The following is a 453,947-nucleotide window of genomic DNA, read 5'->3' as shown; positions in this document are numbered from 1 at the left end:
AGTCGCTGGTGCGGTGGTCGAGGACGGTCGCGGCGCGGTCCTCGGGTGCGGGCCGCACCAGGTCGTAGTGGCCGTCCGCGTCGCCCCACGCCTCGCCGAGCGCGCTGTCGTACCCGCCCGGGGCGGCGCCGTAGCCGAAGGACTCGCCCATCGGGCCCGCCGGCGGCGGGCCGGGGGCCGGCGCGGGCGGCAGGGCCGCGGCGCCGGGCGCCTCGATGGCGGCCGGGCCGCCGAAGGCGCCGTCGACCGGGGTCCACTCGCGGGTGTCGGAGTCGTACAGGGCCAGCTCGGCGACCTCGCCGCGCGAGTCGATCCGGAGGATCTTGGCGCCGTGCGGGAGCCGCACCGAGTCGACCTTGTGCTCGGGGATGCGGTCCTCGGGGGACTCCGAGGGCGCGAAGCCGTCGCCGCGGAACGGGCCGGGCTCGACCACGGTGCCGCCGCGGGACTCCGCGGTCGGGTAGTCGTTGCCGCCGATCGCGGTCGGGTACAGGTCGGTGCGGTAGCCGATCCAGCGCAGCACGTGCACCGAGTCGTCGGTGGGGCTGAAGTCCTCGCTGGAGCGGATGAGCCCGAGCGCGAGGTACAGCTGCGCGGGCGTGCGCAGGTGGTCCACGGCCTCGGCCGGGTGCACGAAGCCGCCGACCCGGTCGTAGCCGCGTTCGAGGTAGAACGGCACCTGGTGGTGCGGGATGGTCTTCTGCCACAGGACCGGCTGCACGCGGTGCGCGGGCGAGGCCGCGCGCGCGGCGGCGGCGTGGCGCTTCTCCATCTCGCGGGCGAACACGAGCAGGTCCTTGGCCTCGGCCCACTTGAGCAGCGGCTCGATCTCGGGGCCGGACATGTTCGCGCCGACCTCGGTGCCGGGGTTGACGTACAGCGCGTAGTCCTGGCCCGGCCAGTGCTGGATGAGCCAGCCGAACGGGACGGTGGTGTGCGGGGTGTCCTCGCCGGAGCGCTCGGCCATGCGGGCCTCGGTGGTGTACACCGTGATCCCGATGTTGCCGTCCACGATGTCGCTGGCCCACCGGAACGCCGGGTCGCCCACGCGGATGTGGGCGGCGGCCGGGTCGCCGACGGGCAGGACCACGCTGGCGCACAGCAGGGTCTGGAGGAACCCGGCGGTGTCGCCGGTGGAGGCGGCCTCGGCCAGGAGCGGCTCGGCGGTCTCGCCGGTGAGCTCCACCGGCTGCGGCGCGGCCTTGGCCTGCGGCTCGGGTTCGGGGGCCGGCCGGCGTCCGAACGCGCTCGACATCGACGCGAAGGACTCGGCGGTGCGCGGCTCCTCCTCCTGCGCGGGAGGCGTGCCGAAGGCGTCGCCGGAGGAGTACGTCTCCGGGTACGCCGCGGCCGAGGGCGCGCGGGTCGGCAGCGCGGAGCGGTCCGACTGCTCCTGGTCGCGCAGCCAGTCCGGGGCGTCGGGCCACTGGTCCTGCGGCGAGGGCCAGTTCGGCTCGGCCGGGAAGGACTCGCGCGACTGGGACGCGTACCCCTGCGGCTGCGACGGGGCGTACCCCGGGGGCTGGGACGGCTCGTAGCCCTGGGGCTGCGAGGCGAAGCCCTGGGGCTGGGAGAAACCCTGCGGCTGGGACGGGGCCGAGTAGCCCTGCGGCTGCGAGAACCCGCGGGGCTGGGAGAACCCCTGGGGCTGGGAGAAGCCGCGCGGCTGCGATCCGGGGGCCGGCGGTTGGGACGCGAAGCCCTGCGGCTGCGAGAGGCCCGGGCCCTGCGGCGAGAACGACTGGTCCGGCGGCTGCGACTGGAACTGGTCGCTGAAGCCCTGCGGCTCGGCGTCCTCGCGCGGCGGCTGGCGCAGCGGCAGGCCCGCGCCGGTGGTCCCGGCGACCGTCGACTGCCCGGAGGACCCGTTCAGGTCCGAGGAGCGGCGCGGCGCGGGCGGGACGTCGGGGATCGGCGGCGGCGGGGGCATGAAGCTCTCGCGCTTGGGCGCCGCGGCCGGCGCGAGCGGGTTCGCGAAGGGGTCCTGCCCTTCGGCGAACGGGTCGCTGCGGGTCGCGGCCGCGAAGCGGTCCTGCGGGTACGCCTCGGGTTCGGGGGCCGGGTCGGCCGGGACGGTCGTCATGCCCTGGGCGACCTGGGAGACGAACCACGCGGGCAGGTATCCCTCGATCGGGAGGCCCGGGTTGACCGCGAGCCACCACTCCTCGTCCGGCCACGCCTCGGCGAGCGACTGGAAGGTCACCCTCCGCGACGATCCGGCGTTGTCGCGCAAGCACACCTGGAGCGCGGACTCCGACGTGAAAGCGAGGATATGGGTGCGATCGTCCGTGGTCCACGTGGCCCACGTGTCCGCACCCGTCCCGTTGACCCCCTCATAGGACAGTGGGAGCACGAGTTCGATCTGCGCCAGGATGCGGAAGTATCCGTCCTGGTCCTCGGCTCGCAGCGCTTCTCTGAGGCGGTGCTCGATCTCGTTACTGGGTTCCCACATCGATCCCACTCAGCCCTTCCCCCCTACCGGTCTTGGATGGGGCGGTGTCGAGCGAACGCGGCGTCCCCTCGCGATGGTCACCGTAACGCGAGGGCGTTGTCAAGCTTCGTTCAGTAGGCTGACAATAACGAAATCATAAAGGAGATCGCGTGTCATTCCCACGCTGTGGGCCTGTCGCTGTGTAACGATCCCGCTCTGATGGGGAACCGCGCTGCTCGATACGTGATGGCCTGCGTCTGTTCGACGCTGTTGGCGCTCTTGCTGTCCGCACCCTCCGGGGCCGCCTCGCCGGTCCCGTGGCAGGTCGCGGCGGCGGGGGCGCCGCCCGCCTGGCCGACGGCCGACGGCGCGGGGGTCGTCGTGGCGGTGGTCGACTCCGGCGTCGACGCCGACCACCCCGACCTCGCCGGCGCCGTGCTCCCCGGCCGCAGCTACGTCGACGCCGACCCGGGCGCCGAACCCCGGCTCCTGGCCCTCGGTTCGGACGAGGACCCGGTCTACGAGCGGGCCTTCGGACAGGCCGACCCGGTCGGCCACGGCACGGCCGTCGCGAGCCTCATCGCCGCCCGCCCGGTCGGCGGCCGCCCCGGGATGGCCCCCGCGGCCGAGATCCTGCCGGTGCGGGTCCTGGACGACGAGAACCGGTACCACGACTCGTCGATGGTCGGCGCGGCCGTGCGCTGGGCCGTCGACAACGGCGCCGACGTCGTCAACCTCTCCCTCGGCGGGCACTACGACTCCGCGCCGTTCGCCGAGGCCGTCGCCTACGCCGAGCGCCACGACGTGGTCGTGGTGGCCTGCACCGGGAACCTGAAGCCCGACGACGCCGGGGCGGACGGTGCGGGCGGGGAGGAAGAGGTGTGGTTCCCCGCCCGGATCGACACCGTCCTCGCCGTCACCGGCACCGACCGCGAGGGCGAGCGGTGGCGCACCGCCGTCGCCGGCGAGGGGACCGACCTCGCCGCGCCCGGCGCGGAGCTGACCGCGGCCGACGCCGCCGGGGGCCACAGGACCGTCACGGGCACGTCCTTCGCCGCCGCGATCGTCTCCGGCGCCGCGGCCCTGGTCCGCTCGGCCCACCCGGACTGGACCGCCGCGCAGGTGCGCCGGGCCCTGACCTCGACCGCGCACCCCGCGGGCGCCGGGCTCGGGGCCGGGATCGTCGACGCGGCCGCGGCCGTCGCCGCCGACCCCCCGCCCGCCGAGGTGTCCGCGTCCGTCCCCGCGGTCTGGAGCGCGGCGGCCACCGCCGCGGGCGGCGGGCTGCTCGGGCTGGGCGCCTTGCTCCTGCGAGGCCGCAGGCGGTTCGGCGTCCGCGCGCGTACCATGACGGGGTGACCGCCGCCGACGCCAAACGGACGAAATGATGGCCCGTACGCCGCGCCGAGACGGCGCCGAGACCGACCTCGCGAAGAAGCGGCGGGCCCGCAGGATCGACCGGCTCCTCGCCGCGGCCCACCCCGACGCGCACTGCGAACTCGACTACGCGGACCCGCTCCAGCTCGCCGTCGCCACGATCCTCTCGGCCCAGTGCACCGACGTGCGCGTCAACCTCACCACCCCCGCGCTGTTCGCGAAGTACCGCGACGCGGCCGACTACGCCGAGGCGAACCCCGAGGACGTCGAGGAGATCATCCGCCCGACCGGCTTCTACCGCAACAAGACCCGCTCGATCATCGGCCTCGGCAAGGCCCTCGTCGCCGACCACGGCGGCACGCTCCCCGAAGGCATGGACGAGCTGGTGAAGCTCCCCGGCATCGGCCGCAAGACCGCGAACGTCATCCGCGGCAACGCCTTCGGCGTCCCCGGCATCACCGTCGACACCCACATGATCCGGATCACCAACCGGCTCAAGCTGACCGACGGCAAGGACCCGGTGAAGCTGGAGTTCGCGCTCCAGAAGCTCATCGAGCCCCGCGAGTGGACCATGTTCTCCCACCGCATCATCTTCCACGGCCGCCGCGTCTGCATCGCCCGCAAACCCGCGTGCGGCGCGTGCACGCTCGCCTCCCTGTGCCCCTCCTACGGCGAGGGCCCCACCGACCCGGCCGAGGCCGCGAAGCTCCTCAGGGGCGACAACGTCGACGAGCTCATCCGCCTGGCGGCCGAGGCCGGCGCGGGACGGCGCGGCGAGCCCGCGGTGGGCCCGTGAGGCGGGCCCTGGCGGCCCTGCCGCTCCTGCTCCTCGCGGCCTGCACCGCCGCCCCCGACGACACCCCGGGCACCGACGGGCCCACGTGGTCCGTCGCGTGCACCTCCGGGACCGTCCCCGTCGCCGGCGTCGGCGACCTCGAACTCGACTGCCTCGGCGACGGCACCGCGACCGCCGTCGGCACCGCCGGGAAGCCCCTCGTGGTCGTCCTGTGGGCGAGCTGGTGCGTGCCGTGCCAGGACGAGGCCCCCGAGATCGAGGCGTTCTACCGGGCCCACGGCGACCAGGTCGACGTCCTCGGCGTCGACACCGCCGACACCGACGACAGGGGCCGCTGGTTCGCCGAGGACTTCGGCATGACCTACCCGTCCGTGGCCGACCCCGACGAGGAGGTCCGCATCGCGCTCGGCGTCCCGGCCCTCCCCGGCATCGCGCTCGTCGCCCCCGACGGCACCGTCGCGCGGCTCATCGTCGAACCCGGCGTCACCGCCGCGGGCCTCACCGAGGCCGCCGCCGACGCCTTCGGCCTGGAGCTGGCGTGAACCCGTCCTGGTGGGAGCCGCTGCTCAAGGCCGCGGCCGAGGCCCAGGGCCCGACCGCCGAGCGCGTCATCGAGGGCCACCTGCGCCCCCACGCCCGCGAGGACGCCCGCACCGCCGCGGTCCTGGTCCTGCTGTGCGAGAGCGGCTCCGGGCCCTCGGTCCTGCTCCAGCAGCGCGCCGCGACCCTGCGCCACCACCCCGGCGAGGTCGCGTTCCCCGGCGGCGCGGCCGACCCCGGCGACGCCGACGCGGCCGCCACCGCCCTCCGCGAGGCCGCCGAGGAGCTCGCCGTCGACCCGGCCTCGGTCAGCGTCGGCGCGACCCTCCCGCCGCTGTGGATCCCCGTCTCCGGCTTCGCCGTCACGCCCGTGCTCGCCCTGTGGCGCCGCCCCCACACCGTCGCCCCGCAGGCCGCCTCCGAAGTCGCCGCCGCGCACCAGGTCCCGCTCCCGCTCCTCGCCGATCCCGCCTCCCGCGGCACGGTCGGCTACCCGTCCGGGCGCAGCGGCCCCGGTTTCGAAGTCGCTGGCGTGCCGCTGATTTGGGGCTTCACCGCCGGGGTACTGTCGTGGCTACTGGACCTGGGCGGCTGGTCCCGCCCCTGGGACCGCGGACGCGCCATGGAACTCGAACGGCGCTAGCGGCTCTCGACCGATTGCGGGGTGGCGGATGAGCGCGAACGGTGCGGGACTCCTCGTCGACGTGATCATCGTGCTGCTGGCGCTCCTGTTCGCCGTCAACGGCTACCGGCAGGGCTTCATCCTCTCGGCCGCGACCTTCTTCGGCTTCCTCGGCGGCGCCCTCCTGGGCATCCAGCTCGCCCCCTGGGCCGCCGACTTCTACCGCGAGCCGGTCGCCAAGCTCGTGGTCGCCCTCGTCATCGTCTTCGCGCTCGCCCTCGGCGGCCAGGCCCTCATGACCGCGATCGGCTACCGGCTCCGCAAGAAGCTCAGGACCAACGGCTCCCGGCGCCTCGACCACTTCCTCGGCCCGATCATCTCCGTCGCCGCGGTCCTGCTCGTGACGTGGATGGCCGCCGCGCCCCTCGCGAGCCTGCCGCTCCCGGCGATCTCGGCCGCGATCCGCAACTCCAGCATCGTCGGCGGCATCGACGAGAACATGCCCGAGGCCGTCCGCGGGGTCTACGACCGCCTCCGCGAGGAGCTGAACACCTCCGGGATGCCGAACATCTTCTACGGCATCGACCCCACCCAGGTCCGCGACGTCGACCCGCCCGACCCCGAGCTGGCCGCCTCCTCAGTCGTCCGGGACGCCGAGGACTCGGTCCTCAAGGTGCACGGCTCGGCCGGCTCCTGCGACCGCCAGATCGAGGGCTCCAGCTTCGTCTACGACGACGAGCTCGTGGTCACCAACGCCCACGTGGTCGCCGGCACCGACGACGTCCGCGTCGAGTCCGAAGGCGACCTCCTCGAAGCCGAGGTCATCGTCTTCGAGCCCGACAAGGACCTCGCGATCCTCCACGTCCCCGGCCTCGGCGCCGACCCGCTGCCGATCGAGTCGGCCACCGCCGCCTCCGGCGACGACGCGATCGTCCTCGGCTACCCCGGCGGCGGCCCGTACACGGCCACGGCCGCGCGGGTCCGCGAGGCGCGCATCGTCACCGGCCCCGACATCTACGACGACGGCACCGTCACCCGCGAGGTCTACCAGCTCTACGCGCAGATCATCGGCGGCAACTCCGGCGGCCCGCTCCTCAACCCCGAAGGGGAGGTGATCGGCGTGATCTTCGCGGCCGCCGTCGACGACCCCGAGACCGGGTACGCGCTCACGATGGACGAGTCCGCGGCCGTCCTCGACGCGGGCCGCACCGCGAGCGGGGCCGTCGGGACCGGTTCGTGCACGTGATGTGCGATCTTGGGGAATCTCGTCCTTGCCTGATGTTGGGCCTGAGGTCACAATGCGGGTAGGCTGTATCGGTCGCCGTCGACGCATTCCGTTCACCGGAAGGAAACCACCCCTTGGCGAAGCTTGCGAGCCATAAGTTTGCGCAGCTGAGACGGCGAGGCGAGTCTCACGCGGTGACGCTCGGAACGGACGGAAGGCATTCATTCGGATACGAATGTCGATTCCGGCGGCACGGTGCGCATGTGGATTTACGGGGGTCTCGCTCCCGCAATGCGGACAAGAGGCATAGACTCAGTACTTGCACTAGCGGTGCGTTGAAGAAAGGTGCGAACGGACATGGAAGACGTATTGGCGAGAGCCGCCCTCTTCAAGGGGGTCGACCCTGAAGCTGTCGAGTCGCTCATCAAAGAGATGGAGTACGTCGACATCAACAAGGGCCAGACCGTCTTCACCGAGAACGAGCCGGGCGACAGTCTGTACATCGTCATGTCCGGGAAGGTGAAGCTCGGGCGCCGCTCCGCCGACGGCCGCCAGAACCTGATCGCGGTCATGGGCCCGTCCGACATGGTCGGCGAGCTCGCGCTCTTCGACCCCGGACCCCGCACCGCCACCGCCACCGCTCTCACCGACACTCGCATGGCCCGCCTGTCCAAGACCGCGCTGCGGCCGTGGCTCGCGAACCGCCCCGAGATCGCCGAGCAGCTGCTCAGGGTGATAGCACGCCGGCTGCGTCGCACCAACGACTCCATGGCGGACCTCATCTTCACCGACGTGCCCGGCCGCGTGGCCAAGGCCCTGCTGCACATGGCGAGCCGCTTCGGCACCCGCGACGGCGGCGTCCTGCGCGTCACCCACGACCTCACCCAGGAGGAGCTGGCCCAGCTCGTCGGCGCCTCCCGCGAGACCGTGAACAAGGCCCTCGCCGACTTCGCCGGGCGCGGCTGGCTGCGCCTGGACGGCAAGAGCGTCATCATCATGGACCCGGAGCGCCTCGCCCGCCGCGCGCGCGTGTAACGCTTCCGGACGAACTTCGGGGCCCTCGGCATCGCCGGGGGCCTTCGTCGTTCGCCAGGTAGTGCCCCTCATCACCTCCGGTAGCGCCCTTGGGCGAATGGACGCCCGCAGGTCCCGCCGTTTAGACTTCCGGTAACCATCCCGGAGTCTGACTGAAGGAGCGTTGTGGCAGGGCAACTGAACGTCGAGGTCGTGGCAGTCGACTCGAAGGTGTGGTCCGGAGCGGCCAAGGCCGTCTACGCCCGCACCACGGAAGGCGAACTGGGCGTCCTGCCCGGCCACCAGCCGCTCCTGGGCGAGCTGCGCATCGACAGCACGGTCCGCGTCCAGCCGGCCGAGGGCGGCGAACTCGCCTGGAAGATCGAAGGCGGCTTCCTGTCGGTCACCACCGAGGGCGTGACCATCCTCGCCGAGACCGCCGAAGCGGTCGCCCCCGCTTCGGCATAGCCATGCTGAAGGCACTGCTGATCGTCGCCGCACTGGCGGCGGCCGTCGCGGTGTTCCTGGTGCTGACCTACGTCCGGCGCTCGTTCTTCTCCCGCTCGGGCTCGGTCGCCATGGCCGCCCGCCTCTCCAAGCACATGGCAGGCCGCGGCTGGGCCCCCGGATTCGCGGTCTACGAGCGGGGCACGCTCCGCTGGTACCGCATGTTCTCCCTGGCGTTCGGGCCGCGCTACGCGCTCTCGCGCCACGACCTCCAGATCGCCGACCGCCGCGTGCCGGTCGGCCCGGAGGCGCAGATCTTCCCCCCGGAGGTGGCGATCCTCCGCTGCATGAACGCCGCCGGCGAGGTCGAGCTCGCGATGACGACCTCGGCCGTCACCGGGTTCCTAAGCTGGCTCGAGGCCGCCCCGCCCGGGGCCGCGTTCTACAGCAAGAGCGACTGACGCGGCGCCCGCCCCGGTCCCCCGGGGCGGGCGCCTCCGTCTACGCCACCGGTTCGACCGACTGCGTGAACCGCGCTTCGCCGTCGATGTCCTTGAGCGCCACCGTGAGCACCTCGGTCTCGGCGTCGATGCGCACCTCGCCGAAGAACTGGTAGCCCGTGGCCGGCGAGGTGTTCGCGGCCGGCGGGGCCTCGACGAAGACCGCCTCCGGGCCGAACGTCGCGTCGAGCTGGTTGGGCCCGAACGCCCCCGCGTTCAAGGGCCCCGACACGAACTCCCAGAACGGGTCGAAGTCCTGGAACACCGCCCGGTCGGGGCTGTAGTGGTGCGCGGCCGTGTAGTGCACGTCCGCGGTCAGCCACACCATGTTCCGCACCTCCTCGCGCTTGCAGTACGACAGGAGGTCGGCGATCTCGGTCTCGCGGCCCATCGGCGCGCCGCCGGTCCCCTCGGCGATGCCCTCCCACGCGCCCGCGCCGTCGCCGACGAGGAGCCCGATCGGCAGGTCCGCCGCGATGGCCTTCCAGGTCGCCTTGGAGCGGCGCAGCTCGCGCTTGAGCCACGCGAGCTGCTGCGCGCCGAGGACCTGCCCGGTGGCGCCGTCGGCGTCCGGGTTGGCGCTCTTGTAGGTCCGCATGTCGAGCACGAACAGGTCGAGCAGCGGCCCGTACCCGACCTTGCGGTAGATCCGGCCCGCGGCGTCGAACCCGCCGGGCGTGTACTCGGCGAACGCCTGCCGGGCCCGCGCGGCCAGCACGTCGACGTCCTTCTCGGTGTACTGCGGCAGGTCCAGGATCTCGCCGGGGTACCAGTTGTTGGTGACCTCGTGGTCGTCCCACTGGTTCACCATCGGCACCCGCGCCAGGTACGCGCGCAGGTTGTCGTCGAGCAGGTTGTACTTGAACTGGCCCCGGTACTCCGCCAGGGTCTCGGCGACCTTCGCCTTCTCCTCCACGACGGTGTTGCGCCAGGTGGTCCCGTCCGGGAGTGCGACGGTCTCGACCAGCGGCCCGTCGGCGTACACGAAGTCGCCCGAGCACAGGAAGAAGTCCGGTTCGGCGTCGGCCATGGCCTGGAAGATCCGGTACCCGCCGAACTCGGGGTTGATTCCCCAGCCCTGCCCGGCGAGGTCGCCCGACCACTGGAACACCACGTCGCGGCACTCGTCCGCGGCGGTCGTGAACGAGCCCTCCAGGGCCTCGGACCTGCGCTCGCCCTCGGCGCGGACCCGGTAGTGGTAGGTCTTCCCGGGGGTGAGCCCGCTGAGCCGCAGCTTCCCGGTGTAGTCGCTCGCGGACGTGAGCGAGGGGCCCTTGATCTCGCGGGCGTGCTTGAAGTCCGGGCGGGTCGCGAGCTCCACGCGCATCCGCGAGCCGCGGTCGGCGCGGGTCCACAGGACCGCGCCGCGCTCGGTGACGTCGCCGGACTGGACGCCGTGGGTGAGCTGCGGGCGCGAGGCCGCGAACGAGATGCCGGGGGTGCCGAGGAGGACGGCGCCTCCGGCTCCGGCGGCGAGCAGTTTCCTTCGGTCGATGGGCACGGTGGCCTCCAATGCGAGCGGGGTGTCGGCGGTCGCCCCTCACGCTCGCAGACGCCGGTGGCACCGGAGTGGCCCGAACGTGAACAGAAGGCCCCGCGCTCCGGACGGCCGAGGCCGGGGTGTTCCGGAGCGCGGGGCGGGAGGCCCTTCCGTCAAGCGCCGAGGCGCGGGAAGGGCTTGGTGGAGAAGACGACTTCCAAAGGCACCTCGAAGTACTCGGCGAGCTTCAGCGCCAGGTACAGGCTGGGGCTGTACTCGCCGCGTTCGAGGTAGCCCACGGTCTGGTAGTGCACGCCGAGGGCCTCCGCGAGCTGGCGGCGCGAGACGCCCCGCTCCGCGCGCAGCATCGCGATCCGGTTGTAGACCTCGTCCCCGGCCACGGCTCGATCACCAGTCCCGCTGCATGTCGGCGCGGCGCGCGGCCACGGCCGAGCCCGACTCGCGCCGCGACATCCGCCGCAGCAGCCTGGGCGCCAGGGCCATCGAGACCACCGCCCACAGCGCGAGCACCGCGAACATCGTCAGGGTCCGCCACTCGCCGCCGATCTCGACGGCGGCCATGGAGTCCGGGAGCAGCGCGTGCCGCATCCCCAGGCCCATCCAGTACATCGGGAAGACCTGGCCGATCCCCTGGAGCCAACCGGGGAGCGCGGTGATCGGGTAGAAGATCCCCGAGATCGCGACCATGCCCATGATCGGGAACATCACCAGGCCCATGTTCTTGGGGTTGTCGAGCAGCGCCCCGAGGACCGCGCCGATCGGCAGGGTCGCGACGATCCCCATGGCGAGCACGGCGATGAAGACCATCCACCGGTCGGGGGTCCCGAACTCCAGCCCGTCGAACAGCGGGAGGCCCACCGCGAGCAGCGCGATCGCGGTGACGCTGATGAACATCGCGGTCGACACGAGGTGCCCGACCAGGTAGCCGGTCATGCCGCCGGGCATCGACTTGGCGCGCAGGAGCGTGCCGTTGGTGCGGTCCATGGCGAGGGCGCCGACCATGCCGATGATCCCGCCGAAGACCACGTTCATGCCGATGAGGCTCGGCATGTTCATGGAGCCCAGGGAGACCGGGGCGCCTTCGAAGTCCGCGCGCTGCATGAACAGCAGGACGACGATGGCGATGGCGGTGGGCATGATGAAGCCCATGAGGTCGCCGATGCTGGTGAGCGAGACCTTGGTCTCGATGACGGCCCGCTTCCAGCCGGTGCGGTACTCGTGGAGGGTGGTGCTGCCGCTCATCGGGTGGCCTCCTGAAAGGTGTCGACCGCGGTGTCCGCGTCGCCGGCCTCGAAGCGGGCGACGAGTTCGAGGTAGGCGTCCTCGAGGCTGGCGCGGTGGATCTCGAGTTCGGTGACCGCGCCGTCGTCGGTCGCCAGGAGCTTGCGGACGAAGTCGGTGGCGTCGTCGGTGGGGTGGATCTGGAGGGCGCCGTCCTGGACCCACTTGACCTCGGCGGTGGTGGAGGCGGCGCGGGCGAGCTGGTCGGGCGAGCCGTCGGCGATGATGCGGCCGCCGGCGAGGATGAGGATCCGCTCGGCGAGCTTCTCGGCCTCGTCGAGGTCGTGGGTGGTGAGCAGGATCGTGGTGCCGTCGAGGTCGGTGAGGCGGTGGATGAGCTCGTGGAACTCGCGCCGCGCGTGGGGGTCGAACCCGGTGGTCGGCTCGTCGAGGAACAGCAGTTCGGGCTTGCCGATGATGCCGAGGGCGACGTCGAGGCGGCGGCGCTGGCCGCCGGAGAGGGTGCGGATGCGCTGGCCGGCCTGCTCGGCGAGGCCGACGAGTTCGAGGAGTTCGTCGGGGCCGTAGGGGTCGGCGTAGGGCCGGTAGTAGTCGGCGAAGTGGGTGACGGCGTCGCGCACCTTCCACTTGCCGTTGTCGCGCCATTCCTGGAGGACGACGCCGAGTTTGGCGCGCCACGCCTCGCCGCCGGCGGCGGGGTCGACGCCGAGGACCTGCACGTCGCCGCCGGAGCGGCCGCGGAAGCCTTCGAGGATCTCGATGGTGGTGGTCTTGCCGGCGCCGTTGGGCCCGAGGAGGGCGGTGACGCCGCCGGGCTGCACGGTGAGGTCGAGGCCCTTGAGCACGTCCTTGTCGCCGTAGCGCATCCGCAGGTCGGACACGGCGATCGTGGGCCCGTCGTGAACCGGGGGGTGTCCCATGGTCATCTCCGTCGTAGTGTTTCTCTCGTATGTAGCACTCATACTACATCTCGTCGGAGACCTCCGGCAACCCGTACAAGTCGAGGGGCCGTCCACCGCGCGGTGGACGGCCCCTGCTGCGGAAGGGGATCTAGGTCCGGCGCTTCTCGCCGGAGCGGGCGAGGACCCGCTGGAGCAGGATGAACGCCAGGAGCAGGGCCCCCATGACGATCCGCGCCCACCACGAGGACAGGTTCCCCTGGAAGGCGATGAGGGTGTTGAGCATCCCCCAGACCATGACGCCGGCGACGGTGCCGAGGACGAACCCGGCCCCGCCGGTGAGGAGGGTCCCGCCGATGACGACGGCGGCGATGGCGTCGAGCTCGGTGCCGACGTTCGCGAGCGGGTTGGCGCTCTTGGTCGCGAACGCGGCGAGCACGCCCGCGAGGGCCGCGCAGCACCCGCTGATCGCGTACACGCCGATCTTGGTGCGCGCCACCGGCAGGCCCATGAGGAGCGCGGAGGTCTCCGAGCCGCCGACGGCGTACACGCCGCGCCCGAAGCGCGTGTAGTGCAGCACCACGAAGGCGACGGCGACGACCGCGAAGGCGACGAACGACAGGTACGGGAGCCAGAAGCCGCCGTCGCGGACCTCCCCGAAGTCGACGTGGGTCATGCCCCACTGGAAGAAACCGATCTCGCGCATCGACACGTCGGTCGCGGAGATCTGGAGCGTCAGGCCCCGGAACAGGAACAGCCCCACCAGGGTCGCGATGAACGGCTGCACGTGGAAGTAGTGGATGACGGCGCCGACGAGCAGCCCCCACGCGGTGCCGAAGGCGAGCACGAGGACCGTCGCGAGGGGCGCGGCGACGCCCGCGTCGACGGTGAGCCACGCGCACGCCATGGTCGCGAACGCCATCACCGACCCCACGGACAGGTCGATGCCGCCCGAGAGGATCACGAAGGTCATGCCGACGGCGACGACCAGGAGCGGGGCGTTGTCGATGAACAGCTTGGCGACGACCTGCGGGTTGTCGAAGTTCGGGTAGTTCGCGACGCCGCCGAGGTACAGGGCGGCGAGCAGCCCGATCGTGGCCCCGATGGGGACGTACCTGGTGAGGCCGTCGAACAGCTTGGAGCGCGTGGGCCGCGCGGTCAGGGTCGGGGCGGTCATGACGCGGCCTCCTCGGCCTGGGCGGGCGCCGGCGCCTCGGGCCGGCGCCGGAGCGGTCGCAGCACCCAGCCGCGGAACTCGGGGCTCTGGAGCAGCGCCACGGCGAAGACCACGACGGCCTTCGCGGTGAACTGCCACTGGCTGGAGAGGCCGACGTTGATGATGGTGTCCTCCAGGGTCCCGATGATGACCACGCCGATCGCGGTGCCCAGCAGGAAGAACCGGCCGCCGAGGAGCGCGGTGCCGCCGATGACGACGGCGAGGATCGCGTCGAGCTCGATCCACAGGCCGCCGTTGTTGGCGTCGGCGCTGCCGAGGTTGGCCGCGCCGATGAGCCCGGCGAGGCCCGCGCAGAGCCCGCACACGAGGTACACCAGGACGGTGATGCCCCGGGACCGGATGCCGGCGAGGCGGCTGGCCTCGGGGTTGCCGCCGACGGATTCGAGCAGCATCCCGAGCGCGGTCCGGCGGGTGAGCAGCGCGAGCGCGGTGAGTACGAGGGCGGCGATCCAGATGGGGATCGGGACCGTCAGGAACGCGCCCCTGCCCAGTTCGGTGAACGGGCTGGCGTCCTGGACCTTCGGGATCTGCCCGCCGGTGACGAGCTGGGCGATGCCGCGTCCGGCGATCATGAGGACGAGCGTGGCGACGATCGGCTGGATGCCGAAGTGCGCCACCATGACCCCGTTCCAGGCGCCGATGGCGGCGGTGGCGGCGAGGGCGAGCGCGACCGCGGCGAGCACGAGGCCGCCCGCGGTCTGGTCGGGCGCGTCGATGATCGTCTGGCAGGCGATGGCCGCGCCGATGGCGTAGACCGCGCCCACGGACAGGTCGATGCCCTTGGTGGCGATGACGAGCGTCATCCCGAGCGCGATGAGCAGCAGGGGCGCGGAGCGGCGCAGGATGTTGACGAAGGCGCCGCCGAGGCGCCCGTCGTCGTTGACGCTGGGGACGATGAAGTCGACGCCGGTGGCGACGATGTTGACGGCTATGAGCGCCAGCAGGATCAGGACCGGCCACAGCAGGCGCTTGGCGTAGGCGTTCACGGCTCCCGGCCTCCCGCGACGATGGTGTCGACGATGTGCTCGCTGGTCAAGTCGGCCTCGGCTTCGAGTACGGCGATGAGTTCCCGGTCGCGCAGGACCGCGATCCGGTCGGAGAGGCGGGTGACCTCGTCGAGTTCGGCGGAGACGAACAGGACGGCCATCCCGTCGGCGGAGAGCTCGGCGACGAGCCGCTGGATGTCGGCCTTGGCGCCGACGTCGATGCCGCGCGTGGGCTCGTCGAGGATGAGCAGTTTCGGTTCGACGAGCATCCAGCGCGCCAGGAGCACCTTCTGCTGGTTGCCGCCGGAGAGGTTCCGCACGGGCATGTCGGGGTCGGCGGGGCGGATGCCGAGCTTGTCGATGAACGCCGCCACGAGCTTGTCCCGGCGGGCCGGCGGGACGGACCTGGCCCAGCCGCGGGACGCCTGCATCGCGAGGATCATGTTCTCGGCCACCGTCAGGTCCCCCACGAGCCCTTCGGTCTTGCGGTTCTCGGGGCAGAACGCGATGCCGCGGGCGGCGGCGGTCCGCGGGTTGTGCCCGCCGACCCTCCTGCCCGCGAAGCGCAGGCTCCCGGAGTCGGCCCGGTCGGCGCCGGCGATGAGCCGCGCGGTCTCGGTGCGCCCGGACCCGAGCAGCCCGGCCAGCCCCACGACCTCGCCGCGCCGGACCGTGAGGTCGTAGGGGGCGATGGACCCCTTGCGGCCCAGGCCGACCGCTTCGACCAGCGGTTCGCCGTCGGCCACGTGGTGGGCGGCGGCGGTCCGCTCGATCTGCTCCAGGGCCGCGGCCTCGCGGCCGAGCATGTGGCCGATGAGCGCGTTCTGCGGGAGGTCCGCGGTGGCCCACTCGCCGACGAGCGCGCCGTTGCGCAGCACGGTCATCCGGTCGGCGACCGCGTAGACCTGGTCGAGGAAGTGGGAGATGAACACGAGCGCGGTGCCGTCGGCGGCGAGGCGGCGCATGACCCCGAGGAGCACCTCCACCTCGTCGCGGTCGAGCGAGGAGGTCGGCTCGTCGAGGATGAGGACCTTCGCCTCGATGTCGACGGCCCTGGCGATGGCGACGAGCTGCTGCACGGCGATCGAGTACGCCCCCAGGGGCGCGGCGACGTTGAGGTCCACGCCGATCCCGTCCAGGAGCTCGGTCGCGCGGCGGCGCATGGCCCGGAAGTTGATGAACGGCCCGAGGCGCGGTTCGCGCCCGGCGAGCAGGTTCTCGGCCACCGACAGGTTCTCGGTGAGGTTCACCTCCTGGTAGACCGTGGAGATCCCGGCGGCCTGGGCCGCCTTGGGGCCGGAGAAGCGGACCGGCTCGCCGTCGAGCAGGATCTCCCCCGCGTCGTGGCCGTGGACGCCGGTGAGCACTTTGATCAAGGTGGACTTCCCGGCGCCGTTCTCCCCCATCACGGCGTGGATCTCGCCGGGTCTGAGGGCGAGGTCGACGCCGTCGAGGGCGCGGACGCCGGTGAAGTCCTTCACGATGCCGGTCATGCGGACCGGGGCGGCATCGGGCATGGGACCCGTCCTTCATGGGAAGCGGAGCCGCCGCCCGGGCCTCGCGGCCCGGGCGGCGGCGTCGTCTGCTGGGGCTAGAACTGGCGGTTGGGGAGCTCGGCCTCGAACTGGGTCGCGTCGAACGCGCCCTCCTCGACCGGGGTGAACTTCTCGACGGTCTCGCCGTCGGCGACCTGGACCACGACGTCCATCAGCTGCTCGCCGAAGACCGGGTTGCACTCGACGATGTAGTTGAGCTTGCCGTCGACGCCCGCCTGGAAGCCGGCCTTGGAGCCGTCGACGATGATGATCTGGATGTCGGTGCCGGGGGTGAACCCGGCCTCCTCGATCGCCTGGATCGCGCCCAGGCCCATCTCGTCGTTGTGGGCGTACAGCAGGTCGACGCCCTCCAGCCCGTGGGTCGTGATGAAGGTCTCCATGACCGCCTTGCCCTCTTCGGCGGTGAAGTTGCCGGACTGGGAGTCGACGATCTCGTAGTCCAGGCCCTCGGCGTCGAGCACCTCGAAGAACCCGGCCTTGCGGTCGTTCGCGGGCGCCGAGCCGGTGGTGCCCTGGAGCTCCAGGATGCGGGTGCCGTCGGTGTCGGCGGCGAACGTCTCGGCCGCCCACGTCCCGGCCTTGCGGCCCTCCTCGGTGAAGTCCGAGCCCAGGCGCGTCACGTACAGGTCCTCGTCGGCGGCCTCGATGCCGCGGTCGGCCAGGACCACGGGGATGCCGGCGTCCGCGGCCTCCTGGAGGACGTCGGTCCAGCCGGTCTCGACCACCGGCGCCAGCACGATGACGTCGACCTGCTGCGTGATGAAGTTGCGGACCGCCTCGATCTGCTTTTCCTGGTCCTGCTGCGCGTCGACGAACTTCAGCTCGGCGATGCGCTCGTCCGCCTCGGCGGCGGACTGGACGGAGGCGGAGTTGGCGGTGCGCCAAGCCGATTCGGCGCCGACCTGGGCGAAGCCGACCACGAGGCCGTCGCCGCCGCCGTCGCCCGAGTCGTCACCCCCGCCGCAGGCGGTGAGGCCGAAGAGGAGCGCGCCGGCGCCGATGCCGGCGAGGACTTGCTTGAACGCAGGGGTCTTGAGCACGGGGGTGTCGCCTTTCGAGAGGTGGGATTACAAGGGTTCTCGATATTTGCGAATATGCATGTTACCGCTCATATCCTCACCCGTGTGATCGCTCCCGTCAAGCGCGCCGACTGCCCTCGCGCCGTAACGATTTCACAACACGCCGCGAGCGGGCGGTCGGTCACTCCCGCGACGCCCCCGGCGCCCACAGCACGTCCCCGCCCGGATTCGCCTTGCGCGCCAATACGAACAACAGGTCCGACAGCCGGTTCAGGTACGTCACCGGCACCGCGTGCGTCACGTCCGGTTCGGACTCCAGCAGCGCCCACACCGAGCGCTCGGCCCGCCGCACCACCGTGCACGCCTGGTGCAGCAGCGCCGCCCCCGGCGTCCCGCCCCGCAGGATGAACGAGCGCAGGCTCTCCAGATCGGCGTTGCACTCGTCGATCCAGCCCTCCAGACGCACCACATAGGACTCGTCGATCCGCAGCGGCGGGTACTTCGGGTCCGGCGCCACCGGCGTCGACAGGTCCGCCCCGACGTCGAACATGTCGTTCTGGACCGCCAGCAGGATCTCGGCCTCCCGCTCGCCGATCTCCCCCGCGTGGAGCGCGAGCGCCGTCCCGATCACCGCGTTGGCCTCGTCCACGTCCCCGTACGCCGCGAGCCGCACATGGGTCTTCGGGACGCGGGTGAAATCGGCGAGACCGGTCGTGCCGTCGTCGCCCGTCTTGGTGTAGATCCTGGTGAGATTGACCGCCATACCCCCGACCATATAGCCTCCCCACATGACACAAGTCGCGGTAATCGGTTCGGGACTCATGGGTTCGGGGATCGCACAGGTCACAAGCCTCAGCGGTGCCGACGTCACACTGATCGACACGGACGAGGGGGCGCTCGACCGGGCGCTGGCGGCGATCCGCTCCTCCCTCGACCGCTTCGTCGCCAAGGAGAAGACCACCGCGGAGGCCGCCGACGCGGCCCTCGCCCGCATCGCGGTCGCCACCGACCTCAAGGCCGCCGCGGGCGCCGAGATCGCCGTCGAGGCCGTCTTCGAGCGCCTCCCGGTCAAGCAGGAGGTCTTCCGGACGCTCTCGACGATCGTCGCCCCGGAGACCGTCCTCGCCACGAACACCTCGGCCATCCCGATCACGGAGATCGCCGCGGCCGCCACCCACCCCGAGCGCGTGGTCGGCACCCACTTCTTCTCGCCGGTGCCGATGATGCGGCTGTGCGAGCTCGTGCGCGGCATCCACACCAGCGACGAGGCCCTGGCGAAGGCCCGCGCCTTCGCCGAGGCCGCGGGCAAGACCTGCGTGGTCGTCAACCGGGACGTCGCGGGCTTCGCGACCACCCGCCTCATCTGCGCCCTCGTCAACGAGGCGGCCCGGCTGGTGGAGAACGGCGTCATCTCGGCCGAGGACCTCGACACGGCCTGCCGGCTCGGCTTCGGCCACCCGATGGGGCCGCTGGCGACCGCCGACCTCACCGGGATCGACGTCATCGCGCACGCGACCGAGAACATCTACGAGGACACCGCGGACCCGCAGTTCTTCCCGCCGGCGCTGCTGCGCCGCCTGGTCGCCGCGGGCGAGATCGGCCGCAAGAGCGGCAAGGGGTTCTTCGACTACGAAGGGTTATCCACAGGCCTGTGGACAGCCGGTGGTGCGGCTACGGCGAGACGAGTGTCGCGCGGGCGGGTGCCAGCACCCGCTCGCCGGCGCTGGTCGCGGTGATCGCCAGCTCCACGGAGCCGTCCTCCGACTTGCGAACCCTGCCCTCGACCTCGACGGCGGTCCCGCCCTCGGGCACGACCACGGGCTTGGCGAAGCGGGCGGTGAAGTCGGCGAGGCGGGCGTCGATCCCGGCGTCGGCGACCCATTCGAGGACCGCGCGCGAGACCAGGCCCATCGTGTACATGCCGTGGGCGATCACGTCCGGGAGCCCGGCGGCCTTGGCCGCGGCCTCGTCGAGGTGGATCGGGTTGCGGTCCCCGGAGGCGTCGGCGTACCGCTGGAGGTCCGCCCGCTCGACGGGGTAGGAGGCCGTGAAGACGACGGCCCCGACTTCGAGGCCGTTCACGCCGCCTCCCCCGGCTCCTGGGCCGGTGCCGCGACGAACAGCGTCGTCCACACCTCGGCCGCCACGCCCTCGCCGTCCTCGACGGCGGTGCGCAGCGACAGGAGGTCGTTCCCGGCGACGGTCTTGATCGACTCGACGGTGACGGCGCACGTCACCTCGTCGCCGGCCCGCAGGTCCCGGTGGTACGCGAAACGCTGCTCGCGGTGCAGGACGCGGCTCCAGTCGAGCCCGAAGTCGGGGTCGTCGATGAGCCGGTCCGCCGCGGGCAGCGTCAGCGAGATCAGGTAGGTAGGCGGAACCGCCCCCGTGTCCGGCAGCCCGAGGGCCTGGGAGAAGCGGGTCACCGACTCAGCGGTGATCGCCACGGGCGGGGTGGTCGGCAAGGACCGGCCTGCATACGAAGCGTTGAGCATGTACCAGGGGGCGGGGAAGACTAGCGGGTCTCTTTGTGGACCTGCGAGGTCTTGCAGCGCGGGCAGTACTTCTTGAGCTCGAGCCGGTCGGGGTTGTTCCGCCGGTTCTTCTTCGTGATGTAGTTGCGCTCCTTGCACTCCACGCACGCCATGGTGATCTTGGGGCGGACGTCAGTAGCCTTGGCCACGATGAGTGCCTTCCTCTACGGAACCCGCCGGGAAGCGGGTTCGACCTTCTTGCGAAAACAAAAACGGCGACCAGCGTAACGCAGTGGTCGCCGATTTCCAAAGTAGCGATGGGCAGGATCGAACTGCCGACACAACGATTATGAGTCGTTTGCTCTACCACTGAGCTACACCGCCGTGTGCTCACTGCCGCCAGATTGGCTCTGGGTGAGCAGTCCGACATCTCTCCGCTCGCGCGGCGAGGTGTCTCCGAGCCCCCTTACGGAATCGAACCGTAGACCTTCTCCTTACCATGGAGACGCTCTGCCGACTGAGCTAAGGGGGCGTTCGCGAGGCTTCCCTCGCGGCCTTGACAAGAGTACATGACCGGGCCGGACTCGCCGAACCGGGGCCCGCGTTGCGGTGCGGGCCACAGGGGGCCCTCAGACCACCCGCAGGCGGGCCTGGCCGCGGGTCCAGCCCTGCCCGTCGAGCCACGCCGCGAAGCGGTCGGGCGGCAGCGGGCGCGAGAAGTAGTACCCCTGGCCGGCCGCGCAGTGCAGCTCCCGGAGCTGCTCGACGGTCTGGTGCGACTCGATGCCCTCGGCGACCACGTCGATCGCGAAGTGCTTCGCGAGGCCCAGGACGGCCTCCACGATCGCCTTGTCGTCGTCGTCGGTCGCCATGCCCTGGACGAACCGCAGGTCGATCTTGATCTCCTGGACCGGCAGCCGCCGCAGGTACGCGAGCGAGGAGTACCCGGCGCCGAAGTCGTCGACCGAGAGCCGCACGCCCATCTCGTGGAGCCGGTCGAGGGCCGGGGTGAGGCGCGGCTCACCGGAGACCACGTCGTCCTCGGTGATCTCGAACGTCAGCCGCTCCGGGGGCACCCCGTGCTCCTCCAGCAGCGCCGCGACCCGGTCGGGGAACCCGGCGTCGGCGAGCGTGCGCGGCGACAGGTTCACCGACATCGGCAGCGGCCCGTCGTCCCCCGCCCACTCGGCCGAGCGCCGCAGCGCCTCGTCGAGGACGGTCTCGGTGAGCTGCCCGAGCTGCCCGGTGGAGGCGGCGATCGGGATGAACTCCTCGGGGGCGACGGTCCCGTACGTCGGGTGCGGCCACCGCACGAGCGCTTCGGCGCCGATGACGGCCCCGCCCGCGTCGAAGTCCCGGTCGAGCCGGACCTTCGGCTGGAAGTGCACTTCGAGCCGGCCCCGGTCCAGGGCCCGGCGCAGGTCGGCGGCGAGGCCGATGCGCCGCAGGCTCTCGGACTCGAGCCCGGCGTGGTAGAGCTGGACGCCGTCGGCGGCGGTCTTCGCCTGCCGGGTGGCGCCGTCGACGCGCTTGAGCAGCTCGTCGGCGTCGGCCGCGAAGTCCGGGTGCGTGACCACGCCCACGGCCGCCGACAAGTTGACCGAGACCCCGCCGACCTCGAACGGCCCCTGGATGCCCGCCCGCAGCCGCCGCGCGGTCTCGACGGCGGCCTCGGTGGACGCCAGGCGCGTCTGGAGGATGAACTCGTCGGAGTCGATCCGCCCGATGAACGAGGCGGCCGGGGCCTGCTCCTTGATCCGCCGCGCGACCTCGCGCAGGGCGGTGTCGCCCGCCTCGTGCCCGAGCGCGTCGTTGATCTCGTGGAGCGAGTCCACATCGAACATGAACACGGCCACGACCTCGCCTGGGACCGTGATCGACAGGGCCTCCTGGAGCGCCTGGAGCGACCGGCGCCGGCTCGGCAGGCCCGTGAGCGGGTCGTGGTACGCGTCATAGCGGAGCTGGTCGAGCAGCCGCTCGTTCTGGACGGCGATGCCCACGGAGGCCGCGATCGTCTCCAGCAGCTGGAGGTCGATCGGCAGGAAGTGCGAGAGCTCGCCGCCGATGCGGTCGGCCACCGAGAGGCACCCGTAGACCTCCTCGCCCGAGCGCAGCGGCACGAGCATCGCGCCGCGCAGTCCGGCCGCCTCGAGTTCGGCGAACCGTTCGGCGCCGCCGTGCTTGGGGCTCAGCAGGACCCCGGTGCCCGACTCCATGACCTGGCGCTGGAGGTTGTCGGGGATCGGGTCGAGGTCGGTGAGCCCGGCGTCGTCCACCGCGGAGGTGAGCCGGATCTGCGAGTACCGCCCGGAGGCGGGGACCCACACGGTCGCCGACTCGGCCGACAGGATGTCCCGCAGGCGCCCGAGCATGGCGTCGATGAGCCGCTTGGAGCTGACGGAGTCGACCACGAGCTGGGTGAAGTCGTTGAGTTCGCGCAGGACCTGCCGCTGGCGCCGCAGCGCCATGTAGCTGCGCGCGAGGTACACGAACGCGACCACGATGAGCCCGATGAGGACCCCCGACCACACGGTCGCGTCCAGGAGCACCAGGAAGACCACGCCCACGCACGCGGCCAGGACCGGGCCGACCATGGTGAGCAGGAACCCGCTCCACGCCTTGACCACCGCCGCCCATCCGGACAGGAAGTACAGCATGGCGGACATGAACACCGTCGTGACCACGCCCATGAGGACGATCGCGGAGACGAGGATGAGCCAGGTCCGCGGCGAGGAGGCCGCGCCGAGGTGCATGTACTGGACGTACAGCGCGGCGACGGCCGTCCCCGCCGTGGTGATGCCGGTGTTGAACGTGGGCTTGAGCAGCCCGATGTCCTCGCGGATGTAGCGGCGCCCGAAGAACAGGCCCGCGGCGAGGAACTTGGTGGCCACCACCCAGAACGGCGGGAGGTAGAACAGGGCGATGACCATCGGGATGTCGGTCAGGTTGAACGAGATCCCCACGCCGCGGGCGTGGTGCTGGACCAGCAGGCCCTGGCACAGGAAGAACGCGGCGACGAACAGCACGAGCTGCGTCACCGGGTAGGTCTCGGGCGGGCCGAACAGGACGAGGCCGAGGACGCCGGTCCCCATCACGACGCCGGTGGTGACCCGGGCCATGACGCGGTCGAACGCCTCGCGTCGCTCCCCCGTCATCGGCATGCCAGCGCGACCGCCCTCCGCGGCTAGCTGAGTTCGCCGGAGCCGCGGAGCGCGGTGAAGCTCAGCTCACCGGAGCCGCCGCCGGCGGCGAGGACGTCGCTGATCTCACCGGATCCGCCGTCGGTCTCGTCGTCGCTGATCTCGCCCGAGCCGCCGCCGGACTCGCCGGTGGGGCCGGCGGTGCTGATCTCGCCGGAGCCGCCGCCTTCGTTCGCGCTGATCTCGCCCGACCCGCCGCCTTCGGACGCGGCGTACGCGGTGCCGGCGATCAGGCCGAGGGCAATCAGGCCAGCGGCGACGGCAGCGCCGATCTTCTTGAAAAGTCTGGCCGGTTTCACAGGGCCTCCCGTGAGTGGTGGGTACGTTCAGTCAAGGGGACCAGTGAGCCCATGGTGCCACAGTCGGATCGCACTAGGGAAGGCTTGCGACCGTGATTCTCGTGCTCTTTCTGGTTCAGCCCTACGTGTGAGTAGGGCCGGTGGCCATTGTCTCCGATGACCGAACCGGCCTCGCTGACGGGTCCGTCGTTCGCAGTCCATGACACGGTAGGCGACTATAGGTTAGGCTAGCCTTACTCTCGAAGACGATCACCTCCCGCTAAGGAATGACGCCCATGTCTGCTGACACCGCCTCCGCGATGTCGTTCTCGGCCCGGATCCGCGAGGCATCGTGGGCGCGCCACCAGGGGCTCGACCCCGCTTCCGCATCGGAGGGCGACCGCGGGCCGGGACTGTTCGACCGCCTCTTCGAGGGTTCCCTCTCCGCCGGGGATTACACCCGCTGGCACGCGCAGCAGTACTTCGTCTACGCGGCGATCGAGTCCGCGGGCGACCGGCTGGCCGCCGACCCGGTCGCCGGGCCCTTCGTCTTCGCCGAACTCGCGCGCCTCGCCTCCCTCGAATCCGATCTGGAGTTCCTCATGGGGCCCAAGTGGCGCTCGGGGATCGCACCGCTCGAATCCACCCGCGCCTATGTGGACCGCGTCACGGAGGCGTCCGCGACCCCGGGCGGCTACATCGCCCACGCCTACACCCGCTACCTCGGCGACCTCTCCGGCGGCCAGGCGTTCGGCAAGGCCGCCCGCCGCGCGTACGGCTTCGAGAACGAGGGCGCCTCCTTCTACGTCTTCACCGGGATCGAGAGCCCCAAGGCGTTCAAGGACGAGTACCGCGCGCGCCTGGACGCAGTGGACCTGGACGAGGACGCCAAGGACGCCCTGGTGGCGGAGATCCTCCTCGCCTACGACCACAACGGCGCGGTCCTCGCCGAACTGGGCGCGAACCTCGACCGGAACCCGTTCGACCCCAAGGTGATCGCCGCGATCTGCCACCACATGAACCACGACCACGCCGACGACACGCTCGTCATCTGCCGCGGCACGGGCGGCCGGCGCGAGGCGAGCGGCGCCCGCATGACCGGCTTCGACGGCGAGGGCGCCGACTTCGCGGCGGCCGTCGGCGGCGAGGAGGTCCCGGTCCGGATCGAGTGGGCCCGGCCGCTCACCGAGCGCGCCGAGGTCCGCCCCGAGATCGTGCGGATCTTCACCGAGTCGAGGGAACTGCTGGGGGCCCGACCCTTACCGTTCCGCAATGTCCTGATTGTCGCGACACGCCGGGCGGTGACGAATCTCCCCCGCCCGGCGTCCGCGGCGCTACCGTGGGCCGGTTGCCAAGCTCACGGACGGCCCCCCGGAGCCCGCGCCAGTCCGCGGCCCGCCGCCCCGTCCGATGAGTCAGACCTCGACCCGGAGGATGCGTTGTCCGACACCGGACCGGTAGCCGCCGCTTCCATGAGGCGTCACGCCGCCCGGCCGCACCGCACGAGGGGCCAGCACCGCGCCTCGTGGGCCGCAGAACTCTCCCCGCTCCTGGCGGGGACCCAGCGCCGCTACACCGCCGTCGTCGGCTCGGCCGTCGCCGGTGCCTCGGTCGTCGCGATGGCGACCGCGGCCGGTATGCCGTCGGGCGACGAGCCCGCGCCGTCGCGGGCGGTGGACGACATCGCCGCCCTCGCCGCCGAGGCGAGCGTCCCCGAGGGCACCGCGCCCGGCGCCGACGCCGCGGACGAGGGCGCCGCCGCGTCCCCGGCCGCCGCCGCCGCCGACGCGGCCGCGCCCCCCGAACGCACCACGCCGGTGACGGGCCAGGACGCCCAGATCAAGTGGAAGCCCATGCTCGACGAGATCACCATCACGTCGCTGTTCGGGCAGCGCTGGGGCCGCAACCACAACGGGGTCGACTTCGACGCCGAGACCGGCGACCCCGTCTACGCCGCCTACCCGGGCACCGTGAAGCACGCGGGCTGGGAGTCGGGGTTCGGGAACCTCGTCATCATCGACCACGGCGACGGCGTCGAGACCTACTACGCCCACAACTCGGCCGTGAGCGTGAGCCCGGGCGACTGGGTCGACTCGGGCACCCACATCGCCGACGCCGGGAACACCGGTTTCTCGTTCGGCTCCCACGTCCACTTCGAAGTGCACGTGGACGGGCGGCCGGTCGAGCCCCTGGACTACCTGTCCGGCGCCGGCCTGGACCTGCGCTAGGACCGCCGCTAGAGCTTCGTCACCGGCGCCAGGCGCAGGATCACCCATTTGGGCTCGCCGTCGCCGAAGTCGATGCGCGCCTGGGCCCGCGGGCCCGAGCCCTTGAGCTCCACGACCCGTCCGAGCCCGTACTTGTCGTGCGTGACCCGGTCCCCCACGTCGAGCATGGGGACGTCGCCGGAGGCGCGCATGACGATCGGCTGGCCGAACGAGGGCGCCTTCGACTTGACCACCCGCGGCGGCGGCGCCGACTCCGTCCACTCGATGAGGTCCCCGGGGATCTCGGCGAGGAACCGGCTGGCGGCGTAGTACTCCGGCTGCCCGAAGATGTTCCGCGTCCCGGCCCGCGTCAGGTGCAGGTGCTTGCGCGCGCGGGTCAGCCCCACGTACGCGAGCCGCCGCTCCTCCTCCAGGTCCCCCGGCTTGCTCATGGACCGCTCGTGCGGGAACAGCCCGTCGTCGAGACCGGTGAGGAACACGGTGTCGAACTCCAGGCCCTTCGCGGTGTGGAGGGTCATGAGGGTGACGACCCCACCCTCCTGGGACTCGGGGTCGGGGATCGAGTCGGCGTCGGAGACGAGCGCGACGTGCTCCAGGAACGAGGGCACGTCCGCGGTCAGGTCCGCCTCGTCCTCGTCGACGGTGCCGCGCACGACCTGCTCGGTGAACTCGTGCGCGACCGCCACGAGCTCCTGGAGGTTCTCGATGCGGCCCTCGTCCTGCGGGTCCTTGGACTGCTCCAGCCCGTCGAGGTACCCGGTGTCGGTGATGAGCTTGTCGAGGACCTCCTCGGGCGGCGCGGTCCGCGCGAGTTCGGTGGCGGTGTCGATGATCTCGCAGAACCGCCGGATCCCGGGCCGGGCCCGGCCGGAGATCCCGGCGGCCTCGTCGGCGCGGTGCAGCGCCTCGGGGAACGACACCTTCAGCCGGGCCGCGAGCGCCTCGACCTCGGCCACGGCGCGGTCGCCGACGCCGCGCTTGGGCGTGTTCACCACCCGCATCGCCGAGACCGTGTCGTCGGGGTTCGCGGTGAGCTTGAGGTACGCGAGCATGTCGCGGACCTCCTTGCGCTCGTAGAACCGGACCCCGCCGACGACCTTGTACGGGATGCCGCGGCGCACGAAGACCTCTTCGAACGCGCGCGACTGCGCGTTGGTGCGGTAGAAGATCGCGGTGTCGCCGAAGCTCGTGTCGCCGGCGTCGACCAGCTCGTCGATGCGGCCGGCGACCCACGCGGCCTCGTCGTGCTCGTTGTCCCCGGTGTGCCCGAGGATCGAGGAGCCGGGGCCCTCGTCGCTCCACAGCCGCTTCTCGCGCCCGCGCTCGGTGTTGTTGCGGATGACCCCGTTGGCGGCGTCGAGGATCGTCTGCGTGGAGCGGTAGTTCTGCTCCAGCAGGATCGTCTTGGCGTCGGGGAAGTCCCGCTCGAACTCGATGATGTTGCGGATCGTGGCGCCGCGGAACGCGTAGATCGACTGGTCGGCGTCGCCGACCACGCACAGCTCGGACCGGTCGTCGCCGGTGCCGACCAGCTCGCGCACGAGCGTGTACTGGGCGTGGTTGGTGTCCTGGTACTCGTCGACCATGACGTGGCGGAACCGCAGCCGGTAGGACCTGGCGACCTCCGGGAACGCCCGGAACAGGTGCACCGTGGACCCGATGATGTCGTCGAAGTCGACGGCCTGGGCCAGGCGCAGGCGCTCGTCGTACTGCGCGTACACCTCGGCGACGAGCTTGGCGCGGGCGTCGTCGGCGGCCGAGGCGGCCTGGTCGGGGCCGATGAGCTCGTTCTTGAGCCGGGAGATCTCGGCGGCGAGCCAGCGCGGGGAGTGCTTCTTGGAGTCGAGGCCGAGGTCCTTGACGATCTGGGTGAGCAGCCGGCGGGCGTCGTCGGTGTCGTAGATCGTGAAGGACGGCTTCCAGCCGAGCCGGTGGGCCTCGCGGCGCAGGATGCGCAGGCACGCGGAGTGGAACGTGAGGACCCACATGGCCCGCGAGCGCGGGCCGATGAGCTCGTCAACGCGCTCGCGCATCTCCGCGGCGGCCTTGTTCGTGAAGGTGATCGCGAGGATCTCGCCGGGATGCGCGCCGCGCTCGCCCAGGAGGTACGCGATGCGGTGGGTGAGGACGCGGGTCTTGCCCGAGCCCGCTCCCGCCACGATGAGCAGCGGCGATCCGGCGTGCTCGACGGCTTGGCGCTGCGGTTCGTTGAGGCCGGTCAGAAGGTCGTTCATCGCCGTCAATTATGCCGCGCCGGGTACGACACTCCACGGCGCGGCGGTCACTCTTCCGAGCGGTCTAGAGGGGTCCGCGGCCCGCCCGCAGCACCAGCATCGCGATCTGGACGCCGTCCTCGCCGAGGGCGGCGCGGTACTTCTCCAGGATCGCCCGCTCGCGGTCCAGGACCAGGCGGGTGCCGCCGTTGGCCATGCGGATCTCGCCGATGCGCTTGGAGACGGCCGCGCGGCGCTGCCAGATGCGGATCAGCTCGTCGTCGAGGCCGTTGATCTCGCTGCGCAGGGCGTCGAGCTCGTCGGTGGTCACTTCGGTCTTGGTGGTCATCAGGGTCTCCTTGCGAGCGGTTTCGGTTCCGGTCCGGGCGGTCGGCCGCTCTTGGCGACGCTTGCGAGCCATGGATCTGCCCAGGCGTGAAAAAAGGCCCCGGGCGGTTGTTCCGCCCGGGGCCTGCAGGTCTGTGTTCAGCGCGACGACCTACGGCGCGGACGGGTCCGGCCGTAGAAGTAAAATCGCGCGCTCTGAGTCACGCCGCAAGTATGCCACACGCCCGCCGGTGGAACCAGCGGGCGTGTGGCCGTCGTCGCACGCTCGGCGACGCTTGCGAGCCGAGAATCAGCGGGGCTCGCCTGGTGTCTAGGCGTCCGAGCCCCAGTCGGCGCGGGCGGCGCGGCGGCGCATGAGCACCATCGCGACGACGCCGGCGACCAGGACCGCGCCGCCGATGGAGGCGACGTAGGTCAGGCTGGAGCCGGTGACGGGCAGCTGCGGCTTGGGCGACTCCGAGGGGACCTCTTCGACGACGATCTCGAACTCGAGCTCGGCGGCGTAGTCGGAGGTGTGCTCCTCGGCGAGGATGAGGCGCTGGCCCTCGACGTCGGCGCCCTCGGCGTCGACCGGCACGAAGGTGCGGCCGGCCGGGGTGGTCCAGGTGATCGTGTCGGTCACGAGCTTCACGCTGCCGGTGGCCGCCTCGTCGAACTCGACGTAGAAGGTCTGGCCGTCGGTGAAGGAGTCGACCGCGTCGCCGTTCTCGTCGACGACGGTGGCGCCTTCGGGCTGGGCGAAGGTGAGCGAGTCGAAGTTCGTGGCGACGGTGAACGGGCCGACCTTGGCGCCGTCGGTGACCGCGTCGGCGTCGTCGACCTCGAAGTAGGGCTCGAAGTCGGGCTCCTCGACCGGCTCGGAGTTGGCGATCAGGTAGTCGTGGACCGCGAGGACCGCGGTGTCGACGCCGTCTTCGCCTTCGGTCGGGTCGCTCTGGGTGATGGCCCAGCCGTCGGTGAGCTCCCAGATGGCGGCCTGGGTGCCGGCGTAGGCGACCTGCTCGGCGGTGAACGGGTCGATCGTCTCGCCCCCGACGCCCGCGGCGTCGAGGAGCTCGGCGGCGTTGGTGCCGTTGTAGCCGTTCAGGAGGACGCCGAGCACGAGCGGGAGGTCCTCGACCGGGATGTCCTCCCAGGGGCGCTCCTCGTGGATCAGGCTCTCTTCGAGGCCGACCGTGATCTGGATGCAGTAGACCGTGCGGGTCTCGCCGTCACCGAGGTCGAGGCCGAGCATGACGGCCGTCGGGTCCTGGGTGTCGCCGTTGAGGCGGATGCCCGGCTCCTGCACGACGGTCCCGGAGGCACCCGACGGGGTGGGTTCCTCGTCCTGCGCTTGGGCCGCGGCGACGCCGCTGAGTCCGAGCATGACGCCCGCCGCAGCGGCGACCGTCCCTTTCAGGGCTTTGCTCATCATTCGTTGAAGTCCCTTTGCTTTTCCGAGGGATTGACGCGTTGAATCTTCCTCCGACACGTTAGCGGCCGCCCGCAGGTTGCACGAGGCGGCTCCGCATCCGTGAACTGGGGACCGGTTGCGGGGCAACGAAAGCGGCGCGACCTGCGAGAGGCGCGCCACTATAACGATTCGGTATCGACTCGTACGGTGCGATGGAGGCGGTGACAGGGCGGCACTGGAGTGACGCGAGTGGCCGGAACCGGGGCGGATCGCTTGCCCCGGTTCCGGCCGCACCATGCGCCGGGCCGAGAGTAGAGCCGCGGAGCGCGCCCGGGCCCGGACCGGTGGAATCGGTCCGGAACGCTCCTGCGGCAGCGGGCGGGCCGCAGCCCGCCCGCATCCGTGCGGTCTAGTGCGTCGTGCTGCGGCGCTTGGCGAACACCGCGGCCGTGAGGCCGCCGATGAGCAGCGCCAGGCCGGCCGCGAACGCGACGGTGAGGCTGGTGCCGGTCTTCGGGAGCTGCGGCGCGGGGCCGGACTCCGAGGGCCGGTCGGTGGGGGCGTCGAGGGCGAACCGCCACTCGGCGGGGACCTCGCCCTCGCGCGGCTCGGCGAGGATGAGCTTCTGGGACTCGCCCGAGACCACCCGGTTGGCCGCGTCGCCGGACAGGGACGCCTCGGTGGTGGCCAGGAAGACCCGCCCGACCGGGAGGTCGTACGCGGCCGTGCCGGTCACCGTGATCTCGCTGCTCGCCTCCTCCAGGACGATCCAGAACTCCTCGCCGTCCTCAAGGGACTCCACGGCGTCGCCGTTCGCCTTCTCCAGGCGCCCGCCCTCGGCTTCGAGGGTCACGGGCCCGGCGTTGGAGCGGACCGTGTACGGGCCGAACCGGCCGTCCTCGTACCCCGCGTCCTCCTCGCCTTCGAGGTCCACGATGTACTCCGACGGGTCCGGGACGCGCCCGGTGTCCTCGGTCAGGTGCTCGTAGACGGCCAGGACCGCCTCGTCCTCGCCGTCGTTGCCGCCCTTGACCGGGTTGTCGGCCAACAGCTCCCAGTCGTCGGTGAAGTGCCAGACCGCGGCCTGCGTGCCCGCGTAGGCGACCTCGGCGAGCTCGTCGTCGCTCCAGTCCGGGTTCACCTCGCCGCCCGACGCCTCGATCAGGTCCTCGGCGCCGACGTTCGGGAAGCCGTTGAACAGCACCCAGCGCACCGACTCGAGGTTCGCGACCCCCGACTCCTCCCAGTCGCCCTCGGCGTAGGGGCTCTCGGTGTCGAGCGGGGTCCTGATGTCGATGCAGTAGACCGTGTACGTCTCCTCGGAGCCGTGCGGCGTGAGCCCGAGGAGGTTGGCCCACACGTCGAACCGCTCCCCGTCGAGGCGGCCGCGCAGCTCCAGGCCCGGCTCGGCGGTGGGGTCGCCGGTGATCGGCTCGGCCTCCTCCTGCGCGAGCGCGGGACCTCCTGTGAGGACGGCGGCGAGCACCGCCGATGCGGCGAGCGGAGTGCGGAACGTCTTGAGACTCATCGTGATTCGGTCCTCCTGGGAGTGGACGTGAGGTGAAAGGCCGCGGGAGGCTTCCTGACACGAGGAGAAACGAGGGCCCCCCGCACCGGGGCTCGGGCTCTCCCCCGAACGATGTGGAGAATCCTCCGAAAGTACGAGCCCAAACCGGGGCACGGGCCGCTCACGGCACTCGCGCAACACGCGAGCGCGGGCAGGGGCACCACGCGGCGCGCTCTATAGTCGGAGTCATGCCGATCTCGAAAGCCGCCGCTCGCGGCATCACCGACGAATTCGCCCGGCGGAGGGGCCCCAAGACCGGGCTGGTCGTGGGCGCGTCCTGGGGGAACCCGGTGCTGACGGCCGCCCTCGAAGCGCTCATGCCCGCCGACCGGCTCACCGTCGTCGCCGACTCGCACTCCATCGAGGACCTTCGCGCGTCCCTCGCCGCCGAGGGCTCCTGGACGGCCGGCATCGTCACCGCCGTCGCCACCCTCGCCGAGGCCGCCCCCGCCGAGGAGGTCATGCTCGCGGGCCCCGTCACCGTCGAGGCCGAGGCGTTCATCGACGACATCGCGCTCCTGCGCGAGAAGGTCGAACCCGGCGGGGTCCTCTCCTTCGCCGCCACCCTCACCGCGCCCGCGCGCGAGGAGATCGCCGAACTGGTCGCCGACTACGGCATCGGCACCGACCTGATCGTGCGCTCGCTCCCGCCCGTGCGCATCCACAAGCTCCGCATCGGCTCCGCCTCCAAGCACGAGGGCGAGCCCCGCGCGATCGCCCCCGCCGAGGACCTCGCCCCCGCCTGGCGCGCCTCCTCCGTGGCCCTCACCCCGAACCTCCACCTCGACTCCAACGGCGTCATCGCCGCCGGACTCCTCCTCGGGACCGCCTGGGCCGCCAAGAAGATCCGGCCCTCCTCCAAGGCGTGGGTCCTGCCCGCGCTCGCCGCCGCCCCCGTGGCCGCGTTCTTCCGCGACCCGCAGCGCGAGGCCGACCTGCGCGGCGAGGACGACGAGCCCGAGGCCGTCACCGCCGCCTCCGACGGGCGCATCATGGCCGTCGAGACCGTCGTCGACGAGCGCTTCGGCGCCGCCACCGGTGCGGCCGGCGCCGAATGGCTCCGCATCGCCGCGTACCTGTCCCTCACCGACGTGCACATCAACCGCTCCCCCGTCGCGGGCGAAGTGGTCGACGTGTTCACCGAGAAGGGCGGCTACTCCAAGGTCGGCACGGCCGACGCCGAGCACAACGCCGCCTGCTACACCGTGCTCGCGACCCCGCGCGGTCGCATCGTGGTCGCCCAGCGCACCGGCGCGGTCCTGCGCCGCATCGTCAACCGCACCAAGCCCGGCGCGTCACTCGCCAAGGGCGAGCGCTACGGCCTCATCCGCTTCGGCTCCCGCACCGACGTGTACCTCCCCGCGGGCGCCGCCGAAGCCGCGGTCGTCCCCGGCGAGGCCGTCCGCGCGGGCGAGACGGTGATCGCGCGCTGGCGCTAAGCCTGCGCGGCGAGGTTCTTCAGGTCCACGACCTGGAGGGCGTCCTCGACGGCCGCCGAGAGCGGCAGGTCGTCGAGCGCGTCGGCGTCCCACCAGCGCGACTCGCTGGTGGAGCCCCCCGCGGCCTCCACGACCTGGGCCGCCGACGGGTCCGGCACCGTGGCCGAGTAGATCGCGCGCACCCCGTGCCAGTCGAGCGGGTACCCCTCGGGGCCGATGGCGCGGCGGTGGCGGAACGACGTGACGTTGAGCAGCGACCCGACCAGGGCCTCCTGGCCCGTCTCCTCGTAGATCTCGCGCGCGACCGCGGCCTCGGGGGACTCCCCGAAGTCCACGCCGCCGCCCGGCAGGTGCCAGGTGCCGCCGCCGGGGTAGCCCTCGGCGATGCGGGCGAGCAGGATGCGGCCCTCGACGTCGGCGACCACCCCGTACGCGCCGAAGCGCTGCCCGCGGCGGCGCCGGCCCTTCTTGGCCTTGGCGGGCGGGACGGGACGGGTCTCCTGCGGGGCCTTGTCGACGCGCCCCGCGAGCCGGTCGTCGGCGAGCCCGAGGGCGGCCGACACGAACGGCGAATGCGGCTCGGCCGCGGCCCGGGCCGGGTCGACCCACTCCGCGGCGTCGCCCGAGGCGTCGCCGGCGGGCGCGCCGGACACCTCGGCCGCGTAGACGATCGCGTTCGTGTGGACGCCGCGGCGGGCGACCGCCACGGCCGCCAGAGGTAGCCCGACGGCCACCTCGTAGCCGGTGTGCTCCCCCACGAGCCGCCCGGCGGCCCGCTTCGGGGGCTCGCCGTGGTCGATGACCCCGCCGGGCAGGTGCCAGGGCCCCGCCTCTCTGCCCGCGCGCTTCCGGCGCGTCAGCAGGACCCGGCCGTTCTCGTCACGTACCTCCCCGTACGCAGCTATCCGGAATTGCATCCCTCAACTGTACGGCGTGTTCATGGGACGACTACTCCCATTCGATCGTGCCCGGCGGCTTCGAGGTGACATCGAGCACGACCCGGTTGATGTCGGCGACCTCGTTGGTGATCCGCGTGGAGATCCGCGCCAGCAGCTCGTAGGGCAGGCGCGACCAGTCCGCGGTCATGGCGTCCTCGGACGAGACCGGGCGCAGCACGACCGGGTGCCCGTAGGTGCGGCCGTCGCCCTGCACGCCCACCGAGCGCACGTCGGCCAGGAGGACCACCGGGAACTGCCACACCGACCGGTCGAGGCCGGCGGCGGTCAGTTCGGCGCGGGCGATCGCGTCGGCGGCCTTGAGGAGGTCCAGGCGCTCCTTCGTCACCTCGCCCACGATGCGGATGCCCAGGCCGGGGCCGGGGAACGGGTGGCGCCACACCATGGCCTCGGGCAGGCCCAGCTCCAGGCCGATCGCCCGGACCTCGTCCTTGAACAGGGTCCGCAGCGGCTCCACCAGCGCGAACTGGAGGTCGTCGGGGAGGCCGCCCACGTTGTGGTGGCTCTTGATGTTCGCGGTGCCGGTGCCGCCGCCGGACTCGACCACGTCCGGGTACAGCGTGCCCTGGACGAGGAAGTCGATGCCCTGCTCCTCGGCGATGCCGCGCGCGGCCGCCTCGAAGGTGCGGATGAACTCGCGCCCGATGATCTTGCGCTTCTCCTCGGGGTCCGTCACGCCCTTCAGGGCCGTGATGAACTGCTCCGCGACGTCCACGGTGCGCACGTCGATGCCCGTGAGCTGCGCGTAGTCCTTCTCGACCTGCTCGGCCTCGCCGGCGCGCAGCAGCCCGTGGTCGACGAACACGCACGTGAGCTGGTCGCCCACGGCCCGGTGCACGAGCGCGGCCGCCACCGAGGAGTCCACGCCGCCCGAGAGCGCGCACAGGACCCGCCTGTCGCCGACCTGCTCGCGGATCGCCGCGACCTGCTCGTCGATGATCGCCGAGTTCGTCCAGTTCGGCTTGATCCCGGCGATGTCGTGCAGGAAGTGCCGGATGACCGCCTGGCCGTGCGGGGTGTGCGCGACCTCCGGGTGGTACTGGACGCCCGCCAGGCGGGACTGGAGGTTCTCGAACGCCGCCACGGGCGCGCCCGAGGTCGTCGCGACCACGTCGAAGCCCGCGGGGGCCTCGGTGACGGAGTCGCCGTGGCTCATCCACACCGACTGGTGCTCGGGGAGGCCGTCGAGGAGCTTCGAGGGGCACAGCACGTCGAGCTCGGTGCCGCCGTACTCCGACAGGCCCGTCTTGGCGACCGTGCCGCCCAGGGCCTTCGCCATCGCCTGGAACCCGTAGCAGATCCCCAGCACCGGCACGCCGGCCTTGAACAGCTCCGGGTCCACCTGCGGGGCGCCCTCGGCGTACACGCTCGAAGGGCCGCCGGACAGGATGATCGCGGCCGGCTCCTTCGCGAGCATCTCCGCCGCGGGCATGGAGGAGGGCACGATCTCCGAGTAGACGTGGGCCTCCCGGACGCGGCGCGCGATGAGCTGCGCGTATTGGGCCCCGAAGTCGACCACCAGCACCGTTTGTCGCATGCCACCAGGGTAACCGGTAAGGGTGCTCACAGCCGTAGGCGCGGCTACCCTTTGGGCGTGCGCAACAACCCGGGTGTCGACGAGTCGGTCCGCCGGGTCGGCGACGACCTCAGGTCGTGGACCCCCGGCGAGGCCGCGCCCGTGCTCGCGGTGCGCGCGGCCTGCGGCATCGCCGTGGTCATGGCCGCCGTCGCGCTCCTGGGCCACCCGGGCTGGGGCCAGGCCGCGTCCATGGGCGCCTGGCTGGGCGGGGTCGCCCTCCTGACCCCCGGCACCCGCACCGGGCCCTCGCTGCCGCTCCTGGTCGGCCTCGCCGGGGCCCTCGGGGTCGTCCTCGGCGCCGTCGAGCAGCCGGTCGTACTGGTCGCCGCCGCCGCGGCCTATGCGTTCACGCTCACGTTCATCGGCTCGGTGACGCACGTCGCGGGCGTGACGTTCACGGTCTCGGGCATCATGTTCTTCCTCGCCGAGCACATCACCACCGGCACCACCGTGGCGCTCGCCGCCGCCGCGGTCCTCGCCGGCGGCGTCCTCCAGGCCCTCATGGCGCTCCTGCCCCCGTACTTCCGGTGGGCCGAGGACCGCCGCACCCTCGCCGAGGCGTGGCTCGCGCTCGCCGCCGAGGCCGACACCCTCGCCGCGGACCCGAACGCGCCCTTCGACACCGAGGCGCTGCACGAGGCCGCCCGCGAACTCGACCGGCGCCGGGTCCTGCCCGCCGCGATCCTGGAGGCCCGCCGCCAGATCTACGCGGTCTCGACCGCGATCGGGCGCACCGCCTCCGCGCGGGCCCGCGCCGACGCCCAGGACCGCGACACCGTCGCGTTCTACTCCGAGGCCCTGGAGATGGCCGCGCGCCTGCTCACCCACTTCGCCGGGCGCATCACCGCCCGCCGCCCCGCCGAGCTCGACTGGGACGACCTCCTCGCGGGCCTCTCCCAGAACCCCATGGCCACCGCCACCGGCACCATGCCCACCGAGATCGGCGGGCTCCTGCGCACCCTCCACGACACCGGCGGCTTCGCCGAGCGGATCACCGCCGGGGGCGACGCGGTCGTGGCCGACCCCGCGCTTGCGCACGTCACCTCCACCGCCCGCCAGGCCGCCGGGCAGCTCCGCTCCCGCCTGCACCGGCGCGACCCGGTCGTCCAGCACGCGCTGCGGCGCGCCGGCGTCATCGCCCTCGCCATGGGCATCGGGCTGCTGTGGCCCACCGGCCACGGCTACTGGATCCCGCTGACGGCGTGGCTGGTCCTCCAGGCGGACTTCTCCGGGACGCTCACCCGCGGCACCACGCGCGCGGTCGGCACCATCGGCGGCGTCCTCCTCGCCTCGCTGCTGGGGCTCGTGATCCCCGCGGACCAGGTGTGGATCAGCCTCACGATCCTCGCGTTCGCGCTCGTCGCGTACCTGCTGCGGCCGGTGTCGATGCTCGTGTTCGCGGCGGCCGTCTCGGGCTTCACCGTGTTCCAGATCGACCTCACCGGCGAGAACCCGCTCCTGGGCGCCCTCGACCGGGGCCTGTGCACCGTCGCGGGCGCGGCCCTGGCCATCGGCTTCTACGTGCTCGTCCCGACCTGGCAGACCCGCCGCCTCGGGGACCTCCTCGGCGACCTCGTGGACGCCTACCGCGACTACGCGCGGCTCGTCCTCGACCGGCAGGCGCACCCCGCCGACTACGACCGCAGGACCATGCACGCCGCCATCGACCAGGTGCGGGCCCGCCGGGCGGCCCTGACGCAGGCGGCCGACCAGGCGAAGGCCGAGCCGATCGGGGGCCCCGGGCCGCTCTCGGCCGACGTCGTCGGCGCCGAGGCGGCCCTGTCGCGGGCGGCGCGGGCGCTGGTGGCGGTGAACGCGACCCTCGGCCGCGAGGAGGACGCCCCGGGACTGGCGGGCGTCGACGACTTCGCGGACGCCCTCGACGCGGCCTACATGCGGCTGGCGGCCCTCGCCCGGAGCGCGGCGCCGCCGCGCGGGGTGGACCTGAGCGACGCGACCCAGCGCCTCGACCGGCGCCTGGGCGCGATCGAGGACCGCGAGACCCGGACGCGCCGGAACGTGCTCCGCTGGGAGTCCGACAACGTGGTGGACGCGCTCGACGACGCGGCGCTGGTGATGTCCGGCTGGATCGACTTAGAAGAGCGAGGCGCGGGCGCTCGCGAGCGCCGCCTCGGCCTCGCGCTGCCGCTCGGGGGCGAGGGGTTCGAGCTCGATGAGGTCGAGGCCGACGACCTGGAGCTGGTCGGGCAGGCTCATGTCGCTGGGCAGGCGCGGGACGGGGCGCCGGTCGCGCCCCTCGGTGTCGGCGGCGAGGTCGGCGAGGGCCTGGACGAGGCCGTGCATCGCCCCGGCCCGGGGAAGCCAGCGAGCGGACGACCAGTGGCGCGTGCCTTCGACGACGCGCCCGATCGCCCGCTCGAGTTCGGAGCTCAAGCCCGCTACTCGCCCTGGAAGTAGGACAGGAGGCGGAGCAGGTTCCAGTACAGGAAGATGAGGCCCGCGGTGAGGCCGAAGGCGCCGGCCCACGCGTACTTCTTCGGGGCGCCGTTCTGGGCGGACCACTCGATCATGTCGAAGTCGAGGATGAAGGAGAACGCGGCCCAGAGGGTGAGGGCGATCGCGATGATCCACTGGAGCGTCGTCGGGTCGCCGCCGGGGGCGGCGAACAGGCCGAGGTTGACGCCGAACAGGCTCGCGACGACGTTCACCAGGAGCAGGCCGGCGATGCCGAAGCCGGCGCCGACGATGACCTTGGTGAAGACCGGGGAGTTCTTGAGGATGCGGAACTTGTAGAGCGCCAGCATGCCGAAGAACACGAGGATGGTCGCGACGAGGGCGTTGACGACGATGCCCGGGAACTGGGCCTCCATGACCGCGCTGAACCCGCCGAGGACGAGGCCCTGCCCGATGCCGTACGCGAAGGCCACGAACGGGTTCGTGACCGGCTTGAAGATGGAGAAGATGATGACGACGATGCTGACGAGGCCGCCGAGGGCCATGAGCATGCCGGCGGTGCCCGCGGAGGAGGCGTCGCCGCTGCCGACCATCCCGTAGGTCAGGAGCGCGGCCACGAACGTCGCGCCGACGAGGGCGACGGTGCGGACGATGACGTCGTCGATGGTCATCGCCTGGGCCTGGGGGGCCTGGGTCATCTGCCCGTAGGGACCGTAGGCGGCGCCCATGTGCTGCTGCTCGTTGTATTGGGCCTTCGCCATGCTGCGAAGGGATGAGTTCCTGCTCTGCATTGCCATGACCTGAGGTCCTCCGTGAATGTTCAGGGTGGTACCAGACTATCCGGTCACCGCCGCGATTACGAGAAGCGGCGGGGGCGCATGCGCCCCCGCCACCTGTGAATCCGTTCAGGAACTACGAGACGATCGTGATCCGGCCGAGCTCGGGGGCCTCCAGCGGCGCGGCGCTGGTGCCGAACTCGGCGATGTAGTCCTCGAAGGCGTCGACGTCGAGTTCGCCGAAGAGGCGGTTCTCCCCTGCGGCGAACGCGGCGAAGGAGTCGCCGCCGTCGGCCAGGAACGAGTTCACCGTGACCCGGTAGACCTGGTCGGCGACGATCGGCTCGCCGTTGAGCGCGAGCGAGTCGGCGACGATCTGGTCGGTCCCGGTCCTCGTCTTGTCCCATGTGTACGTGAAGCCCTCGGAGACCTGGAGGACCAGCGTGGTCGAGCGGCCCGCGCTCGGCAGCTGCTGCCGCAGCGCCTCCAGGATCTGCGCGCCGGTCAGGTCGAGGGTGACGACGTAGTTCGCGAAGGGCTGCACGGTGAACACCTCGCCGTACGTGGCCTCGCCCGGCGTGCCCTGCGCGTACAGCAGGTCGGCTCTGACGCCGCCGGGGTTCATGAACGCGATCTCGGCGCCCCCGGTGTCGGCGGCGGCGGTGTTCCACAGCTGCGCGTCGGCGATGAGGCTCCCGAGCGGGAACTCCTCGGCCCTGGTGGCGCCGCGCTTGATGTCCTCGGCGATGTAGCCGACGACGCGGTTCCCGGCCTCGGCCGCGAGCGGGCCGTACTCCTCCAGGATCGCGGTCTGGTCCCCGTCGGCCGCGACGTCGCGGGTGACGACGGTGTTGGAGCCGACCACGGTCGAGCGCACGATGTCCTTGGTGCGCTTGTCGTAGGTCGCGTCGATCTCGGTGAACACGCGGCCGTAGTTCGACGCGGAGGTCACCAGGCGCGGGTTGCCGTTCGGGTCCTCCACGGAGCACACGTACTCCTGGTGGGTGTGGCCGGAGACGATGACGTCGACGAGCGGGGTCATGGTCTCGGCGATGTCGACGATCGGGCCGGACATGCCGGTCGCGGTGCCGTCGGCGGACTCGCAGTCGTGGCCGGTGTCCTCGGCGACGGGCACGCCGCCCTCGTGGAGGAGCACGACGATCGCGTTGACGCCCTTGCGCTTGAGTTCACGGGCGTACTTGTTCGCGGTGTCGACCTCGTCCTTGAAGACCAGGCCCTCGATGCCGGACTTGGAGACGATGTCGCCGGTGCCCTCCAGGGTCATGCCGATGAAGCCGACCTTGACGCCGCCGCCGAAGTTCTTGACCCAGTACGGGTCGAGGACCGGCCTGCCGGTCTCCTCGTCGACGACGTTCGCGCCGAGGTACGGGAAGTCGGCGCCCTCGAAGTCGGCGTCGCCCTCCATGATCCGGTTGAGCTCCTCGAACCCGGCGTCGAACTCGTGGTTGCCGACCGAGGAGACCTCGACGCCCATGGCGTTGAGCGACTCGATGGTCGGCTCGTCGTCGAAGACCGCGGACATGAACGGGCTGGCGCCGATGAGGTCGCCGGCGGCCACGGTCGTGGAGTAGCGCTCGCCATCGCGGGCCTGTTCGAGGTGCGTCGCGAGGTACTCGGCGCCGCCGACCGGTTCGGTGTGCCCGGGCCAGGTGAGGCTGGAGGCGGCCTCGATGTTGCCGTGGAAGTCGTTGAGCGCCAGGAGCTGCAGGTCCACCTGGCGGCCGTGGCCGTGTCCGTTGCCGGGTCCGGGGCCGAACGACCAGGCGCCGACCGCGAGCGTGGTCGCCGCGAGGGCGAGCGCCCCCGCTGCCGCGACCGCGCGGCGTTTGAAGTTGAGCATGGTTCTCCGTACGGGGTGGGGTCGATGGGCGGAGCGTCGCCCCAGATCCAATCATGGGACGATTGCGCGCGAATCAACGCAGCATAACGCCTGGGGGAAGACCGGGCAACGGTCGCGGCCGTAGCACGCGGTGACTGTTCGCGCACCCGTCACTCCCGGTATTCGGGAATAAACGGTTTCGTTGGGCCCCAACGGTTCGTTACCGGCACGTAACCGTCTTACGTCCACTTTGCTGACCCTTGCCCCATGCGATAACGGTTGCTACAGTCACTGCGAGAACATTTCGCATATACAGCTTGTCACTTGGTGGGGACCACCGCACCATGTGCGGACATCGACGAGCGCACGCCCACAGGGGGGTTACCCGTTGACGACCGGCTACTTCACGACCGAACAGCATGACACCCTCAGAGCCCAGGTGCGGGCCTTCGCCGAACGCGAAGTGCGCCCGCTCATCCCCGAAATGGAATCGCGCAAGACCGTCCACCACGAGCTGTCCCGGCTCATAGCCGCGCAGGGCTGGCTCGGCGTCACCATACCCGCCGAGTACGGCGGCATGGGCATGGGCCACCTGGCCAAGACCATCATCATCGAGGAGCTCGCCCGGGTCTCCGGCGCGATGGGCGCGATGGTCCAGGCCTCCCAGCTCGGCGTCGCCAAGATCCTCCACTTCGGCTCCGACGAGCAGAAGAAGACCTGGCTCCCCAAGGTCGCCGCCGGGACCTGCCTCCCCACCATCGCCGTCACCGAGACCGCCTCCGGCGGCCACGTCCTCGGCATGCGCGCCAAGGCCGTCCGCGACGGCGACGACTACATCCTCAACGGCCACAAGGTGTTCGTCGGCAACAGCCATGTCGGCGACCTCCACGGCGTGGTCGTGCGCACCGGCCTGGGCCCCAAGGGGCTCACGGCCTTCCTCGTCGAACCGGACCGGCCCGGGTTCGCGCTGGCGCCGCAGCAGTCCACGATGGGCCTGCACGGCTTCAGCTTCGGCGAGCTGCTGTTCGAGAACTGCCGGGTGCCCGCCTCGAACCGCCTGGGCGACGAGGGGGACGGCCTCGCGGTCGCCTACTCGTCGTCGATCCTCTACGGAAGGGCCAACCTCACCGCCGTGTCGCTCGGCATCCACCAGGCGATCCTCGACGCCACCGTCGAGTACGCCACGGAGCGCGAGCTGTACGGCAAGCCCATCGCCGAACTCGACAACGTCAAGCAGAAGATCGGGCAGATCACCTCGCGGCTCATGACCGCCCGCATCACCGCCTACCACGCCGCGGACCTGCTCGACCAGGGCCTGCCCTGCGACATCGAGCTGATGAACGCCAAGCTCGTCAACGTCGAGTCCGCACTCGACTCGGCGCGCGAGGCCATGGAGATCCACGCGGCCATCGGACTCACCACCGAGCGGCCGGTCGAGCGGTTCCTCCGGGACGCGTACCACATCTTCGCGCCCGCAGGGACCTCCGACGTGCAGCGCCTGCGCCTCGCCGAGGCCACGATGGGTCGGACCAGGGGCCAGTGGTCCGAACGCATCGCGGCCGCCGGCGGCGCCGTAGCAGTGCACTAGAGCGCACCATCCGGAGGGATCGGCCGGAGCGGGACGCGGAAGAGGAGGCGGAGACCGCCTCCTCTCTTTTTGTGCCCGCTTGAGCCGCTAGCCCTGGAGCGGGTGCTCGCCCCCGTACGGGTCCCGCGGCTCGTTGCGCTCGCGGATGCGGTCCATCACCTTGGCCGCCATGCCCTTGATGATGTCCAGACCGGGCCGGCCCCAGTCGTGCGTCTCGGTGTCGACCACGCACACGGTGCCGAGGGTGTTCCCCTCGTCGTCGATGAGCGGCGCCCCCAGGTACGAGCGGATGCCGATCTTGTCGACCACCGGGTTCCCCGCGAAGCGCGGGTAGTCGCACACGTCGCCGAGCACCAGCGCCTTGCCGCGGACCACGACGTGCGGGCAGTACCCGTGGTCGCGGTCCATCTCGCGCCCCACCTCGACCGCCTCGCCCGCCCCCGCGATGGCCTGGTTCGCGTCGTCGGCGTCCGGCGCCGCGAGGCCGGCGAAGTACTGCCGGTCCTCGTCGATGAAGTTCACCATCGCGTAAGGCGCGCCGGTGAGCTCGGTGAGCTCCTTGGCGAGCTGGTCGAACTCGGGGTCGGGCAGGTCCCCGATCCCCAGCTGCCGCAGGCGTTTGACCCGTTCGGGTGCGCCCGGGTCGTCGGGCGTGATCGTGAGACGGAACTCGTTATCGGGCATGGACATTGCTGGCTCCTTTACCGGACGCTGGTAGCAGCGGCCGACATCAGGTGCTTGGTCAAGGTGACCAGCACCAAGGTCGCGGAACGAGGATCGCGTGCGTCGCAGCAGACGATCGGGATATTCGGTTTGAGGTCCAGAGCGGCCCTGACCTCCTCCGGCTCGTAGTGGAAGCCCGACTCGAACTCGTTGACCGCCACGATGAAGGAGGTGCCCCGCCGCTCGAAGAAGTCGAGCGCCGGGAAGCAGTCCTCCAGCCGCCGCGTGTCCGCGAGCACGACCGCGCCGAAGGCCCCGTCCGACAGCTCGTTCCACATGAACCAGAACCGGTCCTGCCCGGGGGTGCCGAACAGGTACAGGATGTGGTCCGGGTCGAGCGTGATGCGGCCGAAGTCCAGGGCGACCGTCGTGGTCGTCTTGTCCCCCACGCCGGTGAGGTCGTCGGTGCCGATCGAGGCGGTGGTGATCGTCTCCTCGGTGCTCAGCGGCTCGATCTCGGAGACCGCTCCGACGAAGGTGGTCTTGCCGACCCCGAAGCCCCCGGCGACCAGGAGCTTGATGGCGGTGGGCAGGACTTGCTGCTGTGCGGGCGCTCGGTCAGAGTCGCCGTTGTAGGCCATTGAGGAGTGCCTCCAATACGGTTCTGTCGGTGGGATCGACGGCGGGATCGGGTGAGTGGGCGGTGACGGCCCCGCAGTCCACGAGATCGGACAGCAGGACCTTGATGACCATGGCGGGGAGCCGCAGGTGGGCGGAGACCTCCGCGACCGAGATGGGCTCCCGGCACAGGATCAGCGCCTCGGCGTGCTCGGCCTCCAGCTGCGAGGGACGCAGCTGCCCGGTGGAGCGGACCAGCGAGAGGAGGTCCAGCTTCGCCGTGGGGGCGGTGCGCCCGTTGCTGACGGTGTACGGCCGGACCAGCGGCCCCGCGTCCTCGTCGAGCAGTGGCCGGTGCTCGGATTCGGCCATCAGCCCACCATTTCGCCGCTCGGTCTCCGCACCGGTGTCTCGAGGTACGGCCGCACGCTCTTGACCAGGATGGACATCTCGTAGCCGAGCACCCCCGCGTCCGCCTCCCGCCCGGCCGTCACGGCCAGGACCGCGCCCTGCCCGGCGGTCGAGACGAACAGCAGCGTGTCCTCCAGCTCCGCCACCACCTGGCGGACCCCGCCGGCCGAGCCGAACTGGGCCCCCGCGCTGCGCGCCAGCGAAAACATCCCCGACGCGATCGCCGAGAGCTGGTCGGCCTGGTCGGTGCCCATCCCGTGGTACGCCTTCTTGATGCCGTCCGAGGACAGCAGGAGTGCGCTGCGGGTGTGCGGGACCTTCCTGATGAGGCCCGCCAGCAGCCAGCTGAGATCCGTGTGGGCGCCTGCCTCGTCGCCTGCCATTAGAACTCCTCATTCCTGTACGGAGAAACGGAATCGTTGGGGATCTGCGGACCGGCGTCCGCGCGCTGCTGGCCCTGCTGGAACGCCGCCATGAGGCCGGGGTCGTGGCCCAGTTCCACGCTGCGCGAGGGGACCGGCTGGTCCCGCAGCTGCGGTGCGAGGTGCGTCTGCTTGCTGCGCTTGGGCAGGGCGGGGCGCCCGTCGGCGTCCAGGCCCGCGTGGGCGCCGTAGCCGCTCGGGCGGGGCGACTCGACCGCCTGCATCTCCGCGGTCACCGGCAGGGCGCCGGTGTTCACCGAGACGGGCGTGTAGGCCGGGGCAGGGACGTCGCGCCGCGGCATCTGCTGCGGCGCACCGCCCGCCGACGGCAGGGGGCGCAGCTGCACCGAAGGCAGCTGCGGGGGCGTCTGGGTGCCCGGCTGGCGGACCGGCATGGTCGCAGGCACGGTCGACTGCGGGGCCGCCGGGAGCTCCCGGGTCGGCTCCTTCGGCGGCGGGGTGTCGTCGCCGAGCAGCTCCTCCGGGACCACCAGGATGGCCTGGGTGCCGCCGAAGATGTTCGACTGGAGCTGGACCGTGAGCGTGTGGCGCCGCGCCAGCGACGACACGACGTACAGGCCGATGCGGCCGTCCGCGAGCAGCTCGTCCAGGTTCACCTTGTCCGGTGTGGCGAGCATGGTGTTGTAGCGGTTGCGCTCGTGGTTCTCCATGCCCAGGCCGCGGTCCTCCACCTCGACCGCGAGGCCGGTGCGCACGCGCTGGACCCGGATGAGCACCTGGGTGCCCGGGGCCGAGAACGTCGTCGCGTTCTCGACGAGCTCGGCGACCAGGTGGATGATGTCGGCGACCGCGTGGCCCTTGAGCGTCCCCTCGATGGGGCGCACCAGCTTGACGCGGGCGTACTGCTCCACCTCGGCGACCGCGGAGCGCAGCGCCTCGTAGACGTTGACCGGGCGCGACCACTGGCGGTGCGAGGTCGCCCCGCCGAGGACCGCGAGGTTCTCGGCGTGGCGGCGGATGCGGGTCGCCAGGTGGTCGACCGAGAACAGGCCCTTGAGCAGGTCCGGGTCCTCGACCTGGTTCTCCAGTTCGTCCAGCTGCTCGATCTCGCGGTGCACCAGCGACTGCAGGCGGCGGGCGAGGTTCACGAAGATGCCGACGCGCGAGTGCACGTCGACCGCGTCGATGGGACCGGAGGTGACCATCTGCTGCGGCACGTGGACCGGGGCCTGCGGGTGGTGCTGGGGCGCCTGCGGCGCGACGGGCCGGACGCCGCGGGCCGCGACGGCTTCGGCCGCGGCGCGCAGGTGGCGGGCCTCGGAGGCGAGGAGGCGCAGGGCCTCGTCGGTCGAGGCCGCGCCGGAGCCGGGGTTGGGCAGGGGGACGGACCAGCGCTGCTCCTGGGGGAGCTCGCGCTGGAGGTCGTCCAGGATCTGCCAGACCTTGTAGTGGGTCTCCACCGTCGAGCGGCGGACGGTCTGGATCTGGCGGCTGAGGTCGGCCTCCGCCTTGGAGGCCGCGCCGGCCGCGAAGTACGCGATCACCGCCGCGAGCACCAGGGCCGAGCCGAGGACCGCCGGGACCATCCATCCTGGACGGTCCGCGCCGGTCGCGGCGAACATCGCCGCGACGCCCGCGCCGAGCACCGCGACCGCAGCGAGCGGCAGCAGTGCGATACGCGTCAAACGGGGCTTGAGTTCCACCGGGGCGCCGGCGTCTTCGCCGGAGAAGCCTTGGGGCGCTGGCCCGGAGGGTTGAAAGGTATGAGTTGTGGACCGAGGTGTTTCGGGCATCGCCATCCTCACGACACTGGCCTATCGGCTTCCGCGATACCGGGAAGTGACAAAGTCGTTGCAGCAGAAGAGAAGGCATCGCCCCCACCGGCTGACTCGACAGAATGGTATCAGCGCTCAGTTCATTGGATAGCACGGCGGCCCTGCGCCGTCAACCTGCGGATGCATTCTGGCGCAAGGGGGAAATGGTCCGTTCACAGTCGTGACATGGCAGCTCAGCGGCCTTGCGGTCACGAAGGGTGAGGACCTCCGTAGAAGGCGGGAACGATCACCCGTTCGAGAGTTTCGAAGAATTTCGGTGCACTTGCTCGGGAATGCGAGGAAAGACACGCCGGGACCGGACGGCCCCACGCCGTCCGGTCCCGTTGCCTCCCAGGGGTCTGTCGCTCCGGCTCGTGCCCGAGACGGGACTTGAACCCGCAAGTCTCCCGACGGCCGGTTTTAAGCCGACTGTGTCTACCAGATTCCACCACTCGGGCCCGTATGCTGCCACGCTATCGGCTCCGGGGCGTTCATGTATTCCACAGGTTTAGGGGTATACCTCCTCTACCTGGGAAGACGGCGAAGTGTCAGCATCCCGACACAAGGCAGGTTTTCCCAGTTGGCAGGACCGCGGGAGTCGGGTTGAGTGTCCACAAGGTTCAAGCGGCGGCGACAAAGGGGTGAGCGATTGTCGATGTCCCACTTGGGCTTTCGGGCGGCGGGGATTGAGGTTGGGGCACCTCTATTAAGTCTCTTTAGGACTCTATTTCACCCTTTAGAGTGATGACACCCGGCTCATTAGCCGTCACAATTGAACTACCGCAACAGAAGTCACAAGAGGATACGCACAGAGGGGGTGCGCCGCACATGATCTCCACCGTTCTCGACCGAGACCAGCAAGCCGCACTCCAGCGTTCCCGTCTTGAAGCCCTTGCGGCCCAGGCACGCTCTCTTGAAGCGGCCACACTCGGTGAAGTCATCGCCTACACCTCCGCCGGTCTGCACAAGACCTGCGACGGCTTCTCCGGGATCCGCGACTGGATCATGGAGTCCTTCGCCTTCAATGCTTCCAGCGCTGGTCAGATGGCCTCCATCGCCAGGCTGGCCCCCAAGTACAAGCATCTGGCCGAGGCGGCGCTCTCCGGGAGTGCGAGCCTCGATGCGATCGCCTATACGATGCGGCGTCTCGAGAGGGAGGGCCTGGCGGTCTACTCCCGGGTCCCCTATCCCTCTCCTGTCGAGTCCCCCTATGACGGTTCGACCTCGTGCCGCACTCCCGAGGAGCTGATCCGGGAGTACTGCGTCCACGCCGCGCGGTCGGAGCTGGCGGAGCTCTTCGACAAGGTGTGCGCCGAGCTGTTCGACCAGCAGTCGCTCCTCGACGAGTTGAGCCAGCAGACCCTCGCCTGGATGGAGGTGAGCGAGCGGGCCGACGGCATGTGGGACCTGGACGGGCGGCTGACCGGGGACACCGGCCGGCTGCTCAGCAACGCCCTGAGGACCGCCGTTCCCCCGCCCCGCCAGGACGAGGCCGATGAGGTCGGCGTGCTCCCCTCCGCCTCCCGCCGGAACGCCGAGGCCCTGCACCAGATGGTGGCGGCCTACGGTGCCGACCCCGGGGCCCCGAAGCGCCACGGCCACACGGCGACCCTCAACCTGCTCTGCGACATCGAGACCCTGCGCGAGGAGAAGACGGGGCGGCTCCCGGTCCTCGACGGCAAGCCCGTGTCGGTCGCCAAGGCCCGCCTCCTCGCCTGCGAAGCCGGGATCATCCCCTCGGTCTTCGACTACGAGACCGGTGAAGCCCTCGAACTCGGCAGGGAGAAGCGCCTCCCCAACACGGCCCTCCGCCACAAGCTGGAGCTCGAGCAGCAGGGCGGGTGCGCCTGGTCCGGTTGCCGGGCCCCGATCAGCTGGACCGAAGCCCATCACGTCGTGCATTGGGCGGAGGGCGGAGCGACCAGCGCCGACAACATGATCCTGCTCTGCCGGTTCCATCACGGCAGGATTCACACGGACAAATGGGAAATAGCGAAGATCGGACCCGGCAAGGCGAGCATCACCCATGTCAATGGGACCACCGATGAGGACTGGGAAGCGAGCCCGCTCAAAGACCTGCCGAATGGTCATGATTCGTCCGAATGGTCGCCAATGCATCGACGCGAACTGACCGATCATGCCAACTGGTACGCGCAGAGCAACATGCGCGACGCCATCGCGAAGGCAAGAGAGCGGTTCAAGCAGTCCCCTGAGGATCCGGGTGATGCACCGCCCTTCTGACCCCCGGCCCCGGTCGGGACTTCGGCGTGCCCGGGGTTCGATCAGGCGACTGCGGTGGAGCGGCCGAGTAGCGGGCCCGCGTTGCCGCCGCACATAGGCCCGGCCGAGCCTCCCCGCTCCTCGGCCCGCCGCCATCCGAGCCGACGGCCCGGACCGAGACGGATATCGATGACCTCGCCCGGTCCCCGATCCGACCCCATGGCCCAGGTCGGACCTCAGCCCCGCTCCCGCCTCTTTGTCGCCGCCAAGAGACCGGCACCGGACGAGGGCGGAGACCCGGCGAACCTCCAGAGTCGACCGGAGCCCCCTCGCCGAATCGCCACGTACAAGTCAACCCCAAATATCCCCGACTATCAGATACCAGACATTGCAAACCCAAATCGACTCAGGTCTACTTCGGACCCAGAAAACCTGGCACGATGAAGCCGCCTCTTCGGCAACACGCAAATCCTTCTCGACACAACAAAGGTGGACAAATGCGAAGAGTTCTTGCGGCTTCGGCCATGGCCCTGCTGATCGGTGCAGGGTGGGCCGCCCCCGCGATGGCCGGGCAGAGCGGCGCCTCCGGCGCGGCCGAGACCGACCGGGTCGTCCCGGCCGACGCGACCGAGAGCGTCGTGTGCCAGGTGGCCTTCAGCCAGAAGACCAAGGTCCGGGAGATCCCCTACGCGAACTCGACCGTCCTCGGCGAGATCCCGGCCGGGGAGTGGACCGACGGGACCTGGTGCGTCCCCTTCACCACGGGCGGGAACCACAAGACCTGCGGCACCTACTCCGACATCTGGGTGGCCGTCGACGTGAACGACACCTGGGGCTTCGCCCACGTCGGCTGCGTCAGCGACTACTGGAGCCACTAGCGAGAAGGCCCTGGTAAGAAGGCCCAGGTGAGACGAGAGAGGCCGCCTCGCGCGATGCGAGGCGGCCTCTCCGTGTGTCCTACGTCGGACCGGCTCGGCCGGTCAGACGAGCTGCTTCTTCTTGGCGAAGTGGCAGGCCGCCCGGGTCAGGCCGTCGTGGTCGGTCCGCAGCAGCGGCTCGATGTCGATGCACTTGCGCTGGTCGCTCTCAGGGAGCTCCTTGAACAGCGGGCAGCGCGTGCGGAACCGGCAGCCCGAGGGCGGGTTCGACGGGCTCGGGACGTCGCCCTGGAGGACGATCCGCTCGCGGGTCCGCTCCTTGCGCGGGTCCGGGAGCGGGATCGCGGACATGAGGGCCTGCGTGTACGGGTGGGCCGGACCGGCGAAGAGCTGGTCGGTGGTCCCCTCCTCCACGATCTTGCCCAGGTACATGACCGCGACCTTGTCCGCGATGTGCCGCACCACCGAGAGGTCGTGCGACACGAACAGGTAGGACAGGCCCAGCTCGTCCTGGAGGTCCTCCAGCAGGTTGATGACCCCGGCCTGGATCGACACGTCCAGGGCCGACACCGGCTCGTCCAGCATGAGCACGCGCGGCTGGAGCGCGAGCGCGCGGGCGATGCCGATGCGCTGGCGCTGCCCGCCGGAGAACTCGTGGGGGAAGCGGTTGCGGTGCTCGGGGTTCAGGCCGACGATCTCGATCAGGCTGTTGACCCGGTCGCGGCCGCCGTTCTTGAACAGGCCGTGCACGCGCAGCGGCTCGGCGATGATCTCGAACACGGTCATGCGCGGGTCGAGCGACGCCATCGGGTCCTGGAAGACCAGCTGGATGTCGCGCCGGATCGGGCGCATCTGGTTGCGCGAGAGCTTCGTCAGGTCCCGGCCCTCGTAGAGGATCTCACCGGACGTCGGCTGGATGAGGTTCATCATCAGCCGCGCCGTGGTGGACTTGCCGCAACCGGACTCGCCGACGAGCGCGAGCGTCTCGTTCGCGCCGATCTCCAGCGACACGCCCGAGACGGCGTGGACCGCCCCGACCTTGCGCCGCAGGATCCCCTTGGAGCGGACGGGGAACTCCTTGACCAGGTTGTTCCCGGCGATGACCGGGTTCGCCGCGGTCTGCGGAGTGTCGAGCATGGCGTTCACTTGTCCTCCTCCTCTGCGATCGCAGCGGCTTCGGCTTCGACGGCTTCCACTTCGGCCTCGACCGAGAGGTCGGTGGCCACGGGCGCGAAGACGTCGTCGGGGGCCTTGCCCTCCAGCTGGTCCGAGAAGTGGCACGCGGCCACGTGGCCGGAGCCGTTGATGGGCAGCAGGTCGGGCTCGACCTCGGCGCAGATGTCCTGGTGCATGGGGCACCGCGGGCGGAACGGGCAGCCGGGCGCCAGGTTGAGCATCGACGGCGGCGTCCCGTGGATGGGGGTGAGCCGCTGGTCGCGGCTCTCGTCCATGCGCGGGAGCGAGCCGATGAGGCCCAGCGTGTAGGGCATGCGCGGCTGGTAGAAGATCTCGTCGACCGAGCCGTGCTCGACGGGGCGGCCGGCGTACATGACCAGCACCTCGTCGGTGTGCCCGGCGATGACGCCGAGGTCGTGCGTGATGAGGATCAGCGCGGCGTTGACCTCTTCGCGGGCCTTCTCCAGGGCCTCCAGGACCTGCGCCTGGACGGTCACGTCGAGGGCCGTGGTGGGCTCGTCGGCGATGATGACGTCCGGGTTGTTGGCCATGGCGATGGCGATGACGACGCGCTGGCGCATACCGCCGGACAGCTCGTGCGGGTAGGCGTCGACCCGCTGCTGCGGGTTCGGGATGCCGACCGAGTCGAGCAGGTCGATGCAGCGGGTGCGCGCCTCGGCCTTGGAGATGTTCCCGTAGTGGGTGCGGATCGCCTCGGCGAGCTGGAACCCGACGGTGTAGACCGGGTTGAGGCTCGTCAGCGGGTCCTGGAAGATCATCGAGATCTTCTTGCCGCGGATGCGGGACAGTTCGGCGTCGCCGAGGCCGAGGAGCTCGTCCCCTTCGAGCTTGGCGGAGCCGGTGATCTGGGCGGTCTTGGGCAGCAGGCCCATGATCGCCATCGAGGTGACCGACTTGCCCGAGCCCGACTCGCCCACGATGCCGAGGCTCTGGCCGCGGCGGAGCTCGTAGGAGACGCCGCGGACGGCGTGGACGAGCCCGTCGTCGGTGGGGAAGGAGACGGCCAGGTCCTTGACGGACAGGACCGTGTCGCCCTTCGCGCCGACCGATCGGGACTTGTCACTGGTGGTGACCGAGATGTTGGACATTCCTTATCGCCTCACCATCGTCTGCCGCGGGTCCATCGCGTCGCGCATGCCGTCGCCGATGAAGTTGATCGTCAGCGCGATGAGGATGATCATGACACCCGGGATGTAGAACAGGTACCAGTGCTCGTTGAACGCCGACGCTCCGGCGGCCTCGATGAGGAGGCCGAGCGAGGTGTCGGGGCTCTGGATGCCCAGGCCGAGGAACGACAGGGTCGTCTCGGAGAGGATGGCGAAGGCGATCTGGAGGGTCGCGGACACGATGATGACGCTCATCGTGTTCGGGATCAGGTGCTTGGTGATGATGTGCCAGTCGGAGCCGCCCGCGCTGCGGGCCGCTTCGATGAACTCCTTCTCCCGGAGCGACAGCACCTCGGCGCGCACGGCGCGCGCGATCGAGGTCCAGCCGAACACGGCGAGGATGATGGCCATGTGGTACCAGCGCACCGAGGTGTCGATGGCGCCGGCGAGCGCACCGGTGATCACCAGGAACGGGATCACGAACATGATGTCGAGGAAGCGCATGAGCACCGAGTCGACCCAGCCGCGGTAGAAGCCGGCGACGGCGCCGTAGAGCGCGCCGATGACCGTGGACCCGACGGCGACGACGAGGGCGACGTTCAGGGACTGCTTGGTCGCCTGCATCATCGCGCCGAGCATGTCGCGCCCGGCCTTGTCGGTGCCGAACGGGTGCTCCATGCTCGGGGCCGCCCACGAGGGGATCTCCGAGTGGATCTTGTAGTCCCACTTCCACAGGAACGGGCCGACGTACGCGAACAGCACGACGAGCACGAAGATCACGAGGCTGACGACGGCCGCGCGGTGGCGGAAGAAGCGGCGTCCGACCAGTTCCCACTGGCCGCGCTCCTTGGTGCTGATGGCCTCGGCGTCGAGGCGCGGGGAAGCGGTGTTACTCATAGCGGATCCTCGGGTCGAGCACGCCGTACAGGATGTCGGAGATCAGGACGCCGATCAGGACGACGACGCCGGAGATGAGCACGTAGGCCATGACGGCGAAGGTGTCGCCGGCGTTGATGGCGTCGAGCGAGTACACGCCCAGGCCCCTCCAGCCGAAGATGCTCTCGGTGACCATCGCGCCGCCCATGGCCCCGGAGAGGGCGAGGGGCGCGAAGGTCGCGACGGGGATGAGGGCGGTCCGCAGGGCGTGGCGCCGCATGACGGTGCCGTTGCGGACGCCCTTGGCCCGGGCGAGGCGCACGTAGTCGGAGTTCATGACCTCGAGCATGCTGGCGCGCTGGTACCGGGAGATCGCGGCGTAGCCGCCGAGCATGAGCACCAGGGTGGGCACGATCAGGTAGGGCAGGGAGTCGACGAAGACCTCCCAGCCGTTGCCCTGGAACCCGGTCGTCCCCGACCCGTAGGTCTGGAAGATCGTGGACCCCAGGATCTTGTTCAGCTGGACGGCGCCCTCCTTGAAGAGGGAGCCGAGCCAGAAGATCGGCATGGCCAGGAACAGGAAGCCGAGGAACGTCAGGATGTAGTCGGTCTTCGAATACTGTTTGACCGCGCTGACGACACCGGCGAGAATGGCGATGGCGATCGATGCGATGGTGGCGAACAGGACCAGCCGGAGCGTGATCCAGAACCTGGAGGAGATCTCGTTGCCGATGTCCATGGCGGAGCCCTCGATGGAGGGGCCCCACTTGCCCTGGAGGAGGCCGATGTCGTCGTTGGTGTCACCGACGCCGGTGAGCCAGATCCAGTAGCGCTCGGGGACGGATCGGTCGTAGTACCAGGACGCCTCGAGGGCGTCGATGGTGGTCTGGGGGACCGGCTCGCCGGTCGACTGCTCGATCTCGAAGACCCTGTCCTGTACCGGGTCGTTCGACAAGTCGACCAGGGCAAAGCACAGGATAGTGGCCCCCAGCAGCACCGGGATCATCATCAGGGTGCGCCGGATTATGAATACAACCATAATGCCTCGTTAACGGTTTCTCTGCTGTGGACCGGTCCGCCTGCCGACCGGCCCCGCCGCGCTCGCGCGCGGCTCCTCATTGGGCTCACTGACTCCCCATTCTGCGGCCTCGGCGCCGCCGCCGTGGCGGCGTTGCCGAGCCCCTGCCCGTGAGCTACTGGCACTTCTCTAGATCACTGCTTCCCGATGCCGCGGGCCGGACACTGCGCCCGGGTGGGCGCCGCCTGCGTTGAGCCGGCCGTGCACGCGTCGGAGATGGGCAGATTGAACAGCTTGGACTACTCGACCAACTTGACCGTAAAACCTTCTCAAGAGGTAAAAACTACTCAGTGTCTGCCACACCCCATTCTGCGATGTTGTAAGCCGCTCGTTGCTGGGAAGCCCAATTGTCCCGGACGTTGACCAACCTATCGGAGACCATCACCATCACCGGTGCGTCCACGATCGGGAGGACGTAGGCGTCCTCGATGACGCGCTTGACGGCCTCGTTGGCGCGTGCGGCGGCGTCGTCCATGTCCAGGGTGCCGTTGATGTCCTCGATGAGGGCGTCCAGGTCCGGGTCTTCGAGGTGGCCGAAGTTCGAACCGGACTCGGAGGACCAGTACTGGGAGGCGGAGCCGACGAACAGCGGGTCGGAGCTCCAGCCGAAGTTGATCATGTCGAAGTCGGCCTCGGCGAGGACCGAGCCGAGCGCGTCGGCCGGGATCGCCTTGAGTTCGACCTGGATGCCGAGGTCGGAGAGGGTGGCCGCGGTGAGCTCGCCGGTGATCTTGCGGGACTCGCGGGTCTCCAGGTACCGGAAGTTGAGCTCGACCTGGTCGCCGTCGGGGGTGAGGAGGTTGCCGTCGGCGTCCCACTCGTAGTCGGCGGCGTCGAGGGTGGCCTTGGCCATCTCGATGTCGCCGGTGCCCTGGCCGGTCGCGGTCAGGTAGTCGGTGTAGTACTCCGAGCCGTTGCGGAAGAGGTGGTTGTTCTTGCGCTCGATGTCGGACTGCACGAACGCGTAGGTGCGCTCGATGATGTTCTCCAGGTCGATGGCCTGGAACACCGCGGTGCGCAGGGCCTGGTCCTGGAGGAACTCGTTGCGGGTGTTCAGGTCGATGTGCTCCCAGTTGGGGCCGCCCGCGACCGAGTAGGACAGGCCCTCGGCGGTCTCGAGCTGGGTGATCGCCTCGGAGGTGGCCGAGAACGGGGAGGAGCCGTCGATCTCGCCGTTGCGCAGGGCCGTGACGATGTTCTCCAGGCCCTCGATCACGCGGAAGGTGATCTTGTCGAGGGTGACCTCGGTGTCGCCGGCCCAGTCCTCGTTGGGGGTGTAGATGACGTAGTCGCCCATGGCGGCGTCGTCGATCTTGTACGGCCCGGTGGTCCAGGTGGGGGCGGTCTCGGAGAAGTACAGCTCCGCGGCGGCCATGGCGGCCGGGTCGTTCTTCCAGTCGAAGCCCTGCTCGGTGGCGACGTGGGAGGGCAGCGAGAGCACTTCCTCGTACTTCCACTCCGCCGAGTGGTAGGAGTCGACGTAGGTGACCGTGACCGTGCTGCCGTCGCCGTCGATCGCGGCGACCTGGGACCCGTAGGTGGTGGTGGCCGGGGTGCACCCGGCGCACAGGTCCTCGTTGCCCGAGCGGGCGTACCAGTGGTAGACGAAGTCGTCGAGGGTGATGTCGGTGCCGTCGCCCCAGTTCGCGCCCTGCTTGAGGGTGTACTCGACGGTCACCGGGCTCTCGCTCACGAGCTCGGGCTCGGCGGCGAACAGGCCCTCGTTGACGATGAAGTCGCCGTTCTGGTCGAACTGGCCGGTGTACGGCCAGCTGCCGGCGAGGGCGAGGCTCACGTACGCGTTGTTGCCGTCCGCCGTGTTCTGGTTCCAGCTGTTCCATCCGGCGTCGATGGCCCACGTGATCTCGCCGCCCTCGGCGCGCTCACCCGAGTTGCAGGTGTCGGCGTCGGTGACGCAGTCGTCCAGGCTGGACGAGACCGCACTCCCCTGCCCGCAGCCCGCCAGGGCCAGGGTGGTGCAGGAGAAGGCGGCGACGGCCGCCATGTGGTGTCGCTTCATGGTTCCTCTCGTGGGTTTGCGCCGCCGGACCGGACGGCGGGGAGGGCACCGTGGGGCGGTGTGCCTGCCGGGCCGATCGACCGTCGGGAGCGGCGCTGGCTCGGGTGGAGCGGTGGGGCTCCACGTGAGCATTCGCTCCGTGACGGCGGGTCGGGTGACGCGAGGTACAGCCTTCCACGGGAATCGCGGGTTTCTTGCAGCCGAACCAGAGATGAGCTTCGTTCGTTATGTTCCCGTGATGTTCATTCCCTGAATGGCTGCGAAAGGTGGGATTTTCACAGCCTGCCTGGGAAAACCCGTCGCGACAGTGGAACGGGCCCGGGAGTCCGGCCCTCCGGTCTCCCGGGGGTGCCGTTGTTGTAGTGCCGTGGTGTGTTGCCGTGGCGTGTTGCCGTGGTATTGCCATGATGCAGTGCCGTGCCGTGGCGTGTCGTCGTCGTGCGGAGAGCCGCCTGCGGGGTTCGGCTCCGGCCGTGCGACGACTCCGATCCGGGTGCGCACCGTCACCGGTGCGCCACCCGATCGGAATCCGCTCAGAAATCAGTCGAGCGGCGGAGCCCGGAAAGGGCTCCGCCGCTCGGGCTCAGCGAACCCTTAGACGATCTTCCACTCGCGGATGTTCCACAGCGGTCCGGCCTGGCTGGCCGGGTTCACGACCGGGCCCTCCAGGACGGCCTTGTTCACGTAGAACACCTGCGGCTCGTCGAAGAGGGGCAGCGTGTACGCGTCGGGGGCGACGATCGCGTCGACGTCGTTGGTGAACTGCGCGGCCTCGTCGAGGTCGAAGGTCGAGCGCACCTTGTCGATGGCCTCGTCGGCGACCGGGTTGGAGTACTTGCCGTAGTTCGAACCCGACTCCGAGTGGAAGTACTGGCTCGGCTGCACGGTGAAGGCGGCGGAGCCGATCCACCCGAAGATGATCAGGTCGAAGTCGGCCTCGGCGAGGACGTTGCCGAGCTCGCCGTCCGGGATCGCGACCAGTTCCAGCGCGATGCCGATCTCGGCCAGGCTGGCCTGGGCCAGCTCGGCGGCGAGCTTGCGGACCGGGTTGCTGTCCGCGTAGCGCATGTTGAAGGTGACCGCTTCGCCGTCGGGCGACATGAGGGTCTCGCCGGTCGTGTAGCCCGCGGCGGTGAGGATCGCGTTCGCGGCCTCCACGTCGCCCGAGCCCTGGCCGGTGGCGGAGATGTGGTCGACCCAGTACGGGCTGTCCGGCAGGAAGAAGTGGCTCAGCTTCTGCTGGACACCGGTCTCCGGGTAGTTCTTGTCGCAGATGTCCTGCACGTTGATGGCGGTGAAGACCGCCTTGCGCAGCTCGACGTCCTTGAGGAACTTGTTCTGGGTGTTCGAGTCGAAGTGCTGCCACACCGAGCCCGCGTAGGTCTCCATCGCGAAGTCGGGGTTCTCGGCGATCTTGGCGTTCTCCTCCTCGGAGAACTCGCTCGGCCAGGCGCCGTCGATGGTGCCCTGGCGCATCTCGGTGGTGATGGCCTCGCTGCCCTCGATGACGCGGAGGGTGAGCTTCTCGATGGTGGGCTTGATCGAGCCCTGGTAGTTCTCGTTGATCTCGTAGACCACGTACTCGCCGAGCTTGGCGTCGACGACCTTGTACGGGCCGGTGCCCAGGACGCCCTGGCCGTCGGCGGTCGGGGCGGTGACCTCGAAGTACTGGATCGCGTCGCCCATGACCTCGGGGTCGGTCTGCCAGTCGGCGAAGCCGTTGGCCTCGGCGATGTGGCTGGGGAGGTAGACGGTCGAGGAGAACAGCCACTCGGGGTCGGAGTAGCCCTCGACGTAGGTCACGAGGATCGTCCCGTCCTCGGCCTGCTCGATGGAGGCGATCTGCGAGCCCCAGTCGATGGAGGCCGGGAGGGCCTTCTCCTGGTTGGCGTGCGCGGCGTTGCCGGACACCGAGTACCACTGGAAGATGAAGTCCTCGAGGCGGACGGGGTTGCCGTCCGACCACTGGGCGTTCTCGTTCAGCGTGTACTTGATCTGCATCGGGGCTTCCGACACGAGCTCGGGGGCGGCCGCGAAGATCGCGTCGTCGTAGTGGAACTCGCCGTCCGGGGCGAACTCGCCGCCGGTCTGGCCCCAGGGCGTCATCGGGGTCATGGCCTGGTGGCCGTACGAGTTGTTGCCCGACTGGGTGTTCTCGTTCCAGGAGGTCCACGCCGAGGAGATCGCCCAGACGATCTCCTTCTTGCCGGAGCCGCCTTCGCCGTCCTCGTTTCCGCCACAGGCGGCGAGGGTGAGGGCGGCGGAGCCGCCGATGGTCAGGCCGCCGAGAGCTCTACGAGTCAGAGCCATGAGTGTTTCTCCTCCAGATATCGATGCCGAGGGGCCTCCGGCTGGACGCGAAAGCGCCGATGCCTCGCGTCCGAACGAACGTGTGGGGGGAAGGCTTGTAAGCCCTCGGCGGTGTTGTGACAAACACTGGCACAGACGTGAGCGGATTGACACGGCGAAGGGCCCAACTGGAGTTTATTCGTGATGCATTCGTGACTTTGCGCCCGCGCACGTGTGGTGTGAATGGACCGTGGGGCCGATGTGGCATCGGCCCCACGGGGGAATTCAGTGAATTATCGGGACGGACCGCAGTGAATCGGCGCGCGGAATCCGCGCCGGAGTCACCGCGCGTTCATCACGGTGCCTGCCACTCCCGGACGTTCCAGACCGGGCCGGCCTGGCTGGCCGGGTTCACCGGGTCGGTCAGGTCGACGAGCTTGGAGTTCCACAGCACCGACAGCGGGCTCGAGTACAGCGGCAGGGTGAACGCCTGCGCGACCGCCTGGGCGCTGATCTGGTTCGCGAAGTCCGCCGACTCGTCCATGTCGAACGTGCCGCGCACCTTCGGGAGCAGCTCGTTGATGACCGGGTCGTCGTAGCCGCCGTAGTTCGAGGCCGAGTCCGTCGAGAAGTACTGGTTCGGACCGGTGGTGAACGCCGGGCTGCCGACCCACGAGAACACGATCATGTCGAAGTCCGCGCTGGCCAGGGTGGCCGCGAAGTCCTCGTCGCCGAAGCCCTTGAGCTCCAGGTCCACGCCGAGCGGCTCGAGCTGGGCCTGGATGACCTCGCCGGTGAGCTTGCGGATCTCGTTCGAGGTCGCGAAGCGGAAGTTGAAGACGACCTGCTCGCCGTCCTTCTCCAGCTTCCCGTCGCCGTTCCAGGTGTACCCGGCCGCGGTGAGGATGGCCTTGGCGGCGTCGAGGTCGCCCAGGCCGTAGTTCGCCGGGGTCAGGTAGTCCTGGTAGTACGCGGTGTCCTCGGTGAAGAAGTGGTTGCCCAGCCACGGCACCTCGGTGCCGGGGAACGCCCGCTCCTTGATCTCGCCGATGTTGACCGCGGTGAACACGGCCTTGCGCAGCTCCACGTCCTTGAGGAAGCCGTTGCGGACGTTGATGTCGAAGTGCGACCAGGTCGCGCCCGCGTACGTCTCGTACTTCCACTCCTCGGGGTTCTCGTCGAGCTCCTGGAGGATCTCGAGCGAGAAGTCGTTCGGCCAGCAGCCGGCGATGGTGCCCTGCCGCAGCTCGGTCACCTCGGCCTCGATGCCCGTCACCGGCTTCATCGTGAGCTTGGTGAACTTGGCCTTCTTCGAGCCCTGGTACTTGTCGTTGGGCTCGTAGACGATGTACTCGCCGAGCTTGTTGTCGACCGGCTTGTACGGGCCGGTGACGACGGTCCACAGGTTCTCGTTGAACCAGGTGATCGCGTCGCCCATGACCTCGGGGTCGGAGGCCCAGTTCGCGAAGCCGCCCTCCTCCTCGGCGTAGTGGCTGGGCAGGTAGACGCCGCCGGTGAACTTCCACTCCGGGTCGACGTTGCCCTCGGTGAAGGTGAAGACGATGACGCCCGGCTCCGGCTCCTCGATCGAGGCGACGGTGGAGCCCCAGGCGGTGCTCGCCGGGAGGGCCTTCTCCTGGTTGGCGTGCTCGGGCAGGCCCGAGACCGAGTACCACTGGAAGATGAAGTCCTCCAGGCGGACCGGCTTGCCGTCGGACCACTGGGCGCCCTCCTTGAGGGTCACCTGGATCTGCATCGGGGCCTCGCTGATGAGCTCCGGCTCGCCCTCGAAGATGGCGTCGTCGTAGAAGACGTTGCCCTCGGGGTCGAAGTCGTAGCCGATCGAGCCGACCGAGATCATCGGGGTCATCGCGAGGTGGCCGGCCGAGTTGTTGCCGGTGCTGGTGTTCTCGTTCCAGGCTTCCCACGGGTACGCGATCGCCCAGACCAGCTCGCCGCTGGCCTCGCCGCCTTCGTCCTCGTTGCCACCGCAGGCCGCCAGCATGAGTGCCGACGACCCGCCGATGGTCAGTCCGCCGAGTGCTCTACGGGTAAGAGCCATTGCCGTATCTCCTCCATCAGGTCGGCCGAGGGGGTTTGTCCGTTCGCGGACCCGGGGAGGCGCCGTAGCCCGTCGGGCCGCAGAGGGGGCGGACGACCGCCTCGGCAGTACTGCGACAAACGGTGCCATGTCGACCGGGCGAAGGGAACGCCCCGGTACGGATTTGGCGGATCATTGTTACCTGAACGAGACGCGGTGACCGGTCGGAGACGCTGCGCATGGGCGCACTGAGGTGCAGCGCAGGGGGCGCTCTGCGGTTCAGCGCAAGGGCGCTCAGAGGCACAGCGCAGGGGCGCTCCGAGACACGGCGCAGGGGCCGCCCGAAACCGGGCGGCCCCTGCCGTTCGCAATGCTGGTCCGCTTACGCGGGCTTCCAGTTCTGGACGTCCCAGAGCGGGCCCGACTGGCTGTTGCCGTTCGGGGTCACCCCGGAGAGCAGGTTCTGGTTGAAGATCGTCGACTGCGGCTCGTCGAACAGCGGCAGCGTGAACGCCGCCGGCATGACCATGGCCTCGACGTCGTTCGCGAACCCGGCCGCCTCCTCCAGCGAGGTGGTCGAGGTGACCTTGGCGATCGCCTCGTCCAGCCCGTCGAGGGCGTACCCGCCGAAGTTCGAGCCCGAGGACGAGCCGAAGTACTGGTACGGCGCGGTCGTGAACGCCGGCGTGCCCGACCAGCCGTAGACGACCAGGTCGAAGTCGGCCTCGGACAGGACCGGGCCGAGCTGGCCGTCCGGGATCGCGTTCAGCTTCACGTCGATGCCGATCTCGGCGAGCTGCGACTGGACGACCTCGCCGATGAGCGTGCGGGTCGCGTCGCCCTCGCCGTAGCGGAAGTTCAGCGAGACCGCGTCGCCGTCGGGCGTGGTCAGCGTGTCGCCGGTGGTGTAGCCCGCGGCCGCGAGCGCGGCGTTCGCGGCGTCGGCGTCGCCCGAGCCCTGCTGCGGGTCGGTCTGGCTGAGGAAGTCCTCGTGGAACTGGCTGGTCTGGCTGAAGAAGTGGTTGGTGCGGGGCGCGACCTCGGTGTCCGGGTAGGCGCGGTCGATGAGCTCCTGGTTGTCGATCGCGGCGAACACGGCCTGGCGCAGCACCTGGTCGGCCAGGAGCGGGTTCTTGGTGTTCGTGTCGATGTGGATCCAGACGTTGCCCTCGTACACCTCGGTGGCGATGGCGTCGTCGCCGTCGAGCTTGTCGAGCTCCTCCTGGCTGAACTCGCTGGGCCAGGAGCCGTCGATCTCGCCGTTGCGCAGGGCGGTGACGATGGCGTCGGTGCCCTCGACGACCCGCAGGGTGAGCTTGTCGAGGCCGGGGTCGACGCTGCCCTGGTAGTTGTCGTTGGGCTCGTAGATGAGGTAGTCGCCGACGGCGGCGTCGGTGGGCGTGTAGGGCCCGGCCGACCAGGTCGGGGCGGTGGTGCCGAGCCAGTCGGCGCTGGCGCCCATCTGGGCCGGGTCGGTCTGCCAGTTCTCGAAGCCGTTGGACTCGATGATGTGGCTGGGCATGAGGTTCGGGAAGGCGAACTGCCATTCGGGGTTGAGGTAGCCGTCGATGTAGGTGACGGTGACGACGCCGTCGGCCTCGGCGATGGAGGCGACGTTGGCGCCCCAGTCGGTGGTGGCGGGCGCGCACTGCTCCTGGTTGCAGTAGTCGGCGTTGCCGGACATCTGGTACCAGATGTAGATGAAGTCCTCGGCGCGGATGGGCTCGCCGTCGGACCACTGGGCGTTCTCGTTGAGGGTGTAGTCGACCGTCAGCGGGGCCTCGGAGGTGAGTTCGGGGAGTTTGGCGAGCACGGCGTCGTTGAAGACGAAGTCGCCGTCCGGGTTGAAGTCGCCGAAGGAGGCGGCCCCGGGGGTCAGCACCTGGTTGAGGTAGCTGTTGTTGCCCTCGCTCGTGTTCGGGTTCCACGAGTCCCAGCCCGAGCTGATCGCCCAGGTGACGTCGCCGTCGCCGCTGCCGCTGTCGCTGCCGCCGCCGCAGGCGCCGAGCGCCCCCGCCGCGAGCGCCGCCGCACCGGCCACTGCCAGCGCGGTTGCCCTTGCAGGTCGCATATGACCACTCCCCCTGAATCCTTTGTGGCCGCGCCTAGGCGGACGCGACTGGATCATCGTTACACCTGGAGCGCCCGTTTTCGGGGAGTTTCAGGCAAACGTGCGGCCCGGTGCGGGGGCACCGGGCCGTTCGTGATCGGCACTCGCTTCTGTGCTCTTACCGGTCCCTGATCCCCCACTCGGCGACGTTGTAGAGCGCTCGCTGCTGGGAGGCCCAGTTGTCGCGGACGTTGACGAGGTCCTCGGCGACCATGATGGCGACGGGGGTGTCCACGGTGGGCAGGACGTAGGCGTCCTCGATGACGCGGGCGACGATGGCGTTGGCCTGCTCGACGGCCTGGTCGGGGTCGACTTCGGCGGCGAGGGCGGTGAGCATGGCGTCGAGTTCGGGGTCCTCGTTCTGTCCGTAGTTGGAGGCGGAGTCGGAGGCCCAGTACTGGGAGGCGCGGGAGACGAAGACGGGGGCGGAGGTCCAGCCGTAGTTGACCATGTCGAAGTCGGATTCGGAGATGGTCGGGCCGAGGTCGGCGACGGGGAAGGGCTTGAGTTCGAGGTCGATGCCGATGTCGCCCAGGTTGAACGCGATGAGGTCGGCCATGGTCTGGCGGTCGTCGCTGCCGTCGGCGAACCGGTAGTTGAAGGCGACCTGGTCGCCGCCTGGGGTGTGGAGGCGGCCGTCGCCGTCCCAGGTGTATCCGGCGGTCTCGAGGGTGGTGCGGGCGAGTTCCATGTCGCCGGCGCCCTGGCCCGAGGCGGAGAGGAGGTCCTTGAACTGGGCGGAGTCGTTGCGGAAGAGGTGGTTGAGTTTGCGGGCGGCGTCGGACTGGATGTTCGCGTAGGTGCGGGAGATGAGTTCTTCGAGGTCGATGGCCTGGAAGACGGCGGTGCGGAGGGCGGGGTCCTGGAGGAACTCGTTCTTGGTGTTGAGGTCGATGTGGCCCCAGCCGGGTCCGGGGGCGATGTCGAAGGCGATCTCGTCGGCGGTGGCGAGGGTGGCGACGTTCTCGGCGCTGATGCCGCTGGGGCTGGCGCCGTCGACGGTGCCCTGGCGCAGTTCGGTGATGATCGAGTCGACGGAGTCGAAGGACTTGACGGTGAGTTCGTCGAGGGTGACCTCGGTGTCGCCGGCCCATTCGGGGTTGGGGGTGTAGATCGCGAAGTCGCCGGTCTCGGCGTCGTCGACCTTGAAGGGCCCGGTGCTCCAGGTGGGGACGGTGGTGGAGAAGTGGGTCTCGGCGGCGGCCATGGCGGCGGGGTCGTGCTCCCAGTCGAAGCCTTCGTCCTCGGCGATGTGGGAGGGGTTGGAGAGGACGGGTTCGTACTTCCATTCGGAGGAGGAGTAGCCGTCGCCGTAGGTGACGATGATCTTGTCGGCGGTGGCGCCCTCCTCGATGGAGGTGACGGCGGCGGCGGTCGCGGCGGCGGGGGTGCAGCCCTGGCAGAGGGCTTCGCTGCCGGAGCGGGCGTACCAGTTGTAGACGAAGTCGTCGAGGCCGATGCCGGTGCCGTCGCCCCAGGTGGCGTCTGGGTTGAGGGTGTACTCGACCTGCATGGGGCTCTCGTTGACGAGGACCGGTTCGCGGGCGAAGACGCCGTCGTTGAGGACGAACTCGCCTTCCTGGTCGAACTGGCCGACCCAGGGCCAGTAGGGGGCGGTGACCTGGAGCGTGTAGACGGTGTACTCGGCGCTGAGGTTGGGGTTCCAGCCGGTCCAGGACCCGTCGATGCCCCAGACGACCTCGCCGCCGTCGGCGCGGTCGCCGGAGTTGCACGCGACCGGGTCGGTGGCGCAGTCCTCGAAGCCGGGGTCGCCGGCTCCCGCTCCGGTGCCGCAGGCGGTGGTGCCGACTGCGGCCATGACCAGGGCGGCTCCTACGCCGACGGCGCCGGTTCCGGGTCGTCCTGCTCGCAACATCCCTCTCCTCACAGTGCTCCGGCCCATCGGGGTGCGGGGCCGTCTCGCCGCCGCGGGTCCCGCGGCTTGGACCGTTTCACACGGCTCTAGGCGAATATGAGCATGGGATGCCACTGCGCCCCAAGTGTCCTCATTGACCGTCCACTGGGTACGGTCGAGCCCCGCAGGGTGGAGGAACCCGCAGGTGGAGGCAGCTTTCAGGCGTTTCTGGAAGGGATCCGTGAATATCATCGCTTTCACCGACAATCCCGGCGTTCGCCGCGGCGTCCGATGATTGTGACCAAATCGGTATCAAACCTGAGGGGCCGACCACATCAGACGCCGCGGCGGCAGGTGGGCCGCGGGGTTCGGGGCACGGGGTTCGGGGCACGGGGTTCGGGATTCAGTCAGGCCCCGGGCTCGCGCATCTCGGCGGGGAGCTCCCGCGCGTGGACGACCGTGAGCCGGGAGACGGCCCGCGTGAGCGCGACGTACAGGTGCCGCAGGCCGACGCCCTCGACCGTCGCTCCCCCGGTGGCGGGCGCCTCGACGATCTCGACGGGTTCGACGACCACGACGTGGTCGAACTCCAGGCCCTTCGCGAGGCTCGCGGCGACGAGCTCGACCCGTTCGGTCCCTTCGAAGAGCGGGCGCAGCTCCTCGGCCCGCGCGTCGGCGGCGATGACGCCGACGAGCCCTTCCTCCTTGAGGGCCTTGGCGACCGCGGCGCGCACGCCCGCGGTGACGTCCGCGCCGGCGATGTAGTCGAGGGACCCGTCGGAGCGGATCGAGCGGGCGGGGGCGACGCCGACGTTCAGGTGCGGCAGGACCCGGTTGGCGAGCTCGATGATGACCGCCGGGACGCGGAACCCGGTGGTGAGCTCGGTGTGCTCGACGGTGACTCGGGGAGAACCGCTGCCGGAGCCGGGGCCGTTCTCGGAGTCGGGGCCCTTGCCGAGGTGCCGCATCTGGTCGGTCCACGAGGCCGCGGCCCACGGGGTGGTCCCCTGGGCGAGGTCGCCGAGGACGGTGACCGAGCCCTTCCCGGAGCGGCGGGCGATGACCCGGCACTGCATCGGGGAGAGGTCCTGGGCCTCGTCGATGACGATGTGGCCGAACGACTCCGAGGGCTCGCGCAGCTTCAGGTGCGACTCGATCTCGTCGGAGATGAGCAGGTCGGCCGCGGTCGGCCGCGCCGGCTTCCCGGCGAGCAGCGCGGCCTCCTCCGCCGAGAGGATCCCGCGGGTGGCGTCGTCGCGGAACGCCTGGTCGCCGTAGAGCTTCTTCATGACGGCCTTGGTGTTCAGCTTGGGCCACACCGCCTCCATGAACCCGCTCACCGCCTCGGTCCGCTTGATGCGGGTGCCCCACTTGGCGTCCGGGGAGTGGCCGGAGCGGATCTCGGCCTGGCGGCGCACGCCCTGCACGATCGCGTCCTCCAGGGCCTTGCGCCCGGCGGTGTAGGTGCGGGTGTGCTTGCGGGCGTTGGCGACCGCCTCGTCGAGGTAGGTGAGTCCGAGGCGCCAGCGCCAGCCGCCGTCGGCGATGAGGAGCCCGTTGTCGGGCGTGACGCCGCCGTCGGCGGCGGTGCCGACGTGGCCCCAGACGGCGCGCTCGCAGACGAGGGCGATGCGCTCGTCGTGCTTGAGGAGCGCGGCCTCGTGGGTGTCGGTCGCGGCGGCGGTGTGGGCGCCGGTGAGCTGCTGGACGGTGGTCTGCCAGACGGAGGTCTCGCCGAGCGTGGGGAGGACTCCGGAGATGTAGGAGAGGAAGCCCTCGTTGGGGCCGACGATGAGGACGCCGGACTTGGTGAGCTTCCCGGTGTAGTTGTAGAGGAGCCAGGCGGCGCGGTGGAGGCCGACGGCGGTCTTGCCGGTGCCGGGGGCGCCCTGGACACAGAGGTTCGTGGCGGCGTCGCGGCGGATGAGCTCGTCCTGGTCGGGCTGGATGGTGGCGACGATGTCGCGCATCGGCCCGGTGCGGGGGCGCTCGATCTCGGCGGTGAGGATGTCGGAGGCGACCTCCTCGCCGAGGAGCAGGTTCTCGTCCTCGAACCCGGTGATGCGCGAGCCCTGGAACCCGAAGCGGCGGCGCTTGGCGACGTCGCGGCGGTCGTGGGCGGAGGCGCGGTAGTACTGCTCGGCGAGCGGGGCGCGCCAGTCGAGGACCATCGGGTCGTTTCGTTCGTCGCGGATGTGGCGGCGGCCGATGTGGAAGTCCTCGCCGTCGTCCATCCAGATGCGGCCGAAGAACAGTGCGATGTCGCGATCGGTGAGGTCGGCCAGGCGCGGGACGGTGTAGTTGGCCATGGCCCAGCCGAAGTGCTGGTCGGACCCGACGTCGCCGATGCCCAGGTTCTTCCCGGACTCGTCGAAGTCGCCGGCGTAGGTGCGGTGGATGGCCTCGGTGAGGTCGCGCATGGCGGCCATGAGGGCGCGGGCGTGCTCGTGGTGGGCGATTTCGGCTCGGAGTTCGGCTTCTGACACAGGAGTCTCCCCGGTGGATTCGTCAGAACGTGCCGCGCGCGGAGCGCGGCGGCGGGTGCCTGAAAGGCGAACCGTCGACCTTACCGGGGGTTGACCTGGGCGTGCAATGCAATTTCGGCGTGTCCGGGGGCGGCGCGCCCGGGGCGCTCAGGGGGTCAGCGGACGCTGAGGGGCTTGACGTCGACGAGGCGGCCGTCGTCGCGGTGGAGGACCCACCCGCCGCCGGGGGCGAGCGCGTCGGCGGGCTCCTGGGCGTGGTGGGCGAGGTCGTGGCCGTCGAGGGCGGCGACGGCGACGAGCAGGGCGGCGAGGACGGGGCCCTCGGCGCAGACGACGGTGGTGCGCCGCGGGTCGGGCAGGGCGCGGAGGGCGCGGGCGCCGAGCCAGACGGCGGCGTGGGCGGGGGTGAGCTTCGGTGCGTCGCAGGCGAGGTCGGGCGAGCGGGTGCTCTGGAGGCCGAGGCGGCCGGCGAGCGGGCCGAGGGTCTCGGCGCAGGCGCTGCCGGGGCCGGAGAGCAGGTTGGTGGGGTTGTAGAGCTGGAGGAAGTCGGCGAGCGCCCAGGCCCGGCGCGACTGGGCGTCGGTGAGGCGGTCGGCGGACTCGGCGGCGACGTGGCGGAGCAGGATCAGCGCGGACAGCATCAGCGGCCCCCTGCGGGGCGGGCGGGCGCGACGCGGCGTCGAGTCGGCCGGGCGGGGTCTACCGGGAGGCGCATATTGAAGATGCTTCATTGCCAGGTGAACGACAGTTGAACCCGAAGTTTGCGCGGAGGTGAACAGTCCGCGGCGGTGCGGCACAGGGCGCGGGAACCGCCGGGGACGCGGGCTCCTCAGCGCCCGTAAGGGCTTCGGCAGACGAGCCCGTCGAGGTGCCGCTCAGGGCTGGTAGCGGAGGTCCTCGTACTCCTCGTGCCGCTGGATCCAGCGGTCCACGAACGGGCAGGTCGGGTACGCCTTGACGCCCTTGGCCCGCAGGTCGTCCAGGGCGTGGCGCACCAGGCGGTCGCCCCAGCCCTGGCCGCGCAGCGACCGGTCGACCTCGGTGTGGGGCAGCACGTAGAAGTCCTCGCGCTCCAGGTACTCCAGGTAGCCGAGCACGGCCCCCGAGTCGCCCCGCAGCTCGTACCGCTGCTCGTCGCCGTTCTCGACCACAGAAAGATCCGCCATGGCGCCACCCTATCCGGCGCGGGGCCCCCGGCGCCCGGCTAAACGGCGCTCGTCACTCTCACCCGCCCCGGCAGCAGGATCGAGGCGGCAGCGCCCGCGAGGCAGATCGCGGCCGCCGCGGTGAACACGTCGGCGTACTGGGCGGCGAGGGCCTGGTCGAGGGCGTCGAGGTAGACCGCCTGCCGCTCCAGGAACTCGGATTCGCTGACACCGAACGGCAGCGGGGTGTCGAGGTCGGCGGTGGACTCCTGGAAGCGGTGGAGGCTCCAGGAGGTGAGGGCGGCGACGCCGACGAGCATCCCCATCATGCGGGCCACGACCGCGAACGCGGCGGCCGTGCCGTGCCGGTCCTCGGGGACGGCGCGCAGGGCCGCCGACGAGAGCGGGGCGATGGTGAGGCCGAGGGCCGCGCCCGCCAGCGCGAGGCCGGGGCCGACCTCGGGGAGGGTCCGCGCGATCCACACGTACGCGCCCGCCGCGACCGCGAACCCGGCGAGGGCCGGGATCCGCTCGCCGAGGCGGGAGGCGAGGGCGCCGCCCGCGACGGCGCCGAGCGGCAGGCCGACGAGGAACCACATGAGCAGGAGCGCGCCGCCGGCCGAGTCGAGCCCGAGGAGGGTCTGGGCGAGGAGCTGGGTGTCGACGAGCGTGACCATGAGGACCGCGCCCGCCGCGGCGCTCGCGGCGAGGCAGGCCGCGTACGGGACCCACCGGACGCCGTCGGGGTCGAGCAGGCGCACGGCGGACCGGCGCTGCTGGAGCGCGAAGACGGCGAGGACCACCAGGCCCGCGGTGATGACGGCCGGGCCCCAGGACGGGAGGACCGCGTCCTCGGGTTCGGGGTTGTAGAGGCCGACGGTGAACAGCCCCAAGGCCACTGCGAGGAGGGCGCCGCCGACGACGTCGACGCGGGCGTCCGGGCGCCGCGTCTCCGCGGGGAGCGCGAACTGCACCGCGAGGGCCGCGAGGAGCGCGAGCGGCACGTTGATCCAGAAGATCCCCTGCCAGCCCACGAGCGCCGCGATCCCGGCGCCCACCAGGGGGCCGACGACGGCGCCGAGTTCCTGTGCGGCACCGACCCAGCCGAGGACGACGGCGCGGCGCTCGGCGGCGAACAGGTCGGCGGCGAGCGCCATCGTCACCGGCAGCAGGGCGCCCCCGGCGAGGCCCTGGAGGGCGCGGCCGGCCACGAGCGGGGCCAGGTCCGTGGAGAGGGCGCTGACGACCGAGCCGATCGCGAAGGCCGCCAGGCACACGTGGATGACCGGGCGCCGCCCGAAGCGGTCCGAGACGCGCCCGAGCAGGGGCATCCCGGCGATGTAGCCGAGGAGGTAGCCGGTGACCAGCGGCGTGGCGCGTTCGAGGTGGTTCACGGGGATGTCGAGGTCGTCGATCATGTCGACCAGGACGCTGACGAGGACGTACGCGTCGATCGACCCGAGCAGGACGGCCGCGCCAGCGGCCCCGACGGCGAGGCGCCGCCGCCGCGGGTCAAGCGGGGGCAACGATCTCGACCGGTTCGTCGTACTCGTCGAAGGTCATGGTGACCGTGGCGTCCCCTTGCGCGAACTCGGCCTTGACGACCCGCAGGTGCTCCTGGTCGAGCCAGACGGTCGCGGTGTTCCAGTCGCCCGCGGCGGGAAGGAACTCGGCGAACGCGGCCGGGTCGAACACGACCTCGTACCGGTAGGCGTCGACGCCGTCGACGGTCTCGGTGTCCTCGGGGGTGGCGGAGTCGACCGCGGTCAGGAGCGCGGCGATCCCGCGGTCGGGGTCGAGCAGCACCGTCGGGTCGTACGGCAGCATCTCGTCGCCGACGGGGATCTCCTGGTACCCGCCGGTGAGGCCCTTGACGTAGGCGCTCTCGCCGATGATCGTGTAGTCGATCTCCAGGTCCATGCCGAGCGCGGTGACGACCCCGGTGCCCTCGGCCTCGCCGCCGGAGGTGACCACGCCGTCGGCGCTCTCGACCGACAGGCCCTCCACCTCGCCGTCGACAGCGAGTTCGAAGTGGACCGACTCGACCTCGGCCATCGCGGCGGCCGCGCTGGGCATCGCCTCGTCGGCGGCGGGCAGGTCGTCCGCGCCGCCGGAGCAGCCGGCCAGGAGCGCGCCGGTGAGCACGGCGCCGAGTGCGGCGCCGAGCAAGGGGGGTTGCGATCGCATGGGCCGATCCTATGCCCCGCACGCTCCGGTGGGGAACCGCGAACGGTCCCGCAGGCGGCGGCGGGGAACTACCGAGGTGGGCAAGGCGGGCGGGGGCGCGGCAGGCAGGAGCACGGCGCGGTCTCCGGAAAGCGAAAGACCGCCCGCCTCGCGGCGGGCGGTCCGGGCGGGTCCCCGGCGGTTGGGTGGCCGGGTCCCCGGGTCGGTCAGGCGCAGGACACCGAGGGCCAGTTCCAGTTGCCGTTGGCCTGGATGGTGAGGCCGAAGCTGTTGCCGGCGCCGTTCGGCGTGGCGACGAGCTGCTGCGCGGACGGGTAGGAGGCGTTGCAGTTCCAGGTCGCGATGACCTTCGCGGGCGACGGGATGTTCAGCGTCGTCCGCCAGTCGCTCTTGCCCGAGACGTTCACGTTCAGGTTGTACCGGTCGCTCCAGCGCTGGCCCGCCGAGAGCGTCGCGGTGCAGGCGCCGCCGCCACCGCCGCCACCGCCGCCGCCACCGCTGCTGTCCAGCGTGATGTTGGAGTTGCCGGTGGACTGGTAGCCCTCGGTCGCCATGATCATGTAGTAGGCGAAACTGCCGAGGTTCATGCCGGCGCGGGCCCACGCGTCGAAGTGCTCGCCGGTGTTGATGGTCCCGGAGGTGCGGTTGCCCTGGCGGACGCTCCAGTACTGCTGGAAGGTCCTGGTGCCCTCCACCGACGGGGCGTTGTAGCGGGTGGACTCGCCCAGCCAGTAGGTGCCGCCGCTGGTGTTGAGCGTGCCGCGGCCCGAAGCGCCGCTGCTGGGGTTGTAGGGGCCGTGCGATTCGACGATGTAGTACTCGACGAGCGGGTTCGTGGTCCAGCCGTAGAGGGCGAGGTAGCCGTTGCTGCCGTGGTTGACCGAGCCGCTGTAGTTGACGGTGCGGCGTCCGCCGTTGGCCCAGCCCTTGCCGCCGACCCAGTTGTTGGCGCCGTTCCACGAGGAGCTGTAGTTCCCGCCCGAGCCGAGGGTCATCGAGGCGCGGCCCTGGGTGTCGGTCCAGAAGGAGTAGTAGTACCCGTTGTGGGTGCCCTCCTGGTTGGTGGTGATGGTCTGCTGCGCCTGAGCCGCTTCGGGGAGGAGCAGCCCGCTGGCCCCGAGCGCGAGCGCGCCCGTGCCGCCGAGCAGCAGGTTCCGCCTGCTGAAGATGCTGGGGGGCGGGTTGTACTTCATCCTGACTCCTTGGAAGGGTGCCGGCAGTCCGCGCCCGTACGCGAACCGCATCGAGAAACATCTATTCCTCGATCACACCTATCGTGGACCGCGCCCCGGAACGTGTCAATGACTTCCGGAAAACTATCGGAACTTTTCGGCACCGATCTTCCGGAAACCGGTCTCATCACCACTGCTCATGAGCAATCCCAAACGAGAACCCTCGAAAATCTCCATCGACAAGTCTGAATTTGCGCCAGCACGCGAAGCCCGAACTTCCGGAAGTTTCAGAGCAGCGAAAAAGCCACCCGCGAACGCGGATGGCCTTCTGAATCCCTGTGCCCCCGGCAGGATTCGAACCTGCGACACCTGGTCCCGGAAACCAGTGCTCTATCCACTGAGCTACGGAGGCGTGCCCGCCGAGACGGACTGCACGATGCTATCAGCCCCGGAGCCGGGGGTCGAACGCGGTTTGCCCGGTGAGGATCACACCCCGTCGCCCTCCCGCGATTCGGCGGCCGCGGTGTCGGCGGGCGGGCATATTCTGACTCGGCTGAAACCTGCGAGCTTAGCGGACACGCTGCGGTTTCGCCGCCCGAATCACCAGAAAAACACATCATCTTGGGGCGCCCCCAAGCCTCGACCACAACATGTATGATTCCCCTCTGTCAGGTCGGTGCTGTCGCAACCCACTCCCACCGCGTGGGGGCGGCGCCGCCGTGCCGTCACAACAGCGTGCGACCACCAAGCAGGTCGCACCTCACGAGGGGATGCAGAGATGACCGGGCTCGCCACCACGCCATCCGCCACCACCACCGCACCGCAGCAGCGGGGCCCCGAGCAGGGGCCCGCCGCGCGGATCGCCGAGCGCATCCGGGTCCACGCCGCGGGTCTGCCCGACGTGGACGCCGAGAAGGTCATCGCCCAGATCGAGGCCGGCCTCTGGCCCGGCGCGACCGAGACCGCACTGCGCGAGCGCGCCGTCGAGATCACCTCGGCGACCGTCGCCTCCGAACCGACCTACTCCAAGCTCGCGGCCCGGCTCCTCGCCGAGCACATCGCCGAGGAGACCGCGGGCGAGGGCGTCACCTCGTTCACCACCTCCATCGCCGCCAGCCGCGACAACGGACTCCTCGCCCCGGAGCTCATCGCCTTCGTCGAGGCCAACGCCGCCGCGCTCGACGCCGTCGTCGACGACGCCGCCGACGACCGCTTCGAGTACTTCGGACTGCGCACGGTCTACGACCGCTACCTGCTGCGCCACCCCGAGCACCGCACGGTCCTCGAACGGCCCCAGTACTTCATGCTCCGCGTCGCCTGCGGCCTGAGCCAGTCCGTCGAGGAGGCCGCCGAGCTCTACCGGCTCATGTCGGCCCTCGCCTACCTGCCGTCCTCGCCGACCCTGTTCAACTCCGGCACCCGCCGCGCCCAGCTCTCCTCGTGCTTCCTGCTCGACTCCCCCAAGGACGAGCTCGACTCGATCTACGAGCGCTACAGCCAGGTCGCGCGCCTCTCCAAGTACGCCGGCGGCATCGGCATCGCCTGGTCGCGCGTGCGCTCCCGCGGCTCGCTCATCCGCGGCACCAACGGCCACTCGAACGGGATCGTGCCGTGGCTGCGGACCCTCGACTCCTCCGTGGCGGCCGTGAACCAGGGCGGGCGCCGCAAGGGCGCCGCGTGCGTGTACCTCGCGACCTGGCACGCCGACATCGAGGAGTTCCTGGAGCTGCGCGACAACACCGGCGACGTCGAGCGCCGCACGCACAACCTCAACCTCGCCAACTGGATCCCCGACGAGTTCATGCGCCGCGTCGAGGCCGACGCCCAGTGGTCCTTGTTCGACCCCAAGGAGACCCCCGAGCTGGTCGACCTGTGGGGCGACGCGTTCGACGAGGCGTACCGCGCCGCCGAGGCCGCCGGGAAGGCCCGCAAGACCATCGCCGCCCGCGAGCTCTACGGCCGCATGATGCGGACCCTCGCCCAGACCGGCAACGGCTGGATGACCTTCTCCGACACCGCGAACCGGACCTCGAACCAGACCGCGCGCAAAGAGAACGTCATCCACCTGTCGAACCTGTGCACCGAGATCCTGGAGGTCACCAACGACTCCGAGACCGCCGTGTGCAACCTCGGCTCGGTGAACCTCGCCGAGCACACCACGCCCGAGGGCTTCGACTTCGACCGCCTGGAGACCACGGTCCGCAGCGCCGTCAAGTTCCTCGACCGCACCATCGACCTCGGCTTCTACCCGACCGCCGAGGCCGAGAAGGCCAACCGCAAGTGGCGCCCGATCGGCCTGGGCTGCATGGGCCTCGCCGACGTGTTCTTCAAGCTGAAGCTCGCCTTCGACTCCGAGGAGGCGCTGGCGCTGTCGACCGCGATCGCCGAGCGGATCGCCCTGGTGGCGTTCGAGACCTCGACCGGCCTCGCCGAGGAGCTCGGGGCGCACCCGAACTTCGCCGAGACCCGCGCGGCCGACGGCGTGCTCCACATCGATCACTACCCGAACGCGCGGATCACGCTCACCGAGCGCTGGGACGCCGTCCGGGGCCGCATCGCCGAGCACGGCCTGCGCAACTCGCTCATGATCGCGATCGCGCCGACCGCCACGATCGCGTCGATCGCCGGCTGCGCCGAGTGCATCGAGCCGGTGGTGTCCAACGTGTTCAAGCGCGAGACGCTGTCGGGCGAGTTCCTCCAGGTCAACCGCCACCTGATCGCCGAGCTCAAGGAGCGCGGCATCTGGAGCGAGCAGGTCCGCCAGGCCATCGTCCTCGCCGAGGGGTCCGTGCAGGGCATCGCGGCGATCCCGGCCGACCTCCAGGAGCGGTACCGCACCGCGTGGGAGCTGCCGCAGCGCGCCCTGATCGACCTCGCGGCGGCCCGCACGCCGTTCATCGACCAGGCCCAGTCGCTCAACCTGTTCCAGGCCAGCCCGACCATCGGCAAGCTCTCCTCGATGTACCGGTACGCGTGGCAGCAGGGCCTCAAGACCACGTACTACCTGCGCAGCCGCCCGGCGACGCGCATCAACCAGACCACCGTCAGCGCCCAGGCGGCCGAGACGGCGCAGCCCGAGGTGCAGGCGCCGCGGACGGAGCTGGACCTGGAGGCGATCCCGGCCGACATCGCGTGCTCCCTGGAGAACCCGGAGAGCTGCGAAGCCTGCCAGTAGGGCGGCCGCGGGCGGGGCGCTCGGGCGCCCCGCCCGCGCTTCGGCCCCGCGCCCGCGGGCCGCGGCGCCTTTGGAACACCGACTTCGAACTGCCCTGCACCCCTGAGCGAACCGACAAGCGAGAGGACCCGCCCATGCTGCTCGACCCAGGTATGGACCTGACACTGCGACCGATGAAGTACCCGGACTTCTACGACCAGTACCGGGCCGCCATCAAGAACACCTGGACCGTGGAGGAGGTGGACCTCGGCTCGGACCTCACCGACCTCGCCAAGTTCACCCCGCAGGAGCAGCACCTCATCCACCGCCTCGTGGCCTTCTTCGCCACCGGCGACACGATCGTCGCGAACAACCTGGTGCTCAACCTGTACCAGCACGTCAACTCCCCCGAAGGGCGCCTCTACCTCTCGCGCCAGCTCTTCGAGGAGGCCGTGCACGTGCAGTTCTACCTGACGCTGCTCGACACGTACCTGCCCGACCCGGACGAGCGCGCCAAGGCGTTCGACGCGGTCAACAACATCCCGTCGATCAAGCGCAAGGCCAACTTCTGCTTCAAGTGGATCGACGAGGTCTTCGACATGCAGGAGCTGAAGACCGGCGAGGACCGCCGCAAGTTCCTGCTCAACCTCATCTGCTTCGCCGCGTGCATCGAGGGCCTGTTCTTCTACGGCGCCTTCGCGTACGTGTACTGGCTGCGCAGCCGCGGGCTCCTCGACGGGCTCGCGACCGGCACCAACTGGGTGTTCCGCGACGAGTCCTGCCACATGAACTTCGCGTTCAGCGTGGTCGACATCGTCCGCCAGGAGGAGCCGGAGCTGTTCGACGACCAGATGCGGCAGCAGGTCACCGACATGCTGGAGGAGGCCGTCGAGGCCGAGCTCCAGTTCGCCGAGGACCTGATCGGCGCCGGGATGCCCGGCATGACCGTGAAGGACATGAAGTCGTACCTGGAGTACGCCGCCGACCAGCGCCTCGTGCGCCTCGGCATGCCGAAGAAGTGGGGCTCGGAGAACCCGTTCCCCTTCATGGCGCTCCAGGACGTCCAGGAGCTGACGAACTTCTTCGAGCGCAGGCCGACCGCCTACCAAGTGGCCGTGGAGGGCAAGGTCGACCTCGACGAGGAGTTCTGATCCCGGGCCGCAGGGTGTCTCCCGCCTGCGGCTGAGCGAAGGGGCCCGGCGCGATGCGCCGGGCCCCTTCTGTTCGCTGTACCTGTTGTCTGTGACTATGAGGCTCTTTGTTTTCGGGGCGCTCAGCCCTCGCGGGCGAAGGTCGAGCCGGACGCCTCGGTGCCGTCGCTGAGCTGCGCGACGCACAGGAACGTGCCGTCGCCGGGAATGTGGACGTCGGTGATCCAGTCGACCGCGCCGCTGGAGACGAGCTGCGAGAGCGGCCCGCCGTCGGCCTGGCCGTTCACGCACGCGGCGGCCACCGTCGGGTCGGCGCGCGCGGCCTCGGCGTCGGCGACGCCCTCGGGCAGCTGGCCGGTCGCGTACGCCTCCCACAGGTGGGCGGAGTCGCAGTTCGCGGCGGCGAACTCGGCGTCGAAGCAGGCGGGCTCCGAGACGCAGCCGGCGCCTTCGACGGTGAGCGTGCAGGAGGAGACGTAGTCGTCGGCCATGGACTGCGCGGCCAGGTCGGTCGGCTCGTCGCCGCCGCCGAAGAGCCACACGCCGCCCGCGATGAGCAGGCCGAGGATGACCAGGCCGACCGCGCCCATGCCGATGAGGCGGCCCATCTCCGAGCCGCCCTTGTCGCCCTCCTGGAGGCGGCGCTCGCGGCGGGTCAGGCCCGTCTCGTTGCGGGCGACCGGGACGGGGAGCCGCGCGTCGCGCTCGTCCTTGCTGTACGCCTCCCAGCGGCCCGTCTCGCTCGCGAAGTCGCCGGAGGGCGGCTGGGACCCGCCGAGGTTCGCCGGGGGGCTCACGGGCGGGCTGGGGACCCGCGCGGCGCCCGCGGAGGTGCGGGCGGGGGGCGTGACCGGTGCGGCGGCGCGGGCCTGGGTGTCAGGACGGGCCTGGGTGTCGGGGCGGGCGGCGCGGCGGGCCGGGGCGAGGTTGGTCGTCTCCGGGTCGTCCATGGGGCCGCGGCGCTTGGCCGGGGCCAGGCGGAGGGTCTGGGGCGAGTCGGGGGCGCCGTCGAGCTCGGCGTAGCCGGGGGCGGGGGTGCGGTCGGGGGCCGGGACGCGGCCGGTGCGGTCGGTGTTGCGGTCGAACGCGGCGGCCCGGTCGGCGGCGCGGCCCGAGGTGCGGGCCGGGGGCTCGCGAAACTCGGTGGGCGGCGAGGTGTACGCGCCGTAGAGGCCCTGGGACGCCGGCGAGGGCGCGAGCGGCAGGTCGTCGGTGATGCGCGGGATGATCCCGGTCGACGCCTCGGGGATGCTGGCGAGGAACTCGCGGAACTCGACCGCGGTCGGGCGCCCGTCGGGGTTGTTGATGAGCGCGGTGCGCAGCATCTCCAGCAGCAGGGGCGATATACCGGGGATCGCCGGGATCGACTGGTCGAACAGGGCCGCGACCTCGTTGATGTCGAGGACCCCGTCGGCGGGGAAGCGCGGCGGGTTGCCGCTGAGCATCGCGTAGAGGGTGGCCGCGAGGGAGTAGACGTCGGCGCTGGGGCCGATCTCGCGCATCTGGAAGACCTCCAGGGGCGCGTACGCGGGGGTCGCCATCATCGAGAACCGCTCGCCCGGACGGGGGACGGGGATGAGGCTGGAGAGCCCGAAGTCGGCGAGCACGGCGTGGCCGTGGTGGTCGATGAGGAGGTTCGCGGGCTTGATGTCGCGGTGGACGATCCCGGCCTCGTGGGCCGCGGCGAGCGCGTCGGCGATGCGGATGCCGATCTCGATCGTGCGGTGCGGGGGGATGGTCGTGTGGCGGTCGAGCAGGTCGGCGACGGAGCCGCGGCAGCGTTCCATGACGACGTACGGGTTGGCCTGGTGGGTGAGGCCGGCGGAGAGCATCTTGACCACGCAGGGGTGGTCGGAGAGGCGTCCGGCGGTCTGGACCTCGTGGCGGAAGCGCTCGCGGGAGGCGTCGTCGGTGAGCGGACGGGCCTCGATCTTCACGGCGACCTCGGCCCCGTCGTCGAAGCGCGTGGCGCTGTAGACGGTCGAGTAGGCGCCGCGGTCGATCTCGCTGAAGCCGGTCAGCCGCTCGATGCCGTGGAGGAGCGCTTCGGGGTCGGCCTCCGCTCTGGCTCTCGGAGGGGAGAGGGGAGCGGTTGGAGCACCGTAGGACGACATGGTGTCCACTGGAAACTGCCTCCGTTCTCGGCCGACGTGCAAGCCGAAGCATCACTCGGTGTCGAGCTGTTCAGTGTCGAGCTGTTCGGGTCGGTGCGCGGGTCAGCGCCGGGGAGCGCGCCGCTGCGTCCTGGGAGCGACTCGGGCCTGGGGGATCCGAGTCATGGGACCTATCGGATAACGGTACGGCAACGCGTCCATGATTCTGTATACCCCTAGACGAAGAGCCAGCGATAACTGGCCGAACGGATGATATGTCGCTTCCCGAGGGCGAAGTACCGGTGGCGCATAGTGAACGCATCCCCCGTGTAGCGCGCGGGAGGACGGGCATGCCGGCGGCGTTCGCGGGTGTGCCCGTCCGCCCGCCGCGTCCCCGCCCCATCCGGTTCAGGCCCCCGCCACGCGGGTGCCGTCGAGACCGGCGGCGTCCACCGTCGCAGCGCCTTCGGCACTGGCAGCTGCGGCGCTGTGTTCCGAAGCGGCATTGTGATCTGAAGCGGTCCTGTGTTTTGAAGCGGCACCGTGTTCTGAAGCAGCACTGAGACATTCGGCTTCGCGCGACTCCGGCGCGTCGAGGTAGTGCGCGGCCCAGGCCGTGGCCTCGGGGTCCTCGCCGAAGGACTTCAGCGCGATCCCGGCCCACTCCGCGGCCTCGTCGGGGCGGCCGTCCTCGTCGAGCAGGCGCGCGTAGCGGGCCACGATGGCCCGCCGCGGCCGGCCCAGGGACGGCTCGTCGTAATGGGCCGCAAGGGGTTCGAGCATCCGCAGGGCCGCCGCCCGGTCGCCCTTGGCGGCGCGCACGTCCGCGAGCAGCGCGGTGTTGGCGGCGCGGCCCGGTTCGAGGACGTCGTCGGTGACCAGCGCCAGCGCCTCCTCGGCGGCGGCCTCCGCGGTGGCGGGGTCGCCGGCCTCGAGGGCGCAGCGGCCCCTCAGGTTGTGCGCCAGGCTGATGAGGAGCGGGTGACCGGTCTTGGCGCCGTACTCCTCCGCGCCCGCGGCGAGGTCGAGGGCGTGGTCGAGGGCGCCGATCGAGCGGGCCGCGAGGGCCCGGACGTACTTGGCGAAGCCGCGGCCCCAGTCGTCGTCGATCCGCTCGAAGTCGCGGAAGGACTTGCGGGCCAGGGCATCGGCGCCTTCGGGGTGGCCGAGGCCGATCTGGGCGGCGGCGCCGATGGCGCGCAGGAGCCCGACGGCGAACACGTCGCCGGAGCGCTCGCCGATGGGCATGAACACGTCGGAGAGGCGCTTGGCCTCGGTGAAGCGCCCGGCCATGAGGAGCGCGAACGCGGACACGCCGCGGACCCAGGCGCGGCCGACCAGGTCCATCTGGCGGGCGAACGCCTTGGCGGCCTCGCGCAGGACCTCGTCGGCCCCGTCGAAGTCGCCGCGGGCCACGAGGACCCAGGCGCGGTGCTGGAGGGCCCAGGCGAGGCGCTTGTCGTCGCCGACGCCGTACGCGACGTCGTAGGCGTCGAGGAAGCGGGTCTCGGCCTCGGAGAGGTGCCCGGCGAGGAAGTCGAGGAGGCCGATGCGGCACTGGGCGTCGCAGCGGGGACCGGCCAGGCCCTCGCGGCGCGAGAGCGCGAGCGCGGCGGTCCAGGCGCCGCGGGCCTCGGCGAGCTCTCCCTTGTAGCGGTGGAGCCGGCCGCGCAGCAGCAGGAGCTGGGCCACGAGTTCGGAGGCGTCCTCGGGGAAGTCGTCGCCGAACAGGCGCGGGGACGGGTGGTCGTCGGTGCCGTGCTCGTCGGCGTGGTCGTCGGTGTGGTCCTCGTCGGGGATGAGGCCGATGTCGATGGCGAGGCCCTCGATCTCGGCCTCGGCCTCGACGGTGCGGCCCAGGCGGGTGAGGGCCCGGCCGCGCAGGAGGCGGTCGTCCGAGGAGAGGGTGGCGATGCGCTCGACACCGTTGAGCAGGGCGACGGCGCGCTCGGGCTCGGAGGCGTCCATGGCGCGGTCGGCCTGCTTGCGGACGGCGTCGACGGCGAGCGGGAGGACGTTCCAGACCTCGTCGATCGCCTCGATCTCGACCTCGCGGGCGAGGGTGACGGCCTGCTCGGCGTGGAAGACCACGAGATCGTCGGCGCTCTGGCCCTCGAGTTCGGTGTCGGCGGCCCAGCGGGCGATCTCGGCGTGCGCGTGGGCGGCGTCGGCCTTGCCGATGGGCGCGTAGGCGGCCTGGCGCAGCAGCGGGGTCACGAAGCGGTAGCCGCCGTAGGAGCGGCGGCGCAGCATGCGGCGGTCGAGGAGCTCCTGGAGCGCGAGGTCGAACTCGCCGGGGACCTCCTTCTCCAGCAGCTGCGTGGCCTCGGGGGGCACGGCGTCGCCGAAGATCGAGGCGGCGCGCAGGAGGGCGCGCGCGGCGGGCGTCAGGGCGTCGATGCGGGCGCCGAGGACCTGCGCGAGGTCGCGCGAGAGGACCTTCCCGGTGAGCGACCCGGCGGCGAGGCGCCACTGGTCGCCGGTGCCCGAGAGCAGGCCCTGCTCGGTGAGGAGGGTGACGAGTTCGGCGAGGTAGTAGGGGTTGCCCTGGGCGAAGCCGAGGAGGCGGTCCTCGTCGGGCTTCGGCAGGCGGCCGCCGCCGAGGAACTCGCGCAGGAGGCGCGCGGCGTCGGCGCCGGCGAGCGGCGGCAGCGGGTGGACCTCGGCCTCGGAGATGCGCGTCAGGACGCCCGAGGACCTGGTGAGCTCGGGGCGGCCGTAGAGGAGGACGAGGACGGGGCCGTGGATCTTGGCGAGCGCGACGCCGAGGGCGTCGATGCCGTCCTTGGAGGCGGTGTGCAGGTCGTCGATGATGAGGACCAGCGGGCCGTGCGTCGACATGTGCGTGATGAGCTCGGCGACGGCCTCGGGGATGGTGTACGCGTCCGACTGCTGCCCGGTGAACCCGCCGACCCGGTCGGCCGCGCCGGGGCGGCCGTGGCCGAGGAGGCCCAGGAGCAGGGTGATGTTCAGGCGGCACTCGCCGTGGTCGGGGTGCCCGTCGGCGATCCGGCGGAGCTTGGCCTCGGCGGTGGCGCGGTCGTCGTCGAAGCGCAGGCCGGCGGCCTTGCGCACGAGGTCGGCGAGGGGCCCGAAGCGGCGGCCCTCGCCGTAGGGGGCGACCCGGACGGTGAGGACGCGGGCGCCGCGCTCGGTGGCGAGGGTGCGGACCTCGCGGGCGAAGCGGGTCTTGCCCATGCCGGCCTCGGCGGTGTGGATGAGGACCAGGGGCTCGGCGCGGTCGATGACGGCTTCGAGGCGGCCGGTCACGCGCCCGATCTCGGCGTCGCGGCCGATGAACGGGGCGGTGTCGCCGAGGCTCGCGCGCGTCCCGGGCTCGTCTTCGAGGCCCAGGAGCTGGAACACCTCGACGGGCTCGCGCTTGCCCTTGAGGCGCACGGGCGTGAGCCGGCGCCAGGAGGCGGCGTGCTTGGTGGCGCGCATGGTCTCCTCGCCGGCCCAGATGGTGCCGATCGAGGCGATCGCGCAGATGCGCGCGGCGGTGTTCACGGTGTCGCCGATGACGGTGTACTCGAGGTTCGCCTGCATGCCGGCCACGACGAGCCCGGACCGGAGCCCGATCCGCAGGCCGATGGGGAGGCCCCCGCCGGACTCGGCCTTGAGGAGCCGGCGGACGCGCTTCTGCATGGCCTGGGCGGCGCGGACCGCCCGCTCCGCGTCGTCCTCGTGCGAGAGGGGGGCGCCGAAGACGGCCATGATGCCGTCGCCGGTGAGCTTGTCGACGTGCCCGCCGAACTCGTTGACGGCGTTCACGCACTCCGCGAGCAGCCGGTCGGTGACGGAGGAGACCCGCTCGGGGTCGAGGCTCTCGGACCAGGTGGTGAAGTCGGAGAGGTCGCCGAAGAGCACCGTGACATAACGCCGCTCCGTCTGGGGAGCGGTCGCCTCGGGTGACAGGGGCGCGCCGCAGTTGTGGCAGTAGCGCGCGCCCGGCACGGTGGGCACGGAACAGAACGGGCAGGTCACAGCAGCACCAACGTCATGACAGGGCTGTGTTGTTCCCCACTCCTTGTGGGAACGGGGACGATCTTGCGATTCACGGTGGCAAGGATACGTGGCCTAGCTGACAGATACCTGTGTGCGGCGGCACAAATCCCCGAGGAGAGGACCAACCCTCCCCCGTTATCGCCGACCCCCACCCGAACGGCTGATTCGGTTACGATCATGCCGTCGACCTGCACCCCTCCCCCCTCGGCACCCCCTCGAACCCGAAAGACACCCCATATGGCCCCTCCCCCCGAGCCTGAGCCGATGCCTCCGGCCGACGAGGCCGCCCCGCATCACGGAGCGCTCACGATCCGAACCGACCGGCTCCGCTGCGCGCTCATCGCGGCCGTCGGCATCCCGCTCGGCATCGCCTTGATTCTGCTCGACCCGGTGGCCGAGCGCGATCCGGTCGAAATGCTCCTGTCCCTCGCAGGTGGCATGTCCCTGGGCTGGGGCTCCGGGGCTCTCGGCCTGCTGTTCCGGGAGCCGCTCCGCTTCGACGTCCGCAGTCGAAGGCTGCATGTCCCGCGCAGCTCGAACTGGAGGTTCACGGACGTCTACCCGAGCCCGGGCTTCGACCGGATCGAGTACTCGCCGTATAACGCCCGCATCTACCAGGTCCGCGCTGACGGAAGGCGTCGCCGTCTGCCGGTCTTCCGCCAGTACACGAACCGGCGCGACTGGGCCGCTCTCGCCGACCTCCTGCTCGAGCACTCGGGAGGGGCACCGGCTCAGACGTCGCCGAACCCACACGAGGGGCGGATCCAGTTAGGATCATGCCGTTGAGCCGCACTCCGCGCTCTCCCACATGAAAGACACCCCATATGGCCCCTCCTCCCGAGCCTGCGACTCCTCCGATCCAGGAGGGCGATTCACCGCGCTTCCGGCTGCGCCTCACCCCGACAGAGATCGCCGAGGTCCTCGGCATCGAGACGAGGCCGCGAATCATCACCGTCGAGTACAGGCGCCGCCTGCTGACGTGGACGGCGGCGATCGGCTGGCTGCTCGCGCCGGCGGCATGCGTGCTCGGCATCTCTCTCATGAGAGTGTTCGGACTCCAGAGTCAAACGGTCTTGTTCGCGCTGCAGTTCCCACCTATGTACGCCGCAATGATGGCCACCCTCGTGCTGACGCAGCGGAATCTGCTCACCTACGACGTGGATCGAAGAAAAGTCTGGAGCGGTACCGGTCAGATACGGCGGGCGCTCGGCCGCTGGCGCCCCGGAGACCGCCTCGAGTACTCGATTTACCGCGGCAGGTTGGAACGGGTCAGACCAAGCGGCAGGCGGCGCATCATCGCTCGCTTCACCGTCGTGGTCGATCACGCCACCTGGGCCGAGTTCGTTGACGTCTTCCGAGCGCACCAGATCGGCAGCGGAGGCGGCGGCGAGCCATCGGACTTGCGGGCACCGGTGGTCAAGGTAGGGATTCGCTGGCGGTTCTTCAGCGGTTTCCTCCTCGCCGGGCTGGTCACGGAGGTGTTCGCTTTGTGGCCGCACCGAGGGGATTTCGACTCGGTCGGCTCGCTGCATCTGGCGGCCGCCGGTTACTTCCTGTTCGGTGCGCTGCCGCTCCTCCTCAGACCGGTGCTCACCTACAAGGAGGGCCGGGTCAGCGTCAAGTCCCTCGGCCGCCCCGCCCGTGAGTACCCGCGTCCCGGGTTCGAGCGGCTGGAGTTCTCGGTCTACACCGGTTGCCTCTACGAGGTCCGTCCCGACGGGAAGCGGCGCAAGATCGCCAGGGGCTGGGCGCGCGACCTGGACTCCTGGAAGGTGTTCGTGGACCGGTTCCTCGCGGATGCCGCGAAAAGCGCGCGATGAGCGCTCGTTCGCTGGTGATCGCCGGGCCGAACCGGGTGCTGTTCGGGTGGCTTCTGGGGCTGTCGCTCGGGGTCGCGGTGATGTTCGGGGCGCTGACGGTCGGCGGGGTCGTCGACATGTCGTTGCAGGGCCTGCTGGTGGGGATGCCGGCCGGTTGCGCCGGGGCCTGCGCGGTCGTGCTCGCCGGGTGGAGCCGGATCGGGTACGACCCGCGGACCAAGTCACTCCTGGCGGTCGGTCGCAAGCGTTTCCGACCCGTGTTCGCCAAGCCCGCATTCGTGTGCGTCGAGTACTCGCGGTCGCAGAACCGCATCTACGGGGTCCGCCCCGACGGGCGGCGGCAGCGGGCGCAGTATCCGGCCTGGTGCTACGACCGGCGCGAGTGGGCGGCGATGGTGTCGCGGATGCCGAAAGCGGCGGAATAAGCGCCGGGGCCCGGACGCTGCTGCGTCCGGGCCCCGAGTCGGCTTGGGTCTAGGCGGTGACCAGGCTGGCCTTCTGGAACTCCTTGACCGAGGTGTAGCCGGTCTTGGCCATGGCCCGGCGCAGGCCCCCGAAGAGGTTCTGGGAGCCGTCGGAGGAGTTGGAGGGGCCGTAGAGGATGGCCTCGAGGTCGGGGACCTCGACGTCGCCGGAGTCTCCCGGGCGGAAGCGGCCGCGGGGCAGCTTCGGGTGGGAGGCCGCGGAGTGCCACCAGGCGCCGGCGGCCGGGGACTCGGCCGCGTCGGCGAGGATCGAACCGAGCATGACCGCGTCGGCGCCGCACGCGACGGCCTTCGCGATCGCGCCCGAGTTGGTGACCTCGCCGTCGGCGATGAGGTGCACGTAGCGCCCGCCGGTCTCGTCGAGGTAGTCGCGGCGGGCCGCGGCGGCCTCGACGATGGCGGAGGCCATCGGCACGTCGATCCCGAGCACGGTGTCGGTGGTCGACCAGTCGTCGGAGCCGACCCCGACGATGACGCCCGCCGCGCCGGTGCGCATCAGGTGCATGGCGGTCTTGTAGTTCGTGGCCCCGCCCACGACGACCGGGATGTCGAGGTCGGCGATGAACTGCTTCAGGTTCAGGACGTCGCCGCCGGAGGAGACGTGCTCCGCCGACACGATGGTGCCCTGGATGACCAGCAGGTCCACGCCCGCCTCGACCGCGAGCGGCGCGAGTTCGGCCGTGTGCTGCGGGCTGAAGCGGATCGCCGTGGTGATCCCGCCGGCCCGGATCTCCGCGATCCGCTCGGCGATGAGCTCGGGCTTCACCGGCTCGGCGTAGATCTCCTGGAGCCGCTCGATCGCGTTCTCCGCCGGCGTGTCCGCGAGCTCCTTGAGCAGCGACGTCGGGTCGACGTAGCGGCACCACAGCCCTTCGCCGTTCAGGACGCCGAGGCCGCCGAGGCGGCCCATCTCGATCACGGACGCCGGGCTCATCGTCGCATCGGACGGGTGCCCCACGGCCGGGATCTCGAAGCGGTAGGCGTCGAGCTGCCATTCGGTGGAGACATCGTCGATGTCCCTGGTGCGCCGGGTCGGGACGAGCGCCACTTCGGACAGCCTCCAGCCGCGCGCCACGATCTTGCCGGGGCCGATCTCGACCAATTCCCGCACAGTCTCTCCTCCTACCGGGCCCGACTACCGCGTGTGGTAGTTGGGCGCTTCCACGGTCATCTGGATGTCGTGCGGGTGGCTCTCCTTGAGTCCCGCAGCGGTGATCCGGACCAGACGCCCGCGCTCATGCATCCCTTCGATGGTACCGGCCCCGGTGTAGCCCATCGCGATGCGCAGACCGCCGACCAGCTGGTAGACCACCTGTGCGAGGGTGCCGCGATAGGGGACCTGCCCCTCGACGCCCTCGGGGACGAGCTTGTCGTTGGAGTCGACCGCGTCCTGGAAGTACCGGTCCTTGGAGTAGGACTTCGCCTGGCCGCGGGACTGCATGGCGCCCAGGGAGCCCATGCCGCGGTAGGACTTGAACTGCTTGCCGTTCATGTAGATCAGCTCGCCGGGGCTCTCGGCGCACCCGGCGAACAGCTGGCCCATCATGACGGTGGAGGCACCTGCGACGATGGCCTTCGCGATGTCGCCGGAGTACTGGATGCCGCCGTCGGCGATGACGGGGACGCCGCGCTCGCGGGCGACGCGGACGGTGTCCATGATCGCCGAGACCTGGGGCGCGCCCACGCCCGCGACGACGCGGGTGGTGCAGATGGCGCCGGGCCCGACGCCGACCTTGATGCCGTCGACGCCGGCCTCGATCATGGCGGCCGCGGCGCCGGCGGTGACGATGTTGCCGCCGATGATGTCGACCTTGTGTCCGAAGTCCTTGGAGATCGAGGCGATCATGTCGAGCACCCCGCGGGAGTGCCCGTGGGAGGAGTCGACGACGAGGAGGTCGACGCCGGCCTCGACGAGCTGCCCGGCGCGCGCGTACTGGTCCTCGCCGACGCCGATGGCGCCGCCGACGCGCAGGCGCCCGGAGCCGTCCTTCGACGCGTTCGGGAACTCCTCGCGCTTGGCGAAGTCCTTGACGGTGATGAGGCCGCGCAGGAAGAAGTCCGCGTCGACGATGGGGAGCTTCTCGATCTTGTGCTTCTTGAGCAGTTCGAGCGCCTCGTCCTGCGAGACGCCCTCGGGCGCGGTGACCAGGTTCTCCCTGGTCATGACGGTGGAGACCTTCACGGAGTGGTCGGTCTCGAACCGCATGTCGCGGTTGGTGATGATGCCGACGAGCTTGCCCTTCTCGTCGGTGACGGGCAGGCCGGAGATGCGGTACTTGCCGCAGAGCTTGTCGACCTGGCCGAGGGTGTCGTCGGGCGAGCACGTGACCGGGTCGGCGACCATGCCGGACTCGGAGCGCTTGACGAGGTCCACCTGCTGGGCCTGCTCCTCCGCGGGGAGGTTGCGGTGGAGGATGCCGAGGCCGCCGAGGCGGGCCATGGCGATCGCCATGCGGGCCTCGGTGACGGTGTCCATCGGCGCGGTCAGGAGCGGCACCGAGATGCGGATGTTGCGGGTGAGCTGGGAGGAGGTGTCGACCTCCGCCGGGACGACGTCGGACTCGCCGGGAAGCAGCAGCACGTCGTCGTAGGTGAGGCCCAGCGGGATACCGCTGGCCGCGCCCATGGGCACCGTGGTGCCTCCGACACGCTCGCCGGCAGCGCCTTCGAGCCCTTGGTTTCCGAAATCCCCTGAGAACGCCATGGAGCAATGGTAGTGCCGTAACGTGCGTCGCCCCGCGTCGCACACGTCCCCGTGGGGTGTGATTCACGGCGGGGACCAGGGCGTCCGGTCAGCGGATGACCGGACGGGCGCGGAAACGGCCCTGGGGACGGGCACCGCGCGGGTCCGGGTACGCACCCGCGGGTGCCGAACGGGGCCGGACACGGGACGGCCCCGGGGACGTGGTCCCCGGGGCGCCCGCGAGTGAACTGGGGTGTGCGGCCGGGGGCTACTCGAAGAGGTCGCCCGCCTCGTCGGAGATGGTGTCGACCACGTCGCTGTCGGCCACCGCGTCCCACGCCTCGGTGGCGCCGTCGCTGATGTCCTCCCACACCTCCGTGGCGTCGATGTCGGTGACCGTGTCGGCCACGCCGTCCACCACGTCGTCGAAGATCTCTTCCACGTTCTCGCCGAAGTTGTCCATGTGCCCGTCTCCTCGGATCCGTCGGGGTTACCTGCGGCCCATGCTAACGAGCGCCGCACCCGGTGTCAGCACCCGATTGCGATGGTGGCACGCATCCGGGAGTCCCGCGCCGCTCACCCGGCGCCGTCGTCACCGGGCGTTAGGCTGGAACCGTGTATGAGGAGCCTCGCGACCCGTTCGCCGACGATCCCGACCACGCGGAGGCGCTCGCCCCGTTCGAACCCGAACTGGACGACGACGACCGCGCCGACCTCCTCGAAGACCTCCACGAACTGGAGATGTTCGAGCGGGTGCTGCAACCGCAGGGCTACCGGGGGGTGGTCGTCGACTGCGCCGACTGCGACGAGCCGCACTACTTCACGTGGGGCCTGCTCATGGCGAACCTCCGCGGCCTCCTGGAGGCGAACTGCGCGCAGGTCCACGAGCCGGCCTTCGACCCCGACCCGGCGCACTACGTGACCTGGGACTACGCCCGGGGGTTCTCGGACTGCTGGCTGAAGACGCACGGCGAGGACACGGTCTGAGGGGGACGCGGTCTGAGAAGGACACGGTCCGAGGGGGACGCGGTCTGAGCAGGAGCGGTCGCGGCAGACGCTCCCGCGAGGGTCGCCGCTTAGGCCACCGACTCCCGCAGCGGCCGCTCGGCCCGCGGTCCCGGCAGGGGCCGCTTCGCGCGCGCCTCCAGCACGTCGAGCCGCTCGGCCGCGAGGATCGCCCGCGTGAGCCCGGCCCTGACGTACGGGGCGTCGGTGCCGGTGTTCTTGAAGTACCAGATGCCGATGTTGATGAGGCCGATCGCGATCGCGTACATGAGCTCGTCCTGGAGCCGGCCGCTGTACAGGAAGACCCCGATGATGACCACCGGCAGCGCGTAGAGCCAGGCCGCGGGCGCCCACGACGCCAGGCGCTCGAGCGTCGGGATCTCACCCCGCGGCACCGTCGAGAGGCCCTTGCCGCCGTTCCAGGCGCGCGCCCGCGCGTTCGCGTCCCGCGCGAACCACAGGCAGGCCGAGATCATCACCGCGACGGTGATGATCCCCAAGGGGCAGAAGATCACCCACCACCTGCGCTGCACCAGGGTGGGCAGCAGGATGTACACGGTCGGGTAGACCGCCGTGGCCCGCATCATGAACGAGGCCGCCGCGGTGCGCACGCCCTTCCAGCCGCGCCGGCGCAGCGCCGAGTGCGGGGTCATGTCGGCGAAGACGTTCATGTACAGCCGCATGCCCGGCAGCGCGTACGTGAGCGCGACGATCCGCACCGGCAGGTTGTCCCACGCGTCGGGGATCGGGTAGTCCGCGGCCCGCACGTCGTCGAGGAGCGGGATGCCGTCCCCGGAGCGGTTGAGGAACGCGTTGGCGTACTCGACCCACTTGGCCTGCCAGAACAGGTCGAGGTCGCGCGACCACCAGGTGAGGACCAGGGCCACGGTGACCCAGGACATCCACGAGCACGCGATCGCCCAGCGCTTGAGGCTCTTGGCCTGGCGGAGGTGGTGGGCCTGCACGGGGTGCGCGGCGGCGTCGGTGGCCTCGGCCTGCCTGCGGCGGACCTTCCAGATCCTCCGCTGGCGCTCGACCGCGCCCGCGCCGGGCAGGGCGTTCTTGAGCCGCTGGTAGCGGCCGGCGGGCCGCTCGGCCTCGGCCGCTTCGAGGACCTCGATCTCGCGTGCGAAGAGGTCGCGGATCTCGGTGAACCGGCCGGGGCCGGGGTCGATCCCGGAGACCAGGAGGCGCTGGCCCGGGTCGGCGTCGACGAGGTCTTCGAGGAGGCGGGCGAGGCCGACTGAGGCGACGTAGAACTGGTCGGGGACGGTGCCGGGGGCGCTGTGCGGGATGCCGCCGATGGCGATGAGCACCATGCCGACCGAGTAGAGGTCGGCGAGGGGGCCGCCGGTGCCGGTGGCCTTGACCTCGGGTGCGACGTACACGGATTCGCGGGACTCGGCGCCGACGAGGCTGCGGGTGTGGAGGAAGTTGACGCCGAGGTCGATGAGCCGGATCGTGACGGCGGCGTCGTGCCCGGTCTGGACGATGACGTTCGAGGGCGTGAGGTCGTTGTGGTGGCCGACGTCCGCGGCGAGCACGGCCATGGCGTCGAGGAGCGCGGTGCCGAGGACGCGCAGCTGCCGGACGTCGACCGGTCGCGCGATCTCGGAGCGGGGTTCCTTGCGGCCCTTGGCGAGCGCGGCGAGGTGGTCGGTGAGGGTGGTGCCGGGGACGAAGTCCATGAGGACCCAGCCGTCGTGGCTGGCCCACACGGTCACGAGCGGGGAGCCCTCGGGGCGGACGCCGCCGAAGTCGCGGCGGTAGTCCCTGGTGGCCTTGACGATCGCGGGGATGCGCAGGTACGGGTAGATGAGGCATTTGAGGGCGTGATGGGAGGCGCGGCCGACGGCGGGCGCGGCTGAGTCGACGGTGACGATGACCGAGGTGGTGCCGTGGCGGTGGAAGGCCATGGTGGCGAAGTCGATCGTGGCCCAGACGCGGCACGCCTCGGCGTCGTCCTCGGCGGGCGCGTAGAGGCGTTCGAGGGCCTGCTGGACGCGGGGGTCGGCGACGAGTTCGGCGCACAGCTCGTCGGGGGTGCGGCCGGCGATCTCGCCGCTCGCGTAGGACTCGCCGTGGTAGCGCATGCGGTCGGAGCGGTGCATGGAGATGAGCGTGAGCAGGAGGAAGCCGAGGTAGCCGCCGGTCGCGGGGCTCACGCGCGCGTCGGGTCCGGGGTCGGTCCACCAGGCCCAGAGGGCGTCCATCTCGTCGGCGCGGGCGACGGCGAAGCGGTCGGCGTAGGCGCGCTCGTCGAGGGGCACGTCGAGGAGGGCGGCGCGCCAGTCCTCGACGTCCCAGGCGTCGAGTCGGGCCGGGGCGCCGCGGTCTTCGGCGCGGCCGGTGAGGTGCGCGCAGGCGGCGGCGAGGAGGTCAACCGATGCGTCTGCCATCGGCGGTCCTCACGGTGGTGATGCGGGGGACGGAGCGGAACGAGCCGTCGCGGAGCTCCTGGACCGGGACGCCCTGGATCGCGGCGGCCATGACGGCGTGGGCTTCGCGGGCGGCGGTGACGAGCGCGTCGCGCGAGCGGGACTGGTTCGCGACCTCGCGCATCCACGGGAGGGGCGCGAGGTCGAGCACCTGCGGGCCGTCGCCGGGGTCGGTCATCCAGCGCTGCAGGAGTCTGCGCTGTTCGCGGTAGCGGAACTGCGAGTCGGCGTAGCCGCGGCCGAGGCCCTTGCGGAGGCGTTCGAGGTAGGCGACGGAGTAGCGGCGGCCGGGCGAGAGGCGGGTGGGCGGGGGCTTGATCGGCTTGGTGCTCAAAGAGAGCACGTGGGTGCAGCCGTCGGCGAGGGCGGCGAGGTGGGGGTGGGCGGTGAGGACGCCGCCGTCGATGGCCCGCCGCCCGCGGAAGACGCCGGTGCCGGGCACGGCGACGGGCATCCAGCAGCTGGCCTTGAGCGCGGACTTGAGGTCGTCGCGGGACGCGAACTCGTGCGGGGCGGTCGCGGTGAGGGTGTCGACCTCGCTGATGACCACGTGGAGGTCGATGGGGCTCTTGAGGATCCGCTCGAAGTCGAGGGGCTTGCGGTGCTCCAGGACCTCGTCGAAGGCGTAGTCGAGGTTCAGGGCGGGGCGCCCGGCGAGCATGCGCCTGACGTCGGCGAACTCGGGCGTGCAGAGGTCGTCGAAGTAGATCGTGAGCGGGTACCAGGAGTCCCCGCCGGCGAGGAAGTACGCGGCGTTGATCGAGCCGGAGGAGGTGGCGTAGACGGCGTCGAACACCGGGCGCAGGCCGAGGTCGTCGAGGGCCACGAGCATGGCGCCGGAGGTGACGCCGCGCATGCCGCCGCCTTCGACGGCGAGGCCGAGCTTGAAACCGTCGGTGCGGGCGCCGGGCGCGGAGCCCTCGGCGCGGCGGGCCCTGACGAGTTCGAGGACGGGGTGGTCGTCGCTCCAGTACCGGTCGGCGTCGAAAGCGTACGGACTGAAGGCGTTCGGGTCGGACAATTCGCCTCGCTCGGGGGTGTCGGGGAGCGGCGGAATCGGATGGTCCTCAGCGTAGCGGTCTCACGCACCTTGCGCTGTCCTTGAGTTACGGGGCGGCGCCCTGATCGGTGCCGTCCCGTCCCGCGTCGTCCCCTCGCAGGTCGCCGCGCCGCAGTGACGACGTCCGCGGGCCGGTGTCGAGGAGGACGCCCGCGCGGACGACGGCCGCGACCGGGGCGCACTGGAGCACGGCCTCGTCGGCGGTCGCGGCGTCGAGGACGACGAGGTCGGCGCTCGCGCCGGGGACCGGACCGTGCGCGGGCCGGCCGAGGATGCGGGCCGGGTTCGTCGTGATCGCGTCGGCGAGGACCGCGCGGTCGGCGGCGGAGGCCGCGCGGAAGAGCAGGCCCGCGAGCCACGCGGCCTGGAGCTGGCTGCCGTTGCCGAAGGGCGCGAACGGGTTGCAGAGGTTGTTGTTCGTGATCGCGGTGGTGACGCCGGCGCGGGCGGCGCGCAGGATCGGGGCCACCGCGCGGGTGGCGTGCCCGGCGCTGGCGTCGCGGGCGTGCCCGGCGAGGTAGAGGTCGGTGGCGGGCATGACCGCGAGCGCGATCCCGGCGTCGGCGAGGGCGTCGAACGCCCGGTCTGCGGCGTCGGGGTCCATGGCGGCGAGGGTGGTGGCGTGGCCGATCGCCACGCGGCCGTGCATGCCGGCGGCGCGGGTGCGCTCGACGACGAGGCCGATGAGCGAGGCGCCGGGGTCGTCGCCGAAGTCGAGGTGGAGGTCGACCGGCGCGCCGTGGGCCTGGGCGAGGTCGAAGACGAAGTCGAGGTGGGCGGCCGGGTCGGCGTCGACGTACGGGCAGCCGCCGACCACGTGTGCGCCGGAGGCCATGGCGCCCTTGAGGAGTCCGCGCATGCCCGGGAGTTCGAGGCCGCGCTGGGGGAAGGCGGTGAGTTGGAGGTCGATGCGGCCGTCGTTGCGGGCGGCGAGATCGGCGTGGAGGTCCATGAGGTCGAGGCCCACGGCCGGGTCGATCTCGACCATGGCGCGCGCGGCGAGGGTGCCGTTGCGCACCAGGGTGTCGACGGCGCGCTGCGCGCCGGCCCGGACGGTCTCGGGGCCGAGGCGGGGGCGGAGCCTCGCGACCGCGGCGATGGCGTCGTTCAGGTCGGCGGTGGGCTCGGTGCCCTCGGCGGCGAGTCCGCGCGCGATCGGTTCGAGGAGGAACGCCTTGTCGAGGTGGACGTGCGCGTCGACGAAGGCGGGCAGGACGGCGCGGCCGGCGGCGTCGAGGACGGCGGTGCCGCCGGCCGCGGAACCGTCCGCGGAGGCACCGCCTCCGGGGATGCCGTCCGCGGTGCCCGGAGGTGCGGCCCGGCCGACCCGTCCCCTGTGGAGGATCAGGTCGGCCGGACCGCCGGGGAGGCCCGCCCCGGCGACGGCGTCGAGGCGGGTCACCGCAGTCCGATGGCGGGGTCGATGAACTCGTTGGTGACGATGTCGTCGGCGGCGATCCCCTCGGGGATCGTCTCGCCGTAGCCCGCGAAGATCGGGAGGACCGCGGCGATGACGCGGTCGACGCGCTCGGTGTCGAAGTTGCCGAGGGTGTCGTCGGGGCCGTTGGCGACGATGCCCTCGGCGAGCTGCACCTCGACCGAGTCCGCGTTGCCCTCCATGGTGATCGGGGGCCCGTCGGGGATGGTCTCGGCGATGCGGAGGATCGCCTCGTTGACCGGCTCGGGGTCGGTCACGTAGTCGATCTGGGCCTGCTGGAGCATCGGCACGAGCTCGGTGAGGCACGGCGCGAGCTCGTCGAGCTCGCCCGAGCGCACCGACCAGGCGTGCTGGTAGATCTCGTACCCGGCGTCGTCGACCATCAGGTAGTCGGTGGGCTTCATCCAGCCCTCGACGTCGTGCTCCCAGCGGTAGGGCTCGTTGGAGACGTACCCCTGCTGCATGACCGCGCCGCCCTCGGCGACGAAGCGGCTCGGGGTGCCGTCGAAGGACGCGTCGGCCTGCGACGGGTCGACGTACCCCTGGGCGATCAGGTAGTCCATGAAGACCTTGCCCTCGGTGTACACGATCGGGGCGCCGGTGGCCTTGACGTCGTCCCAGGAGTCGACGTCGTATGTGGCGGGGTCGAACATGACGATCTGCGGGGTGGTCTCCAGGGAGGCGAACACGCCGGTGACGGGGAACTCGGCGTTGGCGCGGACCGCGTCGTCGGTCGGCACGAAGCCGAGGGTGATCGAGGTGTCCTGGTACATCTGCGCGGGCACGGGCTGGCCGCCGAGGAACGGGCCGCCCAGGCGGACCTCGACGTTGACGCCGGTGTCGCCCAGGGGCCCGACGTAGGCGCCCTGCTCGACGTCGACGGTCCCGTCGGGGCCGACGAGCTGGAAGGCGGCGGCGCGCTCGGGGGTGGCGAACCAGTCGGTCTGGATGACGATCGTGGCGGGGCAGACGCCGGCGAGCACGCCCTCGCCGGTGGGCTCGGGCACGTCGCTGGCGGTGGCGGTGCAGGCGGCGAGGAGGCTCGCCCCGGTCGCGACGGCCGCGGCGGCGGTCAGCCGGCGGCGCACAGCATCGTTTCGCATGGGGTGGATCGGCATGGGGCGATTCCGCGTGGGGTGGTTCCGCATGGTCTCTCCTAGAGGTCTCGGGGGTCGGTGGGGGGCGCGCTCGCGGCGGTGGGAGGGCGCGCCGATCGGAGGGCTGTCGGACTGGCAGCTCAGGTAGTTCAAGTGGTTCAGGTGCCCCTGATGGCGTTATCGCTTGCCGTGCATGCGGTCGACGCGTCCGGCGAGGAGGTCGAACGCCCAGAACAGGCACAGGCCGACGAGCGAGGACAGGAGCAGGGCCGTCAGGAGCTCCTCGGTGGCGAGGCGCTGGCGGTAGACGTCGATCATGCGGCCGACGCCCGGGACCCCTTGGCGGAAGAAGAAGTCGGCCACGATCGAGCCGATGATGGCCTGGCCGCCGGAGATCTTGAACCCGGAGATCATCGCGGGGAGCGCGGCGGGGAGCTGGAGCTTCCACAGGCGCTGGAAGCGGGTCGCGCCGTGGAGGGTGAACAGGTCGTGCTCGGCGGGGGCGACGGACTTGAGGCCGAAGAGCGTGTTCGTGACGACCGGGAACAGCGAGACCATGACGCACACGATGACGCGGGACCCGAACTCGTACCCGAACCAGAACCCGAACAGGGGCACGACCGCGAGGATCGGGATGGTCTGGAGGACGACGGCGTACGGGTAGAGGGAGAACTCGGCCCAGCGGGCCTGGCTCATGACGACCGCGAAGAGCACGCCGAGGACGATCGCGATCGCGAGGCCGCACAGGGCGACCTGGACGGTGTTCCACAGGGCGGTGAGGATCTCGGTGCGCGCGGCGGGGTCGAGGAGCCCTTCGGCGACGACCGCCTCGGGCGGGGGCAGGAGGAACCGGGACGCCTCGGGCACCAGGAGGTGGCTGGAGGCGGCCCAGGCGGCGACCACGAGGACGAAGACGGCGATGGGCGCGACGACGCGGACCGGGGCGGTCGTGAAGGGCCACAGGCGCTTTCGGGGCCGAGGCGGCTCGGGTGCGGCGGTCTTCGCGGGGGCTTCGAGGGTGGCGGTCATGCGGCGGCCTCCTGCCTGTCGCCGCGCAGGGCCGCCGAGACCTCGGCGGCGAGGGCCGCGAACGCCGCGGTGTAGCGCAGTTCGGGGTCGCGGGGGAAGTCGAACGGGACGGGGATGTCGGCGGCGATGGTGCCGGGTCGGCCGGTGAGGACGACGACGCGGGTCGACATGAACACCGACTCGGGGACGGAGTGGGTCACGAAGACGCCCGCGAAGCCGTCGCGCACGAAGAGCTCGCCGACCTCGGAGTTCAGGTGCTGGCGGGTGATCTCGTCGAGGGCGCCGAACGGCTCGTCGAAGAGGAACAGCTCGGGCCGCATGGTGAGCGCGCGGGCGATGGAGGCGCGCATGCGCATCCCGCCGGAGAGCTGGGAGGGGCGGTGCTGCTCGAAGCCCGCCAGGCCGACCCGGGCGATGGCGTCAGCGGCGGCCGTGCGCCGCTCGGCCTTGGGGACCCCGGCGAGCTCGGCGGGGAGTTCGACGTTGCGGGCGACGGTGCGCCACGGCAGGAGCGTGGCCTCCTGGAAGACGTACCCGAGGCGGTCGGTCCGCACGTCGACGGCGCCGCCGGAGGCGGCCTCGAAGCCGGCGGCGAGCCGGAGCATCGTGGACTTGCCGCAGCCGGAGGGGCCGACGAGGGACACGAACTCCCCCGGGCGGATCTCCAGGTCGATGCCGTCGAGCGCGCGGGTGCCGTTCGCGAAGGTCAGCGAGGTGCCGCGGAAGGCCAGAGCCGGGTCGATGCTCATCGCGACCGCCGGGGGCGGTCGTATACATGACCCGGCCGCGGGCCGCGTCCGGAGTTGAGCCGTGCGTTCATGGCTCAATTTCTATCGGTATACCATTGCCGATCGCGGTCCGGTCCGTTACGGCGAGATTTCGTATACGATCAGTCGGCGAGGACACCGTCGTGAGCGACGACCGCGCCGCCCTTGACGACGAGGCGCCGCACCGGCACGCTGACCACGGCTTCCGCTGGGGCCGTGGCGTTCACGGCGAGCAGGTCGGCATTGCATCCGACCGCGAGGCCGTAGTCCGCGAGGCCGAGCACGGCCGCGCCGCCGTGGGTCCCGGCCGCGAGGGCGAGCTCGATCTCCGGGTCGGACATGAGCCGGTCGCGGAAGGCCACCTGGTTGACGCGGCGGAGCATGTCGCCGTCGCCGTACGGGGTCCACAGGTCGCGGATGCCGTCGTTGCCGATCGCCAGGCGCGCCCCGGTCTCGGCCATGAGCCGCACCGGGACGACGGGCGCGCCGCCGACGGCGCAGGTGATCATGGCGACGCCGGCGTCGGCGAGCGCGTCGGCGATGCGGCGCTGGTGGTCGGGTTCGAGGCCGCCCATGGCGTACGCGTGGCTGATGGCGACGCGCCCGGCCATCCCGGTCGCCTTGGTGCGCTCGACGATGAGCTCGTACTCCCACGCGCCGAGCAGGCCCTGGTCGTGCAGGTGGACGTCGATCTTGGCGCCGTACCGCTCGGCGAGGCCGAAGAGGAGGTCGAGCTGCCCGGCGGGGTCGCGGTCGAAGCCGGCGGGGTCGAGGCCGCCGACGACGCCGACGCCGTCGCGGAGGGCCGCTTCGAGGAGCCCGGGCACGCCGGGGCGGGTGAGCAGGCCGCCCTGCGGGAAGGCGACGAGTTCGACGTCGACCTTGCCGGCGAGGCGGGCCGCGGCCTCGCGCACGGCCTCGACGCCGGCGAGGCCGACCTCGGGGTCGATGTCGATGTGGCTGCGCACGAACGAGGTCCCGGCGGCGACCATGGCGCGCAGGAGGTTCGCGGCGTAGTCGGCGCTGGGGACGCCGAGCTCGGCGCGGCGGCCCTCGCCGTTGCGGATGCGGCCTTCGAGGGTGCGGCCGCCGGTGTTGGGGGTCCACGGCCCGCCGAACATCGTCTTGTCGAGGTGGCAGTGGGCGTCGACGAGGCCGGGGAGGACGATCGCGCCGCCGAGGTCGACGACCTGCGCGCCTTGGTGTTCGGGGGCGCCGGCGAGGTCCGGTCCGACCGCGGCGATGCGGCCGCCGGAGACGGCGATGTCGGCGGGTTCGAGCGGTTCGCCGGGGGTCCAGGGGCGGGCGCCGGTGAGGAGGAGGTCGGTCATGGGGGTCCTTTCGCACTGCGTTCGACGGAGCGCAGATCGAGCGGGCCGCGGCCGGAGGGGTCGCGGTCAGGTGAGGAGCATCGCGGTTCCGGCGGCGGTGCCGAAGGCGATGACGAGGACGCGGAAGGCGGCGGGCTTGAGCCGGTCGGCGAGCTTGGCGCCGGCGAACCCGCCGAGGAGGCAAGCGGGGGCGAGGACGAGGACGGCGGGCCACTGGACCGGGCCGAAGAGCGCGACGGAGATCATCGCGGTGGTCCCGGCGGTGAGGGTGAGCAGGGCCTTGAGGCCGTTGAGGCGCCCGATGGCGGCGTCGAGGCCGAGCGCGAGCGCGGTGAGGAACACGATCCCCATGCCGCCGTTGAAGTACGCGCCGTACGCGCCGCCGACGAATACGCCGCAGTACAGCAGCGGCGCGGAGGTGCCGCCGCTCGCGGCGAGGCGCCGGGCGATGAGCGGCTGGCAGGCGAACAGGGCCGTGGCCGAGAGGATCAGGAACGGCACCAGCGCGGTGAAGACCTCGGGCGGTGCCGCGAGGAGGGCCACGGTGCCGGTGACCGCGCCGCCCGCGGCGAGGGCGACCAGGCGCGGTAGGAGCGGGCGGAAGGAGGTCAGGTGCGAGCGCAGCGCCACCGCGTTGCCGATGTAGCCGGGCCACACCGAGACCGCGTTCGTGACGGTGGCCGCGACCGGCGGCATCCCGATCGCCAGGAGCGCCGGGAACGTCAGGAGGCTCCCGCCCCCGGCGAGCGCGTTGCAGACGCCCGCGCCGAAGCCGGCGGCGACGAGCAGGGCGAGGTGCTGAGGGTCCATGGGGTCCTTCCGGGAGGCACGGCGGACCCAATCGTATACAACGGCTCGCGGGGGTGGCCGGGAGGCGTTCGCGGGGCGGCTCGGAGGCCCTCGCGGGTGAGCTCGGAAGCGTTCGCAGGAGCGGCTCGGAGGCTGCTTGCGCAGCGGCGCAGCGGCGTTCACGAAACATCTTCTAGCGCTACGGTCCGGGCCGTATAGACCATCCCCAGCCCCCACCCACCCCGAGGGGACCGTAGCGGCCAGCATTGCCGACGGGTCCGACAAGAACCGGGCCCACCGGCCCCGATGTCACCCGATCGGGTCGCGCACCCGCCTGCGGTACGCGGTGGTCGCCCGGAGGATGTGCTGGCCGACCAGGCCCGAGGCCCGGTCGGCGTCGCCCGCGGCCAGGGCCGCGAGGATCTCCTCGTGCTCGCGCCACGAGTCCTCGGCACGGAGCGTCAGCCCAACCGCGTAGACCCACGCGATCTTCTGGCTGAGCTGGCGGATCAGCTGGCCCAGCACCTCCGAGCCCGACGCCTCGGCGATCACCTCGTGGAAGCGGGAGTTCAGGCGCGGCACCTCTTCGAGGCGGCCGTCGCGCACCGCGTCCCAGCCGAGGTTCACCAGCTCCTTGAGCCGCCCGAGCTGCTCGGGCGTGCGGTTGCGGGCCGCGCGGGCCGCGCACATCGGCTCGATCACCGACCGCAGCTCCAGCAGGTCCTCCGCCTCGGCCTCGCTCAGCTCCCGCACGAACACGCCGACATAGGGCTTGGCCTCGACGAACCCCTCCGCCTCCAGCACCCGCAGCGCCTCGCGCACGGGCACGCGCGAGACGCCGTACCGCGCGGCCAGCGCGTCCTCGGTGAGCCGGGCGCCGGGCGCGAACACGCCCCGGATGATGTCCTCCCGGACCGCGCGCACCGCCTCCTGGGGCGCGCGCCGCGGCCCCTTGTCGCCAGCCATGAACCGCCTCCACTACGATCAGGCCACCATTCTCGTATACACTCCCTCGCCCCCGGAACGCGGTGCCTCCTCATGACGCTCCTCCAGCCGCTCGCCGCCTGCGACCGCGCCGACCACTACCTGCCGTCGGAGCCCGGGACCGTGTCCTGGGGGCTGCTGCCGAACGCGGCGAGCGCGCCGGTCCTGCGGGTGCGGTCGGGCGCGACCGTGTGCGTGGACACCGTCAGCCACGAAGGGCTGCTCGAGGACCAGGGCGGCGACCCGAAGGCGTTCTTCGGCGCCAACGGGATCGGCGAGGTCCTGGAGGACGCGGCGCGCATCGCCCGCGAGTGCGTGCGCGCGCCCGGCGCCGGACCGCACGTCGTCACCGGGCCCGTGCACGTCGAGGGCGCCGAACCCGGGGACGTGCTGGAGGTCGAGGTCCTGGAGCTGGAGCGGCGCGCCCCCTACGGCGTGGTCAGCAACCGGCACGGGCGCGGCGCGCTCGCCGGGGAGTACCCGCTCGGCGAGGGCAGCGTCAGCGTCGTCGCCACCGTCGATCCCCAAGGGCGGGGCGTGATCCCGACCGGGGACGGCAGGTCGCTGCGGTTCGACCTGGCGCCGTTCCTCGGCATCATGGGGACCGCGCCCGCGACCGCGGCCCCCGTCCACTCCGTGCCGCCGGGGCCGCACGGCGGGAACCTCGACATCCGGCTGCTGGGCACCGGGTCGAGGCTGTACCTGCCGGTCGCCGTCCCCGGCGCGTCGTTCTACACCGGCGACCCGCACTTCTCGCAGGGCGACGGGGAGGTGGCGCTGACGGCGTTCGAGGCGCCGCTGCGCGCGACCCTGCGGCTGACGGTCCGCGCCGACCCGGCCGTGAGGAGACTCGCCGCGGCCCTTGGCGGCCCGTACGCCGAGACCGGGGAACACTGGATCACGACGGGGCTCGACGAGGACCTCGACGAAGCGGTCCGCAAGGCCGTGCGCGCCGCGCTGGCGTTCCTGCGGGAGCGGCACGGCCTGCCCGGGCCTGTCGCGCTCGCGTACCTGAGCGCGGCGGTGGACGTGCGGATCTCGCAGGTCGTTGACCTCGTCAAGGGCGCCCATGTCACGCTGCCGAAAGACCTCGACCTCACCGCCCCCGCCACCAAGGAGCTCCGCCCATGACCGATCCGTTCATCGCCCTCGTGGACGACGGCGCCGCCTTCGACGACACCGGGGAGCCCGGGCCGCTCGAGGGCCTGCGCCTGGCCGTCAAGGACCTGTTCGACCTGGCCGGGACGCCCACGGGCGCCGGGAACCCGCGGTGGCTGGAGACGCACGGGCCCGCGGAGGCCGACGCGGCGGCGGTCGCGCTGCTGCGCGCGGCCGGGGCGCGCGTGGTCGGGAAGACGGTCACCGACGAGCTCGCGTGGAGCCTGAACGGCTCGAACTTCCACTACGGGACCCCTGAGAACCCGGCCGCGCCCGGGCGGGTGCCCGGCGGGTCGTCCTCGGGCTCGGCGTCCGCGGTCGCCTTGGGGCTGGCCGACATCGGGCTCGGCACCGACACCGGCGGGTCGATCCGCGTGCCGGCGTCCTACTGCGGCCTGTACGGGCTGCGGCCCACCCACGGGCGGGTGAGCCTCGCCGGGGCCGTGCCGCTCGCGCCCACGTTCGACACCGCCGGGGTGCTCACCAGGGACGCGCGCACGCTGCGCCTCGCCATGGAGGTGCTCCTCGGCGAGCCGGAGGAGGCGCGCGCGCCCCTCACGCGGCTGCTCGCGCCCCGCGACGTCTGGGACGAGGTCCCCGACGCGACCCGCGCAGCGGTGTGGCCCGCGGTCGAGGCGCTCGGCCTCGACGTGGACACGACCCCGTTCTTCGACGACCCGCACCTCGGTCTCGGCGGTGCGCTCGACCGCGAGTCCGGCCGCGAGCCGACCCCGGGCGCGGTGACGCCGCTCGAGTCGGCGCGCCGCGCGTACGCCGTCCTCCAGGCGTGGGAGGCATGGCAGGCGCACGGCGCGTGGATCGAGGCGTCCCGGCCCGAGTTCGGTCCGGGAGTCAAGGCGCGCTTCGCGAACGCGTCGCGGATCGGCAGCGCCGAGGTCACCGGGGCGCAGCGGGTCCGCAGCGGCGTCGTGGCGCTGGTCAGGGACCGGCTCCCCGCGGGCACCGCGCTCGCGGTCCCCGCCGCGCCCGGACCCGCGCCGCTCATCGGCGAGGAGCCCGACCGCGAGGCGATCGTGCGGTTGACGTGCATCGCGGGGCTGTCCGGGGCACCCGGACTGGCCCTGCCCGCGGGCGAGGTCGAGGCCCTGCCGGTGGGCCTGCAGCTCGTCGCCGCTCCGGGAAGCGACGAGGTCCTGCTGGCGCTGGCCGATCCCCGCTGATCGGGCGCCGGTCGAGGTTCGGTCGGACCGCGCGGTATCCCGTCCTGCCAGGCGGGACGCACGTCGGTCCGGAGTGGACGGACTAGCAGACGAGTCCCGAGCGGAACGCCTCTGCCACGGCGTGGGCCCGGTCGCGCGCGCCGAGCTTGCGGAACATGCGCCGCGCATGGGTCTTGACGGTGTCCTCCGAGACGAACAGGTCGCGCCCGATCTCGGCGTTCGACTTGCCCTCGGACATGCCGCGCAGGACCTGGAGCTCGCGCTCGGTCAGCTTCATGCCCTGGAGGGTCGAGCGCTGCCGGGGGACGGTCTCGGTGACCCGCTGGAGGCTCGGCGAGGCGAACATGATCGCCTGCGCGAGCGCGACCAGCAGGTCGTCGGAGTTGTTGGACGGCGTGCGGATGACGCCCCGGGCGCCGGCGGCCACCACCATCGCGGCGGTACGGGGGTCCGCCGCGCCGGAGAGCAGGACCCCGGTGCGGGGCGAACGGGCGCGGACGGTCTTGACGAACTTGACCGGGTCCGGGGCGGCGAGCGCCACGTCCACGAGCACGACGTCCACCTGCCGGCGGCCGAGCTCGAGGAACAGCTCGGGCGATCCCTCGACCGACTTGACCGCCTGCGCCAGGCCCATGCGGGTCGCGCAGGCCGAGATCTTCTGTCCGGCTTGAGGAGTCTTAACACAGACCAGTACGGTTCTCACTTTGTTCTACCTTTCGGTGCGGTAGGCCGTGCGTGTCTCTCTAGATCCAGCACGCAGGCGGTCCGCCGCCATGACGCGGGTTCGCGCGAATTTTTCGAGTGACTTTTCGAGGTTTCCGGGAAGAGGCGTGGACGCATGGTGTTCGGGTTCGCTGACGCGAAGACCTCGACCCTGATGGGAAACTGGGGGCATGACACAGCGAAGAGGCGGACGACAGCACCGGGCCGAGTCCCGCGATTTTGGTGATCATCGTTCGCATCCACCTCGCCATGACCTGTCTAACGAACTAACGGCCCTGGAAGGTACGAGTTACGGCCGATATAAATCCTTGCGTGGCAAATGGTGGACAGGCCCGGCGATTCTCGACATTTCGAAGGTGCAGTCGGATCCGTTCGCGCCGCCGAGCCGGGTGGAGCTCCGGTTCGACGCCGAGGCGGCGGACCTCCTGCCCGAGTGGTACGCCACCCCCGAGCGGCGCCGCGCGATCGCGGTGCTCCTCGCGAAGCGGTTCAGGAAGTCCTGCCCGACAAGGGACCTGCGGATCGACGCGGGCGGCCAGGAGATCCTGCGCCGGGCCTCGTGCGAGGTCGGCGGGGACGGCTCGGTCGTCTTCCGGCTCGGCGCGCAGCTGCCCGGGCACGGGCGGCGCATCGCCGGGCGCCAGGCCGCGCGGCTGCTGTGCGAGGACCTGCCGGACACCGCCGACGACGCGCTCGCGGTGGCCGAGGAGGAGGCCGGGACCTGGATCCGGCACGCCGACGACGTTGCGGCCCTGCGGGAGCGGGTCGCGGAGCAGGGCCTCGTGGCGTTCGTCGCCGACGGGGCGATGCTCGCGCGGAGGTCCGGTGTGGACGATCGGCCGATGGAGTCCGGGGTGGCGTTCCGCTCCCCCGACCCGCTCGCGGTCGAGGTCGAGCTGCCGCACGCGGGGACCGTGCGCGGCATGGGGATCGGCCCGGGGGTCACGCTCATCGTCGGCGGCGGCTTCCACGGCAAGTCGACCCTGCTGCGGGCCTTGGAGTCCGGGGTGTGGGACCACGTGCCCGGCGACGGGCGCGACCTCGTCGTCGCCGACCGCACCGCGGTGAAGGTCCGCGCCGAGGACGGCCGGGCCGTCACGGGCGTCGACGTGCACGCGTTCGTCGACCACCTGCCTTCGGGCGACGACACGCGGCACTTCTCCACCGAGAACGCCTCGGGCTCGACCTCGCAGGCCGCGGCCGTTGTCGAGTCGCTCGAAGCGGGCGCGCGGGTGCTGCTCATCGACGAGGACACCGCCGCCACGAACCTGATGATCCGCGACGCGCGGATGCAGGAGCTGGTCGCGAAGGACCGCGAACCGCTCACGCCGCTGGTCGACGTGGTGCGGTCGATGGCCGACGACCACGGGGTCGCGGTGGTGCTCGTCATGGGCGGCTCGGGCGACTACATGGACGTCGCCGACCGGGTGGTCCTCATGGACGCGTACGTCCCCGAGGACGTGACCGAGCGCGCGAAGGCGCTGGCGGCCAAGCCGACCGGGCGGAGAGTGGAGGCCGAGGGGTTCCGGATGCCGCGGGCGCGCGTGGTCGACGCGCGGTCGGTGTCCTCGGAGTCGCGCGGGAAGCAGAAGATCCGCGCGGGCGGCACCGACGGGCTGCGGTTCGGGGAGTCCGAGATCGACGTGCGGGCCGTGGAGCAGATCACCGACCCGTCGATGACCGCCGGCATCGGGCTCGCCCTGGAGGCCGCGGTGCGGCGCGGGTGGATCGACGGGACCGCGACCGTGGCGGAGGCGCTGGACCGCTTCGACGCCGCGATGGAGGCCGGGGGCGAGGCGGAGCTGCTGCGGATCAGGGACGCCGACTTCGCGGTCCCCAGGAGGTTCGAGGTGGCCGCGGCGCTCAACCGGATGCGGGAGCTGCGGGTGCGGCGGGACGGGGAGTGATCCGTGGACGGGGCGGCAGGCACCGGGACGAGCGATCACCGGGTGGTGGCCGGAACGGGTGGCGTCCCGTCTGAAACCAGGGCATAAAAGTGCCTTCGCGGCTCCGATCCCCAAAGGCCGCGAAGGCACTTGAACTCTATCGGTTTCCCGACAGCTGCGCGACCAACTGTCGGGATGTTGACACTTGCGGTTCCCGCCCGCGGCGGTGCCGCCGGCGGGGACGCCGAAGGGCCGCCGACACCGTCGGCGGCCCTTCGTGTCCGCTCCCCGGAGGGAGCGCGGTCGCTTGCCGCTCAGGGGGTCCCGGGACTAGTGGGAGTGCCCGTGGCCGCCGTGGGAGTGGGAGTGGCCGTGGCCGGCCTCTTCCTCCTCCTCGGGCTTGTCGACGATCGTCACCTCGGTGGTGAGCGCGAGGCCCACGATCGAGGCGGCGTTCAGCAGCGCGTTGCGGGTGACCTTCACCGGGTCGAGGATGCCGGCCGAGACCAGGTCCTCGTAGACGTCGGTGGCGGCGTTCCAGCCCTCGCGCCAGCCCTTGCCGGCGACGTTGTTGACGACCACGTCGCCCGACTCGCCCGCATTCAGGGCGATGCGGCGCAGCGGCTCGGAGAGCGACGCCTCGACGATCTTCAGGCCCACGCGGGCCTCCGGGTCGTCGAGCTCGATCTTCTCCAGGACGGCGATCGCGTGGACCAGGGCGGCGCCGCCGCCGGCGACGATGCCCTCCTCCACCGCGGCCTTGGTCGCGTTGACCGCGTCCTCGATGCGGTGCTTGCGCTCCTTGAGCTCGACCTCGGTGGCCGCGCCGACCTGGATGACGGCGACGCCGCCGGAGAGCTTCGCGAGGCGCTCCTCCAGCTTCTCGCGGTCCCAGGAGGACTCGGTGGTGCTCGCCTGCTGCTTGATCTGCGCGATGCGGGCGTCGACCTCGTCCTTCTCGCCGCCGCCGTCCACGATCGTGGTGGCGTCCTTGGAGACGGTGACGCGGCGAGCCCGGCCCAGGTGCGACAGGTCCGCGGCCTTGAGCTCCAGGCCGATCTCCGAGGAGACGACCTCGGCGCCCGTGAGGGTCGCGATGTCGCCCAGGACGGCCTTGCGGCGGTCGCCGAAGGCCGGGGCCTTGACGGCGCACACGCGCAGGGTGCCGCGCAGGGCGTTCACCGTCAGGGTCGCGAGGGCCTGGCCCTCGACGTCCTCGGCGATGATGAGGAGCGGCTTCGAGGTCTCGACGACCTTCTCCAGCACCGGGAGCAGCTCTTCGATCGAGCCGATCTTGGCGTTGGTGATGAGGATGTACGGGTCCTCGAAGACCGTGGTGCGCGAGTCCTGGTCGGTGATGAAGTTCGGGGAGATGAAGCCCTTGTCGAACTGCATGCCCTCGGTGACCTCGAGCACGGTCTCCAGCGTGGAGCCGTCCTCGACCGAGATGACGCCCTCGGCGCCGACCGCGTCCATCGCCTTCGCGATGAGCTCGCCGATCTCCGGGTCCTGCGCCGAGACCGCCGCGACCTGCGCGATGTGCTCGTGGTCGGAGATCTCGATGGCCTGGCGCAGCAGCTCGTCGGACACGGCGTTCGCCGCGGCCTCGATGCCCTTGCGGATCGCGATCGGGTTGGACCCGGCCGTGACCGCCTTGATGCCCGCGCGGCTCATCTTCTGGGCCAGCACGGTCGCGGTGGTGGTGCCGTCGCCCGCGACGTCGTTCGTCTTGGTCGCGACCTCCTTGACCAGCTGCGCGCCCAGGTTGGCGTAGGGGTCGGCGAGCTCGATCTCCTTGGCGATGGTCACGCCGTCGTTGGTGATGAGCGGCGCGCCGAACGAGCGCTGGAGGACCACGTTGCGGCCCTTCGGGCCGAGCGTGACCTTGACGGTGTCGGCGAGGTGGTCGATGCCGTGCAGCAGGTTCTGCCGCGCGTCCTCGGCGAAGTTGAGAATCTTCGGCATTGGTTCCCTTTCCTAGGAACGCGAACGGGCCCTCCGTGGGAGGGCCCTGGACGCGTCTACTGCTCGACGACCGCGAGGACGTCGCGCGAGGACAGGACGAGGTACTCCTCGCCGGCGTACTTGACCTCGGTGCCGCCGTACTTGGAGTAGATGACCACGTCGCCGACCTTCACGTCGATCGGGAGGCGGTTGCCCTTGTCGTCGAAGGCGCCCGGGCCGACGGCCAGAACGGTGCCCTCCTGGGGCTTCTCCTTGGCGGTGTCCGGGATGACCAGGCCAGAGGCGGTGGTGGTCTCGGCCTCGTTCGCCTGGACCACGATGCGGTCGCCCAGCGGCTTGATGGCAGCCTTGCTCACTTGGATTCTCCAAACGCGTGTTCACTACGGATGTCCGCCACGACAGCGCGGGTCTCGTCGTCGCGGGTGCCGAGGCACCGGCCCGTGGCTGGCACTCTCGCGGAGAGAGTGCCAAGGCGATCATAGCGCTTAGCAATCTCGCCCTGCGAGTGCTAAGGCAGAGGTTAGTTCGTGCAGGTGGGGACGTCAACAGCGGGTCTCGGAGGTCATACCATGGACCGCGTGCGAACCAGCCTGCTCGAAGCCCTCACCGCCGACCCGGACCTCCAGGAGCGCGCCGCGCGGGCCCTCGCGGCCGACGGCGACCGCGCCCCGCTGACGCTCCGCAAGGCGGGCGTCGACCCCGACCTCGCGGCCGCGGCGCTGACCCTCGCGGACCTCCGCGGGCACGCCCGGGCCAAGTTCGGCGAGCGGGCGGACCGGCTGTACTTCACGCGGGCGGGCCTGGAGCAGGCCACGCGGTGGCCCGTCGCGGTGCGCCGCGCGGCCCGGTTCGCGGCCGCGTCGACTCATGTCACGGACCTGTGCTGCGGGCTCGGGACCGAGGCCCTGGCGTTCGCGGAGGCGGGCCTCGAGGTCGCGGCGGTGGACCTGAGCGAGGAGACCGCGGCGTTCGCCAGAGCGAACGCGGCGGCGGCGGGCCTGCGCGTCGAGGTCCGGGTGGGCGACGCCCTGGGGACCCCGTTGTCAGGTGCGGCGTTCGCCGACCCGGCCCGGCGCTCGGGTGCGGGCAGGAACTTCAACCCGGCGGACTACTCCCCGCCCCTCGACGCGCTCCTGGAGCACCTGTCGGGGGCGCGGTTCGCGGCGGTGAAACTCGGGCCGGGGATCGGCCACGAGTGGATTCCGGCGGGCGCCGAGGCCGAGTGGGTCTCGGTGGACCGGGACGTGGTCGAGGCGTGCCTGTGGCTCGGGGAGGCCGCGCGGGTGAAGCGCCGCGCGAGCGTGTGCAAGGCGGGCGAGTGGCACGAGCTGACCGGCAGCGGCGAGGAGCGGGCCGAGGTCGGGGCGGTGGCGGCGTACCTCTACGAACCGGACGGCGCGGTGATCCGGGCGGGCCTGGTGGCCGAACTCGCCGCCGGCCTCGGCGCGCACACCGCGAGCGGGCAGATCGCGTACCTCTACGCCGACGACCTGACCGCGACGCCGTTCGCGCGGGCCTGGAAGGTGGAGGAGGTCTGGCCCCTGCACCCCAAGAAGCTCAAGGCGCTCCTGGCCGAACGCGGCATCGGCCGCCTCACGATCAAGCAGCGCGGCACCGGCATCGACCCGGCGGCCCTGCGAAAGCAGCTCAAGCTCAAGGGCGACGGCGAGGCCACGCTCGTGGCGACCCGCATAGGCGAGGCCCACGCGGCGATCCTCTGCTCCGAGGTCTAAGCGGTCGCGAACGGCGGGCCGGTGCTGCGGGACGCCCGGCGGCTCATCGCTCGCGGGGTCACTCGGGCAGCTTGGCGGTGAGGTCGACCTCGATGAGCTGGTCCTGGTAGCCGAGGGCGGTGACGCCGGTGACGGTGCTGGCGGCCTTGAAGGCCGGGCCGAGTTCGGGGTGTTCGGCGAGGCGGTGCCAGGCGCCGCCGACGACGCGGCTCTCGCCGCTCACCACGTAGACCACGGACCGCACGACGTCTTCGGGGCGCGCCCCCGCGGCGGCCAGCGCCGCGAGGCAGTTGGCGGCGGTCCGCTCGATCTGGGCGTCGAGGTCGCCGACGCCGACGACGCGTTCCTGGGCGTCGACCGGGCACTGCCCGGCGAGGAAGGCGAGGCGGCCGGGCTCGACGATGGTCACGTGGTCGTAGCCGCCGGTCGGGTGGAGTTCGCTCATGCGCCGAGGCTAGGTCGGGTGCCGGTGCGGCGCAAGCGCTATTCGGGGCGGGCGATCCGCTCGCGGAGGTTCGCGTCCTTGTCGGCGACCATGCGTTCGAGGTCGCCCTGGTAGGCGGTCATCCTGTCGCGCAGGGCCTCGTCGGCGGCGCCGAGGATGCGGACGGCGAGGAGCCCGGCGTTCCTGGCCCCGGCGATCGAGACGGTGGCGACGGGGATCCCGGCGGGCATCTGGACGATGGACATGAGCGAGTCCATGCCGTCGAGGTACTTGAGGGGCACGGGGACGCCGATGACGGGCAGGGGCGTCGCGGAGGCGACCATGCCGGGCAGGTGGGCGGCGCCGCCCGCGCCGGCGATGATCGCCTGGAGGCCGCGGGAGGCGGCGGCGCCGGCGTAGTCGATCATGCCCTGCGGGGTGCGGTGGGCGGAGATCACGCGGACCTCGTGGGGGACGCCGAACTCGGCGAGGGCGGCGGTCGCGGCCTCCATGACGGGCCAGTCGGAGTCCGACCCCATGATGACGCCGACGCGCGGCTGCTGGTCTGCCATTACTCGCCTTCCTGGAGCCATTTGGCGGCCCGCAGGGCGCGGTGCCGCAGGAGCGCGGGGTCGTCGCCGCGGACGGTGACGTGCCCGATCTTGCGGCCGGGCCGGACCGCCTTGCCGTAGAGGTGGACGTGCGCGGCGGGGTCCTCGGCGAGGAGGTGCTGGAGGCGCTCGTCGAGGCGGGGCCCGCCGGGTTCGCCGCCGAGGACGTTCGCCATGACGGTGTAGGGCGCGGCGGTCGCGGTGGAGCCGAGCGGGTAGTCGAGGACGGCCCGCAGGTGCTGCTCGAACTGGCTGGTCTCGGCGCCCTCGATGGTCCAGTGCCCGGAGTTGTGGGCGCGCATCGCGAGTTCGTTGACGAAGAGGCCGTGGGAGGTCTGGAAGAGTTCGACGGCGAGCATGCCGACGACGCCGAGTTCGGTGGCGACCGCGGCGGCGATGCGCGTCGCCTCGGCGGCGGTGTCGGGGTCGAGGTGGGGGGCGGGTGCGATGACCTCGGTGCAGATGCCGCCGGTCTGGACGGTCTCGACCACGGGGTAGGCGGCGGTCTCGCCGCTCGGGGAGCGGGCGATCTGGATGGCGAGTTCGCGCTGGAGGGCCATGCGCTCCTCGGCGATGAGGCGCAGGCCGGAGGCGAGGACCGCTTCGGCGTCGGCGGGGGTGTCGCACATCCACACGCCCTTGCCGTCGTATCCGCCGGTGGCGGCCTTGAGGACGCAGGGGAGGCCGAACGCCTCGACGTCGGCGATGGAGTCGACGCTCGCCCAGCGCGGCTGCGGGAGGCCGAGCGCGGTGAGGCGGGTGCGCATGGCGTGCTTGTCCTGCGCGTACAGGAGGGCTTCGGGCCGGGGCTGGACGTCGACGCCTTCGGCGACGAGGGCGCGGAGGGCGTCCTGGGGGACGTGCTCGTGGTCGAAGGTGACCACGGTGCAGCCCTTGGCGAAGCCGCGGAGGTCTTCGACGTCGCGGTAGTCGCCGAGCACGGTCGCGGTGGCGACCGCGGCGGCGCTCTCGGCCGGGTCGGCGGCGAGCACCTTGAGGCTCTGGCCGAGGGCGATGGCGGCTTGATGGGTCATGCGGGCCAGCTGGCCGGCGCCGATCATGCCCACGGTCGGGAGTTGGGTCGCGGCATCCACGGCGAGAGCCTAACGCGGTGCCCGGCCGGGAGGTCGGAGGCGCGATTCCGGCGTGACCTGCGCCCTTGGCCCCGTGGACAGGTGGTGTCAGCCGGTGATGGGATGTTCGGCGGTGTCGAGGAGTTGGTCGGGGGCCACGCCGAGGACGCCGCAGAGGGCCATGATGGTGAAGAACGCCGGTGTGGCGATGCGGCCGGTCTCGATCTTGCGCAGCGTCTCCGGGGAGATGCCGGCTTCGGCGGCGACGTCCAGGAGGCTGCGCGGGCCGCGGGCGGTGCGCAGCGCGCGGCCGAGCGCGCGGCCCCGGTCGTGCTCGTCGGGCCTCAGCGGCGGTCGGATCATACCGGTATTATAGTACCGGTATACAAATACCGGAACTGCATGAGAGGCCGACCATGATCGAGCTGTACTCCCCCGCCGAGATCGAGGCGATGCGCCCCGCGGGCCGCTTCGTGGCCGCGACCCTCTCCGAGCTCGAACGCGTGGCCGAGGTCGGCATGAACCTGCTGGACTTCGACGACCTCGTGGCCCGCCGGATCAAGGAGGCCGGGGCGGTCTCCTGCTACGTCGACTACCACCCCTCGTTCGGCGGCAGCCCGTTCGGGAAGGTCCTGTGCACCTCCGTGAACGACGCGGTCCTGCACGGCCTGCCCTACGACTACAAGCTGCAGGACGGGGACCTGGTGAGCTTCGACTTCGCGGCCGAGGTCGACGGCTGGGTGGCGGACTCGGCGCTGTCGGTCGTCGTGGGCACCGCGAAGGAGGAGGACCTGCGGCTCATCGACACCACGACGCGCGCGCTGGAGGCGGGGATCGGCGCGGCGCGCACCGGGAGCAAGCTCGGGGACATCGGGCACGCGATCGCGACGGTCGCGCGCGGCGACGGCCTGAGCGTGAACACCCAGTTCGGCGGGCACGGCGTGGGCCGGACCATGCACGGCGACCCGCACGTCCCCAACGACGGCCGCCCGGGCCGGGGCATGAAGCTGAAGCCGGGCCTGGTCATCGCGATCGAGCCGTGGTTCCTCCAGACCACCGACGAGATCGTCTACGACCCCGACGGCTGGACCCTGCGCAGCGCCGACGGCTCCCGCGGCGCGCACATGGAGCACACCGTGGCGATCACCGAGGACGGGCCGATCGTCCTGACGGCGCGGGACTAGCGCCCGGGCACGCTCAGAAGTACGGCGCGCGGCGAGAAGGGCCGGGGCGAACGCGTTCGGGCCGCCCGGGCGCCCGGTTCAGGGGGAGGACCAGGCGCGTGGCCTCAGGACGCCGGGCGCTCGGCCTCGGCGCGCTTGAGGCGCTCCATGCGGTCGACCATGCGCTCGGCGACGACCTCCTCGGCGGTGACGGCGTACCCGTAGTGGTCGCGCCAGTCGCCGTCGATGTACAGGTAGCGCTTGTGCAGGCCCTCGCGGCGCAGGCCGAGCTTCTCGGCGACCCGGTTCGAGGGGCCGTTCTCGGGCCGGATGTTGACCTCGATGCGGTGCAGGCGGCCCACGGTGAGGGCGTGGTCCACGACGAGCGCGAGCGCGGTCGCGGTGATGTTGCGGCCGGCGTGGCCGCGGTCGATCCAGTAGCCGGCGTACGCGGAGCCGAAGGCGCGCCGGACGATGTTGCCGACGGTGAGGCCGCCGACGAGCCTCCCGTCCCAGCAGACGGCGAGGGGCCAGCTGGTGCCGTCCTTGACGGAGCGCTTGAGGCCGCGGAGCATGGCGCGGAAGGCCGCGGGCGAGTGGGCCTCGTGCCAGGTGGTGCCGGTGCCGGGCTCCCATGGGGCGAGCCAGGCTTCGTTGGCGCGGCGCAGTTCGGACCAGCGGTTGGCGTCGGAGCGGCGGAAGGGCCGGACGCTGACCTCGTCGTGATCGAGGTGCACCGGCCATCCGGGGTTCGAAAGGGTCATCGGTCTCGGTCCAACTGCGGTAGTGGGACGGTCATCGGGGGCCGTCCGGTTCCAGTTCGTTCATCGGTTCCTGTCGAGCAGGAGCACGTCCACCGTGGACCCGGCGGGCACCCGGGTCGCGTTCTCGCCGATCGTCATCAGGCCGGTGGCCTCGGCGAGTCCGGAGAGCGTGTAGGAGCTCGAGCCGAGTGGGGCGACGGTGTAGCCGCCGCCGCGGCGCTCGGCGACGCGGACGGGGCGGAATTCCCGGAGTCCGCTCGGTGAGGATACGGGCTCGGTCAGGTTGGCGCGCACGCTGGGCCGGAAAACCGGTTCGGCCCCCGCGAGCCGCTGGATGAGCGGGCGGGCGATCACCTCGAACGCGATGGTGGCCGCGACGGGGTCGCCGGGGAGGCACACGACCGGGACCTCTTCGGGGCCGATGGTGCCGAAGCCCATGGTCTCGCACAGGTACACGGCGATCGGCGAGAAGTCGACGGCGCCGTCCCGGGAGAAGGTGCGCCGGACCATGTCGCCGGGGCCGGTGCCGGTGCCGCCGGTGGTGATGACGAGGTCGGCGCGGAGGATCTGGTCGTCGAGGACGGTGCGGAGCGCGTCGGGCTCGTCGTCGCAGATGCCGACGCGGTAGGCGTGGGCGCCCGCCTCGGAGGCGGCGGCGGTGACGAGGTGGGAGTTGACGTCGATGAGCTGGCCGGGCTGGGAGGGCCGGCCGGTGTCGACGAGCTCGTCGCCGGTGGCGATGACGACGACGCGCGGGGTCGGGCGCACGACGACGTCGGCGATGCCGGCGGCGGCGAGGAGCCCCACGAGCTGGGGCGTGACGCGGCGGCCCTCGTGGGCGAGGATCTCGCCCGCGGAGCGCTCGGAGCCCATGCGGCGCACGCCGTGCCCGCGGCGGGGCACCTGGCGGACGTCCACGGTGGCCATGCCCTCGTCGGTCCACGCGAGCGGCACGACGATGTCGGCGCCGACCGGGAGCGCGGCCCCGGCGGCGACGGAGAAGCAGGTGCCGGTGACGAGCCGGACGGGCCGCCACGAGGAGGCGGCGAGGTCGCCGAGGACCTTGAGGCCCACGCCCCGCTCGGGGCTGGCGCCGGCGATGTCGTCGGCGTTGCAGGCGTAGCCGTCGATGGCGGCGTAGTCGAAGGCGGGCAGCGGTCCGGGGTTGACCGCGTTCTCGGCGAGGACCGACCCGGTCGACTGGGTCATGTCGATGTCGACCGGGGGCAGGGGTCGGACGAGCGCCAGCGCCTTCGACAGGAAGTCGGCCAGTGGCGTCGCGTCGCCGGTCCCCATCGCTCCTCATCCCCCCGTCGGTCAGTTGCTCACCTGCGCCGCCTGGCGGCGGTGCAGTCAGTCCAGTGTCGCACTGAATTCGCGCAGCCAGGCGTTGAAGCCGGGCAAGTCGTCGCGTTGGGTGGCGAGCTCGACGAGGGTCTGGAGGTACTCGACGGGCTGCCCGGTGTCGTAGCGGCGGCCCCGGAGGATGACGGCGTGGACAGGGGTTCCGTTGGCGCGCATGGCGTCCATGGCGTCGGTGAGTTGGATCTCGCCGCCGCTGCCGGGCTTGGTGTCCTCCAGGACGGGGAAGATCGAACCGGGCAGGACGTAGCGTCCGATGAGGATGAGGTTCGACGGCGCGTCCTCGCGGGCGGGCTTCTCGACCAGTCCGGTGACGGTGACGGTGTCGGGCGCGTCGCCGGGCTCGACCGAGGCGACGCCGTACCGGGAGACCTCCTCCTCGGGGACCTCGATGAGCGCCAGGACGATGCCGCCGGTCTCGGCCTGGAGGTCGATCATGCGCGGCAGGAGCTTGTCGTCGATCTCGTAGAACTCGTCGCCGAGGAGCACGGCGAAGGGCTCGTCGCCGACGTGGGCGGCGGCGCGGCCCACCGCGTGGCCCAGGCCCTTGGGGCGGCCCTGGCGGATGGTGTGGATCTCGGCGATGCGCTCGGGGGCCTTGACGACGTCGATGAGGTCGTCCTTGCCCTTCTCGGCGAGCGCGTCCTCGAGGTCGGGGCGGATGTCGAAGTAGTCGACGATGGGGCCCTTGCCGCGCGCGGTGACGAGGGTGACGTCGTCGAGCCCGGCGGCGGCGGCCTCCTCCACGATGTACTGGAGGACGGGCTTGTCGACGATGGGGAGGAGTTCCTTCGGAACGGCCTTGGTCACCGGCAGGAAGCGGGTGGCGTTGCCGGCCACGGGAATGACGGCTTTCGTGGCGCGAGGCGCGGAATCAGACATATGGCGAGGGTATCGTGGGCACGCAGCGTCAGGTCTCGGCCACCCTGGAGAACAGAACGTGAACGTTCAAGTTCCCCGATCGGGCGCGGACCGGCCCCCGGAGCGGCCCCGCGCCACCGGGGATCCGCCTCAGACCGCCACGCGCCAGGTGTCCCTGCCTGCGGCTTTGGCCGCGTAGAGCGCCTCGTCGGCGGCGGCGAGGACGTCGTTCGCGGTGTCGGCGTGCTCGCCGAGCACGGCCACGCCGATCGAGACGGTCACGCGCAGTTCGCGTCCGCCGGAGGTGTCGTTCACTTTGAACGGTCGCGCCGCGACCGAGCGGCCGAGCCGTTCGGCCACCGCCGAGGCCCCCGCGGCGTCGGTCTCCGGCAGCAGCACCATGAACTCCTCGCCGCCGTGGCGGAACGCGAGGTCGACCTCGCGGATCTGGCCGGTGATGCGCCGCGCGAGCTCGATGAGGACCTGGTCGCCGACCGGGTGCCCGTACGTGTCGTTCACCGTCTTGAAGCGGTCGAGGTCGATCGCCAGGAGCGCCGAGGGCCGCTGGTAGCGGCGCGACCGCTCGGCCTCGCGGCGCAGCGAGGTCTGCATGAACCGGTAGTTCCACAGGCCCGTGAGCGGGTCGGTGAGGCTCAGGCGCTGGGCCTGGCGGTGCAGCAGCACGTTCTCGACCGCGACCGACGCCTGCCCGGCGAAGGTGCGGAGCGTGTCGACGTCGCCCGGCTCGAAGTCGTCCCCGGCGATCCGGTTGTAGAGGACGAGGACCCCGAGGACGCCCGACTCGGTGCGCGGGGGGCCGGCCTCGTCGGACTCGGCGGGCGCGCGGCCCTCGAAGGGCACGGCGACGATCGTGCGCGCGTCCGGTTCGGTGCCGGTGCGGCGGCGCCCGGCGAAGACGCCGTCGACGATGCGGCCGTGCGCGGGGGCGCCGCTCGCGGCGATCGAGCCGACGATGCCCTCCCCGAGCCGGATGGTCGCGGGCTGCTCGATGCCGAGGTCGCCCTCGCCGGCGCGCTGGCGGAGCTGGTCGGCGTCGTCCACGTCGACGAGCATGATGACGCCCGCCTCGGCCCCGGCGGTGACCATCGCGGTGTCGAGGATGACCTCCAGGATGCGGTCGAGGTCGAGCGTGGCGGTGAGGGTCTGGCCGAGACGCCCGAGCTGGCCGCGCATCTGGTCGCGGGAGGCGGTCAGGGCGTTGACGTACGCCTGGGTCTGGGCGGTCATGCGGTTGAACGCGAGCGCGAGGTGCGCGACCTCGTCGCGGCCGTGGACGGGCACGCGCACGTCGAGGTCGCCTTCGGAGACGCGCTCGGCGGCGGCGGAGAGCTCGTGGAGGGGCCGGGTCGTGGAGCGGGCGAGCCAGGCCGCGAGGCCCATGGCGCACAGCGCGGAGACGGCGACCATCGCGGCGAGCGTCCAGTACATGGGGGTGACGTTGGTGGCGACGGTGCCGATGTTCAGCGGCAGGAACGCGTTCGTCGCGTCCCAGCGGCCCGCGTCCACGTCGCCGACCTGGAGCGGGTCGGCGCGGCCGTCGAGGAGGACCAGGTCGGCGTCGGCGACGTTCGCGATGCGGTCGAGGAAGCCCCGGTCCACGACCCGGAACGCGGAGAAGACCGAGGTGGTGCCGTCGGTGTTCTGGACCTCGGCCTGGGCGCCGAGGGCCACGATCGGGCCGGAGCCGGCGTAGGCGGCGGCCTCGCCGCAGTCGACCCACGCGCCGTCGGGCGCCTCCGCGCCGACGTCGGGGGTCGCGGTGTCGCCGGCGTCCTCGAGACCGGTGAAGACCACCCCGTCGACGACCTTGCGGTCCACGACGAGCTGCGCCATGTCGACCGCGTCGGCGTTCCCGCCGCTGCTGTGGCTCAGCGCCACGACCGCGGCCGACGCCTGGATGCGCTCGCAGATCGTGCCGAGGGTCGAGTCGACCGTCGTCACCGCCGAGCTCGCCAGCGCCTCCCCGCGGGAGTCCGCCAGGTGGGACATGACGGCAGCGACGAAGACGGCCCCCACCAGGACCGGCCCGAGCACGACGACGAGGAACGCCGTGGTGAGCCGTGAGCGCAGCGACACCGAAGCCCCCTCAAGTTCACTCCCTTAGAAGACTACCTAGAGCTACCGACCGGACACGACACGGCAGGTGGTTTTCCGGCAGTCCGACCGAAAGAACGACTGCAATCGCCTGTTCGGGGGAATCCTTTCAGGGGAGGATCGCCTACGGAGGGATTTCTGATGCTCGAGAGCAAGCAGGCGGCGCGGCGGGCGCTGCTCGGGGCGCGCACGGCGATGCCCGGGGCGGCCCGCGCGGCGGCGGACGTGGCGGTGTGGAAGTCCTTGCGGGACTTCCTGATCGAGGCCGTGGACGAGGGCGCGACCGTGGCGGCGTACCGCCCGTTCGGGGCCGAACCGGGCGCGACGCTGGAGCCGGAGCTGCCCGAGCGGCTCGCCGTGGTCTACCGGGTGATCCTGCCCGTGCTGCTCCCGGACCGGGACCTGGCGTGGGAGCGACTCGCGGCCGAGGGGACGGACGGGGACGGGGCGGCGCAGGACGGCACGGCCAGTGGTGTGGTGCGGAAGGCCGGCGCGGACGCGCTGCCGGAGGCGCCGCGGATCGAGGACGCCGCGGCGGTGGTCGTCCCGGGCCTCGCCGTCTCACATGACGGGATGCGGCTGGGCCGCGGCGGCGGGTCGTACGACCGGGCGCTGGCGCGGGTCGGACCGGAGGTGCCGGTGGTGGCGATCCTGCGCGACGGCGAGTTCGGGGTCGAGGTCCCGGCCGAGCCGCACGACCGCCCGGTGACCGGCGTCATCACGCCGTCGAAGGGGTTCGTGTCGCTGCGGTAGCGCGCCTCGGCGGCACGTGCGCGGGGTCTCGTGGCTCACGCCTCACGCCCGCGGTGGATGGAATTAGCAGTCGCGTGCGTTGACTGCTAATGTCGGTCGGGTCCCGTGTCAAGTCCTGGAGGTTGGACGTGCCTGTCTACGAATACCGCTGCAAGGAGTGCGGGTACGAGTTCGACAAACACCAGTCGTTCTCCGAAGCGCGGTTGACGGACTGCCCGAGCTGCGCGGCCAAGGGCGCGCTCCGCAAGGTGTTCGGCAACGTCGGCGTGACCTTCAAGGGCAGCGGCTTCTACCGCACCGACTCCCGTTCCACCGACTCCTCGTCGCTCGGCTCGAACGGGTCGAAGAACGGCCCGAAGAAGAGCGAGTCGAAGTCCGAGTCCAAGCCCGCCAAGAGCGAGTCGAAGACCGCGGCGAAGTCGGACGCCGCCAAGGCCGCGTAGACACCGGAATGCTTCAGCCGGTCCCCGCCTCGCGGGGGCCGGCTTTCCCGTACCCCGTGAGTGAGGTTTTCTCACGTATGCCGGTGGTATCATATGCACATGGCTAAGAAGCGCACCATGGTCTACGCGGACGAGGAAGACCTCGCCATCATCAAGGAAGCCGCGAAGCGGTACGGCGTCTCCGAGGCGGAGATCATCCGCAACGCGATCCACCGCGCGGCGATGTCCAGCCGGATCTGGGAGGAGCCGTTCTTCACCAGGACCTCGAAGCGGTTGACCCCGCGCGACGAGACCCCCCGTGAAGCCAAGAAGGCGGTCTGGGACGAGCAGTACGAGAAGTACCGGCAGATGAGGGACGAGCGTTGATCGTCGTCGTCGCCGACACCTCGGGGCTCATCGCGGCGCGGAGCGCCGACGATCCGGCGGGCCCCGGTTCCAGGGAAGCGCTTCGGCAGGCGGGCCACCTGGTGGTCTCGCCGCTGCTGCTCTCGGAGTTCGACCACCTGGCCACCCGCGAGTTCGGTCGGCCCGAGGCGATGCACGCGATCGACGACCTCAGGGCCCGGCTGGACGACCGCCGCGCCGAGATGCCGCTCATCACCTCGCGAATGCTCGGCCTCGCCCAGGACATCCGGAGGCAGTACCGCGACCTGGACCTCGACTTGACCGATGCGGTGAACGTCGTCATCGCGGCCGAGTACGAGACCGACGCCATCCTGACGCTCGACCGCCGCGACTTCCGGGCCATCACGCCGCTGGCGCAGTTCAAGGCGTTCCGGCTGCTGCCCGACGACCTGTAGGCCGGAGGGCGGCCGACTCGCCTGTACGCCGGTGCCCTTCGGGGCGCCGGCGTTCGGCGTGCCGAGACTCAGAGGGCCAGGGCGACCGCGGTGGTGAGGACCAGCTGCGCGAGCGCGATCGGGACGAGGCCCTTCCAGCACAGGGCCTGGATCTGGTCGACGCGCAGGCGGGGCCAGGCGACGCGGAGCCAGATGACGACCGCGGCGAGCGCGCCGGTCTTCAAGAGCGTCCACAGCCAGCCGAGCGCCTCGGGCCCGGGGCCCTTCCAGCCGCCGAGGAAGAGGACGACGGTGAGCGCCGAGACCACGACGATGCCGACGTACTCGGCGAGGAGCAGCAGCGCGAACCGGAGCCCGGCGTACTCGGTGAGGTAGCCGAAGACGAGTTCGGAGTCGGCGACGGGCGCGTCGAACGGGGGGCGGCGGATCTCGGCGAGCCCGGCGGTGAAGAACACCAGCGCCGCGGGCGCCTGCCACAGCAGCCACCAGAGGTTCCACGCCTCGACGATCGCGGGGAGGCTCAGGGTCCCGGCGGCGACGGCGACCGAGGCGGCGGCGAGGACCAGTGGCAGCTCGTAGGCCATGAGCTGGGCGGCGCCGCGCAGGGCGCCCACGAGCGTGTACTTGTTCGCGGAGGACCAGCCGGCCATGAGGACCGCGAGGACCCCGACGCCGACGAGCGCGACCACCACGAACAGGCCCATGTCGAGCGCGGAGCCGACGAGGTCGCCGGGCCCGAGCGGGATGAAGAGGACCACCAGGAGGTAGGGCAGGAGCGCGACGGCGGGCGCGAGCTTGAAGACGGGCTTGTCGGCCGCGTCGGGGACCAGGTCCTCCTTCTGCGCGAACTTGACGCCGTCGGCGATGAGCTGGGCCCAGCCGTGGAAGCCCCCGGCGTGCATGGGGCCGAGGCGGCCCTGCATGTGCGCCATGAGCTTGTGCTCGGTCTGGCCCACGACCAGGGGCAGGACCAGGAACGCGGCGAGGACGGCCGCGACCTTGACGGCGATCTCAAGCAGCATCGGGGTCCATCCAGTCCTCGGGCACGCCGGGCGGGCGCTTGGGGGCGCGCTTGCGGGCGGGGGCCTTGCCGTCGGCGTGCCGGCCCTCGCCGGGCTCCTTCGCGCCGGGCCAGGGCTTGACGACGCGGGAGGCGAGGACGAAGTCCTTGCGGAGCGGGTGGCCCTCGAACTCGGGGGCGAGCAGGAGCGGCCGGAGCCCGGGGTGGCCGGGGAATGCGATGCCGAACATCTCGTGGGTCTCGCGCTCGTGCCAGTCCGCGCCCGGGTAGAGGCCGGTCACGGAAGCGACGGCCGCGTCGGTGAGGAGGGTGCGGAGGAGGACGCCGCGGCGGTCCGGGACGGACCAGAGGTGGGCGACGATCCGGAAGCCCTCGGGGCCCTCGTCGACGGCCGAGAGCCAGTCGAAGAAGTCGCAGCCGAGCACGTCGCGGCAGGTGCGCACCGCGTCGTACCAGTCGTCGGGGGCCACGTCGGCGACGGCGCGGGGGCCGTCGGCGGCGGTGTCCGCGACGCCGAGGGCGGTGCGGACGGACCGGTGCCACTCGGACGGCGGATCGGACAGCGGATCGGATGGCGGGTCGGCCTCCCGCTCCTCACTCACTGGGGCCTCCGCAGCAGCGGGCGAAGGCTGGGCTTGCGCAGGGGCGCGGCGGCGATCTGCTTCTGGAGTTCGCCGATGCCGTGCAGCAGGGCCTCGGGCCGGGGCGGGCAGCCGGGCACGTAGACGTTGACCGGGATGATCTGGTCCACGCCCTTGGTGACGCAGTAGGAGTCCCAGTAGGGGCCGCCGGAGTTCGAGCACGCGCCGAAGGAGACGACGTACTTCGGCTCGGGCATCTGGTCGTAGAGGCGCTTGATCGCGGGCGCCATCTTGTCGGTCACCGTGCCCGAGACGACCATGAGATCGGCCTGGCGCGGCGAGTGCGCGAACGGGATGACCCCCAGACGCATGAAGTCGTGGCGGCTCATCGAGGCGGCGATGAACTCGATCGCGCAGCACGCGAGCCCGAAGTTGAAGACCCACAGCGAATAGCGCCGGCCCCAGTTGAGGACGAACCGGATCGGCTCGCCGACGATCCCGGCGCCCTCGCCGCCGGGCCGCGACGGGAACGGGAGCTTCACCGCCACCGCAGGACCCCCTTGCGCCAGGCGTAGGCGAGGCCGAGGGCCAGGACGCCGACGAACAGGCCCATCTCGACCGCGGCGGCCGTCCCGAACGCGCGGAAGACCGCGGCCCACGGGAACAGGAACACGGCTTCGACCGCGAAGAGCACGAACAGGAACGCGTAGACGTAGTAGCGGATCTGGACCTGCGCCCAGTCCTTCCCGACCGGGTCCACGCCGCACTCGTACGTCGCGCCCTTGGCCGCGGACGGCGCGCTCGGGCGCAGCACCGCGTTGGCGGCCATCGCCGCCGCCACGAACGCGAAGCCGGCGAGCAGCAGCACCCCGAACGTCGCGTAATCGCCCAGACCGGAGGTGTCCATATCGACACCCTAATGCCGCAACGGGGTTCCGCGATACCCGTGCGCGCGGGTTTCCGGTCCGCGTCCGCGGGGCGGACGGGGGCGGCGGGCGCGGACGGCCGGTCACCCGGGCCGCAGGCCGCGGATCTCCGCCGCGCGGGCCGCAACCGAGCGGCACTCACACACGTGTTGGACCTGTACACCCGCGAAGAGAAGCTGACACTTTGGAGGGGGGTCACCGCCCGTGACCGCTGCCAGCGCACCGCCGCTCCGCGACACCGCCGCGGTCGAGGCCGAATTCGCCCTGGTCGTCGACGGCTGGGCGGACGACGCGCTTCGGGGACCCCGCGATCGGGTCGCTGACAGTATTGTCGACATGGCGACCCCCCCTCGTGTCTCCGGCCGCGCGAAAGCGACAATGGTTGCCGCCGGGCACGAGTATCAGGGCCCGATGAATGCCCTAATTTCCCCTACCTGCGCAGGAGCGGATGTGCGAACGGAGGCGGAGTTCACCGACCTCTACGAGAGCCACTTCTCGGAGCTCGCCGCTCAGGTGTGCGCGTATCTCGGCGACGCCACCGAAGCCCAGGACCTCGTCCAGGAGGCGTTCCTGCGGGCGTGGCAGCGCTGGGACAAGGTCGGCGGGTACGAGGAGCCGGTCGCGTGGGTCCGCCGCGTCGCCTGGAACCTCGCCACGAGCCGCCACCGCCGCAACCAGGTGGCCCGCAAGTTCCTCCAGAAGTCGCAGGCCCCCGAGGCCGCCCCCGCCGCGAGCCCCGACCACGTCGCGCTCGTCGCCGCGCTCAAGCGGGTCCCCGCCAAGCGCCGCCAGGCCCTGGTCATGCACTACATGGCCGACATGACGATCAGCGCCATCGCGAAGGAGACCGGCGCCCGCGAGGGCACCGTGAAGTCCTGGCTGCACCGCGGCCGCAAGGAGCTCGCCGCGCTGCTCACCGACGACTCCGGCGACACCGCCGTCATCAGGACCAGCGCGCTGAAGGCCGAGGCGGCCAAGGCCGCCGACCCCGACACCATGCCGATCCGCATCCGCCGCCCGGGCGCCGCCCGCGCGACCCGCGCCGCCGCCCGCCGGGCTTCCGTGAAGGAGGACCGTTCATGAGTTCCGATCTCGATCGCGAGCACGAGACGGTCAAGGCGGCCTTCGCGAGCCTGAAGGCGGAGTCGGCCGCGCAGTTCCCGCCCTCGCCGGTCAACGACCTCATCATGCGCGGCCCGGCCGCACTGCGCCGGCGCCGCCTCGTGTCGCTCGCCGCCGTCGTCGGCGCGTGCACCGCCGTCACCGCGGGCGGCTTCGCCGTCGCGCAGACCCTCGGCCCGCTCAAGGACGAGCCCGACACGGCCGGGTCCCAGAACGGCCCCGTCTCCGCCGCCGAGTCCGACGACGGCCCGACCGGCCTGCCCGGCAGCCCGTCCCGCGACGAGGACGACGACGACACCGCCACCACGTTCACCCCCGCCCCGCCCGCCGACGACATCGAGGCGATCCTCATCGAGGGCCCCTTCGAGGGCGACTGGGCGAAGGACTGCGCGCCGGGCCTCCAGGACGCCGACTTCGAGTCCTGGGAGATCACCGGCGACACCGGCTGGGTCATCGCGTTCGCCGCCGAAGGCGACGCGGACGGCGACGGGGAGAACGACACGGTCCTCGCGCTCACCTGCGGCGAGCAGACCGGCGTCGCCGCGTTCGCCGCCGGGGAGGACGAGGACGGCGAGCCCGTCCTGGCGTCCTTCGGGTGGGTGTGGCAGCCCGACGGCGCCCACGCGCCCACGGCCGTGGCCGCCGTCGAGGACGGCGCGGTCACCGTCGAGGGCACCGACGAGGCGACCGGGGAGTCCTGGACCGCCGCGTACGCGTGGAACCCCGAGACGGCGGTGTTCGCGCTCGTCGACGAGGGCGCCTCCGCCGAGCCGACCGACGCCGGCGAGAGCTCGTCCTCGCCCGCCGAGACTCCGACGACCGACGGCGCGACGACGGGCTCCACGGGGTCCTGACGCGGGTCTTGAGGCAGGGTCTTCGAGGCGGGTCCCGAGGCGGTCGCCGCCGGGTCCCGGCGTGTCGCGGCTTCCAGCATCCGGGACGTTCCGCGGGCACCGGACGCGGCCTCGGACAGCCGAAACCAGAGGTCTGGGTCACTGAAACGAGCGAACGGTCCCATACAGTGAGAGCTTGCGCACCTGGTGGTGTCGCCTACATCGCGCCCGCCGCGCGGGGTTGGCACCGCCGCGCCGCGCCCGCGTAGCATCGCAAGTAAGACACGGCAGGACGCGCCCCGAGGCGCGGCCCGCCGGCCATCGACCGAGGACGCCGCAGGCCCTTCGCGCCCGAACCCGCAAGAGGAGAACTAGGTGAATACCGTCCGGCAGCTGGACCGGGTCGTCATCCGCTTCGCAGGGGACTCCGGCGACGGGATGCAGCTCACGGGAGACCGCTTCACCGCGGAGACCGCAAAGCTCGGCAACGACCTGTCGACCCTCCCGAACTACCCCGCCGAGATCCGGGCCCCCGCTGGGACCCTGCCGGGCGTGTCCAGCTTCCAGATCCACTTCGCGGACACCGACATCCTCACCCCGGGCGACCAGCCCGAGGTGCTCATCGCGATGAACCCGGCCGCGCTCAAGGCCAACCTGCGCGACCTCAAGTCCGGCGGGACGATCGTCGTCAACACCGACGAGTTCACCAAGCGCAACCTCACCAAGGTCGGCTACGACGACAACCCGATCGAGGACGGCTCCCTCGACGACTACCAGGTGCACCCGGTGGCCCTCGCGAGCCTCACGATCGGCGCGCTCGCCGACTACGAGGTCTCCAAGAAGGACGCCGAGCGCTCGAAGAACATGTTCGCGCTCGGGCTCGTCTCGTGGATGTACTCCCGGCCCACCGAGGCCACCGAGGACTTCCTGCGCGGCAAGTTCAAGTCCAAGCCCGTCATCGCCGAGGCGAACATCGCCGCGCTCAAAGCCGGGTGGAACTACGGCGAGACCGCCGAGGCGTTCGCCGTCCGGTTCGAGATCCCGCCGGCGAAGCTCGCCAAGGGCACCTACCGGAACATCACCGGGAACACCGCGCTCGCGTGGGGCATCACCGCCTCCGGCGTCGCCTCGGGCCTCCCGGTGTTCCTGGGCGCGTACCCGATCACCCCGGCCAGCGACATCCTCCACGAGCTGTCCAAGCACAAGCGCTTCGGCGTGACCACCGTGCAGGCCGAGGACGAGATCGCCGCGGCCGGCGCGGCCCTGGGCGCCGCGTGGGGCGGGGCGCTCGCCGTCACCACCTCCTCGGGCCCCGGCATCGCGCTCAAGTCCGAGACGATCTCGCTCGCGGTGTCCCTGGAGCTGCCGCTGGTCGTCGTCGACGTCCAGCGCGCCGGGCCCTCGACGGGCATGCCGACCAAGACCGAGCAGGCCGACCTCGTGATGGCCATGTTCGGCCGCCACGGCGAGGCCCCGATCGCGGTCCTCGCGCCGCAGTCGCCCTCGGACTGCTTCGACATCATGCTGGAGGCGGCGCGGATCGCGCTGACCTACCGGACGCCGGTCATGGTCCTCTCGGACGGCTACATCGCCAACGGCGCCGAGCCGTGGAAGCTCCCGGACATGGCCGACCTCCCCGACCTGTCGGTCGAGTTCGCGACCGAGATGAACGCCGTGGACGCCAAGGGCGAGGAGATCTTCCTGCCGTTCCAGCGCGACCCCGAGACGCTCGCGCGGCCGTGGGCGGTCCCGGGCACGCCCGGCCTCCAGCACCGCATCGGCGGCATCGAGAAGGCCGACGGCACCGGCGACATCTCGTACGACCCGATCAACCACGACCACATGGTCCGCACCCGCGCCGCCAAGATCGCCGGCGTCGAGGTCCCGGACCTGGAGGTCGACGACCCCCAGGGCGACGCGAACGTGCTCGTCCTCGGCTGGGGCTCCACGTGGGGGCCGATCGGGGCGGCCGTGCGGGCCCTGCGCGAGAAGGGCGTCTCGATCGCCCGAGCGCACCTGCGCTACCTGAACCCGATGCCGCGCAACACTGCCCGCGTGCTGGAGCAGTACGACAAGGTCGTGGTGCCCGAGATGAACCTGGGCCAGCTCGCGCTGCTGCTGCGCGGCCACTTCCCCGGCACCGACGTGGTCGGCTACAACAAGGTGCGCGGCCTCCCGTTCACCTCCAACGAACTCGAAGACGCCCTCGAGGAGGTCATCAAGAATGGCTGACACCTTGCCCGTGAAGCTCGACGCGCCCAAGCTGAAGGCCAAGGACTTCAAGTCGAGCCAGGAGGTGCGCTGGTGCCCCGGCTGCGGCGACTACGCCATCCTGGCCGCGGTCCAGTCGTTCCTGCCCGAGCTGGGCCTCCAGCGCGAGAACATCGCGTTCGTGTCCGGCATCGGCTGCTCCTCGCGGTTCCCGTACTACCTGAACACGTACGGCATCCACTCGATCCACGGCCGCGCGCCCGCGATCGCGACGGGCCTGGCGGTCTCGCGCCCGGACCTGTCGGTGTGGGTCGTGACCGGCGACGGCGACGCGCTGTCGATCGGCGGCAACCACCTCATCCACGCGCTGCGCCGCAACGTGAACCTGAAGATCCTGCTGTTCAACAACCGGATCTACGGGCTCACCAAGGGCCAGTACTCCCCCACCTCGGGGCCGGGGACGCTGACGAAGTCGAGCCCGATGGGCTCGGTCGACGCGCCGTTCAACCCGCTGTCGCTGGCGCTGGGCTCGGAGGCCACGTTCGTGGCCCGCACGCTCGACTCCGACCGCGCGCACCTGCACGAGGTGCTGCGGGCGGCGGCCGAGCACGAGGGCTCGGCGTTCGTCGAGATCTACCAGAACTGCCCGATCTTCAACGACGGCGCGTTCGAGGTCCTGAAGAACCCCGAGACCCGCGACGAGTCGCTGATCCGGCTCCGGCACGGCGAGCCGATCCGCTTCGGCGACAAGGCGGTCGTGCAGTCGGGCTACGGGCTCCAGGTCGTGGACGCCGACTCGGTCGACGAGTCCGAGATCGTGGTGCACAAGGCCGACGTGGACGACCCGGCGTACGCGTTCGCGCTGTCGCGCCTCTCGGGCGTGGCGCTCGACCACACCCCGATCGGCGTGTTCCGCTCGGTCGAGCGGCCCACGTACGACAAGGACGTGCGCACCCAGGTCGACGAGGCCGCGGCCGGCGTCGACCGCAAGGAGGCCCTCGACCGCCTCCTCCACGGCGGCGACACCTGGACCGTGCTCTAGCACGCGGACGTCGAACGGCCGGGCCCTGGCGGGCCCGGCCGTTCTGCTGCTCGGATCGGGTTCGGGGCGGGTGGTCCGCGGTTCAGGCGGGGGGCCGAGATCGGAGGGCTCAGGTGAGAGGGCCCGGGTGAGGTGGCTCAGCTGCGGTGGCTCAGATGAGGGGCTGGAGTTCGGCGGCGGCCTCGCGGAGGCGGGCGGAGGTCTGCTGCCAGAACTCGCGGATGTCGGCGATGGGCATGGCGAGGGCGAAGACCACCCGTTCGGAGGGGCTGCCGTCGCGGCGGACCACGACCCCGGCGCAGGCGACGTCCTCTTTGAACTGGCCGAGCTCGGCGTACACGCCGGACTCGCCGTAGACGGCGAGGTCGTGCTCGAACGCGTCGGGCTCGATGAGGGTGCGGCCGGTGAAGCGGCGCATCCCGGCGGCCCGCAGGAAGCGGGCGCGGTCCTTCGGCTGGAGGGTCGCGAGGAGGGCCTTGCCGAGCGCGGTGGCGTGGGCGCCGTCGTCGAAGCCGACGATGAGGTCCTCCACGTGCGGGCTGCGGTTGCCCTCGATGACCTCGGTGACCGCGGGGCGGTCCTCCACGAAGCGGGCCACGAACGTCGAGTACCCGGTCTCGGCCGAGACGCGGCGCATGTAGTCCCCGCAGGTCTTCGGGCCCGAGATCGCGCGCGTGAGTTCGGAGTAGCGGTCGGAGACCTCCAGGCCGAGGGAGTAGCGGCCCTCGCCGTCGCGGCGCAGGTAGCCCTCGTAGACGAGGGTGCGCAGGAGGTTGTAGGCCGTGGCGCGGTTGAGGTTGCACTCGAACGCGATGCGCGGGGCGGAGACGCCGTCGGCGTGGCGGCCCACGAGCTCCATGATGCGCAGTGCCCTCTGGACGCTCTGGATGAGCTTCGTCGGTTCCGGGCGCGCGGGAGCGTCGTCCGCCGGGTCGTCGTCCTCGCGGCCCCGCTCCGGGGGTCGTCGCTCGGAAGGAATCCCTGGTCGCTGCCGGTCCACCATGCCGCCGCTCCAATTGCACTACCGTGATCTGGCGGTCGGTGCGCCGCGCGGGCGCCCGTCAGATCGGCCGTGATCTAACTATATAAACAACAGCCGGTTGCGTCTCCGTCGCATACAGGGCAGTATCTATGTGTCAGCACCGTTCGCGAACCGGCTCCGGCCGGCCGCGGACAAACCGCGGCGGCGGCGTCGAGTCCCCACCAAACTTCCTCGCCGAAGCCGCGGACATACGAATAACCGAAACGCGGCGGCTCCCTCCCACCAGGGCCGCCGCGTTTCGCGTCGTAGGCCGCGCCTCCAGCGGAGCGGCGTGATCCGCGAACGATCCTGACCCGTACCGGCTGATCACGCCGGGTTCAACCGTCGCACACGCTCCGTGTGCGCGTCAAGGCCAGTCACCCGTTCCCGTGAACGCCGGGGCGGATTCCCTGTATGTGAGCATATTTCTGGGCACTTCGGGGCCCTTGGAGTACGGTTGCCGACGTGCCCGCCGCCGTCCTCGACCCCGCCAGACCCAAGACCTCCACCACGATCCTGGCCGCCATGAGCGTCCAGGTCGCGGCCGTCCTCCCGCTGTTCCTCTTCGGCGGCCTGGCCGTCCAGATCGCCGCCGAACTCGGCATGGGCGTCAGCGGGATCGGGCTCGTCTCGGGCCTGTACTTCGCGGTCTCGGCGCTCACCACCGTCCCCTCCGGACGGCTCGTGGACCGCTTCGGCGCCCTCGTCACCGCCCGGGTGGCCGTGGGGCTCTCGGCGCTCTCGCTGCTGCTCATCGCGGTCGCCGCGCACCACCCGGCGGCGCTCACCGCGTTCCTGCTCCTGTGCGCGCCCGCGAACGGGCTCGGGCAGCTCGCCTCGAACGTGGTCCTGAGCGAGTGGGCGCCCGCGAACCGGCGCGGTCTCCTGTTCGGCGCCAAGCAGGCGTCGGTGCCGCTGTGCATCATGCTCGGCGGCCTCAGCGTGCCGCTGGTGGCCCTGACGCTCGGCTGGCGCTGGGCGTTCGTGTTCGGCGCGGCCCTGGTCCTGGCGGCGCTCCTGCCGCTCGCGGGGCTCGGCCGGCCCGCGACGAGGCCGAAGGTGGCCGGGGCGAAGGCGTTCGACCGGCAGCTCCTGGTGTTCGCGGCCGCGACGTTCCTGGGCGCGACCGCGGCGACCCCGATCGGCTCGTTCCTCACCACGTACACCGTGGACATCGGCGGGTCCGAGAGCTGGGCCGGGCTGAACCTGACGATCGGCGGCGTCGCGGGCGTCATCGGCCGCACCGCGTTCGGCGCGGTCGGCGACCGCGAGAACGGCCGCTCGTTCCTCGTCATCACCCTCATGCTCCTGGGCGGGGCCGCGGGGGTGGCGACGTTCCTGTTCGCGCTCCCGTGGCTGCTGCCGCTGGGGACGGTGGCCGCGTACGCGCTCGGCTGGGCCTGGCCGGGCCTGATGAACCACGCGGTGACGCAGCGGTACCCGGACGCGCCGGCCCTGGCGACCTCGGTGACGCAGACGGGGATCTTCCTCGGCGGCGCGGTCGGGCCGATCTCCTTCGGGCTCGTGGCCGAGCACTTCGGCTGGGGCGCCGGGTGGATCGCGGTCGCGGCGGCGATGGCGGCCTCGGCGCTGTGCATCGCGGCGGGCAGCACGGTCTTCGCGGGGGCGCGGCATTGACGTTCCTCGTTGCGGCGCGCACGACTCCGGTTCCCGCCCCGTCTCGTCCGGCGCCGTCACACGATAAGGTGAGGCTGTGGTGACCACCCGACGTGCGCAGACCGCGCTGACCTTTACCGACGAGGCGTTCGCCGAGGCGATGCGCGTCTCGCTGGACCTCGTCGAGGAGCGGCTGCTCAAAGCCGTCGACACGGAGCAGCCGCTGCTGCGCCAGTCCGGGTCCCACCTGATCCGGGCCGGCGGGAAGCGGTTCCGCCCGATGCTGACGCTGACCTGCGCGCACCTCGGGGACCCGAACCGCCCCAACATCCTCGAAGCGGCCGTCGCGCTGGAGCTGACGCACCTGGCGACGCTGTACCACGACGACGTCATGGACGAGGCCCTGGTGCGCCGCGGGGCGCCGAGCGCGAACGCCCGCTGGGACAACTCGGTCGCGATCCTCACCGGCGACTACCTGTTCAGCCAGGCCGCCCAGATCATGGCCGACCTCGGCACCGAGGCGGTGCGCCTCCAGGCCGCGACGTTCGCGCGGCTCGTGCGCGGGCAGGTCAACGAGACCATGCCGCGGCCCGAGGGCATCGACGCCGTCGAGTGGCACCTGGAGATCCTGTCGGAGAAGACCGGCTCGCTCATCGCCACGTGCGCGAAGTTCGGGGCCTGGTTCGGCGGCGCCGACGACGCGACCACCGCGGTCGCGGAGGAGTACGGCGAGGTCATCGGCGTGGCGTTCCAGATCGCCGACGACATCATCGACATCGCCTCCGACGCCTCGGGCAAGACCCCGGGCACCGACCTCCTCGAAGGGGTCCCGACCCTCCCGGTCCTGTACGCCCTCGCCGGAGACGACCCGGCCGACGCGCGCCTGCGCGAGCTCGTGGCCGGCCCCGTCGCGGAGGAGGACCTGGAGGAGACCCTGGCGCTCCTGCGGGCCTCGAAGGCCCTGGAGCAGGCCAAGGAGACGCTGCACCAGTACCAGGAGCGGGCGCGGAGCCTGGCGTCCTCGCTCCCCGAGGGCCCGGCCCGGGACGCGCTGGTCGACATCTGCGACTACATGATCGAACGCGACGCCTGATCCGCCGGTCCCGCTCGTGCGGTGATCCGCGGCTCGGGCGCGGAGAAGGGCCGCGGGCGTCGCCCGCGGCCCCTCGTCGTGCGACGGCTAGGTGTTGAGGAAGGTGCTCGCCTGGTCGACGATGTCAAGCAGGAAGCCCGGGGCCACGCCGAGGATCAGCGTGGCGGCCACGCCCGCGGCGACCACGGTGCCGGCCATCGGGCTGGGCAGGTTGACCGTGGGGGCGTCCGGCGCGGGCTCGTTGAGCCACAGCAGGACCACGACCCGCAGGTACGGGAACGCGAGGATCGCCGAGGACACGACGCCCACGATCACCAGGCCCAGCTCGTCGGCCTGGAGGGCCGCGGCGAACAGGCTGAACTTCGCCGTGAAGCCGCTGGTGAACGGCAGCCCCGCGAGCGCGAGCATGAGGATCGTGAAGACCACCGCGGTGCCCGGCGACTTCTTGCCCAGGCCCGCCCAGCGGGCCAGGTGGGTCGCCTCCTCGTCGCCGTCGCGCACCAGCGAGACGACGGCGAACGCGGCGATCACCGTGAAGCCGTACGCGGCCAGGTAGAACATGGTCTGCCCGACCGCGTCGCCGAGGGCGATCACGCCGATGAGCAGGTACCCGGCGTTCGCGATCGACGAGTACGCCAGGAGCCGCTTGATGTTGCGCTGCGTGACCGCGAAGATCGCGCCGCCGATCATCGTCGCGACGGCGATGACGGTGAGGATCAGGTGCCAGTCCCAGGCCGAGGACGACAGGCCCACGTTGAACACCCGCAGGAGCCCGCCGAACGCCGCGACCTTGACGCACGCGGCCATGAGCGCGGTGACCGGGGTCGGCGCGCCCGTGTAGACGTCGGGCGTCCACATGTGGAACGGCACCGCCGCGGCCTTGAACAGGAGCGCGACCGCGATCATCGCGACGCCGATGTACAGGAACATGCGCGGCTGCCCCGAGCCGACGCCCGCGGCGTTGATGCCCGCGAGGTCCACGGTCCCGGCGAAGCCGTACAGCATCGCCATGCCGTACACGTAGAACGCGGAGGCGAAGGCGCCCAGCAGGAAGTACTTGAGCGCGGCCTCCTGGCTGATGAGGCGCCGGCGCTTCGCGAGCCCGCACAGCAGGTACAGCGGCAGCGACAGCATCTCCAGGGCCACGAACATCGTGAGCAGGTCGCCCGAGGTCACGAACATCATCATGCCGGTGACGGCGAACAGCGTCAGCGGGAAGATCTCCGTCGCGCCGTCCTCGCGCCGCTGCTCGAGGTCGGCGGCCGAGTCGGCCACGACCGCGGCCTCGGCCACGAAGTCGCCGCCGCGGACGGTGCGCCGCTCGGCGAGCAGGAGCACCGCCACGATCGAGAGGATCGCGATGGTGCCCTGGAGGAACAGGCCCGGCCCGTCGATGACGACCGAGCCGATCGCGACCCCGTCCAGGGCGAACACCGTGCCGCTCTTGTCCGCGTTCAGGACCACCGCGACGAACGCGGCCGCGAGGGCCGCCACGGCGAGGGCGACCTGCACGGGGAGGCGCCGGGACTTGGGGACCGTCGCCTCCGCCAGGAGCCCGACGAACGCCGCGGCGAACACGATGACGAGCGGGGCCAGCCCGGCCCAGTCGATCGTGACCGCAGTGGACTCACTCATTGCTGACTCCCATGGGAAGCTCGGCGGGGTCGTCGGCGACGAACCCGAGCGTGTTGTCGACGGCCGGCTCGATCGCGTCGATGAGCGGCTGCGGGTAGAACCCGAAGCCGAGGATCGCGATGACCAGCGGCGCCACGAGCGCCTTCTCGCGCAGCGTCAGGTCGCGCTTCATCGCCGGCACCTCGTCGAGCGCCGGGTTCCGGTCGCCCTGCATGGTGCGCTGGTACATCCACAGGACGTACGCGGCGGCGAGGATGATGCCGAGGGCCGCCACGACCGCGACCGGCTCGTTCTCCGTGAAGGCCCCGAACAGGACCAGGAACTCGGAGATGAACGGGGCCGTGCCCGGCAGCGAGAGCGACGCCAGGCCCGCGAACAGGAAGATCCCCGCCAGCAGCGGCAGGGTCTTGGCGGCCCCGCCGTAGTCCTTGATCTGCGCCGACCCGCGGCGCAGCGTCAGGAAGCCCACGACGATGAACAGCAGGCCCGTGGCGAGCCCGTGGTTGAACATGTAGAGCACCGCGCCGGTGGCCGACTCCGACGTGAACGCGAAGATGCCCAGGCCGATGAAGCCGAAGTGCGCGATCGACGTGTAGGCGACGAGCCGCTTGAGGTCGGTCTGGCCGATCGCCACGAACGCCGCGTAGATGACGCCGATGACGCTCATCCCGATCACCCACGGCGCGAACGTCTTCGTCGCGTCGGGGAACAGCGGGATGCAGTAGCGCAGGATCGCGAACGTCCCGATCTTGTCCATGACGCCGACCAGGAGCGCCGCGACCGCGGCCGGGGCCGCCCCGCCCGCGTCCGGGAGCCAGGTGTGGAACGGGAAGAACGGGGCCTTGATCGCGAACGCCACGAAGAACCCGAGGAACAGCCAGTTCTGGAGCGTCCCGGCTTCGAGCGGCTCGGACTCCACCAGCGTGGCCCAGTCGAACACGCCGCCGTTGTTGACCCACAAGGCGATCACGGCCACGAGCATGAGCAGCCCGCCCAGGAGCGAGTACAGGAAGAACTTGACCGCCGCGTACTGCTTCTTCGGGCCGGTGCCGTAGGAGCCGATGAGGAAGTACATCGGCACGAGCATCGCTTCGAAGAAGAAGTAGAACAGCAGCACGTTCGAGGCCAGGAACGTCGCGAGCATCGCCGCCTCGAGCGCGAGGACGAGCGCGAAGAACGCCGGGACGCTCCGCTGCACCGCGTCGAGGTCGCGCCAGGCCGCGAGCATCGCGATCGGCGTGAGCCCGGCGGTCAGGGCGACCAGGAGCAGCGCGATCCCGTCGATCCCCCACGACAGGTCGAGGTCCCAGGCAGAGATCCACGTGTAGGACTCGGTGAACTGGAGCCACGGGGCGTCGTCGCCGTAGTCGAAGCCGAGCGCGACGAGCGCGGTGATCACGGCGACCGCGCCCGCGAACCCGAGCGCGGTCCAGCGGGCGACGGCCGCGTTCTCGCGCTTGATCGACGCGACGACCACCGCCCCGATCAAGGGGACGGCGACGAGCGCCGACAGCAACGGGAGTTCGTTCATTGGGTGACCACCACCATGAGCGCGGCCACCACGATGACCGCCCCGGACAGAATGGACAGGGCATAGGAGCGGACGAAACCGGTCTGGAGCGCGAGCAGGCGCCGCGAGGACCCGCCGACCGCGGCCGACAGGCCGTTGACGGCGCCGTCGACCACGCGGCCGTCCATGGCGACCGAGGCGCTGGCCGCGAGGCGGCTGGGGCGCTCGAAGAGGCCGCGGTTGACGGCCTCGCCGCCGAGGTCGGCGCGGGCGGCGCGCACCGGCCAGGCGGCGGCGCGCGGCACTTCGTCGGTGCCGCCGCGGAACAGGAGCCACGCGAGCGCGGCGCCGAGGACGACGGCGACGGTGGTCGCGACGGTGACCTGCATGTGCGACAGGTGCCCGTGGGCCTCGTGCTGCTCGCCGAAGACCGGCGTGAGCCATTCGGTGACGGGCGAGGCCATGAGGCCGCCCGCGGCGAGCGAGCCGATGCCCAGGAGCACGAGCGGGCCGGTCATGATCGCCGGGGACTCGTGCGGGTGCACGTCCTCGGTCCACCGCTTGGGGCCGTGGAAGGTGAGGACGAACAGGCGGGTCATGTAGAACGCCGTGAGCGCCGCGCCCAGGAGGGCGGCGCCGCCGACGACCCAGCCCTGCCAGCCCTCGCGGGCGAAGGCGGCGGCGATGATCGGGTCCTTGGTGAAGTAGCCCGAGAACGGGAACAGGCCGATGATCGCGAGCCACCCGGCCGCGAAGGTCGCGTAGGTGAGCGGCATCGTGCGCCAGAGCCCGCCGAAGCGGCGGATGTCGGTCTGGTCGTTCATGGCGTGCATGACCGAGCCGGAGCCGAGGAACAGGCCGGCCTTGAAGAAGCCGTGCGCGAGCAGGTGGATGATGCCGAGCGCGAACGCGGCGCCGCCGAGGCCCACGGCCAGGAACATGTAGCCGATCTGGGAGACGGTGGACCAGGCGAGGACGCGCTTGATGTCGTCCTTGGCGCAGCCGACGATCGAGCCGAGCAGGAGCGTCAGGGCGCCCACGACGACGACGGCGGTCTGCACGTCCGGGTTCAGGCTGAAGATGACGTTCGAGCGGGCGATGAGGTACACGCCCGCGGTGACCATGGTGGCCGCGTGGATGAGCGCCGACACCGGGGTCGGGCCCTCCATCGCGTCCGGGAGCCAGGTCTGGAACGGCCACTGGCCGGACTTGCCGCAGGCCGCCGCCAGGAGCAGCAGCCCGAGCGCGAGGCTCGTGCCCTCGGAGAGCCCTGCGGCGCCATTGCTGTTCCCCTGTTCAACTGCGTTGAAAACGCCCGCGAAGTCGAGCGTGCCGACGGTGCCGAGCATGAGGAACATCGCCAGGAGGAACCCGACGTCGGCGACCCGGTTGGTGAGGAACGCCTTCTTGCCGGCGGTCGCGGCGGCGGGCTTGAGCTGCCAGAACGCGATGAGGAGGTAGGAGGCGAGGCCCACTCCCTCCCAGCCGACGAACGTCATGAAGTAGTTGCCGCCGAGCACCAGCACGAGCATCGCGGCGGCGAACAGGTTGAAGTACGCGAAGAACTTCCGGCGCCCCGGGTCGTGGGACATGTACCCGACCGCGTAGACGTGGATGAGGAAGCCGACCCCGGTGATGAGCAGGCAGAAGACCGCGCTGAGCGGGTCGAACAGCAGGCTCGCCTCGATGTCGAGGCCCCCGACGGACAGGATCGTGAACAGGTCGAGGTCGGCGCTCTTGTTCTCCAGGCCCGCGAGGGAGGCGAACAGGCCGAGCGCGAGCGCGAACGCGGCGCCGATGGTGGTCACGCCGATCCAGTGGCCCCACTTGTCGGCGCGGCGGCCCGCGAGCAGGAGGACCGCGGCGCCCAGCGCGGGCAGGGCGATGAGCGCCCAGGTGAAGGACAGCAGCCCTTCGGCGGGCGCGTACGAGATTTCGTCCACAGTGTCCCCTCTAGGCTTTCAGGAGGTTGGCGTCGTCGACGGAGGCGGAGCGCCGGGACCGGTAGATCGCCATGATGATCGCCAGGCCCACCACGACCTCGGCCGCGGCGACGGCCATGACGAAGAACGCCATCACCTGCCCGTCGATCGTGCCGGTGGTCCGCGCGAACGTCACGAGCGTCAGGTTCCCGGCGTTGAGCATGAGCTCCACGCACATGAACACGACGATCGAGTTGCGCCGCACCAGCACGCCGACCGCGCCGATGCAGAACAGGGCCGCGGCGAGGATCAGGTAGTACTCGGGATTCACGAGTCCCGCCCTTCCGTGTGCTTCGGGGCCGCCTCAGCGGGGGTGAGCTGGCGCGGCGGGACGTACTCCGACAGCGACGCGGGCTCGATGGAGCCGTCGGGCCGCAGCGCGGGCGTCGCGGTCGAGTCGGAGGTGGCGAACACGCCGGGCCCGGGCCTGGGGCCGGGGTACACGCCGGGCGCGAACCGCTCGCGGCTGTGCTCCTTCTGCCCGCGGTGGCCGCCCTTCTTGGCGACGTGCGCGAACATGAGGGCGCCGACCGCGGCGACGGTGAGGACGCCGGAGACGATCTCGAACGGGAACAGGTAGGTCGAGAACAGGGCCTCGGCGATCTGCTCGACGTTCCCCTGGCCCGCCGGCGCGGCGGGCTCGACGACGACCAGGCCGGAGACGGCCCGGGCGAGCCCCGAGGACAGGAGCGCGGCCATGCCGACCCCCAGGAGCACCGCCAGGAGCCGCTGGCCCCTGAGGGTCTCGAACATCGAGTCCTTCGAGTCGCGTCCGAACAGCATGAGCACGAACAGGAACAGCATCATGATCGCGCCGGTGTACACCATGATCTGCACGAACCCGAGGAACGGGGCGTGCTGCATGATGTAGAAGACCGCCAGGCACATCATGGTGAGCGCCAGCGACAGGGCCGCGTGGATCGCCTGCCGGGCGAGGACGAGGCCGAGGGCCCCAGCCAGCGCGACCGGCGCGAGGATCCAGAAGAAGACGGCCTCCCCGGCGGAGCCGGACTGGGCCAGGTCCGCGCCCTGGGCGAGCTGCGCGGCGTGGGCGAGGTCGATCACTGCCGTCCCCCGTTCTTGTGCGCGAGCATCTCGGTGAGCGAGAACTCGGCGCCCTCGCTCGCGCCCGGGTTGACCGGGCCCGACTCGTAGTAGGCCTTCTCGCTGTCGCCCAGGCGCATCGGGTGCGGCGGCTGCTCCATGCCCTCCAGGAGGGGCGCGAGCAGCTCCTCCTTGGTGAAGATGAGGTCGCGGCGGTCGTCGCGGGCCAGCTCGTACTCGTTGCTCATGGTGAGCGACCGGGTCGGGCAGGCTTCGATGCACAGGCCGCAGAAGATGCAGCGCGCGTAGTTGATCTGGTAGGTCGCGGCGTACCGCTCACCGGGCGAGAACCGCTCGGCCTCGGTGTTCTCGGCGCCCTCGACGTAGATCGCGTCGGCCGGGCAGGCCCACGCGCACAGCTCGCAGCCGATGCACTTCTCGAGCCCGTCGGGGTGCCGGTTGAGCACGTGGCGGCCGTGGAAGCGCGGTTCGAGCTTCGAGGGCTTCTCCGGGTACTCGACGGTGACCTTCGGCCGGAACATGTGCGAGAAGGTGACGCCGAAGCCTTTGGCGAAACCGGACATTACTCCTCCTCCTTGGAAGTGTTCGCCGGTTCGAGCCGCTTGAGCGAGCGCGGGTTCGGCGGGACGGCGAGGTCCATCGGCGGGACGGGGAACCCGCCCAGGCCCGCGTCGGGCTCGGCGGGCTCCTCGTACTGCTTGCGGCTGGGCCAGAAGAAGATCAGCGCCATGACCGCGATCGCGGCGCCGCCGGCGAACGCGATGCGCGTCGGCAGCTCGTTGCCCGAGTCCAGGCCGATGTTCATGGCCGCCAGGACCATGAGCCACACCAGGGAGACCGGGACGAGGACCTTCCAGCCCAGGTTCATGAACTGGTCGTAGCGCAGGCGCGGGAGCGTGCCGCGCAGCCACACGAACAGGAACAGGAACGCCAGGACCTTCCCGAAGAACCACACCAGCGGCAGGTAGCCCTCGTTGGCGGCGGGCCACCACGAGTCCGGGAACGGCGCGGCCCAGCCGCCGAGGAACAGCGTCACGGCCAGGGCCGACATGGTGATCATGTTGACGTACTCGGCGAGGAAGAACGACGCGTACTTCAGGCTCGAGTACTCGGTCGCGAACCCGGCCACCAGCTCCGACTCGGCCTCGGGCAGGTCGAAGGGGGCGCGGTTGGTCTCGCCGACCATCGAGATCACGAAGATCACGAAGCTCGGGGCGAGCACGATGAAGTACCAGCCCGGCAGCGTGATCTCGGTGCCGCCGATCGACAGCGGCAGGCCCTCGGCCTGCGCGTCGACGATCGCGCCCGTGGACATGAGCTTGGACTGGAAGAACACGGCGAGGACCGCCAGGCCCAGCGCGATCTCGTACGAGATCACCTGCGCGGCGGCGCGCAGCGACCCCAGCAGCGAGTAGGTCGAACCCGACGCCCAGCCCGCCAGCACGATCCCGTACACCCCGAGCGCCGAGCACGCGAGGATCACCAGGACGCTCACCTCGAAGTCGGTGAGCTGCAAGGCGGTCTCGACGCCGAACATCGACACCTCGGGGCCCATCGGGATCACCGAGAACGCGGTGAACGCGCACATGACCGCGATCATCGGCGCCATGATGAAGACCACCTTGTCCGCGGTGCGCGGCATGATGTCCTCTTTGAGCGCCAGCTTGAGCGCGTCCGCGAGCGACTGGAGCAGGCCGAAGGGCCCGTTCCGGTTCGGGCCCGGCCGCACCTGCATGATCGCGACGACGCGGCGCTCGTACCAGATCGTGAAGATCACCAGCAGGATCAGGATCACGAAGACCAGGACGCCCTTGACGAGCATCAGCCAGATCGGGTCGTTCATGCTTCCACCGCCTCTACGGTCTCCCCGGCGGGCCGGGGCGCGTTCGGGTAGGCGCGGATCTGGACCACGTCGCCCGAGCCCGCGCCCAGGTGCCGGTAGATCCCGCGACCGGGTGCGTTCTGCGGCAGCCAGACCGTGCCGTCGGGCATGTCGGTGACCGCCAGCGGCAGCGTGATGCCGCCGATGGAGGTCGAGACCGTCACGCCCGTGCCCTCGGCCGCGCCGATGGCCTTCGCGGTGGCGGCGCTCAGGCGCACCACCGGGTCGGGCGCGCAGCCGGCGAGGTGCGGGTTGTTCTCCTGGAGCGAGCCGCCGTCGAGCAGCTGGCGCCAGGTCGCGAGCACCGCCTTGCCGTCCTCGTGCGAGCGCGCCGGCTTGTCGGCGGCCCAGTCGGGGGCGGGCTGGCGGGTGATCGGGTCGGGCAGGCCGGCGAGCTCGGCGCGCACGGTCCGCGTGTCGGCCAGGCCGAGCTTGACGCCCATGACGTCCGCGAGCGCGTCGAGCACCGCGTGGTCGCTCATGAGGTCGGACTCGACGACGGTGTCGAAGGTGCGCAGGCGCCCCTCCCAGTCGAAGTACGCCCCGGCCTTGCCGGTGACGGGCGCGACCGGGAGGATCACGTCCGCGACGCGGGTGACCGCCGAGTGCCGGATCTCCAGGGAGACCACGAAGCGGGCCGCGTACAGGGCGGCCTCGACGGCGGGCGCGTCCGCGAAGTCGTACGGGTCGACGCCGCCGACCAGGAGGCCGTCGATCTCGCCGTCCGCGGCGGCCTGGAGGATCTGCCAGGCGCCGCGCCCGTCCGCGCCGGGCAGGGACTCGACGCCCCAGTACTCGGCGAGCTGGTCGCGGTCGGCCGCGTAGGAGGCGAGGCCGCCGCCGGGCAGGAGGCCGGGCAGGCACCCGGCCTCGACCGCGCCCCGGTCGCCGGCGCGGCGCGGGACCCAGGCGAGGCGGGCCCCGGTGGCGCGGGCGAGCCGCACCGCCGCGGAGAAGGCGCCTTCGACGGTGGCGAGCCGCTCGCCCAGGAGGATGACCGCGCCGGACTCGGCGAGGGCGTCGCGGACGTAGCCGCCGCGCGTCCAGCCGTCGAGCAGTTCGGCCTCTTCCCCGGGCAGGGACTCGATGAGGTTGGCATTGAGCTTGCGGGTGCCGCGGGTCGCGAAGGGCGCGACGACGTGGACGCGCTGGCCCTTGGCGCGGACGGCCTTGCGCAGGCGCAGGAACGCGATCGGGCATTCCTCTTCGACCTCGAGCCCGACGGCGACGACGACGGGCGCGTTCTCGAGGTCCTCGTAGGTGACGGCGCCGCTGGAGGGGTAGACCCCGGCGACGGCGTGGGCGAGGAACTCGGACTCCTCGGTGGAGTGCGGCCGGGAGCGGAAGTCGATGTCGTTGGTGGCGAGGGCGATCCGCGCGAACTTGGCGTACGCGTAGGCGTCCTCGACGGTGAGCCGGCCGCCGGTGAGGACCCCGACGCGCCCGGAGGCGTTCTCGCCGGCGCTGCCGAGTCCGGCGGCGGCGCGGCGCAGGGCCTCGGGCCAGGACGCCTCGCGCAGGGACCCGTCGGGCTCGCGCACGAGCGGCTTGGTGATGCGGTCGGCCGCGTCGACGTAGGACATCGCCCAGCGGCCCTTGTCGCAGTTCCACTCCTCGTTGACGGCGGGGTCGTCGCCGGCGAGGCGGCGCAGGACCTTGCCGCGGCGGTGGTCCGAGCGCTGCGAGCACCCGGCGGAGCAGTGCTCGCACACGCTGGGGCTGGAGACGAGGTCGAACGGCCGGGAGCGGAACCGGTACTGGGAGCCGGTGAGGGCGCCGACCGGGCAGATCTGGACGGTGTTGCCCGAGAAGTAGGACTCGAACGGCTCGTCCTCGTAGACGCCGACCTGTTCGAGGGCGGACCGCTCCATGAGTTCGATGAAGGGGTCGCCGGCGACCTGGTCGGAGAAGCGGGTGCACCGCGCGCACAGGACGCAGCGCTCGCGGTCGAGGAGGACCTGGGAGGAGATCGGGAGCGCCTTCTTGTAGTGGCGCTTGTCCTTGGCCTCCATGCGGGTCTCGGTGCGGCCGGTGCTCATCGCCTGGTTCTGGAGGGGGCATTCGCCGCCCTTGTCGCAGACGGGGCAGTCCAGGGGGTGGTTGATCAGGAGGAACTCCATGATCCCCTCCTGGGCCTCCTTGGCGACCTCGCTGGAGTGCTGGGTCTTGACGACCATGCCCTCCATGGCGGTGGTCGTGCAGGAGGCCGCGGGCTTGGGCATGCCGCGGCCGTTGCCCATGTCGGTGACGTCCACGAGGCACTGGCGGCAGGCGCCGACGGGTTCGAGCAGCGGGTGGTCGCAGAACCGGGGGATCTCGATGCCGAGCTGCTCGGCGGCCCGGATGATCAAGGTGCCCTTGGGGACCGTGACCTCGACGCCGTCGATGGTGAACGTGACTTGATCGGTCATGTCTAGTGGGCTCCGATCTTCGCGCCGTCGTGCGACGGCGCCGTGAAGAGGGGCTGCTTGTTGCCCTCGATGTAGTCGAGGTAGTCCTGCCGGAAGAACTTCAGCGACGAGGTGACGCACGAGGTGGCGCCGTCGCCGAGGCCGCAGAAGGAGCGGCCCAGGAGGTTCTTGCAGGCGCTCTCCAGGAGCTTGAGGTCCGAGATCTCGCCGCGGCCGGAGAGGATCCGCTCGTAGACGCGGACCATCCAGTAGTTGCCCTCGCGGCACGGGGTGCACTTGCCGCAGGACTCGTGCTGGTAGAACTTCAGCCAGCGCCAGCACGAGACCACCGGGCAGTCCTGGTCGGAGAAGATCATGACCGCGGTGGTGCCGAGGATGGACCCGGCCTTGGCGACGTTGTCGAAGTCGAGCGGGACGTCGGCGGAGTCGGCCGAGAGCATGGGGGTCGAGGACCCGCCGGGGGTGAAGTACCGCAGCTCGTGCCCGTCCTCCATGCCGCCGGCGAGTTCGATGAGCTCGCGGAGCGTGGTGCCCAGGGAGCACTCGTACTGGCCGGGGCGCTTGACGCGGCCCGACAGCGAGTAGATCATCGTGCCCGCGGCGTTCTCGGAGCCGAGGTCCTTCCACCACTGGGCGCCGCCGAGCACGATGTGCGGGACGGCGGCGATGGAGCCGACGTTGTTGATGCAGGTCGGCTTGTTGTAGAGCCCGTGCGTGGCGGGGAAGGGCGGGCGCAGGCGCGGCTGGCCGCGCTTGCCCTCCAGGGAGTCGAGGAGGGCGGTCTCCTCGCCGCAGATGTAGGCGCCGGCGCCGGAGTGGATGACCACTTCGAGGTCGAACCCGGAGCCGAGGATGTCGGTGCCGAGGTACCCGGCCTCGCGCGCTTCGCGGACGGCGTTGCGCAGGCGGCGGGCGGCGTGGACGGCCTCGCCGCGGACGTACACGAACGCGCGGGACGCCTTGATGGCGTAGGAGGCGATGACGATGCCCTCGATGAGCGAGTGCGGGTCGTTCATCATGAGCGGCAGGTCCTTGCAGGTGCCCGGCTCGCCTTCGTCGGCGTTGACGACCAGGTAGTGGTCCTGGCCGTCGTCGGGCACGAACTGCCACTTCATGCCGACGGGGAACCCGGCGCCGCCGCGGCCGCGGTGCCCGGAGTCCTTCATGAAGGTAATGAGGTCGCCCTCGGAGTACTGGAGGGCCTTGCGGAGCGCCTTGTAGCCGTCGAGCTGCTCGTAGACGTCGAGGCGCCAGGCGCCGGGCGAGAGCCAGCGCTTGGTGACGACGGGCTTGAGCTTGTCGAGGACGGCTTCGCGGGGACGCCGGGGACCGGGCACGGTTACGCTCACTTCGCTTCCTCGGGTTCCTTGGTCAGCAGGGGGGCGTCCGGGTCGTACGCGGGGGCGGCGATGCCGGCCTCGGCGGCGAGGCGGGCCCCGGCGAGCGTGGCGTCGCCCTGGGCGGTGCCCTCGAGTCCGGCGGTGCGCTCCTCCTCGAATCCGGCGAGCTGCACGGAGATCTCGCGGAGGGTGCACAGCGGGGCGCCGCGGCTGGGGACCGGGCGGCGGCCCTCCTTGAGTTCGCGGACCAGTTCGAGGGACTTGGCCTCGTCCATGTCGTCGTAGAACTCGTAGTTGACGGTGACGACGGGCGCGTAGTCGCACGCGGCGAGGCATTCGGCGTGCTCGAGCGTGATCTTGCCGTCGACGGTGGTCTGGTCGTGGCCGACGTCGAGTTCGTCGCTGAGCGCGTCGAAGACCTTCTGCCCGCCCTTGGCCTGGCAGAGGGTGTTGGTGCACACCGAGACGAGCCAGTCGCCGGCCGGTTCGCGCTTGTACATGGTGTAGAAGGTCGAGACCGCCTGCACCTGGGCCTTGGTGATGCCGAGGACGTCGGCGCAGAACGCGATGCCGTCCTCGGAGACGTAGCCGTCGTGCGACTGCACGAGGTGCAGGAGCGGCAGGAGCGCCGAGCGCTCGCGGCCCTCGGGGTAGCGGACGAGGATGGCCTCGGCCTGCTCGCGGATCTTCTCCGGGTAGTTCACCTGTCGCAACCTCCCATGACCGGGTCGAGCGAGGCCCCGCCGGCGATGACGTCAGCGAGCAGGCCGCCCTCGGCGAGCGCCGGGATGGCCTGGAGGTTGACGAAGGAGGGCTCTCGCATGTGGATGCGGAACGGCCGGGTGCCGCCGTCGGAGACGGCGTGGATCCCGAGCTCGCCGCGGGGCGCCTCGACGGCGGCGTACACCTGCCCGGCCGGGACCCGGAAGCCCTCGGTGACGAGCTTGAAGTGGTGGATCAGCGCCTCCATCGACTGGCTCATGATGTGCCGGATGTGGTTGAGGCTGTTGCCCATGCCGTCGCCGCCGAGGGCGAGCTGGGCGGGCCAGGCGATCTTCTTGTCCTCGACCATGACCGGTCCGGGTTCGAGCCTGTCGAGGCCCTGCCGGATGATCTTGAGGCTCTCGCGGATCTCGTCGAGGCGGACGAGGTACCGGGCCCAGGCGTCGGCGCCGTTGTGGGTGGGGACCTCGAAGTCGTACTCGTCGTAGCCGCAGTAGGGCATGGTCTTGCGCAGGTCCCAGGGGAGCCCGGCCGAGCGCAGGACGGGGCCGGTGACGCCGAGGGCGAGGCAGCCGGAGACGTCGAGGTAGCCGACGCCCTGGGTGCGCTCCTGCCAGATGGCGTTGCCGGTGAGCAGGCCCTCGTAGTCGGCGAGGCCCTTGGGCATGTACTCGGTGAACTCGCGGATCTTCTCGATCCCGCCGGGCGGGAGGTCCTGGGCGACGCCGCCGGGGCGGACGTACGCCATGTTCATGCGCAGGCCGCACACGGCCTCGAAGATGTCGAGGATGTACTCGCGGTCGCGGAAGCCGTAGATCATCATCGAGAGCGCGCCCAGCTCCATGCCGGTGGTCGCCAGGGCCACCAGGTGGGAGCTGATGCGGTTGAGCTCCATCATGATGACGCGGATGACGTCGGCGCGCCCCGGCACCTCGATGCCGAGGAGCTTCTCGACGGCGAGGCAGTACGCGGTCTCGTTGAAGATCGGCGCGAGGTAGTCGGCGCGGGTGACGAACGTGGTGCCCTGGACCCAGGTCCGGTACTCCATGTTCTTCTCGATGCCGGTGTGCAGGTAGCCGACGATGGGGCGGACCGAGCGGACGGTCTCCCCTTCGAGCTCGCACACGAGCCGGAGCACGCCGTGCGTGGACGGGTGCTGCGGGCCGAGGTTGACGATGAGCCGCTCTTCGCTGACGGGGTCGACCGAGGCGACGAGCTCGTCCCAGTCGCCTCCGGTGACGGTGTAGACGCGGCCTTCGGTGGTGTCGCGTTCGGCGGCGTAGGCGTCGCTGCCGTGCTCGGTGGTGGTCACTTGTAGCTCCTGCGCTCGTCCGGCGGCGGGCTCTGCTTCTCTTCGCGGGGGGCTCCGCCACCCCGCACCCCCCATGGCTGCGTCCGGGTCACTTGTACGACCTCCGCTCGTCCGGGGGCGGGATGTGGGCGCCCTTGTACTCGACCGCGATGCCGCCGAGCGGGTAGTCCTTGCGCTGGGGGTGGCCCTCCCAGTCGTCGGGCATGAGGATGCGGGTCAGGTGCGGGTGGCCCTCGAAGACCACGCCGAACATGTCCCAGGTCTCGCGCTCCTGCCAGTCGGCGGTCGGGTAGACCGAGGTGACCGAGTGGACGACCGGGTTGTCCAGGCCCACCGCGGTCTCCAGGCGGACCCGGCGCCGGTAGGTCATGGAGGTCAGGTGGTAGACCACGTGGAGCCGGTTGCGCCGGTCCGGGTAGTCCACTCCGGACACGGAGTTGCACAGCTCGAAGCGCAGGCTCTCGTCGTCGCGCATGACCCGGCACACGTCCTCGGTGCGGTCGGGCGCGATGTAGACCGTCAGCTCGCCGCGGTCGACGACGACCGCGCGGACCACGTCCTCGCCGAGCAGTTCGCGCAGTGCCGCGAGGATCTCGTCGAAGTACCCGCCGAGCGGTTCGGCCGTGGAGACGACCTCGGCCCCCAGGGGCGTCGCCTGCACGAGGCCGCCGAACCCGGAGGTGTCGCCGGAGTCGGCGGCGCCGAAGAGGCCCTTGCGCTGCATGCCGACCGGCTGGACGCCGCCCTGGACGTCCTCGCCGGTGCCGGTGCCGTGTTCGTCGCTCATCGCTTCGCCACCGCCTTGGTGATGCGCAGCTGCTCCTCGGTGCCGGCCTTGACGGCCTCGGTCCACTCCTTCTTGCGCTGCTTGTCGAAGCGGTAGGAGGAGGGCATCGCACCGGGCTTGATGAGCGGCTCGGGGAGGTCGGCGAGCGCCTGCTTGCGCTTCTCGCCCAGCGGCTCGTGCTGGACCTTCTCGTGGAGCTTGAGGATCGCGTCGAGCAGCATCTCGGGCCGGGGCGGGCACCCGGGGAGGTACATGTCGACGGGGACGACGTGGTCGACGCCCTGCACGATCGCGTAGTTGTTGAACATGCCGCCGGAGGTGGCGCACACGCCCATCGACAGGACCCACTTCGGTTCCGACATCTGGTCGTAGATCTGGCGCAGGACGGGCGCCATCTTCTGGCTCACCCGCCCGGCCACGATCATCAGGTCGGCCTGGCGGGGGGAGGCCCGGAAGACCTCCATGCCGAAGCGGCCGGTGTCGTAGCGGGCCGCGCCGGTGGCCATCATCTCGATCGCGCAGCAGGCGAGCCCGAACGTGGCCGGCCACATGGAGGCCCGGCGCGTCCAGTTCACCAGCGCCTCGACGGTGGTGAGGATGATGCCTTGCGGGAGCTTCTCTTCTACACCCATGGTTCGGTGCCTCTAATCCCAGTCCAGTCCGCCGCGGCGCCACTCGTACGCGTAGGCGACGAACAGCGCGGCGATGAACATCAGCACGGCCCAGAACCCGAAGATCCCGAGCACGTCGTGGTGGACCGCCCACGGCACGAGGAAGATGATCTCGATGTCGAAGACGATGAACAGCATGGCGGTGAGGTAGAACTTCACCGGGAACTTCGTGGGGCCCGACGTGGCGGGCGCGGGCTCGATGCCGCACTCGTAGGGGTCGTACTTCGCGCGGTTCTCGCGGCGCGGACCGACGATCCGCGAGCCGACGGCCGAGACGATGCCGAACCCGATGCCGATCGCGAGCATGATGACGACCGGTACGTAGACTTCCATCCTCAGAGCCTCCTTCCGAGAGTCGGAGTGACGAACCGCATGCCGTTGACGATCCGGTCGGCGGCGTCCCGACCGGGCCGGTCGGTGAGGTTCGCGAGCAGTTTCAATACGACGCGCATGAGCGCCGGACGCTTCAGGCCGTGCTCGGTGCACAGCTTCATGACCGCGGGCTTGCCGATGAGGTGGGTGAAGATCCCGCCCATCCGGTAGTAGGAGCCCCACAGGTCGTCCATGCGGTCGGCGTAGGTCCGCAGGACCGCCTCCCGCCGCGGGACGCTCGGGGACCGCAGCGCCTCGGCGACGACCGCGGCGGCGACCTCGCCGGCCTCGATCGCGTACGCGATGCCCTCCCCGTTGAACGGGTTCACCATCCCGCCCGAGTCGCCCACGAGCATGAGCCCGCGGCTGTAGTGCGGGGTCCGGTTGAAGCCCATGGGGAGCGCGGCGCCGCGGACGGGCCCGTCGGCGTTGGCCTCGTCGGCCAGGCCCCACTCCTCGGGGGTGTTCGCGAGCCAGTCCCGCAGGAGCGCGCGGTAGTCGGTCTTCCCGTAGCCCTCGGAGGAGTTGAGGACGCCCAGGCCGGCGTTGACGCGGCCGTCGCCCAGGCCGAAGATCCAGCCGTACCCGGGCTGGAGCACGTCCGGCTCGGCGGCGGTGCGCAGCGACAGCCACGACTCCAGGTACTGGTCGTCGTGCTTGGCCGCGGACTTGTAGTACTGGCGGACCGCGACCCCCATGGGGCGCTTCTCGTCCCGCTTCAGGCCCAGCGAGAGCGCGAGGCGCCCGGAGACGCCGTCGGCGGCGATCACCAAGGGGGCCCTGTACGTCAGCGTCTCGCCGTCCCGGACCGCGGTGACGCCGCAGACGCGGCCGGCGAGGTCGAACAGCGGCGCGGTGACCTTGGCGCCGGTGAGCAGCTTCGCGCCGGCCTCCACGGCCTTGTCGGCCAGGAGCTGGTCGAAGTCGTACCGGGTGCGGGTGAGGCCGTAGTCGGGGAAGTGGTCCAGCGCGGGCCAGTCCAGCTCGATGGCGATGTCGTCGGCGACGACGCGCAGGCCCCGGTTGCGGATCCAGCCGGCGGCCTCGGAGGTGTCGACGCCCATCTTGAGCAGCTGCGCGACGGCGCGGGGCGTCAGGCCGTCGCCGCAGACCTTCTCCCTGGGGAAGCGGGTCTTCTCCAGCAGCAGGACGTCGAGGCCCCGGGCGGCCAGGTGGTGGGCTGCGGCCGAACCACCGGGCCCGGCACCGACGACGATGACGTCGGCATCCGGGGTTGCGTGAGTGGTCACGGGCGTCCTCTCAGGCGGATGGGGTGGTGATCCTTTACACGACCAACCCGCTTGTGAAGATCTTCACAAGCGTTTGCAGCCAGTCTAGAACTTCGATATCCACACCCAGTCACTTAGGTCCGCCTAAGTTGTCATTATTCGAGGTCACGAGCCGTACGCACGTACTTGAACCAGAGTTGCGGGAGCGATGGGAGCGGCTGAGGTGGCGACGCGAGCGCGAGTGATAAAGCCGACAGTTGATGCACCTCGCCACTGTCGATGCTTGGAAACACTCTCGTAACACGAGCGATGATCGCGGCCACTCCCCCGCGGGGCTGATTCGCAAAAGGGGCATCAAGTGGCGAGCGCCACATGGTTCAAATTTGAACTTCACCATTCGCACCGCTATGGTCGATGGGTAATTCAAATCTGAACTACCTGAAGCTTTCCTGGAAGAAGAGGCAGAACATGACCGTCGAGCCCGTCAAGGTCTCCGTGATCTTCTACTCGGCCACCGGCAACGTCACCGCGCTGGCGAAGCAGCTCGCCGAGTCCGCCGAGAAGGCCGGCGCCGAGGTGCGGCTGCGCCGCGTCACCGAGCTGGCCCCGCAGGCCGCGATCGACTCGAACCCGGCCTGGGCCGCGAACTACGAGGCGATCCAGGAGATCCCGGTGGCCACCGCGGACGACGTCGTCTGGGCCGACGCCGTCGTGATGGGCTCCCCGACCCGCTACGGCAACGTCGCGGCGCAGCTCAAGCAGTTCCTCGACACCCTCGGCCCGCAGTGGTTCCAGGGCCAGCTCGCCGACAAGGTCTACTCCGGCTTCGCCGCGGCCTCCGGCAAGCACGGCGGCAACGAGTCGACGCTGCTGGCGCTCTACAACTCGTTCCACCACTTCGGCGGCATCATCGTCGCCCCCGGCTACGCGAACGAGACCCTGTTCGCGAACGCCTCGCCGTACGGCGTCTCGCACTGGAACGGCTACGACATCGACGAGCAGACCCTCGCCGGGGCGACCGCCCAGGCCGAGCGCGTCGTCGCCACCGCCGCCGCCCTCAAGGCCGGCCGCGCCGCGATCGCCGGATAGCACCGCCGCGAACGCCCGGTCCGATTCCCAAGGGCACCTGCGGGAACGGGCCGGGCGTCGTCGTATTCGCGGCACGGTCGTCTGCCAAGGCGGTGCCGTGTCCAGGCGTTGCGGCTACTGGTCCTGGATGCGGGCGACGATGCGCTCGGCCATGTCGCCCAGGAGTCTGACCTCGTCGCGGGAGAGCTCGTCGAAGATGAGCGAGCGCACGGTGCGGACGTGGCCGGGGGCGGCGTTCCCGAGCAGTTCGCGGCCGCCGTCGGTGAGCGTCGCGAGCGTGGAGCGCCCGTCGGTGGGGCAGGCGTAGCGGCGCAGGAGGCCGTCGCCCTCGAGCCGCCGGGCGACGTGCGAGAGGCGCGAGAGCGAGCCGTTGCACAGGTACGCGAGGTCGCTCATCCGCATGGTGTGGTCCTCGGCCTGCTCCAGCACCGCGAGGACGCCGTACTCGAAGTGGCTCAGGCCCACGTCGCGGCGCAGCGAGTGGTCGAGCGCGCCGGGCAGGCGCATGACCAGGCCGATCAGCGGCAGCCACGCCGCCATCTCCTCGTCGTCGAGCCACGGCGCCTCATCACTCATGTCCCAAGCTTAACTTCACTACTTGATACATCAAGCAACCCGAGTATCCTTTTCATTGAAGGTTCAAGAGACTGGAGTTCCCATGGCCACCCATCCCGGCGCCGCGTTCGACGCCTTCCTGGAGACGACCGCGCCGCGCGCGGCCGAGCGCCGCGACTGGACCGACGCCGACGGGGCGCTGCCGGCCCTCTACCTGAGCCACGGCGCGCCGCCGCTGTTCGACGAGGCCGAGTGGATGGACGCGCTCTTCGCGTGGGCGCAGGGGCTGCCGAAGCCCAAGGGCATCCTCATCGTCTCGGCCCACTGGGAGGCCGCGCCGCTCATGATCTCCAGCCCCGACCCGGGCACACCCCTGGTGTACGACTTCGGGGGCTTCCCCGAGCGGTACTACAAGATGGCGTACGCGACCCCCGACGCGACCGCGATGGCCGACCGCGTGGCCGCGGCGATGCCCGACTCCGAACCGCTGCACCGGCACGCGAGCCGCGGGCTCGACCACGGCGCGTGGGTGCCGCTCAAGGTCATGTACCCGCACGGCGACGTCCCGGTCCTCCAGCTCTCGATCCCCAGCCACGACCCGGACCGCCTGATGGACATCGGGAAGCGCCTGCGGCCCCTGCGCGAGGAGGGCTACCTCGTCGTGGGCTCGGGGTTCATGACGCACGGGCTGCCGTACGTGGACTTCCACCACCCCGACCGGGTGCCCGGCTGGTCGGCGGACTTCGACGTCTGGGCCTCGGAGGCCCTGGCGCGGGGCGACATCGAGGAGCTGGCCCGCTACCGGTCCCAGGCCCCGGGGATGCCCTACGCGCACCCCACCGTCGACCACTACATCCCGCTCTTCGTCACCTACGGCGCCGCCGCCGACCAGGAGCAGCCCGCCGAGACGGTGATTGACGGCTACTGGTTCGGCCTCTCGAAGCGCAGCTTCCAGCTGGCCTAGGCGTATCAGACGGTGCCGGGCTCGACGACCCATTCGACCGGCTGGCCGGTGATCCCGGCGATGGTCGCGAAGTCGCGGTCGTAGTGCAGGATCACGAGGCCCTCACGCGCGGCCACGACCGCGAGCATGGCGTCGACCAGAGACGCGCAGCGGTGCTTGCCGGTGTCGGTGAGCCGCTGCTGGAGTTCGAGCGCGTCGGCGAACACGTTGTCGCCCATAGGCACCCACGGGAACGCCGCGATCAGCATCGATTTGACGCGGTCCCGCTCAGCCCGGTCGCGGGCGGAGAAGAGCATCTCGAACTCGGTCGCGTCGCAGATGGAGATCAGCCCCCGGCGGTGCAGCGGGTCGAGCCGGGCCTTGACCGGCTCCAGGCCCCAGCGGGACAGCGCGCTCGTGTCGCCCAGGTATCCCGTCACGACCGCAGCTTCCGCCGCACCTCGGGGTCGGCGAGTTCGGCGAAGTAGCCAGTGGACGCGAGATCGATGAACTGCTCGCGGGCCTCTTCGGCGATCACGCGGCGGATGGCGACGTCGATCGTCTCCTTGATGGTCGAGGTCCCCAGGATCGCCTGGGCCCGCTCCATCTGGTCGGTATTGATGTCTACCGTCGTCTTGGACATCCGACTCACCTCCGACTGGACATACGCACTGCCTACTTCAGTATAGACCCGTATAGGTCCGAGTAGGCGTACGCGGGCGCGGGGAGGCGGGCCCGGCCGCTACTTGAAGCCGCGGTGCATGGCGACGGCGCCGCCGGCGAGGTTCCTCCAGGCGACCTTGCGGTAGCCGGCCTTGACGATGCGGTCGGCGAAGTCGGACTGCGCGGGCCACTGGAGCGTGGACTCGGAGAGGTAGCGGTAGGCGTCGGCGTCGGAGCCGACGCGGCCGGCGACCTTCGGGAGGACGTGCTTGACGAACACCCCGTGGGCCTTGCGGTACGGCTTCCACACGGGCGTGGAGACCTCGCACAGCACCATGCGGCCGCCGGGCGCGAGGACGCGCAGGATCTCGGCGAGGCAGGCGTCGAGGTCGGCGACGTTGCGAATGAAGAAGGACCCGGTGACGGCGTTGAACGTGTTGTCGGCGAACGGCAGGTGCAGCGCGTCGGCGTTCACGAGCGGGACCTGGCGGTCCTGGTGCGCCTGGAGCATCCCGAGGGAGAAGTCGACCCCGATGACGTCGGCGCCGGACTTGGCGAGCTCGACGGTGGAGACGCCCGTCCCGGCCCCGAGGTCCAGGCACCGCTCGCCGGGCTGGAGGCTCAGGGCCTCGCGCACGGCGCGGCGCCAGCGCTTGTCCTGGCCGGCGACCATGACGGTGTTGGCGCGGTCGTAGTTCGGCGCGACGCGGTCGAACATCGCCGCGATGCGGCCGGGTTCTTTACGCGGGGTATTCGCTTCGTTCGCCTCGATCACCCCGACAGCCTCGCACACCCCGCAGAGAAAATCCGCCGGAGCCCTGTCGGTGTGGGCCCCGGCGGATCAAGGGGTTAAATCGGGCGCGCGCAGGGGCTACGCGTCGCGTGCGGCCTTGAGGGAGCAGGGAGTGGCCGCGCGCTCGCCCGGAGAGGGTGCTTCGCTGGGGTCCGTCGGAACCGCTTGGGCGGCACGGGGAGCCGGGACGGTCGGGGTTCCGGTCACTGCGCCTCCTCGTCGTCGATGGGACCCGGCGCGACCGCCGCGTCCCAGTCTGGGATGACGCTGAGAGATCCCCCGAGTGCGGCGTGCGCTACACGATGAGCTTGACGCATGCAGGCTGTGATGTCGATCTATGAAGCCGAACCGTTATCGCGCGTAACCCATCCGATAACTAGCAGGTGGGCGCCGTCACAACGGGCGGTCGAGTCGTCACGATGAGCCCGAAACCCGTGGTTGGAGGGGGTTTAGGCTTACAATTCCGCATCCGGGCGGTGTCCGCGGAGTGAACGGCGGTGGAAGAGCGGCGGCGGGGCGCGCCGTGCGCGCCCCGCCTTCTCCAGGGGATACCCGGAGAGGCGGGGACCTCTCCGGTGAATCGAGACGTAAGGCTCCGTGAACAACACGGGCCTCTTTCAGCATCGCGGATGGACTGGCCGCTCGGCAAGCGTCGAGATCGAAGTGTTATCTCCTGGGACGGATCTACCGCTCTGTGGGACGGCCCTCGACGAGGGCGCCCTTGAGCACGGTGGCGGTGCAGTTCCCGGCGGCGCCGGTGACGAGGGCGGCGTACGGGTCGGCGTCGGTGTCGACGGCGAAGACGGCGAGGTCGGCGCGGGCGCCCTCCTTGAGGACCCCGATGTCGTCGCGGCCGAGGGCCTTGGCGCCGCCTTGCGTGGCGGCGCGGACGAGCCATTCGTTCAGGCCCTCGCCGCCGTCGCCCTGGGCGAGGGCGAGCCGGCGCAGGACGGGCCATTCGGCGGCGACGTCGAGGTCGGGGGCGGAGGCGCGCGAGTCGGTGCCGACCGCGACGGTGTTCCCCTCGGCGCGCAGGGCCGCGACGGGCGGCTCGCCGGCTTCGAGGCGGGCGTTGGAGCGGGCGCAGAGGGCGACGGCGGTGCCCTTGGCGCGCAGCAGCTCCCGGTCGGCCTTGTCGAGGTGGACGCCGTGGGCGACGTGGGCGTCGGCGCCGAGCCAGCCGACCTTGTCCATCTGGACGGCCGGGGAGTGCCCGGTGCCGCCGTCGGCGATCTCCAGGTCGAGTCCGGCGCGGCGGTTCATGAACGCGAACGGGCCGGAGCCGCGGCGCACGAACATGTCCTCGTGCATGGTCTCGGCGAGGTGGGGGTGGAGGCGGATGTCGAGGGTGCGCGCGAGTTCGGCGAGGCCCTTGCCGACGTTGGTGCCGAGCGTGTAGAGCGTGTGGGGGCTGATGCCGACGGCGACGTCGGAGTTGTTGACGGCGCGGGTGTCGGTGACGACCTCGCGCCAGGCGTTGCGGCGGACCTCCCAGGCGGCCTCGTCGATGAAGACGGCCTCCCAGTAGGCGACGCCGGCGAGGTCGGAGGCGAGGAGGGGCGCGAACCCGGCGGCGGGGGTGACGATGTCGGCGACGGCGGTGACGCCGTGCGCGAGGGACTCGTCGATGCCCTGCTGGACCGAGTCCTTCCAGACCTCGTCGGCGGTCTCGGGGTTGCGCCGGGCGAACTCCTGGATCCACTCGAAGAACTCTTTTTCGTTGCCGTACATGTCGGCGAACGCGGTGTAGCACAGGTGGGTGTGGGCGTTGACCAGGCCGGGCGTCATGACGCCGTCGAAGGCGGTGGTCTCGTCGGCTTCGGGGGCGCCGGCGGCGGGGCCGACGTAGGCGATCCGCCCGCCGTCGACCCCGACCGCGCCCTCCCGGATCGGTTCGCCCGCGAGGGGGACGACGACAGGGGCGGTGTAAACGTGCATGGGCCTGAGCTTACTCAGGACTCCTATGCGGATTCCAGCGCCGCGTACGCGGGTCGGACCACGTCCTCGAGCAGCGCCCGGCGCTCGGGGTGGTGCAGGAACGCGGCCTTGACGGCGTTCTCGGTGCAGCGGCGGACCTCGGCCCAGCCCCACCCGAAGGTCTCGGCGAGCAGGTGGAACTCGCGGGAGGTGCGGGTGCGGCTCATGAGCCGGTTGTCGTTGTTGACGGTGACGCGGAACCCGAGGTCGTACAGGTCCTTGATGGGGTGCGTCTCGATGGACTCGGCGCCCTCGGTCTGGAGGTTCGAGGACGGGCAGACCTCCAGGGCGATGCGCCGGTCGCGGATGTAGTGCGCGAGGTTCGAGAGCTTCGCCTCGTCCCCGGTGAGGTCGATGTCCTTGATGAGCTGGACGCCGTGGCCGATGCGGTTGGCGCCGCAGACCGAGACCGCGCCCCGGATCGACTCGGGGCCGACCGACTCGCCGGCGTGGATGGTGAACGGCATGTTCTCGCGGCGCAGGTACTCGAACGCGGGCAGGTGGGCCTCGGCGGGGTTGCCGATCTCGCCGCCGGCGATGTCGAAGCCGACGACGCCCTTGTCGCGGTAGGCGGTCGCGAGCTTCGCGACCTCGAGGGTGCGGTCGGCGTGGCGCATCCCGCAGAGGATGGTGCGGGCCTTGATCGGGTGCCCGGCCTTCTCGGCGAGGCGCTCGCCCTCCGCGAAGCCCGCGAGGGTGGCCTCGACGACCGCTTCGAGGGAGAGGCCGCCCCGGAGCTGCTGCTCGGGGGCGTACCGGAGCTCGGCGTAGACGACGCCGTCGGCGGCGAGGTCCTGCGCGGCCTCGGAGGCGATCCGGAAGCAGTGGTCGGCCTGCTGGGACACGGCGATCGTGTGGTCGAAGGTCTCCAGGTAGCGGGCGAGGGTGCCGGAGTCGGCGGCGTCGAAGAACCAGTCGGCGAGCGCGCCGGCCTCGGTGGCGGGCAGCTCGTGGCCGATCTCGTCGGCGATCTCGATGAGCGTCTGCGGGCGCACGCCGCCGTCGAGGTGCTCGTGGAGGACGACCTTGGGGGCCGCGACGAGCTGGTCGAGAGTGAGCTTCGAATTCATCCCATGAATATAGTCAGGCGGTTTCGCGGGCCGCCCTCACAGGCGGACCTCGTCCCAGTGGACGGGTCGCTCGTTGTCGAAGACCACGGCCCACTCCAGGGCCCAGCGCCGGTGCCACACCAGGTTGTCGTCCACGCCGCGCGGCAGCGGCTGGCCCGAGCGCCGCGACTGGTCGCACACCCAGTCGAGGCAGTAGTAGAAGTCGAGCATCTCCGCGACCACCCCGGGGTCGCGCGTGGGCGTGAGCTGGCGGTCGCGCCAGGACCCGAAGGACTCGGGGCGGCGCAGGTCCGGCAGGAGCTCGGGCAGCTCCTCGGAGCACGGGACGCCCGGGTCGAGGTGGTCGACCAGGCCGAGCAGCCACGAGACGGTGTACAGGCTCTCGAGCTGGTCGGCGTACCGGCCGCGGTCGCCCCGGCCGCACGCGATGAAGCCCCATTCGTCGGGGGCGAGGTGGTCGAGGACGTGCGCGTCGAGGAGCCACCGCATCGCGAGCTCCTCGGGCATGTCGAACACGCGCGCCTGCACGATGTTGAGGATCGCGGCCCGCGCCTCCACGTGCCCGCGCGGGCGCAGCCGCGGCAGGCGCCCCTCGGGGAAGGGCAGCGGGAGCTGCGCGGGCGGCGCCGGTATGCCGAGCGCGCCCAGGCCGTCCACAGTGCGCATACGAAGGGTTCGGGGATCTGAGGTCACCGTCGGCATGGGGCTCCCTACCACTTTGGGGTTCACCTGCGGGGGTGAGTGCGCGTTCACTCGGTGGGGGTGGTTGTGAAGAACTGTAGCGTCCGACACACGGCGGAGTCAACGTGGGCCACGGAATTAGTACAGGTTCCATACACGTGTTACGCAGGTGTTTCACTGATCCGGTCGCGAGTCGCAAGTGTCCGGAGGGGCGGATTGACCGCCTTGTGACTGCTGCCATTCGACACCTGTTCGAACCGGTGCCCATCAGAACCTACTTTCGAGTAGCCCCGGGGCCGCACCGCCGGGGTCCGGCCGCCGGTCCGCCCCGGCCGCCCGGCATCCTTAGGACGTGAGCAGTCTCCAAGTCGTAGCGAACCGGTACCAACTGGTCCGCCCGATCGGCGCGGGCGGCATGGGCCGCGTCTGGCAGGCCGTCGACCAGCAACTCGACCGCGAGATCGCCGTCAAACTCGTCAAACCGGACCTCCTCGACGGCCCCCAGCGGTACGAGGCGGCCGCCCGGTTCCGCCGCGAGGCCCGCGTCACCGCCCAGATCGGCCACCCGGGCGTCCCGGCGATCTTCGACGCCGGGCTCGACGACCACTCGGGCGAGCTCTTCCTCGCCATGGCCTACCTGCCCGGCCTCAACCTCCGCGACCTCCTGGACGAGACCGGTCCCCTCCCCGCGGACTGGACCCTCGCCGTGGGCGCGCAGCTCGCGTCCGTCCTCGAGGCCGCCCACGCCAAGCAGGTCATCCACCGGGACCTCAAGCCCGCCAACATCATCGTGGGCCCCGCCGGCCTGGTCCACGTGGTCGACTTCGGCATCGCCGCGGTCCTCGACCTCGACGCCGCGCGCCTCACCGCCACCGGCGACAAGCCCGGCACCCTCAACTACATGGCGCCCGAGCAGATCCGCGCGCAGCCCGCCGGGCCCGCGACCGACCTGTACGCGCTCGGCGCGCTCCTCTACGAGATGGCCACGGGCGAGCGGCTGTTCGCCGACCGCGGCTCGGCCTACGAGGTGCAGACCGCCCACCTCAAGGAGCTGCCGGACCCGGTGCGCCGCAAGCGGCCCGACCTCCCCGCCGAACTCGACGGCCTCGTCTCCCGGCTCCTGTCCAAGGAGCCGGCCGACCGCGGCTCCGACGCCGCCGCGGTCTACCTGCGCCTCGTCGGGCTCCTCGCCGCCGCACCGGCGTCGGCCGCGCCGACCCGCGACTGCGGCGACCCCACGTGGCCGTTCCGCGCCCCGCTCGCGCCCGCCCGCGTCGCCGCCGAGGCCGTCGACCTCGCCGCCGCGCCGGCCGCCCCCGACCGCGGGGCCGAGCGCATCGCCGAGGCCGACCACGCGTACGGCGCCGGCGACTACAACACGGCGCTGCGCGTGTTCCGCTCGCTCGCCAAGGACTTCGAGACCCCCGACCCCGCCCTCGCCCTCCACTGCCAGGTCCGGGCCGCCCAGTGCCTTGCGGCCCTTGGGAACGCCGCCAGCGCCCTCGCCGGGCTCTCGAGCGTCATCGAGCGCCAGCGCCGCCTCATGGGCGAGCGCGCCCGCCCCGTCCTGCGCTCGCGCCGGGTCGAGGTCGACATGCTCGCCGCCGTCGGCTCCGGCCCCGAGGCGCACCGCCGCCTCGCCGGGCTCGTCCAGGAGATGGCCGCCGCGCTCGGCCCCGCCGATGCCGATACCATCGAAGCCGAACGGCTGCTGCGGGCCTGGTCCGCACCGCCCCAGGCGAGTCCCGGGTGGCCGTCGCAGCCCACCGCCTCGCCTGGGAGTCCTCCTCGATGACCGCCCCCGGTCCCTACGCCCCTCCGATCGACCACGGGAAGCAGCAGACCCGGTACCGCCTCGGGCGGATCGGCACCTACCTGTGGGCCCTGGCGCCGCTGCTCACGTGCGGGTTCGCCGCGCCGGTCTCGTTCGGCATCGCCATGGGCCGGCGCCGCGACAACCTCACCGTCGCCGCCCTGGTCCTCCACTCGGCGCTGATCATCGCCGGCTGCGGCGTCATCGGCGCCCACGAGTACCCGGCGCCGCTCTGGGCGCAGACGCTGTTCACGGTCTCGATCTGCATCACCTCGGTGGGCGCCACCGCGCAGCTCCTGGTGATCCGCGGGAAGGTCTGGGCCGCACAGGAACGCCCGCGGGTGCCGGTGGCGCACCTGTCGAACGCCGAGGTCCTCGACCGGGCCCGGAAGCTCCGCGAGCAGGCGCGGCGCACCGCCGAGGCGGACCCGATGCTCGCCAAGCGGCTGGCGATCGGCCGCCCGGACCTGCCGCGCCAGTTCGACGACGGCGGCCTGGTCGACGTCAACCACGCGCCCCTGCACGTGCTCACGGCGCTGCCGGGGGTCACCGAGCGCAGCGCCCGGCAGATCCAGGAGTGGGTGGAGCGGTCGGGGCCGTTCGCGAGCCTCGGCGAGGTGATGCTCGTGATCGAGATCAGCCCGACGTTCGAGCACCACCTGCGCGAGTACTGCGTCTTCATCCCCTGAGTTCGGCGAGCACGTCGACCGCGGCGCGGGCCGCGTCGTCGGTGTAGGTGGAGGGGAACGCGTCCACGAGCCGCCATCCGGCCCGGCGCAGCGCCCGGTGGCGTTCGAGGTGGGCGCGAGGTCCGTCGGGGTGGACGGCGCAGACGACGCCGAACGCGGCGTCCCCTTCACCCACGACGAGGTCGATCTTCCAGTGCCCCACGGGGTATCCGTGCCGCACGGTCGCGTCGGCGCCGGAGAGCGCGCCCGCGAGTTTGACGCACCACTCGCCTTCGGCGCCGTCGCCGGGGAGGGCGCCGGGGGCGCGGTCGGCGTAGTCGAGGAACTCCCCCACGAGCCCGCCCGGGGCGTCGAGGGCGGTGACGACGTGCAGGTGCTCGCGGGCGCGGGTGACCATGACGTTGAACAGGTTCGCGCCCGCCAGAAACCGCTTGCGCCCGGCGGGGTCGCCGGGGGCGACGCCGAGGGCGGCGATGACGGTCTCGGACTCGCTGCCCTGGAAGGCGTGCACGGTGCCGGTGCGGATGCGCTGGGCCCGGATGGTGTCGAGGTCGAACCGGTGCATGACGGCGGCCTCGATGGCCTCGGCCTGGGCCCGGAACGGGGACAGGACCGCGAGGCCGCGGCCGCCGTCCGCGACCAGGCCGGCCAGGAGCGCCACGGCCGCGTCGACTTCGGCGGCGACGACGCCCTGCTCGTCGGCGGCGGTGGCGGCGACGCGGTGGACGGTGATCGCGTCGGTCTGCTGCACGCGGGGGTGCGCGGTGACGGGCCGGACCCGGCCGCCGTAGAACTTCGCGGCCGAGAACCCGATGAGGTGGGGGACGCTGCGGTGGTGCTCGGTGAGCTCGACGACGGGTCCGGCCCCGCACGCGAGGTCGTAGAGGCTCACCCGGCCGGTGTCGAGGCGCGCGCCGAGCGCTTGCAGCCCATGGCGTTCGAGGACCTGGGAGAGCTTCTCGTCGGACGCGAAGGACACGAACTTGAGCTGGCGGGGGTCCCCGGCGACCACGGCGCGGCGGGCCCGCGCGAGGACCGGCGCGGCCCGGAGCTGGTTGACGTGGCTGGCCTCGTCGACGATGACGAGGTCGAACACGCCGGCGCGGGCGGGCAGGACCGACTCGGCGTCGGCGATCGTCCCGATCCACAGCGGGACGGCGCGCATGAGGGCGGTGGTGTCGACGTGTTCGAGGACGGCGCGGCGCTGCGCCTGGTCGCCGCGGTACTGGGCGGTGCGCAGTTCCGCGAGGGCGCGGTCGGCCTTGCCGGAGCGGCGCTCGGCGGAGGCGGCCTCGGCGCGCAGTGCCGCGCCGATCGCCTGGGCCGCATCGCGGTCGGCTTGTTCGAGGCTGCGCCACAGCGGTGCGAGGCGCGGGCCGCCCTCGGCGGCGAGGCGGGTCATGGCCTGGAGGTCGCGGGCGAGGCCGATGCAGCGCTGGAGCGCGGCGGAGTCGGCGGCGGTCCCGGTGCGGCGCAGCAGCTCCCGTTTGGCATTGCGGCGGCGCCAGCGGGTCCAGGGCCAGCCGCCGGAGCCGCGGGAGGCCGCGGCGGCGGCTTCGACGGCGTCGAGGTCGGCGTCGCGCAGGCCGGGGAAGTCGTCGAGGAGGAACACGGGCGCGTCGAGGGCGCGCAGGCGGCGGCGCTCCATGTCGAGGCGGGTCGCGGCGGCGCGTTCGACGCGCTGGAGCAGGTCCACGGCGTCCGCGGCCCCGCGCCGGGCGAGTTCGGCGTCCTTCTTGGACACTGTGGCTCTGGTGGCGACGGTGCCGCCGCCGCGGCGTTCGGTGTCGCCGAACATCATCGGCTCGGGCCCGGGGTGGCGGTCGAGGAGCCGGGCGAGCACGTCGGCGGCGTACACCGACTGGGTGGCGATGAGCACCGACTGGCCGCGCGCCACCGCGTCGAGGGCGATCGCGGCGAGCGTGTGGCTCTTCCCGCACCCGGGCGCGCCGGCCACGACGGTGACGGGGGCGGTGCGGGCGCTGCGCACGGCGGCGGCCTGCTCGGCGCCGAGGGGCAGCGGGGAGCGGATCTCGGCGTCGGCATCGTCAAGGGCCGCAGCGGGTTCGGCAGCACGGTCAGCGGCGTCGTACATCGCGGCCAGTGCGGTCGCGTCGAGGCCCGGGCGCCCGGCCCAGTCGTGGAGGCGCTGCCCGATCGGCCCGGACTCGGTGCGGGGACCCGACACGTAGACCACCGAGCGTGCGAGGACGACCGGTTGCGCGCCTTCGGGATCGGGCCGGTGCGTGACGGCGTTGACGGCGTACCCGGCGGCCGTGGCGGCGGCGAGGAGCCAGGCGGGGTCGGCCAGGTCGCCCCCGGCGCGCTCGGGCGCGAGGACGGCGGCGAGGCGGTGGGCGTGCTCGGTCCCGACGAGCTTGGGGTGGAAAGCGAGGTCCCCGGCGGGCACGATCTTGTGGTCGAACGGTTCGGTCTGGGCCACTTCGAGTCGCACGGGCCGGGTGACGAGCGGGACGGCGAGGCGGCGGCGCTTGCCGTCGACGCGGTGCACGCCCGTGACGATCCCCCAGCCCTGCCGCAGCAGCCGCTCGTCGCGGTGGAGCTCGTCGTGCGCGGCCAGCTCGGCCGCGCCGGGGACCGTGGTGAGGCTGCCGCCCCAGGCGGCCTTCTTGCCGACCTCGTCGACGTCGGTGGCGGCGACCTTGTTGACCGGGGCGAGGTCGGCGAGGGCGGTCAGGATGCGGGCAGGGTCCATGGCGGCAGTGTACGGCCGGGGGACGACGGCCGGTCGCGTGAAAGCGGGGCGGTCCGCTCCGCGGGCCCGGCGGGCGCGGCCCGATCGCGCGGGCGGATCCGATCGGGACCGGTTCCCTCACGCGGGCGGGCGTTCCGGGGCGGCTTGCGTTCGGGGCATGCGAAAGGCCCCGGGGCGGGAGGTGCCCCGGGGCCTGGACCCGGTGTGCGCGGCGGGTGCCGCGCGTTCAGGTGGTCGCTTCGCTAGTCGATGCAGAACACGGCGGCGGTGCGGCCGAAGTAGTCCATCGCCGGGGCGTAGGAGGCGCTGGTGCACTGCTCGTTGGCGAGGGTGTCGTAGTCGACGGTCTCCCACTCGGCCTGGTCGACCTCGATGACGCTCACGAGGGTGGCGTCGACGAGCGGGTCGGCGCAGTCGTAGACGCCGATGTTCCAGTCGGCGGTGGAGAAGCACTCGCCGGCGTTCGAGGGCACGACCGGGGTGACGCCGGCGGCGTTCGGGGTGCCGAGGGCCTCGATGCAGTACAGGTAGTCGACCTTGAGGCTGGTCGGGTCGTAGATCATGTCCCAGTCGGTCCAGGGCTTGCCGGGGAGCTGGGCGTTGACCTCGTCGCCGCAGACGGCGTAGATCCCGGACGGGTCCTCGATGGAGCCGTCGGCGGAGGCGGTGACGGCCGGGTCCTTCTCGATGGCCGTGAGGGTCCAGAACGCCTCGGGCGCATCGCACTCGACGGTGAACGCGGTGGCGTCGGGGCCGTTGTAGACCTCGGGCAGGCAGTCGCCGGGGGCGGCGTCCGCGGCCTGGTCGGCCTGCTCGTCGGTGACCTCGTTGCTCTCGGTGTCGTCCGGGGAGGCGGATTCGAGGAGGCTGCACCCGGTGAGGGCGACGGTGCCGGCGAGCGCGACGCCGCCGACGGCGAGCAGGCGGCGGAAGGGTCCGAGTTTCGTGTTCATCAGCTGCTTTCTATGCGGCACCGCTTGTCGGGTCGACGGTGCTCCTGAGTTCGTCGTGAAGATATGCGGAGCCTGCGACTACCGACGCGGCGGACGTCGTCACCGCTGTTCGAAGCGGGCCGCTGACCTGCGGTTCTCCAGGATTTTCGAGAACGCGGGCCAGCGCTCATGACCAGGATCACGATGGTTGCAATTCGGTCAAGCAGCAAGGTTTGTTGCATGTTGCGGACGGTCGCACTGCGCCCGTCGGCGTCCGTTCCGAGCAAAAGGAGGGCGCGGGGTCCGCCCAATGGTCTCCGCGCCCTCCGGTCTCGGGCCTCGGCCGGTCGGGCCGAGGGTGGTGCACTAGCCGATCTCGACGAAGTACTGGGTGCCGTCGAGCGACCAGATGTCCTCGAAGTAGAGGAGGTAGGACTCGGCGCCGGTGGGGATCTCAACGCAGGCGGCGCCGGAGGAGTCGGAGCCGGGCGAGACCTCGGCGGTGTCCATGACGTCGTTCTCGACGGTGTTCATGCAGTCGATGCTGTCGTAGAACGTGCCGTCGGCCCAGATCCCGAAGGTGGCGTCGAGCCAGAGGGTGCCGGTCGCGGTGCCGTTGTAGGTGCCTTCGAGGGTGATGAGGCCGTACTGGTTGCCCTCGGCGGGCTCGGAGTTGAACTCGTTGGCGGCGAGGACGGCCTCGGTGGCGTCGAGCTCGACGGTGCCGTTCAGGGTCCAGTCGGTGATCTCGACGGCGGAGCCGGCGGGGAGCGGCGACTCGGGGCTGGTGCCGTCGCCGGTGGCGGCCTCTTCCTCCTCGGCGACCTCTTCGACGGCCGACTCCTCGGTGCCGGTGTCGTCGGAGTCGGAGGCGGGGTCTTCCCCGGCACTGCACGCGGAGAGGGCCGCGAGGCCGATGAGGGCGGCGCCGCTCGCGGCGAGGAGGCGCTTCGAGATCTCGGGGAATTCGATGTTCATGGGAAACCTTCCGTGGGGTGATGTTCTCAGTTGGAAGCTTGTGAAGTTACTTCACGAGACTAGTAGACTGTGTCGAGCCCGCGCAACGCGGGGTGGGTTACGATTCGATAAATCAAGACAGGAGCCCGCATGACCACCCGTGACGCCGGCCCAGGCGAGACCATCACGCTGACCGACCTGGCCCGCCTCGCCGCGGTCGGACGCAACGCCGTCAGCAACTGGCGCCGCCGAGAACCCGACTTCCCCGCTCCGGTCGACGACTCCCCCCGGCGCCCCCGCTTCTCCCTGTCCGCGTTGGAGTCCTGGGCCGAAGCCCACGGCCGCGAACTCCACGTCACCGGCGCCGACCGCCTCTGGTTCCGCCTCTCGAGCGCCCACGCGACGGCGGAGGCGGCACTGGAGGAAGTGGCGGCGGCCTTCGACAAGGACACCGTCAGTGGAGATCCCGCCGGGTCGGGAACTGGAGCCGAGGGCCCGACGACCACCCCCGCCAATACCGAAGACGACCGGGGGAAGGGACGCAACGCCTCCCCCGCCCACCCCGACCTGGTCGCCGAAGTGCAGGCGCTGGCGGCCCAGACCCCTGCCTCCGACCTGTTCGAGTTCTTCATCGAGCGGGCGCGGGAGGCGGCGGGAACCGGTGTGCCGCCGGGGATCGCGCCGCTCGCGAGCATCGCGGCGGCCGTCAGCGGCGACCGCGCCGACCTGCGCGTGTTCGATCCCGCCTGCGACGAGGGCGACCTCCTCGCGGCGGTCACCGCCAAGGCCGGACCCTTCGCGGCCCTGGGCGGACAAGACCTCTCGGCCGCCCGCGCCAAGATCGCCGAACGCCGGATCCGCCTCCTCGACGCCCGAATGCGGTCTGAGCCGACCAAGGACGAGTCGTCCGCCGCGACGACCGAACCGCCCCAGGAGGCGAACGGACCAAAGCCTTCTCCAAGAACAACCGATCCCGAAGAACGCCCGACCACCCCGAGCCAATCCACCAGCCTTGCGGAAGTGGCTGTCCACGTGGGGGATTCACTCCTCACCCCCCTCCCCGCAAACCGTTACGACCTCGTCGTCTGCGACCCGCCGTTCAACCTCAAGGACTGGGGCTACGACCAGCTCCCGGACGGCGCCGACCCCAGGCTCGCCTACGGCACCCCGCCTCGCACCGAACCCGAGCTCGCCTGGGCCCTGCATTGCGCGGCGCTCCTCGACGCGGGCGGGTACGCGGTGGTCCGGATGCCCGCGCAGGTCGCCCACCGCCGCTCGGGCCGCCGCATCCGCTCCGAACTCCTGCGCTGGGGGGCGCTGCGGGCCGTGGTCGACCACCCGGAGGCCAAGGCGCACATATGGGTCCTCGCGCCGCGCGGCGAGACCACGCAGCTCCTCGTCTCCAACGGCCGCGATTTCGCCGACGCCTGGGCCGCGTTCACCGCCGCGCCCGATGCGCCCCTCGCCACCGCCGACTCCGCGACGGTCCCGCTGATGCGTCTGTGGGACGAGGACGTCGACGTGTCCCCGGCCGTCTATCTCACCAGCACGTCCGGCGGCGCCGAGGACATCGGCGACGCGGCGGCGGCCCTGAGCGCGCGCCTCAACGAGATCGCGGGGACCAACCTCCCGAACTTCCGCACCGGCCCCGAGCGGTCGGCCCCCGAGACGAGCCTCGGCGACCTGGAACGTGACGGCCACCTGGTCGTGGCGCCGGGCGGCGGCGAGGCCGACGAGGTCCGCTGCGTGATCGTCGACCCGATCGGCGAACCGCCGGTCCGCATCGGGGTCCGCCGCGACGCCACCGAGACCCAGTGGACGATCACCTGCGAACCGACGGTCGACCTCGGCTGGATCGCGGCGGCCCTGTCGGCGCGGCTCCCGGCGGCCTCCAAGCGCACGGCCACCGGCGCCAAGCGCCGCATCCTCTCGGTCAAGATCCCCCGCCTCACCCTCGACGACCAGCAACGCCGGGGAGCGGCCTTCGCGCGGCTCGAAGAGCTGCGCACCGCCCTGACCGCAGCCGGCCGCCAAGCCGAGGCCCTGGCGGCGGAAGCAGCCGCCGGCCTGGTGTCAGGAGCGGTCACCGCAGAAGACTGACAGCCCCTCACATAGTTATCCACACCCACCTGACCTGCCCGAACACCGAAACCCACAGAGTTATCCACAGGCGGGAAATCAATCCTGTACAGCAGGGGCCTGACCTGTGATTGTTGGTAGCAAAAACACCTTCCTCCTGGTGGTGGTGGAGGAGGAGGGAGGTGGAGTCGGTCTGGCAGGACTGGCGGTGAATGTGGGATACCCCGGGGGCCGCCCCCGAAGACCGCGCGGGAGTGCACTCCCGCGCGGCTCCTGCCGGACACACCTCGCGAGGTGAAGAAAGCGCGGGCGCATCGGCACCCAGCCGATGCGCCCGCACCAAAGAACAAAAAATCCGCAGGCCCCGCAAATCAAAGACCTGCGGCACAAGCGCAAACTGGAGCCGCTGACAGGATTCGAACCCGCAACCTACTGTTTACAAGACAGTTGCTCTACCGTTAAAGCTACAGCGGCCTGTCGACGCCCCTCACCAGGTCGCGACCTCCTGGATTCTACCGGACCGCCCCGCCGCCACAGGAGCCCCGATAGTGCGCGCCGCCCACCACCCGCACCGGGCCCGCCGAAACAGCGAGGTGCTGCGGTCGAAACACGAGCGCTTGGTGCGTCCGAGTGACGCGAATGCGAAGTCAAGAAAGGGCCTCGGGTGCCGCGAGGCCCGACTGCCGCTCGCGGCGATGCGGGGCGATCGGGGGCTGTACTGGCGATTTCGGATTCAGGGCGTCCTCGTGCCGTGAGCCGCCCGGAGGCGGTGCGCGGCACGAGGACGCCGCTGTTTCAGCAGGTTGGGGTCAACCGGTAGGTCGAGGCCCGGATAGGGTCTCCCGATGGTCCCCGCGGAAGCGCCTGCCCCCTAGTTGCTGACCTGGGTTTGCTCTTGCTTGCTCGTTAGCTACCGGTTAGCTGGTTGGTAGCTGACCGGCGGCTCTTGCTATCTCAGGCCGAAGGCCCGGATGGTGGTGTGGGTGACTTCGGTGCCCTGGTCGTCGAGGGCGGTCATGCGGACCGAGACCCATTTGGCGCGGCGGGGGTGGGTGAGTTCGGCCGTGGCGGTGTCGCCGTCGCGGTCGATGTCGATGGCCTTCCAGGTCCGACCGTCGTCGTAGGAGACTTCGAAGGTCATGTCCTCGGCGTGGACGACCGGGCCGTACTCGTTGTAGCGCAGGTCGAGTGTGATCTCCTGGCAGCCGCGCTTCGGCGCATAACCGGCCTCGATGTCCTCCGAGGACAGCTGGACGACCGGCAGCACGATCTGGTCCAGTTCGCCTTCGGCCACGGGCGCCGAGTCGAAGCTCCACTCGGCGCTGAAGCCGGTGCCGAAGTCGCGGGAGGCTGAAGGCTCGGTGGCGTCGACGCTGATCGTGTAGCGCCCCGCGTCACCCGCGGGGATCTCGGTGAAGAACGCCTCCTGGTAGAAGTCGAGCCCGGTCGCCGTGGCGATGATCTCGCCGTCGCGGCTCAGGGTCACGTCGCCCTTGTCTCCGGCGAGGATGATGCGTTCGCCGTTGCCGCCGCCGACCGGGTAGAGGTCGGCGCCGAGGAGTTCCAGGCCGCCGTCGTTGAAGCGGAAGCCCTCGGAGACGCCGGCGGAGAGCCCGCCGCGGGGCATGAGGCGTTCGGCCGGGCCCGGTTCGTAGACGGCGCTGGAGGTGGCCACGAAGCCGTCGGTGAGGACGCCGTCAGGGGTGCGCGGCCCTGCCATGAGGCCGTTGTCCCAGTTCACCTCGGGGTCGGCGGTGTAGTACACGGTCCGCTGCGAGGGCACCGCCGTGGGGACGAGGGTGCAGAAGCCCGTGCCGATCCAGCCGTCCACGTGGTCGCCGTAGTCGCATGTCTCGGCCTCGGCCGCACCGTAGGCGGTGCCGAGGTCGGTGTAGTCGGTGGCGACGGCCGCGAGGTCGTCGTCGGCGACGCTGAACTCGGTGTCCGCGGGGTAGCCGCCCCGTTCGAGGAAGGCGAGGTTGTAGACGTACGGGTCGTCCGCGTCGGCGGGTCCGGTGAGCACCGGCTGGTAGACGAAGTCGAGCGCGTAGTCCGGGAGGTCGGGTTCAGGGAGGACGAATGCGTCCACTTGCGAGCCGAGGTAGATGCCGGACCCGAGCGTGTTGGCGCCCGAGGCACCGATGTGCAGGGCGGCGTTGAGGACCGAGGCGTCGGGCTCCTCGACGTCGATGCTCACGGGGCGCGCGTCGGCGCCGTCGAGGACGAGTTCGGTGCCGCCTTCGGTGACGGTCACCGGGGTCATGCCGAGGACGGCGTGGCCGCGGGTGGTGTCGGTCGGGTCGGACCAGAAGCCGGAGACGATGATGTAGTCGCCGACCGGGAGCGCGACGCCGCCGTTGCCGTTCTCGTCGATCGGGATCGCGTCGAAGTCGGAGCCGTCGCGCGCGGACCAGAGGATCCAGGACCCGTCGGGGGCCTTGCCTCCCCGGTTGAGGAGCGTCAGGTTCAGCTTCTCGAGATCCGCTGCGGCCGTGAGGTTGTCGGTGCCGGTGTCGGGGACGAGGCCGGCGTACGCGCGGTCGTCCAGTTCGGACTCCGGTGCGGCGGCGGCGTCGGTCTCGCCGGCGCGCAGGAGTTCGGAGACGTTGTAGCGGCGGGGGTCCTCGTCGCCGGAGGCGACGGCCGCGACCCGGTCGGTCGGGACCACGACCACGTCGCCGCCCGCGGGCGGGGTGAGGAACGTGGCGTCCTCGCGGCCCGCCGCGGGTTCGATCGCTGTGGTGCCGTTGGGGAGCAGGGTGACGCGGTCGCCGGTGGGGAGGGTGACCGCGGAGGGCGCCGCGGCGTCCTCGAAGGCGGCGGGTGTCTCGGCGTGGGCGGTGGTGCCGCCGGTGAACACGGAGCCGGCGAGTACCGCCGCGGCCGCGGAGGCGGCTGCCGTTCCTATGAGGTTGGGTCGTCGCATGGTCGATCCTCAGTGGAGACTCGGGCGGGCCGGTCGGCCCGTCCGTGTCCAGGGCGCCCTACAGGTCCGGAATGGTTGCATACGCGGGATGCGTTGCACCGCTTGGCGGTTTCCGAGAAAAATATCGGGACGGACCGGGCGTCGGCGCCGCTTCCTTTGGAGGAGTGCGACAGATTCGGCGCAGATTCAGTAGCATTACGGTTGCGGAGCGTGGCGAGACTCGGTTCATGAGCACTGCAATGGAAACGCCCGGCCGCCGTCGCGGCCGGATCGCCTACGCCACCGGGCCTCTCGCGGCCCTGGCGCTCCCCGCGTCGATGGTCCTGGACCACTATTTCTCGATGGAGCCGGTCCTCGGGCTCCTCGCCCTCACCGCGGGCCTCCTGCTCGCCCTCGCGACCGGCGTCCTCGCCCGGCAGGCGTGGTTGCGCTGCACCGGATGGCTGCTCGCGCCGCCGCTGTGGTGGCTGGCGGTCGTCACCTGGGCGTTCTGGGGGCTCACCGGATCCTGGTGGGTCTGGGCCGAGACGGTGGTCGCCCTCGTCGTCTGGCCGATCATGGCCGCACCCGCCGCATGGCTCGCCTGGTCGTTGCACCGCCCGCGGCGCAAGGGCCGCAGGGGCTTCGAGGCCGCCGCGGGCCGGGCGGGCGCGGTGCTCACCGCGGCCGCCGCCGCGGTCGGCACAGCGCTCTTCTGGACGGCGGACATGAGCGTGCTGTACCCGTTCTGGGACGTCGTCGGGTACGTCCTCTGGACGTTCCCGTTCGCGTGCCCGCCGCTCCAGCTCCTCTGGGGCGGCGTGCGGGTCATGCGCGACCGCGCTGCGGAACGCTCCTACTCGTCGCGGAACGAGTAGATCTGCGAGCCCGCCGGGGTGAGGCACGCCAGCCGCGTCTCGGTGGGCGCGCACGCGTACACCTCGAGGTCGATGCGCAGGTCGGTGCGGGAGCCGTCGCGGCCCAGCCCGATCACGTTGCCGACCGCGGTCCCGAACGTGGAGCGGCCCGGCCAGGTGAGGGCGCTGCCGCCGTCGATCGGGTCGAACGTCTCCTCGAGGTTGTTGTTCACGGTCTTGAAGTTCTTGTTGTAGATCTGGGTCCGGATGTCGTCGCCCGCGTAGTACTCGGCCATGATCCGGTTGCCCAGCGGCTCGATCCATCCGTACTCGCGGTCGTCGAAGTCGTGCGCGATCTCCTCGGCGTCCGTGTCGTACACGTGCCAGTGGTACGCGTCGGTCGTCTCCGGCACCAGGTCCCCCACGCACACCAGGGTCTCCCCGCACACCGTGATCTGCGCGGGCGGCACCTCGCCGGACTCGATGCCAATGCCCTGCTCCTGTGACAGGTCCTCGGTGTCGTACACGTTCAGCTCGTACCCGGTCTCCTTGTCGACCGCGACGTACAGCAGGCCGTCCCACGCGTAGTACAGGTCCTCGACGGACTCGATCTCCTTGGAGGACACCGCCTCCCCGGACTCGACGTCGTACACGTGGGTCACGCCGTTGCTGGTGACGATCCACAGGCGGCCGTCGCCGTTCGCGCGCGCGGTCGGGTTCGCGATGTCGTCGGGGGTGCCGACGAGGTTCCACTGCTCGACCGTGACGCCCTCCTCGAAGCCCCAGGACGACACCTGCTCCCCCGCGGCGTCGTAGACCTCGAACGCGTCGCCGCCGACCGGGCCGACCACGAGCAGGTCGCCCGAGCGGGCCGCGTCGCGGGCCCAGCTGGTGACCGTGTTGCGGACCTCTCCGGTCTCCCAGTCCAGGAACACGAAGCGGTACTCGGCGCCCGCCTCGACCTCCTGGGAGAACGCGATGATCTCCTCGGAGACGAAGAACGTGTTGCTCCAGCCCGCGCCCGGGAGGACCTGCTCCGCGTCCCACAGCAGCTCGCCGGAGCGGTTGTCGACCGCGCGGACGTGCAGCTCCTGGCCGGAGTCGTCCGAAGAGGACGTCGTGTAGAACATGACTGAAGAGTCGCCGACCGCGCGCACCTCGTACACGCCCTCGTCGACCTCGCCCGAGAGCGCCTGGGCCGCACCGACCTCGCGGAGCTCCTCGGCGAACGGGCGCTGCTTGTACGGGTTGGCGAACCACCAGATCCCGACCGTGACGGCCGCGACGAGCACGATCGCGGTCACACCGATCGCGATCCACTTCGGAGGGATGCGGCGGGCCTTGTACTCGGTGCCGCGGCGCGGCGGCGACGGCGGGGTCTTGTCGTCCCCGCGGCGCAGCTGCACCGTCTGGTCCGAGCCGGTGACCGGCGGCAGCCCCAGCGACGGGGCCGTCAGCTGCGGCGGCGGCGAGGGCGCCGGGGACGGCGGCGTCACCGGGATCGCGGCGGTCATCGCGAGCGCGGCGCCCTCGGAGACGGGCAGCTCGGGCTGCTCCAGGACCGTCGGCGCGATCCCGAGTCCTTCGTGGAGCATCTTGGACACCATGGGCATCCGCGAGGACCCGCCGACGAGGAACAGGCCCGCGAGCTGGTCGGGGCGGCGCCCGGTGAGGCCGAGGACCCGCTGGGTCTCGGCGATGGCGCGGGCCAGGAGCGGCCGCGAGATCTGGTCCAGCTCGCCGCGGGTGAGGTGCAGGGACTGCGCCATGTCGGGGACCGTGACAGGCGCGACGGAGGAGCGCGACAGCATCTCCTTGGCGCTGCGCACCTCCTCCCACAGTTCGCGGCGGTTGCGCAGTTCCGATGCGCCGCTGGGGCTTTCGAGGCGCTTCCAGATCTCGGGCTCGCGCTGCTTCACGGTGGCGCCGATGTGGGCGACGAGGGCCGCGTCGAAGTCGAGGCCGCCGAGGTCGGGGAGGCCGCCGTCGGCGAGGACCCCGAAGGAGCCGTCGGCGCGGCGTTCGAGGACGGCGATGTCGAGGGTGCCGCCGCCGAAGTCGAACACGGCGAGGGGCTGCCCGGACGCGACCTGGTGGGAGAGGCGGGAGGTGTAGTAGTGGGCGGCAGCGACGGGCTCGGTGATGATCTTGACCGGCCGGTAGCCGGCTTGGGCGGCGGCGTCGTGGAGTGCGCCGCGCCGCTGGTCGGACCAGGCGGCGGGGCAGGTGAGGACCGCGTTCGGGAGGTGCCCGACGGCTTCGATGGCGGTGCGGGCGACGCGCGAGAGGATCGCCGCGAACGCCGCGGTCACCGGGATCTCCCTGTCCCCCAGGAGGATCGTGCGGTCGGAGATGCGCTGCTTCGGGTTCGGCTCGAACCGCTCGGGGGCGGTGAGCGCGAGGCGTTCGGCGTCCTTGCCGGTGTGGATGTTGCCGGCGGGGTCGAGGAAGACGGCCGAGGGCATGACCGGCGAGCCGTCGAACAGGAGCGGGCGCGTGCGGCCGTCGGGCCACACCACCACGGCCACGGTGTGCGAGGTACCGAGGTCGACGCTGAGCAGGTAATCGGCCGGCATACGGGTGCAGCTCCGGGGGCTAGGGCGTGCGGGATCTTTTTCAGGTTAGTGCGGCGGGGCGACTCGCGCGGGTACGGGATCACCCGTTGCGGGGGCCGCGGCGGCGGGGCCGGCCGTGCATCCGCTTTCCCGCCGGATGCACGGTTCGGCAGTGGCGCGAGTGGCGGCGCTAGCGGCGCTGGCGCTGGACTTCGGCGAGCGCGATGGAGGCCGCGACGGAGGCGTTCAGCGATTCGACCTCGCCGGAGATCGGGATGCCGGCGCGGTGGTCGCAGGTCTCGGCGACGAGCCGGGAGACGCCCTTGCCCTCGTCGCCGACGACGATGAGGAGCGGGTCGGTGGCGACGGGGAGGTCGAAGACGTCGACGTCGCCGCCGCCGTCGAGGGCGACGGTCATGAACCCGGCCTGCTGGCACGCCTGGATGGTGCGGGTGAGGTTGACGACCTTGGCGACGGGGAGGCGCGCGGCGGCGCCGGCGGAGGTGCGCCAGGCGACGGCGGTCACGGAGGCGGCGCGCTTGGACGGGATGATGAGGCCGTGGCCGCCGAAGGCGGCGGTGGAGCGGATGATCGCGCCGAGGTTGCGCGGGTCGGTGATGCCGTCGAGGGCGACCAGGAGCGGCGCGGTGCCGGAGGTCTGGCTGATCTCCAGGAGGTCCTCGAAGGCGGCGTACTCGTAGGGCTCGATCTGGAGGCCGATGCCCTGGTGGAGGGCGTTGTTGGTGCGGCGGTCGAGGTCGCGGCGGGCGAGTTCCTTGATGGGGAGGTCGCGGTTGCCGGCGAGGCGCACGGACTCGGCGACGCGGTCGTCGAGTTCGGTGCCGAACGCCACGTAGAGGGCGGTCGCGGGGACCTTGGCGCGGAGCGCTTCGAGGACGGGGTTGCGGCCGAGGATGAGTTCGGGCTCGTCGTCGCGGCGGCGGGTCTGGGCGGTGCGGGGCCGGATCTTGCCGATGTTGGTGGTGCGGCCTTCGGAGGCGGCGCGGGCGCGTTCGGTGGCCTGCTTGCGCTGGGTCTTCTGGGGCTTGTCGTCCCCGGTGTACTCCTTGTGCCACGGCCGGTCGGCGGCCTTGAGGGTGCGGCCCTTGCCGGCGAGGCCCTTCTTGCCTCCGCCGGAGCCGATCTTCGGGCCGGCCTTGCTGGTCTTGCGACGGTTCGGGTGCCCGCCCTTGGTGCTCATCGGTTCAAGTTCCCCAGTGGTGTCGGTCGTCGTCTGCGGGTAGGCGATCGCCTAGTCCACGGTCCACACGGGACCGCGAGGGGTGTCCTTGACGGTGATGCCGGCGTGCGCGAGGTCGTCGCGGATGCGGTCGGCAGCCGCGTAGTCCTTGCGGGCCCTGGCGTCGGCGCGCTGTTCGAGTGCGAGCTTCACGAGCGCGTCGACGGCGCCGGTGAGCTTCGCGTCGCCCGGGTCGTCCCAGTGCGGGTCGAGCGGGTCGAGGCCGAGCTGGTCGAGCATAGCTCGGACTCCGGCCCCGGCGCGGGCCGCGGCGGCGTCGTCGCCGCGGTGTGAAGCGGAGTCGAGGGCGGCGTTGGCTTGGCGGGCCATGTCGTGGATCACGGCGACGGCGGCGGGTGTGTTCAGGTCGTCGTCCATGGCGGCGGTGAACTCGGGGGCGAGGGCGCCGCCGATGACGGCGTCGGCGCCGAGGGCGTCGACGGTGCGGTGGACGAGGTTGGCGAGGCGTTCGAACGCGGCCTGGGCCTCGGCGAGGGCGTCCTCGGAGAAGTCGACGGGCGACCGGTACTGGACGCTGGTGAGGTAGTAGCGGATCGCGGCGGCGCTGAAGCCCTTCTCGCCGAGGGCGGCGACGGAGAGGGTGTTGCCGAGGGACTTCGACATCTTGGTGCCCGAGAGGTTGAGCATCCCGTTGTGCACCCAGTACTTGGCGAACCCGAGGCCGGCGGCGCGCGACTGGGCGAGTTCGTTCTCGTGGTGGGGGAACATGATGTCGGTGCCGCCGCCGTGGATGTCGAAGGCGTCGCCGAGGTAGCGGCGAGCCATCGCGGAGCACTCGATGTGCCAGCCGGGGCGGCCGGGGCCCCACGGGGAGGTCCAGGCGGCGTCCTCGGGCTCGCCGGGCTTGTGGGCCTTCCAGAGGCCGAAGTCGCGGGAGTCGCGCTTGGCGCCGGGCTCGGGGCTGGACAGCATGTCCTCGGGGCGGCGGTGGGAGAGCTGGCCGTAGTCGGCCCAGGAGGACACGGAGAACCAGACGTCGCCGGCGTCGGTGGCGTAGGCGTGGCCGCGTTCGACGAGGGTCGCGATGAGGTCGGTCATCTGGGTGACGTGGCCGGTCGCGCGCGGCTCGTAGGTGGGGGGCGCCACGTTGAGGGAGTGGTAGGCGGCACTGAGCTCGCGCTCGTTCTCGTAGGCGATGGCCCACCAGGGGCGGCCCTGCTCCTCGCCGCGGACGAGGATCTTGTCGTCGACGTCGGTGACGTTGCGCACGTAGGTGACGTGGTAGCCGCTGCGGCGGAGCCAGCGGATGAGGACGTCGTAGGAGACGCCCGAGCGCAGGTGCCCGATGTGCGGGGGGCCCTGGACGGTGAGCCCGCACAGGTACACGCCGACGCGGCCGGGGTTCCGGGGCTGGAAGTCGCGGATCGAACGGGTGCCGGTGTCGTACAGTCGCAGGCTCACGCGACAAGTCTAGACAACGCGGGCCCGCGCCTAGCGCCCCGAGCCCAGCGTGTCAAGGGCTCGCGTCAAGGGGGGAACGCCGACGGCCCCGGCGCAGCGCGCCGGGGCCGTCGGGTGTCGTGCAGTCGGTGCATCAGGGCATCAGTGCGTCGATGCGCGAATGCGTGGATACGCAGATGAGCCGCGTCGGTTACGCGGCCCGCCGCCGGGCGATCACCAGGGCGCCGCCGCCGATCGCGAGGACCGCGGCGAGGCCGACCAGGAGGCCGGTCGCGCCGGTGCCGGTCACGGGGAGGACCCCGGAGCCGGACGGGTCGTCGGTCGGGTTCCCGGACGGGTCGCCGCCGGGGACGCCGTCGCCGGCGATGTCCCACAGGGTCGTGGTGCCGGAGATCTCGTTGCCGACGGCGAGCATGGGGCGCCCGGTCGGGGAGTCTTCGGCCGCGACGAACGCGATCGACTCGGGGCCGAGGTCGCCCCCGGCGCCCGCGGCGAGCTCGGCCGCGAAGTCGCGGTTGCTCACGTAGTCGACGAACTCGGCGTTCGCCGGGTCGGTGACGTCGTAGACCATGACGCCGCCCTGGCGCTCCAGGCCGATGAACGTGTAGGTCGCGTCCCCGACCTGGCCGACCGCGACGGCCTCGGGCTCGGGGCCCTTGTCGTCGGAGCGGTCGTCGACGTCGTTGCCCTCGTTGTCGGCGTTGAAGTTCGCGGCCTCGACCTGGGCGAGGGTCTGCTCGAAGTCGTCGCCGGAGTCGAAGACGAGTTCGCCGTCGGCCGACCAGATCGAGAACGACCGGCCGCCGAAGGAGTACAGCTCGTCGTAGCAGCCGTCCTCGGTGGCGCCGAGGGTGCTGGTGACCTTGAGACGGCCCAGGTGCTCGTCGGCCTGGAGGTCGGCGAGGTCGGCGCCGCCGAAGGCGCCCTCGCACAGCTCCAGGTCCTTGACGCGGGCCTCCTCGGTGTAGTCGCCCCACTCGCGCACGTCGCCCTCGTTGGCGGTGACCAGGTAGGTCTCACCGCCCGCGGCGTACGCGTCGATCCCGTCGGGCAGGTACAGGCCCTGCACCGGCCACGACGCGATGTTCACGGCGTCGTCCTTGTCGGAGGCGTCGAGCCCCAGGCCCTGCGCCGAGTGGTCCTTGGCGCCGAGCGGCAGGAGCTCGGCGACCTCGCCGGCCGCCAGGTCGACGACGGCGATCGCGTTGTTCTCCTGGAGGGTCACGTACGCGGTCGCGTCGTCGGCGATCGTCACGTACTCGGGCTCGATCGCCCGCTGCACGGCGTCGTCGCCGGTGAGGTCCGGGCCGAAGACCCGGAAGCCCTCGGGCAGCGACGCCTCGTCCCACGCGGTGAAGTCCGCGGTGGCGACGTCGAACGTGGCGGCGTCGACGATGGAGACCGTGCCGACCGGGTCGACGGTGTAGTCGTCGTTCGGCTCGCCCTCGTCCGCGGTGACGGCCTTGGCGCCGTCGGGCGTGAACGCGATCGAGTCGGGCTGGGCGCCGACCTGCGCCGAGTCGATGAACGCCCCGTCGGTGTCGAAGAACGCGACCCAGCCCGGGTCGGTCTTCTCGGGGGCCTCGACGGCGACGGCCACGCGGCCGCCGTTGACGGCGACCGAGTTCACGGTGGCGCCGGCCGCGTCGAGCGCCGCGGCGGCGTCGATCACGGCGTGCTTGACCGGGTTCGCGGGGTCGGACACGTCGAGGACGTCCACGACGCCGGCCTCGGCGTTCACGGCGAACACGCGCTTCGTCTCGGGGTCGTAGGCCACGATCTCGGCGGCGCCCTCCGCGAACACGCCGGTCGAGTAGGTGCCCAGGACCGACAGGTCCAGGGCCGGACCGTCCTGGGCGAGTGCGGGCACGGGAACGGCGAGCGCCGCCAGCCCGACCGCGAGCGCGGGTACGAGCAGTCGCTTCTGCACAGCTGGTTCCTGACTTCTCGGGGGATGGGGTGACGGCCCAAGTCCACCGAGGAAAGCGGTCCCGCCGTCGAGCGCCGAGCGAACGGAGCATGAACACAACGGCGCGAATCGGGCCGCGGGTAGTACCCCGGTACCGCGCACGGGCGGTTCCTCCTCCCTTGGGACGAGTCGAGAATCGGTCCGCGCGCCCATGTGCGAGCAGTGCCCGCGCTCATAGACTGAGCGCGTCCCTGACCTGCGATCCCCGATCGGAGACCCATGATCACCGCGAAGGGTCTGTACAAGCGGTACCGGAACACGGTCGCCGTAGACCACCTCTCCTTCGACGTGCGCCCCGGCGTCGTCACCGGATTCCTCGGCCCCAACGGGTCCGGGAAGTCCACCACCATGCGATTGATGCTCGGCCTCGACCACGGCGAGGGCGAGACCCTGTTCGACGGGCAGCGGTTCGGCACGATCCGCCGCCCCATGAACGAGGTCGGCGCGCTCCTGGAGGCCAAGCCGTTCCACCCGACCCGGTCGGCCCGCAACCACCTGCGGATGCTCGCCGCCGGGAACCGCATCGCCGACAAGCGCGTCGACGAGGTGATGGAGTTCGTCGGCCTCGGCGACGTCAAGCGCAAGAAGCCGAAGGGCTACTCGCTGGGCATGGCGCAGCGCCTCGGCCTCGCGCAGGCGCTCCTGGGCGACCCGAGGACCCTGCTGCTCGACGAGCCGACGAACGGCCTCGACCCGCACGGCATCCACTGGATGCGCGACGTGCTCAAGACGCTCGCGGCCGAGGGCCGCACCATCTTCGTCTCCAGCCACCTCCTGTCGGAGATGCAGCTCATGGCCGACGAACTCGTCGTCATCGGCCGCGGCACCATGATCTTCAACGGCGACGTCGACACGTTCGTCCGCGAGTTCACGCAGTCGCAGGTGGTCGTGCGCGGCCCCGAGGCCGCCGGGCTCGCCGAGACGCTCAAGTCCGAGGGGGCCGAGGTGGTCGCCGAGGGCGACGCGCTGGTCGTGTCCGGGCTGGAGATCGGGAAGGTCGGGCACCTCGCGTTCACCGCCGGTGTCGAGCTGCACGAGCTGTCGACCCGCCGGGCCTCCCTGGAGGAGGCGTTCATGTCCGCCACGGGCGCCTCGGGGCAGTTCGTGGCCAAGGAGCCGGTCCGCGCCGCCGCCCCGGCCGCCCCCGAAGGAGAGGCCCTCTGATGCTCGACGCCCTTCGTTTCGAGTGGACGCGCCTGCTGACGCTGCGCTCCACCTACTGGCTCATCGGGGTCGGCCTGCTGGTCACCACCGGTGTCGCGGTCCTGCTCGGGGTGGCGGGACGCAACGACCCGATCAACGCCGAGGTCGTGTGGATCGCGCTCAACGGCGCGGCCGGGTTCGGGCTGCCGTTCCTGGCGGTGTTCATGGCGATCATCGGGATCTTCGCGTGCGGGCACGAGTACCGGCACGGGACGATCCAGCCGACGCTGACGTCGCTGCCGCAGCGCAACCGGCTCATCGTCGCGAAGCTCGTCGTGGTGCTGACGACGACCCTCGTGGTAACGCTCGCGCAGATGGCGATCAACCTGGGCGTGGTCTACGTGGTGTGGGGCGAGGCCCCGGGCCTGTTCGAGGACCCGCTGGGGACCTCGATGATCGGGTACGTGCTGTACGTGCTGCTGTACGTCCTGGTCGGCTTCGGGCTCGGCCTGCTGTTCCGGGGCGTGCCCTCGGCGCTGGTGGTCATCTTCCTGATGCCGCTCATCATCGAGAACATGATCTTCGGGCTCTCGACCATCCCGGCGCTGGACTGGCTGGTGCCGGTGGTGAAGTTCCTGCCGTTCACCGACGGCGCCCGGATGATGGAGCTCGCCGCCCCGAACTTCGGCCCGGAGATGCCCGACTTCGACCTGTTCTCGCGCTGGGCCGCCGGCGGCGTCTTCGCCGCCTTCGCCGCCCTGATCCTCACCGCGGCCTGGGTCCTGTTCAAGAAGCGCGACGCCTAGCGCCGGCGCATCGGGGGGGACACCGGACCGATCGAACGACGCACTGAGAACGCACTTCTGCAACCGCACTGACGAACCCCGACTGCGCGCACAACACCCACCGCGCGACGAGAGCGGCCCGTGGCATTCGCCACGGGTCGCTCTCGTTCGGCCTGAATTGTCGGACCCACAGGTCAGGGTTTTGACCGGGGGCCCGCGATTCGGGAAACGGCCGGTGCTTGGTGTGCCCGAAAAACGCGAAGCGCCAGCGCGCAAGGCGTCCAAGGCGTCCAAGGCGTCCAAGGCGTCCAAGGCGTCCAAGGCGTCCAAGGCGTCCAAAGAATAGTGTGGGCCGTGGCCTTCGCCACGGCCCACACCGTTTTCTGCTCGGATCGTCGGACCCCTCGGACAGGGTTGTTGCCAAGGGGCGCTCGATTCGGGAAAGCGCCGCCGCTTGGCATGCCCTCCCGAGCCCGCGCCTTTCCAGGCCCGCGCCCCTAAGGCCCCGCCTACTGGGCCGCTTCCAGCTCCCTGCGCACCAGGTCCGCGGTCTCGATCGAGTTGAGGGCCGCGCCCTTCATCAGGTTGTCGGCGACGACGAAGAACTCCAGCGAGTTCGGGAAGTCCACCGACTGGCGGATGCGCCCGACCTGGGTGCCGCTCCTGCCGACCGAGTCGATCGGCATCGGGAACACGCCGTTCGCCGGGTCGTCGACGAGGTCGACGCCGTCGGCGGCACCGAGGACCCGGTGCGCGTCGGCGACCGTGACCTCGCGCTCGAACGTCGCGTGCACCACCTGCGAGTGCCCGACCGCGACCGGCACGCGCACGCACGTCGACGCGACCTTCAGGTCCGGCAGGCCGAGGATCTTGCGGGACTCGTTGCGGACCTTCAGCTCCTCGCTGGTCCAGCCGTCGTCCTTCCAACCGCCGACCTTCGGCACCACGTTGAGCGCCAGCGGCGCCCCGAACGGCGCGTCGAACTCCTCGCCGAGCACCAGGCGCAAGTCGCTGCCCATGGTGCCGAGGCCCTCGACGCCCGCGATCTTCTGGAGCTGCGCGTACAGCGCCTCCAGTCCTTCCTTCCCGGAGCCGGACGCGGCCTGGTACGAGGCCACCGACATCGACACGAGCCCGAACTCGGCGTTCAGCGCCGCGAGCGTGGGGATGAGCGCGAGGGTCGTGCAGTTCGCGTTCGCGATGATGCCCTTGGGCCGGTTCGCGGCCTCGCCGGGGTTCGCCTCGCGGCACACCAGCGGCACGTCGGGGTCCATCCGGAAGTGCCCGGACTTGTCGATGACGACGACGCCCTTCGCGGCCGCCACCGGCACCCATTCGGCGCTGACCTCGTCGGGCAGGTCGAAGTGGGCGATGTCGATCCCGTCGAAGGCCGCTTCACCGATGGCCTGCACGGTGAGGACCTCGTCCCCGACGTCGAGCTGCTTCCCGGCCGACCGCGGCGACGCGATGAGCCGCACCTCGCCCCAGTTGCCGCGCTCGGCGGCGATGAGCCGCCGCATGATCGACCCGACGACGCCCGTGGCGCCGACGATCGCGACGTTCAGCTTGCGCGCCATGCCTACCGCCCCGTCCCCGCGTAGACGACGGCCGCCTCGTCGCCGCCGAGCTCGAACTTGTCGTGCACGGCCCGCACCGCCGCGTCGAGGTCGGTGTCGCGGCACACCACCGAGATGCGGATCTCCGAGGTGGAGATGATCTCGATGTTCACGCCCGAGTCGGCGAGCGCCTGGCAGAAGTTCGCGGTGACGCCGGGGTGCGAGCGCATCCCGGCGCCGATGAGGGACACCTTGCCGATGTTCTCGTCGTAGATGAGCTTCTCGAACCCGATGGCGCCCTGGTGCTTCTTGAGCGCCTCGGTGCCCTTGGGCCCGGACTCCTTGGGGAGGGTGAAGGAGATGTCGGTGTGGCCGTTGCCGGCGGTCGACACGTTCTGGACGATCATGTCGATGTCGATCTCGGCGTCGGCGATGACCTGGAAGATCGAGGCCGCGGCGCCGGGCTTGTCGGGCACGCGCGTGACGGTGATCTTCGCTTCGGAGCGGTCGTGCGCGACGCCGCTGATGAGTGCTTGCTCCACGGGCAGCTCCTCCATGTAACCCGACACCATCGTGCCGGTCTTGGTCGAGTACGACGAGCGGACGTGCAGCGGGAGCCCGTAACGGCGGGCGTACTCCACTGAGCGCAGGTGCAGGATCTTGGCGCCGGAGGCGGCCATCTCCAGCATCTCCTCGAACGTGATGGTGTCGAGCCGCTTCGCGTTCGGGACGATGCGGGGATCGGCGGTGTAGACGCCGTCGACGTCGGTGTAGATCTCGCACACGTCCGCCTCGAGGGCGGCGGCGAGGGCGACGGCGGTGGTGTCGGAGCCGCCGCGGCCGAGGGTGGTGATGTCCTTGGTGTCCTGGCTGACGCCCTGGAACCCGGCGACGATCGTGATGAACCCCTCGTCGAGCGAGGAGCGGATGCGCCCGGGCGTGACGTCGATGATGCGGGCCACGCCGTGCGCGGCGGTGGTGATCATGCCGGCCTGGGAGCCGGTGAAGGACCGGGCCTGGAAGCCGAGGTTGTTGATGGCCATGGCGAGGAGCGCCATGGAGATGCGCTCGCCGGCGGTGAGCAGCATGTCGAGCTCGCGGGGCTCGGGCACGGGGGAGACCTGGGCCGCGAGGTCGAGCAGCTCGTCGGTGGTGTCGCCCATGGCGGAGACGACGACCACGACGTCGTCGCCCCGCTTTCGCGTCGCGACCACTCGCTCGGCGACGCGCTTGACGCGCTCGGCATTCTCGACCGATGAACCGCCGTACTTCTGCACGACTAGCGCCACGGTTTCACCTCACTCGCTCATGTCTCGCGTGACATTCGGGGCCGTCCCCGGAGGGCGGCCATGTCACCTTAGCTGCGCGTACCGGTGTGTCGCCAGGTCGTTCCGGGTGCCGGGACAGAGAATCGGCCGGTGGGAACGAGATGGACGAAGCGGACAGTGGCCGCGCTCACGGTCGCGGGGCTGATGGGGCTGGCGGGCTGCGGGACCGCGACGGCGGAGGACGAGCCGGAGGAGGCGCCGCGCCGGCACAGCGCCCAGGCGACGCTGATCGGGCGGGTCACCAGGGCGCTCGACGCGAGCTTCACGGCCGAGTACGAGTGGTCGGAGGGCGGGACGGTCACGGTGTGGGCGGCCGAGGACGGGACGTGGCGGGTGGACGTGCCGCACTGGGCGCTCGGGGGGACGGTCGACGTGTCGGTGGCGTGGACGACCGGCGGGTTCTTCCAGTGCGCGTCGGGCCGGTGCGTGAAGATCGCCGGGATCACCGGCGAGATCCCGCGCGAGCTCGACCCGCATGTGCAGCGCCCGTTCATCGAGTGGCTGCCGCAGCTCCTCGACCGCCACATCCCGTTCTCGGTGTCGCAGGAGGGCGACTGCTTCACGCTGACACCGAACACGGTGGTGGTCGACACGCCGATGCCGGCGGGCGAGTGGTGCCTGGACCAGGCGGGCACGATCCTGTCGGTGGAGAGCGGCGACTTCGGGACGCTGAAGTTGGCGGGGGAGCCCGCGGCGGCGGCCGCGACGGTGGAGCTGCCGGGCGAGGTGGCCGACGCGGAGCCGTTGGGCGCCAAGGCCCCTCCGGCACCGACCCCGACGCCGGGCCCGTCCGCGACACCAGACTCGTCCGCGACGCCCTCCGGTGCGCCCTCGGCGACGCCGTCGCCGAGCCCGTCCGGAACGCCTTCAGGGACGCCTTCGGAGACCCCGTCGGCGTCACCTGCGCAGGGGACCGGATGAGTAAGGAAAGCGACAGGACGTGCGGTTTCGGTCCCCGACCGTGGCACCATGAACGGTGGCGACGACGCCGACCCGCCCGGACCGGCGGCCCCAGCGAGGGCCCCGCGCGGGCTCCGCTGCCACTGAAGGAGCGCGCATGAACGCACCCATCGACCGCCACGCCGCGACCGCGGTCCCGATCCACCCGCTGCTGGCCTCACGCCACTCCACGCGGGCGTTCGCCCCCGGCCACGACCTCGACGACGCCCAGATCGCGGCGCTCCTGGAGGCCGCCCGCTGGGCGCCGAGCGCGGGCAACACGCAGCCGTGGCGGTTCCTGCTCGCCAAGCGCGACACCGGCGAGTTCAAGCGGGTCCTCGACTGCCTGAACGCGGGCAACCGCGACTGGGCGGGGCACGCGTCGGCGCTCCTCGTCGGCGTCCGCACCGACGCGAACGCGAAGGGCCCGCTCGCGCACGCCGCCTACGACCTCGGGCAGGCTATGGCGCACCTCACGTTCCAGGCCGCGGCCGAGGGGCTCACGGTCCGCCAGATGGGCGGCTTCGACGCCGCGGCGCTGGCCGCGGAGTTCGACCTGGCCGCGCCGCTGGTCCCGACCGTGGTCGCGGCGATCGGCGTCCCCGGCGACCCGGCCGCGCTGCCGGAGTCGGTGGCGGGCCCGGACCGGAAGACCCGCGCGCGCCTCGGCGTCGACGACCTCCTCATCAACCCGTAGCCGGCCGGGCCGGCGCTGTCGGGTTCCGGACGGTGCGACGCGCCGTCCCACGATCCGGGCATCGGGATCGACCGCGATCGCTTCCGCGGTGTACGCTCGCGGGGTCATGCGGTACTCGATGCTCCTTATCTGCCGCGGCGGGGCCAACTAGGTCGGCTCCCTCGCCGCGGGTGTTGGCATGCCGGCTGGATCAGTCAAGGCTTAGACAACCAGCGTCGTAACCCAGGAGCATCCGTGACATCCAATCCTTCCGCCGGCTCGGCCACGCCCTTCGCCGAGCGCGCGAAGCGCTACCAGCCGTACCAGTCCCAGTTCAAGGTCGCCCTGCCCGACCGCACCTGGCCCGACAAGGTCATCGAGAAGACCCCGGTGTGGTGCGCGGTGGACCTGCGCGACGGCAACCAGGCGCTCATCGACCCGATGACCCCCGACCGCAAGAAGAAGATGTTCCAGCTGCTGGTCTCCATGGGGTACAAGGAGATCGAGGTGGGCTTCCCGTCCGCGTCGCAGACCGACTTCGACTTCGTGCGGATGCTGATCGAGCAGGAGCTCATCCCCGACGACGTCACGATCCAGGTCCTGACCCAGTGCCGCGAGCACCTCATCGAGCGGACCTTCGAGAGCCTGCGCGGCGCGAAGCAGGCGATCGTCCACTTCTACAACTCGACGTCGGTGCTCCAGCGCCGCGTCGTGTTCGGCCTGAACCGGGACGGCATCACCGACATCGCCACGCAGGGCGCGCGGCTGTGCCTGAAGTACAAGGACATCCACACCCCCGACACGGCGATCCGCTACGAGTACTCCCCCGAGTCGTACACCGGCACCGAGCTGGACTACGCGGTCGAGGTGTGCGCGAAGGTCGCCGAGGTCATCCAGCCCACCCCCGACTGGCCGCTCATCGTGAACCTGCCCGCGACCGTGGAGATGGCCACCCCGAACGTGTACGCGGACTCCATCGAGTGGATGCACCGCAACCTGCCGAACCGGGAGTCGCTGATCCTGTCGGTGCACCCGCACAACGACCGCGGCACCGGCGTCGCCGCCGCCGAGCTGGCCGTGCAGGCCGGCGCGGACCGCGTCGAGGGCTGCCTGTTCGGCAACGGCGAGCGCACCGGGAACGTATGCCTGGTGACGCTGGGCCTGAACCTGTTCAGCCAGGGCGTCGACCCCGAGATCGACTTCTCCAACATCGACGAGGTCAAGCGGGCCGTCGAGTACTGCAACCAGCTGCCGGTGCACGAGCGGCACCCGTACGCGGGCGACCTGGTGTACACCGCGTTCTCCGGTTCGCACCAGGACGCGATCAAGAAGGGCTTCACGCACCTGGAGGCCGACGCGAGCGCCGCGGGCGTCGTCGTCGACGACTTCACGTGGGGCGTCCCGTACCTGCCGATCGACCCCAAGGACGTCGGCCGCACCTACGAGGCCGTCATCCGCGTCAACTCCCAGTCCGGGAAGGGCGGGGTCGCGTACGTCATGCAGAGCGAGTACGGCTTCGACCTGCCGCGCCGCATGCAGATCGAGTTCAGCCAGGCGATCCAGCGGGCCACCGACGCCTCCGGCAAGGAGATCTCGACCGAGGGGATCCACGAGGTCTTCCGCAGCGAGTACCACCCCGAGTACCAGCCGCGCACGCGCCTGGTCGTGGAGGACCACGACACCTCGTACGCCGACGAGAAGCTGAACCTGGAGGCCACGATCGTCCTGGACGGCGTGGAGCAGAAGGTGTCCGGCACCGGGAACGGCCCGCTGTCGGCGTTCACCGACGCCCTGTCCACGGTGGGCGTCCACGTCGAGGTCCTCGACTACGCCGAGCACGCCCTGTCCGCCGGGCAGCACGCCCAGGCTGCGTCGTACGTGGAGTGCGCGATCGATGGGCGCACCGTGTGGGGCGCGGGCGTCCACCCGAACATCGTCCTCGCGACCATGCGCGCGGTCGCCAGCGCGTACAACCGCGCCTGACCGCACGGGCCGCCGGGCCCGCGGGCGGCTGGCCGATCGCCGGACCGTTTGCGGGGCAGGGCAGTCCTCATCATGTCGTCGCCGGAGCCCGCTCCGGCAAGGTCGCCGAGCACGTTCGAGAAGGACGGTCGCGGAAGACGGTCGAAGAACCGACCGCCGAGCCGCACCACAAGGCGCCGCCCACGAGGCGGGCGCCGGACCGGTACCCGAGACCATGGGGACCGGACCGCGGCAGCGACCGAACGAGTGCACGAATCCGCTGGGGCGGGCCGCGATGCGGCCCGCCCCAGCGGCGTCTCGGTACCGCGGACTTATCCACAGGCCCGTGACCTGCACACACAGGAATGTGCACAGAGTTATCCACAAGTAGGAACTTCGCATTCGCCATTCCACTACCCGTTCTGTTGTAGTGGATAGCAAAAACGTCATCCGCTGTCGGCGGGATGGCGGCGACATCAAGGGGATTCGCGAAACGTCGCTCCATACCGAGGCCCGATCGGCGCGGAAGCCTCCCGCGCTCGGGTCCCCGTCGACACACCCGCTCCGCGCGGAGCACACGCGGGCGGCCGGCCTGACGAGGCCGACCGCCCGCACGAACCCCACCGCCCCAGACTCAGAGGTCAGCCGCCCGCACGAACCATCACCGACTCAGGCTCAGGGGTCGGCCGCCCGCACGAACCACCGACCGAGGCTCAGAGGTCGACCGTCAGAGGTCGACCGAGAGTCGGACGGTGACCTCGTCGCCTTCGTCGAGACCGCCGATGCGCCTGCGCACGTCGGCCTTCAGGGGCACGATGTAGCCGCCGTCCTTGGGCCACAGGGAGGTGGCCCAGGAGACGTCCCCGATCCGGGCGGTCACCGGGACCATCCCCCACCCGTAGCTGACGACCGAGGACGCTGCCGCGAGTTCACGGCAGCCCGCCTCGGGGACGGTCACGAAGTACCAGGGTGCGGGGCCGCGCCAGTGCCAGATCTCGCCGGTGAACTCCAGTTCCATGCCCTGAGCATACGAACCGGGGCCGACGCCCAGGCCGGTTCCGGCCGCGACTCCATGGCCCGGGGTCGCGGTGGCCTAGGGGGTCGAAGTGGCCCAGGGGGTCGAGCAGCTCAACGAGGTGCTCGCCGGGCCCGCTCCGGTTCAGCCGGGGAGGGTGACGCCGAGGAGGCGGGCCCCGGTATCGGTGGCGGGGTGGAAGACGTCGTCGGGGTCGATGACCAGGTAGCTGCCGGGGCCGAGCAGGCGGTCGCCGTCGGCGATCTCGCCGAAGAGCACGTAGTAGCAGCGGGCCAGGCCCGCGTGCAGGTCGGATTCGGGCCAGGCGATGCCGGGGACGAGGTCGTAGAGCCAGCCGTCCGAGGGGCCCGCGCCGGGCAGGCGGCGCCGGATCACGCCCGGGGCGACCTCGACGGGTTTGACCGCGTCGACCTGGACGGCCTGGATGTCGTTGCGCGCCTTGCTCACGGTCCCGTTCATGCTTCGATCCTGCCGGGTGGGGCGGCGCCGTGCCAGTGACAGGTTCGACATCTTGGGGTACTTTCGTGCCATGGGACTTCACCGGGTCGTCGCGCTCGTGCAGCCGCCGCAGGCCGAGTTCGAGCTGGCCAGCGTCGCGGAGGTGTTCGGGCTGGACCGGCCGCACCTGCCGAGCCGGTACGAGTTCACGGTGTGCACCGAGCGGCCGGGGATCGTCCCGACCAAAACCGGATGCGCCCTGTCGGTGACCACGGGTCTGGACGCGCTCACCGGCGCGGACACGGTCGTGATCCCGGCCTGGTCGCAGAAAGACATGCCCGCGAGCCCGCTGGTGCTCAAGGAGATTCGGGCCGCGCACGCCCGCGGGGCCCGGCTCGTCGCGATCTGCACGGGCGCGTTCCTGCTCGCCGAGGCGGGCCTGCTGGAAGGGCGGCGGGCGACCACGCACTGGCGGTACGCGGCGGAGCTCGCGGCCCGGTACCCGGGCGTCGAGGTGGACGCCGACGCGCTCTATGTGGACCTCGGCGACATCGCCACGAGCGCCGGGACCGCCGCCGGGATCGACCTGTGCCTGCACCTCGTGCGGTCCGACCACGGTGCGGCGCTGGCGTCGAAGATCGCCCGGCACATGGTCATGCCGCCGCACCGCGAGGGCGGGCAGCGGCAGTACGCGGTCGAGCCTGTCGAGGAGGCGTCTGAATCGCTTGCGGCCCTGCTGGAATGGGCTGCCGAGCACCTGCACCTGCCGCTCACGGTCGACGACCTGGCTGAACGCGGCCGGGTCTCGCCGCGAACGCTCGCGCGGCGGTTCGACGACCAGCTCGGGACGAGTCCGGGCCAATGGCTGCTGTCGCAGCGGATCTCGGCCGCGCAGGCCCTCCTGGAGGACACCGACCTGCCGGTGGAAGGCATAGCCGCGCGGGTCGGTCTGTCCTCGGCTCTCAACCTGCGCAGGCGGTTCCGCGACCGGCTGGGCACCACGCCGGCCGCGTACCGGCGCGCGTTCGGCAGGAGCACGGTCGACGGAGACGGGGTTGGGAGCGACAGGGTTGGAAGCGAGACCGTCGGCAGGGACATGGTCGGAAAGGGCATGGGCGGAAAGGGCAGAGGTGGAGAGGACATGGTCGGCCGGGGCATGGCCGGATGAGACGCGGCGGTTGGCAACGGCACGGTTGACAACGGCGCAGTCGGCGGCCTGGTCGGACGGGCTCGGGTGCAAGAGGCACGGTCGGACGGGGCGTGGCCGGATGTGGCGCAGTCGGCAGGGGCGTGGTCGAGGCGGGGTGACGCCTTCGCGGAGGTGAAATGTCGCATGCGTCTGGTACAACCGAACGGTGTCGAGCCCTCGTGAACCCCTGAGCGCCTTCCGCACCGTGCTGAAACGCGGCGGCGGCGAGCGCCCCACCTTTCCTCTGTCGCTGCACGTGCTGGTCATGGTCGCGGTCGCCTCCCTCATGCTGTCGGGCCTGCTGTGGCTGCTCACCAGCGACCAGACCTCGCCGCTGAGCCCCGACCCCGACGACCGCACCACGCTCGAGGTGATCCGCCTGTCGCTGTACGCCATCGCGGGCATCGGCGGCGTCATCGCCCTCACCGTGGCCTACCGCAAGCAGCGGGTCACCGAGGCGACCGAGATCCGGGAGGCCACGAAGCTCTTCAACGAGCGCTTCGCCTCCGCGGCCGAGCAGCTCTCCTCGCAGCGCGCCGCGAACCGCCTCGCCGGGGTATATGCGATGGCGGCGCTCGCCGACGACTGGGACGCGGGCCGCCAGACCTGCATCAACGTCCTCTGCGCGTACGTGCGGATGCCGTACGAGGCGCCGCCGTTCCGCCACGAGCGGGAGGCAGCGAACAATCCGCGGCGGTTCCGGCCGGTCCTGGAGGAGCGGCTGATCCGGCACTCGGTCATCAACGTGGTCGGCGGGCGCCTGCGCCGCGACCCGGTGCCGGGCCGGACCTGGCACCAGCACGACTTCGACTTCACCGGCGTGAACCTGGACGGCGGCAACCTCAACGACGCCCTGTTCCTGGGCCGGGTCTCGTTCGCGTTCGGCCGGTTCACCGCGGGCACGATCGACTTCTCGCGGGTCCGGTTCGAGGGCCCGGTGGACTTCAACCGGGCCCGGTTCCTCGGCGCGCGGCTGCGCTTCGCCGAGACCCGTTTCGCCGCACCGGTCCTGCTCTCGGAGACGATGATCGCGGCGGGCACGCTCGACTTCTCCTCCGCGCACTTCACCAGCGACGTGTCCTTCGACGGAACGGTCTTCGCGGGCGGCCAGGTCCACTTCTCGCGGACCGTCTGCGCCTCGCCGGTGGTGGGTGCCAAACCGGTCCTCGACTTCAGCGGCGCCAGCTTCACCGGCACCGCGGTCGTGTTCGACCGCCCCGACATCAGCGCCGCGACCCTGGACTTCTCCCGCGTCGCCGACTGGTCGCACCCGCCGGTCTTCGACCTCGCGGACGGGCCCGACTCCGTCAGACTCCCTGCGGGCGAACCGCAGCGATGACCAGGACCACGCCGCCGCGGCCGTACGACCTCCTCGCCCTGTTCCCCGAGCTGGCGGCGCACGGCCGCCCGGCGGTCCGCCTCCACCCGCGCCGCGGCGAGCCCGGGGTCAAGGACGGTTCGATCGGCGGGCCGCTGCTGTGGCCGGCCGACGAGGCCTGGCCCACTTGCGGTCTGGAGCATGAAGACCTGAGCGACGAGCCGTACGCGTACGTGCTCGCCTGGCGTGACTACCTCGACGACCGGGACCGGCGCGAAGGGGAGGGCGGCCTCGACTGGGGCGTCGAGCGGCGGCGTGCCGACGAACTCGAAGCCCGGTTCACCGCCGAGGACGACGGGGCACCGCCGCCCCTGATCCCGTTGGCGCAGTTGTACTACCGCGACGTGCCGCACCTGCCCTGGGCGGACCGGTACGACCTCCTCCAGGTCCTCTGGTGCCCGCGCGACCACCCCGACATCGAGACGCCGTACAACCCCGCCCTTCAGTTGCGTTGGCGGAGAACAGAACAGGTCGGCCCGGTCCTGGCCGACCCGCCGGTGCCGCTGGTCTGCAACGGGAACTACGTGCCGAGGCAGTGCGTGCTGCACCCGGAGACCGTCACCGAGTACCCGCTCACCGCCGACCTCCCGGCCGACCTCGCCGAGGCGATCCGGGCCTGGAGTGAGCAGATCGGCGATGGCACCGCCTACCACTGGGGCACCTCATCGGCACCGGGAATGAAGACCACCGGATACGGCGGTACCTGGGGCATCATCGACCCGTACCCGATCCGCTGCGAATGCGGCGAGCGGCAGCTCCCGCTCTTCACCACGGCGACAGGCGAGTTCGACGGCGGCACCACCAGCTGGCGCCCGGTCGAGGAGGCCGGCACCGAATGGGAGTTCGCCGACCCGGTCGACATCGTCATCGGCCGCGGCTACACCCTCCAGCTCTACTACTGCCCCGCCTCCGAAGACCACCCCAACCGGACCGAGATGTTCTGAGGCCCTAGCCGAGAGCGGGCGGCGTCGCCACTCGCTTCCGCATGGCGGGGATGACGGCTGGCAGGCTGCGGCAGGCCGCACGGCGCGGCAGCGTTGCAGTCGCGGCGACGAGGTCGACGGCCTGGTACAGGGTGGCCAGCGCGCACACCGCGGCCAACGGCATCCCGTACACGACGGACTGGACCGAGAACAACAGGATGACCGCATGGCCGAGCAGGCTCACCACCAGTGCGACCACGGAGGGCCGGTGGAGCCGCTTCGAGGAGCGGTGCGCTTCGCGGACCCCGACGAGGTTGAACGGCATGAGGATGAGCGTGATGACGGCAGCGGCGAACCAGCCGCCTGCGTCGGGCTCGTCCAGGGCGAGGCTGATCAGCGGGGCGAGGTACTGCATCGTGCCGACGAGGTAGAGGACGCTCACGGCAGGGCGCAGGGCCTCGGTGATCCGGTACCGCGACCGCAGGTCGCCGAAGGGCACGAAGTGCGGGCAGTCCTTGGCGCGGTAACGCTGCGGCGGAGTCGGAATGCCGTGGGCGACAGGGGTGCCCCAGGTTCCCGTACCGGCCAAGGGGCTCGACGGGGCCCAAGGGCCCGGTGGGTGGCTTGCCGGCGCATGCGGGTACATCGTCGGCTGCGACTCGGGGCGGGCCGATGCGGCCGGGATGTGGCCGTCCGTCGCCGGGCCGCCGGCTTCAACCGAGACTGTCGGGCCGGGCTCGTCTTCGTATGCGGCGCTGGTCATTTACTGAGCTTTCAACGGGGTGGCCGGCGGGCTCGCCACGGTAGACCGAAGATGTCGGGGCGAGGGGGCAGGGTGAGCCGGGGTGGAGCGGGGTCGGTGCCGCGGTCACGCCTTCTTCCAGGACTGGACGATCGGGTGGAGTTCGGGCCGCGCCTTGCATTGCGAGATCGGCGTGTTGACCACCAGGTTCTCGACCAGGCCGTAGACGCAGTAGAGCGCGAACGGGACCGTGAGCCACAGGTACGGGCGGTCGAGGGCGAGCGCGGCCCAGCCCGCGACGGTCGCACCGGATGCGGTGGCGGCGAACGCCAGCAGGTAGTCGTGGCGGTAGGTGAGCGCGAAGTGCCGATGCGGGCCGACCGACCTCACCTTGCGGACGTAGCGGTGCAGGTAGCCGGCGCCTGCAGCGATCACGATGACCGACACCGTGTTGAGCGCCGACGGCACGGGGACTGTGAAGTGGTCGGCGTTGGCGAGGATCGCGACGATCGCGGCAGCGAGTCCCAGCTGGTAGAGGAGGAAGGCGACCTCCTCGATGATGCCTCGGACTCTGGCGCCGAACCTGATTTGGCCCCAGGTCAGCAGGTGCGGGCAGCTCCAGGAATCGAAGTCGCCGATGACCAGTCTCGGCCCCAGGAGGTACGCCCGCTCGGTGTCGTCTGCGGGCAGGTCGAGTTCGCCGGTGCGGAAGCGGAGCGCGAATGGCAGGGCGGGGTCGCTCGCGCAGGTGGCCCGGTCGGTGAGCACGCGCCGGAACTTGCCGAGCTCCTGCGTGAGCGAGTAGGCGGGCAGGGCGGCGAGGGCGAGCCATTCGTTGCGGGTGGCCACCGCCAGGCACATCGTCATCCCGAGCCCGGCGCTGAACAGGAAGTGGGCCGCGGAGGCGGGCCGGTGGGGCCGCTGCCAGAGCCGCAGCATCGCGATCGGGCCGATCGGCAGGAGCGCTCCGGTGACGGCGGTGAGGACGCTTTCGTACCTCAATGGGTCGTGGTCGAGGAGTGTGCCGCGCAGGGCGGTGGCGGCTTCGGTGAGGAGCGCCGCTGCGGCGGCGAGGACGGCGCACACGGACAGGACCTGGAGGACGAGGTGCAGGCGGGCCGGGCCGGTAAGTTCGCGCCAGGTGAGCCGGTGCGCGCATTCGGGGCGGCGGGCCGGTTCGGCGAAGGGTTCCGGTTCGGCGGATTCGACGGTGATGGGCGGGTCGATTCGCACCGGTTCCGGTGATTCTCTATCCATTTTGGGGCTTTCAATCGGGCAAAGAGCGAGGTCCCGGCGCCGGCCGGGTGGGGCGCTGGAAAGCGTACGGCCCGGTGCGGCGGCCCGTCAAGTGGTGGTGCGGAGCCATTCGGCGAGGGGTGCGGGCAGTTCGGGGTCGGTGTCGCAGGTTTCCCTGGGGGCCAGGAGTGCGCGGAGGTGGACGAGGTGGGCGGCGACGGCGGCCGAGGGGAGTGCGGCCAGCGCGGCGTAGGGGAGGTCGAGCCACAGTCCGATGAGGATGGCGGCGGCGAGGGTGAGGAGCGCGCCGGCGCCGGTGAGCCAGGGGATGGGGGCCTCGGGGCGGTGGAGGCGGCGCCAGGTGCCGACGAGGGCGAAGACGCCGATCATGCCGAACATGGAGCCGAGGACGAGGAGCAGTCCGGTGGCGATCGGCATGCGGCCGTTGAACTCGGCGCCGATCGACAGGAGGAATCCGCCGGCGAAGAGCGCGAGGAGCTGGACGAGGCCGGCGGTGAGGACGGCGAGGAGCCCGGTCGTGAAGAGGATGCGGCCGCCGGGGGTGAGGTCGCGGACGCGGACGCGGTGGGGGCAGCCTTCGAAGGTCTCCTTCGGGGCCGGGTCGTCCTTGCCGACCGGCCGGGGGATGCCGGGTTCGACGGTGATGCGGGGTTCGGCGGTGCCGTCTGAGGTGTCAGTGCCGTCTGCAACGTCAGCGCTGTCTACAACGTCGGTGCCGCCCGAAGCGTCAGTGCCGCTGGATTCGCCGGTGCCGCCGTCGTCGCTGTCGCGGTGCCCGGCTGGACCGTGTTCCTCGGCCCCGTTGGAGTCGCCGGTGCCGCCGGGGTCGTCCGTGCCGCCGGGGTCGCCGCTGCTGCCGCGGTCGTGGGCGGTCACGTCTTCGGTGTCGTGTTCCATTGGGGCGCTTCCGGTCCGGAGGGGTGCGAGGGGGTCCCGGCCCGGTGGGGTCGGGACCCTGCGCATTCTATTTCCCTGGGGCCGCGGGCGGTCAGCGGTAGGCGGAGGACTGGAGCGTGTACAGCTCGGCGTAGGCGCCGCCGCGGGCCATGAGCTCGTCGTGGGTGCCGGTCTCGGCGACGCGGCCGCCGTCGAGGACCACGATGAGGTCGGCCATCGAGACCGTCGAGAACCGGTGGGAGACCAGGACGGTGACGGTGCCGCGGGCGCGCCCGGCGTGGACCTCCTCGGCGAAGCGCTCGAAGAGCGCGTGCTCGGTCTGGGGGTCGAGGGCGGCGGTGGGCTCGTCGAAGACGACGAGGAGCGGGTCGCGGCGCATCCGGCCCCGGCCTATGGCGAGTTTCTGCCATTGGCCGCCGGAGAGGTCGGTGCCGTCGTCCCAGCGGGAGCCCAGGCGCGTGTCGAGGCCGCGCGGGAGGTCGTCGAGGACGTCTTCGGCTCCCGCGCGGGTCATGGCGGCGCGGACGGTGTCGTCGTCGAAGCCGCTGTGCGGGTCGGAGGTGTTGCGCAGGTCGCCGATGCCGACGGTCTCGCGGGCGGTGAACTCGAAGCGGGTGAAGTCCTGGTAGGTGGCGCCGATGCGCTCGCGCCACTCGTCGGTCTCGAAGTCGGCGAGGTCGGTGCCGTCGACGTCGATCGTGCCGGAGGTCGGCTGATAGAAACCGGACAGGAGTTTGACGAGGGTGGTCTTGCCCGCGCCGTTCTCGCCGACGAGGGCGACCACTTTGCCCGCCGGGAGCGTCAGGGTGACGTCGTCGAGGGAGGCCCGTTCGGACTCGGGGTAGGCGAAGGAGACGCCGTCGAGGCGGATGCCGTCGGCGAGGCGGTCGGGGACGGGCAGCGGCACGGCGGGCCCGCTGGACTCGTTCGCGTACGCGCGCAGCCACATCAGGCGGGTGCCGAGCTTGCCGGTGCGGACCAGGAGCGCGGACTGCATCGCGATGCCGCCCGCGGCGCCGGCGACCATGCCGATGAGGGAGACGAGGAGGACCACGTCTCCGGCGGTGGCCTCGCCGCGGATCGCGAGGTAGAGGACGATGCCGATCCCGGCGGCCATGCCGACCGCGGAGAGGACGCCTTCGCCGGTGGCGATGCGGGCGGCCTTCCACTGGCCGCGGTTGCGTTCGGCGACGACGGCGGCGCCGGTCTCGTGGTGGCGGCGCGCGATCTCGCCCGCGGAGCCGAAGACACGCAGCTCCTTCCCGGACTCGGCGAGGGTCGCGACCTCGAAGAGGTGGCGGCGGCGCCGCTCGGGTTCGCTGGTGGCCTCCTGGACCTTGATCTCGATGTCGCCCGCGCGCTTGGCGATCGCCATGGCGCCCAGGGCGACCAGCGGGAACACGAGAAGGAGCGGGTGGACGGCGTAGAGGAGGGCTCCGCCGACGCAGATGGTCACGAAAGCGCGCAGGCACTGCGCGAGCCAGTTGACGGCCCCGCCGAGGAGCCAGCGGTCCTCGCGGATGCGCTGCACCTGGTCGAGGTGGTCGGGCCGCTCGTGGTGGTCGAGGCCGGGCGGGGTGCCCATGAGCTCCATGACCTCGCGGTCGGAGGCGCGGGCGGTGTGGTCGAGGACGAGGAACACGAGCTTGACGTAGGCGAAGACGACGGCCCAGATGAGGGCGACCCCGGCACCGAGCCCGGCGCCGGCGAGCCACGCCTCGCGGGTGTGCCCGGCCTGGACGGCGTCGATGAGGACCTTCGTGAGGTACACGGTGGCGGGCATGAGGACCGCTTGGACGACGCCGAGGACGACCTGGGCGGTGGTGGCCTTGGGGTGGGCGCGGAATCCCACGGCGAGTGCGTACTTGAGGCCGCGCAGGCCGTTCGCGAGGCGGTGGGTCACGGCTGCTCCTGGGAGGATCGGGCGAGGCGGTCGGCTTGGAGGGTGAACGCGTCGGCGTAGCGGCCGCCGAGGGCCATGAGGTCGTCGTGGGTGCCGTCCTCCACGACGCGGCCGCCGTCGAGGACGACGATGCGGTCGGCGCGGCGCACCGTCGAGAACCGGTGGGAGATCACGATGGTGGTGAGTCCGGCGGTGATGTCGAGGAACTGCTCGTAGAGGTCGGCCTCGGCGCGGACGTCGAGGGCCGCGGCGGGCTCGTCGAGGATGAGGACCTTCGCGCCGGCCTGGACGGCGAACAGCGCGCGGGCCAGGGCGATCCGCTGCCACTGGCCGCCGGAGAGGTCGGTGCCGCCGCCGTACTCGCTCGACAGGACCGTGTCGAGTCCTTTGGGGAGCGATTCGATGAGCGCGCGGATGCCCATGGGCTCGCACGCCTTCCAGATGAGGTCGGTGTCCCCGGCGAGGTGCGGGGCGCCGAACGCGATGTTGTCGCGGACGGTGAGCTGGTAGCGGGTGAAGTCCTGGAACAGGGCCGACAGGCGGGTGCGCCAGGCGGCGGGGTCGACGGCGGCGAGGTCGGTGCCGTCGGCGGTGATGCGCCCGCCGGTCGGCGCGTAGAGGCCCGCGAGGAGCTTCACGAGGCTGGTCTTGCCGGCGCCGTTGTGGCCGACGATCGCGAGGGAGGTGCCGGCCTCGATCTCCAGGTCGAGTCCGGCGATGACGGCGCGTTCGGCGCCGGGGTAGGCGAAGTCGACGGCCTCGAAGCGGATCGCGTGCGCGGGGGCGGCGGCGGGGAGCTCGGCGGTGGCCTCGCGCCGGTCCTCGGTGAGGCGGTCTTCGAGGGCGAGGACCTTCGGGACGGGCAGGGAGCCGAGGCTGAGGAACGCGGCCGTGTCGTCGAACGCCGAGAAGTTGAACATGGTGGTGAGGGCGACGAGGTAGACGGCGAGGGCGGAGAAGCCGACGGCGCCGGTGAGGCCCGCGTCGGCGAGCGCGAGCGCGGTGGCGACGGTGAGGAGCAGGAGCGTGCCGATGACGCCGACCGCGGTGGCGGGGCGGAGGCGCTGGTGGCGGTCGGAGTAGGCCATGCGCTCGTTCCACTGGCGGTCGTAGCGGCCGAGGAGCCAGCCCATGAGGCCCCAGACGCGGATCTCCTTGGCGGGCTCGGCGGTGATGGCGAGGTCGCGGAGGTACTCGGTCTCGCGCATCTCGGTGGAGCGGAGGTACGCGGTCTTGCCGACGCGGGTGTAGTCGGCCTGCATGGCGATGAAGATCGCGGGCCAGGCGACGAGCCAGACGAGGCCGATCCAGATGTTGAAGAACGCCAGGACGGTCGAGGCGCCGGCGGCGGCGAGGAACTCGGGGGCGATGGCGGCGAGGCCGCGGATGGCGCGTTCGGGGCGGATGAAGTCGGCGCCGAGCTGGCGGGCGATGCGCAGCAGGGCGAGGACCTCGTCGTCTTCGAGGTGGGCGATGCCGACGGGGCGGGCGACGGCGGCGAGGAGCCGGTCCTGGAGGAGGAGTTCGAGGTCGCGGCCGAGGTTGAAGGCGACGGCGTCGTGGAGGTGGGCGGCGAGGCGGCCCAGGAGGAGGGCGGCGACGCCGGCGGCGAGGAGGAGGTAGGCGTCGCGGGCCTCGGGGGAGCCGGGTCCGGCGTCGGCGGCGGCGGGGACGGCGCCGATGAGGAGGCCGGTGGCGATGGTCATCGCCAGGGGGAGGGCGGCGGTGAGGAGGGTGGTGGCGGCGAAGAGGGCGGTGCGGGGGCGGCTGATGCGGGGCAGGAGCCGGACCACGGCGAGGACGGCGCGGCCGGATTCGAACCGGCGGGTTTCCGGGGGTGCCATATGAATCCATTCATGATGTCATGATGACTGTGCTATGACACCATATCAAAGTCGCGGCGCTGGCGCGACCCGTCGTTTCCATCCCCAGCCCCCACCCGCCCAGGGGAAGAAACTAATGCCGATGCTCCCCGCCGGGTCCGACGAAAACCGGCCCCGGAGGCGCCGCTGTCACCCGATCGGGGACAGGACGGAGGAGTTGGCCCTGCGGGTAGGCTTGTCACTCGTGTCAGCGCCCAACCTCGTCAACCTCGAGACCGTCTCCAAGAGCTACCCCGACCAGGTGGTCCTCGACGCGGTCTCCCTCGGCATCGCCGCCTCCCAGCGCGTCGGCGTCGTCGGCCGCAACGGCGACGGGAAGTCGACGCTGCTGCGCCTCATCGCCCGCGACGACGAGCCCGACTCGGGCCGCGTCGTGCACACCGGCGGCACCCGCGTGGCCGTGCTCGGCCAGACCGACGGCCTCGACGGCGCATCGACGGTGCGCGAGGCCCTGTTCGGCGGCGCCGACGCCCACGAGTGGGCCTCCGACCCGCGCGTCCGCGAGATCCTCACCGGCCTCTTCGGCGGCCTCGACGCGCCCGTGCTCCCCGAGGGGCTCGACTCCCGCATCGGGGTGCTGTCGGGCGGCGAGCGCCGCCGCACCGACCTCGCGCGGGTGCTCACCGCCGAGGCCGACCTGCTGCTGCTGGACGAGCCCACGAACCACCTCGACATCGAGGGGATCGCCTGGCTCGCAGGGCATCTGAACGCGACCCGGGCGGCGGTCGTGGTCGTCACGCACGACCGGTGGTTCCTCGACGAGATCTGCGACCGGATCTGGGACGTGCAGCGCGGCAATGTGTTCGAGTACGACGGCGGGTACTCCGCGTACGTGCTCGCGCGGGCCGAGCGCGAGCGGCAGGCGAACGTCGCCGAGGAGAAGCGCCAGAACCTCATGCGCAAGGAGCTGGCGTGGCTGCGCCGGGGCCCGAAGGCGCGCACGTCGAAGGCGAAGTTCCGGGTCGACGCCGCGAACGAGCTCATCGCGAACGAGCCGCCCGCGCGCGACACCGCCGAGCTGGTGTCGTTCGCGACCGGGCGCCTGGGCAAGACCGTGTTCGAGGCCCAGGACGTCACCGTCCGGGCCGGGGACCAGACGCTGCTGGAGCACCTGGACTGGATCCTGGGTCCGGGCAAGCGGATCGGGCTCCTGGGCGTCAACGGCGCCGGGAAGACCTCGCTGCTGCGCACGCTCGCCGAGGCGATCGAGGACAAGCAGCCGGCGCACGGGCGGATCAAGGTCGGCCGCACCGTCAAGCTCGCGTGGCTGACCCAGCACATGGAGGACCTGGACGGGTCGTGGCGGGTCCTGGAGGCCATCGAGCTGGTCGCCAAGCGGGTCCAGTTCGGCAAGAAGGAGATGAGCGCCGGGCAGCTCGCGGAGCGGCTCGGGTTCGTCGGGGGCCGCCAGCGCACGTTCGTGCGGGACCTCTCGGGCGGGCAGCGCCGCCGCCTCCAGCTCGCGCGGCTGCTCATGGCGGAGCCGAACGTGCTGTTCCTGGACGAGCCGACGAACGACCTCGACATCGAGACGCTGACGCAGCTGGAGGACTTGCTCGACGACTGGGCGGGGACGATGGTCGTGGTGAGCCACGACCGGTACTTCACCGAGCGGGTCGCCGACGAGACGTGGGCGCTGCTGGGCGACCGGCGGCTGCGGATGCTGCCGCGGGGCGTGGAGGAGTACCTGGAGCGGCGGGGCGCGGTGAAGTCCGCGGCCGAGCGGCCCGCGCCTTCGCAGGCGGCGCCGGCGGCGCGGCCCTCGGGGGCGCAGGACCGGGCCGTCCAGAAGGAGCTGTCCAAGCTGGAGCGGCGCCTGGAGAGGACGGACGAGAGGATCGCGGGCGTGCACGCCCAGATGGCCGCGTTCGCGACCGACCCCGGGAAGCTCGCGGAACTCCAGGGGGCGCTGTCGGCGCTGGAGGCGGAGAAGGACGAGATCGAGGAGCGGTGGATGGAGCTCGCGGAGTAGGCGCGGTCCCGTTGCCGCCCTTGATAATTCCTACCTTCTTGTAGGGATGGGGGCGGGCACCTCGGAGTCACGGCCCCATAACGGAGTCAAACATCCTACCAGTCCCGAACGCTCCCATACCGGTTGGTAACCGACTCTTCATTCACTGATTTATGGGGGTCTTCCAGGGTCTTCACTTTATGTTGTGACTTCCCTAACCTCGGTGTGAAAGCCCGAAAGGGCCGGTTCCACCGAACTGTGTCTTCCGCGCGGATGCGTCCCATCTTTTCGCTTCGCACGGTGAACAACTGAACCGAGAGGGAGTACCCCCCTATGACCGTCTCGCACCGTTCCGTCCGCCGAATATCCGCCGCTGCGATCGCAGGCGCGGCCGCGGTCGGCTCCATCACCTTCGGCGGCCTGGCCGCCCATGCCGAACCGCTCGGCGAGATCCTGAACGCCGCCTCGCCCGACGCCATCGCGGGCGAGTACATCGTCGTCCTCGACGACGGCGCCTCGTTCGCGACCGGTGTCGCCGGCGCCGAGGAGGACGGCGCCGACGTCGTCGCCACCTACCGGGGCGTCGACTCGTTCCTGGTGGAGTCCACCGAGGCGGAGGCGAAGTCGATCGCCGCGCAGGACGGCGTCGCGTTCGTCGAGCAGAACGCGGTCGTCACGGTCGCCGACGTGCAGACCGGCGCGACCTGGGGCCTCGACCGCATCGACCAGCTCGACCTCCCCCTCGACGGGGACTACGAGTACCTCGGCAACGGCGCGGGCGTGCACGCGTACATCGTGGACACCGGCATCAACGCCGGCCACACGGAGTTCACCGGCCGCGTCGGGGCCGGCTACGACTTCATCCAGAACGACGCGACCCCGCAGGACGGCAACGGGCACGGCACCCACGTCGCCGGCACCGTCGGCGGCACGACGTACGGCGTCGCGAAGAACGTGACCCTGCACGGGGTCCGGGTCCTCGACAACGCCGGCTCGGGCACCACCGCCGGAGTCGTCAACGGCATCAACTGGGTGCGCACCAACGCGATCCAGCCGGCCGTGGCGAACATGAGCCTCGGCGGCGGGTACTCCGCGTCCCTGAACAACGCGGTCGAGGCCGCCGTGGACGCCGGCGTCACCTTCGCCGTCGCCGCGGGCAACGAGGACCAGGACGCCTGCAACGTCTCCCCCGCCTCGGCGCCGTCCGCGATCACCGTGGCCGCCAGCGACAACACCGACACGCGCGCCTACTTCTCGAACTTCGGCTCGTGCGTCGACGTGTTCGCGCCCGGCGTGGGCATCACCTCCGCCTGGCACACCTCGACCACCGCCACCAACACCATCTCCGGCACGTCGATGGCCTCCCCGCACGTCGCGGGCGCCGCGGCGGTCTACCTGGGCCTGAACCCGGGCGCGACCACCGACGACGTGGCCGAGTGGGTCACCGGCAACGCCGCCGCGGGCCGCGTCTCCGACGTCCAGGGCAGCCCGAACCTGCTGCTGTACACCGGGACCGAGGACGGCGGGGGCGGACCGGGCGAGCCGAGCGACTGCGCCGCCACCAACTCCACCGCCCGCGCCATCGCCGACCGCGCCACCGTGACCTCGACCCTGGCGCTCGCGTGCGACGGCACCGCCCGCTCCAACAGCACCGTCGCGGTGAACATCACCCACACCTACCGCGGCGACCTCGCGATCTCCCTGATCGCGCCGGACGGGACCAGCTACACGCTGAAGAACTCCTCCAGCAGCGACTCGGCCGACAACGTCATCGCCACGTACACGGTGAACCTGTCGAACGAGACCGCGGCCGGGACCTGGACGCTGCGGATCGTCGACGCCTACGCCGGCGACACCGGCACCCTGAACACCTGGACCCTCGAACTCTGATTCGCCCCCACAACTGAATAGCGGGCGCCGGACGGCCCTCCCCGTCGGCCGCTGCACCGGACACCGCGACCTGGAGCCGTCGCACCCTCCAGCGGCAGCGCGACCGGGCCCTCCGGCACCCGCCCCCCGACTCGGCACCACCGGTCCGCTCAGGACCGACGTGGTCCGGAACCGGTCCCCACCTCCCACACCCCCGTCCCGGCACCGGACGCGCCGGGACCACCCGAAGGGATCGAACGTCCATGTCACCCATCAGAAAGAGGACGGGCGCCGCAGCGGCGCTCGCCGCCGCGGCGCTCACGGCGCTCGCGTTCACCGCCACCGCGGCCGAGGCCGCCCCGCAGTACGGCGCGATCCTCGGCGAGGACGCCGCCGGCGCCATCGCGGGCGAGTACATCGTCGTCCTCGACGAGGACGCCTCGTTCTCGTCGCAGGTGAAGAGCGTCGAGGAGGACGGCGCCGACGTCGTCGAGACCTACCGGGGCGTCGACGCGTTCCTCGTGGAGTCGACCGAGCTCGAAGCCCGGGAGATCGCCGCGCAGGACGGGGTCGCCTTCGTCGAGCAGAACGCCGCGTTCACCACCCAGGCCACGCAGACCGGCGCGACCTGGGGCCTCGACCGCATCGACCAGCGCAACCGGCCGCTGTCGGGCACCTACACCTACAACTACACCGGCGCGGGCGTGCACGCGTACATCGTGGACACCGGCATCAACGCCAGCCACACGCAGTTCAGCGGGCGCGTGGGCAACGGCTACGACTTCATCCAGAACGACTCGAACCCCCAGGACGGCAACGGCCACGGCACCCACGTCGCCGGCACCGTCGGCGGGACGATCCACGGCGTCGCCAAGGGCGTCACGCTCCACGGCGTGCGCGTCCTCGACAACGCCGGCTCCGGCACCACCGCCGGGGTCATCAACGGCATCAACTGGGTGCGCACCAACGCCATCAAGCCCGCCGTGGCCAACATGAGCCTCGGCGGCGGGTACTCCGCGTCCCTGAACAGCGCGGTCGCCTCGGCGGTCTCCTCGGGCGTCACCTTCGTGGTGGCGGCCGGCAACGAGTCCACCAACGCGTGCAACCGCTCCCCCGCCTCGACCCCGTCGGCGATCACCGTCGGCGCGACCACCTCGACCGACGCCCGCGCCAGCTACTCGAACTACGGCACGTGCGTGGACGTCTTCGCGCCCGGGTCCTCGATCACCTCGGCGTGGTACTCCTCGAACTCGGCCACCAACACCATCTCCGGCACGTCGATGGCCTCCCCGCACGTCGCGGGCGTCGCCGCCCTGTACCTCCAGGCCAACCCCAGCGCGTCCCCGTCCGCGGTGACGAACTGGATCACCTCCAACGCCACCACCGGCGTCGTGACCAACCCGGGCAGCGGCAGCCCCAACCGGCTGCTCTACACCTACCTCTAGCCTGGTGAGCGGCCCCCGCCGCTGATCCGGAGACGGGCCGAGGCCCTGCGCGCCAGCCGGTGCGCGGCGCCTCGGCCCGTTCGTCTGTTTCGGACACTAGGCGGTGGTTGGACATTCACTGATCTATAAATCCGGTACGAACCCTTTACACGATTTGTTCTCTCGTTTAGGCTCACTGCCAGGGTCTGACGGCCCGTCGCACGGCCGCAGCGCCCGGACGGGTGACGCGGACCGGGCCGAGGGGGCCCGGTCCGCGCGTCACCGCCCGCGCCCGGTCCCCGGCGTGCGGCGCCGCCGGCCCCGGGGCCCGTCCCCCGCTCCCCCCAGAGCACCGGGCCTCACCCGGACCACCCTCCCCCGGTGGCGCGGCCCAAGCACCGCCGCCGCCGGGACGACCGAAGGAGTTCCTCTTGTCAACGGCAGGAACCAGAAAGCCCCAGCGCCGCCGCGCCCGCACCGCGGCGGCCATCGCCGTCGCCGCGGTCGCCGCCGGCGGATCCGCCATCGCCGCCACCTCGTTCGCGAACGCCGAGGAGCCGGTGGAGGCGACCATCCTCGGCGCCGACTCCCCTGACGCGATCGACGGCTCGTACATCGTCGTCCTCGACGACGGCGCCGCCGGGCTCGGCGCCCTCGCCGACGACCTCGGCGTGGACGTCGACATCGAGCACACCCTCGACACCCTCAACGGCTACGTCGCCGAGCTCACCGAGGCCGAGGCGCTCGAACTCGCCGCCGACGAGGACGTGGCGTACGTCGAGCAGGACCAGACCGCGCACATCAGCGAGGTCCAGGCCGACCCGCCCTCGTGGGGCCTCGACCGGGTCGACCAGGACGCGCTCCCGCTCGACGCCGCCTACGAGTACACGCAGACCGGCGCCGGCGTCGAGGCGTTCGTGCTTGACACCGGCCTCAACGCCGCGCACACCGAATTCGCAGGGCGCGTGGGCGAAGGCTACGACTTCATCGACGACGACGCCGACCCCGCCGACGGCCACGGGCACGGCACCCACGTCGCCGGCACCATCGGCGGCACCACGTACGGCCTCGCCAAGGACGTGACCGTCCGGCCCGTCCGCGTCCTCGACGACAACGGCTCGGGCTCCTACTCGGCGATCATCGCCGGCATCGACTGGGTCGCCCAGAACGCCACCGGCCCGGCCGTCGCCAACATGAGCCTCGGCGGCGGCTTCAGCCAGGCCCTGAACGACGCCATCGCCGCCGCCGTCGACAGCGGGGTCGCCTTCGCGATCGCCGCCGGCAACGAGGGCCAGGACGCCTGCAACGTCTCGCCCGGCTCCGAGCCCTCCGCGATCACCGTGGGCGCCACCGACGAGGACGACGCGGCCGCGTCCTTCTCCAACTTCGGCGAGTGCGTCGACCTCCTCGCGCCCGGCGTCGGCATCACCTCCGCGTGGATCGGCGCCGACGACGCCGAGAACACCATCTCCGGCACCTCCATGGCGACCCCGCACGTCGCCGGCGTCGCCGCGCTCTTCCTGGAGGCCAACCCGGACGCGACCCCCGACGACGTGGCCGCCGCGCTCACCGGCGGGGCCGTGGCCGACGTCGTCACCGGCGTCAACGGCAGCCCGAACCTGCTGCTGAACACCGCGTTCCTGGGTTAGGCACCGCGACCCGAACCGATTGGGATGAGGAGACAGGGCCCGCGCCTTCCGGCGCGGGCCCTGTCGCATCCTCCTGGAATCAGGTCTTGCGGGCGATGCCGGCCATCTGGGTGCGCTCGTACGGCTCCAGCTCGGCGACCTCGCGCACGGGGCGGTCGGGCTCTTCGGGGAACCAGCGCGGGATGTACTCCAGGCCCGGCGCGACCATCTCCATGCCCAGGAAGTGGCTCTCCAGCACCGGGACCGGGCGCATCCAGCCGTTCCCGAGCGTCTCGATGCACGCCGCCGACAGGGCCGCCTGCTCCGGCTCGCCCGTGTCCGGCCACGACGTCAGCAGCAGGTGGCTGCCGGACGGCATGGCGCCCATGAGCGCCGCGATGATGTCGTTGGGGCGCTGCTCGTCGCTGATCTGCATGATCATCCCGACCAGCAGCAGCGCGATCGGGCGGTCGAAGTCCAGGAACGCGCGGATCTCGGTGCGCGACAGGATGTAGTCGGGGTCCAGGAGGTCGGCCTCGACCACGATCGCGGACTCGTTCCCGGCCAGGAGCGTGTTCGCGTGGGCGATCACCATGGGGTCGTGGTCGACGTAGACGACCTTCGCGTCCGGGTCGATCCCCGCCGCGACCTGGTGCGTGTTCTGCGCGGTCGGCAGCCCGCACCCGATGTCGAGGATCTGGTCCATCCCGGCGGTGCGCACCAGGTACTCCACGCCGCGGATGAGCGCGCTGCGGTTGAGCTTCGCGCACTCGCGCGCCTGCGGGATGTGCTGCGCGAACACGTCGGCGGCGACCCGGTCGACCGCGAGGTTGGTGGAGCCGCCCAGCAGCGCGTCGTAGACGCGCGCGGTGGCCGGGACGGAGGTGTCGGTGCCTGGCGGCAGCTCGATGTCGTCGTCGTGCATGGCCTGCCTTCCTGCAAGAACGCAACGGAGGCGCGGGGCCGCGGGCCCCGCAGGGGTCTGGAGTCGACGGTACCGGTTCTCCGGGGTGCGCGGCGCACACGCTGTGCGGCTCGGCCTCTCAGGCGCCGTTCGCCTCGCGCCACTCCTCCCACGTGATCGCGCCCTCGCCGAGCTGCTTGGCCCAGAACGAACTCCACGAGGTCTGGCTCGGGCCCGGCTCGTCGGGGGCGGCCGTGTACAGGGGATGGTCGGCCTCGACGGCGTCCTTGAGCCACACCTCCAGCTCGTCGAAGCCGCCGAGGGTCCACGAGCGCGCGTGGTACACGACCCCGGCGCCGCCGGTCTCCGCCTCCGCGAGGCCCGTGAACGGAGGCCAAGGGCTGGAACGGGTCCACGTGTTCACCACCGGCATCGCGCCCTCGGGCACGCGGCGGCCGCGGCACGCGTCCACGACGTCCTCGGCGACCATGAAGTCGAACAGCTCGAACGTCGTGTAGACCCCGCCCGGCAGCCCGAAGCCGTCCCCGAGCGTCGCGCCCAGGTCGGTGCGCGGCGGGATGTCCATGGTCCACACGAACTGCCCGTGCGCGGCCCGCGGCGGCGGCCCGGTGAAGGACGCGGCGATCGGGAAGGGGCCCTGGTTGACCGCGTCGTTGTTGACCGGCACCACCGGGTAGGTGCGGCCGTCGACGGGGTTCGCCCACTCGGTGAGGATCGTCGTCGGGTCGGCCGGGTCGGTGTAGAAGACGATCTCGCGCGTCAGCAGGTGCAGCAGGTTCGTGCCGGGCTCGCGGTGCAGGCGGCGGATGTTGTAGCCCTCGAAGCCGAACAGCTTGGCGCCGTGCCGAAGCGACGGCGCGAGCGCGTCCCCCGGCACGTCGGCGTACACCGAGCCCGAGATCCGGTAGACCATGTCCTCCCCGTCGGGCCGCCCCAGCAGCCGCAGGTAGGCGCGGCCGAAGGGCGACTCCACGAGCCGGTACAGCGGCGCGGGGTGCGCGGGGTCCTCGAACGGCATGGATCTCCTCTGGGCGGCGCGAACGGCCTCCAGTGTGGTCGAACCGGGACGGACTGTCAACGATCAGTGGAGACCCGGCTCGCACGGGCCCGCGCGGTCGCGTCGCCCTCCGGGAGGCCATGACGGGGGCGGACCCGACCGGTGATCCGGGGGTCTGCATGACTGCGCCGGGGGCCGTGCGGAATCGAGAATCGGGGGATCCGATTCCGATACGGAGGAGACCATGACACCCCCTGAATTCCAGAACGTCAGCCGCCGGGTGCTGCTGGGGACCGCGGCCGCCGTCGCGTCCGTGAGTGTGCCGGGCGCAGCGGCGGCCGCGAGCGGATCGCAGTCCGGTGACATCGAGGCCGAGGTGCGGCTGATCGAGGAGGAACTGATCGCGTTCCGGCGCGATCTGAACGCCAACCCCGAAGGGCCGGGCGAGGAGCGGCGCACCGCCGGGAAGGTCGCCGAGGCGCTGCGGGCCGCCGGGCTCGAGGTGCGGACGGGCGTCGGCGGGCACGGCGTCGTCGGGGTGCTGCGGGGGCGGCACCGGGGCCGGACGGTCGCGTACCGGGCCGACATGGACGCGGTGCCCGCCCAGGACCAGATCGGCGGCGGAACGGCCGCGAAGCACCTGTGCGGGCACGACATCCACACCACCGTCGGTGTCGGGGTCGCGCGGGTGCTGGCGAAGCTGCGGCGGCGACTGCACGGCACGGTCGTGTTCGTGTTCCAACCCGCCGAGGAGTCCCTGACCGGGGCCCGGGCGATGCTCGACGACGGCGTGTTCGCGCGGACCCGGCCCGAGGAGATCCACGCCCTGCACTGCGGATTCATGCCGGTGGGCGTGTTCGGGGTCAACCCCGGGTCGGGCATGCCGGGCCTGGACCGCGGTTCGGTCACGTTGGCGGGCGCGGACGCGGTCGAGCGGGCCGAGGCGCTGGCCGGGGAGGTCAACGCGCTCGGGACGGTGAGCGCGCCGCAGACCGGGGCCGACCTGGAACAACTCATCGCCGACCTCCAGGTGGAGGACGGGCCGCTCGCGTCGTTCGTGTTCATGCGCGCCAGCGCCGAGGAGGGCATGGTGCGGTTCTCGTCGCGGTGCTGGCCCGAGGACCGCTATCCGGAGGTCCGCGCGGACGTCGACCGCCTCGCGCAAGGCTACGGTTCGACGGCGGTGTACCCGGAGGACCCGTTCCCCGCGATGCCGTGCCCGGAGGCGGAGGCCAACGCGCTCAAGCGATTCCTGCGCCGGAACGGGCACGAGGTCGCGGTGATCCATGCGGCGCTGCCGTTCAGCGGGGAGGACTTCGGGCTGTTCATGGACGACCGGCCCGGCACCTACGCGTACCTCGGGGTCCAGGCGCCGGGGGCGGACGTGACGACGGCGTTCCCGCACTTCCCGGGGTTCACCCCCGATGAGGCCGCGATCGGCCACGGCGTGCGCGGCATGGCGGCGTGGCTGTCGGAGCGGTCCGGCTGCTGACACGCGAAGGGCGGCACCGCGAGTGCGGTGCCGCCCTTCGCGCTCGCTAGGCGGTGACGCGGTCGAGGACGATCGGGCCGCGTTCGGCGGGCGCGGCGCCGACGGACCACCGGCCGGCCAGGGACTCCTTCGCGGCGGCGAACCGGTCGGGGGTGTCGGTGTGGAGGCGGAAGACCGCCTCGCCGGCCTTGACGGGCTCGCCCAGGGTCTTCAGGATCTCCACGCCCGCACCGAACTGGACGGGCTGGCCCTGGCGCTCGCGGCCCGCGCCGAGGCGCCAGGCGGCGACGCCGACGGCGTAGGCGTCCATCTCGGCGACGAAGCCGTCCGCGTCGGCGGTGACCTCCTCGGTCTCGCGGGCGACGGGGAGCGGGGCGTCGACCTCGCCGCCCTGGGCGGCGATCATCCTGCGCCAGGCGTCCATCGCGCGGCCGTCCTTGAGCGCGGCGGCCGGGTCGGCGTCGGGCTGCCCGGCGGCGGCGAGCATCTCCTTGGCGAGGGCGACGGTGAGCTCGACGACGTCGGCGGGGCCGCCGCCGTCGAGGACCTCGACGGACTCGCGGACTTCGAGGGCGTTCCCGGCGGTGCGGCCCAAGGGGACCGACATGTCGGTGAGGAGCGCGCGGGTGTCGACGCCGTGGTCGGCGCCGAGGCGGACCATGGTCTCGGCGAGCTCCTTGGCCTCGGCGAAGTCCTTCATGAAGGCGCCGGAGCCGACCTTGACGTCGAGGACGATCGCGTCGGCCCCCTCGGCGATCTTCTTGCACATGATGGAGGACGCGATGAGCGGGATCGACTCCACAGTGGAGGTGATGTCGCGGAGGGCGTACAGCTTCTTGTCGGCCGGGGCGAGGTCGCCGGTGGCCGCGCAGATGACCGCGCCGATCTCCTTGAGCTGCTCGACGACCCGGGCCTCGGACAGGTCGACCTGGAAGCCGGGGATCGACTCCAGCTTGTCGAGCGTCCCGCCGGTGTGGCCGAGCCCGCGGCCCGACAGCTGCGGCACGGCGACGCCGAAGGCCGCGACGAGCGGCGCGAGCGGGAGCGTGATCTTGTCGCCCACCCCGCCCGTGGAGTGCTTGTCGACGCACCGCTTGCCGACCTGGGAGAGGTCGAGCGTGATGCCCGAGCGGATCATCGCGGCGGTCCAGTCGGCGATCTCGCGCGGCAGGGCCCCGTTGAGGAAGATCGCCATCGCGAGGGCCGACATCTGCTCGTCCGCGACGTCGCCCTTCGTGTAGGCGTCGATGACCCAGTCGATCTGCGCGGTCGACAGCTCGCCGCCGTCCCGTTTGGCGCGGATGACGTCCACAGCGGTGATCATTGGCGTTCCCTCACTAGTACCGATGGCGGAGACCCGAACGGCATCGGGGGCGCCCGCGGGCGGTCCCGATGCCGAGGGGTCGGATTCAGTCGGCGGACAGGTGGTCGGGCCCGAACGCGCCGGGCAGGAGCGCCCCGACGGTGGTCGGCTCCGGCCGCTCGTCCACGAGGCAGCCGGGGCCGCCGTGCTCGAACAGGAGCTGGCGGCAGCGGCCGCAGGGGGTGAGGGGGTCCCCCGCGCCGTCGACGCACGCGACGGCGACCAGGCGCCCGCCGCCGGTCGCGGCGAGCTGCGAGACCATGCCGCACTCGGCGCACAGGGTCAGGCCGTAGGAGGCGTTCTCGACGTTGCAGCCGGACACGGTCCGGCCGTCGTCGACGAGTCCCGCCACCCCGACCGGGTACTTCGAGTACGGGACGTACGCGTGCGTCATGGCCTCGCGGGCCTCGGCGCGCAGCGCCTCCCAGTCGATGTCCACAGTGGTGCCTCCCACCTACTTGTCCCCCGGGTTGTACGGCACGCCGTCGGCCGCCGGGGCCTTGGCCTTGCCGATGAGGCCCGCCACGACCACGAGCGTGACCGCGTACGGGAGCATCTGGAGGAACTCGCCGGGCACCGAGGAGCCGGCCGCGGAGAGGTCGCGGGCGATCTGGGTGGTGAAGCCGAAGATCAGGGCCCCGGCGAGGACGCCGAGCGGGTTCCAGCGGCCCACGATCATGACCGCGAGCGCGACGAAGCCGAGCCCGGCGGTCATGTTCTTGTTGAACGCCAGCGAGTTCCCGAGCGTGAACCAGGCCCCGCCGAAGCCGGCGAGGAGGCCCGCGGCGACCACGTTCCAGTAGCGGAGGCGGTTGACGTTGACGCCCATGGAGTCCGCGGCGGCCGGGTGCTCGCCGACCGCGCGGGTCCGCAGGCCCCAGCGGGTCCGGTACAGCAGGAACCACACGACGAGGACCATGACGAGGCCGACGTACACGAACAGCTTCTGCTGGAACAGGACCGGGCCGAGCACGGGGATGTCCGCGAGCGGGCCCCACGAGATGACCGGCACCGAGAACGCGTCGTTGAGCCCGTCGGCCTTCTTCAGCTGGTCGTACATGAAGCTGGTGAAGCCGAGCGCGAGCAGGTTGAGGATGACGCCGACGACGACCTGGTTCACCTGGTACTTGGTGGCCAGGAGCGCGAGGAGCATCGTCGAGAGCGAGCCGGCGATCATCGCGCCGGCGAGCCCGGCGTAGATGCTGCCGGTGATGTTCGCGACGAGGACGCCGGTGAAGGCGCCCATGAGGAACTGGCCCTCGATGCCGATGTTGATGACGCCCGAGCGCTCGCAGACGACGCCCGAGAGCGCGCCGAAGATGTACGGCATCGACAGGAACAGGGCGCCGGCGAGGATCGACTCGGCCCGGAAGACCGTGCCCTCCTGGGAGTACGCCCAGAACAGCAGCGCGAGCACGAACGCGGCGACCGCGGCGGCCGAGGCGGACTTGAAGCGGCGCTGCGGGAGTCCGACGCACATCCAGGCGCCCGCGGCGGCGCACGCGATCCCGAGGGCGAGGACGACGCCGAAGGTCGGCACGTCCCAGCGGACGTCGGTCAGGGTCTTGTCGAACGCGACCGTGGTCGAGTGCCCGCCGAGCCAGGTCAGCGCGACGACGACGAGCAGGGCCCCGAGGACGAGGTAGGTGATCCCGGCCTTCAGGTGGCGGGCCGGGGCGCGGTCGTCGACCAGGGCCGGCGCGGGCGCGGTGTCCACTGCCATGGGGCTCACCAGCCTTTCGCTTCGAGGGTGACCAGGCCGCCGCGCGGTGTGCGCAGGTGCAGGATCGCCTTGACCAGGGCCGGTGCGGCGATGAACAGCACGATGGTGGCCTGGAGCAGGGTCGAGATGTCGACCGGGACGTCCGGCTGGGCCGACAGCGCGCCGGCCTTCAAGGCGCCGAACAGGAGCGCGGAGGCGACGATGCCGCCGGGGTTGGCGCGGCCGAGCAGGGCCACCGTGATGCCGCTGAACCCGTAGTCGAGCGCGGTGTTCGTGGTGATGCCGCCGGAGGAGACGCCGAGCGCGAGGGCCGCGCCGCCGAGTCCGGCGAGGGCGCCCGCGGCGGCCATCGTGGTCGTGTAGGTCGAGCCGATGCGCATGCCCGCGGTCGCGGCGGCGTGCTCGTTGAAGCCGACCGCGCGGATGCGGAACCCGAAGGTGGACTTCGACAGCAGCCACCAGGTGAAGACCGCGGCGGCGATGCCGATGACCAGCGCGAGGTTGACGCGCAGGGAGGGGTTGAGCGAGGACAGGAGCGTCGGGAGGATCGCCGTGTCGTCGACCGGCTTGGAGACCAGGTCGGACTTGACAGTGGAGTGCAGGAACGTCGTGCCGAGCGCCCACACCAGGAACAGCGCGGCGATGTTGTTCAGCATGATCGACGAGATGACCTCGTGCGCACCGGTACTGGCCTTGAGGACGCCGGGGATGGCGCCGAACAGGCCGCCGGCGACCCCGCCCGCGATCACCGCGAGGGGCAGGTGCAGCCAGATCGGCAGGTCGAGGCTGAAGCCGACGATGAGCGCGCCCATCATGCCGAAGATCAGCTGGCCCTGGGCGCCGATGTTGAACAGGCCCGCGCGGAACGCGAGGCCGACGGCGAGGCCGGTGAAGATGAGCGGGGTCGCGTAGGTCAGCGTCTCCGACAGCGGCCGCAGGAGGTTCCCGAACTCGGCCTGGCCGGCCTGGTAGGACTCCAGGGTGTTGAAGTTGAGGATCGCGCCCTCGAACAGGGCGGTGTAGGACTCGACGATGAGGTCGCGGGAGGCGTACCAGGCGTCCTGGGGCCGCGCGAAGAAGTACGTGAACGTCGAGCGGGTGTACTCGTCGGAGACGATGAGGAGGATCGCGCCGATGAGGAACGCCAGCAGCAGCGAGTAGATCGTGACCATGACCGAGTTGGCCTCGGTCAGGTAGCGGCCGAAGAGCCGCATGAAGTTCGGCTTGTCCTCGGCGGGCTCGGCGGCCGGCGCGGGCGGCTCCGCCGGGGCCTCAGCGGTGGTGCTGTCGCTCATCGGTCACCTCCGTCGGTGTCCTCGTCGTTCAGGGGCTCGGTGTTCAGGGGCTCGGTGGTCGCGGGGGCTCCGGCGGCGCCGACCATGAGCCGGCCGATGACCTCGCGGGGCGTGTCGGGGGCGACCTCGCCGACGATGCGGCCGTTGTAGATCACGGCGATGCGGTCGGCCAGGGCGTAGATCTCGTCCAGTTCGGACGAGATGAGGAGGACCCCGGTCCCGGTGTCGCGCTCGGCGATGAGCCGGGAGTGGATGAACTCGGTGGCGCCGACGTCGACGCCGCGGGTCGGCTGCGCCGCGACGAGGAACCGGCGGGGCCGGGAGAACTCGCGGGCGATGATGACCTTCTGCTGGTTGCCGCCCGACAGCGACGAGGCCGACTCGTCGGGCGACTGGGTGCGGATGTCGAACTCCGCGATCGAGTCGACGGCGCGCTTGTGGACCGCGCCGGAGTCGACCACGCCGCGCTTGGAGTACGGCTCGTCCTTGTACTGGTTGAGCACGATGTTCTCGGCGACCGAGAACTCCGAGACGAGGCCGTCGCGGCCGCGGTCCTCGGGGATGTACCCGAGGCCGTCGGCGATGCGCCGGGCCGGGCCGCGCCCGTGCGCGTCGCGGCCGTCGATCGCGATGTACCCGGAGTCGGGCTTGAGGAGGCCGAGGATCGCGCGGGCGAGCTCGGTCTGCCCGTTGCCCTCGACGCCGGCGAGGCCGACGATCTCGCCGCCGTTGACGGTGAGTTCGAGCGCGTCGAGGACCTTGACGCCCGCGTCGGAGACGACGGTGAGGTCCTTGACCTCCAGGCGGGGCTCGCCGGGGACCGCGGGGGTCTTGTCGACCTGGAGCGAGACCGCGCGGCCGACCATGGCCGAGGCCATCTCCGACTCCGACGCGGTCGGCGCCAGCTCGGCGACGACCTTCCCGCGCCGGATCACGGTGATCTTGTCCGCGACGGCCTGGACCTCTTTGAGCTTGTGCGAGATGAACAGGATCGACGTCCCCGCCTGGGCGAGGTTGCGCATGATCTGGAGCAGCTCGGTGATCTCGGCGGGCGTGAGCACCGCCGTCGGCTCGTCGAGGATGAGCAGTTCGGTCTTGGGCCCGGAGAGGGCCTTGACGATCTCGACGCGCTGCTGGACGCCCACGGGCAGGTCCTCGCAGACCGCGTCGGGGTCGAGCCGGAGCCCGTACTGCTCCGACACGTCCAGGACGGCCTTGCGCGCGGCCCGGGCCGAGAGCACCCCCGCACCGCGGGTGTGCTCCCGGCCGAGCTGCACGTTGTCGGCGACACTGAAGGGCCCGACGAGTTTGAAGTGCTGGTGCACCATCCCGATCCCGGCGGCGATCGCGTCGCCGGGACCCGAGAAGGAGACCGGCTCCCCGTCGATGAGGATCTCGCCGCTGGTGGGCGTCAGGATCCCGTAGAGCATGTTCATGAGCGTCGACTTGCCCGCGCCGTTCTCACCCAGAACCGCGTGGATCTGGCCGGGCTCGACCACCAGGTCGATGTCGTCGTCGGCGGTGAACGAGCCGAACTTCTTCGTCAGGCCCTTCAGTTCGAGTCGCAATGCACGTCCCTCTTGAGATGGAAGCCGGTGCGGTCGACTACGGGGCGACCGGGCTGGCCGGGGACTCGACCACGAGCGAACCGTCGATGATCGCGGCCGTCAGGGCCTCGATCTCGGCCTTGGTCTCGTCGGAGACCGCGGCGTCGAAGTCGTGGAACGGCGCCAGGCTCACGCCCTCGTTCTCGAGGGTGCCGACGTAGGTGCCGTTGCCGGCCTCGCCGTCGAAGGCGGCCAGGACCGCGTCGCGGACCGCGTTGGCGAGGCCCTTCTCGGCGGAGGTGATGAGCTTCGAGCCGTAGTCGGTGGACTCGAATCCGTCGGTGTCGACCCAGATCGCGTTGACCGCGTCGCCCGCTTCCTCGGCGGCGGTGAGCGCGCCGATGCCGGCGGGGCCGGCGACCGGGAAGAGGATGTCGGCGCCCTGGCTGATGAACGTGTCCGAGGTGGACTTGCCGGCGGCGGCGTCCTCGAAGGAGTTCAGGAACGTGCCGGTCTGCGCGGCCTCGTCCCAGCCGAGCAGCTTGACGTCGGTGCCCTTGTCGGCGTTGTGCTTGGCGATGCCCTCGGCGAAGCCGTCCATGAAGATGGTCACCGGCGGGATCTGCATGCCGCCCCAGGTGGCGACGGTGCCGGTCTGGGTCTGCGACGCGGCGACGTAGCCCGCGAGGAAGGCCGACTGGGCGGTGTCGAACTGGATCGAGTAGACGTTGTCGGTCTCGACCGGGTTGCCCTCGGCGTCCGACGGGGTGCCGTCGACGATCGCGAAGCCGACACCGGTGTTCGCCTGGGCGGCGGTGGTGACGTTCGCGGCCATGAGCCCGCCGACGCCGACGATGAAGTCGCAGCCGTCGTCGACCGACGACTGGAGGTTCGGGTCGTAGTCGTCGGTGTTCGCCGACTCCTTGTAGCTGACCGCGATGTCCGAGTTCTCGTCCGCGGCCGCTTCCATGCCGGCCCATGCGGACTCGTTGAACGACTTGTCGTCGATCCCGCCCGAGTCGGTCACCATGCAGGCGCTGAACGACGCGTCGGCGTTGTCGCCGCCGTTCGAGTCGGACGGTGCGTCGCCGCAAGCGGCGAGCGCGGCGAGGCCGACGGCGGAAAGGCCCGCCACGGCCAGCTTGAACGGCTTGACAGCCATTACGGTCTCCTTTGACGATCCAAGGGGGTAAGTCGATACCCGCCTAATCATGGCCGCACTTGATGGCCTCTGACACGCTCCTTGATGATTTCGTTACCGAAACATCCTATGACTGAGACCAGGAGTGATCAGGTGTTTCGCCACTACTACGGCGGTATTGCCGCGACATGCGGCTGCGGGGGTTACAGCGGGGTGAACCGGGCGCGCGGCTACTGCCAGAAGACGGCGACTCCCGCGGTGACGGCGATGAGCGCGCCGGTGGCCCAGAAGTGCCCGGCCGCGACCTTCTCGCGCTTCTTCCACACGGGAACGGCGATCATGACGGCGAGCAGCAGCGCGAGCACGGCCTTGACGCCGATCTTCGCGTGGTTGGCGTCCGGTTCGGCACTGGCCAGGCCCGCGAGGACGATGCCGGTGGCGAGCTGGACGGCGATGCCGTAGAGCATCGCGGTGTTGAAGCCGTACTTGCGCGACAGCCACGCGACCGCCCAGCCGCCGAAGACCGCGGCGAAGCCGAGCAGGTGGAGGTACCGGAGGACGAGGTGCACGAGATCCATGCCGCGGAGTATTCCAGAGTGCGGGACCGGTGACGCTGGAGCACCGCCGGTCCCGAGTCGCGATCACATCGCGGCGCATTCGCGTCGCGGACCGCGAACGGGCGCCGCGGCCCCGCGCTGCGTGGGCCGGTCGGCCCGAGCACGCGGAACGGGGCCGGACCAGGCGGTCCGGCCCCGTTCACCGCGTTTACCGGACCCGGTGGGCGCCTTGGGCGGCGCGGGCCACGAAGACGCGCGGGACGGGCAGCCCGGCCTGGGCCGCCGCGCTGATGACCGCGTCCTCGACCTTGCCGGCCGCGGCCGCCTCGACGAGGGCGATCGCGGAGCCGCCGAAGCCGCCGCCGGTCATGCGGGCCCCGAGGGCCCCGGCGCCGATCGCGGCGTCCACCGCGGTGTCGAGCTCGACCGAGGAGACCTCGTAGTCGTCGCGCAGCGAGACGTGCGAGGCGGTGAGCAGGTCGCCGATCCCGGCGACGCGCCCGGTCCGCAGGATCTCCACGGTCTTGAGCACGCGGTCGTTCTCGGTGACCACGTGGTGCATCCGCTTGTTGAGCTGGTCGTCGTCGAGCTTCGCGTGGCGCGGCGCGTCGCGCAGGGAGGCGACCCCGAGCTGGCGGGCGGCCTCCTCGCAGTCGGCGCGGCGGGCCGCGTACTCGCCGTCGGCGTGGCGGTGCGGGGCCTGCGTGTCGACCACGAGCATCGCCAGGCCCTCGGCCGCGAGGTCGAACGGGACCTGCTCGCGGGAGAGGTCGCGGCAGTCCATGAACATGACGTGCCCGGCTTCGCACAGCAGCGAGGCGGACTGGTCGAGCACGCCCGTGGGCGCGCCGACGTACTCGTTCTCGGCCTTCTGCGCGATGCGCGCGGCCTCGCCGCGGTCGATCTCGTGGCCGTACAGGTCCGCGAGCGCGATGAGGACGGCGCACTCGACGGCGGCCGAGGAGGAGAGGCCGCCGCCCACCGGCACGTCCGAGTGCAGGGCGATCCGGGCGGGCCCGACCAGGAAGCCGGACTCGTTGAGCGCCCAGGCGGTCCCGGCGAGGTACGCGGCCCAGCCCTCGACGCCGTCGAGTTCGGTGGCGCGCACGGTCTCGCCGTTGCCGTAGGTGGAGTGGAAGGACCACTCCTCGGCCCGGGAGGCGGCGACGGCGGCGTAGAACGGCAGCGCGAAGGGCATCACGAAGCCGTCGTTGTAGTCGGTGTGCTCGCCGATGAGGTTGACGCGGCCCGGAGCGGCCCAGAGGCCCTCGGGCTCCTCGCCGTGCGCGTCGCGGAAGGCCGCGGCGGCGGTCTCGGCGAGTTCGAGGGCGTGGGGGTCGGGGTCAGTTGCGGGCATGCTGGTAGTACTCCCAGGCGTCGGCGACCATGCGGTCGAGGGCGTCGCGGCTGGGCTTCCAGCCGAGTTCGTGCTTGGCGCGCTCGGAGGAGGCGACGAGCTCCGCGGGGTCGCCGGCGCGGCGGGGGCCCGTGCGCACCGGGAAGTCGGTCCCGGTGACCTCCTTGACGGTGGCGACGACCTCCTTGTTGGAGAAGCCGTTGCCGTTGCCGAGGTTGTAGATCTTGTGCTCCCCGGCGGCGGCCGCGCCGAGGGCGAGCAGGTGGGCCTCGGCGAGGTCGGCGACGTGGATGTAGTCGCGGACGCAGGTCCCGTCCGGGGTCGGGTAGTCGTCGCCGAAGATCGCGAACGAGTCGCGGCGGCCGGAGGCGGCATCGAACGCGATGGGGATGATGTGGGTCTCGGGCTCGTGGTTCTCGCCGTGCCAGGTCCCGCTCAGGTCCCGGTAGGCGCCGACGACGTTGAAGTAGCGCAGGGAGACCGCGGCGAGCCCGTGGGCGGTGGCCTCGGACTGGATGGCCATGTCGCTGGAGAGCTTCGTGGCGCCGTACGTGGAGGTGGGGGCCTTGACGGCCTCCTCCTTGATGGGCACTTCGAGGGGGTTGCCGTAGACGGCGGCGGTGGAGGAGAACACGAGGGTCCGCACGCCCGCGTCGCGCATGGCGGCCAGGAGCGCGAACGTGCCGTTGGTGTTGGCCTCCCAGTAGATCTCGGGCTTCTCCATGGACTCGCCCGCGGCGATGAGCCCGGCGAAGTGGAGGACGCCGTCGAAGGAGCCGTCGAGGACCTCCGCGACCTGCTGCACGGACTTGCGCACCAGATCGGCCCCGGCGGGGACGCGCTCGGCGGCGCCGGTCGAGCAGTCGTCGAGGACGACGACCTCGTGGCCCGCTTCGAGCAGCATCGTGGCGACGATCGAGCCGATGTAGCCGGCGCCGCCGGTCACGAGGTATTTCACAGTGCCCCCTTGAGCATGTCTGCGGCCGTCTCGGGTCCGAGGTCGTGGACCCATCCGCCCATCACGGACTCCGAGGAGGCCAGGAACTTCACTTTGCCCGCCCCGCGGCGGATCGAAACCAGTTCGAGGCGCAGGCGCCCCAGTTCGCGGTCCTCGGCGACCGGAGCCTGGTGCCACCCGGCCATGTACGGCATCTGCTCGCCAGGGTAGGCGTTGTCGCAGCGCTTGAGGACCTCCAGGTACAGCGGCGCGAACGCGTCGATGTACTCCTCGGGCAGCTCGGTGAGGTCGGCGAAGCGCGCGTTCGGGTAGACGTGGACCTCGAAGGGCCAGCGGGCCGCGTACGGGGTGAAGGCGGTCCAGTGGTCGTTCTCGGCGATGACGCGGGGGCCGCGGCGCTCGGACTCCAGGATGTCGTCGAACAGGTCGCGGCCGGTGGCGGCGCGGTGGCGGCGGTTCGCGTCCAGGTGCCTGCGGGTCTGCGGGGTCACGTACGGGTAGCCGTAGATCTGCCCGTGCGGGTGGTGGAGGGTCACGCCGATCTCGACGCCGCGGTTCTCGAACGGGAAGACCTGGGCGATGTCGCCGCGCGCCGAGAGGGCGGCGGTGCGCTGGGCCTGGGCCCGCACGATGAGCGCGACCCGCTCGGGGCCGAGGTCGGCCAGGGACGCGTCGTGGTCGTCGGAGAAGACGACGACCTCGCAGCGGCCGGAGGCCGGGACGGCGGTCTCCATGCCGGCGACCGCGGCGGGCGGCAGCGGACCGGGCTCGGAGAATCCCCCGAACGAGGGAAAGCGGTTCTCGAAGACGGCGACCTCGTAGTCCGGGGCGGGGACCTCGGTGAGGTCGTCGCCGCCGGAGGGGCACAGCGGGCAGGCGACGGGGAGCAGGGGGCGGCTGGACCGCCCGGCCGAGACGGCCACCCACTCGTCGCGGAGCACGTCGTACCGGATCTCCCCGGCGCTGACCCGGTCGCCCAGGTCGCGCTTGTCGGCGAACGAGGCGCGCCCGGCGCCCGGCGTGGTGTTGAAGTAGAGGATCTGGCGGCCGTCGGCGAGGCCGCCGGTCTCCAAGTGGAACGCGCTCATGGTCTCTTCTCGGTGTGGGTTCGCTTGGCGGGGCCGTGCGGCTCCGCGGCCGGGACCGGTGCGAGCACGACCTGGTCGACGTGCGCGCCGAGGGCCCGGCGGGCCTCCTCGTCGAGGAGGGAGTCGGTGACGACGACGTCCGCGTCCGCGAGGGACGCGATGGTGGCGATGCCGACGACGTCGAACTTGGTGTGGTCGGCCACGACCACGAGGCGCCGGCCCTTGGAGGCGAGCGTGGAGACGGTCTCGGCCTCGAGGAGGTTCGGGGTGGTGAACCCGGCCCGCTCGGACATGCCGTGGACGCCGAGGAACACGGTGTCGACGTTGACCTTCTCCAGGGAGGCGACGGCGAAGGGGCCCACGAGCGCGTCGGAGGGGGTGCGGACGCCGCCGGTGAGGATGACGGTCTGGTCGGGGCGCCCGGCCCGGTAGAACACGTCGGCGACCGGGACGGAGTTGGTGACCACGGTGAGGTCGGCGACGTCGGTGAGGCGGTGCGCGAGGGTCCAGGTGGTGGTCCCGGCGGAGAGGGCGATGGCCTGGCCGGGCCCGACGAGGGTCGCGGCGGCGTCGGCGATGGCCTGCTTCTCGGGCTCCTGGCGGACCTGCTTGACGGCGAAGCCGGGCTCGGAGGTGGAGCCGAAGTCGACCGCGGTCGCGCCGCCGTGGACCTTGGCGACCAGCCCGCGCTCGGCGAGGGTCTCCAGGTCGCGGCGGATGGTCATGTCCGACACGCCGAACTCCTCGACCAGCTCGGCCACGCGGACCGCCCCGGTCCGGTGGACGCGCTCGGCGATCCGGCTCTGTCGCTGCTGCGCCAGCATCGGCGGCTCTCCTTCCGATCCTGTCTTCCGATCAAGATCAAACACAATTGAACATCAGGATCGGCCGGGCCGCAATACCGGGTGGCCGCCCGATCGGCCCGGATGTCAGAATCGGTCCATGACCACTGCCGACCGCAAGCCCCGCGTCCTCTCCGGGATCCAGCCCACCTCGGACTCGTTCCACCTCGGGAACTACCTGGGCGCGCTGCGGCAGTGGGTGGCCCTCCAGGACGTCGCGGACGCCTTCTACATGGTCGTCGACCTCCACGCGATCACCGTCGAGCACGAGCCGAAGGTATTGCACGAGCGCTCGCGGGTGAGCGCCGCGCAGCTCATGGCCCTGGGCGTCGACCCCGAGCGGTCCGCCCTGTTCGTGCAGTCCCAGGTCCCCGAGCACCCGATGCTCGCCTGGATCATGGGCGCCCAGACCGGGTTCGGCGAGGCCGGCCGCATGACCCAGTTCAAGGACAAGTCCGCCAAACAAGAACGAACAACGGTGGGGCTGTTCACCTATCCGATCCTCCAGGCCGCCGACATCCTGCTGTACCAGACCGACCAGGTCCCGGTCGGCGAGGACCAGCGCCAGCACCTGGAGCTGACCCGCGACCTCGCGATCCGGTTCAACGGCACGTACGGGCAGACGTTCACCGTCCCCGACGCCTACATCGTCAAGGAGACCGCGACGATCAAGGACCTCGCCGAGCCCGAGAAGAAGATGTCGAAGTCCTCGGCCAGCCCGCGCGGGTGCGTCTACCTGCTCGACGAGCCGAACCAGATGCGCAAGAAGATCAAGAGCGCCGTCACCGACTCCGACGCCGAGGTCCGCTACGACCCCGAGCGCAAGCCGGGCGTGTCGAACCTGATGAACATCTACGCGGCCCTCGGGAGCACCACGCTCGACAAGATCGAGGCGGAGTACGCCGGCCGCGGGTACGGGGACTTCAAGGGCGACCTCGCCGAGGTCGTCGCCGACTCCCTCGGCCCGATCGCGGCCCGCACCAAGGAGTACCTGGCCGACCGGGCCGAGCTCGACCGGATCCTCGCCAAGGGCGCCGAGAAGGCCCGGCAGGTCGCCTCGCGCACGCTCGCCAAGGCGTACAAGAAGATCGGGTTCTTTCCGCCGGTGGCACTTTAGTGGATGCGGGCGCGGCGCCGGTGGGGAAGCCGCCGACCGTGACCGTGGGCGTCGCCATCCCGGTGCCCGCGCCCTGGGGCGACCTCCTGGACCGGGCCCGGCTCGCCTCCGGCGACCCGCTCGGCGGGATCGTCCCCGCGCACCTGACGCTGCTGGGGCCCACCGAGATGCCGCGGGCCGCGCTCCCGGCGTTCGGCGAGCACCTGGCGTCGGTGGCCGCCGCGTGCCCGGCGTTCGACCTGCACCTGCGCGGCACCGGCTCGTTCCGGCCGGTCACCGAGGTGGTGTTCGTGGCCGTGGTCGACGGCATCGCCGTGTGCGAGCAGTTGGAGTCCGCGATCCGCAGCGGCCCGGCCGCGCGCGAGCGGACGTTCCCGTACCACCCGCACATCACGATCGCCCACAACGTGAGCACCGAGGCCCTGGACCGGGCGTTCAACGCGCTCGCGGGCTTCGAGGCGAAGTTCCGGGTCGAGTCGTTCACGCTCTACACGCACCCGAACCCGGGGGCGTGGAGCTTCGAGACCCTGGCCGGGGCCCCGGTCCCGTGGACCCCGAGAGGCGTCTTCCCGCTCGGCGGTTGAGCCCGCACCGCACTGGCCGATACATTGTCGACATGGGGACGCTCTTCATTCGAACCGACGCGGCAATGGACCAGGCGATCGCCGCGCTGACCGCGGCCGGCCGTACGAAGACCGAGGCCGTTCGATACGCGCTCCTTGAGACCTACCGCCGCCGATCCCTCGTCGAGCTGGCGAGCGCCGACGCCGACCGGCTCCTCGACGATCCGGAAGACCGTGCCGAGATGCTGGCGATCCAGCGCTACATGGGAGTTCTGGGCCCGGAAGCGTGATCGCGGCGTTGCCGTGCGGGACTTGGCCGCCGGGCGGGGCCCGGCGGCGGGAGCGGCCTAGAAGTCGAAGAGGTCCTCGAAGACGCTCTTGCGCTTCTTCTTCTTGTAGTGGTAGTCGTCGCCGTGGTGGCGGCGGTCGTCGTAGTGGTCGTCGCGGCGCCGGTCGTCGTAGCGGCGGTCATCGTGCCGCCGGTCGTCATGGCGCCGGTCGTCGTAGCGCTGCTCGCGCGGCGGAGGGCCGGCGGGCGCGGCGGCGGGCGGGCCCGCGTGGAACTTCGACTCGAAGTTCATGAGGTGCTCGAGTTCACCGCGGTCGAGGAAAATGCCCTTGCATTCGGAGCACTGCTCGACGACGACGCCGTTCCGCTCGTACTGGTGCATCGGGTTCTGACATTTCGGACAGAGCATCTGCATCATGACAACAACCTATCGTGGATCGGCCATGTATGCCCAACCGGAGGCGGGCGCCCCGGCTGTGAGTTCTCATAGCTAGAGCGCCCGATGACGGCGAATTAATGGGTGAAGTGCCGCGTTCCGGTCAGATACATCGTGACGCCCGCTTCCTTGGCGGCGGCGATCACTTCCTCGTCGCGCACCGACCCGCCGGGCTGGACGACGGCTTTGACACAGGCGTCGGCGAGGATCTGGAACCCGTCGGGGAACGGGAAGAACGCGTCGGAGGACGCGACCGATCCCGCGGCGCGCTCGGCGCCGGCCCGCTCGACGGCGAGCTTCGCGGAGTCGACGCGGTTGACCTGGCCCATGCCGACGCCCACGGAGGCGCCGCCGGAGGCGAGGAGGATCGCGTTGGACTTGACGGAGCGGACCGCGCGCCACGCGAACTCGAGGTCGGCGAGGGTCGCGTCGTCGGCGGGCTCGCCGGCGGCGAGGGTCCAGTTCGCGGGCGAGTCGCCGTCGGCGTCGACGCGGTCGGGCCGCTGGGCGAGGACGCCGCCGGAGATCGGCTTGAGCTCGATCGCGGCGGGGGTCCACTCGGGGGCGCGCAGCAGGCGCAGGTTCTTCTTGGCCGACAGGATCGCCACGGCCTCGTCGGTGAACGAGGGGGCGACGACGACCTCGGTGAAGATCTCGGCGATCTGCGCGGCGGCCTCGGCGTCGACCTCGGCGTTCGCGGCGATGACGCCGCCGAAGGCGCTGAGCGGGTCGCACGCGTGGGCCTTGCGGTGGGCCTCGGCGATCGAGGCGCCGGTGGCGATGCCGCACGGGTTGGCGTGCTTGATGATCGCGACGGTGGGCGCGGAGAAGTCGTGCGCGGCGCGCCAGGCGGCGTCGGCGTCGGTGTAGTTGTTGAAGCTCATGGCCTTGCCGTGGAGCTGCTCGGCCTGCGCGAGGCCGGGCGCGCCCGGGACGGCGTAGACGGCGGCGTCCTGGTGCGGGTTCTCGCCGTAGCGCAGGTCCGCGAGCTTCGCTGCGGGCAGCGCGAGGAAGTCCCCGAGGCCAGTCCCGGCCTGCTCGGCGAGCCAGGTGGCGACGGCCGCGTCGTAGGTGGCGAGGTGCGCGAACGCCTTGGCGGCCAGGCGGAGGCGTTCCTCGGCGGTGGTGCCCTGCTTGGCGGCGTCGCGGAGCCACGAGTAGTCGGCGGGGTCGACGACGACCGCGACGTTGGCGTGGTTCTTGGAGGCGCCGCGGACCATCGAGGGCCCGCCGACGTCGATCTTCTCGACGATGTCGTCGAAGCCCGCGCCGGTGGCGACGGTCTCCTGGAACGGGTACAGGTTGCCCACGAGCAGGTCGAACGCCTCGATGCCGAGCTCGGCGAGCTCGTCGCGGTGGGACTCGCGGCGCACGTCCGCGAGCAGCCCGGCGTGGACCTTCGGGTGGAGGGTCTTGACGCGGTCGTCGAGGATCTCGGGGAACCCGGTCAGGTCCTCGACCTTGGTGACGGGGATGCCGGCCTCGGCGATGCGCGCCGCGGTCGATCCGGTGGAGACGAGCTCGACGCCGGCGGCGTGGAGGTCGCGGGCGAGGTCGATGACGCCGGTCTTGTCGAAGACCGAGACGAGGGCCCGCTTGATGAGCTTCCGCTCAGACATGGATGCACTGCTCCTGGTTCTAGATGACTGCGGCCCAGGCGTTCGACCGCAGTAACAGGTTCAGCAGTGCCGCTCCCTGGTGGTACTCCACCCGTGGCGTCTTCTGAAGGTCTCCCCTCAACAACGAGCTGCCCGGTCCGTGCCACGGGAAACCTCGAAAGACGTCACTCGCCAGTCGCGACCAGCCGAGCGTAACACGCCCGGTTCGGGTTCCGGCCCGGCCGACTCGCGTGAGCGCCGCCACCACGGGCGGGACGCGAGGGCCGCCAGGACCGCCCCGGCGGCGTTCATGAGGGCGTCGTCGACCGAGACGACCCGGCCGGTCAGGAGCGTGAACTGGAGCGCTTCGAGGGTGACGGCGGCGACCAGTGCACCGGCCGCGACGGCGCCGAGGCCGATCCGGAACCGGACCGGCAAGAAGAACCCGGCGGCGGCGAACACGAAGAGGTTGCCGGCCAGCTGCTCCACGATGGTGCGCGGGGAGGCGCCCGCGAGGTCGGCGAGGTCCACGAGCGGGATGAGCTGGAGGGCGTTCGCCCCTTCGCGGGAGGTGAGGCCGAGGAACAGCAGCGGCACGGAGCCGACGACGGCGCCGACCTCGGCGAGGGAGTGGAGCCATGCCTCGCGCCTGGGCCGGCCGAGGCGGACGCGCCGGGCCGCGAGCGCCCAGGCGGCGCCGAACGCGAACGGCAGCAGGGCGAAGGCGATGTAGAGGGTGTTCGCTTCGAGGGCGTTGACGGCGAGGGGTGCGTCCATGGCGGCGATGCTAGCCGAGGCGGACGCGGCGCCCTTCGACCTTCCAGCCGTCGCGCATCATGCGGCCGACGGCCTCGACGAGCTGGGCCCGCTCGGCCTCTTTGATGCGCTCGGTCAGGGTCTCGACGGTGTCGTCGTCCTCGACCGGGACGGCGCACTGGGCCACGACCGGGCCGGTGTCGACACCGGAGTCGCAGATGAAGAGGGTCGCGCCCGCGATCTTGACGCCGGCGGCGAGGGCCTCGCCGGGGCCGTTCATGCCGGGGAAGGCCGGGAGCAGCGAGTTGTGGGTGTTGACGTAGCGGCCGGGGAACGCGGCGAGGAAGCGCGGCCCGCAGAGCTTGAGGAACCCGGCGGAGACGACGAGGTCGGGCTCGTGGGAGGCGACCTCGGCGGTGAGCGCGGCGTCCCACTCGTCGCGGGTGGCGTAGTCCTTGACCTTGTGCACGAAGGTCGGCACGCCGAGCTTCGCGGCGCGCTCGGCGCCGTACGTGCCGTCGCGGTCGGCGCCGACGGCGACCACTTCGGCCCCGTAGGCGGGGTCGGCGCAGGCGTCGAGCAGGGCCTGGAGGTTCGATCCGGAGCCGGAGACGAGCACGACGATTCGGGCCACGGCGACGCCTGCGGAGCCGTAAGTTTGCACAGCGGTCACGGGTGACACGGTAACGCGTCGTCGCGGCCGGGCGCGGGTTCGGGGATGACCACCGTGTCCCTGCGCACGAGCTCGGCTTCGGCGGCGCGGCGGTGGACGGCGAAGAGGCGCGCGATGAGGGCGGCGCCGACGAGGCCGATGAGGAACTGGACGCCGGAGATCCCGGCGACCGCGAGCGGGTCGGGCCCGAGGTCGGCGAGGAGGTCGCGCCCGGCGGCGCCGCCGGAGAGGTACGCGAGGAGGCCGAGGACGAGGGCCGCGGTGGCGGCGGCGACGATCGAGGCGGTGGTGACGCGCGGCAGCCGCAGGTCCGGGGACCGGTACGTGAGGATCACGCCGAACACGGCCGCGAGCATGAGCGGCAGGCCGACCAGGACCGTGGCGTAGTCGGGCAGGGGCGCGTTGGGGACCGCCGCGAACACGGGGAACGCCGGGAGCGGCCCGAGTTCGATGAGCTCGGTCTGGACGGCCGTGCCCGCGCCGACGGCGAAGCCGGGCCCGGCGATGTAGGCGACGGCCCACACGGCGAGGTTCGGCAGGTACAGGAGGCTGAGCAGGGCCACGATCCAGGAGGCGTTCCCGTAGAGGCCGAGCGTGTCGGCGACGACGGGCCCGCGGACGGCGAACGCGGCGCCGGTGGCGGCGGCCCCGAACGCGAGGAGGGCCCCGGCGGTGATCATCCCCGTGCGCAGGCCCCGGCGCAGCCACACCGAGGCGGTGGCCCACGGCAGGACCCCGGCCTCGCGGGCCGCGCCGAACGCGGTGGCGGCGGCGACGAGCGGGACGGCGTGGAGGAGCGCGGGGAGCATGTCGGCGTCGAAGGGCCCGCGCGAGGAGAGCGCGGCGGCCGCGGCGACGAGTCCGGTGTAGAGGATCGTGACGAGCCCGGCGGCGGCGCGGACGGCGGCGGCGTCGCGCCCGCCGATGGCCCGGGTGGTCCCGGCGGCGGCCTTCGCGAGGCGCCAGGCGATGAGGACGGTGAGCGCGAGCGGGGCCACGCTCAGGTGCATCGGTCCGATGTCGACGGGCACGCCGTGCCCGGAGAGCCAGGCGGTCCCGGCCGCGGCGGCGACAACGGCGACCGAGCCCTGGGCCCCGGCCTGCCACCAGCCGAGGATGACGCACACCAGGATCGGCGTGAAGATCGTTGTGGCGCACCAGACCGTGGTCGCCAGCGCGGAGGCGAGGAGCGCTCGCGGGCGGGCGGGGCGGCGGCGGGTGCCGGTGTCGAGGACCTCGGTCTCGCGGTCGGTCTCGCGCTGCCTGGGGGCGGTCCCGCCGGCGCCGATGCGCACGGTGTCGCGCTGCGCGGACCCTGGCCGGCCAGGGCGTCGGTTCGGTCGTCGCTCCACGCCGACCAGTCTGTCACAAGGGGGCACGGGGAGCACGGTTCCCATGACGGGCCGCCCGGTGCGAGGATGGGTCGGTGCCCGGTCGCAGGGACCGGGCCCGGAGGAGGCGGCACATGGAGGGTCCGGGCGACTTCTACGCCACGGTGGACGTCGAGGAGGTCGTGGACGGTGACACGTTCCGCGCCTACGTCGGCGGCGAGAAGATCCGGGTGCGGATCATGGGCATCAACTCCCCCGAGTCCGGCGGGTTCCGCGACGAGGAGGACTGGGGCGCCGAGGCGAAGGTCTACGCGAAGGACAAGTTGGAGGGCCGCACGGTCACGCTGTTCACCGACCCGGGCGACCCGATGTTCGACCAGTACGACCGGCTGCTCGCGCACGTGGTGATGGAGAACGGCATGAACTACGCCGTTCTGGCGGTGGCCGAGGGGATGGCGCACACGTACATCCTGCGGCACCAGGAGCTGACGATCGGCGACACGCTGCGCAAGGCCGAGCGCCTCGCGAAGGGCGAGCGCCGGGGCATGTGGAAGGCCCTCCAGGAAGGCGAATAGCCTCCGAAGGGACCGACGAATAGCCTCCGGGGGACTGCCGAATAGCCTCCGGAGGGACCGACGAATAGCCTCCGAAGGGACTGGCCGATAGCCCCCAGAGGGGCCATCGGCCGGGTGCGGTCAGAGCGCCGACGAGGTCTGGACGTCGGTCTCGTCGGGCGCGGGCTCGCGCCCGTACATCCACAACTGCACGGCCGCGCCGAGCGCGCCGCCGACGAGCGGGGCGACGATGAACACCCACACGTGCTCCAGCGGTGCGCCGCCGGCGAACAGGGCCGGGCCGAGCGAGCGGGCCGGGTTGACCGAGGTGCCGGTGAGCGGCAGGCCCACGAGGTGGATGATCGCGAGCACCAGGCCGATGGCGGCGCCGGCGGCGGGCGTGGCGCCCTTCTTGCCGGTGACGGCGAGGACGGTGAACACGAGCAGGAACGTCAGCAGGGCCTCGATGACGATCGCGCCGGTGAGGTTGACGGTGGCGCCGTAGTCGTTGGCGCCGAGGGCCCCGGTCCGGTCGGTGACGTCGCCGGCGGTGGTCATGAACTTCAGGGCCGCGGCGGCGGCGATGCCGCCGGCGAACTGGGCGATCCAGTAGCCGACCGCGGTGCCGGCGTCGACGCGGCCGGCGAGGAGCGCGCCGAGCGTGACGGCGGGGTTGACGTGGCAGCCCGAGACCGGGCCGACCGCGTAGGCGAGCGCGAAGAGGACGAGGCCGAACGCGAAGGCGACGCCGACGAAGCCGATCGCTTCCCCGTCGATGCCGTAGACCGCCGCGCCGACGGCGAAGAAGACCAGGCAGAAGGTGCCGACCAGCTCGGCCCAGATCGCGCGCATGACGTCCCCCTTTGAAACCGTTTCCTACGTCTGTCCCAGAGGATGGCAGGATCCGCGGTCCTTTGTGAGCGTTTCTGCGCTATTCGGACGGTCCGGGGTGAGGGCTAGGCGCGTTCGAGGTAGTGGAGGACGGCGGCCACGCGCCGGTCGGTCTGGTCGTCGGGGGTGAGCCCGAACTTGAGGAAGATGTTGCGGATGTGCTTGTGGACGGCGTTCTCGGTGATGAACAGCCGCTGCGCGATCGCCCCGTTGCCCAGGCCCTCGGCCATGACCGACAGGACCTCCTTCTCGCGCGGGGTCAGGCGCTCGACGGGGTCGTCGGCGCGGCGCTGCGCGAACAGCTGCGCGACCACCTCGGGGTCGATGGCGGTGCCCCCGCCCGCGACCCGGTGCAGGGCCTCCACGAACGCGTCGACGCGGCCGACCCGCTCCTTGAGGAGGTACCCGACGCTGCGGGCGCCGTCGGCGAGGAGGTCGGTCGCGAAGGACTGCTCCACGTAGGCGGAGAGGACGAGGACCGCCAGGCCCGGGTGGGCGCGGCGGGCCGCGACGGCGGCCTTGATGCCCTCGTCGGTGTGGGTCGGCGGCATGCGGACGTCGACGACGGCGACGTCGGGGCGGTGCTCCTCGACCGCGGCGAGGAACGCGGCGGGGTCGCCCACGGAGGCGACGACCTCGAAGCCCTCCCCGCGCAGGACCAGGTTCAGCCCCTCCCGCAGGAGGGTGTCGTCCTCGGCGATCACGATCCGCACGGCAGCTCCACTCTGATCTCGGTCGGCCCACCGGGTGGGCTGGTCACCGTCGCGGTCCCGTCCAGGGCCTCGACGCGGCGCGTGATGCCCGCGAGGCCGGAGCCGGCCCCGGCGTCGGCGCCCCCGCGGCCGTCGTCGGCCACGGTCACGGTGAGCGTATTCCCCCGCCGCCGCACCTCCACCGACGCGCCGGCCGCACGGGAGTGCTTGGCCACGTTGGTGAGCGATTCGGCGACCACGAAGTAGGCGGTGGCCTCGACGCTCGCGGGGCACCGGCCCGGCACGTCGACGTCCACGGTGCACGGCACGGGGCAATCGGAGGCGAGCGCGTTCAGGGCCCCGGCGAGGCCGCGGTCCTCCAGGACCGGCGGCAGGATCGACCGGACGACCGCGCGCAGCTCGGCCAGCGCGTCCTCGACGGTGTCCTGGGCGCGGCCGAGGATGTCCACGGCCCGGTCGGGGTCGCGCGGGATCTCGCGCTTGGCGGCGCCGACGAGGACGGCGACGGCGACGATCCGGTTCTGGGCGCCGTCGTGGAGGGCCCGCTCGATGCGGCGCAGCTCCACGGCGTGCGCGTCGAGGGCGGCGGCGCGGGTCGCGGTCAGGCGGGCGACCCGTTCGGACAGGTCGATGTCGGGGTCGGGCCCGAGGAGGTGGACGCCGGGGCGGGCCTGGAGGTCGAGGAGCTTGGGCCCGAACAGGAGCCAGAGCACGAAGACCGCGATGCCGGTGGCGAAGCCGAGGACGGCGGTGCTCTGGGAGTTCGTCTCGATGAGGCCGTTGAGGATCTGCTGCTCCGAGTCGGGCACGAACGTCCACCACAGCGGGTAGGTGACGTCGCGGACGGAGATGAACGGCATCTGGAGCAGGGTCGCGCCGATGATGAGGCCCCACGTGCCGTGGAGGAACACCCACAGCAGGTCGCGGCGCGCGGACGGGTCGGCGCGGAGTTCGCCGAGGCTCGCGGGCGGGTCGGCGTCGGGGCCCGCGTACGGGGACTCGATCTCGTGGCCGAGGCGGTGGAGGCGGCGGCGTTCGAGGCCGGCGAGGAGCCGGACCCACTGCATCGAGGGGGCGACGAGGACGCGGCCCAGGCCCAGGAGCGAGAGGAACCCGGCGAGCAGCAGGATCGGGATCGTGTAGAGCGCGAGGATGCCGAACCCGGCGCCGACCGCGCCGTACCCGGAGGCGCGCAGGGAGGCGAGGAGGACCTTGCCGAGGCCGTCGCGCCCGTCCCCGTCGGGGCGCAGCTCGGCGGCGAACCACGCCCGCACGCGCTCCCGCCTGCTGATCGCCATCCCGGTGCCTTCCCGTGCCGCGCCCGGCGGCGGTCCCGCCGGGCGTCCGACTCGAAACGTACCCGCGGCGACCGGCGCCGTCGCTACCGCCAGCTGTACCCGGGCCCCGAACCGGGTACTACAGCTGGCTGTACCCGTCCGGTTCCGGTTGTCCCCACCCCTGATCCGGCAGCTGACCGCATTGGAAAGGGACCCCGATCGCCATAGCGTGCAGTGATACCAGGAAACCCGGAGGCACACCCGATGACCACTGTCCTCACCGCTCCCCGCAGACCCGCGGCCACCGGCGCACCGGCGCTGGCGCTGCGGGAGATCTCGAAGACCTACGACGGGGCGCACACCGTCCTCGACCGCGTCAGCCTCGACGTCCCCGGCGGCGCGTTCATCGCCGTCCTGGGCGGCCGCGGGTCCGGCAAGTCGACACTGGTGCACTGCGCCGCGGGCCTCGACGACCCGACCGGCGGGGAGGTCCGCATCGGCGACCGGCGCGTCAACGGCCTCGGCGAGGCCAAGCGGACCCTGCTGCGGCAGGGCCGGATCGGGTTCGTGTTCCAGTCCTTCAACCTGCTGCCCTCGCTCACCGTCGAGGAGAACCTGGCGATGCCGCTGCGCCTCGCCGGGGCCGCGGACGACCGGGACTGGCTGCACCACCTCGCCGAGCGGACCGGGGTCGCGCGGCTCCTGCGGCGCCGACCCGGTGACCTCGCCCCGGTGTTCCAGCAGCGGGCCGCGGTGGCGCGGGCGTTCGCGTCCCGGCCCGACCTGGTCGTGGCCGACGAGCCGACCGGGGCCCTCGACGCGTACGAGGCCGCCGAGGTCCTCGACCTCGTGCGGTCGCTGGTCGACGAGTGGGCGCCGGGCCTGCTCATGGTCACCGGGGACCCGGCCGCGGCCTCCCGGGCGCACGCGACGTTCGCGCTCGAAGGGGCGCGGCTGCGGCCGGTCCTGACCTCCGCGGTCTGATCCGGGGATGCGACAGGGCCCGCCGTCCGGGGGACGGCGGGCCCTGTCGCGCGGGCGGTTTCCTGGTAGGAGCTAGGCCGCTTCGACCACGGTGTCGGCTTCGGCCGCGCGGCGGCCGAGCAGCGCGGTGGCGCTGGCGAGGAGGCCGATCACGGCCACCGCGGTGACCAGGTACAGGCCGGGCCGGTACTGGGCGATCGAAGTGGCGGCGCCGCCGGAGATGAGGCCGGTGACGACCGCGAGGACGACCGCGCCGCCGATCTGGCCGGAGGTCTGGACCAGGCCGGAGGCCAGGCCCTGCTCGTCGTCCGAGATGCCCTCGGTGGCCTGGACCATGACCGACGAGAAGCCGATCGCGAAGCCGAGGCCCAGCAGCAGGAACGCGGGCAGGTAGTCGGTGAGGTAGTTCGGCTGGGCCGAGCCGCCGCGCAGGATGAACCACAGGTAGCCGAGGACGAACGCGGCCATGGAGGCGATGATCATCGACTTGGTGCCGTAGCGGTCGATGAACTTGCCGGCGATCGGCGACAGGATCGCGACGATGATCCCGGCGGGGGCCAGCGCCATCGCCATCTGGATCGGCTCCCACTGGAGCGTGTTCTGCAGGTACAGGGACACGATCGTCTGGAAGCTGATGTAGGAGCCGAAGATCGCGAGCGCGGCCAGGTTGGCGCGGACGATCGACTTGACCTTGAAGATGCTCAGGCGCACCAGCGGGTGGGCGACCTTGTTCTCGATGACGAAGAACGCGGCGAGGAGCACGGCCGCGGCGGCCGTCGTGGCGGTGACGAGCGGCGTGAAGCCGGTCTCGGGGACCGTGACGATGGTGTAGACCGCGGCGAGCATGCCGCCGGTGAGCGTGGCGGAGCCGAGGAAGTCGATGTGCCCCTTCTCGCGCTCGGCGTTCTTGGGGACCACGAAGAAGGCGGCCACGAGCACCGCGGCGACCACGACGACCGGCGCGAAGAACGTCAGGCGCCAGTCGACGCTGGTGAGCAGGCCGGAGGCGATGAGGCCGGAGGCGTACCCGGTGGCGCCGAAGACGGTGAAGATCGACAGGGCCTTGTTGCGGTCGTGGCCCTCCTTGAACGTGGTGGTGATGATCGAGAGCGCGGCCGGGGCGGTGAAGGCGGCGGCGACGCCCTTGACGATGCGGGAGGCGATGAGGAGGGCCTCGTTGTCGACCAGGCCGCCGACGAGGGAGGCGACGCCGAAGACCACGAGCGCGCTCAGGAAGACCTGGCGCCGGCCCAGCAGGTCGGCCATGCGTCCGCCCAGGAGGAGCAGGCCGCCGTAGCCGAGGATGTAGCCGTTGACGATCCACTGGAGCGAGGCGGTCTCGAGGCCGAGTTCGGCGCCGATCGAGGGGAGCGCGACGCCGACCATGGAGACGTCGAGGGCGTCGAGGAACATCGCGAGGCCCGCCACGAACAGCACGGCCCACAGCTTTGGTCCCCAGCGGCTCGGGGTGTGTGGAGTCGTATCGCCGGGGGTGGTGGGGAGGGTGGCCTGCGGTTTCGGTTCGGTGATCGTCATGCGGAGAAACTTACATGCACGTGCATTGGATGTCAACACATCAAATGCATGGACATTAAATGTCTTGACATGGTAATCTCCTGGTCATGGAGGCCGTAGTAGACGAAGACGTGTGCACCAAGTGGTCTGAAACACTCCGGGTGTACCACAACACCTCGTGCGAGCTGGAGAACTCGCTGCAGGACGGGCACGACCTGGGCCTGAGCGAGTTCGAGGTGCTCAAGATCCTGTCCCGCAGCTGCGGGAAGCACGGCGGGAAGGCGAAGATGAAGGAGCTGGAGGCCGAGATGTACCTCAGCCAGAGCGCCCTCTCCCGCACCGTCACGCGCCTGGAGAAGGCCGGCCTCGTCACCCGCGCGACCTGCGACTTCGACCGCCGGGCCATGTTCCTCCTCCTCACCCCCGCCGGGCAGGAGCGCTACGAGGCGGCCCAGCCGACCTACCGGGCCGTGCTCCGCCGCCACCTGGCGTGACCGGGTTACCGCTCACCGCGGCGGCTCCGCGGGAGCCGTTGCGGCGCTTGCGCACGCATGCCCTCTCGGACGGCATACCCCCTTGCGGCGTGACGGTCGGTAAGGTGAGGTGGAGAGCAGTCACAACCGATCCGGCATGGAGAGTGGATGTCATGACTCCCCCAGAGAACGACCGACCCGACGACGAGGACGGCGGCACCTTCAAGCTGAAGCCCGGCGCAGGCGCACCGACGCCGCCCGCGGCTCCGGCCCCCGAAGGGGACGAGTCCGGCCTCGACCGCACCATGAAGATCTCGCGCGCCGACGTTCAGCAGGGCACCCCGCCTCCCCCGCCCTCGCCGCTCGGCAACCCGACCGGCCCGGCCGACCCGCCGGGCGCGCCGTACGCCGAGACCACGGTCATGCCGCAGTCGGGGACCTCCCAGACCGGCTTCCAGCCCGCGGGCACGCCCCCGCCCCCGCAGCAGCAGCCGCTCGGGTCCGGGCAGTTCCAGCAGACCGGCCAGCAGCCGTACGGCCAGCCCGGCCAGCCCCAGCCCGGCGGCTACCCGCCGCCCCCGCCCCAGGCGGGCTTCCCGCAGCCGCAGGCCACCGGCCCCGCGGGCGCGGCCCCCGAGGGCATCAAGCGCATCGGCCTCATGGTGCTCATCGCCGCGGGCGTCGGCGTCCTGGGCAACCTCGTCCAGGTGTTCAGCTTCGGCGGGTTCTACGTGGGCTCGGCCGTGTTCGGCATCCTCATCTGCGGCGCGTTCGGCTGGTACGGCTGGGCCCTGCCGCAGGGCAAGATCACCTCCCCCGGCCTGCGCCTGACCGGCATCATCCTGGTCATGATCGGCGCCGGGTTCTCGATCCTGTCGCTGCTCACCTCGTTCGGCGCGTTCGCGCTGCTCGGCGGCCTCGCCGCGGTGCTGCTCCTCCAGAGCATCGTGCTCGCCGGGGCCCTGGGCTACGCGAGCTTCATCTACCTCAAGGACGACGCGGCCAAGGCGTACATCAAGGGCCCGCAGGCCGCGGCCCCCGGCGGCTACCCGCCGCCCGGGTACGGGCAGCAGCCCGGCGCCTACCAGCAGCAGCCCCCGCCCGGCTACGGCCCGCCGCAGGGCCAGCAGCCCGGCGGGTACCCGCCGCCCCCGCCCGGCTACCAGCAGCCGGGCCAGCAGCAGCCGCCGCAGCCGCCCTACGGCCAGTAGGACTTCCAACCCGCACCGGTCGCGACTAAGCTCACTTGCATGAACCGGCCGCGGCGCCGATCGCCACGAGCGACGCAGGCGCCGCGGCCTCCGTACGAGGAGGTACACCCATGTCTGCATCCGGCGCGCCCATCCGCGTGGTGGTGGCGAAGGTCGGGCTCGACGGCCACGACCGTGGAGCGAAGGTCGTGGCGCGCGCACTGCGCGACGCGGGCATGGAGGTCGTGTACACCGGCCTGCACAACTCCCCCGAGCAGGTCGTCGCCACCGCCCTCGCCGAGGACGCCGACGCGATCGGCCTGAGCATCCTCTCCGGCGCCCACATGACGCTGTTCCCGCGGGTGCTGAAACTCCTCGACGAGAACGACGCCCGCGACATCGTCGTATTCGGCGGCGGCATCATTCCCGACGGGGACGCCGCGCAGTTGCGCGAGGCCGGAGTGGCGCAGATATTCGGCCCCGGCGCCTCGACGCAGGTCATCGCCGAATGGGTCCGGGGCCATGTGCCCTCACCCGATCAGGGGCGTCCCGCGGCCGTCTGAACGGCCGCTGCCAGGGCGAACGCCCCCGGCAAAAAATTCTTCGAGGAGACCGTAACCGGGTCCCGCGGCCCTCGTTCTTATAAGTGTCGGACGCGGAAGCAACGCCGCGGAAGACGCATCAGCAGTCGGCCGAAAGGCCGCCGGACAATGACGCAGGCGCTTCACCGGGAGTTCACTTCCGCAAGCGAGGTGTTATTGAGCTGTGCCACAAGCTGCCGATGCCCTGTCGATTGAGGGGTGGCGATAGGGCATCGTGCCTAAGGGAATCAAGCCTTTGAGGGGTGGGCTTGGTTCCCGCTAAGGGGACCGGACGCCTGAGGGGTGCGTCCGGTCCCCGCCTCTGTTCCCGGGTCCGGTTCCCCGCCGCGCCCGCCCCGGATGCCGCACCCTCCGGGCGTCGTCGCAGCCGGGGGCGCTCCGATTCCGACACGCCCCGGCCGCGCGGGCCGCACTTCCGCCCCGCCGGACCGTGAATCGCCTGGAAGGGCCCGGCAAGCGGCGTCCCGAGCCTGACTCGTCACACCGGCCGCCCGCCCGCACCCGGGGCGCCTCGCCGCGCGTTACCCTGCGATAACGGGCACCTGTACCTGCTCCCCCGTCCGACCGGACCCGGTTCGCCGAGACCGCGGCCCGCACCGGGCCCGGGCGGGGAGGCCCAGGCCGTCCGGTCAAAGAAGACTAGCTAGTGGAGCGGACTCTACAGTGGATCTGTACGAATACCAGGGCCGCGCACTGTTCGCCCGGCACGGAGTGCCGGTTCTGGACGGCGGCGTCGCCACCACCACACAGGAGGCCGTGGAGCTCGCCGAGCGCCTCGGCGACCGGGTGGTCGTCAAAGCGCAGGTGAAGGTCGGCGGCCGCGGCAAGGCCGGCGGCGTCAAGCTGGCCGACACCGTCGACGAGGTGAGCACCCACGCCCAGAACATTCTCGGCATGGACATCAAGGGCCACACCGTCGAGAAGGTCATGCTCACGGTGACCGCCGACATCGACGAGGAGTACTACTTCTCGTACCTGCTGGACCGCGCGAACCGCACCTTCCTGTGCATCGCGTCGACCGCGGGCGGCATGGAGATCGAAGAGGTCGCCCACACCGCCCCCGAGAAGGTCGTGAAGCTCCCGATCGACGCCGGCGAAGGCGTCACCCCGGAGATCGCGAACGCCATCGTCACCCAGGCCGGCTTCCCCGAGGACCTCCGCGACCAGCTCGTGGACGTGTTCGTGAAGCTCTGGGGCGCCTTCGTCGCCGAGGACGCCACCCTCGTCGAGGTCAACCCGCTCGTGCGCACGCCCGAGGGCAAGGTCCTCGCGCTCGACGCGAAGGTCACCCTCGACGAGAACGCCGACTTCCGCCACCCCGAGAACGCCGAGTTCGAGGACAAGGCCGCGGTCGACCCGCTGGAGCAGCGCGCCAAGGACTCCGGCCTCAACTACGTGAAGCTCGACGGCTCCGTCGGCATCATCGGCAACGGCGCCGGCCTCGTCATGTCCACCCTCGACGTCGTGTCGTACGCCGGTGAGGGCCACGGCGGGGTCAAGCCCGCGAACTTCCTCGACATCGGCGGCGGCGCCTCCGCCGCCGTCATGGCGAACGGCCTCGAAGTGGTCCTGTCGGACCCGCAGGTCAAGGCCGTGTTCGTGAACATCTTCGGCGGGATCACCGCCTGCGACGAGGTCGCCCGCGGCATCCTCGGCGCGCTCCAGACGCTCGCCGACCGCGGCGAGGACGTCACCAAGCCGCTCGTCGCCCGCATCGACGGCAACAACGCGGAGGAGGGTCGCAAGATCCTCGCCGACGCGAACCACCCGCTCATCACCGTGGTCGAGACCATGGACGCCGCGGCCGACAAGGCCGCCGAGCTCGCGAACAAGGGGGCCTAGTCCAATGGCGATCTTCCTCAATGAGAACTCCAAGGTCATCGTCCAGGGCATGACCGGCTCCGAGGGCATGAAGCACACCCGCCGCATGCTCAAGGCCGGCACCGAGATCGTCGGCGGCGTGAACCCGCGCAAGGCCGGCACCAAGGTCGACGTCGACGGCGTGAGCCTCCCGGTGTTCGCCTCCGTGCAGGAGGCCATCGCCGAGACCGGCGCCAACGCGTCCGTCGTGTTCGTCCCCCCGGCGTTCTCCAAGGCCGCCGTGGTCGAGGCGATCGACGCCGAGATCGAGCTGGTCATCGTCATCACCGAGGGCATCCCGGTGCACGACTCGGTGACCTTCTGGAACTACGCCGAGTCCAAGGGCGGCAAGACCCGCATCGTGGGCCCGAACTGCCCCGGCATCGCCAGCCCCGGCAAGTCGAACGCGGGCATCACGCCCGCCGACATCACCGGGACCGGCCCGATCGGCCTCGTCTCCAAGTCGGGCACGCTGACCTACCAGCTCATGTACGAGCTGCGGGACATCGGCTTCTCGACCTCCGTCGGCATCGGCGGCGACCCGGTCATCGGGACCACCCACATCGACTGCCTGCGGGCGTTCGAGGAGGACCCGGAGACCAAGGCGATCGTCATGATCGGCGAGATCGGCGGCGACGCCGAGGAGCGGGCCGCGGAGTTCATCAAGAACAACGTGACCAAGCCGGTCGTCGGCTACATCGCGGGCTTCACCGCGCCCGAGGGCAAGACGATGGGCCACGCCGGCGCCATCATCTCGGGCTCGGCCGGCACCGCCGAGTCGAAGCAGGCCGCCCTCGAGGCCGCCGGCGTCAAGGTCGGAAAGACCCCGAGCGAGACCGCCCGCCTCATGCGCGAGGTCATCGAGAACCTCTAGGCAGCACACGAGAAGGGCCGGACGGCATCGCCGTCCGGCCCTTCGTCGTCTCCGGCGCTCGCGCACCCGGTGGTTACGATCGGGGCCATGCCCTCGACGCCCCCGCCTCCGCGACCGCCCGCGACGCCGTTCCCCGGGCCGCCGGGCGGGCCCGGCGCGGCCACGTTCGCGTGGGCGCTGCTGCCCCTGGTCGTGCCCGGAGCCGGTGCGCCCCTGGCGTTCGGCATCGCGGCCGGGCGGCGGCCCACGGCCGCGACCGTGGCGCCCGCGATCGCCTACACGGCCGTGTTCCTGGGGTTCTTCGCGCTCATCCTCCCGTTCGACGTGGGCGAGACCCCCGACTGGGCGCTGTGGAGCGCGTTCGTGCTCATGGTCGCCTCCACGTTCGGCGCCGCGGTGCACCTGCTCGCGGTCCGCCGGCACGTGTGGGCCCCGAGGAGCCCCGCGCCGGTCCCCAAGCCCGTCCCGGCCGGGGACTGGGTCGCCCCGGCCCTCGACCAGGCCGCGCGGCTGCGCGAGGACGCCCGGCGGCTCGCCGAAGGGGACCCGTCGCTCGCCAAGCGCAGCGGCGTCGGCCGCCCGGACCGGCCGCGGCGGCTCGACGACGGGGGCCTGGTCGACCTCAACCACGCGCCCGCCGCGGTCCTGTGCGAGCTGCCGGGGTTCAACGCGGCGCTCGCGGAGCAGGTCCGCGAGCGCGTGGAGCGCCTGGGCCCGTTCCAGAGCCTCGACGAGGTGATCGTGGAGGTCGGGGTCGCACCCGGGTTCGAGCGGCACCTGCGCGAGTACGCGGTGCTCCTGCCCTAGCGGGGGCTACGCCTCTTCGATCCAGTAGTTGTCGTGGCGGGCGAAGAACTCCTTGCGCTCTTCGTCCGTGAGGTCGCCGATGGTCAGCAGGCCCTCGAAGTACTCCTCGCGGGGCGCCCCCGGGTGGAACATGAGGAGCATCGAGGCGGGCTCGCCGGACTCGTTGCGGAAGCCGTGGACGCCGCCTTCGGGGACGTGCACGAAGTCGCCGGGCACGTGGTCGACCCACTTGGCGCCGTTGTAGATCCGGATCGTGCCGGTGAGGATGTAGAAGGACTCCGAGATGGTGCGGTGGAAGTGCGGGTCGGGGCCGGAGCGGGCGCCGCTCATGTTCCACTGGTAGAGGCCGAACTGGCCGTTCGTGGTGGCGCCGGTGGCGAGGTAGCCGGCGGTGCCGCCGTTGGGGTAGGCCAGGTCGGCCGGCGCGGTCGCGGGCCGGAACTGGGCGCTCATCTCGCCGTCGTCGCCGAAGTACCTCGGTTCGGGATAGGACATGTCGCTCGCTCTCTCTCGTGCGCCGCGGGTGGTACCGGTGAAGACGATCCGGGGCGCGTGAACTCATCGCTCCCGGCGCCGCCCCTCGGTGCGCGTTCCTCGGTGCGCTCCTCGGCGGCGGTGCCCGGGCCCGTGTCCGACGGTACCGGGCGGTCCGGCATATTGGTGGTGCACTAGCCGCGCGGCAAGGCGCGGCGCCGACCGAAGGGACCCTGATGGGCGAGCTGTCCGAGACCGTGCTGTTCACGAACACCGCCGTGCTGGACGCCGCCGCGGGGGCGGTCGCGCCGGGGCGGCGAGTGCTGGTGCGCGGCGGCGAGATCGCCGCGGTCGGCACCGACGTCGAGGCGGGGGACGCGAGGGTGGTCGACCTCGGCGGGAAGACCCTCATGCCCGGGCTCATCGACTGCCACGTGCACGTCAACGCCCACACCGCGGACCTGTCGGGCCTGGGCGACCAGTCGCCCGCGTACGTGGCGGTCAAGGCCGCGATCGAGCTGCGGGAGATGCTCGCGCGCGGGTTCACCACGGTGCGCGACCCCGGCGGGGCCGACTTCGGGATCCACGACGCGGTCGCGGAGGGGCTCATCGACGGGCCGCGGATCTTCTTCGGCGGCAAGGCGCTCTCGCAGACCGGCGGGCACGTCGACATGCGCCCGCGCGGGCGGTCGGTGCACGACGACCACCAGTGCTGCCCGGACCTCGGGCTCGTGTGCGACGGCGTGGACGGGGTGCGCCGGGCCGCCCGCGAGCAGCTGCGCACCGGCGCCCACCACGTGAAGATCATGCTGTCGGGCGGGGTGGCCTCGCCCACGGACCGGATCGACTCGACCCAGTTCTCGATCGAGGAGATCCGCGCGATCGTGGAGGAGGCCGAGGCCGCGAACCGGTACGTCGCCGGGCACGCGTACACGGCGCGGGCGATCAACCGGGGCCTGGCGGCGGGGGTGCGGTCGATCGAGCACGGCAACCTCCTCGACGAGTCCAGTGTGGAGCTGTTCCTGGAGCACGACGCGTTCCTGGTGCCGACCTTGGTCACGTACCGGCGCATGGCCGCAGAGGGCGCCGAGTACGGGCTCTCCCCCGCGAACCTGGCGAAGAACGAGATCGTCCTCGACGCGGGGCTGCGGGCGCTCGAACTCGCGCACCGCGCGGGCGTGAACCTCTGCTACGGCTCGGACCTCCTGGGCGGCATGCGCAGGCACCAGTTGGACGAGTTCGCGATCCGCGGCGCCGTGATCCCGGCGGCCGACGTGATCCGGTCGGCCACCGTGACCGCCGCGCGGCTGCTCGGCGAGGAAGCGCGGCTGGGGCAGGTCGCGCCGGGCTTCGCCGCGGACCTGCTCGTGGTCGACGGCGACCCGCTCGCCGACCTCGCGGTCCTCACCGACCCCGGGGCGCACCTGAGACTGGTCATGCAGGGCGGCAGCGTGAAACACGGCGCACTCGACTGACGCAGAAGGTCGACAACGCGGCGTCGAGCGCGTTCGAAGGGCCGACCGAGAACCCCCGACGAGGGCACCTGGTCCGGCAGCTCGCCCGGCACCAGTGGAAGTCCACTTGGGAGCGACGGCACCCGTACCGGGGCCGCCTCGGCATCCCGGCGCAGGTCGCCCAGGAGCGGAAGACCGAAGGCGCGGGCCGCGATCGCGGCCCGCGCCTTCGGTTCTCACTCGCTACAGGTCGAAGTGGCACGCCACCTTGTGCCCGCTCGCGGCCTCGCGCCACTCCGGCTCCACCTCGGCGCAGATGTCCTCCGCCCACGGGCAGCGGGTGCGGAAGCGGCAGCCCGAAGGCGGGTTCGCCGGGGACGGCAGGTCGCCCTTGAGGATGATGCGCTCGCGGGTGGCCTCCTTCTCCGGGTCCGGTTGCGGCACCGCGGAGAGCAGCGCCTTCGTGTACGGGTGGCGCGGGTGCTCGTAGATCGACTCGGAGTCGGCCTCCTCCACCAGCTTGCCCAGGTACATGACCCCGACCCGGTCCGACAGGTGCCGGACCACCGCGAGGTCGTGCGCGATCACCAGGTAGGTGAGCCCGAACTCGTCCTGGAGCTCGTCGAGCAGGTTCATCACCTGCGCCTGGATCGACACGTCGAGCGCGGAGACCGGCTCGTCGCACACGATCAGGTCCGGGCGCAGCATGAGCGCCCGCGCGATGCCCAGGCGCTGGCGCTGCCCGCCCGAGAACTCGTGCGGGAACCGCTCCAGCACCGACTTCGGCAGGCCCACCGCGTCGAGCGTCTCCACGGCCAGCTTGCGCCGCTCCGCCTTCGAGCCCACGCCGTGGACCTTCAGCGGCTCCGACAGCAGCATGTCCACGTTGTGGCGCGGGTTGAGCGAACCGAGCGGGTCCTGGAACACCATCTGCATGCGGGAGCGGAACTTCCGCAGCCGCTCCCCGCCCAGCGCCGTCACGTCGTCGCCGCCCAGGGTCACCCGGCCCGCCGTCGGCTCCTCCAGCCGCAGCACCGCCCGCCCGAAGGTGGTCTTGCCGCAACCGGACTCGCCCACGAGCCCGAAGGTGCCGCCCTGCGGCACCGACAGGCTCACGCCGTCGACGGCCCGCACGTGGCCCACGGTGCGCTCCACGACCACGCCGCGGCGGATCGGGAAGTGCACCTTCAGGTCCTCGACCTCCAGCAGGACCGGCCGCGCGGCCGGAGCCGCGGGCTCCTCGGCGCGCTGCGCCGGGACCTCCGCGTCCGCCACTTCGGGCTCTACCGCCGGTTCCCCTTGCGGGGCATGATCTTGCACCGCCTGGTCCTGCGGCGCCTGATCCTGCACCGCCTCGTCTCGCGGCTCAGTGCTCATGCGACCTCCTCGGCCAAGACGCAGCGGTGGGCGTGCGGCGACCCGACCAGCGCGGGCTCGCCCGAGACGCACGCCTCGGCGACGCGGTCGCAGCGGGGCGCGAACGCGCAGCCGTCCTTCCAGCGGATGACGTCGGCGATCGAACCGCGGATCGGCGTCAGCGGCTCGTGGATCGGCAGGTCCAGCTTGGGGATCGACCCCAGCAGCCCGATCGTGTAAGGGTGCGTGGGCCGCGCGAACAGCTCCCGCACCGGCGCCGACTCGACCACGCGCCCCGAGTAGAGCACGTTCACCTCGTCGCACATGCCCGCCACGACCCCCAGGTCGTGCGTGATCATGAGCAGCGCGGTGCCCTCGTGGTCGACCAGGTCCTTGAGCAGCTCCAGGATCTGCGCCTGGATCGTCACGTCGAGCGCGGTCGTCGGCTCGTCGGCGATCAGGAGCCGCGGCGCGCACGCGACCGCGATCGCGATGAGCACGCGCTGGCGCATGCCGCCCGAGAGCTGGTGCGGGTACTCCTTGAGGCGCCGGGTCGGGTCGGGGATGCCGACCCGGTCCAGGAGGTTCGCGGCCTCCTGGTTCGCCTTGGCGCCCTTGAGGCCCCGGTGGCGCTCCAGCACCTCGGTGATCTGCCGGCCGATCGGCACGACCGGGTTCAGGCTCGACAGCGGGTCCTGGAAGACCATGGCGAGGTCCCGGCCGCGGCGCCGGCGCATCGCGGCCGGCGCGAGCGTCAGGAGGTCGGTGCCGTCGAACACGGCCCGCCCGCTGACGTAGGCGCCGCCGCCCCTGCGGCGCCCGCCCCCCGCGGGGACCGCCTGCGGCGCGGCCGCGGTCGCCTTGACCGCGCCCGGCGCGGGCTCGGCGGCGGCGGCCTGGACCGGCTGGGGCGCCTTGGAGCGGCGCCCGCCGCGGCCCTTGGGCAGCAGGCCCATGACGGCGAGGCTGGTGACGGACTTGCCGCACCCGGACTCGCCGACCAGGCCGACGATCTTGCCCTCCTCCACCGAGAACGACACGCCGTCCACGGCGGTGGCCGCGCCGAACGCGACCCGCAGCTCCTCTACTTCGAGCAGTGCCACTACTCCTGCCTCCTCAGCCTCGGGTCGAGCGATTCGCGCATGGCCTCGCCGAGGAGGGTGAAGCCCAGGGCGGTCACGATGATGCCGACCGCCGGATAGATCGCGAGTTGCGGTGCGCCCGAGAGGAACCGCTGCGCATCCGCGAGCATGGTCCCCCACTCCGGGCTGCCCGGGTCGGGATTGCCCAGGCCCAGGTACGACAGGGCCGCGGCCTCGATGATCGCCGTGGCGAGCACCAGCGTGGCCTGCACGATGACCGGACCCAGCGAGTTCGGCAGGATGTGCGAGACCACGATCCGCCCCTTGGGGACACCGAGGGAGATCGCCGCGAGCACGTAGTCCGAATGGGCCTGCGCCAGCATCGAACCGCGCAGCAGCCGCGCGAAGATCGGGATCTGCGCGACCCCGACCGCGATCATCACCGTGCTCAGCGACGGCCCCAGCAGCGCCGCGACGCTCAGCGCCAGCAGCAGCATCGGGATCGCCAGCGCCACGTCCACCGTGCGCATGATGACGGCCTCGACCCGCTCGCCCCAGCGGCCCCCGAAGGTGCCCGAGGCGGCGGCCACGCCGCCGATCACCGCGCCCGCGAGGAACCCGATGAGCGTCGCCACGACACCGACCAGCAGCGTCTGGCGCGCTCCGACGATCATGCGCGAGAACATGTCCCGGCCCAGGTGGTCCAGGCCGAACCAGTTCTCGGCCCGCGGCCCCGGGAAGATGTTCCGGTTGAGGAACACCTCCTTGCCCCAGGTCTGCGCCGTCGGGTCGTACGGGGCGATGAGCGGCCCCAGGACCGCCACCACCACGAACAGGCCGACGATGACCCCGCCGGTGACCGCCATCGGCGAGCCCTTGAGCCGCCGGAACGACTGGCGCAGCAGCGAACCCGTCTGGGCCTCGCGCGCCGAGACGCTCGCCTCGATGAGGCGGTCGAGCTTTTCGATCCTGGCAGTCGTCATGACCGCACCCGCACTCTCGGGTCGAGGAGGCCGTAGGACAGGTCCACGAGCAGGTTGATGACCACGTAGAACACGGCGATCACCAGGATGAAGCCCATGAGCGCCGGATAGTCGCGCTCGGTCGTCGCCTGGTAGACGAACGAGCCGATGCCCCCGAACGAGAACACCGACTCCGTCAGGACCGCGCCCGCGAACAGGCTGCCCAGGAGCAGGCCGATGATCGTCGCGATCGGCAGCATCGCGTTCCGCATCACGTGCCGGCCGCGGACCACGGAGGGCTTGAGGCCCTTCGCGTCGGCGGTGCGCACGTAGTCCTCGCCGACCACGTCGAGGACGCTCGCGCGGGTGATCCGCACGATGACCGCGAGCGGGATCGAGGACAGCGCGATCGCGGGCAGCACCAGGTGCAGCACCGCGTCCCAGGCGATGTCGAACTCGCCGGTGATCACCCCGTCCAGCACCCGCAGGCCCGTGACCTCCGTGTACGTGGAGCCGGCCGACAGCCGGAAGGTCGTCGGCAGCCACCCCAGCTCCTGCGCGAACACCACTTTCAGCATGGCCGCGAGGAAGAAGATCGGGATGCACGTCCCCAGGAGCGAGCCCGAGACGGCCGAGAAGTCCAGCCACGACCCGCGGCGCTTCGCCGCGAGGTAGCCCAGCGGGATGCCCACGCCGACGGCGATGAGCATGGCCGCCAAGGACAGTTCGATGGTGGCGGGCAGCCGGTCGGCGAGCTCCGTGGCGATGGGCCGCCCGCTCGACAGCGAACTGCCGAAGTCGAGGCGGACGGCCCTGCCCACGAAGTCGCCGTACTGGACCCAGAGGGGCTCGTCGAGCCCCAGGGCGGCCCGCAGCGCCTCCCGCTGCTGGTCCGTGGCGTTCTCGGGGAGCAGCTGGTTCTCGGGTCCGCCCGGAAGGGCCTTGAACCACGCGAACAGCAGCAGAGTGAGTCCCAAGAGCGCGACGGCCAGCTGCAGGAGGCGCTTAACGGTGTAGCGCAGCATATGTGGCTGTAGAGGTTTCTGTACTAGGAACCGGTGGTGAAGGAGACCTGCGCGAAGTCCTCCCGCGTCAGCGGGGAGACGTCCGGCGGGTACACGTTCGCGGCGAACGCGATCGACGGCGGCGAGGACGAGATCGGCAGACCCGGCAGCTCCTCCATCACGGCCTCGTTCGCGGCCTTCCACAGGTCGACGCGGGCGGCCGCGTCCGGCTCGGTGTTCGCCGCGGCGATCGCGTCGAAGACCTCCGGGCTGTCGAAGCCCCACTCGGTCGAGGGGGCCGCGAACCAGGTGCCCAGGAAGTTGTACGGGTCGGCGAAGTCGCCGGTCCAGCCGAGCAGGTACAGCGGGCACTCGCCGCTGCGCGTGGTCGGGATGTACTCGACCCAGGTGATCGGACGGGCCTCGACGGTGACGCCGGCGGCCTCCAGGTCGGACGCGATGATGTCGAAGATGTCCTTCGGCGCCGGCATGTACGGCCGGGTCACGTCGGTCGGGTAGCAGAACGTCAGGCTCAGGTCCTCGGCGCCGGCCTCGGCCAGGAGCTCCTTGGCCTTGTCGGTGTCGTACTCGTAGGTGGCGACGTCGTCCGAGTAGCCCTCTAGGCTCGGCGGGATGAACTGGGTCGCGACCATGCCGCCGGCGGGGAGCACCGAGTCGACGATGCGCTGGCGGTCGACGGCGTAGGAGAGCGCCTCGCGGACCGCGTGGTCCTCCAGCGGGGCGTGGCCCTGCGTGTAGGCGAGGTAGAGCAGGTTGAAGACGCCGCGGATCGGGACCTGGTAGCCCGCGTCCAGGAGCGCCTGCGCGTCGGCGGGGGCGGCGAGGTCGTAGCCGTGGATGTCGCCGGCCTCGAGCGCCTGGCGGCGGGCGGTCTCGTCCGAGATCGTCTTGAAGATCAGGGTCTTGACGTGCGCGGGCTCGCCGAAGTAGTCGTCGTTGCGGACGAGGGTGACTTCCTGCTCGCTGTGGTTCCAGTCCTGGAGCTTGTACGGGCCGGTGCCGGCCAGCGTGCCCACGGTCTGGGTGTACTCCGGCAGCGGCGAGTCGGCCGCGGGGAGCGTCACGTCGGCGACGGCGTCGATCGACAGCGGGCTGATGATCGACAGCGACTCGAGGGTGAAGGCGCCCGGGAAGCTGGAGGTGTACTGGCTGATCGAGATGGTCGCGGTGAGGCCGTCAGCGGTGCAGCCCTTGAAGATCGACTCGGTCTCGATGCCCATGGCCGGGTCGTTCTCGGCGAAGCCGCCGAAGACCGCGGAGTAGTAGTAGGTGAAGTTCGGGGACTGGAAGCCGCCCTTGAAGTTCGCCCAGCGGTCGAAGTTCTTGCAGACCGCGGCGCCGTCGAGCGGGGCGCCGTCGTGGAAGGTCACGCCCTCGCGCAGGTGGAAGGTCCACTCCGTGCCCTCGGGGTTCTGCTCGAACGACTCGGCGAGGCCCGGCACGGTGTCGGTGCAGTCGGCGTCGAGGAGCGTGTCGAAGACCTGGCGGTTGACGCGGAAGGTCTCGCCGTCGGAGGCGAGGATCGGGTCCAGGCTGGTGGGGTCGCCGGGGGTGCCGAAGACGAACGGCTGCGACTCGTTGGCCGCCTCGTCGATCTGGGGCTCGCCGTCGGTCCGTTCCGGGCAGGAGAAGTCGAAGTCCTCGGCGGTGTCGGCGTCGCCGCCGGTGTCGCCGTCGGACCCGCAGGCGGTGAACAGGCCCACTGCCAGGGCGGCGCCTGCCGCGGCGGCGAGGGCGCGCCTGACTGTGGTTGGGGACGTGCGCATAGGTTGTCTCACCCGTCGGTCGTGGTGGGTATTCGGAGGTACCCCAAAGACTAGGACACGGTGAGTTACACCACTGTTAAGCGTTATGCGATCGTGACCGTATCGCGGGCTATTGTTACCGAATCCGCACTAATCGCTCGCAACGCGATTTCGTTGCAGCACAACGGATCTCAAAAACGCCCCGGCGCGGCCCGGCCGCGTCCGGGGAGTCCACTCAGTCCATGTCGCGGCGGCCCGAGAAGGCCCGGCCGAGGGTCACTTCGTCGGCGTACTCCAGGTCGCCGCCCACCGGGAGCCCGCTCGCCAGCCTGGTCACCTTCAGCCCCATGGGCTTCAGCAGCATCGCCAGGTACGTGGCGGTGGCCTCCCCCTCGGTGTTCGGGTCGGTGGCCAGGATGAGCTCGGTGGTCTCGCCGGCCTGGAGCCGCACCATGAGCTGGCGGATGCGCAGGTCGTCCGGCCCGATGCCCTCCAGCGGGTTGATCGCCCCGCCGAGCACGTGGTACCGGCCCCGGAACTCCCCGGTGCGCTCGATCGCGAGGACGTCCTTGGGCTCCTCCACGACGCAGATGAGCGCCTCGGACCGCCGCGGGTCCCGGCAGATCCCGCACTGCTCGGCCTCGGTGACGTTCCCGCACACCTCGCAGAACCGCACCTGCGCCTTGACCCGCTCCAGCGCCGACGTCAGCCGCTCCACGTCGGTGCTCTCCGACGCGAGCAGGTGGAACGCCAGCCGCTGCGCGCTCTTCGGGCCGATACCGGGCAACTGCCCGAGCTCCTCGATGAGGTCGCCCAAAGCCCCGTCGTACAAGGATTCTCCTTTTGTCCGCGGTCCGCTGCGCTACATGCCCGGGAGGCCGAGGCCGCCGGTCATGCCGCCGAGGGCGTCGCCGAGCGGGCCCATCTTCTCGGCCGCGAGCCGCTTCGCGCTGTCGTTGGCGGCCTGGACGGCCGCGATGACGAGGTCTTCGAGGGTCTCGACGTCCTCGGGGTCGACCGCCTGCGGGTCGATCTTGATGCCCTTGAGCTCGCCGTCGCCGGTGACCGTGGCCGTGACGAGCCCGCCGCCCGCCGAGGCGCTGACCTCGGACTCGGCCAGCTCGGCCTGGGCCTTCATCATGTCGGTCTGCATCTGCTGCGCCTGCTGCAGCAGCTTCTGCATGTCTCCGCCTGGGAACATGTCCATCACTCCTCGCCCTCCGGCTCACCTGGTCTGGGGCCAGCCTAACCGCCCCGACCGACGCCCGGCGTCCGAGCACGCCCGCGCGGTCGGCCGCGCACAGCGGCGCGCCGCGAAGGCGCGGCCGACCGGTCCGGGTCAGGCGATCGGTTTGGCGCCGAAGGCGTTGGTGAGGAGCTTGACGGCCTGCTCCTCGCTGGTGCCGAAGCCGCCCGGGGCGACCGGGTCGTCCGGGCTGGGCTCGTCGTAGTCCTCCGGCGGGGGCTCCTCGACCGCCTCGGCGGCCGGGGGCGCGGCCTGCCGGCCCGGGGAGGCCGCGGACCGGGACGCGGGCGCGCCGGTCCTAGGCGCCGGGGCCGGCGCCGCTCCCGTCGGCGCTTTTGGGAGGCTGCCCGCCTCCCCCACTTCGCACCGGATCTTCCAGGTGCCGCCGAGGACCTCGCCGAGGACACCCACGACGATGCCGTACGCGGGCTCCTTCTGGAGGTTCTCGGCGTGGAAGGCGTGCTTGAAGGCGAGGACCACCTCGCCGTCGTTCGCGTCGGCGATCGTCGCGTCCTGGAGGAGCGCGGCGGTGGTGCGCTTGCGGTCCTTGACCGCCATCATGATCCGGTCCCACTGGCGGCGCACCGACGCGGCCGAGGTGCCGCCCCCGGCGGGCTCGGGCGCGGGCTCGTAGACCGGGGCCGGGGCGGGCTCGGACCAGTCCTCGGCGGGCGGTTCCTCCACCGGTTCGGGTGCGGCGGCAGCCGGTGCGGCCTGGGGTTTCGGGGCCTCCGATGCGTCCTCCCACGGGGGGACCTCGGCCGGGGCCTCGGGTTCGGGTTTCGGGGCCGGGGCAGCTGCCGGCGTCGGCGCGGCCTGGGCCAGCGCGGTCCGGACCGCGGCCGGGCCGGTCTCGACCGGGGCCGCTACGGGCCTGGCCGGGGCGGCGAGGGCCGCGCCCGCGGCGCGCTGCTCCAGGGTCTCCAGGCGCTGCATGAGCCCGGCCATGGACTCGTCGGAGCCGGGCAGGATCGCGCGGACGCAGGCGAGTTCGAGGAGCAGGCGCGGGGCGGTGGCGCCGCGCATCCCGGCGAGTCCGGCGGCGACGACCTCGGCCATGCGCGTGAGCGTGGAGGTGCCCATGCGGGTGGCCTGGCTGGTCATCTTGCCGAGCTGGTCGGCGGGGGCGTCGACGAGGCCGAGGGTCCCCGCGTCGGGGACCTGGGTGAGGACGAGGAGGTCGCGGAGGCGTTCGAGGAGGTCGCCCGCGAAGCGGCGCGGGTCGTGGCCGCCTTCGACGACGCGCTCGACCACTTCCATGACGGCGGCGCCGTCGGCGGCCGCGAACGCCTCGCACATCTCGTCGAGCAGGCCCGCGTCGGTGACGCCGAGGAGGCCCGCGGCGCGCTCGTAGGTGACGCCTTCGGCTCCGGCACCGGCGATGAGCTGGTCGAGGACGGAGAGGGTGTCGCGGGCGGAGCCGCCCCCGGCGCGCACGACGAGCGGGAGGACGTCGTCGGCGACGACCGCGCCCTCCTCGTCGCAGAGCTTTCGGCACAGCTCGCGCATGGCGGGCGGCGGGATGAGCCGGAAGGGGTAGTGGTGCGTGCGCGAGCGGATGGTCGGGAGGACCTTGTCGGGCTCGGTGGTCGCGAAGATGAAGAGGACGTAGTCCGGGGGCTCCTCGACGAGCTTGAGGAGGGCGTTGAAGCCGGCGGCGGTGACCATGTGCGCTTCGTCGATGATGTAGATCTTGAAGCGGGAGTCGACGGGGGCGAAGACGGCGCGTTCGCGCAGCTCGCGGGCGTCGTCCACGCCGCCGTGGCTGGCGGCGTCGATCTCGATGACGTCGACGGAGCCGTGCCCGGCGGCCGAGAGCGCGACGCAGGAGCGGCACTCGCCGCAAGGCTCGGGGGTGGGGCCCTGGGCGCAGTTGAGGGAGCGGGCGAGGATGCGCGCGGAGGAGGTCTTGCCGCAGCCGCGGGGGCCGGAGAACAGGTACGCGTGGTTGAGGCGGCCGGCGCGGATGGCGTTGATGAGGGGTTCGGTGACGTGCTCCTGGCCGACCACTTCGGCGAACGTCTGCGGCCGGTATTTGCGGTAGAGCGCGAGTGCCACGTCGTCCTCCTGCTGGTCGCCCCGCGGCGGTACGGGTCCTCTGGCGGCGCGGTGCTTGCGGCGGCGCCGCCCGCGCGGCGCCGTTGTCACGGGGCGCGCTCGGCGGTGCCTCGCGGCGGTGCTCTCGCGCGCCTCCAGCCAGGGTACGGCCTGGGTCCGACGTTCTGCGGCTGACCGGTGGTCTTGGTGCGGCGGGCACACGGACGGGTGCGGCAGGGGCGGGTGCGGCCGGCTGCCGCCGACCTCGCGGACCCGGTGCCCCGGTGACTGCGGGCAGGTGACGACCGCGAACCGCCCGACCCCGATCACCGACCAGTGCATCCGGCAGGGAGACCGCGGCGCCCGCCCTGACCGGGGGCGGGCGCCGCGGCCGGCTCACTGCGCGGACAGCGCCTCGGTCGGCGAGAGCCGCGAGGCCCGCACCGCCGGGTACAGGCCCGCGACCGCCCCGATGAACAGGGTCGCGGCCACGCCGCCGACGCTCGCCCAGTACGGGACGACCGTCGGCCACTCCCGCACCGCCGCGAACCCCGCCGTCACGGCCGTCCCCAGCAGCACCCCGCCGACGCCGCCGAGGGCGCTCAGCAGCAGCGACTCCGCCAGGAACTGGGTCCGGATCTGCCCCTTCGTGGCCCCGAGCGACCGGCGCAGGCCGATCTCGCTGCGCCGCTCCAGGACCGAGATGACCATCGTGTTCGCCACCCCGACGCCGCCGACGAGCAGCGCGACGCCGCCCAGGCCCAGCAGCATTCCCGTGAACGCGGTGTCCACGGCGTTCTTCGCCGCCAGCGCGTCCGAGGGCCGCGAGACGGTGACCTCGTCGGGCGCCTCGGGGTTCGCGGTCGTCGCGAGCACGCCCGCGACCTCCTCCACGTACCGCTCCTCGGCGCGCGCGTACACGGTGGTCGGGTGCCCGTCGAAGCCCAGGTACGCGGCGGCGGACTCCCATCCGACCAGCACCGAGAGGTCGAGTTCGCCGGCGAGCGCGACCGGTTCGAGGATGCCGACGACGGTGAACCACTGCCCGGCGAGGTACACCTCGACGCCGCTGCCGACGCTGGAGATGCCGAGCTGCTTCGCGGACTCGGCGCCGAGCACGGCGGCCGGGTACCGGGCGGTGGCGGCGTTGAGCCACGCCCCGTCGGCGAGTTCGGCCCCGACGGTGTCGTAGAGGTCGAGTTCGGCGGCGCGCACGGTCATGCCGCCGCTGCGGCCCTCGGGGATGTGGTCGGACCGGTAGACGTTCGCGTCCGGGACGTTCCCGGTGGCGGCCACGGCGTAGACCGGGTCGATCCGGGCGACCATCGCGGTCGCCTCATAGGGGAGGACGCCCTCCTCGCCCGAGATCATCGACGTGCCGGGCTCGACCCGGAGCAGGTTGGTGCCCAGGGCGGCGAGCTGCCGGTCGAGTTCGGCCCGGCTGGAGGAGGAGATGCCGACGACGGCGATCATCGCGGCGATGCCGATCGCGATGCCCAGCGCGGAGAGCCAGGCCCGCAGGGGCCGGGTGCGCAGGCCGGTGGCGCCGACGCGGACGACGTCCCCGGTGTACATCCGGGCGGGGCGCAGCGGCCTCGCGTCGGGTGCGGGTACCGGTACCGGCGGCGGCGGGCCTGCGGGGGGCCCGTCGGTGGTGGCGGTGGCCATTCAGACCACCTCGCCGTCGCGCATGGCGACCTGCCTGGGCAGGGACCGGGCGATGTCCTGGTCGTGGGTGATGACCACGACCGTGGTGCCGGCCCCGTGCAGTTCGTGCAGGAGGGACATCACGCCGGCGCCGGAGGCCGAGTCGAGGTTGCCGGTCGGCTCGTCGGCGAGCAGGACCGCGGGTTCGCCGACGATGGCGCGGGCGACGGCCACCCGCTGCCGCTCGCCGCCCGACAGCTCGTTGGGGAGGTGGTCGAGGCGGTGGGCGAGGCCGACGCGTTCGAGCGCGTCGGCGGCGCGGGCGCGCCGGTCGGGGCCGCGCCGCCCTGAGTAGAGGAGGCCGTCGGCGACGTTGTCGAGGACCTGCTGCCCCACGGCGAGGTGGAACTGCTGGAACACGAACCCGATCCTGGTGGCGCGCAGGGCCGAGAGCTGCTTGTCGCGCAGCTTCGCCACGTCGAACCCGTCGATGCGGACCGATCCTTCGCTGGGCCGGTCGAGGGTGCCGATGAGGTGGAGCATCGTCGACTTGCCCGAGCCGGAGGGGCCGACGATCGCGCACATCTCGCCCGCCTCGATGCGCAGGGAGACGCCGCGCAGGGCCCGGACCCCGCCGGAGTAGGTCTTCGAAACGTGTTCGAGTTCGACGACGGGCCGGGGTCGCGGTTCCGTTGCGGCACTGGCTGTTGCGACGCTGGTAGTTCCGGCGCTGGCTGTTGCGCCGGTTGCTGTCGCGACACCGCCCGGTGCGGCGCCACCGCTCGGTGCTCCGCCGGTCTCGGCGAGGGCGCTCATGAGGGCACCACCACGGCCTGGCCCGCTTCGAGCCCTTCGCCGCTCACCTCGACGTAGCCGTCGGCGAACAGGCCGGTCTCGACCGCGACGACCTCGGTGGTGTCGCCGTCGACGAGTTCGACGCCGTAGCCGCCCTCGGCGAGGCCGAGGAGGGCCTCGACGGGGACGGTGAGGACGTCGGGGGCGCTCTCGCCGGAGAACCCGACGTCCACGGACGCCTGGTCGAGCGCGTCGAAGACGGCCGCGTCGTCGGCGGCGACGGTGACGTCGAGGTAGGTGACGTCCTCGGTCTCCCCGCCCTGCCCGGTCTCCTCGGTCACCGCGGTCTCGGAGGCGGTGACGGTGCCGGTGGCCTCGGTGCCGTCGGGGAGCGTGATGGCTACAGGGTCGCCGACGACCACCAGCTCCTGGTCGTCGAGTTCGACCTCCACGGTGACGACCTTGTCGAGGCCGGTGTACGTGAAGGCGGCCGCGCCCGGCTGGGCCGCGGAGCCGAGCTGCGGTTCGACGGTGTCGACGCGGATCGCCGCGGGGGTGAAGACGACCCGCCCGAGGTCGACCCGGCCGGTCTCCTCGACGCCGAGGTGGTCCTGCCACTGCTCGACGGCGTCGGCGGTGGCGTCGGTGAACTCGTCGTCGACGGTGAACCCGTCGTAACCGAGCTTCGAGAGGTTCTTCTCCAGCTGCTTCACGTCGGCGCCCTCGGCGCCGACAGCGAGGGTCCGGTAGGCGGGGAGGGACCCGTAGAGGAGGACCACGGGCGCGTCGTCCACGGAGTAGAGGACGTCGCCGCGTTCGAGGACGTCGCCCGCGGCGGGCAGGCCCGTGAGGGTGCCGTTGAGCAGGCACGCCATGTCGAGCGCGTCGCCGTAGCCGAGGTCGCCGGCGACGGCGACGGTCTCGGTGAGGGTCTGCCGCACGACCTCGGCGGTCGCCGGGGTCTCGGTGGTGGCCTCGGCCTCGGGCTGGTCGAGGAACGAGCGGAGGTCGACGCCGAGCGCGGCGGCGACGGCCGCGGCGGCGGCCAGCGCGATCGCGGCGCCGGCGACGGCCTTGCCGGTGCGGCCCCTGCCGCGGCGGCGGGCCGCCATCACTCGTCCTCGCTGTCGTTCTCGGGGCCGCCGGGGCCTTCGGGGCGCAGGTCGGCGCAGGCGGCGTCGGCGTCCTGGAACTCCTGGCTCTGCGGGTCGAAGCCCATGTCGCCGTTCATGATGATGCCGCCGTTGGGCTGGGGGTCCGGGAACTCGGTGATGCCGTTCTCGCGCATGCACTCGGAGTATTCGAGGAGCTGGGCGTAGATCTCCGGGTCGACGTCCTCGCCGCCGTCGGGGCCGGGGCGCATGTCCTCGCAGGCGGCCTCGGCGGCCGCGAACTCCTCGGACTCGGGGTCCATTCCCTCGGGGAGGCCGAGGGTGATGCCGCCGCCGTCGTTCTGCTGCGGGTCGGGGAAGTCGGGGACGCCGTTGTCGCGCATGCATTCGGAGTACGCGAGGGCCTCTTCGAAGCCGTCGAGGTCCTCGCCGTCGCCGCCCTCGTCAGAGGCGGACTCGGTGGCGCCGTCGACGGAGGCGACGCCGCCGTCGTCCGCGTCGTCGCCGCAGGCCGCGGCCGAGAGGGCGGTGAGGCCCAGGAGGAGTGCGATGAGGTATCGCCGCATGGTGGTGCCTTTCGTCGTCGTGGTGCGGCCGGAGGGTCGGCGTCCCCGGCCGCGCAGCCAGTACAGCGGGCGGGGCGTTGCGCGGCCGTCAGCCGAAACGGCAATGCCGCGGCAACACGGGGCGGGCGAAGATGGGAGGCATGAGGATCCTGGTGGTCGAGGACGAGCCGCTGCTGGCCGACGCGGTCGCGGAGTGGCTGCGCGGCGAGTCGCACGCGGTCGACGTGGCGCTCGACGGCGGCGCGGCGCTGGAGCGGTTCGGCGTCAACGACTACGACGTGGTGGTCCTGGACCGGGACCTCCCGGTGGTCCACGGCGACCAGGTGTGCCGCGAGATCGCGGCGGCCGGCGGCGAGACGCGGGTGCTCATGCTCACGGCCGCTTCCGAAGTCGACGACCGGGTGACGGGCCTGTCGCTGGGCGCCGACGACTACCTGCCGAAGCCGTTCGCGTTCCGGGAGCTCGCGGCCCGCGTGGCCGCGCTGGGCCGCCGGTCCCGCCGGGCGGCGCCGCCGGTCCTGGAGCGGGCGGGGGTCACCCTCGACGTGCACCTGCACCAGGTGTTCCGCGACGGCCGGTACGTCCCGTTGTCGCGCAAGGAGTTCGCGGTACTTGCGGAGCTGCTGCGCGCGGACGGGGCGCCGGTGTCGGCCGAGACGCTGCTGGAGAAGGCGTGGGACGAGCACACCGACCCGTTCACGCAGGCGGTGCGGATGACGATCCTGAAGCTGCGCCGCAAACTCGGGGACCCGCAGGTGGTCCTCACCGATCCTGGAGTGGGGTACCGCATCCGATGACGCTGACACTGCGGAGCCGGCTGACGCTGGTCTACGGCGGGCTGTTCCTGATCGGCGGGGTGCTGCTGCTCCTGCTGACGTACAGCCTGGTCGCGAACACGACGCCGGGGACGGCGAGCATGATCACGTCCCGGCAGGGGGCGCCGTCGCCGACCGGGCCCGCCGAAGACTTCGTCACCGAGGACCAGAAGATCCAGATGCTGCTCACCGAGAACGTGTGGGACGACGCCCTGGAGGCGATCAGCACCCAGGGGTCGCTCGCGCTCGTGCTCGTGGCGGTCGCGACGATCGCGCTCGGGTGGCTCATCGCGGGCAGGATGCTGCGGCCCCTGACGCGGATCACCGACACGGCGGCGCGGATCGCCGAGGCGCCCGCGGCCGGGCAGGGCCTGCACGAGCGGATCAAGGTCGAGGGCACACAGGACGAGCTGCGGGAGCTCGCCGAGACGTTCAACCGGATGCTGGAGCGCCTCGACCACTCCTTCGACGGCCAGCGTTCGTTCATCTCCAACGCCTCCCACGAGCTGCGCACGCCCCTGACGGTGACGCGCGCGCTCCTCGAAGTGGCCGTCAACCGCCCGGGCGCCTCCCCCGAGGTCCGCCAGCTCGGCGACACGCTCCTGGAGGTGAACGCCCGGCACGAGCGGCTCATCGACGGGCTCCTGCTGCTCATGCGCTCCGACCGGGAGCTCCGCGAGCGCTCCTACCTCGACCTGGCCGACGTCGCCGAGCACGTGGCGGCCCAGACCCCGGCCCGCGGCGTCGCGGTGACCACCGACTGCGCGGAGGCCCCGATGCGCGGCGAGCCGGTACTCCTGGAGCGCCTGGTGCAGAACCTGGTCGAGAACGCGGTCCGCTACAACGACCCCGAGGACGGCTGGGTGAACGTGGCCACCCGCACCGACGACGCGGGCCGCGCCGTGGTCGAGGTGTCGAACTCGGGCCCGGTGGTGCCGGCGTTCGAGGTCCCCGGCCTGTTCGAGCCGTTCCGCCGCCTCGGCACCGAACGCCTCGCCACCGCCTCCAAGGGCGCCGGCCTCGGCCTCTCCATCGTCCGCGCGGTCGCCCGGGCCCACGGCGGCCAGGCGACCGCCACCGCCCGCCCCGAGGGCGGCCTGGTGGTGACGGTGTCCTTCCCGGCGAGCGGGTGAGGGGGCAACGCGAAAGGCCCCGGCGTGTGCCGGGGCCCGTCCGTTCGGAGCCGCCTGACGGAATCGAACCGTCGACCTATTCATTACGAGTGAATCGCTCTACCGACTGAGCTAAGGCGGCTGGGTCTCCCACGCACCCGTCAGAGCCCGCTTATCCTTGCTGCCTTCCGGCCCTGGGGAGGTTCACGCGATAACGCCGCATGGGAGACGGGCGAAAGTCTACCGCATCCGCCCGCCCCCGCCGAACGGGGAGCGGCCGCCAGGGTCCCGGTGCAACGCAGGTCACCTCGCTCAACCCGGTTGGAGCGCGCGCAGGGCGTCCGGTAGGGTTCTCGACGGAGGATTCGCATAGTGGCCTAGTGCGCACGCTTGGAAAGCGTGTTGAGTGAAAGCTCTCAGGGGTTCGAATCCCCTATCCTCCGCCACTAGTACCGGGGCAGTTCTGCTCCGGTTTTTTCTTGCCCGGAACCGCCGGGACGCGGAACGGGGCGGGACCGCAAGGTCCCGCCCCGTCTCACTGCCTGTCAGCGCTTACGCGCCGCCCTCGCCGGCCATGCCGCCGCGCGGGCCCGCTCCCGGGCTCTTGGGCGGCATCGTGCCGGTCCCGGCCCCCGGGCTCTTCGGGGCGCGCTCGCCGGCCAGTTCGGCCGGCGGCGTGTCCGGGATGCCCGCGGGCTTGTCGGCGCCGCGGAACGTGAGGTTCGTCTTCTCGATGTCCTTCGGATCGCCGTCGACGTCGACCACCACGATCTGCCCGGGCACGAACTCGTTGAAGAGGATCTTCTCCGAGAGCGTGTCCTCGATCTCGCGCTGGATCGTCCGGCGCAGCGGCCGCGCGCCGAGCACCGGGTCGTAGCCCTTGTGCCCGAGGTACAGCTTCGCGTTGTCGGTGAGCTCCAGGGCCATGTCGCGGTTGGCGAGCTGGTCCTCGATGCGCTTGACCATGAGGTCGACGATCGAGACGATCGCCTCCTGGGTGTGCTTCGGGAACACGATCGTGTCGTCGATGCGGTTGAGGAACTCGGGGCGGAAGTGGTTCTTCAGCTCCTCGTTGACCTTCTCCTTCATCCGCTCGTAGTCGCCGCCCTCGGACGCGTCGGCCTGGAAGCCCAGCGACACGGCCTTGCCGACGTCCCTCGTGCCGAGGTTCGTGGTCAGGATCAGCACCGTGTTCTTGAAGTCGACGATGCGGCCCTGGCCGTCGGTGAGGCGCCCGTCCTCCAGGATCTGGAGGAGCGTGTTGAACACGTCCGGGTGGGCCTTCTCGATCTCGTCGAACAGGACCACCGAGAACGGCTTGCGCCGGACCTTCTCGGTGAGCTGCCCGCCCTCGTCGTAGCCGACGTAGCCGGGAGGCGCACCGACCAGGCGCGACACCGTGTACCGGTCGTGGAACTCGGACATGTCGAGCTGGATCAGCGAGTCCTCGGAGCCGAACAGGAACTCCGCGAGCGCCTTCGCCAGCTCGGTCTTGCCGACGCCCGAGGGGCCGGCGAAGATGAACGAGCCGGACGGGCGCTTCGGGTCCTTGAGCCCGGCCCGCGTGCGGCGGATGGCCTTGGAGACGGCCTTGACGGCGTCCTCCTGGCCGATGATCCGCTTGTGGAGCTCGTCCTCCATCTTGAGCAGGCGGGAGGTCTCCTCCTCGGTCAGCTTGTAGACCGGGATGCCCGTCCAGTTCGCGAGGACCTCGGAGATCATCTCCTCGTCGACCTCGGTGACCTGGTCGAGGTCGCCGGCCTTCCACTCCTGCTCGCGCTTGGCGCGCTTCTCGTGCAGGCGCTTCTCGGTGTCGCGCAGGCGCGCGGCGGCCTCGAAGTCCTGCGCGTCGATCGCGGACTCCTTCTGGCGGCGGGTCTCGGCGATCTCCTCGTCGATCTCGCGCAGGTCCGGCGGTGCGGTCATCCGGCGGATGCGCATGCGCGCGCCCGCCTCGTCGATGAGGTCGATCGCCTTGTCCGGCAGGAACCGGTCGGAGATGTAGCGGTCGGCGAGCGTCGCGGCCTGCACCAGGGCGCCGTCCGTGATGGAGACGCGGTGGTGGGCCTCGTAGCGGTCCCGCAGGCCCTTGAGGATCTCGATGGTGTGCGCGAGCGACGGCTCGGCCACCTGGATCGGCTGGAAGCGGCGCTCCAGGGCGGCGTCCTTCTCGAGGTACTTGCGGTACTCGTCGAGGGTGGTCGCGCCGATGGTCTGGAGCTCGCCGCGGGCGAGCATCGGCTTGAGGATCGAGGCCGCGTCGATCGCGCCCTCGGCCGCGCCGGCACCGACGAGCGTGTGGATCTCGTCGATGAACAGGATGATGTCGCCGCGGGTCTTGATCTCCTTGAGGACCTTCTTGAGCCGCTCCTCGAAGTCGCCGCGGTACCGCGACCCGGCGACGAGCGCGCCGAGGTCGAGCGTGTACAGCTGCTTGTCCTTGAGGGTCTCGGGGACCTCGCCCTTGGTGATCGCCTGCGCGAGGCCCTCGACGGCGGCGGTCTTGCCGACGCCGGGCTCGCCGATGAGCACCGGGTTGTTCTTGGTGCGCCGGGACAGGACCTGCATGACGCGCTCGATCTCGCGCTGGCGCCCGATGACCGGGTCCAGCTTGCCGTCGCGCGCGGCCTGGGTCAGGTTGCGGCCGAACTGGTCCAGCACGAGCGAGCCCGACTGCTGCGACTCCTGGGAGGTGCCGCCGGCGGTCGCGCCCGCGGGCTCCTTGCCCTGGTAGCCGGAGAGCAGCTGGAGGACCTGCTGGCGGACCCGGTTGAGGTCGGCCCCGAGCTTGATGAGGACCTGGGCGGCGACGCCCTCGCCCTCGCGGATGAGGCCGAGCAGGATGTGCTCGGTGCCGATGTAGTTGTGGCCGAGCTGGAGTGCCTCGCGGAGGCTCAGTTCCAGGACCTTCTTCGCCCGGGGGGTGAAGGGGATGTGCCCGGAAGGGGCCTGCTGCCCTTGGCCGATGATCTCCTCGACCTGCTGGCGCACGCCTTCCAGGGAGATCCCCAGGCTCTCCAGGGCTTTCGCCGCCACGCCCTCGCCCTCGTGGATGAGGCCGAGCAGGATGTGCTCCGTGCCGATGTAGTTGTGGTTGAGCATCCTGGCCTCTTCTTGAGCCAGGACGACCACGCGTCGGGCACGGTCCGTAAACCGTTCAAACATGCGCTTCTGCTCCTCGCGTCCGCCGCTACTTCGTCGTCGTTACTGGTCGTGGCTTGCAAAACCCTGTGGGTACACCTTATCCCCCGGGTCCGCGGACGGCGGGTGCCACGGTGGTGACAACAAGCGTGCACCCTCGACCATTCCACGTGATAACAGGTTCGCTCTGAGCGCAATACCCGCGCGGCGCCGCGCCAATCAATGGCGAGGCCGCACCGGCACTCCGGATGACGAGAAACGCCCGCTCCCCGGGAGGGGGAGCGGGCGGAGCGATCGGGCGCCGGACTAGTTGTGCGCAGCGTTGTATTCCTCGACGATGGCGGCCGGAATGCGGCCGCGGGGCGACACGTTCTTGCCGTTGCGCTCGGCCCACTCGCGGATGGCCTTGTTCTGCTCGCGGTCGACGGACTGGCGGCGCGGGGCGACCGCGGCGCCGCGGACGGGGCCGCGGGGGGCGCCGAGCGAGTACCGGCCCAGTCGGGTGCCCGCCTCCTGGAATTTCTCCAGCGCGTCGCGCAGTTCTTTGGCGTGCGACGCCGACAGGTCAATCTCGTAGGCCTGCCCGTCGATGGCGAATTTGACCGTCTCCTCAGCGGTGCTGCCGTCGATATCGTCGATCAGGATGACCTGTGTCTTCTTCGCCATGGCAAATTCCCCTCGGACCCGGCCCAGTGCCTATTGCTCTTGTTAGTGCCAGAGCATATACGAGTCCCTAAGAGAAAGGAAAGAGGGTGGGCGGAAAGATTTGTGAATGAATCGCTACCGTCCAGCTCACGCCGTGGCAAACGGCAAGGCGAACGGTGCCGTGAATGGTTCGCGGCGGGAGGCGGAAAGGGACCGCACCGGGTATTCCGCTTCCGGCTCGGTCGATGCCGGGGCGGGGTCCCGATGCGGTCCCTTTGCTTTGCTATTCGGGTTTCACCAGGGGGAAGAGGATCGTCTCGCGGACGCCGAGTCCGGTGAGCGCCATAAGGAGGCGGTCGATTCCCATGCCCATCCCGCACAGGGGCGGCATCCCGTACTCCATCGCGCGGAGGAAGTCCTCGTCGACGCCCATGGCCTCGTCGTCGCCCTTGGCGGCCTGCCTGGCCTGGGCCTCCATGCGCTCGCGCTGGACCACGGGGTCGATGAGCTCGGAATAGCCGGTGCCGAGTTCGAAGCCGCGGACGTAGAGGTCCCATTTCTCGGTGAGGCCGGGAGTGGTGCGGTGGCCGCGCACGAGGGGGGAGGTCTCCTCGGGGTAGTCGTAGACGAACGTCGGCGCGTGGAGGCCGTCGACGACCAGGTGCTCGAACAATTCCTCGGCGAGTTTCCCGGGTCCCCACTTGGGGTCGACGCCGAGTTCGACTTTGTCGGCGTAGGCCCGCAGCACCTCGTAGGGCGTGTCGACGGTCACTTCTTCTCCGAGCGCTTCGGAAAGGGACCCGAAGAGGGTGATCTCCGCCCAATCCCCGCCGAAGTCGTAGCTCGTGCCGTCGGCGAGTTCGACGGTCTCGGAGCCGTACACCGATCGGGCCGCGCCTTGAATGAGCGACTTCGTGAGCGCCCCGATCGTGCGGTAGTCGCCGTACGAGCGATACGCCTCCAGCATCGCGAACTCCGGCGAATGCGTCGAGTCGGCGCCCTCGTTCCGGAAGTTGCGGTTGATCTCGAATACGCGGTCGATCCCTCCGACTACGCACCGTTTCAAATAGAGCTCCGGCGCGATGCGCAGGTACAGGTCGATGTCGTACGCGTTCATGTGGGTCACGAACGGCCGCGCGGTGGCCCCGCCCGGCTGGACCTGCATCATCGGGGTCTCGACCTCGACGAAGCCCTCGCCGTCGAGCTGGTCGCGCAGGGACCTGACGACCTTCGAGCGGTTGCGGGCGTTGGCGCGGGCCTCGGGGCGGACGATGAGGTCGACGTAGCGCTGGCGCACGCGCGTCTCCTCGGCGAGGGCCTTGTGCGCCACGGGGAGCGGGCGCAGGGCCTTGCCGGTGATCTGGAAGGAGTCGGCCATGACCGACAGCTCGCCGCGCTTGGAGGAGACGACCTCGCCGGTGACCCCGATGTGGTCGCCGATGTCGGCGAGGCGCTTCCAGTCGGCGAGGGCCTCCTCGCCGACCTTGCCCTGGGAGAGCATCACCTGGAACTCGGTGCCGTCGCCGTCGCGCAGGCGCGCGAAGGCGAGCTTCCCGGCCAGCCGCACGAAGATCACCCGTCCGGTGGTGGCGGCGGTGACGCCCGAGGACTCGCCGTCGGCGAGGTGCCCGAACTGCTCGCGCAGCTCGGCGAGGGTGTGGGTGCGCGGGTAGCCGAGCGCGTACGGCTCCTTGCCTTCCGCGAGGAGGGCGGCGCGCTTCTCGCGCCGGACCTTCATCTGCTCGGGAAGGTCGTCGCCGGTCTCAGTGCTGTCTTGCTCGTGCTCGGTCACGTCTTACAGGGTAAATGCACGCCCCGGCGGACGGCATGCGACTTTCGCCCCGGCGAGCGCGGGTCACAGCCCCGCGGTCGGAGGTCGGGTCGCGGGGCCCCGGTGGCGGGGCGGCGGCTAGCGGTCGGTGACGGCGGGGAAGTCGATGGCGAAGGCCGGGTAGCCGACGACGCGGTCGGGGCTCCCGCCGGTGTCGGCCGAGGTCGCGCGGGCGAGTTCGCGCGGCCGGCGCCCGGTGGCGTCGGCCCAGGCCACGGTCCCGCGCAGGGCGTGGACGCCGCAGGCGTGCTGCGGGGCGATCTCGCGCGGGCGCAGGCTCCGGATGGCCTCGGCGGTGGCGGCGTCGACCCGTTCGGCGGTGGCCTGGTCGTGGTAGTGCGACAGGTCGGTCGAGCAGATGAGCACCGCGTCCTCCCCGGCCTCCTCCAGGAGGGCGGCGATGACGCGCGCGGTGTCGGGGGTCTGGCTCATGCCGCAGGCGACCGGCGTGACCTCGATGTCGTCGCCGAGGGCGACCTGGAGGAACGGGAGCTGCACCTCCAGCGAGTGCTCGGCCTCGTGCGGGAGGCGCGAGGAGCCGACCACGGCGGTGGCGGCGGCGCGGACCAGCCCGAGCGGGGTCTCCCACCCGGTGTAGGGCGCGGCGGCGTGGCCCCGGAGCGGGGCGTGGTGGGAGGGCCCGACCAGGACGACCCGTTTCACGCGCCCGCGGTGGGCGGCGAGCCGCGCGTACACCTGGGCCGCCACGGGACCGGAGTGGCGGTATCCGGCGTGGGGCGCGATGTAGGCTGCCGCGAGCGGCTCGTCCACGGGACCGGCCTCGTCGATGAGGCGCTGGACGTCGCGGCGCAGCCGGTCGGGGTCGGCGGGGTAGAAGCGGCCGGCGACGGCCGGGGGCCGCACGGTTTCGGATTTCGTCGAAGGCATCGCTGGTCTTCCGGTGGTGGGTTGTCGCTGGACTGGCTGCCGGTGTTGGTGGTGTTATCGCTGACTTACTGACGGTGCGGCGATGCGGATCGGTTGCCGCCTGGGACCCCAGTCTCCCGCCGGTCCGGCGAAAACGCCGGGGACGCGCGCACCGCAACGTACGCACTGTCCGCTATCCGACACCGCATACCGGTCAATCCGGTACCAATCACGCACTATGAGGGCTTCCCCACAGCCGGTGCAGGTCGTGGTCTGGCCGTTCGGATCGTGCACGTTCCCCGTGTACACGAACCGCAGGCCCGCGTCGAGCGCGATCCGGCGCGCGCGCCGCAGGGTCGAGGGGGGCGTGGCCGGCACGTCCCGCATCTTGAAGTCCGGGTGGAAGGCCGTGAAGTGCAGGGGCACTTCAGGACCCAGGTGCTCGGCGATCCACGCGCACTCGGCCGCGATCTCCGCGTCCGAGTCGTTGTGTCCCGGTATCAGCAGTGTCGTGATCTCGGTCCACACGTCGGTCTCGTGCACCAGGTATTCGAGTGTGTCGAGGACCGTCCGCAGTGAAGCGAAGGCGGTCTTCTCGTAGAAGTGCTCGGTGAACGCCTTCAGGTCGATGTTCGCGGCGTCCATATGGGAGTACAGCTCCCGGCGGGCGGGGGCGTTGATGTACCCGGCCGACACGGCGACCGCCCGCAACCCCGCCTCGCGGGCGGCGTCGGCGCAGTCGATCGCGTATTCGAGGAACACCGTAGGGTCATTGTAGGTGAACGCGATCGACTTGCACCCCAGCCGCTTCGCGGTGGCGGCGAGCGTCACGGCATCCGCTTGCGAGGAGAGGGTGTCGATCTCACGCGATTTCGAGATGTCCCAGTTCTGGCAGAACCGGCACGCCAGGTTGCACCCGGCCGTCCCGAAGGAGAGCACCGGTGTGCCGGGCAGGAAGTGGTTGAGCGGCTTCTTCTCCACGGGGTCGACGCAGAACCCCGAGGAGCGGTTGTACGAGGTGAGGACGACCTGGTCGCCGTGCCTGGCCCGCACGAAGCAGAGCCCGCGCTGGCCGTCCCGGAGCCGGCAGGCCCGCGGGCAGACCGTGCACTCGATCCGCCCGTCGTCGAGGGCGCGGTGGAACCGGGTGCCGACGGTGAACTCGTCGGCGCCTTCCACTCGCGGCCTACTGGGGGTGAGGGCGGCCATACGACTACGGTAGCTCCCGCAGGGTTGCCTTCGCGTTACGGGCAGCGAAAAGGGCCGCGCAGCCAGTGCGCGGCCCTCCGTTCGTCCGAATGCCCCCGGACGGGGGTCCGTGCTAGTTGAGGCGCTCGCCGGTCACGGCGTGGAACACGTGCTCGTGGCCCGGCTCGGGCACGACGTACACGGTCTCGGCCAGGCGCGGCACGTTCGCCGACTCGGTCCGGACCACGAACCGCTCCGAGGAGCCGTTGTAGGCGGCGTGGCCGTAGACGTACGCCTCGGAGCCGAGCTCCTCGACGAGGTCGACCTCGATCGGGATGCCGCCGGAGGTCTCCGAGCCGAGCTTGCAGTGCTCGGGGCGGATGCCGATCGACACCTGCTGGTCGCCGCCGTCGGCGGTGGCCGCGTCGCGGACCTCGCGCGAGAGCGGGAGGGTCACGTCGCCGAACAGGCCGCCGGCCTCGGTCAGGGTCACGGTCTTGATGTTCATCGACGGGGAGCCGATGAAGCCCGCCACGAAGACGTTCTTCGGGGTGTCGTACAGGGTGCGCGGGGTGTCGCACTGCTGGAGCAGGCCGTCCTTCATGACCGCGATGCGGTGGCCCATCGTCAGCGCCTCGACCTGGTCGTGGGTGACGTACACGGTCGTGATGCCCAGGCGCTTCTGGAGCGAGGCGATCTGCGAACGGGTCTGGACGCGGAGCTTGGCGTCGAGGTTCGACAGCGGCTCGTCCATGAGGAACACCTGGGGCTCGCGCACGATCGCGCGGCCCATGGCGACGCGCTGGCGCTGGCCGCCCGACAGGGCCTTCGGCTTGCGTCCGAGGTAGTCGGAGAGGTCGAGGAGCTTGGCGGCGTCCTCCACGCGCTGCTTGATCTCGGCCTTCGGCATGCGGCGCAGCTTGAGCGCGAACGCCATGTTGTCGAAGACGGACATGTGCGGGTAGAGCGCGTAGTTCTGGAAGACCATCGCGATGTCGCGGGACTTCGGGGGGAGGTTCGACACGTCGGTGTCGTTGATGAAGATCGAGCCCTCGTCGACCTCTTCGAGGCCGGCGAGCATCCGGAGGGAGGTGGACTTCCCGCAGCCCGAGGGGCCGACGAGGACGAGGAATTCGCCGTCCTGGATCTCGATGTTCAGCTTGTCCACCGCGGGCTTCTCGGTGCCCGGGTAGATGCGGGTGGCTCCCGCGTACGTCACTGTCGCCATGATGTTCCCTTTCACTGGCAGGCACGTGCCAGACGATCCGTGGTAAAAGGCGGTTGTCCGCCCTGGCACGGGATCACCATGGGTGCCCCCGCGCCGGGACGCGCGCTGCGCGGTGCGGGCACCGGGGAGCGCAGTGTGAGCCTAGCCTCGGGGGGAAGCCTTTGCCAAGTCGCCCCCGAACGTTTGTCCGATTTCCCTGGGGGCTTTACCGAACCGTTACTCGACCCGCAGGGCCTGGAGCAGGCGCTCGTCCCCCACGACGTCGCAGATCCCGAACGGCAGCCGCCCCCACAGCGCCAGCGCGATGTCCGAGGCCGACCCGGCCGCGCGGGCCTGGAGCTCGGTGCGGGCGTCCGGCTGGTCCAGGAGCGCGACCCGGCCCTCGCGCAGGCGCACGAACCAGGTCGTGTCGGCGTCCTGCGCGAACAGCTGCACGAGCCCGTTCGCGTCCGGGTGCGCCCCGCGCCGGGCCCCGACGGGGATGAACGCCTCGAACGCCTCGGTCACGGTCTCGGCGGCCAGCGCGACCGGGACGGGCGCGGTGGCGCCGACGGCCATCTGGAGGTCCCAGCGGGCCAGCCCGGTGGCGACGGCGACGCGGCGGTGCCAGAACTCGGCCCGCCACTCCACGGGCGCCCACGTCCACGCGGGCGACTCGGGGCCGCGGGCCTCGACGGCGTCGAGGACGGCGGCGAGGGACTGGTCGTAGGCGTCGAGGACGGCCGGGCCGGCCGCGGTGACCGGTGGCGGCTGGGGGACGTCGCGGTCCTCGGCGGGGGCGGCGAACAGGGCGTCCACGGTCCAGCGGTACAGGCGCGCGAGTTCGAGGAGGATGCCGGCGACGGTGGTGTCGGGGCGGGAGGGCGCGACGCGGTCGAGCATCCCGGGTTCGCACACCGAGCGCAGGCCGGCGGCCTCCGTCTTCAGTTCGGTGAGGTAGTCGGTGATGCGCAGCTTAGCCATGGTGACCGCCGTTCCTCGTAGCCTGCGAAAAGTCTAGGCTTTCGGGCGTGACACACGCCAGTCCAACGCCTCGCGGGACCGATCGGAATCTCCTCAGCGCGTACACGACCCTGCGTCTGGGCGGGCCCGCCCGCGAGCTCGTCGAGGTCGGCTCCTCGGAGGAGGCGGTCGCGGTGCTGCGCGCGGCCGAGGGCCCGACGCTGGTCCTCGCGGGGGGCTCGAACGTGGTGGTCGGCGACGCGGGTTTCGACGGCACGGTCGTGCTCCTGCGCGGGGGCGGGATCGAGCGGACCGGCGACGTGGTGCGGGTGCAGGCCGGCCAGGACTGGGACGGGTTCGTCGCGTGGACCGTGGCGAACGGGCGCTCGGGCGTGGAATGCCTCAGCGGCATCCCGGGTTCGGCCGGGGCGACGCCGATCCAGAACGTGGGCGCCTACGGCCAGGAGGTCGCGCAGACGATCGCGGCGGTCCGGGTGTGGGACCGCGAGGCCGACGAGGTCCGCGACCGGTCCCCGGCCGAATGCGGGTTCGCCTACCGGCACAGCGTGTTCAAGCACTCGGACCGGTACCTGGTGCTGAGTGTGGACTTCCGCCTGGAGGAGTCGGCGCTGTCGGGGCCGGTCGCGTACGCGGAGCTGGCGAAGCGCCTGGGGGTGGACGTGGGCGAGCGCGCGCCGCTCGCCGAGGTGCGCGACGCGGTGGTCGAGCTGCGGCGGGGCAAGGGCATGGTCTTGGACGAGGGCGACCACGACACGTGGAGCGCCGGTTCCTTCTTCACCAACCCGGTCGTCGATCAGGCGGTCTTCCACGAGGTCGCCGAGCGCGCGGGAGGCGAGCCGCCGCACTGGGAGACCGACGGGGGCGTGAAGATCTCCGCGGCCTGGCTCATCGGCGCCGCGGGCTTCGAGAAGGGCTACCGCAAGGGCCGTGTCGGCCTCTCCACCAAGCACACCCTCGCCCTGACCAACCGGGGTGGCGCCACCACGGCCGAACTCCTCGCGCTCGCAGGCGAGGTGGCCGACACCGTGGAGGAGAAGTTCGGAGTGCGCCTGCACCCCGAACCGGTCATGGTCGACGTCACTCGCCAACCGCCTTCTAGACCTTTATCTGAACGCTCTAGAACCGGGGAACACCGAGGAATCGGCACCGTCCGCCATTGCTGCCGACGAGCCTGTCGTCGGCGGTCAGCAGCGGCGCGTTCCGCCACTCGGCCACCGCGACGTACGCGGCGTCATAGGCGGTAATACTGCCGCGCATTTCCCACACCCTGTTGGCCAGCACCGAGAACGGTTCAAGGTGGATGTCCATGTCGAGGAGGTCGCGATACGCCATGGCAGCCGCAGTACTGTCGATCGACCCCCTGCGCTCCTCGCGGCGCAGAATGTTCGCGGTCTCGTAATGCAGCAGCTCCGGGGCGAACAATCGCTTTCCCAGGACCTGCTTCGCCACCCATTCGCCGCGCTCACCCGGTTCAATGAGCAGTTCAACGAGCGCGGAGGAGTCGACGACGAGCGTTGCGTCGTCGGTCATCGACGATCCGCATCTCGGGACTCAAGGATGTTCTCGCTGGTGACACTCGAACTCGAAGCACGGACGCGCTCACGGGCCCGCTCGACCACCACGTCGAGCGGCGGACGGGCAACGATGTCTTCAAGCTGGCTGAGCATGAACTCCTGCAACGACTGCCGCTGCCGAGCCGCACGCGCGGCGAGTTCATCCCGCCACTCCTCAGGCACATGCCTGATGGTCATACTCGTCTCACTCATGTATGCATTTTAGCAGCACAGAATGCAAAATGGCATCATCTAGCGGAGCAGCGCGGCCGCGTCGAGGGCCGTGTAGGTCGCGATGATCCCCGCGCCGGCGCGCTTGATGCTCGTCAGGGACTCCAGGATCGCGGCGTCGCGGTCGATCCAGCCGCGTTCGGCGGCGGCCATGAGCTGCGCGTACTCCCCCGAGATGTGGTAGGCCGCGACGGGAACGGGGGACCGTTCGGCGGCGGCGCGGACCACGTCGAGGTACGGGAGCGCGGGCTTGACCATGACGATGTCGGCGCCCTGCTCGATGTCGAGGTCGATCTCCAGCAGCGCCTCGGTGGCGTTCGCGGTGTCCTGCTGGTAGGTGCGGCGGTCGCCCTGGAGCTGGGACTCGACGGCGTCGCGGAACGGCCCGTAGAAGGCGCTGGCGTACTTGGCGGCGTAGGCGAGCAGGCCGGTGTCGGTGCGCCCGGCCCCGTCGAGGGCGGCGCGGACGAAGCCGATCTGGCCGTCCATCATCCCGGAGGCGCCGAGGAGGTCGGCGCCGGCGTCGGCGAGGGCCAGGCCCATCTCGGCGTAGCGGTCGAGGGTGGCGTCGTTGTCGACCGAGCCGTCCGCGCGCAGGACGCCGCAGTGGCCGTGGTCGGTGAACTCGTCGAGGCACAGGTCGGGGATGACCACGAGGTCGTCGCCGACCTCTTCGCGGATGGCGCGGGTGGTGCGGTTGAGGATCCCGTCGGGGTCGGTCGCGCCGGAGCCGACGGCGTCGCGCACGGCGGGGACGCCGAACGGCATGAGCCCGCCGAGTCCGGCGCGGGCGGCCTCGACGGCGATCTTGCGCGCGGAGTCGACGGTGTGCTGGTAGACGCCCGGCATGGTGGCGATCTCGACGGGCTCGCTCAAGCCCTCCTTGACGAACAGGGGGAGGACGAGGTCGCTCGGGTGGACGCGGGTCTCGGCGACGAGACGGCGAAGGGCCGCAGTGCGGCGCAGCCTCCGGGGCCGGATGACGGGGTATTCGGAGCTGTGCGGCACTGCGGCCACTTCCCTTCTCGTGTAACGACGCTCTAGCGGAACCTCAGGGCCGTGGGGCCCTGGACCTTCTGGCCGCGGCGGGTCTTGATCGGGCCCTCGGCCAGGCGCTGCTTGAGCTCCGTGGCGTACTCGGCGAGCGCCTCGATGAGGTCGGGCACCGAGGCGTTCTCGGGCTTGGCGTCCACGCGCAGGCCGAACTCGGTCGCGGTGTCCGCGGTGGCCGGGCCGATGCACGCGACGACGGTGCGCTGGTGCGGCTTGCCGGCGATGCCGACGAGGTTGCGCACCGTGGAGGACGAGGTGAACAGGACCGCGTCGAACCCGCCGGACTTGATGGCGTCGCGGATGTCGGCGGCGGGCGGCGAGGCGCGCACGGTCCGGTAGGCGGTGACGTCGTCGACCTCCCAGCCGCGCTCGGAGAGGCCCTGGACGAGCGTCTCGGTGGCGATGTCGGCGCGGGGCAGGAGCACCCGGCCGACCATGTCGAGGATCGGGTCGTGGGGCGGGAAGACCTCGAGGAGCCCCTCGGAGGACTGCTGCCCGGTGGGGAGGAGTTCGGGCTCGATGCCGAACTCGCGCACCGCGTTCGCGGTGGCCTCGCCGATGCAGGCGATGCGCAGGCCGCCGAACGCGCGGGCGTCGAGGCCGTGCTCCTTGAACTTCTCCCAGATGGCCTTCACCGAGTTCTGGCTGGTGAAGACGATCCACGCGTAGCGGCCGTCGACGAGGCCCTTGATGGCCCGCTCCATCTGGGCGGGCGTGCGGGGCGGCTCGACGGCGATGGTCGGGACCTCGCACGGGATGGCGCCGTAGGCGCGCAGGCGCTCGGACATGACGCCGGCCTGCTCCTTGGTGCGCGGGATGAGGACCTTCCAGCCGTAGAGCGGGCGGCCCTCCCACCAGGCGAGCTCGTGGCGGTCGTCGACGCCGGGGCCGATGGTGAGGACGACCTGCCCGGCGTAGCCGAGCGCGGCCTCCACGAACGTGTCCACCGAGGAGGTGGTCGTGTACTCGGTCTCGCCGGTCGCGTCGCCGGTGACGGCCACGGCGGTCTCGCCGGAGACGCCGCCCGCGAGGAGGATGTCGCGCAGGGAGGAGAGGTCGGAGACGTCGGCGGTGACGGTGAGGGAGCCGCGCTTGATGGCGTCGGCGATGACCAGCGGCTCGACGGAGGCGATGTCGTCGATGTCGATGACGGTGCGGATCTCCCCGGGGGGCATGCCGGCGTAGACCGCGACGGCCTGCGCGTGGCTCATGCCGGGGATGACCTCGAAGCGGGCCTGCTCGGCGGAGGCGGCCTTGATCTCGGCCTTCGCGAGGCGGTTGGGGTAGGCGTCGCCGACGACGAGGCGGGCGATGTTCTCGCCCTCGCGCGCGGCGGCGGCCATGAGCTTGCCCTGGTCGCTCGGGGAGGACTCGATGAGCCGGAGCCGCGTGTCGTCGCCGTTGATCTCCTTGGCCGCCTCGATGAGCGACTGCGGCAGCGACCGGTCGTAGTAGACGCGGTCGGCCTCGCGGATCGCGTCGAGGGCGCGCTTGGTCAGCAGTCCCGGGTCGCCTGGGCCGGTCCCGACGAAACGCACGCGGCCCACCGGCTTACGGGCACTGGTCATGTTCTCTCCATCAACAATCGTCTGAGCTCGGCATCTACTTCAACAGCTTGTCGGCACCCGCTTCGAGCAGGTCCTCGGCGAGCGACCTCCCCGCGGCCGCCGCCTGGGCGGCCAGCTCGTCGCCGCCCGCGTCGGCGAGCGTTGCGGTGGTCGAGAGCCGTTCGACGACGGCCCCGTCGACGGAGCCGACGGCACCGCGCAGATACAGGTCGACTTCCCCGGGGTCGGCGCCTTCCGCGATGTCGGCGAGCGCGGCGACGGGAGCGCTGCACCCGGCTTCGAGTCGTTGCAGAAGTGCGCGCTCGGCGGCGACGGCGGCCTGCGAGTACCGGTCGTTGAGCTTACTTGAGATCAGCGCAGATGTCATGTCGGCTTTGCGGCATTCGACCGCCAACGCCCCTTGTGCCGGAGCGGGAAGCATCACCAACGGGTCCAGGTACTCCGTCACCTCGGCCTGGCGGCCGACCCGCTTGAGGCCGGCGGCGGCGAGGATCACCCCGTCGAGGTCCTTGCCGACCCGGCCGATGCGGGTGTCGACGTTGCCGCGGATCGGCACGCACTCGAAGCCGCGCCCGAGGGCGTTCAGCTGGGCGATGCGCCGGGGCGACCCGGTGCCGATGCGGGCGCCGGGCCCCAGGTCGGCGAGGGTGCGGCCGTCGAGGGCGACGAGGACGTCGCGCGGGTCCTCGCGCGGCGGGACGCCGATGACGAGGTGCTCGGGCTGGGCCGTGGGCAGGTCCTTGTACGAGTGGACCGCGATGTCGATCTCCTCGCGGTCGAGGGCTTCGCGGAGCTGGTTGACGAAGACGCCGACCCCGAGCTCCGCGACCGGGACGGTGGTCCCGTCCCCTGTGGTCTTGATCTCCACGAGTTCGACGTGCTCCCCCGTCAGGCGTGCGATCGCGTCCGCGATCATGCCGCTCTGCGCGAGGGCGAGCTTCGATCCCCTGGTCCCGACTCGGATCACGGGCTTCGTTCCCTTCTCAAGGCTGCGCGGGCGCAGTCGTTCCTGATGCGGACGGGGCGAGGACGTCGGCCACGGGGGCCGTCGCGGGGCTGATCTTCAGGGCCTCGGCGAGGTGGTCGCCCTCGGCGGCGGCCAGCGCCGCGGTGTCGAGGGCGAACAGGTCGCGCAGGGCGCGGGCGTAGTCGGGCGCGCCGGGCTGGCCGGCGAGCTCGCGCACGCGCACGGTGGGCTCGTGGAGCAGGCGCTGCACGACCCGGTGGACGGTGCGGGCGACCTCGGCGCGCTGGTCGTCGGTGAAGTCGCCGCGGCGGGCGACGCGGGAGAGCTCGGCGTCGACGATGTCCGCGGCGGCGGCCCTCAGGGCGGCGACGGTGGGGGTGACGGCGGCGGCGCGCAGGCTCTCGTTGTAGGCGGCGATCTCCTCGTCGAGCAGGCGCTCGACCTCGGCGAGGGTGTCGGCGGCGGCCCCGGCGGCGTCGGCGCGCTGGATCCGGGCGATGTCGACGACGGTGACGCCGGGCAGGAGGGCGACCTCCTCGGCGACGTCCTTGGGGAGCGCGAGGTCGCAGACGACGAGGGGGCGGGTGCGCCCGGCCAGGTGGGCGGCGCGCAGGACCGGCTCGGGGGAGGCGGTCGCGCACACGAGCAGGTCGGCGCCGGCGGCGAGGGAGGCGAGGTCGTCGTAGGGGGCGGCCTGGGCGTCCCAGACGGCGGCGAGGCGCTCGGCCTTGGCTCGGTCGCGGTTGGCGACGGCGAGGGAGGCGACGCCGGCGCGGGCGAGGGTGGCGGTGGCGAGCGAGCCCATGGAGCCGGCGCCGACGACGGCGGCGCGGGTCTCGGTGAGGCCGTTGCGGAACCCGGCGCGGGCGAGCTCGCGCTCGGCGAGGTCGAGGGCGGCGGTGACGATGGAGGGGGCGGCGGCGTCGACGTCGGTCTCGGCGTGGATGCGCTTCCCGACCCGCAGGGCCTGCTGGAACAGCTCGTGGAGGTGGCGCCCGACCTGGTCGGCCTCGCGCGCGGTGTCGTAGGCGTCGCGGAGCTGGCCGAGGATCTGCGGCTCGCCGGCGACCATGGAGTCGAGGCCGGCGGCGACGCGGAAGGCGTGGGCGACGGCGTCGGCGCCGTGGCGCACGTACCCGCAGGAGGCGAAGTCGAGGTCGGCCTCCATCTCGGTGAGGCCCCAGATGCGGTGGAGCTCGTCGACGACGGCGGCGAGCCCGCCGTGGAAGCTGGCGGCGACGGCGTAGACCTCGACCCGATTGCAGGTGGAGAGGACGACGGCCTCGCGGATCTCGCCGCCGCGGAGGAGGGCGCGGGCGAGGTCGGCGGCGGCCTCGGGGCCGACCGCGAGGCGTTCCAGGGTCTCGACCGCTGCGCTGCGGTGCGAGATGCCGACAACCAGGAGGTTCACTTCACCGTTCCCGTCTCTTGTTGATCTGGGTGTGCGAACTGCCGAGCGACTTGTGGTGCTCATGGAACGAGAGGATCTGCAGCTCGACGGCCAGGTCCACCTTGCGGACCGCCACCCCCTGCGGGACGGCGAGCACGCACGGCGCGAAGTTGAGAATGCTTGTGACACCAGCATCTACGAGGAGGTCGGCCACGTGTTGGGCGGCCGCGCCGGGTGTGGCGATCACCCCTATGTTGATGCCTTCGTCACGGACGGCGCGGGCGAGGAGCGCCACGTCGCGCACCGGGAGGCCGTCGAGATCCCTCCCTATGATGCCCGGGTCGGCGTCGAAGAGGCCAACGATGTCGAAGCCCCGCTCGGAGAACCCGGGGTACCTGGCCAGGGCCTGCCCCAGGTGGCCGAGGCCGATGATGGCGACGCGGGAGTCCTTCGTGAGTCCGAGCACACCGGCGATGTGGGTGGCGAGGGCGGCGACGCTGTAGCCGACGCCGCGCATCCCGGACGCGCCGAGCTGGGACAGGTCCTTGCGGAGCATGGCCGAGTTCACGCCCGTGGAGGCGGCCAGGGTCTCGGAGGAGACGGTGTCGACGCCGGACTCGGAGAGGGTGCCGAGGGCGCGGAGGTACTCGGGCAGGCGCCGGACCACGGCGGCCGGCAGGTCGGCGGCGGTGGCCGGCGGGGCGCCGGCGGCCCGCTGGTCAGTGCCTTCACCGGTGGTCGTCAATGCTGGAGCTCCAGGTCCGATCCCGCGCCGTTCACCGGCGCGCCACTCAGCTTAGGACGCGCCGCGGACGGGAGGTCGCACAGGCAGCGCTCACGCCGCGGTCGCTCGGGCGGGGGCGGGTGTCGCGGGGAAGGCGGCGGGGTGAACGGGACTCGGCGGCTCGCGGGCGCCGCGCGGTACACCCCCGTAACACCGGGCGGAGCCCGGCTGTACCGAATGTGCGAACGTCCCGGCGAGCCGCCGTCCGACAGAATTTTGCCCTAAAAGACCGATCTCGGGCGGTATTTCAAGGATTCTCCGGTGTGTCGCCTCAGGAGGGCGGGGACTCGAGGTCCCGGAGCAGGCGCGGGACGTCGACGTCCCAGTAGCCGTGCTCGCGCCCGTCGAGCAGGAGCACCGGGAGCCGGTCCCCGTAGTCGCGCGCCAACGCGGCGTCACCGGCGACGTCGGTCTCGGTCCACGCCTCGCCGGTCGCGGCCCGCACCCGGTCGAGCGCCTCGCGCGCCGCACCGCACAGGTGGCAATCCCTTGTAGTCAGCAGCACCAGCCTGTTCACCCTGCTCCCTCCGTCGAAATGAAAAGCCGGACGGGATCGCACAGCTTGTGCGACACCCTCCGTCATTCCTCGCTCACTATTGAGGCACAACCGGTCCGCGGCCGCGGACCACCGAACGTTTGGGGAGGTAATGGTGGGATTCCGCCCCCGCAACGAAGGGTACGCCGGCGCATCGGGCGCGCGCCGACATCGACCCTTCCACACCCGTCACCGAGTGCGACACGCCGATCGCAAATACGCGTCGCCGACCCCGCGGATTTCTAGACTCAGGCGGGTCAGTCCCTGCGGGACCCGTTACTCGGCCCGACGACCCCTCACACGAGGAGGCCACTAGTGCCCGGTATTGCACCGACCCTGGCTGCCATCAGCCACGACTCGGCAGTGCTCACGACAGACATCGCCCCCCTACTCCGCTCCGGTTCGATCGCCGACGCCCTGACACGGCTCCCCGGTCCGACCTTCGAGCGCCTCAAGCAGGCCGTGTGGACGGTCCTGAGCCTGGACACCGGTACCGCCGAGCAGCACCAGGTGCGGCCCGGACGCGGCACCGGCCCGGGCGCCGCCGGCGGCGCGCCCGGAGGCGCCGCCGAACCGCGCGGCACCGAGAACCACGAGGACCAGGTCGACGGCGACGAGGTCGCCGACCTCGTCGCGCGCGCCCAGGACGGCGACCCGGGCGCCTTCGGCGAGATCTACGACCGCTACAGCGACACGGTCTACCGCTACATCTACTTCCGCGTCAACAACGCGCAGCTCGCCGAGGACCTCGCGTCCGAGACGTTCCTGCGCGCGCTGCGGCGCATCTCCAGCTTCAGCTGGCAGGGCAGGGCGTTCGGCGCGTGGCTGGTGACCATCGCGCGGAACCTCGTGGTCGACCACTTCAAGTCCGGCCGGTACCGGCTGGAGATCGTCAAGCCCGACGTGCTCGGCGCCGACGAGAAGGACTCCGACCCCAGCACCTCCCCCGAGACCGCCGCACTGGAGAAGCTGACGAACGCGACGCTCCTGACGGCGGTCAAGAAGCTGAACCCCGACCAGCAGGAGTGCATCGTGCTGCGCTTCCTCCAGGGCTTCACCGTCGCCGAGACCGCCCGCACCATGGGCAAGAACGAGGGCGCGGTCAAGGCGCTCCAGTACCGGGCCGTGCGCACGCTCGCCCGGCTGCTGCCCGACGGCTTCCGAGGCTGAGAGGCCGACCGATCCCCCACGAACCCGTCCCGGCCGCGTGCGTCGGGAACCCGACAGAACCCGTTCCCGAGGGCTTCGGCCCGCTAACCCGTAACCGACGGCCCGCCTCCTCACGGCGGACCGCAACTGCCAGGTCAGGGCGCTCTACCGGCCCGATACCGCCGCGAAACCCCACCGCGACGAGGACGATGTGGTCCGAAACGCAAGGTTCGCGGCGAACCGTAACCTCAGGGGCTACTCGTGCGTTGTTCTCAGTACAGGAGCAGGATCCATGCAGTGAGAGGGGGTGTGCCCGGTGACATTGAACCCGATGGAGCGCCGACGCGCGGAGGAATTCGCGCGGCTGCTTGACTCAGGAGGTTCCCCCCTCACTAACACGCGCCGCAGCGACGCATCGGGCGCGTCGGCCGAAGCGTACGCCGAACTCGTCGGCGTCACCGAACGGCTCGGCGGGCTGGGCGACCAGCTCATCAACGCGAGCAGGCCCTCGCGGGACTGGCAGGACGCCACCCGCAGGCGCCTCATGGCGGTCGCCGCCGAAGAAGGCATCGGCGTCACCGCCAGGGCCCGCGCCAGCGCGGCCGTGCCCGAGACGACGCGCGCACCCGTCCTCGACGAGATGTTCCCCCGCCGCCCCCGCGGCGGCCGGCGCATCGCCATCATCGCGGCACTGCTCACCGGCACCGTCGCCATCTCCGGGGTCTCCGCGGCCTCCGGCGACGCCCTGCCCGGCGAGACGCTGTACAACGTCAAGCGCTCCACCGAGCGCGCGCAGCTCGCCCTCGCCGGCAACGACCTCGGCCGGGCCCAGCTCTACCTGGAGTTCGCCCGCACGCGGATCCAGGAGGCGGCCCTCGTCGCCGACGACGACCGTGCCGCGGCCGACGCCCTGGAGGACGCCGCCTCGGAGCTGAAGAGCGCCAGCGCGCTCCTCGGCGAACTGGCCGTCGCAGGCGACGACCCCGCCCCGCTCGACTACCTCGACCTGTTCGCCAACGAGCACCGCTGGGTGCTCGACGACCTGGTGAGCGGGCTCGACGGCGAGGCGCAGGACGCCGGCGAGGAACTCGCGTCGGTCCTGGAGGCCGCCGCGCTCCGCTCCGTGGAGCTGCGCGGCTCCCTCGACTGCACCGACCCCGGCGGCGAGGCCGACGAGCTCGGCCCGGTCCCCGGATCGTGCGCGCAGAACGCCGTCGACGCCACCGTGCCCGCCACCGAGGGCGCCAGCGGCGCCACCGCCGAGGAGCAGGGCGCCGAACCCGGCGGCGGCGAGACGACCGGCGGCACCGACCCGGACGCGGCCACCACCGCCGGCCCGGCGGCCGAGGACGAGGGCACGCCCGCGTCCGACCCGACCAGCGGCGGGGCCGGCAGCCCCGCCGTCACCGACGGCGAGACGACCCCCGCGGCCGACGACGACGTCCTCGGCGAACTCACCGGGATCATCTCCGACCTGTTCAATTGATCACCGCCCGCGGCAAGGGCGGCTGAAGCGCACGGCAAGGTGCGGCACGGGACCGGGACACCGCACGGCGTCCCGGTCCCCTTGTGCGCGCAGGTCGGAGCGAAGGCCGCATATCCGGCCACGACCGGGCACGGAGCACGCTCGGGACGATACATGAACAAGCCCACACTGGAAATTCACCGGGCTCGCGTCCTCGCGTTACAGGGCGTCTGCCTTGGGCTTGTAGGCTTTCAAGGTGTCTGAGATCGAGGCTTCCTCCAGCGCCTCCGCCACACCCCGCCCTTCGGCCGCGCGGGGCGGCGGCGTCGCTCGCACGCAATCCAACGCCCACTCCGTCGTCGTGGAGCCCGCGGCTCCCGGCGAAGACGAACTCGCCCACAGTCCCTCCGCGGCGTTCTTCGACGTCGACAACACCCTCATGCACGGCGCCTCCACGTACTACCTCGCCCGCGCGCTGGCCCGGCACGGCGTCCTCTCGGGGCGCGACATCCTCGGCTTCGCGTGGAAGCAGGCCCGGTTCAAGTTCCAGGGCGTCGAGCACCACGGCCACATCTCGTCGATCAAGTCGTCGGCGCTCGAACTGGTCGCCGGGTACCCGGTGGACGAGATGCGCGCCCTGTGCGAGGAGGTCGTCGACCGCGACATCTCCCCGCGCATCCTCGCGCCCGTCCGCAGGCTCGCCGAGCGGCACCTGGAGACGGGCCAGGAGGTGTGGCTGGTGACCGCGAGCCCGGTCGAGCTGGCGGGGGTCCTCGCCACGCGCCTGGGCCTGACCGGCGCGCTCGGGACGATCGCGGAGATCGAGAACGGCTGCTACACCGGCCGGCTGGTCGGGGACCTCATGCACGGCCCCGCGAAGGCCGACGGCATCGCGCAGCTCGCGGCCGAGCGCGGCCTGGACCTGGAGCTGTGCACGGCGTACTCCGATTCGGCGAACGACCTGCCGATGCTGCGGAAGGTCGGCCGCGCGATCGCGGTCAACCCCGATACGCGCCTGGCGCGCCAGGCCCGCCACCACGGGTGGCCGGTCCTGGACTACCGGCGCGGGCGCCGCGCCGCGAAGCTCGCGCTGCCCGCGGCGACCGCCGCGGGCGTGGGCGCGGGCCTGCTGTACCTGTACAAGTCGCGCGAGCGCGACTAGCCGTCCTTGGACACCGCGCAGCGGCTCACCCTCGCCGGGGCGGCGGTGCTCGCCCTCGCGTGGCTCGCGTGGCCCTCGCCCGAGCGTCCCGAGGCCGCGGTGCCCGTGGCGGTACCGACGGTGTGGGCGACGTGGGACGCCGAGCCGGTCGACTGGCCTGGCGTGGTCGGAGGCCGGGCGTGGACGCCGGTGAAGGTCCTCGACGACGGCGCAGCGCTCGGCACGGACGAGTCCGGGAGCCTCCTGTACGTCGAACTCGGTGCGCCTGAAGCGGATCTGACGGTGGTCGCGGAGCCGGGCGGGGTCCCGGGGGTGGTCGCCGCGGCGGCCACGGACGAGCGGATCGCCTGGATCAGTTCGGTCCCCGACGAGCGCGGCCGGGTGGTCTCGGAGTTGTGGACGGCCCCGCGCGGCGCCGACGGGCGGCCCGGGGAGCCGGTGCTGCTGACGGCCGACACCGGGGACGTGATCGCGTCCGGTTCGGCGTACGACCTCCAGTTCGCGGCCGAAGGGCTGCACTGGCTGGCAACGGCCCGCGGCGCGGAGCTGGTGACCGAGCACCGCTCGGTCCCGGTCGGCGGCGGCGAGGTGGCGGTCACCGGGCACCTGGGGGCGTGGCAGGCCGCGGCGTGGCCGTGGCTGGCGAGCGCGGGGTCGGACTCGCTGGGCGGGGCGCGCCTGGTGCGCACCGACACCGGCGCGGGCGTGCGGGTGTTCTCGGGGTCGGAGGAGCTGACGCTGTGCTCGGCGACGTGGTGCCGGCTCGTGGTCAACGCCGACGACGGCGCGAGAGTGGACCTCGTCCGTCCAGACGGGACCGAGCGGGTGACCGTGGCCGAGGGGTTCACCTCCGCGGTGTCCCCCGATGTGGGACTGATCGACCGGTTCGAGCCGCTCGCCGCGCGCGGCGTCGGGACGGGCGACGCGACGGAGCTGACGCTGTTCGACCTCCAAGCGGGAGAGGCGTACCTGGTCGCGTCCGGTGCGGGCGCGACGGGCGCGGACGCACGGCGCCTGTGGTGGTCCACGGGGACGGACGAACTCCTGGTGTGGCACGTGCTCGACCTCACGGACCTGGCGTAATGCGAAGCGTTCGCGCGCCCGGCGCGGGTAACGTCGATGCCGTGACCACACCGCACAGCGCCCCGGGGGCGGGCCCGGCCCGCCCGCAGATCATGGGGGTCCTGAACATCACCCCGGACTCGTTCTCCGACGGCGGGCGCTACCTGGACTTCGGCGACGCGGTCGCGCACGGCGAGCAGATGGGCGCCGAGGGCGCCGACCTCATCGACGTGGGCGGCGAGTCGACCCGGCCGGGCGCCGAGCGGGTGGACGCGGCGACGGAGACGTCCCGCGTGGTGGACGTGATCGCGGCGCTCACCGAACGGGGCCTTGCGGTCTCGATCGACACGACCCGGGCCGCGGTGGCGGCGGCGGCGATCGGGGCGGGCGCGAGCGTCGTCAACGACGTCTCGGGCGGCCTGGCCGACCCGGACATGGCGGGGGTCGTGGCGGACGCGGGCGTGCGGTGGGTGCTCATGCACTGGCGGGGGCACTCCTCGGACATGCAGCGGCTGGCGGCGTACGAGAACGTGGTCGCCGACGTGAAGGCGGAGCTGGAGGACCGGGTCGAGGCGGCGCTGGACGCCGGCGTCGACCGGGACAACCTGATCCTGGACCCGGGCCTGGGGTTCGCGAAGTCGGCGGAGCACAACTGGCGGCTGTCGGCGCACCTGGACGAGTTCGTGGCGCTGGGGTACCCGGTGCTGTTCGGGTCCTCCCGCAAGTCGTACCTGGGGCGGCTGCTGGGCGACGAGAGCGGGAAGCCGCGCCCGGTGGGGCAGCGGGAGGCGGCGACGCTGGCGACGTCGGTGCTGGCGTTCGAGGCGGGCGTGTGGGGCGTGCGGGTGCACGACGTGGCCGGGACGGCCGACGCGCGCGCGGTGTGGGCGGCGACCCGCGCGGGGCGCTAGCTGACGGATCGGCGACAGCACCCGGTCGGGTCCGGGCCCGGAAACCGGTGCTGGACTGCGCGTTCACACCGCTCCCATCGGATCGGTCGGATTTTCGTGCCGTCTCGGAAATTGGAACGGATGTTGCCGATTCGTGCAACACACCCGTAGCATTCGCCTCGTACTTCATCCAGAGCAGCCGAGGGGTCCGGCCCTGCGACGCTGCGGCAACCACCGACGCGCCTTCCACGGCGCCGCGGCAGGTGCCAAATCCGGCCCGCCACGAGCGGGGAAGATGAGGGAGGAGCCTTCTCGCATGTCCAATGCCCTGTTCGCCGACAGCCCTGCCAAGGGACTCGTCTGCCGCAACTGCAACGCCACCTACGACCTGGTCGCCCAGCACGCCTGTTGGCAGTGCTTCGGACCCCTGGAGGTCGACTACGACCTGGACGAGCTCGCGAAGGTGACGCGGGAGCGGATCGAGGCCGGGCCGCAGAACATCTGGCGGTACGCGCCGCTGCTGCCGGTCGGCGTCCACCTCGAGGACCGGGTGAGCCTGAACCCCGGCCTGACCCCGCTCATCGACGCCGTCCACCTCGCGAAGGCCCTCGGCATGCGGAAGCTGTGGGTCAAGGACGACAGCGCGAACCCGACCCACTCGTTCAAGGACCGGGTCGTGTCGACCGCGGTGTCGGCGGCCGTGAAGCTCGGCTTCGAGCGGCTCGCGTGCGCGTCGACGGGGAACCTCGCGAACTCGGTCGCGGCGCACGCCGCCCGCGCGGGCCTGCCGTCGATCGTGTTCATCCCCTCGGACCTGGAGCCGGGCAAGGTGGTGCAGTCGGCGATCTACGGCGGCACGCTGGTCGCGGTCGAGGGCTCGTACGACGACGTGAACCGGCTGTGCTCGGAGCTGACGGAGACCGACGACTTCGAGAAGACCGCGTTCGTCAACGTGAACATCCGCCCGTACTACGCGGAGGGGTCGAAGACCCTCGGGTACGAGGTGGCCGAGCAGCTGGGGTGGCGGCTGCCGGAGCAGGTCGTGGTGCCGATGGCCTCGGGCGAGCTGCTCACCAAGATCCACAAGGCGTTCGAGGAGGCCGCGGAGATCGGCCTGACCGAGCCGGGGAAGGTGCGCGTGTTCGGCGCCCAGTCGGCCGGGTGCAGCCCGATCGCCGACGCGTTCTCCGCGGGCACCGACGTGATCACGCCGGTGAAGCCCACGGGGATCGCCAAGAGCCTGAACATCGGCGACCCGGCGGCCGGGCCGTACGCGATCGAGGCGTGCCGCTCTACGGGCGGCGGGATGGCGAAGGTCTCCGACGACGAGATCCGGGACGGCGTGAAGCTCCTCGCCGCGACCACGGGCGTGTTCGCTGAAACGGCCGGCGGGGTCGTCGTCGCTACGCTCCGTAAGCTCTTGGAGGCGGGGCAGCTCGATCCGGACGCCGAGACGGTCATCTACAACACCGGTGAGGGCCTGAAGACGTTGGACGCCGTGTCGTCCCTGGTGGGGCCGACGCATACGGTGAAACCGTCGCTGAAAGCGGCCAAGGAAGCGGGATTCCTGCAATCCTGAGTGGAGTCGGGAGTTCGGAATCCGTGCTCGTCAAACGCTTTCCGAACTCCTGAAATTATCACTCACAGTGACCGATGTGAAGGGTTGTGTCGGGTACCCGACAAAAAGAAGAGAACTTCGGGTCTTGACCGTATTCACTGAATGAGCAAGAATTCTTCTTGCGGGAGGCCGCAGACGTCCTGTCGCCACTCACCCGGTTGACTGCGAGTCCTGGGGCTAGAACGTGTCGAGCAGCGCCAGCCGGTGTCAGGAACTGCGGTCTCCCGACCATGCCGTCCCCGGTCAGTGTATTACCGGAGGCCCGCTCCCCCAAACCTTCCCAGCGCGACGAGCGCTATCGGCTTGCCCGCGCCCGCGCGCTCTGCCAGGCTCGGGCCATGACGCATTTCGACATCGTCCGGGTGGACCCGGCCGACCACCTGCTCGTCCGGTCCTGGCTCGCCGCACAGGAATCGGTCCAAGAGCACGACTTCCGGGGCCTGAGCCCGTGGCACCCGCTCGGCGCCCTCACCGGCCTGGTCGTCCACGACCCCGACAGCCGCCGCGAGAAGTGGGCGGCCGTCTGCGACGGCGAGGTCCTCGGCTACCTCAACCTGAACCTCTCCGACCGCGACAACACGCACCTCGTCGGCTTCGAGGCCGGCGTCAGGCCCGACTCGCGCCGCCACGGCATCGGCTCGGCCCTGCTCCGCCACGCCGAGGAGCGCGCCGCCGAGGAGGGCCGCACCGCGATCTGCACCTGGCTCGCCGTCCCGCACGAGGACTCCCCCGACGTCCGCGGCGACGGCGGGCCGTTCCTGATCGGCAACGGCTACCAGCGCTCCCTCGAAGCGGCCGTGCGGGTCTGCGAACTCGCGGCGGTCGACGAGGAGGCCCTGGACCGGCTGTGGGACGAGTGCGGGGAGAAGTCCCGCGAGTTCGAGCTCACGACGTTCCACGGCGTCCCCGACGACCGGCTCATCGACGGCATGGCGTACCTCCACCAGCGGATGTACACCGACATGCCGCTGGGCGAGTGGGACCTCCAGGAGGGGCGCATCACCGCCGACACGGTGCGGCAGTGGGAGCGCCAGCGCCTCCTGCGCGGCCAGCTCAACATCCAGACCGCGGTGGTGCACAAGGAGAGCGGCGACGTCGCCGGGTTCACCGAGATCCAGGTCCACGCCGCGGAGGAGCGGCACGCCTGGCAGGGCAACACGATCGTGGACCCGCGCTTCCGCGGGCACAAGCTCGGCACGCTCCTCAAGATCGCGAACCAGCGGCGGCTGGAGCGGATGCGGCCGTTCATGCGGTACGTGTGGACGGGGAACGCGGAGTCGAACACGCAGATGATCGCGATCAACGAGGCGGTCGGCTACCGCCTGGCGGGCCACGAGACGGTGTTCCAGAAGAAGATCGGCTGAGGACGGCCCGGCCGGGCCGTCCCCGTTCATGCTGCCGTGAACCGGGCGGCGTTCACTCGCTACTCGACCAGCCGCTCGTGGATGCGGCGGCGCTCGGCGTGGAGCTCGGCGATGCGTTCCTGTGCAGACAGGTCCCCGTCGCGGGCGGCGGCGCGGAGGCCGTGGATCTCGACCTCCAGGTCGAGGCCGCGGCGGTTGAGTTCGAACAGGCTCCCGGTCGTCGCGGGCTCGGGCGTCTCGCGGATGAGCCTGGCCCCCGCGGCGGTGACGCCGAAGGGGGCCAGGCGCTTCGCGTCGAGGGTGAAGGCGCGGCGGTGGCCGGTGACCTTGTCCATGCGGTCGCTGCCCTCGCTCTGCATGTGGGAGAGGCCGGTGTGGGCGTAGAGCCACCACGGGGTCTCGCCGTCGAGATGGCGCACGTTGTAGTCCCAGGGCACGAGCGACTGGGCGATGGTGCGGTGGTTGCTGCGGTAGACGGTGCCCGCGTTCGGGGCGGGTTCGAGCAGGCTGAGGCCGATCGAGGGGCTGTGGTGGTAGGCGCGGTGGCCCGTCGCCTTCGACGGGACCCAGTTGCAGCCCAGGACGGGCGAGAGGATCACGGACGAGCGGTGCCCGGCGGCGAGGTAGGCCGCGGCCTCCTCGTGGAGCCTCGCGGCCAGGCCGCGGTGGATCGCGTCGTCGTCGTCCAGGCGGGTGGTGAGGACCCAGTTCCGCTTGCGGGCCTTCGCTTCCCGGCGGACCCAGGCGGTCAGGTCGGGGACGAAGTCGCGCTTGAGCTCGGTCTCGGCGAGGCGGAGGTAGGGGCGGCCCTCGGCGAGGGCGTCGAGGCGCTTGCGCGCCTGCGGGGGCATGTCCCGGTCGACGGCGACGACCCAGGTGAAGTCCCGCTCGACCTGGGCGTCGAGCGAGGCGAGCGTCAGGTGCTCCATCATGAGCTGGCGGTAGGCGAACCACTGCTCGTCGAAGACGCCGATCCCGTGGCGGGTCGCGATCACGTGCAGGAAGTCCGTGGACCGGGGGGCGGCGGCGCGCAGGCGGCGCAGGGCGGCGGGGAGTCTCGGGCGCATGGGATCACTTCCTGTGGGCGCGGGCGGGGCTCTGAAAGGACAACGCCCGGACCATGTGGACGGTTGCCTGCTCCTGAGTGAACGGTCCGCCAACACTCCGTGTCAGGCGAGGCGTGCGCGCCACCAGTCCAGGGTCTCGCCGAGCGCGGTCGCGGTGTCGGTCGCCTTGTCCCCGAACGTGTCCGTGAAGTCGTGCGACTCCATGAGGTACGGGCCGTCCCACTGGTGGCGGGTCTCGGCCATGCCTTTCATCGCGGGGGCGAAGGCGCCGACGACGTTGATGAGGACCCACCAGGGGAGGCGCGAGACGCGCACGGGGCCGCGGCCGAGGAGGCGGGCCGCCTCCTGGATCATCTCGCGCTGGGAGCGCGCGGGCGCGGAGGGCACGTGCCAGGGGCGGCCCCAGGCGCGGTCGTCGCCGCCGAGGCGGATGAGGGCGCGGGCGACGTCGGGGATGTAGGTGAAGGTGTGGGGCGCGTCGAGGTCGCCGAAGACGGTGACGCCCTTGCCTTCGATGACGGGGCGCATGACGCGCTCGCCGAGCATGGCGTCGGCGAGGGCGCCGGGGCCGAAGTAGTCGGAGCCGCGGGCCTCGGTGAAGCGGAGGTCGCCGGCGGCGTGGAGGGCCATGGCGTCGTTCCACATCTTGATGCGGATCTGCCCCTTGTGACCCGGGGAGTTGAGCGGGGTGCGCTCGGTCATGGGGGCGGTGACGGGGCCGTAGACGTAGAGGTTCCCGGTGTTCACCAGGCCGGCGCCGTGGGCCTTGGCGGCGGCGAGGATGGCGGCGAACATGGGCGGCCACTCGTCGGCCCACTGGTGGTAGCCGGCGGGGTTGGCGCAGTTGTAGATGACGTCGGCGCCCTTGGTGGCGGCGGTGAGCGCCGCGGCGTCGCGGGCGTCGACCTTGACGTGCTCGATCCCGGCCTGCTCGGGGCCGCCGGACCGGCTGAGCACCCGGACCCGCTCACCGCGCGAGGCGAGGATCGAGGCGACAGTGGAGCCGATCTGGCCTTTGCCGAGGATGACGTGGTCGGTCATGGGGGTTCCCTTCATAAACGAGAGCACCGCTCTCTGTTGAGAACAACGATCGCACACATCCGAGAGAAAAACAAGAGCACCGCTCTCGATTTTGAGCACCATATCTCCACTGGCCCCATCACCAGGAAAAACACCACGCGGCTCACCCGATCAGCAACCACCCACCCCCGGTAAGCCCCACCCGCCGACCCCTCCACCCCGAAGAAACCACCCCACAGGCCACCGTTATCCACACTTGGTCAAAAGTTATCCACAAGTAGGAACTTCGCATTCGCCATTCCACTACCCGTTCTGTTGTAGTGGATAGCAAAAACGTCATCCGCTGTCGGCGGGATGGCGGCGACACAAGGGGATTCGCGAAACGTCGCTCCATACCGAGGCCCGAACAGCGCGGGAAGCCACCCGCGCCCGGGTCCCCGTCGACACACCCGCTCCGCGCGGAGCACCGCGGGCGGCCGACCTGACGAGGCCGACCGCCCGCACCACAACCAAACCGAACCCGAGCAACCCAAAAACCCGAACCCGAACTCGAACTCGCGAACTCGAACTCGCACTCGGCCCCAAGCTCAGGCCCTGGCCCTGGCCCAGAATCGGGCCCATGCTCAACTCGGGGCCAGGCCCAGAATCGGACGGGGGCCCAGGCCCGAACTCCGGCCCAGGCCCGAACTCGGGCCCGTCCCTGGGCCCAGGCCCGCACTCGGGGCCCAGGCCCGAACTCGGGCCCGGGTCCGGCCCCGGGTCCGTATCCGGATCCGGGCCCGGGGACGCCGACGGGCCCTGCGGCTCCCCGCTCTAGCCCTCGCGGGTCTGGGCGTAGTTCTCCAGGTATTCGAGCTGCTCGGGGTCCAGGCTCGGGCGGACGCGTTCCATCGCCTGCTCGACGTGGGAGGCCGTGACGATGCTGGCGTCGAGGGATTCCCGCATGGCCGTCAGGGCGGCCTCGCGGACCAGGGCCGCGCAGTCGGCGGCCGAGTAGAGCCACAGCTCGTCGGCGACCGCGTCGAGGTCGACGTCGTCGGCGAACGGGACGTTCTTCGCGTTGGCCCGCAGGATGTCCGCGCGGCCGTGGGCGTCCGGCGGCGGGACGTAGACGAGGCGTTCGAGGCGTCCCGGGCGCAGCAGCGCGGGGTCGATCATGTCGGGGCGGTTGGTGGCGCCGACGACCACGACGTCGCGCAGGGCCTCGGCCCCGTCGAGTTCGGTGAGCAGGGCCGCCACGACCCGGTCGGCGGTGCCGCCGTCGGTGCCGCCCCCGCGCACGGGGGCCAGCGCGTCGAGTTCGTCGAAGAACATCAGGGTGGGGCTGGCCTGGCGGGCGCGCCGGAAGAGTTCGCGCACGTTCTTCTCCGACTCGCCGACCCATTTGTTCAGCAGCTCGGAACCCTTGACGCTCATGACGTTCGCGTGGCCCTCCCCCGCGACCGCGCGCACGATGTACGTCTTCCCGCACCCGGGGGGCCCGTAGAGGAGGATCCCGCGCGGGGCCTCGATCCCCAGGCGGGTGAACGCGTCCGGGTACGTGAGCGGCCACAGCACGGTCTCTGTGAGCGTCTGCTTCAGGGCCTCCATGCCGCCGACGTCGGCGAGCGTGAGCCCGCCGAGTTCGACCGAGTCCCCGGCGAGGCTGGTGGGGCGCACCGACTCCAGGGCCCCGTCGAAGTCCGTGTTCTGGAGGGCCGTCGCGCCGCCTTCCTTGGCTCGCAGGGCGGCCCGGACGCCGGCCTCGCGGACCATCACGGCGAGGTCGGAGGCGACGTAGCCGGGGGCCCGGTGGGCCACGGATTCCAGTTTCACGTCCTCGGCGACTTTCATCGAGCGGGTGAAGTAGACGAGCAGGTCGCGGCGGGCCTCGGAGTCGGGCATCGGGACGACGACCTCGTGTTCGAGGCGGGAGCGGAGCCCCGCGTCGACGTCCTCGACCTGCGCGGTCGTGCACACCACCGCGTGCTCGCCGGGCTCGGCCAGGATCTCCTCGACGAGGCGGGAGAACATGGTGCCCAACGGGGTGCGGCGCGCGGCCGGGGCCAGGTGCTCGACCCCGCGGACCAGGAGCACCCCGGGGACGGTGAGCGCGGCGACGGCCGAGCGGAGCCGGTCGGCGGCGGCGTTCGCCTCCAGGGCGGCGAGGTCGGAGCCGGAGATCTCGCTGACGCCGGCGCCGACCGCTTCGGCGACGGAGCGGACGATCGTGGCCTTCCCGGCTCCCGAGGGGCCTGAGACGAGCACGCCGAGGGCCATGTCGGTGCCGACGACCTTGAGGACTTCGCGGTGGTTGAAGCCGAGGTCGAGGAGTTCGCGGAGTTCTTCGGCGGGGATCTTCGCGCCCGCGAGTTCGTCGTAGGGGATGGTCGCGACGCCCGGGACCGCTTCGGGCGCACGGGAGTCGGCGAGCGGGGCGCGGCTCTCGGGGCGTGGACGGGAGGCGCTGGCGTTGCCGCCGTAGGAGGCCGGCATGCGGGTGCCGGCGGCGCGTCCGGCGGGGAGCGGGAGGTCGGCGGGGAGGTCGACGCTGCCGCGGATCTCGTGCTGCCATTCGACGCGGGTGTCTGAGGTGATCATGGCGCCGCGGGGCGGGTTGGACTCGACCACGTTGAGCACCATGGTGGTCCAGCCCATGCCGAGGGTGTTGTTGAGGGTCCGGCGGGTGGCGGTGACGGCGTCGCGGGCGGAGCCGAGTTCGATCGGCAGGAGGGAGACGTCGTCGCCTTCGCACACGACCTTCGACAGGAGCGCGAGCCGGAGCGTGTCCGGGTCGATCACGGCGACGGCGGTGGCCGGGCCGGACAGGACCACCCGGTCGGCGGCGGCCAGGTCGACGGGCGCGAGCCGCACCGGGTCGCCGTCGCGGGCGCCGATGTTGCCGAGGGTGAGGTCGTCGGCGTAGAGGGCGCGGCGGGAGGCGTACCGGTCGGCTTCGAGCGCGATCGCGGCGGTCGTGCGCCGCCCCGTGATCCCGACGGCGTCGCCGGGCCGCAGGCCCAGCGCGGTGAGGGCTTCGGGGTGGAGGCGGACGATCCCGCGGCGCGCGTCGAGGGCGGCGCGGGCGCGCGTGGCGGTCAGTGTGAGGGTGCCTGTGTCGGTCACACGGCCCAGCCTATTACGGGCCGGGGCCGATCGGCGACGCTCATGGTCCCGGTCTCATGGGGCGGGGACGGTGCATGGACGAGGGGCTTACGGTGCCGGGTCGGGCCCGGCGGCGCTCCGCCCCCGGCGTCCGTCTTGTGGGGCGGGGTAGTGCTGAGACGGGCCCGGCAGGGCGGACCGGTGTCCTGGACGCGCTCCGGCCCCCGAGGTCGGGGGTGTCGGTGCTCGGTCGCCCCCGTTCACAAGCGTGCCCGCGGGGTGCGACATCGGCGTGCGGCGGCCCCGCGGCGAGCGCGGTGAACCCGCTGTTTCGCGGCGGTGGGCGAGCGCGGCGGCTGCGCGAGCGCGTGCCGTGCCATGTCGCGGACGGATCGGGTGCGGCGCACCGCCCTGCCTCGCCGGCGGGCGTGTGCGGCGGGCCGCCGCGGCGGCCGGACCGTTCGCCTTCTGGGCCCTCCGGCTACTCCTCGGCGGGGGTGAGGTCCATGCGGTAGACGGTCTTGCCGTCCTCCTGGAGGACCGCGGTCGAGGCGCCCTGCTCGGCGAATTCGCGCCAGCGCTCGCCGAGCCATGATTCGGCGTCGCCCTGGCTGCCCAGGTCGCTGTCGGGGGTGTCGAGCGTGTTGCCTTCGGCGTCTTCGAGCTTCCAGGTCCAAGTCATGGGGGCAACAGTACGCGATCGGGCGGTACCCCGCTTTCGCAGAGCGTTTCGGGCGGCCGGGCCCGGGGCCGGGCTTGAGTGGTGGTGCGGTGGAGGGGCGGTCAGTAGTCCCAGCGGTCGCTGGCGGGGGCGGTGACGGGGGTGCGTTCGATCGGGGCGGGGGTGTCGTGGACGCGGCGGGGGCCGAAGGCGGCGCCGAGGGCGAAGAGCGTCCACAAGGGGAGGAGGGCGATCCAGAGCCAGGCGGGGGCGACGGGCATCGGGGAGAGGGTGGCGATGCCGCGGTCGACGGCGTCGAGGACGGCGAGGGCGCCGATGAGGAGGGTGAAGGCGCCGAGGAAGCGGACGCCGGAGCCGTACCAGGAGCGTCCGGCGAGGAGCCAGCCGAAGCCCCAGAGGGCGACGGCGAGGGCTTCGTAGTCGGCGCGGCCGGACCAGACGGCGAGGACGAAGAGGAGGGCGCCGCATCCGGTGGCGATGGCGGAGAAGGTCATCGCTCCGGCGCGGGGCGGGTTGGGGGAGCGTGCGGCGCCGAGCCAGCCGGCGCCGGCGAGGAAGAGGAGGACGGCGGCGAAGGCGACGGCGGCCTGGAATTCGAGGCGGTCGGTGAAGCGGGCGCCGAGCCAGTCGCAGGTGCGGGAGAGGTCGTCGGTGCTCTGGAGGCCGCATTCGGCGGCTTTGAGGGTGCGGAGGGGGTCGCCGATGACGCGGGCGGTGTCGGTGCCGCAGGGCGGGAGGACGGCGGGGGTGGTGCGGTGGGTGCGGGGTTCGTCGAAGCAGTTGCCGACGCCGGTGCCGTCCCACCAGAGGTCGAGGCGGTTGCGGTGGCGGGCGCCGTCTTCGCGTTCGCCGTAGGTGTTGTCGCTGAAGGTGTTGCGGTCGCCGCCGAGGCCGGTCTCCTGGCCGGGGGTGCCCCAGGCGGCGACGGCGGCGGTCTGCTGGTTCCAGATGCGGTTGCCGGTGACGGTGGTGCCGGTGCCGTCGGCGACGAGGATGCCGACGCCGCTGGGGTAGGTGCGGTCGGGGCAGAGGGCGGGGTCGGTCCAGTCGCGTTCGGCGGGGTCGCAGGCGCTGGTGCCGAGGCGGTGGTAGTCGTCGGTGTTGTTGCCGTAGACGACGTTGTCGTCGGCGGTGACTTCGGCGGTGGGGCCGGTGTCGGTGATGACGAGGCCGGTGGTGTTGTCGTGCAGGCGGTTCGCGGTGGCGGTGGCGGTGGTGGCGGTGCCGCGGATCTCGATGCCGGCGCCGTTGCCGGTGGCTTCGCAGCCGGTGACGGCGACGCCGGAGTTCTCGATGAGGATGCCGGCGGTGTCGGCGGTGTCGGCGCGGCAGTCGGTGAGGGCGACGCCGGTGGAGTCGGCGATGTGGAGGCCGGCGCCGTCGCTCTGGAAGGCGCCGACTTCGACGAGGGCGGCGCTTTCGACGGCGGTGAGGCGGAGGGCGGCGCCGCGGGCCTGGCCGAAGGCGATGCCTTGGAGGTAGAGGCCGGAGGCGGCGTGGGCGGTGAGGACGGTGTCGGCGCTGAAGCGGGCGGCGATCTGGACGTCGTCGGGGGTGTCGCCGAGTCCTTCGATCTGGAGGTCGGTGGTCTCGACGACGATGGCGGTGTCGGTGGTGTAGTGGCCGGGGAGGACTTGGATGCGGGTGCCGGGCTGTGCGGCGGCGATGGCGGCGGCGAGGTCGCGGTGGCCGTCGGCGAGGCAGTCCTCTTGGAGGCGTTCGTTGCCGATGCGCTCGTTGTAGTTGACGCCGGCGTTGCGTTCGGTGAAGTCCTCGTGGTCGGCGGTGCAGACGAGGAGGAGGTCGCCGTCGTCGCGGAACGCGGGGGGTGCGGCGGTGGCGGGGAGGGCGGGGAAGGGGTCGGGTTCGGCGATGCGGCTCTCGGTGGCGGTGCCGCCGACGTAGCAGGTGAAGACGAGGACGGCGAGGACGCCGGTCATGAGGGCGAGTGCGGCGAGGCGGCGGTCGGCGCCGGGGGCGGTGAGGCGTGTGGGGGGCACGTGGACAGGTTAGCTGTTGCCGCACACGGTGTGAAGGGGCCCGAATCGGCTGGTGCGCAAACATTTCGGGCGTTGTTCGCGTGGGGGCGCCGTCGCGGCATACCGCCCGTGGTTGGGGCGGTATGCCGCTTGCGCAGCGGCTGCGCCGTCTGCACTGGCAGCCAGTACAGAGAAAGGGAGAACCACTCACTTTACAGTGAGCGGTCCTCCCTCGCGGTACTCAGTCGGCCCGAGTAAGCAACCCTGAAGGGCTGCTTTACATCATGCCGCCCATGTCGCCCATGCCGCCGCCGGCGGCGCCGGCGCTCTCCTTCTCCGGGGCGTCGGCGACGACGGCCTCGGTGGTGAGGAACAGGGCGGCGATCGACGCGGCGTTCTGCAGCGCCGAGCGGGTGACCTTGGTCGGGTCGGGGATGCCGGCGGCCAGCATGTCGCCGTACTCGCCGGTCGCGGCGTTGAGGCCGTGGCCGGTGGGCAGGTCGCGGACCTTCTCCACCACGACGCCGCCTTCGAGGCCGGCGTTCTCGGCGATGGCGCGGAGCGGCGCGCCGAGCGAGCGGCGGACGATCTCGACACCGGTGGCCTCGTCGCCGTCGGCCTCGATCTTGTCGAAGGCGATCGCGCCGGCCTGGGCCAGCGCGGTCCCGCCGCCGGCGAGGATGCCCTCTTCGACCGCGGCCTTGGCGTTGCGCACGGCGTCTTCGACGCGGTGCTTGCGCTCCTTGAGCTCGACCTCGGTGGCCGCGCCGACCTTGATGACGGCGACGCCGCCGGCCAGGCGGGCGAGGCGCTCCTGGAGCTTCTCGCGGTCGTAGTCGGAGTCGGAGTTCTCGATCTCGGCGCGGATCTGGTTGATCCGGCCCTGGATCGCGTCCTCGTCGCCGCCGCCGTCGACGATGATGGTGTCGTCCTTGGTGATGACGACCTTGCGGGCCTGGCCCAGGAGGGACAGGTCGGCGTTCTCGAGCTTGAGGCCGACTTCCTCGGAGATGACCTGGCCGCCGGTGAGGATGGCGATGTCGCCGAGCATGGCCTTGCGGCGGTCGCCGAAGCCGGGGGCCTTGACGGCGGCCGACTTGAAGATGCCGCGGATGCGGTTCACCACGAGGGTGGGGAGGGCCTCGCCGTCGACGTCCTCGGCGATGATGAGGAGCGGCTTGGAGGTCTGGGTGACCTTCTCGAGGGTCGGGAGGAGGTCCTTGATCGCGGAGATCTTCTGGTTCGCGATGAGGATGTAGGGCTCTTCGAGGACGGCTTCCATGCGGTCCTGGTCGGTCACGAAGTAACCGGACAGGTAGCCCTTGTCGAAGCGCATGCCCTCGGTGAGTTCGAGGTCGAGGCCGAAGGTGTTGGACTCCTCGACGGTGATGACGCCTTCCTTGCCGACCTTCTCCATCGCCTCGGCGATGATGGCGCCGACGGTGGCGTCGCCCGCGGAGATGGACGCGGTGTTGGCGATCTGCTCCTCGGTCTCGACCTCGGTGGAGGTGGCCTGGAGGTGCTCGACGACGGCCGCGACGGCCTTCTCGATGCCCTTCTTGATGGCGATCGGGTTGGCGCCCGCGGCGACGGCGCGGAGCCCTTCCTTGACGAGGGCCTGCGCGAGGACGGTGGCGGTGGTGGTGCCGTCGCCGGCGACGTCGTCGGTCTTCTTGGCGACCTCCTTGACCAGTTCGGCGCCGATGCGCTCGTACGGGTCCTCGAGTTCGATCTCCTTGGCGACGGACACGCCGTCGTTGGTGATCGTGGGGGCGCCCCACTTCTTGTCCAGCACGACGTTGCGGCCCTTCGGGCCGAGGGTCACCTTGACGGCCTCCGCGAGGGTGTTCATGCCCCGCTCGAGCCCGCGGCGAGCCTCCTCGTCGAATGCGATCATCTTCGCCATGGCGGATGGCTTCCTTTCGGATGGTGTTCGTGGTCGACGGTGAGGCGGCGTACCCGCGACGGTGGGCCCGCACCGTCCGGCGCGCACCCGACCACCTCATCGCGTGTTTAGCACTCCCCAGCGGCGAGTGCCAGGTCCAGGTATAGCACTCTCGCCTTGAGAGTGCCAATCCGGGGCGCGGAATCAGTGGTGGGGGGCGCGGACGCCGGGGCGGGGCCCCGGCGTCCGGTGCGTGTGGCGGTGGTGCGCGTCCCGTTCAGGGGGTGGGCGAGGGGGATCCGGGGTGGCCGGGTTCACCGGGGCCGGTGTAGCCGCCGGGGGCGGCGGCGCCGGAGGCTTCGGCGGAGAGGGACGTGGCGGAGACCGATTCGGCGCGGCCGCGCAGCCACGCGTAGGTGCAGAGCGCGGCGGAGGCGATCCAGATCATGGGGGCCAGGAGCAGGAGCGCCATGACCGCTTCGGTGACGACGGTGAGGACGGCGGCGAGCCAGCCGGCGAAGACCGCGTGCCAGAGGCCGGCGAGGAGGAGGCCGACGAGGGCGATGATGACGTTCGCGGCGATGGCGACGAGGACGACGATGCACAGGCGTCCGAGGGCGGGCCAGAACGCGGAGTGGGTGAGCTGGATCGAGCGCGCGTAGGGGCTGCGGTGGGCTTCGAAGACGGCGGCGGGGGCCATGAGGCTGAGGGCGAAGATCGCCCACAGGCCGGGCAGGACGCACAGGACGAGGCCGGCGGCGACGGTGACCCAGGCGAGGAGCAGCCACAGGAAGAACCTGCCGCCGCGCTTGAAGCCGAAGCGGAACGCCTCGCCGAGGCTGAGGAAGCCGCCGGCGGCCTCGGCGGCGGCGGTGCGGACGGCGGCGAGGACGGCCGCGCCGGAGACGTACAGGACCGCGAGGGTGAGGACGAGCCCGATGAGCCCGGCGAGGGCGCCGGGGGTGTACTCGCGGACGAAGGTCCCCCAGTCGGTGACGACGATGTCCTGCTCGGGGGCGCGCACGTTGTTGTTGTAGGCGCCGAGGACCCAGCGGGGCAGGACGACCCCGATGAGGAGGATGAGGCCGACGGTGCGCCAGGAGCGCTGGACGGTGTCGAAGGAGGCGTGCCACCAGCCTTCGAAGGTGTCGGTGACGAGGGGGTCGCCGCCGGAGAAGCGGCCGGAGGGCTCCTCGGTCTGCCCGGAGTTCCAGTAAGGATCGTCGCTCATAGGCCGGATCGTAGACCAGGTAACGGTGCATATCAGACAAACGGCCGCAGCGCATTCGTGCGTGGAGGCCGGGTTGTCCGATTCGCCCGCCCGGGGTCGCGCGAGCGGTTAGCGTCGGCAGGTGTCGGCGCGCGCCGCGCCGGGTACAGGCGAGCACGCCGCCGATCGACACGGGAGGGCCGGAGATGTCCCATCGCGAATACCCCGCAGCCGGCCGGGAGAAGACGTTCTTCGGGCATCCGCGCGGGCTCGCCGTCCTGTTCGGCACCGAGATGTGGGAGCGGTTCAGCTTCTACGGCCTCCAGGGCATCCTGCTCACGTTCCTCACCGCGAGCGTCCTCCAGAACGGGCTCGGGCTCAGCGACACGGTCGCGGTGCCGATCGCCTCGCTGTACTCGGGCGCGGTGTACCTGACGTCGCTGCCGGGCGGGTGGCTCGCCGACCGGGTGCTCGGCGCCCGCCGCGCGGTCCTCATCGGCGGCGTGATCATCATGTGCGGCCACATCTCCATGGCGATCCCCGTGGAGGGACCGGGCCTGGTGTTCTTCGGCCTGTTCCTCGTGGTCCTCGGCTCGGGCCTGCTGAAACCGAACATCTCGGTGATGGTCGGGCGCCTCTACGACGGCGACTCGGACGCGCGCCGCGACTCCGGGTTCTCCGTGTTCTACATGGGCATCAACCTCGGCGGGTTCCTCGGCATCCTCGTCACGCCCTACCTCGCCGGGGACGACCGCTGGCACCTGGGCTTCGGCGCCGCCGCGGTCGGCATGGCGCTGGGCCTGCTGTGGTACGTGCGCGGCTGGTCGCGCCTGACGAACACCGGCATCGGCCCCTCCCGGCCCCTCGAAGGCGCCGAGCGCGGCAAGGTCGTGCGGGTCGTCGTCATCGCGCTCGTCGCCACCGCGGTGGCGGTCGCGATCTGGGCCGCCACGGGCACCCTGACGCTCTCGACCGTGCCCACGGTCGTCACGGTCCTGTCGATCGTCGCCGCCGTCTGGTACTTCGTGTACATCTTCGGGCAGGCCAAGGACGTCACGCCCGCCGAGAAGTCGGGCCTGCGCGCCTACGTGGGCCTGTTCATCGCCTCGGTCGTGTTCTGGATGCTGTACCTCCAGATGGGGTCGATCCTCACCGCGTTCGCGTCGAACTCCGTCGACCTCGACTCGTGGGGCTTCCACCTGCCCGCGGGCGGCGTCCAGAACTTCAACTCGATCTTCATCCTGATCTTCTCCCCGATCTTCGGCGCGATCTGGCTCAAGACCGGCACCGGCTTCGGGACGGCCTACAAGTTCGCGCTCGGCGTGGGCCTGACCGGCCTGTCGTGGGTATTCCTCGGCTGGCTCCAGGGCCGCGCCGACGGCGGCGTCCTCGTCGCCCTCGGCTGGATGGTCGTCGTGTACCTGCTGCTGACGTGGGGCGAACTGTGCGTCTCGCCCGTGGGCCTGTCGGTGACGACGCAGCTCGCGCCCTCCACCTTGAAGGGCCAGCTGATGGGCGTGTGGTTCCTCGGCCCGGCCGTCGGCACGCCCCTGGGCGGGCAGGCGTACGCGTTCCTGGTGCCGCGCGTCGGCGAGCAGGCGTTCTTCTACATCCTCGCGGGCCTGGCGATCCTCACCGCCGTCGTGCTCGCGCTGTTCAGCCCGGCCCTGCACCGGCTCATGGGCCAGGGCGGGCACGGCCCCGACGCGGTCATGGAGACCCCGCCGGAGCCCCGGCCGCGCTAGGGCCGCAGACGGTGCCGGGACAGCGGACAGTACCAGGGCCGCGAGCGGTCAGCGCCCGGCGAGCCAGCTCCCGGCCTGGGACATGAGGCGCCGCACCGGGTTCTGGCGGGGCAGGATCTGCTCCGGCGGCGCCGGGTGCGACGCGGCGAACCCCGGTTCGATGAGCCGCGGCTCCAACGGGTCCACCGGGACGATCCACGAATCGGTCTCGGCCCCTTCGGGGTTCGCGGCCCACCGGCGCCCGGCCCGGTCGAGGCCGATCGGGTAGACCGTGGCGCCGTTCCGGTCGATGCGGATGCGCAGGAAGCACTTCTGGTCGATCACCGACATGCCCGCGAACAGCTCGTTCGCGTTGACGCCCAACCGGTTCGCGACCACCAGGTACAGGCCCACGAGCCACGTCCCGGCGAGGCCGACGATCGGCAGGTACAGCAGGTAGGTGATCCAGGCGACGTCGTCGGCCTGCTTGATGAGGAGCGAACCGCCCCACGCGAGCGCGGCCTGCGCGATCCCGTGGATCGCGCCGAGGATGTAGTGCCTGGTGGCGCGGCGGCCCTCGCCCGGGTGCGCGAAGGCGATCCCCGCGGCGATGAGGACCGCGGTCGCGGCCACGAACGTGCCCGTGCCCTCCAGGATGGACACCGTCGCGACCAGGCCCACCACGGCCATGAGCGCCACGAAGCCCTTGTTCAGCCACGGCAGCCGCGCGAAGATCCCGAACGCGTACGACAGCGACTTCGCCTTCGACGGGTACGTCTGCGCGAGCCGGTACTCCCGTTCGGGCGCATCGGGTTCGGGCACCGAGCGGCGCGGCGCCGTGATCTCGTCGGGCAGCGTGTGGGTCGGCGAGAGGTACGCCCCGCCGCCGCCCGCGCCCACCAGGTGCCGCACACCGTCCACTTCGGCGTAGTGCGAGTAGTGGTGGCGGTCCCCGGTGAGGATGAGCGGCACGCTCGCGCCCCGCGCGGCGATCACGTCGCGGATGAAGTGGTCGATCCGGTCGAACGAGCGCGGGTCCTCCGACGTCCACAGCCACGACGGCTGCGCCACGCACAGGATCACCTGGTCGCCCGGCGCGAGCTGCTCGGCGGCGCGGCGGAAGTAGTCGGACTGGTTCTGGTCCAGGTGCGTGTCGAACTGCGCGTCGAGCGCGAACAGCCACCACCGGTGCGGCAGGTTCAGCGCGAAGTACGAGCGCTTCTGGAACGTCCGGTAGCCGCCGATCGTGCGGCCCTCGGTGAACTGCCGCGAGAACGCCGTCAGCCCGTCGAACCAGTCGTGGTTGCCCGGGATCGCATACAGCGCCACCGGGCTCGCCGGGTTCGCGGCCTCGTACGGGCCCTTCATGCGCTGCTCGTACTCCAGCCAGTCCCCCGCCGGGTACACCTCGTCGCCGCCCATGACGAGCATCGAGCCGCGCGGCAGGCGCTCGCCGCCGACCACCAGCTCCTCCTGCGCCATCAGGTACGCGATCGAGTAGGTCGCGTTGAAGCCGTCGCCGATGTCGGCCACGTAGTCGAACCACAGCTCCTCGGCGCCGGAGTGGTCGTAGACCGGCTGCTGCCGGCCGCCGATGATCTCCCGCTTGTCGACGTAGCCGCCGAACACGCGGGCCAGGCCGAACCGCATGCTCGTGTCGATGAGCGTGCGCGGCGACAGCCAGCGCACGGGCGACTGCGGGACGAAGCGGAGCTGCTCGGGCGTGAGGTCCTTGGGGCGGCGGGACATGATGCCCATGATGGCACGGTTTGGGAGCCAACGGAACCCGTGGCGCGCCTGGGGGCGGTGAACGGTGCGGGACAGTTCGGGAGCCAGAGTTCGAGCGGCCGGGCTCGGGCGGCGGGGTCCAAGCGTCCGGGCTCAGGTAGCTCGGACGGCCTTTGCGGCGCGCCTGCAGCCGACTCGCCGGATGCGCAGCCACACCGCGAGAACGATCGCGGCCAGGAGGACGGGCGCGGCGGCCGGGCCCCACCACTCCCAGTTCGCGGCGGCGACGGCCGCGTGCGGCTCCGGTTCGGGGGCGTCCGCGCACGGGCCGGGGTCGCCGGTGGCGTCGACGTGGAAGCAGTCGGCCCCGGTGAAGCCCTGGGGCGCACCGGCACCCACGTTCGCGATGATCCCGTAGGCGAGGACCGCCAGGAGCAGTCCGGCGAGGACGAGGACGCGCACGGGCCTCAGTCCCGCACGCTCAGGGACGGCAGCCGGAACCAGCCGGAGGCGCCGAGCGCGAGCAGGAGCGTCACGGCGAACGCCAGCGCGGCGAGCACCAGCGGCGGCAGGGCGTATCCGATGAGGGCCGTGACGGCGAGCGCAACGATCGCGGCGACCCGGGAGAACGGGGTGCGGCCGGTGGCGGAGCGGCGGCGAACGAGGTCCCCGGCGAGGGCGAGCGCTGGCCCGCCCGCGACGGTGCCGATCACCGCGGGTCCGGCGGTCCCGAGCGGGTCGAGGAGGACCAGGACGCCGCCGATCGCGGCGAGCGCGGCACCGGCGACGGTGAGGGCGCGGCCGGTGCGGTCGCCGGTGGTGCCGACCGTGCCGCCGGGTGCAGTGCTGTCGGATGTGGTGCCGTCGAGTGCGGTGCCGTCCCGTGCTGTGTCGGCTTGGGCCGCACGGAGGTAGAGGCGCCACAGGACGGCGACGGTGGCGATCCCGAGCGCCGCGGCGGCGACGCCGGGCAGCCCGAAGCCGTCTCCGGTGCCGGTCGCCGCGTCCATCGGCCGATGCTATCGCGGGGAGGCCGCGCGGCGGGCGCTAAAGGAACAGGCAGAAGGGGTGTCCGGCCGGGTCGAAGAGGACGCGCACGTCTTCTTGCGGCTGGAAGTCGGCGAGGCGGGCGCCCTGTTCGACGGCGTGGGCCACCGCGAGGCCGAGGTCGTCGACGTGGACGTCGAGGTGCTGGGTGGCGTGGGGGCGGCCGGGCGCGGCGGGCCAGACGGGGGCCTGCCAGTTGCGCTCGTACTCGAAGTTGAGGGTGGGGCCGTCGGTGCGGACCTGGGCCCACCCGGCCTCGGGGGGCTCGTTGGTGCCTGGGGGCTCGCTGACGGCGACCTCGGTGCCGAGGAGCCGCGCGTAGAAGTCGGCGAGCGCCCGCGGGTCGGGCGCGGTGACGGTGATCGAGGTCAGGGACAGTCGCGTACCGGTCATGGGGTGAGGGTAGGCCCGGGGGCGCCGGCGCAAACGCGTTCGGGCCCCCGGCGGCGTGTCAGGCGGCGTCCAGGGCCTCGGTGATCTTGCGGGTCATCTCGGCCATGGTGGGGCTGGGTTCGCCCTTGTGGGCGCGGTTGGCGGCCTCGACGGCGACGGCGACGGTGCGGCGGAAGTTCTCGGCCTCGGCCGGGTCCTGCTCCTGGAGGAGTTTCACGGAGGCGGTGAGGGCGGGCAGGACCTGGTCGGCGAGGGCGGCGGAGGACTTCGCCTGGAGTTTGAAGTCGCGCTTCTTCTCGGCGAGGACGTGGCCGACCGCGCCGGTGGCGGCGGTGAGGGCGAGGCTGCCGCCGGTGGCGACCTTGTGGGCCGAGCCGGCGATGCCCGCGTAGGACATGAGGGTGACGGCCCCGTAGGCGGCGGTGCGGATGGTGGACTTGTCGGCGGCGGTGAGTTCGACGGACATGATGGGCTCCTTGCGCGGGTTGCGGTCTCGTTCGGCGGTGTGCGGTCGTGCAGTAGCGGTTGCGGTGGCGGGTGCGGTCGACGCCGTCCCGGGCCGGCCGGTCGGCCGCGTCGTCTCGACGATAGGCCGGGGCCGGCGGGTGCCGGCGGGGATTCGCGTTTCGCCCACGGCGGTCGGGGTCCCGGCGCCGGTGACGGGCGGGGCGGTCCGGGCCGCGTGGTGCTCGTTCATGCCGCAACTATCGGCGGGTGCGCTGACAGGCCGCTGACACGGGGCTGACCGGGCGGCGGTGGTGCCTGACGGGCGGAGCGGCGCGGGGCCCCGGCCGGTGTTCCGGCCGGGGCCCCGCGCCTATTGCGGTGTGACGCCTGCTCGTTATGCCTGGTCGAGGTTGCCGAAGACGCGCAGTTCGGCGATGTCGATGAGCGCGCCGTTGGCGATCCGCAGGTACCGGTAGCCGTCGCCGCCGTCCGCGTCGAGGCCCTGCCAGTCGAGGTTCTTCACGGCCGGGTCGGTGAGCCGGGTCCAGTCCTGGAGGTCGTTCGAGCCTTCGAGGACGAGGTCGGCCATGCGGATCATGCCGTTGTTGTCCTGGCGGGCGAGGAGGTCGGCGCGGTCGAGGACCACGTGGGCGCCGTCGCCGAAGTCCCAGGTCAGATGGAACCGGCCGTCGATGGCGGGCACGTCGCTGAACGTGGCGGCGTTCCCGTCGAGCATCGCGGCGGCGTGCGGGGCCTTCGCGGGGTCGGGGTCGCCCGCGGCGGTGACGACCTCGGCCGCGGCGAGGTCGATGAGGTCGCGTTCGTCGGAGCCGTAGAGCGCGGTGCCGCCGGTGGCGCCGTGGATCGTCGCCGCCTCCTCGCCGTCCACTGTGGTGTGGTCGATCGCGAGGTCGAGCCGGCCGCCGCCGTCGAGGTCGCCGAGGACACCGGTCGCGTTCCACGCCAGGCCGTCCGCGGAGACCGCGTCGAGGGCCTGGCCGCCGATCGTGACCGCCACGTCGGTGATCGGGGTCGCGCTCGCGAAGGACACGTGCACCGTGTCGCCCGCGGTCACCCTGCCCGCCAAGGCGTCCGGGGAGGACACCGTGACGGTGTCGACCGTGCCGGGGACCTCGGTGCGCTCGCCGTCGATGCGGAACTCGCCGATCGACCAGATGCCCGGATAGGCCGGGTCGGTCGGGACGCCCGGCTCGTCGAGCTGGACCTTCAGGTACCGGTACGCCTCCCCCGCGTGCTCGGCGACCACGTCGATGGTCTCCGTGCGGCTCGTCTCGGTGGTCGCGTGCTCGGTGAGGAGGTCCCAGGCCACACCGTCGTTCGAGCCGTACACGTTGGTGCCCTGCGAGCGGTTCGGGAACAGCGAGCGGGCCTGGAACGCGAACGCGTCCACCGCGACCCGGTACCGCGTGCCGAAGTCGAGCGTGAACGAGCCAGAGCGCAGGTCCCCGGAGTGCGTGGTGTTGTCGCCGTCGGCGAGCGCCGCCACCGCCGCCGCGGTGATCCCGTTGGGGGCCACGGCGCCCGCGTAGTCGAACGTCCCGTCCGGGAGCGCCGGGTTCAGGAGTTCGAGCGCGTCGATCGCGGCGCGCAGGTCGGCCAGGGCCGTCTCGAACGCGGACTCGGAGCCGTGCCGGGCGGCGTCCCTCGCCGCGTCGAGCGCGGTCTCGTACGGGTCGCGGGTCACCGAGGTGTAGTCGGCGCGGCGGTCGACCCCGTCGCGGACGGCGGTGTCCACGGTCCGCTTCCGGTTGGGGGAGACCACGAGTTCGACGGTGCGCGCGGCCACGGACTCGCCGTCGTCGGCGACGATCTGCACCTCGTGGCGGCCGTTGTCGCGCTTGGCCGGCTCCCAGGTGAGGACCCCGGTCGCGGTGTCGAACTCGGCGCCGCGCGGCAGCCCGTCCGCCGAGTACGTCACGGTCCCTTCGGTGTCGGTGGCGGCGAGGTCGATGACCGCCTCGTCGCGGGCCGTCAGGTAGTAGGCGTCCTCAGTGGATTCGAAGACGGGGGCGGTGAGGTCGGTCGCGCCCGAAAGGGTCACCGAGTCCAGGTCGACGGTGGTGCCGTCCTCGCCGGTGAGGCGGTAGAAGTTGACGTTCTGGCCGCCCGCCGGGTAGGTCACGTACCGCCATTCGCCCGCGGTGTCGGGCAGTTCGAGCGAGGCGAGCGTGCGGGTCGGCGCCTCGTCCGGGTTCAAGCCCGTGGCCTCCTCCTTGTAGAGCACTTCGAGGTCCGCGGGCCCGTCGCTGCGGAACCGCAGGCCGATGCGGGCGTTGGTGCCGTACATCATGCGGGAGACGACGCTCGTGGTGCCGTCCTCGGAGAGCGAGGCCCGCGCGAACGCCGCGCCGTCCTCGGTCACGAGCGTGGTGCCGTCGTCGAGGATCAGCCCGGCGTCGGCGAACGACAATGCGGGGGTCTCGGGGAGCGGCGCGGGCGCGGTGCCGGCCAGCTCCTCGGGGAACGCCACCCAGTACTCGGGGTTCTTGTCCCCCGGCGCCCAGAAGTTCGCGACCCCGGTCCCGTACCAGTAATAGGGGCCGGTCATGCGGTCGGCGAGCTCGGCGACGTGCGGCGCCTCGGCCGCCACGTCGACGCCGCGTTCGAGCGCGTACTCGTAGTACAGCTCGTTCACCGGGTTGAACAGGCGCCCGCGGTACGCCTGCGAGATCGTGACGCCCTCGCCGGTCTCGTCGATCCACGGCGTCTCGGCGCCCATCATGAAGCCCCAGAACACGTTCGCGCCGTCGAGCAGGCGCCGGTCGAGGAAGTCGTAGGCCGAGACGGCGTCCGAGGCGCCCGAGACGGTGCCGGCCACCGGGTCGACCTTCGTGCCCTGCACTTCGAGCATCCTCGCGAGGCCGGTGAAGTTGTCGATGTTGCACTCGCCGTGGGCCTGGTCGCGGCCCATCTCGCGGACCTGCACGAACGACTCGCCGTACGGGTTCGCCGGGTCGTCGGCCGCGATGTGCGGCATGAGCGGCGCCATCGCGCCGTTGTCGTACGCGGTGTCGCCGGAGTTGACGGTGAACCACTCCACGCCCGTGGCGTAGCCCTCGGCGTCGTCGGCGTAGATCGCGGTCGCGATGCGCCCGAACAGGCCGAAGTTGTGCTGGTTCATCCAGCGCTCGTTGGAGAACAGGAACGTCTCCACCACCGGGTTCGCGAAGTTGGTGAGCAGGTTCGCGTCGTCCTCGGCCGACCAGGCCACGTCGTAGCCGTTGTAGGTGCCGGGGGTGTCGTCGTCCACGGGGTCGGTGGCGCGGATGATCTCGGCGGCCATGAGGAACTGGTACAGCGGATGCCCGGTGTGGATGTGCGCGTCGGCGAAGTACGCGTACCGGTCCGGGTCCATCCCGCCCCAGGTCCGCAGCGCCTGGATCGCGTTGCGGCGGTACACCTCGTCACCCGTGACCGTCCACATGAGCGCCTGCGTGAGCGCGCCGAACGAGTCGTTGGTCTCGCGGTTGCGCATCCCCACCTGCGTGAACGTGGGGTCGAGCGGCACATCGGGCTGCGCGGCGGACTTCGAGTTCGAGGCCCGGTAGGTGGTGGCCGCGAACGAGGTCACGCTCATCGCCGCGAAGTACGACGCCCACGGCTCCTCGCCCGCGCGGGCCATCTCCTGCGCGTTGCGCAGATCCGCGGCCGTCAGCCCCACCCCGGGGTGAGTGAACCCGGCGTCGCTCACGGTCTCGTTGACCTCCACCACGTGGTCGGTCAGCAGCCCGTCGTACCCGGCCGCCTGCACCGGGACCGGCAGCACCACCAGCCCCAGCCCGGTCGCCAGAGCGGCCCCGATCGCCATGAGCTCCAAGCCCTTCCGATGCGGAACAAGCCCGCCCGCGCCGCGCCTCGATGCACGTCGTTCCAATGCACTGCCCTCCGGATATCGACATCTACCAATGCGGACGATAGCGCTTGCGGCAGCCTGAATCAAGACCGTGACAGATAACGGTCTCTACACAATATGAAGACCGCAAGACTCACCACAGGCTTGCCGAGCCGTCCCATCATCACAGAATTAGAAACCGATATCTAGCGCTGAACGGTACCGAGGGAGCAGAGATGACCGATCGGTGACGGGTGTGGGACCGGCGCGGACACGATCGTCCGATCCGCCCACCGAAAGCGAGGCCCCATGTCGAACCCCTCGACCGACGACAAGCCCTCCGACCTCGGCGAGCGCCTGTTCGGCAAGGTCGGCATGGCCGTGGTCATCGAAGTCCTCGCCGGCCTGGTGATCGCCTTTCTCGGCCTCCAGATCGAGTTCGACGACGGCCCGCCCGACGAGACGACCTCCCTCCCTGACTACGAGCCGGTGGAGGACGTCGACCCGGAACCGGTCGATCCGATCGAGGACGAGCAGGACCAGGACGAGGAAGTGGTGGAGGAGGAGCCCGACGAGCCCGCCTTCGATGCGGCCGTGGGCGACTGCTTCCTGAACCAGGGCTCTGAGGACGCCTTCGACCTGGTCGACTCCTACTGCGACCCCGGCGCGTTCGAGGTGGTCGACGTGTACGACGGCGGGAGCACCGGGGACTGCGACTCCGTCGACCGGTCGATGTTCGGCTTCGATCCCGGCTCCGGCCGGGTGCTGTGCCTGAGCTACCTGCACCCGTGGGGCGACGCGTACTACGCCGAGTCGGGCGAGTGCGTCGGGCGCGGCGGCGACTCGTACGTGATCGCGAGCTGCGACGTCGGCAACTACCAAGTGCTCGAACGGCTCTGGGGCGGCGAGGACGCGAACAGCTGCTCCGAGTGGGAGTACTACAACGGCTCGCTCGACTTCCCCGGCTACATCGGCGAGCAGGACCTGCTGCTGTGCATGCGGATCGTGTACCCCGACGACATGGGGTACGCGCAACTCGACAACTGCCTCTACACCAGCGGGGAGGGGAACGGCAGGACGTTCGCGTTCGCCGACTGCTCCCAGGCCAACGCCTACGTCACCGGCCGCACCGGCGAGTACGACACCGCGTTCTGCGGCTCGCACGGATCGGCCTACTGGCAGAGCGATCCCTTCCCCGAGCACGCCTACACGGTGTGCTGGAACTGGCTCTGAACGCCAGACGACGCATCGAGGGGCCGGCCACTGGCGTGGTCGGCCCCCTCGGTGTCGTGCTGGGGAGTGGTTACGCGTTGACGGCGTCCTGGATCTTGCGGGCCATGTCGGCCAGCGTCGGGGACGGCTCGCCCTTGTGCGCCCGGTTCGCGGCCTCGATCACCACGGTGATCGTGTTGCGGAAGTTCTCCGCCTCGGCCGGGTCGTGGGCTTCGAGGACCTTCACCGCTTCGGACAGCGCGGGCAGGACCTGGTCGGCGATGGCGGCGGCGCTCTTGCCCTTGATGTTGGCGGCCTTGGGGTTGTCGGCGATCGCGTGCCCGACCGCGCCGGTGGTGGCGTTCAGGGCCAGCGAAGCGTCCGTGGCGACCTTGTGGCCCGAGCCGGCGATGCCGGCGAACGAGAGGAGGGTGACGGTGCCCCAGGCGGCGGTGGCGACGACGGTCTGGTCGGCGGCGGAGAGGGTGTTCGACATTTCGGTGCTCCTTCAAGCGGTTCTTGTTTCTCGGCGGTTCGCCTTGATGAAGCAACTATCGGCGGCCGCCCTGACACGCCGCTGACACCGCGCTGACGCGCCCTTACACCCAGGTCAGTCCCCCTCCGGGCTCCTCGCGAGACGCTTCAAGAGCGCCACCGTCCCCTCCTTGGCGGCGACGTCCCGCCGCATCCGCCGCAGCTCGAACGCCGTCCCGCACGCGAGCCCCGACAGCACCAGCAGCGCCAGCACCGCGACCTCGGTCGCGAACACACCGATCATCAGGCGCCCCCGACACTCTGCGCCGGAACCGAGACCGGCACCGAAGGCGCCGGGATCGCGGGCCGGGCCCCGACTCCCAGCCCCCGCACCCGCGCCACCAGCGCCTCCGGGGAGAACCGCTCCGCGATCACCCGCAGGCCCGCCGCAGCGCGCTCGGCGTGGAAGTCGGGGTCGGCCGCCAAGCGCCGCACCAGGGCCGCGACCCCGGCGGGCTCGCAGTAGAGCGCGCCGTCGCCGAACAGCTCGGCGAAGCTCGGGGCCAGGATGCACGGCACGCCGGTCGCCATGGCCTCCAGCGGCGCCCGCCCGAACGCCTCGATGTACTGCTCGTCCACGAAGTACGAGTACGCGTCGACCCCGGCCAGGAACTCGGCCGCGCCCATCGACCCGAACGGGTGCGAGGTCCAGCGCGGCGGGACCGCCCCGAGGAGCCGCGTGATCGACGCCTGCCCACCGAGCAGGTGCACCTCGACCTCGTCCGAATCCGGGTAGGCGGCGCGCAGCCGCGCGGCCATGTTGGGGAACTTCGTCACATGGTCGCGGCTGTGCCGCCCGAGCCGGAACGGCGCGCCGTCCGCGCGGACCCGGGGCCGCGCGGGGGTCCAGTCGGCGACGTCGATGGTCTCGTACCAGAAGTCCTGGGCCACATCGATGTCCGCGATCTCGGCGGCGTGGTGCGTGCGCAGCGTGTCGCGCACGGCCGGGCCGATCGCGTACCAGGTGTGCGGGCCGAGCCAGTCGGTCACGTTGCGGTGCACGGCCTCCACGCTCCACGCCGTGCCGTACCCGCCCGCGATCCCGTACTCCTCGAACGGGGTCTGGTTCACCAGCAGCACCGTCCGCGCCGCGTCCACCTGCGGCCGGTCCTCCATGAGTTCGGCCAGGGCCACCGGGAACCGGACGATCGCGAGGTCGCAGCGCACGGTGTCCGCGTGGTGGACGAGCACCACGTGCTCGCCGTCGACGAGCCGCTGGATGCGCGGGTCGATCGCGCGGTCGAGGGCCCGGTCCTTGACGGGGTGGTGCACGAGCCCGACCTTGAGCCCGGCGGCCCGGTACGCGAGGATCTCGGCCTCGTTCGCGGAGGAGGTGCCGCCGCGGAGGTTCAATGTGGACACGATGACGATGTCGCAGTCCAGTTCGCGGGGAACCCGTTCCGAGCGGATGGACCGGTGTTCGGCCAGGACGGCGAGCGCGCGGGCCCGGGCCTCGTACTGCTCCTCACTCGACGCGGCGAGTTCGGCCAGTTCGACCGCGGCGGACCCCGACCAGCCGTGGTGCAGCCGCGCCTCGAGCTGAGCCGCCTTGCGGAGCGCTCTTTCCGAGACGGCACCGGAGACCTTGGCCTGCTTGGTCTTCGCGGCCTCGATGCGGGTCCGTTCGAGCGCGCGGCGGAGCTTGAGATACGCGGCCCCGGCGAGCAGGGCGCCGGCCGTGGCGATCGCCGCCGGCACGGACACGCCGGCGGCCGAGCCGATCGCGACCAGCCCGGCGGCCCCTGCCGCGACGTTCACCGGCCGCCGCGCGGCCTGCCGCAGCCGCCCGACCACGGCGCGCACCTGCCGCCTCCGGCTCACCGAATGCCGTTCGATCTCAGGGAACGACGGCGCATCGGGCACCGGCCCAGGAGATTGCACCCGCACCCGGTCCTCTTCCAGCCCAGGGTGTTCGAACCGCAGCAGCTCCGCGTACGCCGCGGTCGGCACGGCCACGGGCGCGGTGTGCCGTGCGTCCAGGTCGATGAAGTCGAAGCCGTGTTCGGCGGCGGCGGTCAGGACGGTCTCGTGGATGAGCGACCGGTCCCCGTCCAAGCGCACCCAGTCGGGGCAGTGCACGAGCCCGATCGCGGCGCCGCGCGCGGCCCGCCGGGTGGCGTCGCCGAGCATCCGGCGCCGGGGCTCGTCCAGGGCGCTCCAGTCGGCGGCGTAGATGCGGCCGTAGTCGATCGCGAGGTTCTGGGTCCTGCCGCGCGTGATGTCGGCGCTGATGGGGAACGGGCGCGGCCGGGCCCGCGACGCGAGGTGCGGGGACGCCTCCCCCGCGGCGAGCCGGCGGTGCCAGCGGGTGAACCCGGAGTGGTACGCGAACCGGCTGGCGGACATCCAGTGCCGCGACACCTCCCCCGCCGAGAGCGTCCCGTCGGCGTGCCGCACGAGCGTGCACGGCCCGCCCTTCACGCGCGCGACGCCCTTGCGGCCGAACACGGCCTTGATCCGGAACCGGTACTCGGAGTCGGCGGTGCGCCGGACCTCGTCGTAGAACCCGACGCGTTCCAGGACCTCCTTGGCGCGGATCATGATCGGCGTCGAGCGCGCGGCGACCACCGCGGTCTGCGGGTCGATCACGAGCGACAGGTCCTCGCGCACGGCGATGCTCAGCGACTCGACCATGACCACGCGGTGCTGCTGGAGGAACGGCGCCACCTGCCGTTCGAGGCGCCGCGGGTGCGCCCAGTCGTCGGAGTCGAGGCCGGTGATGAACTCGCCCGCGGCGACGGCCATGGCGCGGTTGCGGGCCTGATAGGTCCCGGCGTTCTCGGGCTGGATGAGGAGCTTGACGCGCGGATCGAGCCCGGCGGCCTCCCGCAGCACCTCCGCGAAGTCGGGCCCGGAGCCGTCGTCCACGAGCAGCAGCTCCCAGCGCTGCCAGGACTGGGCCACGACCGAACGCACCGCGCTCAGCAGCCGCGCGTCGGGTTCGAAGCAGGTCATGACGACCGAGATGAGCGGCCCGCCCTCGACGGCGCGCACAGGGGCGGTGCGGAGCCGGTCGATGCTCGGTTCCGAGCCGTCGAGTTCGAGCTCGGGCCAGTTCGCGAACGCCTTGAGCCGCTTCATGTACGCGCGGGTGCTGCCGCCGCTGCGGGGGTGGGCGGCGTGGCAGTGGAGGGCGCCGGTGAGGTTCGCGGGGAGGTCGGGGTAGGTACGGATCAGGGCTCGTACACGCGCCCGCTGCCCGCTCAGGTACGCGGTCATCACGTGCAGCTCGCGGTACTCGATGGGCATGCGGGCGCCGAGGCGGCGTTCGGCGAGGTCGAAGAGGGCGAGCGCACGCGCCCGGTCTTCAGCGGTGCGGGCCTTGAGGCCGATGGTGGCGCCGAGCGCGCAGACGGCTTCGAGGTTCAGCGCCGCGCGGTCGAGCCGGGCGAGGTGGTCGACCGGGTTGAGCAGCGCATCCGGGTCGTCCGGGTAGGCGAGGCGCGCGAGGACGTGCGGGGCCAGGCGCGAGTTGTGGAACTGCCCCCACTCGTGGACGTCCGCGACGCTGACGACCCCTGCCGTTCCCAGCGACCGCTCGACCAGGCGGTTGATGAAACCTGTCACGAGCTGGAACTTTAGAGCCGTAGCGGCCGCGCGTGCCCGATATTCGCGGCGTGTCGCCCCGGAGGACCGTCTCCCCTGTGTGGACTGCTCGCGGACCGCCCCGATGAAGAGGGGCCGGGCGTCTCCCACCACGGATCGCCCGGCCCCGTCTGAGGGTGCCCGGTCGGGGGCCCACCTGCCCCCGACCGGGCCTTGGGGAGGGTCAGGTCATGAGGTGTCGGGGTCCTCGATGAGGACCCGGCACTGTTCTGCGAGCCACGGGCACCATTCGTCGCCGAGCCAGGTGCTCGACCATTCCGGCACGTCGTCCGCGTCGTCGGTGAACCGGCAGCACTCGCGCGGGCCGGCGCCGTCATCGACGTCGAGGAGGTACGCGTTGATCCGCTCGGCGCGGCCCGGATGGTCGGCGCCGAGGTGGTAGAGCGTGAAGACCGCTGGGCCCCTCCGGAAGTCGCCGAGGTAGCCGTCGATCCCGGGCTTGCCGTCTGAGCGCAGGTTGTACGGTTCCCCGTCTGGGGCGGCCGGCTCACCCATTGCAGAAGCGGGTCGGGGCGGCGGTGTCGACGACGCGCCTGCCGCGGTAGAAGACCCGGAACGCCTGCTCTTCGAGCCAGATCTTGTCCTGCGGTTTGAGGCGGGCCCAGTACTGGCCCCAGGTGGCTTTGAGGTCGCCGGAGTTGAGGCCGGTGATGATGAGGACGATGTCGTCGCGGCCCCCGGCGATCACCTGGAACGAGTCCGGGGCGTGCGCGCTTGAGGCGCGGACGGTGTAGGTCCGATAGTCGTCGCGGAATGAGCCCCGGACCAATTCGGTCGTGTCAGCCGTCATGCTCGTACTCCATTCGGGAGTGTCGGATATCCGATCGAGCGGTACCGGAAGGCCGTCACCCGCACGGGTGTCGACTCGGCCTTCCGGCGTTACCCACCAATCGAGAGCCACATCCGGCGACTCCCGTGACTCCAAGTTAGGCGACGTTTCCGCTGGTAGCAACAAGACACGGCCGCTTAGTTCTTCCCGAAGACTTCACTCTCAAAATTTTTGCCCAAAATTTTTAGGCATCAAGCGACCTCAAATATTTTGGGGCGCAGCGACTTAGCGCAAAGGCGCCGGTTTCGCAATTGGGCCTCATATGCAATCATGATCAGCCAGCAACGCACTTCCCACCGAATGCGGGGTACATCTCATGACCAGGCTTTCACTCGCCAACTGGTATGGCATTCAGGACCTCACCGACTGCATCAACGACAGCGGCGCATCTGAGTCCGAGGTCGCTCGGGCGTTGGATGTCAACCCGCAGACCATCACCAACTGGAAGATGGGCAAGGGCCAGCCTTCGGTCGGGGATGTCCGCGAGATCATCACCCAGTTCGGTGGGGCCGATGAAGAGCGGATTCAGTATGTCCAGGAGGTGGTCCGCACCAAGAAGGCTGACCGGCCTGGGCTGGAGTTCGATCCACGGTTCAACGTGATTTTGCTATCGAAGGGAGAGCGACACTACAACTACACCTTCATGTGGGAGCCGGACACGATCCCGGGCCCGTTTCAAACCGACGCCTTTCACTTCAAGGTCCTCCAACCCTTGGATGGAAGCAGCGATGAGGGAGCACGTTTCGGCAGGGACTTCAAAGTTCGGCGAGCAGAGGCACTTCGCCAGCGAATTGACCCCTTCAAGTCGCAGGTGGTGATCGGAGAAGCCGCCCTCATTTGGCTTCGAGAACTCGATCAGGGAGACAGGCGCGAGCAACTAGACCTACTGCGGGAATGGAACGCCCTCCGAAACTTCGAGTTCCGCGTGATGGCCAGACCGCACACTCTCCGAGGACACTTTGTGCTCTTCCTACCCAAGGGAAGTGCAAGCGCGGGCCCGAGTTTCGTCTTCACGGAGATCCGTGATCGAACCTCATGCATCGAGGAGTTGAAGCGCGTGAAGTTGTACCATGAGCCAATCGAGCCGAACTGGCATCGTGCAACACCACTGGAGGAGTACCTCGATGCAAAGCGCGACCGCTTGGCGTAAGAGCACCCGCAGCACAGGCACCAATAACTCAAACTGCGTGGAGTGCCGTCAGACCTGGCGCAAGAGCAGTCGGAGCAGTGGCACCAGCAACTCCAACTGCGTTGAGGCACGGCACACTCCCGGAGCCTTCCAGGTCAGGGACTCGAAACTGGGTGAAGCCTCCCCCATCTTCGACCTCGCCGCTGGCGACTTCGCAAGCCTGCTGACCGCTGCCGGTCGCTAGGCCCGCACCAAGCCCACGAGTAAGGGGCCCGTCCGTTCCGGATGGGCCCCTTACTTTTGCAAATTTCACGCCTGAGTCCATATGAGACTCGGCGACACACCGCACACGGGGGTTGACAAACCCACAGATCGCTCATCATGCTGGCATCAACACGTTCGGTGACCATGTCACGGTCGTGTCAACCGCACAGGCGCTCAGATGAAGCGCCGCCCAGTGGCCTACAGCTACCAACTTTGTCCACCGGGCGGCATAACACAGAAAGAAGAATTCTGATGTCATCGACGACGATACCGTGGCCGACGCTGCCCGAAAACCGTCTGACACCCGCCCAGGGGAACCTTTCGGGGTACGTATTCCGCACCGCGCCCTACGACCTGCACGACCCCGGCCCCTGGCTCTGGCGTACTTCCCCCGGCTACCGGCCCGACAGCAGAACCGGCCGCCACCGCCGAGGCGAAGCCCCCGACCCCTGCCCGACCTCGCCAAACACCCGCCCCCGGCGCCCGAGTCCGCGACCGACCCGAGCCACCTCAACCCCGGGCCACACCCCCACCACCCCGGCTCCAGCAACCAACCACCACCGCAAATCCATCTCTACCTCCGCCCCCACTTTTGTCCCCGCCCCCTTCTCCGATTCCGCCTTCAACCCCGACCCCGACCGCGCCCCCGACCTCAACATCGACTTCGGGAAGCTGCGCGAACAGGCGTGGTCCCGCTTCCTGGCGTCCTCGGAATGTCTCGCACAAGCCCATTGTGCGACCCGTCCCGCGTCGCTCCGAACCCGTCTGACCAGGAAGTTCCGGAACCTCATCGCCCTCCTCAGCGGCCGAACCTCTCCCTCCCAGAGGCGATCGGTCCCCGTGCCGGGGTTCCAATAGCCTTGGTACATGCGAAAAGGCTGGGCGTGGGCGGTGTTCGGAGCGTTCGCGGTGCACAACCTCGAAGAGGCCCTGACCGCACCCGCATTCCTCGAAGACCTCCCGCCCGACCTCCCCATCCCATGGCCCTCACCGGGTGCCTTCCAAATCGCCACAGCCGCAGTCACACTCATCGGCCTCGCCCTGGTGCTCTTCGCAACTCGCACCGGAAAAACCTGGCCGATAACAGTCCTCGCCACGATCATGCTGATCAACGTCGCCCTCCCCCACCTCCCCCTCGCCGTCATCAACAACGGCTACGCCCCAGGAGTCGCCACCGCCCTCCTGCTCAACCTCCCGATAGACCTCCTCTGGCTCACCAGATTCCGCAAGACCGACTGATCCGGTCAGCGGCGGACCGGGTAGCGCAGGTGGAGGATGCGGCTGCCCTGGATCACCTCGGCGGGGTCCTCCAGCAGGTGCTGCGCGTCGACCGACCCGAAGTAGCGCTTTCCGGAGCCGAGCACGGCGGGCGCGACGTCCATGCGCACCTCGTCCACGAGCCCCGCAGCGAGCATCTGGCCGCCGACGTCGCCTGCGGCGACCTCGACAATCCGATCACCTGCGAGTTCCTGCGCCTTGGCCATCGCGGCCTCGATGCCGTCGATGAAGTGGAAGGGCGCCTCGGGGAACCAGCCCTCGGGCCTGCCTCGGTGGGACACGACCACGACATGGTCGATCCCGGCCGGGGGCACGCCGTCCCAGCCGTTCGTGAGGTCGAAGACGTGGCGGCCGGCGATGGTCACCCCGATGGCGTCCCAGTACGGCTTGATGTAGTCGTACGAGGTCTGCGAGACCTTCACGAAGCCGCTCTCGTCAAGCGGCACATCACCACTGAGCAGCCAGTCGAACAGCGGACCGGGCTGGTCGCCCGCGTCCGCGATGAACCCGTCGACCGACACCGATGCGTACATGACCACTTTTCCCACGGGACTCTCCTCTATCGCTGAAAGTCTCAAGCTAACGCCTCGCGGGCCGCAGGTCTTGTAAGAAATCAATCGGCCGGGAGGGGCCAACTGTCGAGCACGTGACCTGGATGTTCGTGCATGAACTGGCGTCGGAGTTCCAGGTAACGGGTCGGCGTGAATCCGGTGAACTCCCGGAACTCATGTCCGAAGTGGGCCTGGTCGAAGTAGCCAGCGCGACCGGCGAGCGCGGCCCAGTCGACCGGCTCGGCGGGGTCGATCCCGAGCACGGTGACGGTGAACCGGTAGCTGCGGGCGAGCCGCTTGGGCGTGACGCCGATGAGTTCCTTGAACCGTTGCGCGAGATGGGTACTGCTGACCCCGGCCGCCGTGTTCAGGTCTCCGATCGACACCGCCCCTCTTGCCCTCGCGATAACGCTGCTCGCATGGCGGACCAAACCCACCCCTGCCGTCTCGCGCAACCGCCGCATCAGCTCGCCCTCAAGGATCGTCAGCATCTCCTGCGGCCCCGCTGCGGAGTGCAACCGGTCCCGCAACTCGTCAACCGCGGCCCGGCCCCACACCTGCTCCAAGGTCACCGGCCTGTCGCACAACTCGGCCGCGGGCATCGACACGAACGGCGCCAGCCCCCACGGTTTGAAGTGCACCCCGACCGACCTGGTCCGCGGCGGGTACCCGAACGCGACCGCGCGGGTAGGCATGGTGAACACGCACCCGTCGGCATACTCAGCCGTCGCGGCATCGGTCCCGCCCCGAATTCGAAACGGTGGCCCCAGATTGACGATGAGCAGCGCCGAAGGGTTCGCCGGCAGCGTGAGCATTGAATACGGCGACGCGCCCTCCAGGTAGTAGAGGTCGTCGACAAACCCGTCCAACGGCGGCCGCGGCACCCGCGACACGTACTCCATGCCCCTAGTATCCCGCCACAGCACTCGTTCGGAGGCGGAGAATGCCATCAGGTGGGTCGGATGGCGAGCAAGGCGTACCAAGGCACAGGGGAGGCATTGGCGTGAGCGATGAGATTGCGGCCTGGGCGGTCACCGATGACCCCGAGAAGCTGGCGAAGCTTCTGGAGGCGTGGGACACCGGGCGCCTGCCCCTCGAAGCGAAGGCCCGCGAACTCGGCCTTGCGCCGGACCCGTCCCGGGGTCAGCGGGACTCGATCTTCATCTACGAGACCGCCGCGGGCCGGCGCTACCCGATGTGGGAACCCGGCCCTGACCTCGGCGACATCGAGTCCGACGACACCGGCGACGACTCGACCTGGGAGGGCCCCGATCCCTGGGCGGTATGAGGATGCCGACTAAGGCGGTCAGCTCGTGAAGACCGGTTCCTCTGCTTGGCGGAGGTGGTTGAAGACTTTTGCGGGGACCTTCAGGGCCGCGTCGGGGTAGGTGTCGCGGGACTTGGCGGCTGTTTCGGGGTCTGCGGTGATGGTGGCGAGGTGGTCGAGGAGGGTGGCGAGGTCGTCGGTGATGGGGTCGGCGGGGCCGGGCATGGCGCCCCAGAGGTCCCATGGCAGGAGTTCCATCTTGGCGAGCGCGGCCACGTCGCGGATGAGGTTGCCCGCGATCCACCAGAGGCCGTGGGTGCCGTCGCCGGGGAAGCCGCAGCGGGCCGGGTCGAGATTGCCTGCGCGGCAGCGGAGCCAGGTCTCGCCTGCCACGGCGAAGGCACGTGGATCGGCATTCGGAGCGGTGGTGCTGCCGCGGGGGACGTCGGCGGGGTTGAAGGCGGAGCCGAAGGCGATGCCGAGGCGTTCACGCAGGGCCGGGTCGAGTTGGGCGTCGGCGAGGTGCCAGCGCCCGGCGCTCCAGCACTCGACCACCCAGTGGTCGATGTGCCAGCCGGGCATGAAGTAGGTGGCGAAGCCGCAGCGGGCGCGGGCCGGAATGCCGTGGGCGCGGAGGGCCGCGACCGGGAGGAGCGTGAAGTGCCGGCAGCAGCCGATGAGGCGCTGATCCGGTTGGCGCGCTTGGGTGAGCGGGCCGGTCGGGGCGAGGTGGTCGAGGATCTCGGCGGTGCTGCGGAGGTGCCCGGTGGGGCGGTCGGGGTGGCCCGGTTCGTGAACGAGGAGGCCCTGGACGGCTTCCAGGAGCGCCAGGACCTCGGCGGGGAGGCTCGTGAGCGCGGGTTCGGCGGTGGTGAGGGGGCCGGGTGCCGCGTAATAGGCGAGTTCGTCCTGTGTGGTCATCGCTGGCTCCGTTCTGAAGGTGGATCGGAGACTAGCGACATTTTGCGGGGGATTTCAACATTTCCCTGGTCAGGGGCATAAGGCGTCTGCCTGAGACCCAGCGGCGGACCGGCGGCGTTCAAGGTGCGAGTGGGTCGTCTCGTCGGTGCCCGCCGGGCCCAGCGCGGGCCGCAGCGGCGCAACGGTTCTGGCGCCACAGGAGTGAAGGCGCTCACGCCCGATGAATTCATCGCTGTCGCGTCGTCAACACCGGCAACACCCGTTCACCACCCCCTTCACCGTCCCGAGGAGCCCTCGATGCCCACGACCACCGCACCCCCCACCCCGCTCACCGCCTCGACCCGCGGCCTGCTGGCCTGCGGGGTCGCCGCCGCGCCGCTGTTCGTCGGGGCCACGCTCGTGCTCGCCGCGACCCGCGACGGGTTCGACCCCGTCGTGCACCCGCTGAGCCTGCTCAGCGTCGGCGAGCACGGCTGGCTGCAGATCACCAACTTCATCGTGTCCGGGCTCCTCGCGATCCTCGGCGCGGTCGGGCTGCGCCGCGCGCTTGCCGACGGGCCCGGGTCGAAGTGGGGCCCGAGGCTGTTCGGGCTCTACGGGATCGCGCTCGTGTGGGGCGGCGTGTTCGTGTCCGATCCGGCGTTCGGGTTCCCGGCCGGGACGGCCGAAGGCGCGCCCGCTTCGCAGAGCTGGCACAGCATCCTGCACGCGTTCGCGGCCCCGGGCGCGGGCCTGACGCTGCTCGTCGCGTGCTTCGTCCTAGCCCGCCGGTTCGCCCGCGAGGGCCGGACCGCTTGGCGCGCAACCTGCTACGCGGTGCCCGCGCTGTACCTCGGGCTCACCGCGGTCTCGTTCGCGGCGGCCGACTACCGGTGGATGCTCGCGGGCGGGGCCGTCATCTGGCTGTGGGCCTCGGCCGTGTGCCTCCAGGCGATCCGCGCCAAATAGGGATGAAGACCGGGCGCTCCGGCCTCAGCCGAAGCGCTCGGTCTTGATCCGGTGCGAGTCGTGCCCGAGGGCGACCAGCGCCCTCGCGGCCGTCTCCACGAAACCGTTGGGGCCGCACACGAAGCACACGGGCTGGAAGTCCGGCGGCCAGCCGTGCGTGTTGAGGTCGGCGAGGCCGATCCGCGCCGGTGGACGCAGCGCCCCTTCGGGGGCCCGGCGCGTGTAGAGGATCGCGGTCTCCAGGCCCGTGGCGTCGGGCCGCGCGAGTTCGTCCGCGTAGATGACGTCCGCGGGCGTGCGCACCGAGTAGACCAGCCGGAACGGCGTCCGCGAGCCCGCGGCGCGGCGCTCGCGGATCATCGCCTGGAGCGGGACGATCCCCGAACCGCCCGCCACCAGCAGCACCGGGGCCGTGTCGGTCGGCCGCCACACGAACCACCCACCGATGGGGCCCTTCACCTCCGCGTACGCGCCGATCGGGAGGTCGTCGCACAAGTAGGTCGAGACCTCGCCGTCGTTCACGCGCTGGATCGTGAACTCGACCAGGCCGTCCCGCGCGGGCGCGGCCATCGAGTACGAGCGCACCGCCGTGTAGCCGTCGGCCGCGGTGAGCCGCAGGTCCGCGTGCTGCCCGGCGAGATGGCCGGGCCAGTCCTCGGGCTCGAAGACGAGCGTCACCGCCGTGGCCGTCTCCTCCCGGCGCTCGACCAGGCGCGCCTTCTGCCAATCGCCGTCGGCGGCCACGCTCAGAACCCCGCCTGGTAGCGCTGCTCCAGCCACGGGTCGCCGTAGTCGTGGTAGCCCGCGCGCTCCCAGAAGCCGGGCCGGTCCTCGGTGTGCAGCGTGATCCCCGAGACCCACTTCGCGGATTTCCAGAAGTACAGGTGCGGGACGAGGAACCGCGCGGGCCCGCCGTGCTCGGCGTGGAGCGGCCGGCCGTCGTAGCCCGTGGCGACCCACGCGCGGCCGTCCGTGATGTCCCGGAAAGGGAGATTCGTCGTGTACCCGTCGAAGGAGTGGACCACCACGTAGTCGGCCTGCGTCTCCAGCCCGGCCAGGAGCGTGTCCGCGGAGACGCCGCGCCAGGTCGTGTCGAGCTTCGACCACCTCGTGACGCAGTGGATGTCGACCGTGGGGGTCTCGTGCGGCAGGGCCGCGAACTCGTCCCACGTCCAGACCCGGCGCTCGCCGGTCTCCGAGGTCACCGTGAACGTCCACCGGTCGGTCTTCACCGAGGGCGTGGGCCCGGCGGAGAGCACCGGGAAGTCGTCGGTCAGGTACTGGCCGGGCGGCACGCGGTCGTCCACCGCGCGCCGGCGCCCCTGGAAGCCAGGTGTCAGATCGGTCATGGCCGCCTCCCGCCGCAATCGTAGGCCGCGGCGGGGGCGGCGGCATGCGATCAGCGCATGGCGTGGACCATGCGCGTGTAGTCGCCGAACGCCTTGTCGACCAGGTCCGGGTCGAGGCCGTAGTGGCGGAGGCTGTACTCGTGGCCGCGCTTCATGCCGGGGCGGGCGAGGACGTCGTGCAGGTTCTGCTCGTCGCGCGGCGTGAACTCCATGCCGAGGCGCCGGAAGATCCCCGGCAGCTCCTCGTACGGGTTCGCGGTGAGCTGGTGGTACGAGACGTCCACGACGCGGTCGCGGGCGAGCGTGGTGCGTACGTCGCGGCCGATCTCGACCACGCGCGAGAGCATCTCCAGCCAGTCCTGGCCGATCTGGTGCGGGTCGTACTCGCGGTTGCAGATGGCCACGCCGGTCTCCATGAGCGAGCACCACGAGCCCATCACCGTGTTCGGGTCGCGGTGGGTCCACACGATCTGCGCGTCCGGGAAGACCTTCATGAGGACGCCGAGGTGCTCGAGGTGGTACGGGGACTTGAGGACCCAGCGGCGCCGCTGCGCCCCGAACTGGAGGACCTGGAGCACCTTCCGGTAGTACTCGTAGTCGGGCAGGAAGTCGTGCTCGTCGAGCCAGTTGCGGTACCCGGGCATCCGGAACGTCACGAGCATGTTGCGGCCGTGGGGAAGCGCGAACACGCACTCCTCGGGCGACTCGGGCTCCATCGCGTGGATGTCGGGGAGCACCGGCGAGAAGAAGTGCCCGAAGCGGGCCGAGGCGCGCGCGACCGCGATGCGGCGCTTGCGGATCTTCGGGTCGATGTCGGCGCGGTCGGTCGCCTGGAGCTCCCACATGAGCGGCGCCCGGTTGCCCTCGGGGTAGGCGAGGATCTTGTGCGCCAGCGTGGTGGCGGTGCGGGGCATGCCCGTGACGATGATGGGCCGCTCGATCGGCTCGTCCAGGATCTCGGGGTGGTCGGCGACGAGGCGGTGCACGCGGAACCGGTTCGTCATGCGGCCCTTCATGTCCGCGGTGAAACCGGTCCAGCCGAGCGCGGACATGGTGCGGACTTTCGCGACCTGGCGCAGCAGGTGGCGGTAGCCCTCCAGGAACTCCTCGTCGCCGCGGGCGCTGCCGCCCGAGGCGGCCTCCGCCTGGCGGACCATCTTCTCGAAGTAGCCGTCGACGTCGGCGGTCTGGCGCCGCATCGAGGACTGCATGGCGGCGTTGATCGGGACGACCAGGCGGGATACGCGTCGCAAGGGACGAGTCCTTCCGGGGAGGGGGAACAGGGTCTCGCTGTCGCATCCTCGCACGCGCGCCGAAGTCGATCAAGGCCGAGACTCCACTGGGGCCGCTCCCGCCACTCGCGGAAGCGGCCCCTCCCCCTTCAGCGCGAAGGGAAACCGAGCGACTCCAGGATCGGCCGCAGCCGGTGCCGGCCGCCCATGGACTCGGGCCCGCGCAGGCGCGCCAGGACCCGGTCGGTCCAGTTCCCGGCCAGCCCGAAGCGGGCGTTGTAGGCGCTCAGGCGCTCGTCGTAGACGTCGAGGTGATCGTCGGCGGCCTCGCTGTACCGCTCGCGGTGGAGCACCGCGGCCTGCGGCAGGCGCGGCTTCACGTCGGCGGCCTCGGCCGGGTCGGGTTCGCCCACGGCCAACCCGAAGGCGGCCACCGTGTGCGGCGGCAGTTTCAGCTCCGCGGCGACCTCCTCGGTGCTGTTGCGGATCGCGCCCACGAACACCGAGCCGAGCCCCAGCGACTCGGCGGCCGTCACCGCGTTCTGCGCGGCGAGGGCGGTGTCGATGAAGCCGATGAGTGTGGTCTCCAGGTAGTCCGCGGCGTGCACCTCGGTGCCGCGGCGGGCGGCCAGGCGCCGGGCGCGGCCGAGGTCGGCGACCCAGACCAGGAACAGCGGCGCCTGCGCGATGAAGTCCTGGCGCCCCGAGAGGCGCGCGAGGCGGGCCTTGCGCTCGGGGTCGCGCACGGCGATGACGCTCCACGGCTGGAGGTTCGAGGAGGTCGGCGCCGACTGGGCGGCGGCGACGAGCGTGGTCAGCTCCTCCTCGGTGACGTCGCGCGGGCCGAACCGGCGCACGGAGCGGTGGGCGAGCTGGACGCGGACGATGTCGTTGACGGCGCCCAGCCGCGCCTCCGGGTCGCCGTACCGCGCGGCGGCGGAGGCGTCTCGGGGCGGTTCGGCGGGTGGTGCGGCGGCGGGCATGTCAGAGCCCCAGGCCCGTGCCGTGGACGCCGTGCTCGTCGATCGCCTTCAGCTCCTCGTCGGTGAGCTCGGGGAAGTCGAGCGCCTGGACGTTGTGGTCGAGCTGCCACGTGGAGCTGGCGCCGATGAGCGCGGAGGTGACCTCGGGGCGGCGCAGCACCCACTGGATCGCGAGCTGGGCGAGTGACTGGCCGCGCTCCTTCGCGAGCGCGTTGAGGGCGGCGGCGCGCTCGCGGTAGGTCGCGTCGATGACGTCGGGCTTGAGGAACGCGCTGTTCGTCGCCCGCGCGCCCTCCGGGATGTCCTGGAGGTACTTGTCGGTGAGGAGGCCCTGCGCGAGCGGGGAGTAGACGACGAGGCCGAAGCCGTCGGCCGCTGCGGTGTCGATGAGGCCGCTGCGCTCGGGCGTGCGGTCGAAGATCGAGTAGCGCGGCTGGTGGACCAGGAGCTGGATGCCCTGGGCGCGAAGGAGTTCGGCGGCCTCGTGGGCCTGCTCGGGGGTGTAGTTGGAGACGCCGACGTACAGGGTCTTGCCCTGGCGGACGGCGTCGGCGAGGGCCCCGGTGGTCTCCTCGAGCGGCGTGGTCGGGTCGGGCCGGTGGTGGTAGAAGACGTCGACGTAGTCGGTGCCGAGGTCGCGGAGGCTGTGCTCCAGGGAGTTGAGGAGGGACTTGCGCGAGCCGCCCCGGTGGTAGGGGCTGGGGCTGATCGCGTTGCCGGCCTTGGTGGAGAGGACCAGTTCGTCGCGGTACGGGGCGAGGTCGCGGGCGAGGACGCGGCCGAAGACCTTCTGCGCGGCGCGGTGCGGCGGACCGTAGCGGTCGGCGTTGTCGAAGTGGGTGATCCCGAGGTCGAACGCGTGGAGGATGATCTCGCGCTGGGTCTCGGGCGGGTAGTCGGTGCCGAACTTCTGCCACAGGCCGAGGGAGAGCGCGGGCAGGTCGAGGCCGGAGCGCCCCGCGCGCCGGTAGGCCAGGCGCTCGTAGCGGTCGTCGGCGGCGGCGTGAGTCTTCTCGAAAGCGCCGTAGGTCATGGGGAACGCCTTTCCGTGACGGGTTCGCGGACCTGGGCCCGCCGATGGGGTGGATGGTAGCCGCGATCAAATCTATACTACATCGATAGGAGAAATAGAGTAAAGATCGCGCCGATGCACTGACCAAGGAGAGACATGAGCGCCGAATTCCTCTGGTACATCCCCAACCAGGCCCGCCCCGGCCACCGCGGCGACGACGCCGTCGAGGGCCACAACAGCCTCGACACCCTCACCGGCCACGCGAAGGCCCTGGAGGACCACGGCTGGGGCGGCGCGCTCCTCGGCACGAGCTGGGGGCGCCCCGACACGTTCACCGTCGCCACCGCCCTCGCCGCGCGCACCACGACGTTCAAGCCCCTCATCGCGATCCGGCCCGGCTACTGGCGCCCCGCGAACTTCGCCGCCGCCTCGGCCACCCTCGACCACCTCACCGGCGGCCGGGTCCTGGTGAACATCGTCTCCGGCCAGGACAACCTCGCCGCGTACGGCGACAGCGAGGGCGACCAGGCGCACCGCTACGCCCGCACCAAGGAGTTCATCCAGGTCGTGCGCCGGCTCTGGACCGAGGAGTCCGTGACCTACGAGGGCGAGCACTTCTCCGTGAAGGACTCGTCCCTGGAGCTCAAGCCCGTCGCGGACGGCGGGCGGCGGCACCCGCGGCTGTACTTCGGCGGCGCCTCCGAAGCGGCCGAACGGGTCGCGGCCGCGGAGGCGGACGTGCAGCTGTTCTGGGGCGAGCCCCTGGACGGCGTGCGCGAGCGCATCGAGCGGCTCAAGAAGCTCAGCGAGGAGGTCGGCCGCGAGCACGCGCCCCTCGAGTTCGGGCTCCGCATCACCACGTTCGTGCGCGACACGACCGAGGAGGCGTGGGCCGAGGCCGAGGCGAAGGTCGCGACCATGGCCGCCGGGAACCAGGAGTACCTGCGGGACGCCCACCGCCGCACCGCGGTGGGGCAGCAGCGCCTCCTCGACCTCGCCGAGCGCGGCGACGTCCTCGACGAGAACCTGTACACGGCGCCCGGCCGGTACGGGGGCGGCGGCGCGGGCACCACGTGGCTCGTCGGCTCCCCCGCCGACGTGGCGCGGTCGCTGCGCAAGTACCAAGAGCTGGGCATCACGCACTTCGTCCTCTCCGACACCCCGTACCTGCGGGAGATCGAACGCCAGGGCGACCAGCTGCTGCCGCTGCTGCGGGACTGAGCGGAACCGAAGCGCCGCAGCGGGCCCGGGGCCCGCACCGTGCCGAGACGCGGACCAGGTCCGAGCACATGCGAGGCCGCCGGGCGCGAATGCACCTGGCGGCCTTGGCTGTCCGGGGCTACTGCTCGGGGTCGGTCTTGCGCTCGCGGGCCTCTTCGACGAGCCGGCGCGCGAGCTCGCGCGTGCGGGCCGACTGGTCCACGAAGCCCGCGACGATGTCGTGGGTGCGATCGCGGGCGGCCTCGGCCGCCCGCTCGTAGGTGTCGATGACCAGGGCGGCCTGCTCGAGCGGCGCCTTGGAGGCCGCCGGGGGCAGGAACTCGACGTCGACGAGCGCGCCCGCGATGTTGGCGGTCACCGCCACTTCCCCACCCTCCGAGACGATCCGGACGCTGGTGGCGTCGACCAGGTGCCGGACCGGGAGCGCCTCGCCGCGGAGCGAGGACATGCGCTTCTCGAAGTCCGCCATGAAGGCCGCGAGGTCGAACTCCTCGGCCGGCTCAGAGTGCTCGGGGGTCTCGCTCACTTGCTCTCCTCTTGCTCGCGCGGCCCTCTGGGAGTGGAACCCGCTCCCCCGCGAGGTAGTTGGACAATGCTATTGCGTTGTGGGTTAACAAGAGTGGTATGCCGCATGACGGTCTTCCCTCCGCTGCGTTCCGGTTTCACATCGCCGCCCGTCCCCCGTGTACAGACGCCCGTTGCGGACCGTTTCGACACCTTGGGTGGCTGGATTCACAACTATCGCCAGAATGATGTTGAGTCGTGCCTGGATTCCGTTGATTCGCGTCAAGGGAACGTCAAGACGCGTCAAGAGTACCGGGCGGCGGGGCGTCCGACATCCGTTCCACCCCAGCGTGAACCGACTCACGGGTAGGCGACCGGAGCGGGTGCGGCGCGACCGGCCGAAGTGACCGTTCGCATGAGGACGGTCAAGCGCCGGCGCTCCGCCGGGCCCGGGCCGCGGCGCGGGCGGCGCCCGGACCCGAAGCCCGCGCCGCGATCATGCCGCCGCGCACCCGCAGCGCCGCCTCGGTGTCGGCGGCGGGGTCCGGGAGGCCGAGCGCGGCGGTCGCCGCCGGGTCGGCCACGGCGACCCGCAGCCGCCGCCACGTCCCGGCCGGGAACACCGCCCGCAGGCACGATGTGAGGTCGCCCACCCTGAGCCGCACCAGGCCCCCGGTCTCGGCCGGATCGGGCACCGCGGCGAGGAGGGTGACCGTCTCGCCGGGAGCGGCGGCGCGGAGGGCGTCCTCGGCCGCGGCGAGGCGGCCCGTCCCGAGGACCGCCACGAGGCCGTCGGTGCCGAGGTCGACCGGTCCGCCGCCGACGAGGTCCCGGAGCGCGGGCGCCGCCAGGGGCTCGTGGACGGCCTCGGCGGTGGCCTCGGGCGGGCGGGGCGCCCAGGCGTCGCGGAGGTCGAGGGCGGCGAGGTGGCCGCAGGCGCGCACGCGGTCGGCGGCGCTGCCGAACCCGGGCGCCTGCTCGGCGAGGTGCCCGGCGCCGGAGAGGAGGGTGAGCGCGAGCTCGGCGAGGCGGACCCGCCGCCCGGGCGCGCACGACTCCAGTCCCACGGCCAGGAGCAGCGCCTCCAGCCGGGCGAGCTGCGCCAGGACGTCCCGGCCGTGCTCGTCGAGCACCCCGGCCAGGGAGCGGAGCCGCAGCCGGTCGGCGCCCCCGGCGGACGGGAGCCGGTCGAGCCAGGCGCGGGCGAAGCGGATCAGGGCGTCCTCGGCGGTCGCCGGCGCCCAGGCGGGCCCGGCGGCGGGGGCGCGCTCGGTCATCGCGACGAGGACGGCCAGGTAGAGGGCGCGCTTGCCCGGGAAGTTGGAGTAGACGGCGCCGCGCGTCAGGTCGGCGCGATCGGCGATCCGGTCCACGCTCGTATCCGCGTACCCGTGCTCGGCGAACTCCTCGCGCGCGGCGGCCAGAATCGCGTTTCTGGTCCGCTCCTGCCGCTCGATTCGTGTGAGCCTCGCCATGTTCTCCCTTTCGTCCTTCGCGTTCAGATGACGCGGGCATTCCGATGATGATGCCATCCGAACCGGTCCGGCGGAGGTTTCCCCGGGCCCGGGGCGGGGAATCCTCGGTGATCGAGGAGGAGGCGAAACATGGCGAAACAGAAGGATCTGAGCGACGAGATCGCCGAGCCGGGGGCGGAGTCCGACGCGATTCGGATGTCCGACATCACCGGTGGTGAAGGTGCCGATATCGGTGAGCTGCATGGAAAAGAGCTGCTCGACGAGGATGTCTGGGCGCCCGAGCCGCGACGCGGCGTGCGCCCGGTGGTGCTCGCCGTCGCGGCCGTGGGGGTCGCGGCCGCCGCGGTCGTGGCATTGAAGATCGCGTATGACCGCAAGCACCGGTCCCACGGGTACCGCAAGGCCCTGGAGCAACTCGAGGACGCCCGCGACGCGCTCCTGTCGGCGGCCTCGGATCTGCCCGAGCGGGGCCGAGAGGCGCTGCACAGGGTCACGCGCCGCTGAGTTGGTGTAGGGTCGGGCAAGCTTCTCAACGCCGCCGGCAAGTTGGCAGAGCGGCGTTTCTTACCTTCAACGAATCAGGCGAACCATCTCATCGATCCAGCGGTCCGACGTCCAGACAACTCGGATCACCCTGAGGCACGCGGTATCGCATCCGCGGCCGGTCGCCGCATGCCCCGACACCCCGCACCAGACTTCCGCGCCGGATTCATCGGCGCGGGATTTGGACCGCTCCGGCGGTCCAATGAAGAAGTCGGGCCGTCTCGACGGTCCGACGCACAACAGGAGGAACACATGGCCACTGGCACTGTGAAATGGTTCAACGGCGACAAGGGCTTCGGCTTCATCGCTCCCGACGACGGCTCCGCGGACGTGTTCGCGCACTTCTCCGCGATCCAGGGAACTGGTCGCCGTGACCTTGAAGAAAACCAGCACGTCGAGTTCGACGTCGAGCAGGGCCAGAAGGGCCCGCAGGCCGCGAACATCCGCGTGCTCTAAAGCGAACCGGGACGGCGGTGCCCAGGCGCCGCCGTCCCGACCCCGCACTTCACAAGGCTCGCCGCCGCGCCTGGCGCGGAGGGCGGGCCTTTCTCGTACCCGGCTTCCACCAGGGCGCGAGGCGTCCGGGGAGAGAACTCCAGGATAATTTCCCGCGGGATGTCGAGAACCCGCCGCGGGCTCCGTCCCAGGGGTGTCGGCGGCGACGGACGCCGCCCGAGACGGAGGACGAAGACATGGCCAAGTACCTGCTGCTCAAGCACTACCGCGGCGGACCGGTCCAGCACCCCAACGCGGTCGCTCCGATGGACGACTGGACGCCGGAGGAGATCTCCGAGCACATCGCGTTCATGGGGAAGGTCGCCGACGACCTGCGCGAGCGCGGCGAGTTCGTCGACGCCCAGGCGCTCGCCTTCGAGGGCGAGTTCGTGCGATACGGCGGCGAGGGCGCGGCCCCGGTCACCGACGGGCCGTTCGCCGAGACCAAGGACGTCATCGCCGGGTGGATGATCATCGACGTCGAGTCCAAGGAGCGCGCCCACGAGGCCGCCGCGCACCTCTCCGCGGCCCCCGGCAAGGACGGCAGGCCCCTGCACGAGTGGATCGAGGTCCGGCCGTTCCTGTCCCACCCGCCGGTGGTGGAGTAGGCCGGGCCGGCGGTCCGATGTTCGACGACCACCTGCTGCGGGACCTCACTCCGCAGGTGCTGAGCGTCCTCGTCCGCCGCGGAGCCGACTTCGCGGCGGCCGAGGACGCCGTCCAGGACGCCCTCGTGGAGGCGGTGCGCCGCTGGGACGGGGACGCCCCCGACGACCCCAAGGGCTGGCTGGTCACCGTCGCGTGGCGCCGGTTCCTCGACGCGCGGCGCTCGGCCTCAGCGCGGGCGCTGCGCGAGGTGGTCGTCCACCGCGAGCCCGCCCCCGGCCCGGCGGAGCAGACCGACGACACGCTGCTCCTGCTCAGCCGCTGCTGCCACCCCGCGCTCACGCCGGCCTCGGCCGTCGCGCTGACGCTCCGCGCCGTCGGCGGCCTCACGACCGCGCAGATCGCGCGGGCGTTCCTGGTGCCGGAGGCGACGATGGCGCAGCGCATCTCGCGCGCCAAGCGGACCCTCGCGGGCGCGCGCTTCGAGCGACCCGGCGAGGTGCGGGCCGTGCTGCGGGTGCTCTACCTGATGTTCGATCAGGGCTTCATGATCGGCGGCTTCACGATCGGCGGCTCCATGAACGCCCGGGGCTGCGCGGGAGAGCGGGGCTCCGCGGGCGGGCGGACCGGCGACGCCGACCTGGCCGAGGAGGCGATCCGCCTGGCCCGCCAGCTCGTCGCGTCCGTACCCGCCGACGCGGAGGCCGCGGGCCTGCTCGCGCTCATGCTCCTGCACCACGCGCGCCGCGCCGCCCGCACCGACGCGGCCGGAGACCTCGTGCCGCTGGCGCTCCAGGACCGGTCCCGGTGGGACACCGCGATGATCGGTGAGGGCGTGGACCTGCTCCAGAACGCGCTCGCACGCGACCGCCTGGGCGAGTACCAGATCCAGGCCGCCATCGCCGCGCTCCACGACGACGCGGCGTGCGCCGAGGAGACCGACTGGACGCAGATCCTGGAGTGGTACGACGAACTCGTGCGAGCGGACCCGGACCATCCCGTGGTGGCCCTGAACCGGGCGGTCGCGGTCGGCCACGTGGACGGCCCGCTCGCCGGGCTGCGCCTGGTCGAAGCGCTCGACCCGGCCCTGCCGCGGCGCGACGCCGTGGCCGCGTACCTCCATGAGCGGGCGGGGAACACGGCCGAGGCGGCACGCCTGTACGCGGCCGCCTCGCGGAGCGCGCCCAGCGCCGCCGAGATGGGCCACCTGCTCAGGCAGGCGGCCCGGTTGAAGCGGCTGGGCTGAAGCGGCTGGGCTGAAGAGGCAGGGTTGAAGAGGCAGGGTTGAAGAGGCCCGGCTGAAGCGGCTCGGTTGAACCAGCCCAGCTGAACCGGTCGCGCCCCGACTCGGCCTGAGGCTCAGCGGAAGTCGGCGGCGTGGTCGACGGCCCACTGCGCGAAGGTGCGGGCCGGGCGGCCGGTCACGGCCTCCGCGGTGGGGCCGGGCGCCTCCGCCTTCGCCTCCGCGAGCATGTCGAGCAGCGGGCTCGGCATGACCCGCTCGGCGGCCGCGCGCGGCAGCTCCTCGACCGCGATCTCACGGCCGAGCGCCTTGCCGATGAGGGCTACCTGCTCCCGCTGGGTGAGGTGCCCGGGACCGTCCACAAGGTATTTTTTGCCCTCGTGGCCGGAGCCGAGGAGCGCGGTCACCGCGACTTCGGCGATGTCGCGCTCGTGGATCGGGTTGACCGGGGACTCGGGGTAGGGCAGGCGGACCAGGTGCTCGCTTCTGATCGACTCGGCCCACCACAGGGCGTTGGTGGCGAACATGGCCGGGCGCACGAACGTGAACGGCAGGCCCGAGGCTTCAAGGGGCCGTTCCACATCGCGGTGCATCTTGGCGATCGGGTTGTCGTCGGTGCCCTGCGCGGCGGCCGAGGACAGCAGGACCACGTGCTTGACGCCGCTCGCCACCGCCGCGGCCGTGAAGTGCTCGATGCCCTCGTGGGCCGCGTACAGGAAGACCTTCTCGATCCCTTCCAGTGCGGGGGCGAGGGTCTCGGGGGCGGTGAAGTCGACCAGGGCGGGCAGCGCGCCGCCCGGCAGCTCGACGGCGACGGGGTTGCGCGAGGCGGCGCGGACGGGGGTGCCCGCGAGGATGAGCTGCGCGATGACGTTGCGCGCGATGGAGCCTCGCGCACCGGTGACCAGGACGGTCATGGGTGGTTTCCTTTCTCGGGTGCCGCGGCGAGTCGCGCGAGGATGCGCGACAGGGTGTCGCCGTAGCGGGTCTCGAACTCGGGGTCGTCGATGCCTACGCCGAAGAGGCGCCGGGCGGTGTCGCGGAAGACCGCGGGGGCGAAGACCATGCCCATGAGGGCGAGCTGCACGGCCGCGGTGTCGAGGTCGGGGGCGAACTCGCCGTGGTCGCGGCGCTCGCGCATGGCCTCCTGCTCGGCCGCGACGTCGGCCGCGGTCTCCTCCCCCGGCACGTCCCCCGACAGGGCCGCCCAGAGGGCGAGCCGGGCCACGCGCGGGTCGGCGAGGTTCTGGTGGAGGTACCAGCGCACCAGCTCGCCGGGCGGCACGTCGGCGCCGGCGCTGCGGCGCTCGGTGTCGAGCCATGCGCGCTGGAGCGCCCGGTACAGGCCCTCCTTGCCGCCGAAGTAGTAGCTGACGAGCTGCTTGTTGACGCCGGCGCGCTCGGCGATGGCGCCGACGCGGGCGCCGCGGTAGCCGTGCTCGGCGAACTCGGTGAGGGCCGCGTCGAGGAGCTTCGCCTTGGTGCGCTCGGCGTCGCGGACGCGCTCGGCGGGCTTGGCCCGCTGCCGGGTCGTCTTCGGTTCCACGCCCGAACCCTAGCACGCAATCAAACGAACGGTTGATTGGATTATCTTCACGGTTGATAGAGTGGCAGTCACTGCCACATGGCAGTGACTGCCTTATACTGGTGCCACGGGCCGCACCCCCGGCCCCCGACAGGAAGCGAGCGACCCATGGCCGCAGTCAGGAACGTCCTCATCTCCGGCGCGAGCATCGCGGGCCCCGCGCTCGCGCACTGGTTCGGGCGCAACGGCATCCGCGCCGTCGTCATCGAGAAGGCCCCGTCCCGCCGCACCGGCGGCTACGCGATCGACATCCGCGGCAAGGCGATCGACGTGGCGATGCGCATGGGCGTGCTCGACGGCGTGCGCGCCGCCGAGACCGGAATCGGCGGGGCCGCCATGGTCGACGCCGACGGCCGCGTCCGCGCGCGCCTCGCCTCGGGCCTGGTCGCGCCGGAGGAGCGCTCGCTGGAGATCCTGCGCGGCGACCTCGTGGCCCTCCTGCACGAGGCGGCGCCCGAGGCCGAGTACCGGTACGGGACCTCGATCTCGGCGCTGGAGGACCGCGGCGACCGCGTGGAGGCGGTGTTCGCGTCGGGCGGGACCGAGTCCTTCGACCTGGTCGTGGGCGCCGACGGGCTCCACTCGAACACGCGCGGCCTCGCCTTCGGGCCCGAGCGGCCGTACCGGCGGTTCCTCGAGTCCTATGTGAGCATCGCGACCGTGCCGAACCACCTCGGGCTCGACGGCGAGGCGCGGCTGTTCAACACCCCGAGCCGCGTCGCCGCCCTCTACAACACCCCCAGGGCCGCAGGGGCGAAGGCGCTCCTGCTGCACCGGACCGCGGTCGAGTCCGACGTCGACCGCGCTGCGCCCGCGGCGCAGCGCGAGCACCTGCGCGAGGTGTTCGCGGGGATGGGCTGGGAGACCGACCGCATCCTCGCCGACCTGGACCGGGCGCCGGACTTCTACTTCGACTCGGTGACGCAGATCAGCATGGGCGCGTGGTCGAAAGGCCGCACAGTGCTCCTCGGCGACGCCGGGTACTGCCCCTCGCCGATGTCCGGCCAGGGCACGAGCCTCGCGCTCGTCGGCGCGTACGTGCTCGCCGCGGAGCTGGCGGCCCGCGACGCGCCCGAGCCCGCGCTGGCGGCGTACGAGCGGCGCATGCGGCCGTTCGTCGCAGCGAACCAGGGCATCGCGGCGCCGGGCCTCGACTTCATCGCTCCCAAGAGCGCCATGGGGATCGGGGCCCGCAACGCACTGCTGCGCTCGGGCCCGGTGCTGCGGCTGCTCAGCCGCTTCGACTCCCGGCTCGGTAAGGCCGCGGAGGCGATCGATCTGGATCGGGGCCGGGCTTAGCGGCGCCGCACCCGGTACTTCAGGTGCGTCACCGACGGCGAGGCCGTGGACGACTCGATGTCGAGCGCGACCCTGCTCGTGTCGACGCCGTCGAACAGGCGCACGCCGTCGCCGAACAGGACCGGGCGCAGGGCGATCAGGGCCTCGTCGACGAGCCCGGCGTTGAGGAACTGGACGATGGTCTCGGCGCCGCCGCCGATGCGCACGTCCCGGTCGCCCGCGGCCTCGCGGGCCTGCGCGAGGGCGCTCTCGATGCCGTCGTTCACGAAATGGAACGTGGTGCCGCCCAGTCGCTTCCACGGCTCGCGGACCTCGTGGGTGAGCACGTACACCTGCGAGTGGAAGGGCGGGTCCTCGGGCCAGCTGTGCTCCCCGGCGTCGAACATGCGCTTGCCGAGGACGGTGGCGCCGGTGCGGTCGAACACGGCCCGGAGGAAGTCGTCGTCGGGGCCGGTCTCGCCGCCCTCGCCGAAGTGCAGGTTCTCGCGCATGAACCGCTGCGCGAGGGCCCAGCCCTGGAGTTCGGACCACTGGTCCATCCACCGCTTGAGGGCGTCGGACTCGTTCCAGCCCTGCAGCATCGCCTCGGTGGCGCCGCCGTCGCGGGGCGCGATGCACCCGTCGAGGCTCATGGTCACGCTGAAGAACACCTTGCCGGCCATCAGATGCCGCCTTCCCGTTCGATCGTGTCGTCGATGTAGGCCGCGAGCCGGCCCAGTGTCTGCCTGCCGCCCTCGACCGCGCCGAAGCGCTCCACGGCCCGGTCCCGCAGCGCCTTGGTGGGGAACAGGGTCCGCATCTCGAGTTCGGTCTTCCCGCCCTGATCGGTGAAGCGGAGCACCTGCTCGAACGAGTCCGGGTCGCCCGCGAAGGCGCCGTGGACGAGTTCGATCCGCTCCGGCGCGGTGATCTCGCGCCAGATGATCGAGTTCGGGTAGTCGGTCCCGTCGGGGCCGTGCATCGTGAACTCCCACTCGCCGCCCTCGCGGAACGCGAAGGCCCGCGTGGTGGTGGTGAACCCGTCCGGGCCCCACCAGCGCGAGAGGTGCCGGACCTCGGTGAACGCCTTGAACACCAGGTCGCGCGGGCCGTTGACGAGCCGCGAGAGCACGATCTCCCGGTCGGCCCTCCCCTGCTCAGTGGTCATCTTCCGCCTCCTTGAGTTCCTGCACGTAGTCGTCGAGCCGGTCGAAGCTCGCCTCCCAGAACCGCTCGAACCCGCCGATCCACTCCTGGACCGGTCGCAGGGCCGTGGCGTTCAGGCAGTAGAGGCGCTGCTTGCCGTCGCTGCGCACGCGGACCAGCTCGACCTCCCGCAGGACCCGGAGGTGCTTGGAGACCCCGGGCTGGGGGAGGTCGAGCTCGCTCGCGAGCTCGGACACGGCCAGTTCCCGCCCCCGCAGCAGGTCGAGGATGCGCCGGCGCTGGGGCTCGGCGATCGCGTTGAACGCGTCGGAGGTGGTCGCGGCTCGTGCCATGCCACGATCATATACCCATAACGGAATATGTCAAGCGGATCCGGTCACTCGCGGGACGCGACCAGGCGGATCGGCGGCGTGCGGGTCGCCGACAAGGCCGTGACCAGGCTCGTCGCCCCCACGATGACGGCCGCGCCGACCGCGAGGCCGACCAGCAGCGACCACTGGACGCTCACCGCGGTGATCCCCACGAGGTGCCGCAGGGCCACCGCGGCGCCGAGCACCGAGCCGGCCGCCGCGAGCGCGCCGAGGACCAGCCCGATCGCGACCACGGCCTGGGACTCCAGGAACGCGAGCCACACCACCTGGCCGCGGCCGAGCCCGGTCACGCGGGCGGCGGCGAACTCGCGGCGGCGGTTCGAGGCCGCGATGACCACCGCGTTCACGATCGCGATCGCCGTGTACAGCATGGTCATGCCCAGGAGCACGATCATGATGTCGCGGGTCAGCCGCTCGTCCGCGGCGGCGCTCGCGGCGATCCAGCCGTCTACGGTGGACACGGTGCCGATCTCGTTGAGGCTCGCGGCGACCGCGTCCCGGTCCGCGCCGTCCGCGAGGCGCACCACGTGGTTCCACGAGGCGGCCCCTTCGGGCAGCAGGTCCGGCGAGAGCAGGTAGTGCGGTCCGGCCACGGTCGGCGGCAGCAGGGCCGCCACCCGCACGTCGAACTCCTCGCCGCCCAGGCGCATCCGCAGCGTGTCGCCCACGCGCCAGTCGCGCTCGTAGTCCTCGGACGGGCTCACCGCGACCGAGGCGCCGGAGAGGTCGGCCAGGTCGCCCGCTACCGGCGCGATGTCATGCGTCGCCACGTAAGCGTCCGGGTCGACCACGGTCCCCAGGCCCGCGACGTACCAGCTCGCGCCCGCCTCGGCGAACGCCAGCTCGAACATGGCCTCGGTCTCGGCGGACACCGCCGCGACCCCGTCGATCCCCGCGATCGCAGCGGTGGCATCGCGATCCGCGGCCACCGCGAAGTCGCCGTCCACAGTGGCGTGCAGCTCCTGCCGGCCGGCCTCCCCCACCGTCGCCAGGGTCCCGCCGATGCCCGCCGTGAACGCGAACAGCACCATCACCGGCGCCGCCGTCGCCGCACTGCGCCGCGCGTCCGAACGCAGGTTCGCCAGCGCCAGCTCCCCCAGCGCCCCGCGGCACACCAGGCCCAGCAGCCCGGCCGCCAGCGGCACGATGAGCGGCGCCAGCGCCGCGAACCCGACCACCAGCGGCACCGTCACCAGGAACGGCGTGAGCTGCACGAACCACACCGGCATCGCCGCGTCGCCGGCCGGGAACAGCACGAACAGCACCACCGCGCCCGCGGTGAACACCAGCCCGAGGACCCACCGCGAGACCGTCATGACCTGCGCGGCCCCCGCGTCCTCCCGCAGCGCCTCCTGCGGGCGGATCGCCGCGGCCCGCCGCGACGCCGCGAGGACCCCGAGCACCGCGATGAGCACGCCCGTCCCGAGCGACACCGCGACCACCCAAGGGCGCCAAGGGGCCGCGAACCCTGCGGGCGCGAAGTCGAGCCGCACCAGCAGCCACGTCTGGAACCGCGCCAGCGGCAGCCCGAGCGCGATCCCGAGCACCGAGCCGGCCAGGCCCAGGAGCACGGCCTCGCCGGTGAGGAGCGACCGGACCTGGCCGCGGCTCGCGCCCGTCAGACGCAGGAGCGCGAGCTCCCGGCGGCGCTGGGCCACCGTGAACCCGAAGGTGGAGGCGACGATGAACACGGCCACGAAGGCCGCGAGCGCGAGCACCATCGACAGGAGCGTCAGCGCCCCGTCGTACGCCCCCTGGAGCGCCAGGGCCGCCTCGGGGGCGAGGCCCGCGGGGATCGGCGCGGTCGCGGCGGCGACGAGCGCCAGGAGCGACGACTGGACGAGCGCCACGCCGAGGCACACGGTGAGGATCGCCCCCGCGAAGACCTGCCAACGCTCGCGGAAGGTGTTCCAGGCCAGCAGGAGCATCACGCCTCCAGGTCGGCGAGGCGCGCGGCGACCTCGCGGGTCGAGGGGCGGTCGAGGCGGTCGGTGATCCGGCCGTCGCGCAGGAACACGACCCGGTCGGCGCTGGCCGCGGCGGCGGGGTCGTGGGTGACCATGATCGTGGTCTGGCCGCGCTCGTCCACCATGCGGCGCATGAGGTGCAGGACGTCGCGGGCGGCCTTGGTGTCGAGGGCGCCGGTGGGCTCGTCGGCGAAGAGGACGGCGGGGCGGGTGACCATGGCGCGGGCGATGGCGACGCGCTGCTGCTGGCCGCCGGAGAGCTCGCGGGGGCGGTGGCGGCGGCGGTCGGCGAGGCCCACGGCGGCCAGGACCTCGTGCACGTCGGCGCGCTCGGGGCGGCGCCCGGCCAGGCGCAGGGGCATGGCGACGTTCTGCTCGGCGGTGAGCGAGCCGATGAGGTTGAAGGTCTGGAACGCGAAGCCGATCTCGGTGCGGCGCAGCCGGGTGAGTTCGGCGTCGGAGGCGCCGGTGATGTCGTTCCCGGCGATCCGGACGCTCCCGGAGGTGACCCGTTCGAGGCCGGCGGCGCAGTGCAGGAGCGTGGACTTGCCGGAGCCGGAGGGGCCCATGACGGCGGTCCAGGAGCCGGCGGGGAACGCGATGTGGACGTCGTCGAGCGCGCGCACGGCGGTGCCGCGGGAGCCGTAGACGCGGGTGACGCCGGCGAGCTCGACCGGGGCGGGCGGGGATTCGTTCATGCCCCAACGGTGCGGGGGCGCGCTGACACGCCGCTGACACGGCGCTGAGATCGGTTGGGCGGCAGGGCGATAGGACTGCACTGGGACGGGGCCGCCGCGCGGGCGGCCCCGTCCCGGCCGGTCACGGCAGGTTGGCGATCACGAAGGGCGCGTGCCCGTGGAGGTAGTTGTTCCAGCCTCCGGTCACGGGCGCCCCCGCGGACAGCAGGTTCGTGGAGTCGTTGCCGACGTCCAGTTTCCATGCGGTCCAGGAGATCTTGTTCGCCCCCATCCAGTCGATCCAGCGCTGCGCCTCGTCCAGGCACACCCGCCCGTCGAGGCCGCCGTCGGCGGCGCTCGCGCCCCATTCCGTGACGAACAGGGCGAGCCCCGCGTTCAGGGCGGTGTTCGCCTTGTCGCGGTTCCACTGGGCGTGGGTGCACGAGTAGAAGTGCAGCGTGTACATGAGGTTCGTGCCGGACACCGGGTTCGCGGCGGCCACGTCGACGTCCTGCGACCAGGTCGGGGTGCCGAGCACGACGATGTTGTCAGGGTCCTGCGCGCGGATCGCCGCGACCACGGCCTCGTGGTACGGCTTCACCGTGCTCGCCCAGTCCACCTGCTCGGGCTCGTTGTACGGCTCCCAGATGACGTTCGGGAGGTGGCCGTACCGGTCGGCGAGGTCGGTGAAGAACGCGACCGCCGCCGCCCGGTGCTGATGCGCCTGGTGCGCATGGAAGTCGACGATCACGTAGACCCCGGCCTCCTCGGCGTTCCGGATGACCTGCTCGACCTCGGCCTTCCAGCCGTTCGGGTCGTCGAGGTAGGCGCCCTCGGGCTCGACGCCCATCGCGACGCGGAAGACCTCGATGCCCCACTCGTCGCGCATCCACTCCAGTGCCGCGAGGTTCTGGGCGTACGGCTGGGTCTGCCAGTGCAGCCACATGCTGGAGACGCCGCGGAGCTGGATCTCCTGGCCGTCCTCGTTGCACATGTTGTTGCCGCACACGCTCAGCCGGCCGTGCCGCTCGACCGGGGTGCCGTCAGGTGCCGGGTCGGTCGGATCGGGGTCGGTGGGCTCGGGCTCGGTGGTCGGTTCCTGGCTGCCGCCGCCGTCGCACGCGACGCCGTTGACCTCGGTGTGCTCGATGGCGCCCGGGCTGCCGCTGGCGGTGAAGCCGAAGACCTCCCTGGTCTGCCCGGAGGCGATCGTGCCGTTCCACCCCGCGTCGGAGGCGGTGAAGTGGTTCCCGCTGAGGGACTGGGCGGTGACGTTCCAGGCGCTGATGCCGGAGACAGCGCCGGTGAAGTCCCATTCCACGGTCCAGCCGTCGATCGGCTCGTCGGCGGTGATGCTGATGTTGGCCTGGAAGCCCGAGCCCCAGCTGCTCACCACGGTGTAGTCGACCTCGCAGCCCGTTGCGGCGCTGGCGTTCTGGGCGGTCGCGATGGTCAGCGCGCTCGCGCCGAGCGCCGCGGCGATCGCGCCGACGGCGGCCAGCCTTCTTCGTCTTCGTACCTGCATGGCAGCTCCTCGATGGCCACATGGGAGCGGAAGCGCTCCCAATCGTTACATCGAAGTTTGCCAATGCTTTGCCGTCGAGTCAAGCGCCGTCCCATCCGGGGCCTACAGGACGACGACCAGCTTCCCCTTCGCGCCGCCGGACTCCATGAGCGCGTGGGCCTCCCGGATGTCGTCGATCCCGAAGACCCGGTCCAGCGGCACCACCGCGCGACCGGCGGTCACGTCGTCCAGGAACGCCTGGAGCACTTCGCCGGGCAGGTCCTTCGCGCCGCCGGTGTACGCGGTCAGGCGGACCCCGGTGGGCAGGTAGCCGATCGGGTAGAAGTCCTTGACGATCCACTGGTCGGAGAGCATCCCGGTGAAGCAGACCGTGCCGTGCACCCGCACCGACCGCAGCGTGTCCGGCAGCGTGGGCGTGCCGACCAGCTCCAGCGCCGCGTCGACCCCCTCCGGCACGACCGAGCGGACCTGCGCGGCCACCTCGCCGTCGTCGATGAGCACGTGGTCGACCCCGACGTCCTTGAGCGCCTGAGCTTTTCCGGCGTCGCGGGTCGTCGACAGCACGGTCACGCCCCCGACCCGCTTCGCGAGCACCGCCGCGGCCATCCCGACCGAGGAGGTGCCGCCCCGCACCAGGAGGCTCTGGCCCGGCCGCAGGTCCAGGCCGGTGGTCAGCGACCCGAACGCGGTCTGCACCATCTCCGGCACGGCCCCGAGGAGCGACCAGTCCAGGTCCGACGCGAACGGCACGACCTGGCCGACCGGCACGCACGTGTACTCGGCGTACCCGCCGTCGAAGGTGCGGCCCATCCCGCCCATCATCGTGGCGACCTGCTGCCCCGGCGCGAACGTTCCGCTCGGGTCGGCGTCCACGACGCCCGTCGCCTCGATCCCGAGCACGCGCGGGAACACCATGCCCTCGGCGAGCCCGAGCCTGGTGTGCAGCTCGGACCGGTTGAGCCCGAACGCCTTCACCTTGATCCGCACCCAGCCGTCCTCCGGCTCGGGCACCGGCAGCTCCCGCACGAGCAGGTGCTCCACCGGCCCCGGCTCCTCCAGCACGACCGCGCGCATCGTCCGACCCATCCGCCACCTCCACGTTCCTCGAACAGCAGTCTGCCCGAAAACCGGCCCCGCCGTGCGGCGGGGCGGCGGGCGCATCCAGGAACCGACCTGCAAGCCGACCCAGCTCCGGTCGGCAGACTGAGAGAAACGCCCTGTTGCGGGCCGGCGCATTCCATGCCCTGGACCGGCCGCACCGGTCATTGCAGCGCTTCTGACCTGCGAGTCAGGCCGTTCGATGCAGAAAGCCGATCCTCCCCCATTGCGCGAATCGGAGTTTTATGGCCGCTCCGGGACGCCTCTAGCCTCCGATGCATGGAATGGCATCACCGCTCAGCTGAAGACCTCGTCACCGCCCTGCGCGCCGGCAAAGTCACCGCGAAGGAACTGACCGAGGACGCGATCGCCCGCATCGAGCGGGACGACCCGGCGACCAACGCGATCTGCGTGCCCGACTTCGACCGGGCGCGGGACGCCGCGCACGCCGCGGACCAGGCGCTCGCCCGGGGCGAGGACCGGCCGCTGCTCGGCGTCCCGGTCACCGTCAAGGAGTCCTACGACGTCGCCGGACTCCCCACGACCTGGGGTCTCCCGGAGTTCCGCGACTTCATGCCCGCCGAGGACGCGGTCCAGGTGTCGCGCCTGAAGGCTGCGGGCGCGGTGGTGCTCGGCAAGACCAACGTGCCGCTGGGGCTCCAAGGGCTGCAGAGCTCCAACCCGGCCTATGGCACCACCTCCAACCCGTGGGACCGCACGCGCACCCCCGGCGGCTCCTCCGGCGGCTCGGCGGCCGCCCTCGCGCTCGGGTTCGGCGCCCTGTCCATCGGCTCCGACATCGGCGGGTCCCTGCGCACCCCCGCGCACTTCTGCGGCGTCTACGGGCACAAGCCGACCCTCGGGCTGGTCGCGAACCGCGGCATGACCCCGCCCGACGCACCCGCACTCCCCGTGGACCTCGACCTGGCCGTGGTCGGCCCGATGGCGCGCACCGCCCGCGACCTCGCCCTCCTCCTCGACGTCATGGCCGGACCTGACCCGCTGACCTACGGCAAGGCCCACACGCTGACCCTCCCGCCGGCGCGCCACGAGCACCTGCGCGACTTCCGGGTCCTGGTCGTCGACGACCACCCGTGCATCCCGACGGGCTCCGCCGTACGACACGCGGTCGACCAGGTGGCCGACGTCCTCGTTTCCCATGGCGCCCAGGTCGAACGGAACAGCCCGCTGCTGCCCGACCTGAAAGAGGCCGCGACCCTCTACACGAAACTCCTCTTCTCAGGCTCGGTCGCGCGCTTCCCTGTCTCCGCACTCGACGAACTGCGAACCCAGGCCGCCGCGCTGCACCCCGACGACCAGGGCCTCGACGCGGCCCGGCTGCGGGGCATGGTCATGAGCCACCGCGACTGGATGGAGGCGAACAACCTCCGCGAGCGCCACCGCCACGCCTGGCGGCGGCTCTTCACCGAGTTCGACGTCGTCCTCTGCCCCGTCACCCCCACCCCCGCCTTCCCCCACGACCACAACCCCGACCTCCTGGCCTGCCGACTCGACATCGACGGCGTCGACCACCCGTTCTTCGACCAGCTCGTCTGGGCCGGCCTCGCCACGATGCCCGGCCTCCCCGCCACCGCCGCGCCCGCGGGCCGCTCCCCCGAAGGCCTCCCCGTCGGCGTCCAACTCATCGGCCCCGCCTTCGAAGACCGCACCCCAATCCGCCTCGCCGAACTCCTCGAACACCAGATCGGCGGCTTCGAGCCCCCGCCCGCGGCGGCCTGAGAGGCGCTGGGCGTCAGTGCGAGCGCTCGGGCATTGACCCGGGCCGCGCGGTGCCGTATATTACTGTCACATCGACAGTAAATGGAGGTCCGCAGTGCGGGAGAGGGAAGAGCCGTGGGAGCCGCCGCTGCTCATGGTCACCGTCGACCTGGTGATCCTGACGCTGCGGGCCTCGGTGCTCCAGGTGCTGCTCGTCGAGCGGGGCATCGAGCCCTTCGCGGGGTGCCAGGCGCTGCCGGGCGGGTTCCTCAGCGACGAGAAGGAGGACCTCCACGCCGCCGCGCTGCGGGAGCTCCAGGAGGAGACGAACCTCGACGCCTCGCGGCTCCACATCGAACAGCTCGGCACCTACGGTGCGCCCGAACGCGATCCGCGCGGCCGGATCCTGACCGTGGCGTACCTGGCCATCGCGCCCGGGCTGCCCGAGCCGGTCGCCGGCACCGACGCCTCCGGTGCGGCGTGGACCCCAGTCGACCGGGTGCTCTCCGGTCAGGTGCGGCTCGCGTTCGACCACCGGCAGATCTTCGACGACGCCGTCGAGCGGGCCCGGACGAAGCTGGAGCACTCGCCGCTGGCGACGAAGTTCTGCGGCGGCGAGTTCACGATCGCCGAACTCCAGGGCGTCTACGAGACGGTCTGGGACGTCAAGCTGGACGAGCGGAACTTCTACCGCAAGGTGCAGCGGATCCCGGGCTTCATCGAGCCCACCGGCGCGGACCGGCGCGCCGCGAAGGGCCGGCCCGCGCGGATGTTCCGCGCCGGACCCGCCAAGGCGCTCCACCCGCCCCTGACCCGCCCGGAAGGACCGCACGCCGAGGAGGAATCATGACCGACCCAGACACCGTGGTCGTGCTGACGGCCCTGGACCTCGAGTACACAGCCGTGCTGCGCCACCTGTACGACGTCGAGATCCGTCACCACAAGGCGGGGACCCGGTTCCAGGTGGGGACCACCGCCTGCGGCGCGAAGGGCCGGATCGCCCTCGGGCTCACCGGCGTCGGCAACCAGTCCGCGGCGGTGATCGCCGAGCGCGCCATCCAGGAGTTCTCCCCCGTGGCGACCCTGTTCGTGGGGGTCGCCGGATCGCTCTGGCCGAAGCCCGAACTCGGGGACGTGGTGGTCGCCGAGCGGGTGTACGCCTACCACGGCGGCACGAGCGAGGACGGCGGCCTCAGGGCGCGCCCCCGCGCTTGGGAAGCGCCCCATGCGATCAGCCAGCTCGCCCACCAGATCGACCGCACCGGGGAATGGCGGCGGCGACTGCCCGCCGGGTCGCGGTCGATCAACGTCCACTTCGGATCGATCGCGGCCGGTGAGGTCGTGCAGAACTCGCGCGTCTCGCGCGAGGCGCTGTGGATCCGCGACCACTACAACGACGCGATCGCGGTCGAGATGGAGGCCGCCGGGGTCGCCCACGCCGGCCATCTCAGCGGCACCCGGGTCGGGATCGTCCGCGGCGTCAGCGACAGGGCGGACGGCACCAAGAACACCGGCGACGACGCCGAGTGGCAGCCCGTCGCGGCGGCCAACGCCGCCGCCTTCGCCGTGCACCTCGCCGAGCAACTCCTCAACGAAGGAACGGGAGACGCCATGCCTCCGAACGAATCCGGTCCCCGATCGGGCGACACGGTGTACAACTTCGCCTCCGGACAGGTCGGGATCCAGGCCGCCAGGGTCTCCGGCAGCTCGGTCACGATGTCCGGCGGCGGCACCGCCCCGCCCGGCGACCCGTTCGCCCTGCTGGCCGCGCTGCGCGCCCAGATCGCCGACGACCACGCCCGCGGCCTGACGGACGACGACGACACGTTCAAGGCGTCCCAGGACGAACTCGCGGCGGCCGAAGACGCGCTGCGCGGCACCGGAGGTCCGCGCGCATCGAAGGCGGTGCTCGCGCTCAAGCGCCTCGGCGGGCTCGTGGCGTCGGAGCGGGCCGGATCGCTGATCGCCCGCGCCATCGCAGCGGTGCGTGAGCTGCCATGACCGAGGACGTCCCCCCGCCGCCCGAGGGCGCCGTCACCTACAACATCGCGCAGCCCGGGTCCGTGGTCGGCATCCAGGCGCAGTACGTCCGCGACGTGCTGGTCTACCAGATCACGCCGCTCGGCGTCTCGCCGCTCGACACGCTCCCGGCCGCCGACTGGGCGCCGATGGTGGCCTCCAGCCCGATGCTGACGCTGGAGCAGCTTCGGTTCGCGCACCTGCCGAAGCCCGCTCCCGGAGAGCCGGGCTATGCGGAGGCCGAGGTGAACGCGTTCCTCGACGAGGTCGAGGCGGCGCTCGGGCTCGACCAGGAAGCCGTTCCCCTGCTCACGCAGGCGGAGGTCCGCTACAAGCAGTTCAAGCCGACCTACCTCAGGACGTCGTACGCGCCAGAGGGAGTGGACCTCCTTCTGGACAAAGTGGAATCCGAGATCGCCCGGCGGTGGGCGCTCTTCATGCGAGACCAGGGAGGAATCCAGATATGACGATCGGACGCCACGGGGCCGAACCCGGCGGGTACCCGCCGGACCCCGAGCTGCACGGCCCCGGGTGGGCGCACCTCCAGGTGTACTCGCCCTGGCGCGACGACAGTCCGGTGCACGCCTCGATCGTGTTCAAGGACCGGCAGACCGCCCGCACCGACCTGTACCAGGTGCTGGCCCGCGACCCGGAGTCCCGCGAGCCGGCCGAGCACCTGCGCAGCCTCATCGACAACAAGGCGCACGACAAGAGCGGACTGCTCCTGTACTACCTCAACGGCGGCGGCCTCATGTGGGTGTGGGCGTACTTCCCCGTCGCGGCCAGGGCCAGCAGCGTCAGCACCGCTCGCGAGTTCATGAGCGGGTGGCGGGAGGACATGCTGTCGGACGAGCTGTACCGGGCCATCATCGACCACGAGGGCGTGACCGTACTCGACCTCGCGAAATGGTTCTGACCTCTCGATACCGCGCCGGCGCAACGGCGTTCAGGCGCGCGTTCCCGGCGGCGGCCGGCGCTCCGACCGCCCCCTCGGCCGGTCCCGGGACACGACCCACGCCCCTCGCGTCGACGCGCGGCGACCGGTAGCCTTTCGCGGTGGCTGCTCCCCTTCCCCTCGCCGGTGTCGATGCGATCGCGAGCGCGTACGGCCTCGGGGCGGTGCGCGAGTGCAGGGTCGTGGCCGAGGGGGTGCTCAACCGGAACTGGCGCCTCGTGACGGACGCGGGTGCGTTCGCGCTCAAGGAACTCGACCAGACCTCGCCCGACGACGCCCGGCGCAGCCTCGCGCTCATGGTGTCGGTCGCGGCCGACGGCGTCCCCGTCGTCGCGGCCGTCCCCACCGGGAGCGGCAAGTCAGTCCTCGAACTGGGCGTGCACGCCTACTACCTGGCCCCTTGGATCGACGGCGACCACCGGCGCGGGGCCGAGATGACCCGCGCGACCGCGTTCCACATGGGCGAGGTCCTGGCCCGGGTTCGGCTCGCCCTCGCCCGGCCCGGCCTGCTCCCCGAGGCGGCGCCCCGCTTCGAGCCCCCGCCTACCGTCGCCACCGCCAGCGAGCGGATCGGCGACTACCTCCGGCTGATCGACGGCCGGGACGCGCCCGATGAGTTCGACCGAGCGGTGGCGCCACTGCTCCGCACCCGCCTCGACCTCGTCGCGGCCAACGAGCACCAGCGCCCCTCCGAGGACGGCTTCACCGGCCCGCACGGGTGGACGCACGGCGACTGCCAGAACTGGAACCTGCTGTGGCGCGACGACCGCATCGCCGCCGTCCTCGACTGGGACCGGGTCCGCGTCAACCCGTACGCCGAGGAGATCGTCCGCGCCGCCACCTACCAGTGCGCCCTCGCCGACGGCAGCCTCGACCTCGACCACCTCGCGGCGGTCGTCGCCGGATACCGCACCTTCGCGCCGATCGGCGGGGAAGCCCTCCTCGACGCCGCCCGGCGCCGGTGGTGGAAGCTCCTGACCTCGGTGTGGCACTTGAAGTACCACTACTTCCTCGGCAACAACGCCGGCGACTGGCTGTTCTTCTCCGACGAACGCCTGCTGCGCTGGTGGACCGACCACCTTCATGAGGTCGAGTCCACCCTCGCGGGATGAACGACTCACCTTCCACATACGACACACCGTGGATTCGCGAGAACGCCGCCAGGGCAAACACAACCGTTATCGTTTCGGCGTGAATGTGGTAATCATGAAGAACGAGAACGGCACCTACGCAGGCGCACAGGGCGGCCAGTTCTCCGCGGGCGTGTCCCGCGAATCGGCCGGTTCGCAGCGGCTGTGCCTGCACCGCGTGTTCATCGAGGCGCACACCGAGACCCGCGCCCATATGCACGACGGCCACGAATCGGCGATCTACGTGCTCGCCGGCCGCCACCAGATCCGCTACGGCGACGAGCTCCAGCACCTGGCCGACCTCGAACCGGGCGACATGGTGTACATCCCGGCGGGGATGCTCCACCAGCCCATCGTCGGCGACGAGGACGTCACCGCCCTCGTCGCCCGCACCGACCCGGCCGAGCAGGAGTCCCTGCGCCTGCACTCCCCCGCAGCACAGCACGAGGCGGTCGGCGCCGGGGCGCCGCACTAGCCGCGACTGTCGGCCGCGGCGGTTACGTTGGCGGGGTGCTCGACGGAGGGTCCGCTCGGGCGCGAAGGAGAGGTGTCGGAATGCGCAAGGTCGTGCTGTTCATGCTCTCGTCGCTCGACGGCGGTGTCGAGCATCCCGCGAGGTACTTCCCCGAAGGCGACGGCGACGGGGCGCCGGTGTTCGACCCCGTCACCGCGGGCATGGAGGCGCACATGACCGCCTCCCAGGACGCGGTGCTCATGGGCCGCAAGACCTACGACGAATGGTCCTACTGGTGGCCGCGGGCCGAGGGCGAGCCGTTCGCCGAGTTCATCAACCCCGTGCGGAAGTACGTCTTCACGTCGACCCCGCTCGCGCGCGAGTGGACCAACGCCGAGCCGGTCGCCGACCCGGTCCCCGACTTCGTCCGGGCCCTGAAGGAGACCCCCGGCGCCGACATCGGCGTCCACGGGAGCATCACCCTCGCCCAGACGCTCCTGCACGAAGAACTCGTCGACGAGATCAACCTCGCGGTCGGACGGGTCCTGTTCCCCGAGGGCCGGCGCCTCTTCACCGGCCTCGAAGGCCCCAGAGAACTCGACCTGGTCCGGGCGATCCCCACCCCCACCGGAAGCCTCTGGCTCACCTACCGCCCGCACCAGTAGGCCCGAGCCTTGCTGCGGCACAGCGAGCCCGCCGAAGCACTCCCCGTACGAAGCGGGAGCAGGTGGTCCCGGAACAGCGAAAAGCCCCGCTGATCCTGCGTTGATGCAGGTCGGCGGGGCCGTTGGCGGAGGCCCTGTTTTCGGACCTCCTCCACTTCGTGGCGGAGACCCTGTTCTCGGACCTCCTCCACTTCGTTGCGGAGGATATGGGATTTGAACCCATGATCGGGTATCACCCGAAACCCGCTTGAGAGGCGGGCTACAGATTCGTGGCTCGAATCATCCTCTACCGGATGTTCCTTCCGTTCCGTCGAGCCCGTCGACACTCCTTCTTGAGAGATCAGGTGCAGACCGAGATTTCCCCGTACTCGAAGTCCGGAAGGTACTCCGCCCACTCCTCTGGCGTCAGGCTTCGTCCGGCCTGTTCACACACTGTTGCGAAGGGATCGATCAGGGTCGAGGCGTCGAGGACCATCAGCTGACTGCCGTTGCCGACCGCGATCTGCCAACCGCTGGAGAGGAATTCAGCCGAGTTGACCGTGTCGCCCGCACGCATGTCGGCAGCCACCTGGCGGCGCTCAAGATCCCAGAAGCGGAGGGAGTCTGCCCCGTCGATCGTGACAACGAACCGGTCGTCCGGTGTGAATGCGAGGCCGCCGAAGATCCGGCCGGTCTCATAGGATTCGGATTCTTTGGTCTCCATGTCCCAGACGATCAGGCCGGTGGGGGTGGCGACTCCCAGTCGGGATCCGTCGATGTTGAACGCGAGTCCTTCGGGCTTGCTGGCACCGCTGGTGATCGAGTCGGCCAGTTCGCCGTCCCGGTAGTCCCAGATCGCGATGATGCCGTCCGCCCCGGCCAGAGCGATCCGCTCTTTCTCTGGGACGAAAACGAAATGGCTCTCCATGCCTGCGGTCGCATCGAGCTGGAGAACGAGTTCACCAGCGACCATGTCCCAAATCCAGAGTTCGTAGGTGGCCACCTCTCCGATTGGCCCGATTCCGACGATCATTGCCAGCTCGTTGCCGCTCGGGCCGAACTGGGTTTGCGCGACGAATCGGTACTCCTCGGTGGGGGTGGGCAGGTCGGAACCAGTCGAGGCATCGATAAGGCGCAGGCGTTCAATCCCTTCTTCAACGGTCTCATGAATCGCCACTACGCCACCGTCGGGACTCATGGCGCCACCGGTGAAGTCGATGGAAGGAATCGCGGTCACCAGCTCGGCAGGTCCCGAACTCCAATCGTCGGTCTCCCACACCTCTATCCCCGCCGATCCGTGGATCATGAATCGGCTGGAGTCCTCGGCCACATCGACCAAGTCCGACCCGTACTCCCAGGACATCTCCGGTGCTTCGGGTGGTGGGACCCGTTCGAAGTCCAGTAGTTGCATCCCGCGAGCGGTACCGACGACCAGCGTCGAAGAGTTTGGGATTAGCGTCGTATAGTAGTAGTTGAATTCGCCCTGAGTCGCGAGCGTCGTCATGTCACCGTTGACCAAGTCGACCACGACCACCGGACCACCGTCCGTGCTGACGATCGCCCTGCCATCAGGTGTGATCGAAACGAACTGCCCGTTGGCAAAGGTGGAGACGCTTTCCCAATCCTTGCCACCGTTGCGGGCGAAGCAACGACCAGGTCCGCACGCGAACAGCTGCGGTTGCTCCCCATCGCCGACCCACAGCGTGGTGACCTCGCTTTCACCGAACAGCTGTTCCGAGACCATTGCATCCGACGCGAACGTCCACTCCCAGAGCTCACCGCTGATGTCGACCAGCGCGACCGAGGCGCCGTCCGCGGAGAAAGCGATCGTCGGCTGCGCCTCGATGCCACCGCGCCTCGCGATCTCCTCTCCGCTGGACAGATCCCAGATCGAGACTTCCGACTCGGTCACCGTTGTGATCGTGTCTCCATCATCGGTGTAGCTCGTTCCCTGTTGCATCACGGCGAGCTTCGATCCGTCGGGGCTGAATGCCACCACGTGCGCGTCCAGGAAGTCCAGAGACATGATTGCCTGAGACGTCGCGATGTCCCAGAGTGTGACGCCCTGCTCGGTGACCACCGCGAGCACTTCACCTGTTGCATCGAAGGTGAGGGCCGTGGCTGTTGCCCGGGGCCGCACCTCGGCCGGGAGTTCTTGGGAGGTCCAGTCCTCGGTCGACCAGACCCGCACCAGGCCGCTCTCGCCGGTGGTGGCGAGATGGCTCCCATCGGGGTTCGGCGCCATGTTCTCGATACCGTCGATCGGATCGGTGACGATCTCACCGGCCGTGGCGTCTCCGATCGCTCCGGTCAGCGCCGCGCTTGCCTCGTCGGTCTCGCGCAGTTCCCAAGCGGCGGCTGCAAGGAGCTGCGCCAGTTGCCCGTTGGTGCCGACCAGTGCTGCGCTCTCGGCGGCGAGCTGCTCGGAAAGTACACGGTTGCGCTGCTCGATGAGGTCTTGGCTCTGGACGTAGGCGAGCGCTGCCAGGATCAAGGCGAGGGCGGTGATGCCGGCGAGCGAACCGGTCAGGAGGCGCCTGATGCGGATCCGACGCCTAGCGCGAGCGCGGGACTTGTCGATGAAGTCCTCGGCTTTGGGGCTCGGTCGCAACTCCCTCTCGGGATACGCCTGCCACGTCTTGATGCCTCTGGATTCGAGGTGGTCCAGCCGGGAGCCTTGGTACAGGAAGGACTCATCGCCACCGTGTTCTTGCCAGGTGGCGGTGTCGGCTTCGAGCCGGGTCAGCAGGATGCGACTTTCAATGTCGGGTTCGATCCATTCACGCAGTCGCGTCCACTGCTCCAAGAGCACGTCGTGAGCGATCGCAACGGTGCCCCTGTCCATCACCATCAGGCGCTTGGCGGTGAACTCGTCGGCGATCGCGCGCTCGGATCCGGTCAGTTTGTGTAGGTCCACTTCAAGCCGCACCAGCTGGTCGGGACGCTTGACGCCGATCAGGCGGCGGAACAGCCCGATCGCCGTAGCTTGCCCTGCGGCATCCAAAGAGCCGAATACCTGTTCTGCGGCAGTGGCTACAGCGTTGCTTACGCCGTTGAGGGCATGGTAGGAGTCGAGCGTCAGCGTCCGGCGATCTCCTCGACGCTCCCACAGCAGCAGCATGGTTTGGGAGAGCAAAGGCAGCGCCGCTTCAGGCCGGAGCGGGGCCTCATCTGATCGATCTGGACCGCAGAGCTCTTCGACGAGGGACCTCACCACCATGTCTTCGATATGAACGCCGGCGGCCGCGGCTGGGAGCAGCGCCGCCTGACGGAACTGATCGCGTGACATTGGACCGACCCGGTACACCCGGTCCTGCACCGCTTCGCGCAGCGCTGGCACGGTCATGCATCGGTCGACGAAGTCTCCGCGGACGGCAAGGACCACGAATGCGCGCGGGCTTCGTGCGATCGAGTCGATCATGCGCAGGAAACGCGACCTTTCCTGGTCTTCGACGAGGGTGAACACCTCTTCGAACTGGTCGATGACCAGGAGCATCCGTTCCGGACGCGCTCCATCGCGGCCGGTTCTGCGCTCCTCGACCCGATCGGCGGCCTCGTCCGGGTCTGCGACCAATGCCTTCCTGGTGGCGGTCGAGTCGGGCCCGCCATGCTTGGCAAGCTCTGCAGCAAGCGAGCTCACCGGCGCCGCTCCAGGCCTGTCGAGCAGGATCGCTCGCCACGGACCCTCGGCCGCATCGGATCTGAGAAGCCCGCGCTCGATCGCCGGAATCAGTCCGGCACGCAGCAACGAGGACTTCCCGACGCCGGAAGAACCCGTGACGACCATCAGGCCACCGGAGATGCTCTCACCGGCTTTGCCCACCAGTTCGGCGAGCGTAGACGCGCGGCCGAAGAAGACGGGCGCGTCATTGGCGGTGTACGGCTGGAGTCCTAGATACGGGCTCCCGTTCCACTGCGCCCGCTCGGGATCGGCGGCCGGGCCCGTGCCGAGGAGCTGCACGTGCTGGAACATCTGCACCAGCACCCTGAGGCTCTCCTGCACCGTCTCCCGCACCGAAAGCTCGACCTCCAGGATCTGTGCCTGGTTACGGCACAGCTCCAGCAGCAGGTCCTGCATACCGACGAGCACGGGGCGCAATTCCTCGTGTGCTCTGCCGAGCTCCTCGAACTCTCGTTGCAATGCGACGAGCAACTCCTGATGGTCCTCGCGAAGCGCCTCGCGGATGAGCTCCTCGAACGCTCCAGAGTCGCGCAGCAGCACAGCCACCCCGTCCCGGGCAGCGGCCAGATCGGGCGAGGCCGAATTCAGGATCTCCGCGAACGCGTCGGTCAATCCCGATCGCAGCGACTCCTCCTCCACGACCGAATCATTTGGTCGGGTCTGCCGAATGCGATCGATCAGCACCTCACTGAGGGCGTTACCGCCGATGGCACCGACGGTGCCGAACGCAGCGGTCAACGTCGCTCCGGCACCAAGAGCAGCCGCGACGACTGGTGTGGCTGCACTTGAACAGATCAGAGCAGTCAACATCGGATAGGTCGCGCTCGACAGCAACGCTCGAATCCGATCGACCGAAGCTCGCACTCCTTCGCGCATGCGATGCGGTTGCGGTCCGTACGAACCATTGGTTTCGGGATTTCCATGCTCATCGGGGGCAGATGAAGACATGACAGAAACGATAGCCCAACACGCTTCGGCAAGGGGGTCGTGGTGCGGTGTCGACGCGACCGGTTGAGTCACTGCGCCTCGGGGTCAACTATTTGCTTCAGCTCCCGTCGGGCCGTTCAATCGTAGTTGAGACCAAGTACTGAAATCTCCCCCTCTCGAACAGGTCACGATTTCGGAGGGCTGTGTTCAGTCGAGCTGCGGCGCGACCGATCCGGTCGGGGGGTCGATGAATGTTGATTTGACACCTCTGTCACGAATAGCAAGTACTTGCCTAGCTCCGGAAGCGGGCGAATGCCCAGCGACTGCATCATCATCGAAGAGCCTCATACTGGATTTCTGGAAATCTCAAGACCCTGTTCCAACAGATGCAGAGGTGATCAAATGAAGTTCAAGCGACGGAATTCTGAGGCGCTTGCTGACTTGATCTGCGGCAACCGTGTAATGGAGGGATCTGCCCCAAGCGAGGCGCCGAGCTACTTCCCCTACCGGTCGAGCATGTACCTCACCGAGTTCTTCCAAGAACTGGAAACGGACTGGGTGCATGACGGGTCCACTCGGCATCGTTGGGTCGCCGATGTCCTCGACTCCATGCTCAGCGAACCGCACGACGGACCGACCCACCCTCCCGAGATCTTCTGCCGCCTCATCGACCAGCTCATGAGCGCTGGGTGAGCGCACCGATCACATCGGGAAGTTGCTGTTCTAGCCGCCGTGTGCCCCGGTCCGCCCATCTTGATCGTGCGCGGGACCGAGCCTGCGGGAGCACGACCACGAGAAACCCGGCCTTGACCGGATCTGTCGCCCTTGGGTGCTCCTGATCGATCGTGACGGTGTAGTCGAAGCCCTAAAACTTAGGCAGGGTTCCAGCTGGCGCCTACTGAGCCCAACTGGACTCAGCGGGACTGAAAGACCTGGTCAACCCGCATTCCGTAGCCTAGAGGCCGCGGAAGCCGTTTTTCGTACATATCGACGGATGCGCGATAACGACTGCGGGGACGCTGTCTAATGTGACAGAGTCCCCGCAGGTAGACCGCGTCTGAGCGCGGTGTGTGGCGGAGGATATGGGATTTGAACCCATGATCGGGTATCACCCGAAACCCGCTTAGCAGGCGGGCGCACTAGGCCACTATGCGAATCCTCCAGGAGCCGCACGTCAGACGTACGAGGATCGAGCATACCGGGCGGCGGCGAGGAGGGCCAAGGGGGTTCGGTCCGTTCAGAGCCAGCTCACGTGGGGTGCGACCAGGAGGTAGCCGACGAAGGCGGCGATGTCGAGGAGGGTGTGGGCGACCACCAGGGGGCCGGTGCGCTTCCACTTCATGAAGCACAGCGCGAAGACCGCGCCCATGACCATGTTGCCGATGAAGCCGCCGAAGCCCTGGTAGAGGTGGTACGTCCCCCGCAGGAGCGAGTGTGCCGCCACGATCGCCACCGGCCGCCAGGCGAGCTGCTGGAGGCGGGTGACGAGGTAGCCGACGCCGACGACCTCCTCGATGATCGCGTTCTTGAGCGCGGCGAGGATGAGGATCGGGACGGCCCACCACACGTCGTTCAGGTTCGCGGCCGCGATCGTCGCGTTCAGGCCCAGCGCGCGGGCGGTGAAGTAGAGGGCCAGGCCCGGGATGCCGATGCACGCCGCGAGGGCCGCGCCGCCGAGGAGGTCGAAGGCCGGGCGGCGGGCGTCGAGGCCGATGAGCCGGAACGGGTTCCCGCGGTCGAGGCTGAGGAAGTGGAGCGCCAGCGCGACCGGCGCCATCGCGAGCGTCAGGCTCACGAGCTGCTGCGCGAGGTCGTACCAGGGCCGCTCGGCCTCGGCCCGCGCCGAGTTCATCGACTGAACGGAGTCGGCCAGGCCGCCGGGCTCGGTGAGGGTGCCCACGATGTCGACGATCGACCACACCGCCGAGGCGCCCAGGGAGAGCAGGAGCACGATGACGACCTCGCGGCCGATCACCCGGGAGGGGAGCAGCGGCGGGGCTCCGGTGCGGTTCGGCTCGGCATCCGGCTCTGCACTTGACATGGCATTCGGCATGGCCTCAGAGTGCCAGAGCGCCGGCAGGGGACGCCGGGACGGGACCCGTCGCACTCGGTGTGCGACGCGTCGCGCCGAGTGGAGGGGATGATCGTTCACGTAAGGCGAGGTGCTGTGAAACTCATCCCATTCGGCGACGCTCACATTCGCGGCACCTCGTCTGCCTACACCCCGTCGCCGCGCCGCGTCTGTCGGTTTATTGACACTCCCTTGAAAGCATCAGGTAAGGTTAGCCAGTCCTTACCTGAGAGGGGTATCCTGATGCGGCTCGCGACTGCGGAGGCCCTTCCGGGCGCGCCCGCACTCGCCGACCGCCCGGTTCCCGCCCCGCACCCGATGCTCGCCCTGCGCGCCGTCGCGGGCCGGGTCGAGCGCGACGTCAGCCGCCACCCGATCGCGGGCCTCAGGTCCTGGCTCCACGGCGAGCCCGTCCCGAACGCGGTCGAGTTCCCCGCGCACGAGCTGGCCTCCGGCGAGCGGGTCGAGGAGCTCATGTCCACCGCCGCCGCGCTGTGGGGCGGCTCCGCCCACGCGAACGCGGCCCTGGCGTGGAAGACGTACTGCTACTGGACCCTCGCGCCCGCCGTGCTCGGCTACGTCGCGGCCCGCCGCGTCCCGGTGATGGACGCCGCGAACACCGTCTTCTCGGTGAGCGACGAGGCCCCGATGTTCTCGGTGCGGCAGGTCCGCCCGCACTTCCTGGCGCTGCCGCACGACCCGTGCGCCGGCCACCCCGACGTCGAGGTGGTCGCGAACGAGGAGGTCCTACTGGACCGCTTGCGCGCCACCGCCTTCGACGCCCACCTCGGGCCGGTCCTCGACGCGTTCCTGGCCCGGGTCCGGGTCGGGCGCCGCACGCTCATGGGCTCGCTGGCCTCGGGCCTGTCGTACGCGGTCGCGTCGATGGCGCAGGCCGTGCCCGACCCCGACGAGGTCATCGCGAAGACCCTGCTCGACGCGTTCGACGTCGCGCACCTGGTCGACGTCGCCACCGACGAGCACGGCCGCCTGGTCTACCGGCGCCGCACCTGCTGCCTGGCCCTGACGATCGAGGGCGGCCGCACCTGCTCGACCTGCTGCGTGCAGAGCGACCGCTGCTGACTGCGCCACCACTGACTGCGGCCACCGCGGAACCCGCGTTTGATAGATTGGCGCTTGCCTTCACAGGCCCTGGAGGGGTCGCATAGTGGACTAGTGCAGCGGTCTTGAAAACCGCCGTGGGTGTCACAACCCACCGTGGGTTCGAATCCCACCCTCTCCGCCACCACCGCCCGCGCGACGACGCGGAAGTCCCCTGGAAGCCGCGAGGCCCGGCACGACCGGGCCTCGGAAGCGGCCGCGCCCGGCACCGACCGTGCTCCGGACACATAAAAGGACTCAGCACCCCGGCACGGTGCTGAGTCCAGGAATAGAGTAACCCCATGGCGCAACATGCTTCACTTCCGGGTCGGGATATTCACAGAATCGTTACCATGGCGGGTCGCTGCGAAGCGGTCGACGGCATCGCCCCCTTCAACGAGCAGACCACCCTCGCCATGTCCGCGCACCCCGTCAAGCACCGCAGGCATTTCGTTGTGCCCCTGAACGACTCGGTCATCGCGTACGCCGGTGCGGAGGTCATCGGCGACGTCGCCGAGGCCGAGCTGGCGGTCGATCCGGGCCACCGGAACCGCGGTGTCGGCACCAGGCTGCTGGGCAACGTCCTCGACTGGATCGCGCCGGACGCGGCCGAGCTGCGGATGTGGAGCCACGGCGATCTGCCCGTTTCGCAGCGGTTCGCGGCGAAGCACGGGTTCGCGCGCGCCCGCGTGCTGTTCCAGTTCTCGCGGGACCTCGACGGTTTCCCCTGGCCCGCATCGTGGCCCGAGGGCGCGGGGAAGAACTGGCCGCGCGGCGACGCCCCGGCGGCGGTGCTCGCGGACGGTGTCCGCTTGCGGCCCTTCAGGTCCGGGCAGGACGAGTCCGAGTGGCTGCGGGTGAACGCCGCGGCCTTCGCGAGCCACCCCGAGCAGGGCCGCTGGACCGCCGCCGACCTGCGCGCCCGCATGGAGGAGTCCTGGTTCGATCCGGACGGCCTGCTCGTGGCCGAGGACGCCGACGGGATGCTCGGGTTCCACTGGACCAAAGTGGAAGGCGGCGTCGGCGAGGTGTACGTGCTCGGCGTCGACCCCCGCGCCCAGGGCACCGGCCTGGGCCGGACGCTGACGCTGGCGGGCCTGGCCCATCTTGCGGCCCACGGCATCCGCCAGGTGGACCTCTACGCGGACGAGTCGAACACGAAGGCGGTCGGCCTCTACCGCAAGCAGGGCTTCGAGGTGGTGCGCACCGACGTGCAGTGGGCGAAGCGAATCACTCGCGCGTGAGCGCCGAGCGCCGAGCCGGTCGCGGGAGCGATCAGGAGCGCCTCACGCCCGCGTGAGCGCCCCGGCCGGGTAGTCCTCTTCACCGGGGAGGACCAGCCTGGCCTCGCCCTCGCGCAGGCACACGCGCGGCAGGATCGGCGACATGTCGCGCTGCTCGGCGGCGGCGAAGACCTCGCCCACGGTGGAGTAGCGCGACAGCTCGGCGAGCGTGGTCGCCTCGGGCATCGACATCTGGCCGCCGTACTGGCACACGGCCTGCTCGGGGCCGATCCAGGTGGCGTACTCCGGTTCGCGCACGCGGATGCGCGGCTGGAAGCCCTCGGCGAGGGTCGCCACGTAGATCCAGGTGTCGAAGCGGACCGCCTCGTATTCGGGGGTGACCCAGCGGGACCAGGCGCGCTGGAGGGCGACCATCGCGCCGGTCTCCTCCTCCACGGCCCGCACACCGGTCATGGCGACGTCGGGGTCGTCGGGCTTGTGGCGCCCGCCCGGGAAGCCGTACAGGGAGTCCCTGAGGCCGCCGGCGGGGCGCTCGTAGGCGCCGTCGACGTCGAGGTGGGCCCAGCGCTCGCGGGCGGTGGGGCCGGGCAGGTCAGCGCGGTCGCCGCGGACCCGGTTCGCGGCCGGGGCGCCGAAGGGCTCCTTCGCGGCGTGCCGCAGCAGGAACACGCGCAGCGGGGCCTCGCGCAGCAGGACGACGACGGCGGCGCGCTCGGGCTCGGCGGGAGCGCCCTGCTCCTTGAGTCGGTCGAGGGCCCGGGCCGCCGACGCCGAGTCGACCGCCCTGAAGTCCCACTTCCCGAAGCGCTGGATGGACATGCAGTTCACGCTAGCCCACACGGGGCGGCTTCCAGTGCGCAACGGCGCAAAAGGAGGCGGCCCGGCCGGGTGGCCGGGCCGCGTCCGGGACGTCTTACCCGAGGAGCTGGATGGGCAGGTAGAACAGGGCGCCCACCAGCGCCGCGATCGGGAACGTGATGATCCAGGCGATGACGATCGACCGGGCCACGCCCCACCGGACCGCGCGCCGGCCGCCGGTCGAGCCGACGCCCATGATCGCGGAGGTGATGGTGTGCGTGGTGGAGATCGGCGCGCCGAGCAGCCACGTGTTCGCGTACAGGACCGCGGAGGCGACGGTCTCGGCCGCGAAGCCCTGGGGCGGGCCGAGGTCGATGATGCGGCGCCCGAGGGTCTTGATGATCCGCCAGCCGCCCGCGTAGGTGCCGGCGGCCATGACGGCGGCGGCGACCCAGTAGACCCACTGGGGGATGTGCGTGGCGTCGTCCTGGATGCCGCCGACGTAGAGGGCGAGGACGATGACGCCGATGATCTTCGCGGCGTCCTGCATGCCGTGGCCGAGGGCCATCGCGGCCGCCGAGACGGTCTGCGCGTGGCGGAAGCCGCGGTTGAGCTTGTCGGGGCGCCCGCGCCGGAAGACCCAGTACACGGCGATCATGACGAGGAAGCCGAGGGCGAAGCCGACGACCGGCGAGATGATCGTGGGGAGCACGATCTTGTCGACGATGCCGCTCCACAGCACCCAGTCGTTCATGTTGCCGGTGATGATGAGCCCGCCGGCCATGGTCGCGCCGACGATGCCGCCGAACAGCGAGTGGGAGGAGGAGGTCGGCAGCCCGAAGTACCAGGTGATGAAGTTCCACGTGATGGCGCCGAGGAGGCCGGACATCACGATGAGGAGGCCCTCGATGCCGGTGGGGAGGACCACGAGCCCTTCGGCGACGGTCTTGGCGACCTTCGCGCCGAGGTGCGCGCCGACGAAGTTGCCGATCGCGGCCATGCCGAGCGCGACCCGGGGCTTGAGCGCCCGGGTCGAGATCGAGGTGGCGATGGCGTTCGCCGAGTCGTGGAAGCCGTTCGTGTATCCGAAGAGGAGCGCCGCGGCGATGCAGAGGAATACCGCGATGGTGACGCTGTCCACGCTCAGGATTCCTTGACGTAGACGGACTCGACGACGTTGGAGACCGACTCGAACGAGTCGCACGCGGCCTCGAGCTCGTCGCCGACCTCTTTGAGCTTCATGACCGTCAGGGCCTCGTACTCGCCGGAGTAGAGGCGGACCAGGAGCATGCGGTAGGCGCGGTCGCCGTCGTTCTCGAGGCGGTTGCACTCGACCCAGAACTCCTGCATGGAGGAGTTGAGGCCCTTGAGCTTCGGCATGAACTCGACGAGGAGGTCGGCCTGCTGGCCCAGGACGGTGATCTGCTCGATCATCTCGCGGGGCAGGGCCGGGAGGTCGGAGAGGCCGTAGAGGTAGACCAGGTTCGCGGCGGCCTCGATGTGGTCGAGGATGTCGTCGAGCTTGCCGGCGAGGTGGTACATGTCCGTGCGGTCCATGGGGGTCACGAACGTGGAGTTGACCTTGTTGAACAGGCGGTGCGTGAGCTGGTCGTTGTCGTGCTCGACGTCGACGAGGCGCTCGGAGATCTTCTGGAAGTCGGGCTTGTCGTCGCCCAGCTCGGACAGGATCCCGACCCCGCGGCGGATGTTGTCCGCGGCGTCGTTGAAGAAGGCGTAGAACGCGTCGTCCTGAGGCTTCAGCGAGAACCGCACCGGGCACCCCTGCTTTCGGTCGCTTTGACTGTCCTCACTGTACCGATCAGGTCAGGGGACGGCTGGAAATCATCACGCCGAAGTTAACATCCAGGTGAACGCGAGACAAGCTAGCGATGATGCCTGTGTGAGAATCCACGAAACCGCTCCAAGCTGCGGTTGTACAAGTATTTCTTTTGAATTCATCCAGTGTTCACCTTCGATGTCTTCGGCGCTCCCGAAGCGGACAGCGGGACCGGTTCCGGGCACGGAAAGCACGGGTTCCCCGGAACGCGGGAATCATGCGGCGACGGGCGCCCAGTCGTTCAGGGCGTCCCTCGGGCGCTGTCGTTCAGGCGCTGTCGGCGAGGCGGCCGAGCGCGCCGGCCACCGAGTCGGACTTCGTCGTGTACCAGAACGGCGGCAGCGAGTCCCGCATGAACTTCCCGTAGGAGCGGTTCGTCTGGAGCCGCGAGTCGAGGATCGCGACCACGCCGCGGTCGTCGGTGCGGCGGATGAGGCGCCCCGCGCCCTGTGCGAGCCGGATCGCCGCGGCCGGCACCGACACCTCCGCGAACCCCGAGCGGCCCGCCGCGTCGGCGGCCTCCGAGCGCGCGGCCGTCAGCGGCTCGGTCGGGCGCGGGAACGGGATGCGGTCGACCACCACGAGCCGGCAGGTCATGCCCGGCACGTCGACGCCCTGCCACAGGCTCATGACCCCGAGGAGGCACGTCGAGTCCTCCTCCTTGAACCGCTTCACCAGGCTCCCGAGGGTCTCCTCCCCCTGGAGCAGGATCGAGTAGTCGGTCTTGGCGCGCAGCAGCTCCGCCGCCTCGGAGGCGGCCTTCTTGGAGGAGAACAGGCCGAGGGTCGCGCCGCGGCTGGCCTCGACCAGGCGCAGCAGCTCCTTCCCGGCGTCGTCGGAGAGCCCCGACGCGGTCGGGCGCGGCAGCGCCGCCGCCACGTAGAGGATGCCCTGCTTCGCGTAGTCGAACGGCGAGCCGACGTCCAGAGAGGTCCAGCCGTGCCCGTCGCCGGGCAGGCCGATGTTGCGGGCGACCGTGTCGAACTTCCCGCCGAGCGTCAGCGTCGCGGACGCCGCGATGACGGTGCGGTCCTCGTAGAGCATCGCCGAGAGCAGCCCGCCGACCGACAGGGGCGCGGCGACGAGCACGGGCCCGTTGGGCTCGGCCCAGATGACGTCGTCCCCGGCCGGGCCGATGCACCGGCCCGCGGTCTCGATCGCCTCGACCAGGCCGGCCTTGAGCTGCTGGGCGCTCAACTGCTTCTTCGTCTCCGCGTCGAGCGCGCCCAGGTGGGTCGTGGCCTTGACGCAGGAGGCGTTGACGAGGTTGAGCGCCTCGGTGAGCGGCGCGGGCAGGTCGCCCGAGAAGCGCCGCTCCCCCGCCATGTTCAGGGCGTTCTCCAGGGAGTCGGCGGCCTCGCGGATCTGGTCGGCCACATCGGTGTCGATGAGCCGGCGCCCGCGCTGGGCGAGGAACCGCAGCCGGGCCGGGTGGAGTTCGGCGCGCGCGGCGTTGGTGACCCGGTCGACCAGCTCGTGGGCCTCGTCGACGATGAGGACCTGGTGCTCGGGCAGGACCGACCGCTCGTTCATCATGTCGATCGACAGGAGCGCGTGGTTGGTGACGACGATGTCGGCCTCGTGCGCGCGGGCGCGCGCGAGCTCGGCGAAGCAGTCGGGGCCCTGCGCGCAGTCCTTCGCGCCCGGGCACTCGCTGGACGTGGTCGAGCCCTGCTTCCAGGCGCGGTCGCTCACGCCCGGGTCGAGGTCGTCCCGGTCGCCGGTGTCGGTGTCGTTGGCCCAGTCGAACAGGCGCTGGACCTGCTTCGCGAAGGACGCCTGCTGCCCGGCCCACTTGAGCTGCTCGGTGCCTTCGAGCATCCCGTCGTCGTCCTCCTCGTCGCCCGCGATCTTGCGCTTGCAGAGGTAGTTGTGGCGTCCCTTCAGGAGCGCGAACGAGGGCTTGCGGCCGAGGACCGGCGCGACCGCCTCCACCAGGCGCGGCAGGTCGACGGCGACGAGCTGGTGCTGGAGCGCGAGCGTCGCGGTCGAGACGACGACGGTCTTGCCGGTCGCGAGCGCCGCGCACAGGTACGCGAGCGACTTCCCGGTGCCGGTGCCCGCCTGGACGAGCAGGTGCTTCCCGGAGTCGACGGCCGTGGCGACGGCCGCGCACATCTCGCGCTGCCCGTCGCGGGTGGCGCCGCCGGGGGTGGCCGCGACGGCGGCGTCGAGGATCTTCAGGGCTTCGGTGTCGGCGCTCACTTGTCCCGGGCCGCCTGCCGGCCGCCGTCGATCGGGTCGCCGTTCGCGTTCGCGGCCGCTATGGTCGCGTCGCCGTCCCCGAGGCCGCGGGCCTGCGCCTCCCGGCGGGCCTCCTTGAAGCGGTTGAGGGCCCGGACGGTGCCGTTGACGATCGCCAGGAGCGGGACGGCGACGAGCGCGCCGATGATGCCCCACACGAAGCCGCCCGCGGTGACCGCGAGGACGATCGCGAGCGGGTGGAGCTTGACGGCGCGGCTCATGAGGAACGGCTGGAGCAGGTTCGACTCCAGCTGCTGCACGGCCAGGACGATGCCGAGGACGATGAGCGCGTTGACGAGCCCGTTCTCGGTGCCCACGAGCGCGACCACGACGGCGACCGCGCCCGAGACCGTGGCGCCGATGATCGGGATGAACGCGCCGAGGAACACGAGGGTCGTCAGCGGCAGCCACAGCGGGATGTCCAGCAGCCACAGGCCGAGGCCGATGAAGATCGCGTCCACGGCGGCGACGACCACGATGGTGCGCATGTACTGGACGAGCGTCGACCAGCCGGCGCCGCCGGCGTAGCGCATCGACTCGGTCGCGGGGCGCGGCAGCCAGCCGGTGAGGAAGGTCCAGATGCGGCGGCCGTCGCGGATGAAGAAGTAGGTGGTGAACAGGACCAGGAACAGGCCGGTGACGAAGTTCCCCAGGCCCGAGGCGGTCGAGCCGGCGACGTCGAGGCCGGTCTGGACGATCGTCTCCTGGTTGACCTGGTACCAGTCGGTGATGTTGACCTGGATGTCGGCGAGGATCTCGGCGACCTGGGCGCCGTCGAGGCCCCACGGGCCGGCCTCCAGCCAGTCCTGCGCGTCGCGCAGGCCGGTGAGGATCGACTGGTAGAAGTCGGGGATGCCCGCGATGAACTGCTGGATGACGAACGTGATGATCGCGCCGACGACGGCGAGCCCGGCGATGAGCACGACGATCGAGGCGAGGGACTTGTTCCAGCCGTGGCGGATCAGCCAGGCGGCGACCGGTTGCAGCATCGCGGCGAGCAGGAACGAGATCACGACCGGGATGACGACCATGGTGACCTGGCTGAGCAGGTACAGGACCACGGCCAGGAGCGAGCCGATGATGAGCAGGCGCCACGACCACGCGGCGCCGACGACCAGGCCGGTCGGGACGTAGCGGCGCTCAGGGTGCTCCGGGTCGCTCGGGGCGTCGTCGACCGGCGGCGGGTCGCCGGCCTCCCCGGCCGCGAGCGCGGGATCGGGGTCGTCGGGCCCCCGTCCCGCCATGGCCCGTTCGGCGACCGGGTTGAGCCGCATACCGACCCACAGCTGTCGTGCCCGGGCGGTGGTACGGCGGAATCGGCTCACGGTCTCTCCCAAGGACGCGGGTGCAACGTCAACACGTACCGTACCGGTTCGGTGCGACCTCCCCCATCCAGCCAGCACCACCGAGACCCGGCCCGCAGGCGCCACCGGTCTCATGTTTCCGCGCCGCCCGCGCGCGGTTCACGCACCGTCGCCGCGCTGCTGTCGTACCCCGCAGGCACCCTTGTGCGAGGGGCCGGCGGTGCGACACGCCAGCCCTCGGGGGACGGGGCCGCGAGGCGCCGCCGGCCGTTCGCGGCCCGAGACGCGCCCCGACCCGGCACGCCTGCGGCGCCGCGCCGAGGACGAAGCCCGCGCCCGGCCCGCACTCGAGGTCAGACCCACCGGGCACCCTTGTGCCGGGGCCCAGCCCGCCGACACACGAGCCCTCGGGTGCCGGAGGCCGTACCTGACCCACATCCGGCCCGCGCGGCCCGCGCACGGCCCGAGTGTCGGTCCCGCCGGGCACGCTTGGCACCGGGGGGTGCTCCGAAGCGACACGCCCGGCCTCGGGGCGCGGCCCCACCTGAGCGGCTTCCCGCTCGGCGGGGCACCGGCCGGGCGGTAGGCTGGGGCGCTGTGACCGAAACACCGTTGGACTCGACGACCGGCCTGCCCGTCCGCCTGCTGCACGACCGCCTCCTCGTGCGCGAGGACGCCGACTCCGAGCGCCGCTCCGCCGCCGGGATCGTCATCCCCGCGACCGCCCAGATGGGCCGGCGCCTGCACTGGGCCGAGGCCGTCGGCGTCGGGCCGCTCGTCCGCTCCGTCGAGAACGGCGACCGCGTCCTCTTCGACCCCGAGGACAAGGCCGAGGTCGAGATCCAGGGCCGCACCTACATCCTCCTGCGCGAGCGCGACATCCACGCCGTCGCCGCCAAGCGCGTCGACAACGACGGCACGGGGCTCTACCTCTGATGCGCGTCGCGGTCACCGGGCTCGGCCTCATCGGCGGGTCCGCCGCCCTCGCGCTCGCCGACGCCGGCCACGACGTGATCGGCCACGACCCCGACCCCGCGGTCCGCGAGGCCGCCGCCGCGCGCCTCGCCGTCACCGCCGACCCGGCCGACCTGCTCGACACCGACGTCGCGGTCGTCGCCGCGCCCGTCCGGCACCTCGGAGCGGTGGCCGCCGAGACCTTCCCTCCCGGGCGCTACCGGGGCCTGATCACCGACGTCGCCTCCGTCAAGGCCGAGGTCCTGCACGCCTTCGCCGCGCACCCCCGCTTCATCGGCGGGCATCCCATGGCCGGCAAGGAGACCCCCGGGTTCGCCAGCGCCGAGGCGGGCCTGTTCCAGGGCCGCGTGTGGGTCCTGTGCCTCGAAGCGGACACGCGCCTCGACGACTGGCTGCTGCTCGCGCGCCTGTGGGCGTCGGTCGGCGCGCGCATCGTCCCGGCGACCGCGGCCGACCACGACGCGGCCGCCGCGCGCATCTCCCACATCGAGCACCTGGTCGCCGCCGCGCTGGTCCTGGTCGCGGCCGATCCGCTGTCGCGGAGCCTCGCGGCCGGGTCGTTCCGGGACGGCACGCGGGTGGCCGCGAGTTCGACCACGCTGGTGACGGGGATGGTCGAGGGGAACCGGGACATGATCGCCGCGGCGTTCGACGACCTGGGCGAGGAGCTGGCGACCGCGTACCGGCACCTGGAGGATCACCGGCGCGATCCGGGGGCGATCGGGGCCTGGTTCGACCGGGCGCGGGAGCTGCGCGCGGCCTGGCCGCCCGAGCCCGGTGCGGCCGAGCGGATCCCGGTCGCGAAGGAGGCGCTGCTGGACCTGGGCAGGGCCGGAGGGTGGATCGAGGCGGTGGAAAGTGAGGTCGCGATCGGCCGCCGACCTCGCGTACAGTCCACTTCATGAGAAGAATCGATCAGATCGCCGACAAGTACGTCGAGGACGCCATCGCCCTCAGCCCCTTGACCGCTACTTCGATGGGCATCGCCGGACACGACCACGAGATCGACGACCTCTCGCCCGCGGGGTTCGCGGCGCAGGCGGCGCTGACCCGCCAGGCGATCGCCGACCTCGACGCGGCCGAGCCGTCCGACGAGCGCGAGCGGGTCGCCAAGGACGCGATCCTGGAGCGGCTGCGGCTCCAGTTGGAGCGCGACGAGGCCGGCGACACGTACCTGGAACTGAACGTGCTGGCGTCCCCGGTGCACGGCGTGCGCCAGATCTTCGACCTCATGCCGAAGGACGGGAAGGTCGCCGCCGAGAACATCGCGGCGCGCCTGGCCGCCGTCCCGGACGCGTTCGACCAGTTCACCGAGACGCTGCGGGCCGAGGCCGCCGAGGGCCGGGTCGCGGCGAAGCGGCAGGTCCTGGAGGTCGCGACGCACTGCGACAACTGGAACGGCGCCAAGGGCAAGGACACCGACTTCTGGGCCGGGCTGGCGAACTCGGTGACGATCGACGGCGAGCCGATCAAGACCGGTCCGCTGCGCATCGCCTTGAGCAACGGCGCCAACTGGGCGCGTTCGGCGGCGACGAAGTTCGCGCTGTTCCTGCGCGAGGAGCTGGCCCCGCAGGCGCCCGAGAAGGACGCGGTCGGGCGCGACCGCTACTCGCGGGCGTCGCGGTACTTCATCGGCGCGGCGATCGACCTGGAGGAGACGTACGCGTGGGGCTGGCAGGAGCTGGCCCGCATCGAGGCGGACATGCGCGCGACCGCGGAGCGGATCAAGCCGGGCGCGTCGATCGACGAGGTCGTGGCGTTCCTCGACCAGGACGCGGACGAGAACTTCACCGACAAGAACCTGTTCCGGGACTGGATGCAGGAGCTGGCCGACGCGACGATCGCGGACCTGGCCGACACGCACTTCGACATCCCCGAGCAGGTGCGGGTGATCGACTGCAAGATCGCGCCGACCGAGGACGGGGCGATCTACTACACGGGCCCGAGCGAGGACTTCTCGCGTCCGGGCGCCATGTGGTGGTCCGTGCCCGAGGGGCAGAAGCTGTTCGGCAAGTGGCGCGAGAAGTCCACCGTGTACCACGAGGGCGTCCCCGGCCACCACCTCCAGGTCGGGCAGACGATGGCCCGCGTGGAGCTGCTCAACCGGTTCCAGCGCCAGATGATGTGGTGCTCGGGCCACGGCGAGGGCTGGGCGCTGTACTCCGAGCGGCTCATGGACGAGCTCGGATACTACGAGGACGACCCGGGCGGGCGCCTGGGCATGCTCGACGCGCAGGCGTTCCGCGCCGCGCGCGTGGTGGTCGACATCGGCCTCCACTGCGAGTTCGCGATCCCCGAGGACAACCCGTTCGGCTGGCGGCCGGGCGAGGAGTGGGACGGCGAGAAGATGTTCGAGTTCATGAAGGCCCACACCCGGACCATCGAGGACGAGATGCTGTCCTTCGAGCGCAACCGCTACCTCGGCTGGGCCGGCCAGGCGCCGTCGTACAAGGTCGGCGAGCGCCTGTGGATGCAGGCCCGCGAGGACTACAAGGAGCGCAAGGGCGCCGAGTTCAGCCTGAAGCAGTTCCACACCGACGCCCTGAACCTCGGCTCGATGGGCCTCGCCCCGTTCAGCGAGGCCCTGGGCCGCCTCTAGCGGCGACTTCCGAACGATCCTCGCGAGTGCGGCACCGGTCCCGGATGTCGCACTCGCGAGATATAGGTATTCGAGAAGGGGTCCTCCGGTCGGAACATTTCCGGAATTCCGGATTTGTCCTGACCGGAGAACCCCTTTCAAGCCAACGTATCCCCTCGCACCGACACCGGCGGAACGCGAGCCGGAGCCGCGTTCCTGCAGGTCAGTCGTGGTCGAGGCCGAGTTCCATCTCCGGACTGCCGAACCAGGCGCGGAGCCGGTCGGCGCCGCGGCGCAGGGCCGCGATCTCGGCGGCGGTGAAGCCGCGCACGCGCCACGTCTCGATGACCACCCGGTCCTTCTTCACGGTGGCCTTCCAGTTCCCGATCACCTGGCCGTCGAGGAGGATCGCCGAGTTGAACCGCGGGCGGTCGGGGAACAGGTTCCGTGCCACCGAGTGGTGCTGCACCAGGTCCTTCGAGTCGGTGTAGGAGCACAGCAGCTCGTCGAAGCCCTGCACGAAGTCGACCACCGGCCCGCCCTCGACCGGCTCGGGGCGCTCGCCCTCGTAGTAGAAGACCCGGTCGTCGAACCGCAGCTCCCGCAGCCCGAGTTCATCGACGGCGAGTTTCGCGTCGGCCACCTTCAGCGTCGCCCAGCGGGTGAAGTCCTTCACCGTGGCCGGCCCACGCGAGGCGAAGAACCGCCGCGCCAGCTCCCTGATCGCCTCGTCCTTCCCGAGCTCGCCCGCCGGGATCCGGTCCTCGAAGTTCGCGTAGGTCTGCTTGGCACCCTTGGGCGTCCCCGAGCAGATCCGTGACTCCAGCTCCGCGTGGAACAGCAGGTGGATCAACCTCGCCCCGCTCGGATCCCTGACCCCCGCGGCCGCCAGCGCCTCCGCGGCCTCCTCCCGCTCCAGGTGCTTCCCGCCCGCGGTGGCCTCCGCGAGGACGTCGTCCCCTCGCTCCAGCTCCGACTGCTCCAAGCCCAGGTTGCGGTACTGGGTGGCGGCGATCTGCTGGACGCGGTCGGCGCTCGCGGTCAGCATCATCCGCAGGTCCTCGACCGGGACGGTGTGCCAGGTGGGGCGGAGCACGTGGGTGCGCACGACCAGGCCCTGGTCGATGAGCGCGTCGACCGATGCGGGGCCGGCGTGGGCGAGTCCGTCCTCATCGGCGGCGGCGCGCATCGCGGGCGTGAGCTTCGACGGCTGGTACTCCTGCGACTGGACGGCGCCCAGGTGCCGGAACGCCGCCAGCGGCGTGGCGAGGTGTTCCCCGTGCAGCCGCTGGGACTGGGCGCGCCAGGCCGCGATCGCCGCCGGCGTGAGGTCCCCGGTGGGTGTTGACATTCGCTCATGCTAGCGGCAGGAGGCGACACGAGTACTCCCCCGAACCGCGCGCCCCAATGGCCGGAATCACCTGCGGCCTCTCTGCTCGACCGGGTGGACGCCGTTGCGAGGAACAGCCACAATTGCGGCATGTCCCTTCCGAACGCGGTCCTCAGGCTCTCCACCGACGTCCTCGCCGACATCAACGACGACGAGCGCCTGGCGTTCGCGTACGCTCACGGCCCCGCCCTGTCCGGGTTCGGCGAAGAGGCCGAACTCGTGTGCGTCTGGGAGACGGCCGAGGTCCCCGCGGACGCCAGCGACGAAGCGGTGCACCTCACCGTGACGCACTTCCAGGACCTGCTCGACCAGCTCGGCCGCGGCGAGGGCTGGCGCAACCCGAGCGACGAGGCGCTGCACATCATCGGCGCGTTCGCCGAGGGCACCCTCCTCGCCGACGACTCCGAGCTCGGCTCCAAGGCCCGCGCCGAGGTCACCGAGTTCCCGCAGGCCCTCGCCGACGCCTCCCGCGAGACCGTCGCCGCCGAGGCCGACCTCCTCGCCAAGCGCCTCGGCGACGCCGCCGACTCCTGGGACCTGGCCGAGACCCTCACCTCGGGCCTCCACCGCGCCTACGTCGCCCTCTTCGCCGCCGGCGGCTACTTCTTCCCCGGGCACACCAACCGCGCCGACTTCGTCGCCCGCTACCTCCTCGGCGACGAGGTCCCCGAGGCCGAGGCGGCGGTCTGGGATGCGGCACGCTCCGAGCACCGCGCTGAGGAACTCCCGGACGCCTGGCGCAAGCTCGCTAGGGTGGTCCTCGACAACTGCTGACCGCCATCTGACTACGGATCAGAAGGTTGGGGGTTCGAATCCGGGGCCGGGGCAATCCGCCCGCGATGACCCAGAGCACACCATCGAACCCGGTTGCAGGCGCGATCCCGAGCCAGGTAAGGTTATGCCCGGCCTGCTCAACCGGGCCAGGCGCCGCTAGCTCAACGGATAGAGCATCTGACTACGGATCAGAAGGTTGGGGGTTCGAATCCCTCGCGGCGCACCACTACAGAGAAGCCAGGTCAAAGACCTGGCTTTCTTGCTGTCTAGGGTCCGGCCGAGGCCAACCCACCTGGGCGGCGACGGCATCGTTGAGCGGCTAGGGCCGCTCCTCGGAAAGCAAGTCGCGGCCCGGTCGACAGCTCAGCCGAGGCCGAGCCTGGTCCTTTCCGCGGCGATGATGCGTTGTTCCATCGAGTCGTCTTCGCGGGTGGCGACGGCGGTGGCGGTGGCCATGGCGCCGGTGCCCTTGGCGTCGGAGTGGCGGGCGTAGTGCTCGAAGAGGAGTTCCTTGTGCTCCTGGACTTCGCGGATGCGCTCGTCGACGCCGTCCTTGGCGAGGAGGCGGTGGACCTGGACGCGGCGGGTCTGGCCCATGCGGTGGGCGCGGGCGACGGCCTGCTGCTCGATGCTCGGCTTCCACTGGGGCTCGGCGAGGACGACCACGGAGGCGGCCTGGATGTTGAGGCCGACGCCGCCGGCCTCGATCTGCGCGAGGATCACCGCCGGGCCCTTGCGGCGCGCGAACTCGTCGACCATGGCCTGGCGCTTCGGCGCGGCGATCTTGCCGGAGATCGGTCCGATGGCGTGGTCGCCGACCCGTTCGCCGACGGCCTTGAGCACGTCGAGGAAGTACGAGAACACGATGACCTTCTGGCCCTCGTCCCCCGCGTCCTCGATGAGTTCGGCCAGGCGCTCCAGCTTCGCCGAACCGGGCATCGCGGAGGAGGCGCGGCGCATGCCCATGAGGTTGCGGCGCCGCACCTGCTCGCGGTACTCGTCCTCGTCCTCGGCGTTGAACTGCACCCACTCCTCGACCTCGATCTTCTCGGGCAGTTCGGTGAGCACGTCCTCCTGGTTGCGCCGCAGGTAGACCGGGGCGACCGTCCGCCGGAAGTCCTCGGCGCCGACGACCTCGTCGCCCTCGCCGACCCGCTCGGCCAGGTCGGGCCGCAGGTGGCCGATGAGGGACTGGAACTCCTTGACGCGGTTCTCCATCGGCGTGCCGGACAGCAGGAGCGCACGTTTGGAGCGGGCGATCGCGGCGCCGACCGCCATGCTGCGCTTCGCGTTCGGGTTCTTGATGTAGTGGGCCTCGTCGACGATGAGGAGCGCGAGCTTCGAGCGCTGCGGCATCGACTCGAGGCGGTCGATGGTGTTGAACGTGGTCACCGCGACCCCGCCGCGGCGCAGCCACCTGCGGGCCTGCTCCTCCCGGTCCGGCCCGTGGAGGCCGAACGCGTCGAGGTGAGTGTGCTTGCGGATCTCGTTGAGCCAGTTGGGGACGACGCTCGCCGGGCAGATGACGAGGCAGCGCTTCTGGCCCTTCGCGGCGAGGTGCGCGGCGGCGGCGAGGGCCTGGATGGTCTTGCCCAGGCCCATCTCGTCGCCGATGATCGCCTTCCGCTGGTGGATCACGTACTTCGCGCCGAACAGCTGGTAGTAGCGCAGGTCGGTGCGCAGGAGCGAGCGGTCGAGCGGCAGCGTCTCGATCTCCTGCCGCAGTTCGCCGCCGACGAAGTCCTCGGTGTTCTCGGCGTCCTCGACATCGGTGCCGGTGAGCTTGGCAAGCTGCGTGTTGACGCTCGCGGCCCGGTCCTCGTAGTCGCGCCACAGCTCGTCGGAGGTCCAGCGCTCGGGCTTCGCGCGGTCGAGCGCGGCGGCGAGATCCCGTTCCAGGGCACGGGTCTCGGGGTCGGCGTTGACGCCTTCGAGGACTTCGAGCCCGGCCAGGGTCTCGGCTTTGCGCTTGCGCCTTGCGAACAGCATGGCGAGGCGGCTGCCGGCCCGGTCGGCGGCGGCGAAGTACGGCAGGGCGCGCTCGCGGAAGCGGTACACGGCCTCGCGCAGCTCGTCCACCGCGGCGGTCGCGGTCTGCTCGGCCCGCAGATGGGCCAGGATGCGCGTCTGCCGCGGGTCGCGCCGGTCCGGGTCGAACTTGGGGCGCGTGTCGGCGGCGAAGCGGGCGGCGAGCATCTCGGCCGCGGCCTTGACCTCGTCGACGGTCTGCGCGCCGACGCCCGGGACGGACAGCAGCTGCTCGCGCGAGTTCGCGAGCACGTCGGCGACCGTGGTGATCCCGGCCTCTTCGAGCCGCGTCAGGCGAAGTCCCTTTGCGACCTTCTTGAGCTCGGTGATCCGCATCGTCACGAGCCGGCCTGAGGCGTCCTCGCTCGCTACCGCGTCGGCGTGCGCGCGAACGGCTTTGCGCAGCCGCGCTGGTGCGGAGGCCAGCGTCTCGTACTGCCGCAGCGTATCGCGGGCGTGCGCGACCTGCTCGCGGGCGTGCGTGCGGATCTGCCGCCTGTCGCGGGCAGTGTCGGCCATGGGGGCTCCTGGGGTCGGGAGGGTCCCCATTGTATGAGCTTCAGGCCGTGGCCGCCCCCGTCCCGGTCGATCGGGGTGGGCCGGCGCACCGGCGTATCAGGTTTCGTACCCGAGAGGCGTTGCACGTGAACGGGTCTCGATCGAACCTGGTGCGCCGGTGCGTGCGGAACGTCGTGCGCGGCTAGCTGAAGGCGGTGGGCAGGCGCGGTGTGTACGGCTCCTCCAGGGCCGCGACCTCGTCGTCGGTGAGTGCGAGGTCGACGGCCGCCGCGGCGTCGGCGAGGTGGTGGGGCTTCGTGGGGCCCACGATCGGAGCGGTCACCGCGGACTTCCCAAGGACCCAGGCGAGGGCGATCTGCGCCATGGGCACGCCGCGCTCTGCCGCGATGCGGGCCACGGCCTCCACGATCGGGCGGTCGCGGTCGCCGTCGTAGCGGGCGGCCATCGGGTCGCGCTCGGACCGGGCCGTCCGCTCCCCCCAGGGGCGGGCCAGGCGGCCCTTGGCGAGCGGGCTCCACGGGAGGCTGCCGACGCCCTGGTCATCGAGCAGGCCGAACATCTCGCGCTCCTCCTCGCGCTGCATCAGGTTGTACTGGTCCTGCATCGAGATGAACCGGGTCCAGCCGTTCGCCTCGGCGACGTGCTGCATCTTGGCGAACTGCCAGGCCCACATCGAGGACGCGCCGATGTACCGGACCTTCCCCGCCCGCACCACGTCGTGCAGGGCCTCCATGGTCTCCTCGACCGGCGTCTCGGGGTCGAAGCGGTGGATCTGGTACAGGTCGACGTAGTCGGTGCCGAGCCGCGCCAGGGAGGCGTCGATCTGCTCCAGGATCGCCCTGCGCGACAACCCAGATCCGCCCGGACCGTCGTGCATCTTGAAGAACACCTTCGTGGCGAGGACCACGTCCTCGCGGCGGGTGTACTCCTTGATCGCCTTGCCGACCAGCTCCTCCGAGCTGCCGGCCCAGTACATGTTCGCGGTGTCCCAGAAGGTGATCCCCAGTTCCACCGCCTGGCGGAACAGCGGCGCCGACTCCTCCGGGCCGAGCGCCCATGCGTCCGCGTCCCCGGGCATCTGACCGAAGCTCATGCACCCCAGCGCGATCCGACTGACCTTGAGACCTGACGCCCCCACACGCGTGTACTCCATGAACCGTCCCCTCTCCCAGGCCGCACCGACCCGATCGGGCCGCACCAGCACGATACCGACCCGCGCCACCACCCGGCAGCGTCACCTGACAACCGAGTCGCCCGACCGCCGGGCGGGGACGATCGGTCGGCCTCCGTTCGGCGGCGCCGCACGGTTGCACCTGCCTGACACAATCGCCGCATGGACCCCTATTCCTACAACCCCAATGCGGGCCCGCCCGAGAACCAGGGCCCGAGCGGCTCGCCCTACGGACCCCCTCCGGGCTACACGCCCGGCCCGGAGACGAGCTACAGCATCGGCTATCCGCCGCCGGGCGCCCCGGTGCCGCCGCCGGGCCCTTACGCGGCCCCGAACCCGTACCAGGGCGGCTATCCCGGCATGCCGCCGCAGTACGCCGTCCCGCCGCAGCGCACGGGCATCCCGGCCGCGGGCTGGGTCGGCATCGCGCTCGGCATCGTGCTCCTCGTCGGCCTCGGCATCACCGGCATCGTGATCGCCCTCGACGACGCCGACTCGCCGAGCACCACCACCGCGGACGACGACGGGGGCGCCGGCGGCGACACCGACAGCGACACTTCGAGTGCCGACCCGACCGAGGCGGTCGTCGCCGACCCGGTGGCCGACGCCGTGATCGGCGACTGCTTCTACAACAACGGCGACGAGACCACGCCGGACCTGGAGACGGCCGTGTGCGGGGCCGGGGCCTTCGAGACGGTCGACATCGTCGAGGGCACCAGCGACCTGGCGTCCTGCGACGGCATGCCGAGCGTCAACCTCGCCGTCAACTCCACCGGGGTCGACCGTGTGCTGTGCCTGAGCTACAACGTGATGGACGGCGACGACGCGTACCACGCGCAGGTCGACCAGTGCGTGTACGGCACCTCCGTCGCGGGCAGCGCCTGGTACGTCATCGACTGCCAGGACGGCGCGTTCAAGGTCATCGAACGGCTCGACGGCCAGTCCAGCACCAGCTCGTGCAGCGACTCCACCTACTACATCTACGGCCTCGCCTACTCGACCGGTTCGACCTATCTGGACACCACGCTGTGCCTCCAGATGATGTACGCCAGCGGGGACATCGGGTACGCCGAGATCGACGACTGCCTGTCCATGAACTCCGACTACACGTACGCCGAGTTCGTGTCCGACTGCGACGACGGCAACGCCTACGTCACCGGCCGCACCAACGAGATCGTCGACGGCGAGAGCTGGTGCAACGGCTGGGGCTGGGCGTACGAGGAGGTCCCCGACTTCCCCGAGCTGTCGTTCACGGTCTGCTGGGGGTGGCTGTAGATCGGGACTAGTCGCGAGTTCTCCGTGGGCGAGACGATCTGCGTCTTCGGACGCAAGACCGACGTCCGGCGGTGCTCTGCCGGGGTCCAGAACATCTTCTACTCCTGCACCTTGGAGGGGTACCTCACCGAGAGCCTGATCCGCATGAAGGACGCCTACACGGTGAAGGGCGACTCGGGGGGCGGGTGGTCCTTCGTGAACCGCGCCTTCGGATCCCATGTCGGCCTCTGCGGCGGCAAGAGCGTCTTCACCCTGGCGGACGACCTCGACCACGCACTCGGCGTCACGGTTCTGCTGAAGGAGTAACGGCCCCAACGGGAATTCGGGACGCTCGCGAGTCGCATCGATGCTGGTGGCAAGCGGGCGTCCCGTCCGGTTTGCCGAAGTCCGATAGACTCTCGAATCGTGTCCGGCGCATGACCCCTTGTGCCGTTTCCCAACTGAAGAGCAGGAGCGCACATGGGCATCCCCGACCCGGAGGCATCCAGGCGGCACCTTGAGGGGTGGAAGGGCCGGATCGATCGGCTGGCCGCCGATACGCAGGAGATGAGCAGCCGGTTCGGTGAGCTCAAGGCGGTCGGTGCCGATCCGGAGGGGCTCGTCAGGGTCACTGTGGACTCCAGCGGGAACATGGTCGACGTGCAGCTGAGCGAGCGCACGCGGCGGATCGACACGGAGTACACGGGGCAGGCGATTCTGGCGGCGGTCGCGGCTGCGCGGGTGCAGATGGCGGAGGCTTCGGCGGCGATCATCTCGGAGACGATGGGCACCGACTCGGCTGCGGGGCAGGCGATCGCGAACCGCGTGCGGTCCCAGTTGATGCCCAAGCCGGACGAGGAGGCCTGAGCCGCATGGCGGGTGGATTCGACGTCGATCCCGAGGAGCTGCGGGAGCACGCGCGGTACCTGGAGACAGTCAAAGCACGGTTCGACCAGGTCATGAATGCCAGCAACTACATCGAGCAGGACGACGAGGCGTACGGGACCCTGTGCGGGTGGATCTCCGGGTGCCTGGAGGAGCGTCACCAGAAGCAGGACGACATCACGTCGTTCCTGGCGGAGAACTTCACCATCGCGGCGAGCGCGCTGCGAGCGGCCGCCGAGGAGTACGAGGTCAGCGACACCGACTCGCAGTCGGCGTTCACAGAGCTGCGCGACCGGATGGGGCGGTGACGATGTCCGACAATCCGCTGGTCGCGCCGGTGCAGTCGACCAACCAGTGGTACACGGGCGCGGGGCCGCTCGACTCGTACCACGGCATGATCGACGCGTTCAAGTCCGAAGGCTGGGTCGACGACCTGCTCGCCGGGGGCGGGTTCGCGCTGGAGGTCGTGGGGTCGGTGCTCGACCCGTTCAGCGCCCTGCTGTCGGCCGGGATCGGCTGGGCCCTGGAGTACTTCGAGCCGCTGCGGGAGATGCTCCAGGAGGTCACGGGGAAGGCCGACGTGGTCATGGCGCACGCCCAGACCTGGAGCAACATGTCCGGGGAGCTGCTGGCGATCGTCGAGGACCTGACCGCGCACCTGGACGGCGACATGCCGTCCTGGACCGGGGACGCGGCCGACGCGTACAAGTCGCTCATGGCGCACAACGTCACGTCGGCGTCGGCATTGGCGGCGACCGCTGAGGCGATGGCGGCGGCGACCGAGGGCGCCGGGAGCCTGGTGCAGATCACGCACGAGATCGTCAGGGATCTCATCGCCGAGCTGGTCGGGCACGTGATCGTGTGGGCGATCGAGGCGATCTTCGTGGTCACGATCCCGGTCATCGCCGCGCAGATCGTGGCGGCGGTCGTGAAGTGGGCGGGCATCATCATGGGCTACGGCATGGCGCTCGTGCAGTCGCTCACCAACCTCAAGACCCTGCTGGGGGTGTGAGGCATGCGCAGAGCGTTGAAGCTGCTGGTGCTGCTCGGTGTCGGCCTCCTCATGGCCAAACCGAAAGGCGACGGCCCCGACGGGCCGGACGGCGACGGCGGTGACGTCGACCCGCTGACCGGCCGCCCGAAGGACTCCGCGGAGCGCCAGGAGCGCCTGAACTTCCAGGGCAAGAACGCCTCCACCGAGATGGCCGAAGTCCACGACACCGCCAAAGCCGAGGCGGAGAGCGGGCGCGCCGGCGACTCGGACGGCGACGGACAGCCCGATGTCCCGGGCACTCCGGACACCACCAGGCGCTGGACGGACGAACAGCTCGCAGAGATGACGAACCTCGGGAACATTCCCGACAAGCGCCAGGTCCACATCCTCGACGGCGAATGGGATTACGACTCGGGCGAACTGCTCGGCGGCGGGCACGCCCCCGGCTCGGGGAACCCCGGCAAGACCGAGTTCCCGGAGCGGTGGACGGACGAGCAGATCATGGACAACATCTCCGATGTCGCCCGCAATCCGGGTTCAGAGCCCGCTCCGCGGCCCGGCGGCGGGTACCGCGTGACCGGCGTGGTCGACGGCGTGGAGATCGAAGTGCTGCTCAACCGGGATGGTACCGTCTGGTCCGCTTACCCGTTGGGCGGCGACGGCGTCGTGTTCAACTAGCGAAGGACGGCGAACGATGGCAGGACAGTACGCGGCGAAGGTCGAAGGACTCGTCGAGCGCTACGGCGACCGGGTGCGGCCACCGTACGCGCAGGGCGTCCGCAGCGCGTTCTCCGTGGGAGAGTGGGGCCTCGCCGCGGCCGAGCTCGCGAGCGCGCTCGTCGCCGACGGGATCCCGGTCGCCGCCGACGACAAGGCGCTCTTTCGGGAGCTGCTGGGCAAGATCGAGCTGTCGCCGGACACCCCGAAGGACCTCGCAGAGCAGTTGCGCGTCGAGGAGCCGTTCGAACTCTGACGCTAAAGGGTGAGCGTACGGACGATCCTCGCCGCTTCCTCGGTCTTGAGGTTGAGGGTGACCTGGCCCTGCCAGGTGGGGTTCGTGGTGCTCAGGTCGTAGTCGACTTGGAGGCGGTCGGGGGCCGGGTTGGCGACCTTGATGCCGTAGCGGGCGAGGTCGGTGAGCGGGACGTCGATGTGCTTGAAGCGGTGGGCGTGGACGACGAAGCGCTTGTTGGACAGCGCGATGGCGGCTGAGATCGCCGTTCGCTTCCAGTTGGCCCTGCGGCCGGGCGTCTTCAGGTTGCGGTAGGTGACCGAGCCCGGGGCGCCCTCGACCAGGAGGACCATGCCTTCGGCGCGGAGCGCCGCGCTGAGGTCGTCGGGGAGGCGGCCGGGGCCGAGGAGGAGGCGTCGGAGCGCGTTCATGTCCGAAGTGTAGTGAACCGGTGCCGCTGGGCGAGTGAACGAACCGGGACGTTCCGGGTTTGTCGCGATGGCGCACACTGGTGGCGGTTCGCGGCCCGGACCGGGCGCGGACCCTCCCTACCCCCAGAGGAGTTCACTCGTGAAGAGACGAAACCTGTTGCGGGCGCTCGCGATCGGCGCACCCCTGGCGACCGCCGGAGCGGTCGGCGCCGGGATCGCGGCGGCCGACACCGCCAACTTCAAGGTCATGGCGACCGAGCAGGTCGCCAACAAGGTGATGGTGTTCGACAAGGACAAGTCGTTCAGCGACGCCAACCGGTACAAGTCCTGGAGCCCCGGCACCGGCGGGTGGTCGAACCTGTCCGACTGCCGCATCCGGGACACGGCCCAGTTCGGCGCGATCGGGCTGGCGGCCGCCTCGGGCGGCAAGGTCGGGATCTGGAACATCACGACCGAGAAGGACCAGGAGCTCAACGACGTCCTGTGGAGCGCCACCCCGGGCGGCAACCCCCATGCGCTCGAACGGATCCCGAACGTCGGCGCGTTCGTCTCGGCCTCCTCGGACGGGTACCTCACGGTCTACGCGCCCACCAAGGTGTCCGACCCGTCGACGCTCGCGAAGGTGCAGACCGTCTCGCTGGCCGGAGCCCACGGGGTCATCTGGGACCCGAACAACAGCCTGCTGTGGGCCGCCGGGAACAAGACCGTGCAGGCGTACTCCGTCACCGGGACCTACCGGAACACGCGGCTCAAGGCGCACAGCAAGAAGGTCGCCCTGTCGGGCTTGGGCCACGACCTCCAGGCCGACTTCTCGAACTCGTCGCTGCTCCAGGTCTCGGACTCGTACGGCGTCTACTCGATCAACAAGACGACCCTGGCGAAGACCACGCTGCACACCACGACGCGCATCAAGGCGTACGTGAAGATGAAGTCCGGCGAGCACTTCTACATCCGCGGCGACAACGCCGGCTCGCGCGACTGGGGCAGCCCCACGGTCGTGTTCTCGCAGTCGGCGGACCGGACCCGTTCCGGCGCCGAGTTCTACAAGGTCCGGTACTACACGACCGCGTACAACTAGGCGATCGCTCCGGCGGCCGGGTGCGGCAGCACCCGGCCGTCTTCACGGGTGCTACCGCACCCGGCCGTCTTCAGCTGACGACCACCCGGTCGCCCTCGCGGACGGTGCCCTCCGACAGGACGTCGGCGTAGAAGCCGAAGCACGTCGCCTTGCCCAGTCCGGGCACCTCGATCCGGTGGTTCGCGGCGAGGGTCTTGAGCAGGCCCTTGTCGGCCGGGGCGCCGGGGCCGTGGGCGATCGACGGGATGATGCAGCGCGGGGTCGGGAGGGTCGCTTCGAGGACGACCTCGTCGCCGATCGCGATCCGCTGGCCCTGCCGCGGGTCGGCGGGCAGGCCGAGGATCAAGTTGGGGCGGAAGCGGACCGGGTCGACCGTGTCACCGTGCTCGGCGGACAGGGCGTCCATCGCGCCGGTGGTGACGAGGTGGAGCGGCCCGAAGTCGAAGAAGCGGCCGTCGGCGGCACCGCCGACCTGCTGGAGGTCCTCGCCGCCGGGTTCGGCGTCGGTGGCCCACTCGGGGATCATGCCGGGCTCGTCGGGCCACCAGTGGTGCCGCTTGACCTGCTGGGGCGCGGTCCGCGTGATGCGGATCGGGCGGCCGAGCCAGGCGGAGACCGCCGCGTCGGCCTCCGGGGTGCCGGCGGTGACGGGCGCGCCGCCGGGGACGGTCAGCTCGACCTCGTCGCGGTCGGCGGCGAAGTGCGCGGTGACGTCCAGGAGCGCGCCCCACAGGCGCGGCTGCTTGCCGGTGCCGATGGTGCCGTCGGCGTCGAAGCACGCCCAGGTGCGGTCGCCGTCCAGGCCGCGCTTGCCGATCGCGGTCGCGGTCAGGTGCTCGGCGGCGGCGGACTTGAGCGGGTGGCGGCGGATCCCGGCGAGAGTGTTCACGCCCCGATCGTATGCCGCCCGGCCGCGGGCGCGGCTAGCCCTCGTCGGGGAAGAAGAACAGGACCGGCGACTCCTTGATCTGCTTCGGCAGCTCCACCGACCACTCGGTGGCGCCGTCGTAGTCGACGAACGTTGCTTTCGCGCCGGTGCGGGAGACGTAGCCGTCGGGGTGGAGCGAGGTGCAGGACTGGTGGGCCGGGTCGCCCGCGGCCTCGCCGGTCTCCAGGTCGACCACGCGGGTGCCCTCCTGGGCGTGCGGCGTGAAGCCGCCCTTGAAGGCGCCGTAGGGCCCGTAGTCGTCGACGAGGCACGCGTAGCGGCCGGTGGGGTCGACGCCGACGAGGCCGATCGTGAGCGGTTCGGTGCCGGTGAGGCCCCCGACCCTGATGGTCTCCAGGACCTTCCCCTGCGCGTCGATCCGGTACAGCTCGGTCACCTGGAGGTTGTGGTAGACCGCCTGGGCGGTGCCGTCTTCGGCGGTGTACCAGCGCAGTCGGCAGCCCGCCGGCTGCAGGTCCACGGTGGACGGCAGCTCGCCGGCGTCGGGCGAGTACCACTCGGCGGCGCCCCACGCCTGGACCGGCAGCGGGGTCGTGTCGCCCGCTGCGCCGACGCCTTCGGCGCCCCAGACGGCGCCGCGGTGGACGAGGAGCGCCGAGCCGTCGGCGAGCCAGGTCGGGTCGATGCACGCGTGGTCGAGCGGGTACTGGACGGCGGTGGTGACGTCGCCGGTCTCCAGGTCGCCGAACTTCAGGCTCTCGCCGGGCGAGGCGCCCTCGATCCACGCGGCGGTCCGCTGGCCCGGGTCGATGCTCAGCGAGGCGCGCAGGACGGTGCCGACGTCCCCTTCCGCGGTCCACACCCCGCTCAGGTCGAGCACTGGCTCGGCCGGGGGCTGCGCCTCCGGGTCGGTCTCGCCGCCGGGCTCCCACCGGTACAAGAGGTGGTCGTCGCCGAGGGCGTAGAACGTGCCGGTGCCGGTGTCCTCGCCGCTGCCGGTGACCCGGTCGCAGGAGGCGGCGGCGAGGAGGGCGAGGGCGGCCGCGGCGACCGCCGCGGTCCTGGCGCGCTTGGTCATCTGGTCCTCCGTCATCCGGCCTTGTACGTGCCGGCGTCCTTGTCGGCCATGCCGTGGCGCCCGATGAGGTCGAGCCAGACGCGGTAGTTCACCGGGGACGCGGTCGGGTCGATCCCCTTGGCGCCGAACTTCGTGCGCAGCGCCTCGAAGCCCTGCTTCGTCTGCGGGCCGAAGTCGCCGTCGATGGCCATGTCGGTGATCCCCGCGAGATCCCTTGCGGCCCATTGGATGATCGTGGTGTCGGTCTGGTAGTCCCAGTCGGCGGCGACGGCCTGGCGGCCGCGGTCGACGTGGATGTGGTTCCAGTGGGAGCCGTCGGGGTCGTTGTAGCAGTGCAGGACCGTCCCGAAGTGCTTGCGGCAGGTGGCGACCACGGCGAGGTAGCGGCGGCGCAGGTACCGGCGCGTGTCCTTGCCGTGGACGGCGGTGTCGATGTAATGGCCTGCGCCCCAGTCGAACCTGGTGAGGTCGATGGCCGCGCCGTAGCGGTGGTAGCCGGTCTTGCAGACCTTCGCCCCGGCGACGCCGGTCCACTGGTAGGCCCACGGCCCCCCGGTGCGCGCGTACGACTGCCCGAGGGCGTGGAGGTCGCGCACGATCTTCCCGGCCTGCGTGTGGGTCTCCTGGTGCATGGTGAAGGAGGTGACCGAGGGGTGGACGCCGTATCCGGACGCGTTGAACGCGGTGCGGTACCGCATCTTCCAGTTCTCGCTGTAGAGCCAGTTGCGCGTGATGTCGGGGAGTTCGCAGGTCGAGCGGGCGAACGCCTTGCTGCTGCTGGGGAATGCCATCTGTCCTCCTCGTCGCTACTCGATTCCTCTGATGCGGATGACGGTGCCGTCGGTCTCCAGCCAGACGCCGCGCCTGCCGTTGACGGCGAGGACCTCGCCGAGGCAGGCGCAGTCGAGCGAGGAGCCGAGGGCCGCCTCGGTGCGCTCGTCGTCGGTGAAGCGGGTCTCGATGATCGTGCCGTCGCGGTCGGAGTAGAGGCTGACGTGCGCCTTCGTGGCGACGGCCGCCATGGGCCGGCCCGCGCCGGGGGCCTCGCCGATGGCGGTCAGGTGGATCTGCGGCGCCCCGGCCTCGGTGAGCCGCCCGCTGTAGGCGAACTGGGTGCCCTCGCCGTCGGCGACGGCCGCGAACAGGCCGCGGTCGGTCTCGGCGAGGACGGTCCCGTAGCCTTCGCCGAGCCCGGCGGCGAGGCGCTGCCCGGTCCAGGTGGCGCCGCCGTCGGCGGTCACGGCGAGGTGGCTGCGGGAGACGACGGCGACGTGCTCGTCAGGGCTGCCCTCGATCGCGACCGCGAGGCCGTTCGCGCCCAGGGGGCACACGGCGGTGGCGATGCCGGACCGGATCTCCTCCGGCACGGGCAGGTCGACGTACTCCCCCGCGGCGTCCTCGATGCGCACCAGCGCGGGCCGGGCCCGGTCGGGGGCGAGTTCCCTTGCGCCCGTGACCCACAGGGTCGCGCCCGTGGCGGCCATCGAGTGCGGCGTGAAGTCGCCGGGGAGCGGCAGCGGCAGGGGCGGGCCGAGCACGCCCGTGACGGTGCCGGCGGCTTCGGCGGGTTCGAGGACGCGCAGGGCGTGGTCGGCGTCCGCTTCGCCGGTGAGGACGAGCAGTTCGCCGCCGCGGCCGGTCCAGCCGGTGGCGGCGGCGTAGATCTGCGGGGCCGCGCCCGCGCGGGCAGGGCTCGCGGCCGGAGCGACGGCTCCGGCGAGGATCGCGGCCGCGCCGGTGAGGACGGTGCGGCGGGTCAGGCGCGGTGCGACACCTGAGCTCCCAGTGAAGGCCATGGGAGCACTATGACCAATGATGCCGCCTCATACGGTCGAACCGCGAACTTTCATTCCATAGTGGTATTGCATTCCGGTTCGGTGCGGTGTCAGAGCCAGACGAGCGCGGCCAGGCCCGCGGTGGTCGCGGCGGCCGCGAGGACCGCGCCCGCGGCGGCGAAGCGCCCGAGCGGCACCCGCAGGCGCTGGTCCGCGGGGACGCCGGGGCGCCGGCCGGTGACGAGGTCGAACCACAGCAGGGTCGCCATGGACGCCCACGGCAGGACCAGCGGGCCGACGTTCGTGCCGATGAGGACCCCCAGCAGCGCGTCGCCGCTGCCGTGCGGCAGGACCGACTCGACGGCGGCGTACGCGGGCAGGTTGTTCACCAGGTTCGCGAGCCCCGCGCCGGTCAGGCCCGCGCGGAAGACGCCCGCGTCGCCCGCGCCGCCGCCCGCGAGGGCCGAGACGAGGTCGCCGCCGCCGTGCAGCATGAGGGCCGGGACCACCAGGAACAGGCCCGCGGTGAGCACGAGCAGGCGCCACGGGACGAGGTGCCAGCTCAAGAGGTCGCGGCGGCGGCGCACGCAGTGGGCCACCAGGACCGCGGCCGCGGCGGCCGAGACGACCTGGATCGGGACCTCGGCGACCACCGCGAGGACGAACCCGGCGCAGACCGCGGCCGCGGTCCACAGCAGGCGCCGGTCGGCGATCGGGAGCGGCTCGGCGGGGACGGTGTAGCGGTCGCGTTCGCGGTGGCGGCGGCGCCAGAAGCCGACCCACAGGCACAGGGCCGTGACGGCGAGGACCGCGAGCTGCGGCGCCCACATGCGGGCCGCGAAGTCGAGCGGGTCGAGGCCGATCCGGTCGGCGGCGAGCAGGTTCGTCAGGTTCGAGACGGGCAGCAGCAGGCTCGCGGTGTTCGCGAGCCAGACCGTGGTCATGGCGAGGGCGAGCGCCGGGGCGCGGGTGGCCGCGGCGAGGGCGAGCATGACGGGGGTGAGCAGCACGATCGTCGTGTCGAGGTTGAGGAACATCGTGGTGAGCGAGGCGAGGGCGAAGCAGCACGCGAAGAGGGCGGCGTGGCTGCCGCGGGCCAGGCGTGCGAGGCCGAGCGCGGCCACGTCGAACAGCTGCGACGCCTGGACGATCGCGACCATGACCATGACCGTGCCGAGGAACAGCACGAGGGGCGCGATGCGCTCCAGGCTCGCGACGGCGTCGCGGGCGGGGAGCGCGCCGGTGGCCCAGCACAGGAGTCCGGCGGCGAGCACGCCGAGGCTGACGAGGTCGAGCCAGTCGAGGCGGGCGCGCCGCGGGCGCGCCCGCTCGGGTCGCGTCGGGGTTTCGGTCACCGGGCCAATGGTAGGAACGGTTCGGCCCGGCGGCCACGGTCGGTGACCGGGTCGTGGGGCGGCGCGCCCGGGCGGGGAGTCGGGCGGTTCACGGCGGGTCTGCACATTTCGGGCGGCGTGAGGCGCCCCCGGTTCGATGGTGCCCGGCGGGTGTGACAGTGCCCCGGACGCGAGACGGCGTCTCGTGTCCGGGGCATGTGCGGCAGTGGGCGGATGTCGGCCGTCTCGTATCGGAGTCCCCGGTGGTCGCGGACGGCCGCGAGTGGTGCCGCGCGGCCCTTGGCGTCGGATCAGCCCTTGGTGACGGTGAGCTTGTCGCCGATGTCGCTGGTGCCGACCTTGACGGTGTCGCCGTCGGTGATCTTGCCCTCGAGGAGGTCCCGCGAGAGCGGGTCGCCGATCGAGGACTGGATGAGGCGGCGCAGCGGGCGGGCGCCGTAGACCGGGTCGAAGCCGCGGTCGGCGAGCCAGGACTTGGCGGCGTCGTTGACGTCGAGGCGCAGGCGGCGGGCCTCCATGCGCCGCTCCAGGTGCCCCAGCTGCACGGTGACGATCGACTTCAGGTGCTCGTGCTCGAGCGCGTGGAAGATGACGATCTCGTCGAGCCGGTTGAGGAACTCGGGCTTGAAGTGGCTGCGGATCGCGGCCATGACCTGGTCGCGCTTGGCGGTCTCCTCCAGGAGCGGGTCGACCAGGGCCGAGGAGCCCAGGTTCGAGGTCATGATGAGGATGACGTTGCGGAAGTCGACCGTGCGGCCCTGGCCGTCGGTGAGGCGCCCGTCGTCGAGGACCTGGAGGAGCGTGTCGAAGACCCGCGGGTGGGCCTTCTCGACCTCGTCGAGGAGCACCACCGAGTACGGGCGGCGCCGGACCGGCTCGGTGAGCTGGCCGCCCTCCTCGTAGCCGACGTACCCGGGCGGGGCGCCGATGAGGCGCGCGACCGAGTGCTGCTCGGTGTACTCGCCCATGTCGATGCGGATCATGGCCCGGTCGTCGTCGAACATGAACTCGGCGAGGGCCTTCGCCAGCTCGGTCTTGCCGACGCCGGTGGGGCCGGCGAAGATGAACGACCCGGTGGGCCGGTTGGGGTCCGAGAGGCCGGCGCGGGCGCGGCGCAGGGCGTCGGAGACGATGGTGACCGCTTCGAGCTGGCCCACGACCCGCTCGCCCAGGACCTCCTCGGCGTGGAGGAGCTTGTGGGTCTCGGACTCCTGGAGGCGCCCGGCGGGGATGCCGGTCCAGGCCGAGACGACGTCGGCGATCTCGTCGGCGTCGATCTCCTCCTTGAGCATCGGCTGGTGGGCGGGGTCGGTGTCGGCGGTGGCGAGTTCGGCCTCGGCGTCCTGGAGCTGCTGCTCCAGTTCGGGGATGCGGCCGTAGCGCAGCTGCGCGGCCTTCTCCAGGTCGTACTCGCGCTCGGCGCGCTCGGCCTGGGTCTTGAGGTCGTCGAGCTCCTCCTTGATGTCGGAGACCTTCGCGATGCGGCCCTTCTCGGACTCCCACTGGCGCGAGAGCGCGGCCAGGCGCTCGCGCTGGTCGGCGAGTTCGCGCTGGAGGGACGCGAGGCGCTCGGCGGAGGCGGGGTCGTCGGTCTCGTTCTGGAGGGCGGTCTCCTCGATCTCCAGGCGGCGGACGGCCCGTTCGACCTGGTCGATCTCCTCGGGGCGGGAGTCGATCTCGATGCGCAGGCGCGAGGCGGCCTCGTCGACGAGGTCGATGGCCTTGTCGGGGAGCTGGCGGTCGGGAATGTAGCGGGCCGAGAGCTGGGCGGCGGCGACGAGCGCGGAGTCGGTGATGCGGACGCCGTGGTGGACCTCGTAGCGCTCCTTGAGGCCGCGCAGGATCGCGACGGTGTCCTCGATGGAGGGCTCGCCGACGTAGACCTGCTGGAAGCGGCGTTCGAGGGCGGCGTCCTTCTCGATGTGCTCGCGGTACTCGTTGAGGGTGGTGGCGCCGATCATGTGGAGCTCGCCGCGGGCGAGGGCGGGCTTGAGCATGTTGCCGGCGTCGAGGGAGCCCTCGGACTTGCCGGCGCCGACCATGGTGTGGAGCTCGTCGATGAAGGGGATGATCTCGCCGTCGGAGGACTTGATCTCCTCCATGACGGACTTGAAGCGCTCCTCGAACTGGCCGCGGTACTGGGCGCCGGCGATCATGCTGGCGAGGTCGAGGAGGATGACGCGGCGGTCGCGCAGGGACTCGGGGACGTCGCCGGCGACGATGCGCTGGGCGAGCCCTTCGACGATGGCGGTCTTGCCGACGCCGGGCTCGCCGATGAGGACCGGGTTGTTCTTGGTGCGGCGGGACAGCACCTGGATGACGCGGCGGATCTCGGTGTCGCGCCCGATGACCGGGTCGACCTTGCCCGACCGGGCGGTCTCGGTCATGTCGACGCCGTACTTCTCCAGTGCCTTGTAGCCCTGCTCGGGGTCGGAGGAGGAGATCTTGCGGTCGCCGCCGCGCAGGGTCGGGAAGAGGCTGATGAGCTTCTTGTCGGTGGCGCCGAGTTCGGCGAGGTGGCGGCCGGTCTCGCCGCCGGCCTGGGCGAGGCCCGCGAGGAGGTGCTCGGTGGAGACGTACTCGTCGCCGTAGTCGGTGGCGATCTTGTCGGCGGCGTTGATGGCGCGCAGGGCGTCGCGGGCCATGGACGGCTCGGAGACGGAGGGCCCGGAGGCCGAGGGGAGCTCGTCGATGCGGCGCTCGGTCTCGGTGGAGACGGTGCCGGGGGTGACGCCGACGAGCTGGAGGAGGCCGGGCGCGGTGGAGCCGTCGACGGTGAGGAGCGCGTCGAGGACGTGCCAGGGCTCGACGGCGGGGTTGCCGTTCGCGGCGGCGGTGCGCGCGGCCTGGGAGATCACTTCGCGGCTCTTGGTGGTCAGGCGGTTGACGTCCACTGCGGTGTGCCTTCCTTCGTCGGTTCGCTCGTAGGCGGGCCTGCTCGGATGCCGGGTCCGAGCGGTCCTGCGCGGCCCGCGGGGGCCGCAAGGTTGAGTCTAGACGGCTCAAGTTTTCACGGCGAACTCCCGCGCGTTCGCCCTGAGCGAACCCGGTGCGGCTCCGGGGCAAGCGTAAAGCCCCGAGCCCGCGGGCTCGGGGCTTTCGGCCACCGGACGCTACTTGCGCGAGCCGGTGAGGCCGAAGATCGACTTGATCTTCGCCATGAAGCCGGGCTTGGACTTCTCGGACCCGGCGTCGGTGGTCTCGATCGCGGGCGCGTCGGCCTGGGACGGGACGGCCTTCTCGGGGTCGGCCGCGGCCGCCTCCGGCTCGTCGATCGCCTCGGCGACCGGCTCGGTCGCCGTGCTGTCGGTCGGCGCCGCCTCCGAGGGCTTCTCGGACTCGGCGACCGGCTCCAGCTCCTCGACCGGCTCGGCGGCCGGCGCGGTGACGGGCTCGGGCTCGGCGGCGACGGGCTCGGCCGCGGTGACGGGCTCGGGCTCGACGTCCGAAGTCGCGGCGGCGGTCTCGGTCTCGGCGACCGCCGCGACCGCGGGCTCGTCGACGATCTCGGGTCCGGCGTCGGGGGCCTCGTCGGCCGCGGCCGCGGGGGCCTCGGCCTCCTCGGCTCCCGCTTCGTCCTCGGCACCGGCGACGAGCAGGGCGCGGAACTCGGCGACGGTAAGGACCGGGACGCCGGCCTCCTCGGCCTTCTTCACGCGCGCCTCGGCGGGCTTGACGGTGTCGTCGACGACCAGGTGGGTCACGGTCTTGGTGAACTGTTTGGCGAGCGCGACATCGGCGTCGGACTCGGCGATCGCGCGGGCGGTGTCGGCGTCGGGGCCGGTGCCCAGGACGATGATCCGGACCTTGTCTCCCGTCTTCGTCGGCACGGGAACCTCCCTATATTCGGTAATCTGCGGCGTTCAGGGGCACTGCGGGCTAGTCGCCAGGCTCTAGTTCGAAAGCGTACCGGGTGACCGGGTCGCCGCGGACCAGCGCCGACCGTTTATTCCCCCTCGACGCTGCTTCTTTGCCGAACCGCGGACTCGATTCCGGCGACGCGGTCCGACAGCAGGGTGATGGCCCCGACGGCCCTCGACATTGGATCGTCGCTCGCGCCGCCGAGCGTCTGCTCGCGCCGGAACGCGTCCTTGACGGCCTCCCAGCGGGCCTCGCGGTCGCCGTCGAGGCGCCCGCGGAGCTCGGCGAGTTTGAGCAGGTTCGACTCCGCGCCGGAGGCGAGGGTCTGCGCCTCGCCCGCGTAGTGGTCGTCGATGACCGCTTCGAGCTCCTCGTCGTTCATGACCGGGACGACCCGCTCGGCCAGGCGGTTCATGTTCCGGTACGAGCCCTGGAGCAGGAACGGCGGCTCGGTGCGCGCGGCGGCGTCGGTGGCGGCCGACGCGATGTACGCGAGGTTGTTGCGCAGCACGGTCTCCTGGATGCGCACGAGTTTGCGCAGCACCGACAGCACCTGGTCGAGTTCGCCCGCCGAGTACGGGTGCGCGAGGCCGTCGGGGGCGGCGGTCGGGTCGCCCGCGGCGAGGCGGACGAGCAGCTGCACGTCGGCGCGCCCGCGCCCGGCGAGCGGCGCGGTCACCTTGTTCGAGGTGAGCGCGTTCTCGATGTAGGACTGGGCGAAGACCCGGTCGCGCCCGGAGAGGACGTCGCCGAGGTTCCACACGTCGGCGCGGTTGGCGAGCATGTCGGGGATGCGGAACCGCTGCCCGGCCTCGGTGTACGGGTTGCCGGCCATGCACACCGCGAACCGCTTGCCGCGCAGGTCGTAGGTGCGGGTGCGGCCGTTCCAGACGCCCTCCATCTTCCGCTGCGCGTCGCACAGGGAGATGAACTTCTGGAGCAGTTCGGGGTTGGTGTGCTGGATGTCGTCGAGGTAGAGCAGGACGTTCGAGCCGCATTCGAGCGCGAAGTTGATCTTCTGGACCTCGGCGCGGGCGGTGGCGTTCGGCGCGTCGTTCGGGTCCACGGAGGTCGTCTCGTGCCCGAGCGCGGGCCCGTTGACCTTGACCAGGAGCATCCCGAGCCGGTCGGCGACGTACTCCATGAGGGTCGTCTTGCCGTACCCGGGCGGGGAGATGAGCATGAGCATCCCCGACTGGTCGGTGCGCCGGCCCTCGCCGGACCCGGCGCCGATCTGCTTGGCGAGGTTCGCGCCGATGAGCGGCAGGTACACGTCGTCGATGAGCTGGTTGCGCACGAACCCGGCCATCGTCTTGGGCTTGAACTCCTCGATGCGCAGGGTCGAGCGGTGCGCCTCGATGAGGTCGGCGCGGCGGCGCTGGTAGGCCCGGTAGCCGGGGAGGACGGTGCGGCGGAACCCGCCGGTGCGGGCCAGGAACTCGTCGAGGCGGATCTCCAGGACCCGGTTCTCGATGCGCGCGTGGGTGCCCAGGAGCCCGGTGACCTGCGCGGTGAGTTCGGCGTCGACGTCGTAGGAGTCGGCCGAGCCGATGAGCAGGGCGATGGCCTCGGGGAGGTCGCCGCGGTCGAAGCGGTCGCTCTCGGTCTGGCCGAGGAACGCGTCGAGCCAGTTCCACGCGAGGCCCCATTTGAGGAACACCGACCGGGGCGCGTCGGCGGGCGCGTCGCGTTCGACGGCCGCGAGGTCGCTGTTGAAGTCGCTGTTGAGATCGCTGCTGAGATCGCTGTTGAGGTCGCTGCTGAGGTCTTTGTCGAGTTCGGCCTTGGCGGTGGGTCCGATGTGGTTGGCGAACGCGGTGAGGAGGGCGCGGGCGCGCCCGGAGGCGGCGAAGGCGCCGGTGGCGGCGAGCTCTTCGACCAGGTACTCCACCGTGAGCTGCGGGTCGGCGGCGAGCGGGAACTGCCAGTGGTCGCGCAGGCGGGTGCCTTCGGTGAACCGGGCCAGGGGCGCGCCGATGTCCTTGACGAGCCCGGCCATGGCGTCGGGGCGGCCGAAGACCTCGCGGACCTTCGCGAGCGAGCGGGCCTGGGCGGCCCAGACCGCGGCCTCCTCCTTGTTCGCCGCGGTGTACTCGCCCCAGAACAGCCGCGCCAGCGCGCGTTCGGCGGCGGGGTAGCGGAGCAGGCCCGCGCTCTGCTGGAGGCGCAGGACCTCGGTGAGGACCGCGGCGGCGTCGGCGTCGTGGACGCCGCGCTCGTAGCCCTCGTCGTAGCGTTCGGCCGCGGCGGCGGCGACGAACTTCGGCAGGTCCTCCTCGGCGAGGAGCGCGGCGGTGCCGTGCTCGGCGAGGAGGGCCGCGGCCAGGTGCTCGGAGCGGTACACGTCCGGGTTCTCGGAGGGGAGGAACTGCTGCCAGTACGCCTTGGTGTCGGCGAACCCGGGGTCGTCCACCACGTGCCGGTAGTCGGTGCCGGTGAGCGAGAAGGCGAGCGCGTCGCCGGTGGGCACGAGGGTGAGGTCGAGGGGCTGGGTGTTGACGGGGATGCGGTGCTCGCCGAACTTGACGGCGTCGCCGTCGAAGAGGTCGATGCGGTCGGTCAGGGCCCGCCCGGCCTCGGCGCGGGCGGCGGCGATGCGGCCCTCGACCTCCTCGGCGCGCACGGTGTCGTCGAGGCCGCGGAGCTCGGCCACGACCTTGCGGAGGCGTTCGACCATCGGGTCGGTGGCGAAGTAGGTGTTCACTTCGTCCAGTGAGGACAGTGTGAGGGTGCGGCGGGCGACGGCGTCGAGGATGCGGTCGGCGGAGGCGGCGAGCTGCTCGGCGCGGCGGGCGGCTTCGTCGAGGAGGTGCTGCTTGCGGGAGGAGAACGCCTCGTAGACGTCGGTGCGCTTGTCGGCGAGCTGCGCGAGGAACGCGTCGAACTCGGCGAAGCGGGTCTCGAGGTTCTCGATGGTGAGTAGGAGCCGGCCCAGCTGCTCGTCGCACGCCGCGGGCGTGCCGGCGGCGCTGATCGCGGCGGTCACCGACTGGCCCAGGAGCGCGAACTCGGCGGCGAACTCCGCCCTGCCCTCGCCCACGGCGAGTTCGCGGCGGCGCGCGGCGAGGGCCGCGCGGGCGCGGTTGACCGCGGCGAGGACTTCGGAGACGCGGCCGAGGATCGCGGTGCGCACGACGGCGTCGCCGATGTCGAGGTTCGCGACGACCTCGGTCAGGGTCTCCAGGCCCCGCTGGCGGGCGTCGAGGTCGTCGAGGACGGGGGTCGCCTCGGCCACGGTGGCAATGCCCTCGGCTTTGTGTTCGAGGCCGGTGATCTGCTCGTGGTAAGCGGTGAACGCGTCGTCGCGCTCCAGGAACGCGACGGCGCGGCGGCCGGTGGCGGCGAGCGATTCGGCGACCTCGGCGGCGAGCGCGTCGATGCCGGCGAGGTCGATGTAGCGGGTCTCGCGCAGCGTCACGAGGTGCCCGGAGGCGCCGCGCAGCTCGGTGAGGAGCCCGACCCACTCCTCGGCGGTCTTGGGGGTCTCGCCGCGGGCGCGGCGCAGGAGCTTGACGGTGTCGGTGCGGGCCGACTCCAGGGCCCGCTCGGCCTCGCCGGTGAGTTCGGCGACGGTGGCGTACTCGTCGAGGACCGATTCGGCGGTGTCGCGGACCTGCTTCAGCGTCTCGTCGAGGCCGTGCAGCCCCTCGTCGCCGAGCCACGGGTAGTCGTCGAGGCAGCGGACGGCGGCGGCGATGAGCGCTTCGAAGACCGCCTGGGCGGGCTCCATCTCGCGGACGATGCGGGCCACCGAGAGGGCGTCGGAGACGGCGCGGACGGCCTCGGCGTTGCCGATGCGGTTGATCGGGCCGTCGCCGGACTCGGTGGCGGCGGCGTGGGCCTCGGAGCAGAACGGGGTGGCCCACACCTGCATCGGGTGGACCCGGGTGGCCTCCTCGCCGCCGGCGCGGAACGCGACGAGGGTGCCGTCGTCGAAGACCGCGTAGCCGTGGACGCTCATGGGCGCCGCGACCTCTTTGCGGATCACGTTGTACGGCAGCAGGAGCGAGCGGCCCTCGGCCTGGTCGTAGAAGACGTAGAGGACGTCCTCGCCGTTGGGCGAGCGGACGATCCGCTTGAAGCGGAGCCCGGCGCTCTCGTGGTCGAAGGTCTTGAGCCTCCCCTCGTTGAGGTAGTACCCGCCGGGGAAGATGACGCCGTGGTCCTCGGGGAGGCGCCGGCACGCGTTGCCGATCGCGTCGGCGCGCACCACGGTCGCGGTGCGGGTGTTGTAGATCAGGTGCCGGGCGGCGGTCTCCTTGTAGGGGAGGATGCGCAGCAGGATCAGCGGTCCGATGCGGGAGTAGGCGATCTCGGCGTCGGCGAGGGACTGGAGGGGTTCGGCGACGGGCTCGGAGTAGACGCCTTCGCCGGTGTCGGTGTTGTTCTCGATCTTGACGGTGAGGTCGCCGCCGAGGCATTCGACGAAGATCTCGTCCTCGATGGACACGTGCGGGTGGCGGCCGGTGACGTGCTGCTCGCGGGTGGTCTCGGTCCACTCGAAGTCGTAGGGCTCGGGCCAGACCGCGTCGGCCTCGCCGCGCGCGTCGATGTAGGCGGCGGTGCCGTCGCTCTGGAGCTGCCAGCGCAGGACGCGCTGGTCGGTGAGCTGGTCGCCGATCTTGAAGACGGCGAGGAGGCGGGTGTCGACCTCGCGGACCTGGAGGAGTTCGGCGGAGCGGTAGTACCGGTAGATCTCGGTGAAGTCGGTGACGAACCTCGGGTCGTCGAGGGCGTGGCCGGACTCGGCGACCTCGTGGAACGCGAAGTTCCCGTTCTCGCGCTCGAAGTCGTGGAGGGCGAAGACGTCGGCGACCCCGGTCTGCGACTTGAGTCCCATGTGGACGTTGTAGCCGAAGAGGAGCCGGTCGCCGATGCGGGCGATGTCGCGCGGGACGCAGTTGTTCGCGGTGCGGATGCGCGTGGTGCCCAGGAGGGTGAGCTCGGTGGACCCGAACGCCTCGGTGCGGTCGGCGTTCAGGGCCTCGGCCCGGTCGGCGAGGTCGGCGGCGTAGCCGGCGAGGCGGGAGGAGAGGACCTCGTAGGTGCCGCCGTCGAGAGAGGCGCTGCCGAGAGAGGCGGCGGCACTGTCGGAAGCGGCGCGGTCGGAAGCGGTACCGTCCGGGGCGTTCCCGGCGGTGGCGGCCTCGGGCGCGGCGGTCTTCTCTTCGGCCATGGGTTCCCCTGGGAGCGTTCGGATGCGGGTGCGGGCGGTGGGAGGACCGCGGGCCCCAAGGGTGGCGGGGCCCGCGGTCCGGGTCTGGCGCTACTTCGCGGCGATCTCGTAGGCCGGGCGCTCGGCCAGGCCGAGCTCGCGGGCCTTGGACAGGAGGCCGTTCAGGGAGCCCTCGTCGCCGCCGCTCTGGATGAGCTTGAGGAGCGCGGCGGACACGGTGAGGTTCTTGACGTCCTCGGTGCCGATGGAGCCCAGGACGCCCTTGAGGTCTTCGGCGAACGACGTGCTCCCGTTGCCCCACGCGGCGACCGCGGTCTGGGCCACCTCGGAGTGGGCGACGAACCCGTCGACGGCCTTGCCGTAGCCGATCGCGCCGACGACCCGGTCGAAGAACTGGGCGTCGCCGCCGACCAGGGAGATGTCGGCCTTCGACAGGCCCGTGGCGATGACGTTCGCCTGCTGCTCGGCGATCGACCGGCGGGCCTCGATCTCGGCGCCGCGCAGCTCCTTCTCCATCTCCAGGCGGAGGCGGTACTCCTCGTGCTCGCGGGACGCGTTCGAGAGCGCGTCCATCGCGACGGCCTTCTCGGTGAGGCCGGCAGACTCGGCGAGGAGCTTCTCGCGCAGGGCGTTCGCCTCGGCGGTGCCCTTCGCGGCGGTCGCGGTGGCCTCGGCCTTGCCGATCGCGGCCTGGGCCTCGGCCTCGGCCCGCCCCTTCGCCTCGGACGCCTTCGCCTCGGCGAGGCCGCCCTTCTCGATCGCGTCGGCCTCGGCCTCGCGGACCTGGACCTCGGCGAGGCCCGGGGCGGCGGCGAGCGCCTGCTCCCCTTCGGCCTGACGGATCTTCGCGCGCGCTTCGAGCTCGGCGGCCTGCTGCGCGGCCTCGGCCTCGGTGAGGCGCTGGCGGGCGAGGTGCTTGGACGCGGCCTCGGCGGCCTCGGCGGCCTTGATGTCCTTGACCAGGCTCTCCTGGGCCTCGGCCTCGGCGAGGATGATGACGCGCTGGCGCTCGCGCTCGGCCTCCTCGACCGCGCGGAGGCGCTTGATGCCCTCCTCCTGCTCGGCGACGGTCTTCTCGACGGCGATGCGCTCGCGGATGACGTCGGCGATCTCGCGCTTCTGCGCTTCGAGCTCCTTGTTCGCGGCGATGCGGGCGAGCTCTTCCTCGCGCTCGCGGGCGACCACTTCGAGGACGCGGTCCTTCTCGATGCGCTCGGTCTCGACGGCGAGGACGCGTTCGCGGTTCTTCTCGGCGACGGCGATCTCGCGGAGGCGGTTCTCGTGCTGGACGCCCGTGGCCTCCTCGGTGCGGATGCGCGCGGTCTCGGACTTGAGGCGCTCCTCGGCCTGGACCTTCTGGACCTCGGCGGACTCGCGGGCGCGGAGGGTCTCGATCTCGCGCTGCTGGCGGATCTCGGCCTCGGTCTGGCGCCGTTCGAGCTCCAGGACGGCCTCGCGGGCCTCGACGTCCTGGCGCTTGATCTCCTTCTCCTCGTGGCGGCGGTGCTCGTTGGTGGTCACCGACTCCTTGGCCGTGAGCTCGGTGATCTTGCGGATGCCCTGCGCGTCGAGGATGTTCTGCGGGTCGAGGTGCTCCAGCGGCGTCTGCTCGAGGTAGTCGATCGCGGCGTCCTCGAGCGAGTAGCCGTTGAGGTCGGTGCCGATCACGTTGAGGATGCGGTCGCGGAACTCGTCGCGGTTGGTGTACAGGTCGGTGAAGTCGAGCTGCTTGCCGACGGTCTTGACGGCCTCGGAGAACTTGGCGTTGAACAGCTCCTGGAGCGTGTCCTGGTCGGAGGCGCGCTTGGTGCCGATGGCCCCGGCGACGTTGATGACGTCGTCGGCGGTCGCGTTGACCCGCACGAAGAACGTGATGGAGATGTCGGCGCGGATGTTGTCCTGGCAGATCAGGCCGTCCTTGCCCGCCCGGTTGATCTCGATGGTCTTCACCGAGATGTCCATGTACTCGGCCCGGTGGACGATCGGGAGCACGAGCGCGGAGGTGAAGGAGACCTTGCGGGTGCGGAGCTTGGTGACGACCAGCGCCTGGCCGGGCGCGACCTTCCGGTAGAGCCGGACGATCATGAGCAGCAGGCCCAGGAATATGAGCGCGGCGACCACGAGCGTGATCAGGGTAGCCGAGTTGGAGGCGTCCATTCGGTGGGTTCCTAACGAGACATCGAGGGGGTCGTGAGTTACGGGCGTGGCACCACGATAGCCAAGTCCCGCCCCTTGCGGGGTCCGCGAACGCACCGGCGGCACGAATGGGGGAGGGGCGAATTCGGCGAAGAACCCTTATGCCTCAAGCACGGCGATGTCCGGCGGGAATGACACCGGGACGACGAGGAAGACCTGGTCGAGCTCGTCGTAGTCGAATACGACGACCTTCGAATGGCGCACGAAGAGGCTGTCGTCGACCCCTTCGGGCTCGTGCGGGGAGCGCCGGACGTTGATGAGGATCACCGCGCCCTCCTCGTCGATGACCTCCGCCTGCCCCGAGTCGAGGGTCACGGTGCCGGTGCGCACGACGCACACCTTGCCGACGAGGTCGGCGTGGGCGGTCGCGGGGGCGTCGTCGAAGAGGCGCGCGAGCGGCCGGGTGAGGAGCTTCGCGCCGAGCATGCCGACGCCGAGGCCGGCCACGAGCACGGCGGTGCCGGAGGCCGCGGGCGGGATGAACACGTCGGCGCTGCGCACCCAGGTGGTGCCGAGGACGGTCACGATCCAGCCCAGGGTGATCCACAGCGACAGCACCACGGTGAAGGGCACCGCGCCGAACCCGAACGCGCCCCAGAACCCGCCGGCCTCGATCCCGACCTCCGGGTCGCCGACGTCGACCACGTCCACGTCCAGCGCCCCGATGACGACCGCCAGCCAGTACAGGACCACCAGGACGAGTCCGAAGGAGAAGACGACCGGAGGGAAGGAAAGGGCGATGTCCAGGAACTCACTCATGGGGCACGGGTCCTTCTCGGCGGATCCGGGGACGGCCGGGGACGCCGCTGGGCGGCGCTCGGGTCGCGTCGTCGGTTCTGTGGGCCGCGGGGCGCGGGGCGTTCCGCACGCCGCGGGATGGCGGGTCAGGGCACTCGCGGGTCAGCGAGATCGGGCTTGCTTCTAGGGTAGTGCACGCGTCCCATCGGGGGAAGGTCGCGCAAAGCGGACGTTCGCGCCCGCCCTGCCGCCCGGGGAGGGGCGCGCGGTGCCGTCCCGCGATAAGGTGTGACCGGTTGTACAGTCGCCGGCCGGGCGCGCCCGGTGCGGTCCCGAACCCGCTTGAAGGGGAGGCCAGGTGCCCGGTTTCCAGACTGCACTGGCGAACGCGGCGGCGGCGTGCGACGCGGCCGCGGCACGGGCCGGGGCCGCCGCGCGGCGCCTCGGCGACGCCGCGTTCCAGACCCCTGTGGACCCCGCGCTCCTCGCCGCCGAGCGTCAGATATCCGACGCCGCGACCGCCTCGGCGCAGCAGCTCGGGGCCGATCCCGAACTCCTCCAGGCCGGACGCGTGGTCCTCCACGAGGGCCGCTCGATCCCGCTGCTCGTGCCGTTCGGCGCCCGCGGGCACCTCGCGACCTCCGTCGACGCCCGCGTCGAGGGCGTCGCGGCCCTGGTGCGGACCGCGGTCCTGCACGCGGTCGCCTCCCGCGAACCGAACGGGCTGCGGGTGGTCGGCATCGACACCGCCACCCTCGGGGCCACGTTCGCGGCCCTGCGCCCCCTCGCCGACGCGGGCGTCATCGAGGCGGTCGCCACCGACGCCCGGGCCGCCGCCGACGCCGTCGCCCGCGCCGAATCCCAAGTGGCCGACCACATCGCGGGCCGGCGCACCGACCGGCTCCTGCTCGTCGTCGCCTCCCTCGGCGACGCCCCGCGCACCCTCGTCGAACGCATCGACGCCCTCGCCAGATCCGGTCTCGCGCACGGGGTCACGGTCCTCGGCTGCGGCCTCCCCGACCTCCCGCAGGCGGCCGTCATGCACGCCGCCGGCGACCGCGTGGAGGTCACCAACCCGCCCGCGGCGCCGTTCGGCCGCGGCGACCGCCTCGCCGCGCCCGTGGCCTGGCCCGACGCCCCCGACCCGTCCTTCGTCGCCGGGGAGGCCGCGCGGCTCGCCGAGCGCGCCAAGGCCGCCGCGACCCTCTCGTTCGCCGACCTCATCCCGCCCGCCCCCGAGTCCGGCGACCCGGCCCGCGGCCTCGAAGTCCTCATCGGACGCGACGCCGCCGGGGAGGTGCGGCTGCGCTTCGACGACGCGACCCCGCACTGGCTCGTCGGCGGGCGCACCGGCGGCGGCAAGACCGTGTTCCTCCTCGACGTCCTCTACGGGCTCGCCTCCCGTTACGCCCCTTCCGATCTGGCGCTGTTCCTCCTCGACTTCAAGGAGGGCGTGTCGTTCACCGAGTTCATCCCGACCGAGCGCGACCCCAGCTTCATCCCGCACGCCCGCGCCGTCGGCGTCGAGTCCGACCGCGAGTACGGCCTCGCCGTCCTCAAGACCCTGAACGAGGAGATGACGCGGCGCTCCAACGTCATGAAGCGCTACGGCACCAACTCCTTCGCCGGACTCCGGCAGCACGAGGCGTACCCGCGGATCGTGTGCGTCGCCGACGAGTTCCAGGTGCTCCTGGCCGGGAACGACCGGGTCGCCTCCGAAGCCGTGGCGCTCCTGGAGAACCTGGCCCGCAAGGGCCGCTCCTACGGCGTCCACCTCGTGCTCGCCTCGCAGACGATCTCCGGCATCGAGGCCCTGTGGGCCAAGAAGGACTCGATCTTCGGGCAGTTCCCGATGCGCATCGCCCTCCCCGGCGCGCGCACCGTCCTCGAACCCAACAACGATGCCGCCGCGCGGATCTCGCTCGGGCAGGTCGTCGTCAACCCCGAGGGCGGCACCGCCGGGGCCGACCGCATCGCCCGCTTCCCCGACACCGACGCCGAGGTCATGCTGCGGCTGCGCGAACAGCTCGGGCGCGCCCACGCGGGCGTCGGCGCGCCCCGCGTCTTCTACGGCTACCGGCCCGTCCACCTCGCCGACACCCTGCCGGGCGAACGGCGACCGGGACGCGCGCTCCTGGGCCGCGAGGTGTCGCTCCACCTCGCCGCCGCCGGCGCCGACCTCGACCGGCGCCCCGGCCGCAACCTCGCCGTCCTCGGCTCCGACCCCGTCGGCGGCGAAGCCCTCGAAGCGGCCGTCGAAGCCCTCGCCGGCAACGGCGCCCAGGTGTGGGGCGCCGACTTCACCGGCCACGCCGACCTGCGCCGCACCAGCGCCCAGGTCGCCCCCGACGCGTTCGCGGCGCAGCTCGCGGCCGTCCCCGACGGCACCGTCCTCGCCGCGTGGGGCCTCGACGCCGCGGCCCTGGACACCAAGGGCCAGAAGGCCCTCCGCGACCTCCTGCGCACCGGCCCCGCCCGCGGGGTCCACCTCCTCGGCTGGTGGCGCAACCTCCGCCGCTTCACCGACGACATCGGCGGCTCCGCCGGACGCGAGGACGTCGCCTGCGCGCTCGTCCTCAACCTCCCCGGCAGCGAGATCATGGGCCACTTCGGGCCCCAGTTCCAGCACTGGAGCCCCCGGCCCGGACGCGCGCTCCTGGTCGACCGGCACGCCGACACCGCGGGCGGGCGGCTGATCGTCCCGTTCTCGCGCCCCGAAGGCCACGGGCCCGGCCCGCAGCGCAGCGGCGGCACCCCGAACGAGGCCACCGCGATCGAGAGGACCCGCCCGTGAGCGCCTTCGACGACTACCTCGCCCAACTCCGGCGCCTCGACGAGGCCCGCCGCACCGCCGACGAGGCCGCCGCGCGCACCGCCACCGTCGCCGAGACCCTCGGCCAGCGCACCCAGCGGATCGCCGAGCAGGCCGCCTCGCAGCGGGCCGCCGTGGACGAACTCGCCCGCGCCGCCCGCACCGCACCCCCGCAGCGCGCCGCCGCGCCCGCGCCCCTCGCCGACCCGAACGCCGAACTCGCCGCCGCCGAACAGGACCTGCACACGGCCGAGGCGGAACTCGAAGACGCCGAGTACCTGGCGCACCGGGCGCCGTGGCTGCCGCGCTGGAGAGCGGACGAGCGCAACGGGCTCGTCTACGGGGTGTTCGCGCTCGCCTGCGTCCTGGTGCAGCTCTTCGTGCTCCGGACCGTGCGCGCCGACGGGCCGCTCGGCGTGTTCGGGCTCGCCGCGATCCTCATCGCGACACCGCTCGCCGCGTTCTGCCTGGGCTGGCTCACGATCGGGGTCGCCTCGCGCCCGCGCATCGGCGACGAGCACGCGAAGCTGGAGCGGAACTTCCGCCTCGGGCTCGTCCTGTGCGGCTCGACGCTGATCGTCGCGTGCCTCGGGTTCTTCAGTTAACGCGCGGCCTTGCGGCGCTTGAGGAGATACACCAGCCCGACGACCGGGAGCACCAGCGGCACGTACCCGTAGCCCGACCCGAAGTGGGACCACACCGACGGCTCGGGGAACCAGTCCGGGTCCGCGAAGCTCAAGGCCCCCACCGCGACCACGCCGGCCAGCTCGATCCCGACCGCGACCAGCGCGGTCCGGGCCGCGCCGCGGATGATCGCCACGGCCGCCACCAGGTAGATCGCGGCGGCGACGGCGCTCAGCGTGAAGCTCAGCGGCGCGTCCGCGAACTTGGTCGCCACCTGGTAGCCCGCGCGGGCCCCCGCGGAGACCGCGAAGACCACGTACACGAGCACGATGAGGCGGCCGAAGCCGTCCGCGAGCGTCCGCGGGGCCCGCGCCTGCGGTTCAGCCGACATGGATCTGGAACTCCCAGATCTGGTGGATGCGCAGCAGCAGCGCCGCGACGACGACGCCGGAGGCCGCGGCCGTCCCGATCCCCCACCGGCTGCGGTCGATCGAACCCCAGAACAGCGCCGCCACCGGCACCAGCAGCGCCGTCACCAGGTACGAGAAGAACAGGCCCGCGCCGGAGCCGTCCTCGCCCGGCACGATCGCGATCCCGGCGACGAGCTGCGCGAGCACGAACGCCTCCAGGACGGCGACGCCGACGACATGGCGGCGGCCCACCCGCTGCGAGCGCGCCGTCTCCACGAAGAACCAGGCGCTCATCGCCAGCGCGGCGGCCTGGGCGGCGAGGTACAGCCATTCGATCACGCACCCGACGCTAATACAGGTCCCCGGGCGCGGATCCGGGGCCGGACCGCGAAGTGGCCCGGCGCCCGGCGCCGCGTCCGCGGGAGCGGTCCCGTGTCCGCCACCGCGGCTAGACTTCGCTGCATGGCAGACCTGACCCACGTGGACTCCAGCGGCGCGGCCCGGATGGTGGACGTGTCCGGCAAGGACGTGTCCCAGCGCTCGGCCCTGGCCACCGGGAGGCTCCGGACCACACCGGAAGTGGTCGCCGCCCTGCGCGAGAACTCCCTGGCCAAGGGCGACGCGCTCGCCACCGCCCGCATCGCGGGCATCATGGCCGCGAAGCGCACGCCCGACCTGGTGCCCCTGTGCCACCCGATCGCGATCAGCGGCGTGAAGGTCGAGCTGACGGTCACCGACGAGGGCGTGGACATCGCCGCCCGCGTCAAGACCGCCGACCGCACCGGCGTCGAGATGGAGGCGCTGACGGCCGTGTCCGTCGCGGGCCTCACCCTCGTCGACATGGTCAAGGCCGTCGACCCGGCCGCCGTCATCACCGACGTCCGGGTCGAGGAGAAGCTCGGCGGGAAGACCGGCGCATGGCGGCGCTGAAGGCCACCGTGGTCGTCGCCTCGAACCGGGCGGCCGACGGGGTTTACGAGGACGAGTCCGGGCCCATCCTGGCCGAGGGGTTCCGCGCCTGCGGGTTCGACGTGACCGGCCCGGTCGTCGTCCACGACGGCGAGGAGGTCGGGGACGCGCTCCGGGCGGCCGTGGCCGCCGGCGCCGACCTGGTCGTCACCTCCGGCGGGACCGGCCTGACGACGCACGACCTGACCCCGGAGGAGACCAGCCGGGTCGTGGACTTCGAGGTCCCCGGGATCGCCGAGGCGATCCGCGCGGTCGGCCTCGCGAAGACCCCGCACGCGGCGCTCTCGCGCGGGATCGCCGGGGTCTCGGCCAGGACACTGATCGTGAACCTCGCCGGTTCGCGCGGCGCCGCGAAGGACGGCCTCTCCGTGCTCACGGCGAGGTTCGTGGAGCACGCCGTGGCGCAGCTGCACGACGGCGACCATGAGAGGAACGCATGACCGACCCGATCGCCTGGGACCAGGCCCGCGAGACCGCTTGGGCCGCAGGCTACGACGCGAAGCCGGCCCCCGCCGAGCTGTCGTTCGACGAGGCCGCCGGCTCGGCGCTCGCCGCACCGCTCGTGGCCGTGTCGGACCTGCCCGCGTTCCCGACCTCCGCGGTCGACGGCTGGGCCGTCGCCGGGCCGGGCCCGTGGCGCACCGGCGGCGAAGTCCTCGCCGGGCACGTCCCCGACGCCATCGGACCCGGTGCGGCCGTGACGATCGCGACCGGCGCGCAGGTCCCCGAGGGCACCGACGGCGTCATCCGGCTCGAGAGCGGCACCGTCGAGGACGGCTTCGTCACCGGCCCGCACGCGCGCGAATGGCGCGAGGCCGGGGAGGAGGCCCGCGGCGGCGAGGAGCTGCTGCCCGCGGGCACGCCCGTCACCCCGCCGGTGATCGGCCTCGCCGCCGCGGCCGGGCACCTGACGCTGCCCGCGCACGGGCGCCCGCGCGCCCGGGTCGTGGTCTTCGGCGACGAGCTGCTCACCAGCGGCGTCTCCGGGAAGGGCCGCATCCGCGACGCGCTCGGCCCGATGGTCCCCCACCTGCTCACCGCCGCGGGCGCCGACGCCGGGCCGAGCATCGGCCCGGTCGAGGACACCCTCGAAGCCCACGTCGCGGCCCTGCGCGAAGCCCTGAACGACGCCGACCTGGTGTGCACCACCGGCGGCACCATGGTCGGCCCGGTCGACCACCTGCACGCCGCGCTCGCCGAGATCGGCGCCGAGTACGTGCTCAACACCGTCGCCGTCCGCCCGGGTTTCCCGATGCTCCTGGCGCGCACCGCGGACGGCAAATTCGTGGCCGGGCTCCCCGGCAACCCGCAGTCGGCCGTGATCGCGGTCGTCACCGTCGTCGCACCGCTGCTGGCGGGCCTGCGCGGCCTGCCGCTGCCGCCACTGCGCACGGTCGAACTCGCCGAGGACGTGCCGGGCCGCGGCTCGTTCACGCACCTCGCGCTGGTCGACCCGGCCGGGCGCCGGCTCGCGCACCACGGCTCGGCGATGCTCCGCGGCCTCGCGGGCGCGGCCGGGTTCGCCGTGGTCCCCCCGAATGCGGAGGCCGCGGCCGGGAGCACGGTCGGCCTCGCGACGGTCCCTGGCGTGTGGCAGTGAGCAGGATTCGGCGATGAACGGAGTACGGCGATGGGCAATCCGGTGATCCGGGCGTGGGTCGTGGACGCCCCGCTCGATGTGCAGGAGCACGAGCGGACGGCGGCCTCCGCCGAGGCCGGCGCGGTCGTCTCGTTCGCCGGGGTGGTCCGCAACCACGACCACGGCCGCGGGGTGCTGTCGCTCTCCTACGAGGGCCACCCGTCCGCGGGCGAGGAGCTGCGGCGGATCGCCGAGGAGTTCGCGGCGCGGCCCGGGGTGCGCGGCGTGGTCGTCTCGCACCGGGTCGGCGACCTCGCGATCGGCGACCCGGCGCTGGTGGCGGCCGTGGCCGCCGAGCACCGCAAGGAGGCGTTCGACGCCTGCGCCGACCTCGTGGACGCGGTCAAGGCGCGCCTGGCGATCTGGAAGCACCAGTTCTTCGACGACGGCACCGACGAATGGGTGAACTGTCCCTGAGGAGGCAGAAGCACTGTCGAGTGGGTGAACTGTCCCTGAGGAGGCAGAGGCACTGTCGCAGGTAGCACTGCCGAGAAGGTGAACTGTCCCTGAGCCGAAGGAAATCCCGCCCGCTCAGGGAGGCGGTCAGCTCTCGGTCTTCCCGCCGTCGCCCGCCTGCTTCTTGCGGCCCAAGGTCTTCACCAGCACGACACCGCCCACGACGATGATGAGCAGGCCCAGCAGGATCGCCGCCAGTGCGGCGCCCGCGTTCGAGTCCTCGTCCTCCGCCGCGGCGGCGGTGGTCTCCTCGGTCGTCTCCGTCGGCTCCTCGGAGGTCGCGGCGGCGCTCTCGGTGGTCTCTGCCGCCGGCTCCGAACCGGGCGCGTACAGGCCCTCGGGGATCGACTCGACCGTGAACTCGACCGCGTCGTCGATGCGGTGGCCGTCCTCGGAGATGACCCGGAACGCCACGGTGTAGGTGCCCGGCTCGGTGTACAGCATCGGCTGCGTGAACGTGTCGCCGTCGAACACCGGGTCGGCCACGGCGACGACCGCGCCGGACGGGTCGGTCACGGCGATCTCGGTGGAGGGCCCGTCGAGGTTCTCCGAGAACGTCGCCGAGACCTCGGCGGGCGCCTCGGCCAGGGTCGCGCCGTCCTCGGGGTCGGTGCCGGTGAGCGCGGCGTGCGCGGAGGCGGGGGCGGCGAGTCCCAGCGACAGGGCCCCTCCTGCCAGGGCGGCCAGCGCGAGCGCGGCGCCGCCTTTGATTCGGGTCGTCTGCATTCGGCTATGGTGCCACGGCGGGATCGGTTCCCCGGTGGGGGAATCGTCACACCGCCCACCCGGGGGCAAGGTGCGATCACGCACCGTCACTGAGGCGCGCGGAAATGGCCCGGTTGGCGGAGATAGTACCGCTCACCCTCGTGTTGACGATCGCCGGAAGTTGTGGTGTGCTTACGTCCATGGTTGAACCGATCCGATGGGGAATCCTGGCGACCGGCGGAATCGCATCGACCTTTGTGGAAGATCTTGCCCTCCTCGACGATTGCCGCGTCACCGCTGTGGCCTCTCGATCGGCGGAGCGCGCCGCCGCGTTCGCCAAGAAGTACGACATCCCTCACGCCCTGGACTCCGTCCAGGCGCTCGCGGCGAGCGACGAGGTGGACATCGTCTACGTCGCGACCCCGCACTCCCATCACTACCTGCCGACGCTCCGGTTGCTGGAGGCCGGCAAGCACGTGCTGTGCGAGAAGGCGTTCGCGTACAACGCCGCCCAGACCCGGACGATGTTCGACGTCGCCCGCGAGCACCAGCGGTTCCTCATGGAGGCCATGTGGACCCGCTGCAACCCGGCGATCCGGGAGATGCGGCGGGCGATCAAGGAGGGCATGATCGGCGAGGTCGTGTCCGTGAACGGGAACTTCGCGATCTCCGGCGACATCCCGCCCTCGCACCGCCTGCGCAACCCGGAGCTCGCCGGCGGCGCCCTGCTCGACCTGGGCGTGTACCCGGTGACGCTGGCGCACCTGGCGCTCGGCGTCCCCGAGTCGGTGTCGGCCGAGGCCGTCATGGACGCGGTCACCGGCGTCGACGCGCAGACCGCGATCACCCTGAAGTACCCGAACGCGATCGCGCAGCTCTCCTGCTCCTACCGGGGCGGGGCGGCGAACGAGGTCACGATCGCGGGCACCGAGGGCCGGATCGAGCTGCACGACTACGCGTACCGGCCGAGCGGGTACACGCTGGTGCGGTACGACGGGGGCTCGCGCGAGTTCGAGGCGCCCTACGTCGGGCACGGCTACGTCCACGAGGCCCTGGAAGTGCACCGGGCGCTGCGGCAGGGCCGGCTGGAGTCGACGCTGGTGCCGCCGCAGAGCACGATCGAGGTCATGGAGATCCTCGACGCGGTGCGCGAGCGGATCGGCCTGCGCTACCCCGGCGAGACCCACCCGAAGCAGTCGTAGGAGGTCGCGCGGGGCTCCCCCGCGCGACGCCCTAGTACTCGATCGACTTCTGCGCCTCGGCGCGCTTGGCGGCGATGGCGGCGTGCTTCTCGCGCAGCCAGGCGACGCGCGTCTCGGCGTTCTCGATCGCGGTGTCCTCGGCCTGCTCCACGACGACGCCGCGGGAGGCGGCCTCCTCGCGGAAGATCGTGTCGAGGTTCGGCAGGAGCGCCATGACGGGGCCGGTGAAGTACCCGGTCGCAGCCTCCTTCGTGAAGATCCAGCCCTTGTACTCGATCTCGCAGACGACCTGGCGGCGCCCGGCCTCGGGGTCGCGGATGGCGAGGTCGGCGACCATGGCCCAGAGGGTGAAGATCGCGGAGGTGGCCTTCTCGGAGACCCAGCCGCGGCCCGGGACGGGCGGCAGCAGGTTCTCGATGGTCTCGGTGAACGTGTCGGTCGAGAGCTTCTGGAGGATCCCGTCGAGGGACCGGGTCCGGATGGCCTTCACCTTGTGCCACTTGGCGGTGCCGCCGTCGAAGCCGACCTCCTTGGGGCCGATGTCGATGGTCCCGAAGTTGTCGAGCAGGCCCAGGAGCATCCCTGTGCCCGTGGGGGGCTTGGCGCCGGAGGTGATGAGCTTAGCGAGGCTCCACTGCCAGTCCTCCTGGACGGGCCGGGCGGGGAGCGGGAGGCGGGCGAGGAGTTCTTCGAAGTCGCCTTCCTTGAACGCGGACTTGGTGTTCACGGCGAGGTCCTTGGCGGCGTCGCGCTTCTGCACGGCGAAGCCGGTGGCGGCGTCCACCCTGCCCTTGGCGAAACCGGTCGCGGCGTCGCGCTTCTCGCGGGCGCTCTCGACGCCGACGTCGACGACCATCTTCCCGGCGTCCTGCGCGCGCTGCTTCATCTGCTCCAGGCGGTCTTTCATTCCCATGCGAGCAAGATACCGGGGAGGGGCAACGGCCGGCGGCCCTGCGGCGGGGCCCGGGGCCCGGTGCCGCAGGGGCGCTAGCGGTCGAGGTTGTCGCGGGCGCGGTCGCGCAGGTGCTCGGGGACGTCCCGGTTCACCATGCCCATGACGTCGATGCGGTCGCCGACGAGGGACTGGGCCATCTGCGCCATCTTGAGCGCGTGGGTGGCGGTCGCCTCCTCGATGAGGGCGATGATGGTGGGGGCCAGGGACTGGCGCATGCGCATCGCGTACTCGTCGATGCCGATCTCGGCGACCTTGCCCTCGGCGTCGAGCTTGACGCGGATGCGGCCGTCCTCGGAGCGGACCTCGACGGCCTCGGCGCCGAGCCGCTCGCTGAGCTCGTTGAACTTCGCGAGCATCGACTCGGCCTCGGCCTGCATCTGCTCCAGGCGGCGCATCATCGCCTCGGGGTCGCGGTCGCTCATCGGGGCTCCTCGGTGTCGATGTGGGCGAGGCCCGGGCCGCCGAGGTCGTCGGGGGTCAGGGGCACGCCCATGATGGCGCCGACGCGCTCGGCGAGGTCGGCCTGCGTGCGGCGGTCGGCTTCGCGGATGGTCGCGACGATGAGCTCGCCGAGCTCGACGCCGGACATCTGGTACGCGCTCATGCGCAGGTCCAGCTCCTTGACGTTGCCGGCGGCGCCGGTCACCACGCGGACCGCGCCGTCCTCGCTGACGGCCTCGCCTTCGAGTTCGACGGCGAGGCGCTCGATGTCCTCGGCTCTGCGGCGCATCTCCTCGGCCGGATCATCCGGCATGGCGCTCTCCTCCCGGGCAGGTGCGGCCGGTGGGTCGGCCGCCACATCACACGATGCTAACGGCATGCCGCTCGCTCGGGTTGCGGGTGGGAACGGATGCGCCGCGAGCGGCTTCTGCGGCGGTTCGCCACGGCCGTGGCGGGCGGGGATGCGAAGCGGCGCAACGCGGGCCCCTCACTGGTGGCGGCGGCGGAAGTCGATCCCGGAGCCGTCGGCGAACCGCACCCGCTTGTAGAGCCCGGCGGGCTTGGACCGGCGCAGGATCCTGGTGCGCCGCACCCGGTCCACGTCGCCCTCGTAGGTGTACGCGCTGTCGCGGACCTCGGCGACCGTGTCGACCGGGACGGGCCCGGGGAACTCCTGCTCCGGTCCCGAACCGCTCCAGAACCTCCCGCTCACGCGCCCGCGCGGGGCCACGAACGCGACGCGCCGGTTGGTGAACACCCACCAGCCGCGCCGCCGCAGCCCCGGCGTCACGAGCCTCCCGGCGAGGGAGTCCCTTCCCTTGCCGTGCAGGACGACCGCGGGGCCCTTCGTCTTCGGGCTCCCGCTCTCGCCACCGCCGCCGCCCAGGCCGTCGGCGAGAACGATCAGCACGATGAGCACGACGACCGACCCGACGATCCACAGCAGCACCAGCCCGGTGGTCTTGAGGATCCGGGCCCCGAGCTGGTCGGCGGGCCACGGCGGCTTCGGGATGCCGTCCAAGGCCGGGAGCCTCCACACCGCGGCGGCCTCGATCAGGCGCTCGTCGGGTTCGAGCCAGCCCGCCCCGAGGACGCGCGCCGCGTCGCGGGTGAGGTCGACCGCCGGGTCCGCCACCGGTCAGCTCCCGAATTCCTGGAGGATCCGGTTGAGCTCGGCCGCGGCCTCGTCGTCGGCGGCCTGGTAGTCGGCCGCGGTGCCGCGCAACTGGATCGCGGAGCCGCCGAGCGCCCCCTCGATCGCGGTGATCGCCTCGGCCAGGCCCTCGGTGTTGTCCCGGTACGCCTCCTCGAACCCGAACGCGCCCGTCAGGCCCCAGGTCATCTGCGCGACCGAGGCCTCCTGCGCGACGTTCTGGATCGAACCCGCGTTCGTCGCGAGGCCGTCGAAGCTGCCCGCGGTGGTCTCCAGCGACGCGAGGTCCACCGTCACCGGCGCGCCGGTCGCACCGCTGGTGTCGGCCATCGCCCCGGCGATCGCGTTCTTCCCCGCACCCTTCGCCGTGTTCTGCGCGGTGCCCCGGCCCTGGAGCAGGCCCGTGCCGGCCTTGACGCCGACGTTCTTGAGGACCCCGAGCCACAGGCCCTTGCCCGCCAGCTCGAAGCCGTTCGCGGGGTTGATGCCGCGGAACGGGTTCTTGCCCAGGAACTTCAGCATGACCGTGGCGAGCTTCGAGAACACCTTGACGCTCTTCTGCACCCACTGCATCGCGCGCGTGAACATCGCGAAGCCCTTCGCGGCCGCGCCGAGGATGAACGTCGCCACCGACGCCCCGAACGACCACGCGCTGTTCGCCAACGCGATCAGACCGCGCGTCACCAGCCACGACAGCAGCTCGGCCACGATCGAGCGGATGCACCCCTCGATCGCCTCGGCGAGCGCCTGCGCCCACCCGAGCAGCGTCTGGACGCTCAGCGCCTCCTGCGAGGCGGCCATGATCGCGGCCTCGATCGCGTTGAGCTGGTTGTACCCGGCGTCGGCCGCCTGCCCGGACCAGCCGGTGAGGTTGCCGCGCACCGCGTCGCCCGTCTCGCCGCTCAGCGCGCCGAGCGCCTCGCCGACCTGGCCCCAGACCTCGCCCTGGCGGGCCATCTCGTCCTTGTCGCCCGCGACGGAGTCCATGAGCTCCTGGAGCGGGTCGATGAGCTCGATGAGGAACCCCAGGCCCGCGTTGACCAGCGCGTAGATCGGGTCGCGGACGGCCAGCAGGCCCTGCATCGCGATCCCGGCGATGTCGCCGGGGATGCCCGCGGCCGACGAGAGCCGGTCGTCGCCCGCGACGGTGCCGTAGATGTTCTCGGCGAGACTCGTCGCCGAACCGACCACCGGGGTCGAGTTGACGGCGCGCCGGAAGTCCCCCGGCGCTTCGGGGGTCCCGTACTGGGTGATGTCAGAGCCGTACTGATCCGACATGCGAACTCCTCTGGACAGGGGGCGTGAGGGGGCGCGGGCGGGGGCCGGCCGCGGCGCCGTCGTTCCACGCTAGCGCACCGTCGCCAGACCGGCGCCCACGCGCAGGCGCCATCGCGTGGCGCCGTGTCACTATGATGTGGAATCGGACGGTTCGGACCGAGCCCAGACGGGCCGCCGCCCGGCAATGAGCGACCGGCACTGGTACCCCCCGGAGTGATGCCCCATGCCATGGATCGACGTCGACCCCCAGGCGCTGCGCGACGCCGCCTCCCAGATCAAGGACACCGCCGGGGAGGTGCAGGCCGTCGCCGACTACGCCCGCGAGTCCGACCCCGACTGGTGGACGTGGGGCCTCGGCGGCATCCCCTTCGCCGGCCTCTACTTCGGGGTCGCCGAAGGGATCTTCCACCCCTCCCTCGAAGACGCCCGCACCGCCGTCGAGGGCCTGGCCGCCCGCCTCGAGGAATGCGCGCAGGCGCACGACGACAACGACGCCGGCATCGCCGCCGACCTCGAGAAGATCGCCGCCGACCTCGGGCGGGACCGATGACCGACGTCCGCGAACCCACCTGGGACGACGGCCCGCTCCCCGAGCAGACCGCAACGAACGACTGGACCCCCGGCGCCCAGGAGACCTACGACGCCGTGGCGGGCAAGGGATCCCGCACCGCCGACTCCGGCGACCCCCACTCCGGGCTCCACCAGTGGGCGAACTCGGTACTCGCCGGCAGCGGCAACGACACCCGCGTCAACCGGGCCGGCGACGCCGTCGGCACCGACACGCGCGTCAGCGGCCGCGACACCGACGGCGGCCTCCTCTACAACGCCCGGTCCCAGCACGGCAACACCGGCATGAACATGCTCCACAGCGCCACCGCGCCCATCACCGCCGGGCTGAACACGTACACGAACTTCTCCAAGATCGAGGGCCTCAACGACTGGGACGGCATCGCCAGTGCCGTCACCGGCCTCGCCGGGGACCTCACCTCCGTCATGGACATGGCCCAGCAGTACGCGGCGTTCGTCGAAGGCGTCACCGACCCGAAGTTCGACCCCGTCCAATGGCTCGCCGGCACCCTCCTCGACTTCCTCATCCAGCTCTTCCAGCCCCTCGAAGACCTCGTCGGGCTCGTCTCCGGCAACGAGTCGCGCATGCGCAAGTCCGCCGAGATGTGGGTCAAGGTCGCCGACGGCTGCCAGCAGGTCGGCGACTACATCACCGAGACCGGCGGCGCCGCGCTCGCCGACTGGACCGGCGCCGACGGCGACGCCGCCCGCGGCAGCGTCGGCGAGATGGGCCGCGCCGTGTCGACCATGGGCTTCGTCGCGGTCGGCATGAACGCGCTCCTCACGCAGATGGGCGACCTCGCGAAGATGCTCCGCCAGGACATCGTCGACCTCATGGCCAAGGGCGTCTCCTGGATGCTCTCGGCGCTCCTCCCCCAGGTCGCCGCGTCAGTCGCCACCTTCGGCGCCGGGCTCGCCACGGCCATCGCCACCGGCGTCGCCAAGATCGCCTCGATGGTGATGAGCGCGTTGCGGTCCATCGCGCAGGTCCTGCGGATCTCCACGGCCGCAGGCAAGGTCGTCGGCACCATCGCCGAGGTCCTCCAGAGGATCCGGCCCGTCCTCGACTTCCTCAAGGACCACCGGAACGCCATCGTCACCACCACCAGGACGGCCCAGCAGGCGGTCCAATGAACTGGGCCTGGCTCCGCGCCCTCGGCACCGTCTACGCGGCGCCGTACGAGATCGCGCGCCACCCGCTCGGCGACCACGCGCTCCAGCCGCACGAGTACTACGCGGCCGGAAGGAACCTGCGCCGCACCAGGCTCCGGCTCCGCGACGGCCCCGCACTTCTCGCCCCCGCCAAGGGCGGCACCGGGAACGGCGTGCTCGTCTTCGAATCCGACCTGCTCGGCCCCGTGGTCGGCGCAGAGGACACGCGCCCGTTCACCCCGGTCCTGCTCATCGACGGCGAACCCGCCGCCACGGGCTTCGGCCGCGCCGACCTCCTCCTCGCACCCGGCCCGCACCTGGTCGAACTCCAGTCCGGCGCCTCGGCCGGATACTGGCCCGTCGACCTCCCGCCCGGCGGCACGGTGCGCCTCACCGGCTTCACCCGCCAGCGCCTCCACCCCGCGGGCGGCGCCCCGGCTCTGCTCCGCAGCCTGTTCCTGATCCCGACCGCGGCCGCACCGGCACGGCTCGGACGCCGGTTCACCATGTACGCCAGCCTCATCGGCGCGCTGGTGGGGTTCCTCGCGCTCGCACTGCCACTCGCGGACGCGGCACTCGGGAAGACACCGGGGCTGCTGCTGGCCGGGGGTGCCGCACTCGCGGGCGCGATCGCAGGATCTCTGCTGGCCAAGGGTATCGAACGCCTCGTGCTGCGAGCCGCCGAGCGGCGCCTGGCGGGCGGCGTGCGGACCGCGACCCACCGCCCGACCGCGTTCCCCGGCGGCTCATGGCGACCGGTCGACCCGCGCGACACCACGGCCCCGCGGACCGGCGAGGGCATGGCCGCCCTGCGGCTCACCCTCGCCTACGTCCAGACTCCGCACGCCTTCGACCCCGGTCGCGGGTCGCGCCCGCCGCTCCGGCGGCGCTGGCGCATGGGGGAAGAGGTGCCGGTGCGAGTGGTCGGCCCGAACCGCTACGACCCGCGGCGCCCGGTCGACGAGACCGACGAGGCGAAGGCGGCAGGCAAGCGCCGCAGCCGGTTCGGCGAGACGTACCCGCCCGAGGTCCGGCCCTGGGTCGCGGCACCGGTCGTGCGCATCGACGGCGAACCCGTGCCTTCACTCTGGGGCGTCAACGAGTACCGGCTCCAGCCGGGCCGCCACCGCATCGCGGTCGAGATCCCGCCGCCACCCGAGTTGCTTGCGGGAGAACGGACCGAAGTCGAACTGGAGCCGGGTTTGGTCCGAACCGTCGATCTCAGCCTCGACGGGACTGCCTCGATCGAAGCGGTGGCCTTCATCGAGATCACTTCCGACGCCGAAGGCCAGCAGCTCACCCGGTACCTGGGTTCGTTCTCCGAGAACTGAGATGCCGTGCTGAGGGACCTTGGGAGGGCATGGTGTTCGAGAACTGAAAAGACCGGGCCGGAGGCGTTCGCCTCCGGCCCGGTCTCAGGTCTTGCTACGCGTACGGGTCCTCGTTCTCGTTCCCGATGCCCCACACGTCGTCGTCCTCGGTGAGCCAGGTGCCGGTCTCCTGACCGTCCTCGCCCACGCCGCCCATGCCGCGGCCGCCACCGGCGCCCATCATGCCGCCGGCCATACCGCCACGACCCATGCCACCGGCACCAGCGCCGCGCCCCATGCCGCCGGGTCCACGACCACCGGCACCACGACCGCCACCGACACCACCGGCTCCACGACCGGCGCCGCCGGCGCCCATCATGCCGCCCATGCCGCCTGCACCGACGCCGCCGCCAATGCCGCCACCGGCACCGCCGCCGAGGCCGCCGCCTCCGAGACCGGCACCGCCGCCGGGGCCGAGGCCACCGCCGCCGATACCACCACCGAGGCCGCCACCACCGCCACCGGCGAGACCACCCGAAGGCAGGTCGTCAGGGTCGGGAGAAGTCGGCTCCCACGGGTTGTCGTCGAGGTCGCCGGGGCCGGGGATGTCGCTGTTACCGGGCAGATCGCCGTTCCCAGGGAGGTCCGGGTTGCCCGTGTCCGTGTCCGGCAGGTTCGGCGACGGGGGCGACACCGGCTTCATGCCGCCCGGGGGCTTCATGTCGCCGAGGCCGGGAGGCGCGCCGCCGCCACCAGGAGGAGCCCCGCCGCCGTCGAGACCACCGGGCGGCTCGACGTCGCCCTTGTTGAACGTCGTCGGCTCCGACTGCACCGCTTCGGGCTTGATCTCGGAGACCGCCATGTTGGTGTTGCTGGTGCGGTCGGTGATGTCCTCGTTGACGATCGACGCCTGCTCCTGGAGCTGGTCCTGGCCGTCGGTGCCGAGGTCGTCGGTGGCCCGCTTCGCGTACTCGTCGGCGCGCGTCTTGGCGAGCTCCTCGCCGCGCAGGCCGTCCTCCTCGTAGTCGGGGTACTGGTTCGTGTGGTCCTTGTACATGTTGTAGATGCGTTCGCGCTCTTCTTGCACCTCGTCGACGATGTTGCTGTCGAACCCGGCCCACTCCATCGCCACCTTGGTCTCGTCGTCGGCGAAGACCTCGCACGACGGGAAGTAAGGGGGGCGGATGTGGATCTTGTGCGAGCAGGCGGCCGCATCCTCGAGGTGGAATTTCGGCGAGGGGTAAGGGCACTCGTCCCCGCCCTGCTGGTTGAGGATGTCGGTGGCCTTGTCCTCGAGGTTCTTGACGGCGCCGCCGCCACCGCCTTCGCCCTCGATGTCCTTCAGCACCTTGTTGCAGTTCTTGATGACGGTCTGGACCTGCTCCTCGAAGGCGTCGTAGTCGGCGCCCTCCCATTCTCCGGAGAGCGCGGTGAGGCCGGCCTGGAGGTCTTCGGGGACCGCGACGAACGTGCCGGCGAGGTCCTTCCACTTCTGGCTGATCACGAGGATCGCGTGGTCGTCGGGGTTGCTGGGGCGGAGCGAGGCGACGAGCGACTGGACCGACTGGCCGTCGGGCAGGGCGTAGCCCTCGATATCGCGGGAGGGCCGGATGTTCGCCGTCGCCCCGGCGCCCTTGGGCACCGCCGACATCAGTTTGAGCCACGCTTCCTCAGCGGGGTCCACCGTCTTGTTGGTGCATTCGCCGAGGCTGCAGGTGGGGGTCTTCATCAACTGGTTGATCCGGGCCTGGATCGCGGAGTTGGCCATTCCCTCCTGGGCGTCGCCGTACTCTTCCTTCTCGAATTCGTCTGCCATGGCTAGAGTCCGTTCTCTTTCTTGGCGAGGAGGTCCGCGTAGGTCGGCGGCAGGTACTCGTTCAGGACCCAGTCCGTGAACTCCTGGTCGGTGAAGGGGTAGACCGGGTCCTCGCCGGCGACGACCGCCGGGTCGTTCGAGTAGTCGATGAACACGTAGATCACGATGTCGCCCTTGCGGGCGATGGCGTCCATGAGGAAGCCGTCGGCCGACCTGCCTGCGTAGTAGTAGGTCTCGTCCCAGTCGCCCTCGAACTCGCCTTCCTGCACGTCCGAGTACTCGGTGCCGCCGGTCTCGAGGGCGGTCTTCAGCTGCTCGACGCGGGTCTGGAAGTTCTCCGTCGCTTCGGAGTCGGAGTCCCACGGGGCCACGCCGACGTCGATGTTCGCGGTCCCCGGGATGTCCCGGTCCGCGGTCGCCTCGTTGTCCTGGTGGAAGACCGCGAGCTCTGCGAGCACGGCGCCGCAGTTGAACGCCTCGCCGTCCATGCCGCTGGGAATGTCGCTGGAGGTGAGTCCGTTCGAACCCCAGTCGGTGACGCCCATGTAGTCGTGGATGGCCTGGATGTCCCCGAGTGCCGGGCACCCGTCCCATTCGGCCATCACGCTGTACGAGCCGGAACCGGAACTGTCGGAGTCCGAGTCGCCGTTCCCGGACGACCCGGGAAGCTCGTCGCCGCCGCACCCGGACAGCAGCAGCCCGGCCGCACCGACCGCCGCGAAGCCCTTGATCAGGGTCAGTTTTCGGGTCACGTCAATAGATCCTCTCTGTCGGTCGCCCGGTTGCCGGCTGACCACTGTTACAGCTGAGCGTCGAAGTTCTGGCCGCTGACGTCGTCGGAGTCCTCGTGGCCCTTGGCCGCCTCGTCGAGGGTGGTGACGATCCCATCGAGCGACTCACGAAGCGCCTGGAGGTTGTTCCAGGTGGTCTCGTGGAAGGTCTGGTACGTGGTGCGGGCGGCTTCGGAGCCGTCGAGCATGCCGAAGGCGGGCAGCTTGCCGAGGGGCTGGCCGTTGCGGAGCTGCGAGATGATCTCGTCTTCGAGCTTGTCCAGCTGCGCCTGTACCGTTCGCTGGTACGTACGCAGCGCTTCTGGGTCGACGTTCGGCATCGCATTCCCTGTCTGTGAGTTCAGTACCTGCGGTACGGTCCCCCGACATGCGGTCGGACTCCTTCGCGCGAGGGCGCGAGCGGGGCGGTGCGGAGTCGGCGCGCTGCCATGCGTCCTTCGGGGGGATTACGCGGGTCTCGACGGTAAGTTCACGGTTCAGGTTAGCAGGGGTGTGCAAACCGTGCGCCTTTGAACAACCGGTCCATCACGCACCGTGACCGTGCCTCGCAATGCGTGGAAATCAGGCGTAAAGGTCGTCGCCGTCGGTGAGTCGGAGCAGGTCGGCGGCGGTCTGCTGGTCGACGACGCCGCCGTTGTCGATGGCCGACTGCAGGCCCGCGCGGAGCCCGTGGAGGGTGCCGCGGAGGTACTGGAGGTTGCGCCAGGTGGTGGCGTGGAACTCGGCGTACTCGACGGCGGCGTGCTCGCCCGCGCCGGGCGCGGTGCCGAAGGCGGGGGCCTTCTTCAGGGCGCCGTCGCGCAGGGACGGGATGACGTCGTTCTCGAGCTCGTCGATGAGATCGCCGAGGAACTGCCGGTAGCGTTCGAGCGCGGCGGGGTCGAAGGCGCGGACGGCCATGCGGGGGCTCCTTGTCTCGGTGCGGGGTCTCGGTGCGGGCCTAGGCGTACGGGTCGTCGTCTTCGTCGACGTAGCCCCACATGTTCGCGTCCTCGACCAGGTCGACGTCGGGTTCGCGTTCCTTGTCCTCCATCGGCCGCTGCCCGGCCGCTCCGCCCGGGCCGCCCATGACCAGGGCGCTTCCGCGCGGTCCGGTCGACGACGCTCCTGCGGTGCCGACCGCGGCGGTCGCGCCGATCGCCGCTCCCGCCACCGAAACGGTCCCTGCGGTGGTCGTCGCCGCAGGTGCGGCCGAGGCCGCCCCGCCCGCGGCACCTCCCCCGTACACGGTTCTCGTGCTTCCCGTCCCGCCGCTGGCGAGGCCGCCGCTCGGGGCGTCCTCGTCGTCGGCCTCGATGTCGGGCTCGTCGGCCTCCGCCGGGGGTTCGCCGGCGGGCGGTTCGAGGGACGGGTCCTCGGTGGCCTGGGGCGCAGCGGTACCGGCGGGCTGGTCCATGGGCGGGGGTTCGAGGTCCATGTACGCGGGGTCGGCGGCGTCCGGGTAGTCCTTGTCGCTGCGGACGGTGCGGACCGAGCGGTCCTCGGCGTCGGTGTCGGCGCTGCGCTGGGCGATGTCGTCGTCGATCGCGGCGTGGCGGGCGTCGTAGGCGCCCCAGCTCTGGTCGACGAGGGTCCCGTAGTGCTCGGCGGCGTCGGCGACCGCGAGCTCCTTGGCCTCCTCGACGGTGAGGCCCTTGGCCGGGTCGAGCCCTTCGCGCTCGATGGTGACGGGGCTGGAGTAGTGGTCGATGTAGTGGAGGATGCGCTCGTCGATGTAGTCGATGATCTCGGTGGCGAGCTCGGGGTCGCCGCCGCCGAGGGCGAGCACGTGCTCGGCGTCCTGGCAGGTGTACTGGATGCAGTCGCCGTGCCACCAGGCCGGGCGCAGGTGCACGGACACCCAGCTGTGCCAGTCGCCGTCGATCCAGAACTGCGGTGCGGGATAGGGGATCTCGCCGGAGTCGCCGCCTTGGATCGCGTACAGCGCGTCCTCGGTGACCTGGAGGCTCGCGACGGTCCCGTCGACGTCGTCGAGGAGGTCCTCGACGAGTTCGCGGGTCTGGCCGCAGGCGGCCTCGAACGACTCGAAGTCGGTGCCCGACCAGCCTTCGGCGAGGTCGGCGAGGCCGGAGCGGATCTGGTCGGACCAGTCGGCGAGGCGCCCGGAGACGTCCTCGGTCCAGGCGGTGCGCAGCCGCTGGAGCGAGTGCGCGTCGGCGTGCTCGGGGCGGACCGCGGCGACGGCGGCGCGGAAGTCGGCCTCGGTCGGGTACGACATCGCGGACTCCTTGGGCCGCAACCGGTACAGCTGCCGCTCGACCGGGACGGCCGACACGAGCCGCTGCCAGCCCTCCTCCGCGGGGTGCACCGCGGCGTTGCCGCACTCGGGGTTCGAGCAGCCGGGCCGCGCGGTCGCGAGGTCCGGCCGGGTCTCGACCGCGCCCGGGGGTTCCGCGGTCCCGAAGGCGGGTGCCGCGGCGGCCGGGGCGGCGGCGTCGAGGCCCTGGTAGGACTCGTTGTCGCTCATCGATACTCACCTCGCGAGGGGGACGGGTGGCGGTTCCCCCTCACCGTACCAACTGCGACGCCCTCGCGACAGCACCGAGAATGCGGCGCCTACCGGGCCCGGCGGCGGAAGACCAGCACGGCGAGCAGGACGGGGAGCACCAGGAAGGCGACCACGGCCACGACGGGCGCCAGGTGCTCGCCGGTGCCGGTGCCGGCCGTCCAGGCCCTCGTCCCGCCCCACCAGTCCGGATGCAGCGCAGCGGGTCCGACGAGGAACGCGTCGAGCTCCTCGCCCTCGGTGCACCGGCCGTCGACCTCGATGTCGACCGCGGTCGCGGGCCCGCCGCCGTCGGGGGTGAACTCCCCGGTGCAGACCTCGTCCCCGCCGCCGGAGACACCTGCTTTCTCGACCACTGCGGTCCCGTGGGTCCCGCCGCCGCCGGCCGCGGACCGGAACTCCAGGTACCGGACCCCGGTGACCGCCAGCGCGAGCAGCGGGACCAGGACGAAGAGCGCGGCGACGGTCCGCCTGACGGCACGGGGGTTAAGCGCCATTCGATCGTCTCGGGGTTGGTGAACCGGTCGGGCGCGTGGTCCTCCCACAGGTTGAGGAGGGAGTCGGGGATGCCGAGCGCGGGGCCGCCGCCTTCGAAGAGCGCGCCGGTCTCGCCGTCGCCCTTGTAGGTCGGGAAGATCGCCGAGACGCCTTGGAAGACGTGCATGGCGTCGGTGACGCCGGCGTGGCGCCCGCCGGGGGTCATGGTGGCGACGTTGATGCCGTAGACCAGGAACCCTTCGAGCATGTTCGCGAGCCCGGCCCCGGCGATGTCGAGCGGGTCGACGGGGTTCCCCTGGACCTTCTGGAACCCGAAGGTGACGGCGGTGAGGCCGCCGGTGAGGGCGGCGCAGCCGGTGGAGACGGCGATGAGGTACGCCTCGATGCTCTTCATGGAGGCGACGAGGCTGGTGGCGACGGCCTGGGCGCTGGCCATGATCGCGGGGGCGCCGGGGGCGGTGAGGACGCCCGCGAGCGCGGCGAGGTAGGCGGCGAGGAACGCGTCCATGACGATGGTGCAGGCGGTGAGGAACAGCCAGTAGACGGTGAGCATCACCGAGAACGCCAGGAGCTGGGCGCCGATGAGGAACGCGGTGACGGCGAGCTGCTGGAGCTGGGACTTGACGTTCCCGGCGGCCTCGCGGAAGGCGTCGGCGTCGTCGCCCTTCCAGTTGCCGTCGTTGACGGTGTCGACCTCGGCCTGGAGTTCTTCAGCGGCCTCCATGTTCTTCTCGGCGAGGGAGACCCAGGCGCCGGCGGCCTTGAGGATGTCGCCGGGGTTGCACTGATTGAGGTAGATGCTGGTGGCCATGGCCTGGACGGCGAGGCCGAAGACCACGGCCGGGGGCGCGATGGCGACCGCGCAGGACTTGATGACGCCGTTGTAGTACGGCGACATCTCCTCCCCGGCCTCGTAGAGGCTCTGCCCGGTACTCATGCGGCGCCTCCCTCACTCGCCGCCGAACGCCTTGGAGCAGGCGTCGTCGGTGTCGGTCATGTCCTGGGCGCAGGAGTCGAGGGCGTCGCGCATCTGCCGGAAGCACTCGGCGGCGCCGGCCATGGACTCGGTCACGGTGGAGGTGGCCAGGGAGTACGCGGCGGCCATGGGGAGGGTGACGGTGGTGTAGAGGCTGCGGTCGATCTCGCTGAGCGCGGGGAGGACCTCGTCGGTGGACTCGAGGACGGGCACGACCTTGGCGTCGATGCCCTCGCCGAGCCGGCGGACGAACTCGGGGTCGAAGATCCGGGTCATGCCTGTCCTGCCTTCCTCTGGAGGGTCTCGTTGGCCTGGGCGATGCGGTCGACGATCCGCGCGGTGGCGGTGCCGGCGCGATCGGCGTCCTCAGGGGCATTGTCGATCGTCTTCGCCACCTCGTCGGGGAGGCCGGCCTTCGCGCGGGCCTCGGCGAGGCGTCCGACCTCGTCGCGGGCCCGGGCGATGAGGTCGGTCAGGGCGGTGGCGAGCCCTTCGAGTCCGCGGCCGCGGGCCTCGGGGGCGATCCACACGCCGGCGACGGCGCGCTCGGAGCTGGAGGCGACGGTGACGTCGCCCTCGTCGGTGGCGGCCTCGGCGGTGAGGACTTCGCGGGCGGGTGCGGCGCGGGCGGTCTGGGCGGCGCGCATGGAGTTGAGGACGCCGTCGAGGCGGTTGGCGACGGCGCGGTCGAACTCGGGGTCGCGGCTGAGGGTCTGCCTAGGGGCCTCGATGCCGAGGCGGCCGCGCATCACGGCGGCGAAGTCCTCGAAGCCGCCGGTGGCGGCAGCCTGCTGGAGGCCGGCGACGGCGTCGATGCCGGCGGCGAGGGCGGCGTCGGAGCCGGCGCCGGGCCGGGGCATGCGCCCGGCGAGTTCGACGACGAGGTTGGCGATGGCGCCGGGGGTCTGGCGGAAGCCGGAGGCGGAGAGTTCGACGGTGATGCGGCCGTCGAGCACGCGCAGCGTCACGTGCTCGTCGAGGTCGGTGAAGACCTGGTCGGCGTCGTTCACAGTCGCGGCTCGCTTCGCTCGAGGTCACTCCGAGGATAGCGAACCGCGCGCTCCGTGAGGACTGCCGATTCAGGCAGTGCGGTCGGCTCCGGCCTCGGTGCGCGCGTCGCCGTTCTCCAGGGGCCACACGGTGGCCTCGACGGAGCCGACGAGTTCGAGCGGGCCCACGAGCGAGGCGGTGCGGGCGACGGTGAAGTCGTCGAGGGCGAGGAGGCTGATGCCGCCGCGGCTCTGGGCGACGGCGGCGTAGAAGGCGCCGGTGCCCTTGTCCTGGAAGACCCAGCCGGGCCGGGTGTCGGTGGGGATGGTCGGCACGTTGGACCGGGCGGCGGGGAGGCCGCCGGTCGCGGAGGTGTCGGGGGCGTAGGGGGCCTGCGGGTGGCGCGGCTCCGGCGGGTAGTGGTGCGGCTGGTCCTGCGGGTCGGGTTCCACGGGCGTCTCCGTGTAGTCGGGGATCTGGTAGCGGGTCGGGTCGCCGGAGACCGGGATCGGCGGCGGGGTCGCGTGGTGGTCGGGGACGGCGATGAGCGTGCGCATCTCGACCTTGCCGGCGACGAGGCCGACGAGCCACAGTCCGGCGGTGAGGGCGAGGAGGTCGACGCCCACGGCCAGGAGTACCCGCAGGTTGGCGTTCAAATCGGTGCCGAAGCGCGCCAGGGAGAACAGTCCGGCGGCGAGGGCGAAGACGACGAGGCCGACGAGCGCGCCGGCCATGACGGCGGGCCGGCCGAGGCGCGGGACGGGCGCGGAGGGCCACTTCTCGGAGGCGCGCACCCCGCCGAGGGCGGCGGCCGAGAGCGCGGCGACGGCGAGACCGGCGACGGCGAAGGCGACGGCCGCGGCGGTGAGCCGGCCGGCGATGTCGTCGATGTAGTCCATGGTGGTCTCCGCGAGGTCGGTGCGCGGCCGTTCGGCCGGTGGGCGGTGCTGGGCTTCGGGCTCTATTGTGCGGCTTGATCGTAGGACACCGGGCACTCCTATCTTAGTGTCGGATTGCCGACACGCAGTGATCGCGGCCATCGGATTGATACTTCCCGGCTTATCTGTTTCAGTTCTCGGTGTCCGGTCTTACGGTCGCTCTTCGAGCCGACGAAGGTGCGTTCCGTCAGGGGTCCGGCATATGATGAGGGCAGACCCCGCGATGGGTTGGGAGACAAGAAACATGAGTGAAAATTGCGTTACGTGAGGCTCTAGTGACTTATGTGACGGAAGGATGGTACTGATGACGGTTCACGAGACTCTTTGGACGGTCGCCGCGCACGCCCAGGCCGGCGCCGAGATCAACACGCAGGGGATCATCGGGTTCTTCCTGTCGAAGATCGCCCCGATCCTCCTGGCCATCCTCGGCCTCATCTTCATCGCCCGCGCCAACAAGGGCGAGGTCAGCCGGGTCCTCACCTCGTCGACGATCGCCATCATCGGCATCGCGTTCATCGCCGGCGCGGTCGTCCTGGTGGCCGTCGGCGGCGGCCTGGTCGACGTGCTGTTCAGCCAAGAGGACTAGCAGCCCCCACATCGCCCCTGTTGCAGTAAGGCCGGACGGAGGACGCCCATGCGCTTGCGCACCGACGACGACATCTACCGTGCCCGCCTGCTGTACCTCGGCCCCCCCGGCTACACGCTCCCCGTCCACCTCCCGTACGGCCAGTACGGCGCCTTCGCCGCCATCCTGGCCCTGTTCATGCTGCTGCGCTGGGCGTTCACCGGCGACGTCGACCTCTTCCCCGCCATCGAGATCTCACTCGCCCTCGTCGCGACCTCGCTGATCTTCCGCTACGTCGACGCCGACCGGCCCGCGACCACCGTCCTGCGCACGCTGCTCACCGACTGGAAGCACACGCGCGGTGACGGCCGCGAGGTCCGCATACCGGCGTTCACGACCCGTTCGATCCGCCTGCGGCCCACACTCGTGGAGCCCGTCCGAACTGAGGAGCGCCTATGAGCGGCGAGGACCGCCGTCAGCCCGTCGCCAAGTTCTCGGCCCCCCGGCCCCCCGCGCCCGTGCGGGACCGGGAGCGGTCGTCCGGCGACCTCGGCGACGACGCGACCGCGCTGGCGGACGCGGTGTTCCGTGGCGAGCCCGCAAAGAAGCCCGGCAGTGGCGAGCCCGCAAAGCGGCCCGGCACTGGCGAGCAGCGGACCGCGCCGCAGGAGCCGCGCCAGGCGTCCCCAGTGGAGTCGCTGCGACACGCGTCGCCACCTGCGTCGATGACACCGCCGTCGAGTACTCGTCCACAGGGTTATCCCCAGGGTTATCCACAGAATCAGCCGAGTTATCCACAGGGGTATCCACAGCGCTACGCACCGCCTCCGACCAGCGGTAATCCACAGGGTCATTCACAGCGCAACGGCAGTTATCCACAGCAGGGGCCGAGTTATCCACAGCCTGCTGACCAGGCCCGCGGGAATGTTTCCACAGGTCGCCGTCAGGCAGCGCAAACCAGTACACAACGGCCGCCCGGCCAGGACCTCGTACCGGTCCGCCAGTCCCGCGCCGCGGCGCTGCCGGCGACCACCGGCGACGGCAAGCCGGTCCGCGTCAAGCCGATCGGCGCCCAGAAGGAGCGCCAGCCGCTCCGGGAGCTGAGCCTCACCGAGATCGCCGGGCACGTCACGTTCACGCCCGCGTCGGTCACCGCCTGGTACAAGCTGCCCGGCGTGCGCTGGTCCTTCCGGCCCGACCTCGAACGTGAGGCGCTCATCGTCGCGATCGCCGAGCAGTACGCCGGCCTCGCCGGCATGCGCGTGCACCTGCGCCGCACCACCCGGCCGTTCCCGGCCGACCAGTGGGCGCGCACCGTCGACCGCTACACGGCCCGGCCGCTGCGCACCGTCCCCGGCGGCACCAGCTGGGCCGACCACCTCGTGGCCGCCCAGCGCCACCTCCAGCAGCTCTCCCACGCCGAGGGCGAGACGTTCCTCGGCATCACCTTCTCCCGGCGCGGCGCGTTCGACCAGGTCGGCGAGAAGGTCGGGCGCATGTTCGGGCGCGGCACCAAGCTCTCCGAGCGCGAGAAGATCGAGAAGCGCAGCCTCCAGTTCGACGAGGTCCTCGGCTCCTTCGGCGTGCGCGCCCGCCGCGCCACCACCGAAGAGCTCGAATGGCTCGTGTTCCGCTCCGTCGCCCTCGGCATGGAGCCGCCGCGCCTGCTCTCGGGGTCCAACGGCGACTGGGAGCCCGGCGACGTCCTCGCCCTCACCGAGTCGATCGAGCGCTACCGCAGCCCGTACGGCTCCACCGTCAAGCTCGTCAACCGCCTCACCGGCGAGGAGAAGCACACCGCGGTCCTCACCGTCGGGCGCATGGAGGAGCTCGAGATCCCCCAGCGCCACGAGCCGTGGCTGCACTTCCACGAGCGCTGCCCGTGGCCCGTCGAGCTCTCCAGCCGCATCGACATCCTCGGCGCCGGCGAGGCGTTCCGCGACCTCGACCACCGGCTGCGGCTCATCCGCTCCCAGCAGCGCGACTACGACGAGCACGCAATGGACGCCCCGCCCGAGCTCCAGCGCCTCGCCGAGCGCGCCCTCGGCGTCGGCGACGAGATGACCACCGGCCTGCCCATCGACGCCGCGCGCGCCCACGGCTGGCACCGCCTCGCCGTCACCGCCGACACGAAAGAGGAGTGCCTGGAGCGCGCCCGCACGCTCATGCAGATGTACCAGCGGGACATGCGCATCAGCCTCCAGCACCCGAAGAACCAGGACTGGCTCGCCCGCGAGTTCATCCCCGGCGAGCCGGTCGCCCAGACCGGGTACGTGCGCCGGATGCCCGTCAAGCTCATGTCCGCCGCGATGCCGCAGGCCGCCTCGGTCGTCGGCGACCGCCGCGGCGACCTCATCGGCCGCACCGCCGGCACCTCGCGCAGCCCGGTGTTCCTCGACCTGCACTTCGCCACCGAGGTCCGCGAGAAGTCCGGCCTGTCGGTCTTCGTCGCCGAGCCCGGCGGCGGCAAGTCGACCCTCATGGGCGCCATCGGCTACCTCGCCGCCCGCCGCGGCGTCCAGGTCACGCTCCTGGACCCGTCCGGGCCGCTCGCGAAGCTGTGCGAGATGCCCGAGCTCAAGCCGTTCTCGCGCGTGCTCAACCTGACCGGCTCCGAGTACGGGACGCTCGCGCCCTACGCGCTCATCCCGTCCCCGCGCCGCGAGCACTACGCCGACTCGCCCGACGGCCAGCGCGAGTACGACATCGCCGTCTCCAACGCCAGGTCCGAGCGGCGCATGCTCGTCCAGGACATCTGCGCGATGCTCCTGCCGCCGCAGGTCCAGCGCGAGGCGAGCACCGCCCGCCTCCTGCGCCACGCCGCCCGCCACGTCCCCGCCGAGGAGGACTCCGCGCTCGAAGACCTCGTCGAGTCCCTCCAGGACGCCGAGGACCACGTCACCGGCGACGGCGCCGAACTCGCCGCGCTCCTGCTCGACACCGCCGAGATGCCGCTCGCGAAACTGTTCTTCGGCAGCCCCGACAAGGGGGTCCTGGAGGACGACACGGCACTCACCGTCATCACCATGTCCGGCCTGCGCCTGCCCGACCTCGGCATCGAACGAGAGTACTGGTCGGCGGAGGAGGCATTGGCGCTGCCGATGCTCCACACCGCGCACCGCCTCGCCGTCCGCCGCGCCTACGGCGGCGACATGCACCGCCGCAAGCTCGTCGGCCTCGACGAGGCCCACTTCATGGAGGGCTGGAAGTCCGGCCGCTCCTTCCTGGTGCGCCTCGCCCGCGACTCCCGCAAGTGGAACCTCGCGGCGCTCGTGGCCTCGCAGAACCCGAAGGACATCCTCGGCCTCGACGTCCAGAACCTCGTTTCGACCGTGTTCGTCGGCCGCATCGCCGAGGACGCGACCATCGCTGAAGAGGCTCTGAAGCTGCTGCGGGTGCCGACCGGGGTCGGCTACGAGTCCGTGCTGGCGTCCCTGTCTGAAGTGGACGCCTCCGAGACCCGCAAGCTCCCCTACCGCGAGTTCGTCATGCGCGACGTCGACGGCCGCGTCCAGCGCATCCGCGCCGACTTCAGCTGGGTCCGCGGCCTCCTCGACTACCTGAACACCACCCCCGGGGAGGAACAGTGACCGACCCCTCCGCCCACGACCTCGCCCCGCCCGCCGCAGGCCGCCTCGCGCGCCTCGGCGGCCGGGCCGCCCGGATCCTCATCGCGTTGACGGCGGCCCTGGGCGCCCTGGTCCTGACGCCGGGAACGGCGGGGGCGCAGGGGGACGCGGAGGGGTGCTCGGACTACGAGTGGCACACCGAGTGGTCGGGTTGCCTCGATGAACTGCCCGAGGGCCAGGAACTCCAGTGCGAGGCCGCCCCTCAGCCCGCCTCACCGGACTCGGGCATGGCCGGCTGGTTCGCCGAACCGGGCCGCCTCGACCAGAGCGAGGGCATCGGCACCTACAGCGCCTACGGCTACGCCGGGTACCAACTGCCGATGTACGGCTCCCAGCAGATGAGCGTCGGTGGCCAATGCGTGGACTCGGTGTCGATCCCGAACGGGGCCGACACCGCGAACGCCCTCGCGAACATGGAGTTCAACCTGTCGGTCGCCACGGTCGGCGCTGCGAACTCGATGCGCCAGGCCGCGTGGGAGCCCGACACCATGTGGGGCTGGTCCAACCGCTTCATGGAGCAGGGCACCGAGGTGCTCTACCGCCAGATCTTCACCGTCTTCGGCGCCGTCACCGTCGGCCTCATCGGTCTGTACCTGCTCTGGCGCTCGCGCCAAGCGGACATGAACAACGCCGTCACCACCGTCGCCTGGGCCGTACTCATTCTCGTGCTGGTCACCGCCGTGGTCCGCTGGCCGGTGAAGGCCGCCGAGTACACCGACCAGGCGCTCACCATCGGCATGAATCTGAGCACGGTCCTCATCAACGACGACCGGGTCGAGGGGTGCATCCGCGAGGACGGCATGACCCAGGACCGCTACGACGAGCTCAAGGAGCTCAACGGCGAGGACTTCTGCATCGACACGCGGTCCGCCGCGGTCGTCGCCTCCGACACCGTCTCCGGACAGGTCCTCTATCAGAACTGGCTGCGCACCATGCTCGGCCAGAGCGAAGAGGTCACCTACCAGCAGCGCAGCGGCGAGGAGGTCCTGGACGAAGAGGGCAACCCCGTCGTCGTGGAGTCCAACGCCGCCTACAAGTACGGGCCCGCCCTCTTCGCCGCGCAGGCGTTCACCTGGCAGGAGGCCGCGGACGCGGACGACTCGGCCACATACCGCAACGACCTCATCGAGGAGAAGCAAGAGACCTGGCAGAACCTCGTCGCGCAGATCCAGACCGAAGACCCCGAGGCTTACGCGAACATCAGCGGTCAACGCGCTTGGGAGCGCACCGGCACCGGATTCCTCGCACTGCTGACGGCGATCTTCTTCTCGCTGTTCGACCTCACCGCGTCGATCCTCATCATCCTGGGCTTCATGATCGTGCGGTTCGCGATCGTGGCCCTGCCGATCATCGGCACCATCGCCCTGCTGCGCCCCGCGGGCGGTCCCTTCAAACGCCTGGTGAACACGGTCCTGGGCGCGATCATCAACGTCGCGATCTTCTCGCTCGCAGCCGTGATCTACATCTGGGCGTCCAGCCGCATCCTGGGCACTGCGCTCCCAGTCTGGCTCCAGGTCGTCCTGATCGGGCTCCTAGGCGTGGCCGCCTGGCTGCTCCTACGGCCGGGCAGACGCATCGCGGGCCTCGTCGGCGGCAGCGGCCCGGCGGACGCCTTCCTCGGTCGGCGTGTCAGCGACCCCGATCGGAACGGCGACCGCGAACGGGACCTGGAACGCGCCCGTCAGCGCCGGGACGACGCCCGTCCCGAGGAGAACTCCGAGACCGTGCGCTCTTCTCCTCGCAGCAGTTCCAAGGACTCACTGCCCGAGCAGCAGACCACGACATCGGACAAGCCGGCGAGTTCGACGAGCGGGTCGGGTTCCGGCTCGCCTGCAAGCGGCAGTTCTAGTGGTGGAGAGGTCTACCGGCCTGCGAGAAGGGAATGACGGATGAACCGCGCCCTCCGGATCATCTTCTCCCGCTACGGGATCATCGTCATCATCCTCGTCCTGGTGCTCGGCGTGATCGCGCTGGCCAACCGGCGTCAGGAAACCCCGCTCGACGGCACGAACGGCGTCGACAGCTCCGAGGGCGAGGCGACGTCCGAGGGCCTGCGCGAGGACGACGGGTTCGCGACCGAGGAGTGCGAGGGCGACGGCTGCTTCACCGACGCCGAGCTCCCGGAGGAGGCGGTCGAGACCGCGGTCGAGTTCGCCGAGGCGTGGCTGAACCCTGACGGCCGCAGCGCTCAGGGCTGGCACGATTCCATCGAGCCGTTCCTGACCAGCGACTCCGCCGACGCGATGGAGGGGGTCGACCCTGAGACGGTCCCCGCCGAGGAGGTCGTCGGCGAGGCGACCGCGGAGGGCTTGAAGGTGAGCGTCCCGCTGGACACGGGCACGCTGACGCTCACGATGGTCGAAGGCTCCAACCCCTGGACCGAGAACGGCTGGCTCGTCTCGGCGATCGACTGGGAGCAGTCATGAGCGTCGTCAGCAGAGAAGAGCAGACCGCCAAGGAGCGGTCGGAGGACCCGGTCCCGCCGAAGGTGCCGAAGCGGCTCCGGCCGCTGGTGTGGACGCTCGCCGTGCTCAGCGTGTGCTGCCTCGGTGCGGTGATCTCGATCGTGCAGCTGCTGTCGGACCAGTCGAATGACGAGGACGGCAACGTGATCGCCGCCGGCTGCGGCACGACGACCGTGGATCCGAACGCCGAGTTCCCCGAGATCGGCCCGTACAGCTCGGAGCAGATCGGGAACGCCGCGGTCATCATCGCGGTCGGGCAGGACCTGGAGATCCCGGTGCGCGGCTGGGTCATCGCGGTCGCGACCGCGATGCAGGAGTCGCGGCTGACGAACCTCGGCCACCTGGGCGACCAGAACGACCACGACTCGCTCGGCCTCTTCCAGCAGCGGCCCTCGTCCGGTTGGGGCACACCCGATCAGGTCACCGACCCCGTGTACGCGTCCACGAAGTTCTACGAGAAGCTGGTGAAGGTCGACGACTGGGAGACGCTGCCGCTCACGGTCGCCGCGCAGCGGGTGCAGATCTCGGCGTTCCCGGACGCGTACGCGAAGCACGAACCGCTCGCGACGGAGATCGTGAACACGCTGACCGGCGGGGGCGCGAACGTCTCGGCGGTCAGTACCCAGATGGGCACGTGCGCGCAGCCCGGCGAGCTCTCCGCCGCAGGTTGGATGGCGCCGGTCGAGGGACCCGTCAACTCGGGTTTTCAAACCCCTGAGCGGCCCACGCACAACGGTGTCGACATCGGTGCGCCACGCGGCGCGACGATCGTGGCCGCGTCGAGCGGGACCGTCATCACCTCGGAATGCAACGCGAGCCTGTACGGCGAGTCGTACTCGTGCGACGTCGACGGCTCCCCCGAGGTCGCGGGCTGCGGCTGGTACGTCAACATCATCCACGCCGGCGACTACCTGACCCGCTACTGCCACATGGGATCCGCACCCCTGGTCAAGGAGGGCGACGTCGTCCAGGCGGGCCAGATCCTCGGCTACGTCGGCTCCTCGGGCCGCTCCAGCGGCCCCCACCTGCACTTCGAGACCCACCTGAACGCCGACCGCAGCCCGGCGGGCGCGGTCGACCCGATCGCCTTCATGCAGCAGATGGGCGCTCCGCTCGAATAGCCGTTTCGCACCGTCTGGTCGATCAGATCAGGTCGTCGCCGCCTTCGAGTGAGGAGACGCAGTCGCCCTGCACCGTGAGCTGGAACGAGAACGTTTCGATGTCCATGTCGCCGTCGAGCTTGATGTCGGCCGCGAACGCGTCGACGGAGCTGTCGTCGGAGTCGACGGAGTCGAATCCGTCGAGATAGCCGATGACGGTCTCGCCTGCTTCAGCCCAGTCGGTGATGGCATCGTTGAGCTCCTGGGGTGTGATCCCCGTGAAGGTCTGGCATTGGAAGCTCGCAGCGGTCTGGGGCTCCCTGTCCACCACGATCGCCCGGAGGAAATCGGTGGCGACCGCCTGCGTGTCGACCTCTTCCTCGATGCCGGTCGTGCCGCTCTCGCTCGGCTCCTCCTCGACGCTCTGGAGAACCGTCTCGGAGACGCAGAAGACCCCGTCGTCTTCCTGCACGGTCACAAGGAAGTCCTCGCTCTCCTGTCTGCTCTGGTAGACGTACCAGACCCTGACCGCGATCTCGATGCCGTCGACCGATGACACCGGTTCGCCCGCATCGAGGTTCACGCGCTCGATCCCGCCGAACTCCTCGTCGTACGACTGGCGGAGGTCGTCCAGGTCCGAGGAGCTCACCTGGGGAGACGCGCCGTCGCAGAGGGCCGCGTCCGCGCGCTCGGCGTCCTCCTCCGAACCGTTCTTCAAGAATCGCAGAGCCGCTCCGACCGAGTCGGTCGCCTCCTGGTCTCGAGCGTCCTCATTGTCCTCGCTGCCGCTTGCCGCGATCCCCGGTGCGGTCCAAGCTCCGAGCGCCAGCACGACCGCCCACACCGCGGCCATGGCGCCGACTCTCGGCCATTTCCGCGGGGGGTCGGCGTACTTGGCGGTTTCGGGGTCGTCGACGGGGACGACGCGGTATCGCTTGCCTGCGGCGTCGCTGATGGTGGGGGCGCCGGTCCGGCGGGCCGTGCGGGCGCGCCTGATGGTGCGGCGGAACAGACCCTTTCGCATGGGGACAGCCTATGGGACGGAGCCCACTCGGCTCAACCGGAAGACACCTCGGAAGCGGCGCCCTGGCGTGGCGGGAACGCGTTCCTCAAGCGGCGTCACGACTTAAGGAGGCGCGGTCCCAAGTGACCCTGCTACCCACCCCAACCCGCTCGCGATGTCCCGGGTGACGTGCGGGTTCGTCCTAGACTTGTGGTATGAGCCACCCCTCGATGCGCCCCAACGAGTCTGCGGCCGATGCCGCCGCCGTCCCCAGCCCAAGGGGCGGCGTGGCCGGATCGGCGTCGGCGGCCGTGCCGGTGCTTGAGGCGCGTGATATGGCGGTGCAGCGCCTGATCGAGGCGCATCTGCGGGACCGCTGCGGGGTCGATACGCAGGCGGTGCGGGACTGCTTCATCTGGAACGGGCTCCAGTCGGAGGTGGACCCGGGCGGCGAGTCGGACGTGGAGGAGGAGTTCCTGCACCGGGCGGGGGTCGAGTTCGAGCGGCAGGCGGCGCTGACGCCGACCCCTGCGGACCGTGCCCTGCTGTGCCTGTGGGTGCACCACTCCTCGGTCCGCGCCTGGAACCACACGTACCGGGTGGACATGCTCATGAAGTGCATGGCGCGCTTCCGAGACCTCGTGCGGCGGGCCTGGGACCTCGACGGCGCACCTGACGTGTCGGTCGAGCTGGCGCTGCGCCTGTGCGACCTGGTCCGGGAGGAGATCGCGCTCGAGGACGCGCTGAAGACCGGGTCGCGCCCGCGCTACACCGAGGCGCTCGACAAGGTGATCGGCTCGTGCGCGGGCCTGCTGCACGACGCGGGCGCCGAGGGCGGTCCGGTGGGCGGGTTCGTGGAGGGCGAGGTGGCGGTGCGGCGGCAGTACCACTTGGTGCTGCGGGACCTGCACCGCGCGCTGGTGGCGCAGTCGTCGGGCCAGCGGGAGCGGTTCGAGGTGCGGAAGGTGCTGCGGCGCCTGGTGAACGCGTGGCCGTTCTCGTCCGTTGAGTTGAGCAAGATGAACGCGCACCGGCAGGCCCTGGAGCGGCTGCGGGAGGCCCAGAAGGACAAGTGGATGCGCATCGACGAGGGCAGGATCGTGTACCTGTTCCCGTTCGGGGTGACGGGCGTCGACTACGAGGCGATCCGGGCGCGCCTGAAGCGGTCGTTCGCGGGCCCGGGCGCGGGGGCGGTGCGGCCGCTGGCGGTGATCGACCACTTCACGTACCACGCGGACATCTGGGAGCCGCGCCTGGAGAAGGAGAAGCGGTTCGACGGCCTGGAGCTGGTCCTCCCGAAGGTGCGCCTGCAGGTCGACGGGGACACGGTGGAGGAGCTGAACGCGGCGCTGCGGTTCTCGCCGATGGGCGTGCACAGCCTGCGCCTGGAGCGGAACGTGGAGGACCTGTACCCGAGCCAGCTGCACGCGGCGATGTTCCGGGCGGCGCGCGAGCACGGCACCGTGGAGGTGTCGTGCGAGGGGAGCGGCGCCGTGTGGGACCGCCTGTCGCGCTTCGCGAGGGACCTGATCGGGCGGCAGCTCCCGGAGGAGTTGGCGCCCCGCGCGGACCTGGACGGCGCGGCCGCGGTGGAGGGCCCGCCGGTGTGCATCCACCGGGGCCGGTCGCACGTGCTGGTGCGGGTGCTGCGCGCGAGCGAGCGGGACCGGGAGTTCGACCAGACGCTCGGGGACGAGGCGCGCCCGCTGGTGCAGGACGGGCGGCGCCTCTTGGAGTTGACGGGCTCCTCGGTGCTGCTGCACGCCGCCCCGGACGCGAAGGAGTCGCTGTGGGACTGGATCCGCCTGGCGGACGACCACAGCAAGCGGATATGGAACCAGCGCAACCAGGGCGACCTGCTGATCTCGACGGAGAACACGACGGTGATCGCGGCCCTGGACGCCCCGAACTTCATCTCGGGGGACCTGGAGGCGATCGCGGAGTTCACGGCGTGCCTGAGCGGCATGCTGGCGGCGTGGAACCACCAGTTGGACGCGTACCGGGCCGGGGTCGCCGAGATCATCGCCGGGTACGCGCTCCCGGGCGCGGACCGGACCGCGCAGATGGAGGCGATGAAGCGCAAGCGCATGCAGATGCTGGAGTTCGAGGGCGAGACGCGGCAGGTCATCGCGCTGCTGCACTCGCCGGGGCTGCTGCGGTCGCCGTCGAACTCGGCGTCGCTGCGCCGGCTCCTGGCCGCGAAGCACATCGACGACCAGTTGGAGGGCTTCAGCGCCCGCCTGAACGAGGTGATGGCCGACCAGTCGGAGGCGACGCTCCAGCGCTGGGAGGGCGACCGGCACCAGCGGGTGCGGGACTCGCTGACGGCGGCGGTGTCGGCGCTGTCGGTGTGCGCGGCGATCAGCATCTGGCAGGCGGCCGGGTTCTGGTCCCCGGCGGGCTGGGGCGCGGCGACGGTGGTCGTGGCCGCGTGGGCGGCCGTGTACGTGGCGGCGCAGTGGGTGTCCTACAACGGCGGCCTCTGGTCGACGGTGCGGTTCCTCGCCGACGCCCCGGCGCGGGCGGTGCGCCGCGCGCACCTGCGGGCGGCGCGGCTGCGGCTGCGCCGCATCGCCCGGCCCTGACGGGGTCGCCGCGGCCGGCGGGCTGCGGACCGTTTCGGGCCCCGCGGGCCGCGCCCGGTGGAACACTGGCGGTGCCGAAAGGGGGCGCCATGGGGTTCACGACGGTCGAGCGGTCGCGGCCGGACGCGCTGTTCACGGCGGTGTACCGGGGCCTGTTCGCCCCGTCGTTCCCGCCCGGGGAGCTCGGCTCCGAGGCGTCGCTGGCCGACGCGCTGCGGGACGGCTCGGCGGACCTGTTCGCGGTGGTCGACGACGCGGGCGCGCCGGTCGCGGCGGCGTTCGGGGAGTGGTCGGCGCACGCGCGCGTCCAGCTCCTGACGTACCTCGCGGTCGGTCCCGCGGCCCGCGGGGGCGGGATCGGGGGCCGGCTGCTGCGGGAGGCGGTCGGGGCGTGGGCGGCCCGGCGCGACCCGTGCCTGGTGGTCGCCGAGATCGAGGACCCGCGGGCGCCCGCCCACGACGCGCACGGCGACCCGCGTCGGCGCCTGGCGTTCTACGAGGCCGCGGGCGCGCAGGTCCTGGACGTCCCCTACTTCCAGCCGGGCTTCGGCGGGCCCGGGCACCGCGTCCTCGGCATGCTCCTGCTGGTCCTGCACGCCGCCCCGCAGCTCAGGCACGGCGACGCGGTCGACGGGGAGGCGCTGCGGACGTTCATGGAGGACTACCTCGAAGCGGTCGAGGGCGCGGTCACCGCGGACGCGGCGACGACCGCGCTCCTCGAAGCGCTGGACCGGCCCGGCGGCGTGCCGATGGGCCCGTGGCGCCCCGGGCAGTGAACGGACCGTTCACCACTGGGCAGTGCACGTCACCACTGGGCAGTGCACGCGCCGTTCACTGCCCGGCGTGCTCCAGGTACCGCATGAGGTTCGCCGCGGACTGCGCGAGCTTCCCGTCCCCGCCGATGACGGCGTGCAGGTCCGCGGGCTCGCACGGGCGCCGGTCGGCGAGGCGCGCGATGTCGAGGAAGTGCGGGTCGGTCCCGGTGCGGCGGTACGCCGCGAGCTTGTGGTGGCCGTCGATGAGGAACGCCGCGCAGTCCTGCTCGTCGCCGGGCGGCTCGGAGCGCAGCAGCACCGCGAGCGGCCGCTCGCCGCGGCGGATCGCGTCCGCGTACAAGTCCACCATGGCGACGTTGGGCGGCGGCCAGTTGTCGGTGGGGATGACCGCGGTCCCCTCGGTGCCGATCGCCTCGTACGGGTACCACCACGCGGACCGGTTCTCCCCGAACGGCTCGATGTGCACGTTCGCGTCCGGCCAGCGCCGCACCCCGTACGCGCCGGACTCCAGGAGCCTGAGGATCGGCCCGGCCAGTTCGACGGGGTCGTCCCACCGGTCGGGGAAGCGCAGGCGGTCGCGCATGTCGCGCAGGCTCTCGCGGTGGCGGGCGTCGCGGGTGCGGATCGCGAACCGGTCGATGGACCCGGAGCCGGTGTAGCCCTCCACGATGAGGGGCCGCCATCCGACGCGGAGGGAGCTGGCGCCGTCGTGGCCGCCCACGGCGAGGACCCCGTCGCCGTCTTCGACGGTGACGACCTCGTAACCGAGCGACTGGGCGAGCCGCATGATCATGTCGTGCTCCGTCCTGCCGCGGTGCCGCCGGCGAAGCTGCGAGACGGCCCGCGACCACCCTAGTACCCCGGAACCCGGGGGTTGAAAACCGCGGCGGCGGGGTCGGGCCCGCTTTTCCGGGGACCCCGCGGCCCCGCCCGCTCACTTACACTCGGTGACATCCCCTGACATCCCCGGAGGCGGTGCGATGGCCGATCCCCCGCAGTACCCCGTGTACCACTACCCGCCGCAGTACCCGCCGTACCCGTACCAGTTCGCGCCGTACCCGCAGCCGCCCCGGCGGCCGGGCCTGACGACGGCCGCGGTGGTCCTCATGTGGATCCTGGTCGGCCTGGGCCTGCTCAACGGCGTCCTGTGGGCGGTCTCACTCACGGCCAACGCCGACCTGTTCGTCCGGTTCTACCCGGGCCTGGAGGGCTGGACGCCGCTGGTGCTGCTGCTCTCGTCGGTGCAGGCGCTCGGCCTCGCGGCCCTGCGCTCCCTGTTCGCGGTGCGCATCATGCGCCGCTCGGCGTCGGCCCGGCGGGGCGCGCTGGCGGTGGAGGGGGTGAGCATCGGGCTCCAGGTGGTCGCGCAGATGGTGTTGTTCTCGGCGATGGCGCCGCTCCAGGAGGGAGGGACGCTCACCTACCAGTTCGACTGCACGGGGATCATCCTGTCGATCCTGGTGCTGTGCTTCCTGGGGGCGGCGCGGTCGGCGCGGTGGTGCGACCGTTAAGACGTTGCCGGCGGTGGCGCGCGTCTCCTATGGTGGGGCGCGAAAGTGAGGGTTGCCCCGTGACCAAGTTGAACCAGATCATCGCGATCGAGAAGAGCGTCAAGGCGAAGGCCGCCCGCGCCCTCGGCGACGCCGGGCGCGAGCTCGGGAAGGCGCCGCTGCTGTCGGGGATCTCCCGGACCTACCAGCCGAAGGACGAGGAGGGCGAGCAGCTGCCGCCCGAGTCGACGAAGGTGCAGCGGCGGGTCGAGGCGCAGCTGCGCGAGGTCTCCGCGGCGATGACGCGGCTGTTCGACGTGACGGCGACGAAGGACCGCACGAACGCGGTCGCGACGGCCGACATCACCGTGGACGGCGAGGTCCTGGCCGCCGACGTCCCGGTCACGTACCTGCTGTTCCTGGAGAAGCAGCTCGGGGAGCTCCAGGCGTTCGTGAAGGCCCTGCCGGTGCTGGACGCGGGCGAGTCGTGGTCGTTCAACGAGGCCGCGGACTGCTTCGCGACCGAGCCGGTGAAGACGGTCCGGACGAAGAAGGTGCCGCGCAACCACGTGAAGGCCGAGGCGACCGAGGAGCACCCGGCGCAGGTCGAGGTCTACTACGAGGACATCCCGGTCGGGTACTGGACGACGGTGAAGTTCTCCGGTTCGGCCCCGGCCAACCGGGTCGCGCAGCTCTCAGACCGCCTGGAGAAGCTCCAGTTCGCGGTGAAGTTCGCGCGCGAGGAGGCGAACGGGACCAAGGTCGTCGACGAGCACATCGGCGCGCGGGTCTTCGCGTACCTGCTCGGCGAGTAGGACACAGGCTCCCCTGTTTTGAGCGACAGGGGTGGCGCGCAAGCGCCGAACAACGCTGAAACTGAGGTTCAATCGCAGTACAGCGCGGTAGAGGTGGGGGTTCGAGTCCCTCCCCCGGCACCCATGCCGGGGTGGCCCAACTGGCAGAGGCAAGCCGCGAAGACGCAGATTCTCGCTCCAGTATCAGCATTCGCCACGCCGCGCGTGTAGGCGAGTGGTCTCCTGGGACACAGGAGTTGAAGGTTCGAATCCTTCCCGCCGCACCACATGCGGCGGTAGCTCAATGGCAGAGCACTGTGCTAGCAGCAGACTGAACGGCCACCGCAGACCGCAGCGGCCACTATGTGGCACATGGCGGCCCGGTGTCGAGGTCAACGACCCGGGCCGCACCTGCACTCCGCCCCTCCCCAGGGGCGGCCCCGACCCTCCCGGTAAGGCTGTCCCTACCAGCGGAATGCCTGCTCGCAGGCTCGAAGAAACCTCCCGCGGGGACGAGTATTGACCTCATGAACTCGATCTTCAAGCAGCTCGGCGCCGACTCGGCGTACCTGCTCTCCTCGTTCCCTATCGCCCTTCCCGCCTTCGTGATCACCGTGACCGGCTTCGCGGCCGGAGTCGGCACCGCAGTCGTCTGGGTGGGCGTCCCGATCCTCGCCGCCACGCTGCTGGCGATGCGCGGCCTGGCCGCGGCGGGCCGGTTCCAGCTCGAATCGGTCCTCGGCCGGCCCGTGCACCCGCCGCGGTACCGCCGCGCCCCCGAGGGCGCCTCCGCGCTGCGCCGGTTCCTGACGCCGCTGACGGACGGCCAGTCGTGGCTGAACCTCCTGTGGGGCCTGGTCAACTTCCCGCTCGCCGTCGCCGGCTTCGCGGTGGCCCTGAGCTGGTGGGCCGCCACGGTCGCCTCGCTGGCCTACCCGCTGTACGCCTGGGCGATCCGCCGCGCCACGGACGACGGCGACGGCCTCCACTACGCGACCGAGTGGCTCGGCTGGGGCGACTCCTACCTCGCCGTCTCGGCCCTCGCGGTCGCCGGCGGCCTGGTCATGGCCCTGCTGCTCCCGCTGGTCCTGCGCGGCTTCGCCCTGACCCAGGCGGGACTGTCCCGCGGCCTGCTCGCCTCGATGACCGACGCCGAGCACCCGCACGGCCCGGTCCGCTCGGCGCTCGCCGACGCCGAGGTCACCCGCGTCCAGGGGCGCCTCTCGCAGGCCTGAACCGCCACCTCCTGAACCGCATCCGAGACACCGGGCGGCCGCACTGCGGCCGCCCTTCGCCGTGCGCCCCGCCGCCGGTCCCCGGTGATAGGTTGGCGCGCATGGCAGCGCACGGACACCACCACGGGCACGGCGAATCAGCGGCGTTCGACTTCGCCGAGGCCGCGCCCCGGTTCCGGGCCCGCGCCGACGCCGAGACCGGCCGGTACCGGCGCCTCGCCCAGGCCCTGGCCGGGCCCGGGACGCGCGTCGCCGCCGACATCGGCTGCGGGGCCGCGAGCATGGCGTTCGCCCTCGCCGAGACGGTCCCGGGCGTGCGGGTCACCGCCGTCGACGCCGAACCGGCGATGCTCGACCTCGTGGCCGAGCGCGCCGCCGAACGCGGCACCCCCATGGCCACCGCCCTCGCCTCCGTCGACGACCCCGACGCCCTCGCCGCGGCCGTCGGCGCCCCCGCCGACCTCCTGTGGGCCGGGCACGTCGTCCACCACGCCGCCGACCCCCAAGCGGCCCTGGGCAACCTGGCCGCGCTCCTGGCCCCCGGCGGGCGCCTCGCCATCGGCGAAGGCGGCACCGCGCCCCAGTTCCTCCCCGCGAACCTCGGCACCGGCCGCCCCGGCCTGGAACTGCGCCTCATCGAGGCCGGCGCCCGCCGCCTCGCCGACGAACTCGCCGAGCACGGCGGCACCCCGCTCGTACACGGCTGGAACGTCGCCCTCGAACACGCCGGGCTCACCGAGGTCAGGACCATCGACGAACTCGTCGCCAAGCCCGCGCCGCTCACCGGCGCCGACCTCGACCACGCCCTCGACGCCCTCGCGACCCGGGTCGGATGGTTCGACCGCTACCTCACCGACGAGGACCGCCACACGTGGACGCGCCTCCTCGACCCCGCCGGCCCCGACTGGCTCGGACACCGCCGCGACCTCCACCACCTGGCGATCGACACCGTCTACACCGCCGTCAGACCCGCGTAAGTCCTCGGCGTCGAGCGTCCCCGACTCGATCTCCAACTGGAACAGCCGGTCCAGCGCCGCCAGCCCGTACACGTCGTCCACGCCCTCCGCGCACGCGAAGTCGCTCAGCAGGTCGAACCCGTCCCCCACCCCGAGCCGACCGAGCCGGTACGCCGCCTCGATCCGCCCCGACCAGTGGAAGCACGAGTCGACCGCGAGCACCGAGTACGCCTCCACGCCCGCCTCCGGGTCGATCACGTGCATCGCCTCGGCCGCGTCGATCCCGAGGTGGTGGTCCATGACCGCCTCCACGCCCTTCACCAGCCGCCACAGCGCGTCCCGCGCGTCGTCCAGGTTGTCGTCGGCGAGCTGCTCCGCGCAGATGATCCGCAGCCGCGACGTCACCAGCGGCGCGTTCGCCAAGTGCCGCAGCGCCATCGCCGCGGCGGGCCGGTTCACGCGCCGCAGCGCGTTCGCCGCCGAATGCCGCACGTACTCGCTCACCCCGTCGTCGGTCACCAGCTGCATGAGCGCGATCGCCGCCGGCCGGGCCGCACTGTCCGCCAGCGCGCTCGCCGCGTCGAGCCGGTACTTGTCGCCGACCCCGGGGTCCGTCGCGATCGCCTCCAGCGCCTGCGTCGCGTCCCCGAGACTGAAGCGGCTCAAGTGCTCCGCGGCCTCCAGCCGCACCTCCACGTCCACTTCGGATGCGACGGCGACCGGCGCGAGCCGCAGCGCCATGTCCTCACCGCCCAGGTCCACGAGGTCCTGGATCAACTGCACCCGCACATCGGCGTCGACCGTCTCGTCCTTGATCGACGACACCAGGTTCGTCATCGCGCGCTCGCGCCGCTCCGCATGCCCGTCCACAGGCCCTTCGGGCACTACGGCCGCCGCGTCCCAGAACCCCGGACGGACCTCCTCGCCCGGCGCCTCGGCGGGCCCCAGTCGGGCGAGCTGGCGGCGGCGCTGCCACAGGCCGGTCGCCCACGTCGCGGCGATCGCGGGCCCCAGGAGCCCGTAGCCCCAGAACCGGTTGATCTCGAGGAGTTCCACTACGGGGACGGGAGCGAGGACGGAGGAGAACCTGAGCGTCCAGAGCCCCATTGCATCTGCGTTCGCCATACGTTGAACCTCGGGTAGAAGCGGTGTTCGGTGCTGCCTGAACTTCTCGGTACGGCGCCGTGCGGGCCCCGGCGAGGGGCCGGGCGCAGAGGGCCGGGGCATAAAGCGTAGTCCTCCAACGCCATCCGCGGTCGCACAGGGTGTGCGACACGCGCCCGAACGCGGTCGCCGCGCCCGATTCGCACCCCTCCCCGGTCCCCGCCGCCGAACCGGGCCCGGTACCTGCGCATTCGCGGGTGCCACAATGTCGTCCCGGGGCTGTACGATCGAAAGCACCCGGCGGAACCCATCCGCTGTGTCCGGCCCCAAGCCCCTGAGCAGACGAGGCGTGTTAGAGCTATGACGTATCCGCCCCCCGGCGGCGAGAACCCGCAGTACCAGCTGCAGCCCGAGCCGCAGCAGCCCAGCGACCCCTACGCGCAGGGGTACAACACGCCTCCGCCCCCCACCAACTACTACCAGCAGCAGCCCGGCTACTCGCAGCCGCAGATGCAGCCCCCGCCCCAGTACACGCAGCCCGGACCGCCGCCTCCCGTCGGCGTCCAGCCCGGCTACCCGACGGCCCCCGGCTCCGTCCTCCCGCCGCCGATCCCGCCCGCCAAGCAGGGCGGCAACCTCGGCGTGATCCTCGCGGTCGTGGTCGGCCTCGTGGTGGTCCTCGGCGTCGCCGCGGTCCTCCTCATCCCGAAGCTCACCGGCGACGACGACGACCCGCAGGCGGGCGGCGGCGACGACCCCACCAGCGAGAGCGAGCCCTCGGACGAGCCGTCCGAGGAGCCCACCCAGGAAGCCACCGAGGAGCCGACCGAGGGCGGCGACACCGGTGGCGGCGGCTGGGACAGCTGGGGCACCCCGGTCAGCTCCGACGGCGACTACACCTACGACCTGACCACCCCCGAGGGCGTCGCGCTGGCGTACCAGGTGGCGCAGGACACCGGCGACGACGCGACCCTGGAGTCGCTGTGCGCGGCGGACATGACCGAGGACATGGCCTGGGACCTCCAGTACGAGATCGACGACACGACCGCGCCCGGCAGCTACCCGTTCTTCGCGATGTCGCGCGAGGTCAGCGGGACGGTGCAGGCGTGGGCGGGCTACACCTGGTCGGACGGGCCCCCGGCCTCGGCCGACGACGTGATCGGCGGCTACACCTACACGCTGGTCGAGGAGAACGGCGAGTGGAAGCTGTACGACCTCGAATACGGGCTCATGGAGTAGTCCGGAACGACCCGGTTCCAGCTTGAACGGCGGTGGGCCGCTCCCCGAGAGGGGAGCGGCCCACCGCCGTCTGCGGGTCCATCGCGGTCGAGTCCAAGATCGCAGGAGTTATCCACAGGTCGGCCCCACCCACTGCACAGAGTTATCCACAGGCCGGAAATCATTTCTCGACACCCGGCGCGATCTCGGCGACTGTTGACTCATGACGCAGATTTCGATGTACCGCAGCACCACGGCAACACTCCCCGAACCCTTCTGGGCGGACGACCTGACCGGCCCCGGCGAGGACCTGCTCCTACGCTTCGAGACGGTCTTCGAGTCCGATTTCAGCCAGGTCGCCACGGGCCGCACCGCGGCCTGGATCCACGGCTTCGATGTGCTTCCACCGGGCGCCGACCAGCGCGGCTGGCCGATCGAGAGCTCCTCGGATCCACCACTCGCCGAGGTCACGGTGGTCGACGGCCTCCCAGTGACCACCCTCGCGCGGACCCTCGTGGACTGCGCCGCCGACCTGCCGCGGCTCGAAGCGGTCGCCGCCGCCGACCAGTTCCTGCGCGCCGGGGTCGACACCCGGCGCCTGGCCGCCGCTCTCGAACCGCTGCACGGCGACCGGCTCCGCCGGGCCAACGCGGCCCTCCTCGCCGCCGACCCGCGCGCCGAGTCGCCGATGGAGTCCTGGACCCGCTGCCTCATCTCGGACGCGGGCCTGCCCGCGCCGGTCCCGCAACTGCGGGTCCGCACGCCGAACGGCAGATCCAGGTTCCTCGACCTCGGCTGGGAGCGGTGGCGGGTCGGTGTCGAATACGACGGCATGGCGACCCACCTGGGCCTCGCCGCCGAGACCGGCGACCGGCGCCGCCACCACCTGCTGGAGAACCTGGGCTGGGAGATCGAGGTCCTGACCGCCTCCGACGTGATGGAGCACCCGCGCCCCTGGCTGGTCCGCCTCCGCGACCTCCTCCTGCGCAAGGGCTGGGACCCGAGCGCCAACGAGCTCCACGACATCAACACGAGCATCGAGGAGGTCTCCCTGGCCCTGAAGCAGTAGCAGCGAGGCCGCGCATCGGGTCGGGAGGCGCCTTCCCGGTCCGGCGGACCGGGAAGGCGCCTCCCGACCCGTCAGGACCGGCCTCCCGAGCTCGCAGCCGAGCGTTCACCGCCAGGCCCTGGTGCCGAGTGGAGCCGCGCCCGACGGAGCCGCAGTGGGGCGGATGGACGACCGCGGCTGAACGACCGCGGCCGCGACAGGAAGGCAGTACAGACTTCGGGCGCGCCATCGACCGGGGCACGACCGCGGTTGCGGCAGGAGAGGGGTTCGGGGCAAGGCGCAACGCCAGCGCGGCCTGCCGCAGTTGCCGCACGGACGGGTTCGGGAGGGGGCGAGGGGTGGGGTGGGGGCGGGGGGGAGGGGCCCCGGAGGCGCTGTTCGGGCCGGTCCGGGTGACGGGCTTCCAGGTGGTGAAAACACCGGGCCGCCCGCAGGCGCGGGCGGGCTAGGATCGGTGCGAGCATTGTTCGAATACGGCGGGGAGCGCACGTGGCTGAAGGGACCTTCAGCGGATTCGCGCGTCCGGCCGAGCCCACGCCGCAGGAGATCAAGGAGTGGGCGCTCGACCCGTACTCGACCGCCCCCGAGGGGCGCCAGTGGGACCTCACCCTCGCCACCGACGAGCTCGCCGACACCTGGCTGGAGCTCGCCGGGGACGCGACCTGCCCGAAGCGGTCGTTCGCGCTGCACGTCCTCTACATCTACGCCGGCGACGCCGTCCGCACCAAGTTCCGCGTGCACCCGCGCAAGCACGTCGACCGGCTCCTCGACACCGCATCGGGCTCGCGGGACCAGTATGTTGGACTGTGGGCAGCCAACACCAAAGCGCTCATCCGCCAGCCGGACCTGTTCGACTACCACGAATGGTGCAACGGCGGCCTGGTGCGACGGCCGCGGCGCCTCAACCCCGGCCCGACGAGAAGATGAGTAGCCATGGCACCGCTTGCAGGGACACCGCGCGCATGACCGATCCGAACCTCCGCATCTCGAATGCCGAGCGCGAAGCCGTCATCGCGCGCCTCCACGCCGCCACCGAGGAGGGCCGCCTCGACCTCAACGAGTTCGCCGAGCGGTCCGGGAAGGCGTACGAGGCCCGCACCTACGCCGAGGTCCAGCGCCTCCTCGCCGACCTCCCCGAGCCCACCGGCGCGCTCGCCGTCCCGCCGCCCTCGGCCCCCGCGCACCCGAATGCCCCCGCCGAGATGCGCCTCGCCCCGAAAGCGTCGTCCATGGAGCGCAAGGGCGACTGGGTCGTCCCCCCGCGCCTGGTCATCGACGCCAAGGCCAGCTCCGTGAAGCTCGACTGCCGCCACGCGGTCATCCGCTCGGGCAGGGTCGACATCGACGTCAACCTCATCGCGTCCTCGCTCGAGGTGGTCCTGCCGCAGGGCGCCTATGCGGCGGACGACAATACGGACGTCATGGCGAGTTCGATATCGAATCACGCCCCCTACAAAGGAGGTACGGGCATTCGCTTCACCTTCTCGGGCAAGGCGAAGGCGAGTTCGGTGACGTTCCGGCACGAGCGCCGTTTCCTGTGGTGGCGCTGGTAGACCGCTCCCGTTGACGTATGGAATTCAGTGAATATTCCGTCGCTGCCGCGTCCTATGTAACGGCCCCATAACAGTCATGCCGGATCGGGATCAACTCCTCTGACGAGGGTTTACAACCGAACCTTCCTCGCAATAGGCTCTTTTCCGTGCGCCGCGGCCACCCCAAGTGACCTTGCGGTGGAGGATCAGTCACCCTCCGCGGTGCGCACCCCCCTTGAGAGGAGCTCATCGCAACATGGGAACTCCGTACCCACACCGATCTCGGCGCGCCCGAGGGCGCACCAGAGCAGGAACCAGAGCCGCGGCCGCGGCCGCCGCCGTCCCGCTGGTGGTCGCCGGCCTCACCGCCGCCGCGGGTCCGGCCTCGGCCGACCCCTCGCTGCCCGAGGTCGTGCCGCAGTACTTCAAAGAGGCCACCGCGCCGGTCGAGTACGAGGACGGCTACTACGTCGTCCAGCTCGCGGCCGACCCCATCGCCACCTATGACGGCGGCGTCTCCGGCCTCGACGCGACCGCCCCCGCGGAGGGCGGCACGATCGACTTCGCCGCCGACGCGGTCGAGGAGTACGCCGGCTTCCTCGCCGACGAGCGCGCCGACGTCATCGACGAGTTCGACGTGGACGCGCTGACCCAGTACGACACGGTCCTCAACGGCTTCGGTGCCCACCTCACCGCCGCCGAGGCCGAGGAGCTGGCCGCCAGCGACGAGGTCCTCGCGGTCATCCCCGACGTCATCTACCAGCCGACCGGCGCGATCGACGCCACCGGCTTCCTCGACGTCTCCGGCAAGGACGGCGCCTGGGAAGAGGAGTTCGGCTCCGCCAAGCACGCCGGTGAAGGCGTCATCGTCGGCGTCCTCGACACCGGCGTCTGGCCCGAGAACCCGGCCCTCGCGCCGCTCTCCGAGCCGCGCCCCGACCAGGCCGAGATCGACGCCAAGTGGAACGGCGAGTGCGAGACCGGCGAGGACGAGGACCCGGCCGGCAACATCGAGTGCAACAACAAGCTCATCGGCGCCCGCTGGTTCGACGCCCGCGGGGTCTCCGCCGCGAGCTACGCGTCGCCGCGCGACTCCGACGGCCACGGCACCCACACCGCCACCACGGCCGCCGGCAACTACAAGACCAAGGTCAAGATCGACGGCGAGAACCTCGGGACGTTCTCCGGCATCGCGCCGGCCGCCCGCGTCGCCGCCTACAAGGTCTGCTGGGGCGGCTGCTCCGGCCTGGACCTCGTGGCCGGTATCGAAGCGGCCGTGGCCGACGGCGTCGACGTCATCAACTTCTCGATCGGCTCGACCGGCACCCCCGAGTTCGTCGACTCCGTGTCGATCGCGTTCTTCAACGCGGCCGCGGCGGGCGTCTTCGTGGCGGCCAGCGCCGGCAACGACGGCCCGACCTCCACGGTCGACCACCAGGAGCCGTGGGTGACCACGGTCGCGGCGTCGTCGCACGACAAGACGTTCCGCACCGAGATCGAGTACGGCCGCACCGAGGTCGAGGCCGCGGGAATGGTCGGCGAGGCCGAGTGGAAGGTGCGCCTGGCCGAGGACGTCGCGCTCGACGGGGCCGATCCGTCCGCGGCGGCGACGTGCAACGCGGGCACGCTGGACGCGGAGCTGGTCGCGGGCAAGGCGATCGTCTGCGTCCGCGGGAACCTGTTCTCGGACAACGCGGACTACATCGCCTCGCTCGGCGGCAAGGCGCTGATCGTGGTGGACCAGTTCGAGCGGGGTCCGGCGAGCGTCGTGACGTCGCAGGCGGTCCCGGTCCTGCACCTGTCCTATGAGGACGGCCAGGACTTCTCGGAGTGGGTGGGCGCGCGCGCCAACCCGAAGATCGAGGTCGAGGGTTCGGAGCTGGAGGACAAGAACGCCCCGGTGATGGCGGACTTCTCGTCGAACGGTCCGGCGCTCGCGGCGGGCCAGAACCTGCTGAAGCCGGACATCACGGCCCCGGGCATGGAGGTCGTCGCGGGTGTCACTCCTGACAACCACGCGGGCAACGACTTCGGTACCAACCAGGGCACGTCGATGGCGAGCCCGCACGTCGCGGGCCTCGCGGCGCTGCTGAAGTCGGAGAACCCGGGCTGGTCGCCGATGGCGATCAAGTCGGCGATCATGACGACGGCGTACCAGGAGGACCAGGAAGGCGACCCGATCCAGCGGGCGGGCGCGGACGCGACCCCGTTCGACTTCGGTGCGGGCCACGCCGACGGCGCGGAGATGTTCGACCCGGGCCTGGTGTACGAGTCGACTCCGGTGGAGTGGATCCAGTACATCTGCGGCACGCCGGAGGCGTACAAGATCCAGTCGAACTGCGACGCTCTGGGTTCGATTGACCCGTCGCAGCTCAACTACCCGTCGATCACGGTCGCGGAGCTGACCGGCGTCTACGAGGTGACCCGTACGGTGACGAACGCGTCGGACAAGAAGTCGACGTACAAGGCCGAGATCACGGCGCCCGCGGGCTTCGAGGTCGAGGTCGACAAGTCCCGGTTCACGTTGAAGGCGGGCGAGTCGACGACGTACACGCTGACGATCACGCGCACTGACGCGGCGTTCGGCGAGTGGTCGTTCGGCGACATCACCTGGGTGGAGACGAAGGGCAACCGCACGGAGCACGAAGTGCGTTCGCCGATCACGGTGAAGCCGTCGCAGCTCGCGGCGGCCGACGAGGTGTCGCTCACGGGCGCTTCGGGTTCGGAGGACCTGTCGGGCCTGTCGGGCTTCGAGGGGACGCTGGGCGCGTCGGTGTCGGGCCTGGTGGCGTCGGAGGTCTCGACCTCGACGCTGACCGACCCGGACTCGTCGACGTTCCCGTCGGATTCGCCGGTGGAGAGCTCGCACGCGGTGTCGTACGAGTTCACGACGCCGGCCGACGCGGCGCTGGTGCGCTTCGCGACGTTCGAGGAGGAGCACCCGACGGGCACCGACCTGGACCTGTTCGTGTACCTGAAGGAGGGCGGGGAGCTGACGCTGGTCGGCTACTCGGCCTCGGGCGGTTCGAACGAGACGGTGACGCTGCCGGGCGGCTACACGTTCGTGGTGTTCGTCGACGAGTGGGCGGGTCCCTCGCCGCTTGAGGCGAGCCTGCACTCGTGGGTCGTGCCGGGTTCGGACGAGGGGAACCTCGCGGTGACCCCGGCCGAGCAGCCGGTCACGACCGGCGGCGCGTACGAGTTGTCGGTGTCGTGGTCGGGCCTGGAGGAGGGCGCGCGCTACCTCGGGACGCTGGACTACGCGGCGGACGGCGAGCCGATCGACGCGACGGTCGTGGGCATCGCGACCTGAGGGCGTTTGAACGCCTAGCGAGGTGACAGACGGGAGGGCGCTCGCCGCGGATGCGGCGGGCGCCCTTTCGCGTGCCCCGGGGAGCGTAGGAGGAGGACGGCTTCGACTGGTGTCCGGATGCGGCCGGGTTCGCTGGCCGGGTGTCCTGCCGCGGCGCGGGCCGGTCGCGGCCGCGTCTGGCCCCGACGGTGTTTGACCCCGACCATGTGTTCTCGATAACATCGACTCGTCTCAATTCCTCGATTCCAGGACAAGGTGGTCCGCCATGAGAAGAAAGCGCATACCCCTCCTCGCCGCGTCGGTCCTCGCCGTCGCGGCGCTCGTCGCCTCGGGATCGCCCGCGCTCGCCGACCCCGGTCGCGGCGGCGGGCACGGGCACGGCCGGGGCTGCGAGGCCGAGGCCCCCGGGGCGCTCGGCGGCGACCTCGGCGCCCACGACCCGGGCCTGTACGCCTCCTGCGAGGAGGGCGGGCCCTGGTACGTGTTCGCGACCGGGTGGGGCCCGCTCGGCCAGGGCAACATCACCATCCGCACCTCGCTCGACGACGGCGCCACCTGGAGCTACACCGACACCGTGTGGGACGTCAAGCCCGCGTGGCTCACCGAGGCCGTCCCCGGGGTCGACAACCTGTGGGCGCCCGAGATCGTCGAGGACGACGGCGACTTCTACCTCTACTACTCCGCCTCCACCTTCGGCCGCCAGCGCTCGGTCATCGGCCTGGCGACCAACACCACGCTCGACCCGGCGGACCCCGACTACGAGTGGGTGGACCGGGGCCAGGTGTGGGAGTCGAACCCGGGCGACCCGTACAACGCGATCGACCCGGCGGTCCTGGAGGCCGGCGGGAAGCGCTACATGGCCTACGGGTCCTGGTGGAGCGGGATCTACATGCTCGAGCTCTCCTGGCCCTCGGGGAAGGTGAAGCGCGGTGCGGCCCCGGTGTTCGTGGCGGGGCGCGGCGGCGCAGGGATCGAGGCGCCCTCGCTGGTGAAGCACGGCCGGTACTACTACCTCTTCACGTCGTGGGACGGGTGCTGCGCGGGCGCGGACTCGACGTACAGCATCCGGGTGGGGCGCTCGACGTCCCCGACGGGGCCGTTCACCGACCGTGACGGGGTGGAGCTGACCGAGGGCGGCGGGACGCTGGTCCTGGGCGCGCACGGCGACTACGTGGCGACCGGCGGGCAGTCGATCCACAACGGGCTCATGGCGTACCACTCGTACCACGAGGACGGGCACTTCGACCTCGGCATCGAGGCGATCGAGTGGCGCCGCGGCTGGCCGGTGCTCGACGGGGCCTAACAACGCCGGGGCCAAAAAACCGCGAGGTCTAAGAACGGCAAGGTCTAAGAACGGCGAGGTCTAAGGACGGTGGAGTCTAGGGCCGGCGGGCCCCGCTCCGTCCGGCCCTCCTGCTTCCCCCACCCACCCGGGGAGCCTGCCGCCGATCCTCCCCCGCGGGTCCGACAGGAATCCGGTCCGCGGCCCGCCGCGACCCGGAGGTTCACCCGGACGAGTGAGCGGCGCCCCGGAGCTCACTGCTCCGGGGCGCCGCTTCGTGCTGTCGCGCAAGGGGTCCGGTCAGGCGTACGGGTCCTCTTCGGCATCGCGGATGATGCCCCAGATCTCCTCGTCCTCCTCGAGCCAGTCCTTGTGCTCGCCTTCGGCGCCGTCCTCGCCGCCCATGCCGCGGCCGCCGCCGGCCATGCCGCCGCCCATCATGCCGCCCATGCCGCCGCCACCGACACCGCCGCCCAGCCCGGCGGCCGTGTTGCCGGCCGCGCCGAGGCCCGTCGCGGAGGCCGCGCCGACGGGGAAGTTCCCGCCGCTGCCCATGGTCGCGCCGCCGGCGCCGCCGGAGGCCAGGCCGCCGCTGATGCCGCCGCCTCCGCCGCCCGCGCCCCCGCCGCCGGGCGGTTCGAGGCCGTCGCCGCCGGAGGGCAGGCCGCCCGTGAGGCCGCCGGAGCCGCCGTCGAGGCCGCCGTACCCGTCGGCGAGCATGTCGGAGGAGTCGCGGAACGTCGAGGGGCTCGACGGGTACGCCTCGGGTTCGAACGTCGAGGCCGACTCCTCCGCGTTCTCCCACCGGTTCACGACGTCCTCGTTCGCGATCTGCGAGCGCGAGTTGTAGTCGTCGATGCCGGCGTTGACGTCGGCGGTGATGTTGTTGTTGGCGTCGGCCTGCGCCCAGGCGCGCGCCTGCTCCTCGGTGATCGGCGGTTCGTCGTTCTTGTGCTTGCGCATGTAGTGGTCGGTCTGGTTCTCGACGTAGTCCTGGACCTCGGACACATAGTCCTTCTCGAAGCCGCCGAGTTCCAGCAGGGCCCCGATGAGGCCGCCGTCGTTGTCGCAGCCGGCGGTGACGTCGCACCAGCCGCTGCGGAACGGGGGCCGCACGTGGACGAGCGGGTCGGTGAACATGGACTCCATGTCGGAGATCCAGTACAGCGGCGCGGGGTACGGCAGTTCGCCGGAGTCGCCGCCCTGGAGGCCGAAGAACTCGTCGGCCTTCTGCTCCAGGAGCCCGACGGCGCCGGTGGTGGCGTCGCCGATGTCGTCGCACACGGAGGCGCAGTTGCCGAGGACGATCTCGACCTGTTCGGCGAACGCGTCGAAGTCGGTGCCCTTCCAGGTCTCGGAGAGCGTGCGCAGGCCGGACTTGAGCATCGGCGCGATCCCGTTGGCGGGGTCGGTGTCGAAGTCATTCTTGAAGGTCTGCCAGTGCTCGCTGACCATGCGGAGGGCGTACTTGTCGGGGTCGTCGGGGCGGACCTCGGCGACCAGGTTGCGGATGCTGTCCTGGCTCGGCGCGGGGGTGCCCTTGGTCTCGACGGTGAGCATCTGGACCTGGCCGGCGATGGGGATGGCCGACACGAGCTTGATCCAGGCGGCCTCGGCCTCGTTGAAGACGTTCTGGCAGCTGCCGTAGCCGCAGGGTTCTCCGGAGAGGAAGAGCGCGTCGGCGTCGCGGCGCTGGTACTCCACGACGGTGGAGTCGTCGGGCGCGTTGTTCTCGTACTCCTCGCGGGGGCCGCGGGGGTGGTCGTCGCGGTCGCGGCCGCGGTGGTCGCCGTCCTCGTCGTCCTCCCGGTCCTCGTCGTCGCGCTCGTCGTCGTCTTCGTCGCGCTCGTCGTCGCGCTCGTCGTCGTCGCGGCCGGTGTCGCCGCTGGTCTGGGTCTCGGGCATGTCGTTCACGCCTCCCTTCGCGACAGGTTGGCGGCCGAGGCGTCATCGGTCTCGACGGCGCGTACGGCGACGGCGTCGACGGTGGAGATGATGCCGGCCAGGTCGGCTTTGAGGTCCTGGAGGTTGGACCAGGTCTGGCGGTGGAATTCGCGGTACATCTCGCGGGCGGTCTGGCCCGAGTCGAGGAGCCCGAAGCCGGGCTCCACTCCGAGTTCGTTGCCGTGCCGCAGCCGTTCGATCAGGGTTTCGAGGAAATCCAAGCGGCCCTGGGCGACCTCGCGGAACTCGGCGAGGGCATCGGGGTCGACGGAGCGATCGGACACGGGGTCACACTCCAAGGGGGACGAGGGTCTGGGTCCAAAGCGGTCTCAATTCTATCCACCCTGTGCCACGCCTTGGGTACTGAGTGTTGCGTCTTTTGTCCGGATAGGAGCCTGCTTGACGCATTGAAAGATCGGTTAATATTCCTGTTTGGCACGACTCCGGGAGACCGTTCACCTGAACGGGCGGAAATGCTCACCGCCGCAACAGGTCCGATCATCACACCAGGAACAGGGGACGACTCCCGCCTCAGTGTCACCTTTGGACGCACATGGAAAAGGCGGCCCCGTAATGCGGAACCGCCTCTCCCGTCGCTTTCGGTGAACGGGAGGCGAATGCCTCCGGTCCTTTAGGCGTCGACCCGCTCGGGGGCCGGCTCGGACTCGCGGAGGTTCTCCGGCGGCGGGGCCACGAACTTGTAGCCGACCTGCCGCACGGTGCCGATCATCGACTCGTACTCCGAGCCGAGCTTCGCGCGCAGCCGCCGCACGTGGACGTCGACGGTGCGGGTGCCCCCGAAGTAGTCGTAGCCCCAGACCTCCCGCAGCAGCTGCTCGCGGGTGAACACGCGGCCCGGGTGCTGGGCGAGGAACCGCAGCAGCTCGAACTCCTTGTACGTCAGGTCGAGCGGGGCGCCCTTGAGCTTCGCGGCGTACGTGTCGGGGTCGACGGTGAGGTCGCCGGCGCGGATCACCGCGGGCCCGGAGGCCGTGGCCGCGTTCGGCTTCCCGGTCGCCAGCCGCAGGCGCGCCTCGACCTCCGCCGGGCCGGACGAGGCGAGCAGCAGGTCGTCGACGCCCCAGTCGGCCTGGAGCGCGGCCAGGCCCGCCTCGGTGACGATCGCGATGAGGGGGACGGTCAGGCCGGTGGCCTGGAGGACGCGGCAGGTGGCGCGGGCGTCGGCGAGGTCGGACCGGGCGTCGACCATGACCGCGTCCGGGCTCGGCCCGCTCAGCAGCGCGCGCACGTCCCGGCCCGCGTACCGCGCGCGGTGCGGCAGCAGCTCCAGGGACGGCAGGATCGATTCAGGGGACTCCGGTACGGGGTTGGAAGTGAGGATCAGGATTTCCAAGGCAGTCCTCCGCTGGTAGGTGAGCACACGCGAATATCGCTCTTCCCGGCTTCTGCGACGGGCGGGCTTACATGCGGTAGGTGGAGTCCCGTCAAAGTGTAAAGGGTCACGGGGCGAATGACCAGCGTCGTGACCGTGCCGCCTCACTATGCGGGACGGCCCGCCGCAAGACCCGCGCAAACCGCCGTTCACCGGACCGACACGCGCCGATCACGCCGCGGGACGGAACGTCACCCCCGCGAGTGGTCGGGCCGACACCCGCGCCTGCGGCCCTTCGAAGGTGAACGGTGCACAAGGGCCTTGCCGTAGGCTGTGACGGTGTCGTACAGCCGACCCGACGAGACCTGGGGCTACGAGCCCCCCGAGGCGGCCCCTCCCGCCGAGGGCGCCGCCTGGGGCGAGACCTACCCCGAGGAGCCGACCCGGTCCGAGCGCCGCCGCGCCGCCGAGGCCCCGGGCCCGCGCCGGCGCGCGGACACCGGCGCCTACCGGGCCGCCGGCGGCCGCGAGGACCACACGCTCCCGCCCCCCAACCCCCACCTGATCCACCGCCTCCCCGCCATCGCCGTCGTCATCGTCGTCAGCGCCGGCCTCGTGCTCGGCGCCCAGATGGAGCGGCCCGTCTACGCCGCCGGGATCGCCGTCCTCCAGGTCGCGACGGTCGCCCTGCTCACGTGGGTGCGCAGGATCGAGGGGGCGTGGATCACCCTCGTGGTCGCCTCCGCGCTCGCCGTCGCCGCCGACTGGGTCGCCGTCACGTGGCAGCCGGTCTCGCTCCTGCCGGTCACCGTGCTCCTCGCGCTCGCGTTCGGGGCCGCCGTCGCCGGGCAGCTCGTGCGCCGCACCCACGAAGGGGTCACCGAGAGCCTCGGGTTCACGATGGTCCTCGGCATCGCCGTATGCGGGTACGCCTGCTACATCGCCCTGTCCCGCTTGGGATCCGCGCCCCCCGCGATGTACTCGGCGGTCGTCGCCGCCGGGACCGCGATCCTCGCCGCCCGCGCCGTCGACCTCGTCATGCCCGACCCGCGCATCAACCGTCAGGTCACCCGCGGCGCCTTCGGGATCGTCATCGGCACCATGTGCGGCACCGCCTCCGCCGCGTACGCCGGGCTCGTCATCGAGGGCCCCGACCCCGAGCACGCCGCGATCGGCGGCCTCCTCGTCGCCCTCATCGCGGTCCTCTCCGACCTCGCGTGCGGCTACATGTCCGCGTCCCGGCGCATCGACGGCGCCGGCACCGCCCCGAACCCCGTGGTCAGCGCCGCCGGCCCCCTCCTCGCGTTCGCCGTCACCGGCCCCGTCGTCTACCTCCTGAGCGCCTATTACATGATCGACTGACGCACCCCGCACCCCGCGACTCTCCCTGGAGCCCACTGGTGAAGATCCTCCGCCGCCTCCTCATCACCCTCGTCGTCGTGCTCGCGCTGGCCGCCCTCGGCGACCGGGTCGCGAACGCGGTCGCCGAGCGGCGCATCGCGACCGAGGTCGCGGCCACCGCCGCCGACCACGGCGCCTACTCCGACCAGCGCCCGGACGTGACGATCCACGGCTGGCCCTTCCTCACCCAGGCGTGGAGCGGCGACTTCGAGCAGATCGACATCACCCTCAAGGACGTCGGCGCCGAAGGGCTCGTCTTCCCCGAGCTCGCCATGACCGCGTACGACGTCGACGCCGACTGGCGCGAGCTCTCCGACGGCGGCGACGCCGTCGCCCGCACCCTCGACGTCTCCGGGTCCATCTCCATCGACGCCGTCGAGGACCTCCTCGCCGAGCAGACCGGCTGGGACCTGGAGATCGACGAGGAGGGCAACGCCACCCTCGCCGCGACCGAGGAGCTCGGCGGGATCACCGTCGACCTCCAGGCCAGCGGCAAGGTCGACGTCGGCGACGGGGTCATCAGCTTCACCCCCGACGCCGTGGAGTCGGTCACCGAGGGCCTGCCCGCCAGCGTCCAGCCGCTCGTCGAGGAGTTCGCGTCGCAGCTCACCTCCACCGTCGAGATCCCCGAGCTGCCGTACGGGATCACCCTGGAGGAGATCGCGTTCGAGGGCGACGTGGTCGCGATCTCGGGCACCGCCGAGGACGTCGTCCTCACCTGAGCGGTGACCGCGCGCTCGCATTCGGTGGGGCCGGCCGTCCGCATCGCGAGAACGGGTGTGGATTCGGCCCCCGAAGTCTGCTAGCGTTCTGCCCATGCGCAAGCCTCTGCTCACGAAGCGGCGCGCGATCGACTACTGCATGATCGCGGCCACGCTCTGTCGAATGCCTTAGGCGACTCGCCCGGCCCCGGAGGCCGACGGCAGTCGCCGCATTGCGGCCCAGCGTGCGCGGCACGAGAATCGTGCGACCGACGCGTACAGAAGTGCAGAGTCAGAGCAAGGCTTGCTTCCACAGGTCCCCTTCCACCCGCCGTCCACCGGCGTGAACGGGACCGCCTCGAATCCAGGAACGTCGATCCCCTGGATCTCCCTGCCTGCTCAGCCGCGACCGCGGCGCCACCGCACCGCCGGGCCCTCTCGAACTCGGAACCGTCGATAGCCATTTCCATTCAGCGTTCAGGAGAGAACAGCCATGGCCCGTGAAGACGTGCTGGTCACCGCCGATTGGGCGGAAGAGAACCTCGACACCCCCGGAGTCGTGTTCGTCGAAGTCGACGAGGACACCTCCGCCTACGACAGCGGCCACATCAAGGGCGCCGTCAAGATCGACTGGAAGGACGACCTCCAGGACCCGGTCCGCCGCGACTTCGTGAACCAGGAGCAGTTCTCGCAGCTCCTCTCCGAGCGCGGGATCGCCAACGACGACACCGTCGTCCTCTACGGCGGCAACAACAACTGGTTCGCCGCCTACGCCTACTGGTACTTCAAGCTGTACGGCCACGAGAGCGTCAAGCTCCTCGACGGCGGCCGCAAGAAGTGGGAGCTCGACGCCCGCGACGTCACCACCGAGACCGTCAAGCGCGAGGCCACCTCCTACGAGGCCAAGCCGCTCGACTGGGACCTGCGCGCCAAGCGCGACGAGGTCGAGGCCGCCATCGGCGTCAAGAACCTCATCGACGTCCGCTCCCCCGACGAGTACGCCGGCCGCCTCCTGGCCCCGGCCCACCTCCCGCAGGAGCAGTCCCAGCGCGCCGGCCACATCCCCACCGCGCTCAGCGTCCCGTGGTCCAAGGCCGCGAACGAGGACGGCACCTTCAAGTCCGAGGCCGAGCTCCGCGAGCTCTACGTCACCGAGGCCGGCCTCGACGAGGGCAAGTCGACCATCGCCTACTGCCGCATCGGCGAGCGCTCCAGCCACACCTGGTTCGCGCTCCGCGAGCTCCTCGGCTACGAGGACGTCAAGAACTACGACGGCTCCTGGACCGAGTACGGCTCCCTCGTCGGCGTCCCGATCGCCCTCGGCGACGAGCCCGGCACCAAGTAGCACCGGCGACGGTACCGAAAGGAATCTCCATGTCTGACAGCTGCGCTGCACCCGACCAGGACCTGGCCCTGCCGGCGTCGGTCGACCTCGCGAAGGAGACCGTGCTCAGCGGCACGGTCGTCAACGAGGAGGGCGAACTGGTCCAGGGCGCGTACGTGCGCCTCCTCGACGGCACCGGCGAGTTCACCGCCGAGGTCGTCACCGGCGAGGGCGGCCAGTTCCGCTTCTTCGCCGCCCCCGGCAAGTGGACGCTCCGAGCGCTCTCGCGCTACGGCGACGCCACCGGCGAGATCGAGGCCGCCCGCGGCGTCAACGAGACCAGGCTCGCCGTCAGCCGCTTAGGGGACACTCCCTGAACCAGCCAGGGGACGCCGGCGGCGACGCCGGGAGGTACGCAGCTCGTAAATCCCAGTCCCGGGCTTGAAGAAGGGGCCCGCCGCATCAGCGGCGGGCCCCTTCGGCGTTCCATGTCCTGCTCCCCTGTTCCTCTGTTCCTCTGTGCCCTTGTTTCTCTGTGTCCCTGTTTCTCTGTGCCCCTTACCGCTTCGCGTCCTGGTAGCGGGCCGTCTTCGTCTCCGGGTCGTAGAACCCGGCCGGGGTCCGCAGGATCACGTTGACCCGGTTCCAGGCGTTGATCTGCGCGCACATCGCCACCAGGGCCGCGATCTGCTCGTCGTCGTAGTGCTCGCGCACCGCCGCCCACACCTCGTCGCTCACGCCGTGCGGGTTGTCGGCGAGCCGCGCCGACTCCTCCGCGAGCGCCAGCGCCGCCCGCTCGGCCGCGTCGAACGCGGGCGCCTCGCGCCACACCGTCACCAGGTTGAGCCGCTCGGGGTCGTCGCCGGCGTGCACGGCGTCCTTGTAGTGCATGTCGGTGCAGTAGCCGCAGCCGTTGATCTGGCTGGCGCGGAGCTTGACGAGCTCCATCGTCCGGTGCGGGACGGTGCTCGCGGTGTGGAACAGCTTCTCGTTGGCGATCATGTTCTCGTAGTACGACTTGGCGAACTCGGTGCCGGTGAAGTCGAGTCGGGCTTCCATGGCGGTTCCTTCCTATCGGGGCCGGTGCACTTCGTGGATGCCGGTGAGCTTGTCGGGGTTGCGGACCATGTCGACCGCGACGATGCGGCCGTCGGCGATGCCCAGGAGCGTGATGCCGCCGACCTCGCCGCCCACGACACTGAGGAGCGCGGGGCCGCCGTTGACCGTGGTGGTCCGGTGCGCGAAGTCGACGTACCTGGCGGTGACGCCGATGAGGAACCGGGCGACCCGCTCGGCGCCGCGCACCGGGTTGCGGGCGGCCTTGACGACCCCGCCGCCGTCGGAGGTGAGGACCGCGTCGGGGTCGAGGAGCGCGGTGAGCCCGTCGAGGTCGCCGGAGACGACGGCCTTCGAGAACGCCTGGACGACGTGCCGGTGCTCCTCGGGGTCGACGTCGAAGCGAGGCTTGCGGGCCTCGACGTGCTCGCGGGCGCGGCTGGCGAGTTTGCGGCAGGACGCGGGGGCGCGCCCGAGGGCGGCGCCGACCTCCTCGAAGGTGAGGCCGAAGACGTCGTGGAGGACGAACGCGGCCCGCTCGGCGGGGCTCAGGGTCTCCAGGACCACGAGCATGGCCCACGAGAGGGAGTCGGCGAGGCCCACGGAGTCGGCCGGGTCGGGGGCGGTCTCGACGGGCTCGGGCAGCCACGGGCCGACGTACGCCTCGCGGCGGACGCGCGCGGAGCGCAGGACGTCGAGCGCGAGCCGGGAGGTCGTGGTCACGAGCCAGCCGGTGAGGTCGTCGATCGCGTCGATGTCGCTGCGCTGCAAGCGGACCCAGGCTTCCTGGACGACGTCCTCGGCGTCGGCGACGGAGCCGAGGAGGCCGTAGGCGACGCCGGCGAGCCGCGGGCGCAGCTCCGCGAAGTGCGCCAGCGCGCGGACCGCGGGCGGTGCCGCGGGCCCCTCGGCGTTCGGTTCCGGTTCGTTCATGTCGAGAGGACGGGGCATGGTTCAAGAGTGTGACACCCGATCGCGGATTGTGACGGGTGTCTCGCAGTTCCGCTAGGGCAGACTGGTCCCCGTGTTCTCGAACGTCTCGGCGCGCTGGCGCCGCCGCCTGCGCGTCGCCGTCGCGGTGTGGGCGGTCGTGCTCCTGGCCGCCGCGTTCGCGGGGACGCGGGCCACGGTCCGCGAGCAGATCGCCGCGGCCGACGCCCGCGCGGCGATGGACGCGCTCCTCGGCGAGGCCGCGGCGGCGGTGACGGGCGCGGCGGTCCTCGCCGCCGGGCCCCTGGAGGCGGAGGCGTGCGAGGTCACGCCGGTGCGGCCGGGCCTGTCGCTCTCGCGCACGATCCAGGTCTCCGGCGCCACGACCGAGCAGATCGAAGGGCTCGCCGACCGGTTCGGGCTCGCCGCGTCCTCCGACGTCGCGGCCGCGGTCTGGTCGGGCGACACCGACGGCTACCTGAGCCTGCGGATCACCGCCGAACAGCCGGACCCGCCGGGCGGGCGCTGGTCGGAGCCGGTGCTGCTCCAGGCGGTCACGGGCTGCCGGCCGTCGAGCGACGGCGTCGGCGCGTTCGCGCCCGAACCGCCCCTGGGCTCGACCGGTGCGTGGCGGTACGGGTCGGTGCCCTGCCCGGGCGGGGAGGCGCTGGCGAGCTGGACCGAACCTGTTGCGGCCGAGCCGTTCCTGGTCCACGAGACCACGGGCGGCTGCGCCTGACGGCGGTACGCTGCCCGCCGGTCTTCTACTTGTCGATGTCGCCGACGACGAAGAACATCGAGCCGAGGATCGCGATCATGTCGGGGATGAGGCAGCCGGTCATGAGCGTGGCGAGGGCCTGCACGTTCGCGTAGGAGGCGGTGCGGAGCTTGAGCCGGTACGGGGTCTTCTCGCCGCGGCTGACGAGGTAGTAGCCGTTGGCGCCCAAGGGGTTCTCGGTCCACACGTACGTCTCGCCCGCCGGCGGTCTGAAGATCTTCGGGAGCTTGGAGTTGACCGGGCCGGGGGTCGTGACGGCGCGGCCGAGGCAGAAGCGGGCGAGTTCGATCGAGGCGGCGACCTGGTCGAGCAGGCAGATGAAGCGCGCGTAGCAGTCGCCTTCGGTGCGGGTCACGACCGGCACGTGGAGCTCGCCGTACGCGAGGTAGGGCTCGTCGCGGCGGAGGTCGAAGTCGAGGCCGGAGGCGCGCGCGACCGGTCCGGAGACGCCGAACGCGGCCGCGGTCGCGGCGTCGAGGACGCCGATGCCCTTGGTGCGGGCGGCGAAGATCTCGTTGTGCCGCAGAAGCTTGTCGAGGCGGACCATGCCGGCCTCGACCTCGTCGACGGCCCGGCGGGCCCGGTCCTCCCAGCCGTCGGGCACGTCGTTCTTGAGGCCGCCCACGCAGTTGTACATGTAGTGGACGCGGCCGCCGCTGGCCTCCTCCATGACCGCCTGGAGGCGCTCGCGTTCGGTGAACGCGTAGAACATCGGGGTGATCGCGCCGATCTCCAGCGGGTAGGAGCCGAGGAACATGAGGTGGTTGAGGACGCGGTTCATCTCCGCGAGCGCCATGCGCAGCCACACGGCCCGCTCGGGGACCTCGATCCCGGCCAGGCGCTCGGCCGCGAGGGCGACCCCGAGTTCGGAGGAGAACGCCGAGAGCCAGTCGTGGCGGTTGGCGAGGAGCATGATCTGGCGGAAGTCGCGCACCTCGTAGAGCTTCTCGGCGCCGCGGTGCATGTAGCCGACGATCGGCTCGCACTCGGTGACGCGCTCGCCGTCCACCCGCAGGCGCAGCCGCAGGACCCCGTGGGTCGAGGGGTGCTGCGGGCCGATGTTGAGCACCATGTCGGCCGGTTCGGTCCCGGCGCCCACGCCGACGGTCAGCTGTTCGGTCACCTCCTCATCGTGGCAGTTCCGGGCGGCTTGGGGAAGAGCGGCCGCGCCGGGTCCTGCATGTCGTAGGTTGGTGGCGGCCCGGGCACGACGCGGTGCCGCGGCCGGCGGGTGCAGTGGCGCGGTGTCCTGGAGCAGGGTCTTGGAGCAGGGTCTTGGAGCAGTGTCGTGGCGCGGAGTTGCCGAGCCCTGGCATCCTAGACGGAGCATCCGACATTGGAGGTGTGGCCGAATGGACCGCGATCAGATGCGCGCCTCGGAGAGCGACCGCCAGGTCGTCATGGAGCGCCTTCGTCAGGCGGTGGAAGAGGGCCGCCTGGACGTCGGCGAGTACCAGGACCGGGTCGACGCCGCCATGCGCGCCCGCGTGTACACCGAGCTCGACGTCCTCATCTCCGACCTCCAGCAGCTCCCGCCGCCGGGCTACCGGGAGGCGTCGATGGAGCCGACCCGGGAGCTGCGGCCCCAGTCGCTGTCGAAGGCGAACCAGCAGCTGCGCGACTCCGCGGAGGAGCGCTCCTCGAAGTGGAAGATCGCGGGCGTGGCCGTCGCGATCGCCGCGGCGGCGTGCCTGGTGATCTTCCTGCTGTCCCCGGAGCTGTTCCTGTACATCGCGATCGGGGTCCTGGTGGTCCTGGTGCTGTTCGTGGTGGCGGCGTTCTCGGGCCTGTTCTGACCGTCAGGCCGCCGGGTAGGCGGGCCACTTCCCGGGGTTGAGGTGGTAGGCGGCGAGGGCGTTGGCGTGGCCGTGCCCAAGGCCGTGCTCGGCCTTGAGGTGGTCGACGACCGCCTTGTGGCCGGTGAGGCCGCTCGCCTCGATGTCGGCGAGCCAGTCGGCGATCGGGCGCCCGTACTTCTGCTCGATGGACGGGAAGTACGAGGTCGGTCCCTTGGGCTGGTCGCTCATGCGGTGCTCCTTCGTGCGGCGCGAGTGCCTGACGGTGTCACCCTTGCAGACGAGATCCGGGGCCGGGATTCATCGGCGAACGCGGAAGGGGCGGCCGGGGTCACACCCGGCCGCCCCTTCGATCGTGCGCCTAGCGCGGCTCGATGTCGCAGTTGTTGAGGACCCCCTGGCGCAGGACGCCGAGGGCGCGCTCGGAGACGACGAGGCTGCCGTCGGAGGCGGCGCCGAAGTCGTCGGACCCGGCGGTGCCGGTGAGCTGGAGCCACTGCCACTTGGGCAGGTCGATGGGGCCGTCGGCGAGCTCTTCGGCGTCCTCGCCGAGGACGACCTCGGCGTCGGCGAAGCGGTAGCCGGACAGTCCCGCCTCACCGATGAGGCCGGCCAGGTGCTCCGTGACGACGAAGCAGGGGGTCGACTCCAGGATCTCGTCGCCGAGCCAGTCCTGGATCACGTACTGGAGCCGGGACACGACGGGCGGGTGCACCGAGGTGTCCATGACCGTGTCCTCGCCGAGCTCGCCGGCGACTTCGGGCTCCAGAAGGTAGTAGCTCATTGGCGAATCCTAACTTAAGGGACGGACGGATTGAAGTTCGTGCCCAGCTTGAGGTCGATCCTCGTCGCTTGGTCGAGGATCTGCTGCCGGGTGGCGTTGGGGTGGCTCTTGTAGAACTGGTTCCACTCCTTGCGGATCTCGCTCAGGTGGACGCGGCTGTTCACCTGCCCCTTGGGGATGCCGCGGAGGTTCTGGAGCGAGTGCATCTCGGCGGCGCTGAAGCGGCCCGGGTAGCGGCGCAGGACCTGCTGCTCGACGGCGTGGTGGACGACCACCTTGCCCTTGAGCTTGGGGTGCTGCTTGAAGAACGTGCCCTTGTAGTCGTTGTTGAGGGCGTTGCCGACCCTGGCGCGCCAGCGCGAGCGCGTGGCCTTCTGCGCGGTGCTCTTGACGGTCTTGTTGACCCAGTTGCCGCCGCCCTTGCCGGTGCGGAAGAACTTGGTGTTGCTGATGAGACCGGAGATGATCTTGGCGCCCTTGGCGGTGGTCTTCCGCGCGGCGCGGGTGCGCATCCTAACCATTGAGCACCGACTCAATTGCCATGTCGAGCAGCATGTCGATGAGCTTGGAGGTGATCATCTTGAAGATGGGGATCTCCAGCAGCGAGGCGCCGAAGGTCACCACCGCGGTCGCGATCGCCTGGGCGATCTGGATCGCGAGGGTGATGAGCTGGACGATCATCTGCATCTTCAGGGCCAGGACGACGCCGGCGGCGATCATGAGGCCGATGCTGATGATGTTGGAGGGCTCGCCGATGTCCGCGATGTTGCGGACGGCCGACTCGCCGTCCTCCCACTCGGACTTGAACGCCGCGATCTCCTCGCCGATGTTGTTGTCGATGACGGTCTTGGCGGCGGCGTCGAGCTTGTCGATCGCGCCGGTGATCTGGTCGGCGAGGTTCGTCCAGGTGTCGCCGAGGTTGTAGAGCTTCTCCTCGTCGGGCTCGGGCCAGTCGTAGCCGAGCATGCTGAGAAGGCTTCTCAGCTCGGAGGGCAGTTGCAAACCCACTGGGGTCTCCTTCGAAGGGAGGGGACACTGCGGAGCGTCCGGGGTACGGAGCGTTATGAAGGAGTTGATGCGGGCCGGTGCCGGCGGCCGTTGGGGGGGGAGGGGGAGAGGGGGGAGGGAGGACCGGGTCTACTTGCCGAGCTCGGCGAGGATCCGCTGGAAGATCCGCTCGATCTCGCTGTCGTTGGCGTCGTGGTCGTCGGCGATCTGGCGCAGGCTGTTGGCGTAGTCGCCGAGGTCCTCGATGTTGGTGGTGATGCACTCGATGATGGCCTCCATGCAGCACTGGTGGGCCAGGTCGAGGAGGCTGCCGATCATGTCGCCGCCGAAGGAGTCCGAAAGACCCTCTACAGAGGACTTGAACTGGTCGAACAGGCCCTGCACCATCTCGGTGGCGGCGTCGAGCTGCTGTGCGCCCTCGCGGATGGAGTCGGTCTCGATCTTCACGACCATGTCATTTCCCCCCTTGGAGTTTCGCCATGACCTGGCTGATGTGCGCGGTCATGTCGCGCATCTGGCGCACGCCCTGCTCCTGGATCTGGGCGACGGCCGCGCCGATCGCCTCCAGGTCGGGCGTGGGCACGTCGGCCGAGAGCGCCTCGGCGCGGGCGTCGAGTGCGGCGTTGACGGCCTTCGCGATCTCCACTTCGAGGAACTCGGTGCCCTCCTTGAGGACGCGCTCCTCGGCGAAGCGGAACTTCGTGACGCGGCCGTTCGGGCCTAGGGTGACCTCGATGCGTCCGTCGGCCGATTCGGCGGTGACGGACTGCACCGGTCGCTCCTGCTGCTGTCTGACTTCGTCGAGCGCCGAGCGGGCTTCCGCCAGCTGCTGGGCGATCGCTTCCTCACCGAACATGCCGCCTCCGGGGGTCTCAGTGGACTCGGTGTGGCCTCCAGCATAAACCGGGGCCGCCACTTTGGGGTCCCCTGAATGTGCCGCTCCACCAGGGGATTCGGCAACCTTGTTCACAGTGTGTCAGGAGTTCGTGTCGTCCGCTTTCGGGGCGGTTCGGGCCCGATTCAGGCCGTTCCGCCGCGGATCGCGGCGGCCTTGGCGGGGTCGGGGAGGTAGGCGAAGTGCTCGTCCCGGTCGCAGCGGAGCCAGCCGTCGCGGACGTGGAGGCGGGCGACCTGGACGGTGGAGCGGCGCCCGCCGCCGGGGTGGGTGAAGTAGAAGAGGTACGCCTCGTCGGGGCCCTGGGTGAGGGCCATGGCGTGGTGGCCGAGGGCCTCGTCGTAGGCGCGGCGGCCGGGTCCGGCGAGGAGCGGGACGGGCTGGCGGTGCCAGTGGTCGAGGTCGGTGGAGCGGTGGACGAGGAGGCCGGACCAGCCGTCGGTGACCATCCAGTAGACGCCGCCGAGGGCGAACACGGTGGGGCCCTCCTGGGCCTGGTCGGTGACGGCGGGGCCGGCGGGGGTCCAGGCGTAGAGGTCGTCGGAGTCGGCGGTGTGGATGTGGCTGCCGCGGCGCTCGTCCTTGAACCACATGCGCCACCTGCCGTCCGGGAGGCGGTGGACCGTGGCGTCGATGGCGCGCTCGGAGTCGGTGTCGACGGTGGACCGGTACGTCCAGGCCGCGAGGTCGGCCGAGGTGTAGTGGCGGATCTCGGCGGGGCCGGTCCAGTCCTCGCGGATGCCCTCCAGGTAGGTGACGTACATGTGCCAGGTGCCGTCGTGGCGCAGGACCTCTGGGGCCCACCAGGTGTCGTGGTTCTGGCAGTCCGGGCCGGCGGCGGTGCCGGCGTACGTCCAGGTGCGGCCGTCGGGGCTGGTGGCGTGGCCGATGTCGGTGCCGTGGACCCAGGCGACGCTGCTGTCATTCCCGATCGCGTCGGGGGCGGTGGCGCGGCGCTGGGTGTAGAAGAGGTGCCACAGGCCCGACTCGGGGTCGTGGACGACGGTGGGGTCGGTGGGGCCGTCGAAGACCGGGTCGGTGAAGAGCGGTGCGGGGGCCCGGAGGTCGTCGGGGTTCGAGGCGGGACCGGTCGTCATGGTTCCTCCATGGTGGTCGGCGGCCGGGGGTGGCCGGGCCTGGTGGGGTGCTTGAAAGGTAGCGTAGGCAAACGCTTTCTACAACCTGCGTCCGCGCCCGCCCACTGCCGTCCGGTCCGGCGAGGATCGTCGCCTCCAGCGCCCGAGTGCGCAGAATGCGCCCGAACGAGTGATCCGGTACCGTTGTGCGCATGGACCTCAACGCGGACCTGGGGGAGGGTTTCGGCCGCTGGGAGCTCACCGACGACGCCGCACTGCTGCGGATCGTCACGAGCGCGAATGTCGCGTGCGGTTTCCACGCCGGGGACCCGGCCACGCTCCAGCGCGTGTGCGCCCTCGCCGCCGCGGCGGGGGTGCGGATCGGGGCGCAGGTCTCCTACCGGGACCTCGCCGGGTTCGGGCGGCGCGAGATGGACGTGCCGCCGCGGGAGCTCGCCGCCGAGGTCGCGTACCAGATCGGGGCGCTGCGGGTCTTCGCCGAGGCGGCCGGGTCGCACGTCGCCTACGTCAAACCCCATGGCGCCCTTTATCATCGGGCCGGACGGGATGCGGCCCAGGCCGCGGCCGTCGTGGAAGGCGCGCGCCTCGCGGGGGTGGGGGTCGTGCTGACGCAGCGGGGGAGCGAGCTCGACCGCGCCGCGGCGGGGGCCGGGCTGCGGGTCGCGGGCGAGGCGTTCGCGGACCGGGGCTACCTGGGGGACGGGCGCCTGGTGCCGCGGGGGGAGCCGGGGGCGCTCCTCGGGGCCGGGGCCGCGGTCGCGCAGGCGGTCGACCTGGCCGCCGACGGCGAGGTCACCGCGATCGACGGGAGCCGCGTCCCTGTTGCGGCCGAGTCGATCTGCGTGCACGGCGACGGTCCCGACGCGGTCGCGGTCGCCGCGTCCATCCGGGCCGCATTGGACGAACGAGGCATCGACGTGGAGGCTTTCTCGTGAGCACCGGAAGAACGACCGCCGCCCACCGGCTCAGGCCACTCCCGGCCGGGCCCAGGGGCATCCTGATCGACTGCGGCACGACGGCCGCGGCCCGCGCCTGCTACCGCTCGCTCCAGAACCGGCGCATGTCCGGGCTGCTGGAGGCCGAAGACCTCGTCCCGGGGGCGACCACGGTCCTCGTCGACGGCGTCGACGAGCCCGAACTCCTCGCCGCCGAGCTGCCGGGCTGGCCGCTCGCCGAGGAGCCCGAGGCCGCCGGCGAGGCGGTCGAGATCCCCGTCTGCTACGACGGTCCCGACCTCGAAGCCGTTGCGGCCCTGTGGGGTGTGAGCACCGACGCGGTCGCCGACATCCACTCGGGGATCGAGTACGAGGCGGCGTTCTGCGGCTTCTCCCCCGGCTTCGCGTACCTCGAAGGGCTCCCCGAGCGGTACCAGGTGCCGCGCCGCGAGAGCCCGCGCACGAAGGTCCCGGCCGGGTCAGTCGCGATCGCCGGGCCCTACACGGGCGTGTACCCACGCTCCAGCCCCGGCGGCTGGCAGCTCATCGCGACCATGACGAACCCGGGGCGGCTGTGGAACGAGCACCGCGAACCCGCGGCGCTCCTGGTCCCCGGCACGCGGGTGCGGTTCGCGGCGGTGCGCGTATGAGCCACATCGAGATCCTGCGCGCGGGCGTGCTCACGACCTGCCAGGACGCGGGCCGGCCCGGCTGGGGGCACCTCGCGGTGCCGCCCTCCGGCGCGGCCGACCATCCTTCGTGGAGGCTCGCGAACCAGCTCGCGGGCAACCCGACCGGGGCGTGCGCCCTGGAGACGACCCTGAACGGCGCCACCGTGAAGGCGCACCGGAACGTCACCGTGGTCGTCGGCGGGGCGCCGTGCGCGGTCACCGTCGACGGGCGGCCCGAGTCGTGGGGGCAGCCGGTGAAGCTCCAGGCCGGGTCGGTGCTCGACGCCGGGCCCGCCGAGGTCGGCGTCCGCTCGTACCTGGCGTTCTCCGGTGGGCTGCACCCGAAGTCGAGCCTCGGCTCGCACTCGACGTGCTTGCTGTCGGGGCTGGGTCCGGCGCCGCTGAAGGACGGCGACACGATCCCGCTGGGCCCGAGCCTCGCGCATCCGCCGCTGCCGACGCAGTGGCCGGCGCCGTGGGCGGGCATCGGCGAGGAGATCGTCATGAAGCTCCACCTGGGGCCGCGGCTCGAATGGTTCCGGCCCGAGGCGGTCGCGGAGCTGACGCGCGGTGTGTGGACGGTCTCGGAGCACTCCAACCGGATCGGGCTGCGCCTGGAGGGTCCGGAGCTCAAGCGCGTCAACCCGGGTGCGGAGCTGCCGAGCGAGGGCATCGCGGCCGGGGCGCTCCAGGTGCCGCCGAACGGCCAGCCGATCCTGTTCGGCGCCGACCATCCCACGACCGGCGGCTACCCGGTCGTCGGCGTCGTCGGCCCCGAGGCCCGCGCCGCGGGCGCGCAGGCGCGCCCGGGGACCAGGATCCGGTTCGTCCCGATCCCGATGCCCCACTGGAGCAAGCGGGGATAGTGACGGCGGGCCGGTCGTGGGAGTGCGGCTGATGGGCCTGCGGCGTAAGGCAACATGGCTATGAGCGGTGTGCTGTACCCGCCGGGATGCGGTTCGGCATTCGGTCGAGGGTCGCTCGCCGCGCGGTGCAGTACGCCGATCCGGCCTGGGCTCGGCCTGGCGTTCCTGCCGGGATCGGAATCAGGATGCGTTGCGGCGCAAGACGACCGTGCCGCGCTCGTGCGGAAGGCGCTCGACGGTGAAGTCGGGGTGGGCGTCGGCCCAGCGGGCGGCGATGGCGCGCTCGTCGGGGCGGTCGGCGTCGTCGAGCACCACGAGGGCGTCCTTCGCGAGCCGTTCGGCGAGCACCGGCAGCGCCGGGAAGCGGGCCTGCGGGCCGGTCTGGGCGGGCGGGCCGTCCACCAGGAGCAGTTCGATCTCGTTGAGGGGCAGCAGGCTCGGGTCGTACCAGCGCCAGATCTCGCCGCCGAGGTCGACATCGGTCAGGGGCGCGTCGACCACGCGGCCCCAGCCGCCGAGGCCGCGCGACTCCAGTTCGGCGCGGGTCTGCGCGGCGTAGTGCGGGTCGTGCTCCAGGGCCGTCACCTGCCCCGAGCCGATCGCACGGGAGACGAGCGCGAGGACCACCGTGCTCGTCCCGGAACCGCATTCGAGGACCCGCGCGCCGCCGCGGGCGACGACCTCCTCGGCGAGGAACCGGGTCAGCTCGGGCCCGGCGGCCCAACCGCGCATCCGCGGCAGCGCCCCGCGGGCCCCGGTCAGGTGGTAGAGCGCCAGCAGGTCCTCGACCTGCGCGTACCCGGTCCGCGCGGCCGCCTTGGCGGCCTTGCGGTCCGCCCGCGCCTCGGCCTCGATCGCGTCGAGCCGCCGGTCGATGCCCGCCTGCGCCTCACGCACGCCCGCGACCGCTTCGCCGAGGCCCTTGAGCCGCTCGGTCAGCTCGATGAGCAGCATCCGGTCGGACGGTCCCATGGCACTGCCCCCTTCGCGGGCTCGTCGCACATTGGGCCCACCCTAGGACAGATCCGCGACCGATGCCAGTAGCCCGCCCGCCCCGAAGCCAGTCCACCAGCGGCGCTGTCACCCGATCGCCCCCACTCGCGGCTCGCGGCTCACGGCTCACGGCTCACGGCTCACGGCTCACGGCTCACGGCTCACGGCTCACGGCTCACGGCTCACGGCTCACGGCTCACAACCTATGCGCGATATCGAGAGGCTTGCCGCGCTGCCCGCCCTCCCCCTCCCCCTCCCCCTCCCCC

General features: G+C 71.4%; 401 protein-coding genes, 11 tRNA genes, 1 other RNA gene, 3 pseudogenes and 2 riboswitches (1 of these 418 running past the window's edge). Of the genes and pseudogenes, 154 read left to right on the top strand and 262 right to left on the bottom strand.

The annotated features are described in order from the left end of the window. Positions 1-2,452: the 5' portion of an SseB family protein gene (locus tag BLS99_RS17350; RefSeq protein WP_091052488.1), read on the bottom strand. It extends 14 nt beyond the left edge of the window; the window shows 2,452 of its 2,466 coding nt (coding positions 1-2,452); the start codon lies at positions 2,450-2,452; its stop codon lies off the left edge, out of view. Between the two features lie 258 nt (positions 2,453-2,710). Here BLS99_RS17350 and BLS99_RS17345 point away from each other — a divergent pair, with 258 nt between their 5' ends. The 8 genes from BLS99_RS17345 to BLS99_RS17310 all read left to right on the top strand — a co-directional run bounded on the left by BLS99_RS17345 (position 2,711) and on the right by BLS99_RS17310 (position 8,913). Next, entirely contained in the window at positions 2,711-3,790 is a 1,080-nt protein-coding gene (locus BLS99_RS17345; protein ID WP_218126574.1) for a S8 family serine peptidase, read from the top strand. A 25-nt stretch (positions 3,791-3,815) separates the two neighbouring features. Further along, on the top strand, positions 3,816-4,604 hold the full coding sequence (nth, locus tag BLS99_RS17340; protein WP_091052483.1) for an endonuclease III: 789 nt from the start codon (positions 3,816-3,818) through the stop codon (positions 4,602-4,604). Beyond that, a complete protein-coding gene (locus BLS99_RS17335) occupies positions 4,601-5,146 on the top strand; it encodes a TlpA family protein disulfide reductase (RefSeq protein WP_176953405.1) in 546 nt (181 codons plus the stop codon). Before nth ends, BLS99_RS17335 begins: the two co-directional genes overlap by 4 nt. Beyond that, positions 5,143-5,787 (top strand): NUDIX hydrolase, encoded by a 645-nt coding sequence (locus BLS99_RS17330; protein WP_218126564.1) that lies wholly within the window; start codon positions 5,143-5,145, stop codon positions 5,785-5,787. The genes BLS99_RS17335 and BLS99_RS17330 overlap by 4 nt, the downstream gene beginning before the upstream one ends. Positions 5,788-5,815: 28 nt before the next feature. Beyond that, a complete protein-coding gene (locus BLS99_RS17325) occupies positions 5,816-7,012 on the top strand; it encodes a MarP family serine protease (protein WP_091052478.1) in 1,197 nt (398 codons plus the stop codon). Positions 7,013-7,348: 336 nt separating this feature from the next. Further along, positions 7,349-8,026: a Crp/Fnr family transcriptional regulator gene (locus BLS99_RS17320; RefSeq protein WP_091052475.1), complete on the top strand. Its 678-nt coding sequence runs from the start codon at positions 7,349-7,351 to the stop codon at positions 8,024-8,026. A 165-nt stretch (positions 8,027-8,191) separates the two neighbouring features. Continuing rightward, complete coding sequence (locus BLS99_RS17315) at positions 8,192-8,473, top strand: F0F1 ATP synthase subunit epsilon (RefSeq protein ID WP_091052472.1); 282 nt, start codon at positions 8,192-8,194, stop codon at positions 8,471-8,473. Positions 8,474-8,475: 2 nt separating this feature from the next. Next, positions 8,476-8,913 (top strand): DUF2550 domain-containing protein, encoded by a 438-nt coding sequence (locus tag BLS99_RS17310; protein ID WP_091052470.1) that lies wholly within the window; start codon positions 8,476-8,478, stop codon positions 8,911-8,913. A gap of 40 nt (positions 8,914-8,953) precedes the next feature. On the opposite strand, the gene BLS99_RS17305 is transcribed toward BLS99_RS17310, so the two are convergent. The 9 genes from BLS99_RS17305 to BLS99_RS17265 form a co-directional block, all read right to left on the bottom strand. Continuing rightward, a complete protein-coding gene (locus tag BLS99_RS17305) occupies positions 8,954-10,453 on the bottom strand; it encodes an alkaline phosphatase D family protein (RefSeq protein ID WP_245712287.1) in 1,500 nt (499 codons plus the stop codon). 152 nt (positions 10,454-10,605) lie between these two features. Then, the gene (locus tag BLS99_RS17300; protein ID WP_091052754.1) at positions 10,606-10,800 is read right to left on the bottom strand and encodes a helix-turn-helix domain-containing protein; all 195 of its coding nucleotides are present in this window, start codon (positions 10,798-10,800) and stop codon (positions 10,606-10,608) included. A 40-nt stretch (positions 10,801-10,840) separates the two neighbouring features. After that, positions 10,841-11,695 carry an ABC transporter permease gene (locus BLS99_RS17295; protein WP_091052465.1) on the bottom strand — a complete coding sequence of 285 codons (855 nt, stop codon included), beginning with the start codon at positions 11,693-11,695 and terminating at the stop codon, positions 10,841-10,843. Next, positions 11,692-12,615, bottom strand: a complete 924-nt coding sequence (locus tag BLS99_RS17290) for an ABC transporter ATP-binding protein (RefSeq protein ID WP_218126556.1) — start codon at positions 12,613-12,615, stop codon at positions 11,692-11,694. The genes BLS99_RS17295 and BLS99_RS17290 overlap by 4 nt, the downstream gene beginning before the upstream one ends. Positions 12,616-12,745: 130 nt before the next feature. Next, complete coding sequence (locus BLS99_RS17285; protein ID WP_091052460.1) at positions 12,746-13,771, bottom strand: ABC transporter permease subunit; 1,026 nt, start codon at positions 13,769-13,771, stop codon at positions 12,746-12,748. After that, positions 13,768-14,817 carry an ABC transporter permease gene (locus BLS99_RS17280; protein ID WP_091052458.1) on the bottom strand — a complete coding sequence of 350 codons (1,050 nt, stop codon included), beginning with the start codon at positions 14,815-14,817 and terminating at the stop codon, positions 13,768-13,770. The genes BLS99_RS17285 and BLS99_RS17280 overlap by 4 nt, the downstream gene beginning before the upstream one ends. Continuing rightward, a complete protein-coding gene (locus tag BLS99_RS17275) occupies positions 14,814-16,334 on the bottom strand; it encodes a sugar ABC transporter ATP-binding protein (protein ID WP_091052456.1) in 1,521 nt (506 codons plus the stop codon). Before BLS99_RS17275 ends, BLS99_RS17280 begins: the two co-directional genes overlap by 4 nt. 74 nt (positions 16,335-16,408) lie before the next feature. After that, the gene (locus tag BLS99_RS17270; protein ID WP_091052453.1) at positions 16,409-17,413 is read right to left on the bottom strand and encodes an ABC transporter substrate-binding protein; all 1,005 of its coding nucleotides are present in this window, start codon (positions 17,411-17,413) and stop codon (positions 16,409-16,411) included. A 160-nt stretch (positions 17,414-17,573) separates the two neighbouring features. After that, positions 17,574-18,155, bottom strand: coding sequence for a cob(I)yrinic acid a,c-diamide adenosyltransferase (locus BLS99_RS17265; protein WP_091052752.1), 582 nt, complete (start codon positions 18,153-18,155; stop codon positions 17,574-17,576). Positions 18,156-18,180: 25 nt separating this feature from the next. On the opposite strand from BLS99_RS17265, the gene BLS99_RS17260 reads away from it, so the two are divergent. Then, on the top strand, positions 18,181-19,128 hold the full coding sequence (locus BLS99_RS17260) for a 3-hydroxyacyl-CoA dehydrogenase family protein (protein ID WP_091052450.1): 948 nt from the start codon (positions 18,181-18,183) through the stop codon (positions 19,126-19,128). On the opposite strand, the gene BLS99_RS17255 is transcribed toward BLS99_RS17260, so the two are convergent. The 7 genes from BLS99_RS17255 to BLS99_RS17225 all read right to left on the bottom strand — a co-directional run bounded on the left by BLS99_RS17255 (position 19,064) and on the right by BLS99_RS17225 (position 23,365). Continuing rightward, a complete protein-coding gene (locus BLS99_RS17255; RefSeq protein ID WP_091052447.1) occupies positions 19,064-19,474 on the bottom strand; it encodes a MaoC/PaaZ C-terminal domain-containing protein in 411 nt (136 codons plus the stop codon). The genes BLS99_RS17260 and BLS99_RS17255 overlap by 65 nt on opposite strands. Further along, entirely contained in the window at positions 19,471-19,839 is a 369-nt protein-coding gene (locus tag BLS99_RS17250; protein WP_176953404.1) for an FAS1-like dehydratase domain-containing protein, read from the bottom strand. Before BLS99_RS17250 ends, BLS99_RS17255 begins: the two co-directional genes overlap by 4 nt. A 68-nt stretch (positions 19,840-19,907) precedes the next feature. After that, positions 19,908-20,078: a 50S ribosomal protein L33 gene (gene rpmG / locus BLS99_RS17245; RefSeq protein ID WP_091052442.1), complete on the bottom strand. Its 171-nt coding sequence runs from the start codon at positions 20,076-20,078 to the stop codon at positions 19,908-19,910. Between the two features lie 100 nt (positions 20,079-20,178). Beyond that, positions 20,179-20,250: transfer RNA gene (locus tag BLS99_RS17240), tRNA-Met, on the bottom strand. 75 nt (positions 20,251-20,325) lie between these two features. Beyond that, positions 20,326-20,398 (bottom strand) — tRNA-Thr (locus BLS99_RS17235). A 97-nt stretch (positions 20,399-20,495) separates the two neighbouring features. Further along, a complete protein-coding gene (locus BLS99_RS17230; RefSeq protein ID WP_176953403.1) occupies positions 20,496-23,021 on the bottom strand; it encodes an EAL domain-containing protein in 2,526 nt (841 codons plus the stop codon). Between the two features lie 29 nt (positions 23,022-23,050). Next, positions 23,051-23,365 carry a hypothetical protein gene (locus BLS99_RS17225; protein ID WP_091052438.1) on the bottom strand — a complete coding sequence of 105 codons (315 nt, stop codon included), beginning with the start codon at positions 23,363-23,365 and terminating at the stop codon, positions 23,051-23,053. A gap of 275 nt (positions 23,366-23,640) precedes the next feature. Here BLS99_RS17225 and BLS99_RS17220 point away from each other — a divergent pair, with 275 nt between their 5' ends. Next, the gene (locus BLS99_RS17220; RefSeq protein WP_091052436.1) at positions 23,641-25,572 is read left to right on the top strand and encodes a biliverdin-producing heme oxygenase; all 1,932 of its coding nucleotides are present in this window, start codon (positions 23,641-23,643) and stop codon (positions 25,570-25,572) included. An 8-nt stretch (positions 25,573-25,580) separates the two neighbouring features. Here BLS99_RS17220 and pcrA read toward each other — a convergent pair whose 3' ends face one another. The 4 genes from pcrA to BLS99_RS17200 form a co-directional block, all read right to left on the bottom strand. Beyond that, complete coding sequence (gene pcrA, locus BLS99_RS17215) at positions 25,581-27,806, bottom strand: DNA helicase PcrA (RefSeq protein WP_091052433.1); 2,226 nt, start codon at positions 27,804-27,806, stop codon at positions 25,581-25,583. A 64-nt stretch (positions 27,807-27,870) separates the two neighbouring features. After that, complete coding sequence (locus BLS99_RS17210) at positions 27,871-28,206, bottom strand: chorismate mutase (RefSeq protein WP_091052430.1); 336 nt, start codon at positions 28,204-28,206, stop codon at positions 27,871-27,873. 237 nt (positions 28,207-28,443) lie between these two features. After that, on the bottom strand, positions 28,444-29,547 hold the full coding sequence (locus tag BLS99_RS17205) for a Cys-Gln thioester bond-forming surface protein (protein ID WP_091052428.1): 1,104 nt from the start codon (positions 29,545-29,547) through the stop codon (positions 28,444-28,446). Between the two features lie 388 nt (positions 29,548-29,935). After that, positions 29,936-31,054 carry a Cys-Gln thioester bond-forming surface protein gene (locus tag BLS99_RS17200; RefSeq protein ID WP_091052425.1) on the bottom strand — a complete coding sequence of 373 codons (1,119 nt, stop codon included), beginning with the start codon at positions 31,052-31,054 and terminating at the stop codon, positions 29,936-29,938. Between the two features lie 227 nt (positions 31,055-31,281). Between BLS99_RS17200 and BLS99_RS17195 the strand changes: the two genes are divergently transcribed. Further along, complete coding sequence (locus BLS99_RS17195; RefSeq protein ID WP_091052422.1) at positions 31,282-32,532, top strand: phosphatidylserine decarboxylase; 1,251 nt, start codon at positions 31,282-31,284, stop codon at positions 32,530-32,532. On the opposite strand, the gene BLS99_RS17190 is transcribed toward BLS99_RS17195, so the two are convergent. Continuing rightward, positions 32,529-33,449, bottom strand: coding sequence for an NUDIX hydrolase (locus BLS99_RS17190; RefSeq protein WP_091052419.1), 921 nt, complete (start codon positions 33,447-33,449; stop codon positions 32,529-32,531). The genes BLS99_RS17195 and BLS99_RS17190 overlap by 4 nt on opposite strands. Before the next feature lie 31 nt (positions 33,450-33,480). Further along, a complete protein-coding gene (guaA, locus tag BLS99_RS17185; protein WP_091052416.1) occupies positions 33,481-35,025 on the bottom strand; it encodes a glutamine-hydrolyzing GMP synthase in 1,545 nt (514 codons plus the stop codon). A gap of 57 nt (positions 35,026-35,082) precedes the next feature. On the opposite strand from guaA, the gene BLS99_RS17180 reads away from it, so the two are divergent. Beyond that, positions 35,083-37,485, top strand: a complete 2,403-nt coding sequence (locus tag BLS99_RS17180; RefSeq protein ID WP_143034846.1) for an FUSC family protein — start codon at positions 35,083-35,085, stop codon at positions 37,483-37,485. Here the strand turns inward: BLS99_RS17180 and BLS99_RS17175 are convergent. Together BLS99_RS17175 and BLS99_RS17170 are read right to left on the bottom strand one after the other, a co-directional pair. Beyond that, a complete protein-coding gene (locus BLS99_RS17175) occupies positions 37,467-38,243 on the bottom strand; it encodes a Bax inhibitor-1/YccA family protein (RefSeq protein WP_176953402.1) in 777 nt (258 codons plus the stop codon). The genes BLS99_RS17180 and BLS99_RS17175 overlap by 19 nt on opposite strands. Positions 38,244-38,394: 151 nt before the next feature. Next, a complete protein-coding gene (locus BLS99_RS17170; protein WP_091052409.1) occupies positions 38,395-40,119 on the bottom strand; it encodes a bifunctional metallophosphatase/5'-nucleotidase in 1,725 nt (574 codons plus the stop codon). 367 nt (positions 40,120-40,486) lie between these two features. Here BLS99_RS17170 and BLS99_RS17165 point away from each other — a divergent pair, with 367 nt between their 5' ends. After that, entirely contained in the window at positions 40,487-41,686 is a 1,200-nt protein-coding gene (locus BLS99_RS17165; RefSeq protein ID WP_218126554.1) for an acyl-CoA dehydrogenase family protein, read from the top strand. A gap of 87 nt (positions 41,687-41,773) precedes the next feature. On the opposite strand, the gene BLS99_RS17160 is transcribed toward BLS99_RS17165, so the two are convergent. The 6 genes from BLS99_RS17160 to BLS99_RS17135 all read right to left on the bottom strand — a co-directional run bounded on the left by BLS99_RS17160 (position 41,774) and on the right by BLS99_RS17135 (position 46,033). Next, positions 41,774-42,376, bottom strand: a complete 603-nt coding sequence (locus BLS99_RS17160; protein ID WP_218126553.1) for a GAF domain-containing protein — start codon at positions 42,374-42,376, stop codon at positions 41,774-41,776. Positions 42,377-42,387: 11 nt separating this feature from the next. Further along, positions 42,388-42,990, bottom strand: coding sequence for a GTP-binding protein (locus tag BLS99_RS17155; RefSeq protein WP_091052406.1), 603 nt, complete (start codon positions 42,988-42,990; stop codon positions 42,388-42,390). Then, positions 42,968-43,339, bottom strand: a complete 372-nt coding sequence (locus tag BLS99_RS17150) for a DUF742 domain-containing protein (RefSeq protein ID WP_091052403.1) — start codon at positions 43,337-43,339, stop codon at positions 42,968-42,970. Before BLS99_RS17150 ends, BLS99_RS17155 begins: the two co-directional genes overlap by 23 nt. Further along, positions 43,339-43,761: a roadblock/LC7 domain-containing protein gene (locus BLS99_RS17145; RefSeq protein WP_091052401.1), complete on the bottom strand. Its 423-nt coding sequence runs from the start codon at positions 43,759-43,761 to the stop codon at positions 43,339-43,341. The genes BLS99_RS17150 and BLS99_RS17145 overlap by 1 nt, the downstream gene beginning before the upstream one ends. Continuing rightward, entirely contained in the window at positions 43,761-45,446 is a 1,686-nt protein-coding gene (locus BLS99_RS17140; RefSeq protein ID WP_218126552.1) for a sensor histidine kinase, read from the bottom strand. The genes BLS99_RS17145 and BLS99_RS17140 overlap by 1 nt, the downstream gene beginning before the upstream one ends. Before the next feature lie 504 nt (positions 45,447-45,950). Beyond that, positions 45,951-46,033 (bottom strand) — tRNA-Leu (locus BLS99_RS17135). A gap of 370 nt (positions 46,034-46,403) precedes the next feature. Here BLS99_RS17135 and BLS99_RS17130 point away from each other — a divergent pair. Next, positions 46,404-47,816: an HNH endonuclease signature motif containing protein gene (locus tag BLS99_RS17130; protein ID WP_176953401.1), complete on the top strand. Its 1,413-nt coding sequence runs from the start codon at positions 46,404-46,406 to the stop codon at positions 47,814-47,816. A 476-nt stretch (positions 47,817-48,292) separates the two neighbouring features. Continuing rightward, the gene (locus BLS99_RS17125) at positions 48,293-48,673 is read left to right on the top strand and encodes a hypothetical protein (protein WP_143034845.1); all 381 of its coding nucleotides are present in this window, start codon (positions 48,293-48,295) and stop codon (positions 48,671-48,673) included. A 102-nt stretch (positions 48,674-48,775) separates the two neighbouring features. Here the strand turns inward: BLS99_RS17125 and BLS99_RS17120 are convergent, their stop codons facing one another. The 16 genes from BLS99_RS17120 to BLS99_RS17045 all read right to left on the bottom strand — a co-directional run bounded on the left by BLS99_RS17120 (position 48,776) and on the right by BLS99_RS17045 (position 70,647). Further along, the gene (locus tag BLS99_RS17120; protein WP_091052745.1) at positions 48,776-49,810 is read right to left on the bottom strand and encodes an ABC transporter ATP-binding protein; all 1,035 of its coding nucleotides are present in this window, start codon (positions 49,808-49,810) and stop codon (positions 48,776-48,778) included. Between the two features lie 5 nt (positions 49,811-49,815). After that, positions 49,816-50,958: an ABC transporter ATP-binding protein gene (locus BLS99_RS17115; RefSeq protein ID WP_091052394.1), complete on the bottom strand. Its 1,143-nt coding sequence runs from the start codon at positions 50,956-50,958 to the stop codon at positions 49,816-49,818. Between the two features lie 3 nt (positions 50,959-50,961). After that, entirely contained in the window at positions 50,962-51,873 is a 912-nt protein-coding gene (locus BLS99_RS17110) for an ABC transporter permease (protein ID WP_091052392.1), read from the bottom strand. Then, positions 51,866-52,891, bottom strand: a complete 1,026-nt coding sequence (locus BLS99_RS17105) for an ABC transporter permease (protein ID WP_091052389.1) — start codon at positions 52,889-52,891, stop codon at positions 51,866-51,868. Before BLS99_RS17105 ends, BLS99_RS17110 begins: the two co-directional genes overlap by 8 nt. Positions 52,892-53,213: 322 nt before the next feature. Further along, positions 53,214-54,950 (bottom strand): ABC transporter family substrate-binding protein, encoded by a 1,737-nt coding sequence (locus BLS99_RS17100; protein ID WP_176953400.1) that lies wholly within the window; start codon positions 54,948-54,950, stop codon positions 53,214-53,216. 594 nt (positions 54,951-55,544) lie between these two features. Next, a complete protein-coding gene (locus tag BLS99_RS17095; RefSeq protein WP_091052385.1) occupies positions 55,545-57,260 on the bottom strand; it encodes an ABC transporter family substrate-binding protein in 1,716 nt (571 codons plus the stop codon). A 334-nt stretch (positions 57,261-57,594) separates the two neighbouring features. Next, on the bottom strand, positions 57,595-59,301 hold the full coding sequence (locus BLS99_RS17090; protein WP_176953399.1) for an ABC transporter substrate-binding protein: 1,707 nt from the start codon (positions 59,299-59,301) through the stop codon (positions 57,595-57,597). Between the two features lie 361 nt (positions 59,302-59,662). After that, positions 59,663-61,351: an ABC transporter substrate-binding protein gene (locus BLS99_RS17085; RefSeq protein WP_176953398.1), complete on the bottom strand. Its 1,689-nt coding sequence runs from the start codon at positions 61,349-61,351 to the stop codon at positions 59,663-59,665. Between the two features lie 157 nt (positions 61,352-61,508). Continuing rightward, positions 61,509-63,209, bottom strand: coding sequence for an ABC transporter substrate-binding protein (locus tag BLS99_RS17080; RefSeq protein ID WP_176953397.1), 1,701 nt, complete (start codon positions 63,207-63,209; stop codon positions 61,509-61,511). Between the two features lie 443 nt (positions 63,210-63,652). Continuing rightward, a complete protein-coding gene (locus tag BLS99_RS17075; protein ID WP_091052374.1) occupies positions 63,653-65,674 on the bottom strand; it encodes a HelD family protein in 2,022 nt (673 codons plus the stop codon). Positions 65,675-65,886: 212 nt separating this feature from the next. Further along, positions 65,887-66,372 (bottom strand): hypothetical protein, encoded by a 486-nt coding sequence (locus BLS99_RS17070; protein WP_091052371.1) that lies wholly within the window; start codon positions 66,370-66,372, stop codon positions 65,887-65,889. Between the two features lie 234 nt (positions 66,373-66,606). Beyond that, positions 66,607-66,897 carry a GNAT family N-acetyltransferase gene (locus BLS99_RS17065; RefSeq protein WP_091052369.1) on the bottom strand — a complete coding sequence of 97 codons (291 nt, stop codon included), beginning with the start codon at positions 66,895-66,897 and terminating at the stop codon, positions 66,607-66,609. 38 nt (positions 66,898-66,935) lie between these two features. Then, a complete protein-coding gene (locus BLS99_RS17060; protein ID WP_091052367.1) occupies positions 66,936-68,402 on the bottom strand; it encodes an MFS transporter in 1,467 nt (488 codons plus the stop codon). Further along, positions 68,389-69,063 carry an LppX_LprAFG lipoprotein gene (locus BLS99_RS17055; RefSeq protein ID WP_091052364.1) on the bottom strand — a complete coding sequence of 225 codons (675 nt, stop codon included), beginning with the start codon at positions 69,061-69,063 and terminating at the stop codon, positions 68,389-68,391. The genes BLS99_RS17060 and BLS99_RS17055 overlap by 14 nt, the downstream gene beginning before the upstream one ends. 206 nt (positions 69,064-69,269) lie before the next feature. Continuing rightward, positions 69,270-70,256, bottom strand: a complete 987-nt coding sequence (locus tag BLS99_RS17050) for a glycoside hydrolase family 11 protein (RefSeq protein WP_091052361.1) — start codon at positions 70,254-70,256, stop codon at positions 69,270-69,272. Positions 70,257-70,574: 318 nt separating this feature from the next. Then, a tRNA-Arg gene (locus BLS99_RS17045) sits at positions 70,575-70,647 on the bottom strand. Positions 70,648-71,013: 366 nt separating this feature from the next. Here BLS99_RS17045 and BLS99_RS17040 point away from each other — a divergent pair. Together BLS99_RS17040 and BLS99_RS17035 are read left to right on the top strand one after the other, a co-directional pair. Then, the gene (locus tag BLS99_RS17040; RefSeq protein WP_091052358.1) at positions 71,014-73,410 is read left to right on the top strand and encodes a ribonucleoside-diphosphate reductase subunit alpha; all 2,397 of its coding nucleotides are present in this window, start codon (positions 71,014-71,016) and stop codon (positions 73,408-73,410) included. A 134-nt stretch (positions 73,411-73,544) separates the two neighbouring features. Then, on the top strand, positions 73,545-74,540 hold the full coding sequence (locus tag BLS99_RS17035) for a ribonucleotide-diphosphate reductase subunit beta (protein ID WP_091052355.1): 996 nt from the start codon (positions 73,545-73,547) through the stop codon (positions 74,538-74,540). A gap of 122 nt (positions 74,541-74,662) precedes the next feature. Here the strand turns inward: BLS99_RS17035 and BLS99_RS17030 are convergent, their stop codons facing one another. Together BLS99_RS17030 and BLS99_RS17025 are read right to left on the bottom strand one after the other, a co-directional pair. Continuing rightward, complete coding sequence (locus BLS99_RS17030; RefSeq protein WP_143034844.1) at positions 74,663-76,654, bottom strand: serine/threonine protein kinase; 1,992 nt, start codon at positions 76,652-76,654, stop codon at positions 74,663-74,665. Between the two features lie 387 nt (positions 76,655-77,041). Then, complete coding sequence (locus tag BLS99_RS17025; RefSeq protein WP_218126549.1) at positions 77,042-80,599, bottom strand: adenylate/guanylate cyclase domain-containing protein; 3,558 nt, start codon at positions 80,597-80,599, stop codon at positions 77,042-77,044. Between the two features lie 306 nt (positions 80,600-80,905). Here BLS99_RS17025 and BLS99_RS17020 point away from each other — a divergent pair, with 306 nt between their 5' ends. Genes BLS99_RS17020 through BLS99_RS17010 form a run of 3 tightly spaced genes read left to right on the top strand, consistent with a single transcriptional unit; the run spans position 80,906 to position 82,886 of the window. Further along, positions 80,906-81,427, top strand: a complete 522-nt coding sequence (locus tag BLS99_RS17020; protein WP_091052348.1) for a hypothetical protein — start codon at positions 80,906-80,908, stop codon at positions 81,425-81,427. 38 nt (positions 81,428-81,465) lie between these two features. Then, positions 81,466-82,461, top strand: a complete 996-nt coding sequence (locus BLS99_RS17015) for a hypothetical protein (RefSeq protein WP_091052346.1) — start codon at positions 81,466-81,468, stop codon at positions 82,459-82,461. Next, entirely contained in the window at positions 82,458-82,886 is a 429-nt protein-coding gene (locus BLS99_RS17010; RefSeq protein ID WP_143034843.1) for a hypothetical protein, read from the top strand. The genes BLS99_RS17015 and BLS99_RS17010 overlap by 4 nt, the downstream gene beginning before the upstream one ends. Positions 82,887-82,935: 49 nt before the next feature. On the opposite strand, the gene BLS99_RS17005 is transcribed toward BLS99_RS17010, so the two are convergent. The 3 genes from BLS99_RS17005 to BLS99_RS16995 form a co-directional block, all read right to left on the bottom strand. Continuing rightward, complete coding sequence (locus tag BLS99_RS17005) at positions 82,936-84,057, bottom strand: GuaB3 family IMP dehydrogenase-related protein (RefSeq protein WP_091052341.1); 1,122 nt, start codon at positions 84,055-84,057, stop codon at positions 82,936-82,938. 24 nt (positions 84,058-84,081) lie between these two features. Beyond that, entirely contained in the window at positions 84,082-85,572 is a 1,491-nt protein-coding gene (gene guaB / locus BLS99_RS17000) for an IMP dehydrogenase (RefSeq protein ID WP_091052338.1), read from the bottom strand. Positions 85,573-85,897: 325 nt separating this feature from the next. Next, a complete protein-coding gene (locus BLS99_RS16995) occupies positions 85,898-86,092 on the bottom strand; it encodes a hypothetical protein (RefSeq protein ID WP_091052336.1) in 195 nt (64 codons plus the stop codon). 152 nt (positions 86,093-86,244) lie between these two features. Here BLS99_RS16995 and BLS99_RS16990 point away from each other — a divergent pair, with 152 nt between their 5' ends. Then, complete coding sequence (locus BLS99_RS16990) at positions 86,245-86,616, top strand: DUF5319 family protein (protein ID WP_091052334.1); 372 nt, start codon at positions 86,245-86,247, stop codon at positions 86,614-86,616. An 89-nt stretch (positions 86,617-86,705) separates the two neighbouring features. Here BLS99_RS16990 and BLS99_RS26335 read toward each other — a convergent pair whose 3' ends face one another. The 9 genes from BLS99_RS26335 to BLS99_RS16950 form a co-directional block, all read right to left on the bottom strand. Continuing rightward, complete coding sequence (locus BLS99_RS26335; RefSeq protein WP_091052332.1) at positions 86,706-89,033, bottom strand: protein kinase domain-containing protein; 2,328 nt, start codon at positions 89,031-89,033, stop codon at positions 86,706-86,708. Then, positions 89,014-90,093 carry a patatin-like phospholipase family protein gene (locus tag BLS99_RS16980; RefSeq protein ID WP_245712283.1) on the bottom strand — a complete coding sequence of 360 codons (1,080 nt, stop codon included), beginning with the start codon at positions 90,091-90,093 and terminating at the stop codon, positions 89,014-89,016. The genes BLS99_RS26335 and BLS99_RS16980 overlap by 20 nt, the downstream gene beginning before the upstream one ends. A gap of 85 nt (positions 90,094-90,178) precedes the next feature. Beyond that, on the bottom strand, positions 90,179-91,534 hold the full coding sequence (locus BLS99_RS16975) for an amidohydrolase family protein (protein WP_176953396.1): 1,356 nt from the start codon (positions 91,532-91,534) through the stop codon (positions 90,179-90,181). Further along, the gene (locus BLS99_RS26330; RefSeq protein ID WP_176953395.1) at positions 91,531-92,673 is read right to left on the bottom strand and encodes an ABC transporter substrate-binding protein; all 1,143 of its coding nucleotides are present in this window, start codon (positions 92,671-92,673) and stop codon (positions 91,531-91,533) included. The genes BLS99_RS16975 and BLS99_RS26330 overlap by 4 nt, the downstream gene beginning before the upstream one ends. A gap of 171 nt (positions 92,674-92,844) precedes the next feature. After that, the gene (locus BLS99_RS16970; RefSeq protein WP_091052329.1) at positions 92,845-93,696 is read right to left on the bottom strand and encodes an ABC transporter permease; all 852 of its coding nucleotides are present in this window, start codon (positions 93,694-93,696) and stop codon (positions 92,845-92,847) included. After that, on the bottom strand, positions 93,693-94,445 hold the full coding sequence (locus BLS99_RS16965) for an ABC transporter ATP-binding protein (protein ID WP_091052327.1): 753 nt from the start codon (positions 94,443-94,445) through the stop codon (positions 93,693-93,695). The genes BLS99_RS16970 and BLS99_RS16965 overlap by 4 nt, the downstream gene beginning before the upstream one ends. Positions 94,446-94,585: 140 nt before the next feature. Then, the gene (locus BLS99_RS16960) at positions 94,586-95,794 is read right to left on the bottom strand and encodes an amidohydrolase (RefSeq protein ID WP_091052325.1); all 1,209 of its coding nucleotides are present in this window, start codon (positions 95,792-95,794) and stop codon (positions 94,586-94,588) included. A 66-nt stretch (positions 95,795-95,860) separates the two neighbouring features. Continuing rightward, positions 95,861-96,604 (bottom strand): sulfite exporter TauE/SafE family protein, encoded by a 744-nt coding sequence (locus tag BLS99_RS16955; RefSeq protein ID WP_176953394.1) that lies wholly within the window; start codon positions 96,602-96,604, stop codon positions 95,861-95,863. Positions 96,605-96,892: 288 nt separating this feature from the next. Further along, positions 96,893-97,549: a GntR family transcriptional regulator gene (locus tag BLS99_RS16950; protein WP_091052321.1), complete on the bottom strand. Its 657-nt coding sequence runs from the start codon at positions 97,547-97,549 to the stop codon at positions 96,893-96,895. A 72-nt stretch (positions 97,550-97,621) separates the two neighbouring features. Between BLS99_RS16950 and BLS99_RS16945 the strand changes: the two genes are divergently transcribed. Further along, positions 97,622-98,698: an acetamidase/formamidase family protein gene (locus BLS99_RS16945; RefSeq protein WP_091052319.1), complete on the top strand. Its 1,077-nt coding sequence runs from the start codon at positions 97,622-97,624 to the stop codon at positions 98,696-98,698. Continuing rightward, entirely contained in the window at positions 98,695-99,906 is a 1,212-nt protein-coding gene (locus tag BLS99_RS16940; RefSeq protein WP_091052316.1) for an amidase family protein, read from the top strand. The genes BLS99_RS16945 and BLS99_RS16940 overlap by 4 nt, the downstream gene beginning before the upstream one ends. Positions 99,907-99,988: 82 nt before the next feature. Here the strand turns inward: BLS99_RS16940 and BLS99_RS27050 are convergent, their stop codons facing one another. After that, entirely contained in the window at positions 99,989-100,609 is a 621-nt protein-coding gene (locus tag BLS99_RS27050; protein ID WP_091052314.1) for a helix-turn-helix transcriptional regulator, read from the bottom strand. 190 nt (positions 100,610-100,799) lie between these two features. On the opposite strand from BLS99_RS27050, the gene BLS99_RS16930 reads away from it, so the two are divergent. Beyond that, entirely contained in the window at positions 100,800-102,536 is a 1,737-nt protein-coding gene (locus BLS99_RS16930; protein WP_091052312.1) for an ABC-ATPase domain-containing protein, read from the top strand. Positions 102,537-102,845: 309 nt separating this feature from the next. On the opposite strand, the gene groL (BLS99_RS16925) is transcribed toward BLS99_RS16930, so the two are convergent. Together groL (BLS99_RS16925) and groES are read right to left on the bottom strand one after the other, a co-directional pair. Beyond that, positions 102,846-104,480 (bottom strand): chaperonin GroEL, encoded by a 1,635-nt coding sequence (groL, locus tag BLS99_RS16925; protein ID WP_091052309.1) that lies wholly within the window; start codon positions 104,478-104,480, stop codon positions 102,846-102,848. A 56-nt stretch (positions 104,481-104,536) separates the two neighbouring features. Then, the gene (gene groES, locus BLS99_RS16920; RefSeq protein WP_125247731.1) at positions 104,537-104,836 is read right to left on the bottom strand and encodes a co-chaperone GroES; all 300 of its coding nucleotides are present in this window, start codon (positions 104,834-104,836) and stop codon (positions 104,537-104,539) included. Positions 104,837-105,049: 213 nt separating this feature from the next. On the opposite strand from groES, the gene BLS99_RS16915 reads away from it, so the two are divergent. After that, positions 105,050-106,213 carry a class I SAM-dependent methyltransferase gene (locus tag BLS99_RS16915; protein ID WP_091052304.1) on the top strand — a complete coding sequence of 388 codons (1,164 nt, stop codon included), beginning with the start codon at positions 105,050-105,052 and terminating at the stop codon, positions 106,211-106,213. Between the two features lie 58 nt (positions 106,214-106,271). Here the strand turns inward: BLS99_RS16915 and BLS99_RS16910 are convergent, their stop codons facing one another. The 4 genes from BLS99_RS16910 to BLS99_RS16895 form a co-directional block, all read right to left on the bottom strand. Further along, positions 106,272-106,658 (bottom strand): Rid family hydrolase, encoded by a 387-nt coding sequence (locus BLS99_RS16910; protein WP_091052301.1) that lies wholly within the window; start codon positions 106,656-106,658, stop codon positions 106,272-106,274. A gap of 38 nt (positions 106,659-106,696) precedes the next feature. Continuing rightward, on the bottom strand, positions 106,697-107,209 hold the full coding sequence (purE, locus tag BLS99_RS16905; RefSeq protein WP_091052298.1) for a 5-(carboxyamino)imidazole ribonucleotide mutase: 513 nt from the start codon (positions 107,207-107,209) through the stop codon (positions 106,697-106,699). Then, the gene (locus BLS99_RS16900; protein WP_091052296.1) at positions 107,209-108,342 is read right to left on the bottom strand and encodes a 5-(carboxyamino)imidazole ribonucleotide synthase; all 1,134 of its coding nucleotides are present in this window, start codon (positions 108,340-108,342) and stop codon (positions 107,209-107,211) included. Before BLS99_RS16900 ends, purE begins: the two co-directional genes overlap by 1 nt. An 87-nt stretch (positions 108,343-108,429) precedes the next feature. Continuing rightward, complete coding sequence (locus BLS99_RS16895) at positions 108,430-108,684, bottom strand: helix-turn-helix domain-containing protein (RefSeq protein ID WP_091052292.1); 255 nt, start codon at positions 108,682-108,684, stop codon at positions 108,430-108,432. Positions 108,685-108,737: 53 nt separating this feature from the next. On the opposite strand from BLS99_RS16895, the gene map reads away from it, so the two are divergent. Further along, positions 108,738-109,505 carry a type I methionyl aminopeptidase gene (gene map, locus BLS99_RS16890; protein WP_091052290.1) on the top strand — a complete coding sequence of 256 codons (768 nt, stop codon included), beginning with the start codon at positions 108,738-108,740 and terminating at the stop codon, positions 109,503-109,505. Between the two features lie 104 nt (positions 109,506-109,609). On the opposite strand, the gene BLS99_RS16885 is transcribed toward map, so the two are convergent. The 4 genes from BLS99_RS16885 to BLS99_RS16870 form a co-directional block, all read right to left on the bottom strand. Continuing rightward, a complete protein-coding gene (locus tag BLS99_RS16885; protein WP_091052287.1) occupies positions 109,610-110,248 on the bottom strand; it encodes a GNAT family N-acetyltransferase in 639 nt (212 codons plus the stop codon). A 60-nt stretch (positions 110,249-110,308) separates the two neighbouring features. Further along, entirely contained in the window at positions 110,309-111,544 is a 1,236-nt protein-coding gene (locus tag BLS99_RS16880; protein ID WP_091052285.1) for a molybdopterin molybdotransferase MoeA, read from the bottom strand. 57 nt (positions 111,545-111,601) lie between these two features. Continuing rightward, positions 111,602-112,492 (bottom strand): UTP--glucose-1-phosphate uridylyltransferase, encoded by an 891-nt coding sequence (locus BLS99_RS16875; protein ID WP_091052282.1) that lies wholly within the window; start codon positions 112,490-112,492, stop codon positions 111,602-111,604. Positions 112,493-112,621: 129 nt separating this feature from the next. Further along, positions 112,622-114,568 carry a diguanylate cyclase gene (locus BLS99_RS16870; RefSeq protein WP_091052279.1) on the bottom strand — a complete coding sequence of 649 codons (1,947 nt, stop codon included), beginning with the start codon at positions 114,566-114,568 and terminating at the stop codon, positions 112,622-112,624. Positions 114,569-114,727: 159 nt separating this feature from the next. Between BLS99_RS16870 and BLS99_RS16865 the strand changes: the two genes are divergently transcribed. From BLS99_RS16865 to BLS99_RS16850, 4 genes are all read left to right on the top strand, one after another. Then, positions 114,728-115,339 (top strand): 5-formyltetrahydrofolate cyclo-ligase, encoded by a 612-nt coding sequence (locus BLS99_RS16865; protein ID WP_091052277.1) that lies wholly within the window; start codon positions 114,728-114,730, stop codon positions 115,337-115,339. A 128-nt stretch (positions 115,340-115,467) separates the two neighbouring features. Next, positions 115,468-115,782: an FmdB family zinc ribbon protein gene (locus BLS99_RS16860; protein WP_091052275.1), complete on the top strand. Its 315-nt coding sequence runs from the start codon at positions 115,468-115,470 to the stop codon at positions 115,780-115,782. 99 nt (positions 115,783-115,881) lie between these two features. After that, on the top strand, positions 115,882-116,148 hold the full coding sequence (locus tag BLS99_RS16855; protein WP_143034842.1) for a ribbon-helix-helix protein, CopG family: 267 nt from the start codon (positions 115,882-115,884) through the stop codon (positions 116,146-116,148). Continuing rightward, complete coding sequence (locus BLS99_RS16850; RefSeq protein WP_091052273.1) at positions 116,145-116,582, top strand: PIN domain-containing protein; 438 nt, start codon at positions 116,145-116,147, stop codon at positions 116,580-116,582. Before BLS99_RS16855 ends, BLS99_RS16850 begins: the two co-directional genes overlap by 4 nt. A 68-nt stretch (positions 116,583-116,650) precedes the next feature. Here the strand turns inward: BLS99_RS16850 and BLS99_RS16845 are convergent, their stop codons facing one another. The 4 genes from BLS99_RS16845 to BLS99_RS16830 are packed head-to-tail and all read right to left on the bottom strand — an operon-like array spanning position 116,651 to position 119,091. Continuing rightward, positions 116,651-117,604 carry a complex I subunit 1/NuoH family protein gene (locus BLS99_RS16845; RefSeq protein ID WP_091052270.1) on the bottom strand — a complete coding sequence of 318 codons (954 nt, stop codon included), beginning with the start codon at positions 117,602-117,604 and terminating at the stop codon, positions 116,651-116,653. Beyond that, positions 117,594-118,205, bottom strand: a complete 612-nt coding sequence (locus BLS99_RS16840) for an NADH-quinone oxidoreductase subunit C (protein WP_245712282.1) — start codon at positions 118,203-118,205, stop codon at positions 117,594-117,596. The genes BLS99_RS16845 and BLS99_RS16840 overlap by 11 nt, the downstream gene beginning before the upstream one ends. After that, positions 118,202-118,681 (bottom strand): NADH-quinone oxidoreductase subunit B, encoded by a 480-nt coding sequence (locus BLS99_RS16835; RefSeq protein ID WP_176953419.1) that lies wholly within the window; start codon positions 118,679-118,681, stop codon positions 118,202-118,204. The genes BLS99_RS16840 and BLS99_RS16835 overlap by 4 nt, the downstream gene beginning before the upstream one ends. 41 nt (positions 118,682-118,722) lie before the next feature. Next, complete coding sequence (locus BLS99_RS16830) at positions 118,723-119,091, bottom strand: NADH-quinone oxidoreductase subunit A (RefSeq protein WP_091052268.1); 369 nt, start codon at positions 119,089-119,091, stop codon at positions 118,723-118,725. Between the two features lie 469 nt (positions 119,092-119,560). Between BLS99_RS16830 and BLS99_RS16825 the strand changes: the two genes are divergently transcribed. From BLS99_RS16825 to BLS99_RS16810, 4 genes are all read left to right on the top strand, one after another. Beyond that, positions 119,561-120,193: an RNA polymerase sigma factor gene (locus tag BLS99_RS16825; protein ID WP_218126546.1), complete on the top strand. Its 633-nt coding sequence runs from the start codon at positions 119,561-119,563 to the stop codon at positions 120,191-120,193. Continuing rightward, positions 120,190-121,086, top strand: a complete 897-nt coding sequence (locus tag BLS99_RS26325; protein ID WP_091052263.1) for a hypothetical protein — start codon at positions 120,190-120,192, stop codon at positions 121,084-121,086. Before BLS99_RS16825 ends, BLS99_RS26325 begins: the two co-directional genes overlap by 4 nt. Positions 121,087-121,503: 417 nt before the next feature. Beyond that, positions 121,504-123,297, top strand: coding sequence for a 2-oxoacid:acceptor oxidoreductase subunit alpha (locus tag BLS99_RS16815; RefSeq protein WP_342761285.1), 1,794 nt, complete (start codon positions 121,504-121,506; stop codon positions 123,295-123,297). Beyond that, the gene (locus BLS99_RS16810) at positions 123,290-124,318 is read left to right on the top strand and encodes a 2-oxoacid:ferredoxin oxidoreductase subunit beta (RefSeq protein ID WP_091052258.1); all 1,029 of its coding nucleotides are present in this window, start codon (positions 123,290-123,292) and stop codon (positions 124,316-124,318) included. The genes BLS99_RS16815 and BLS99_RS16810 overlap by 8 nt, the downstream gene beginning before the upstream one ends. A gap of 151 nt (positions 124,319-124,469) precedes the next feature. Here BLS99_RS16810 and BLS99_RS16805 read toward each other — a convergent pair whose 3' ends face one another. Next, positions 124,470-125,321, bottom strand: a complete 852-nt coding sequence (locus BLS99_RS16805; RefSeq protein ID WP_091052256.1) for an IclR family transcriptional regulator — start codon at positions 125,319-125,321, stop codon at positions 124,470-124,472. Between the two features lie 483 nt (positions 125,322-125,804). Here BLS99_RS16805 and BLS99_RS16800 point away from each other — a divergent pair, with 483 nt between their 5' ends. Then, the gene (locus tag BLS99_RS16800) at positions 125,805-126,977 is read left to right on the top strand and encodes an MFS transporter (RefSeq protein ID WP_245712281.1); all 1,173 of its coding nucleotides are present in this window, start codon (positions 125,805-125,807) and stop codon (positions 126,975-126,977) included. A 139-nt stretch (positions 126,978-127,116) separates the two neighbouring features. Then, entirely contained in the window at positions 127,117-128,049 is a 933-nt protein-coding gene (locus BLS99_RS16795) for a polyprenyl synthetase family protein (protein WP_091052731.1), read from the top strand. Between the two features lie 87 nt (positions 128,050-128,136). On the opposite strand, the gene nuoN is transcribed toward BLS99_RS16795, so the two are convergent. From nuoN to BLS99_RS16720, 15 genes are all read right to left on the bottom strand, one after another. After that, positions 128,137-129,684, bottom strand: a complete 1,548-nt coding sequence (nuoN, locus tag BLS99_RS16790; RefSeq protein WP_091052254.1) for an NADH-quinone oxidoreductase subunit NuoN — start codon at positions 129,682-129,684, stop codon at positions 128,137-128,139. Then, entirely contained in the window at positions 129,677-131,215 is a 1,539-nt protein-coding gene (locus BLS99_RS16785; protein WP_091052251.1) for an NADH-quinone oxidoreductase subunit M, read from the bottom strand. The genes nuoN and BLS99_RS16785 overlap by 8 nt, the downstream gene beginning before the upstream one ends. Then, on the bottom strand, positions 131,212-133,137 hold the full coding sequence (gene nuoL, locus BLS99_RS16780) for an NADH-quinone oxidoreductase subunit L (protein WP_091052249.1): 1,926 nt from the start codon (positions 133,135-133,137) through the stop codon (positions 131,212-131,214). The genes BLS99_RS16785 and nuoL overlap by 4 nt, the downstream gene beginning before the upstream one ends. 10 nt (positions 133,138-133,147) lie before the next feature. Beyond that, a complete protein-coding gene (gene nuoK / locus BLS99_RS16775; protein ID WP_091052246.1) occupies positions 133,148-133,447 on the bottom strand; it encodes an NADH-quinone oxidoreductase subunit NuoK in 300 nt (99 codons plus the stop codon). Continuing rightward, the gene (locus BLS99_RS16770) at positions 133,444-134,241 is read right to left on the bottom strand and encodes an NADH-quinone oxidoreductase subunit J (RefSeq protein WP_245712279.1); all 798 of its coding nucleotides are present in this window, start codon (positions 134,239-134,241) and stop codon (positions 133,444-133,446) included. The genes nuoK and BLS99_RS16770 overlap by 4 nt, the downstream gene beginning before the upstream one ends. Next, a complete protein-coding gene (gene nuoI, locus BLS99_RS16765) occupies positions 134,238-134,804 on the bottom strand; it encodes an NADH-quinone oxidoreductase subunit NuoI (RefSeq protein ID WP_091052243.1) in 567 nt (188 codons plus the stop codon). The genes BLS99_RS16770 and nuoI overlap by 4 nt, the downstream gene beginning before the upstream one ends. After that, on the bottom strand, positions 134,804-136,084 hold the full coding sequence (nuoH, locus tag BLS99_RS16760) for an NADH-quinone oxidoreductase subunit NuoH (RefSeq protein ID WP_091052241.1): 1,281 nt from the start codon (positions 136,082-136,084) through the stop codon (positions 134,804-134,806). The genes nuoI and nuoH overlap by 1 nt, the downstream gene beginning before the upstream one ends. Beyond that, the gene (locus BLS99_RS16755) at positions 136,081-138,534 is read right to left on the bottom strand and encodes an NADH-quinone oxidoreductase subunit G (RefSeq protein WP_091052239.1); all 2,454 of its coding nucleotides are present in this window, start codon (positions 138,532-138,534) and stop codon (positions 136,081-136,083) included. The genes nuoH and BLS99_RS16755 overlap by 4 nt, the downstream gene beginning before the upstream one ends. A gap of 2 nt (positions 138,535-138,536) precedes the next feature. Next, complete coding sequence (gene nuoF, locus BLS99_RS16750; RefSeq protein WP_245712278.1) at positions 138,537-139,883, bottom strand: NADH-quinone oxidoreductase subunit NuoF; 1,347 nt, start codon at positions 139,881-139,883, stop codon at positions 138,537-138,539. Continuing rightward, positions 139,880-140,578, bottom strand: coding sequence for an NADH-quinone oxidoreductase subunit NuoE (nuoE, locus tag BLS99_RS16745; protein WP_091052234.1), 699 nt, complete (start codon positions 140,576-140,578; stop codon positions 139,880-139,882). Before nuoE ends, nuoF begins: the two co-directional genes overlap by 4 nt. Next, complete coding sequence (locus BLS99_RS16740; RefSeq protein WP_218126545.1) at positions 140,575-141,909, bottom strand: NADH-quinone oxidoreductase subunit D; 1,335 nt, start codon at positions 141,907-141,909, stop codon at positions 140,575-140,577. Before BLS99_RS16740 ends, nuoE begins: the two co-directional genes overlap by 4 nt. An 88-nt stretch (positions 141,910-141,997) precedes the next feature. Then, the gene (locus tag BLS99_RS16735) at positions 141,998-142,696 is read right to left on the bottom strand and encodes an NADH-quinone oxidoreductase subunit C (RefSeq protein WP_091052230.1); all 699 of its coding nucleotides are present in this window, start codon (positions 142,694-142,696) and stop codon (positions 141,998-142,000) included. After that, positions 142,693-143,328: a NuoB/complex I 20 kDa subunit family protein gene (locus BLS99_RS16730; RefSeq protein WP_091052228.1), complete on the bottom strand. Its 636-nt coding sequence runs from the start codon at positions 143,326-143,328 to the stop codon at positions 142,693-142,695. The genes BLS99_RS16735 and BLS99_RS16730 overlap by 4 nt, the downstream gene beginning before the upstream one ends. Positions 143,329-143,340: 12 nt before the next feature. Further along, positions 143,341-143,700, bottom strand: coding sequence for an NADH-quinone oxidoreductase subunit A (locus tag BLS99_RS16725; RefSeq protein ID WP_091052225.1), 360 nt, complete (start codon positions 143,698-143,700; stop codon positions 143,341-143,343). Between the two features lie 2 nt (positions 143,701-143,702). Continuing rightward, positions 143,703-144,989 carry a geranylgeranyl reductase family protein gene (locus tag BLS99_RS16720; protein WP_091052222.1) on the bottom strand — a complete coding sequence of 429 codons (1,287 nt, stop codon included), beginning with the start codon at positions 144,987-144,989 and terminating at the stop codon, positions 143,703-143,705. Positions 144,990-145,436: 447 nt separating this feature from the next. On the opposite strand from BLS99_RS16720, the gene wrbA reads away from it, so the two are divergent. Further along, entirely contained in the window at positions 145,437-146,057 is a 621-nt protein-coding gene (gene wrbA / locus BLS99_RS16715) for an NAD(P)H:quinone oxidoreductase (RefSeq protein WP_091052220.1), read from the top strand. 114 nt (positions 146,058-146,171) lie between these two features. Here the strand turns inward: wrbA and BLS99_RS16710 are convergent, their stop codons facing one another. Further along, positions 146,172-146,633, bottom strand: a complete 462-nt coding sequence (locus BLS99_RS16710) for a MarR family winged helix-turn-helix transcriptional regulator (protein ID WP_091052218.1) — start codon at positions 146,631-146,633, stop codon at positions 146,172-146,174. 82 nt (positions 146,634-146,715) lie between these two features. Here BLS99_RS16710 and BLS99_RS16705 point away from each other — a divergent pair, with 82 nt between their 5' ends. Continuing rightward, on the top strand, positions 146,716-147,576 hold the full coding sequence (locus BLS99_RS16705; protein ID WP_091052216.1) for a dioxygenase family protein: 861 nt from the start codon (positions 146,716-146,718) through the stop codon (positions 147,574-147,576). 5 nt (positions 147,577-147,581) lie between these two features. Here BLS99_RS16705 and BLS99_RS16700 read toward each other — a convergent pair whose 3' ends face one another. The 6 genes from BLS99_RS16700 to BLS99_RS16675 all read right to left on the bottom strand — a co-directional run bounded on the left by BLS99_RS16700 (position 147,582) and on the right by BLS99_RS16675 (position 152,724). Next, on the bottom strand, positions 147,582-147,995 hold the full coding sequence (locus BLS99_RS16700) for a PIN domain nuclease (protein WP_091052214.1): 414 nt from the start codon (positions 147,993-147,995) through the stop codon (positions 147,582-147,584). Continuing rightward, entirely contained in the window at positions 147,992-148,198 is a 207-nt protein-coding gene (locus BLS99_RS16695; protein ID WP_091052212.1) for a type II toxin-antitoxin system VapB family antitoxin, read from the bottom strand. The genes BLS99_RS16700 and BLS99_RS16695 overlap by 4 nt, the downstream gene beginning before the upstream one ends. Before the next feature lie 99 nt (positions 148,199-148,297). Beyond that, on the bottom strand, positions 148,298-148,936 hold the full coding sequence (locus tag BLS99_RS16690; RefSeq protein WP_091052210.1) for a ubiquinone/menaquinone biosynthesis methyltransferase: 639 nt from the start codon (positions 148,934-148,936) through the stop codon (positions 148,298-148,300). 759 nt (positions 148,937-149,695) lie between these two features. Next, complete coding sequence (locus BLS99_RS16685) at positions 149,696-150,949, bottom strand: amidohydrolase family protein (protein WP_091052207.1); 1,254 nt, start codon at positions 150,947-150,949, stop codon at positions 149,696-149,698. A 23-nt stretch (positions 150,950-150,972) separates the two neighbouring features. Next, positions 150,973-152,058, bottom strand: a complete 1,086-nt coding sequence (locus tag BLS99_RS16680) for an adenosine deaminase (protein WP_091052204.1) — start codon at positions 152,056-152,058, stop codon at positions 150,973-150,975. Between the two features lie 36 nt (positions 152,059-152,094). Further along, positions 152,095-152,724: a DUF4272 domain-containing protein gene (locus BLS99_RS16675; RefSeq protein WP_176953393.1), complete on the bottom strand. Its 630-nt coding sequence runs from the start codon at positions 152,722-152,724 to the stop codon at positions 152,095-152,097. Positions 152,725-153,091: 367 nt separating this feature from the next. Here BLS99_RS16675 and BLS99_RS27465 point away from each other — a divergent pair, with 367 nt between their 5' ends. Both BLS99_RS27465 and BLS99_RS16665 read left to right on the top strand, forming a co-directional pair. Then, complete coding sequence (locus tag BLS99_RS27465; protein ID WP_143034841.1) at positions 153,092-154,534, top strand: serine/threonine-protein kinase; 1,443 nt, start codon at positions 153,092-153,094, stop codon at positions 154,532-154,534. After that, the gene (locus BLS99_RS16665) at positions 154,489-155,241 is read left to right on the top strand and encodes a ComEA family DNA-binding protein (RefSeq protein ID WP_091052197.1); all 753 of its coding nucleotides are present in this window, start codon (positions 154,489-154,491) and stop codon (positions 155,239-155,241) included. The genes BLS99_RS27465 and BLS99_RS16665 overlap by 46 nt, the downstream gene beginning before the upstream one ends. Here the strand turns inward: BLS99_RS16665 and BLS99_RS16660 are convergent. From BLS99_RS16660 to BLS99_RS16650, 3 genes are all read right to left on the bottom strand, one after another. Beyond that, positions 155,231-157,957: an AAA domain-containing protein gene (locus BLS99_RS16660; RefSeq protein ID WP_091052195.1), complete on the bottom strand. Its 2,727-nt coding sequence runs from the start codon at positions 157,955-157,957 to the stop codon at positions 155,231-155,233. The genes BLS99_RS16665 and BLS99_RS16660 overlap by 11 nt on opposite strands. Before the next feature lie 242 nt (positions 157,958-158,199). Continuing rightward, positions 158,200-158,910 carry a hypothetical protein gene (locus tag BLS99_RS16655; protein WP_091052192.1) on the bottom strand — a complete coding sequence of 237 codons (711 nt, stop codon included), beginning with the start codon at positions 158,908-158,910 and terminating at the stop codon, positions 158,200-158,202. Between the two features lie 345 nt (positions 158,911-159,255). Beyond that, a complete protein-coding gene (locus BLS99_RS16650; protein ID WP_091052189.1) occupies positions 159,256-159,867 on the bottom strand; it encodes a hypothetical protein in 612 nt (203 codons plus the stop codon). 129 nt (positions 159,868-159,996) lie between these two features. On the opposite strand from BLS99_RS16650, the gene BLS99_RS16645 reads away from it, so the two are divergent. Further along, positions 159,997-161,946, top strand: a complete 1,950-nt coding sequence (locus tag BLS99_RS16645) for an N-6 DNA methylase (protein WP_091052186.1) — start codon at positions 159,997-159,999, stop codon at positions 161,944-161,946. 377 nt (positions 161,947-162,323) lie between these two features. Here the strand turns inward: BLS99_RS16645 and BLS99_RS16640 are convergent. Then, positions 162,324-162,399 (bottom strand) — tRNA-Thr (locus BLS99_RS16640). A 475-nt stretch (positions 162,400-162,874) separates the two neighbouring features. Then, positions 162,875-164,851: a hypothetical protein gene (locus tag BLS99_RS16635; RefSeq protein WP_091052183.1), complete on the bottom strand. Its 1,977-nt coding sequence runs from the start codon at positions 164,849-164,851 to the stop codon at positions 162,875-162,877. A gap of 227 nt (positions 164,852-165,078) precedes the next feature. On the opposite strand from BLS99_RS16635, the gene BLS99_RS16630 reads away from it, so the two are divergent. Continuing rightward, entirely contained in the window at positions 165,079-165,708 is a 630-nt protein-coding gene (locus BLS99_RS16630) for a hypothetical protein (protein ID WP_143034840.1), read from the top strand. Here BLS99_RS16630 and BLS99_RS16625 read toward each other — a convergent pair. The 4 genes from BLS99_RS16625 to BLS99_RS16610 form a co-directional block, all read right to left on the bottom strand. After that, positions 165,687-168,263: an Hsp70 family protein gene (locus tag BLS99_RS16625; protein ID WP_091052179.1), complete on the bottom strand. Its 2,577-nt coding sequence runs from the start codon at positions 168,261-168,263 to the stop codon at positions 165,687-165,689. The genes BLS99_RS16630 and BLS99_RS16625 overlap by 22 nt on opposite strands. Positions 168,264-168,432: 169 nt before the next feature. Further along, a complete protein-coding gene (rlmB, locus tag BLS99_RS16620; protein WP_091052176.1) occupies positions 168,433-169,443 on the bottom strand; it encodes a 23S rRNA (guanosine(2251)-2'-O)-methyltransferase RlmB in 1,011 nt (336 codons plus the stop codon). A 51-nt stretch (positions 169,444-169,494) separates the two neighbouring features. Beyond that, positions 169,495-170,904: a cysteine--tRNA ligase gene (cysS, locus tag BLS99_RS16615; protein ID WP_091052174.1), complete on the bottom strand. Its 1,410-nt coding sequence runs from the start codon at positions 170,902-170,904 to the stop codon at positions 169,495-169,497. Between the two features lie 190 nt (positions 170,905-171,094). Next, positions 171,095-172,834, bottom strand: a complete 1,740-nt coding sequence (locus BLS99_RS16610) for a choice-of-anchor I family protein (protein WP_176953392.1) — start codon at positions 172,832-172,834, stop codon at positions 171,095-171,097. Between the two features lie 258 nt (positions 172,835-173,092). Between BLS99_RS16610 and BLS99_RS16605 the strand changes: the two genes are divergently transcribed. After that, positions 173,093-174,037 carry an ATP-binding cassette domain-containing protein gene (locus BLS99_RS16605; protein WP_091052171.1) on the top strand — a complete coding sequence of 315 codons (945 nt, stop codon included), beginning with the start codon at positions 173,093-173,095 and terminating at the stop codon, positions 174,035-174,037. Further along, positions 174,037-174,822, top strand: coding sequence for an ABC transporter permease subunit (locus tag BLS99_RS16600; RefSeq protein WP_091052169.1), 786 nt, complete (start codon positions 174,037-174,039; stop codon positions 174,820-174,822). Before BLS99_RS16605 ends, BLS99_RS16600 begins: the two co-directional genes overlap by 1 nt. Before the next feature lie 488 nt (positions 174,823-175,310). Here the strand turns inward: BLS99_RS16600 and BLS99_RS16595 are convergent, their stop codons facing one another. Continuing rightward, positions 175,311-176,378 carry an aspartate-semialdehyde dehydrogenase gene (locus BLS99_RS16595; RefSeq protein WP_091052166.1) on the bottom strand — a complete coding sequence of 356 codons (1,068 nt, stop codon included), beginning with the start codon at positions 176,376-176,378 and terminating at the stop codon, positions 175,311-175,313. 2 nt (positions 176,379-176,380) lie between these two features. After that, positions 176,381-177,646 (bottom strand): aspartate kinase, encoded by a 1,266-nt coding sequence (locus BLS99_RS16590; protein WP_091052164.1) that lies wholly within the window; start codon positions 177,644-177,646, stop codon positions 176,381-176,383. A gap of 129 nt (positions 177,647-177,775) precedes the next feature. Between BLS99_RS16590 and BLS99_RS26320 the strand changes: the two genes are divergently transcribed. The 3 genes from BLS99_RS26320 (at position 177,776) to leuA (ending at position 181,283) form a co-directional block, all read left to right on the top strand. Further along, on the top strand, positions 177,776-178,606 hold the full coding sequence (locus BLS99_RS26320) for a hypothetical protein (protein WP_176953391.1): 831 nt from the start codon (positions 177,776-177,778) through the stop codon (positions 178,604-178,606). Positions 178,607-178,742: 136 nt separating this feature from the next. Next, a complete protein-coding gene (locus tag BLS99_RS16580; protein WP_091052159.1) occupies positions 178,743-179,321 on the top strand; it encodes a nitroreductase family protein in 579 nt (192 codons plus the stop codon). 234 nt (positions 179,322-179,555) lie between these two features. Continuing rightward, positions 179,556-181,283: a 2-isopropylmalate synthase gene (gene leuA / locus BLS99_RS16575; RefSeq protein WP_218126544.1), complete on the top strand. Its 1,728-nt coding sequence runs from the start codon at positions 179,556-179,558 to the stop codon at positions 181,281-181,283. Between the two features lie 706 nt (positions 181,284-181,989). Here leuA and BLS99_RS16570 read toward each other — a convergent pair. Both BLS99_RS16570 and BLS99_RS16565 read right to left on the bottom strand, forming a co-directional pair. Next, on the bottom strand, positions 181,990-182,280 hold the full coding sequence (locus BLS99_RS16570) for a DUF1905 domain-containing protein (protein WP_091052154.1): 291 nt from the start codon (positions 182,278-182,280) through the stop codon (positions 181,990-181,992). Positions 182,281-182,421: 141 nt separating this feature from the next. Then, complete coding sequence (locus BLS99_RS16565) at positions 182,422-182,757, bottom strand: cupin domain-containing protein (protein WP_091052151.1); 336 nt, start codon at positions 182,755-182,757, stop codon at positions 182,422-182,424. Between the two features lie 70 nt (positions 182,758-182,827). Here BLS99_RS16565 and BLS99_RS16560 point away from each other — a divergent pair, with 70 nt between their 5' ends. The 3 genes from BLS99_RS16560 to BLS99_RS16550 all read left to right on the top strand — a co-directional run bounded on the left by BLS99_RS16560 (position 182,828) and on the right by BLS99_RS16550 (position 186,247). After that, positions 182,828-183,904 (top strand): GlxA family transcriptional regulator, encoded by a 1,077-nt coding sequence (locus BLS99_RS16560; protein WP_143034839.1) that lies wholly within the window; start codon positions 182,828-182,830, stop codon positions 183,902-183,904. Between the two features lie 187 nt (positions 183,905-184,091). Next, on the top strand, positions 184,092-185,264 hold the full coding sequence (locus BLS99_RS16555) for a pentapeptide repeat-containing protein (RefSeq protein WP_143034838.1): 1,173 nt from the start codon (positions 184,092-184,094) through the stop codon (positions 185,262-185,264). Next, positions 185,261-186,247, top strand: a complete 987-nt coding sequence (locus BLS99_RS16550) for a hypothetical protein (protein WP_091052147.1) — start codon at positions 185,261-185,263, stop codon at positions 186,245-186,247. Before BLS99_RS16555 ends, BLS99_RS16550 begins: the two co-directional genes overlap by 4 nt. Before the next feature lie 4 nt (positions 186,248-186,251). Here the strand turns inward: BLS99_RS16550 and BLS99_RS16545 are convergent, their stop codons facing one another. The 5 genes from BLS99_RS16545 to BLS99_RS16525 form a co-directional block, all read right to left on the bottom strand. Then, a complete protein-coding gene (locus BLS99_RS16545; protein ID WP_091052144.1) occupies positions 186,252-186,725 on the bottom strand; it encodes a hypothetical protein in 474 nt (157 codons plus the stop codon). Between the two features lie 369 nt (positions 186,726-187,094). After that, on the bottom strand, positions 187,095-188,201 hold the full coding sequence (locus BLS99_RS16540) for a hypothetical protein (RefSeq protein WP_091052142.1): 1,107 nt from the start codon (positions 188,199-188,201) through the stop codon (positions 187,095-187,097). Positions 188,202-188,312: 111 nt separating this feature from the next. Beyond that, positions 188,313-189,122 carry a hypothetical protein gene (locus tag BLS99_RS16535; RefSeq protein WP_091052140.1) on the bottom strand — a complete coding sequence of 270 codons (810 nt, stop codon included), beginning with the start codon at positions 189,120-189,122 and terminating at the stop codon, positions 188,313-188,315. A 91-nt stretch (positions 189,123-189,213) separates the two neighbouring features. Beyond that, positions 189,214-191,025, bottom strand: coding sequence for an ABC transporter ATP-binding protein (locus BLS99_RS16530; RefSeq protein WP_091052138.1), 1,812 nt, complete (start codon positions 191,023-191,025; stop codon positions 189,214-189,216). Continuing rightward, positions 191,022-192,869: an ABC transporter ATP-binding protein gene (locus BLS99_RS16525; protein ID WP_091052136.1), complete on the bottom strand. Its 1,848-nt coding sequence runs from the start codon at positions 192,867-192,869 to the stop codon at positions 191,022-191,024. Before BLS99_RS16525 ends, BLS99_RS16530 begins: the two co-directional genes overlap by 4 nt. A 223-nt stretch (positions 192,870-193,092) precedes the next feature. Between BLS99_RS16525 and BLS99_RS16520 the strand changes: the two genes are divergently transcribed. The 4 genes from BLS99_RS16520 (at position 193,093) to BLS99_RS16505 (ending at position 199,801) form a co-directional block, all read left to right on the top strand. Next, complete coding sequence (locus BLS99_RS16520; protein WP_245712276.1) at positions 193,093-194,880, top strand: ABC-F family ATP-binding cassette domain-containing protein; 1,788 nt, start codon at positions 193,093-193,095, stop codon at positions 194,878-194,880. Between the two features lie 312 nt (positions 194,881-195,192). Next, the gene (locus BLS99_RS16515; protein WP_091052134.1) at positions 195,193-196,749 is read left to right on the top strand and encodes a S8 family serine peptidase; all 1,557 of its coding nucleotides are present in this window, start codon (positions 195,193-195,195) and stop codon (positions 196,747-196,749) included. 242 nt (positions 196,750-196,991) lie between these two features. Further along, on the top strand, positions 196,992-198,173 hold the full coding sequence (locus tag BLS99_RS16510; RefSeq protein ID WP_091052132.1) for a S8 family peptidase: 1,182 nt from the start codon (positions 196,992-196,994) through the stop codon (positions 198,171-198,173). Positions 198,174-198,583: 410 nt separating this feature from the next. Further along, positions 198,584-199,801, top strand: a complete 1,218-nt coding sequence (locus BLS99_RS16505; RefSeq protein WP_091052130.1) for a S8 family peptidase — start codon at positions 198,584-198,586, stop codon at positions 199,799-199,801. Positions 199,802-199,880: 79 nt separating this feature from the next. Here the strand turns inward: BLS99_RS16505 and BLS99_RS16500 are convergent, their stop codons facing one another. Further along, positions 199,881-200,705, bottom strand: coding sequence for an SAM-dependent methyltransferase (locus tag BLS99_RS16500; RefSeq protein WP_091052128.1), 825 nt, complete (start codon positions 200,703-200,705; stop codon positions 199,881-199,883). A 118-nt stretch (positions 200,706-200,823) separates the two neighbouring features. After that, a complete protein-coding gene (locus tag BLS99_RS16495; protein WP_091052125.1) occupies positions 200,824-201,723 on the bottom strand; it encodes a DUF1838 family protein in 900 nt (299 codons plus the stop codon). A 223-nt stretch (positions 201,724-201,946) separates the two neighbouring features. Here BLS99_RS16495 and BLS99_RS16490 point away from each other — a divergent pair, with 223 nt between their 5' ends. Further along, positions 201,947-203,194 (top strand): M20 metallopeptidase family protein, encoded by a 1,248-nt coding sequence (locus BLS99_RS16490; protein ID WP_091052122.1) that lies wholly within the window; start codon positions 201,947-201,949, stop codon positions 203,192-203,194. 46 nt (positions 203,195-203,240) lie between these two features. Here BLS99_RS16490 and BLS99_RS16485 read toward each other — a convergent pair whose 3' ends face one another. The 11 genes from BLS99_RS16485 to BLS99_RS16435 all read right to left on the bottom strand — a co-directional run bounded on the left by BLS99_RS16485 (position 203,241) and on the right by BLS99_RS16435 (position 215,047). Then, positions 203,241-204,518 (bottom strand): thymidine phosphorylase, encoded by a 1,278-nt coding sequence (locus BLS99_RS16485; RefSeq protein ID WP_176953390.1) that lies wholly within the window; start codon positions 204,516-204,518, stop codon positions 203,241-203,243. An 85-nt stretch (positions 204,519-204,603) separates the two neighbouring features. Continuing rightward, on the bottom strand, positions 204,604-205,011 hold the full coding sequence (locus tag BLS99_RS16480) for a cytidine deaminase (RefSeq protein ID WP_281243614.1): 408 nt from the start codon (positions 205,009-205,011) through the stop codon (positions 204,604-204,606). Next, positions 205,012-206,280 (bottom strand): ABC transporter permease, encoded by a 1,269-nt coding sequence (locus BLS99_RS16475; protein WP_091052117.1) that lies wholly within the window; start codon positions 206,278-206,280, stop codon positions 205,012-205,014. A 5-nt stretch (positions 206,281-206,285) separates the two neighbouring features. Next, a complete protein-coding gene (locus tag BLS99_RS16470) occupies positions 206,286-207,575 on the bottom strand; it encodes an ABC transporter permease (protein WP_091052115.1) in 1,290 nt (429 codons plus the stop codon). Continuing rightward, positions 207,572-209,143 (bottom strand): ABC transporter ATP-binding protein, encoded by a 1,572-nt coding sequence (locus tag BLS99_RS16465; RefSeq protein WP_091052113.1) that lies wholly within the window; start codon positions 209,141-209,143, stop codon positions 207,572-207,574. The genes BLS99_RS16470 and BLS99_RS16465 overlap by 4 nt, the downstream gene beginning before the upstream one ends. 37 nt (positions 209,144-209,180) lie before the next feature. After that, positions 209,181-210,284, bottom strand: a complete 1,104-nt coding sequence (locus tag BLS99_RS16460; RefSeq protein WP_091052111.1) for a BMP family lipoprotein — start codon at positions 210,282-210,284, stop codon at positions 209,181-209,183. A 209-nt stretch (positions 210,285-210,493) separates the two neighbouring features. Continuing rightward, the gene (locus BLS99_RS16455) at positions 210,494-210,841 is read right to left on the bottom strand and encodes a hypothetical protein (RefSeq protein WP_091052109.1); all 348 of its coding nucleotides are present in this window, start codon (positions 210,839-210,841) and stop codon (positions 210,494-210,496) included. 187 nt (positions 210,842-211,028) lie between these two features. Further along, the gene (gene galK, locus BLS99_RS16450; RefSeq protein ID WP_091052107.1) at positions 211,029-212,177 is read right to left on the bottom strand and encodes a galactokinase; all 1,149 of its coding nucleotides are present in this window, start codon (positions 212,175-212,177) and stop codon (positions 211,029-211,031) included. Further along, the gene (gene galE / locus BLS99_RS16445; protein WP_091052105.1) at positions 212,164-213,189 is read right to left on the bottom strand and encodes a UDP-glucose 4-epimerase GalE; all 1,026 of its coding nucleotides are present in this window, start codon (positions 213,187-213,189) and stop codon (positions 212,164-212,166) included. The genes galK and galE overlap by 14 nt, the downstream gene beginning before the upstream one ends. Then, entirely contained in the window at positions 213,132-214,223 is a 1,092-nt protein-coding gene (gene galT, locus BLS99_RS16440; RefSeq protein WP_091052103.1) for a galactose-1-phosphate uridylyltransferase, read from the bottom strand. Before galT ends, galE begins: the two co-directional genes overlap by 58 nt. After that, positions 214,220-215,047, bottom strand: coding sequence for a DeoR/GlpR family DNA-binding transcription regulator (locus BLS99_RS16435; protein ID WP_091052100.1), 828 nt, complete (start codon positions 215,045-215,047; stop codon positions 214,220-214,222). Before BLS99_RS16435 ends, galT begins: the two co-directional genes overlap by 4 nt. A 118-nt stretch (positions 215,048-215,165) precedes the next feature. Between BLS99_RS16435 and trpS the strand changes: the two genes are divergently transcribed. Genes trpS through BLS99_RS16420 form a run of 3 tightly spaced genes read left to right on the top strand, consistent with a single transcriptional unit; the run spans position 215,166 to position 217,035 of the window. Beyond that, on the top strand, positions 215,166-216,182 hold the full coding sequence (trpS, locus tag BLS99_RS16430) for a tryptophan--tRNA ligase (RefSeq protein ID WP_091052098.1): 1,017 nt from the start codon (positions 215,166-215,168) through the stop codon (positions 216,180-216,182). Positions 216,183-216,220: 38 nt separating this feature from the next. Further along, entirely contained in the window at positions 216,221-216,766 is a 546-nt protein-coding gene (locus tag BLS99_RS16425; RefSeq protein ID WP_218126542.1) for a 2'-5' RNA ligase family protein, read from the top strand. 32 nt (positions 216,767-216,798) lie between these two features. Further along, positions 216,799-217,035 carry a hypothetical protein gene (locus tag BLS99_RS16420; protein ID WP_218126541.1) on the top strand — a complete coding sequence of 79 codons (237 nt, stop codon included), beginning with the start codon at positions 216,799-216,801 and terminating at the stop codon, positions 217,033-217,035. A gap of 57 nt (positions 217,036-217,092) precedes the next feature. Here the strand turns inward: BLS99_RS16420 and BLS99_RS16415 are convergent, their stop codons facing one another. The 5 genes and pseudogenes from BLS99_RS16415 to BLS99_RS16395 all read right to left on the bottom strand — a co-directional run bounded on the left by BLS99_RS16415 (position 217,093) and on the right by BLS99_RS16395 (position 221,849). Then, positions 217,093-217,452 carry a TFIIB-type zinc ribbon-containing protein gene (locus BLS99_RS16415; RefSeq protein WP_245712275.1) on the bottom strand — a complete coding sequence of 120 codons (360 nt, stop codon included), beginning with the start codon at positions 217,450-217,452 and terminating at the stop codon, positions 217,093-217,095. Between the two features lie 95 nt (positions 217,453-217,547). Further along, a complete protein-coding gene (purH, locus tag BLS99_RS16410) occupies positions 217,548-219,089 on the bottom strand; it encodes a bifunctional phosphoribosylaminoimidazolecarboxamide formyltransferase/IMP cyclohydrolase (RefSeq protein WP_091052094.1) in 1,542 nt (513 codons plus the stop codon). 25 nt (positions 219,090-219,114) lie between these two features. After that, positions 219,115-219,278, bottom strand: a riboswitch (ZMP/ZTP riboswitch). A gap of 78 nt (positions 219,279-219,356) precedes the next feature. Then, a pseudogene (locus tag BLS99_RS16405) lies at positions 219,357-219,845 on the bottom strand (VanZ family protein); the annotation flags it as partial. Positions 219,846-219,855: 10 nt separating this feature from the next. Next, entirely contained in the window at positions 219,856-220,488 is a 633-nt protein-coding gene (purN, locus tag BLS99_RS16400; protein ID WP_091052716.1) for a phosphoribosylglycinamide formyltransferase, read from the bottom strand. A gap of 5 nt (positions 220,489-220,493) precedes the next feature. Then, a complete protein-coding gene (locus BLS99_RS16395) occupies positions 220,494-221,849 on the bottom strand; it encodes a cell division protein PerM (protein ID WP_143034837.1) in 1,356 nt (451 codons plus the stop codon). A 113-nt stretch (positions 221,850-221,962) separates the two neighbouring features. On the opposite strand from BLS99_RS16395, the gene BLS99_RS16390 reads away from it, so the two are divergent. Then, positions 221,963-222,403 (top strand): thermonuclease family protein, encoded by a 441-nt coding sequence (locus BLS99_RS16390; protein WP_091052089.1) that lies wholly within the window; start codon positions 221,963-221,965, stop codon positions 222,401-222,403. Between the two features lie 120 nt (positions 222,404-222,523). On the opposite strand, the gene BLS99_RS16385 is transcribed toward BLS99_RS16390, so the two are convergent. The 3 genes from BLS99_RS16385 to BLS99_RS16375 all read right to left on the bottom strand — a co-directional run bounded on the left by BLS99_RS16385 (position 222,524) and on the right by BLS99_RS16375 (position 225,284). Then, a complete protein-coding gene (locus BLS99_RS16385) occupies positions 222,524-223,234 on the bottom strand; it encodes an MIP/aquaporin family protein (protein ID WP_091052088.1) in 711 nt (236 codons plus the stop codon). Positions 223,235-223,338: 104 nt separating this feature from the next. After that, on the bottom strand, positions 223,339-223,986 hold the full coding sequence (locus tag BLS99_RS16380; protein ID WP_091052086.1) for a response regulator transcription factor: 648 nt from the start codon (positions 223,984-223,986) through the stop codon (positions 223,339-223,341). Next, complete coding sequence (locus BLS99_RS16375) at positions 223,974-225,284, bottom strand: sensor histidine kinase (protein ID WP_091052084.1); 1,311 nt, start codon at positions 225,282-225,284, stop codon at positions 223,974-223,976. The genes BLS99_RS16380 and BLS99_RS16375 overlap by 13 nt, the downstream gene beginning before the upstream one ends. Positions 225,285-225,527: 243 nt before the next feature. Between BLS99_RS16375 and BLS99_RS16370 the strand changes: the two genes are divergently transcribed. Further along, a complete protein-coding gene (locus BLS99_RS16370) occupies positions 225,528-226,247 on the top strand; it encodes an ABC transporter ATP-binding protein (RefSeq protein ID WP_091052082.1) in 720 nt (239 codons plus the stop codon). Positions 226,248-226,319: 72 nt separating this feature from the next. Here BLS99_RS16370 and BLS99_RS16365 read toward each other — a convergent pair whose 3' ends face one another. Beyond that, positions 226,320-227,783, bottom strand: a complete 1,464-nt coding sequence (locus tag BLS99_RS16365) for an MFS transporter (RefSeq protein ID WP_091052080.1) — start codon at positions 227,781-227,783, stop codon at positions 226,320-226,322. An 86-nt stretch (positions 227,784-227,869) separates the two neighbouring features. On the opposite strand from BLS99_RS16365, the gene BLS99_RS16360 reads away from it, so the two are divergent. The 6 genes from BLS99_RS16360 (at position 227,870) to BLS99_RS16335 (ending at position 233,568) form a co-directional block, all read left to right on the top strand. Continuing rightward, positions 227,870-228,256, top strand: a complete 387-nt coding sequence (locus BLS99_RS16360) for a MarR family winged helix-turn-helix transcriptional regulator (protein WP_091052077.1) — start codon at positions 227,870-227,872, stop codon at positions 228,254-228,256. Positions 228,257-228,408: 152 nt separating this feature from the next. Then, the gene (locus BLS99_RS16355) at positions 228,409-229,446 is read left to right on the top strand and encodes a hypothetical protein (RefSeq protein ID WP_091052074.1); all 1,038 of its coding nucleotides are present in this window, start codon (positions 228,409-228,411) and stop codon (positions 229,444-229,446) included. 110 nt (positions 229,447-229,556) lie between these two features. Continuing rightward, positions 229,557-229,988: a coenzyme B12-dependent isobutyryl CoA mutase small subunit gene (icmB, locus tag BLS99_RS16350; RefSeq protein WP_091052071.1), complete on the top strand. Its 432-nt coding sequence runs from the start codon at positions 229,557-229,559 to the stop codon at positions 229,986-229,988. 702 nt (positions 229,989-230,690) lie between these two features. After that, positions 230,691-231,869 (top strand): ADP-forming succinate--CoA ligase subunit beta, encoded by a 1,179-nt coding sequence (gene sucC / locus BLS99_RS16345; RefSeq protein WP_091052068.1) that lies wholly within the window; start codon positions 230,691-230,693, stop codon positions 231,867-231,869. Positions 231,870-231,873: 4 nt separating this feature from the next. Beyond that, a complete protein-coding gene (gene sucD / locus BLS99_RS16340) occupies positions 231,874-232,761 on the top strand; it encodes a succinate--CoA ligase subunit alpha (protein WP_091052065.1) in 888 nt (295 codons plus the stop codon). Between the two features lie 87 nt (positions 232,762-232,848). Next, positions 232,849-233,568, top strand: coding sequence for a ComEA family DNA-binding protein (locus BLS99_RS16335; RefSeq protein WP_091052062.1), 720 nt, complete (start codon positions 232,849-232,851; stop codon positions 233,566-233,568). A gap of 6 nt (positions 233,569-233,574) precedes the next feature. Here the strand turns inward: BLS99_RS16335 and BLS99_RS16330 are convergent, their stop codons facing one another. Then, positions 233,575-234,063, bottom strand: a complete 489-nt coding sequence (locus tag BLS99_RS16330; RefSeq protein WP_091052059.1) for a cupin domain-containing protein — start codon at positions 234,061-234,063, stop codon at positions 233,575-233,577. Positions 234,064-234,278: 215 nt separating this feature from the next. Here BLS99_RS16330 and BLS99_RS16325 point away from each other — a divergent pair, with 215 nt between their 5' ends. Next, positions 234,279-235,517 carry a metal-dependent hydrolase family protein gene (locus BLS99_RS16325; protein WP_091052057.1) on the top strand — a complete coding sequence of 413 codons (1,239 nt, stop codon included), beginning with the start codon at positions 234,279-234,281 and terminating at the stop codon, positions 235,515-235,517. A gap of 222 nt (positions 235,518-235,739) precedes the next feature. Here the strand turns inward: BLS99_RS16325 and BLS99_RS16320 are convergent, their stop codons facing one another. From BLS99_RS16320 to BLS99_RS16265, 12 genes are all read right to left on the bottom strand, one after another. After that, positions 235,740-236,873: an ABC transporter ATP-binding protein gene (locus BLS99_RS16320; RefSeq protein ID WP_091052055.1), complete on the bottom strand. Its 1,134-nt coding sequence runs from the start codon at positions 236,871-236,873 to the stop codon at positions 235,740-235,742. Continuing rightward, entirely contained in the window at positions 236,870-237,955 is a 1,086-nt protein-coding gene (locus BLS99_RS16315; protein WP_091052052.1) for an ABC transporter ATP-binding protein, read from the bottom strand. Before BLS99_RS16315 ends, BLS99_RS16320 begins: the two co-directional genes overlap by 4 nt. Continuing rightward, a complete protein-coding gene (locus BLS99_RS16310) occupies positions 237,955-238,917 on the bottom strand; it encodes an ABC transporter permease (protein WP_091052050.1) in 963 nt (320 codons plus the stop codon). The genes BLS99_RS16315 and BLS99_RS16310 overlap by 1 nt, the downstream gene beginning before the upstream one ends. Then, a complete protein-coding gene (locus BLS99_RS16305; protein ID WP_091052048.1) occupies positions 238,914-239,921 on the bottom strand; it encodes an ABC transporter permease in 1,008 nt (335 codons plus the stop codon). The genes BLS99_RS16310 and BLS99_RS16305 overlap by 4 nt, the downstream gene beginning before the upstream one ends. 23 nt (positions 239,922-239,944) lie before the next feature. Further along, positions 239,945-241,687: an ABC transporter substrate-binding protein gene (locus BLS99_RS16300; protein ID WP_091052045.1), complete on the bottom strand. Its 1,743-nt coding sequence runs from the start codon at positions 241,685-241,687 to the stop codon at positions 239,945-239,947. Positions 241,688-241,901: 214 nt separating this feature from the next. Next, a complete protein-coding gene (recR, locus tag BLS99_RS16295; protein WP_091052043.1) occupies positions 241,902-242,498 on the bottom strand; it encodes a recombination mediator RecR in 597 nt (198 codons plus the stop codon). A gap of 30 nt (positions 242,499-242,528) precedes the next feature. Continuing rightward, positions 242,529-242,867, bottom strand: a complete 339-nt coding sequence (locus tag BLS99_RS16290) for a YbaB/EbfC family nucleoid-associated protein (RefSeq protein WP_091052714.1) — start codon at positions 242,865-242,867, stop codon at positions 242,529-242,531. Between the two features lie 138 nt (positions 242,868-243,005). After that, positions 243,006-244,970: a DNA polymerase III subunit gamma and tau gene (locus tag BLS99_RS27460; RefSeq protein WP_091052041.1), complete on the bottom strand. Its 1,965-nt coding sequence runs from the start codon at positions 244,968-244,970 to the stop codon at positions 243,006-243,008. 375 nt (positions 244,971-245,345) lie between these two features. Then, on the bottom strand, positions 245,346-246,524 hold the full coding sequence (locus BLS99_RS16280; RefSeq protein ID WP_342761284.1) for an ABC transporter permease: 1,179 nt from the start codon (positions 246,522-246,524) through the stop codon (positions 245,346-245,348). Positions 246,525-246,617: 93 nt separating this feature from the next. Continuing rightward, positions 246,618-247,412, bottom strand: coding sequence for an ABC transporter ATP-binding protein (locus tag BLS99_RS16275; RefSeq protein ID WP_091052037.1), 795 nt, complete (start codon positions 247,410-247,412; stop codon positions 246,618-246,620). After that, positions 247,409-248,503 carry a peptidoglycan-binding protein gene (locus tag BLS99_RS16270; protein WP_091052035.1) on the bottom strand — a complete coding sequence of 365 codons (1,095 nt, stop codon included), beginning with the start codon at positions 248,501-248,503 and terminating at the stop codon, positions 247,409-247,411. The genes BLS99_RS16275 and BLS99_RS16270 overlap by 4 nt, the downstream gene beginning before the upstream one ends. Beyond that, positions 248,503-249,069, bottom strand: a complete 567-nt coding sequence (locus tag BLS99_RS16265; RefSeq protein WP_091052033.1) for a hypothetical protein — start codon at positions 249,067-249,069, stop codon at positions 248,503-248,505. The genes BLS99_RS16270 and BLS99_RS16265 overlap by 1 nt, the downstream gene beginning before the upstream one ends. A gap of 140 nt (positions 249,070-249,209) precedes the next feature. Here BLS99_RS16265 and BLS99_RS16260 point away from each other — a divergent pair, with 140 nt between their 5' ends. Together BLS99_RS16260 and BLS99_RS16255 are read left to right on the top strand one after the other, a co-directional pair. Next, positions 249,210-249,866, top strand: a complete 657-nt coding sequence (locus tag BLS99_RS16260) for a response regulator transcription factor (RefSeq protein ID WP_091052031.1) — start codon at positions 249,210-249,212, stop codon at positions 249,864-249,866. Continuing rightward, on the top strand, positions 249,863-251,017 hold the full coding sequence (locus BLS99_RS16255; RefSeq protein WP_091052028.1) for a sensor histidine kinase: 1,155 nt from the start codon (positions 249,863-249,865) through the stop codon (positions 251,015-251,017). Before BLS99_RS16260 ends, BLS99_RS16255 begins: the two co-directional genes overlap by 4 nt. 48 nt (positions 251,018-251,065) lie before the next feature. Here BLS99_RS16255 and BLS99_RS16250 read toward each other — a convergent pair. Both BLS99_RS16250 and ffs read right to left on the bottom strand, forming a co-directional pair. Next, a tRNA-Thr gene (locus BLS99_RS16250) sits at positions 251,066-251,138 on the bottom strand. After that, positions 251,136-251,229, bottom strand: an RNA gene (gene ffs / locus BLS99_RS16245) — signal recognition particle sRNA small type. The genes BLS99_RS16250 and ffs overlap by 3 nt, the downstream gene beginning before the upstream one ends. A gap of 125 nt (positions 251,230-251,354) precedes the next feature. Between ffs and BLS99_RS16240 the strand changes: the two genes are divergently transcribed. Further along, positions 251,355-251,442 (top strand) — tRNA-Ser (locus BLS99_RS16240). A gap of 208 nt (positions 251,443-251,650) precedes the next feature. Here the strand turns inward: BLS99_RS16240 and BLS99_RS16235 are convergent. The 7 genes and pseudogenes from BLS99_RS16235 to BLS99_RS16205 form a co-directional block, all read right to left on the bottom strand. Further along, positions 251,651-254,161: pseudogene (locus BLS99_RS16235) on the bottom strand (ATP-dependent Clp protease ATP-binding subunit); the annotation flags it as partial. 282 nt (positions 254,162-254,443) lie between these two features. Beyond that, positions 254,444-254,803: a histone-like nucleoid-structuring protein Lsr2 gene (locus tag BLS99_RS16230; protein WP_091052023.1), complete on the bottom strand. Its 360-nt coding sequence runs from the start codon at positions 254,801-254,803 to the stop codon at positions 254,444-254,446. Between the two features lie 262 nt (positions 254,804-255,065). Next, positions 255,066-256,520: a lysine--tRNA ligase gene (gene lysS, locus BLS99_RS16225; protein ID WP_091052711.1), complete on the bottom strand. Its 1,455-nt coding sequence runs from the start codon at positions 256,518-256,520 to the stop codon at positions 255,066-255,068. Positions 256,521-256,691: 171 nt separating this feature from the next. Further along, complete coding sequence (gene amrB, locus BLS99_RS16220; RefSeq protein WP_091052020.1) at positions 256,692-257,501, bottom strand: AmmeMemoRadiSam system protein B; 810 nt, start codon at positions 257,499-257,501, stop codon at positions 256,692-256,694. 54 nt (positions 257,502-257,555) lie between these two features. Beyond that, on the bottom strand, positions 257,556-258,689 hold the full coding sequence (gene amrS / locus BLS99_RS16215; protein ID WP_091052017.1) for an AmmeMemoRadiSam system radical SAM enzyme: 1,134 nt from the start codon (positions 258,687-258,689) through the stop codon (positions 257,556-257,558). A 112-nt stretch (positions 258,690-258,801) separates the two neighbouring features. Further along, complete coding sequence (locus BLS99_RS16210; protein WP_091052708.1) at positions 258,802-259,896, bottom strand: ABC transporter ATP-binding protein; 1,095 nt, start codon at positions 259,894-259,896, stop codon at positions 258,802-258,804. A 216-nt stretch (positions 259,897-260,112) separates the two neighbouring features. Then, positions 260,113-260,859 (bottom strand): hypothetical protein, encoded by a 747-nt coding sequence (locus BLS99_RS16205; RefSeq protein ID WP_091052015.1) that lies wholly within the window; start codon positions 260,857-260,859, stop codon positions 260,113-260,115. A gap of 47 nt (positions 260,860-260,906) precedes the next feature. On the opposite strand from BLS99_RS16205, the gene BLS99_RS16200 reads away from it, so the two are divergent. After that, complete coding sequence (locus BLS99_RS16200; protein WP_091052012.1) at positions 260,907-262,103, top strand: UDP-N-acetylmuramate dehydrogenase; 1,197 nt, start codon at positions 260,907-260,909, stop codon at positions 262,101-262,103. On the opposite strand, the pseudogene BLS99_RS27040 reads toward BLS99_RS16200, so the two are convergent. The 8 genes and pseudogenes from BLS99_RS27040 to BLS99_RS16160 form a co-directional block, all read right to left on the bottom strand. Beyond that, a pseudogene (locus BLS99_RS27040) lies at positions 262,087-262,389 on the bottom strand (type II toxin-antitoxin system VapC family toxin); the annotation flags it as partial. The gene BLS99_RS16200 and the pseudogene BLS99_RS27040 overlap by 17 nt on opposite strands. Then, on the bottom strand, positions 262,386-262,625 hold the full coding sequence (locus tag BLS99_RS16190; protein ID WP_091052007.1) for a FitA-like ribbon-helix-helix domain-containing protein: 240 nt from the start codon (positions 262,623-262,625) through the stop codon (positions 262,386-262,388). The pseudogene BLS99_RS27040 and the gene BLS99_RS16190, both read right to left, overlap by 4 nt. A gap of 39 nt (positions 262,626-262,664) precedes the next feature. Beyond that, the gene (hemB, locus tag BLS99_RS16185) at positions 262,665-263,651 is read right to left on the bottom strand and encodes a porphobilinogen synthase (RefSeq protein WP_091052005.1); all 987 of its coding nucleotides are present in this window, start codon (positions 263,649-263,651) and stop codon (positions 262,665-262,667) included. 32 nt (positions 263,652-263,683) lie between these two features. After that, complete coding sequence (locus BLS99_RS16180; RefSeq protein WP_091052002.1) at positions 263,684-265,264, bottom strand: bifunctional uroporphyrinogen-III C-methyltransferase/uroporphyrinogen-III synthase; 1,581 nt, start codon at positions 265,262-265,264, stop codon at positions 263,684-263,686. A 34-nt stretch (positions 265,265-265,298) separates the two neighbouring features. Then, the gene (gene hemC, locus BLS99_RS16175; protein WP_176953389.1) at positions 265,299-266,231 is read right to left on the bottom strand and encodes a hydroxymethylbilane synthase; all 933 of its coding nucleotides are present in this window, start codon (positions 266,229-266,231) and stop codon (positions 265,299-265,301) included. Positions 266,232-266,247: 16 nt separating this feature from the next. Continuing rightward, positions 266,248-267,642 carry a glutamyl-tRNA reductase gene (locus tag BLS99_RS16170; protein WP_091051997.1) on the bottom strand — a complete coding sequence of 465 codons (1,395 nt, stop codon included), beginning with the start codon at positions 267,640-267,642 and terminating at the stop codon, positions 266,248-266,250. Between the two features lies 1 nt (position 267,643). Continuing rightward, positions 267,644-268,366 (bottom strand): redox-sensing transcriptional repressor Rex, encoded by a 723-nt coding sequence (locus tag BLS99_RS16165; RefSeq protein WP_091051995.1) that lies wholly within the window; start codon positions 268,364-268,366, stop codon positions 267,644-267,646. 310 nt (positions 268,367-268,676) lie between these two features. Next, positions 268,677-268,922 carry a glutaredoxin family protein gene (locus tag BLS99_RS16160; RefSeq protein ID WP_218126539.1) on the bottom strand — a complete coding sequence of 82 codons (246 nt, stop codon included), beginning with the start codon at positions 268,920-268,922 and terminating at the stop codon, positions 268,677-268,679. 381 nt (positions 268,923-269,303) lie between these two features. Here BLS99_RS16160 and BLS99_RS16155 point away from each other — a divergent pair, with 381 nt between their 5' ends. The 7 genes from BLS99_RS16155 (at position 269,304) to BLS99_RS16125 (ending at position 277,650) form a co-directional block, all read left to right on the top strand. Next, positions 269,304-270,110: an ECF subfamily RNA polymerase sigma factor, BldN family gene (locus BLS99_RS16155; RefSeq protein WP_245712272.1), complete on the top strand. Its 807-nt coding sequence runs from the start codon at positions 269,304-269,306 to the stop codon at positions 270,108-270,110. A 310-nt stretch (positions 270,111-270,420) separates the two neighbouring features. Then, complete coding sequence (locus tag BLS99_RS16150) at positions 270,421-271,575, top strand: DUF5667 domain-containing protein (RefSeq protein WP_091051987.1); 1,155 nt, start codon at positions 270,421-270,423, stop codon at positions 271,573-271,575. Positions 271,576-271,810: 235 nt separating this feature from the next. Continuing rightward, positions 271,811-272,716: an HAD family hydrolase gene (locus tag BLS99_RS16145; RefSeq protein WP_218126538.1), complete on the top strand. Its 906-nt coding sequence runs from the start codon at positions 271,811-271,813 to the stop codon at positions 272,714-272,716. Positions 272,717-272,722: 6 nt separating this feature from the next. Beyond that, the gene (locus BLS99_RS16140) at positions 272,723-273,799 is read left to right on the top strand and encodes a hypothetical protein (protein WP_091051985.1); all 1,077 of its coding nucleotides are present in this window, start codon (positions 272,723-272,725) and stop codon (positions 273,797-273,799) included. 92 nt (positions 273,800-273,891) lie between these two features. After that, the gene (folP, locus tag BLS99_RS16135; RefSeq protein ID WP_091052703.1) at positions 273,892-274,689 is read left to right on the top strand and encodes a dihydropteroate synthase; all 798 of its coding nucleotides are present in this window, start codon (positions 273,892-273,894) and stop codon (positions 274,687-274,689) included. Positions 274,690-274,851: 162 nt separating this feature from the next. Next, positions 274,852-274,970: riboswitch (SAM riboswitch) on the top strand. A gap of 14 nt (positions 274,971-274,984) precedes the next feature. Continuing rightward, on the top strand, positions 274,985-276,247 hold the full coding sequence (gene thrC, locus BLS99_RS16130) for a threonine synthase (RefSeq protein WP_091051982.1): 1,263 nt from the start codon (positions 274,985-274,987) through the stop codon (positions 276,245-276,247). Positions 276,248-276,516: 269 nt separating this feature from the next. Further along, positions 276,517-277,650 carry a GNAT family N-acetyltransferase gene (locus BLS99_RS16125; protein WP_091051979.1) on the top strand — a complete coding sequence of 378 codons (1,134 nt, stop codon included), beginning with the start codon at positions 276,517-276,519 and terminating at the stop codon, positions 277,648-277,650. Positions 277,651-277,709: 59 nt separating this feature from the next. On the opposite strand, the gene BLS99_RS16120 is transcribed toward BLS99_RS16125, so the two are convergent. From BLS99_RS16120 to BLS99_RS16085, 7 genes are all read right to left on the bottom strand, one after another. Further along, positions 277,710-278,717 (bottom strand): glycosyltransferase, encoded by a 1,008-nt coding sequence (locus BLS99_RS16120; RefSeq protein WP_091051976.1) that lies wholly within the window; start codon positions 278,715-278,717, stop codon positions 277,710-277,712. A 102-nt stretch (positions 278,718-278,819) separates the two neighbouring features. Continuing rightward, entirely contained in the window at positions 278,820-279,758 is a 939-nt protein-coding gene (locus tag BLS99_RS16115; protein ID WP_176953388.1) for an NAD-dependent epimerase/dehydratase family protein, read from the bottom strand. A 792-nt stretch (positions 279,759-280,550) separates the two neighbouring features. Continuing rightward, the gene (locus BLS99_RS16105) at positions 280,551-282,842 is read right to left on the bottom strand and encodes an AAA family ATPase (protein WP_091051968.1); all 2,292 of its coding nucleotides are present in this window, start codon (positions 282,840-282,842) and stop codon (positions 280,551-280,553) included. A 460-nt stretch (positions 282,843-283,302) separates the two neighbouring features. Beyond that, positions 283,303-283,503: a hypothetical protein gene (locus BLS99_RS16100; RefSeq protein ID WP_091051965.1), complete on the bottom strand. Its 201-nt coding sequence runs from the start codon at positions 283,501-283,503 to the stop codon at positions 283,303-283,305. A gap of 101 nt (positions 283,504-283,604) precedes the next feature. Beyond that, positions 283,605-285,503, bottom strand: a complete 1,899-nt coding sequence (locus tag BLS99_RS16095; protein ID WP_091051962.1) for a right-handed parallel beta-helix repeat-containing protein — start codon at positions 285,501-285,503, stop codon at positions 283,605-283,607. 256 nt (positions 285,504-285,759) lie between these two features. Further along, positions 285,760-287,388 (bottom strand): chaperonin GroEL, encoded by a 1,629-nt coding sequence (gene groL, locus BLS99_RS16090; protein ID WP_091051960.1) that lies wholly within the window; start codon positions 287,386-287,388, stop codon positions 285,760-285,762. Between the two features lie 256 nt (positions 287,389-287,644). After that, positions 287,645-288,598, bottom strand: a complete 954-nt coding sequence (locus tag BLS99_RS16085) for a hypothetical protein (protein ID WP_091051958.1) — start codon at positions 288,596-288,598, stop codon at positions 287,645-287,647. Positions 288,599-288,783: 185 nt separating this feature from the next. Between BLS99_RS16085 and BLS99_RS16080 the strand changes: the two genes are divergently transcribed. Next, positions 288,784-290,322, top strand: coding sequence for a peptide MFS transporter (locus BLS99_RS16080; protein WP_091051956.1), 1,539 nt, complete (start codon positions 288,784-288,786; stop codon positions 290,320-290,322). A gap of 48 nt (positions 290,323-290,370) precedes the next feature. Here the strand turns inward: BLS99_RS16080 and BLS99_RS16075 are convergent, their stop codons facing one another. The 6 genes from BLS99_RS16075 to BLS99_RS16050 all read right to left on the bottom strand — a co-directional run bounded on the left by BLS99_RS16075 (position 290,371) and on the right by BLS99_RS16050 (position 297,745). After that, positions 290,371-292,059, bottom strand: a complete 1,689-nt coding sequence (locus BLS99_RS16075) for a metallophosphoesterase (RefSeq protein ID WP_091051953.1) — start codon at positions 292,057-292,059, stop codon at positions 290,371-290,373. Between the two features lie 123 nt (positions 292,060-292,182). Further along, positions 292,183-292,491, bottom strand: a complete 309-nt coding sequence (locus BLS99_RS16070) for a hypothetical protein (RefSeq protein WP_091051951.1) — start codon at positions 292,489-292,491, stop codon at positions 292,183-292,185. A gap of 5 nt (positions 292,492-292,496) precedes the next feature. Beyond that, entirely contained in the window at positions 292,497-293,039 is a 543-nt protein-coding gene (locus BLS99_RS16065) for a low temperature requirement protein A (protein WP_091051949.1), read from the bottom strand. A gap of 37 nt (positions 293,040-293,076) precedes the next feature. Next, positions 293,077-293,469 carry a VOC family protein gene (locus BLS99_RS16060; protein WP_091051947.1) on the bottom strand — a complete coding sequence of 131 codons (393 nt, stop codon included), beginning with the start codon at positions 293,467-293,469 and terminating at the stop codon, positions 293,077-293,079. A 58-nt stretch (positions 293,470-293,527) separates the two neighbouring features. Further along, positions 293,528-293,935: a hypothetical protein gene (locus tag BLS99_RS16055; RefSeq protein WP_091051944.1), complete on the bottom strand. Its 408-nt coding sequence runs from the start codon at positions 293,933-293,935 to the stop codon at positions 293,528-293,530. 375 nt (positions 293,936-294,310) lie between these two features. Further along, on the bottom strand, positions 294,311-297,745 hold the full coding sequence (locus BLS99_RS16050) for a putative Ig domain-containing protein (protein ID WP_143034836.1): 3,435 nt from the start codon (positions 297,743-297,745) through the stop codon (positions 294,311-294,313). Positions 297,746-298,078: 333 nt separating this feature from the next. Here BLS99_RS16050 and BLS99_RS16045 point away from each other — a divergent pair, with 333 nt between their 5' ends. Beyond that, the gene (locus BLS99_RS16045) at positions 298,079-299,002 is read left to right on the top strand and encodes an LppU/SCO3897 family protein (protein ID WP_091051940.1); all 924 of its coding nucleotides are present in this window, start codon (positions 298,079-298,081) and stop codon (positions 299,000-299,002) included. 70 nt (positions 299,003-299,072) lie between these two features. Here BLS99_RS16045 and BLS99_RS16040 read toward each other — a convergent pair whose 3' ends face one another. From BLS99_RS16040 to BLS99_RS16025, 5 genes are all read right to left on the bottom strand, one after another. Next, positions 299,073-299,477 (bottom strand): hypothetical protein, encoded by a 405-nt coding sequence (locus tag BLS99_RS16040; RefSeq protein WP_091051937.1) that lies wholly within the window; start codon positions 299,475-299,477, stop codon positions 299,073-299,075. 114 nt (positions 299,478-299,591) lie between these two features. Continuing rightward, on the bottom strand, positions 299,592-299,759 hold the full coding sequence (locus BLS99_RS26315) for a hypothetical protein (protein ID WP_176953387.1): 168 nt from the start codon (positions 299,757-299,759) through the stop codon (positions 299,592-299,594). After that, positions 299,759-303,082, bottom strand: coding sequence for a glycosyltransferase (locus BLS99_RS16035; protein WP_091051934.1), 3,324 nt, complete (start codon positions 303,080-303,082; stop codon positions 299,759-299,761). Before BLS99_RS16035 ends, BLS99_RS26315 begins: the two co-directional genes overlap by 1 nt. A gap of 207 nt (positions 303,083-303,289) precedes the next feature. Beyond that, on the bottom strand, positions 303,290-303,616 hold the full coding sequence (locus tag BLS99_RS16030; RefSeq protein WP_091051931.1) for a hypothetical protein: 327 nt from the start codon (positions 303,614-303,616) through the stop codon (positions 303,290-303,292). Beyond that, positions 303,609-303,911, bottom strand: coding sequence for a hypothetical protein (locus tag BLS99_RS16025; RefSeq protein ID WP_143034835.1), 303 nt, complete (start codon positions 303,909-303,911; stop codon positions 303,609-303,611). The genes BLS99_RS16030 and BLS99_RS16025 overlap by 8 nt, the downstream gene beginning before the upstream one ends. A 355-nt stretch (positions 303,912-304,266) precedes the next feature. Here BLS99_RS16025 and BLS99_RS16020 point away from each other — a divergent pair, with 355 nt between their 5' ends. The 3 genes from BLS99_RS16020 to BLS99_RS16010 all read left to right on the top strand — a co-directional run bounded on the left by BLS99_RS16020 (position 304,267) and on the right by BLS99_RS16010 (position 306,582). After that, positions 304,267-305,100 carry a Scr1 family TA system antitoxin-like transcriptional regulator gene (locus BLS99_RS16020; RefSeq protein WP_091051926.1) on the top strand — a complete coding sequence of 278 codons (834 nt, stop codon included), beginning with the start codon at positions 304,267-304,269 and terminating at the stop codon, positions 305,098-305,100. Next, positions 305,021-305,323 (top strand): DUF397 domain-containing protein, encoded by a 303-nt coding sequence (locus BLS99_RS16015; protein ID WP_342761283.1) that lies wholly within the window; start codon positions 305,021-305,023, stop codon positions 305,321-305,323. The genes BLS99_RS16020 and BLS99_RS16015 overlap by 80 nt, the downstream gene beginning before the upstream one ends. 887 nt (positions 305,324-306,210) lie before the next feature. Continuing rightward, the gene (locus tag BLS99_RS16010; protein ID WP_091051922.1) at positions 306,211-306,582 is read left to right on the top strand and encodes an HXXEE domain-containing protein; all 372 of its coding nucleotides are present in this window, start codon (positions 306,211-306,213) and stop codon (positions 306,580-306,582) included. A gap of 5 nt (positions 306,583-306,587) precedes the next feature. Here the strand turns inward: BLS99_RS16010 and BLS99_RS16005 are convergent, their stop codons facing one another. Continuing rightward, positions 306,588-307,169, bottom strand: coding sequence for a dihydrofolate reductase family protein (locus BLS99_RS16005; protein ID WP_091051919.1), 582 nt, complete (start codon positions 307,167-307,169; stop codon positions 306,588-306,590). A gap of 65 nt (positions 307,170-307,234) precedes the next feature. Beyond that, positions 307,235-308,074, bottom strand: coding sequence for a helix-turn-helix domain-containing protein (locus tag BLS99_RS16000; protein WP_091051916.1), 840 nt, complete (start codon positions 308,072-308,074; stop codon positions 307,235-307,237). Between the two features lie 101 nt (positions 308,075-308,175). Between BLS99_RS16000 and BLS99_RS15995 the strand changes: the two genes are divergently transcribed. Beyond that, positions 308,176-308,460, top strand: a complete 285-nt coding sequence (locus BLS99_RS15995; RefSeq protein WP_091051914.1) for a hypothetical protein — start codon at positions 308,176-308,178, stop codon at positions 308,458-308,460. A gap of 18 nt (positions 308,461-308,478) precedes the next feature. Here BLS99_RS15995 and BLS99_RS15990 read toward each other — a convergent pair whose 3' ends face one another. Further along, positions 308,479-309,360, bottom strand: coding sequence for a transglutaminase-like domain-containing protein (locus tag BLS99_RS15990; RefSeq protein ID WP_091051911.1), 882 nt, complete (start codon positions 309,358-309,360; stop codon positions 308,479-308,481). 297 nt (positions 309,361-309,657) lie between these two features. Between BLS99_RS15990 and BLS99_RS15985 the strand changes: the two genes are divergently transcribed. Then, on the top strand, positions 309,658-310,308 hold the full coding sequence (locus BLS99_RS15985; protein ID WP_091051909.1) for a DUF998 domain-containing protein: 651 nt from the start codon (positions 309,658-309,660) through the stop codon (positions 310,306-310,308). A 24-nt stretch (positions 310,309-310,332) separates the two neighbouring features. Here the strand turns inward: BLS99_RS15985 and BLS99_RS26655 are convergent, their stop codons facing one another. From BLS99_RS26655 to BLS99_RS15960, 5 genes are all read right to left on the bottom strand, one after another. Beyond that, a complete protein-coding gene (locus BLS99_RS26655) occupies positions 310,333-311,052 on the bottom strand; it encodes a ferredoxin reductase (RefSeq protein WP_218126536.1) in 720 nt (239 codons plus the stop codon). Between the two features lie 2 nt (positions 311,053-311,054). Next, the gene (locus BLS99_RS26650; protein WP_091051904.1) at positions 311,055-311,657 is read right to left on the bottom strand and encodes a sulfite oxidase-like oxidoreductase; all 603 of its coding nucleotides are present in this window, start codon (positions 311,655-311,657) and stop codon (positions 311,055-311,057) included. Between the two features lie 50 nt (positions 311,658-311,707). Continuing rightward, complete coding sequence (locus BLS99_RS15970) at positions 311,708-312,910, bottom strand: sulfotransferase family protein (RefSeq protein WP_091051901.1); 1,203 nt, start codon at positions 312,908-312,910, stop codon at positions 311,708-311,710. A 128-nt stretch (positions 312,911-313,038) separates the two neighbouring features. Continuing rightward, on the bottom strand, positions 313,039-313,872 hold the full coding sequence (locus tag BLS99_RS15965) for an NADPH-dependent oxidoreductase (protein ID WP_091051898.1): 834 nt from the start codon (positions 313,870-313,872) through the stop codon (positions 313,039-313,041). A gap of 1 nt (position 313,873) precedes the next feature. Next, positions 313,874-314,905, bottom strand: a complete 1,032-nt coding sequence (locus BLS99_RS15960) for an aldo/keto reductase (protein WP_091051895.1) — start codon at positions 314,903-314,905, stop codon at positions 313,874-313,876. 135 nt (positions 314,906-315,040) lie between these two features. Here BLS99_RS15960 and BLS99_RS15955 point away from each other — a divergent pair, with 135 nt between their 5' ends. Continuing rightward, positions 315,041-316,105, top strand: coding sequence for an LLM class flavin-dependent oxidoreductase (locus tag BLS99_RS15955; RefSeq protein ID WP_091051893.1), 1,065 nt, complete (start codon positions 315,041-315,043; stop codon positions 316,103-316,105). Between the two features lie 118 nt (positions 316,106-316,223). On the opposite strand, the gene BLS99_RS15950 is transcribed toward BLS99_RS15955, so the two are convergent. Together BLS99_RS15950 and BLS99_RS15945 are read right to left on the bottom strand one after the other, a co-directional pair. Next, positions 316,224-316,631: a hypothetical protein gene (locus tag BLS99_RS15950; RefSeq protein WP_091051890.1), complete on the bottom strand. Its 408-nt coding sequence runs from the start codon at positions 316,629-316,631 to the stop codon at positions 316,224-316,226. Between the two features lie 403 nt (positions 316,632-317,034). Continuing rightward, the gene (locus BLS99_RS15945) at positions 317,035-318,084 is read right to left on the bottom strand and encodes a TetR/AcrR family transcriptional regulator (protein WP_091051888.1); all 1,050 of its coding nucleotides are present in this window, start codon (positions 318,082-318,084) and stop codon (positions 317,035-317,037) included. Positions 318,085-318,213: 129 nt separating this feature from the next. Here BLS99_RS15945 and BLS99_RS15940 point away from each other — a divergent pair, with 129 nt between their 5' ends. From BLS99_RS15940 to BLS99_RS15925, 4 genes are all read left to right on the top strand, one after another. Next, positions 318,214-318,588 carry a hypothetical protein gene (locus BLS99_RS15940; protein ID WP_091051885.1) on the top strand — a complete coding sequence of 125 codons (375 nt, stop codon included), beginning with the start codon at positions 318,214-318,216 and terminating at the stop codon, positions 318,586-318,588. A 291-nt stretch (positions 318,589-318,879) separates the two neighbouring features. Next, positions 318,880-319,083, top strand: coding sequence for a cold-shock protein (locus BLS99_RS15935; RefSeq protein ID WP_091051883.1), 204 nt, complete (start codon positions 318,880-318,882; stop codon positions 319,081-319,083). A gap of 236 nt (positions 319,084-319,319) precedes the next feature. Continuing rightward, positions 319,320-319,730, top strand: coding sequence for a YciI family protein (locus BLS99_RS15930; RefSeq protein WP_091051880.1), 411 nt, complete (start codon positions 319,320-319,322; stop codon positions 319,728-319,730). 17 nt (positions 319,731-319,747) lie between these two features. Beyond that, entirely contained in the window at positions 319,748-320,974 is a 1,227-nt protein-coding gene (locus BLS99_RS15925; protein ID WP_091051877.1) for an RNA polymerase sigma factor, read from the top strand. A gap of 113 nt (positions 320,975-321,087) precedes the next feature. Here the strand turns inward: BLS99_RS15925 and BLS99_RS15920 are convergent, their stop codons facing one another. Beyond that, on the bottom strand, positions 321,088-321,888 hold the full coding sequence (locus tag BLS99_RS15920) for an NAD(P)H-binding protein (RefSeq protein ID WP_091051875.1): 801 nt from the start codon (positions 321,886-321,888) through the stop codon (positions 321,088-321,090). Then, a complete protein-coding gene (locus BLS99_RS15915) occupies positions 321,885-322,517 on the bottom strand; it encodes a TetR/AcrR family transcriptional regulator (protein ID WP_091051872.1) in 633 nt (210 codons plus the stop codon). The genes BLS99_RS15920 and BLS99_RS15915 overlap by 4 nt, the downstream gene beginning before the upstream one ends. A gap of 147 nt (positions 322,518-322,664) precedes the next feature. Here BLS99_RS15915 and BLS99_RS15910 point away from each other — a divergent pair, with 147 nt between their 5' ends. Further along, positions 322,665-323,855, top strand: a complete 1,191-nt coding sequence (locus tag BLS99_RS15910) for an FAD-dependent monooxygenase (RefSeq protein ID WP_091051869.1) — start codon at positions 322,665-322,667, stop codon at positions 323,853-323,855. Here the strand turns inward: BLS99_RS15910 and BLS99_RS15905 are convergent. From BLS99_RS15905 to BLS99_RS15875, 7 genes are all read right to left on the bottom strand, one after another. Next, complete coding sequence (locus tag BLS99_RS15905) at positions 323,852-324,517, bottom strand: dihydrofolate reductase family protein (protein WP_091051866.1); 666 nt, start codon at positions 324,515-324,517, stop codon at positions 323,852-323,854. The genes BLS99_RS15910 and BLS99_RS15905 overlap by 4 nt on opposite strands. After that, the gene (locus BLS99_RS15900; protein ID WP_091051864.1) at positions 324,517-325,002 is read right to left on the bottom strand and encodes an SRPBCC family protein; all 486 of its coding nucleotides are present in this window, start codon (positions 325,000-325,002) and stop codon (positions 324,517-324,519) included. The genes BLS99_RS15905 and BLS99_RS15900 overlap by 1 nt, the downstream gene beginning before the upstream one ends. Further along, complete coding sequence (locus BLS99_RS15895) at positions 324,992-325,333, bottom strand: ArsR/SmtB family transcription factor (RefSeq protein WP_091051861.1); 342 nt, start codon at positions 325,331-325,333, stop codon at positions 324,992-324,994. Before BLS99_RS15895 ends, BLS99_RS15900 begins: the two co-directional genes overlap by 11 nt. A 44-nt stretch (positions 325,334-325,377) precedes the next feature. Next, positions 325,378-327,300, bottom strand: a complete 1,923-nt coding sequence (locus tag BLS99_RS27455) for an FtsX-like permease family protein (protein ID WP_091051859.1) — start codon at positions 327,298-327,300, stop codon at positions 325,378-325,380. Continuing rightward, the gene (locus BLS99_RS15885; protein ID WP_091051856.1) at positions 327,300-328,037 is read right to left on the bottom strand and encodes an ABC transporter ATP-binding protein; all 738 of its coding nucleotides are present in this window, start codon (positions 328,035-328,037) and stop codon (positions 327,300-327,302) included. Before BLS99_RS15885 ends, BLS99_RS27455 begins: the two co-directional genes overlap by 1 nt. 121 nt (positions 328,038-328,158) lie before the next feature. Beyond that, positions 328,159-329,541 (bottom strand): cellulase family glycosylhydrolase, encoded by a 1,383-nt coding sequence (locus tag BLS99_RS15880; protein ID WP_091051853.1) that lies wholly within the window; start codon positions 329,539-329,541, stop codon positions 328,159-328,161. Between the two features lie 102 nt (positions 329,542-329,643). Beyond that, positions 329,644-330,627, bottom strand: coding sequence for a zinc-binding alcohol dehydrogenase family protein (locus BLS99_RS15875; RefSeq protein WP_091051851.1), 984 nt, complete (start codon positions 330,625-330,627; stop codon positions 329,644-329,646). 291 nt (positions 330,628-330,918) lie between these two features. Between BLS99_RS15875 and BLS99_RS15870 the strand changes: the two genes are divergently transcribed. The 8 genes from BLS99_RS15870 to BLS99_RS15835 all read left to right on the top strand — a co-directional run bounded on the left by BLS99_RS15870 (position 330,919) and on the right by BLS99_RS15835 (position 337,581). Then, positions 330,919-332,379 carry an amidase gene (locus BLS99_RS15870; RefSeq protein WP_091051849.1) on the top strand — a complete coding sequence of 487 codons (1,461 nt, stop codon included), beginning with the start codon at positions 330,919-330,921 and terminating at the stop codon, positions 332,377-332,379. 133 nt (positions 332,380-332,512) lie between these two features. Next, positions 332,513-333,208: an NUDIX domain-containing protein gene (locus BLS99_RS15865; RefSeq protein ID WP_091052700.1), complete on the top strand. Its 696-nt coding sequence runs from the start codon at positions 332,513-332,515 to the stop codon at positions 333,206-333,208. Then, complete coding sequence (locus BLS99_RS15860) at positions 333,205-334,359, top strand: 5'-methylthioadenosine/S-adenosylhomocysteine nucleosidase family protein (RefSeq protein WP_091051847.1); 1,155 nt, start codon at positions 333,205-333,207, stop codon at positions 334,357-334,359. The genes BLS99_RS15865 and BLS99_RS15860 overlap by 4 nt, the downstream gene beginning before the upstream one ends. Further along, on the top strand, positions 334,356-334,844 hold the full coding sequence (locus tag BLS99_RS15855) for a DivIVA domain-containing protein (RefSeq protein ID WP_091051844.1): 489 nt from the start codon (positions 334,356-334,358) through the stop codon (positions 334,842-334,844). The genes BLS99_RS15860 and BLS99_RS15855 overlap by 4 nt, the downstream gene beginning before the upstream one ends. Further along, the gene (locus BLS99_RS15850; protein ID WP_091051841.1) at positions 334,841-335,293 is read left to right on the top strand and encodes a hypothetical protein; all 453 of its coding nucleotides are present in this window, start codon (positions 334,841-334,843) and stop codon (positions 335,291-335,293) included. Before BLS99_RS15855 ends, BLS99_RS15850 begins: the two co-directional genes overlap by 4 nt. A 140-nt stretch (positions 335,294-335,433) precedes the next feature. Beyond that, positions 335,434-336,444 (top strand): phosphotransferase, encoded by a 1,011-nt coding sequence (locus BLS99_RS15845; protein WP_091051838.1) that lies wholly within the window; start codon positions 335,434-335,436, stop codon positions 336,442-336,444. 94 nt (positions 336,445-336,538) lie between these two features. Then, positions 336,539-336,937, top strand: coding sequence for a cupin domain-containing protein (locus BLS99_RS15840; protein ID WP_091051835.1), 399 nt, complete (start codon positions 336,539-336,541; stop codon positions 336,935-336,937). An 80-nt stretch (positions 336,938-337,017) separates the two neighbouring features. Further along, positions 337,018-337,581 carry a dihydrofolate reductase family protein gene (locus tag BLS99_RS15835; RefSeq protein WP_091051833.1) on the top strand — a complete coding sequence of 188 codons (564 nt, stop codon included), beginning with the start codon at positions 337,018-337,020 and terminating at the stop codon, positions 337,579-337,581. Between the two features lie 198 nt (positions 337,582-337,779). Here the strand turns inward: BLS99_RS15835 and BLS99_RS26305 are convergent. After that, positions 337,780-337,866: transfer RNA gene (locus tag BLS99_RS26305), tRNA-OTHER, on the bottom strand. 55 nt (positions 337,867-337,921) lie between these two features. After that, positions 337,922-342,190, bottom strand: a complete 4,269-nt coding sequence (locus BLS99_RS15830) for an nSTAND1 domain-containing NTPase (RefSeq protein WP_143034834.1) — start codon at positions 342,188-342,190, stop codon at positions 337,922-337,924. 381 nt (positions 342,191-342,571) lie between these two features. On the opposite strand from BLS99_RS15830, the gene BLS99_RS15825 reads away from it, so the two are divergent. Beyond that, complete coding sequence (locus tag BLS99_RS15825; protein ID WP_245712267.1) at positions 342,572-342,862, top strand: hypothetical protein; 291 nt, start codon at positions 342,572-342,574, stop codon at positions 342,860-342,862. A 378-nt stretch (positions 342,863-343,240) separates the two neighbouring features. Here BLS99_RS15825 and BLS99_RS15820 read toward each other — a convergent pair. Continuing rightward, positions 343,241-343,331: transfer RNA gene (locus BLS99_RS15820), tRNA-Ser, on the bottom strand. 75 nt (positions 343,332-343,406) lie between these two features. After that, positions 343,407-344,210 carry a CPBP family intramembrane glutamic endopeptidase gene (locus BLS99_RS15815; protein ID WP_091051828.1) on the bottom strand — a complete coding sequence of 268 codons (804 nt, stop codon included), beginning with the start codon at positions 344,208-344,210 and terminating at the stop codon, positions 343,407-343,409. Between the two features lie 273 nt (positions 344,211-344,483). Here BLS99_RS15815 and BLS99_RS15810 point away from each other — a divergent pair, with 273 nt between their 5' ends. From BLS99_RS15810 to mshD, 3 genes are all read left to right on the top strand, one after another. Continuing rightward, positions 344,484-345,323, top strand: a complete 840-nt coding sequence (locus tag BLS99_RS15810) for a hypothetical protein (RefSeq protein ID WP_091051825.1) — start codon at positions 344,484-344,486, stop codon at positions 345,321-345,323. A gap of 71 nt (positions 345,324-345,394) precedes the next feature. Continuing rightward, positions 345,395-345,486: transfer RNA gene (locus BLS99_RS15805), tRNA-Ser, on the top strand. A 157-nt stretch (positions 345,487-345,643) separates the two neighbouring features. Beyond that, positions 345,644-346,585 (top strand): mycothiol synthase, encoded by a 942-nt coding sequence (gene mshD / locus BLS99_RS15800; protein WP_091051823.1) that lies wholly within the window; start codon positions 345,644-345,646, stop codon positions 346,583-346,585. A 42-nt stretch (positions 346,586-346,627) separates the two neighbouring features. Here the strand turns inward: mshD and BLS99_RS15795 are convergent, their stop codons facing one another. The 5 genes from BLS99_RS15795 to BLS99_RS15775 all read right to left on the bottom strand — a co-directional run bounded on the left by BLS99_RS15795 (position 346,628) and on the right by BLS99_RS15775 (position 352,789). Then, positions 346,628-347,404 (bottom strand): NUDIX hydrolase, encoded by a 777-nt coding sequence (locus tag BLS99_RS15795; RefSeq protein ID WP_091051820.1) that lies wholly within the window; start codon positions 347,402-347,404, stop codon positions 346,628-346,630. A gap of 94 nt (positions 347,405-347,498) precedes the next feature. Continuing rightward, a complete protein-coding gene (locus tag BLS99_RS15790; RefSeq protein ID WP_091051817.1) occupies positions 347,499-348,524 on the bottom strand; it encodes an inorganic phosphate transporter in 1,026 nt (341 codons plus the stop codon). A gap of 2 nt (positions 348,525-348,526) precedes the next feature. Beyond that, positions 348,527-349,156: a DUF47 domain-containing protein gene (locus tag BLS99_RS15785; protein WP_091051814.1), complete on the bottom strand. Its 630-nt coding sequence runs from the start codon at positions 349,154-349,156 to the stop codon at positions 348,527-348,529. 331 nt (positions 349,157-349,487) lie between these two features. Continuing rightward, positions 349,488-351,425: an ATP-dependent DNA helicase gene (locus BLS99_RS15780; RefSeq protein ID WP_218126534.1), complete on the bottom strand. Its 1,938-nt coding sequence runs from the start codon at positions 351,423-351,425 to the stop codon at positions 349,488-349,490. Beyond that, positions 351,422-352,789 carry an AI-2E family transporter gene (locus BLS99_RS15775; RefSeq protein WP_091051811.1) on the bottom strand — a complete coding sequence of 456 codons (1,368 nt, stop codon included), beginning with the start codon at positions 352,787-352,789 and terminating at the stop codon, positions 351,422-351,424. The genes BLS99_RS15780 and BLS99_RS15775 overlap by 4 nt, the downstream gene beginning before the upstream one ends. 576 nt (positions 352,790-353,365) lie before the next feature. Here BLS99_RS15775 and BLS99_RS15770 point away from each other — a divergent pair. Genes BLS99_RS15770 through BLS99_RS15760 form a run of 3 tightly spaced genes read left to right on the top strand, consistent with a single transcriptional unit; the run spans position 353,366 to position 356,342 of the window. Beyond that, positions 353,366-353,704, top strand: a complete 339-nt coding sequence (locus BLS99_RS15770) for a GroES family chaperonin (RefSeq protein WP_091051808.1) — start codon at positions 353,366-353,368, stop codon at positions 353,702-353,704. Continuing rightward, the gene (locus BLS99_RS15765; RefSeq protein ID WP_091051804.1) at positions 353,704-354,648 is read left to right on the top strand and encodes a prephenate dehydrogenase; all 945 of its coding nucleotides are present in this window, start codon (positions 353,704-353,706) and stop codon (positions 354,646-354,648) included. The genes BLS99_RS15770 and BLS99_RS15765 overlap by 1 nt, the downstream gene beginning before the upstream one ends. Then, a complete protein-coding gene (locus BLS99_RS15760; RefSeq protein ID WP_091051801.1) occupies positions 354,645-356,342 on the top strand; it encodes a DUF885 domain-containing protein in 1,698 nt (565 codons plus the stop codon). Before BLS99_RS15765 ends, BLS99_RS15760 begins: the two co-directional genes overlap by 4 nt. 202 nt (positions 356,343-356,544) lie before the next feature. Here the strand turns inward: BLS99_RS15760 and BLS99_RS15755 are convergent, their stop codons facing one another. Then, entirely contained in the window at positions 356,545-357,672 is a 1,128-nt protein-coding gene (locus BLS99_RS15755; RefSeq protein WP_091051798.1) for a winged helix DNA-binding domain-containing protein, read from the bottom strand. A 129-nt stretch (positions 357,673-357,801) separates the two neighbouring features. Between BLS99_RS15755 and BLS99_RS15750 the strand changes: the two genes are divergently transcribed. Both BLS99_RS15750 and BLS99_RS15745 read left to right on the top strand, forming a co-directional pair. After that, on the top strand, positions 357,802-358,485 hold the full coding sequence (locus BLS99_RS15750; protein ID WP_091051796.1) for a hypothetical protein: 684 nt from the start codon (positions 357,802-357,804) through the stop codon (positions 358,483-358,485). Positions 358,486-358,635: 150 nt separating this feature from the next. After that, positions 358,636-358,711 (top strand) — tRNA-Arg (locus tag BLS99_RS15745). 137 nt (positions 358,712-358,848) lie between these two features. Here the strand turns inward: BLS99_RS15745 and BLS99_RS15740 are convergent. Both BLS99_RS15740 and BLS99_RS15735 read right to left on the bottom strand, forming a co-directional pair. Beyond that, complete coding sequence (locus tag BLS99_RS15740) at positions 358,849-361,032, bottom strand: DEAD/DEAH box helicase (RefSeq protein WP_176953385.1); 2,184 nt, start codon at positions 361,030-361,032, stop codon at positions 358,849-358,851. Between the two features lie 181 nt (positions 361,033-361,213). After that, a complete protein-coding gene (locus BLS99_RS15735) occupies positions 361,214-362,185 on the bottom strand; it encodes an aldo/keto reductase (protein ID WP_091051788.1) in 972 nt (323 codons plus the stop codon). Positions 362,186-362,365: 180 nt separating this feature from the next. Here BLS99_RS15735 and BLS99_RS15730 point away from each other — a divergent pair, with 180 nt between their 5' ends. From BLS99_RS15730 to BLS99_RS15700, 7 genes are all read left to right on the top strand, one after another. Then, positions 362,366-363,478 carry an LppU/SCO3897 family protein gene (locus BLS99_RS15730; protein WP_143034833.1) on the top strand — a complete coding sequence of 371 codons (1,113 nt, stop codon included), beginning with the start codon at positions 362,366-362,368 and terminating at the stop codon, positions 363,476-363,478. A gap of 24 nt (positions 363,479-363,502) precedes the next feature. Continuing rightward, positions 363,503-363,784, top strand: coding sequence for a hypothetical protein (locus BLS99_RS15725; RefSeq protein WP_091051781.1), 282 nt, complete (start codon positions 363,503-363,505; stop codon positions 363,782-363,784). Positions 363,785-363,937: 153 nt separating this feature from the next. Then, positions 363,938-364,324, top strand: coding sequence for a YbaB/EbfC family nucleoid-associated protein (locus tag BLS99_RS15720; RefSeq protein WP_091051778.1), 387 nt, complete (start codon positions 363,938-363,940; stop codon positions 364,322-364,324). A 5-nt stretch (positions 364,325-364,329) separates the two neighbouring features. After that, positions 364,330-364,650: a type VII secretion target gene (locus BLS99_RS15715; protein WP_091051774.1), complete on the top strand. Its 321-nt coding sequence runs from the start codon at positions 364,330-364,332 to the stop codon at positions 364,648-364,650. A 2-nt stretch (positions 364,651-364,652) separates the two neighbouring features. Next, positions 364,653-365,354, top strand: a complete 702-nt coding sequence (locus BLS99_RS15710) for a WXG100 family type VII secretion target (RefSeq protein WP_091051770.1) — start codon at positions 364,653-364,655, stop codon at positions 365,352-365,354. A gap of 3 nt (positions 365,355-365,357) precedes the next feature. Continuing rightward, complete coding sequence (locus BLS99_RS15705) at positions 365,358-366,014, top strand: EndoU domain-containing protein (protein WP_091051767.1); 657 nt, start codon at positions 365,358-365,360, stop codon at positions 366,012-366,014. A gap of 16 nt (positions 366,015-366,030) precedes the next feature. Beyond that, positions 366,031-366,309 carry a hypothetical protein gene (locus BLS99_RS15700; RefSeq protein WP_091051764.1) on the top strand — a complete coding sequence of 93 codons (279 nt, stop codon included), beginning with the start codon at positions 366,031-366,033 and terminating at the stop codon, positions 366,307-366,309. 2 nt (positions 366,310-366,311) lie between these two features. On the opposite strand, the gene BLS99_RS15695 is transcribed toward BLS99_RS15700, so the two are convergent. Beyond that, complete coding sequence (locus BLS99_RS15695; protein ID WP_091051760.1) at positions 366,312-366,719, bottom strand: hypothetical protein; 408 nt, start codon at positions 366,717-366,719, stop codon at positions 366,312-366,314. Positions 366,720-366,858: 139 nt separating this feature from the next. Here BLS99_RS15695 and BLS99_RS15690 point away from each other — a divergent pair, with 139 nt between their 5' ends. Beyond that, a complete protein-coding gene (locus BLS99_RS15690) occupies positions 366,859-367,797 on the top strand; it encodes a hypothetical protein (RefSeq protein ID WP_143034832.1) in 939 nt (312 codons plus the stop codon). Positions 367,798-367,867: 70 nt separating this feature from the next. On the opposite strand, the gene BLS99_RS15685 is transcribed toward BLS99_RS15690, so the two are convergent. From BLS99_RS15685 to BLS99_RS15640, 10 genes are all read right to left on the bottom strand, one after another. Beyond that, positions 367,868-368,686, bottom strand: coding sequence for an MOSC domain-containing protein (locus BLS99_RS15685; RefSeq protein WP_218126533.1), 819 nt, complete (start codon positions 368,684-368,686; stop codon positions 367,868-367,870). A 34-nt stretch (positions 368,687-368,720) separates the two neighbouring features. Continuing rightward, a complete protein-coding gene (locus tag BLS99_RS15680) occupies positions 368,721-369,764 on the bottom strand; it encodes a transcriptional regulator domain-containing protein (protein ID WP_143034831.1) in 1,044 nt (347 codons plus the stop codon). 11 nt (positions 369,765-369,775) lie between these two features. Further along, positions 369,776-370,555 (bottom strand): hypothetical protein, encoded by a 780-nt coding sequence (locus BLS99_RS15675; protein ID WP_091051747.1) that lies wholly within the window; start codon positions 370,553-370,555, stop codon positions 369,776-369,778. A 15-nt stretch (positions 370,556-370,570) separates the two neighbouring features. After that, on the bottom strand, positions 370,571-371,560 hold the full coding sequence (locus BLS99_RS15670; RefSeq protein WP_091051744.1) for a hypothetical protein: 990 nt from the start codon (positions 371,558-371,560) through the stop codon (positions 370,571-370,573). Between the two features lie 89 nt (positions 371,561-371,649). After that, on the bottom strand, positions 371,650-372,894 hold the full coding sequence (locus tag BLS99_RS15665; protein ID WP_091051741.1) for an ArsB/NhaD family transporter: 1,245 nt from the start codon (positions 372,892-372,894) through the stop codon (positions 371,650-371,652). A 290-nt stretch (positions 372,895-373,184) separates the two neighbouring features. After that, positions 373,185-375,788, bottom strand: coding sequence for an ATP-dependent chaperone ClpB (gene clpB / locus BLS99_RS15660; protein ID WP_091051736.1), 2,604 nt, complete (start codon positions 375,786-375,788; stop codon positions 373,185-373,187). Between the two features lie 219 nt (positions 375,789-376,007). Next, positions 376,008-376,724 carry a hypothetical protein gene (locus BLS99_RS26300; RefSeq protein ID WP_091051734.1) on the bottom strand — a complete coding sequence of 239 codons (717 nt, stop codon included), beginning with the start codon at positions 376,722-376,724 and terminating at the stop codon, positions 376,008-376,010. Positions 376,725-376,840: 116 nt separating this feature from the next. Continuing rightward, complete coding sequence (locus BLS99_RS15650) at positions 376,841-381,931, bottom strand: DNA repair ATPase (RefSeq protein WP_091051731.1); 5,091 nt, start codon at positions 381,929-381,931, stop codon at positions 376,841-376,843. A 90-nt stretch (positions 381,932-382,021) separates the two neighbouring features. After that, a complete protein-coding gene (locus BLS99_RS15645) occupies positions 382,022-384,088 on the bottom strand; it encodes an SPFH domain-containing protein (RefSeq protein WP_091051728.1) in 2,067 nt (688 codons plus the stop codon). A 138-nt stretch (positions 384,089-384,226) separates the two neighbouring features. Beyond that, the gene (locus tag BLS99_RS15640) at positions 384,227-384,886 is read right to left on the bottom strand and encodes an OB-fold-containig protein (RefSeq protein WP_091051725.1); all 660 of its coding nucleotides are present in this window, start codon (positions 384,884-384,886) and stop codon (positions 384,227-384,229) included. A 337-nt stretch (positions 384,887-385,223) separates the two neighbouring features. Here BLS99_RS15640 and BLS99_RS15635 point away from each other — a divergent pair, with 337 nt between their 5' ends. Next, positions 385,224-387,659 carry an FtsK/SpoIIIE domain-containing protein gene (locus tag BLS99_RS15635; protein ID WP_091051722.1) on the top strand — a complete coding sequence of 812 codons (2,436 nt, stop codon included), beginning with the start codon at positions 385,224-385,226 and terminating at the stop codon, positions 387,657-387,659. Next, the gene (locus BLS99_RS15630; protein ID WP_091051719.1) at positions 387,656-388,282 is read left to right on the top strand and encodes a hypothetical protein; all 627 of its coding nucleotides are present in this window, start codon (positions 387,656-387,658) and stop codon (positions 388,280-388,282) included. Before BLS99_RS15635 ends, BLS99_RS15630 begins: the two co-directional genes overlap by 4 nt. On the opposite strand, the gene BLS99_RS15625 is transcribed toward BLS99_RS15630, so the two are convergent. Together BLS99_RS15625 and BLS99_RS15620 are read right to left on the bottom strand one after the other, a co-directional pair. Beyond that, positions 388,279-388,692, bottom strand: coding sequence for a hypothetical protein (locus BLS99_RS15625; protein WP_091051717.1), 414 nt, complete (start codon positions 388,690-388,692; stop codon positions 388,279-388,281). The two genes, BLS99_RS15630 and BLS99_RS15625, sit on opposite strands and share 4 nt — an antisense overlap. Further along, complete coding sequence (locus tag BLS99_RS15620) at positions 388,682-389,050, bottom strand: hypothetical protein (RefSeq protein WP_091051714.1); 369 nt, start codon at positions 389,048-389,050, stop codon at positions 388,682-388,684. The genes BLS99_RS15625 and BLS99_RS15620 overlap by 11 nt, the downstream gene beginning before the upstream one ends. A 123-nt stretch (positions 389,051-389,173) precedes the next feature. Between BLS99_RS15620 and moaC the strand changes: the two genes are divergently transcribed. From moaC to BLS99_RS15600, 4 genes are read left to right on the top strand one after another with little or no spacing between them, the layout of a single operon-like run. Beyond that, positions 389,174-389,641, top strand: a complete 468-nt coding sequence (gene moaC / locus BLS99_RS15615) for a cyclic pyranopterin monophosphate synthase MoaC (protein ID WP_091051711.1) — start codon at positions 389,174-389,176, stop codon at positions 389,639-389,641. After that, entirely contained in the window at positions 389,629-390,120 is a 492-nt protein-coding gene (locus BLS99_RS15610) for a MogA/MoaB family molybdenum cofactor biosynthesis protein (RefSeq protein ID WP_091051708.1), read from the top strand. The genes moaC and BLS99_RS15610 overlap by 13 nt, the downstream gene beginning before the upstream one ends. Beyond that, entirely contained in the window at positions 390,117-391,280 is a 1,164-nt protein-coding gene (locus BLS99_RS15605; RefSeq protein WP_091051704.1) for a molybdopterin molybdotransferase MoeA, read from the top strand. Before BLS99_RS15610 ends, BLS99_RS15605 begins: the two co-directional genes overlap by 4 nt. A 30-nt stretch (positions 391,281-391,310) precedes the next feature. After that, positions 391,311-391,736, top strand: coding sequence for a molybdenum cofactor biosynthesis protein MoaE (locus BLS99_RS15600; protein WP_091051701.1), 426 nt, complete (start codon positions 391,311-391,313; stop codon positions 391,734-391,736). A 126-nt stretch (positions 391,737-391,862) separates the two neighbouring features. Here BLS99_RS15600 and BLS99_RS15595 read toward each other — a convergent pair whose 3' ends face one another. After that, complete coding sequence (locus tag BLS99_RS15595; RefSeq protein ID WP_091051698.1) at positions 391,863-392,501, bottom strand: copper resistance CopC family protein; 639 nt, start codon at positions 392,499-392,501, stop codon at positions 391,863-391,865. A 179-nt stretch (positions 392,502-392,680) separates the two neighbouring features. Between BLS99_RS15595 and BLS99_RS15590 the strand changes: the two genes are divergently transcribed. Beyond that, positions 392,681-393,682 (top strand): Gfo/Idh/MocA family protein, encoded by a 1,002-nt coding sequence (locus BLS99_RS15590; RefSeq protein ID WP_091051694.1) that lies wholly within the window; start codon positions 392,681-392,683, stop codon positions 393,680-393,682. A 31-nt stretch (positions 393,683-393,713) separates the two neighbouring features. On the opposite strand, the gene BLS99_RS15585 is transcribed toward BLS99_RS15590, so the two are convergent. The 5 genes from BLS99_RS15585 to BLS99_RS15565 all read right to left on the bottom strand — a co-directional run bounded on the left by BLS99_RS15585 (position 393,714) and on the right by BLS99_RS15565 (position 397,509). After that, positions 393,714-394,595 carry a hypothetical protein gene (locus BLS99_RS15585; protein WP_143034830.1) on the bottom strand — a complete coding sequence of 294 codons (882 nt, stop codon included), beginning with the start codon at positions 394,593-394,595 and terminating at the stop codon, positions 393,714-393,716. Between the two features lie 74 nt (positions 394,596-394,669). Next, positions 394,670-395,059, bottom strand: coding sequence for a YbaB/EbfC family nucleoid-associated protein (locus BLS99_RS15580; protein WP_091051685.1), 390 nt, complete (start codon positions 395,057-395,059; stop codon positions 394,670-394,672). Beyond that, the gene (locus BLS99_RS15575; RefSeq protein WP_176953384.1) at positions 395,056-395,391 is read right to left on the bottom strand and encodes a YbaB/EbfC family nucleoid-associated protein; all 336 of its coding nucleotides are present in this window, start codon (positions 395,389-395,391) and stop codon (positions 395,056-395,058) included. The genes BLS99_RS15580 and BLS99_RS15575 overlap by 4 nt, the downstream gene beginning before the upstream one ends. 174 nt (positions 395,392-395,565) lie before the next feature. After that, on the bottom strand, positions 395,566-396,213 hold the full coding sequence (locus tag BLS99_RS15570; protein WP_091051680.1) for a hypothetical protein: 648 nt from the start codon (positions 396,211-396,213) through the stop codon (positions 395,566-395,568). A 3-nt stretch (positions 396,214-396,216) separates the two neighbouring features. After that, positions 396,217-397,509 carry a hypothetical protein gene (locus BLS99_RS15565; protein ID WP_091051676.1) on the bottom strand — a complete coding sequence of 431 codons (1,293 nt, stop codon included), beginning with the start codon at positions 397,507-397,509 and terminating at the stop codon, positions 396,217-396,219. A 223-nt stretch (positions 397,510-397,732) separates the two neighbouring features. Between BLS99_RS15565 and BLS99_RS15560 the strand changes: the two genes are divergently transcribed. Genes BLS99_RS15560 through BLS99_RS15550 form a run of 3 tightly spaced genes read left to right on the top strand, consistent with a single transcriptional unit; the run spans position 397,733 to position 400,559 of the window. Next, complete coding sequence (locus BLS99_RS15560; RefSeq protein WP_091051672.1) at positions 397,733-398,059, top strand: type VII secretion target; 327 nt, start codon at positions 397,733-397,735, stop codon at positions 398,057-398,059. Beyond that, complete coding sequence (locus BLS99_RS15555) at positions 398,056-399,210, top strand: WXG100-like domain-containing protein (RefSeq protein ID WP_091051669.1); 1,155 nt, start codon at positions 398,056-398,058, stop codon at positions 399,208-399,210. Before BLS99_RS15560 ends, BLS99_RS15555 begins: the two co-directional genes overlap by 4 nt. Next, positions 399,207-400,559, top strand: coding sequence for a hypothetical protein (locus BLS99_RS15550; protein ID WP_091051667.1), 1,353 nt, complete (start codon positions 399,207-399,209; stop codon positions 400,557-400,559). Before BLS99_RS15555 ends, BLS99_RS15550 begins: the two co-directional genes overlap by 4 nt. Before the next feature lie 94 nt (positions 400,560-400,653). Here the strand turns inward: BLS99_RS15550 and BLS99_RS25750 are convergent, their stop codons facing one another. The 9 genes from BLS99_RS25750 to BLS99_RS15505 form a co-directional block, all read right to left on the bottom strand. Continuing rightward, positions 400,654-402,354 (bottom strand): hypothetical protein, encoded by a 1,701-nt coding sequence (locus BLS99_RS25750; RefSeq protein ID WP_143034829.1) that lies wholly within the window; start codon positions 402,352-402,354, stop codon positions 400,654-400,656. A 2-nt stretch (positions 402,355-402,356) separates the two neighbouring features. Next, the gene (locus BLS99_RS15540) at positions 402,357-403,106 is read right to left on the bottom strand and encodes a hypothetical protein (RefSeq protein WP_091051665.1); all 750 of its coding nucleotides are present in this window, start codon (positions 403,104-403,106) and stop codon (positions 402,357-402,359) included. Positions 403,107-403,153: 47 nt separating this feature from the next. After that, positions 403,154-403,465, bottom strand: a complete 312-nt coding sequence (locus BLS99_RS15535; RefSeq protein WP_091051662.1) for a hypothetical protein — start codon at positions 403,463-403,465, stop codon at positions 403,154-403,156. 241 nt (positions 403,466-403,706) lie between these two features. Next, positions 403,707-404,045, bottom strand: a complete 339-nt coding sequence (locus tag BLS99_RS15530) for a hypothetical protein (RefSeq protein WP_091051660.1) — start codon at positions 404,043-404,045, stop codon at positions 403,707-403,709. A gap of 40 nt (positions 404,046-404,085) precedes the next feature. Continuing rightward, complete coding sequence (locus BLS99_RS15525) at positions 404,086-405,612, bottom strand: hypothetical protein (protein ID WP_091051658.1); 1,527 nt, start codon at positions 405,610-405,612, stop codon at positions 404,086-404,088. A gap of 40 nt (positions 405,613-405,652) precedes the next feature. Next, the gene (locus tag BLS99_RS15520) at positions 405,653-407,086 is read right to left on the bottom strand and encodes a WXG100 family type VII secretion target (protein ID WP_091051656.1); all 1,434 of its coding nucleotides are present in this window, start codon (positions 407,084-407,086) and stop codon (positions 405,653-405,655) included. Between the two features lie 12 nt (positions 407,087-407,098). Beyond that, complete coding sequence (locus tag BLS99_RS15515; protein WP_091051653.1) at positions 407,099-407,401, bottom strand: hypothetical protein; 303 nt, start codon at positions 407,399-407,401, stop codon at positions 407,099-407,101. Further along, positions 407,398-408,135 (bottom strand): hypothetical protein, encoded by a 738-nt coding sequence (locus BLS99_RS15510; protein ID WP_091051651.1) that lies wholly within the window; start codon positions 408,133-408,135, stop codon positions 407,398-407,400. The genes BLS99_RS15515 and BLS99_RS15510 overlap by 4 nt, the downstream gene beginning before the upstream one ends. Positions 408,136-408,204: 69 nt before the next feature. Next, the gene (locus tag BLS99_RS15505) at positions 408,205-409,014 is read right to left on the bottom strand and encodes a hypothetical protein (protein ID WP_091051648.1); all 810 of its coding nucleotides are present in this window, start codon (positions 409,012-409,014) and stop codon (positions 408,205-408,207) included. Positions 409,015-409,357: 343 nt separating this feature from the next. On the opposite strand from BLS99_RS15505, the gene BLS99_RS15500 reads away from it, so the two are divergent. The 6 genes from BLS99_RS15500 to BLS99_RS27450 are packed head-to-tail and all read left to right on the top strand — an operon-like array spanning position 409,358 to position 416,833. Further along, positions 409,358-409,639 (top strand): hypothetical protein, encoded by a 282-nt coding sequence (locus BLS99_RS15500; RefSeq protein WP_218126532.1) that lies wholly within the window; start codon positions 409,358-409,360, stop codon positions 409,637-409,639. Between the two features lie 48 nt (positions 409,640-409,687). Beyond that, positions 409,688-410,077, top strand: a complete 390-nt coding sequence (locus BLS99_RS15495; protein ID WP_218126531.1) for a hypothetical protein — start codon at positions 409,688-409,690, stop codon at positions 410,075-410,077. Then, on the top strand, positions 410,074-413,208 hold the full coding sequence (locus tag BLS99_RS15490; RefSeq protein ID WP_091051643.1) for an ATP-binding protein: 3,135 nt from the start codon (positions 410,074-410,076) through the stop codon (positions 413,206-413,208). Before BLS99_RS15495 ends, BLS99_RS15490 begins: the two co-directional genes overlap by 4 nt. Further along, positions 413,205-415,133, top strand: a complete 1,929-nt coding sequence (locus BLS99_RS15485; RefSeq protein WP_091051642.1) for a hypothetical protein — start codon at positions 413,205-413,207, stop codon at positions 415,131-415,133. Before BLS99_RS15490 ends, BLS99_RS15485 begins: the two co-directional genes overlap by 4 nt. A gap of 3 nt (positions 415,134-415,136) precedes the next feature. Then, entirely contained in the window at positions 415,137-415,673 is a 537-nt protein-coding gene (locus BLS99_RS15480; protein ID WP_091051640.1) for a hypothetical protein, read from the top strand. Then, entirely contained in the window at positions 415,670-416,833 is a 1,164-nt protein-coding gene (locus tag BLS99_RS27450) for a M23 family metallopeptidase (RefSeq protein ID WP_091051638.1), read from the top strand. The genes BLS99_RS15480 and BLS99_RS27450 overlap by 4 nt, the downstream gene beginning before the upstream one ends. A gap of 22 nt (positions 416,834-416,855) precedes the next feature. Here BLS99_RS27450 and BLS99_RS15470 read toward each other — a convergent pair whose 3' ends face one another. After that, a complete protein-coding gene (locus BLS99_RS15470) occupies positions 416,856-417,665 on the bottom strand; it encodes a hypothetical protein (RefSeq protein WP_143034828.1) in 810 nt (269 codons plus the stop codon). A gap of 365 nt (positions 417,666-418,030) precedes the next feature. Here BLS99_RS15470 and BLS99_RS15465 point away from each other — a divergent pair, with 365 nt between their 5' ends. Both BLS99_RS15465 and BLS99_RS15460 read left to right on the top strand, forming a co-directional pair. Further along, on the top strand, positions 418,031-420,400 hold the full coding sequence (locus BLS99_RS15465) for a hypothetical protein (RefSeq protein ID WP_143034827.1): 2,370 nt from the start codon (positions 418,031-418,033) through the stop codon (positions 420,398-420,400). An 89-nt stretch (positions 420,401-420,489) separates the two neighbouring features. Further along, on the top strand, positions 420,490-421,176 hold the full coding sequence (locus BLS99_RS15460) for a GNAT family N-acetyltransferase (RefSeq protein WP_091051630.1): 687 nt from the start codon (positions 420,490-420,492) through the stop codon (positions 421,174-421,176). Positions 421,177-421,231: 55 nt separating this feature from the next. Here the strand turns inward: BLS99_RS15460 and BLS99_RS15455 are convergent, their stop codons facing one another. Further along, positions 421,232-421,969, bottom strand: coding sequence for a hypothetical protein (locus BLS99_RS15455; RefSeq protein ID WP_091051627.1), 738 nt, complete (start codon positions 421,967-421,969; stop codon positions 421,232-421,234). A 187-nt stretch (positions 421,970-422,156) separates the two neighbouring features. Between BLS99_RS15455 and BLS99_RS15450 the strand changes: the two genes are divergently transcribed. The 11 genes from BLS99_RS15450 (at position 422,157) to BLS99_RS15400 (ending at position 435,190) form a co-directional block, all read left to right on the top strand. Then, positions 422,157-422,687: a hypothetical protein gene (locus tag BLS99_RS15450; RefSeq protein ID WP_091051624.1), complete on the top strand. Its 531-nt coding sequence runs from the start codon at positions 422,157-422,159 to the stop codon at positions 422,685-422,687. A gap of 59 nt (positions 422,688-422,746) precedes the next feature. After that, the gene (locus tag BLS99_RS15445) at positions 422,747-423,481 is read left to right on the top strand and encodes a DUF7873 family protein (RefSeq protein WP_091051620.1); all 735 of its coding nucleotides are present in this window, start codon (positions 422,747-422,749) and stop codon (positions 423,479-423,481) included. A gap of 506 nt (positions 423,482-423,987) precedes the next feature. Beyond that, the gene (locus BLS99_RS15440; RefSeq protein WP_091051616.1) at positions 423,988-424,695 is read left to right on the top strand and encodes a sensor domain-containing protein; all 708 of its coding nucleotides are present in this window, start codon (positions 423,988-423,990) and stop codon (positions 424,693-424,695) included. 101 nt (positions 424,696-424,796) lie between these two features. Beyond that, complete coding sequence (locus BLS99_RS15435) at positions 424,797-425,672, top strand: class I SAM-dependent methyltransferase (RefSeq protein WP_091051612.1); 876 nt, start codon at positions 424,797-424,799, stop codon at positions 425,670-425,672. Between the two features lie 277 nt (positions 425,673-425,949). After that, positions 425,950-426,675, top strand: a complete 726-nt coding sequence (locus BLS99_RS15430) for a hypothetical protein (protein ID WP_091051609.1) — start codon at positions 425,950-425,952, stop codon at positions 426,673-426,675. Positions 426,676-427,115: 440 nt separating this feature from the next. Further along, complete coding sequence (locus BLS99_RS15425; protein ID WP_091051605.1) at positions 427,116-427,994, top strand: hypothetical protein; 879 nt, start codon at positions 427,116-427,118, stop codon at positions 427,992-427,994. Between the two features lie 202 nt (positions 427,995-428,196). Next, a complete protein-coding gene (locus BLS99_RS15420; protein WP_143034826.1) occupies positions 428,197-429,042 on the top strand; it encodes a hypothetical protein in 846 nt (281 codons plus the stop codon). 489 nt (positions 429,043-429,531) lie between these two features. Further along, the gene (locus tag BLS99_RS15415; protein WP_091051598.1) at positions 429,532-429,969 is read left to right on the top strand and encodes a hypothetical protein; all 438 of its coding nucleotides are present in this window, start codon (positions 429,532-429,534) and stop codon (positions 429,967-429,969) included. Between the two features lie 35 nt (positions 429,970-430,004). After that, positions 430,005-430,595: a DUF1707 SHOCT-like domain-containing protein gene (locus BLS99_RS15410; protein WP_176953383.1), complete on the top strand. Its 591-nt coding sequence runs from the start codon at positions 430,005-430,007 to the stop codon at positions 430,593-430,595. 235 nt (positions 430,596-430,830) lie between these two features. Beyond that, positions 430,831-433,887 carry a S8 family serine peptidase gene (locus BLS99_RS15405; protein ID WP_091051592.1) on the top strand — a complete coding sequence of 1,019 codons (3,057 nt, stop codon included), beginning with the start codon at positions 430,831-430,833 and terminating at the stop codon, positions 433,885-433,887. A 265-nt stretch (positions 433,888-434,152) separates the two neighbouring features. Next, positions 434,153-435,190 carry an arabinan endo-1,5-alpha-L-arabinosidase gene (locus BLS99_RS15400; protein ID WP_091051588.1) on the top strand — a complete coding sequence of 346 codons (1,038 nt, stop codon included), beginning with the start codon at positions 434,153-434,155 and terminating at the stop codon, positions 435,188-435,190. A 279-nt stretch (positions 435,191-435,469) separates the two neighbouring features. Here BLS99_RS15400 and BLS99_RS26295 read toward each other — a convergent pair whose 3' ends face one another. From BLS99_RS26295 to BLS99_RS15385, 3 genes are all read right to left on the bottom strand, one after another. Continuing rightward, a complete protein-coding gene (locus tag BLS99_RS26295) occupies positions 435,470-437,083 on the bottom strand; it encodes a hypothetical protein (protein WP_091051585.1) in 1,614 nt (537 codons plus the stop codon). Next, on the bottom strand, positions 437,080-437,397 hold the full coding sequence (locus BLS99_RS15390; protein WP_091051582.1) for a hypothetical protein: 318 nt from the start codon (positions 437,395-437,397) through the stop codon (positions 437,080-437,082). Before BLS99_RS15390 ends, BLS99_RS26295 begins: the two co-directional genes overlap by 4 nt. A 347-nt stretch (positions 437,398-437,744) precedes the next feature. Further along, positions 437,745-438,467, bottom strand: a complete 723-nt coding sequence (locus BLS99_RS15385) for a winged helix-turn-helix transcriptional regulator (RefSeq protein ID WP_091051580.1) — start codon at positions 438,465-438,467, stop codon at positions 437,745-437,747. Between the two features lie 318 nt (positions 438,468-438,785). On the opposite strand from BLS99_RS15385, the gene BLS99_RS26290 reads away from it, so the two are divergent. The 4 genes from BLS99_RS26290 (at position 438,786) to BLS99_RS15370 (ending at position 442,249) form a co-directional block, all read left to right on the top strand. Further along, positions 438,786-439,808, top strand: a complete 1,023-nt coding sequence (locus tag BLS99_RS26290) for a hypothetical protein (protein WP_176953382.1) — start codon at positions 438,786-438,788, stop codon at positions 439,806-439,808. A 38-nt stretch (positions 439,809-439,846) separates the two neighbouring features. Further along, positions 439,847-440,569, top strand: coding sequence for an LmeA family phospholipid-binding protein (locus BLS99_RS26285; protein ID WP_176953381.1), 723 nt, complete (start codon positions 439,847-439,849; stop codon positions 440,567-440,569). Between the two features lie 472 nt (positions 440,570-441,041). After that, positions 441,042-441,893 (top strand): sulfurtransferase, encoded by an 852-nt coding sequence (locus tag BLS99_RS15375; RefSeq protein WP_091051577.1) that lies wholly within the window; start codon positions 441,042-441,044, stop codon positions 441,891-441,893. 29 nt (positions 441,894-441,922) lie between these two features. Next, positions 441,923-442,249 carry a DUF1416 domain-containing protein gene (locus BLS99_RS15370; protein WP_091051574.1) on the top strand — a complete coding sequence of 109 codons (327 nt, stop codon included), beginning with the start codon at positions 441,923-441,925 and terminating at the stop codon, positions 442,247-442,249. A gap of 181 nt (positions 442,250-442,430) precedes the next feature. Here BLS99_RS15370 and BLS99_RS15365 read toward each other — a convergent pair whose 3' ends face one another. Both BLS99_RS15365 and sigJ read right to left on the bottom strand, forming a co-directional pair. After that, positions 442,431-442,931, bottom strand: a complete 501-nt coding sequence (locus BLS99_RS15365; RefSeq protein ID WP_091051570.1) for a carboxymuconolactone decarboxylase family protein — start codon at positions 442,929-442,931, stop codon at positions 442,431-442,433. A gap of 12 nt (positions 442,932-442,943) precedes the next feature. Further along, positions 442,944-443,861 (bottom strand): RNA polymerase sigma factor SigJ, encoded by a 918-nt coding sequence (gene sigJ / locus BLS99_RS15360; protein WP_091051567.1) that lies wholly within the window; start codon positions 443,859-443,861, stop codon positions 442,944-442,946. A gap of 91 nt (positions 443,862-443,952) precedes the next feature. Here sigJ and BLS99_RS15355 point away from each other — a divergent pair, with 91 nt between their 5' ends. Next, the gene (locus tag BLS99_RS15355) at positions 443,953-444,597 is read left to right on the top strand and encodes a hypothetical protein (protein WP_091051564.1); all 645 of its coding nucleotides are present in this window, start codon (positions 443,953-443,955) and stop codon (positions 444,595-444,597) included. A gap of 25 nt (positions 444,598-444,622) precedes the next feature. Here BLS99_RS15355 and BLS99_RS15350 read toward each other — a convergent pair whose 3' ends face one another. After that, positions 444,623-445,708: an NADH-quinone oxidoreductase subunit D-related protein gene (locus BLS99_RS15350; RefSeq protein WP_091052689.1), complete on the bottom strand. Its 1,086-nt coding sequence runs from the start codon at positions 445,706-445,708 to the stop codon at positions 444,623-444,625. A 280-nt stretch (positions 445,709-445,988) separates the two neighbouring features. On the opposite strand from BLS99_RS15350, the gene BLS99_RS26280 reads away from it, so the two are divergent. After that, a complete protein-coding gene (locus tag BLS99_RS26280; RefSeq protein ID WP_176953380.1) occupies positions 445,989-446,432 on the top strand; it encodes a DUF1707 SHOCT-like domain-containing protein in 444 nt (147 codons plus the stop codon). 3 nt (positions 446,433-446,435) lie between these two features. On the opposite strand, the gene BLS99_RS15340 is transcribed toward BLS99_RS26280, so the two are convergent. The 7 genes from BLS99_RS15340 to BLS99_RS15310 form a co-directional block, all read right to left on the bottom strand. Next, complete coding sequence (locus tag BLS99_RS15340) at positions 446,436-446,663, bottom strand: DUF4287 domain-containing protein (RefSeq protein ID WP_091051556.1); 228 nt, start codon at positions 446,661-446,663, stop codon at positions 446,436-446,438. A gap of 130 nt (positions 446,664-446,793) precedes the next feature. Next, complete coding sequence (locus tag BLS99_RS15335; protein WP_091051553.1) at positions 446,794-447,216, bottom strand: hypothetical protein; 423 nt, start codon at positions 447,214-447,216, stop codon at positions 446,794-446,796. Between the two features lie 14 nt (positions 447,217-447,230). Then, a complete protein-coding gene (locus BLS99_RS15330) occupies positions 447,231-447,728 on the bottom strand; it encodes a hypothetical protein (RefSeq protein WP_091051549.1) in 498 nt (165 codons plus the stop codon). A gap of 1 nt (position 447,729) precedes the next feature. Then, on the bottom strand, positions 447,730-448,182 hold the full coding sequence (locus BLS99_RS15325) for a WXG100-like domain-containing protein (RefSeq protein ID WP_218126530.1): 453 nt from the start codon (positions 448,180-448,182) through the stop codon (positions 447,730-447,732). 171 nt (positions 448,183-448,353) lie between these two features. Further along, positions 448,354-448,677: a WXG100 family type VII secretion target gene (locus BLS99_RS15320; protein WP_091051542.1), complete on the bottom strand. Its 324-nt coding sequence runs from the start codon at positions 448,675-448,677 to the stop codon at positions 448,354-448,356. A 1-nt stretch (position 448,678) separates the two neighbouring features. Further along, on the bottom strand, positions 448,679-449,080 hold the full coding sequence (locus BLS99_RS15315; protein WP_091051538.1) for a YbaB/EbfC family nucleoid-associated protein: 402 nt from the start codon (positions 449,078-449,080) through the stop codon (positions 448,679-448,681). Positions 449,081-449,244: 164 nt separating this feature from the next. After that, positions 449,245-450,216, bottom strand: coding sequence for a family 43 glycosylhydrolase (locus BLS99_RS15310; RefSeq protein WP_091051535.1), 972 nt, complete (start codon positions 450,214-450,216; stop codon positions 449,245-449,247). 191 nt (positions 450,217-450,407) lie between these two features. Here BLS99_RS15310 and BLS99_RS15305 point away from each other — a divergent pair, with 191 nt between their 5' ends. Genes BLS99_RS15305 through BLS99_RS15295 form a run of 3 tightly spaced genes read left to right on the top strand, consistent with a single transcriptional unit; the run spans position 450,408 to position 452,688 of the window. Beyond that, positions 450,408-451,151: a LamB/YcsF family protein gene (locus BLS99_RS15305; protein WP_091051531.1), complete on the top strand. Its 744-nt coding sequence runs from the start codon at positions 450,408-450,410 to the stop codon at positions 451,149-451,151. Next, on the top strand, positions 451,148-451,801 hold the full coding sequence (locus BLS99_RS15300) for a 5-oxoprolinase subunit B family protein (protein ID WP_091051528.1): 654 nt from the start codon (positions 451,148-451,150) through the stop codon (positions 451,799-451,801). Before BLS99_RS15305 ends, BLS99_RS15300 begins: the two co-directional genes overlap by 4 nt. After that, positions 451,798-452,688, top strand: a complete 891-nt coding sequence (locus BLS99_RS15295) for a 5-oxoprolinase subunit C family protein (protein ID WP_091051523.1) — start codon at positions 451,798-451,800, stop codon at positions 452,686-452,688. The genes BLS99_RS15300 and BLS99_RS15295 overlap by 4 nt, the downstream gene beginning before the upstream one ends. A 180-nt stretch (positions 452,689-452,868) precedes the next feature. Here the strand turns inward: BLS99_RS15295 and BLS99_RS15290 are convergent, their stop codons facing one another. After that, a complete protein-coding gene (locus BLS99_RS15290; RefSeq protein WP_091051520.1) occupies positions 452,869-453,660 on the bottom strand; it encodes a class I SAM-dependent methyltransferase in 792 nt (263 codons plus the stop codon). Positions 453,661-453,947 lie beyond the last annotated feature (287 nt).

This window comes from Glycomyces sambucus (assembly GCF_900102815.1).
In the GTDB taxonomy this organism is placed as follows: Bacteria; Actinomycetota; Actinomycetes; order Mycobacteriales; family Micromonosporaceae; genus Glycomyces; species Glycomyces sambucus.
This window is presented reverse-complemented; position numbering and strand designations above follow the sequence as displayed.

Excerpts from the sequence above, each read along its gene's own strand:
- nth (WP_091052483.1), top strand. The coding sequence starts at position 3,816 with ATGATGGCCCGTACGCCGCGCCGAGACGGCGCCGAGACCGACCTCGCG.
- BLS99_RS17325 (WP_091052478.1), top strand. The coding sequence starts at position 5,816 with ATGAGCGCGAACGGTGCGGGACTCCTCGTCGACGTGATCATCGTGCTG.
- BLS99_RS17320 (WP_091052475.1), top strand. The coding sequence starts at position 7,349 with ATGGAAGACGTATTGGCGAGAGCCGCCCTCTTCAAGGGGGTCGACCCT.
- BLS99_RS17310 (WP_091052470.1), top strand. The coding sequence starts at position 8,476 with ATGCTGAAGGCACTGCTGATCGTCGCCGCACTGGCGGCGGCCGTCGCG.
- BLS99_RS17300 (WP_091052754.1), bottom strand. The coding sequence starts at position 10,800 with ATGCTGCGCGCGGAGCGGGGCGTCTCGCGCCGCCAGCTCGCGGAGGCC.
- BLS99_RS17295 (WP_091052465.1), bottom strand. The coding sequence starts at position 11,695 with ATGAGCGGCAGCACCACCCTCCACGAGTACCGCACCGGCTGGAAGCGG.
- BLS99_RS17290 (WP_218126556.1), bottom strand. The coding sequence starts at position 12,615 with ATGGGACACCCCCCGGTTCACGACGGGCCCACGATCGCCGTGTCCGAC.
- BLS99_RS17285 (WP_091052460.1), bottom strand. The coding sequence starts at position 13,771 with ATGACCGCCCCGACCCTGACCGCGCGGCCCACGCGCTCCAAGCTGTTC.
- BLS99_RS17275 (WP_091052456.1), bottom strand. The coding sequence starts at position 16,334 with ATGCCCGATGCCGCCCCGGTCCGCATGACCGGCATCGTGAAGGACTTC.
- BLS99_RS17265 (WP_091052752.1), bottom strand. The coding sequence starts at position 18,155 with ATGGCGGTCAATCTCACCAGGATCTACACCAAGACGGGCGACGACGGC.
- BLS99_RS17260 (WP_091052450.1), top strand. The coding sequence starts at position 18,181 with ATGACACAAGTCGCGGTAATCGGTTCGGGACTCATGGGTTCGGGGATC.
- BLS99_RS17230 (WP_176953403.1), bottom strand. The coding sequence starts at position 23,021 with ATGACGGGGGAGCGACGCGAGGCGTTCGACCGCGTCATGGCCCGGGTC.
- BLS99_RS17220 (WP_091052436.1), top strand. The coding sequence starts at position 23,641 with ATGTCTGCTGACACCGCCTCCGCGATGTCGTTCTCGGCCCGGATCCGC.
- pcrA (WP_091052433.1), bottom strand. The coding sequence starts at position 27,806 with ATGAACGACCTTCTGACCGGCCTCAACGAACCGCAGCGCCAAGCCGTC.
- BLS99_RS17210 (WP_091052430.1), bottom strand. The coding sequence starts at position 28,206 with ATGGCTCGCAAGCGTCGCCAAGAGCGGCCGACCGCCCGGACCGGAACC.
- BLS99_RS17205 (WP_091052428.1), bottom strand. The coding sequence starts at position 29,547 with ATGATGAGCAAAGCCCTGAAAGGGACGGTCGCCGCTGCGGCGGGCGTC.
- BLS99_RS17200 (WP_091052425.1), bottom strand. The coding sequence starts at position 31,054 with ATGAGTCTCAAGACGTTCCGCACTCCGCTCGCCGCATCGGCGGTGCTC.
- BLS99_RS17195 (WP_091052422.1), top strand. The coding sequence starts at position 31,282 with ATGCCGATCTCGAAAGCCGCCGCTCGCGGCATCACCGACGAATTCGCC.
- BLS99_RS17190 (WP_091052419.1), bottom strand. The coding sequence starts at position 33,449 with ATGCAATTCCGGATAGCTGCGTACGGGGAGGTACGTGACGAGAACGGC.
- guaA (WP_091052416.1), bottom strand. The coding sequence starts at position 35,025 with ATGCGACAAACGGTGCTGGTGGTCGACTTCGGGGCCCAATACGCGCAG.
- BLS99_RS17175 (WP_176953402.1), bottom strand. The coding sequence starts at position 38,243 with ATGGCGAAGGCCCAATACAACGAGCAGCAGCACATGGGCGCCGCCTAC.
- BLS99_RS17170 (WP_091052409.1), bottom strand. The coding sequence starts at position 40,119 with ATGCTCAACTTCAAACGCCGCGCGGTCGCGGCAGCGGGGGCGCTCGCC.
- BLS99_RS17160 (WP_218126553.1), bottom strand. The coding sequence starts at position 42,376 with ATGTCCATGCCCGATAACGAGTTCCGTCTCACGATCACGCCCGACGAC.
- BLS99_RS17155 (WP_091052406.1), bottom strand. The coding sequence starts at position 42,990 with ATGGCCTACAACGGCGACTCTGACCGAGCGCCCGCACAGCAGCAAGTC.
- BLS99_RS17150 (WP_091052403.1), bottom strand. The coding sequence starts at position 43,339 with ATGGCCGAATCCGAGCACCGGCCACTGCTCGACGAGGACGCGGGGCCG.
- BLS99_RS17145 (WP_091052401.1), bottom strand. The coding sequence starts at position 43,761 with ATGGCAGGCGACGAGGCAGGCGCCCACACGGATCTCAGCTGGCTGCTG.
- BLS99_RS17130 (WP_176953401.1), top strand. The coding sequence starts at position 46,404 with ATGATCTCCACCGTTCTCGACCGAGACCAGCAAGCCGCACTCCAGCGT.
- BLS99_RS17125 (WP_143034845.1), top strand. The coding sequence starts at position 48,293 with ATGCGAAGAGTTCTTGCGGCTTCGGCCATGGCCCTGCTGATCGGTGCA.
- BLS99_RS17120 (WP_091052745.1), bottom strand. The coding sequence starts at position 49,810 with ATGCTCGACACTCCGCAGACCGCGGCGAACCCGGTCATCGCCGGGAAC.
- BLS99_RS17115 (WP_091052394.1), bottom strand. The coding sequence starts at position 50,958 with ATGTCCAACATCTCGGTCACCACCAGTGACAAGTCCCGATCGGTCGGC.
- BLS99_RS17110 (WP_091052392.1), bottom strand. The coding sequence starts at position 51,873 with ATGAGTAACACCGCTTCCCCGCGCCTCGACGCCGAGGCCATCAGCACC.
- BLS99_RS17105 (WP_091052389.1), bottom strand. The coding sequence starts at position 52,891 with ATGGTTGTATTCATAATCCGGCGCACCCTGATGATGATCCCGGTGCTG.
- BLS99_RS17100 (WP_176953400.1), bottom strand. The coding sequence starts at position 54,950 with ATGAAGCGACACCACATGGCGGCCGTCGCCGCCTTCTCCTGCACCACC.
- BLS99_RS17095 (WP_091052385.1), bottom strand. The coding sequence starts at position 57,260 with ATGGCTCTGACTCGTAGAGCTCTCGGCGGCCTGACCATCGGCGGCTCC.
- BLS99_RS17090 (WP_176953399.1), bottom strand. The coding sequence starts at position 59,301 with ATGGCTCTTACCCGTAGAGCACTCGGCGGACTGACCATCGGCGGGTCG.
- BLS99_RS17085 (WP_176953398.1), bottom strand. The coding sequence starts at position 61,351 with ATGCGACCTGCAAGGGCAACCGCGCTGGCAGTGGCCGGTGCGGCGGCG.
- BLS99_RS17080 (WP_176953397.1), bottom strand. The coding sequence starts at position 63,209 with ATGGCCGCAGTCGGCACCACCGCCTGCGGCACCGGAGCGGGAGCCGGC.
- BLS99_RS17075 (WP_091052374.1), bottom strand. The coding sequence starts at position 65,674 with ATGGCCGCCATGCGCGACCTCACCGAGGCCATCCACCGCACCTACGCC.
- BLS99_RS17070 (WP_091052371.1), bottom strand. The coding sequence starts at position 66,372 with ATGCTGTCCGCGCTGATCCTGCTCCGCCACGTCGCCGCCGAGTCCGCC.
- BLS99_RS17065 (WP_091052369.1), bottom strand. The coding sequence starts at position 66,897 with ATGGCGGATCTTTCTGTGGTCGAGAACGGCGACGAGCAGCGGTACGAG.
- BLS99_RS17055 (WP_091052364.1), bottom strand. The coding sequence starts at position 69,063 with ATGCGATCGCAACCCCCCTTGCTCGGCGCCGCACTCGGCGCCGTGCTC.
- BLS99_RS17050 (WP_091052361.1), bottom strand. The coding sequence starts at position 70,256 with ATGAAGTACAACCCGCCCCCCAGCATCTTCAGCAGGCGGAACCTGCTG.
- BLS99_RS17040 (WP_091052358.1), top strand. The coding sequence starts at position 71,014 with ATGACCGGGCTCGCCACCACGCCATCCGCCACCACCACCGCACCGCAG.
- BLS99_RS17035 (WP_091052355.1), top strand. The coding sequence starts at position 73,545 with ATGCTGCTCGACCCAGGTATGGACCTGACACTGCGACCGATGAAGTAC.
- BLS99_RS17030 (WP_143034844.1), bottom strand. The coding sequence starts at position 76,654 with ATGTCGTCCTACGGTGCTCCAACCGCTCCCCTCTCCCCTCCGAGAGCC.
- BLS99_RS17020 (WP_091052348.1), top strand. The coding sequence starts at position 80,906 with ATGCCTCCGGCCGACGAGGCCGCCCCGCATCACGGAGCGCTCACGATC.
- BLS99_RS17015 (WP_091052346.1), top strand. The coding sequence starts at position 81,466 with ATGGCCCCTCCTCCCGAGCCTGCGACTCCTCCGATCCAGGAGGGCGAT.
- BLS99_RS17010 (WP_143034843.1), top strand. The coding sequence starts at position 82,458 with ATGAGCGCTCGTTCGCTGGTGATCGCCGGGCCGAACCGGGTGCTGTTC.
- guaB (WP_091052338.1), bottom strand. The coding sequence starts at position 85,572 with ATGGGCGCGGCCAGCGGTATCCCGCTGGGCCTCACCTACGACGACGTG.
- BLS99_RS16995 (WP_091052336.1), bottom strand. The coding sequence starts at position 86,092 with ATGGACAACTTCGGCGAGAACGTGGAAGAGATCTTCGACGACGTGGTG.
- BLS99_RS26335 (WP_091052332.1), bottom strand. The coding sequence starts at position 89,033 with ATGGCAGACGCATCGGTTGACCTCCTCGCCGCCGCCTGCGCGCACCTC.
- BLS99_RS26330 (WP_176953395.1), bottom strand. The coding sequence starts at position 92,673 with ATGCGAAACGATGCTGTGCGCCGCCGGCTGACCGCCGCCGCGGCCGTC.
- BLS99_RS16970 (WP_091052329.1), bottom strand. The coding sequence starts at position 93,696 with ATGACCGCCACCCTCGAAGCCCCCGCGAAGACCGCCGCACCCGAGCCG.
- BLS99_RS16965 (WP_091052327.1), bottom strand. The coding sequence starts at position 94,445 with ATGAGCATCGACCCGGCTCTGGCCTTCCGCGGCACCTCGCTGACCTTC.
- BLS99_RS16960 (WP_091052325.1), bottom strand. The coding sequence starts at position 95,794 with ATGACCGACCTCCTCCTCACCGGCGCCCGCCCCTGGACCCCCGGCGAA.
- BLS99_RS16955 (WP_176953394.1), bottom strand. The coding sequence starts at position 96,604 with ATGGACCCTCAGCACCTCGCCCTGCTCGTCGCCGCCGGCTTCGGCGCG.
- BLS99_RS16950 (WP_091052321.1), bottom strand. The coding sequence starts at position 97,549 with ATGGCTGGCGACAAGGGGCCGCGGCGCGCGCCCCAGGAGGCGGTGCGC.
- BLS99_RS16945 (WP_091052319.1), top strand. The coding sequence starts at position 97,622 with ATGACGCTCCTCCAGCCGCTCGCCGCCTGCGACCGCGCCGACCACTAC.
- BLS99_RS16940 (WP_091052316.1), top strand. The coding sequence starts at position 98,695 with ATGACCGATCCGTTCATCGCCCTCGTGGACGACGGCGCCGCCTTCGAC.
- BLS99_RS16930 (WP_091052312.1), top strand. The coding sequence starts at position 100,800 with ATGACACAGCGAAGAGGCGGACGACAGCACCGGGCCGAGTCCCGCGAT.
- groL (WP_091052309.1), bottom strand. The coding sequence starts at position 104,480 with ATGCCGAAGATTCTCAACTTCGCCGAGGACGCGCGGCAGAACCTGCTG.
- BLS99_RS16915 (WP_091052304.1), top strand. The coding sequence starts at position 105,050 with ATGGACCGCGTGCGAACCAGCCTGCTCGAAGCCCTCACCGCCGACCCG.
- BLS99_RS16910 (WP_091052301.1), bottom strand. The coding sequence starts at position 106,658 with ATGAGCGAACTCCACCCGACCGGCGGCTACGACCACGTGACCATCGTC.
- purE (WP_091052298.1), bottom strand. The coding sequence starts at position 107,209 with ATGGCAGACCAGCAGCCGCGCGTCGGCGTCATCATGGGGTCGGACTCC.
- BLS99_RS16895 (WP_091052292.1), bottom strand. The coding sequence starts at position 108,684 with ATGATCCGACCGCCGCTGAGGCCCGACGAGCACGACCGGGGCCGCGCG.
- map (WP_091052290.1), top strand. The coding sequence starts at position 108,738 with ATGATCGAGCTGTACTCCCCCGCCGAGATCGAGGCGATGCGCCCCGCG.
- BLS99_RS16885 (WP_091052287.1), bottom strand. The coding sequence starts at position 110,248 with ATGACCCTTTCGAACCCCGGATGGCCGGTGCACCTCGATCACGACGAG.
- BLS99_RS16880 (WP_091052285.1), bottom strand. The coding sequence starts at position 111,544 with ATGGGGACCGGCGACGCGACGCCACTGGCCGACTTCCTGTCGAAGGCG.
- BLS99_RS16875 (WP_091052282.1), bottom strand. The coding sequence starts at position 112,492 with ATGTCTGATTCCGCGCCTCGCGCCACGAAAGCCGTCATTCCCGTGGCC.
- BLS99_RS16865 (WP_091052277.1), top strand. The coding sequence starts at position 114,728 with ATGCTCGAGAGCAAGCAGGCGGCGCGGCGGGCGCTGCTCGGGGCGCGC.
- BLS99_RS16855 (WP_143034842.1), top strand. The coding sequence starts at position 115,882 with ATGGCTAAGAAGCGCACCATGGTCTACGCGGACGAGGAAGACCTCGCC.
- BLS99_RS16845 (WP_091052270.1), bottom strand. The coding sequence starts at position 117,604 with ATGCTGCTTGAGATCGCCGTCAAGGTCGCGGCCGTCCTCGCCGCGTTC.
- BLS99_RS16830 (WP_091052268.1), bottom strand. The coding sequence starts at position 119,091 with ATGGACACCTCCGGTCTGGGCGATTACGCGACGTTCGGGGTGCTGCTG.
- BLS99_RS26325 (WP_091052263.1), top strand. The coding sequence starts at position 120,190 with ATGAGTTCCGATCTCGATCGCGAGCACGAGACGGTCAAGGCGGCCTTC.
- BLS99_RS16815 (WP_342761285.1), top strand. The coding sequence starts at position 121,504 with ATGCAGCTCACGGGAGACCGCTTCACCGCGGAGACCGCAAAGCTCGGC.
- BLS99_RS16810 (WP_091052258.1), top strand. The coding sequence starts at position 123,290 with ATGGCTGACACCTTGCCCGTGAAGCTCGACGCGCCCAAGCTGAAGGCC.
- BLS99_RS16805 (WP_091052256.1), bottom strand. The coding sequence starts at position 125,321 with ATGGTGGACCGGCAGCGACCAGGGATTCCTTCCGAGCGACGACCCCCG.
- BLS99_RS16795 (WP_091052731.1), top strand. The coding sequence starts at position 127,117 with ATGCGCGTCTCGCTGGACCTCGTCGAGGAGCGGCTGCTCAAAGCCGTC.
- nuoN (WP_091052254.1), bottom strand. The coding sequence starts at position 129,684 with ATGAGTGAGTCCACTGCGGTCACGATCGACTGGGCCGGGCTGGCCCCG.
- BLS99_RS16785 (WP_091052251.1), bottom strand. The coding sequence starts at position 131,215 with ATGAACGAACTCCCGTTGCTGTCGGCGCTCGTCGCCGTCCCCTTGATC.
- nuoI (WP_091052243.1), bottom strand. The coding sequence starts at position 134,804 with ATGTCCGGTTTCGCCAAAGGCTTCGGCGTCACCTTCTCGCACATGTTC.
- nuoH (WP_091052241.1), bottom strand. The coding sequence starts at position 136,084 with ATGAACGACCCGATCTGGCTGATGCTCGTCAAGGGCGTCCTGGTCTTC.
- BLS99_RS16755 (WP_091052239.1), bottom strand. The coding sequence starts at position 138,534 with ATGACCGATCAAGTCACGTTCACCATCGACGGCGTCGAGGTCACGGTC.
- BLS99_RS16735 (WP_091052230.1), bottom strand. The coding sequence starts at position 142,696 with ATGAGCGACGAACACGGCACCGGCACCGGCGAGGACGTCCAGGGCGGC.
- BLS99_RS16730 (WP_091052228.1), bottom strand. The coding sequence starts at position 143,328 with ATGGGTGTAGAAGAGAAGCTCCCGCAAGGCATCATCCTCACCACCGTC.
- BLS99_RS16725 (WP_091052225.1), bottom strand. The coding sequence starts at position 143,700 with ATGGAAGTCTACGTACCGGTCGTCATCATGCTCGCGATCGGCATCGGG.
- wrbA (WP_091052220.1), top strand. The coding sequence starts at position 145,437 with ATGACCGTCGAGCCCGTCAAGGTCTCCGTGATCTTCTACTCGGCCACC.
- BLS99_RS16710 (WP_091052218.1), bottom strand. The coding sequence starts at position 146,633 with ATGAGTGATGAGGCGCCGTGGCTCGACGACGAGGAGATGGCGGCGTGG.
- BLS99_RS16705 (WP_091052216.1), top strand. The coding sequence starts at position 146,716 with ATGGCCACCCATCCCGGCGCCGCGTTCGACGCCTTCCTGGAGACGACC.
- BLS99_RS16695 (WP_091052212.1), bottom strand. The coding sequence starts at position 148,198 with ATGTCCAAGACGACGGTAGACATCAATACCGACCAGATGGAGCGGGCC.
- BLS99_RS16690 (WP_091052210.1), bottom strand. The coding sequence starts at position 148,936 with ATGTTCGACCGCGTCGCGCCGAACTACGACCGCGCCAACACCGTCATG.
- BLS99_RS16685 (WP_091052207.1), bottom strand. The coding sequence starts at position 150,949 with ATGCACGTTTACACCGCCCCTGTCGTCGTCCCCCTCGCGGGCGAACCG.
- BLS99_RS16680 (WP_091052204.1), bottom strand. The coding sequence starts at position 152,058 with ATGAATTCGAAGCTCACTCTCGACCAGCTCGTCGCGGCCCCCAAGGTC.
- BLS99_RS16675 (WP_176953393.1), bottom strand. The coding sequence starts at position 152,724 with ATGCGCACTGTGGACGGCCTGGGCGCGCTCGGCATACCGGCGCCGCCC.
- BLS99_RS16660 (WP_091052195.1), bottom strand. The coding sequence starts at position 157,957 with ATGGACCCTGCCCGCATCCTGACCGCCCTCGCCGACCTCGCCCCGGTC.
- BLS99_RS16655 (WP_091052192.1), bottom strand. The coding sequence starts at position 158,910 with ATGAACACGAAACTCGGACCCTTCCGCCGCCTGCTCGCCGTCGGCGGC.
- BLS99_RS16650 (WP_091052189.1), bottom strand. The coding sequence starts at position 159,867 with ATGAACATCGAATTCCCCGAGATCTCGAAGCGCCTCCTCGCCGCGAGC.
- BLS99_RS16645 (WP_091052186.1), top strand. The coding sequence starts at position 159,997 with ATGACCACCCGTGACGCCGGCCCAGGCGAGACCATCACGCTGACCGAC.
- BLS99_RS16635 (WP_091052183.1), bottom strand. The coding sequence starts at position 164,851 with ATGCGACGACCCAACCTCATAGGAACGGCAGCCGCCTCCGCGGCCGCG.
- BLS99_RS16630 (WP_143034840.1), top strand. The coding sequence starts at position 165,079 with ATGAGCACTGCAATGGAAACGCCCGGCCGCCGTCGCGGCCGGATCGCC.
- BLS99_RS16625 (WP_091052179.1), bottom strand. The coding sequence starts at position 168,263 with ATGCCGGCCGATTACCTGCTCAGCGTCGACCTCGGTACCTCGCACACC.
- rlmB (WP_091052176.1), bottom strand. The coding sequence starts at position 169,443 with ATGAGCACCAAGGGCGGGCACCCGAACCGTCGCAAGACCAGCAAGGCC.
- BLS99_RS16605 (WP_091052171.1), top strand. The coding sequence starts at position 173,093 with ATGATCACCGCGAAGGGTCTGTACAAGCGGTACCGGAACACGGTCGCC.
- BLS99_RS16600 (WP_091052169.1), top strand. The coding sequence starts at position 174,037 with ATGCTCGACGCCCTTCGTTTCGAGTGGACGCGCCTGCTGACGCTGCGC.
- BLS99_RS16595 (WP_091052166.1), bottom strand. The coding sequence starts at position 176,378 with ATGGCGCGCAAGCTGAACGTCGCGATCGTCGGCGCCACGGGCGTCGTC.
- BLS99_RS16580 (WP_091052159.1), top strand. The coding sequence starts at position 178,743 with ATGAACGCACCCATCGACCGCCACGCCGCGACCGCGGTCCCGATCCAC.
- BLS99_RS16570 (WP_091052154.1), bottom strand. The coding sequence starts at position 182,280 with ATGGAACTGGAGTTCACCGGCGAGATCTGGCACTGGCGCGGCCCCGCA.
- BLS99_RS16565 (WP_091052151.1), bottom strand. The coding sequence starts at position 182,757 with ATGAACGGGACCGTGAGCAAGGCGCGCAACGACATCCAGGCCGTCCAG.
- BLS99_RS16560 (WP_143034839.1), top strand. The coding sequence starts at position 182,828 with ATGGGACTTCACCGGGTCGTCGCGCTCGTGCAGCCGCCGCAGGCCGAG.
- BLS99_RS16550 (WP_091052147.1), top strand. The coding sequence starts at position 185,261 with ATGACCAGGACCACGCCGCCGCGGCCGTACGACCTCCTCGCCCTGTTC.
- BLS99_RS16535 (WP_091052140.1), bottom strand. The coding sequence starts at position 189,122 with ATGGAACACGACACCGAAGACGTGACCGCCCACGACCGCGGCAGCAGC.
- BLS99_RS16525 (WP_091052136.1), bottom strand. The coding sequence starts at position 192,869 with ATGGCACCCCCGGAAACCCGCCGGTTCGAATCCGGCCGCGCCGTCCTC.
- BLS99_RS16515 (WP_091052134.1), top strand. The coding sequence starts at position 195,193 with ATGACCGTCTCGCACCGTTCCGTCCGCCGAATATCCGCCGCTGCGATC.
- BLS99_RS16510 (WP_091052132.1), top strand. The coding sequence starts at position 196,992 with ATGTCACCCATCAGAAAGAGGACGGGCGCCGCAGCGGCGCTCGCCGCC.
- BLS99_RS16500 (WP_091052128.1), bottom strand. The coding sequence starts at position 200,705 with ATGCACGACGACGACATCGAGCTGCCGCCAGGCACCGACACCTCCGTC.
- BLS99_RS16495 (WP_091052125.1), bottom strand. The coding sequence starts at position 201,723 with ATGCCGTTCGAGGACCCCGCGCACCCCGCGCCGCTGTACCGGCTCGTG.
- BLS99_RS16490 (WP_091052122.1), top strand. The coding sequence starts at position 201,947 with ATGACACCCCCTGAATTCCAGAACGTCAGCCGCCGGGTGCTGCTGGGG.
- BLS99_RS16485 (WP_176953390.1), bottom strand. The coding sequence starts at position 204,518 with ATGATCACCGCTGTGGACGTCATCCGCGCCAAACGGGACGGCGGCGAG.
- BLS99_RS16475 (WP_091052117.1), bottom strand. The coding sequence starts at position 206,280 with ATGGCAGTGGACACCGCGCCCGCGCCGGCCCTGGTCGACGACCGCGCC.
- BLS99_RS16470 (WP_091052115.1), bottom strand. The coding sequence starts at position 207,575 with ATGAGCGACAGCACCACCGCTGAGGCCCCGGCGGAGCCGCCCGCGCCG.
- BLS99_RS16460 (WP_091052111.1), bottom strand. The coding sequence starts at position 210,284 with ATGGCTGTCAAGCCGTTCAAGCTGGCCGTGGCGGGCCTTTCCGCCGTC.
- BLS99_RS16455 (WP_091052109.1), bottom strand. The coding sequence starts at position 210,841 with ATGGATCTCGTGCACCTCGTCCTCCGGTACCTCCACCTGCTCGGCTTC.
- galK (WP_091052107.1), bottom strand. The coding sequence starts at position 212,177 with ATGCCCGCAACTGACCCCGACCCCCACGCCCTCGAACTCGCCGAGACC.
- galE (WP_091052105.1), bottom strand. The coding sequence starts at position 213,189 with ATGGGTCCACGACCTCGGACCCGAGACGGCCGCAGACATGCTCAAGGG.
- galT (WP_091052103.1), bottom strand. The coding sequence starts at position 214,223 with ATGAGCGCGTTCCACTTGGAGACCGGCGGCCTCGCCGACGGCCGCCAG.
- BLS99_RS16435 (WP_091052100.1), bottom strand. The coding sequence starts at position 215,047 with ATGCTGGCGCAGCAGCGACAGAGCCGGATCGCCGAGCGCGTCCACCGG.
- trpS (WP_091052098.1), top strand. The coding sequence starts at position 215,166 with ATGACCACTGCCGACCGCAAGCCCCGCGTCCTCTCCGGGATCCAGCCC.
- BLS99_RS16420 (WP_218126541.1), top strand. The coding sequence starts at position 216,799 with ATGGGGACGCTCTTCATTCGAACCGACGCGGCAATGGACCAGGCGATC.
- BLS99_RS16415 (WP_245712275.1), bottom strand. The coding sequence starts at position 217,452 with ATGATGCAGATGCTCTGTCCGAAATGTCAGAACCCGATGCACCAGTAC.
- purH (WP_091052094.1), bottom strand. The coding sequence starts at position 219,089 with ATGTCTGAGCGGAAGCTCATCAAGCGGGCCCTCGTCTCGGTCTTCGAC.
- BLS99_RS16390 (WP_091052089.1), top strand. The coding sequence starts at position 221,963 with ATGGAGGGTCCGGGCGACTTCTACGCCACGGTGGACGTCGAGGAGGTC.
- BLS99_RS16385 (WP_091052088.1), bottom strand. The coding sequence starts at position 223,234 with ATGCGCGCGATCTGGGCCGAGCTGGTCGGCACCTTCTGCCTGGTCTTC.
- BLS99_RS16375 (WP_091052084.1), bottom strand. The coding sequence starts at position 225,284 with ATGGCGATCAGCAGGCGGGAGCGCGTGCGGGCGTGGTTCGCCGCCGAG.
- BLS99_RS16370 (WP_091052082.1), top strand. The coding sequence starts at position 225,528 with ATGACCACTGTCCTCACCGCTCCCCGCAGACCCGCGGCCACCGGCGCA.
- BLS99_RS16365 (WP_091052080.1), bottom strand. The coding sequence starts at position 227,783 with ATGACGATCACCGAACCGAAACCGCAGGCCACCCTCCCCACCACCCCC.
- BLS99_RS16360 (WP_091052077.1), top strand. The coding sequence starts at position 227,870 with ATGGAGGCCGTAGTAGACGAAGACGTGTGCACCAAGTGGTCTGAAACA.
- BLS99_RS16355 (WP_091052074.1), top strand. The coding sequence starts at position 228,409 with ATGACTCCCCCAGAGAACGACCGACCCGACGACGAGGACGGCGGCACC.
- icmB (WP_091052071.1), top strand. The coding sequence starts at position 229,557 with ATGTCTGCATCCGGCGCGCCCATCCGCGTGGTGGTGGCGAAGGTCGGG.
- sucD (WP_091052065.1), top strand. The coding sequence starts at position 231,874 with ATGGCGATCTTCCTCAATGAGAACTCCAAGGTCATCGTCCAGGGCATG.
- BLS99_RS16335 (WP_091052062.1), top strand. The coding sequence starts at position 232,849 with ATGCCCTCGACGCCCCCGCCTCCGCGACCGCCCGCGACGCCGTTCCCC.
- BLS99_RS16330 (WP_091052059.1), bottom strand. The coding sequence starts at position 234,063 with ATGTCCTATCCCGAACCGAGGTACTTCGGCGACGACGGCGAGATGAGC.
- BLS99_RS16325 (WP_091052057.1), top strand. The coding sequence starts at position 234,279 with ATGGGCGAGCTGTCCGAGACCGTGCTGTTCACGAACACCGCCGTGCTG.
- BLS99_RS16320 (WP_091052055.1), bottom strand. The coding sequence starts at position 236,873 with ATGAGCACTGAGCCGCGAGACGAGGCGGTGCAGGATCAGGCGCCGCAG.
- BLS99_RS16310 (WP_091052050.1), bottom strand. The coding sequence starts at position 238,917 with ATGACGACTGCCAGGATCGAAAAGCTCGACCGCCTCATCGAGGCGAGC.
- BLS99_RS16305 (WP_091052048.1), bottom strand. The coding sequence starts at position 239,921 with ATGCTGCGCTACACCGTTAAGCGCCTCCTGCAGCTGGCCGTCGCGCTC.
- BLS99_RS16300 (WP_091052045.1), bottom strand. The coding sequence starts at position 241,687 with ATGCGCACGTCCCCAACCACAGTCAGGCGCGCCCTCGCCGCCGCGGCA.
- BLS99_RS16290 (WP_091052714.1), bottom strand. The coding sequence starts at position 242,867 with ATGTTCCCAGGCGGAGACATGCAGAAGCTGCTGCAGCAGGCGCAGCAG.
- BLS99_RS16280 (WP_342761284.1), bottom strand. The coding sequence starts at position 246,524 with ATGTACACCGGGGACGTCGTCCGCGTCGGCGCCACCGGCCTGCGCACC.
- BLS99_RS16275 (WP_091052037.1), bottom strand. The coding sequence starts at position 247,412 with ATGAGCGCCCTCGCCGAGACCGGCGGAGCACCGAGCGGTGGCGCCGCA.
- BLS99_RS16270 (WP_091052035.1), bottom strand. The coding sequence starts at position 248,503 with ATGGCGGCCCGCCGCCGCGGCAGGGGCCGCACCGGCAAGGCCGTCGCC.
- BLS99_RS16265 (WP_091052033.1), bottom strand. The coding sequence starts at position 249,069 with ATGCGGCGATACCTCATCGCACTCCTCCTGGGCCTCACCGCCCTCTCG.
- BLS99_RS16260 (WP_091052031.1), top strand. The coding sequence starts at position 249,210 with ATGAGGATCCTGGTGGTCGAGGACGAGCCGCTGCTGGCCGACGCGGTC.
- BLS99_RS16255 (WP_091052028.1), top strand. The coding sequence starts at position 249,863 with ATGACGCTGACACTGCGGAGCCGGCTGACGCTGGTCTACGGCGGGCTG.
- BLS99_RS16230 (WP_091052023.1), bottom strand. The coding sequence starts at position 254,803 with ATGGCGAAGAAGACACAGGTCATCCTGATCGACGATATCGACGGCAGC.
- lysS (WP_091052711.1), bottom strand. The coding sequence starts at position 256,520 with ATGAAGGTCCGGCGCGAGAAGCGCGCCGCCCTCCTCGCGGAAGGCAAG.
- amrB (WP_091052020.1), bottom strand. The coding sequence starts at position 257,501 with ATGCCTTCGACGAAATCCGAAACCGTGCGGCCCCCGGCCGTCGCCGGC.
- amrS (WP_091052017.1), bottom strand. The coding sequence starts at position 258,689 with ATGGCCGCCCTCACCCCCAGTAGGCCGCGAGTGGAAGGCGCCGACGAG.
- BLS99_RS16210 (WP_091052708.1), bottom strand. The coding sequence starts at position 259,896 with ATGGCGACAGTGACGTACGCGGGAGCCACCCGCATCTACCCGGGCACC.
- BLS99_RS16205 (WP_091052015.1), bottom strand. The coding sequence starts at position 260,859 with ATGGCTAAGCTGCGCATCACCGACTACCTCACCGAACTGAAGACGGAG.
- BLS99_RS16190 (WP_091052007.1), bottom strand. The coding sequence starts at position 262,625 with ATGAGTGAGACGAGTATGACCATCAGGCATGTGCCTGAGGAGTGGCGG.
- BLS99_RS16180 (WP_091052002.1), bottom strand. The coding sequence starts at position 265,264 with ATGACCAGTGCCCGTAAGCCGGTGGGCCGCGTGCGTTTCGTCGGGACC.
- BLS99_RS16150 (WP_091051987.1), top strand. The coding sequence starts at position 270,421 with ATGGAGCGCCGACGCGCGGAGGAATTCGCGCGGCTGCTTGACTCAGGA.
- folP (WP_091052703.1), top strand. The coding sequence starts at position 273,892 with ATGGGGGTCCTGAACATCACCCCGGACTCGTTCTCCGACGGCGGGCGC.
- thrC (WP_091051982.1), top strand. The coding sequence starts at position 274,985 with ATGTCCAATGCCCTGTTCGCCGACAGCCCTGCCAAGGGACTCGTCTGC.
- BLS99_RS16125 (WP_091051979.1), top strand. The coding sequence starts at position 276,517 with ATGCCGTCCCCGGTCAGTGTATTACCGGAGGCCCGCTCCCCCAAACCT.
- BLS99_RS16120 (WP_091051976.1), bottom strand. The coding sequence starts at position 278,717 with ATGCGCCCGAGACTCCCCGCCGCCCTGCGCCGCCTGCGCGCCGCCGCC.
- BLS99_RS16115 (WP_176953388.1), bottom strand. The coding sequence starts at position 279,758 with ATGACCGACCACGTCATCCTCGGCAAAGGCCAGATCGGCTCCACTGTC.
- BLS99_RS16100 (WP_091051965.1), bottom strand. The coding sequence starts at position 283,503 with ATGACTTGGACCTGGAAGCTCGAAGACGCCGAAGGCAACACGCTCGAC.
- groL (WP_091051960.1), bottom strand. The coding sequence starts at position 287,388 with ATGGCGAAGATGATCGCATTCGACGAGGAGGCTCGCCGCGGGCTCGAG.
- BLS99_RS16085 (WP_091051958.1), bottom strand. The coding sequence starts at position 288,598 with ATGAGCGACGATCCTTACTGGAACTCCGGGCAGACCGAGGAGCCCTCC.
- BLS99_RS16080 (WP_091051956.1), top strand. The coding sequence starts at position 288,784 with ATGTCCCATCGCGAATACCCCGCAGCCGGCCGGGAGAAGACGTTCTTC.
- BLS99_RS16075 (WP_091051953.1), bottom strand. The coding sequence starts at position 292,059 with ATGGGCATCATGTCCCGCCGCCCCAAGGACCTCACGCCCGAGCAGCTC.
- BLS99_RS16065 (WP_091051949.1), bottom strand. The coding sequence starts at position 293,039 with ATGGACGCGGCGACCGGCACCGGAGACGGCTTCGGGCTGCCCGGCGTC.
- BLS99_RS16060 (WP_091051947.1), bottom strand. The coding sequence starts at position 293,469 with ATGACCGGTACGCGACTGTCCCTGACCTCGATCACCGTCACCGCGCCC.
- BLS99_RS16055 (WP_091051944.1), bottom strand. The coding sequence starts at position 293,935 with ATGTCCGTCGAACTCACCGCCGCCGACAAGTCCACCATCCGCACCGCC.
- BLS99_RS16050 (WP_143034836.1), bottom strand. The coding sequence starts at position 297,745 with ATGGCGATCGGGGCCGCTCTGGCGACCGGGCTGGGGCTGGTGGTGCTG.
- BLS99_RS16045 (WP_091051940.1), top strand. The coding sequence starts at position 298,079 with ATGTCGAACCCCTCGACCGACGACAAGCCCTCCGACCTCGGCGAGCGC.
- BLS99_RS16040 (WP_091051937.1), bottom strand. The coding sequence starts at position 299,477 with ATGTCGAACACCCTCTCCGCCGCCGACCAGACCGTCGTCGCCACCGCC.
- BLS99_RS26315 (WP_176953387.1), bottom strand. The coding sequence starts at position 299,759 with ATGATCGGTGTGTTCGCGACCGAGGTCGCGGTGCTGGCGCTGCTGGTG.
- BLS99_RS16030 (WP_091051931.1), bottom strand. The coding sequence starts at position 303,616 with ATGGGTGAGCCGGCCGCCCCAGACGGGGAACCGTACAACCTGCGCTCA.
- BLS99_RS16025 (WP_143034835.1), bottom strand. The coding sequence starts at position 303,911 with ATGACGGCTGACACGACCGAATTGGTCCGGGGCTCATTCCGCGACGAC.
- BLS99_RS16020 (WP_091051926.1), top strand. The coding sequence starts at position 304,267 with ATGACCAGGCTTTCACTCGCCAACTGGTATGGCATTCAGGACCTCACC.
- BLS99_RS16015 (WP_342761283.1), top strand. The coding sequence starts at position 305,021 with ATGAGCCAATCGAGCCGAACTGGCATCGTGCAACACCACTGGAGGAGT.
- BLS99_RS16010 (WP_091051922.1), top strand. The coding sequence starts at position 306,211 with ATGCGAAAAGGCTGGGCGTGGGCGGTGTTCGGAGCGTTCGCGGTGCAC.
- BLS99_RS16000 (WP_091051916.1), bottom strand. The coding sequence starts at position 308,074 with ATGGAGTACGTGTCGCGGGTGCCGCGGCCGCCGTTGGACGGGTTTGTC.
- BLS99_RS15990 (WP_091051911.1), bottom strand. The coding sequence starts at position 309,360 with ATGACCACACAGGACGAACTCGCCTATTACGCGGCACCCGGCCCCCTC.
- BLS99_RS15985 (WP_091051909.1), top strand. The coding sequence starts at position 309,658 with ATGCCCACGACCACCGCACCCCCCACCCCGCTCACCGCCTCGACCCGC.
- BLS99_RS26650 (WP_091051904.1), bottom strand. The coding sequence starts at position 311,657 with ATGACCGATCTGACACCTGGCTTCCAGGGGCGCCGGCGCGCGGTGGAC.
- BLS99_RS15965 (WP_091051898.1), bottom strand. The coding sequence starts at position 313,872 with ATGCCCGCCGCCGCACCACCCGCCGAACCGCCCCGAGACGCCTCCGCC.
- BLS99_RS15960 (WP_091051895.1), bottom strand. The coding sequence starts at position 314,905 with ATGACCTACGGCGCTTTCGAGAAGACTCACGCCGCCGCCGACGACCGC.
- BLS99_RS15955 (WP_091051893.1), top strand. The coding sequence starts at position 315,041 with ATGAGCGCCGAATTCCTCTGGTACATCCCCAACCAGGCCCGCCCCGGC.
- BLS99_RS15945 (WP_091051888.1), bottom strand. The coding sequence starts at position 318,084 with ATGGCGAGGCTCACACGAATCGAGCGGCAGGAGCGGACCAGAAACGCG.
- BLS99_RS15940 (WP_091051885.1), top strand. The coding sequence starts at position 318,214 with ATGGCGAAACAGAAGGATCTGAGCGACGAGATCGCCGAGCCGGGGGCG.
- BLS99_RS15935 (WP_091051883.1), top strand. The coding sequence starts at position 318,880 with ATGGCCACTGGCACTGTGAAATGGTTCAACGGCGACAAGGGCTTCGGC.
- BLS99_RS15930 (WP_091051880.1), top strand. The coding sequence starts at position 319,320 with ATGGCCAAGTACCTGCTGCTCAAGCACTACCGCGGCGGACCGGTCCAG.
- BLS99_RS15925 (WP_091051877.1), top strand. The coding sequence starts at position 319,748 with ATGTTCGACGACCACCTGCTGCGGGACCTCACTCCGCAGGTGCTGAGC.
- BLS99_RS15920 (WP_091051875.1), bottom strand. The coding sequence starts at position 321,888 with ATGACCGTCCTGGTCACCGGTGCGCGAGGCTCCATCGCGCGCAACGTC.
- BLS99_RS15910 (WP_091051869.1), top strand. The coding sequence starts at position 322,665 with ATGGCCGCAGTCAGGAACGTCCTCATCTCCGGCGCGAGCATCGCGGGC.
- BLS99_RS15905 (WP_091051866.1), bottom strand. The coding sequence starts at position 324,517 with ATGGCCGGCAAGGTGTTCTTCAGCGTGACCATGAGCCTCGACGGGTGC.
- BLS99_RS15900 (WP_091051864.1), bottom strand. The coding sequence starts at position 325,002 with ATGACCACTGAGCAGGGGAGGGCCGACCGGGAGATCGTGCTCTCGCGG.
- BLS99_RS15895 (WP_091051861.1), bottom strand. The coding sequence starts at position 325,333 with ATGGCACGAGCCGCGACCACCTCCGACGCGTTCAACGCGATCGCCGAG.
- BLS99_RS27455 (WP_091051859.1), bottom strand. The coding sequence starts at position 327,300 with ATGCTCCTGCTGGCCTGGAACACCTTCCGCGAGCGTTGGCAGGTCTTC.
- BLS99_RS15885 (WP_091051856.1), bottom strand. The coding sequence starts at position 328,037 with ATGAACGAATCCCCGCCCGCCCCGGTCGAGCTCGCCGGCGTCACCCGC.
- BLS99_RS15880 (WP_091051853.1), bottom strand. The coding sequence starts at position 329,541 with ATGCAGGTACGAAGACGAAGAAGGCTGGCCGCCGTCGGCGCGATCGCC.
- BLS99_RS15875 (WP_091051851.1), bottom strand. The coding sequence starts at position 330,627 with ATGGGTCGGACGATGCGCGCGGTCGTGCTGGAGGAGCCGGGGCCGGTG.
- BLS99_RS15870 (WP_091051849.1), top strand. The coding sequence starts at position 330,919 with ATGGAATGGCATCACCGCTCAGCTGAAGACCTCGTCACCGCCCTGCGC.
- BLS99_RS15865 (WP_091052700.1), top strand. The coding sequence starts at position 332,513 with ATGGTCACCGTCGACCTGGTGATCCTGACGCTGCGGGCCTCGGTGCTC.
- BLS99_RS15860 (WP_091051847.1), top strand. The coding sequence starts at position 333,205 with ATGACCGACCCAGACACCGTGGTCGTGCTGACGGCCCTGGACCTCGAG.
- BLS99_RS15855 (WP_091051844.1), top strand. The coding sequence starts at position 334,356 with ATGACCGAGGACGTCCCCCCGCCGCCCGAGGGCGCCGTCACCTACAAC.
- BLS99_RS15850 (WP_091051841.1), top strand. The coding sequence starts at position 334,841 with ATGACGATCGGACGCCACGGGGCCGAACCCGGCGGGTACCCGCCGGAC.
- BLS99_RS15840 (WP_091051835.1), top strand. The coding sequence starts at position 336,539 with ATGAAGAACGAGAACGGCACCTACGCAGGCGCACAGGGCGGCCAGTTC.
- BLS99_RS15835 (WP_091051833.1), top strand. The coding sequence starts at position 337,018 with ATGCGCAAGGTCGTGCTGTTCATGCTCTCGTCGCTCGACGGCGGTGTC.
- BLS99_RS15830 (WP_143034834.1), bottom strand. The coding sequence starts at position 342,190 with ATGTCTTCATCTGCCCCCGATGAGCATGGAAATCCCGAAACCAATGGT.
- BLS99_RS15825 (WP_245712267.1), top strand. The coding sequence starts at position 342,572 with ATGAAGTTCAAGCGACGGAATTCTGAGGCGCTTGCTGACTTGATCTGC.
- BLS99_RS15815 (WP_091051828.1), bottom strand. The coding sequence starts at position 344,210 with ATGTCAAGTGCAGAGCCGGATGCCGAGCCGAACCGCACCGGAGCCCCG.
- BLS99_RS15810 (WP_091051825.1), top strand. The coding sequence starts at position 344,484 with ATGCGGCTCGCGACTGCGGAGGCCCTTCCGGGCGCGCCCGCACTCGCC.
- mshD (WP_091051823.1), top strand. The coding sequence starts at position 345,644 with ATGGCGCAACATGCTTCACTTCCGGGTCGGGATATTCACAGAATCGTT.
- BLS99_RS15795 (WP_091051820.1), bottom strand. The coding sequence starts at position 347,404 with ATGTCCATCCAGCGCTTCGGGAAGTGGGACTTCAGGGCGGTCGACTCG.
- BLS99_RS15765 (WP_091051804.1), top strand. The coding sequence starts at position 353,704 with ATGCGCGTCGCGGTCACCGGGCTCGGCCTCATCGGCGGGTCCGCCGCC.
- BLS99_RS15760 (WP_091051801.1), top strand. The coding sequence starts at position 354,645 with ATGAGAAGAATCGATCAGATCGCCGACAAGTACGTCGAGGACGCCATC.
- BLS99_RS15755 (WP_091051798.1), bottom strand. The coding sequence starts at position 357,672 with ATGTCAACACCCACCGGGGACCTCACGCCGGCGGCGATCGCGGCCTGG.
- BLS99_RS15750 (WP_091051796.1), top strand. The coding sequence starts at position 357,802 with ATGTCCCTTCCGAACGCGGTCCTCAGGCTCTCCACCGACGTCCTCGCC.
- BLS99_RS15740 (WP_176953385.1), bottom strand. The coding sequence starts at position 361,032 with ATGGCCGACACTGCCCGCGACAGGCGGCAGATCCGCACGCACGCCCGC.
- BLS99_RS15735 (WP_091051788.1), bottom strand. The coding sequence starts at position 362,185 with ATGGAGTACACGCGTGTGGGGGCGTCAGGTCTCAAGGTCAGTCGGATC.
- BLS99_RS15730 (WP_143034833.1), top strand. The coding sequence starts at position 362,366 with ATGGACCCCTATTCCTACAACCCCAATGCGGGCCCGCCCGAGAACCAG.
- BLS99_RS15720 (WP_091051778.1), top strand. The coding sequence starts at position 363,938 with ATGGGCATCCCCGACCCGGAGGCATCCAGGCGGCACCTTGAGGGGTGG.
- BLS99_RS15715 (WP_091051774.1), top strand. The coding sequence starts at position 364,330 with ATGGCGGGTGGATTCGACGTCGATCCCGAGGAGCTGCGGGAGCACGCG.
- BLS99_RS15710 (WP_091051770.1), top strand. The coding sequence starts at position 364,653 with ATGTCCGACAATCCGCTGGTCGCGCCGGTGCAGTCGACCAACCAGTGG.
- BLS99_RS15705 (WP_091051767.1), top strand. The coding sequence starts at position 365,358 with ATGCGCAGAGCGTTGAAGCTGCTGGTGCTGCTCGGTGTCGGCCTCCTC.
- BLS99_RS15700 (WP_091051764.1), top strand. The coding sequence starts at position 366,031 with ATGGCAGGACAGTACGCGGCGAAGGTCGAAGGACTCGTCGAGCGCTAC.
- BLS99_RS15695 (WP_091051760.1), bottom strand. The coding sequence starts at position 366,719 with ATGAACGCGCTCCGACGCCTCCTCCTCGGCCCCGGCCGCCTCCCCGAC.
- BLS99_RS15680 (WP_143034831.1), bottom strand. The coding sequence starts at position 369,764 with ATGACCAAGCGCGCCAGGACCGCGGCGGTCGCCGCGGCCGCCCTCGCC.
- BLS99_RS15675 (WP_091051747.1), bottom strand. The coding sequence starts at position 370,555 with ATGGCATTCCCCAGCAGCAGCAAGGCGTTCGCCCGCTCGACCTGCGAA.
- BLS99_RS15670 (WP_091051744.1), bottom strand. The coding sequence starts at position 371,560 with ATGGCCTTCACTGGGAGCTCAGGTGTCGCACCGCGCCTGACCCGCCGC.
- BLS99_RS15650 (WP_091051731.1), bottom strand. The coding sequence starts at position 381,931 with ATGGCCGAAGAGAAGACCGCCGCGCCCGAGGCCGCCACCGCCGGGAAC.
- BLS99_RS15645 (WP_091051728.1), bottom strand. The coding sequence starts at position 384,088 with ATGGACGCCTCCAACTCGGCTACCCTGATCACGCTCGTGGTCGCCGCG.
- BLS99_RS15640 (WP_091051725.1), bottom strand. The coding sequence starts at position 384,886 with ATGAGTGAGTTCCTGGACATCGCCCTTTCCTTCCCTCCGGTCGTCTTC.
- BLS99_RS15625 (WP_091051717.1), bottom strand. The coding sequence starts at position 388,692 with ATGTCGGCTGAACCGCAGGCGCGGGCCCCGCGGACGCTCGCGGACGGC.
- moaC (WP_091051711.1), top strand. The coding sequence starts at position 389,174 with ATGGCAGACCTGACCCACGTGGACTCCAGCGGCGCGGCCCGGATGGTG.
- BLS99_RS15610 (WP_091051708.1), top strand. The coding sequence starts at position 389,629 with ATGGCGGCGCTGAAGGCCACCGTGGTCGTCGCCTCGAACCGGGCGGCC.
- BLS99_RS15605 (WP_091051704.1), top strand. The coding sequence starts at position 390,117 with ATGACCGACCCGATCGCCTGGGACCAGGCCCGCGAGACCGCTTGGGCC.
- BLS99_RS15600 (WP_091051701.1), top strand. The coding sequence starts at position 391,311 with ATGGGCAATCCGGTGATCCGGGCGTGGGTCGTGGACGCCCCGCTCGAT.
- BLS99_RS15595 (WP_091051698.1), bottom strand. The coding sequence starts at position 392,501 with ATGCAGACGACCCGAATCAAAGGCGGCGCCGCGCTCGCGCTGGCCGCC.
- BLS99_RS15590 (WP_091051694.1), top strand. The coding sequence starts at position 392,681 with ATGGTTGAACCGATCCGATGGGGAATCCTGGCGACCGGCGGAATCGCA.
- BLS99_RS15585 (WP_143034830.1), bottom strand. The coding sequence starts at position 394,595 with ATGGGAATGAAAGACCGCCTGGAGCAGATGAAGCAGCGCGCGCAGGAC.
- BLS99_RS15580 (WP_091051685.1), bottom strand. The coding sequence starts at position 395,059 with ATGAGCGACCGCGACCCCGAGGCGATGATGCGCCGCCTGGAGCAGATG.
- BLS99_RS15575 (WP_176953384.1), bottom strand. The coding sequence starts at position 395,391 with ATGCCGGATGATCCGGCCGAGGAGATGCGCCGCAGAGCCGAGGACATC.
- BLS99_RS15565 (WP_091051676.1), bottom strand. The coding sequence starts at position 397,509 with ATGTCGGATCAGTACGGCTCTGACATCACCCAGTACGGGACCCCCGAA.
- BLS99_RS15560 (WP_091051672.1), top strand. The coding sequence starts at position 397,733 with ATGCCATGGATCGACGTCGACCCCCAGGCGCTGCGCGACGCCGCCTCC.
- BLS99_RS15555 (WP_091051669.1), top strand. The coding sequence starts at position 398,056 with ATGACCGACGTCCGCGAACCCACCTGGGACGACGGCCCGCTCCCCGAG.
- BLS99_RS15550 (WP_091051667.1), top strand. The coding sequence starts at position 399,207 with ATGAACTGGGCCTGGCTCCGCGCCCTCGGCACCGTCTACGCGGCGCCG.
- BLS99_RS25750 (WP_143034829.1), bottom strand. The coding sequence starts at position 402,354 with ATGGCAGACGAATTCGAGAAGGAAGAGTACGGCGACGCCCAGGAGGGA.
- BLS99_RS15535 (WP_091051662.1), bottom strand. The coding sequence starts at position 403,465 with ATGCCGAACGTCGACCCAGAAGCGCTGCGTACGTACCAGCGAACGGTA.
- BLS99_RS15530 (WP_091051660.1), bottom strand. The coding sequence starts at position 404,045 with ATGGCCGTCCGCGCCTTCGACCCCGCCGCGCTCGAACGCTACCGGCAG.
- BLS99_RS15525 (WP_091051658.1), bottom strand. The coding sequence starts at position 405,612 with ATGAGCGACAACGAGTCCTACCAGGGCCTCGACGCCGCCGCCCCGGCC.
- BLS99_RS15520 (WP_091051656.1), bottom strand. The coding sequence starts at position 407,086 with ATGAGTACCGGGCAGAGCCTCTACGAGGCCGGGGAGGAGATGTCGCCG.
- BLS99_RS15515 (WP_091051653.1), bottom strand. The coding sequence starts at position 407,401 with ATGACCCGGATCTTCGACCCCGAGTTCGTCCGCCGGCTCGGCGAGGGC.
- BLS99_RS15505 (WP_091051648.1), bottom strand. The coding sequence starts at position 409,014 with ATGGACTACATCGACGACATCGCCGGCCGGCTCACCGCCGCGGCCGTC.
- BLS99_RS15500 (WP_218126532.1), top strand. The coding sequence starts at position 409,358 with ATGACGGTTCACGAGACTCTTTGGACGGTCGCCGCGCACGCCCAGGCC.
- BLS99_RS15495 (WP_218126531.1), top strand. The coding sequence starts at position 409,688 with ATGCGCTTGCGCACCGACGACGACATCTACCGTGCCCGCCTGCTGTAC.
- BLS99_RS15490 (WP_091051643.1), top strand. The coding sequence starts at position 410,074 with ATGAGCGGCGAGGACCGCCGTCAGCCCGTCGCCAAGTTCTCGGCCCCC.
- BLS99_RS15480 (WP_091051640.1), top strand. The coding sequence starts at position 415,137 with ATGAACCGCGCCCTCCGGATCATCTTCTCCCGCTACGGGATCATCGTC.
- BLS99_RS27450 (WP_091051638.1), top strand. The coding sequence starts at position 415,670 with ATGAGCGTCGTCAGCAGAGAAGAGCAGACCGCCAAGGAGCGGTCGGAG.
- BLS99_RS15470 (WP_143034828.1), bottom strand. The coding sequence starts at position 417,665 with ATGGCCGCGGTGTGGGCGGTCGTGCTGGCGCTCGGAGCTTGGACCGCA.
- BLS99_RS15465 (WP_143034827.1), top strand. The coding sequence starts at position 418,031 with ATGAGCCACCCCTCGATGCGCCCCAACGAGTCTGCGGCCGATGCCGCC.
- BLS99_RS15460 (WP_091051630.1), top strand. The coding sequence starts at position 420,490 with ATGGGGTTCACGACGGTCGAGCGGTCGCGGCCGGACGCGCTGTTCACG.
- BLS99_RS15455 (WP_091051627.1), bottom strand. The coding sequence starts at position 421,969 with ATGATCATGCGGCTCGCCCAGTCGCTCGGTTACGAGGTCGTCACCGTC.
- BLS99_RS15450 (WP_091051624.1), top strand. The coding sequence starts at position 422,157 with ATGGCCGATCCCCCGCAGTACCCCGTGTACCACTACCCGCCGCAGTAC.
- BLS99_RS15440 (WP_091051616.1), top strand. The coding sequence starts at position 423,988 with ATGAACTCGATCTTCAAGCAGCTCGGCGCCGACTCGGCGTACCTGCTC.
- BLS99_RS15435 (WP_091051612.1), top strand. The coding sequence starts at position 424,797 with ATGGCAGCGCACGGACACCACCACGGGCACGGCGAATCAGCGGCGTTC.
- BLS99_RS15430 (WP_091051609.1), top strand. The coding sequence starts at position 425,950 with ATGACCGCCTCCACGCCCTTCACCAGCCGCCACAGCGCGTCCCGCGCG.
- BLS99_RS15425 (WP_091051605.1), top strand. The coding sequence starts at position 427,116 with ATGACGTATCCGCCCCCCGGCGGCGAGAACCCGCAGTACCAGCTGCAG.
- BLS99_RS15420 (WP_143034826.1), top strand. The coding sequence starts at position 428,197 with ATGACGCAGATTTCGATGTACCGCAGCACCACGGCAACACTCCCCGAA.
- BLS99_RS15410 (WP_176953383.1), top strand. The coding sequence starts at position 430,005 with ATGACCGATCCGAACCTCCGCATCTCGAATGCCGAGCGCGAAGCCGTC.
- BLS99_RS15405 (WP_091051592.1), top strand. The coding sequence starts at position 430,831 with ATGGGAACTCCGTACCCACACCGATCTCGGCGCGCCCGAGGGCGCACC.
- BLS99_RS15400 (WP_091051588.1), top strand. The coding sequence starts at position 434,153 with ATGAGAAGAAAGCGCATACCCCTCCTCGCCGCGTCGGTCCTCGCCGTC.
- BLS99_RS15375 (WP_091051577.1), top strand. The coding sequence starts at position 441,042 with ATGGCCCGTGAAGACGTGCTGGTCACCGCCGATTGGGCGGAAGAGAAC.
- BLS99_RS15370 (WP_091051574.1), top strand. The coding sequence starts at position 441,923 with ATGTCTGACAGCTGCGCTGCACCCGACCAGGACCTGGCCCTGCCGGCG.
- BLS99_RS15365 (WP_091051570.1), bottom strand. The coding sequence starts at position 442,931 with ATGGAAGCCCGACTCGACTTCACCGGCACCGAGTTCGCCAAGTCGTAC.
- sigJ (WP_091051567.1), bottom strand. The coding sequence starts at position 443,861 with ATGAACGAACCGGAACCGAACGCCGAGGGGCCCGCGGCACCGCCCGCG.
- BLS99_RS15350 (WP_091052689.1), bottom strand. The coding sequence starts at position 445,708 with ATGGTGCTCAACATCGGCCCGCAGCACCCCTCGACCCACGGGGTCCTG.
- BLS99_RS26280 (WP_176953380.1), top strand. The coding sequence starts at position 445,989 with ATGGACCGCGATCAGATGCGCGCCTCGGAGAGCGACCGCCAGGTCGTC.
- BLS99_RS15340 (WP_091051556.1), bottom strand. The coding sequence starts at position 446,663 with ATGAGCGACCAGCCCAAGGGACCGACCTCGTACTTCCCGTCCATCGAG.
- BLS99_RS15335 (WP_091051553.1), bottom strand. The coding sequence starts at position 447,216 with ATGAGCTACTACCTTCTGGAGCCCGAAGTCGCCGGCGAGCTCGGCGAG.
- BLS99_RS15330 (WP_091051549.1), bottom strand. The coding sequence starts at position 447,728 with ATGCGCACCCGCGCCGCGCGGAAGACCACCGCCAAGGGCGCCAAGATC.
- BLS99_RS15325 (WP_218126530.1), bottom strand. The coding sequence starts at position 448,182 with ATGCTCGGCTACGACTGGCCCGAGCCCGACGAGGAGAAGCTCTACAAC.
- BLS99_RS15320 (WP_091051542.1), bottom strand. The coding sequence starts at position 448,677 with ATGGTCGTGAAGATCGAGACCGACTCCATCCGCGAGGGCGCACAGCAG.
- BLS99_RS15315 (WP_091051538.1), bottom strand. The coding sequence starts at position 449,080 with ATGTTCGGTGAGGAAGCGATCGCCCAGCAGCTGGCGGAAGCCCGCTCG.
- BLS99_RS15310 (WP_091051535.1), bottom strand. The coding sequence starts at position 450,216 with ATGACGACCGGTCCCGCCTCGAACCCCGACGACCTCCGGGCCCCCGCA.
- BLS99_RS15305 (WP_091051531.1), top strand. The coding sequence starts at position 450,408 with ATGGACCTCAACGCGGACCTGGGGGAGGGTTTCGGCCGCTGGGAGCTC.
- BLS99_RS15295 (WP_091051523.1), top strand. The coding sequence starts at position 451,798 with ATGAGCCACATCGAGATCCTGCGCGCGGGCGTGCTCACGACCTGCCAG.
- BLS99_RS15290 (WP_091051520.1), bottom strand. The coding sequence starts at position 453,660 with ATGGGACCGTCCGACCGGATGCTGCTCATCGAGCTGACCGAGCGGCTC.